This is a genomic window from Halolamina pelagica (assembly GCF_001307315.1).
Classification (GTDB): domain Archaea; phylum Halobacteriota; class Halobacteria; order Halobacteriales; family Haloferacaceae; genus Halolamina; species Halolamina pelagica_B.
Map to the genome: position 1 here is coordinate 108,907 of NZ_LGUC01000001.1, position 447,239 is coordinate 556,145.

A 447,239-nucleotide genomic window follows, 5' to 3' on the forward strand; every position below is an offset into this window, starting at 1 on the left:
AGCTCGCCCCTGATACAGAAATCGACCAGGTGAACCTCATCCAACCCAACGGCGAGCTCTGGGGCACGCGCGGGGTTGCAGCCGGCGCTGAACAGGTGTCCTTCGAGTTCCGGGCCGCGTACACGCCGGGGGAGTACGACGTGCTCGGACTGAATGGCGAGGAGACGGTCGTCGAGGCGTCGCTCGCGATTCGGCCCAACTTGGAGATTCGCGAGGTCGGACTGTATCGGAATCACCGGGACAAGCCGTGGGAGGAAGTGTACGGGGAGTCGGACACGAACCGGTTGATCAACGGAGAGGCGTTCGTAACTGTTGCGAACACGGGGACTGGGCCCGAGACGGTTACTGAGCTCGTGTTCACTGGGGATGTTCCAAACCCCGTTGAAAACCCTCGGAGAAACGGCATCGAGAGAACGGATAGTGCCATCGTCCCGGTCGACACACAAGTTGATCTCTATAGTGCGTCGTTTCCCTTCGGATCAGTATCTCCAGGAGGTATGGGCTGCTCTTCCGATGGGAATCACGGAGAGTTCACAGTTACACTCGAGACTGCAATCAAAGCCTCCGAAGTTACCAAAACGTTCGATGTCGAGTACTCTGGCTCGTCGGATCTGGACGACTGCAGTATCACTATCACAGAGGCATAGCGATGGTAGATCTAATTGATGTAGTTCTTGAAGGAGCCAAGGACACCGTCGAATGGTTCATCGGCCTCTTCATGGACGGTCTGGAGTCCGGGTATCGAACGCTTTCGGAGGCGATGTTCGGAACACCAACTCCGGAGACGAACGGGCCGTTCGTTTTTGGAGAGCCAACTAGCCAACCATGGATTGAACTGCAAGATACACTCGTCGGTGGCGAGGTTGTTCTGATCAGCCTTCTTCTCCTCGTGATGAGCGTTCAAGGGCGACATGCGATCCGGGTATTCAATATCGGCAGCACGTACGAAGCGCGGAAAACGAAGAAGACCGCCTGGACTGGAGCGTTCCTGATTATCGTGTGGTACTGGGTTGGGACACTTGCGCTCTATCTCGTTGATGGATTCACTATTGCCTTGCTACCCAGTATTGAGATATTGTCAGACATGATGGTTGATCTACTGGCAGATGCTGTCTCCAACCCCGCCCTCTCGCTCCTCTTCGCACTCGCCGGCGGCATCTCCATGTGGGGGTTGCAGGCGCTCCTCTACATCCGGGAGATCCTGCTCTACGTCTACCTCTACGGGATGCCGATCGCCATCGCGCTGGCGTACGGGAACGTCCCGATCGTCTCGCAGATCGCCAGCGGGTTCGCGAAACGCTTTGTCCCGCTCGCCGTCCTCCCCCTCCCGGCAGCGATCGTGTTCAAGGGCTACGACATCGTCTACTCGACGGGCGGCCTCTCGCCCGACACCGCGTTCCTGCAGTATCTCGTCGCCGTCTCCCTGCCCGTCGTCGCCCTCTACGCGACGTGGAAGACGTTCATCTACGCGACACCGTTGACGGCGAAGGCCCTGCGTCGTGCCACCCAGGGAGCCGCCCTCGTCGGCGGCGTCGCCGCCGGCGCGTACGCCGGCAACGTCAGCGTCGCCACCACCGCCGCACGGTGGGGGCCGAAAGCCGCTGCCGGGCAAGCTGTCGCCCAGAAAGCGGCTGCCCACGGTGGAGATGACGATGAGGATGGTGGTGAGCAGTCCTACCGACGAACCGAGAACGAGCCAGGCGGAGCCGACTCCAACGACTACGGGATGGACTTTGACCGCGGAATCCACTAATCCATGGCTTCAGACAATGACGCAGCGTCACGGCGCATCATGGACCAGTTCGGGGAGGAGAGTCGCATCCCCTACCTCAACATCGAGGAAGGCGACGTCGGCGTCCTGCTCGCCTTCCCGATCGTGGGGCTGTTCCTCGCCAGTCTCACTGGCGTCGAGTCACTCGCCCTCCCCTTGATCGCCGGCGGGGCCGGGTTCGGGGCGGCGCTGATCTACGTCACGCCAGCGCACCTGAACGCCTGGACGTGGACTACCGACGTCTTTCGGTACGTCAAGCGACCAGCGATCACGTTCAGCGCGGCAGAGGACGCCGACTCCACCAGAAACGAGGGTGGGGTGGCGAACTACACGCCGTTCACGCCGGACGAGCGAACGCAGGACCTCACCAATATCGAGCGGGCGTGGCCCGGTGGGGGCGCCGTCCAGCGCGCCGACGGGACGATGGAGGCGTTCATCGAGGTCGAGCCGGCGAACATGGACTTCGCGATGGCGGACGGCTGGGCGCAGCTGCAAGCGGCCGGCGCGGAGTTCGCGAACAAGGAACTCGACGCGAAGCTGAAGTTCCACGCGACGACCCGGTCGTTTCCGGTGGAACAGCTGACCGAGACGATCGATGAGCGCCTCGACGACGAGGACGTCGAGTCGAACCCGATCTTCCGAGAGCTCCTCGAGGAGTATCGCGAGACGCGGCCCACAGAGATGCGTGAACAAGGGATCCAGCAGCTGCAGTACTACATCGGCGTCGAGGTGTCGCCGCTGGACGTGTACGACCGGTATCGTGAGGAGGCGACGCCCGTGGAGAAGCTCACGCAGCTGCCCGTGGTCGGCATCCTGTTCACGCCGTTCGTGACGCGGCGGGCGGACTTCACCGCGGTGGAGCGGCGGGCCCGAATGTTCGAGGAACTGGATAGCCGGGTGACCGACGTGCGGGCGGGGTTCATCCAGCAGGCGGCAGGCTGGTCCGCGCGCCGACTCAGTACGGTCGAGCTGTTCGTGTTGAACATGGCGTTCTGGAACGGGCAGGAGTACGAGTACGGCGACGCTGAGGCCGTCGTTCGCGAGCAGCCGGTCCTCGGCCACTCGCGCCGGGAGGAGGGGCAGGATGCGTAGTGCACTCCTCCAGCTGGGTGGTGGGGTCGGGCGGCAGCTCGTGGAGTGGCTCAGTGCACCGACCACTCCTGAAGGGGCGGCACTGTACGCGGTGATCGTCGTCGGCGTCGTCGGTGGTGGGAAACGCCTCTGGGACAGGTACGCCGCGGACGAGGAGGAGACAGTGGACTTCGCGGACGTGCTCGACGAGTCCACGCTGGCCGATGGGCAGGCGGAGGGCAAGCTCCTCGCCGAGATTGCCGAGTCCCACAAGACCGTCACGGCGCCGGACGCCATCGAGTGGGAGACTCGCGCCGCCCGCGTCGGCGAGCAGTGGACGTCGACGCTGTACATCGCCGATTACCCAGACTACCCGAGTGACGGCTACCTCAGCGACCTGTTCGAGTTGACCGACGTGCAGTTCGACCTGACGGCCCACATCACGCCGAAGAACCAGGAACGAGCCCGGAACGAACTGCAGGAGATCGCCGACGACCTGCAGGTGGATGCTGACCTCGAACAGAGCGTGCGGAGTACGTACCTGCAGGAGCGAGCTGACGAGGCGGCGGCGACGTACACGGCCGTCGAGAACGGCGCTCGCGTGTTCGACCAGGGCGTGTTCGTCACGGTGCGCGCCGATGATCGAGAGACGCTGCAGGACGACGTGCAGCAGGTGAAGAGCACGCTGCGGGACGAGCCCGCGAACCTGACGCCGAAGACGGCCATCTGCCGACAGGACGTGGCGCTGCAGTCGGCGGCCCCCATCGGCGCGAACGAATTCGGTCGGGAGTCGATCGCGCTCGGCGGGGCTGTCGGGGCGCTACTGGGGTCGCCGCATAACGCGACGATTCTCGAGGAGGGTGGCGTCGAGTTCGGGATGCACAAGGACACGCGGAGTCCGGTGGTGATCGACCCGTTCGCGCGGGACAACGGCTACGCGATGTTCACGGTCGGCGATACGGGCTCCGGCAAGTCGTTCAGTTCGAAGCAGAACTTCATCCGGTCGATGGAGCAGGAGCGCGACCGGATCGGCGTCATCCTCGAACCGCTGAACAACTGGGCCGGCGTCGCCGAAGCCCTCGACGCGAAGCGGATTACGGTCGGTGGGACGCTCGGGCTCAACCCGCTGGAGATCCGGGAGACGCCTGAACGCGTGCAGCGGGCGATGGGGGAAGACGCCAGCCCGTTCAACGAGAAGCTCGACGACGCGATGAGCTTCCTCACCAACTTCTTCGCACTCCGCGGGATTTCGCTGGGGGATCGACGGACGACGCTGGAGCTCGGGCTCAAGCGGGCGTACAAGCGCAACGGGATTACCGACGATATCTCGACGCACGGCAATCCGAGTCCGACGATCCGGGACATGCTGGACGTGTTCGAGGACATGGTCGAGGAGCCGGAGGCGTTCGTCGTGCGGGCCGATGAGGAAGCGAAGAAGCTCAAAGAGGACGCGACGTGGTTGCTCGATCAGCTTCGGCCGTTCGACGAGGGTGGTCGGCATGCGAACCTGGGGACTGAGTCCGCGTTCGATATCCGGGACGAGAAGGTGATCTACCTCGATCTGGCGCAACAGGAAGGCAGCGTCGACAGCAGTACCGCGCTGACGATGCAGCTGCTCATTTCGCTCGTGTACGAACGGGCGAAAGTCTCGGAGAAGGAGGTGGTGTTCTACATCGACGAAGCCCGCTACATCATGCAGGACGCCGCGAGTCTCGCCTTCTTGGAGACGGTGTTCCGACATCACCGTCATCACGATCTCTCGATCCGGCTGGTCACGCAGACCGTCGACGAGTTCTTCGAACATGCCGAGAGTGAGGCGATTCTTGATCAGTGTGCGGTCAAGCAGTTCCATCGGTTGGACGGCATGGACGAGGAGTGGGCCCAGGAGTTCGGGCTCAACTACGCCCAGATGCGGTTCGTGCAGGATGCCGTACCGGGGAACGAGGATGCCGGGTTCGCGGAGGCGTTGGTGGGCGTCGATGGGGAGTGGCGCGGGATTACGGTCGAGGCGATGCCGAAGGAGAAGGCGGTGATCGATTTTGACCCGACTGCTGAGGGGCGGTCGTCCCTTCCGGGTGGTGAGGATGCTGGATCGGGAGACGACTCCTGACGACCGTTCTGAGTGTTCCGCTGGTCAGGAATAGTCCAATGACGTCTGAGGCGAGAGCGTTCGGTGGACACCGGTATATTGGTGGCTCCATGGGACTGGAGCTTCGCCACCTGTACAGTTTGTAGGCTCTCATCAGGGTTTGTCGTCAGAGTCTTAACCAACATTCGTCGTCATCTATGCCTATTTGTTGGTTAAGATTCTTGGAACCCATCGGCCCTTCTCGGACACTGACCAGTCGGCATGAGTCCCATGTTCTGCGCAGTCGGTTCAGGCGAACGCGACGCCGCTCGGACGTACCGAGACGAACACGCGGAACTAGATTTCGTCGGGAGAGGCCCGCTCGACGCGTTCGACGACGTCGAGTGTCTCGTACTCTTGGGGGCTATACTCCGGGTTGCGGAGTCCAACAGCCGCAGCGTCGTTCACGTCGGCATCGATGGTTCGGTTCGTTCGGTGCATGACTATCTTGGCGAGCTAGCACAATTGGGAATCGCAAGTTCAGCTGAACACAATCGAAGGAGAGGCGGTGGGAAATACAACGAACATCGGTTGGAGAAGTCCGTTTCAGCGGTCCGGAGTGGATTACGCTGTCCCGTGGGTACTCGTCGAGGCCTCAAAATCAGTCTCAGTCATCAAATCCTTCACGAACCATTTCTCCCCACTCCGTGTTTCCTCGGACGAACTGAGGGAGACCTGTTATCTTGATGAACGTCCGAAGCTGTCGATAGCCGACGTTCTCGAGCACGCCGAGCACCATCAACTGTACCACCTGACTCACCTTCCGGTAGCGGCGGAATGTCCAGACCTCGCCGTACGTCGCATACCACGAGAGGAAGATGCCGAAACCACTGGTCACGGTGAAAAATAGGAGGAACGATGCCGGCTCAAAAATCCCCAGAAGAACTGCTATGGGGAGGAGCACATAGCCGATCCCTTCGACGAGTGGCCCGATCGCTTCTGCAATAAGGAAAAATGGCAATGCAAAGAGCCCGATTGGTCCATATTTTGGGTTAAACATCATCTCCCGGTGCGTGATGAGATTCTCCAAGAGGCCGTTATACCACCTGCGGCGCTGAGCAACGAAAACGGAGAGGGTCTCTGGCACTTCAGTCCATGCAACCGGAGCAGGGACGAATGATACTTCGTAATCCTCACCCGAATCGATCATCGTTTTATGTAACCGAAGCACCAAGTCAAGGTCCTCCGTGAGGGTGTCAGTCCGGTATCCGCCGATATCCCGGACAAGGTCCGTACGGAAGACACCGAAGGCTCCAGAGAGGATGATCAGCGATTCCAGTGTGTCAAGACCAATACGCCCGGAGTAAAATGACCGAAGGTATTCGAGAACTTGCACGCTGGGGAGGAAACCTCTCGGAAATTCGGGCTCTTCGATCTCCCCCTCATCAACTGGCGTACCGTTTGCGACTCGCACAGTGCCACCAGTCGCAATCACCGTCCCCCAATTCCGCAGGAATGGCTTGACGACCTCTGAGAGACCCGCTTTATCAAGTATGGTGTCGGCGTCAATAGTACAGAAGAGTTCCATATCGGTGAACCACACGCCAGCGTTGACCGCGTCGCTTCGGCCCCCGTTGTCCTTATCAATAACGTAGAGATCGGTGTCTGTGGTAGACCGATACACGTCGTGCACTGGTTCGGTTGGGAAATCGATTGGACAGTCTGTAGGAATCGGTTGCATATCGAACTCCTCAATGAGGACAGCCAACGTTTCATCATCCGAGCCATCGTTTACGACAACAGTCTCCCGGTCGCTGTATTCGAGTAAAATCGACGACTGAACACAATCGAGGATAACCTCCTCTTCGTTGTACGCGGGAATAATGACGGCTACCCCCGGCAGAAATGGAGAGTCCATGGCTTCGTATGGCTCATTCCATTGGGAAAACCGGTGTTCGGTCTGCAATCGTGGCAACGCGGCTGTGTGGATTACAAAATACAGAGCGTTGATGAGGAGGTATAGTGCGATTGCGAACCATCCAAACAACCTAATTGCGTCTCCGAGCGCTGCTGCTAGATTGATTGTGAGTTGGGATAACAATGGAATGACGCCGGGGGTAACTGAGGTGAATACATCCCCACCAATCACGGTCTCAATTGGCAACCCCGAACTGACGCCGATCATGCATGTTCCCTTGCTTGGATATCAGTAAGGGCCGCTCTCCAACTCCACGACTCCATCGCAGCGGTTGGAAGTGGCCGCTGTGGTCGGTGGCCATGACTGAGTAGTGTTGTGACGATGCTCTGGCGAACGCGTTCATCTGGCTCGGTTGCGAGCTGGTCCGCTAGTTCCGCAAGCAACATTTCATTATTCGCCCAGCTATCGACAGTCTGTGCCGCAGCCCTCCGTACCGATGGTGCTGAATCAACTATCGCATTGGATACTGCAACCGTGGAGTATTGTGCTATCCCCGGATTGAAACACCTGAGCGAAGCTACTGCGGCGGCCCGAACTCGGGGATTTTCCGCAGCGAGGGCTGTTGTAATCCATTGCGGGAGGCCATCAACAGGCTCGCCATCCATCTCCAGTTCAGCGAAAACCAAAAGTGTCTGAACAAGCTCTCTCTCGCTAGTATCGGCCATCTTGTCGGTTAGCTCATCCAAGAGTAATCCGGGTTTGTCCCGCCCGATGCTGTCAACCGTCTCCATCCCAAGTACTGATAGCCGATTACTAGATTCGTGATAGAGGACATTGAGAGCCTCTCGATATCCCTGTGCCGTTCCCGCTGACGCAAGTGCGTTGGCGCCGGCTCCTCTGAGGACCGCATTTTCAAGGCATTGAGCACGAACATCTGTTGCTGAGGGCGGGTGGCGAAGAAGCGACAGTGTGGTTAGCCCATGTAGTCGATCAATCCGATCGCTCCCGTTCAGCTTTTTCACTGCCGTTTCGTGCATCCCAAGCTCTTTGCCAAGCGTTCGGAGGTTCGTTGCAGTTGTTCCAGAGGTTTGCCCTATAAGCGCCTGCGTTTCCCTCGTCGCTGCGGTATACTCTCTCTGGGAGAGCCCCGAGATAAACGCGTCGTAAGGGGGTTGCTCGGTCCGAACAATCTCCAGGATTCGTTCCCGGATCGGTTGCTCAATGGATTCCTGGCGCCGCTCTTGAACTCGGCGAAGGAATGCATATCCAATCGTGAAAGCCTCTAGTAACAGAAGCAGAAACGCCAAACCAACAATCGCGAGGACAACGGGACTCAGGCCGATGCTGGGTACCTGCATCAAGCCAAGTTGGGTTCAATTTGTTCAGCAGCTATCCTGGGACTGGACGGCTTCTTCATAGAGATGGAAGCTCCATCATCGGCAGCGAGCAGTGTCATTTGACTCGGTGAGGAATCAGGTAGAGTGATATCATATCTAGATGTCATATGCTGATTAGTCATGATACGTTAGGTAAAAAGACTTTGTGTGGTTACGGAGAATCGTGCTCAGATAAGCAGTTTCCAGCGGTGGATTTGGTGAGAACAATTGAAGCCCGCGGCTGTCTGGACCCCGCGACTCGCTGTCGTTCGAGAGAGCGAAACTCTCTCGTCATGCAGAAAGGCGCTATACGCTCCTCTTAGCACTCTCTCCAGCAGCCAGGCGGCAAAGCCACACAGCGAACGCCTCACTTTCCCGATCCCCCGAAGTGGCGAGCCACTTCGGGCGCCCGGAAATCTTCCATTTCCGCAGACCACCAGGAATACCGGCCGGAACGCCGAGGCGGCCAGCCACTTTCAGTCTGTATCTGAACACCGGCCGTCCGCGCCCTAGGTTAGTGGTGTGGCGTTCCGGAGGTTATCGGGTGCGCTACAGGGTCCACAACGTGAGCACGTACTGTCCATACAGCATAGCGAAACTGTCTGTGTGGCAGAATTCACCAATGTGGACTCGGGGGTTGGTGAGCCCTAGGCTACAGTATCGTTTTCAGGCCTTCCCGAAGCGAGACGGTCGGTTCGAACCCTAACTCTTCTTCGGCCTTCGAGATGTCCGCGACGCTTTCCTCGATATCGCCAGGGCGTGGTTCCGTGTACGTGACCTCGGAGTCGGTATCGGCGATGTCCCGGATGGTCTCTGCGAGCTCGGCGATACTCGTTTTCTCGCCACGGCCGATGTTGTAGGCCGCTCCCGTGTGGTCTGTTGTGGCGGCGAGGAGGTTGGCGTCGACGACGTCGTCGATGTGGACGAAGTCCCGCGTTTGCGAGCCGTCGCCGTCAACGGTGATCGGCTCCCCGGCAAGTGCTTGGTCGCGGAAGATACTGATGACGCCGCCGTAGTCGCCACCGCGCTGGCGCGGGCCGTAGATGTTGAAGTAGCGGAGGGCGACCGTCTCCGTGTCGTAGAGGTCGTTGTAGACCTGTGCGTACCTGTCGACGGTCCACTTGTCGATCCCGTACGGCGAGGTGGGGGTTTTGGCGTCTTCCTCGGAGATGGGCAGTGACTCGGGTTCGCCGTAGATTGCGACGCTCGAGCCGAACGGACCGTTCCGCGTCAGAGATATCTATCCACGATATCGCACCATCGCCGAACAGTCAGACATTGATCCACTAGTTCGACGTCGGATACACGACCACCTCGCAGATCTCGCGATGCTCGGTATCCTCGACCGCCACTCCCGGAACGAAGGTCGCTCCGGTGGCCAGTATTACGAGTACGAGTTCGCTGTCGATCTTGACCTCGTCGCCAACGTAGTTAGTGACTTCGAGGGGCTCGCTCTCCCGCGGCAAGTCGTCGAACTGACTGAGTCGATCGAATAGGCCGACGCGTATCGGAATGCGTTTTGAACGCCTCCCGAGGAACACTCGACACGGTGGGGTGTGAGGTTGATGTTTTTCGTACGGTCTGTATTCAGTACGAGGGAGTGATTTACGTTTAGAAACACTCGACACGGTGGGGTGGGAGGAGGAGATCATCGTTCAACAAGTTCAGTCCTGGAGGATATAACTATAGGTCGATGAACGAGTAGACACCTCACAGTTGTTAGGTAAGTGCTAGAATCCAGAATCGATACTTCTGCTTTCTTCGGAGGGTGTCGAACGCGCGAGGAACGTGATGTCTACCTCGATGACGTGCTTGTCGAATACAACATCGACACGGTAGTGCTGGCGTTCGAGCACACCGACCACGCGGAGTTCTTCGGCGCGCTCGACGCGTATTTCGAACACGGCGTCGACGCGAAAGTGCACCGGGATCACGCGGACCAGGTGCTGACCGCCGGGTCGGATGTGGGCACGCTGGTGGACGTGGACGTTGAGACGTGGGACATCCAGGACTACGTGCTGAAACGCGGGTTCGACGTGGCGTTCTCCGTGGTGGGGTTGGTGCTGTTGAGTCCGGTGATCCTCGGGGTTGCAGTGGCGATCAAGCTGGACGACGGCGGGTCGGTGCTGTACAAGCAGGAGCGGACTGCGGTGTTCGGCGAGACGTTCGACGTGTTCAAGTTCCGGTCGATGGTCGAGAACGCCGAGGAGGGGACAGGGGCAAAAATCAGTGACGAGGATGAAGGCGGCGTCGATCCGCGTGTGACGCGCGTCGGGCGCGTGCTGCGACGGACGCACTTGGACGAGATCCCGTAGCTCTGGTCGGTGCTGAAGGGCGACATGAGCGTGGTCGGACCGCGGCCGGAGCGGCCGGAGCTGGACTCGGACATCGAGACTGGCGTGGTTGACTGGCAGAAACGATGGTTCGTGAAGCCCGGACTGACGGGGTTGGCGCAGGTGAACGACGTGACGGGGGCAGAGCCGGGGAAGAAGCTGCGGTACGACTTACAGTACGTGAAAGAGCAGTCGTTCACGTTGGACGTGAAGTTGGTTATTCGGCAGGTGTGGAAAGTCTGTATCGACGTGGCAGAGACTATCCAAAGCTAACAAGCAGCGTTGTTTGTCTCCAAAACCGGAAACAAGAGATATAACTACAGAGGCTTCTCGTTTCCCATTATCTGATCGTATGCGAGATAGTATTACTAAGCTCGTCTCAATCTCGTTTCTCGGCGGCCTGATCGGTCGCGCTCTTCGCTACGGTTTCAATGTCGTCATCGCGCGCGGCCTCGGGGTAGAGGCTCTCGGGATATTCGCCTTCGGGATGGTGATCATGAAAGGTGGCGGTGTTTTTGCACGTGTAGGACTCGACAATGCGGCGAAGAAGTACATTCCAATCTACCGGGATAACGACGATCCAGCACGGGTATCTGGGACGATTCTTCTTTGTCTCGGTACCCCGTTCGTAGTCGGTACAGTAATTGCTGTAGTTCTATACTTCGGGAAGGGTTTGACCGAGAAGCTCGTTGGGACGACGTTTCATGCCACGACAGCACTATTCATTCTCGGAATCCCTCTTATTGCTATCATGATGGTGGGTGTGAACGCTACGTACGGGCTGAAGGAAACAAAGTATTCTGTGTATATCCGTGACTTCGGCCAGTCTATCGCCGCACTAGTGTTAATGGCTATTGCGGCGTTCGTAGTCTCAGACCTCTCAGTTCTGGTTGTGGGCTATTTACTGTCAATACTCATCGGTGCTGTGCTTGCGATTTTTTTCCTTCATCAAGAAAATGCACTTCGATTAGACATCAAACCTGTCTTTGAATATCGAAAAATTTTCGCATTCTCGATACCCCTCACGCTCGTTGCAAGTATCCAGTATCTCGTCTCATGGACGGATATTCTTGTCCTCGGAGTGTTCGTGTCTTCAGAATCAGTTGGGTGGTACCAAGCCGCATATCAGACATCCGTTTTGCTCATCGTAGTTCTTCAGTCCATGAACTCAATATTTCCGTCTATTGCAGCGGGCCTTCACAAATCAGGGCAGCATGAGCGACTGAATCGTTTGTACACAGCGGTGACGAAGTGGGTGACGTACCTAACCGTACTCGGCTTAGCATATGTGCTAGTGTACAGCCAACAAATTCTCTCTATTTTTGGGACGACAGTTCAATCGGCGGAGATTTCACTCGTCATTCTCGCGATCGGGCAGAGTGTCGCTGCAACTGTGGGCCCAGCTGGATATCTATTGATGATGACTGGATATGAGCGTTTGCAGGTGGTAAATACTACTATCACCGCGGTGCTGAATTTCGCACTTAATATAGTTCTGATTCAATCGTATGGAATTATCGGTGCAGCTATTGCGACCGGTGTGTCATTTTCGATTCTGAATCTCCTTCGATTAGCACAGGTGTGGTTACTACTCGGGATACAACCCTACTCACGAGAATACTGGCGTGGGGCTTTCGCCATTCTGGGAGCGGCCCTTGCTCTTTCATTGGTAAAGTTACTACCTGCGCCCGGTTATATTCAGTTAGTCGTTGGAGGTAGTATCGCCATTCTCATTTTTGTCGCTACCCTTTGGTCGTTCGGACTCACCGATGAGGATGAGATATTAATAGAAGCGATCAATTGAACAAAACCTGATCTGCAAAATGATTCGTCCGCCTTTTAACTGTCCGAGGTAATGATCACTCATGAATACCTCAGAGCGTATCCTTCGAGCACTTCGGAATCCGCGTCTCTTCGCTCGTGGAATCAATAGGGCCTACCACCGCCGTGCCGGGATGCGATCTGAGTATCCAAAAGGTATCGCTGTCTTCGAAGAAGACTGGGACACACTGGTCGTGCTTGACGCGTGCAGATACGATATGTTTGAGGAAGTAGCCAATATCGAAGGCGATTTGTCTTCACAACTCTCGAAAGCCTCAGCGACGGTAGAATGGCTTTCAGCAAACTTTGACGGAGTTGATCTCCGCGATACGGTCTACGTCACGGCGAATCCACAACTAGAGCGGAATCGGGAGAGTTGGAATATTTCTCTCCATGAGACAATCAACGTCTGGCTAAACGAGGGGTGGGACGAGGAGACGGGAACCGTTCTCGCCGAAACGATGACCGAGGCCGCAATTGAAGCCCACAATCGGTTCCCGAACAAGCGAATCGTGGTTCACTATATGCAGCCACACTACCCATTTGTTCCGTCAAGCACCTCCTTTGACAAGGATCATTTGCGCGAAATTGACGAGGAAGGAGGAGGACCAGATGGCGAAAACGTCTGGGGAAAGAAATTCACGGGTCAATTATCTATATCGCAACAAGATATTTGGGAGATCTATTTGGAGAATCTGAAGTATGTTGTTAAACACGTTAAAGATCTGTTTCGTTCAACATCTGGTAAGCGTGTTGTGACCTCTGACCATGGGAATTACGTCGGTGAACGTGCTTCGCCGGTTCCGATTCGAGAATATGGCCATCCACGAGGCCTATATGACGATCCTGTAATCCAAATTCCATGGTTGGAGAATACAAAAGGCGAGCGTCGAGAAATTTCGACAGATCGAAGAGATACAGGGGAAGATATAGACTCTGGTTTGGTAGACGAGAGACTACGCAATCTTGGGTATAAAACTGAATAGACTACTTGAGAATATTAATACAAATACACTTACTACAAATATAAAGATTGAAACTAGATAGATCCCTGTATAAAGACATATTAATGATACTGTAATCGTTACTCTAGTCCATGACTTCGATTGATGCATCTCTACAGGAAGTAGAGGGCTCCTTGGGAGGAGTCAACGATGGGTTACAAGAATGGGAAGATAATTACTTCCATTACCAAAAGCCTCGATATCGTGCACTGTTACAGATGATTACCGAGCGACACACCGAAGGTAGGATTTTAGAGATTGGCGCAATGCCTTATCATCTAACAGCTGCCCTCTCAAATCTCGAATTTCCGGTGACAGGAATTGACCATAATCCGGATCGGTCGGATCTTATTGATGAATTTGATTTAGACATCCGAGAATGTGACATTGAGAGGGAAGAATTTCCATTCAAGATGATGAATTTAGCCTAATCCTATTTAGTGAGGTGTTTGAACACCTTAGAATTGACCCTATTCACGCATTAGAAGAGATAGAGCGCGTACTCAAGCCATCTGGCCAGTTGATTTTCACCACTCCAAATCTCTACTACCTCGGAAATGTATTCAGATTTTTGACTGGACAGGGAATCATGAGTTCCTATTCACAATACAGAAAATTGGAGACATTAGGGCATATGGGACATGTCCGTGAATACTCTCGAAAGGAACTCCTAGAGTTTCTCAACCACACCCAGTTAGAGATATCTGAGGCAAAATACACATCATTCAATATGAATAGCCATTCTAACCGGGTCCTTGATACACTTAAACAAGTGGTCCCCAAATTCATCCCAAAACTTCACCGATTCCAAGTTATTATCGCCGAGAATAAATTGTAATATATAGTAGGTTTTAATCTAGGAAGACATTGAATAATCTCTTTCTTCCTCCTTGGATTGCTGCTACACAAAGTCGGAGGTATTGCCGTGGATTAGATGCTCTAGATCCTCGCAGATATGCTATACCAGTTCGAATATTCCCATCTCTAAGGTGACATCTAGCGAGGTGGAATCGGTGGTACTTCCTTACAGGGTAGCCTTCAGATTCAACCCTTTTTATTTCATTGTTAAATTTATTTAAAAGCACTTTTTTAGACTCTTCAACCAACTCTGCCGTAGGGTCTGGCGATTCATGAACAATGACGAGCTCCTGATCAACGTAGGCCAACTTGCCGTTCTGGAGCAATCGGAGTACGAAGTCTATATCTTCATGGCGTGGCAATGATTCATCAAATCCTCTTTTATCACGCGCAATATCGGTCCGAACAAGTAGGCTAGAACCTGCCGAAATATTCCCCTGCATAGCGAGTATCTCTCGCATGAGTTCTTCACTCCCTTCCCGTCGTATCTCATATGGAAATAGCCGTGTTATAATATCTTTAATCCGGGAAGTCCTTAACGTTGTACTGTCGCAATACACCCCTACCCACTCATCATCTCTTTCCTCAATTACGGACAACTGTTCCGCTAGTTTTCTCGGATGCCATTCGTCGTCGGAATCTATGAATGCGACATATTCTCCGTTAGCCTCCTCAAGACCCGTGTTTCTCGCAGCAGCTTGCCGCATATTCGATTCATGCTTGATGTATTTGATCCGACCATCATCATAACTATTGACTACCGCTTCCGTATCGTCTGTTGAGGCGTCATCAATTATAAGATATTCAAAGTCTTCGAACGTTTGAGAAAGAACACTCTCGATAGTCCGTGGCAAAGTCTCCTCTCTATTGTATGTCGGAGTGATAACGGTTACTCTGGCCACATCACAAATATTTCAACCGCACGTAATAGGTACTTCGACCACTGAAACCAGATCTATTATTTGTCACCGAAACCTTCTCGAGTTCGTCCACGATAAGCGCATACAGATCTCTTTCAAGGTACAAAATGAATAACGTGTATCGATTCAAGCTCAGTTACAGGCTCATATCACTCGCTGCGTCCGCAGTTTGTACACTCGCGCTCCTCGTACTACTTCCAATTGAACTCACGGTCTCGTTTGTCGCCGTCCTCGCTGCTATCGTTAGCGTCGCAGCATACCGGTTGAATAACTACCTCTTGACCGTTCTCTCCGGAGCATTCCTGTTTCGAGTTGCGTTCGTCGTCGTCGACTCGCTCGCCGGGTTTCTTCCAACGGTCCCAATCTCTACGGGCCACAACCGACGTGCAATCGCTCTCGCAACTGCTTGGACCAACGGTCAATTCGCAGGTGTTCTAGGAGAAACCACCATCATGCGCGTCGTGATGGCGCACCTGCTCGCCCCGTTCTACGTCGTACTGGGCCACTCGTCCGTCGCCGGCCGTATCGGTATCGCGTTCGTCAGTCTCTTCGTCGGGTATCTCGTCTTCGAGCTCGCACGCCACGTTGCCGACTACCGGACCTCCGTACTCGCCGCCTCGATCGTCCTCTTCTGGCCGACGATCGTCTATCGGTCGGTCGTGATTCAGCGAGAGATCGTTCTCGTCGTCGTGATGCTGACGTTCCTGTGGGCTGCAGTCCAATGGCTCGACTCCGTTACACTGCGGACTGTCACGATCGCACTTCTCGCGACTGCCGCGACGTTCGCGCTTCGCAAGGAGAACCTCGTCCTGATCGTCGCGATGGTCGGGTTCGTCAGCCTCGGTAAGAGCCGCGATAAGCCCTACTACCTCGCTGGGCTCACACTCTTTTCCGTCCCGTTCCTCGCGTTCTTCGCCCTCAATTTCGAGACGTTCACCGGCCACGGCTCCACGCTCTCCCCTGCGGCGCTCGAATCGTTCGCGTACGGCCGTGCTCACGGTGACGCCGTGTACCTGATGGGGCTCCACTACGACACTTGGCTGGACGTAATTCTTTATGCACCGATGAAGGTTCTGTACTTCCTGTACACGCCGTTCCCGTGGCATATCCAGAGCATCACAGAACTGTTCGTCGGGATGAGTGCCCTCGCGCTACTCGCTGCGACGTTCTTCGTCCGACGGGGTATCGCAATACTCCACGACAAGCCGTACTACCTCGGACTTCTTCTCTCCTACTTCCTGACTGGCGTCGTCACGTACTCGATCATCGAGATGAATTACGGTGCTGCCGTGCGCCGACGGATCCAGTTCATCCCGATCCTTCTCCTCCTCGCCGTCGTCGGACTCTCGAACGTCGAATTCGACGTTCGGTGGCCGACACAATGACACAAGCCATTTTACTGCAGTCTAGCTAGACCACACCACATGACCAACGTCCTCTTTCTCGTCGTCGACTCGTTACGGTACGATGCCGTCGCCGACGACGAGTTCGACACGCCGGCCCTCGACGAGCTCGCCGAGGACGCAGTCTCGTTCACGCGGTGTTTCGCCCAAGGGATCAGCACCGCGCCCTCGATGACGGCGATGCTCACTGGCCGCTACCCGCTGGACTACGGCGGCCACTGGTACCTCGAAGAATCCCAGCCGACGATGGCCGAACAGTTCCAGCGGAACGGCTACACCACGGGTGCGATCCACTCGAACCCGAACGTCTCCCGACTTCGAAACTTCGACCGCGGGTTCGACACGTTCGAGGAGAACATCCTTCCCTACGACCCGGACGGGCTCGTGGACAACGCGCCGGACTCGCTGCTCCGTTACGCGAATAAGGCCGCACGCATCCTTCGGCGCACGCCGTACCTCCCCGCGGAGAAGGTGAATCGGAGCCTCACAGAGTGGATCACCTCGACCGACGACCCGTGGTTCCTCTGGACGCAGTACATGGACGTCCACGGTCCATACCTCCCTGGTGGCGATTTCGGCTACCGGAACAAGTTCCGTGCCGAGCGACTCTGGCGGAAAGCAGCCGTGAACGCCCCGAGGAGGTTACCCCGGAGGAGCACGGGGAGCTCTGGACGAACTACCGCAAGGAAGTTGAGTACCTCGATCGGGAGATCGGAAACTTCCTCGACGGACTCGAAGAACGCGGCGAGCTGGTAGACACCGCCGTCGTCGTTGTCGGCGACCACGGCGACGAATTCGACGAACACGGCCTGTACGGCCACAAGAATCTCCCGTACGACGAGCTCACGAGAGTGCCCCTACTGATTCGGTTCCCCGACTCGGTCGAAATCGACCAACCCAAGACCGTCGACACGATGGTTCGCACCGTCGACGTCCTTCCGACGTTCCTCGATCTCGCGGACACTGACCTCTCGGACGCGATGGCCGAACGCTTAGAAGGCGAATCCCTGCTTCCGGTGATTGGGGGTCAAGACCCGAGCTACGACGCGGTCCTAACCGAAAAGGAAGTTCGCGGGGAAGACTATCTGCGGCTCGGGTTCCGAACTGATGACTGGAAGTACCTCTACGACGGGGAGGGCGACGACGAGTACCTCTACGATCTGTCCACCGATCCCGAGGAAACTGACGACGTCTCTGGGCAGAATCCCGAGACGGTGGAGCGGTTCCGAGAACGACTGAACGACCGCTTCGAACAAATCGAAGCGACATCCGAAGGTGTCGACGTCCCCGATCTCGACGACGATGAAGGCGTCGAGGAGCGTCTCCGTGCACTGGGGTACAAGTGAATTAGCCTTCCTCGTCAGGGGCCCGCAACCTCGATTTCTCGCATCGGCCGACACTCGATCTCGCCTCGCTCAACGAACTCGGTCACAGTCTCGAGCACGTCACGGAATCGCGCCAAATCCAGCTCTGGCTCGTGCCCCAGATTGAACGGATGGAACCAGAGGTGGAACACCCCACCCGTTCGAGCCGTACGCTCCAACCCCTTCCTCGCCCGCGCGATACTGCTCTCGCCCGACGCATACTGCCACCCGTCGTGCGAAGGTCGAAAGACCTGTGACCCGGGAACCTCCACGATACCGCCACGTTCCACAGCTTCGACCACAGGTGGCTGCAGACGTGCCGCCTCGTCGGCGAACCGCAACGGCGGCTTCACTACGCCCGGAACCCACCCACGTTCGTACCAGCGCGCATCCAGCCCTCGGTACGCTTCGATCCCGTACTCCCGGAGCACGTCGACGTGGCCGATATCATTCCGCGGGAACACGAAGCTCTTCGGCTCCACGCCGTGTTTCCGCAACGTCCCCACAGCTGCGCCGATCTCCTCCTCGGCATGCTGCCGCGAACAACCATCGGCGCCTAACTGCATGTGCGTCGAACCATGCAGACCGATCTCTTGCTCCGTCTCACACTCCTGAATCCGGTCGAGCAACCACGGTGCGTACCACAGCTCCTCGTCCATTCCACTCGCACACGGCAGTTCGCCGAACCAGTCGTCGACCCACTCGAAATTCGGGGACGTTCGATCATAATGATCCCTGCCGCAGTCTTCCAGCAGGTGGGAGACGATCGCCCACGTCGCCGGGATCTCGTACTCGTCGAAAAGGTCACACAGCTGGTCGATCACTTCGGGCGTGTTTCGATACGCCTCCTCGTAGCGTTCGACGTTGCCTTTGTCGAAGGTCCCCCACGCGAGTTCCGTGTCCAGCGAGATCGTGAACACGCCCGTGTCGTCGTCCATGGCTACTCCATGTACCCAAGATCTTCGAGTCGATCGGCGACATCACTTTCGACAGTTCGTGACTCCGCGCTGTCGATGTCCTCGGCGTCGATGCGCTGGACTTCCCGGTTCGCAGGCTCCGACTCCGCAGCAAACAGCTCCCGCTTGACGTCGCCGTCCATCCGCTCGGGCACACCTCCGCCGTGCAGGTGCAGCAGTGTCGGCGCGATGTCGAGGATGTGCATGTCGGTAAGCGATTCGTTCCCGTCGATTTCCGGGCCATGAGCGATGAACATCCCCGTGTCCTTGTTCTCGCCGTGCCACTTGCTCGGCGATCCAAAGGCGCCGTCGTGGCCGATCTTCCCCTCGATGTGGACGCCGGCAGCCTGGTCGAGGACGACGTCCGGGCCTCGATCGACGTACGGACCACTGTACACGTCCTCTCCACGTAGCACTTGATCGAACACCGGATTCCCGTCCGGGTCCGTGATTCCCTCCAAGTCATCGACGAGTTCGTCGACGATGCGCTCGCGTTCCTGTGGATGGTCCGCAAGTACGTACACCGGCCCCTGCCCACTGGCGACCACTTGTGAACTCTCCCAGTCGATCACGTCGGCTTTTCCGCTCTTGTCGACAGAGCCCTCTTCGTCGGGGAGGAGCATCTGTACGCGCTCTGGGAGGAGTCGTCGCGCCCACCACTCCACACCCAGTTTCGCCAGAATCGGACGAACACGCTCCTGCGTGATGCCCGCCCTGTGGAGGTAATCGCTGATGCTCGATTCGGTCTGGAGGTAGCCATGCTGTTCGAGCCAGGTGTTGACGCGGAACGTCGTCTCGATCCCGTTCGATCCGTGATCGGACATCACGAAGAAGTTCTCCAACTCTTGCATCTCTAACAACTGGCTGACGCGCTCGTCGATGCGCTCCCACGCCCGCTTCACGACATCCATGTCCCAGTAGAAGTGCTGGAGCACGTTCAGGTAGAACACCGTCACGTGGATGAGTTCGTACTCACCGCTCTCGAGCTGATCCTCCAGTACGTCGAATCGCATGTCGATCAAGTCGTAGATCTCGGGGACGCACTCGTTGTCCGGATTGTCGCCGGACAACAGCGACATCTTCTCAGGATGAACTGCGTAGTCGTATCGCTCTCGTAGTTCCTCCTCTAGCGATTCGGGCTGCGTGTACCCAGCCTGTTCGGCGCCTGGGCCACCGGCAACGTGGATGCCATCGATTTCCGAAGGCGGGTACGAGGTCGGAAGGTTCACGACCGCGGTATCGCCTTCAAGCAGCCGCCAGTAGTGCGTGCCGTCAAAGTCGCCAGCCGAACTCCGGTTTTCGATCGTCCGCGCGTCTCGGTCGACAGCTTCCCACCAGAACACTCCAAGCTTTCCGGGGTTGGTCCCGGTAGCGTAGCACTGCCAGTTCGGACACGTCACCGGCGGCAGACAGCTCTGCATGTCCGACGCGACGCCGTCTTCAGTCAGTTTCGAGAACGTTGGGAGCGTTCCGTCGTCGATCCAGGGCTGGATCAGCTCGAAACAGCCCCCGTCCAGCCCGAGTACGACCGTGGTCATTTCCTCCTCCTCACCTTCCGACAAACAAAGCGTCTGTGTTCCTTGTGTCTGTAGGTCATTACGCTGTATTCTGTTCCAGTAGTTCCCCGTATACCTGATCCAGCTTTCCAACCATCGACGCCACCGAAAACCGCTCAGCCTGTTCCAGCCCTCGCTCCCCCATCCGTTCCCTTAGTTCCGAATCCCTCGCCAACTCCCCCATCCGTGCCGCCAACGCCTCCGCATCTCCAGTCGGAATCAGGAACCCGTTCTCTCCATCTTCAATCTGCTCCGGAATCCCCGCAATATCCGTCGCCACCACGGGCAACCCACTCGCCATCGCCTCCGTGATCACTCGGGGCGTCCCCTCGCGGAAGGACGGCAACACGAGCACGTCACTCGCCGCCAACACCCGCGGCACGTCGTCCCGGAAGCCAGTCAGGAACACCTGATCCGACAACCCACGCTCCTCGATCTCCGACGCCAGTGAGTCATAGAGCGGGCCGTCGCCGACGATACAGACCGACCCCTCGAAATCGTCCATCGACGCCACTGCATCCAACAACACGCCGTGCCCCTTCCCGTCGGCGAGCCGCCCGACCATCACCACGCGCAGCCGCTCGCCGGGCAAGTCCGCCGCGGGCTCTGCGTCCGCGAACGCGTCCAGATCCACGCCGCTGTACACCGTCGTGTACTGCTCGGGCCGACCGATCCCGCGCTCCAGATACTCCTCAGCGATCACGTCGGCGTTCGTAACGATGCGGTCCGTGTGCTCGGCCGCGCGGCGCTCGCACGCGAGCACGAACCGATTCAGCGCGTCGTTCCGGTCGTCCGCGAACGGGACGCCGTGGACCGTGTGGACGACGTTCGGAACCCCTGCCAGCGCCGCCGCGAAGCGACCGATGATCCCCGCCTCCGTGCTGTGCGTGTGGACGATATCGAACTCCTCACGACGGAGATACCGTGCCAGCGACACCACCGCGGGCACCGCAGTCACGGGGTTGTAGTGACGGATCAACGGGAACTGCTTCGTGTCGATGCCATCGGCCTCGAGCTGAGCCACCTGTTCCTCGGCGTACTCCGCGCCGTAGCCAACGGTGAACTCGTAGTCGTCGATCCCGCGGACGGTGGCGAGCGTCTTCGCCTCCGCCCCGCCCTGTAACAGGCGCGTGATGAGGTGGAAGACTCGAGGCCGGCGAGTCATCGATGAGTCACACCTCCGGCGATGCACTCCCCCGACTTAAGCCTCCATCTCTGGCTCCCAGACGGTCCGCGGGAAGTAACGACACTCTCAAACGACTGTAGTGAATCCGACAGACCATGCACACCGACCAGACGCACGTTGGCGTCGTCGGACTGGGCTACGTCGGCCTCCCGCTCGCGCTCGCGATGCACGACGCGGGCTACGACGTGGTCGGCGTCGACGTCGACGCCGAGAAGGTCGAAACGCTCCGGAGCGGCGAATCGACGGTCGAAGACGTTACTGACGACGAAATCGCAAAAGCTGTCGACGCCGGCATCACGTTCACGGCCGAGTACGAGCAACTCGCAGGCGCCGATGGCGTTTCAATCTGTGTCCCAACCCCCCTCCGCAAAACCGATACGCCGGATCTCTCCTACGTTCTCGACGCTGCTGAGCGCCTCGCACCAGTCGTTAGCGATGGCTGTACGGTCGTCCTTGAGAGCACCGTCTATCCCGGTGCCACCGAGGAAGCCGTCGCCGAAGTCCTCGCAGAGAACGGCGCCACTATCGGCGACGACCTCTTTCTCGCGTTCTCGCCGGAGCGTATCGACCCCGGCAACGAGGAGTACGGCCCCACGGACATCCCGAAAGTCCTTGGCGGCGTCACCGACGAATGTGGCAACCGCGCGGAAGCGCTCTACGCGCCCGTTTTCGATGAAGTCATTCGCGTCGACTCCTCGACTGAGGCCGAACTGGTCAAACTACTCGAGAACACGTTCCGGGCGGTCAATATCGGGCTGATCAACGAGCTCGCACAGATCGCTGACGAACTCGATGTCGACATCTGGAACGCCATCGAAGCCGCTGAGACGAAGCCGTTTGGCTTCATGCCGTTCTACCCCGGTCCGGGGCTGGGTGGCCACTGTATTCCTATCGATCCGTTCTACCTTTCGTGGAAAGCCGACCAACACGGCGTCGACACGCGCTTCATCGATCTCGCAGATACGGTCAATCGAGAGATGCCTCAACACGTTGTCGACCGCGTGGTCCACCAACTCAACGACCACGGCACGGCGCTCTCGAATGCCGACGTACTCGTCCTCGGCGCTGCCTACAAGCCGAACGTCTCAGACGTTCGCGAGTCTCCCGCCCTCGACATCATCACGGAACTCGAGGAGTGGCAGGCCACCGTGGACTACCACGACCCGCACGTCCCCGAGCTCACGGTCGGCGAGCAGACCTACAAGTCGGTCCCGTTGACTGACGACCGTCTCCAAAGCGCAGATTGTGTCGTCATAGTTACGGACCACTCGGAAATCGACATCGACCGAATCGTCGAAGAGTCTGCACTCGTCTTCGACGCCCGGAACGCGACCAGCCACCGTGACGACGACCACGTCGTTCGATTGTAGGCGTCTTTAATCCGACACACTAACCCCGCCCGCGGGGAATTCGGAGGTATGCCCACTGCACTTGTCACTGGTGTCGCGGGGTTCATCGGTTCGAACCTCGCAGACGCGCTGCTCGGCCGCGGCTACGACGTTCGCGGCGTCGACAACTTCGAGACAGGCCGCGAACAAAATCTAACCGGCCTTCGCGAGAAGGACGACTTCTCCTTCCACGAGGCGGACATCCGCGACGCCGACGCCATGGCAGAAATCACGGCAGGTGTCGACTACGTCTTTCATCAGGCGGCTGTCCCCTCGGTCCCCCGGAGCGTCGACGATCCCGTCACTTCCACGGACGCCAACTGCACCGGGACGGCGACAGTCCTGAACGCTGCCCGCGAGGCGGACGTCGATACAGCAGTCGTTGCCTCCTCCTCCTCCGTCTACGGCTCAACCGACCAGCTCCCAAAAGTTGAGTCCATGGAGTCACAGCCGGAATCCCCCTACGCGCTCTCGAAGTTCTACACCGAGAAGCTCGCCCTCCAGTTCAGCGACCTCTACGACATCGACACGGCTGCGCTACGGTACTTCAACATCTTTGGCCCGCGTCAGGACCCCAACGGCGACTATGCGGCAGTCATTCCGAAGTTCATCTCCCTGATGCTCGACGGCGAGCGCCCGGTCATCTACGGCGACGGCGAGCAGTCCCGAGACTTCACCTTCATCAATAACGCCGTGCAAGCGAACATCCTTGCCGCGGAGGGCGATGCCACCGGCGAAGCGTTCAACGTCGGTTGTGGTGGCCGCGTCACGGTCAACGAACTCGTCGACACGCTCAACGACCTCCTCGACACCGACATCAACCCCATCTACGACGACCCGCGTCCCGGAGACGTGCGCCACTCCCACGCCGACATCTCGAAAGCCGAGGATATGCTCGACTACGACCCCGAGGTCGGGTTCAAAGAGGGCCTCAAGCAGACCATTCCCTTCTACCGCGACGCCTAGCCCAGACGACCCTTCCGGAACCATTTTGCCACTCTGCCGAGCAGTCGGAACCAACATGACCGGTGATCGAACCTATGGAACTGCTTGACGACGACGGCAACCTCTTCGGCGTCGTCAACGTCGTCGACGCACTCGTCGTCCTCTTCGTCCTCGCCGTCGTCGCCGCAGGTGCAGCGTTCGTCCTCCAGCCTGAGCCCGAACCCGAACAACCGGACATCGGCACGAAAAACGTCACCCTCGATCTCGGTACCCAGCCGGACTACCTCGTCTCCGCGATCAACGAGGGAGACACCTACAGCGCGGGCGAGAAGAGCGAGCTCACGATCACCGACGTCCACCTCACCCCACAGGGGGACCAGGCCCGAGTCATCGTCAGGGCTGAACTCCGTGGCGTCGTCAGCGGCGACAGCATCGAGTACGCGAACGCGCCGCCGCGCCTGGGCCGCGCACTCGATATCGCCACGTCGACGTACCAGGTCAACGGCCGCATCCGTGCAGTCGGTGGGGACGATACCCTCACCACCGAAGAGACGAACGTCGTCATCAGCGACACTATGTCGGCCGCCGACGCCGAGGAGGTGACGGAGGGCGACGAAATCCGGCTCGGCGAGCGCACCGTCGCGACCGTCGAGAACGTCGCCGTCTACGCGACCAACGACCCGAACCAACGGCGCGTCGTCGCCGGAGCCACCCTCGAAACGTACACGCAGTCGGGCGAACGCCGCTTCGGCAACACGCCCGTTAGACCAGGCCAGACGGTGACGCTCCCTGCAGACACCTACACGTTCAACGGACAGATCGAGCGCGTCGGCACACTCGAACCCCGCGGCTCGACTACCGAGCGGACGGTCACGCTCCAGATGTACGACGTCCGCGAGGATTTCGCCGACGCCATTCAGCCGGGCATGACCGAGCGCGCGGGCGACACGACCACTGCCCGCATCACCGACGTGGAGACCGAGCCCTCGGTCATCATCACGACCGGCGACAACGGCAGTGTCAACGTCGTCGATCACCCGTACAACCGAAAGGTGACGATCACAGCCGATCTCACCCTCCGGGAGACGACGACCGGCCTCACGTTCAAGGGCGAGCCGATCCGTCAGGGCTCGACAGTCGTCATCGACCTCGGGACGATCACCGTCGAGGCGACAGTCGTCGGCGTCGGCGGCTAGCCCTCGACGCCCTGTCAGCATCGAAACCAACAAACGACCGCTCCCAAACGTACAACCTAGATGGCCACCGAGAAGTCGGGACTCAGTGAGGCGCTCACCACCCGAGTTGAGGGGATTCGCCGCGGGCTCGAACAGTCTCGATTTATCGGCACCGTGGAGACGGCCAGTCGCTGGGTCACCAACGCCGTCCGGAACTCCTGGCTCTACAACTGGCTAACCGCCGAACCCGAACCGGAGGTCATCGTCATCGACCTCCGCGAGACCTGGACCGTCGGCCCGTTCATCAAGATCCTCGATTGGGCAATCGAGACCACGAAACCGTGGTACGAGCAGTCCGTTCTCAAGCGTGGCGTCAACGGCGTCGTCGCCCTCGGTGAGCAGGCTGCCGAGACACGACCCGGACAACTCCTGATCGCGCTACTCGAACCACCCGAGTCACCGGAAGAGCGAGACGAGACAGAGGACGACCAGCGAAACGAGAAGTAGCGACCCTTACTCGACGGTCACGCTCTTCGCCAGATTCCGCGGCTTGTCGATATTCCGCCCGAGCTGCTTCGCGACGTGGTAACTCACGAGCTGCAACTGCACGTTCGCCAGCACGGGCGCGAGCCGCGGATCGGTCTCGGGCACCTCCAACACCTCATCCGCATACCGCTCAACGTCAGTCCGTCCATCAGTCACTGCAACCACAGGTGCGTCACGCGCTTCGACCTCCTTCACGTTCCCGACAGTCTTCTCTGACCCCGTCTCCCCAGTCACGACCGCGAACACCGGCGTGTTGGCAGTCACGAGCGCCAACGGGCCGTGCTTCAACTCACCAGCCGGGAAGCCCTCAGCGTGCTTGTAGCTAATCTCCTTCATCTTCAGCGCACCCTCCATCGCGACCGGGTAGTCGTACCCGCGGCCAATGAAGAAGTACGCGTCCGAGTCGACGAACCGCTCGGCAACCTCCCGCGCGTTCGTCTCGTCGAGCACCGTCTGCACCTGCCCGGGCAGGTCACGCAGCGCGCTCACGAACTCGTGACTCGCACTACCGTTGCCCATCACGGCCGCGACCATGTTCACGGCGAGTACCTGCGCGGAGAACGTCTTGGTGGCGGCGACGCCGATCTCCGGACCCGACCGGATGTAGAGCACGCCGTCACACTCCCGGGCGGCCGTACTCCCGACGACGTTCGTCACCGCGAGCGTGTCGACACCGCGGCGCTGGGCGTCCCGGAGCGCACTCAGCGTGTCGGCGGTCTCCCCGCTCTGGGTGACGCCAACGACGAGCGTGTCGTCGTCGTGCGGCGGCGGCGACGTGACGTACTCGCTGGCGACGAACGCCTGGGCAGGCACCCCCTGCGAGCGGAACAACTCCGCTGCGTACAGCGCCGCGTGGTAGGAGGTCCCGCAGGCGACCAACTGGATCGACTCGGCGTTCTGAACCGCATCCGCGATGTCGTCGCCCAGATCCACCGTGCCCGAGAGTTCGTCGACGCGCTCCTGAAGACACTGCCGAAGCGCCCGGGGCTGCTCGTGGATCTCCTTGAGCATGTAGTGGTCGTAGCCACTCTTGCCCGTCTCCTCGGACTCCCAGTCGACCGTCCGCACATCCTTCTCGACCGACTCGCCAGCGAGCGTCGTCACGTCCCAGCCGTCGAGGGAGAGTTCGGCCACCTCACCGTCTTCGAGGTAGACAACCCTATCCGTGAACTCCAGGAACGCCGGCACGTCACTCCCGAGATACGTCGCGTCGTCGGCAACGCCGAGCACGAGCGGCGAGTCGTTCCGGGCCGCGTAGACCGTGTCCGAACCCTCGAGCACGGCCGCAATGGCGTAACTCCCCTCAAGTCGCCCGACAGCGTGTCGGAACGCCTCCTCGAACGACGCGCCATCGGCGCGCTGGGCCTCGATCAGGTGCGGGACGATCTCCGTGTCCGTCTCGCTCTCGAACTCGTGGCCCGCGGCCGCGAGCTCCTCCTTGATCGACTGGTAGTTCTCGATGATCCCGTTGTGGACCACCGCAACCGTGTCAGTACAGTCCATATGGGGATGGGCGTTCTCGTCGGTCGGCGGCCCGTGGGTCGACCAACGCGTGTGGCCAATACCGACACTCCCGGGGAGTGACTTGCCCGCGAGTGCGTCTTCGAGCACTTCGAGCTCGCCCGAGCGCTTCGCAACCGACAACTCACCACCTGAAACGGCGACACCCGCGGAGTCGTAGCCGCGGTACTCGAGGTTCGACAGCCCGTCAAGGAGGACGTCGAGCGTCTCGTCCCCGCGACCGACGGCGCCGATGATGCCGCACATTCAGCGCACCACCTCCGTGTCTCGATCCACGCGACCCGTGATGTGCGTCCCGACGCCAAGCGTCGCCCCTGTCCCGACGATGGCGCCAGGGTCGAAGCTCCCGGCCCCCTCTGCAGTCACTCGATCGGCGAGCACGGCACCAACACGCTGCCCCTCGACGACTTGCCCAGCGACGGGGATGTCTGCAACACCACTCGGCGCCACAGTCCCCGCACCGATATCGACAGCGCGGCCGGCGACGACCTCGTGCAGCGACGCGTTAGCCCCGACGCGGGTGTCGACATCCAGCACCGAGCGAGAGACGGTTGCGTTCGCTCCCACAGTCGCGTTCCGACCGAGCGACGTTGCGGGGCCGACGACTGCGTTCGGCCCGACGACTGCATCTGCGCTGATCGCAACGGGCGGGCGGAGGACTGCCGAGTCGTGGACCCGGGCAGAGTCGGCGACCCAGACATCGTCGTCCTGGGCGACGCCCTCGATCCAGCCCTCGTCGAGCAGGCGCTCGGCGACGGTGAGCAAGTCCCACGCGTACGTGGCGTCGACCCAGAGCCCCTCGGTCCGGACGGCCTGAATCGACTCGGTGTCCCCGTCGCCGACGATCCGTTCGAGCGTCGACGGCAGCGACAGCTCGCCGTCGGTTCGCGGCGTCGCGTCGAGCGCGTCGAACAGCCGCTCGTCGAACGCGTAGACGCCGGCGTTCAGCGTGTAGTGTTCGTCAGTAGCCGGATCCTCGAAGAAGGCAGTCACGCTCCCGCCGTCGATCGAGACGGTGCCGTACTGGGCGGCGTCGGCGTGCTCGATCGCCCCGAGGGCGCCGAAGGCACGCCCGGGCTCGTAGGCGTCCCGCACGTCGGCGACCATCTCGGGCGCGACGATCTGGTCGCCGTTCAGCACGAGGTACGGGCCGTCGACGGCACCTTTTGCCTGCCGGAGCGCGTGACCGCTCCCGAGCTGTTTCTCTTGGGTGACGTACTCGATCGGCGTGTCGCGGTACGAATTGCCGAACTGGTCGCGGATGTGGTCGCGCTCGTAGCCGATGACGACGACGATCGAGTCCACGTCGGCGGCGACGAGCGCGTCGAAGACGTACGACAGAATGGGCCGGTTCGCGGCGGGGAGCATCGGCTTGGGCCGTGACTCGGTCAGCGGCGCCAACCGCTCGCCTTCGCCGGCCGCGAGAACGACTGCGTCCATGATGGACCTACCTCTCTCAGCCCGACAGGTTACTGTTTCGATACGCGCAGTTTTGGCGCGAAAAACAGAACCATCATACGCCTCGCCGTCCCGGCGTGCTGTATGGCTCGCGACCTCGTCGTCGCCCTCGTCGTCGGGATCCTCCAGGGGATCTTCGAGTGGCTGCCGATCTCCAGCGAGGGCAACATCACGATCGTCCTCTCCGCGCTCGGCCGATCGCCGGAGGCGGGCGTCGCGTTCGCACTGTTCCTCCACCTCGGGACCGCCCTCGCCGCGACGGTGTACTACCGCGAGGACATCCGCGACGTGCTGACGCTGCTCCCCTCGTGGCGACCGGCCAACGCCACCGAGGGCGAGCAGGCGACGGTCACCTTCCTCGCGATCGGGACGCTCGTCTCGGGCGTCGTCGGCGTCGCCGCCTACCTGACGCTCGTCGACGCCGTCTCCGAACTCGGCGGCGGCGTGTTCATCGCGCTGATCGGCGTCCTGCTGGTGCTCACGGGCGCGTTCCAGTACCTCTCGCGAGACCGACTCGGTGCGGGTCGGACGCCGACGGTCCTCGACGCGGTGCTCGTCGGCGTCGCACAGGGGCTGGCGATCCTCCCCGGGATTTCGCGGTCGGGGATGACCACCGGAACGCTGCTCCTCCGTGGCCACGAGGGCACCGAGGCGTTCCGGTTCTCGTTCCTGCTCGCGATCCCGGCCTCGGTCGGCGGCGGCCTGCTCGGCTATCTCGACACGGGACTGAACACCTCGCTACTCGCTGCGGGGGTCGCGCTCGGCGCCGCGGCCGTCGCGGGGTACGCCTCGATCGATGCGCTGCTGCGGATCGTCGACGAACTCCCGTTCTGGGCGGTCTGTGTTTGCCTCGGCGCGCTCGCGATCGCCGGCGGCGCGCTGGTTATCTGAGGTCGGGCGGCAGGCGCGCGACCGGCAAGTTCCACGAATTGGATTAGTTGATGAGCCGTGGGGTCAGGTGTTCGGCCTGGGCTCCGCGCAGGCGCCGCTCGTACAGGAGCAGTACCGGGAAACGCGGACCCTGGGGTCGCAGTGACGCTCGCCGGCCGCCACCCCCGATCAGTGGGCGGACATCCCGGAGACGACGTTCACGCAGTACACGCCAGCGAGGATGAGCGCCAGCCCGACCACGCCAGCGATGTCGATGGATTCGTCGAAAACGACGATACCGACCGCCGCGACGCCCACGATCCCGAGCGCCGCCCACGTCGCGTAGACGACGCCGACGGGGAGCTCCTCCAGCGTGAGCGAGAGAAGGTAGAACGCGAGTCCGTAGCCGACGACGACGCCGAGACTCGGGAGTGGCTGCGCGAAGCCCTCAGAGAGCTTGAGCGCTGTCGTCCCGAACAGTTCGGAGAGTATCGCCCCCGCGAGCACCAGATACGGGTTCATGTGCGGCCCGACGGCGACGACAGAGATGATCGTTGTGGAACCTGTCGCCACGTGGGACGATCGCCGACGAGATAACGTAGTGGAGGCAGGGTACGGTTCGTGCCCGCCTTCCGCATCGAAGGGCAGAAATACACGGTCGGAAGCCGTCGAGTCAGGCGAAATCGACGCCGCTCGGACGCGCTTTGACGTAGACTCGAATCTCGATTCCTTCGGGACAAGCGCGCTCCACCTCTTCGACGAAGTCGAGCATCGCGTACACCTCAGCTGAATACTCCGGGTCGCGGAGACCGACAGCCGCCGTCCCGTTCGCGTCCGCGTCGGCGACCCGGTTTGTTCGCCGGCGGAGTTTGTCTTTGAGCTCTTTTCGGGGACCCATTACCGTAACGTGTTGTATGCCGAACTAATAGCGTTTTTGCCAAATTCTGGAGGTAAAGTTCCTCAACTGCGAGTCGAGCGTTGCCCGCACCTGCCAATACAGTACCCGATACCGAGATCGAGTGAGGGACAGGAGTACTGCAACCGTGGCGCCCGTCCGAGCGCGAGCAGTCGGGCAGGTGCGAGCCGAGCCAGGAGCGAGCAGTATCGCTGGCGCCGCAGTTGGGACACATCGCCGTGTCGGCTGGTCGGGAAACGGGTCGACCGAGCGATGGCGTGGGACTGTTCAAGCGATATCGAACAGCTCGAACGTAGAACTGGTCAGACAGTATCGAACAGCTCGAAGGACGTTCCGGGGGCACTCGATCTACCCCGGCCGACGTAACTCTAGGGCTACTCCTTCATCCGGTCGCGCGTCACCGTCTCGTTCGGTTTCGTCCGCGCCTCGGCACCGAGTTTGACGCCCGCGTTCAGACTCGTGTCGATCCCGGTCTTCGTCCCGTCGCCGACGACGACGCCGAACTTCCGTCGGCCCGTGTCGACCGACTCACCCTTCACCCGAACCCGGACGCACTCGTCGTCGTGGCGCAGGTTCGCGACCGTGGTCCCCGCACCGAAGTTCACGTCCCGGCCGAGCACCGAGTCGCCGACGTAAGAGAGGTGGCCGCAGGCGGTGTCAGCCATCAGGATCGAGTTCTTCACTTCGACGGCGTTGCCCACCCGCACGTCGGGCCCGATCACGCTCGCCCCGCGGACGTACGCGTTCGGGCCCACGTCGGCGCCCGACTGGACGACAACCGGCCCCTCGATGTACGCGCCGTTGCGGACCCGAGCGCCCTCCTCGACGATGACCGCGCCGTCGAGGGTCGCCCGCGGTTCGACGGTACCGCGGACGTCCCCTTCCAGCCCGTCGAGGAGGTACTCGTTCGCTTCGAGGAGTTCCCACGGCCGGCCCACGTCGAGCCACGTCCCCTCGTACTCCACAGCGGTCACGTCACGGCCGGCGTCGATGTAACGCTGGATCGATTCGGTGATCTCGTACTCGCCGCGGTCGCTGAGTTCGGTCGCCTCGACGTGGGCGAACGCGTCGGGCTCGAACGCGTAGATGCCGAGGTTCGCGAGGTCGGTCGGCGGGTCGGCGGGCTTCTCGACGACGTTGGTCACGCGCCGGCCGTCGAGCGCGACGACGCCGTAGTTCCGCGGGTCGGCGACGGGTTTGACCGCCATCGCACTCCCCTCGGTTTCGGCGAGGGCGGCGACCAGTTCGGGCTCGATCACCACGTCGCCGTTCAGGACGAGGAACCGTTCGTCGACGTACTCGCCCGCCTGCTCGACGGCGTGGGCGGTGCCGAGCTGTTCGTCCTGCGTGACGTACTCGACGGGGGAGCCGGCGTACTCGTCGCCGATGGTCTCGCGGACCTGGTCGCCCTCGTAGCCCACGACGACGACGTAGCGGTCGACGTGGTCGGCACAGGTGTCGAGGACGTGTTCGAGCAGCGACTTCCCCGCGGCCGGGAGCAGTGGCTTCGGTTGACGCTCGGTAAGCGGGCGCATCCGCGTTCCCTGGCCGGCGGCGACGACGACGGCGACAGTCATTGTCGGGCTGACGAGGAGCAGCGCCTTTGGCGTTCTGTTCGAGTGGCGGGAGAAACAGGACTCGACAGCCCTGCTGTCTCCGCGGAGGCAAAGCTCCGGAGGAACCTGTTCGACAGTCGTCCTGCTCGCCGTAATCCTTATTTATATACAATTTCAACACAAAGTATGGCAGAAGCCGAGTCTCCCCCTGACAAGACAACAGTGAACATCCGAATAACGGAAACGTTCCTCGAGGACGTCGATACGACGTGGGAGCAACAGGGATTCAACAGCCGGAGCGAATTCATCCGGTTCGTGCTTCGCGATGCGCTCAAGCATCCCGAATTCACTCGTGCGGACCTGAAGGCGATGCTCACCAGCGAAGCAGAGATTCGTGAGGGGCGGACCCACAGTAGCGACGACGTGAAGGCAGCCTACGGTCTCGAGGAGACGACACGCGACAGCGATGAATGAATGGGACTGGGAACTCACCGAAACCGCACGGCGTGATTTTGACGGGCTGGACGATCACACACGCGACCGAATCGTCAGCAAGCTCGACGAGATCGTAACCGACGAATGGCGAGAGCCGCCCGACCATCTCGAACCACTGCAGGGGACGCCTCACGAAAAGCTCCGAATTGGTCAGTTCCGGCTTGGATGCCGCACCGACCGAACCGAGCAGATCCTCTACGTCTTACGTATCCGAAAACGCGGTGGCGATGCGTATCGCAGTGACGACGATTGACCACTCCGCAAAACCACTCTTCTGACCGGTCGGTCTTGGTTCGTGGCCGACGCGTGCTGTTCAACAGCACCGACTGTGCAGGACACCGAGAGCCAACGTGGTTGAGACACGGCTGGGGCTACCGAACGAGTGAACCGCAGAAATCGTCGACGGCCTTACAGGCGGCCGACGGAGTCGACGTCGATGCTCTCGACGCCATCCACGTCGCGGAACGCCTCCTCGACGGCCTCGGTGCCACCCGCGTCGTCCGGGACGATCACCGTCGGCAGCAGCGCGACGAGGCCAAAGGCCACGTCCTCGCGCTGGTAGCCGCGGATCTCGGCGCCCTCGGGGAGCGCGGCCTCGAGTCGGTCCTCGAGCTCGTCGAGGTCGATCTCGGGGCTCTCCGGCATGACCTTGATCTTGGCGGCGACGTCACCCATCGTTAGGGCCCCCTGAACCCGCAGTCCGGGCACTCGTAGAGGTTGCTCTGCTTGCGACACTTGGCACACCGGAAGATGACGGTCCCGCACTCCGGGCACTTGAACCGGGCCGCGTTGGTCCCCGTGACGGAGATGCCACAGGAGACGCAGGCGCGATCTCCCGTCGTATCTGCTTCGCTCATATGCATGAAGCCGGGCGCGTGACGTTTAACCGTTACCTTGTCCGGCCGAGCCGGCGGAATCGCTCGCCGCGGCACCGTCGACGACCCACCAGCGCCACGAGACACGGCGGGGATGGTGTGAGACGACGCCGACGCGCGCCCCCACAGCGCGACGCCGTCACACGCCATCGGTAGCTCTATTTCTCGACAGGCGAACACGATTCAGGTATGCGACGCCCTCCACGCAGTGCGACCGACTCGCGACGACAGTTCCTGAAACGCGCCGCGGCCACCCTTGGGGTCGCCGGCCTCACCAGCACCGCTGGCTGCCTCGGCGACGTGCGCGACAACGTGTCCCCGCCCGCGACGGCGATTGGTGGCACGAGTGCGATCGCCGAGACCGCGCTCTCGAAGGACGCGTTCGACGCCTACGCCACTCGCCAGCGCGAGCAGTACGGCGATCACGGCATCTGGGGCGCCGCCGATTCCGAGCCCGAGCACGACCTCGAGTTCGTCGGCGCGTGGACGCGCACGATCGGGGTCACAGCTGACGGCAGCCCGGCCCCCCAGCCCGAGGGCCCGGGCGACCTCCGCGCCGTCGCCGACAGCGTCGTGGCCGCCTACGAGATCCCCGACCGCTCGACGGAGGAGAAACAGCACTACCAACTCTGGCTCTGGGCGGCAGGTCGACTCCCCGGGGAAGCCGACGACGGCCCCGTTGCGGCGACGCCCGGACTCCGCCGCGTCGAGATCGGTGTCGAACTCACCGGTGGCGACGCCGAGATGGGGGCGTACACGCCCGGGAGCGACCACTCCCGCGGGCCGGTCACGGTCGGTCCCGCGTCCCCGGATGTCGACGGGCTAGCGGCGTCGGTCCCGCTCGAAACCGGACAGATCCGCGTCGTTCCGGACCGAACTGGGTTCGACAAGAACGCCTACGCAGTCGCGTGGACCGGCGACCACGACGGCCAGCAGGCGGTCGCCGCCACCTGCGAAACGGCGTGGGACGGCGACAGCGCCCCGCAGTTCGAACTCTCGGTTCGACTGGCGGCGGATCGCCGACGGCTCTGACGCGGCCGAACCATTTTCCCCGTACCGCTAAAAGACGAGAGCATGGACAGCGCAGGGCTGGGGCTCGTCGAAGGAGAGCGCGCCAACGCGCTGGTGGCGTGGGCCGTGCTCGGCTTCCTCCTCGTGACCGGCGCCGTCGAACTCCTGACCGGCCAACTCGTCTGGGCGGGGTTCGTACTCGTCGTCGTGGCGCTGGGCGCGCTCCCGGCCGTCCGCAACCGGAACTGGCAGACGATGCTCCCGTGGGAACTGCTCGCGCTGGCAGCGCTCCCCGTCGGCGGGCGGGTGTTCGTCGCCGGCCAGACCGTCGGCCAGATCACGCTGACCGGGCGGGTGACGACGTACGTCGCCGTCGCCGCGGTCGCGCTGATCGTCGCCGTCCTGCTCGATCGGTTCACGACGACGCGGATGAACGACGCGTTCGCGGTGGTGTTCGTCGTCATCACCACTATGGCGGCCGCGGGCATCTGGGCGGTCGCCCAGTGGCTCTCGGACATCTATCTCGGCACGGGGTTTCTCGACCGCCCACACGCCGAGGAGGCGCTGATGTGGGACTTCACGGCTGCCACGATGGCGGGGCTCTTCTCGGCGCTGCTGTTCACCTACTACTTCCGACGGCGAGCCAACGGCGGAGCCGGCGGCCTGGGCGTCGACGGCCCGCTCCCGGACGGGGGTGAGCCGTAGTGAGGATCCGCGACTGGCTCGGCCTGAGCGATCGCCAGCAGCGCATCGCCGCCCAAGCGATGCAGTACGGCCTGTTCGGCATGATCGCCGTCGGCTTCTACGAGGGCAGCGTCGGCGTGATGGTCAACGCCGGCGTCGGGTTCGTGGTGACGTACCTCCCCGCCCTCCTGGAGCGGGACTACGACATCGAACTCGACCCGGCGCTGGTGCTGTGGATCACGCTCGCGGTGTTCCTCCACGGGTTCGGGACGGTCGGCCTCCCGGGCGCCGAGGCCCACCCCTACCGCGCGGTGCCCTGGTGGGACCACATGACCCACACGTTCTCGGCGAGTATCGTCGCCGGCGCGGGCTACGTAACGGTCCGCGCGCTCGACGAGCACACCGACGCCGTGCGCTTCCCGCCGCAGTTCGTCTTCGTGTTCATCCTGCTGTTCACGATGGCCTTTGGCGTACTCTGGGAGGTACTCGAGTTCGCCATCGCGCTGACAGCCGAGGCGACCGGTTCGGCCGCGGTGCTCACCCAGTACGGGCTGGAGGACACGATGAAGGACCTGCTGTTCGACACGCTTGGCGGCATCGTCGTCGGGCTCTGGGGCACCGCGTACCTGACCGGGCTCACCGAGTCGGTCACCGACCGACTCCGCGCGCGTAGCGGGGCGGAGTAGCTCCCGCCCCGGGAACCGGGCGGCGGCGCCGACCGCAACCGTGATTCGGCGGGGGGCCGATCCCCGCGTATGGTCGACACTGCCCTCCTCTGGATCGGGCTCCTCGTGCTGGTCGTCGTTGCGGGCATCGGCGTCGCCGCCTGGCAGTTCGCGACCACTGGCGAGCGCCCCCTGCGACCCTTAGCGATCGCGGCGGCCGCGTTCGCCGGCGTGTTCCAACTCGGGCAAGCGAACGGCTACTTCCGGCCGACTGCGGCGGCAGTGCTGACGGCGGCCTGCCTGCTGCTCGCGGTCGGGCTGATCGTGATGGAGTTCCGGAGCGACGAATAGCGTCGCTACCCGGGTGAGAGAACGGAGAGAGAAGCGCCGCGTTACGCCTCGGCGAACGTGTCGTCGTAGTCGCCGGCGTCGATGCGCTCTTTGAACGTGCGGCCGTCCTCGCCCTCGATGGTCACGCCCAGCGAGACACACGTGCCCGCGACCTCCTTGGCCGCGTTCTTGGTGTCGTACGAGAGCAGGTCCGAGGACTTCTGCTCGGCGATCTTCTTGAGCTGCTCGGCGGTCAGGTCGGCGACGAACTCCTCCTGGGGCTCGCCGGAGCCGGTGTCGAAGCCGGCCTCGTCCTTGATCAGCTCCGCCGTCGGCGGGACGCCGACCTCGATCGAGAACGAGCCGTCGTCCTCGTAGTCGATGGTGACGGGGACCTCCATCCCGTCGAAGGCGTCGGTCTCCTCGTTGATCTCCTGCACGACCGCCTGCACGTCGACGGGTGTCGGACCCAGCTCGGGGCCGAGCGGCGGGCCAGGATCGGCCTCACCGCCCGCGACGAGCACTTCGATGGTTCCAGCCATACCCGAAAGGTGCCCGGCGCGCCGTTTAACGGTTTCTTTCCGGATCCGACCCGGAGCGACAGCGGTTTGGCCCTGCCGGGTACAGCAGGCACCGTATGCGCTCCCGCGCCCGAACGCTCGCACTCGTCGCCGGCGGCGGGTTCGCGGGCGCGAACGCACGCTGGCTGCTCGCCGTGGCGCTCCCCGACCTCGGCGGCACGCTCGCGGCGAACGTCCTCGGCGCGTTCGTCCTGGGCGCCGTCGTCGCCACCGTCGCCGCAGGTCGGCTCGGGCCGGCGGTCCGCCTCGCGCTCGCGACGGGGTTTCTCTCCTCGTTTACGACCTACTCCACGTTCGCCGTCGAGTCGGCGCTGGCCGGGTCGCCCGCGCTCATGATCGGCAACGTCCTCACGAACTACGCGCTCGGCTTCGCCGCCGCCGCAGCGGGCTTGGTCCTCGCACGCCGCATCCTTGGCCACGACGGCGACGCCAGCGCCGGAGGTGAGTCGGCGTGATCGCCCCCGCACCGATCCTCGTCGGCCTCGGCGGCGCCCTCGGCGCCGTGCTTCGCTACGCGGTCGGGGAGGCACTCGCCGACGCCGACACGGCGTTCTCGGCGTCGACGCTCGCGGTCAACACGCTCGGCACGTTCGCGCTGGGGCTGCTCACCTTCGCCGGCGCCGGTGACGGCACGGTGCTCCTGCTCGGCACCGGCACCTGTGGCGCGTTCACGACGTTCTCGTCGTTCTCGGTCGAGACCGTACGGACCTGGGAGAGCGGCGACCGAACGGTTGCGGCTGGTTACGCGCTCGGGACGCTCGTACTGGCAGGAGCCGCGCTCGGGATCGCGTGGCTGCTCGTCGGGTGAGGAAAACGTTCTTTCGCCCGGCGGGGCGAGTCGACCCCCATGGGGCGAGAGAAGCGCATCCGACTTGCGCTCGGGATCCTGCTCGTGCTGGGTGGCGTCGGCATCGTCGTCGCGACGGTAACCGGTCAGGATGCCTACCTCAGCGCGGGGGCGGCGGTCGTCTGTCTGGCCAGTGGCGCGGCGATGGCGTACACGAGACGGATCGAGGACAGTTGATCCGGCGACTCAGATCTCCACTTCGAACGGCTCGTGCCCGTCGGCGCGCTCGGCCATCGCGGCACAGAGGTCCGCGACGGCTTCGAGGTCCTCGGTGTCGACCACTTCGACCGGCGTGTGCATGTACCGGTTCGGGATCCCGACGTTCAGCGACGGCACTCCACCGCGCTGGGTGAACACGCCGTCGGCGTCGGTGCCCGTCCGGCTCCCGGCGGCCTGCAGCTGGTAGTCGACGTCGTCGTCGTCGCCGGATTCGCGCGCCAGGTCGACCAGCTTCGGGTGGTTCGCGCTCCCGCGGCCGACCACGGGCCCCTCGCTGAGTTCGACCGGCCCGCGGTTGCTGCCGGCCACGTCCGGGTTGTCGGTCGCGTGGGTCACGTCGACGGCGACGTAGGCGTCCGGATCGATGCCGAAGCCGACCATCTGGGCGCCCTTCAGGCCGACCTCCTCCTGCACCGTCGAGACGGCGTACACCGTCGCGTCGGCGCCGGCTTCGGCCGCCCGGCGCAGCGCCTCGGCGGCGACCCAGGTGCCCACGCGGTTGTCCATCCCGCGGGCGGCGACGCGGCTGTTCGCCAGCTCCTGAATCCCGGAGGAGAACGTCACCGGGTCGCCGATGGAGACGAGTTCCTCGGCGTCGTCGTCGTCCTCCGCCCCCACGTCGACGAACTGCTCGCTGATGTCCTCGTACTCCTCGTCGCCCTCACGCAGGTGGATCGCAGTCTGCCCGATCACGCCCTGGACTGGCCCGTCGTCGGTGTGGATCGTGACGTGCTGGCCCTTCGAGACCGTGCGGTCCGAGCCGCCGACCCGAGAGAGGCGGAGGAAGCCGTCGTCGACGATGTCGCGAACGATGAACCCGATCTCGTCGGCGTGGCCGCCGACGGCGAACTCCGTCTCGACATCCGGATCGCCCTCGTGGACCGCGATCGCGTTGCCGTACGCGTCGGTCTCGACGCGGTCGGCGAACGCCGAGACGTAGTCGACCCAGACGCGCTGGCCGCGCGTCTCGAAGCCGGAGGGGCTGGGGGTGGTGAGCAGTTCGTCCAGGAACTCGCGTTGGCGCTCGTCCATAGCCGCATCTCGGAAGGGAGGCCTATGAGTCCGGCGGTGGGGGTCGCTCCCGCCGGTTCGGGACGGAGTCGTCCGCGAGCAAGTGGCTCCGTGTCGTTCACGTTCACCAACAACTAAGTCGGACGGACCCAGAGATACCGTCATGCGCCCCGTTCGGCCCTCCCTCCAGTCGGCCGCTGACAGAGCAGTATCGACCCTCGTGTTCGCAGCGGCGTTACTCGTGGACGCGACGACCTCAGCCGCCAGCCTACTTTGGCGGGCGCTCGGCGACGTCGCTCGCCGCCTCCACAGCGCCTGGCGGCGTGGGAAAGGCAGCGCGAGCGAGCTCTCCGGTCCGGCGAAACGGTTCGCCACGGGCCCACTGCGTGCCTTCCTGCTCGGCCGTCGAACCGGCCGCTCGGTGGTCCTCACGCTGTCGAGCCCCGTGCTCGCGCTGGCAACGGCGTGGTGGGTCGGCTCGACGGTCGGCTACGAATCCCTCGTCGCGTCCGTCCGCGGGACGTGGTTTGGAACCGATCCCGCCCTCGCAGTGTTCGCCGCCGTCGGCGCGTTGCTCCTCCTCGCTGCCGCCAGCGCGGCCGCCAACTCCGGTGTCCTCCCGACGACGCTGCTCGTGAGCGCGCCGGTCTTCGGCGCTGCCCTCACACGCTACGGGACGACAGTCACGTACGCGTGGGGTGCGGAGGTAGTCTCCCTGCCGAGCGCGGTCGGGTTCGCGGTCGTCATCGGGGTCGGGGTCGGCGCGCCCATCGCCGTCGTCGGCTTCTGCCTCGGGTTCCTCACCCGGCGGGCCGCCGTAGCAATTCGGCGCCCGTCAGACACCGACGCCGGGAGCGCGTAAGCGGCGACGCCGGGCGTGGCCGTCGGCGGTTCCGCCCCCTCCGTGACCGCGCCCAAAACGGCTATCACGCTACCGACCGAACAGACATGTATGGCCGACAAACAGTTCACGTTCTTCGAGTTGCACTTCCACGACGGGTTCCAAGTCGGGCCGCGCAGCCTCCCGGGCGTCGACGAACTGACCGACGAGGCGACACCGACCGACACCGGCGCGGCCGACACGAGCACGAGCGAGACCGCCGAGGAGTCGCTCGAGAGCTCGAAGGGGCCCGGCCTCAGTCTGCTCGCGCCCCTGGCCGGCCTGGGCGCCCTCGCGGCGATCGCCTACGCCGTCCGGAAGCTGCTGGGCGGCGTCGAACCCGAGGGGCTCGACGCGCTGGACGACATCGAGGAGCAGGTCGACGAAGCGACCCAGGAGCTCGAAGCCGAGGCCGGGGACTCGGTCCCGATCGAGATCACCAGCCCCGAGGAGGAGTCGGGCGGCCGCCTCGGGCTGGTCGTCGCCGCCGTCGTCGGCCTGCTGCTGGCGCTGGCGCTGGCCGCGTACAAACTCCTCGCCGGGAGCGAGGAGATCGTGGTCGAGGAGTAGCCGCGAACGAGGGTTTTTGCCCGCCCGCCGCCGAGTGTGGGTATGGATCTCTTCCGCAGCGTCGACGCCGTCGTCTCCGCCTCCGGGGACGGCGTCGTCGACTGGCGGGCCGTCTCCGAGGCGGCGAAAGCGAGTACCGACCCCGGCTCGCTCGAGCTCTCGGCGGCCGAGCGCCAGGGGTACGCGACGGACGTGCGCGACGCCCGCGACCGCATCCGCGACGTGGGCGGGGTCGCGTTCGACGTGCCCGAAACGATCTCGCTCCAGAACCGCCACCACTGGATCGACGCCAACGTCGACACGTTCCGGCGACTGATCGAGCCGATGACCGACGAGTTCGACCAGCCGCTCTTTCCCGGCGCCTCCCGCGTCGTCAACACGGGGTCGCTGTCGTTCTCGCTCGCCTTCCTCGGGCGGCACGTGCTCGGCCAGTACGACCCGCTGCTGCTGGCGGAAGCGGACGGCGGGCCGACCCACGAACTCTACTTCGTCCACCCGAACATCGAGCGCACCGCCCGCGAACTCGACGTCGACTTCCCCCGGTTCCGTCGCTGGATCGCGTTCCACGAGGTGACCCACGCCGCGGAGTTCGGCGCCGCCGACTGGCTCCCCGAGTATCTGGAGTCACGGATGCGCGACACCGTCACCCAACTCGCGTCGGGCGGCCTGAACCGCGAAGCGTTCTCCGAACTCGACGCCGCGATGACCGCCGTCGAGGGGTACGCGGAGCTGCTGATGGATCGCGCGTTCGACGAGGAGTACGACGACCTGCGACGGAAGATCGACGCTCGTCGAGGCGGTGGGGGACCGGTGGATCAGCTCATCCGCCGCCTGCTCGGCCTCGGCCTCAAGCGCCGGCAGTACGAGCGCGGCGCCGACTTCTTCACCACCGTCGCCGACGCCGAGGGGCTCGACGCGGCGGCGAAAGTCTGGGACCGACCGGAGAACCTGCCGACCGACGCCGAACTCGACGAGCCCGAGCGCTGGCTCGCGCGGGTCGCCTAACCGCATTTCCGCCCGGACCGCGCCGTTACCACTCGCGGTCGGACATGTCCGGCGTGTCCGGCATCACGTCCCGGAGGTTCCTGACGACGAACCACGTGATCACGATGCCGGCGACCAGCCCTGCAACGCCGGCCAGCAGCGCGAACCGGATGCCAGCGCCGGCCTGGATCGAGACGAACACGCCCGAGAGCGCGATGATGAGCACGAACCCGACCTGGAGCGGCAGCGAGCCGTAGCCGTCGCCGCCGCCGCGGTCGCTCCTGTTCATAGGCCAACAGAGGGGTGACGAGGGCTTGAACGCGGCGGTTCAACGGGGCGGCGCCGGAACAACGTTTAACAGCCACCCAGCGTATCGCCGTCGCATGGTCTCCACGTTCGAGTTCGCGATGTCCGCACTCGCCGTGCTCCTCCTGGTGGGCGTGACGCTCGCGATCGTCCCGCCCAGTTCGGTTCGGCTCGGCCTGCGCTCGTTCGAGCGCCGGACGGGGGCCCCACCACTCGCCGTAGTGGCCGCCGGCGTGGTCGGCGTCGTCGTGCTGGCACTCGGGATCGCGGGGTCGAACGCCGGCGGCGGGGAGTTCACCGTCGTCGACGGTGTGCCGGTCGTCCTCGGCGCGATCGGCCCGGCCCTGGTCGTGATCGGCCTCGCGGCCCGAACGACGAACGGCCGCCTGGCCGCGGCGACGGACACCCCACCGGCGCCCCGGAGACCGGGACGGTGGCCGTCGACGGCTCGCTCCGCGCGATCGACGGAACGCTCACCGTTCCGGGCCTCGACGGCGGCGCGCTCGCCTGCACGTACGCCCTGCAGAAGGATCGCGGCTTCGCCCACCGCTCGCCGGTGTGGGTCACCCTCGCCGAGGGCGAACGGGTGCGGCCGCTCGCCGTCGACGACGGCAGCGGCCGCGTCCGTCTCGACGAGGACGCCGTAACCGTCCGGCGGGCCCGGCTCGCCAGGCGGAGCTACAGCATCGACCTGCCGGAAGGGGAGCCGGTGCCCGACGCGGTCGCATCGTTCCTCGCGGCATCAGGCGTCGATAGCCCGGACCGCCCCGGAGTGGACCACCGACTGCGACTCGCACCGCTCGCCCCGGACAACACCGTCACCGCGGTTGGCGAGTACGACCGCGTCACGAAGGCTGGCGACGCGTTCTGGGGGCTCTCCGGGGACGACGTGTTGTTGTTCCCGGGCGAGCGCGACGCCGTCCGTGACCGACTCCTGCGGCGGTACAAGTGGCTGACTGGCGGGGGCGCCGTGATGACGCTCGTGGGCGTCGGCTACGCCGCGATGCTGTTCGTCCCCTGAGCCGCGCGGCCCCACAAGACACGTATACTCGCCGTTCGCCCCACCGCTATGGACGAACACGCCGCCGTCGACGCCGTCGACGACCCCGTCACTGTCGACCGCATCGCTGCCGACCTCCGTGACCTAGGCGTCGACGCGGGCGACACCCTCATCGTTCACAGCGCGCTCTCGGAACTCGGCTGGGTCGCAGGTGGCCCACAGGCCGTCGTCGACGCGCTCCAGCGTGTCGTGACCGAGAGCGGCACCATCGTGATGCCGACCCACTCGACGCAGTACAGCGATCCGTCGGTCTGGACGAGCCCCCCAGTGCCGGACGACTGGATCCCACGGATCCGCGAGTCGATGCCCCCGTTCCGGCCCGCGGTGACGCCGACGCGCTCGATGGGCGCGGTCGCGGAGTGCTTCCGGGACTACCCGGGTACGCGACGAAGCCAGCACCCGCTCTACTCCTTCGCGGCGTGGGGCGCCGACGCCGCGGCGGTCGTCGACGCCCACAGCTTCGCGAACGGGATGGGCGAGGACTCCCCGCTCGCCCGGGTGTACGAACGCGACGGCTCGGTGCTCCTGCTTGGCACCGACCACGCGACGAACACCTCGCTCCACCTCGCGGAGTACCGCGCCGACATCGACGCCGACGAAACGACCGCAGGCGCGCCGATCCAGCGCGACGGCGATCGCGAGTGGGTCGAGTGGACGGATATCGAGCACGACAACGGCGACTTCCCGGATATCGGCGCGGCGTTCGAGGCGGAGTGTTCTGCGGCGATAACTGCGGGCGAGGTGGGCGCGGCGACCACGAAGCTAGTGGACCAGCCAGCACTGGTCGACTTCGCCGTCGAGTGGATGAGCGAGCAGCGCTGAGTCGGATTACCGGTTCCGGTCGATCCACTCGCAGAAGGCGTCGAAGTCTTCGGCGCCGCACTGATCCGCGATGTTCCGGAGGGTATCTCCACCCACCTCGTGGCCGACTGGGACGGTCACGAGCCGCACCTCGGTGTCGTGTTCGTTTGGAGGGTTCCAGCGTAGTCGGACGTGGCTCCCCTCACGGCCAACTAGACTGTAACTGTGGTCTGTGAGGACTTTGACGATGTCACGGCCGGGAAAATGTCTCCGGACCACCGTTACCGCAGGAAATCTGGGAGCTCAGTGTCGCTTTCGCGGGCTTCCTCGACTTCGGCCGGATCGAGCCCGAGATCCTCCAGTACGTCCTTTTCGTCCTCCCAAGAATCGATGGGTTCGCCCGTCTCGCCAGTGTGGAGAGCCACTGCCTCGTCGAGCATTTCGAGCGCCTCTTCGCGAGTTTCGCCCACCGAGGCGACGCCCAAGTCCTCGTCGACTGCCGACCAGTTCTCGGCGTCCTCGTTCCACGACAGGGAGATGTTGCGGGACGCCGGGTCGTCCGCGGTCGAGCCGGTGTTCGACGCGTCGGTACTCATACGCCTATATCGACGTCACTCCGGCAAAAGCGTTCGGGCGACCGCTCGCGAACCACCCCGACCGACACCGTTTACCTCCGGGACCCACTGCCTCCCACAATGCGACTTCGGGGCCCCATCGTCGACGTCGGCGAGCCACGGACCGCGGGCGGCGCCGACCTCGTCGAGCTCACGATCCGGCCCGAGCGCGGCGCCGCCGACCCCACCACGGTGACGCTCTGGAACAAGTGGTCCGAGACCGCCGAGTACGCCGAGGCGGGGATGGAGCTGCTCGTCACCGACGCCGGCGAAGACGAGTTCCGCGGCGAGACCACCTACGAGACCACCCCCGACTCGTGGGTCGTGCTCGAACCGGAGTTCCTCGTCGACGTGACCGCCGTGCGCTCGTGGGTGCAGTGCCCGCGGATGTACTACCTGAACAAGCTCTCCGGCGTGCCGCTGAAGTACCCCGTCGTGAAGGGGACCGTCGTCCACGAGGTGTTCGGCGACCTGCTGCGGGGCCGCGATCTCGACGACGCGATCGACCAGCGCGTCGCGGAGGCCGGCCTCGAACTCGGCGCGCTGGGCTACGACCGCGAGGAGGTCGAGAACGAGGTGCGCCGGAACGCCGCGGCCGTCGAGGGCTGGCTCCAACAGGGCACGCTCACCGAGGAGGACACCTGGCGCTCGGAGTACACCCTGATCTCGCCAACCTTCGGGCTGAAGGGTCGCGCCGACGCGCTGCGCCGGGGGATGCCCGTCGAACTCAAGACGGGGAAGAACACCAAGCGCGAGCCGCGCTTCCAGGACAAGATGCAGGCGGCTTGCTACGCGCTGATGCTGGAGGAGCAGGGCGTCGACGCCGATACGGGCACCCTCCTCTACACGAAGAACACCGCGCTCGAACGCGCCGAGGAGACGGGCGACCTCTCGCCGGCGAAGGAGTTCTCGGTCGGGCCGGGCCTGCTGAAGTTCGTCGTCCGCACCAGAAACGAACTGGCGGCGATGGAGTTCGACGCCTCGATCCCCTCGGGGTTCGAGGCCGACGCCAACTGCCAGTACTGCTTCGAGCAGGACACCTGCATGGTCGTCTCGGGCCGCCTTGATCAAGAGTCCAAAGCCGGCCAGATCGGCCAGCCGCTCCCGCCCGAGGAGCGGGCGTACTTCGAGGGGTTCTACCAGTCGATCGAGGCCGAGCGCCGCCAGGTCCACGCCGAGTACCGGAAGCTCTGGGAGCAGGGCGCCCAAGAACGGGCCGACGACGACCGGGCCCTGATCGACCTCGAACCGATCGACCGGGAGGCGATCTCGGGCGGTCGCTGGCGCCTGCGCGCCCGAAAACCCGACGACGCCGTCTCGAAGCTCCGGGAGGGCGACGTGGCGCTCGCGAGCGACGGCGACCCCGTGCAGGGCCACGCCGAGCTCTGCCGGATCAAGTCGCTCGGCACCGGGAAAGCCGGCGCCGAGATCGTCGTCGAGGCCGACGAACCCGTCGACGTGCGCCGGCTCGACGTGTACCCCTCCGAACTCTCCGTCGACCGGATGCTGACCGCGCTCCACGACGGCGTCCTCACGGGCGATCCCGACCGGAAGGACGTGCTGTTCGGCCGTCGGGAGCCGGAGTTCTCGGGCGAGATGCGCGAGTACATCGACAACAACGAGGCCCAGAACGACGCCGTGAACCTCGCCACCCGCGCCGATGACTTCGCGCTGGTGCACGGCCCGCCCGGCACCGGGAAGACGTACACCATCGCCCGGACGGTGAAAGCGATGATCGAGCAGGGCGAGCGCGTGCTGCTCTCGGCCTTTACCAACCGCGCGGTCGACAACGCCCTCGAAGCGGTCCGCGACGCGGGTGTCGATGACGAGCAGATCGCCCGTGTCGGCACCGAGTCCGGCATCCGCGAGGACATGCAGGACCTGCACCTGAAGGAGGAAGGCGAGCCCGGCGACCGCATCGCCGAACTGAAAGCGGCCTCGCTGGTGGCGGCGACGACGGCGTCCTGCGGTTCGCGGGTGATGCGCGAGGAGGCGTTCGACGTGGCGCTGGTCGACGAGGCCTCCCAGCTCACCGAGCCGGCGACGCTCGCGGCGATCAACCTCGCCGACCGGTTCGTGCTCGTCGGCGACCACGAGCAGCTCCCCCGGTCGTGCAGGCCGAGGGCGGCGAGGCGTGGACCAGCGAGTACGGGCTGGCGGAGGCCGACGGCGGTACCACGACCGGCGACGGCGCCGACGGCAGTGGCGTCGACGGCCGGCCGGCCCGGCTCGACCTCTCGACCTCGCTGTTCGAGCGCCTGCACGAGCTAGCCCCGGAGGCGTCGGTGTTGCTGGACCGCCAGTACCGGATGGCCCAGCGGATCCAGGCGTTCTCTTCCCGGGAGTTCTACGACGGCGCGCTCCGCCCGCGAACGGGGCGGTGGCGGCCCAACGCATCGGCGACCTCGACGGCATGGATCCGGACGCGCTGCCCGAACCGCTCCGCGATCCTGTCGCCTTCGTCGATCCGGACGGGGCGCGCGTGGGCAACACCAACCCCGCGGAGGCCGACCGCGTGGCCGAGATCGTCGACCAGTTCGTCGCCGCGGGCGTGGATCCGGACGACATCGGCGTCATCGCCCCCTTCCGCGCGCAGGTCGCCGAGATCACCCGACGTGTCGACGCCACGGTCGATACCGTCGACCGGTTCCAGGGGTCGAGCGAGGAGGTGATCGTCGTCTCCTTCGTCGCCACGGGCGACCTCGACGGCCCGATCTACGAGGACCCGCGGCGGATGAACGTCGCGCTCACGCGGGCGAAGAAGTCGCTCGTCCTCGTCGGCGACGCCGACGCGCTGGGGTCGGACCCGTTCTACGCGCGCATGCTCGACTGGGCGCGCCGATAGACCAAACGCATCAGTTTCTGGAAAATAACCGCCGAATCCGGGACGCGTTCCCCGGCAAGTCGTGGGGCTGGCCCACAAGCCTTTTGTTCGGCATCCTCGTGACTCTCGACCAACGATGAGGGGAGCGCACGTATGAAGCTGGCAATGATCGGCTTCGGGCAAGCCGGCGGCAAGATCGTCGACAAGTTCGTCGGTTACGACGCCGAGCAGGGCTCGAACATCGTCCGCGCGGCCGTCGCGGTCAACACCGCGAAGGCGGACCTGATGGGCCTCGAGAACATCCCGGAGAGCCAACGGGTGCTCATCGGGCAGTCCCGCGTGAAGGGCCACGGCGTCGGCGCCGACAACGAACTCGGCGCGGAGATCGCCGAGGAGGACATGGACGAGGTGCAGGGCGCCATCGACTCGATCCCGGTCCACGAGGTCGACGCGTTCCTCGTGATCGCCGGGCTGGGTGGCGGGACTGGCTCCGGCGGCGCGCCGGTGATCGCCAAGCACCTCAAGCGCATCTACACCGAGCCGGTGTACGGGATGGGGATCCTGCCGGGCTCGGACGAGGGGGGATCTACACCCTCAACGCGGCGCGCTCGTTCCAGACGTTCGTCCGCGAGGTGGACAACCTCCTCGTGTTCGACAACGACGCCTGGCGGAAAACTGGCGAGTCCGTCCAGGGCGGCTACGACCAGATCAACGACGAGATCGTCAAGCGCTTCGGCATCCTGTTCGGCGCCGGCGAGGTCGAACAGGGCGGCGAAGTCGCCGAGAGCGTCGTCGACTCCTCGGAGATCATCAACACGCTCGCGGGGGTGGCGTCTCCACCGTCGGCTACGCCCGCGAGGAAGTGGAGAACACCGGCGGCAGCAGCGGCGGCCTGCTCTCGCGGCTCACCGGCGGCGAGGAGGAGGACGAACTCGACACCGCTCACACGACGAACCGTATCACCAGCCTCGTCCGAAAGGCGGCGCTGGGGCGGCTCACGCTCCCCTGTGAGATCGAGGGCACCGAACGCGCGCTGCTCGTGATGGCCGGCCCGCCGAAGTACCTCAACCGGAAAGGCATCGAGCGCGGGCGGAAGTGGCTCGAGGAGCAGACCGGCTCGATGGAGGTTCGCGGCGGGGACTACCCCGTCCCCGGCGCGAACTTCGTCGCCGGCGTGATCCTGCTGTCGGGCGTGAACAACGTCCCGCGGATCAAGGAGCTCCAGCAGGTCGCGATCGAGGCACAGGACAACATCGAGGACATCCGCGACGAGAGCGACGAGAACCTCGACGAGCTCGTCAACGACGACGACGACGAGCTCGAGTCGCTGTTCTGATCACGCCCTCCCCTCGTGCGAATCGTCGTTCCGTTCTCCGCCGACCGGCCGAAGACGCGGCTGGGCAAGGTTCTCACCCCCGACGAGCGACGCGAGTTCGCCGCGGCGATGCTCGCGGACGTGCTCGCCGCGCTCGGCGGCGTCGACCGCGACCTCGACGTGACCGTGCTCGCGACCGGGCCGGTCGAGGTTGAGGCGTCGGTCGTTGTCGACGACCGCCCGCTGACGACGGCGGTGAACGACCGCCTCGACACGGCGCCGACCGCGGTGGTGATGGCCGACCTCGCGCTCGCGACGCCCGACGCACTCGAAGCCCTCCTCGACTCGGACGCCGACCTCGCGATCGCCGCGGGTCTCGGCGGCGGCACGAACGCCTTCCTCGCCCGCGATCCCGCGTTCCACGTCGACTACCACGGCGCCTCCTACCGCGACCACCTCGCGATCGCTCGCGAGGAGGGGATCTCGGTCCGGGAGGTCGACTCCCGGCGGCTCGCGGTGGACATCGACGAGCCCGCGGACCTGACCGAGGTGCTGCTCCACGGCGACGGCGCCGCGCGCGACTGGCTCGTCGACGCCGGGTTCGAACTGGACGTGGGCGGCGGGCGGGTCGAAGCCGTTCGGGAGTAGCCGAATCCGATCCCGAGTGAAACCTTCATACTCGTCCCCTGCCACCTCCGGGCGTGATCCCGGGCGCCGACGAGTACGACATCGACCTCTCGATCGCCGACGACGAGATCGACCGCCTGCTCGACGTGACGCCCGACGACGTGGCGGCCGCCGACGCGCTCACGTTCTCCCGGAACGTGTTCATTCCGCTCACCACCGCGTGCCGCTACACCTGCACCTACTGCACCTACTACGACGTGCCGGGCGAGGCGACGCTCATGTCGCCCGAGGAGATCCGCGAGGAGTGCCGGATCGGCGCCGACGCCGGCTGTACGGAGGCGCTGTTCACCTTCGGCGACGATCCCGACGACCGCTACACTGCGATCCACGACCAACTCGCCGCGTGGGGGCACGACTCCATCCACGAGTACCTGCGCGAGGCCTGTGAGATCGCGCTGGAGGAGGGCCTGCTCCCGCACTCCAACCCCGGCGACCAGACCCGCGAGCAGATGGCTCAAGTCGCCGACGTGAACGCCTCGATGGGCGTGATGCTGGAGACGACTGCCGACGTGCGCGCCCACTCGGGCGGCCGGCGCAAGAACCCCGGCCAGCGCCTGAACACGATCCGGACCGCCGGCGAACTGGGCGTCCCGTTCACCACGGGCATCCTCGTCGGCATCGGCGAGGACTGGCGCGACCGCGCGGAGAGCCTGCTGGCGATCCGCGAACTCCACGAGCGCTACGACCACGTCCAGGAGGTGATCGTCCAGAACGTCGTCCCGAACGAGCGGTCCGATTTTGCGAAGCCCGACGTGGCGACGATGCGCCGCGCGGTGGCGATGGCCCGCGCCGCGCTCCCCGACGAGATCTCGGTGCAGGTGCCGCCGAACCTCTCGCCGGCCCGGGAGCTGCTGGACTGCGGGATCGACGATCTCGGCGGCGTCTCGCCGATCACGGACGACTACATCAACCCCGAGTACGAGTGGCCCGCGCTACGGGAACTGCGCGACATCGCCGACGAGGCGGGCGTCCCGCTGTACGAGCGACTCCCGACGTACGACCGCTACCTCCCGGAGAAGCTGCGCCGCGACGGGTTCGACGGCGAGGTCGCCGAGCCCCCGGGCGACAGTGACGACGGCTGGCTCCCGCCCGCCGTTCGCGAGCGCATCGACGCCGACGACGCCCACGGCGCCCGGTTCCGGGCAGTCGCCCGCCGCGACGGCCCGCTCTCGCTGCCGGAGTAGGCGGCTAGCCGTCGCCCTCGGACTGGTAGGGCTCGCCGACGGCGTTGCGCGGGAGGTTGCTCATCACCTCGCTCGTGAGGTCGTCGACGGAGTCGAACTGATCGGCGTTGGAGTCGGCGACGACCGCCGCTAACGACTCGGTTCCGTCGGCGAGCAGCAGCGTGACGCCCTCACAGCTCGCCACGGCCGCCTCGTGGTCGAGCGGGTAGTCGAACCCCGCGAGCGCGTCTTCGAGTTCGTTGAGTTTGAGTTCTTGTTCCATAGCTAACTGTTGGTCGCTGGAACCATAGCTCTTCGGCGCGTCGCTGTCGGCCGCAGAATCAGCCCGGCAGCGGCGTGGTCCGGAGCCAATAGCTCTTTGCGGGGGCGGTGTTGAGTCATCCGCATGGATCCACTCACGGCGCTCCAGTTCGGACTCGGCGGCGAACTGTTCGGCGTCTCGCTGGCGGCGCTCGCCGGGCGGGCGATCGCGTTCGTGCTCGGCTTCCTCGCGACGCTGCTGCTCGGACGGCTCGTCCTGATCCCGCTGTTGCTGCGCCTGCTGAAGGCACGCGGGTTCACCGAAGCGCTGCGGGGCCTGACGAAAAGCGTCGCCAACGCGTTGGTGCTGTTTGCGGCCGTCGCCGTCGCGTTCATGGCAGCGGGGTTCCCGAGCTTCCTCACTGCGGCCGCGACGCTCTCTGGCGCGCTCGCGCTGGCGATCGGCTTCGCCGCCCAGGACCTCGTCGGTAACTTCGTCGCCGGCGTGTTCATCATCAAGGACAAGCCGTTCGCGGTCGGCGACTGGATCGAGTGGAACGGGAACTCCGGCCGCGTCGAGGAGATCGACCTCCGGGTGTCGACGGTCCGGACGTTCGACAACGAGCGCATTACCGTCCCCAACGGCGAACTCGCGAACAACGCGATCACCAACCCCGTCGCCTACGAGAAGCTGCGCCAGAAGTTCGTGTTCGGCATCGGCTACGACGACGACATCGAGCTAGCCCGCGAGGCGATCATCGAGGAGATCAGCGCGGTCGACGACGTGCTCGAGGAGCCGGCGCCGGACACCCGCGTCACCGAACTCGGCGACTCCGCGGTGGGGATCCAGGCACGCTTCTGGATCGACGACCCCGACCGCGGCGACTACGTCAAGGTGCGGAGCGCGGCGGTCCAGCGCGTCAAGGAGCGCTTCGACGCCGAGGGGATCGACATGCCGTACGTCCACCGCCAGCTGGTCGGCGAGGTCGACGTGACCGAGCGAACCGAGGCCTGAGTTCAGTCCAAAAGCGGCGTTCCGTCGGCTTTCGGCCCGAGCGTCGGGCCGTACGGGCCGCCGTCCATCGCCACGCGCCGCGTCTGTTCGTAGTCGGTCGAGCGCTCGGCCAGCGGCCGACCGATCGCGCTCACCATCTCCACGTAGTCGGCGACGCTGCGGAACTCGCCGTACTGGCCGCCGGCGCGCTTGGTGATCTCCTCGGAGAGGATCGTCCCCATGAAGTCGTCGGCGCCGCAGTTGAGCAGCTTCAGCCCGTGTTCGTCGCCCGATTTGACCCACGAGGACTGGATGTGCTCGACGTTGTCCAGGAACAGCCGCGCGACGGCGACGAGCAGTTCGTCCTCGTCCCGGCTGGCGCCGCCGTCGACGACGCCGGCCTCGTACAGCGGCGTGTTCTGGTGGATGAAGGAGAGCGGGACGAACTCCGTGATCGCGCCCGTGCGGTCCTGCAGGTCGCGGATCACTTTCAGGTGCTTCGCGCGGTGCATCTCGTTCTCGACGTGGCCGTACATCATCGTCGAGGTCAGCGGCAGGCCCGCGGCGGCGGCGCCCTCCATCGCGTCGACCCACTCGCCGGTGTCCATCTTCCCCGGGCAGATGACCTCGCGCACCTCGTCGACGAGGATCTCCGCGGCCGTCCCGGGCGCCGAGTCGAGCCCCGCCTCGCGGAGCCGGCGATAGATCGACTCGTAGGGCCTGTCGGTCCCCCGGCGGGCGTGGTACGCCTCCTCGGGCGTCATCGAGTGGAGGTGGACGCCGTCGACGGCCATCGACCGCAGCTGCTCGACGTAGGTGCCGGGGTCGGTCTCGTAGCGCTCGGGCGGCTTGTAGTTCACCGTCCGGGCGGCGTCGTCGTACGTTTCGAGGATCTCCCGATGCTCGTCGTCTAGCGCGAACGCGGGGTGGAGGCCGGAGACCGACGTGACCTCGTACACGCCGCGCTCGACGGCGTCGCGGACGGCTTCGCGGCTCTCTGTGGGCGTTTTCGTGAACCCCGAGTGCGCCACGTCCGCGTCCACCTCGAAGGCGCTGTCGGGGTTCTTGAAGTTACAGAACAGACAGCCCGTGTTGCACGCCGTGGTGACGTTGTTGTTGACGTTGGCGACGAACGTCACCACGTCGCCGACCGTCTCGGCACGCCGGCGGTCCGCGAGTTCCAGCACGCGCTCCTTGCGTTCGGCGTCGATCCCGGACGACTCGGTGCCGGTCGTCAGCAGTTCGACGGCGTCGTCGACGGCGAGCCGTTTCCCGTCGGCGGCCTTCGCGAGCGCGTTCTCGAAGGACTGGTCGGTCTCGGGGACGTGCTCGAACTCGAGCGCCCCCTCGTCGAGGTCGGCCGCCGTGGTCATACAGACAGGCGGCAGTCGAGCGCCAAAAACTGCCCGGTGGGGGCGACGGTGTGCGCGGTCGTCGAATCGCAGCGCCGACGCCGCCGATTAAGCACGACCGTGTATATCTCCACGTGAAACGGAGGGGTAGTGGCCACCGATGTGAAGATTGAAGGTGGGTCGCGCCCCCTCTCTATGCGTGACCAGCGTCAAGGAGTTCCGCGTCGACCGGGAGCCGACCGACGACGCGCTGGGCCGCGGCCGCTTCGTCTTCACCGACGACTACTCCGTGTTCGACTGGGGGCCGATGCCCGACACGATCCCCAGAAGGGCCGGAGCCTCTGTACGATGGGCGCGGACAACTTCGAGCGCCTCGCCGACGCCGGGGTCCCGACCCACTACCGCGGCGTCGTCGCGTCCGCGGACGCCGGAACCGAGGACCCGCCGGTGCACGACCTCGACGGCGTCGCCGCCCCGCCGCGACAGATGGCGATCGACCTCACGGTCGTGCCGGACCTCCCTCACGGCGACGACGGGTACGACTACGACCAGTTCCACGCGAGCGCCGGGCGCCACTACCTCGTCCCCTCGAGATCGTCTTCCGGAACGAGGTGCCCGTCGGCTCCAGCCTCCGGCGTCGGAAAGAGCCCGCCGACGTGGGGCTCGACCGCGACCACTGGCCCGACGAGGCGGTGTCGCTGCCCGAACCCGTCGTCGAGTTCTCGACGAAGTTCGAGGAGCAGGACCGCTACCTCGACGAGGCGGAAGCGGACCGGATCGCCGGGCGTGCCGACCTCGATGCGCTCCGGGAGACCGCGCTGGCGGTGAACGAGGTCATCACCGAGCGCGCCGCCGAGACCGGCTTCGTCCACGAGGACGGCAAGATCGAGTGTCTCTGGGTCGACGGCGAGATCCGGGTGGCGGACGTGGCGGGTACGTTCGACGAGAACCGCTTCGCCTACGACGGCCAGGAGCTCTCGAAGGAGGTGCTGCGACAGTTCTACAAGGCGTACGACGCCGACTGGGTGACGGCGGTGAAAGACGCCAAAGCCGCCGCGCAGGCCGAGGGCGTCGCGGACTGGAAATCGTTCTGCGAGGAGTCGCCCGACGCTCTCCCGGTCGACGTTCGCGACACCGCCGGCGAGATGTACGCCGCCGGCACGAACGCCTACACCGGAACCGAGTGGTTCGACGCGCCCGCCATCGACGACGCCGTCGACGCCGTGCGGGACCTATAAGGCGGCCCCCTTTTTCACGGCTCGGCGGCAACTGCTGGCCATGCTGCCCTCCACCGACGCCGGCGACTCCCCGATCAGCCGCCGGGCTGCGCTCGCTGCGGGCGTCGCCGCTGTCAGTTCGCTCGCCGGCTGCGGCGGCGTCGACGAGATCCGCGACGCGTTGAACCCCCGGACGTACCACAGCGACGCCGAGCTCGGCGACCCGCCCGAGCCGTGGCCAACGCCCGCCCACGACGCGCTCCGGACCGGCTACCGCGACACCGAGACGAGGCTGCCGGACGACCCCATCATCGAGCGAGTCGGCCCGGGCGGCGGCGACTTCTACGAAGGGCCGCCGATGGTCGACAGCGAGGCCGTCTACGCGCCGATCTGGAAACAGGCCCAGCCGGAGTACGTCCGGGCGTTCGTCGCGACGGGGCGGAACGGCGACGCCAGGTGGCGCCACGACTGGTCCGAGAGCAGCGGCGCTGCGGCGCCGACGCTCCACGGCGAAACCGCGTTCCTGACCCGAGCGGGGGAGACGATGGCCGTCGACCGCCGGACCGGCGAGATCCGGTGGCGGTACGCGGCGGGAACCGCACACAGCACACCCACGGCAGTCGGCGACCGGCTCTACCTCGGCGGGAAGTCGCTGCTCGCACTCGACGGCGTGACTGGCGAACGGCTGTGGACTGCCGACGCGGTGCCGGATCACGCCGGCGAACTCGCCGCCACCGAGGACACCGTCGTCGCCGAGAGCGACGGCACGCTGTTCGCCCTTGACGCCGCCGACGGCGCCGTTCGCTGGCAGGCCGAAATCGAACAGGCCTCCTACGCGGGCCCTGTCGTGGGCGCGGAGACGATCGCCCTGATGGGGAGCGACGGGCTCCTCCAGGCCCGCTCGCGCGCCGACGGGAGCGAGCGCTGGTCGGTCCAGTTCGACGACGCCGCCCAGAACCCGCCGGCAGTCGCCGACGGCGTCGTCTACGCCGTCGAGGAGTCACCCTTCGCCTGCCGGGCGTACGACGCCGCGACCGGCGAGGCGCTGTGGGACACGGATCTCGGCGTCGGGAGCGACGATCGACCCGCGGTCGACCCGAAAAGGGTGTACGTGCCGAACGGGGACACGCTCGACGTGCTCGACCGGGAGAGCGGCGAGATCCGGCGGCGCCTCACGCTGGATCTCGACACCTTCTCCCAGCACGGCATCGCACTCGCCGACGACGCGGTGTTCTTCGTCGGGACTCGGGAGGGTGAGAGCGGCGTCTACCGTGTCGGGTGAGCGACGGCCGTGTTCACCGCAGGAACGGGAACGCCAGCATCACGAGAAACAGGTGCCAGACGACCACGGCGTAGGTGGTCCGGGCGTCGCCGTCCGGGAGTGGCGGGTTCCGGAATATCGCGTCGTAGACGAAAACCGTCGCTACCAGCGCACCGACCAGCAAGCCGGCTCGATAGCTGTAGGTCGTCGCCGCGCCCAACAGCGACCCGCCGGCCAGGCTGGCCGCGATGGCGGCCAGAACCTTGTCGTAGTAGCTGAGCGACACACGAAGCGCCATACAGAAACTACGTGCTGGATCGATAAAAGTCACTGGCCGACCCTACCGGTCACTGGCTCCGCCGTCGGGAGCACCGACCGACGATACCCACGAGTGTGCATACACACGAGCGACCACAAGTCCTTTTACGCACGGACGAACATACTCAGCCGATGACCGCCTACACCGCGACGGTGACGGTGCGGCTGAAGCGCGGCGTGCTCGACCCCGAGGCCGACACGACCCAGAAGGCGCTGGAGCGCCTGGGGTTCGAGCTCTCGGACCTGCGCTCGGCCGACCAGTTCGAGGTCGACCTCGACGCCGAGAGCGCCGACGCCGCCGCCGAGCGCGCCGACGAGATGGCCGAACGGCTGCTGGCGAACCCGACGCTTCACGACTACGACGTCGTGGTCGAGGAGCAGGCGAAATGACGGGCTCCGTCTCCGACTGCGACCGACAGGGTTCCGCCACACGGAGGTGGCTCCCGTGACGGTCGCAGTCGTCCAGTTCGGCGGCTCAAACTGCGACCGCGACGCCGTGCGCGCGCTCGACCGCGTCGGCGTCGACGCCGAACGCGTCTGGCACGAGGACGGCCTCCCCGCCGACGCGGACGGGATCATCCTCCCCGGCGGCTTCTCCTACGGTGACTACCTCCGGGCGGGCGCGATGGCCGCCCACTCGCCGATCATGGACGCGGTCCGCGCGGCCGCCGAGGACGGGACGCCCGTGCTCGGCGTCTGCAACGGCGCCCAGATCGGGAGCGAGAGCCGCCTCACCCCCGGCGCGTTCACGACCAACCGCAGCGCGCGGTTCCAGTGTGAGGACGTGTTCCTGCGCGTCGAGAACGCCGACACGCCGTGGACGGCGGCGTACGACGAGGGCGACGTGATCGAGCTCCCGATCGCCCACGGCGAGGGGCGCTTCGAAATCGACGACGCGGCGTACGAGCAGCTCGTCGACGACGACCGCGTGCTGTTTCGCTACTGCGACGCCGACGGCAACGTCACCGACGCGGCGAACCCCAACGGCTCCAAGGGGAACGTCGCGGGCATCCTGGGGAGTCCGAGAACGTCGCCGTGTTGATGCCCCACCCCGAGCGGGCCGCGCTCGCGGAACTGGGCGGCAGTACCGACGGCCAGGGCGTGCTGGAAGGCTTCGCGTAGTCGCCCCGCTGCTTCTCCGGGTTGCTCACCCCCAGCGGCGCCGTCGGAGGGGGTTATTCTTTGGTGATATCACTAAGTTATACCACGGAGGAGCAACAGGGGGTGAGTATGGAGACAGTCACACTCGGACTGGAGTGGTTCCTGAACCCCGATCACGTCCCTTTTTCGTCGCCGACGAGCGGGGGTACTACGCCGAGGAGGACTTGGCGATCGAGTTCTGGGAGCCCGAGGAGCACTACGACACGCTGGAGGCCCTGGCCGACGGCGAACTGGACTTCGCGATCACGGAGCCGATCCATCTCGTCCCCGACCGCGCGGCCGGGGTGCCGGTACAGGGGATCGCCACGTTCCTGCACACCCAGGGCGGGATCCAGTACCCGACGGACCGGGGCTGGGAATCACCCGCCGATATGCCGCCGGGGGTCCGACTGAACTATCCGGGTGCGCCGGGTGAAGGCGGCCGGAAGATGGTCGCCTACATGGCCCAGCAGGCCGGCGGCGACCTGACGGCCGACGACATCGAGCCGGTGGACCAGGGGTTCTACCACACCGACGCGCTGCTCGACGGCGCAGCCGACGCCGCCTTCCTCGCGTTCCACAACTTCGAGATCGTCGAAAGCCGCCACCGCGGGTTCGACGCCGGGCTCTGGGAACTGGCCGAGTACGGCGTGCCGGACTTCAACCGGCTCGTCCTGACCGCCTCCGACGAGAAGATCGAGGCGGTGCCCGAACAGGTCCAGCGGTTCGTTCGCGCGACCCGGCGGGGCGTCGCCGACACCGTGGATGCGGGCCGGGAAGCGGCCGAGGCGCTGTTCGAGCGCCACCCGGAGATCCGGGCGGAGGACCCGGAGCTGATGGAGAAGATCACCGAGGCAACGCTGTCGCGTTTCACGCCGGACCTCACACAGGACCGGGCGATGTACGAGGAGCTCATCGAGTTCTGTGCCGAACTGGAACTCTCCCAGGGCCCCGTCGACGTGGACGACGTACTCGCCGAGGAGTTCGCGTAGTCGGAGCGGGGGCCCCGGCGTGGCGGGAGATCGCCGACCACTCGCCCGGAAGCCGGGGTTCGGACCGCGTCCCAGGGAGTGGGAACGCGAAGCAGCGTTATTACCGGCTACAACCTCGTTCCCGACCGAAAGGATGGCCGAATCGAACCCCCCGCCGACGAAACGGGGCTCGAACGAACGATCGGGCTTGTGGGGGCGCTCACGATCGGCATGGGGACGATGATCGGTGCCGGGATCTTCGTCTTTCCGGGGCTCGCGGTCGGCCGCGCGGGGTTGGGCGCGGCGTTCTCGTTCGCGATCGGGGCGATCGTCGCGGTCGTGATCGCGCTCCCGACGGCCGAACTCGCGACGGCGATGCCCGAGAGCGGCGGGGGGTACTACTTCGTCTCGCGGGGGCTTGGCGGGTTTCTGGGGAGTGTCGTCGGGCTCAGCGTGACGGTGGGGCTGGTCTTCGCGGCGGCGTTCTATCTCGTCGGGTTCGGCGAGTACACGCTCGCAGTGGTCGCCGAAGCGGGCCTCCGGGCGTCGATCCCGAGCGCGGTCGGCGGCGTCGAGATCGGCTACGTGCTCGCGATCGTCGGCGGGACGGCGCTGACAGTCGTCAGCATCCTCGGCACGAAACACGTCGAGTCGCTCCAGAACGCGCTAGTCGGGCTGCTGATCGCGATCCTCGTCGTCTTCCTGCTACGGAGCGGGCTCGACGTGCTCGGACTGCTCGGCCGGTCGCGCGTGCCAGCGCGACTGCTCCCCAACGGCTCGCTACCCGTGTTGACGACGGCCGCACTCGTGTTCACGTCGTTCCTCGGGTTCGCACAGATCGCGGCCGTCGCGGGCGAGGTAGTCGAGCCGAGTCGCACCCTCCCCGTGCGCTCGTGGGGTCGATCCTCATCGTCGGCGTACTGTACGTGGCCACCGTCTTCGTCACCGCGGGCACGTTCTCGCCGTCGCGGCTCCAGCAACTGGGAGAGACGGCGATCGTCGAGGTGGCCCGCGTCTACCTCGGCGTCGGGGGCGCGGTCGCGATCCTCCTCGCGGGGTTCCTCGCGACGCTCTCGAGCGCCAACGCGACGCTGCTCGGTGGATCCCGCGTCCTGCACGCGCTCAGCCGTGACGACGTCGTCCCGCCACACGCCGGGCGGATCAGCCAGCGCTACGGGACCCCCCACTTCGCGCTGTCGTTCGTCGGGGGGCTCGCGATCTGTCTCGTCGTCGTGGGGCGGCTGGACACGCTCGCCGAGGTCGCCTCCTTCCTCCACCTAGTCATGTACGGACTCATGTGCGTGGCACAACTCCGGCTCAGCCGTGCGACCCCGGGGTGGTACGACCCGAGCTTTCAGTGTCCCGGGACCCCGTACGTCCCGATAGTGGGCGTGCTCGCCAGCGTCGGCTTGATCGCGTTCATGCAGTCACTCTCCCAGGCCGTCGGGATCGTGATCATCGTCTTCAGCGGCCTCTGGTACCAAGCGTACACCGACGGCGTGACGGTGACCCCGGAGGTGAACGATGCCTGAGACGCCACACGTGATCGTCCCCGTCGCCGTCCTGGAGGGCGAGGTCGTCCCGGATCCGCTCGTCGAGTTCCTCTCGTCGGCGCCGGTCGTCGTCCTCGGGTACCACCGGATCCCGGAACAGACCACGCCCGAGCAGGCACGCGAGGAGTTCGGGGAGCGCGCGAACCGGGAACTCGAGACCCTCACCGAGGCGTTCGAGGCCGGCGCCGCGACCGTCGAATCCCGGTTGGCCTTCACCCACGACGTGGCCCAGACCATCCAGCGGGTCGTCGAAGAGGTCGACCGCGGTGTCGTCCTTCGTCCGAACCCCGTCCAACACGTCGACACGGTGTTCGTCGGCGTCCGCAACAGCACCCTCGTCCCGGCGATCACCGCGACCGTGGCGACGCTGGTCGGGCCGACCGACGCCGAGTTGTCCCTCCGCCGGCTCCAGGGCGGCGCGGGCGACGGTCAGTTACTGGCCGGCATGGAGACCGCCCTCCAAGAGGCGGGGATCACCGACGACCGGATCACGGTCGACTCCCGGGAGGCCGTCTCGATCGGCGACGCGGTCGAGACGATCTCCGAAGAGCAAGACCTCGTCATCCTCGGCGAGGACGACCCGAGCATCCTGAACGTCGTGTGGGAGCCGACGCCGGAACGCGTCGCCGAACGGACGCTCGCGCCCGTGCTGGTCGTCCAGCGCCCCTTCGAGAACGAGTGAGGGCCCGGCCGGCACCGACTATTTCCGGATTTCTCCCGGCTCGTACAACCGGAGCCTCGGGACCGATCAGCGAGCCAGCGGCATGTTGTAGCTGGCCTCCTCCTCCAGCACCAGCTCCCACGTGAACTCACACTCACACTCGACCTGCTCGAACACGGAGGGGTCCTGCCGCAGGTCGAAGTCCTTGATCGCGCGCTGGACGCGGTCGTCGCACTCGCCGCAGTTGTGCGCGCCACGATCCGACCCGTGGCCTACCGGGTCGGAGACGACGATGGCGTCGACGTCCGTCGTCGTCCGGAGCACCTCCGCGACCGACCAGAGCCACGGCGGCCGGTAGCCGCCCTCGTAGAACAGCTCGTCGACCATCGTGTAGCGCTGGACGTTGGTGGGGTTCATCGAGACGGTGTGACAGCCCTCAACGGCGCCACAGCGCCGGACGCTCGACTGCATGTCCTCCAAGGCCTCCCGCTCCGAGAGGAACGGCGGCTTCATCAGCAGGTACGCTTTCACGCCGCCGCCGGCCTCCCGGGCCTCGGCGCAGGCGTCCTCGAAGTCCGCGAAGTCGAAGTACTTGTTCACGCAGTCGTGGCGCACGCGGTCCGTGGCGGTTTCGAGGCCGACGGCCACGTCGGTCTCCAGCCCCTGTTCGGTGAAGTCGCGGACCTTCTCGCGGTCGACGAAGTCGGGGAGGGACTCGACGACGATCCGGTCCCGGTCCGCGAACGTCTCGGCGATCGCCCGCCGGGTCTCGGCGGGCACCTCGCGCTCGTCGAGGAACGAGCCGGAGGTGTAGATCTTGATCAACCCGGATTTCTCGTCGGCTTCCTCGGCCTCGTGGTCGAGACAGACCTGGATCTGCTCCATCAGCGCGTCGTGGCTCACACTCCCGCCCTCGACGGACTCGGCGACGTAGCCACACATGGTACAGCCGCCGGCGCGGGCCCAGCGACAGCCGCCGGTGTTGAGGATGATCGTCAGGCTCTGGTACACCCCGTCGGGGGTGTTGTCCTCGTCGATCCACACGCGGGTCGGCTCGCGCGGGTCGTAGCTGGCGTCGTTCTCCGAGCGGATGTCGCGCATGGCCTGGTTGTGCGCGTCCATCCCCCGCCCGCGTTCGTACACTTCGGGCGTCGGCTTGCTCATGGCCGAACTGGGCCGGGCACGGGGAAAACGGCTTCGACAGGCCGGGCGACGGCGACCTGTCCCCGCAACGGCGCCTCGGCGCTCACTCCGTTGGCGACTCGCCCGCCCGGTCGGTCGCCGCCAGCAGCCACCAGCCCGCGATCCCCAGCGCGGCGCCGACGCCGTCGGCGACCAGATCGAGCAGCGACATCGCCCGCCCCGGAACTGGCGCCTGCAGCAGTTCGACGACGCCGCCGAAGGCGGTCACGAGTACGAAAACCACAAGCGCCGTCCGGCGAGTGGGGGTCCGCAGCGCGTACAGGCTCGTCCCCGCGAGCACGGCGTACCCCACGACGTGGAGCAGTTTGTCGACCCCGACGGGGCCGATCGTCCCGCCGCCGCCACCGCCCGGGACCAGCGAGGCGGCGAGGACGAGGAGAGCGACGATGACGGGGAGCCAACCACGCGAGCGCATACGCCAGCGTGGGCGGGCCGCCCCAAATCGGTTGCGTGCCGGGTGGGTTTATCCCGCCAGCAGCGGAACGCTCGCCCGTGTCCCGCGCCGACTCCTCCACCGGCTTCCTCTCGGAGAACCGTACACTGCTCCTCGCCGTCGCCGCAGGGGCGGTGATCTTCCTGGTCCTGCTGGGCCTGCTCGGCTTCGGCGGCGCGATCGGCGCCGTCGGGTTCGTCGTCTACACCGCCGTCTGGCTGGCGGTGGCCGTGTTCGTGCTGTGGCTGTTCTACCGGCTCGTCGTCGCGGTCGAGCGGATCGCCCACGCCCAGCAGCGCATCGCCGCGGCGCAGAACCCGCCCGGCGGTTCGGCGACGACGACCGCGGCGAACGACGGCAGCGAGCCAGGTTCGGCGTCCGCCCCCGACGGGGACGACGCGAGATAGCTTTCACCGGCTTCACAGGAACTTTCCCCCGGCCCGCCCACTCGTGGACGATGAGCAGCGACACCGCAGCCAAGAAACGGTTCACCCCCGAAGAGCTGGCGCGCCTCCCCGAGTTCCACCACCCCCGCGTGGGCCCGGACGGCGAACGCATCGCCTTCTACTACGACGGCACGGGCCGGAACGAGCTGTACGTACAGGAGATCGAGACCGGCGACCGCCGTCAAATTAGCGACGGCGAGGTCCCCCGGGCCGCGCGCTGGCCGATCGCGTGGGACGCCGACGGCGACCGCGTGTTCTTCCACCTCGACGACGCCGGCGACGAGCAGAACGACATCTGGGCGCTCGACCTCGACGGCGACGCCGAGCCGGTCATCGAGACGCCCGGCCAGGCGACGCTGCAGGACGTGGCCGACGACGGCCGCCTGCTGTACGGCAGCGACGAGGGCGAACAGCTGAACCTCTACCTGTTCGACCCCGCGACCGGCGACGCCGAGCAGCTCACCCACAACGACGAGCCGGTCCGGGCCGGGAGCTTCGCCCCCGACGGCGACCGGATCGCCTACGCCACTAACGAGACCGAAGCGATGGAGAACCGCGACGCCTACGTCATGGATTTGGGGGGCGGTGAGGCCCGCCGCCTTGACGTCGGCGAGACCGGCTCCCAGACCGTCGCAGTCGACTGGCACCCCGAGGGCGATCGCCTCCTCGTCCGCGACGACGCGGAAGACTTCACCAACGCCGGCGTCTACGACCTCGACGACGACTCGGTACGCTGGCTCAGCGACGGGAGCGTCGAGGAGTCACCCCAAGCGTTCGGCCCGGACGGGGAGACGGCGTACGCCCTCCGCAGCGAGCGTGCCGGCCGCGCGCCGATCGTCTACGACCTCGCGGACGGCGACCCCGCGGCGCTCGACCTCGCGGACGGCGTCGCCTCGCTGGCGGGCGGCGACCACTTCCTCGCGGACGGGCGGCCGGTGTTCACCCAGACGACGCCGGAGAGCCGGTCGTCGCTGCTGGCGTACGACGACGGCGCGACCGAGACGCTGATCGAGGCCGACTACGGCGACATCGACCCCGACGCGTTCGTCGACGCCGAGTACGTCACCTACGAGTCCGCCGACGGCATGGAGATCGGCGCGCTGCTGTACGACGCGCGGGATCGGCCGGCCGGAAGCGAGGACGAACTCACCCCTGGCGTCGTGAAAGTCCACGGCGGCCCACACGGCCAGTCGATGCAGTCGTTCGACCTCTACGCGCAGTTCCTCGTGAGCCAGGGCTACTCGGTGCTGTTGCCCAACTACCGCGGCTCCGTGGGTCGCGGGCGGGAGTTCCAGCAGGCGATCCTCGACGACTGGGGCGGCGCCGAACAGGAGGACGTCGCCGCCGGCGGGCGCTGGCTGGGCGATCGGTCGTTCGTCGACGAGGACCGCCTCGCGGTGTTCGGCGGCTCCTACGGCGGCTACTCGGCGTACTGCCAGCTCACGATGCACCCCGAGATCTGGAAGACCGGCGTCGCGTGGATCGGGATCACCGACCTCGAACTGCTGTACGAGGAGTCGATGCCCCACTTCAAGGCGACGCTGGAACAGCAGTTGGGCGACCCCGAGGAGAACGCCGACCTCTGGGAGGATCGTTCGCCGATCAGCCACGTCGACGAGATGACGGCGCCGGTGTTCGTCGTCCACGGCGTCAACGACCCGCGGTGTCCGATCTCGCAGGCCCGGGTGTTCCGCGACGCGCTGCAGGATCGCGGCTGGGAGGAAGGGCCGGAGGGCGACTTCGAGTACGAGGAACTCGAGGCCGAGGGCCACGGCAGCTCCGACGTGGAACAGAAAGTCCGCGCGTTCGGGCTGATCGGCGAGTACCTCGAGCGACGCTTGTAGCTACTCCCGACTGACGACGACCGCCGTCCGGATGTCCAGCGCGGCGTCGAACTCGCTGCCGCGGCGGGTCTCGGCACCGATGCGCAGCAATTGGCGCTCGTGGGCCTGCTGTACCGCACGCTTCTCACCGTCGGAGAGCGAGAGCACCGAGGCCACGCCGTCCCAGTAGTCCGGCGGGACGAAAAACAGCTCCCGACGATCGTCGCTGTACGGCGACTCGAAACGGCGCTGGAGCGACGCGCGGGACTCGATCAGGTGGCCGTCGACCCGGCCCAACAGCTCCGGCAGGTCACGCGGCGCGATCCCGTCGCCGTGGGCGACCTGCTGGAGCACCGTCGCGTCGAAGGGGACCGCGTCGGCGTCAGGCACCGGCGACGCCTCGGCAGGGTCCGGGGCGTCGTCCCAGCGGCCCGGGGTGTCCGAGGGCATCATCGGCCGATCACCGATGGGCGGGGGCGGTCGTGAACGCGAGAACGAACAGCCGTCGAGAGGCGCATACACCTTCCTTGTGCGCTCTCGGGGATAAGGAACCCGGAGGTGTCGGTTCGGACCGCTACTGGTTCCACGGCGCCGCGTCGAAGTCGACGACGCGGTGGCGCTCGTCGATCCCGTCGATGGCGGCGAGCTCCTCGTCGTCCAGTTCGAGGTCACGGGCGGCCCAGTTGTCCCGGATGTGTGCTTCGCTGGTCGCTTTCGGGATCGCGACGACGTTCGCTTTCGAGAGCAGCCACGCGAGGCTGAGCTGTGCGGGCGAGGCGTCGTGGGCCGTGGCGATCTCCCGGATCGCCTCCACGTCGGCGACCTGATTTCGGGCGATCGGGCTGTACGCCACCAGCGCGTAGTCGTGCTCGACGGCGTGGGCCCGGAGTTCGTCCTGTGGGAGCATCGGGTGACACTCGACCTGATGGGCCGCCAGCGGCGGGTCGAGCCGTTCGATAGCGGCGTCCAGCTGGTCGATCCGGAAGTTCGACAGCCCCACCGCGTCGACAACGCCGTCGGCGTGGAGGTCGTTCAGCGCGTCGATCGTCCCCTCGGGGTCGTAGCTGTCGATCGGCCAGTGGACGTACAGCAGGTCGATCGTGTCGACACCCAGCCGCTCGGCGCTCTCGCGGGCGGTCTCGACGGCGTCATCGTACGCGAGGTTCCCGGTGGCGAGTTTCGTCGCGACGAAGACCTCCTCGCGGTCCACGTCCGCCGCGGCGAGCCCGTCGCCGACGGCCGCCTCGTTGCCGTAGCTCTGGGCGGTGTCGACGTGGCGGTAGCCCGTCTCGAGGGCGGTACGGACGCTGTCGGCGCACTGCTCGGGGTCGTCGTTCTCGTACGTGCCGAGGCCGAGTCTGGGGATTTCCTGCATGCCCCGACCGCAGGGCCGGGGCGTGTCAACCCTGCGGTGGCGGTAGGGGCCCCGCGAACGTCGGGGCCCCGCGTCAGACGTCGAGCGTCGCGGGCTCGATACCGTGGTCGTCGAAGTGGCGCTCGAGGGCGTCGATCCGGCGGCCCACCTCCTCGGGATGGTGGGCGTCGCTGCCGACGGTGAACTCGACGCCGTGGTCCAACAGCGTCGTCAGCAGATCCGGCGCCGGGTGGAACTCGCCGTAGTCGTCGAGCACCCGCCCGGCGTTGATCTCCGGGACGGTGTCGGAGTCGGCGAACGCGGCCGCGGCCTGCTCGTAATGTTCGACCGTCGAGTACCCCCGGAGCTCGGGCGTGCGCTCGATCAGGTCGGCGTGGGCCGCGATGTCGAACAGCTCGCTGTCGGCCAGCGCCGCGAGGTTGTCGTAGTAGCCGTCGACGACCGCGCGACGGCCGTCGTCGTCGAGCCCGACGAAGTTCTCGGACCACTGGACGTCGGCGCCGTCGACCGAGTGGACGCTGCCGACGGCGTAGTCGAAGCCGGCCGCCTCGAGGAACTCGGCGATGTCGGCCTCGCGGCCGGGGACGTAGTCCATCTCGACGGCGTCGAAGATCTCGATCTCCGTCTCGGTCCGGGCCCACTCGATCCCCTGGCGGCGGCGCTCATACGTCTCGTCGAGCGCGAAGCCGAGCCCGTCGAGGCGCCGTCGGGCGTCGCCCTCGGCGGTGACGTTGCAGTGGTCGGCGAAGCCGATCCCCTCCAGCCCCGCGGCCTCGGCGGCTCTGACCATCCCGGGGATGAAGTAGCCGTCCGAGTAGTTCGAGTGGGTGTGGTAGTCGAACCGGACCATCAGGGCAGCGGCGCCAGCGTCGCCGTGAACACGGCCACGTCGTCGGTGTCGTTGCGCGCGCCGTGGGCGACGCCACGCTCGTGGTGCACGACGCCGGGGGCGGCGATCGACTCCTCCTCGCCTGCCTGGATTACCGTGACGGTGCCGGCGAGCACGTGGAACACGTTCAGGCTCTCGGGGTGGTCGTGGCTGTCGAGTTCGGCGCCGGGGCCGAGGAAGAACGCCTTCACGAGGGCGTCGTCGTCGACGACCAGTTCGCGGGTTTCGATCGTCCCGGGGTCGGGCGTCACGTCGGGGAGTTCGTCCATACACCCCCTTCAGCGCGCGGGGGAGAAAAGTCCGGCTACGCCGGCGGGCCGTCCGCGCCCGGGTGCGACCCTACTCGGCGTCGGCGTCGCCGTCCAGAAAGCCCTGGTACGGGCAGACGTACTCGTCGCGGATGATCTGCTCGTCGACGATCTCCAGCCCCAGCGCGTCGAGCTCCTCGCTGATCCGGTTGAGGTCGTCGTGGTCGCGACCGATGGTGTTGACGTACACGTTGCGCTCGCCGGTCATGATTTCCCGCACCGCGGTCACGCCGTCGATCTTCAGGGCCGCGCCGGCGAGCTCGTCGCGCTCGGAGACGGGCGCGGTGCAGATGATCTTCGTGTACAGCGGGTAGCCGGCGAGGTCATAGTCGATGTCGAGGTGGTAGCCGCGAATGACGCCGCTGTCCTCGAGCTTGTTGATCCGTGTCCGGACGGTGCTGGCCGACAGCCCCAGCTTCTCGGCGATCTCGCTGGAGGAGGTCCGGCGGGCGTCCTGCTGGAGGTAGTAGAGGATGTTCCGGTCCACGTCGTCCAGCTCTCCATCGTTCATCGATCCGGACGATGACGCGGTGACGCCTTAGTACCCGCGATCCCGACGGCGACGGTGGGCAGGTGGGGCGAGATTTGTAGGAACGTCTGTGACAGTTCGTGGATTTACCACCCCTTAGTTTGACGAAGCGTCATCTAAAACCGCCTGTTTATGAACTTCCGGGTGCTACTACTTCGTACGAGCCCGTGGAGAGCGGGTCATTCGCCGCATCATGAGTCACAACTACAGCGAATCGACCGATGACGTATCGAGAACGGCCCCGGACAGGGTCGATCACTACGTGTTGGGCGGCGACGCGGTCGGCGTGGCCGTCGCCAGGGGGCTCCGGAAGGCCGGACACACGGTCGCCGTCGTCGGCGACACCGTCGGCGCGGCTGATCTCCCCGTGGTGGAGGCCGCGCCGACCGACACCGCCGCGTTGCGAGCCGCCGGGCTCGCCGACGCCGTGACGGTGATCGTGGCGACGCGGTCCGACGGTCGAAACCTCCTCCTCGCGCAGTTGGTCCGGGCCCGCTTCGACGGCCTGCGGGTGGTCGTACTGGCCAACGCCGACGATCAGGTCGACCTGTTCACCGACGCCGGCCACGAGCCGATCTGTGTCACGAGCGCCATCGCCGACGCCGTCGCCGATCGCGTATGAAGGAGCTCGAACGCGACCTCGGCCTGCCGTCTGTGCTGGCGATCAGCATCGGCGCGATGATCGGCAGCGGCATCTTCATCCTGCCCGCGCTGGCGCTGAAGATCGCCGGTCCCGCCGTCATCGTCGCCTACCTGCTCGCGGGACTGCTGGTGATACCGGCGGCGCTGTCGAAATCAGAGATGGCGACCGCGATGCCCGAAGCCGGCGGGACGTACATCTACATCGAGCGCGGGATGGGGCCGCTACTCGGCACCATCGCGGGCGTCGGTACGTGGTTCTCGCTCTCGTTCAAGGGCGCACTCGCGCTGGTCGGTGGCGTTCCCTACCTGCTGATTCTGTTCGATCTCCCGCTCAAACCCGTCGCACTGGGGCTGGCAGCGGTGCTGATCCTGGTCAACCTCCTGGGTGCGAAACAGACCGGGCGGCTCCAGATCGCGATCGTCGTCGTGATGCTGGCGGCGCTCGGGTGGTTCGCAGCCGGGAGCGCCCCCGCCGTCCAGTCGGGCAACTACGCCGACTTCTTCGGCTACGGTGTCGGCGGTCTCCTGGAAGCGACGGGGCTGGTGTTCGTCTCCTACGCGGGCGTGACGAAGGTCGCCAGCATCGCCGAGGAGGTCGAATCGCCCGGGCGGAACATCCCGTTGGGGATCCTGGGCTCGCTGGCGTTCACGACCGTGCTGTACGTCGCCATCGTGACAGTGTTGGTCGGCGTCACCGATCCGGGGGCGATCGCGGGGTCGCGGACGCCGGTGGCCGACGCCGCACGGGTGACGATGGGGACCCCCGGCGTCGTCGCCGTCATCGCTGCCGCGATCCTCGCGCTGATCTCGACGGCCAACGCGGGCATCCTCTCCTCCTCACGCTACCCCTTCGCGATGAGTCGGGATCAGCTCGCGCCGCCGTCGCTGGCGGAGGTCCACGAGCGGTTCGGCACGCCCGTCAACTCCATCACGCTCACCGGCGCGGTGTTGCTGGCGCTGATCGCGTTCGTGCCGATACTGGAGATCGCGAAACTCGCCAGCGCGTTCCAGATCATGGTGTTCGCGCTGATCAACCTCGCCGTCGTCGCCTTCCGCGAGGGGAGCGTCGAGTACGAGCCCGAGTTCACCTCGCCGCTGTACCCGTGGATACAGCTCTTCGGCGCCGCCAGCGGGATCGCCCTGCTGACGCAGATGGGGGTGATCCCCCTCGTCGGCGCAGTCGTGATCACGATCGCAAGTGTGCTCTGGTACCTCTTCTACGTGCGCCCCCGGGTCGACCGTGAGGGGGCCGCGACGGGCGCGATTCGCGAGCAACTGAGCGAGGAGGTGCTCACCGAAGTGGCGTCGGCAGGCGCGACCCACGAAGTGCTCGTCGCGCTCACCAAGCAGATGGATATCCGCCGCGAGCAGGCGCTGATCTCGCTGGCGGCGAACCTGGTCCGGGACGACGACGGCCAGGTAGTCGTCGTCCGTTTCGAGGAAGTCCCTGATCAGGCACCGCTGACGGAGGCAGTGACCACCCAGTCCGAAGTGGATCGCGCCTTCGAGGCGCGCGTCGAGGCGCTCTCCGATCAGTTCGGCGTCGACGTGGAGGCCGACGAGATCGTGAGCCACGACACCAAACACGCGATCGTCAACTTCGCCGACCACCGCGGCGTCGACGCCATCGTCGCCGAACACGAGCCGCTGCGCCTGCGCTCGCGGCTGTTCGGCGACCCCATCGACTGGGTGGTACGCCACGCTCCGTGTGACGTGCTCCTGGTGGACAGTTCCGATCCCAGAAACCCCGAGGAAGTCGTGGTGCCGGGCGAGACCGAACCGCTCCCGCCGTCGGCGGTGAACGTCGCCGAGGCAGTCGCCGGGGCCCACGGCAGCAGCATCTCGCTGTGGTACCCTGCGTCGGAAACCGGCGACCAACAGGCGTCGCTGGCGGAGTACCGGGCGGAGCTCGCGACGATGCTCGACGTGCCGGTCGACGTGGAAGCCATCCCGACCGACCGGCGCATCCTGGAGACGGATCTGCTGGTGCGCCGCGGCGCCGACCACCGACTCCGCGGCGCGCTGTTCGACGACGAGAACGATCCGTTCGCACAGGCCGCGGGCACGACGATCACCGTCCACCCGAAGAAGAGCCGTCGCCCGCCGTTCGGGCGTCGACTGCTCGAACGGTTCCTGCTGTAGCTACGGAATCGAACGGCCACAAAAGGGCGACGCCGGTGGAGAGCGTCGCACGGAACCGGTGCGCCACGGCGCGCGACTGGGACAGATCACCCCGGTGTCCCGCCTCTGACAAGAGGACACCCCCAGTCGTCCGCGTCGCCGCCGTCACGCCGAAAGCCGCCTCCTCCGACCCACACCGAGAGGATGGGCGGCCGAACCCACTGTGGAGAGCGTCGGCGGGGAAACTACCGATTAGTTGTTGCCGTTGCCGTTACCGTTCCCCACGCCGGGGTTCCCGTCCTCGTCGTCGTCTTCCTCGTCGCCCGCTTCATCCTCCTCGTCCTCGTCGTCGTCATCGTCGTCGCTCTCGGACTCCTCGTCCTCACTCTCGGCGTCGTCGCCCGCAGCGTCCTCGCCGTTGTCAGGCGCGTTGTCGGAGTTGCCCTTGGCGTCGCCGGATTTGCCCGGGGACTCGTCGTCATCGTCGTCGTTACCCTGGGCGTTCTCGGAGTTACCCGGCGCGTCGCCGGAGTTACCCGGCGCGTCGTCGTTACCGTTACCCAGCTGCTCCTGGATCATCTGGCCGAGGCTTCCCTCCTGGTCACCGCTGAGCCACTCCTGGATGACGGCGAAGACGTTCTTCGCGCGGTCGGAGGCGTTCTCGTCGGGGCCGGCCTCCTCGTCGTCCTCGTCGCGGACGAGCTCGCCGTCCTCGATCTCGTACTCGAGTTCGAGCGTCTCCTCGCCGGACGTGATCTCGATCACGAGCTCCTCGGTCGCGTTCGTCTCGAACGTGAGCGTGCCGTTCGCGTCGGTCGTGCCGACTTCCTCACCGTTCGCGACGACCGTCGCGTTCTCGACGGCGCTGTCGTTCTTCGTGACCGTCAGGTCGACCGTGCCGTTGTCGTAGCTCACGTCGGCCGTGAGCGCGGGCTCGTCCTCGTCGTCGTCCTCTTCGCTGACGAGCTCACCGTCCTCGATCTCGTACTCGAGTTCGAGCTCCTGCTCGCCCGACTCGACTTCGATCTCGAGCTCCTCGGTGGCGTTCGTCTCGAACGTCAGCGTGCCGTTCGCGTCGGTCGTGCCGACGGACTCGCCGTTGGCCTCGACGGACGCGTTCTCGACGGCGCTGTCGTTCTGGGTCACCGTCATCTCGACGGTGCCGTTGTCGTAGCTCACGTCGGCCGCGAGCGCGGGCTCGTCGTCCTCGTCGTCGTCGGACTCACGGACGAGTTCGCCGTCCTCGATCTCGTACTCGATCTCCTGGTCGACACCCTCGCCATCGAGTTCGAGCTCGAGTTCGTCACCATCGCTCGCGTTCGTCTCGAACGTGAGCGTGCCGTTCGCGTCGGTCGTGCCAACGTCCTCGTCGTTGGCGGCGACCGAGACGTTCTCGACGCCCGTGCCGTTCTGGGTGACGGTGAGCGTCACTGTCCCCTCGTCGTAGTTCGCCTCGATGCTCGTGCCGGCGCTCGTGTCCTCAGTCTGGGCGGTGACCGCCCCCGCACCCGCGGAGACGACCAGCGCAGCCACCAGCACCGTGAGCAGTTTCGTTGCGTTCATCGCAACCGAAGCCTGGACCTACTTGCACTTGAAGGGGGACAGCGACAAACGGGGATTTGGCCGTTTGAGGCCGTAATAAGCCGAATTAAGCCGAGTTAAGCGACTGCGAGCCGCCGTGGACAACCCGCCGCCAGAGAACAGCGTGCAACGCCCGACGGTCGCGACGAACGCGGCCCGAGCGCGCGCCGACGACTACGCCAGCTCTTCGACGAGCTCCTCGGCGACTGTCGCCGCATCGAGCAGCGACGGGTCGACGACGAGGTCGACGGTGCCGGCGATCGATTCCGGCAGTTCGCCGTCGCCGTAACAGACCGCCCGCACGTCCGGGTTCGCCTCCTTGGCGAGCGTGACCGAGATCCCCTCCGCGAGATCGGTGAGCACGAACAGGTCGGCGTCCTCGATGCCGGCCTCGCCCAGCGCGTCCGCGAAGACGGGGCTGTCCACGCGCTCGACGGCGACGCCGAGCGCTTCGAGCGCCTCGCCGATGGCCTCCGGATCGGGGCCGGCGACGATCGCTCTCATTCGTACTCGATGGTCGCGGGCGGTTTGTGGGTCACGTCGTACACCACTCGCGCGACGTTCTCGTTCATCCCGGTGATCCGGCTCTGGATGCGCTGGAGCGTGTCCCAGTCGAGTTCCTGGGCGCGGGCGGTCATCCCGTCACGGCTCTCGACGGAGCGGACGGCGACGACCCAGCCGTGGACGCGGTTGTCGCCCTTGACGCCCGTGGCCTTCCCGAGCACGGCGCCGAACGCCTGCCAGGGCTCGTGCTCCTCGGTCTCCTCCTCGACGACGTGACAGGCGTCGCGGGCGACCTCGACTTTCTCCTTGGTCACCTCGCCGACGATGCGGACCGCCAGCCCCGGGCCCGGGAACGGCATCCGCTCGGAGATGACCTCCTCGAGATCGAGTTCGCGAGCCACCTCGCGGACCTCGTCCTTGTAGAGGTCGCGCACTGGCTCGACGATCCCCTCGAAGTCGACGGCCTCCGGCAGGCCGCCGACGTTGTGGTGGGACTTGATGTTCCCCTCGCTCTCGATCCGGTCGGGGTAGATGGTCCCTGCACGAGGTAGTCGGCGTCGGCCTCCCGCGCCTCGCGTTCGAACTCGCGGATGAACTGCTCGCCGATGACGTGGCGCTTCTCCTCGGGATCGGTGACGCCGGCGAGTTCGGCGAGGAAGCGGTTCTCGGCGTCGACGACCGTCAGCGAGTGCATGTAGGAGAACGTCTCCCGGATGCTCTCGGTCTCGCCTTTCCGCATCAGCCCCGTGTCGACGTAGACGGGCACGAGGCGGTCGCCGATGGCCTCGTAGGCCAACGCGGCGGCGACCGAGGAGTCGACGCCGCCGGAGAGGGCGATGACCGCCTTCCCGTCGCCCACTTCGTCGCGGATCTCCTCGACTTTCTCCTCGATGAACGACTCGGCGTCGACCATCAGGCGCTCACCTCCGTCTCGTCGGCGGCTTCGTCGCCCTGCTCGTCCAGGATGGCGTCGAGCAGGCCCACGAAGGGCGGGCTCGCGCGGTCGGGGCGGGAGCGGAACTCCGGATGGAACTGCGTGCCGAGGAAGTACGGGTGGTCCTCGCGTTCGACGATCTCCATACGGTTTCCGGCGTGGCCCGAGAACGTCAGCCCGTCGGCTTCGAGCTGCGGGATGTACTCCGGATTCACCTCGTAGCGGTGCCGGTGGCGCTCGGTACAGGACGTGTCGTCGTACACCGCCGCCGCGAGCGTCCCCTCGTCGATCTGGGTCTCGTGGGTGCCGAGGCGCATGGTGCCGCCCATCTCCTCGGTCTCGTACTGCTCGGGCAGGAGATCGATCACGGGGTGGGGCGTGTCGGGCTCGATCTCCGTGCTGTCGGCGCCGTCGAGGCCGACGACGTTGCGGGCGTGCTCGATGACCGCCATCTGGAAGCCCAGACAGAGCCCCAGGAAGGGAACGTCGTTCTCGCGGGCGTGGCGTATCGCGTCGACTTTCCCTTCGGTGCCGCGGGAGCCGAACCCGCCGGGGACGACGACGCCGTCGGCGTTCTCCAGCCGGTCGGCGTGGTGGTCGTTCATGTCGTCGGCGTCGACCCACGAGACGTTGACTTCGACCCCGCGCTGGATGCCGGCGTGTTTCAGCGCCTCGTGAACCGACATGTAGGCGTCCTCGAGGTCGTACTTCCCGACCAGCGCGACGTCGACGCTCTCGGTGCGCTCGCGGGTCACGAGATCGCGCCATTCGGTCGACCGTTCCTCGGGCGGGAGCGCTTCGTCCTGCAGGTTCAGCTCCTGCATCACGTACTCGTCGAGCCCCTCCTCCTCGACCATCAGCGGGACGTGGTACACGTCCTCGACGTCGGAGTTCGAGAACACCGCGTCGGTCGGCACGTCACAGAACAGCGCGATCTTCTCTTTGGTCTTGTCGTCGAGTTCGTTCTCGGAGCGCCCGACGAGGATGTCGGGCTGGAGGCCGATCGAGCGCAGCTCCTTCACGGAGTGCTGGGTCGGCTTCGTCTTCTGCTCGCCGTTTTTCGAGTAGGGGACGAGCGTGACGTGGGTGAACAGGATGTCCTCGTCGTCCTGCTCGTGGGCGAACTGCCGCAGCGCCTCGAGGTAGGGCATCCCCTCGATGTCGCCGACGGTGCCGCCGATCTCGACGAGACACACGTCGCTGCCCTCCGCGGCCTCGCGGATGCGCCGCTTGATGTCGTTGGTGATGTGGGGGATGACCTGAACCGTCTCCCCGAGGTAGTCGCCGGCGCGCTCGCTCTCGATGACGTTCTTGTACACTTTCCCCGTGGTGACGTTGTGGTCGGAGGTCATGTCGACCCCGAGGAACCGCTCGTAGTTCCCGAGGTCCAAGTCGACCTCGCCGCCGTCTTTCAGCACGTACACCTCGCCGTGCTGGTAGGGGTTCATCGTCCCGGCGTCGACGTTGAGGTAGGGGTCGATCTTGACTGCGGTCACGTCGAAACCGGCGTTCGAAAGGAGGCGCCCGGTGCTCGCGGCGGTGATGCCCTTGCCGAGGCCGGACATCACCCCGCCGGTGACGAACACGAACTTCCGTCCGAGGTCGGGGTCGTAGCGCTGCGGGTCCGTCGGCATACCGACCATCCCCGTCGACTCGGGATAACGATTTCGGAGGGTCGCTGTCGGGAGCCACAAGCGACGGGCTGCGAGCCGTGTTGGCGACGGCTAACTATCCGTCTCCGGCACCTGAGCGCCTGCAGATGCGCGAACTCGGCGTCGAGCTCAGGTACGATGCGGGGGCCGATCCGCTGATGGATCTGTTCCGTCGGGAGGCGTCGCTGCGCGGTGGCTCGTCACGTTGTGGCCCTCGCTGCGGCGTCAGCGCTCTGCGAACAGTTCCTCCGCGTACGCCTGCGCTCGCTCCCGGATCGCGCCGGCGTCGACGCCGACGTGCTCGCCGTGCTCGTAGCGGACGCGGCCGTCGACCATCGTGAACCGCACGTCGTCGCCGTGGGCCGCGAACACGAGATGCGAGACGGGGTCGTGGATCGGCGTCGCGCGCTCGCTGTCGGTCGTGAGCCCCACGATGTCGGCCTTCCACCCCGCCCGGAGCGCGCCGACGCGCTCGAACCCGGCGGCGTCCGCGCCGTTTTCGGTCGCCATCTCGAAGGCCGTCGCGGCGCTGATCGCGGTGGAGTCGGTCTCGCTGACTTTCCCCAACAGGCTGGCCTGGCGCATCTCGGTGAACGCGTCGAGGGTGTTGTTGCAGGGCGGGCCGTCGTTGCCGAGGGCGACGTTGACGCCCCGGCGCAGGTAGTCCTCGACGGGTGCGACGCCGGAGGCGAGCTTCATGTTCGACGACGGGCAGTGGGTGACGTGCGTGCCCGTCTCGGCGAGGAGTTCGCGCTCGCTCTCGTCGGTGTGGACACAGTGGGCGAGCACCACGTCCTCGCCCGTCAGGCCGACCTCGTCGAGCCAGTGGACGTTGCGCATCCCGGTTTCGGACTCGACGGTCGCGATCTCGTCCTCGTTCTCGCTGGCGTGGGTGTGGATCACGACGCCGTCGTAGCGGTCCGCGAGGTCGCGGGCGCCGCGCAGGCACGCCTCGGTACAGGAGACGGCAAAGCGGGGCGTGACGGCGTACTGGATCCGGCCGTTCGCGGTGTCGTGGTACTGCCGGATCAGCGCCTCGCTGTCCCGGAGCGCGCGCTCGGTTGACTCCTCCAAGCCGTCCGGGGACGCCTTGTCCATCAGCACCTTCCCCATCCGGGCGCGGATGCCGCGCTCGCGGGCGGCCGCGAACGCCTCGGCGGCGTGGTGAACCGACAGGTGGTCGATGACGGTCGTGGTGCCGGAGGCCAGACACTCGAGGTAGCCGAGGTCGGCCGCGAGCCGCATCCCCTCGGCGTCGAGGCCGGCCTCCATCGGGAGGACGTAGTCGAACAGCCAGTCGAGCAGCTCGGCGTCGTCGGCGACGCCGCGACCCAGCGACTGGACGGAGTGGACGTGGGCGCCGACGAGCCCGGGCGCGACGATGTCGAACGCACGGCGCTCGTGGGCCGGGAACCGCTCGCGGAGGTCGGCGGCGGCCCCGACGGCCTCGATGCGGTCCCCCGCGACGACAACGGCGCCGTCTTCGATGATCGTCCCGGCGTCGACGACGACGGTTCCGGTGAGTAGCATCCCCTCCGTCGCAAGGTGTGCGGGGTTAAGAGGGTGGCTATGCGCGGCGGAGCGGCCGGGCCGGTCGACGCGGCGCTCGGCTCAGAGCCCCAGCGCCTCCAGCAGGTCGAACCCCCAGCCGAGGTTCGCCATCAGGTAGTAGCCCACGTAGATCCCGACGATGGCGACGACGCCGGGCAGCGCCGGCGGCGCCGGAATGGGCAGTCGGAGGAACGTAAACAGCGCACCGGTGACGATTCCGACCGCGAGAGCCGCGAGGACGGCAGCGACGTTCATGGTTCTCGGAGCCACGCGGGCGGCGTAGGTAAAGGCGGCTATCGGTGCCAGCGTGCATGCAGCCGGAGTCAGCAACGTTAACCGTCGCCCCGCCCGATTCCCGGGCATGAGCTACGAGGACGAAATGGAGAACCCCGAGAACCCGGTCGCGACGATCCACACCACCCACGGCGACATCGTCGTCGAGCTGTTCGAGCAGCGTGCGCCGACGACGGTGCAGAACTTCATCAGCCTCTCGACCCACGCCGAGGACTACGAGGACGCCGAGGTCGGCCCCGAGGGCGAGGCCTGGGAGGACGACGGCGAGAAGCGCGTCGACCCGCTGTACGACGACGTCGCGTTCCACCGCATCATCTCCGGCTTCATGATCCAGGGCGGCGACCCGACCGAGACCGGTCGCGGCGGCCCCGGCTACCAGTTCGACGACGAGTTCCACGACGAACTCACCCACGACGGCGCCGGGATCCTCTCGATGGCCAACTCCGGCCCGAACACCAACGGCTCGCAGTTCTTCATCACCCTCGACGCCCAGCCCCACCTCGACGGCAAGCACGCCGTCTTCGGCCGCGTGATCGACGGCATGGACGTAGTGGAAGAGCTCGGCAGCGTGCCGACCGACCGCAACGACCAGCCCCAGGTCGACGCGACGCTCGAGTCCGTCGACGTCGAGCAGTAAACCACTCGCGACCTGCCGGGACCGGCGCGGCGCGCGGCGCCGAAGCGGTGTACCGCGACGCGCTGTGGTCCTTCTGCGGTTTTCCACCCCTCCCAGCGCCGCGAGTGCGCTGATTGCGCTCCACAAAAGCGTTGCCGGCAAAGCTTATCCCCATCCGTGAGAGAGGTTGACACGCACAGCATGTTCGAGCAGTTCTCCAGCGGCTACTACCTGGGGGTGTTGTACGTCCAACCGGGCGCGGCGGAGGCCGCCCTCAACGTCGAGGACCACGAGGCGGTCAACCGACAGCTCTACGGCGACAGCGACGGGATCGAGCGGCTCGACTCCCCGCTCGTGATGAAGCTCGACGGCACACATTTCCCGGTCCGTGGGGAGGAGGGCGTCCCGACGGGGACGCTGACGGTGCCCGAGTCGCTGGCCGGCGACGACCTGCCGGCGCGTCGCGAGGTGCTGCTGGCCCGCCCCGAACGCGCCGGCCAACTGCTCAAGTTCGGCGGCTGGGAGCCCGCGGACGCCGCGTAGGCGTGGCACGGTGGACCGAAGGCACCGCCTAACACACCCGTAGGCACCGCATTACTTTATCCCTATACTCGAAGGCATAGCCATGGCCACGGGTCCACCATCGAACGACGGCGTCGAGGAACAGCTGTTAGAAGCACTCGACGAAGCCGAGAACCAGGAAGTACGGTATCACATCCGCGAAACGTTGCAGCATCTCCACCTCGACGACTGAGCCCCGAAGCTACAAACCCCTCCCCGCCCGCGGGTTCGGTATGCTCGACCGCCTGCTGGGGCGTCGCCACCTGAAAGAGCGAATCGACGAACTCGAAGCGGAGTGTGAGAGCCTACAGGCACAGGCCGAATCAGCAAAGGAGAGCCGTGCCGACGCCGTCAGCGCGCGGCAAGAAGCCGAACGTGAAGTCAACCGGCTCGAAGACCGGATCACCGAACTCGAAGACCGCCTCGAGCGCGCCGAAGGGGGCGCCGAGCCCGACCTCCCCTACCGGTACGAGGAACGCTGCCGCGGCGACCGCGTCGCCGCCGTCGCCGACCGCCTGCGCAGCGTCGACGCCGGTCGGGAGGGTGCGCTGACGGCGTTCGTCGAGGGGGATGAACCCCCGGACCAAGTGCGTGAAACCCTCGGCGATCGGGCGTCGCTTGTCTCCCGGGCGGCGCCCTGTCTCGTCTGTGCCGACGACGCCGGGCTCGTCGCCGCCGCGCTCTCGCTCCCGATCGAGCCCGAGCCGTTCGTCGAGTGGGACGACAGCTTCCGCGTCGACCCCGCGTGGGTCCGGCCGACCGGGCGGCTCTGCTTCGCGCTCGTTCGCTCGGACACGTTCGCCCTCGGGGTGTACGAGGACGGCGAGCGCGTCGAGTTCGTGGGGTTCGAGAGCGACGTGATGAACGAACACTCGAAAGGCGGGTTCTCGCAGGATCGCTTCGAGCGCCGCCGCGACGCCCAGATCGACGAGCATCTGGAGAAAGCCGCCGAGTCGATCGAGCGCCACGCCGACGGCGCCGACCACGTGGTGATCGTCGGCGAGCGGAGCGTGCTCGGGGAGCTACGCGAACTCGCGGACACGACCGCCCGCGTCGACGCCACCGGCGACCCGGCGGACGCGCTCGACCACGCGTTCTCGGACTTCTGGCGGGTGAACGTTCGGGGGCTGTAAACTACCCTACCCTACTTCGCTCACCCCATACGGGGTTCGCTCGTTGAGGGTAGGGCTTTGATGTGGACTCCCGGCAATCAGTCCCCGGCAATGGGCTGGTGACTCTTGCCGTTCAACGTCCCACCATTCACACGCACGTCTACTGGTGCGTCTCCGCTCCCCGACTTGGGCGAGGAACGGAGTCTGTGTTGTCGCTTTCGGGCATAGCGTATCCCGATATTCTTCGCTGCATTGTAGTCTGCGTTGGCCTCGTAGCCACACTTCTGGCAATGGAAGTGTTCGCCGTTACGGTTCGACTCGTGCGTGAACCCACAGTCCGTTCGAGAACAGCGTTGGGACGTGTGGTTCGGCTCAACTTGCTTCACGGAGACGCCCTGTTCGGGCGCTTTGTACTCCACATACTCGGCGAGGCGTCGGAACGCCCAGATGTGGTGCCACTTCGCCTGTGGAAGTTGCTCTCGGATGTTGGTCAAGTCCTCAAACACAATAACACCGCAATCGTGATCGACAGCTTCCGTGACGAGTTCGTTGGCGACGGTGTGGATGTACTGTTTCCGCCACGCTTCTTCCCGCTTTCCGAGGCGAAGCAGAGCGTCGTGCGCGGCTTGCGTCCCGCGCTGTTGCATCTCACCACGTCGCTTCTCGAATTCACGGCACCAGTGATCGTATTCGTCGCCCTGCCAGAACGTGCCGGTCGAAGCTACTGCGAGGCTGTTGACGCCGAGGTCGATACCAAGAACTGTTTGGTGCTCGGTATCTTCCGAAACCTCGGACTCGTCGGTATCGTACTTTCGCGTCGTGATATGGAAGTAGAACTCGTCAGTCGCCTTGTCGTATTGGAGTGTGCTCGCCCGGAACTCGTAGTCCTCCGAGAGAACGTACTGTTCGTAGGGAGTCGGGCTATCCGCCGGAAGTTCAAAGGCGCACTCGACGCGCCCGTTGACAGTCGAGAGAGACACACGGTTGCGGTAGAACGTCGCGCTTCGCTTGTCGTAGACCATGCTCCACGACGTGAACTCCGGCTGGCTCACGCGTTTGCCTTGTTTCCACCGTTCGACGCATCCTTTCGTCGCTTGGACGGCACGACGGATAGCCTCTTGAACGAGGTTCGCAGTAAGATCAGTTTCCTCTCGCAGTTGTTCGTAGAGCGCGTCCCGTGCCGTCGAGTTCGCCGTAACGCAGTTGGCGTAGGAGTCGTCGTCCCAACAGAATTCAGCGGCACGATTCGCACAGTGAAGAAACTGTCGCGCGGATTCGTGGAGGTCGTCGTACCGCTCATCGGGAACAACAAGCTTGATCGGCGCAGTTCGACGCACCTCTATGTTTCAGATTACTATCTAACGGTACTTATCCGTTGGGGGTCAGGTAGCTACCGTCGTGCGGTTGCGTTGTGCGTTGTCGGTTTCCTCTCCGACCTACTCGCTCGCTATGCTCGCTCCTTGAGGTCGGAGGCTCCACCTCGAATTATGCTGAGTTACCGCGGGCCACCGATTTATACCCTCCCTCCTCTATCCCCTCACCATGCCCGACCAGCGACGACTCGCGATCCTCGCCCACGAGAAGTTCCCCGACCGCGCGAAAACCGCACTCGGGGTGATGCGCTACAGCGACGACGACACCGTCGCCGTCATCGACCGCGACACCGCCGGCAGCCGGGTCCACGACCACACCGACACCGTCCCGGACGCTCCCATCGTCGGCGCCTTCGACGAGATCGACGACGAGGTCGACGCACTACTCATCGGCATCGCGCCCATCGGCGGCGGCTTCGACGAGTCCTGGCGCCCGGACGTGACCGCCGCACTGGAAGCCGGCGTCGACGTGGTCGCCGGCCTCCACTACTTCCTGAAGGAGGACGAGGAGTTCGCGACGCTCGCGGCCGAACACGGCGCCGAGCTCCACGACGTGCGCGAGCCCCACCCCGGGATCGGCGTCGCCGAGGGGAAGGCCGACGAGATCGACGCCGAGGTCGTCCTCACGGTCGGCACCGACTGCTCGGTCGGGAAGATGACCGCCACCTGCGAACTCGTCGACGCCGCCCGGGACGCCGGCATCGACGCCGGCTTCATCCCGACGGGCCAGACCGGCATCATGATCGCCGGCTGGGGCAACCCCGTCGACCGCGTCGTCTCCGACTTCACCGCCGGGGCCGTCGAGGAGATGCTGCTCGAGAAGGGCGACGAGCACGACGTGCTGTTCGTCGAGGGCCAGGGGAGCATCGTCCACCCCGCCTACTCCGCGGTGACCTGTGGCATCCTCCACGGCTCGATGGCGGACAAACTGGTGCTCTGTCACGAAGCCGGCCGCGAGGTCGTCCACGGCTACGAGGACACCGAGCTCCCGGCGATCCCGGAGTACGTCGACCTGTACGAGTCGCTCGCGGCGCCGGTCCACGAGACCGAAATCGTCGCTGGCGCACTGAACACGAAGGACGTCGACGGCGACGAGGCGGCCCGGGAGGCCGTCGAGTCGTTCGCCGCCGAGATCGACGGCGTCGCGACTGATCCGGTCCGGTTCGACGCCGCGGAGATCGTCGACGAGATCGTGGGGGAGCGATGAGCCTCGACACCGAGTTCGAGCGCGTCTCGCTCCCGCTGGCCAACGCGTTCACCATCGCCCGCGGCACCCAGGAGACCGCCGAGAACGTGATCGTGAAGATCACCGACGAGGGCGGGATGACCGGGATCGGCGGCGCCGCCCCCTCCGCGCACTACGGCGAGACGGCGGACACGGTCGAGGCGGTGCTGCCGGAGCTACTCGACGTGGTCGAGGCGGTGGGTGACCCCCACGCGCTGACGACGATCGAGGAGCGCATGCGCCACACCGTCGAACGAAACCCCGCGGCGCGGTGTGCGGTCTCGATCGCGCTGCACGACCTCGCGGCCAAGCGGACGGGGCTGCCGCTGTACCGGATGTGGGGGCTCGACCCCGCGGAGACGCCGACGAGTTCGTTCACCATCGGCCTCGACACGACCGAGAAGATCCGCGAGAAAACGGCCGACGCCGTCGACGCGGGCTACTCCACGCTGAAAGTCAAGCTCGGAACCGACCGCGACCGGGAGATCATCGAGGCGATCCGCGAGGAGGCGCCCAACGCGACGCTGCGCGTCGACGCCAACGAGGCGTGGACGCCCCGCGAGACCGTCCGGAACTCCCGCTGGCTCGCCGATCACGACGTGGAGTTCATCGAACAGCCCGTTTCCGCGGCGGACCCGGCGGGGCTCAAGTTCGCCTACGAGCGCAGCGAACTCCCCATCGCCGCCGACGAGTCCTGCATCACGCTGTCGGACATCCCCGAAATCGCCGACAAGTGCGACATCGCGAACCTGAAGCTGATGAAGTGTGGCGGCCTGCTGGAGGCCAAACGGATGGTTCACGCCGCCCGCGCCGAGGGGCTCGAGGTGATGCTCGGCTGCATGATCGAGAGCAACGCCAGCATCGCCGCGGGCGTCCACCTCGGCCCGCTGCTGGACTACGCGGACCTCGACGGCTCGCTGCTGCTCGAGTCCGACCCCTACGAGGGTGTTCCCCTCTCCGAGGGGGAGATGCAGCTGACGACGCGAGAACTACCGGGTACCGGCGTGCGGCCGGAGTAGCTCACTCCTCGGTCGTCTCCCGGTCGGTCTCCCGGAGGATGAACGGGCCGATCGAGAGCGTCCGCTTGGTGACGGTGACGATCCGGAGGATGTACGAGAGCAGCACTGCGAAAGGCAGCAGCGAAACCGCCACCACGCCCGCGATCAGCAGTAGCGAGACGGGGAGACCGAACACGTACGAGACGGCCGCGTCGATATCGAAGAACAGCAGCGCCCACGTCGACGCCAGCAACGAGGGGATCGACACCCAGAAGATCGACCGCGAGAGGTCGATCAGCTCCCACTGGAAGTAGAGCGTCTTGAAGTGCTCGCGGGCGGGACCGAACAGTTCGAGGACGGCCGCCAGCGCCTCGAGCTGATCGATCGCCTCCTCGCTCAGCGCCTCGGCGTGCGCGGCGCGCAGCCGCCGGGCGGTGTAGAGCTTCCAGGAGTAGTTGAAGTCGAGCGCCGAACGGATCACGTCGAACTCGCCGAACCGGGCGCCGTCGAGCCCGTCCCGGACCCGCTGGCTGTTCTCCCGGATCCCGTCGACGTACTCCCGGATCCGCGCCGTCAGCTCGTCGTCGAGGCCGGTCGCCGAGCGCTCCAGGCCGTCGGCGCGGCGTTCGGTCGATCGGACGAGCGCCCGGAGGAACGCCGACGGCTCGGTCGGGCTGACCGGTTCGTCGATCACGTCGCTCACGTCGTCGCGGAACGTCGTCGCCGCCTCCATGCGCTCCCGTTGGTCGCCGACGGCGCCCTGCTCCTGGGAGAGCACGAGCTGGGAGAGCGTCAACACGAGCGTCACCCCGGTCACCGTCGAGCCCACGAGCGCCTGCGCGAGCGTGTCGACCGAGTCGCTCGCGGTAACCAGTTGGTGGGCGGGCGTCGGATGGGCGACGCCGGCGACGACGATACCTAAAAAGAGGGTGGCGACGATCCCCAGCGCGACCAGCCGGCGGTCCGCGCCCAGCAGCAGCCAGAGCTTCGTCGTGCTTACGTCGGCCCGCTCGCGCATCGTGTCGCTGGGCTGTCCCGGGGAGTCGTCGCCGTCACTCACGGTCAGTCACCACCGAAAACGGTCGCGGCCGGCGTGGCGACGGGGAGCGTCACTCCTCGTCCCGCAGCTCCTCGAGTTCGCTCTCGATCTCGGGGTCGGCCTCGGCGTCGGTGTCCGCGTCGGCGTCCGCGGATTCGGTCGTCGACTCGGCCGACTCCTCGGCGCCGTTGGCTTCGGCACCCTCGCCGAGTTCGCTCTTCAGCGTCGCGAGTTCGGACTCGACCTCGCCGTCGGTCCGCCCCTGTTCGAGTTCGCGGTCGATGCGGTCCTCGTCGGAGAGGGCGTTCTCGAAGGCGCCGGTGTCCTGCAGTTCGTCCATCGCCTCCGCGCGGGCCTCCATCTCCTCGGTCCGCTCCTCGGAGCGCTCGATCGCCCGGGTCACGTCGGCCATCTCGTCGCCGGCGCCGGTCATCGCCTCGGAGACGCGGGTCTCGGCTTCGGCGGCGTCGTGGCGCGCTTTCAGCGTCTCCTTCCGGGTGCGGAACTCCTCGATCTGGCTCTGGAGCTCGTCTTTCTTCTCGACGAGGCGGTCCTGTGACTGCTGGAGATCAGCGATCTGGGCCTCCAGATCCTCGATCTCGTTCATCTTCGACTTCTTCTTCTCTAAGGCCTCGCGGGCGAGGTCGTCGCGGTCCTGGCGCACCGCTTCGCGGGCCTGTTCGTTGTGCTTCTCGACGTTCTCCTCCAGCCGGCGCTTCTGAATCTCCAGCCGTTTCTTCTGGGTCGTGAGGTCGGCGATACCCTGTTTGACCTCCTGGAGCTGATCGCGCATCTGCTCGTAGGAGTAGTCGAGGGTCTCGTTCGGGTCCTCGGCGCGGTTGAGCACCGAGTTCAGCTTCGACCGCACGATGTAGGAGGCACGCGAGAGGATTCCCATAGCCGGGTATGGGGCCGTCAGCGCCTTAAAACCTCCCGCGAGTGACCAGTCACGACGAGCCGAAGGCGCTTTGGAGTGGCTCTCCCACCCGGAGGTATGAGCGACAGCGAACCGGTCGTCGTCCCGAGCGCGCGGGACGTGCGCGCGACCCTCGACACGGCAGCCACACCAGCCGACGCCTGCGTCGTCGCCTGTCCGCCCCACCCCCAGCACCGCGGCCACCGCGGCGACGGGCGACTCGTCGCGATCAGCGACCGCCTGACAGCGGGCGGCGTCGACTGCCTGCGCTTCGACTACGGCGACTGGGACGAGGGGTACGGCGAACTCGGCGACACCTACGCCGCGATCGAGTGGGCGAGCGAGCGCTACGAGACGGTCGGCCTCACGGGGTTCAGCTTCGGCGGCTGTCTCTCGCTGCTCGCGGCGGGCGGGACCGCCGTCGACGGCAGCGCGGCCGCGACGCCGGACCTCGCCGCCGTCGCCGCGCTCGCGCCGCCGAGTCGCCTGAACGACGACCTGCACGCGCTGCCGGCGATGGGACGCATCGACGCCCCCGCGACGGTCGTCTACGCCGAGCACGACGACATCGCCGACTGGGCGCCAGTCGTCGAACGGGCGACCGAACTCGGCTGGGAAACGACGGCGCTCTCGGCGGGGCACCTCTTCGTCGGCCGGATCGAGGAGGCCGGCGACGCTGTCGGCGGGTTCCTCCTCGATTCGCTCTGAGCTACGCCGACCCCTCGCGGTAGCCGGCGACGACGTAGCTCCCGGTGAGAATCAGGGCCATCACGAGCACGAACGCCCAGAACCCGACCATGAGGCCGTCGGCGATCAGCGCGCCGGTCGACGCCCGCTCGACCGGCTCCCACACGACGATCGCGACTGCCGTGAGCGTGCCGGCGACGAACGGCGCGAGGAATCGAGGGTTCCACAGCGAGCCGTCAGTCTCCCCGTAGCTGTTCACGTAGTTCCGGAACGTGGCGACGAACACGTAGACGGCGAACGCCCAGAGCAGCCCGGTGAGGGCGGCCGTGAGCACGTCGACGACGGCGATTCCCGCGACGTTACCGCCCACCAGCGAGCCGGCAGTGCCGACGAGAAACGCCGCGACGAGGAGGGCGTGCCACGGTTCGACGCGATCGAGGCGGGGCATAGCCTGATCCCCGGCCGGACGGGAGAAAAGCGTGCTGGGGCTCAGTTGTACTCCCGCCAGGTGTTGTCGCACTCTTTGCATCGCAGGAACCGGGTCGGCGGCTCGTCGGCGGAGGCCGTCTGTTTGATGTCGTACCACGCTTCGCCGTGCCCGCAGGCCTCACACGTCACGTCTGAGGCCGTGGGTTTGCCCTCGTACTCGGCGTCCTCGTCGGCCTCGATCAGGTCGCCGTGGGTCTGCTCCTTCGTGGAGACGAACGCCTCCTCGGCCGCCGCGTCGCGGGGCTGGCTGGCGTCGCACTCGGTGCAGACCATCCGGTCGCCCTCCGCGACCATCATCGAGCCGCAGTCGTCGCAGAACTGCATACCGAAACTCGGGGAGCCGCGCGGGAAAGTCTGTTCACTGCTCGCCGACGTGCCCCGACATCGCCTCGTCGCCGTCGCCGACCTTCGGACAGCCACGCACCCGGAACTGCTCGTCATCGACGAGTTCGACGATCTCGGTCCCCTCGTTGGTGCAGGTCGCGGCCGGCGGGTCGGCGAAGAACTCACACCGCTGGCAGTACTCCCGCTTGTCGACGACGTGCTCGTCGGGCGTGTCGGTGGGTTCGACCGTCGGCCCGATATCCTGGTCGACCTCGGCCTCGCCCAGCAGGTCCGCGACTTCGGCGTCGCCCTCGACGACGGCGTCCCAGACCGCCTCGCCGTCGATATCGCCGACCTCGACCTCCTCGAACAGCTCCGCGGCCTCGGCCTCGGAGGCGGGCTCGCCCTCCGCGACCGCTGCGAACGGATCCGCCTCGTCGTCGGCCCCCTCGCGCTCGGCCTCGACCCGATCGCGAAGCCCCGAGAGCGGGATCTCCGCCTCCTCGTCGCGCTCCTCGCCGTTCGCCTCGGGCTCCTCAGCCATCGTCGTCGAACACCTCCTCGGCGGGTGCGGGGTCGAACGACTCGCCGGTCAGCGCCGGCTGGTCGCCGGTCACCAGCGTCGCCGAGCCGAGGAACCGGCTGCCGGGCTCGACGTCGACGAACGACTCCCCGCAGTGGGGGCAGCGCGGGTCGGACAACAGGCCCACGTGGACTCGCTTGCCGCAGTGCTCGCAGTCGGCCGTCCCCACGTTTCGGCGGTTCGCGTCGGCCTGTAACTCCTCGACGGCGTCGCGTCGAGCGTCGGCGGCCTCGAGTTCGGTGACGCGCTTTCGCAGGTCGACGATCGCGCTGGCGAGCATGTCGAGTTTCCGCTCGGTGTCGTCGGCGCGGTCGGTCAGCGAGGAAAGCACCGCTTCGTAGTTGTCGAAGCCGCCGTCGACCCGTCGCTCGAGCGAGGCGAGTACGCGACGGAGCGTCGCGATCTCGGCTGTCCCGTCGCGCTCGACCTCGTCGATCCGGGCTTCGAGCTCGGGGTGGTCGTGGTCGGACTCCGCCCGGGACCGCGCGACCTGTATCACGCGGTCACGGACGTCCTCGATCTGGTCGTCGGTCTCCGCCTCCAGTTCATCGATGCGGTCCGCCAGCTCCGCGAGCTGCTGCTCCAGCGGCGGGACGTCCGTCGCGTCAGCGGCGTCGGTGAGAAGGCGGTGGGTCGCGACCGCGCGAGCGAGCACCTCCCCACGCTCCCGGCCGGTCTCAGCGGCCCGATCGTCGAGCCAGCGGTCCAGTTCGGTCGGGAGTGATTGGGGCTGCTCCTCTTCCATCGTCGGGGGCTAAACGGCGGTCGTATAAGTAACTCCGTGCTCGCGTCACCCGCTCGACCGGGCATCGACGCTGGCTGTGGCCGGAGTGGTAGCGTGCGGCTACCAAAATCATTTTTAACGACCTCTCACGAGTGCCTGACATGTCCCTGAACATTGGAGACGCCCTCTCAACCGGCGTGGACAAGCTGACCACGGCGGCCGGTGTCCAGCTGGCAGTGGTGTACATCGCACTGCAGTTACTGACCGCACTCGGAACGAACTCGGCTGTCGCCGCGATCAATCCCCCGACGGGAACGTCGGGGATGCAGGCGGCGGCACTGTCGCTCCCGATCGGCGTCGCCGGCGGCGCCGCGCTGGCGACGCTGGGCGGGATCCTCAACGTTGCACTGACGATCGTGGTGCTGCGAACAGTCGCCCACGACGCTGCCGAACTCGGCTCGATCCCGAGCGGCGTGGCCGACGACATGCTGATAACGTGGGTGTTCCTCTTCATCGCGCTGATCGTGCAGGGGATCGCCATCGGCCTGGGGTTCATCGCGCTGATCATCCCCGGGCTGTTCCTCCTCGTGAGCCTGATCTTCACGCAGGTGTTCGTCGCCGTCGAGGGCGAGGGGCCCTTCGAGGCGCTCTCCTCCAGTTGGTCGATGGCGAAGGGGAACCGGTTCCCCCTGTTCGGGCTGGGCGTGGTGCTGTTCGTGATCAGCCTGCTCGTGAGCCTGCCGGCGACGATCGTGACGATTCTGAGCCCGATCGTCGGGACGGTGCTGAACTACGTCGTCACCGGGTTCGTGAGCATCTTCTCGCTGTCGGTGCTGGTCGCAGCCTACCAGCAGCTCTCCGAGCCGTCGCCGGCGGCGATGGCCGAAACGGACGACGACGGCGTCGAGCGACTGGACGACGACTCCGGCTTCGACTACGCCTGATCGGGCGGCGTCGACGCCCTGGCCGGGCACTGAATGGTAACCCTTAACCTCGCCGGGTCCGTCATTTCGACTGCGGGCCGGTGGGGTAGCTTGGTATCCTTCGGCCTTCGGGTGGCCGTAACCGCGATTCGAATTCGCGCCGGCCCACTACCTTTCCCGCACTCAACGAACGCCGAGCGACAGCGAGGCGTTCCGTGTGCAGGAAGTCGTGTCGCCAAGCGAATTCGAGCAGGGAAGACGAGCACAGCGAGTCTTCCCGTGTTCGACATTCGCGCCGGCCCACTTCCCGCATTCTCACACCGCCAGTCAGTCGTTCGTCTCGTCCGTCGCCCCATCGAGCAGCCGCTGTGACGACTGTCGCTCGGTGACCCGCCCCACCAGTACCCAGAAGCCGATCGCACACACGGTAAGCCCTGGCAGGAGTGCCGCGGGCCCGAACGCCCGGATCGCGTCGAGGCCGTCAGCACTGAGTTCGGGATGCTGCGCCCAGACCATCGGCGGGCCGAGTGCCCCCACCGCGTACAGCGACTCGTACAGCGTTATCGCGGCACCGGCGACGAGGGCGCCCCAGCGGACACCGTCCCGCCGAATCAACGCCGAGTAGTGAATCAGGACGACGCCGGCAGCCGCCATCACCACCGGCGTGGCAAGGTCGTTCCACGGGCCGACACCCGTCTCGGCGTAACACGTCCACAGCCGCCCGTCCTGGATCATCCACGGCCCGAAGCCACAGGACGCCACGACGCCGGTCACGGCGACGTTGATCACTCCATGTAAGAGCTCGTGAACCAGTATCTCCACGCCGATCAACAGCGGTGCGACCGCTAACGCAACCAGGAACGACCGATCCCGCGTCATGCGACTCGGCGACCAACTAGCTGGGCGGGCCGCCGTGCAACAGGGACGTGCTCGTTCAGCGCGGTGCGTTGTATGTCGTCGACGCCATCGCTCCGGTCACGGCCCCCTGGCTGCCCACGCGTCAGTTCGCCGGCGTCGGTTGGGTCGTCGGTGGCGGTAGCCATGGGTCTCCGTCGGGAGGCCTCGCAGTCGCGCGTCGGCGGTCGGTGACCGAGCGGCGCCCGTCGGTGTCCGCGAATGGCGGGCCGCGGTGCTTTGTTACAGCCGACCTGTTCCGTGGTTAGGAGAACTCCAAGCGACGTAGGAACCGCCTGCCAACGGTCGACACGAGCCGGGCGTGAGCCGGTCGCACAGCCGACAGACTCGTCTCGACCCCACCCGCGAAACGCTGACTATTAGTGCGCTCCCCACAGTTCTCGGACCGAATGCTCGTCCTGGTCTGCGGGCTCCCCGGCACCGGCAAATCGACGGTGGCCGAGCGCATCGCCGAGCTGCTTTCGGCGGGCCTGCTGCGGACCGACGTGGTGCGGAAGGAACTGTTCCCCGAGCCGACGTACGCGGCCGCGGAGTCCGAGGCGGTGTACGACGAACTGTTCGAGCGGGCGCGCGACCGACTCGAGGCCGGCGAGCACGTCGTCCTCGACGCCACGTTCCGTCGCCGGGAGCGCCGCGAGCGCGCGGCTGCGGTCGCCGCCGAAACCGGCACGGAGCTCCGACTCGTTCGCGTGACCTGCGAGGAGTCGGTCGTGCGCGAGCGCATCCGCCAGCGCCAGCGCCACGAGGACGACGAGAGCGACGCCGACTTCTCGGTGTACAACCAGCTCAAAGAGGAGTTCGAGCCGATCGAGCGCGACGACCACGTCGTCATCGACAACTCCGGCACGCTCTCGGCGACGCTCGACGCCGTCGACGAGGCGTTCCGCGCCGTCGCCACCGCCTGAGCCGCGCGCTGTCGACGCACAGCACTCCTCGCAAACGTTATCCCCCGGCGCCTATCGAGAGTACGGTAATGGACACGAAGACACGCGGCGCCGTTCTCGTGGTCGCCGCCGTGGCCCTCCTCCTCGTGACGATGGGTGCGAGCGCGGCGCTCGCGCCCGACACCGCGGTCGACGGCACCGACGACGAACGCCGGACGCTGGTCGGGATCCAGGGCGGCGGCGTGGGGTGGCACCAGTACGGCAGCGTCGCCGCCTACGAGGGCAACGACGTGGCGTGGCGCATCGCCGACACGGACAGCTACTTCGACGTGACCGAACTCGACAACGGCAGCGTGATGGCCGGGTTCATGGACGGCGACTACGAGGACTGTGGCCCCTACGAGTCGCCCTGCACCCACACCGGCTTCCGCATCCTCGATCCCGAGACGCAGTCGATCGAGTACGAGTACTCCTTCCCGGTCCGGAGTAGCGGCAACAGCGAGGTGCACGACGTGGAGCAGCTCGACGACGGCGAGTACCTCCTCAGCGACATGGAGTACGAGGGGCTGCGCATCGTGAAAAACGGCGAGGTCGTCTGGCGCTGGAACGCCAGCAGCTACTACGACGCGCCCGCGGACCAGACGCAGGTCGACTGGCTGCACATCAACGACGTTGACGTGATCGGCGACGACCAGTTCCTCGTCTCGGTCCGCAACGCGAACCAGATCCTCGTGATCGACCGCCAGGACGGCGTCGTCGAGACGATCAACGCCGACACCGGCGGCGACGACGGCTCCTGTACCCACGACGGCCAGCTCGCGGACACCGACGGCGACGGTGACGTGCGCTGTGGCGATCCAGACGTGCTCGACCACCAGCACAATCCGCAGTGGCTGGGCGGCGACCCCACCGGCGACGGCGAGGCCGCCGTCCTCGTGGCCGACAGCGACAACGACCGCGTCGTCGAACTCCACCGCGAGAACGGCGAGTGGGAGGTCGCGTGGACGCTCGAGCGAGCGGGCGGCATCGAACTCGACTGGCCCCGCGACGCCGACCGCCTCGCGAACGGCAACACGCTGGTGACGGACACGCTCAACACGCGCATCTTCGAGATCACCGAAAACGGCACGGTCGTCTGGTCGGTCTCGACCGATCGCATCCCCTACGAGGCCGACCGCGAACCGCCCGGCGAACCGCCCGAAGGCGAGTGGTACGTCGGCGAGTCGCCGAACCAGGGCGCCGGCGCCGGCCTCCCGCTGCTCTCGGAGGCCGCGGCGCTGCTGCCGGGGGTGTTCCCGTGGCTGCCGTTCTGGTTCAACGGCGCCCAACTCGGCCTGACGCTCGTCTCGGTCGGCGTCGCTGGCGCCGGCGCCCGGGATCTCTGGCGGTCGCGGTAGCGTCGACGCGCGAACGGATCGCCCGGCTTTTTGCCCGACCGGGCCGCCCTCCCGCCTATGAGCGACGACCTCGCGTGGGAGACCCTCGACAGCGGGATCGACTACCGCTGCCCGGGCTTCGACGTGCGCCGAGCCGACGTGCGGCTCCCCGACGGCACCGAGACCGACTACCACCACGTCGAGGAGGTGGAGACCGTCGTCGTCCTCCCGTTCCGCCCCGGCGGCGACGAGGTGGTGCTGATCGAGGAGTGGCGACAGGCGGTCGACCGGGTGAACCGCGGGCTCCCCGCCGGCGGCGTCGAACCCGACGAGGACGATCTCGAAGCCGCCGCCCGTCGCGAACTCCGGGAGGAGACGGGGTACACGGCCGACACGATGAGCCACCTCTGTACGACCGAGCCGGTCAACGGCATCGCGAACTCGACCCACCACACGTTCGTCGCCCGTGGCTGTGAGCCGGCGAGCGGGCAGGACCTCGACGACGACGAGAGCATCCGGACGCTGACTGTCGACTACGACGACCTCGTCGACGCGGTCCGGGACGGCGAGATCCGCGACGGCCGGGCGACGCTGGCGGTGAGCCGGTACGAACTCGACTGACGAGGGGCAACGTCTTTTGCCCGCGGGCACCGGTCTCTGGTATGGACTCACGACTCCGTGCGGTCGGAACCGGCCTCGGCGTCGGCGTCGCCGGACTGGTCGGTGGAAACGCGATCGCCCTCCTCGCCGTGATCGGGTTGGTCTCCGTCGGCGTCAGCATCACGCCGGTGTTGAACATCATCCTCTCGCTGCTGCTGCTGACCGGGCTCGGGTTCATGGGCACCGCCGTGCTCTACCTCCGGTACCGGGACATCCCGCTCCGCTCCCTCGGATTCAGCCTGCCGAGCGTCAAGGAGTTCGGGCTGGTCATCGGCGCGCTCGTGGCGTCGATGGTCTACCTGATGGTGCTCGGCGCGATCCTCCAGTCGACCGGCACCGAGTCCGCGAACAACCAGGTCGCCGACCTCGCGATGCAGAACCCCGAAGTCGTGCTCTACCTCCTGCCGGGCGCGTACCTCCTGATCGGCCCGGGCGAGGAGCTGCTGTTCCGCGGCGTCGTCCAGAACCGCATCCGCGAGGCGTTCTCGGCGGTGCCGGCCGTGCTGATCGCGAGCGTCATCTTCGCCGCGGTCCACGTCACCTCGCTGGTCGGGAGCGACGCCTCCGCGATCCTGGTGTCGCTGGTGGGGCTGATGGGCCCGAGCCTGCTCCTCGGCGCGCTGTACGAGTACACTCGGAACCTCGTCGTGCCGATCCTGGTCCACGGCACCTACGACGCCATCATCTTCCTCGCGCTGTACGCCGTCGCCACCGGCACCGTCGAACAGAGCGGCAACGTCGCCGCCCTGATCGTCGCCGTGCTGCCCTGAGTCGGCGAACGCAACCCCTTACCGTTCGCCCGCGGAACTCGACCCATGCGCGACGCTTTCGAGATCCGGGCCAGCGACGGGATGGCCCGCGTCGGCCGACTCACGGTGCCCCGTGCGGGCGTCACCGTGGAGACGCCGGCGCTGATGCCGGTGGTCAACCCCAACCTCCAGACCATCTCCCCCGGCGACTCCACGACGAGTTCGGCGCCGAGATCCTGATCACCAACTCCTACATCATCCGCAACACCGACGAGCTCCGGGAGCGCGCCCTCGAGGAGGGTCTCCACGAGATGCTCGACTTCCCAGGCGCGATCGTCACCGACTCCGGCTCGTTCCAGCTGGCGGAGTACGGCGAGATCGACACGACGACCACCGAGATCCTCCAGTTCCAGCACGAGATCGGCTCCGACATCGGCACCCCCGTCGACATCCCGACGCCGCCGGACGTGAGCCGTGAGCAGGCCGAGGAGGAGCTGGCGGCGACCGAGGCGGCGCTGGCCGACGCCGAGGCCGTCGACACCGGCGAGATGCTGGTCAACGCGCCCGTCCAGGGCTCGACGTACCCGGACCTGCGCGAACAGGCGGGCGCCCACGCCGCGAGCACGGGGCTCGACGTGTTCCCCGTCGGCGCCGTCGTGCCGCTGCTGAACAGCTACCGCTACGACGACATGATCGACGTGACCGCCGCCGCCAAGCGCGGGCTGGGGACTGACTGTCCCGTCCACCTGTTCGGCGCCGGCCACCCCATGATGTTCGCCCACGCCGCGGCCGTGGGCTGTGACCTGTTCGACTCCGCCGCCTACGCGCTGTACGCCCGCGACGGCCGGTATCTAACGGTTCGGGGCACCGAACAGCTCGAAGACCTCGCCTACCTCCCCTGTCCGTGCCCGGTCTGTACCGAGCACGACCCCGACTCGCTTCGCGAACTCGACGAGCGCGAGCGGGAGAACGCGCTCGCCGAACACAACCTCCACGTCACGTTCGCCGAGATCCGTCGGGTCCGGCAGGCGATCCGGGAGGGGAGCCTGCTGGAGCTGGTCGAGGAGCGCGCCCGCGCCCACCCCGCCAGCGCCGACGGCTACAAGGCGCTGCTCGATCACGCCGACCAGATGGAGGCGAGCGACCGCGTCTCGAAGGGGACGTTCTTCTACACCTCGCCCGAGAGCGCCCGCCGGCCGGAGGTGCACAGGCATCACGATCGCCTGCAGCGCCTCGACACGCCCGGGAAGGTGCTGCTGACGGAGTTCGGCGAGCCCGCCGAGCACGACCACGACGCCGTCTGGCGGGTCGAGCCGCCCTTTGGCCCGTTCCCGCCGTCGCTCTCGGAGACGTACCCGCTGCACGCCGAGACGCCCGACCGGATGGCGGACGTGGCGTACGTCGCCGCCGCCGACGGCGTCGCCGCGCTGGCGGCAGCGAACCCGGAAACGACGTTCACGCTGGGCCACGACGACTGGCCCGCCGCGGCGCTGGCGGCGCTGCCCGAAGACGTCGAAACGGAGGATCTCGCGGCGCTCGGGGAGCCTTAGAGCGACTCGATCGCCGTCATCGCCCCGTAGCTCACCAGCAGCGACAGCGCCAGCGAGCCGACCCAGGCGAGCACCGTGAACAGCATCTTCTTCCGGCTCACGCCGGCGCCGCCGGCGGCGTATCCCGAGCCGACGATGGCGGAGACGATGATCTCGTTGAAGGAGACGGGGATGCCGAAGGCGACGGCGGTCTGGGCGATGGCGAAACTCGGGATCAGCGCCGCGATTGAGCGCCGCGGGCCCAGACTGGAGTAGTCCTGGGCCAACGCCTTGATCATCCGGGGCGCGCCGGTCCACGAGCCCGCGAGCAGCCCCACCCCGCCGCCGAGCAGGAGCGCGACGATGGGGATCGACTGGAACGTGTCCAAAAGCGGTACCAACGGCCCGATCGCCAGCCCGACCTGCGAGCCGCCGGCGGAGAACGCCACCAGCCCGCCAAGCGCGAGCAGGAAGCGACGTTGGGCGCCGTCGGCGTCGCGGCGCGTGTCGGCCGCGAGCGCGAGCCCGACCAGAACGGCGAGCGCGAGCGTGACCACCCCGCGACCGAGCGTGCCGTCGGCGCCCAGCGAGCGCGCGAGCTCGCCGGCGATCGAGCCGGTGCCGTCGACCGGTCCCAGCAGCGCGAAGCCGATGTTGACGACGAGCGCGCCGACCAGCCCCGCCAGCGTGGGCACCAGCACGCGCTCGGGGACGTGCTCCGAGCGCAGCAGCCGAGCGGTGCCGTAGGCGATCCCGCCGCCGACAAACGGCGTGAGCACCCACAGCGTGACGATCTCGCGATACTTGGGCCACGCGGGGTCGCCGCCCATCGCGAGGCCGACGCCGACGACGGCGCCGGTGACGGTGAAGGCGGTCGCGATCGGGTAGCCCTTGAACACGCCCAGCGCGACCAGGACGGCCGCGATCAACAGCGCGACCGTCGCCGCGAGCGCGGTCAGCGCGACGCCGCCGACGAGTTCGGAGCCGACCGCCTCGGTGACGCTCTGGCCCTGCAGCACCGCGCCGGCGAAGCCGAGGATCCCGACGATCAGGCCGGCGCGCATCACGGAGATCGCGTTGGCGCCGACGGCGGGGGCAAACGGCGTCGAGCCCGAGGAGCCGGCGCCGATGGCCCACGCCATGAACAGGCTGGCGATCGCGGCGATCAGCGCCGTCCCGATCGTCAGCGGATCTACCACGGGTCCTCCGTCATCGGCCTTTGCCGCTGTCGTAGCCTTCGCGCAGTCCGAGCAGCGTCCGACGGACGAGCAGATACATGAAGAAGACGAACCCCAGCATCCCGACCAGCACGACGGTGAACAGCGGGTTCGAGACGAGGAAATCGAGCGCCTCGCCGACGATGTTCGCTGGAGCGACCATACGCGGGGTTCTCCCGGTGGTCGGTTAGGCGTTTCGGCAGGGGGCTACTCCTCCGCAGTCGCCGAATCGCCGCCAGCGGCCGGCGGGGTCCCGTCGGCGTCGGCATCGTCGTCGACGGCCGAATCGCCAGCCGCCGACTCGGCGTCAACGGCCGTCTCGGCATCGTCCTCGACGACACCCGCACCGCCCGGCCCCTCGGCCTCGACGGCGTCGGGATCCTGCACCCAGAGGTCGCCGAACAGGTCGTCCTGGTTCAGCCGCACGTCGCCGCGGTTCGAGAGGAACAGCAGGGCGAGATACGTCATCACCGGCCGCCCGCCGGCGTCGCGGACCTCCGCGAACAGCACCTCGTCGCGACCGCGCTCGTAGCGCTCGGCGAGCGCGGCGTCCACGTCGGCGATCACCTCGTCGATGTCCTCGGTGTGGGTGGTGCCGGTTACGTCCGCCTCGGTCGGCTCCTGATCGCGGCGGAAGTCGTCGCCGGCGTGGTAGTCGAGCGTCTGTGGCCCCCGCGAGTACCCCCGCGGCGACTCGGTCGTGTCGTAGCTCCGGGACTCCTTCCACCAGCTCCCGCGCTCGGCGTCCCGGAGCTCCCGGACGAGTTCGTCCAGCGTTTCCGGGGTCCCGCGGGTCGATTTCCGTTCGAGCCGGCGGTCCATCTCGGCCTCCAACTGGTCGACGGGGTCGAACCCGTCGTCGGCGCCCGGCGGCGGCGCCTCGTCCGACATCGCCACCTCCCAGGGCTCGGGCGCCGGCTCCTCGGGCTCGTCGTCGCGCAGCATCGCGTCGGACTTCATCCGCAGCAGGACGGAGGCGTAGAACAGCGCCCGCCCCGACGCTCGGAGGTTGGCCTCGTCGAGTTCGTCGAGGAACGCGTCGGTGACGGCGACGATGTCGATATCCCACGGGTCGATCTCGCCCTCCTCGGCGAGGGAGACGAGCACCTCGACCGGCTCGACTTCGCCGTCGTCCGCCGACGCCGCTTCGTCGGGCCGGACGCGCTCGCTCACCAGGTCGTCGTCGACGCCCGGCTCGCCGCGCTCGGGCGCCGAGCGATCCGACGAGAGATCGAGCGAGAACTCCTCGTCGCTCATCGGCCGGCCTCCGAGCGGCGGCGTGTCGAGGCGGTTTCCCGCTCGGTCGCGGCGCTCCATCGCGTCTCACGGCTCACGCCGCTCGCCGTTCGACGTGTCGAGGCGGTTTCCCGCTCGGTCGCGGCGCTCCCTCGCGTTTTCCCGCCTCGCGTGTTCCCGCCTCTCGTGTTCCCGCCCTGCGCGTTCCAACCTCGCTCGCTAATCATCGTCGGTCGGCACCTCCGCCTCCGGCGTCTCGCCCGTCGCGAGGTCGATCCCCGTGACGGCGGAGACGTTGTTCTCCTGCATCGTGACGCCGATGGCGCGCTCGGAGCGATCGAGCAGCGCCGAGCGGTGGCTGACGACGACGAACTGCGCCTCGCCGGCGAGATCGTCGACCATCTCGCCGACGCGTTCGGCGTTGACCGCGTCGAGGAACGCGTCGATCTCGTCCAGCGCGTAAAACGGCGCGGGGTTGTGCCGCTGGATCGCGAAGATAAAGGCCAGCGCGGTCAGCGACTTCTCCCCGCCGCTCATCGCGTCGAGCCGCTGGACGGGCTTGTCCGCGGGCTGGGCCTTCATCGTCAGCCCCTCCTCGAACGGGTTCTCGGGGTCTTCGAGCACCAGTTCCCCGGTGCCGTCCGAGAGCCGCGAGAAGATGCGCTGGAACTGCTCGTCGATCGCCTCGAAGGCATCCATGAACGTCTGGACCTTCTGCTGTTCGAACCCCTCGATGCGCTCCTCGATCCCGTCGCGTTCCTCGACCAGCACCTCGCGCTGGTCGGTGAGCTCGTCGAGGTCCGATTCGACCTCGTCGTACTCGTCGATGGCGAGCATGTTCACCGGCTCGAGCGCCTCCATCGCCGCGGTGAGGCGCTCGATCTCGGCCTCCACCTCGTCGTGGTCCGGGATCTCGTCGGCGTCGTACTCGCCGACCTGACTCTCGAGTTCGGAGATCTCCTCGCTGAGCGCGACCGCGCTGCGCTTCAACGAGTCGAGGCGGTTCTCGACGCGGTCGGCCTCGTCCTTCCGGTCGTTGCGCTCGTTGCGGGCCTCCCGGACCTCGGTTTTGAGCTCCTCACGTTCCGCCTTGAGCTCGGCGAGCTGCTCCTCGAGTTCGGCGACTTTCTCGTGTTTTTCATCGAGCGCCGCCTCCTTCTCCTCGATCTCCGCCTCGAACTGCTCGATATCGTCTTCGAGTTCGGCCTTGCGGTTCTGGGTCGACTCGACGGTGTCGTGGAGATCCTCGAGGGACGCCTCGGCGTACTCCTTCTCGCGCCGGCGGTCGGCGATCTCGGCGTCGAGGTCGTCGCTGCGGTCCTGCAGGTCGTCGATCTCCTCGCGGATCTCCTCGGCCCGGGCGGAGAGTTCGGGGATCTTCGAGTCGGCCATCTCGGCCTCGATCTCCGCGATCGACTCCTCCGCGGCCGCGATTCGCTCGTCGAGGTCGGCGATCGCCTCGTCGAGTTCGGTCATCTGGGCGTCGACTTCCTCGCGCTCCTCGCGGAGGTCGGCCAGCTCCGCCTGGAGCTCCTCGACGCGGCTCTCGGCGTCCTCGACGTCCGCCTCGGCGGACTCGATGTCGGCCTCGATCTCGCGAACTTTCTCCGCGGCCGCGCTCTTGCGCCCCCGCGCGTCGGTCAGGTCGCTCTCGACCCCCTCGAGGTCGTCCCGGATCGACTGGCGCTCCTCCTCGAGGTCGTGGATCTGCTCGGCCAACCGCTCCAGCCGGCCGCCGCCGGATTTCGAGAACGAGTACCGCGAGCCGCCGCCGGAGCCGCCGGTCATGGCGCCGGATTTCTCGACGAGGTCGCCGTCGAGAGTCACCATCCGGTAGTCGCCCATGAAGTGGCGGGCGGTCTCCATATCCTCGACGACCAGCGTGGAGCCGAGGACGTACGAGAAGATCCCCGCGTAACGGCTGTCGTAGTCGACGAGGTCGCGGGCGAAGCCGACGACGCCGGGGTCGTTCGGTTCGGTGGGCAGGCGACGGTCGTCCATCTCCGTCATCGGGAGGAACGTCGCCCGGCCCGCGTTGCGGGACTTCAGGTAGTCGATACAGGAGGAGCCGACGCCGTCGTCGTCGACGACGACGTTGGCGAGCCGGCCACCCGCGGCGGTCTCACACGCCTCCGCGTACTCCCGCGGGACGGAGGCGAGTTCGCCCACGGGCCCGTGGACGCCGCTCATCCCCGCGTTCTTGATCGTCGTCACCGCGCGGGGCCAGGAGCTGTCGCCGGTGTCGCTGGCCTTGGCTTCGAGTTCGGCGTACTCGTTGCGGAGTTCGCGCAGCTCCTCGTCGATCTCCGAGAGGTCGCCGTTGAGCTCCCCCTTGCGCCCCTTGAGCTCCTCGACCATCGACTCGGCTTTGGACTCGTTCTTCTCGGCTTTGTCCAGCTCCGAGTGGAGGTTCGACACCCGCGCGCGGAGATCCGGCAGCGACGCGCGGACCTCCTCGAGTTCGTCCTCGCGGTCGCTGACGCGGTTCGAGCGCCGCCGCGCCTCGTCGAGCAGGCGGTCTTTCTCGCGCTGTTTCTCGTTTTTCGCCTCGCGCAGCGACTCCAGGGCCTCCTTCTCGTGTTCGAGTTCTGCCTTGAGCTCGTCGAACGCGGTGTCGACGTTCTCGATCTCGGTTTCGACTTCCTCGAGTTCGGTCTCCTTCGAGACGATGTCGCTTTTGACGTTCGCCTTCTCGACTTTCAGGTCCCGGATCTCGTCGTCGAGCTCCTCGATCTCCTCCTCCTTCCGGTCGATGTCGACGAACGCGCTCCGGCGTTCGGCCTCGGCCTCCTCGATGCGCTCCTCGTTGGCCTCGATGCGGTCCTCGAGCCGGGCGATCTCGCCTTTGACCTCCTCGATCTCGCTTTTGACCCGGAGCTGTTCGTCCTCGCCGGTGCGCTCGATCTCGGCGTCGAGCTCGTCGAGTTCGTCCTCCAGCCGCGAGAGCTTCCCCTCGGCCTCGTCGAGCGCGGCGTGTTTCTCCGCGAGGTCGTCCTCGGCGGACTCGATCTTCGCCTCGGTGCGGTCGAGGTCGGCGCGCTTGTCCTCGAGTTCGGCCGCCCGGAGGTAGCCCTCGTACTCCTCGCGCTCGTCGCGGAGCTCCTGGTACTCGAGGGCGGTCTCCCGTTCGTCGGCCAGCTGTTCGAGGCGGTTCTCCTTCTCCTCGATCCGGAGGTCGGCCTCGTGGATGCGGTCCTCGACGACCGCCAACTCCTCGCGGGCGGAGGCTTTCTTCTCGTCGAACTCGGCGACGCCGGCGATCTCGTCGATGATCCCCCGCCGCTGGTAGGGGGTCATGTTGATGATCTCGGTCACGTCGCCCTGCATGACGACGTTGTACCCCTCCGGCGTGATGCCGGCCTGGGCCAGCAGGTCCTGGATGTCCGAGAGGTTCGTCGACCGGCCGTTGAGGTAGTAGTAGGAGTAGTAGTTGTCCTCGGTCTCCTTTACCCGGCGCTTGACGGTGATCTCGTCGACGTCGCCGACGTTCTCGCTCCCGGCGGCGGTGGTCACCTGCGAGCGTGAGAGCGTGCCGTCGGAGTTGTCCAACACGACCGTCACCGACGCCTCCCGCGGCCCGGACTGCTCACTGCCCTCGCCGCCGGGGTTGTAGATCAGGTCGGTCAGCTTCTCGGCGCGGATGCCTCTGGTGCGGGCCAGCCCCAGCGCGAACAGGACGCCGTCGATGATGTTGGATTTCCCGGAGCCGTTCGGGCCCGTGATGACGGTGAAGTCCTCGTAGAACGGGATGTGGGTCTCGCGCCCGAAGCTCTTGAAGTCGTTCAGAACGAGTTCCTGAATGTGCATGCGGCCTTACGCGACGATGATGTCGTCGCCGTCGTCGTCGGAGTCGTCCTCCGCCTCGACCTCCTCGGCGGGGGGTTGCTCGTCGACCCCGTCGCTGGCCACGAACTCGGCATCACGGCGCTCGTCGGTACCCCGTGCCTGCGCCTGCTCCTCGGCGGTGGTGCGGCCGTCGGCGCCGGCGCGAGTCGGCTCGTTCGCCTCAGTCTCCAGATCCTCGGTCGTCTCTTCGAGTTGGCGGACCCGCTCTTTGGTCTCGACCAGTTCCTCGGTCAGCCCGTCGATCGCGGCCTGTAGCTCGGCGACTTGTGACTCGAGATCGTCCGCTCGGTTGCTCATGGGCGGATTACCGAGGCCACCTGTATAAAGGCACGGGCGAGCGGTAGGCAGTTTATAAATCGCATGACGGGATAGCGAGCTGGATACCGGCGGTGAGAGATCGACGATCCACGTTTCTACCGGTACCCTCACCCGGTTCGACGCCTGTCGGGGCGGACGTTCCCGGCCCACGGTGGAGACCGTTTCCGGCCCCGGTTTCCGCCCTCGACGAGCGCTCCGAGAAACGCGGTCCGGTAGGGAATCCGGCGTCGAGTGGAGCCCCCCGAGTAGGATCGGCACGACCCTCCCGGACTATACGGTGTCGCCTGTCAGTGCGTCCGCGATATCGAGCAACTGCAGGACGGCCGTGTCGCCGATGCGGTAGTAGGTCCACTTCCCCTGCCGACGTGTCTTGACGAGGCCGGCATCCTTGAGCTCCCGGAGGTGACTGGCGACCGTCGACTGTGGCGCATCGAGAACGACCTGTAACTCACACGCACAGAGTTCGCCGTCCCTGAGGGCTTCGAGGATCCTGATTCGGTGTTGGTTCGCCAGCGCCTTGAACATCGTGAGCTGGCCGTCCACCTGTTCGTCGTCCGGGGCGAGTTCGAACAGCGACGTCAGTCGGGTCTCCGGGTTCTCGTACAATCGGTCCAACGTCTGTCGCGTCGATTCGGGTACTGAGTCGGTCATATCTCCTTCGGTTGTCTCTCCGTTCGTGTCTGTCGGGACGTTCCTGTTCCGGCTACGCGGAAACTACCCGTCGACGTGTTTGACACTGTGATGTGGAACGTCCTCGATGAATAAATCGGTGATGTTCGGTTTGACGCGGATCGGCCGGGCAGACGAAGCCGAGTTCGGTCCAACGGAACGCCATGGCCGATCTGCGGTCTTACAGCAGCAGGTTGAACAGGAGCCCGATGACCACGATGCCCGTCGCGACCGTCGCCGCGAACGCCGCGATGAGCTCCTTCTTCATCACCTTCTTCAGGATCATGAACTGCGGGAGCGAGAGCGCTGCGACCGACATCATGAACGCGAGTCCGGTCCCGACGGGGAGCCCCTTCCCGATCAGCGACTCGACGACCGGGATGACGCCGAGGATGTTCGTGTAGATCGGTACACCGACGGCGACCGCGCCGAAGACGCCGAGCGGGCCGGACAGGTAGTCGGTCACGATCGACTGCGGAACGAAGCCGTGGATGACCGCGCCGAGTCCGACGCCGACGACAACGTACGGGAGTATCTCAGTGATGATGTCTTTCGCTTCAGCGTACGCCTGTCGTGCACGTTCCCGCTGCGTCGGCTCGTCGACGTCGACGTCCGAGTCGCCGAAATCGAACTCTCGAATGTACTTCTCGAAGCCGGCCTTCTTCAGAACGTACCCGCTCGTCATGCCGATACTGATACCGCTTACGGCGTACAGTAGCGTCAGTTCGAGCCCGACGACGCCCGGGAGAACGACGAGCGCGGCCTCGTTGATCATCGGGGAGACAGCGAGGAACGTCATGGTGACCCCGAAGGGAATCCCCGCACCGACCATCCCGAGGAATATCGGGATCGTCGAGCACGAACAGAACGGCGAGACGATGCCGAGCACCGCGGCGAGGAGATAGCCGGTGATCGCCCGCTTCCCCTGGAGGTACTCTCGAATCTTCTCCGGTGGGAAGTACGTCCGGAGGTAGCCCACGCCGTAGATCACCGCCACCAGCAGCGTGACGATTTTCAGCGTGTCGTACACCCAGAAGTGGACTGCTGCTCTGGGTGCTCCGGTAAGGCCGAGCGCATCGACGACCCAGGTCGCGACCTGCTCGAACACCATCCTGTTACAGGCGCTCCTCGATGTACGCTTTCAGCTCGGCTTCAGGTGGGTTCGACCCAGTGAACACCATCTCGTCGTCGATTTCGAACCCGGGCGTCGACATGATACCCTTCTCGGCGAGCGTCACGGTGTCGCCCTCTTTCTCGACGTCGGCGTCGAACCCGTGCTCGTCGACGACGTTCTGCGTCTTCTCTTTCAGGTTCGCACAGTTGCTACAACCGTCTGGTCCGTAGATCGTGATCTTCATTGTGGTCCTCCGGCCGCCCTGCCGCCGGCGACGCGCCGGCCCGACCACGGGCGAACGAGCTCGTTCAACCCGAGACGGTCACGGTCTCGCCAGGCTTTCGAGCCGCCATTCGTATCGACAATTCTCGGTTCGACACTAGTACGTTTCGATAATCTCCGATCCGTATATGTCGGAGCCTCTCGAAGGGAGCCACATGAACAACCCAGAACAGTCGTTTCGGCGGTCTTAGACGCCTATACCGGTATCGATAGTACCGTGAACTGACTGGAGCGCGGATCGCCGCCCAATCGAACCGACTATAGTCGATGTAGGAGGAACTCACAACCCGCCCGTCGAGCCCTCGACTTCTGCCCCGACCGACGGCCGCGCTGGCGACAGACTGCCGAGCCGTCCGCGACGGGGTGAAAAGAGGAGCCGCTAGGTCAGCAGTAGCGCCAGCGCCGCCACCAGCACCGCCAGCACGAGCAGCAGGCTGCGGTCGATGCCGGCTTTCGTCGTCACCTGTTCGCGACCGGTCACCCGAGCGATGGCCGCGTCCGGGTTCTTGACCGTCCGGACCGAGCGCTTCGCCAGCGCGACCGCGGCGTCGTCGACGCGGGCGTACAGTTCGGTCACGGCGACCACGAGCGTGCGGGTGCCGTACAGCGTGCCGGGGTTGTAGAGGCTGTCCACGTCGGGCACTTTCCCCAGCCCCGAAAGCGGCTTCTTCACGAGCGCGAAGCCGACCAGCCCCAGTACCGCGAGCGCGACGCCCTCGATGACGTGGGGGACGGTGTAGGTGTGGTACACGTGAGAGACGACCGCCTCGTCGGTCACGTCGAACGGCAGGAGGCCGAACAGCGCGCCGTCGAAGACGCCGTAGTACACACACAGCGCCGCGACGAGCACCATCGCCACCGACTGGCCGCGGTTGGCGTCCTTCACGTCGCCGTCGTACTCGCCGTGGAAGAAGGCGTAGTAGCCGAACTTGATGAACGACATGAACGTGCCGACGCCACCGATCAGCAGGAGCAGTTCGAGCGTGTAGAACTCGCCGACGTGGATCGGCCCCTTCACGAAGTCGTAGTGGCTCGCCGAGATCACGATCCCCTTGCTCACGAAGCCGTTGAAGCCGGGGAAGCCGGCGATCGAGAGCGCGGCGACGGTGAACGCTCCCGCGGTGATCGGCATCTCGCGGGCGAGCCCGCCCAGCTTCTTCAGGCTCTCCTCGCCGGTGCGGTAGACGACGACGCCGGCGGTCATGAACAGCAGCCCCTTGTAGAGGATGTGGTTGAACACGTGGGCGAACGCGCCGGCCTGGGCCAGCGCGGAGCCGATACCGACGCCGGCGATCATGTACCCCACCTGCGACTGGATGTGGTAGGAGAGGAGCCGGCGCATGTCGTTCTGGAACAGCGCCATCGTCGCGCCGAAGACGGCCATGATCCCGCCCATGTAGGCGACGGCGACGTTGCCGTCCTGCGGGAACACGCGGTACATGCCGTACACCCCGGTTTTGGTGGTGTACACACAGAGGAACACGCTGGCCGCGATGTGCGGGCGCGGGTACGTGTCGGGCAGCCACGCGTGCAGGCCGACGAAGCCGACGTTGACGCCGACGCCCAGCGCCGCCAGCACGGGGGCGACGGAGCCGGCCAGTCCCGCGGTCTCGGGGCCGCCGGGCACGCTCGCGAAGAGGAACGTGCCGGTTTCCGCGAAGTGCCAGATCACGGCGCCCAAAAACAGCGTGCCGCCGATGCCGTGGAGCACGGCGTAGCGGAAGCCCGCCCGCACCGCTTTGCCGCCGTAGTGCCAGACCAGCAGCGTGCTGGTGACGGCCATCAGCTCCCAGAAGAAGATGAGCGTGAGCCAGTCGCCGCCGAAGACGGCGCCCAGACTGCTCGCGACGTAGGAGAGCGCAAACGCCGTCTGGATCGGCGCGGCCTCACTGTAGTAGGAGTACAGCACGCCCACGGCGCCGATGAACGCGAAGATCAGCCCCATCAGCGTCGAGAACGGATCGACGTTGAAGATCACCGTCTCGAACCCGAAGAGGTTGAACTCGGTGAAGTGCGCGCCCGCGTCGACGAGCCAGACGTACGGCACGACGGCGCCCGTGAGGACGGCCGCCAGCGCGTGGCCGGCTTTCCGCCCGAGGAACGGCAGCAACAGCGCGGCGACGATCACCGGAACGAACGGCGGGACGATCGGCTCCATCAGACGCTCACCCCCGTGACCGCGGCGACGATGTGTCGGACGATCCTGAGGAACACCGCCGTGTCGGGGAGGATCCCGAGCACGATCGAGCCCGTGGCCGCGAACAGGATCGGGCCGAGCATGAACCACGTCGACTCGCCGCCGAGCCAGCCGCGAGCCTCCCAGGCGCCGTGGTGGCCGTGGCCGTGGTCGCCCTCGTGATCGTCGGCGTAGCCGTGTTCGTCGTGTTCACCGTCGGCGTCAGCATCGCCGCCGTCGGTCGCCAGTTCGTCGTCGCCGAAGCGACCGCCGAGGGGTCCCTCGACGAGCGGTTTCGAGTCCGCCTCGCCCGGCGACTCGAAGAAGGCGGCGTAGACGATGGGCCAGAAGTAGGCGATGTTGAGGACGCCCGAGACCAGCAGGGCGGCCGTGAACACGAGCTGGCCAGCCGAAACGGTGCCGATCAGCAGGAAGTACTTGCTCACGAAGCCGGCGATCAAGGGGATGCCGGCCATCCCCAAGGCGGCGATCCCGAAGGCGGTCATGGTGAGCGGCATCCGCGTGCCGATGCCCGCCATGTCGCTGATGTCGTCGGTGTGGGTCTCGACGTGGATCGCGCCCGCACAGAAGAACAGGGTGAGCTTCATGAACGCGTGGGCGGGGATGTGGAGCAGCCCGCCGACGAGCGCGTACGCCGACGCCTGGCCCGGCGCGACGGCGGCGCCGACGGCCAGCCCGAGCACGATGTAGGAGAGCTGGCTCACCGTCGAGAACGCCAGCCGGCGCTTGAGGTTGTCCTGCCGGAGCGCGATCACGCTCGCGGTGACGAGCGTGAACGCGGCGACCGCCGCCAGCGGCAGCCCCATCCCGATGTCGGCGACGTTCACCGGGCCGAACACCTCGAGGATCACCCGCGCGATGCCGAACACGCCGGACTTCACGACCGCCACCGCGTGCAGCAGCCCCGACACCGGCGTCGGCGCCACCATCGCGTCGGGGAGCCAGGAGTGCAGCGGCATCAGCGCCGCCTTCACGCCGAAGCCGGTGATCAGCAGGGCGAACGCCGCCCGCGCGAGCATCGGGTCGGCGCTCGCGAGTTCGGCGATGCCGCCCGGCGCGAACGCGGTCGTGCCCGCGAGCAGGTAGACGAGCACCGAGCCCGCGAGCACCGCGACGCCGCCGCCGAACGTGTAGGTGAGGTACTTCCGGCCGGCGGCGCGGGCCTCGTCGGTCTCGTCGTGACTGACGAGGGGGTAGGTGGCGACCGTGAGCAGTTCGTAGAACACGAACAGCACGAGCAGGTTCGACGCGAACGCGACGCCGAGCGCCGCCGCGACGCTGCCCGCGAAGGCCGCGAAGTAGCGCGTCTGGTCGTGTTCGTCGAGGCCGCGCATGTAGCCGATGCTGTAGAAGCTCGTCACCACCCACAGCAGACTGGCGAGCAGGCCGAACAGCACGCCCAGCGCGTCGGCCTGCACCGCGAACTCGACGCCGGGGACGAGCGTACCGACGCGACTGACGTACGTGTCGCCCCCGAGCACGCCCGGCACCATGCTGGCGACGACGCCGAGCGCCGACAGCGCGGCGGCCACCGTCCAGCCCTCGCGGACGTTCGGGCGCCCGCGGGAGGCGAGGATCGGGACGATCGCGACTGCCGGGACGAGCACCGCTGCGAGAGGTCTGAGTGAGGTTATCTCCGTCATGAGAGTAGTGCCTGAACCGTCGGTTCGAGGAGCTGTCCGTACTCGAAAGCGAGGGTGCCGAGGACGACCGCCGCGAGCGCCGCGGCGACGACGACGCCGATCATGCCGACCGAGACGCCGTCGACGGCGACGCCGCCGTCGGACGCCGCCGGACGCTCCGAGGAGCGAGGCTCCTCGCTCGCGTCACGGAAGAACATCCGTTCGAGGATCCGCGCGAAGTACGCGAGCGTCAGCAGCGTACTCAACAGGATCACCACCGCGAGCGGCCACGCCGACGCCTCGACGGCGCCGAGGGCGATGTACCACTTGCCGACGAAGCCGACCGCCGGCGGGACGCCGACCATCGCCAGCGCGAGCAGGCCGAACACGCCGGCGCCGAGGGGGTGTCGCTGGATCAGCCCCTCGTACTCGTCGACGGTCCGGGCGCCCGTGGCGGTGGCGATGAGGCCGGCGGTGAGGAACAGCCCGCCCTTCATCACCGCGTGGCCGACCAGGTGGATCGTGGCGCCGATCAGCGCCGTCTCGTTGGCGACGGCGATGGCGCCGACGACGAGGCCGAACTGCGAGACCGAGGAGTACGCGAGCATCCGCTTGATCTCGGTCTGCGAGACCGCCAGCACGCTCCCGAACACGATGCTGACGACCGCTCCCGCGACGAGCAGGGAGCGCGCGGCAGGGTTCGCCTGCAGGAACTCGACGGTGAACACCGTGAACACGATGCGGATCAGCGCGTAGGCGGCGACCGTCGACACCAGCGCCGAGATCAGCGCGCTCACCGAGTCCGGGGAGCCGGCGTAGGCGTCGGGCTGCCAGGCGTGCAGCGGGAACACCGCGACCTTCACGAACAGGCCGACGACCAGCAGCGCGAACGCCGCCTGCACCAGCGGTTCGGTGTAGCCGACCGCGGCCAACTGCGTCGAGAGGTCGGCCATGTTCAGCGTCCCGGTCGCGATGAACGCGTAGCCGATCCCGAGCAGGAACAGGCTGGCGCCGATGGTGCCCACGATCAGGTACTTCAGCGCCGCGCGGGCCGAGCGCCCACCCTCGCCGCTCGCGACCAGCGCGTACGCGGCGAGCCCCGTGATCTCGAGGAACACGTACATGTTGAACACGTCGCCGGTGATGCTCATCCCGGTCAGCCCGGCGACGAGCAGCAGGTAGACGGCGTAGAACGCGTTCGTTCGCGGGCCCGCCGCCCGCGAGTACGCGAGCACCGCCAGCGAGACCACGGCGACCAGCAGCGCGATCGTCGCCGACAGCCCGTCGACGACCAGTTCGATGCCGAACGGGGCAGTGAAGCCACCGACGACGTAGCTGACCGTCGAGTCGAACGCCCGCGACGCGAGCACGCCGGCGCCGACGACCTGCACGGCCGCAGTCACGAGCGCGACCGGCCAGCCCGTCTTCGAGCGGACCAGGCCAGCCAGCAACGCCAGCACCGAACCCAGCAGCGGCGCCGCCACCAGGAGCGCGGGGAGGCTACTCATCGGCGGCCACCTCCCGGATCTCGCTCTCGCGGAGCGAGCCGTACTCGTCGTAGATGCGGACGATCAGCCCCAGCGCCACCGCGGTGAGGCTGACCCCGACGACGATGGCGGTCAGGATCAACACGTGCGGCAGCGGGCTGACGTACGGTTCCGGCGCCGACAGCAGGGGCGGGCTCGCCCCCTCGACGAACGCCGAGGTGATGAAAAAGAGGAAGATCCCCGTCTGGAACACGTTCATCCCGATCACCTTCTTGATCAGGTTCGGGCTGCCGATCAGCATGTACGTCCCCACGCCCATCAGCAGGAAGGCAACGAGGAAGTAGCCCCGGGTGGCCAGCAGGTCGATCACGCCGACTCACCCCCAGTTGTCCCCGCCGCGATGGCGAAGAAGAGCCCGGTGACGATGCCGGCGACGATCACGCCGATCGCGAGCTCGACGAACTCGATCCCGTACTTGCTGGCGTGGGGGATCCCGAGATCGCCGTACACCGCGTACTCGAGGAAGCCGGCGCCGAGGAGCACGCTCCCGATCCCGGTGAACAGGAACGCGAGCACGCCGACGCCGACGAGTGCGACCGGCAGGCGTGGGCCGATCCAGTCCCGCGTCGACTCGATGCCGAAGGCGATCCCCAGCATCAGGACGACGGTGCCGACGATGACGCCGCCCTGGAAGCCGCCGCCGGAGGAGTCCGCGCCGTGGAACATCACGAACAGGCCGAACGTGAACACGAACGGCATCACCACCCGCACCGTGGCCATGATGATCGGGCTGCCGACGTACGGGCCGCCGCGGGCGACCCGTCGGTCACTGTCGCTCATCCGAACACCTCCCTGTTGAGGACGACAAGCAGTCCGACGCCGGCGGAGTAGACCACCGCGGCCTCCCCCATGGTGTCGAAGCCGCGGTAGGCCGCGAGCACGGCCGTCACCGCGTTCTTCACGTGGGTCTCCTCGTAGGCGTTCTCGAGGTAGTACTCGGTCACCTCGTCGTCGGCGACCGCCGCGTTCGCGTCGCCCACCGCGGGCAGGGCGAACAGCGTCGACGACAGCACGACGACCAGCGCCAGCGCCACCCCGGCCGCCTGCAGGTCGATCCGCTCGAACGTCCGTTCCACCTCGGGATGTTCGGTTTTCACGATCGTCAGCAGGAAGAGGACGGTCATGATGCCGGCCCCGACGGCGGCCTCCGTCAGCCCCACGTCGGGCGCCCGGAGGAACACCCAGATGATCGCGATCGAGAGGCTGTAGGCGCCGAAGGCGACGACCGAGTTCAGCACGCTCTTCAGCGCGGCCGTCGCGAACGCGGCGCCGACGATCAGCGCGAGCACGGAGAGTTCGAGCGGCGTCATGGCTCGTCCCCCTCGTCGCCGGTCCACGGTTCGATGCCCAGTTCGTGCGCCGCCCGGGTGATCGCGTGGGCGGCAGTCGGGTTCGTCAGGAACATAAAGAGCAGCAGGAGCAGCACTTTCAGCGTGTTGAAGCCGATCCCGTAGCTGGCGGCGACGGCCCCCAGCGTGAGCACGGCCCCCAGCGTCTCGCTCTTGGAGGTGCTGTGGGCCCGCGCGTATACGTCGGGCAGGCGGACCAGCCCGACGGCGGCGACGATGGCGAAGAAGGCGCCGCCGGCGACCAGCACCACCACGGCGATCTCGCGGGGCGTCATAGCACCCCCCGCGTTCGACCTGGAACTTCGAGATGGAGATGCTGAGCAGGAAGTTCAGCAGCGCGTACACCAGCGCGATGTCGAGCGCGCCGGGTTCGCCGATCGCGGCCGCGATCAGCGCGATCACGATCACCACGTTCGAACCGATGAAGTTGATCGCGATCACGCGGTCGGGCGTCGTCGGCCCGACGATCGCGCGGTACACCCCCACCAGCGAGACGAGGATGAACACCGTCGCCGCGCCCAGCAGGACCTGCTGGATCATGCGTCGTCCTCCTCGCGGCGCTCGAACGGGCTGGGAATCCGGGCGGCGGCGCGGCCGTAGAACACGAACCGGACCGCGCGTTCGAGCGTGCCCGCGAACAGGTCCTCGCGTGCGCTCCCCGTAAGCGTGTGAATGATCAGGTGCTGGCGCTCCACGTCGACGGTGAGCGTCCCGGGCGTGAGCGTGATGCTGTTGGCCAGCGTCGTCACCGGCAGCGCCGACCAGACCGCGGCGTCGAACTCCACCATCTCGGGGTCGATCGGCAGGTCGGGGTGGAGCACGATGTACGCGATCTCGACGTTGGCCTTCACGATCTCCCAGAGCAGGAACGGGACGTACAGACAGAACCGTGCGAGCCGTTTGACGGTCTGCAGCGGCGCGACCGGCGAGGTGAGCGACACCCGCCACAGCGCGACGGCGACGATGCCCGCGCTGATCGCGCCGGTCGCGAGTTCGAACGGCGCGACCGACCCAGCGAGCAGCAGGTAGAAGCCGAACGAGGCCGCAAACAGCGCGAAGAACTGCGTGAGCGTTCCGCGTCGGACCAGCGGCTGGGAGGGCTGCTCGGCGTCGCGCGGCGCCTCCTCGACGGTGAGCCCGGCCCGGCGCACCTCCGCCTCCAGCGAGGGGAGCAGCGGCGTCGAGCCGATCGGGTCGTAGCGGGGGTCGAACACCGCCAGCCCGAGGTCGTGCTCGTTGGCGTAGCGCACGAGCACGTCGGCGTAGTCGTTCGGCGTCGAGAGGTACTCGTGGGTCGCCACGAGCGCGGTCTCGATAGTGATGTCCGCGCCCTTGGCGTCCTCCTCGGCCCACGACGCGACACGGTCGAGGAGGGTCCGAGCGGCGTCGGCCCGGGACGAACTGTTCCGGAAAGAGATCCGTTCGGCCAGCGGGAAGACGAAGTGGATCGTCGCCGGCTCCCTCTCCTCGCCGGCGCGGGAGATCGCCTCATCGACGGCGTAGGCGACCGTGTTCCGGAGGCTGGCCGACTCGTCGACGGGAACGAGCAGCCGCGGCTCAGTCACGGTGACCACCCCACCGGCGGGCGACCAACCGGACGAACGAGATCGAGTGACATCGGTCGGGAATTGGTTTGCAGAGGCGCTTTATAGGAGTTCTTACTCCGGATGGGGCCGTCGCCGCAAGCAGCCAAGGTCAGATCGCGATGGCCGTTCGATGCAACCGCTCACTGCATCGCATACCGCCGAAACCGCAATATACGGAGGTTGCGTAACGGTTTAGGGTTACTCCGGGAAGCGAACACTTTTGCCTAGCGGGCGTTATGCCGGATACGATGCAACGCCGAAAGTTTCTGCAGGGAGTCGGCCTCGCCGCGATCGCGAGTACGGCTGGCTGCACACAGCTCAGTGGATCGGACTCCGAGGGCAGCGCCGGCGTCGCCGGTGAGACGCTGACGCTCACGACGACGACGAGTACCTACGACACCGGGCTGTTGGACGAGATCCACGGGGACTTCGAGGAGATGTACGGCGTCACCGTCGACGCCGTCGCCCAGGGAACTGGCGCCGCACTGGAGTCGGCGCGGAACGGCGACTCGGACGTGGTGATGGTCCACGCCCGGGGGCTCGAAGACGAGTTCATGCGCAACGGCTACGGGATCAACCGTCGCGACCTGATGTTCAACGACTTCGTCATCGTCGGCCCCGCGGACGATCCGGCGGGGATCGAAGGGATGGAGTCGGCGACGGAGGCGCTGACGACGATCGCCGAGGCCGAGGCGACGTTCGTCTCCCGGGGCGACAACTCCGGCACCCACACCAAGGAGCTGAACCTCTGGGACGCCGCGGGCACCGACCCCGGCGGCGACTGGTACCAGGAGACCGGCACCGGAATGGGTGAGGCACTCAACGTCGCGAACCAGCAGAGCGCCTACACCCTCTCTGACCGCGGGACGTTCATCTCCCAGCGCTCGGAGATCGACCTCACGATCCTCGTCCAGGGGCCGATCGAGGACGGGCCGGAGATCCTCGCGAACCCCTACGGGATCATGGCGGTCAACCCTGGCGTCCACGAGAACGCGAACTACGACCTCGCGATGGCGTACATCGGCTGGATCACCAGCCCCGGTGCGCAGGACGCGATTTCGGACTACCAGATGAACGGCGAACAGCTGTTCTACCCCGAGGCGGTCTCGGAGGACCCGAACTTCCAGCAGTACGTTCCGGAAGGTTGGAGTAGCGACTCCGCCGACGAGTAAGCGTGCCGTTCGATCCGGTCGCACCGCTGTTCCCGCTGTTCGTCGACCTGCCGTTCGAGCAGGGGTACGTCCGGAGCATTATCTACGTCTCGCTGTACGTGAGCGTGATCGCGGTGGCGCTGAGCACGCTGTTCAGCATCCCCGTCGCGCTCCTGATGGGGTTCGCCGAGTTCCCCGGCAAACAGTTCGTGAAGTCGGTCATCAACACCGGGATGGGGTTTCCCAGCGTCGTCGTCGGGCTGCTCGTCCTCTTTGCGGTCTCCAATCAGGGCCCCCTCGGCGCGATGAACCTCATCTTCACCAAGGAGGCGATGATCATCTCGCAGTTCGTGCTCGCGACGCCGCCGATCACCGCGATCAGCCTCGCCGCGATCACCGGCGTCGACGAGAGCGTCCGCGACGCCGCGCGTGCCCTCGGCGGGACGCGCCTCGACGTGGCGCTGGTCGTGATCAAGGAGGCGCGCTACGGCATCGCGACCGCGGTTCTCGCGGGCTTCGGCCGCGCGATCAGCGAGGTCGGATCGGTGCTGATCGTCGGGGGAACATCACGAGCGCCGACGGGATCTCGAAAACGCGGACCCTGACGACCGCGATCCAACTCGAGGCCCGACAGGGGCAGTACGACACGGCGATGGTCCTCGGCGCGGTCCTGGTCGTGCTCGTGTTGACAGTCAACGCCATCGTGGTTCGATTCGGTGACGAGGGGTCGATGAACCGATGATCCGCCTGTCGAACGTCTCCCAGAGCTACGGCGAGGAACAGGTCGTCGACGACGTGTCGCTCTCGGTCCAGCCCGGCGAGGTCGTCGGCATCATCGGCCCCTCCGGGGTCGGGAAGACGACGCTCCTGCGGATCCTCGCGCTGTTTCTCGACCCCGACGAGGGACGCGTCGAACTCGACGGCAAGGCGGTGTGGGGCGTCGACGAGGACGAACGGCTCGCGCTCCGTCGCCAGGTCGGGATGGTGTTCCAGGAGGCCAGCCTGTTCGACGCTTCCGTCGCGCGGAACGTCGAGTACGGACTGCGCGTCCGCCAGGGCTGGGACGAGCGACTGCGCGACCAGCTCCGCGGGCTCGTCGGCGGGACGGAGCCGGCCGCGGCCGTCGAGGACGCCCTCGAAATCGTCGGCCTCCGGGACAAGGTCGACCAGCCGGCCGACTCGCTCTCCGGCGGCGAGGCCCAGCGTGTCTCTTTCGCGCGGGCGCTCGCCTACGAGCCCGACTACCTCCTGCTCGACGAGCCGACCTCCGATCTCGACCCGCGGAACACGGGGTTGATCGAGGACGCAGTCGCCGAGGCCCGTGACCGCGGCATCGGCGTCGTCGTCGCGACGCACGACATGCACCAGGCCGAGCGCGTCGCCGACCGCGTCGGCGTGCTGCTCGGCGACGGGTTCACCGAGATCGGCCCCACGGAGAGGATCTTCGAGCACCCGACCGACGAGCGCACCCGGAAGTTCATCTCCGGCGAACTGGTGTACTGAGCGTCGCGCCCGGGGCGCGCTCAGCAGTCGTCGCCGGCGAACGCCATCCCCGACCCGGTCGCCGATGCCGGGTTCCGCATCCGGAAGTAGAGTTCGTTGCTCGCGTCCTGGCTGCGGTTGCACGTGACCTCGTAGGACGTGCTGAACGGCTCGCCGTCGACCGTGATCTGGGCGTCGACGGTGTCGCCGTTCGTGACGCGGGCGAGGTCGACGAACCGCAGGACCGAGTACTCCCCTTCGGGTGGGCGAGCAGCCACGTCGACGGCGCCGTCGACGAGCGTCTCGCCGCCGTGCTGGAGGGAGAACGTGACGTGGTGGGGCTGATCGCGGAAGTTGACGATCGCGAAGTCGAACGGCCCGGGCTCCGCGCCCGGGGCGACACAGCCGGCCGAGAGGAACACACCACCGCTTGCGAGCGACGCGAGGAACTGCCGACGGTGCATACGCCGGTGGGTCGCGCCGCGGGCGAAAATAGCTACCGGCGCCGGCGTACGCGGTCCGCGCGTTCCCGACACGCTTAACCTCGAACCGACGGAATCGGGAAGTAATGAGTCAGGCGCTCGCGGACCGGGAGCTCGCGGCCGTCATCGGGCTGGAGGTCCACGTCCAACTGGAGACTGACACGAAGATCTTCTGTAACTGCTCGACGGACGCCGCCGACGACGAGGAGCCCAACAGCCGCACCTGCCCCGTCTGTTTGGGGCTGCCGGGTGCGCTACCGGTGCTGAACGAGGCCGCCGTCGAGTCGGCGGTCAAGATCGGGAAGGCCCTCGACGCCGATATCCCCGAGGAGACCACGTTCCACCGGAAGAACTACTTCTACCCCGACCTGCCGAAGGGGTTCCAGCTCACCCAGTACGACGCGCCGATCTGTGCCGACGGCGAACTCGACGTTCGCGTCGAGGGCGAGCGCCGCACGATCGGCGTCCGGCGCGCCCACTTGGAGGAGGACCCCGGCAGCATCCAGCACCAGGGCGGCAACATCGACACCGCCGACTACACGCTGGTCAACTACAACCGCGCCGGCACGCCGCTGATGGAGATCGTCACCCGGCCGGACTTCCGCTCGCCCGCCGAGACCCGGGCGTTCCTCGCGAAGCTGGAGGAGGTGCTCGAGTACCTCGGCGTGTTCGACGCCACCCGGGACGGCAGCCTGCGCGTCGACGCCAACATCTCGCTCGTGCCCGCCGACGAGATCGACGACGACGGCGCGATCGACGAGGCGACGCTCGAGGACGCCAACCGCACCGAGGTCAAGAACATCTCCAGCCACAAGGGCGCCGAGCAGGCGCTGGCCTACGAGGTGACGCGGCAGAAGAACGCGGTCAAGCGCGGCCGCGAGGTCGAGCAGGAGACCCGCCACTGGGACGAGAACCGCGGCGTCACCGTCTCGATGCGCTCGAAGGAGGAAGAGAAGGACTACCGCTACTTCCGCGAGGCCGACCTCCCGCCGCTGCAGGTCTCCGACTGGAAGGAGCGCATCCCGATCCCGGAGCTGCCCGACGCCCGCCGCGAGCGCTTCCGGGAAGTGTACGGGCTGAACGAGGAGGCTGCCTCGAAGCTCACCTCCCGGAAATCCGTCGCCGACCTGTACGAGGAGCTGGCCGAGGAGTTCGACCCCGGCCTCGCGGCGACGTGGGTCGCCGACAACCTCCTCGGCGAGCTCAACTACCGCGACATGAAGATCGCCGACATCACGGACCGGCTCGACGAGATCGAGCACGTGATCCGGCTGGTCGCGGAGGACGAACTCACCGCGAAGAACGCCGAGGAGGTCGTGCTGCGCCGGATGCTCGACGAGGGCGAAAGCCCCGAGGCGATCATCGAGGCCGAAGACCTCGGAAAAGCCAGCGGCGGCGAGGTCGAGCAGGCCGTCGCGGCGGCGATCGAGGAGAACCCCGACGCCGTCGCGGACTACGAGTCCGGCGACGACGGCGCGCTGAACTACCTCGTCGGGCAGGTGATGGGGAAAACCGGCGGCTCCGCGGACCCGGGGCAGGTGAATCAGCTGCTACGTGAGGAGCTCGCGCCCTGACGGATACACCACAGTAATTCCTTCCGTACGGCCGTATTACCGCCTTACGACAAGGTTTATCGGGTTTTCCGCCGACCCGTGTGTATGGTAGACCGTGACGACCATCGGTTCCCGACCCGGGCCGTCTCGTGGGGAGAGCATCCCGAGGAGACCGGCGCCGGCGACGTCGTTTCGCCCATCCACCTGGCCTCGACGTACGCCGTTCCGGGCATCGACTCGGAGTTCAAGCTCGACGAGGCCGACCCCGACGCCGGCGAGTTCCTCTACGGCCGGCTCTCGAACCCGACGCGCCACGCGGTCGAGCAGCGCCTGGCGGCGCTGGAGGGTGGCGACCACGGGCTCGCGTTCGCCTCGGGCACCGCCGCGATCTCGACGCTGTTTTTCGCGACGCTGACGCCCGGCGACCACGTCGTCGCCTTCGACGACCTCTACGCCGGCACCCGGCGGATGCTCGAAACGCTGTTCCGCGACCGGCTGGCCGTCGACGTGTCGTTTGTCGACGCCACCGACACGGACAACGTCGCCGACGCGATGCGACCCGAGACCGAACTGGTGTACATGGAGACGCCGACGAACCCCCTCCTGCGGCTCTGTGACCTGGCGGCCATCGCCGACGTGGCCGCGGCCGGCGACGCCGCCTTCGCGGTGGACAACACGTTCTGCTCGCCGGCGCTGCAGAACCCGCTCGAGCTGGGCGCGGATATCGTCGCCCACAGCACGACGAAGTATCTCAACGGCCACTCCGACTCCATCGGCGGCGCGCTCGTGATGGACGACGACGACCTGGCCGAGGAGTGTTACCACCTCCAGCGCGTGCTCCTGGGGAACGCGATGGCCCCGTTCGACGCCTACATGACCCTCCGCGGGACGAAGACGCTCCCGATGCGGATGCGCCAGCACGAGGCCAGCGCCCGGGAGATCGCGGCGTTCCTCGACGATCACCCGCTGGTCGAGGCGGTCCACTACCCCGGGCTGGAGAGCCACCCACAGCACGAGCTCGCGAGCGAACAGATGGCGGGCTACGGCGGGATGCTCTCGTTCGAACTCGTCGGCGACATGGACGACGCCGCGGCGTTCCTGGAGGCGCTCTCGACGATCACGCTCGCCGTCTCGCTCGGTGGCGTGGAGTCACTCGTGGAGCTCCCGGCCGGGATGACCCACGAGCCCATCCCGAAAGCCGAACGCGAGGAGCTCGGGATCACGGACACGCTCGTCCGGATGTCCGTCGGCGTCGAGGCCGTCGAGGACCTGCTGGCGGATCTGGAGCGCGGCTTCGCGGCGATGCGGGAGCTCTCCGAACGGCCGCTGCCGGCCGCCGACGACTGACCCTCGCAGTCAGTCGCCCGCCGCGTCGAGTCGATCGAACACGAACGACCGCAGCCGCTTGCGGTGGTTCTCCCGCTCGTTCTCGACCGCCCGGTCCGGGTCGTGCCACAGCCCGAGTTCCCGGGTCGCGAAGCCGGCGCGGTAGAGTTCGCGTCGGCAGTCGAACGCGTCGCCGAGTGCTCGTACCTCCCGATAGCCATCCAGCAGCACCTCCCGTATCTCGGCGTGCCCGTCGTCGAGCGGCCGACCGAGCAGGTCTCGTTCCGCCCAGACGAGGTCGAAGCCGCCGGGCGCGGCCTGCCCGAGTTCCCAGTCGATCAGGGCGACCGTATCGTCGTCGAGCAGAACGTGATCGGGGCTCGCCTCGCCGTGGATCAGAACCGGCGGTACGTCGGCGAACGCGCCGCTGTGCCGGATCACCGCGTCGAGGACGGCAGCCCCCACGTCGGCGTCGGAGGTCCCGTCGAGGTCGTCGGCCCACCGCTGAACGAACGTCGCGAATCGGGTCGGCCAGTCGGTTCCTTCCTCGACGGCGAGCCCGTCGCCGTCGACCGCCAGCGTGCCGTGGCCGTCGAACCGGTTCGCAGTCGCCGCGTGGAGCCGGGCGAGCGCCGCCCCGACCGCACGGAACCGTTCCGGACCCCGCTGTCGGTGGTCGCCGAACGGCTCGGCGTCTAGCCACTCGAGCACCAGACAGCCGTCCGTCGAGGCGAGCACGTCGGGCACGGCGACCGGCGCCGACTCGCCGACCGCGCGCTGGAGCCGCGCCTCGCGTGCCAGAACGCCCGGCTGGCAGTCTGTCAGTTTACACGCGACCCGTTGTCCGTCGGCGCGTGCGGCGTACACCGTGTTCCGCTCGCCGACACGGACTCGTCGGTCGATCGCGTAGTCGTCAAACGCTTCCTCGAGAACCGTCGTGAGTGTCGCTTCCGTCGTCATGGCGTCGTCGCGTGACGTGCGACGGCCGGCTACAGCCGCTGGTCCGAGCCGCGGCTACAGCCCGTAGAAGACGGTCAGAATCGTGGTGTCGAGCCACTTCAGCGATACGGTCCGTCGGCGATCGAGGTCGCCTGATCGTGTCAGTTCGCGGCGCCCCGGCCCGGTCGAGACCTGTCAGCGCCGGCGTCGGAGCAACAGTCCCGCGCCAGCAGCGACCGACAGGGCCTCCAGCGTGCGCTCGACGGCGGGCTTCTCGGAGAGCGAACTCGGCCGTGAGTCCTCGTAGACGACGTAGTAGTCACCGTCAACCACGAGCACCTCGTTGGCGTCCGCGATCGGTTCGTTCGTCGTGAGCGAGCCGCTTTCGACCGCTCGTTTCGCGGCGGCCGAGACGTACTGCTGGTCCCGTGCCACGTCGTCGAGCGCCGTCGCGGCGTCGACGCGCTCGGCGCCGAGTTCGACGACCATGCCGACGGACTCGTTGGCGGAGACGTATGTTGCCGACCGGCGGTAGACGGTGTCGCCGAGGACCACGTACTCGTCGGCCGCCGCCCGGCGAGTGAGTTCGTCGCCCGCCGACGGCCCGGAGACGGCGACGATCGCGGGGTTCACCCCGGTGACGTTGCCGTCGATCGCGCCGCCGTCGTACAGGCAGCGCCGCGGGAAGTCGAACGAGCGGTCGACGCAGTCGATCCCCTGGACATCGGCGACGTAGCCGCCCTCGGGGAGGTCGATGGCAAGTTTTCCGTCTTCGTCGGCGAGTTCAGCCACCTCGTAGCGGTAGTCGGGGCCCGTCACGTCGAGTGCTGGCGCCCAGATCGGCACCGTGATCAGCAGGAGGGCGATCGCGATAGTTAGTTCGCGTCGTGTTGGAGGGCGCATGTGGGGCGGATCGTCCCGCTCGGGACATAAATCCGCGCGATGACGCCGACCGAACCCTGCTCAGTCTTCGCCAGCGACGGCCTCGGCGTCGGCCGACTCGTCGACATCCACGCTCGGCTCCGTGTCGACGACGCCCTCCCGCCAGTTGCCGAGGTTGAACCACGCGGCGCCGATGACGAACGTGATCACGCCCGAGAACGCCATCGCCCACCAGAGCCCGTTCTCGTCCCACGCGAGGTAGTACGCCAGCAACGCGGCGACGGGCACCCGGAACAGCCAGCGCGAGGCGAGCGAGAGCGCCATCGCCTGTGCCGTCTGGCCAGCGCCGCGGAAGCCGCCCTGAATCACCATCAGCCCGCCGAGGAACGCCCAGAACGGCGCGATGATCCGCAGGAGGACGACGCCGGCGTCGATCACCGGCTGCTCGTCGACGAAGATGCCCACGGCGGTCGCGGGGTAGGCGTACACCAGCGCCCCCGCCGCGAACAGGAACGCCATCGTCGCCGCGGTCGCCTTCCACGCGACTTCCGCGGCCCGGTCGGGCGTGTCGGCGCCGAGGTTCTGCCCGACCCCGGTCGCGGTGGCCTGCCCGACGGCCCCGGAGACGGTCCAGGAGACCGACATCAGGCGGATCCCGATCCCGTACGCGGCCGTCGCGATGGGGCCGAACCGGGCGACCAGCGCCGCGAAGAACACCGCGGCGAAGGAGCGGGCGAGCCCGTCACCCGTCCCGGGCGCGCCGATGCGCACCAGCTCCGTGAGCACCTCGCGGTCCGGCCGGAGGTCCGGGATCCGGAGGCGGACGCCCCAGCGCCCGTCAAGCAGGACGAGCAGGCCGATCAGCGCCGCGAGCACGCGGGAGATCATGGTCGCGATCCCGGCGCCCCGCACGCCCATCGCGGGGAACGTGATCGTGCCGACGATCGGCGCGCCCTCGACGAGCGTCCAGCCGAGGATCAGGAACGGGTCGAGGATCACGTTCACGCCCGCGGAGATCACCACCAGCCACATCGCCGTCCGCACGTCGCCCGCGGCGCGGAGCACGGCCCGAAACGCGAAGAAGAGGAAGGTGAAGGGGATCGCCGCGAGGATGGGTTCGAGGTAGTCCATCGAGTAGGTGAACACCTGCCCCTGCGCGCCGATCAGCGACACCAGCGGGTAGCGAATCAGGAAGCCGATCGTCGCCAGGAGGAGGCCGACAGCGACCGTCAGCAGCACCGTCTGTCCGACCGCGTGGTCGGCCTGTCGCTGCTCGCCGGCGCCGACGTACTGTGACACCAACGCGACCGCGGCGGCGGTGATCCCCATCGCGACCGAGACGAACATCCACGAGGTGGGGAACATCAGCGAGACGGCGGCGACCGCTTCCGCGTTGACGCGCCCGACCCAGAACATGTCCGCGAGGTTGTACAGCGTCTGGACGAGGTTGCCCAGCACCAGCGGCCACGACAGCGCGAACAGTTTCGGCGTGATCGCGCCGGTGGTCATGTCGACGCGCGAATCGTTCCCGCTCACGGCGGGTGGTGGTGTCGGGAGCCGATAAATCCCGCCGTTGCGGCCGGGGTGGTGGGGTTCCCAGTATCCGGCGACGACGGCCCATGCCCGAACGCCTTTCCGGGAACCGCCACCACAGTCGGCCATGCAGTACGGCGTCGCCCGCTACATCGGCATCGACAGCACCGACACGCCCACCTTCACGCCCGGCGGCGATCTCGCCTACCTCGCCGACACCACCGGCACGCCGCAGGTCTACCGCCTCGACGAACCCGACAGCTACCCCGAACGCCTGACCGCCCACGACGAGCGCGTCTCGTTCGTCGACGCCTCGCCCACCCGGGACGAACTGCTGTTCGGGATGGACGAGGGGAGCAACGAGCGCGACCAGCTCTACCGCTACGACCTCGAGACCGGCGAGGAGCAGCAGCTCACGGACGAACCCGAGGCGAAGCATCTCTGGGGCGGCTGGGGGCCGGAGGGTGACCGCTTCGCCTTCGCCGCGAACCGCCGGCAGGGCGACACGTTCGACGTGTACGTGCAGGGTCGCGACAGCGAGGGGGCCGACCTCGTCTGGGAGGGGCCGGGCGGCTTCGTCGGCGTCGCCGCGTGGCACCCCGACGGCGACGCGCTGATCCTGCAGGAGTCGAACTCCAGTTCGGACGTGGTGCTGTACTGGCTCGACATCGACACCGGCGCGGCCGAGCGCCTGACCGACACCGGGGAGGAAGCGCGCTACCACCACGTCGCGTTCGGCCCCGACGGCGACCTCTACACGGTCACCGACTACGGCGCCGAGACCGCCTACGTCGGCCGGATCGACACCGACGCCCGCGGTGGGGGTGGGGTCGATTCGGTCGAGACGATCGAACAGGGGCCCGAGGAGTGGAACGTCGATAGCCTGCAGATCGACGCCGACAGCGGCCGCGCGGCGTACACGCTGAACGTCGACGGCTACTCCGAAACGTACCTCGGCGAGCTGTCGGCCGACGGCAGCGCGATCGTCGACACCGTCGAGCCGGAGCTCCCCGATGGCGTCGTCGCCGGCGTCGAACTCGGTCCCGACGGCGAGCGCGCGGCGATCGAGTTCAGCGCCGACGACCACCCACACTCCATCTACGTCGCGGGAACGGGGTCGGCGGCAAAGGGAGCCGCCGACGCCGACGCCGGATCCGGCGACACCGAGCGCTTCACCACCCCGGGACGCTCGGCATCCCGGAGGACCGGTTCCTGCGCTCGGAGACGATCCGCTACGAGACGTTCGACGGGCGGGAGATCCCGGCGTACTGGACGCTGCCCGACGGCGTGAGCGAGGACGGCAGCGACGGCGAGGTGCCCGTGATGGTCGACATCCACGGCGGCCCGGAACACCAGCGCCGGCCGTGGTTCTACCCGACCAAGCAGTACTTCCTGAACCAGGGGTACGCCGTACTCGAGCCGAACGTGCGGGGCTCCTCGGGCTACGGGAAGGAGTACACCCACCTCGACGACCAGGAGAAGCGACTCGACTCGGTGAAGGACATCAAGCACGCCACCGAGTGGCTCGAGGACCAGCCCGCCGCCGACACCGACAGCCTCGTCGTCTACGGCCGCTCCTACGGCGGCTTCATGGTGCTCTCGGCGATCACGCAGTACCCCGAGCGCTGGGCCGCGGCGGTGGACTTCGTCGGGATCGCCGACTTCCAGACGTTCCTCGAGAACACCGGGGAGTGGCGCCGCGAGCACCGCGCCGCGGAGTACGGCAGCCTCGACGACCCCGAACTGCTCGAACGCATCTCCCCCATCCACGACGTGGACGAGATCCAGTGTCCGCTGTTCATCCAGCACGGCGCGAACGACCCGCGCGTGCCCGTCGGCGAGGCCGAGCAGATCGCCGACGCCGTCGAGGAGCGGGGCATCCCGGTCGAGACCTGCATCTTCGAGGACGAGGGGCACCACACGACCGACCGCGAGAACCTGATCGAGGAGTTCGAACGCATCGCCGCCTTCCTCGACGAGCACGTCTGAACCGCCGGCGGGGCTGGCCTACCAGCCGGCGTCGATATCGTCTTTGAGCGCGGTCAGGATCTCCTCAGTGCCGTGGTCGATCACTTCGGCGACTGCCTCGGGGTCGGCGTTGGTCGGGTCGCCCAGCCCGCCGAGATCAGTCACGCGGTCGAAGTAGCCGTACGACGCTGTCTCCGGCATCTCCGTTGCGTTTTGGGGCTCCTTCTTCCCCGCCTTCACCAGGTCCGGCCGGTAGTGCTCGATCACGCTGGTCTCGTGGTCGCCGGCGTGGCCCCAGCCCTCGCCGAACACCTCTTTTAGCCGCTCGCGGGCGAAGTCCGTCCAGTGGACGAAGTGAGTCGCGAGCCCGTACTCCCGGACGAGTCGGTCCGCGGCGTTCGAGAGCGGCTCGCGGTTGCCGCCGTGGCAGTTGACGATCACGAACCGCTCGACGCCGTGGCGGGCGAGGCTCTCGCCGATCTGGACGATCGCGTCCTCGTAGGTCAGGGGGTCGAGCGTGATCGTCCCGGGGAAGTTCATGTGGTGCTCGCTCATCCCGTAGGGGAGCGTCGGCAGGCGGACGAACTCCAGGTCGTGCTCGGCGGCGGCGTCGACGAGCTCCTCGGTCAGGTGCTCGGCGCGCAGTGTGTCCACCGAGACGGGGAGGTGGACCGAGTGCTGTTCGACGCTGCCCGTTCCCAGCAGCGCCGCGTCGGCGTCCGCGAACGCCGCCTCGGCGTCTTCCCACGTCATGGTCACGAGATCGTCGTCGGTCTCTGGCATGGCCGGAGATGGGCAGGGGTGGGGCAAAGAACTACGGGAACGGGCGATCCGGCCGCTCTCCCGCACCTTCTTCGCCCCGGCGCTCGCAGCGCCGGTATGTCCATCGCCGACGACGCCGAGGGCGAAATCGCCCGGCTCTGTCGCCGGGTCGTTCGTGCGGAGGGGCTCCCGGGGCTGAGCGTCGCCGTCACCGACGCCGACGGCACCGTCTACGCCGACGGGTTCGGCTCCCGGGATCTGGCCGGGAACCGCCCGGCGACGCCCGAGACGCTGTACGGGATCGCCTCCTGTACGAAGTCGTTCGCCGGCGTCGCGATCCTGCAGTTGGTCGAGGGCGGTATCTGCGACCTCGACGATCCGATCTCGGCGTACGTCCCCGTCGCCTTCGACGAGCCCGAACCCACCATCCACCACCTGCTGACACACTCCTCGGGCCTCCCCTCGCTGGGGGTGAGCGAGACGCTGCTCGCCCGGCGGCTCCGGCTCCCCGACCCCGGGATCCCGCTGGGCGACATCGACGACTTCTACGCCCACGTGAACGCCGCCGACGACGAGCGCGTCGACCCGCCGGGGAGCGCTTCGCCTACTGCAACACCGGCTACGCGCTGCTGGGCGAGGCCGTCGAGTCGCTGACGGGGAAGCCGTTCGACGAGTACGTGACCGAACACGTGTTCGAGCCGCTGGGGATGGCGCGCTCGACGTTCGACGACCACGAGTTCTCGATGGCCGACGACCACATGACCCAGTACCGCCAGACCGAGGAGGGGCTGATGGCGTCGTCGCTCCCGACGCGCGACATCGGCCAGGCGACGGGCGGGATCCTCGCGTCGGTGGCTGAGCTGACCAGCTACCTCCGGCTCCACCTGAACGGCGGCGCGGCCGCGGGGACGGAGCTGCTCGACGCGGACACGCTCGCCCGAGCGCACGAGGGCCACGTCGACGTGCCGGGGCGCGCCCCGGGCCGAGAGGCGCCGGACCGCGAGTACGGCTACGGCTGGTTCCGCGACGAGGCGTTCCTCGGCGACCGCACGCTGTTGGGCCACTCGGGGTCGATCACCGTCTCCTCGGCGTATCTGGGGTTCCTCCCCGAGGCGGGGGTCGGCGTCGCGCTGGCGTCGAACACCTCGCCGGCGTTCCCGCTGGGCGCCGTCGGCGAGGGCGTGCTGGCGGCGGCGCTGGGCGCGGATCCCGAGTCGGTGCCGTTCTTCCGGTTGCGGCGGCGCCATCGACGCCTCGCCGGCGAGTACGCGGCGTACGAGGGCGTGATGAGTGCGACCGTCGAGCGCGACGGCGCGACGCTCCGCGTCGACTTCGACCACCCGCTGAACGACGCCGAGACGGTGCTGTTCCCGGCCGAGCCCGACAGGAGCGAGCGGCGGCGCGGCGATGCGGAGTACCGGTACGAGACGGTCGACGCCGCCGGCCGACGCGAGCCAGTGACGTTCCGCGTCGCGGACGGCGGGGTGTCGCTGCTGATCGACCGATGGCGGCTCCGCAAGCAGTAAGCAATCGTGGTCGAGTGCGACGCGAGAAGGCGCCATCAGCCTGGACCGGGCGGCGTCACGGGAGCAGCACCGCCAGCAGACTCCGGCGGAAGAGAAGGACCGAGAGATTGTTCCAGAACACGAGGAACCCGACGGCGACCAGCAACACCAGGTACACCCGCGCCGCGTGGAGCATCACGTCGCCGAAGCGCTCCGAGCGGCGGGAGACCGACTCGTAGACGGCAAAGCCCGCGACTGCGGTCGCGCCGACGGCGACGTGGACGGCGACCAGCACCGTGGGCGACTGCGTCAGCAGCCACACCATCCAGGGGTTCGACTCGGCGTCTGCGCCGACGACCGCCGCACAGAGCAGCGTCGTGAGCAGGTCGACCGGGAGTAGGAGAAACAGCGCCGCCGCCACCCAGCCCCAGTAGGACTCCCGGTCGACCGTGCCGAGCGAGGGAGGGCGGCGGCGGCGCGTCACTCCACGACGATGTCGGCGACCATCCCCATCCCCTCGTGGGGTTCACAGACGTAGTGGTACTCGCCGGGCACCTCGAACGTGTACTCGTAGCTATGGCCGGTGTGGTAGATGTCCGGTTCCCCGCCCCAGTTCGCGTCCGCGGGCTGGTCGCGGACCACGACGTTGTGGTTGGCGGAGCGCCAGATCCAGCGGACGCTGGTGCCGGCGTCGATGCGGAGCGGGTCGTCCGTCCCCGGCGTGAAGGCGTTCCGTCCGTCGGGGCCGACTTCGACCAGTTCGCCGTCGAAGTTCTCGGTCGGGGTCGACTCGCCGCCGGCACAGCCGGCGAGCGCCGTCGTCGCCGCGAGCGCCGCGGCGCCGCGGCGGAGGAGCGTGCGACGGGGGAGGTCGTGTTCGCGCATACGCGAGCGTGGGGTGTCGTCGGGCAACTGCCTTCCGGTCCCGGAGCGCGAAACGTTTAGGCCCGGGAGCAGTCTACGCATCGGTAGCGAATGGAACTCATCGTCACCGAGAAGGACAACGCGGCCCGTCGCATCGCCGATATCCTCAGCGACGGCACCGCCGACGCCGAACGGGTCAACGGCGTCAACGTCTACGGCTGGGGAGGCAAACGGGTCATCGGCCTCTCGGGCCACGTCGTCGGCGTCGACTTCCCGCCGGAGTACGACGACTGGCGGGACGTCGAACCCCACGAACTCATCGAGGCGCCGATCGACACCGAACCGACCCAGGAGGCGATCGTCGCCGCACTTCGCCGACTGGCCGGGGACGCCGACCGCGTCGTCATCGCGACCGACTACGACCGCGAGGGCGAACTGATCGGGAAGGAGGCGTTCGACATCGTCCGCGACGTGGACGACTCGGTGCCCATCGAGCGCGCCCGGTTCTCCTCCATCACCGAACGTGAGGTGCAGGAGGCGTTCGCGAACACCGGCGAGCTCGACTTCGATCTCGCTGCGGCCGGGGAGGCTCGCCAGACGGTCGATCTCGTCTGGGGGCCGCACTCACGCGGTTCCTCTCGCTGGCTGCGGGCCAGCTCGGCGAGGACTTCATCTCCGTCGGCCGGGTGCAGGGCCCGACGCTGAAGCTGCTGGTCGACCGCGAGCGCGAGATCGAGGCGTTCGACCCCGACGACTACTGGGAGCTGTTCGCCGACCTCACGAAGGCCGGCGGCACCGGCTTCGAGGCCCAGTACTTCTACCTCGACGCGGACGGCAACGAGGCGCGGCGCATCTGGGACGAGTCGGCGGCCGACGACGCCCACGACGCGCTGGCCGCCGCCGAGGGCGCCGCCGTCGAGGAGGTGAACCGCCGGACCCGGACCGACGAGCCGCCGGCGCCGTTCAACACCACGCAGTTCATCCGCGCGGCGAGTTCGCTCGGCTACTCGGCCCAGCGCGCCATGAGCATCGCCGAGGACCTCTACACCGCCGGCTACATCACCTACCCGCGGACCGACAACACCGTCTACCCGGACGATCTCGACCCCGAGGAGCTGCTGAAAGCGTTCTCGGAGACGTTCTTCGGCGAGAGCGTCGACGAACTGCTCGAACAGGACGAGATCGAACCGACCGAGGGCGACGAGGAGACGACCGACCACCCGCCGATCCACCCGACCGGCGAGATGCCCACCGATCTGGACGACGACGAGTGGGAGGTGTACGAACTGGTCGTGCGGCGCTTCTTCGCGACCTGTGCGCCGTCGGCGACGTGGGAGCACCTGCGCGTCGTTGCGGGCGTAGGGGGCGAGGTCTCGCTGCCCTCGGGCGGCGAGCGCGGCCTCTCGCTGAAGGCCAACGGGAAGCGCCTGCTGGAGGAGGGGTACCACTCGGTGTACCCCTACTCCTCGGCCGACGAAACCGTGGTGCCGGACGTGGAGACGGGCGAGGAGCTGGCCGTCAGCGACGTGCACCTCGATGCCAAGCAGACCCAGCCGCCGCGGCGCTACGGCCAGTCGCGCCTGATCGAGACGATGGAGGAGATGGGGATCGGCACGAAGTCGACCCGGCACAACACCATCGAGAAGCTGTACGACCGGAACTACGTCGAGGGCGACCCGCCCCGGCCGACGCAGTTGGCCAAGGCGGTCGTCGAGGCCGCCGAGGAGTTCGCCGACCACATCGTCAGCGAGGAGATGACCGCCCAGCTGGAGGCGGACATGCGCGCCATCGCCGCCGGCGAGAAGGGGTTCGAGGAGGTGACCGCGGAGTCCCGCGAGATGCTGGAGGCGGTGTTCGAGGCGCTCCAAGAGTCCCGCGAGGAGGTCGGCGACCACCTGCGGAAGTCGATGAAGGCGGACAAGATCCTCGGCCCCTGTCCGGAGTGTGGCGAGGACCTGCTCGTCCGGAAATCCCGCTACGGCAGCTACTTCGTCGGCTGTGACGGCTACCCCGACTGTGAGTACACGCTGCCGCTGCCTTCCACGGGCAAGCCGCTGATCCTCGACGAGGAGTGCGAGGAGCACGGCCTCAAGAAGGTGAAGATGCTCGCCGGGCGGAAGACGTTCGTCCACGGCTGTCCGCTCTGTAAGGCCGAGGAAGCCGACGAGGAGGCCGACCGCGTCATCGGCGACTGTCCGGAGTGTGGCGAGGAGGAAGGGGGCGAACTGGCGATCAAGCAACTGCGCTCGGGCTCGCGACTCGTCGGCTGTACGCGCTACCCGGACTGTGACTACTCGCTGCCGCTGCCGCGCCGCGGCGAGATCGAGGTCACCGACGAGGAGTGCGAGGAGCACAACCTTCCCCATCTGGTCGTCCACGGCGACGACGACGAGCCGTGGGAGCTGGGCTGCCCGATCTGTAACTACCGGGAGTTCCAGGCCCGCGAGGCGAACTCCGAACTGGAGACCGTCGAGGGAATCGGCGAGAAGACCGCCGAGAAGCTGGCGGAAGCGGGCGTCGAGGACGTGGAGGGGCTGAAGGAAGCCGATCCCGACGACTTGGCCGAGAGTGTGGACGGCGTGAGTGCCGGGTCGGTGCGGGACTGGCAGGCGAAGGCCGACTAACTCCGACCTTTTACTCGTCGGGTGGGCTTCGCCCACCACTCCTCGCAAAAGCTCGGCCATCACCAGAAGCCGAAGGCTTCTGGTTAGCAGCCAGAATCTCCGATTTCTGGCGACAAAAGGGGGCGCTCGCTTCGCTCGCGCTACGCCACGCTCTCCTCGACGATCTCGATCTCCTCGTCGGTCAGCCCGTACAGCTCGTAGACGATCTCGTCGATCAGGTCGTCGGTGCGCTGGATCTTCGCGTCCAGTTCGTCGGCGCGCTGCTTCGTCTCGCGGTACTGCGCCAGCCCGTCGGCCACGTCGTCGACGCGCGGGAGGGTCAGCGCGCGCAGGCGGTCGACCAGCGAGTTGGTCTTCGTCGCCGTCTCGCGGAACCCCGCGAAGCCGCCAGCTTCGTCGACGGCGACGGGGACGAACGCCGCGATCAGGTCGGCCTCGGTCTCGGAGAGGTCGGTGATCCGCAGCGCCGGCAGGAACTCCGTCTCGGTGTACCCCCACTGGTCGGTCTCGTGGGCGTCCTCGTCCTCGGGCTTGTATCGCGCGGTGAGGCGGATCTCGACCGTCGACGACGACTCGCGAACGACCTCGCAGTCGCCGACGCGGAGGTTCGGGTGCTGCTCCGTCGTCGCCTGGAGGATGGAGTCGGCGGCGTTCTCCGGGGGCTGGGTGAAGCCGATATCGGCGAGGGTCTCGCCGTCGTCGTAGCTACCGAGGTGGTCGGTAAGGTCGAGATTAAGGGAGTTTAGTGTTTTTCGGAGATCACTAGCCCGTTTTGCGAGGCTTCCCAGGTTTTGATCGGAGTCATCGGCGTCAATCTCCGAAATTGCGGGTGGGATGGGAAGGTTCCGAATCGCATGTGTGAAGGATCGTTGGAAGCCACCACGGTACTCGGAGGTAGTAAACTGGTAGAACCAGTTGACGGGGGACGAATTAAGTAGACCAAGGAGGGCGTAGGAGTCCGAAGGGATGAAGTAACAGGTATTTGCCAAATATTGCCCAGACTGATCCATCGCAAAACTACACTCCTTGGAGATATCCGGATAGCATATTTTCTCAGATTCAAAGAACTCTACATACTCCTCTTGACCCTGCTGGAGTTCATACCACTCCTCATCTGTCGCAGTTGAACCAATCTGATCCCGGTAATTCTCCAGATGTGCCTTCACAGCCGGGTACTGGTCGATATTGATCCCCTTCTTTGTGTAGATCAGATAGCGCTGCTCATTTTTGATAAAGTAGCGCTCTATATCAGTTCCCTTCACCAACGGCTTGATGATACTCTCTGCCTCGGAATTACTGGCTATGAGTTCATCTCTGGTCTGCTCGTCAATAACGAAGGCATCGTTGCCACCAGTTTTTATACCCCATCCGATTCCATCGGTGATTGTATTCTGCTTCGTTTCTGTTTTCAGATATTTTGACAGAGTTACCGATTGCTCCTCAAGTGACGATTTTAGTGCTTCTTGTTCTACAGACCCAATAGACCATTTTTCAGCCCCGAAGGAGGAAGGTGGAAGCCCCCCACCAATTTCACCCGCTCGATCTCGGAGGTCTGCAAAGCCGAGGTTGTCAAATTGTGCAACAAATATGTCATCAGTAAGCTTCCTTCCGGCGTCAACAGCCAAGATACACGGATAAGTACTGATACCTTCAAATACCTCTAGATCGCCAAAGTCGAGAATTGACCGTATTTGCCGTTCTGAGAGTATTTCCCGGAGGTTTTCACCATACTGAGACCGCATCCACTTATTCGATACAATAATCGCATACTGCCCATTGGTAAGATCCAAGCTCTGTTCAACAAAATAACCGTAGAGGTCCATCCGTGAGGCATGTACCCGATACTCTGAAGAGAGATAGGGCTTCAGATGTTTGATTTTCTCCATTCGAACATAGGGTGGGTTCCCAATCACCGCATCGAACCCCGCCCCCTCGGCACGCTCCCCATCCGCGCTGAAGAACACCTCGGGGTACTCCAGTTCCCAGTGGAAGAACTGCTCCTCCTCGGCCATCGCCTGCGCCGTCGTGTACCAGTCCTCGTCGTCCTCGATCGCCGTCCACGCCGCCTCGTCGTCGATGGCGTTGGCCATCTGCTTGTACGCGCCCTCGGGCACGTCGAGGTCGAAGCGCTCGGCGGTGTGGACGTTCGCCATGCCGAACAGGCGCTCGTAGAGGTCGTCCTCCCGGATCTCCTCGTAGAGGTCCTCCATGCGCTTGGCGTCGTCGACGGTGCGGTTCTCGATCGCCAGCAGGTCCTCCACGAGCTCCATCACGTGCTCCAGCGCCTGCCGGCGCGTGCGGCTGAAGTCGTCGAACAGGGTGGCCTGCTCCGTGCCGCTGGGCTCGTCCGTGCCGAGGACTTCCGAGATGTCGCTGCCGACGAGGGAGTTGCCGGCCTTCAGGTGGTGATCGAGGAAGGCGAGCGGCTGGTCGGTCGCGAGCGTTTCGAGCCACATGGAGAGCTTCGCCAGTTCGACGGCCATGCCGTTGAGGTCGACGCCGTAGATGCACTCCCGCGAGATCTCCCGGCGGATCTGCTGCTCGTCGAACAGCGTCGCCGTCTCGAGTTCGCGAACGCGCTCCATGGTTGCGCTGGCGAGGTACTCCGTCGCGCTGGTGAGGAAGTGCCCCGACCCCATCGCCGGGTCCAGCACGCGGAGGTCCGTGACGCCGTTCCAAAAGGCGACGACGTACTCCTGCGTGCCGCGTTCGAGCCCCCGCTCGTCGAGGTCGGCCTCCAACTCCTCGATCAGCGGGTCGACCGTCTCCTCGACGATGTAGCTGACCACGTAGTCCGGCGTGTAGTACGCCCCCGTCGCCTTGCGCTCGCCCTCGTCGTTGACAACGTACAGTTCCCCTTGCTCGACGGTCTCGACGGCGTCGGCGACGCTGACCGCCGTGGCGGGCTTCCAGACCTGCCCGCCGTCGGCGGCGACGGCGGCGTACTCCTCGGGCGCGATGCGGAACTCGTGTTCCAGTAGCCCCTCGTAGATCGTCCCGAGGTGGCGGGTGTCGAGGTCGGCGTAGTCCGCCAGCGCGAACGAGCCGTCGACGGTTTCGGTCGTCCCGAGGCGGTAGATCACCTCCGCGATGTAGCGGTCCGAGACCTCGTTCTCCGCGAGGAACTCGTGCTGGTCGCGGTCGAACAGCCCGCCGTTGTACGCCGACACGTCCAGCGAGTCCTCCCCGGAGTCGACGAGGCGGAACAGGTCCTGGAGCTGGCTCCAGATGGAGTGGGAGTACTCGCTGTACGCGGAGTCGAACGTCTCCCCGCTCTCGATTCGGTCGTGGATATCCAGCCGGATCTCGTCGAGACTGAAGTTCTCGCGGTACTCCGCGCGGTCCTCGGGCTCCTCCGGGTCGATCAGGTGGCGCGACTCGGCGTACAGCACGAACATCAGCCGGTACAGCAACACCAGCGACTGCTCTTTCAACTCCGCCAACGCAGCCTCGTCTTCGGGGTCGATGTCCAGATCGTTCGTCTCGACGAACCCCTCCCCGAGCACCCGCAGCGCGGTGAACACGTTGTCCTGTAGGTCCTCGCCGAGTTCCTGTGCGGCCGTCTCGCTCTCGGACCAGACCGTCTCGAGGAACGTACTGCCGCCGACTTCGCGGAACGCTTCGGGCCGGAAGAAGAGGTAGAAGTACTTGAACTCCTGCAGGTCGCCCGACTCCAGGATCTCCGGCAGATCGACCTCGTAGTACGTCTCCGTGGCGTAGTCCTTCGTCCCGTAGAGTCGCCACTTCTTCCCGTCCGTCAGAATCCCCCACTGCAGCGACTCGGGGTGTGTTCGAGGTAGTACTTCACCTGGTGGGAGGCGTCGCGGTAGGACCGCTGCTCGCTAAATCGCTGGGTGAAGTCCGTGTCCCACTGCTTCGCCTCCAGCAACGCGGCCGCCCGCCCGAACGCGCCCGAAAGCTGGCCGTCCTGCTTCATCGCCATCGCGTCCCGTCGATCCGTGGCGTCGTCGTACAGCACGCGGTCGATGTACCCACCGGTATCCGGCAACGAGGTCTCCTGGATCGTGTCGTACCCCAGCGCGTCGAGCACCTCGTCGATCCACGAACCCAACAGCGTGTCCTCGTTGTACCCCGAAACGAGTCCCCCTTCGCTCTCCCAGAGCGACCGCAGTTCCTTGAACACCGCCTCCGCCTCGGCGTCACAGTCCCACTCGTCCAGGTCGTCGACGCGCTCCTGCAAGTAGTAGCCCGAGAAAAGGTCCGAATTCCGGTAGGGCGTGCTACCGAGCGTCGATTGGCTCATAGCGACCACTTCCACCGACGTGACAAGAAACTACGGGACCTTAGGCTACCACGCCCTGCCGCAGCCGCCCCCAGACCGCGTTCGACAGCAGCGCGAACACCACGCCCTCCATCGCCAGCAGCGGCAGCAGGAGGAAGAACGTGAACATCGACGGCCCCGTGAACATGAACGAGAGCACCGAGTCGGCGCCGTAGCCGAGCGTGATCGACAGCGCGATGCCGTAGACGCCGACGGCGACGACGACCGCCGCCGCGCCGCCGACGCTGGCCATGAAGCCTTCCTTCATCAGCGGCGCGTACTCGTCGGCCAGCACGCCCGTCACGAGGCCGCCGGGGATCCCCGCGGTCAGCAACAGCCTCGATACCTGTCCGAGGGTGTTGAGCGCCTCGATGATCGACGACGTGCCCGACGCGTGGGTCAGGAGCACGGCACCGATCCAGAGGGCAGTCGTCGCGCCGCCGGCGAGGACGGCTCGGGAGGGTCGTCGCATACCTGTCTCTCTGCCGGCACGTAGATAAGCGAACTGGTCGCACACCACACCGCGTCACCCGCGAGCGGCGCGGTCCGCGCACTTTTTACCCGCGGACCGAAGACTCGCACCCCATGACCGGCCCGTGGGCACAGTGGGACCACGTCCTGAAGGTGGACCCCGACAAGGAACTGCTGGACGACGAGACGTTCGACGACGTCGCCGCGACGGGCACCGACGCCCTCGAGATCGGCGGCACGATGGACGTGACGAGCGAGAAGATGGCGCGAGTCGTCGACGCCTGCGCGGCCCACGACGTGCCGATCTATCAGGAGCCCTCGAACCCCGGGGTCGTGATCGACCACGAGGCGCTCGACGGCTACCTCGTCCCGACAGTGCTCAACGCGGGCGATCCGTTCTGGATCACCGGCGCCCACAAGGAGTGGGCCCGGATCGACGACGATCTGGACTGGGCGAACACCCACACCGAGGCGTACGTCGTCCTGAACCCCGACGCCGCCGTCGCCGAGTACACCGAGGCCGACTGCGAACTGACCGCCGAGGAGGTGGCCGCCTACGCGGGCGTCGCCGAGCGCATGTTCGGCCAGGATATCGTCTATCTGGAGTACTCCGGCACGTACGGCGATCCGGAGACCGTCGCCGCCGCGGCCGACGAGCTCGACGACGCGACGCTGTTCTACGGCGGCGGCATCCACGACTACGAGAGCGCCCGCGAGATGGGCGAACACGCCGACACCGTCGTCGTCGGCGACCTGCTCCACGACGAAGGCGTCGACGCCGTCGCCGAGACCGTCGACGGCGCGAAAGACGCCTAAACGACCCACTCCGACACCGAGAGCCGCGAGCGCTCGCCGTCGAAGGCGACGTACCAGTCGGTCGGGTACGGCTCGGGCAGTTTCTCCTCGCCGTCCAGCCGATCCCGCAGCGCCGTGAGCGCGTCCGAGCCCGGCAGACACTCCTCGTAGCTCCCCTCGCCTCGAGCGCTCCGGAGGATCTCCCGTTGCGCTTCGGGCGCGTCGGCGAGGTCCACGAGATACGTGTCGGCCAGAAACGCCCGGAACGAGGCCGCGCTGTCGGCCACCTGCTCGGCCGCGAACGCGTACGTGACGCGCTCGGTCGTGCCCGTCTGCTCGCTCGCGACCTCGACGCGGATCGTCCGATCCTCCCACTCGACCCACGTGGTGGCGCCGATCAGTCGAGACCCATCGCCGCCGTCGGGGTACGGCGCGGGTACCTGCCGACCGAGAACCCCTCCGGGAACTGGCCGTCCCGCTCCGCGGGCGTCGCCAACGTGAACGCGCGGCGGTCGTTCTCGGGCAGGTCGGCGAACTGGACGACCTCGGTCCCGGCGGGCGGGGACTGGCCCTGCTCCCACTCGGCGCCGAACTCGAACGCCGGCACGGTGACCGACTCGACGGGCTCGCGGGTGATCCGGTAGACGCCGCCGTCGTGGGAGAACAGCGTCGGCTCCCGGAACGGCAGCTCCGCGTAGGTCGTCCGGCGCGTGCCGTCGTTCTCGACGGTTTCGGCGCCGACAGTTCGTTCCTGGTCGCGGATCCGCTCCTCGAGTGCGGGAACCGGGTCGAACGGTTCGGCGTCGACGTAGACGCCGCTGGTACAGCCGTCGTTGCCGATCCCGCCGAGACAGCCCCCGGCGAGGAGCGAGGCCGCTATCGAGAGGGCACCGCGTCGGTGGAGGGACACGACCGGACGGTCTCGAGGCACCGGCATATGTCTTCTGTCGCTCGTGGGGAACGGGCCCATCGTTCTCGCCTGGGGTGCAACGCGTATCGCCGCCGAGACAGCCGTTTCCCGGGGAAACACCGCGTTTAAAGACGCGCCGGGCGAACTGTCACCCATGCAAGATCGAACGTACGCGGCGGACGTCGACGCCGGCGAGTCGGCCACCGTGGCCGGCTGGGTCCACGAGATCCGCGACTTGGGTGGCATCGCCTTCCTCATCCTCCGGGACAAGAGCGGCAAGCTCCAGATCAAACTCGAGAAAGACGAGATGGAGGACGAGCTGGTCGACACCGGCCTCGGCGTCCACCGCGAGTCGGTGCTCGAAGTCACCGGCGACGTGAAGGAGGAGCCCCGGGCGCCGACGGGGTTCGAACTCGTCCCCGAGTCGATCGAGGTCGTCGCCGAGGCCGACGCCGAACTCCCGCTCGACCCCTCCGGGAAGGTCGACGCCGAACTGCCGACCCGGCTCGACAACCGCACGCTCGACCTCCGCAAGCCCGAGGTCAAGGCGATCTTCGAGATCCGCGCGGAGGTCATGCGCGCGGCCCGGGAGACGTTCCGCGAGCTGAACGCCACGGAGATCAACACGCCGAAGATCGTCGCCACCGGCACCGAGGGCGGCACGGAGCTGTTCCCGATCACCTACTTCGGCGAGGAAGCGTTCATGAACCAGAGCCCCCAGCTGTTCAAGCAGCTGATGGCCGGCTCCGGCCTCGAGACCGTCTTCGAGATCGGCCCGATCTTCCGCGCCGAGGAGCACAACACGCCGCGACACCTCAACGAGGCGACCTCGATCGACTTCGAGTCGGCCTTCGCCGACCACCACGAGGCGATGGACGCCGCCGAGGCGATCGTCGTCGCCGTCTACGAGGCCGTCGCCGAGAACTGCGAGGAACAGCTCGACCTGCTGGGCTACGACGACTTCGACGTGCCCGAGGGCGACTTCCCACGCCTGAGCTACGAGGAGGCGATCGAGCGCATCAACGCCACGGGCGAGCTCGACGAGCAGCTCGTGTTCGGCGACGACCTCTCGACGGAGGCCGAGCGCGCGCTGGGCGAGGACGTGGGGACGTTCTACTTCATCACCGGCTGGCCCAGCGAGATCAAGCCGTTCTACATCAAGGACCAGGACGACGACGAGACGCTCTCGACGGGGTTCGACATGATGCACCCCCGGATGGAGCTGGTCTCGGGCGGCCAGCGTGAACACCGCCACGAGAGGCTGGTCGAAGGGTTCGAACAGCAGGGGCTCGACCCCGAGCAGTTCGAGTACTACACCAAGATGTTCAAGTACGGCATGCCGCCCCACGCCGGCTGGGGATGGGTGGCGAGCGACTCGTGATGACGATGCTCGGCCTGGACAACATCCGCGAAGCCGTGCTCTTCCCGCGAGATCGCCAGCGTCTGAGCCCGTAAGGGCGACGCTCCCGTTCGGTAACGACTACGCGTCCTCGTTTTTTCCCAACGCAGCCGCCACCAGCGCCGCCTCCGCGTGCCGCAGGTGTTCGGCGACGGTGCTGCCCGAGATCCCGAGCGTCGACGCCACCTCGTCCTGCGTCGCCCGCCGCGGGTAGTCGTAGTAGCCGGCCTCGTACGCCGCCGCCAACACCTCGCGCTGGCGCTCGGTCAACGAGTCCGGAGCGGCGGACCACCCCTCCCGCACCGACAGCACCGTCACGTCGGCGACCTCCCGGACGACTGACAGCGCCTCCCGCAGGTCCGTCCCGGAACCGAGGACGGTGAGGTCGACGGGGCCGTCGGCGCGGAAGCGGATCGGCAGCGTCACGACCAGCGTTCCGGCCGTGAGCACGTCGGCGATCGCCCGCTCGTCGCCCCGCTCCCGGATGTAGACGTACGTCTCCCCTTCGGCGGTCGAGAGCACATCGACCGATCGAACCCCCGCTTCGGCTTCGAGCGCCCCACGGACCGCGTCGGCGGCGCCCGCTATCGAGAACAGTTCCGTCGGGTCCGCGAGGTCCGCGCCACCTGAGAGCAACACGGCGTCGCCGGCCCCCTCCGCGGACTGGATCGCCCGGTGGACCGGGATCGTCTCCCCTGCCGGCGGCGTGACCCGGAGTCGCGCCTGCTTCATACCGGCTCGGTTCGCGCGCTTATTAATAAATGACCGTCCATAGGTGGGAGAAGGGCCTGGGCGAACGAGCCCGGAACGACGGGTATGAGCGAGTCACCGGACGCGACGACACGCGTCGACGCCACGACTGCCCCAGCGCCCGACGCACCGCCGCTCGTGGGCCACGCGCTGCCGTACGCCCGCGACCCGCTGGGGTTCGTCGAGCGGGCCGTCGCCGACCACGGGCCGATCGTCTCACTCAACCTCCCGCGGCGGGAGGGACTGTTACTCGCCGATCCCGACGCGATCGGTCGCGTGCTAGTGGGCAGCGCCGACAACTACCGGAAGGGCGAGTTCCAGCGGCGGGAACTCGCGGGGCTGCTTGGTGACGGCTTGCTGATCAGCGAGGGGAGGCGTGGGAGTCCGCGCGGCGGGCGGTTCAGCCCGCGTTCGATCCCGGGCGCGTCGCCGACCACGCGTCGACGATCGTCGACCGCGCCGACGACCGGATCGGGGAGTGGGACGCCGGCGAGACGGTCGACCTGTTCGAGGCGACCGCCGAGGTCACCCTCAGCGTGCTCGGCGAGGCACTGTTCGACACCGACCTCCGGGACGCGACCGAAGTTCGTGACGCGGCTCGGGCGGTGACGGATCGGTTCAGCCCGCGGGGAGCCTGCCGTTCCACGTGCCGGACTGGGTGCCGCTGCCGCGCAATCTGCGGTACCGACGCGCGGTCGACCGCCTCGACGGGTTCGTGGACCGACTCCTCGCCGAGCGGCGGGAGAACGCGGTAGCGGGTGGCTCGGACCTCCTCTCGGTCCTGCTCGCCGCCGGGATGGACGACACCGAGGTCCGCGATCACCTCGTCACCTTCCTGCTCGCCGGCCACGAGACGACCGCGCTCGCGCTGACCTACACGCTGTACTGCCTCGCGACCCACCCCGACGAGCAGGCCGCGGTCGCCGCGGAGGTGGCCAAACTCGACGACCGGCCCGGGATGGACGACTCGCTCCCGCGGACCGGTCGCGCGATCCGGGAGGCGATGCGGTGCTACCCGCCGGTCCACCTCGTGATGCGCGAGGCCGTCGCCGACGACACCGTCGGCGGCTACCACGTCCCCGCGGGGAGTCTGGTGCTCTGCTCGCAGTGGGCGACCCACCGCCGACCCGGTCTGTGGGACGATCCCGGGTCGTTCCGGCCGGATCGGTGGGAGGCGAACGATCGCCCGCAGTACGCGTACTTCCCGTTCGGCGCCGGTCCGCGCATCTGTATCGGCCGCCGGTTCGCGCTGCTCGAAGCCCGGCTGGTGCTCGCACGGCTGCTGCAGACGTTCCGAGTGGAACCGGTCACCGAGGAGCTCGATCTTGCGGCGTCGATGACGCTCGCGCCGGCGGGGTCAGTCGAGGTGCGACTGCGCGAACGATAACGGGAGAAAAACGAGGGGGCTACTCCACGTCGGCGGCGGCGTCGTCGGCGGGCTCCTCCTCGGCGTCGTCCTCGGCGTAGTACTCCTCGGTCACCGTCACCCGGGCGCGCTTGATCCGGGTGGTGTCGACCTGTTCGACGCGGATCCGGATCCCGTCGTACTCGATCGTCTCGCCCTCCTCGACGAGGCGGCCGGCGCGGTTGAAGATGAAGCCCGCGAGCGTCTCGAACTCCTCGCCCTCGGGGAGATCGAGGTCGAGTGCCTCGTTCACCTCGTCGATGTTGACCTCGCCGCGGACCAGCGCGGTGTTGTCGTCGACGAACTCGATGGCCTGCTCCTCGTCGCCTTCGAGGATGTCGCCGACGATCTCCTCGACCATGTCCTCCATCGTGATCAGCCCCTCCGTGGTGCCGAACTCGTCGATGACGATCACCATCCGGAGGCGGTTCTCCTGGATCTCCTCCAGCAGTTCGTCGACGTTCTTGGACTCGGGGACGTGCAGCGTCGGCTGCACCAGGTCGTCGAGCGTCGGCTCGCCCTCGCCGTAGTGGGCCGCCCGCACCAGGTCGCGGATGTTCACGACGCCGATGATGTTGTCGAGGTTCCCCTCGTAGACGGGGACGCGCTCGTGGTCCGACTGGACACACTCCTCGATGGCCTCCTCGACGGTGGCGTCTTTCGGCACGGCGGTCATGTCCAGTCGGGGCGTCATGACCTCCTTGGCGATGGTCTGGTTGAACCGGAAGATGCGCTGGAGCATCTCCCGTTCCTCCTCGTCGATGACGCCCTCGCGCTCCCCGGTCCGGATCATGTTCTGGATCTCGTCGCGGGTGACGTAGGAGTCCTCGATGGCGGAGCCGCCGCCGGTGACCCGGTTGATCACCTGCGTGAGGTAGTCGAAGATGACGATCAGCGGGAGCAGCAGACGCTCGGCCCACTTCAGCGGGCGGGCGATGCGCAGCGACCACGACTCGGTGTGTTCGACGGCGTAGGACTTCGGCGCGCTCTCGCCGAACAGCAGCACGACCGTCGTGATGCCGAACGTCGCCGCCAGCACCGCCCGTCCCTCGGTCATGTAGAAGCCGAACAGCCACGTGGCGATCGAGGACATCGCGACGTTCGCGATGTTGTTGCCGACGAGGATGGTCACCAGTAGCCGGTGGGGGTCGTCCAGGAGGTTCTGCACCAACGAGGCCCCGGGAACGTCGTCCTCGACCAACGACTCGACGCGGTGGCTCTCGAGGCCGAACATGGCGATCTCCGACGAGGAGAAGAAGGCGGAGAGCCCGATGAGGACGATCAGGATGCCGACACCGAACGCGAGTGTCGTCGGGGATGCGCCCCCGGTAGACGTCTGCAGAACGCTCCTGCTAAGAGCGGGAATGACCGTGGGAAGCAAGCCCATTTCCCGTCGGCATTCACGGTCGTTCGAATTAAGCGTTCCCCTCCCGGCCGATATCGAGCGATATCGGTCCGTCGGCCACAGCCGACGCGCCGTGTCGTCGCCGACGAGTTTAGGCGCGCCGCGCCGCAATCCGCGAGCATGTCCGAAGAACCGGCGATCACACTCTACCGGCTGCAGGCCTGCCCGTTCTGTGAGCGGGTGGTGCGAATACTCGACGAGTACGACATCGACTACCGCTCCCGGTTCGTCGAGCCGATGCACTCCGACCGGAACGTCGTCAAGCGGCTCAGTGGCAAGCGCTCGGTGCCGGCGCTCGTCGACGGGAACACCGGGGTCACGATGTCGGAGTCGGGCAACATCGTCGAGTACCTCGAGAAGACGTACGGAGGTGAGGCCTGATGGAGTTCGACGTCGTCGACCTCCCCGACGCCGACCACCCCGAGGTCGGCGACACCGCGCCCGACTTCACCCGCCCGCTGGTGAACGAGGAGTACTGGGAGGACCGCTCGCTCTCGTCGCTGACCGCGGACGGCCCCGTCCTGCTCGTCGCCCCCCATGGACGGCGGGTTCCCGGCCACGTACGTCTGGAGAGAGATCGACGACCGCGAGTGGACCGACGTGATCGACGTGGTCGGGCTCTCCATCTCGACGCCGTACGAGCACGGCAGCCTGCTCGAGGAGCACGGGCGCGACGCGCAGCTGTTCTCCGACCCCGGCGCCGGCGTCGCCGAACTGTACGGGATCGAGCACGACCTCGACGGCATGACCGGCATCGTCGAGCACCGGCCGGCGATGTTCCTGCTCGCCGAGGACCGCACCGTCGAGTACGCGTGGGTCGCCAGCGAGTGGCCCGACTTCCCCGACTACGACGCCGTCGAGGCGGCGATCGAGGCGCTGTAGCCGGCCACGCCACGGTCGACCGGTCGTCTTTTTCGCGCCGGTCTCCGAGAGTGGGTATGCGCGATCACCTGATCCAAGCCACCAGCATGCTCGCGATGGGCGAACTGGTGGTGTACCCGACCGACACCGTCTACGGGCTCGGCGCCGACGCGATCGCCGCCGACGCCGTCGAACGGGTGTACGAGCTGAAGGGCCGGTCCCGGGACGACCCGCTCTCGATGGCGGTACCCGACGTGGACGCCGCGCTCGAACACGTCACCGCGACCGAGCGCGAGGAGGCGTTCATGCGGGCGTTCCTCCCCGGCCCGGTGACGGTCGTCCTCGAGCGGCAGTCCCACGTGCCGGACGCGCTCACCGCCGGGGACGATCGGGTCGGCATCCGGATCCCGGACCACGATCTCGCACTCGACATGCTCGACGAGTTCGCCCCCGTCACCGCCACCAGCGCGAACCGCAGCGGCGAGGCGAACGCCACCACGCCCGGCGAACTCGACGACGCGATCCGCGAGGGGGTCGGCGCCGTCGTCGACAGCGGCGAGCTCCCGGGCGGCGAGAGCACGGTTGTCGACCCCGGGGCCGACGAGATCCACCGACGCGGCCGACAGGCCGACGACGTCCACGCGTGGCTCGACGACCACTAACGACCGAGTAGCGAGCGCAGCGACCGTGTTTTCACCCCACAGTCCGCGCGGTACTCACAGGACTCGCACTTGGCGTCGTCGTCGAGCCGCGGCGGCGGGTCGGCCAGGCGCCGAACCGTCCGGAGCAGCTCCCGGTAGCGGGCCGTCTTCCGGGTGGTCAGCCGGACCGGTCGCACGACGCCGACGGCGGGGTACTCCACCAGGGCACGCGGGACCTCCCGCTCGCGCTCCCACGCGAGCGCCTTCGCCAGCGCGACCGCGCGGACCGCCTGGGGCTCCCAAACGCCCTCCGGCGGCGGGACGCCACCGGAGACGAGCACCGGGGTCGGCGGCTCGCTCCCGTCGCCGGCGAGGAGTTTGTGCGCGACGCCGCGGCAGTCCTGGCCAGTCAGCGTGGCGTCGCGCGTGGCCGGGTCGACGAGGCGCTCCCAGCGCTCGCCGGCCGCCAGCGCGTTGAGGTTCCCGCGGTACTCCTCGGGTGGAGCGGCGATCGGGCTGTCGGCGAGTCGGTCGTCGCTCGCCTCGCGGAGTTCGGGGTACTGGAAGGCGAGTTCCCGACGCGCTTGGACCTCGGCGGGCGGGCCACGGTCGTCGGCCTGTCGGGCGTAGTAGAGCTGGCGCGGACAGTACGCGGCGCGGCCGAGATCGCTTGCGGCGACGAGAGACACGGGACGGGTGGTCCCGCCATCCTACTTCAAAAACGGGCTACAGCTGTGTGTTCGTCTCGATGTCCTCCGCGGCCTCCTCCAGTCCGGACTCGCGGGCGTCGGCGGCGTGGCTGTCGCGGAGGTCGGCGTCGGTCAGCAGTTCGGCGAACTCGTCGGTGAACCGGTGGTTCGCGCGGGTGGCGCGGCGCTCGGCGTCGATCACTCGGGAGTAGCGTTCGACCGTCTCCACATCGGCGTCGAGCCGATCGGCCCGCTCCTCGAGCGCCACGTCGTCGACGATGAGCTCCCGGAGCTCGTCCATCGGCAGCGGGGCCTCGCGGTCGCGCTCCCGAACGAGATGGAGATCCAGCCGGGCGCGAAGCACCGACTCCGCGTCGGTACCGAGCGCGTCGGCGATCTCGGCGTCGTCCTCGTCGGCGTAGAACCCCGTCACGACCTGGACCAGCTCGCCGTCGTCGAACCCCGACTGGAACGCGTAGCGCTCGCGCATCCGGCCAACCAGTTCCCTGATCCGCGTCTCGGCCTCCTCGGCCGAGACCGCGTCGCCGAGGTCGCCGCGGTCCTCGGACTGGTCCGCCGTGACCGTCTCCTCGCCGGTGGTCTCGACGAACAGGTCCCGGAGCTCCTCGGTTTGTTCGTCCATAGTGGCGGAACGACGGGGTGCGCGTGAATAAGGGTTGGGTAGCCAACGGTAACCGGCTGTAAACCGCAGCGTTAAGGTAGGTTTACGAAAAGCGTCGGGTGTGTCTACCGCAACTGACTCCGTCGATCTCGTCGGCGACGAGGTGGCTGTCAACCTCGTCCGCGCCGCGCTGTTGGCGGCGCTGATGGGCGCGTTCGCGTTCGTCTCGTTCCCCAATCCGCTGAACCCGGCCGTCCCCGTCACCGCGCAGGTGCTGGGCGTGTTCCTCGCCGGCATCTACCTCGGGCCCGCCTGGGGCGGGTTCGCCATGGTGCTGTACGTGCTGGCCGGCGCGCTGGGTGCGCCCGTGTTCTCGGGCGCCGGCGCCGGCCTGGGCGAGATCTTCGGCCCGACCGGCGGCTACCTCGTCTCCTACCCGTTCGCGGCCGCGCTGATCGGCGCCGTCGTCCACGGCGTCGACGGCCTCGTCGACCCCGAGGGCGTCTCGGTGGCGCGACTCGTCGGGGCGATGGCCGCGGGGACCGTCGTGATCTACGCGCTCGGGATCGTCGTCTACTGGTACTACCTCGACACGAGCCTCGTCGCCGCGATCGTCGGCGCCGGCCTGGCGTTCGTGCCCGCGGAAGCGGTGAAGATGGCCGCCGCCATGGGGATCGTCCGCTCTGAGGAGGTTCAGGCGACCTGACGTGCTCGAACTGGACGGACTGATCCACGAGTACGACGGTGCCCGCGCCGTCGACGGCGTCTCGCTGACGATCCCGGACGGCGAGTTCCTGGTGCTCTGTGGCCCGAACGGCTCCGGGAAGTCGACGCTCGTCAGGCACCTGAACGGCCTGCTCGAACCGGACGCTGGCCGGGTGCTCGTGGACGGCGTCGACGTGAGCGACGCCCCCGTCGCCGCCCGGACCACCGTCGGGATGGCGTTCCAGGAGCCGCGCGACCAGTTCGTCGCGGCCACCGTCGGCGGCGACGTGCGCTTCGGCCCGGAGAACCTGGGGCTCGACCACGAGGAGATCGATCGCCGGGCGGCGAACGCGCTCTCGGCGGTCGGCCTCGACGGCCGGGAGGACGACCGCATCGAGACGCTCTCGGGCGGCGAGCGCGAGCGCCTCGCGGTCGCGGGCGCGCTGGCGATGGAGCCGAGCCATCTCGTGCTCGACGAGCCGTTCACGGGGCTCGATTCGCCCGCCCGCGAACGCCTGCTCGCTCGCCTGCGCGACCTCCACGCCGACGGGACGGGGTTGATCGTCGTCACCCACGACCTCCGATACCTGCTCGACGACGCCGACCGCGTGGTCTGTCTCGCCGACGGCGAAGTGGTCGTCGACGCCAGCCCCGGCGACGCGACCGAGAAACTGACCGAGTACGGCGTCCGCGTGCCGGGTCGCTGAGCGATGCTCGGCTACGAACCCGGCGACTCGCTCGCCCACCGGCTCGATCCGCGGACGAAACTCGCCGTCCAGCTCGCGTTCGCCGCCGCCGCGTTCGCCCACACTGATCCGCGCGGGCTGGCGATGCTGACCGGCGTCACCGCGCTGGCGCTCGCGAGCGCCCGCCTCTCCCCCGTCTCGGTTATCTGGGGATACCGGTTTCTCCTTCCGCTGCTCGCGGCCGCGGTGCTGTTCGAGTTGGTGACGCTCGGGCCGCCGTGGATCGAGTTGGAGGCGGCCGCCGACCCCCTGCTCGCGAGCTACCGGACGCTGCTCATCGTCGCCGTCGCCGCCGGCTACGTCCGGACGACCCCGGCCCGGGAGTCGCGCGCGGCGGTGCAGTGGGCGGTTCCCGGGAAACCGGGGCGGCTGCTGGGCGCGGGTGTGGGGCTGGTGTTCCGGTTCCTCCCCCTGCTGCGCCGCGATCTGGCGGCGATCCGCGACGCCGAGCGGGCCCGCCTGGGCGACGAGCGATCCACCCGCGAACGGCTGGAAACGGTCGGCGCAGCCGGGCTCAGGCGGGCGTTCGCGCGGGCGGACCGGCTCGCGATGGCGCTCTCGGCGCGGTGTTTCTCGTGGAACGCGACGCTGCCGCGGATCCGGTTCCGCGCGGTCGACGTGCCGGCGGTGCTGCTGGCTGCGGGGCTGGGAGCGTCCATGGTCGTCTAACCCGTCGTTGGCATCGCTCGCAGTCGGCAGCATTTAGGTGACGGCACCGCAGCACACACGGTATGCTTGCACAGACGCGCGAGACGTTCTGGACGATTTCGCCGACGGGGAAGGCGGCCTTCTACTTCCTCGCGGCGGCCGCGATCCTGGTGTTCGCCGTCGGCGTCTACGAGCGCTTCCAGCGCTACGCACGGGCGAAAGAGGACCCGTTCCCGCGGCTGGACGATCTGCCGGGCCGCGTCGTCGACGCCGCCACCACGGTGCTCTCGAACCGCCAGCAGTTCGACCGCGACCTGTACGCGGGCGTGATGCACTCGTTCATCCTCTGGGGTTCCTGACGCTGCTGATCGGAACCACCATCCTCGGGTTCGAGATGGACGTGTACCGGGTCGTCACGGGGACGTCGTTCTTCCAGGGCGACTTCTACCTCGCGTACTCGCTGGTGATGGACGCGATGGGGCTGCTGTTCGTCGTCGGCGTCGGGATGGCGATCTACAAGCGCTACGCCCGGCGTGACGGGCGCCTCTGGGGGAAACACACGAGCCTGGAGGACGACGCGTTCGTCTGGACGCTCTTTGCCTTGGGCGTCGGGGGTACGTGCTCGAGGGACTCCGCATCCGCGCGACGGGCTTCCCCGACTTCGAGACGGTCAGCTTCGTCGGCTACTTCGTCGCCATCGTCGTCGAGGCGGTGGGCATCGACGCTACGGGCGCCGAAGCGCTCTACTGGGTTGGCTGGTGGTCCCACTCGCTGATCGCGTTCGGCTTCGTCGCGTTCGTCCCCTACGCCAAGCCGTTCCACATGATCTCCAGCTTCGCGAACGTCGTCGTCAGCGACGAGAAGGCCGGCGCTCGTCTCCCCTCCGTCCCGGCTGATCTCGACGCCGACACCGGCGCCGAGTCCATCGACTCCTTCACCTGGAGCGAGACGCTGGATCAGGACGCCTGTACGAAATGCGGCCGCTGTTCCTCGGTCTGTCCGGCCAACGCCTCCGGCCGGAACCTGGACCCGCGGGACGTGATCCTCGACCTGAAGAGCTACCGCGAGGACGTGGATGCAGGGGGCGAGGAGGTCGACATCATCGCCGACGGCGGCGAGTCCGTCATCGCCGCCGAGACGATGGAGTCCTGTCTCTCCTGTATGGCCTGCATGGACGCCTGCCCGGTCGACATCGAGCACCTGACGAGCTTCACGAAGATGAACCGCCAGCTCGTCGACACCGGCCAGGTCAACAGCGAGATGCAGGACGTGTTCCAGGACGTGATGCAGAAGGGCAACACGTTCGGCGACCCCAACCGCAAGCGCGGCGACTGGTCCGACGAACTGGAGTTCGACGTGACCGACGCCCGCGAGGAGGAGGTCGAGTACCTCTGGTACGTCGGCGACTACCCGAGCTTCGACGACCGGAACAAGAAGGTCGCCCGGGCGCTGGCCCGGGTGTTCGAGGCCGCCGACGTGAGCTACGGCATCCTGTTCGACGACGAGAAGTACGACGGCAACGACATCCGCCGGACGGGCGAGGAGTTCCTCTACATGGAGCTGGCGGGCCACCACGTCGAGACGTTCGACGAGGTGGAGTTCGATCACATCGTCTGCACTGACCCCCACTCGTTCAACACGATCAAGAACGAGTACCCCGAGATCGACTACGCCGAGTTCGCCGACGACCCCGTGATGCCGTTCGAGTACGACGAGGAGTGGAACGCCGACGGCGAGATCGGCGTGTTCCACTGGACGCAGGTCGTCTCGGATCTGGTCGACGCCGGCCGACTCGATCTCTCGGGGGCGAACCTCGACTACACGGTCACCTACCACGACCCCTGTCACCTCGGGCGGTACAACGGCGAGTACGAGGCGCCCCGCCAGCTCATCGAGGCGACGGGCTGTGAGCTCCACGAGATGCCCCGCAGCCGCGACGACTCGTTCTGCTGTGGCGGCGGCGGCGGCGGGCTGTGGATGGAGTTCGACGACGAGCCCAAACCCAGCGAGGAGCGCCTCCGCGAGGGCGTCGAGGACACCGCCGCCGGCAGCGAGATCGAGAAGTTCGTCGTCGCCTGCCCGATGTGTACGACGATGTTCGAGGACGGCCGCAAAACGGGCGGCTTCGAGGACGACCTCGAGATCGTCGACGTGGCCGAACTGCTGGAGGAGGCACTCGACTCCAAGGGCGCGCTGGCCTCGGTCGGCGCCGACGACGGCACCACGGCCGCGAGCGCGGACTGATGGGCTACACGCCGCCGGACACTGTCTTCGGCGTCGACTTCAGCGGCGCGAAGGAGGCCGGAAACAGCATCTGGATCGCGGAGATCGACGGCGGCGACGAGCCCGAACTGGTCGACTGTGCGCCGGTTGCCGAGCGGTTCGACGTAGCCGCCGAGCGGGAATCCGCCCACCGCGCGCTGACCCGTCATCTCGCCGCGCTCGACGGCGACGCCGCGGCGGCGCTCGACTTCCCGTTCGCGCTGCCGTCGTCGGTGGTCGATCCGGCGGATTGGGAGTCGTTCGTTCGCGAGTTCCCGAGCCTGTTTAGCAGTCCCGCCGATCTCCAGCGGCGCTGTCAGTCCCGTGCCGAACTGACTGACGACGACCGCGTCCAGCACGTGCGGGCGACCGAGGAGGCCGTCGGCGCGCTCTCGCCGTACAACCGCCGGCTCCGGAGCCAGACGTTCTACGGGGTTCGCGACGTGCTCCGGCCGCTGGTGCTCGCCGACGCGGTCCGGGTGGCGCCGATGCAGAGCCTCGCCCCGGAGAAACCGACGCTGTTGGAGACGTACCCTGCGGCGGCGCTGGACAGCCTCGACGGCGAGACCCACCGCGCCGGCTACAAGGAGACGAGCGAGGCGGGGCGAAAGCGCCGGACAGCGAACCTCGACGCGCTCGGTCGCGAGAGCGAACTGACGGTCCCCGAGCCCATGCGCGGTCGCCTCCTGGCCGACGCCGGCGGCGACGGTCTGGACGCCGTGCTCGCGGCGTTCGCCGGCTGGCGTAACACCGTCGATCCGGCGAACCTCGATATCGACGACGGCGAGTACCGCGAAGAAGGGTATATCTACGTGTGACCGGGGACGGTTTCGACGGCAGCCGGTCGTCGACGCCGCAACGATCCGGCCGTGCGACTGGGTGTGGCCTCAGTTACGGGGGATCGATTGATCGACCGCGGAACGGTCACGGCATCATCGGGTGATCATCGAGCAGCGACATGACTCGGGCTTCTGCCTTTCGCAGGTGGTCGGCGGCAGTGCTTTTCGAACAGTCTACTTCGTCGGCGATCTCTCGAACCGTGGTCTGTCGAGGCGTTTCGTAGTAGCCCCGCTCCCGTGCGACGTCGAGCACCTCTCTCTGCCGGGCGGTGAGCGCAGACGCTCGTGACTCCCGGTACGCGTCGTACTCTCCGAGGCGACTGACGGAGACAGAAAGCTCGTCGGGAAGGTCGGCGACGAGGCTCTGGAGCGCGTCCTGGTCGCCGGCGACCTCGATGGTCACCTCACCGTCACTACCGTACTCGATCGGCGGGACGAGAAGCAGGTCGGTCCCGTCGAGGAGTGCCCGAAGCTGACTGGCGAAACCCCGTGCCGCCTCCCGAATGTAGACGTAAAAACTTCGGTCATCAACCGGCGTTACGCTGTATTCCGAAACCGTGTCCACGGCGTCGAGTCTCGTAACGTACTCTTCGCGTCGTCCATCAGCGGTCCCGACGACGTGCAGCAAGGCAGCAACGTAGTCGGGGTTCGAGAAGTTCCAGTGTCGGAGGTACGCGCGGCGAATCGAGTTGTCCTCCACGAGAAACTGATGCATCGGATGTCTCAGCCCGGCAGGAGGCTGAATCCGCAGTTGGAGATACCGCATTGTCGCTGGCTATGGTGTGATTTGTACTAAAAAACCGGACGTATCCGACAGTGTACTTGTCCGGAGTAGGCGGACGGGAGCGTTCCGAGTCGCGTGGCCTCAAAGCGCCCGCCACGGGGGCTGGTGCGGGCGAGGGCACCGCACAGCCCGCACCACACGCGTTTTACCCCTCCACCGACAAGCCGAGGTATGACCGACCCCGGTTCGCTCTCCGTCACGATCGTCGACGGCTACGTCGACGAGCCGGCCCACTTCGGGGTCCCGCCGTACATCTCCACCTACCCCCGATTCACCGCCGGCGCGCTCGTCGACGCCGGCGTCCCCCGCGAGCAGATCACCTACCACACGATCGACGAACTCCGGGACGACCGGATGAAGTGGGGCGACGTGTCGACGGCCGACCTGTTCGTCTACGTCGGCGGGATGACCGTCCCCGGGAAGTACGTCGGCGGCACACCCGCCGAACCGGACGAGGTGAAGGAGCTGGCGTGGACCGCGAAGGGGACCACGCTGCTCGGCGGCCCCGTCCGCTTCGGCGTCGGCGAGGAGAACGCCGGCGCCCAGGAGATGGAGCGCAAGGATCTCGACTACGAGTTCGTCGCGAAGGGCGACATCGAGGCCGCCGCCTACGACCTCGTCGACTCCGGGCTCGAGGGGTTCAACAACCGAATGCGCGACAACGAGGAGCTCGACCGCTGGGCCTCGAAGGGCGCGTTCGTCGTCGAGCAACACCCCAACCACCCCGACTACCTGATCGCGGAGATGGAGACCTCCCGCGGGTGTGCGTACCGCTGCTCGTTCTGTACCGAGCCGCTGTACGGCAACCCCGCGTTCCGTACGCCTGAATCAGTCGTCGACGAAGTCGACCGGCTCTCGAACCACGGCGTCGAACACTTCCGGCTCGGCCGGCAGGCCGACATTCTCGCCTTCGGCGGCGACGGCGAGGCGCCGAACCCCGACGCGATCCGGGCGCTGTACGGCGGCATTCGCGAGGTGGCGCCCGACCTGAAGACACTGCATCTCGACAACATGAACCCCGTGACGATCACGGACTACCCCGAAGCGTCGCGGGAGGCCATCGAGATCATCGCCGAGCACAACACCCCCGGCGACACCGCCGCGTTCGGCCTGGAGTCGGCGGACCCGGTCGTCCAGGAGCAGAACAACCTGCTCGTCACGGCCGACGAGTGCTTAGAGGCCGTCCGCATCGTGAACGAGGCCGGCGGCTGGCGGCCCGCAGAGAACCGGCTGCCCAAACTGCTGCCGGGGATCAACCTCGTCCACGGGCTGGCGGGCGAGCGCCCCGAAACGTACGACCACAACCGCCGCTTCCTCCGGCAGGTGTACGACGAGGGGCTGATGCTCCGCCGGATCAACATCCGGCAGGTGATGGCGTTCGCCGGCACGGAGATGGGCGACACGGGCGCCGACATCGCCAAGGAGCACAGAGAGCAGTTCCAGGCGTACAAACGCGAGGTCCGCGAGCAGGTGGACAACCCGATGCTCCAGCGCGTCGTCCCGCCAGGGACGGTGCTGCCGGACGTACATCTCGAGTACCACGAGGACGGCAAGACGTTCGGCCGCCAGCTCGGTACCTACCCGCTGCTGGTGGGGATTCCGGGCGAGCGCGAACTCGGCCGGACCATCGACGTGGCCATCGTCGACCACGGCTACCGCTCGGTGACGGGGGTCCCCTACCCCTCGACGTAAACGCCGCGTCGATGGACGAGCTCGCGACGATCCCGGGCGTCAGCGACGGCCGCGCGGGCGACATCGTCGTCTCGCGCCCCTACGACTCCGTCGAGGAGGCCGGCGACGCCGCGGACGTGGACCTCTCGCTGTTCGCGACCGCGGGCGACGCCGACGTGGACGTGACCCGAACGTTCGAGCCCGGGAGCCGCGCGGACTGATGGCCGAGCAGTTCCCCGTCGACCGTGTCGCAGTGCCAGTCGAGAGCCGCGCACCGAGCGGGGCGACCAACGCCTACGTCGTCGGCGACGCGCCGGCGCTGCTCGTCGACCCTGCGGGGCGCACGGATCGCCTCGACGCCCTCGTCGCCGACCGCGAGATCGGCGCCATCGCGGTCACGCACACCCACCCGGATCACGTCGGCGCCGTCGCCGACTACGCCACCGAAACCGGGGCGAGCCTGCTGGCACGGCGACCGGCGCGGTTCGCGGCAGAAACCGGCGTCGAGCCCGACCGACAGATCACCGAGGGCAGCGCGATCGACACCGACGCGGGCACGGTGAGGGTGCTCGACACGCCGGGTCACGCCGTCGACCACGTCGCCTTCGAACTCGACGGCGCCGTGCTCTGTGGCGACCTCGCGGTCGCCGAGGGGAGCGTCGTCGTCGGCGCCCCGGAGGGCGACCTGCGGGCGTACCTCAGCTCGCTCCGCCGGCTCCGCGCACGAGCGCCCGACCGGCTACTGCCGGGCCACGGGCCGGCGATGGACGACGAGCCGACGCCGCGGGCGAGCCTCGACCGGCTGATCGGCCACCGACTCGATCGGGAGGCCGCCGTCCTCGACGCCGTCGACGCCGGCGCGGCCGATCTCGACGCCGTCCTCGACACCGCCTACGAGAAGGATCTCTCCGGGGTTCGCGACCTCGCCCGGGCGACCGTTCGGGCCCACCTCGAGAAGCTGGCCGTGGAGGGCCGCGTCGACTGGGACCCCGACACGGGGCGGGTCGAGCCGGCCTAACGCCGCCTCGGGCGCCCGACGCCGACGACGTTTTCCCCCGCGGTCACCGAACGCGGGTGTGTCCCTGGAAGACGAGCTCGACCGCGCCCGCGGGCTCGACACGGCCGCTCTCGCCGACGCCATCGAGTCCCTCGGCTTCGAGTGCACGCGGTGTGGCGCCTGCTGTACCCGGGAGGAGACGCCCGACGGCGACACCGAGCCGCATACGGCGACGGTGTTCCCCGACGAGGTTCGGACCCTCCAGCAAGCCGGCGACGCCGACCGTGAGTGGCGCGACGTGGCGCGACCGATGCCGTACGGGCTCTCCGAGGGCGACGACGGCCCCGAGGGGGAGACGTTCGAGTGGGCCCTCCAGACCGACGCCTGCGGCGACTGCGCCTTCTACGAGGAAACGGACGGGCTGGGCGCCTGCACGGTGCACGCGGACCGACCGCTGATCTGTGAGACCTACCCCTTCAGCGTCGCGCTCGGCGGCACCGCCGAACCGGCCGGCGAGCCCGTCGACGCCGAGGGGATCGTCCGCGCCCACGAGTGCGAGGGACTGGGTCGGGAGATCAGCCGCAAGGACGCCGAGGAGCTGGCTGCGGCGCTGAAAACGCGCACCGTCCGGGAGCTGGAGGAGGCCATCGCGCTGCGGGACCAGTACGAGCCGGTCGACGCCGACGACGGCGAGGTGGTGGTTCACGACTCCGAGGGCGCGAAACGCGCGGACGGAACCACCATCGAGCGAGCCGAGTGAACGCGAGTTCACTGCCCCGTGAGAGCGGTACACATATTACGGAGGCCCGACTGGTCGTAGTCGAGTCTCAGCTATGGAGATCTCCGACGAACTACTTTGTCTGTTCAGTGCTACTGTCCGCGAAGAAGGCGACCGGTACGTCGTCGAAGTGCCCAAACGCGAGATCGAGCGCGGCTCGCTCGATTCGGGCGACACCTACCGCGTCGCCCTGATCGACGGGGACGGCGACGGCGGCGACGCCGAGACGGCGTCCACCACCCAGCGTACGGGCGGCGAGGGCGAGCCCCAGCCACCCGTCGAGAAAGGCGAAGTGCGCTACGTCGAGGTGGAGGACATCGGCAAGCAGGGCGACGGGATCGCGCGCGTCGAGCGGGGGTACGTGATCATCGTCCCCGGCGCGGACGTGGGTGAGCGAGTGAAGATCGAAGTGTCCGAGGTGAAGTCGAACTTCGCCGTCGGGGAGATAATCGAGGAGTAGCTACCCGACCTGGGCGTTCCACCAGGAGACCGAACAGAGCTTCTCGCCCAGCGACGAGCTTCCGATCGCCGTGTCCAGCTTCCTGAACTGCCCCGCCATCGCGTCGGGGATCTTCCGGTAGAAGCCGTAGGGGAGCACGAAGTCGTGTTCGGCGTCGGCGAGCTCCAGATCCGCCGAGTGGAGCAGGTCTTCGACCTCGTCGCGGCCGTAGAGATGTGACCCCATCGGCAGCAGTCGGTTGTACAGCACGCGCGTGCTGAAGTCGTTGAACGTGTCGAAAAACACCTGCTCCTTCGAGACGCGAGCCATCTCCGCCATGAACTTCCGCGGCGTGGGTGCGAGGTGGAAAAACCGCATCGCGACCACCGTGTCGAAGTGATCGTCGGGGAAGGGGAGTCGGGCGGCGTCGCCGCGCATGAACTCCACGCGGTCGTCGACGCCGGCCTGTCGGGCCTTCTCGCGACCCTGGGTCAGCATCGCGTCGGAGATATCCAGTCCGACGATGTTCGCCCCGCGTTCGGCCAGCATCACCGTGAACCGGCCGGTCCCGCAGGCGATCTCCAGTACGCTCCGGTCCTCGACGGGTCCCACGGCGTCGAGCACCGCCTGCTTCTCTCGGCGATCGATCAGGCGGCCGCCACGGGAGAACCGCTTGGCGTCGTACTCCTCGGCGACGTCGTCGGCCTGGTACCACTCCTTTCCCTTCACGCTATCGGGAGTCACGTGCCGAACACTAAAACCGTACTGCTTGCCGAACCGCGGGCGGCGGCGGCCGAACTGCGGGTCACTAGACGCGTTCTCGGCGCCGGTAGCAGTAGGCGACGAAAAGCGGCGTGGAGAGCAGCCCCAGCGGGAGAAACTGCGTCGCGACGAGGTGGAGGAGCCCGAGTACGCCGACGGCGTACCGGTTCGGCGACCACCAGCCGCGGTCAGCGAGTGCGCGGGCGTCCATGACCACTGCGACGGCGACGACGGCGCCGAAGAGGATCGAGAGCCACGAGCCGGCGACGGTCAGCAGGAAGGCTGCGATCCCCGCCAGCGCGTCTGCGTCGGAGAACGAGCCGGACGACGTGAGGGAGACGAACGCCCACATCCCCCCAGCCGCGGCGACAGAGAGCAGCAGGGGGAGCGGGAACAGGTAGACGCCGTACCGCCAGTCCGTGTCGGAGGAGGAGGGCACGCGGCGAGTGACGACCCATTACTGTAACAACGTTTCGGAGAGCGGTTCGCTCCCGACACCACAGCGCTACCGCTCGTCGCCGGCCCGACCGTCGAGGAACTCGTTCACGAGCGTCGGCACGAGCACGCCGACACCGAGAATCAGCGCTGCGGACTGCCACTGCTGGAGCGTCGTGAGGCTGTTCGCGACGTACAGCGAGGCGATCGCGAGGGCGATGCAGACGGCGATGACCGTGTTCTCGCGGGAGACCATAGCTGTCGAATGTCGCGGCGGCGACAAGAAACCACCGTCGACGACCCCGGCGTTAGCCGGCGGTCAGGATCCGCTCGGTCGGGATCTTGATCAACACGCGCGGGCCGGACTCCTCGCCGTGGTGCGGGTACTCGTCGACGTCGAAGTAGCGCTGGGCGAGTTCGTCGATGTGGGCTTTCGCGCCGGCTTCGGTGAGTTCGGCCTCCCCTGGACCGAGACGTAGCGGTAGGGGTCGTCCGGGTCGTAGACGGAGAGCCCGACCATCGGTTCGCGCCGGACGTTCTTCTCCTTCCGGCGGCCGCGGGCGGTGTTGACGAGCACGTACTCCCGGTCCTCGTGGTCGACCCAGACCGGCGTGACGTGGGGCATCCCGTTGGGCATGATGGTCGCGAGGTGGGCGAACGACTCCGACTCGAAGATGTCGACGTGGGACTCAGGTATCACGTTTCGGGGATGGAACGGGGCCGAAGTAAGCGTTCGCCCCGTCCTGGGCGACCACGTTTTTAAACCTCGGACCGATGAAGGAGGAGTATGGATCTCTCGGTAGTAGTCCCGACGCTCAACGGTCGGGACCGACTCGCGGCCAGCCTCGACTCGCTGGCCTCGCGTGCGCCCAACGCGGAGGTGGTCGTCGTCAACGGCCCCTCCGCCGACGGCACTACCGGGATGGTGCGGGAACGCGCCGACGTGGACGTGCTGGTCGAGGTCGCCGACCGCTGTATCAACGTCGCCCGGAACGCGGGGATCGCCGCCGCCACCGGCGACGCCATCGCCCTGCTGGGGTTCGACCTCCGGATCGCCGAGGGCTGGGTCGACGCCATCCGGGACGGGCTCGCGGCGGCCAACGCGGTTACCGGCCCCGTGAGCCGCGGTGACGACGACAACAGCGACGAACTCGAACGCCGGGAGATCGCGGGCCGGGACGTGCGCTACTTCAACGGCGACAACGTCGCTTTCCGCGCCACGACGCTGCGGGAGACGCTCGATGGGTTCGACGAGTACCTCCGGACCGGCGGCGCCCGTGACGCCGCCCACCGCCTCGCCGGCGCCGGCTACGAGGTCGCGTGGCACGACGGGATGCGGACGAACCGGGAGGCCGACGAACACGCCGGCCCCGGCCCCCACGGGCCGGACGAACAGCACCGGAACTGGAAGTACCGGTCGCTCAGCTACCGGCTGACCAAGAACTACGGCCCGCGGCCGACCGTGGCGCGGCGGACGCTCACCCACGCGTTCGGCGACGCCGCCGACGCCGCGCGGGCAGTGCTCCGCGGCGAGGGGAGCCCGTCGGCGTGGTTCGGCAGCGGGCGGGAGGTGATCAGCGGGATCCTCCGGGGCAGCGCCGACGGGCTGGTCGCCCGCGCCCGCGACCGCAGCGACACGCGCAACCCCTCCGGGCTCAGCGTCGAGAAACAGCGCGCGGTGGCGACGTACGACCGCCGGGAGTAGCGTCCGACAGCGCGACAAGCGACGCCTCCTGCCCGGCGACCTCAGAGATCCGGCAGGAGCCCCGGCACCACCCGCGCGGGGTTTTTGGTGAACGCCCGGCGCATCGCGTCCTCCGACACGTCGAGGGTGAGGATCTCCATGACGCCGACGTTGGGGTGGACCGACGGCGCCCCGCTCCCGAACAGGATCCGGTCGGGGTGTTCGAGCAGGCCCCGCTCCAGAACGTCCCGATCCGGCACGTACGCGGTGTCGAGATAGAGGTCGTCGTGTGTCTCCAGCAGCGAGAGCGCCGTGTCCATCAGACTCTCCTGCAGCGGATAGCCGCCGAAGGAGGTCAGGACCACCGGGAACCCCGGCCGAGCAGCGCGTCGGCGACCGCACTGGGCGGGCAGTGCTCGCCGGCGTGGACGAGCACGGGGTCGCCGACGGCGGCGAGTTCGTCGACGACCGCCTCCGTCGGCAGGCCGTCGTGGGCCGGGTCGAGCGTGAACCCGTGGTAGCGGTCGTCGTAGGCGTACTGCTCCACGTCGCCGGCAGTGGTGTGGTGTGACTTCTGCCGTTTGACGGGGTTGACGAGCGGCCCGACGACCCGGCTCACGTGTCGGGGGCCGCTGAGGCGGGCGAACGCCAGCAGCGGCCGATCGACGCTCAGGCGGGCGACCGCGTTGTTCGCCCGGAGGTACCCCTCCCCTTCGGCGTCCGGCCCGGTGAGGCCGCCGCGCGCTCGACACCGGCCTGGTGCATCTCCCGCTCCAGTCGCTCGGGAGACACCTGCCGGCCCCGGACCGCGACGGCCTCCTCGTCCGGATCGAGTCGCGTGTGCACGTCGGCGACCCGGAAGCCGTGCTCCAACTCCAGCATCTGGTTGGCTGTCTTCTCGATGACGCAAAAAGGGATGGGTCGCGCTTCCCCACCCCGTTCGGGGTTCTGAACCCTTAACTGCCGGCCGCTCCGACGTTGCGACCGATGAGCGACCTCCCCGAGGATTTCGACTGCACGATCACCGACTGGGAGTACATCTACGGGCTCTGCCGGGACGTGGCCGAGGAGGTGCGTGACGACGAGTTCGACCCGGACGTCGTCGTCGCCCTGGCCCGCGGGGGCTGGTTCGCGGGGCGGAGCCTCTGTGACTTCCTGGGCCTCGACGATCTCGCGAGCCTGAAGATGGAACACTACGTCGGCACCGCCGAGAAGGCCGACAGCACCGAGGTGCGCTACCCGATGCCGGAGGGCAGCGTCGATGGCAAGGACGTGCTGATCATCGACGACATCGCCGACACCGGCGGGTCGATCAAGCGTGCCGACGAGTACGTCCGAGACCGCAACCCCGGGACGGTGCGGACCGCGACGCTGCAGCTGTTGGGCACTTCCGAGTTCGAGCCGGACTACGTCGGCGAGTACCTCTCGGAGTGGACGTGGATGGTGTACCCGTGGAACTTCATCGAGGACATGGTCGACCTGATCTCCGGCGCGATGGCTCAGGAGGCCGACGGCGAGCTGTTCGACGAGGACGACATCCGCGGCCTGCTCTCGGAGCACCACGGGATCAACCGCATCGAGATGGAGATCGCCCAGCCCGACCGGCTGGAGGAGGTGCTCGAGGAGATGGTCCACCGCGGCTACCTCGACCGCGAGGGCGACGCCTGGCGGCTGGTCTCCGAAGACGGCGACGCCTGAACCCCGAAAGCGTCTTTTCGCGCCGCTTCCCACCAGTAGCCATGAGCAGGCTTCGCTTCGCGCTGCTGCACGCGGCCCACGGCGACGAGAACACCAGCCGGAACTTCCGGCGCGAGCTCGACGCCGACCTCGCCGAGTTCGAGGTGACCGAGGGCGAACTCCCCGCGGATCACGAGTTCGACGGCGTCGTCGTCACCGGCTCTCGCGCCTCGGTCTACTGGGACGAGGCGTGGATTCCGCCGCTGGTCGACTGGGTCGCCGAGGCTCACGAACGGGAGATCCCGATCCTGGGCGTCTGTTACGGCCACCAGGTGCTCGCGGAGGCGCTGGGCGGCCGCGTGGCGGGGATGGACGGGTTCGAGATCGGCTACAACGAGATCGAGCGCCGGCCCGAGGCCGCCGACGACGCACTGCTCGATGGCCTGGGGGATTCGTTCCTCGCGTTCACCACCCACGGCGACACCGTCGTCGATCTGCCGCCCGAGGCCGAGCTGCTCGCGGAGAACGAACACGGCGTCCACGCGTTCCGCGCCGGCAACGCATGGGGCGTGCAGTTCCACCCAGAGTACGACATCGAGACCGCCCGCGAGGTGACAGAGGGGAAGCGTGACAGCCTCGACGACGGCCGCGTCGACGCCGTCCTCGACGACATCACGCCCGCGAACTACGAGACGGCCTGCGAAGCCAAGCGGCTGTTCGAGAACTTCACGCAGTACGCCGAGCGCGTCGCCGCCTCGTTCGACGCCAACGAAGCCAGCGCGTAGCGACCCCGGGATAACGAACCGCTTTTGCCCCCTTGTACACGAGTACCACCATGCTCGACTACGTCGGACTGGAGGCCGATCTCGACGAGGAGGAGCGGCTGATCCGTGACACCGCACGCCGCTTCGTCGAGGAGGAAGTGCGGGACGACATCGGCCAGCACTGGATCGACGGCACGTTCCCGACGGAGCTCATCTCCGAGATGGGCGATCTCGGGTTCTACGCGCCCAATCTCGAGGGGTACGGCTCGCCGAACGTCTCCGAGACGGCGTACGGCCTGCTGATGCAGGAGCTGGAGGCGTGTGACTCGGGGCTGCGGTCGATGGCCTCCGTCCAGGGCGCGCTGGTGATGTACCCCATCCACGCGTTCGGGAGCGAGGAACAGAAGGAGCGCTGGCTGCCCGACCTCGGTGCGGGCGAGGCGGTCGGCTGCTTCGGGCTCACGGAGCCGGAACACGGCTCGAACCCCAGCGCGATGGAGACTCACGCCGTCAAAGACGACGGCGAGTACGTGCTCAACGGCTCGAAGACGTGGATCACCAACTCCCCTATCGCCGACGTGGCGGTCGTCTGGGCGAAGGATCGCTCGGCCGACGGCAGCCCCGTCCGTGGGTTCCTCGTCGAGACGGATCGGGACGGCGTGACGACCAACAAGATCGACGAGAAGCTCTCGCTGCGGGCGTCGATCACCGGCGAGATCAGCCTGCAGGACGTGCGCGTCCCCGAGGACGCCGTCCTGCCGGGCGTGGAGGGGATGAAGGGCCCGCTCTCCTGTCTCACGCAGGCCCGCTACGGCATCGCCTGGGGCGCTATCGGCGCCGCACGGGACTGCTTCGAGACCGCCCGTGAGTACGCCACCGACCGCGAGCAGTTCGGCGGCCCCATCGCGCAGTTCCAGCTTCAGCAGCAGAAGCTGGCGGAGATGGCGACCCAGATCACCACCGCCCAGCTGCTCGCCTACCGACTCGCGGAGCTGAAAGAGCGCGGCGACCTCCGCCCCCAGCACGTCTCGATGGCCAAGCGCAACAACGTCCGCATGGCTCGCGAGCAGGCACCGGTCGCCCGCGAGATGCTCGGCGGCAACGGGATCGTCGCCGACCACTCGCCGATGCGCCACATGGCGAACCTGGAGACGGTGTACACCTACGAGGGCACCCACGACATCCACACGCTCATCCTGGGCGAGGATCTGACGGGGATCCCGGCGTTCCAGTAGGTCGCGACGAATCGGTACGTTTTTCCTACAGTTTCCCGACGTTCCGTTCGTCTTCTCCCGGCCGTAGCTGCAGCACCGCGCTGGGCACGGCCGGCTGTCGCCCGTCACGCGACGTTCACCATGTCCGAAACTGCCGTTCACGACGCGCTGTCGGCCCACACCGACGAGTACGGTGTCGTTCGCGAACTGCACCGCGTCCGCCCGCACGCCACCTACGAGGTCCGGTTCCGGGGCGAGCGGGCGATCTGTAAAGTCGAGACCCACCCCGAAGCCGAACTCGGTCGCGAAGCGGCGGCGATGCGATACGTCGCCGCGGCGACGAGCGTCCACGTCCCCGAACTGCTCGCGATCGGCGACGGCCACTACGTCGCGCGCTGGTGTGACGCCGTCCCGGACGACACACCGACCCGCGACGGGGCGCGAATCCGCGCGCTCGGCCGCGGGCTGGCGACGCTCCACGCCGAGACGGCCGAGATCGGGTGGCCCGGCCGGCTTCGCCCGGCGACCGCCGTCGAAGATCCGACGACGCCCCCAGTCGACGCCGACCCGCGGTGGGGTGACACGCTGCTCGCGCTGCTGGAGCAGCGCCAGCAGTTCCTCGAGGGCGTCGGCTACGGCGATCTCGCGGGGGACGTGCTGGGGTGGGTGCGCGAGAACCGCGACCTGTTCGACGCCGCCGGCGACACGGTGTTGTGTCACGGGAACTACTTCGGGGAGCACGTCGGCCTCGACCCGGAGGCCGGATCGGTCACCACCGTCATCGACTTCGAACACGCGCTCGCAGCGCCGGCGGAGTGGGACTACTTGCGGACCGTGCTCCCCCTGTTCGGCCCGGGCGCCGACCACGACGTGCCGGAGGCGGCCTTCCGCGAGGCGTACGAATCGGTCCGGCCGCTCCCCGCCGGGTTCGATCAGCGCCGTGACGCGCTGACGCTGTGTAACGGGCTCTCGTACCTCCGGTCGCTGCATCTCCAGCGCGGCGATCAGGACCCCCTCACGCTGTCGCCCGACATGGACGCCGCCTGGCCGAATCAGTACGGGGCCGTCTCGCGTCGCTGGAAGACCAAAAGCACGGTCTAACCGATGCGTAACTATACCCGTCTGGACGAAAGAGAGTCGACAAGGCCGATGGCCGACCCGAAACACGACGACGGTGCCCGCCTCGATCTCGGCGACGAGGAACAGTGGGTCCTCCATGCAGCCCTCCTACAGTATCTCGACGAACGGACGGACGAGGCGACCGAATCGACGCCCGACGACCACGGCTTCCCTGACCCGCCGGCGGGTGAGGACGAACCGCCCGCCGGCGAGAAGTCTGCGGCCGCGATCGACCTGCTCGACGCGCTCGAGGGCGAGGAGCCGCTCCGGCTCGACCGCGAGGCGCTGCTGCTCGTCAGGGAACTGCTCTCGGAGTATCTCGCCGGCGCGCCGCTGCGGGACCGCGCGACCTGCCGGAGCGTGCTGGCGGCGGTTCGCGACGAGCTATAGCGACCCCCGGCTGACGAATTTTCCCCACCAGGCCCGGCGGTTCGCCCCCCACCGGTAGCACCACTCGCGCAGCCGGTCGTAGCCCGGAACCCGCTCCAGCAGCCAGAACACCGGTACGAACAGGACAGTCATCCGGATCAGCACGCCCTGGACGGCGGCGCCGGCGGAGTAGACGGCATCGTCGGTCAACAGGTGCGTCGACTCCCGCCAGTCCTCGGGCAGGCGAGCCTTCTGGTCGGGCGAGAGCGCCGAGAACGCGACCGGCTCAACGTCGCCGTAGCGCGCGCCGACGGCCGCACACCACGTACAGAACCCGCAGTCGTCGTCGTACACCAGCCGCGGCTTGGCCATACAGACGGTAGGGCGGCCTCGGGTTTTGGCTTTGCGGCGCCCACAGAGTCGGCGGGCGCCCGCACTCGCCCCGAACCGGCCCGGTGCCCGGCCCGTTTAAGCCGCCGGCGCCCCAACCGTTGGGTACGATGCCCGCCACGAAGGAGGTCAAGTGTACGAGCGACGACTGCGAGCTCGACATGTTCGAGAACCACTACACGTACGACATCGCCGACGACCACTCCGTCGCGGATCTCTCGTGTCCGCTGTGTGGGGGACTGACTGCCTGGAGGAGATCGAACTATGACGAAACTCAGTGATATCGGCGGGTCGGCCGTCGACGCGGTGATGGAGCGGGTCGGCCGCGGCGTGAGCCGCGTCCAGGAGCGCAAACCGCTGCCGTACGACCTGCTGGAGAGCGAGGACGCCTACCTCGTCGTGTTCGACGCCCCCGGCGTCGAGCCCTCCGACGTGCAGGTGCGGTTCGTCGACGGCGAGGTACAGGTGCGGGCCGATCGCTTCCGGTCGTTCCACGAATCGTTCGAGACGCGGTTCCCCGGCCGCGGGCTGGCGCTCTCAGGGCGGGCACGCATTCCGCCGGACGCCGTCGTCGACGCCGGCGGCGCCGAGGCGACACTGACCGAGAACGGGACGCTCGAGGTCCGCATCCCCAAGGAGGCAGACGCCACCGACGTGCCGCTCGACGCCGAAGGGGCGGACGAAACCGAAAGCGAGCAGTCTCCCGAAGAGGACGAGGCGTAGGCTACAGCGACATCCCTTCTTCGACGGCGAACTCGGGCACGCCCTCGAACCGCCCGGGGGCGTACGCCTCGATCGGCTCACGCTCCCCGAGCACCTGCTCCGCGAGCGCCTCACCCGTCGCCGGCGCGCGGAGGAACCCGTGGCCGTGCCAGCCGGTCGCGACGTAGAGATCGGACTCCACCTCGCCCAGCAGCGGCTCGCCGTCGGGCGTCGCCGTCGCGATCCCGGCCCAGGCGGCGTCGGCGCCGGCGTCGTGGGCGGTCCGGTTCGCGACGGCATCGAGCGCGCCGTCGACGAACCAGTCGTCGCCGCCGGGCTCCCAGCCGTCCGGGTCACACTCCTCGGGGACGGTGCCGTCGCCCGCGAGCAGGCCCGCCGGATGCGGGCGGAAGTAGACGCCGGCGTCGGCGTCGTGCACCATCGGCCCCTCGTAGTCGGCGCCGGCGACGAGCGCCTGCACGCGGTACGGTTTGAGCGGGAGCCGGATCCCCGTCGGCGCCAGCAGACGCTTGGTCCAGCCGCCGCCGGCGACGACGACGGCGTCGAAGCGCTCGCCGTCCACGCGGGGCCCGTCGCCGCGGTGGGAGATGCCGGCTTCGACGCCCGTCCAGCAGTCGACGCCGGCGTCGCGTGCGCGGTCGGCCATGGCCGCGACGTACGCGCCCGGCCCGGGCGTCGCGTAGGCGGCGCGCTCGGTCACGGCCGCGAGGCCGACGCCAGCAAAGTCGAGCGCGGGGAAGCGATCGGCGATCGACGCCGGGTCGTGGCAGGCCACGTCGACGCCGTGCTCCCCGGCGGCGGCCACCGTCTCGCGCAGTGTGGCTTGTTTGTCGGCGGCGTCGGCGCCGACGAGGGTGACCTGCGGCGTCGGTTCGACGGTGAACCGGTGGTCGCGCTCGCTCAGCCACTCGAAGCGGTCGAGCGCCCGGCTCGCGATCTCGGCGCCGACGGCGTCGGTCGGGCGGGGCGCGAGCACGCCCGCCGCGCGGTGGGAACTCCCCTCGACCCGATCCCGGGGGCGGGTTCTGGTGTCGCCCAGTTGCTCGTCGCGCTCGTAGAGGCGCACGTCGGCGCCGCCCTGTGCGAGGTCGTGAGCCGCGGTGACGCCGACGGCACCGCCGCCGACGACGGCTACGCGCATCGACGCACCCGCCGCTCGGGGCGTGGCTGGTGGCTGTCAACGGATCGGTCCATACCCCGTCTTCGGTCCCAGCCACTTAGCCGTCACCGCTGATGGCGTTGTGGCTGATCGCCGGACGCTGATGGCGTTGTGGCTGGCCGCCGGACGCTGATGGCGTTGTGACTGCCCAGCGGGTGAAAAACGACCCGGGCCCGGCCACGGGGCGGCGGGAAGCGCCGACTACGCGGTCGGTTCGGCCTGCTCGTCGGCCTCGCCGTCCTCGTCCATCCCGCGGAGCGCCTCGACGGCGGCCTCGCGGTAGCGCTCGGGGTCGGCGTCGTAGCGATCCGCGGCCATCCGGGCGTACTCGTTCCCTTCGTCCTCGAAGGCGGCGACGCGTTCGACCGTGCGTTCGGCAGTCTCGACGACCCAGCGGTCACGGGTCGCGGCGTCGACGACGGTGATCGACTCGGGGCGAACCGAGACGTTCACGTTCCCGTCGTCGGTCTCGTACGTTCGCGGTTTGCCGACGACGGCGACGTAGGCAGGCGGTTCGAGATCACGCAGCGTGGAAGCGGCCTCGGGCTGGTACTGGCCGGCATAGACGAAGAACGTCCCCGTCGGGTCGACGATGCGACCCCGCCAGTACTCGTTGTCCTCGCCGATGTCCTCCTTCTCGGTCAGGGTGCCGACGAAGAACACGCGGTTGGCCTTCTCCCCGTCGGGAGCAGCTGGTAGGCCGGGGCGCGCTCGTCGTCGGACTCCTTGAAGGTGTGGCTCGCGTCGTTGAACTCGGTGGCGAAGGCGCGGCGCGCGACTTCGCGCATGGGGGCGTTTGCGGACATTTAGATCGACCTCGCTTTGATCAGCGCACTCTCCGGATCGACCGCACTGTCCAGGCGCTCGAACGCGTCGACGAGCACGTAGCGCCCGAAGACGGGGCCGGACACCTCGAAGTAGTGACCCAGCAGGTCGCCCTGCATCTCCTCGACGACGACGGTCGTGTCGAGGGCGTCGGTGGCCATCTGCTTGGCCTCCTCCAGGTCGATCCCAGTCAGTTCCTCGGTCGTCTCCTTGTCGAAGATGACCTCGTGGACCTCGTGGCCGTCGTCCAGTACGGCCTTGATCCGGAGGTCGAACTCGCCGTCGACCTGTCCGTGCTCGGAACAGCGACCGTTCTGGAGCACGCGGGTGCAGTCGTCCTCGGGGCAGCGCTTGATCAGCCCGGAGCCGGACTGCACGTCGACCAGCGCGCCCTCGACGGAGACGGCGTCGTCGCCGACCTCGACCTCCTCGTCGAGTTCGGTGATCGTGGTCGTCTTGTTGAGTTTGACCGAGAAGCTCCCCTCGTACTCGTCGGTGACGACGTTCGAGAGGGCGTAGCTGGCGCCCTCCTCGAGTTCGGGGAGGTCCGAGGTGTCGAACGCGACGAACTTCATCGTCCCGCTCTCGTCGCCCAGCAGGCCCACCTGTGCGATGGACTCGTGGCCGGGCTCCCAGAGGTCGGCGACCTTCACGCGAAGGTCGATCCACTGTTCGTCCTCGTCGATCTCGCCCAGCTGGACGAGCTCGCTGTCGGCGCTTCCGAGCTCGTCCCGTTCGAGGTCGGCCTCGTCGAGATACTGGCTCTCGACGCTGCGACGGGCCTCGTCGAGGGGGACGCGGTACTCCTCCACCAGGGTTTCGAGGCGCTCCTCGACGTCCGCCTGGCTGATGTCTAGATGGTCCGAGAACTGTTCGGCTATCGCCGCTGCGTGTGACTCGAGTTCGCTCATGGGTGCCTGCCTCCGCCTGTGTTTCGTTGGGAGGCGTACGCTAGTTGGTTCCTTACGGTATTTAACATTCCGCCACCGAGGTGGAACTGAAACCCCACGCGAGCGGGGCGTCGGCGCGGCGGAACGTCAACGCGGCGGATCGTCGACGCGCCGGGGCGACGCCTCTTTGGGTCCGGGCCGCTACGTCCGGGCATGGACGACCGCCTCGAACGGTTTATCCGGACCAAACTCCGGAACGCCGGCAAGCAGTTCGAGGAGGCCCGCGAGGCGTACGAGACAGGCCGCGCACCCGCCGCGTTCGATCTCCCGACCGACGAGGCGGGCCGGGCGAAGCTCGTCTGTCGCCGCCACGCCGACCGCCGGGCGGTGGCAGTCGACGCCGAGGGACGGCCGGCCTGCTTCGACGCCGACCATCCCGACTGCCGGGGCTGTGCCGAGGACGTGCGCGAGGGCGTCGTCGAGACGTGGTGAGACCCCGGGGTTGAACACCGTCGGGCGTCACGTCCGGGTGTGAAAACCGTCGCGCTCGTGCTCGCGGGCGGCATCGGCTCGCGACTCTACCCGGCTAGCCGGTCCGACCGGCCGAAGCAATTCCTCCCGATCGGCGGTGACCGCTCGCTGCTCGCCCGGACCGTCGATCGCGCTGGCTTCGCCGACGAGACCGTCGTCGCCACGCGGCCGCGCTTCGCCGACGAGATCGACGAGCACGCGCCCGACGCCGACGTGCTGGTCGAACCCGACGGCAAAGACACCGGCCCGGCGCTGACGTACGCGACCCACCGTATTCGGGAGACGTATCGGGACACCGACGAGCCGCTCGTGATCGTCGCTCTCCCGAGCGATCACCACGTCGGCGACGACGCCACGTTCCGGGAAACCATGATCGCCGGCGCCCGCGTCGCCGCCGAGACCGATCGCCTCGTCACGTTCGGCGTCACGCCCGACCGGCCAGAAACCGGCTACGGCTACGTCGAGCCCGGTGGAGCAGGGGACGCCGCCGGCGTCGAGTTCCACGAGGTCGCGACGTTCCACGAGAAGCCCGACGCCGAGACCGCCCGGGCGTACGTCGACGCGGGCTACCGATGGAACAGCGGGATGTTCGCGTGGACGCCCGAGCGCTTCCTCGACGCCGCCGCGGACTCCTCGCTCGCGCCGCTGGTCGACGCGCTGGCGGCGGGCGATCCCGAATCGGGGTTCGACGCGGTCGAACCGGTCTCCGTCGACTACGCGGTGTTCGAGGGCGCCGAGCGCGTCGCCGTCGTCGCCGCCGACTTCGCCTGGGACGATCTCGGATCGTGGGACGCGCTCGATCGCGTGCTGGCGGCCGACGACGACGGCACCGTCGCGATCGGAGAGTACGCTGCCGTCGACGCCGCGGACAACGTGATCGCGAGCGACGGGAAACACGTCTCGCTGGTCGGCGTCTCTGGACTGGCGGTCGTCGCCTACGACGATCACGTGCTGGTAGTGCCGAAAGACGAGGCCCAGCGCGTGCGGGAACTCGTCTCCCTGCTTGCGGATCGCGACGCGTTCTGACTTACTCCTCGTGGGTGCGGCGGACGCGGACCTGGCCGTCGCTGGTGACGCCGACGAGCAGTTCGGCGCGTACTTCCCGGCCGTGGATCGCGTCGCCGGCCGCGTCGCTGACGATCTTCATCAGTTCTGGCGCCGCGTAGCCCACCTTCACGCCCGCCTCGTCACAGGCCTCGTACACCTGTTCGGGCACGTCGTAGAGATCAGTGCCGTTCTCGACGCGGATGCGGACCGGTGCCGAGAGTGCCTCCGCGAAGGAGACGGTCTCGCGGGCCTTCTGGACGTTCTCGCGCGCGCTAGCCTCGACGCTCGAGACGTTCGCCCGCGAGGTGCCGAGGCGGTCGGCGATCACCGACTGGCGCAGCCCGTGCTCCCGGAGCGCGAGCACCTCCGCCTGCCGGCGGGTGAGCACGTTGCTGTCGGCGTCGAACCCGAGCGTGCGAGGAGTTCGTCGGCGTCGACGGAGTCGTCCGACGAGGGCTGGTCTCCGGACCCGTCCCGACCGGCGGCGGAGTCGTTCGACTCCGCCCCGCCGGCTGGCGGATCCCCCTGTGGGGTATCGGCGTCGCCGTCACTCATGGAGGGGACTGAGCGCTGGCGGCAGAAAAACCTACAGTTCGTGGCGGTTTACTCGCTCCACCGGACCTCGTACTCGAGCTCGTAGCGCTGCTCGCCGGTCTCGGAATCGGTGAGCCGCTCGAGTTCGACCTCGAACTGCGAGGACTCGGGGACGGTGACCTCCCGGCTGTCGGTCCCGCTCTCGAGTGTGACGGCCCCCGTCTCGATCTGTTCGGCCGCGGCGACGAGGGCGTCGGCGATCTCCGCCCGCGAACGCTGCTGCTCGGTTTTGAACAACTGTTCTTCAGGCATCATGTAGACGGTTCCCCGTCCAGCAGGAAATAGCTGTGCCCGGCGTGGGCCGACTCAGGCGCCGTCGCCGCCCCAGAAGTTGTCCCGGGAGCCGAGTCGCTCGCGGTCGCTACGGTCGGGTCGGCCGTCATCGTCGTCGTCGTCGGCCTCCTCGTCGGCGTCGAACGTCTCGCCAGCGTCGTCGTCGGCCTCCTCGTCGAGCGGCATCTTCTCGACGACCTTCACGGCCTTCGCGTGGTTCGACATCACCTGGTCGATACGGACCCGGGCCCGGCACTCCGGCAGGAGACCGTCGATGAGGACGATGAACCCGTCGTCGGTCCGACCGACACCGGCGCCGCTCTCGTGGATGTCCGTCACGTCGACGACGACTTCCTCGCCCGGCTTCACTGGCTGCTCTTTGAGCTCGTCGATGGGCATGTCGTAATGGTTGCACCACTCGGCACCCCCGCGATCGCCGTAGTGCTGACAGCCCATGCCCTCGATTCGCTCGGAGAAGCTGGGGCAGTCGTCGGCTAACGGACAGTCCGGCATACAGGAATGTACTGAGCCGACGCTCTAAACAGTCCCGGTTCGGACGGGTCAGATGAACTCCCGGACCTCGGAGTACCACATGTCGTGGTGGTCGACGGCGCCCACGCGCTCGGCGATATCGACCGCGAGGACGTGCCAGCAGCGCTCACCCGCCTCGCTGTCGATGTTGTACGCCGAGTCCGCGCAGGTGCAGCCGTCGTCCTCGATCACGTACTCGTCCTCGTGGCCGACGACGACGGTGAAGTCGCGGTACTCCTTCACCCGCCCCTCAGAAACCGCCTCGATGGCGCGGGAGCCACGGTCGCCGTGAGCGTCGAGGATGGCGCCGGCTACCTCCGGGGTGAGCTCACCCGCCTCGGCGAGCCGGTCGCGCCAATCCTCGTCGGACACGGACGGTGTTCAGAGGGCACGGGGCAAAACGCCACCGACTGTCGGCGTCGTCAGCGACGGACGACGCCATCGTCGACCCCTAGAACGCCGCCGCTTCCGCCAGCGTCAAGCCCCGCCCGCGAGAGGCCCGGCCCATGGACTGGCCCCGCGTCCGCGCGGTCTGGAAGCGGGTCATCTCGTTGGCGTGGCCGGTGATGGCCGAGCAGACGTTCCGGACGCTGATGCGGACCGTCGACATCGTCGTCACCGCGACGTTCAACCCCGCGAGCGTCGTCGCCATCGGGCTGGCGGACCTCTACGCCCGGCTGCCGCTGCGGATCGGGCTCGGCCTCGGCGGCGGCACGATCGCGCTCTCCTCGCAGGACAGCGGCGCAGCCGCCGACGCCAACCGCGACGAGGCGATCACCCAGGGGATCCTGCTCGGCGCGCTGCTCGGAGTGCCGTTCATGCTCCTCGGCTTCTTCCTGAGCGAGCCCGCGATCAGGGTGTTCGGCGCCGGACAGAACGTCGAGAACCTCGATCGGGTAGTGACGCTGGGCTCGACGTATCTCGCCATCATCTTCGCCACCGCGCCCGCCCGCCACGTGGCGCTCATCGGCGCCCGCGCGCTTCAGGGCACCGGCGACACCCGGACGCCGATGTACGTCAACGTCGTCGCGAACGGGCTGAACATCACCGGCAGCCTCGCGCTCGGGCTGGGGTTCGCGCCGCTGGGTATCCCCCGCCTGAAGATCGTCGGCGTCGGCCTGGCCACCGCGGCCGCGAACGTGTTCACCGCGTCGATGCTCTGTCTGGCGATCTGGACCGACTGGTCCGAGGCCGACTTCGCGTGGCCGGAGGACTGGGTCATCGCCAAGCAGCTGATCGTCGTCAGCACCCCGAAGATCGCCGAGGGGTTCGCCTCGACGGCCGCGGAGTTCCCGTTCAACGCCATCCTGCTGGGCTTCGGCCAGCCCGTCAACGCCGGCTTCCAGATCGGCCGCCGGATGTACCAGCAGGTGACCGGCCCGCTCTCTCGGGGGTACAACGTCGCCGCCAGCGTCGTCGTCGGCCAGCGACTCGGCGAGGGTGACGCCGCCGGCGCCCGCTTCGAGGGGTGGGCCGTCGCCGCGCTGGGCCTGCTCACGGTCGGCGGCGTCGGCGTCGGCCTGGTGTTCGCCGCCGACACGTTCGTCTCGCTGTTCACCAGCAACCCCGGCACCGTGGGCTACGCTGTCGCGTTCGCCCAGGTGTACGGCGTCTGCGGCGCCGCGTTGGTGGTGTTCTCGGTGCTCTCCGGCGGGCTCCAGGGCGCTAGCGAGACCCGGATCCCCTTCGTCGCCCGCACGAGCGGCGTGTTCGGCCTCCAGTTGGGGCTGACCTTCCTGCTCGGCGTCGTCCTGGGCTGGGGGGCGCTCGGTGCGTACGTCGGCATCGGCGCCACGTACGTCTGGATGTCGCTGGTCGTCGCTGCCGGCTTCCACTTCACGGACTGGGCCGACCGCGCCGCCGAAATGATGGCCGAGCGCGGCTCTGACGTGTCGGTGTACGGGTGAGAAACGGCAGGCTACGTCGCCGCTCGCGGGGCCGAACGAGCGAGCGCCTCAGTACAGGTACTCGTCCTCGAGCGCCTTGTACGCCGTCGCGGCTTCGACCTCCTCCTCCTCGGTCTCGAACCACGCAACGACGCGCTCGAAGCCGGTTTTCCGACGCAGATCTTCGGCACTGATGGCCATGACAGTCATACCCACGCAGGCAGGAGAGATAAAGCTTTCTCCGCAACCCAAACGTTGAAGCATGGTGACGAATCCACCCACCGGTTGGGGAGCCGATAACCCTTAACCGATGAGGAAGGTAAGGGAGGTAAGATGGCTCAGACGGGGAACCAGGAGCTCACCGAGCGGTTCATCCAGTTCTACCGGAACTACTACCGGGAGGAGGTGGGGCGGCTCGCACAGGAGTACCCCAACGAGCGCCGCTCGCTCTACGTCGACTACAACGACCTGTTCACGTTCGACCGGGATCTCGCGGAGGACTACCTCGCGAAGCCCGAACAGATGCGGGAGTACGCCGAGGAGGCGCTCCGACTGTACGACCTGCCGGCCGACGTGAGTCTGGGGCAGGCCCACGTCCGCATCCGCGGGCTCCCCAGCGAGCAGACCGTCGACATCCGGGACCTCCGGGTGCAGGACGACCACATCGGCTCGCTGATCGCGGTCCAGGGGATCATCCGGAAGGCGACCGACGTGCGCCCGAAGGTGACCGAGGCCGCCTTCGAGTGCCAGCGCTGCGGGACGATGAGCTACATCCCCCAGACCGACGGCGGGTTCCAGGAGCCCCACGAGTGTCAGGGCTGTGAGCGCCAGGGCCCGTTCTCGGTCAACCACGACCAGTCGGAGTTCGTCGACTCCCAGAAGCTCCGCGTCCAGGAGAGCCCCGAGGGGCTGCGCGGCGGCGAGACGCCCCAGAGCATCGACGTCGACATCGAGGACGACGTGACCGGTGACGTGACCGCCGGCGACCACGTGACGGTCACGGGCGTGCTCCACATCGAGCAGGTCACCCAGGGCCAGGAGAAGACCGCCCTGTTCGACCTGTACATGGACGGGGTGACAATCGAGATCGAGGACGAGGAGTTCGAGGACATGGACATCACCGACGACGACATCGCCGAGATCGTCGAACTCTCCAACGACCCCGAGATCTACGAGAAGATGGTCGGCTCCATCGCGCCGGCGATCTACGGCTACGAGGAGGAGAAGCTCGCGATGGTGCTCCAGCTGTTCTCCGGCGTGACGAAACACCTGCCGGACGGCTCACGGATCCGGGGGACCTGCACCTGCTGCTGATAGGGGACCCTGGTACGGGTAAGTCGCAGATGATATCATATGTCGAACAGGTTGCCCCAGATCCGTCTACACCTCCGGCAAAGGGTCGTCCGCAGCCGGGCTCACCGCCGCGGCGGTACGCGACGACTTCGGCGACGGCCAGCAGTGGACGCTCGAAGCGGGCGCGCTCGTGCTCGCGGACAAGGGGATCGCCGCCATCGACGAGCTGGACAAGATGGACTCGGGGGACCGCTCGGCGATGCACGAGGGGCTCGAACAGCAGAAGATCTCGGTCTCGAAGGCCGGGATCAACGCCACCCTGAAGAGCCGCTGTTCGCTGCTCGGCGCCGCGAACCCGAAGTACGGTCGCTTCGACCAGTACGAACCGATCGGCGAGCAGATCGATTTGGAGCCGGCGCTGATCTCCCGGTTCGACCTGATCTTCACCGTCACCGACCAGCCCGACCCCGAGCACGACAGCCGGCTGGCCGAGCACATCCTGAAGACGAACTACGCCGGCGAGCTCCACACCCAGCGCGAGGAGGTCCCCAACTCCGAGTACACCGCCGAGGAGGTCGAGAACGTCACCGAGGAGGTGGCGCCGGACATCGACGCCGAACTCCTGCGGAAGTACATCGCCTACGCGAAGCGCAACGTCTACCCGACGATGTCAGACGAAGCGAAGGACGCCATCGAGGAGTTCTACGTCGACCTGCGCTCGAAGGGCGCCGACGAGGACGCTCCCGTCCCCGTCACCGCCCGGAAGCTGGAGGCGCTGGTTCGGCTCGCGGAGGCCTCCGCGCGGGTCCGGCTCTCGGACACCGTCGAGGAGCAGGACGCCGAGAAGGTGATCGACGTCGTCCGGAACAGCCTGGAGGACATCGGCGTCGACCCCGAGACCGGCGAGTTCGACGCCGACGTGGTCGAGACGGGGACGAGCAAAACCCAACGCGATCGCATCAAGAGCGTGAAGGCGCTCATCGGCGACATCGAGGAGGAGTACGACGAGGGCGCCCCCATCGAGGAGGTGCTCGACCGCGCCGGCGAGATCGGCATGGACGAGGACAAAGCCGAGAAGGAGATCGAGAGCCTCCGGAAGAAGGGCGAACTGTACGAGCCCGTCCAGGGCCACCTGCGGACGACGTAACACCAGTCACGGCTCGTGACCGGCGCCGACCGCCGGGTCGGCGCTCGAAACGTGTTGCCGTGACTGTGTCGGCCCGCCTCGCTCGGGAAACTTTTGGTGGAGGGCCCACCACCGACGACCGACGTGGACCACATCTCCGCGCTGCGCAACGTCGAGGAGGCGCTGCGAGCGTTCGAGGACGGCGACGCCGATCTCGCGACCACCCAGCGGCGCGTGCAGTCGGTGCTCCAGAGCTACGCCACCGAGTTCGAAGCCGAGGAGCGCCGCCCGTACCGCGCCCACGGCGATGACCCGGCGGATGGCGTCGTCGTCGTCGCCCCCGACCCCGAAACGGCGAAATCACGGGTTCGATCGCTCATCGACGCGGATAACGCGACGTTCGAGGTCGAGCCGCTCTGAGCGTTCTCAGAGTTGAAAAGTCGAAAAGACTTTGATAGTACCAGTTGATACTCCTATAGAGAGGCACGGCCGTGACAGTAACGCAGACAGCAGAGACGCTCCCGGATCGCCTGGCAGGTGCGAACAGCACGCTGCTTCTCAACTCCTCGTTCGCCGGCGAGGAGAACTGTACAGAACTACTCCACCCCGAGGCAGCCGCCGACACGAACGTGCTCTGGGTGTCCTTCACCAAATCCCCGGATCAGCAGCTCCGCCGCTGGCGTGAACACGCCGACGGCCAGCCCGCCGAGATGGGGATCGTGAGCGTGGAGGACTCGACCCGCTCGGTTGCCGCCGACACCGGCGCCGGCGCCACCGGCGGGCCGTCGCTCCCGGAGACCAACGCTCCCATCGAGACGGTGACCAGCCCGAACGACCTCACCGGGCTGGGGATCCGCATCACCGAGTTCCTCACCGAGTGGGCCGAGAACGAGAACCAAACCGTCGTCTGCTTCGACTCCCTGACCGCGCTGCTGCAGTACGTCGAACTCGAGACGGCCTACGAGTTCCTTCACATTCTCACCGGCCGGCTGGCGACGGTCGACGCCTTCGCCCACTTCCACATGGACCCGGAGGCCCACGACGACCAGACGATCGAGATCCTGACGGGGCTGATGGACGCCGTCGTCGAAGTCGACGAGGCGGGCATCCAGAACGTCCGGACACGCAACCTTTAATTTATTCTGTCGTAAGCAGCAAGTAAATGCTGCTGGTCGTGACGTACTCCCGTGGCGCACGGACGAGTCTCCGGAACGTCTGTCGGAGCCACGACGCAGCCACAGTCCGGCAGTTCGGGCGGGCGGCGCTGCTGGCCGACACCGAGTTCGGCGCCTTCCTCGCGCTTCGACTGCGGGAGAAACACGGCGGCGACGTACAGATCCAACGGACGCAGCCGCTGAACGAGTACGAGTCGGTCCCGGAGCCGGTCCGCGAGGCAGCGGCGGCCTACGAGGCGCGTGAACAGCCGAGCACGCCGTACACGAAGTTCGCGGCTGGCACCGACCACCCGGACCCGGCGGCGATGCAGGACCGGGAGCTCTGATGCGGGTGGTCGTCAGCGACGGCGGCGACCGCCGGCTCCTCGGCGCGGGCCAGGCGGTCGACCTCCGGCCGGCGGATATCGACGGCGAGGCGGTCAAAGCGGCGATACGCGGAGCGCACGCCACAGTAACGGTCGACTGTCCGTCGCCGTCGCGGTGGTGGGATCGCCTCGGTTCACCGAGGGACGGCACGGACCCGCTGGATCGGGTCGTCGCCGCCGCACGGTCCCGCGGCCACCGGCCGGCAGTCGAGCGCGAACTGGCCGCTGCCGAGCGAGCGCTCCGTGCGCTCTCGGTCGACGCAGTCGACACCGACGCGACCCGGCGCCGCCTCGCCGACGCCGGAACCGAGGTCGAACGCCTCCGCGAGGAAGTGGCGACGGCACGCGGCCGACTCCAGAGCCGCCGGGAGATGGACGCGGACACGGCCGACGCCGAGGCCGCGCTCGCAGACGCCACTCGCCGGCTGTCGGAGGCCGAAACCGAGCAGATCGCCGCCGAACAGGCACACGACGCCGCACAGCGCCGTGCTCGCGAGGCCCGAGAAGCCCGCGAGCGGCGCCTCCGCCTGCAGGATCGTGTCGCCAACCGGCGTCGGGAAACTCGCCGTGCGCTGGCCACCCGCGTGCAGGAAACGTTCGACACCGCCGTCGACGCCGTCCCGGGCGAAGCGAGGCTCTCGACGGAGCCGCTGGAGATCGTCGGCTGCGAGCTGACGGCCGCGCTGGCGGCCGTCCGGGTCGCGGATCTCGACGCGCCGGTCGTCGATGCCACGGACCGGTTCGACGACGCGGCGGCCGCCGTGAACAGCCTCGGGGTACCGGTCGTCCGGGTCTGAGCGCACCGGACGTTTTCAGGGATCGCGAGCCAGTCCCGCCGATGGAGCTCGACTGGAGTCAGGAGGCGGCCGGCCCGGTGACGCTGGTCCACGCCCGCCTCCGGAACGAGCGTGCGACCGATCGCCGTGTCAGCCTTCGTAACTGTCTCGACGGCCCCGTCCTGCCACCGCGTCGTCACGGGGTTCCGGAGGCCGGCTGGGACCGCGAGGGACCGACGACTGTCGTCCCCGCGGGCGAGCGTGTCGCGGTAGGCTACGCCTGTCCCGCACCCCCTGCCGACCCGCCGGTCGCCGTCGACGAGGTCAGTGCCGCGGAAGCATCCACGACCGACGACACGGCCGCGACGGCGATCCGTGAACTCGGCGACCATCGACCGCCTCGGGCGGTGCTGGATCGGAGGAGCACCGAATCAGCGGTCGACGCCGCCAGCACCGAACCCGTGAGCGAACGGGCAGACCGCGAGCCACAAGACAGTGAACCGCCAGCCGACGAACGGTCGACTCCCCGACGGGTGGATGAACCGCCAGCGAGCGACTCCCGCTACGACGGGCTCGCGGACCGACTCGATCGATCGCGAACCCGGATCCGGACCGCGGAGGCGCTGACTGCCGCCGGCGTCGTGGAGGCGACGGCGCTGCTCGAGGTCAACGGCGGGCTCCAGGGCGCCGAGTCACTCGCGGCCGATCTCGACGCCGACGCGCGAGAGCTACGTACGCTGGCCCGGACCGCGAGCGCACTCGCCGACCGAGCAGCGGCCGCGGCGCCGCCGATCGAGTCGCTCCGGAGGCTGTCGTGATCGTCGCGGTCGCCAGCGGGAAAGGCGGCGTCGGCAAGTCGACGGTGGCGTACAACCTCGCGGCCGCGCTGTCGGCGGTCGTCGTCGACGGCGACCTCGGGATGGCGAACCTCCCGGTCGATCGCGGGCCGACGCTGCACGACGTGTTGGCGGGGCGGGCGGCGGCCTGCGAGGCAGTACAGCCCGGCCCCGTGACTGTGCTTCCCTGTGGCCGCTCGCTCGCGGGGGCCCGAGCCGCCGACGTGTCGCAGCTCTCGGACGCGCTCGCGGCGGTCGAGCGCGAGCACGGGACGGTCGTGATCGACTGTCCCGCGGGGCTGCGTGCGGACGTGGGCGTCCCGCTTTCGGTTGCCGACGCCGCCGTGCTCGTCGCCGCGCCGGAGCCGTTCGCGCTCGCGGACGCGCTGCGGACCCGGGAGCTCGCCCGTGAGCTCGACGCCCCGCTCGCCGCCGTCGCGCTCAACCGCGTCGTCGACGACCCACCGACGCCGACAGTGCGCTCGACGCTCGGCGCGCCCGTCGAGGCGGTCCCCGCCGACCCACGCCTCGGCCGATCGATCGAAGCCGAGGCGCCGATCGTCGACGTCGCGCCGCGGAGCGAGCCGGCGGCCGCGGTCGCGTCGCTGGGCGGGCAGGTCGAGCAGGAGTGAGAAGCGAGCCGTCGCGCAGTCAGTCCCGCAGCGCCTGATACGTCGTCCGGACCGTCACTGCGGTCACATCAGCCACGTCGGCCGCTTCGGCCTGCGTGACTGCGTCGCCCTCTCGGCGGGCCGCGAGATAGAGTGCGCCCGCGGCGACGCCACTGGGGTTGCGCCCGTTCGCGTGCCCCGAGTCGACCGCTTGCTCCGCGAGCGCGCGGGCCCGGCGACGTACCGCCTGCCCGAGGTCGAGTTCGCTCGCGTAGCGCGCGACGAACTCCGTGGGGCCAGCGGCGGAGACCGGGAGCCCGAGTTCACGGTTCAGCGCGTCGTAGGCAACGCGGTGCTCGTCGGCGGTCGCTTTCGCGGCATCGAGGATCTCGTCGGTCGTCCGCGAGATGCCAGCGACCCGGCAGGCAGCGTACACCGCCGCGCTCGCGAACCCCTCGATCGAGCGCCCGCGCAGCAGGTCCGCTTCCTGTGCGGACTCGAACAGTGAACAGGACTGGTCGCGGATCCGGTCCGGCAGCGAGAGCGCCCCCATCAGTCGCCGGATCTCGGTGAAGCCGTACACCTGGTTGCGCTCGCGCTTGGAGCGGATCTGCGTCCGGCGGTGCTGACGGCGCAGGCGCGACCACTTCCGGTTCTTCCCCCGCCCGGATCGCCCGATCTCGGTCGACAGCCCGCGATCGTGCCGTGAGCGCGTCAGCGGCGCCCCACACCGAGCCGGGTTGGTGTCGTCGTCCTCGAAGCTGCGCCACTCGGGGCCGCGATCCAGCCGATCCGTCGAGACGACCAGCCCGCAGCTCGCACAGACCGTCTCGTCGCCGTCTGCGGTCAGTCGCCCGTCGCACTCGGGACAGCCGGTAGCACGCGTCGTGCTCATACTCGAAACTCGCTCCCGATCGAATACATAAACCCGGGCGCTGATCGGGGGTTCGACCCCGATCCCGTCGATCGAACGTACCGGTTATCGGTAGGTTCTTCGACAGCGATTTAGTTCTGATAGTTCAACCGAGAAAACTCTTAAACTATCGCGCGAAGAACGATCGCGTATGACGCTCGACGAGATCGCCGCCGGGATCGAGGTAACCGCCGAGCAGGAGGCCCGCGGCGTCGCGGCCGTCGACGAGACGGGGGCCGACCTCGTCGACCGACTCCGGGAGCACGCCGAGGCGCTTCCCTGTACTCCGGAGGCGGCGGCGACGGTCGTCGAGACGCATGCCGCGGGCACTAGCGTGGCCGAGAGCGCACGCGAGGCGGGGGTCGCTCCAGTGACGGCGGCGAAGGCACTGCACCGTTGTGGCGTCTCGGGGGTGACGCCGCTGTCGCCGATGGCTCGGGAGATCGTGCGGGACTGGCAGGCGGGGGTGCTCTCGCGGGCCGAGGCGATCGAACTCACCGGCGTCAGTGCGGCGGAGTTCGCGCTGGGGAGCTACATCGAGAGCCACGAGCCCGACCCCGGCCTCTCGGCGGCCGTCGCCGGCGTGGGGAGTCCGGCGGCCGAAGAGGACCCACTCGCCGACGCCGTGGGCGACGTCGACGAGTTGTTCTGAGTCAGCGCTCGCGCAGCGACGCGACCCGGTCCACCAGCCCGCCATCGGCCAGCTGCAGCCCCAGTTCCCGGTCGTACACGGCGTCGACGGCGGTCATGATCGCCTCGACGCCTCGTGCCGATTCGAGAGCGCCAGGGGCGGCCGCCGAGAACTGCGGAACCACCGCGTCGGCGTCGGCATCGGGGAACTCCCCGGCGCCGTCGCGGTCGACAGCGAGAACGGCGTCGGCGCTCGTTCCCACGTCCTGCAGTCGGCCCCGCAGCGTCTGGGCGGCGTCGACGCCGCGCTGGCTCGCAGGCGTGACGACGGCGGCTCGGTCCGCAGCCGTTACGGCCGCGACGGCGGGGTTCGAGCCCAACGGCGGCGTGTCGATCAGCACGGCATCGAACCTGTTCGCTGCCTCCTCGATTCGGCGGGCCAGTTCCTGTGCGGCCTCGGCGGTCTTCGCCCGGGCGAGGCGCTCGAACGGCGCACGGGCCGGGAGACAGGCGATCCGGCCGCTGTCGGGGAGCGTCTCGGTGTCGAGTGCGGCCCGTTCAGGCGCCGGGGTGTACTCGACCAACCCCTCGGCGAGCGGGCTGTCGGCTTCGTCGGTCACCAGCGCAGTCGCATCGAGGCTGAGCCGCCCGGAGAGTCGTCTCGCAAGCCCCTGAGTGTCGTAGGCGGCGTCGAACACCGCCACGTCGTCGCCGGCCGCGGCGAGCGCGCTCGCGAGTTCGAGACAGGTCCGGGTCGTCCCGGCGCCGCCGGTCGCGCCGACCAGCGCCGCAGTCGTTGCTGCCATACCGTTCGTTTCCTGCGTTCCGACTGAAAAACTCTGGGTCGTAACGGCGAATCGAACTATGCGTCGCGGATGGCGTCCGCGATCTCGTCGAGTTCCGCATCGGAGGGCTGCTCGCTGTCGGGGTTGATCGCGTGGAACGGCCCGCCGCCGTCCCCCTCGAACCGCGGGACGAGATGGACGTGGGTGTGGGGACCTCCTGGCCGGCGGCCTCGCCGTCGTTGATGCCGATCGAGACGGCGTCGGCGTCGACGGCGGCCTCGACGCTGTCGGTGAGGTCGTGAACCGCGGCGAAGAGGTCGGCGGCCTCGTCGTTCGGGATCTCGTCGAGTCGCCCGTAGTGCTCCCGGGGGACGACGAGGGTGTGTCCCGGGGCCAGCGGGTTCGCGTCGAGGAAGGCGACCGCGTGATCGGTTTCGGCCACGATCCGACCGGGGATGTCGCCGGCGACGATGCGACAGAAGATGCAGTCTTCGGCCATATCCGGCCGTTCGGGTCGTCGCCGTATGAAGATGGTGGGCCGTCACCCCTCGACGATCGCGTCGAGCACGTCCCGGAGCTCCTCGAAGTACGCCCCCGATCGTACCCCAGTCGCGAGAGCCAGATGTCCCGATAGGCTGGATGGAGTATCGGCACCAGCGTCAGCCCCAGCGAGTCGAGCCGGACCGGTTCGAGCACGCTGTCGACGAACCCCTCGACCGTCCGGTCCTCGAACGCCAGCATCGACGCCGTGGCGTGCTTCCCGGTCGCGACGACGGCGTCCGGCTCGACCCGTTCGAGCTCCGTGCGCAGGTGGTCCCGGCAGTGCTCTCGTTCCACGGCCGTCGGTTCCCGGTTCGTCGACGGCTCCTCGGGGTCGGCGGGGAAACACTTCACCGCGTTCGTGAAGAACGAATCCGGGTAGCCCACGGTGGCCATCGTCTCACGGATCCGCCGACCGGAGTGCTGCGCGGTGTAAGCGAGCCCCGTCCAGTTGCCACCGCGCCACCGGTCAGCGTCCGGGACGCCGGCACCGGGCGCTTCGCCGACGACCACGACGGCCGCGTCCGTGGGGCCGTTCCCCACGCGATCCGGTTACGGCAGGCGGCCAGATCGGGGCAGCGCTCGCAGTCCGGTTCGAGCACGAGCGCCGAGGCAGAATCCGGAAACGCCGGGTCCCCATTCGCGGTCTCGTCAGCGACCATCCTCAGACCAGATCCGCGAGCAGCGGCGCCACCGAGACGGCCGACACGTCGCGCTCGACCGTGTCGGTACCCCAGATGCCCGCCAGCCCGGCGCGTTCGAGTTTGGTCCGGGCGTCGGCGACCAGAAGCGGGTGGACACAGACAACGAACACCCGACCAACGTCCCGGTCGTGGAGCGCGTCGATCGCCTCGCTCATCGTCGACCCCGTGGCGACCATGTCGTCGACGAGCACCACGTCCCGGTCGGCCACGTCGGCGTTCCCGGGGAGATCTCGACCGCGCCGGTGTCGTAATCCCGGTCCTTCTCGAAGTAGTCGACGGCACCGTCACCGTAGGCGTCGCGGGCCTGTTCGGCGATGTCGATCGCGCCTTCGTCGGGCGAGACGAACACGGGGTCGTCGAGCGCCTCGGGCAGCGGCTCGGCCAGCTGCGCGGCGCCCTCGACGAGTTCGCAGGGCACGTCGAAGAACTCGGCCACGTCGGGCTCGTGCGGGGAGACGAGGAGCACGCGGTCGGTGCCGGTCGAGATCGCCCGAGCGACCGCACGGGCCGAGATCGGGTGGCCCGGCTTGAACGCCTTGTCCTGCCGTCCGTAGCCCATGTACGGGACCACGGTCGTCACCTTGTTGGCGCCTGCTTCGCGGGCAGCGTCCTGGAGCTGGAGCAGTTCGAGGTGGGCGTCGCTGGTCGTCGTCGAGGCGACGACGACCGCGTGCGCATCCGTCAGCGCGTCGGCGTCGGGCTCGGCGAGCGCCGCACAGAGTTCGCCGTCCGGAAAGCGCTCGTAGCGTACGCTCGCGAGGTCGTGATCGGTCGCCGCTGCCAGCCGGGCCGAGAGCGACTGGGAGTGCGAACCCGGGAGTATCATGCCGGTGGCTCGCGCCCGCGCCGGTAAACACGTTTCCGTTGGCCGCGGCGCTTGGCCGCCGACGCTACGCCACGTCGGGGGTCGGCCCCGTCGCGATCGACTGCACCCCTGTCACGCCGATCGCTCGTGAGCGCCAGCGGTCGCCGCCGGTCGCCAGCAGCGACCCCGACTCGGTAGCGGCGACGGCGCCGCTGTCGGTGTAATCGACGTCGACGATCACGGCCTCGGTCGGGAGGTCGAGGGGCGCCCACTCCCCGCCTCCGGAATCCCGCGCGAAAACGGCCCCCGCGGCAGCGACGGCGTGGGCGCGCTCGCCGTCGGTCGCGACGGTCTCGTGGGCGCCTTCGCGGGCGAGCATCCAGCCGTTGCCGAGTTCGTACAGGCCGTCGGTCGTCGCCGCGAGCGGCGCGCCGCGGGCCGCAACGTCCCGGGCGTCGTCGAGGCCGGCGTCGTCCAGCCCTGACGCCGTGATGCGGTGGATGCCGTCGGCAGCGGCGACGAGCCCGCCGTCGACGGCGCGGGCGTCCGCGACCGAGCCGAGCCCCGCCCAGTCGGCCGCGGTGGCCGGCGACGCCGGATCGAACCCGCCGTCGGGAATCGGGAGCCGGGCGACCTCCCCGGAGGGCTCGATGGCGACGACGGCGCGCTCGGCGCCGTCGACGATCGAGACGGCCGTCGCCGGGCCGAACTCGGTCTGTTGGAGCCGGTCCGGATCGGCGTCGGGGGCGACGAGCACCGACTCGTCGGTCGCGAGCGCGAGCGTCCCGTCGGGGCCGACCGCCACGTCCGTCGCCAGGCAGCGTCGGGCCAGCGAGAACTCCCCGACCGTGTCGTCGGAGAGCCGGGCGACCACGAGCCCCTGCTCGGCGGCGACGAACACCGGCGTCGGCGGCGTCACCTCGTCGTACACGCGCTTCTCGTCGATGGTGGGCATAGCCGAGAGTCGGGCCGCGGTCGGCAAAAGCGGTCCCCTCTCGGTCTGCACCACCGTGGGGCGGGCGCCGTTGGCGGATCACGCCGGAATCAGTGTGTTCCCGGGTGAGTCAGCCCCCGGGACCGGCCATGAAAAAAGGGAGTCGCTACACGGCTGTCGCCGAGAGGCGCAAACTGCCCGAGATCGCGTCTTCGGTCACCCCGTCAAGCGCGTTGACGATGAACGACACGCCGATCGACTCGCCGGTGGCTAACTGCGCTGTCAGTTGCCCGGTTATCGGGCTCGTCGCGAGGCCCTCCCGTGTCCCGTTTCCGTCCTGGGAGGACTGCAGTTCGAACGCGTACTCGGTGCCGCCCTCGATGTCGTCGTTCAGTTCAAACTCGACCGTGATGGTGAGCTCGTTCGCAGTCTGGTTCACGATGGCGAACGCGGATTCGAGGGAGTTCTGTCCGTCACTCAAGTCGGAGGGATCGTCGGCCGTGACCACGGAGAACGTTCCGTCCGTGATCCCGCCCACGTCGTCGTCGGTGACGAACGCGCCGAACTGATACACCGAGCCGACGTTCACACCGGGGTCGTCGTCACCGATCGATATCGATAGTTCGCCGCCGGTGTCCGACCGTACACCCGAGACCGCTTCGTTCGCGACCAGTCCGACCAGCCCGTCACTGTCGTCGACGACATCGATCTCCGTCTGCCGGGAGACCTCCGCAGCGCTGAAGGCGCCGGTTCCGGAAGCCAGCGCTCCCGCACCGACGAGCCCTCCCAGCCCGACCACGACGTCACGTCGATTCATGGTAACGTTCTCGTGTAAGCGGCGCTGTTAGTCGTCGGCGTTCGTGAAGTCGTCGTGACTCCCCGCACGAACGGTGAGATCGCCGCCCAGATCGGTATCCGTGGCGGCATCGCCGACCTCGACGAGGATCGTCACGTAGAACTCCTCGCCCGAACCGATGGACGCGGAGTACTGCTGATCGTCGTCGAAGATAATACTGGCAGCCTTCTCGTTGTTGTTCGTGTAGTCACCGACGGCGAGCCCCTCCTCCTGTTCGGAACTACCACTGCCGCCGGGGTAGTACGCGACGAGGAACAGTCGCGTGCCGTCGGGGAACGGCTCGTCGTTGGCGTCGTAAGCGACTTCGATGTCTTTCGCGCTGTTCGTCTGGTTCATCACCTTGAACGCGTACTCGTCCATGATCGACGTCGTCGTGTCGATCGCGACGTCGCCGACCGAGGGGGCCGTCGTCGGATCACCCGGGACCTGGAAGATGTTGCTGCTGTCGAGGCCGCCGAGCCCGCCGACCTGATACGTGGAGTTCGGGTTGATGCCGTCACCGCCACCGTCCGAACTGAAATCGATCATCAGCTCGTTCTCGCCACCGCCGCCGTTGTTGGTGACGAACTCGGTCTCGCCGGCGGCGAGCCCGATGAGGCTGTTCATGTCGTTCTCGACGTCGATGTTCGCTTCGCGTCCACGGAGCTCTGCGGCGGTAAACGCTCCCGTGCCCGTCGCAGCCGCAGCGCCCGAAGCCAATGCACCCAGTCCGATTACGAATTTGCGTCGTTCCATAGGGTATCTCACCTGTGTTCGCGCACCCCCGGAACCCGGACATCCGGGCCGAGAGCGCTCGGATAACCCATAGAGAGAGTGACACTTGGTTATGAGATTCTCGATGCGTCGGCGGGCTGTGCTCGATGGATCGTCCAGTCTCGCTCGATCTCCATCAGGCACGCCTCGTGGATGTCCACGAGCCGACGCTGCCGCGAGGTCCGAAACCCAAGTCGCCTTCGACGAAGGTTCCGGACCGGTGACGTGCGAATCCGGAGACGAAACCGGCGTGTAAAACCATTCAGAGGCCGGTTAATCACTTCCTAGGGGGAAACGAGCAGCGCCATCTCCTCTCACCATACGGAGAGTAACAGATTAACTATCTAATGTATTTATGGTACTACTTCACACAGTTGCGGTCGAAATCCGCCGGCACCGACTGTGGCGTGTCAGTGGCCGGCTGGAGGGGGTTCGAACGAATGGGATCAATCAACACGACCGCAAACGGGTTCCGCTCGAGGGGACAAAGCTGTCCGAAGACGACGTCTTCGAAACGCTCGCGAACCGTCGCCGGCGCTTCGTCATCCACGCGCTCAAGCACGCCGAAGAGCCAATCGGGATCACTGAGCTGTCTACCGACGTTACGGCGTGGGAGTTCGGTATCGACCGCGAGGAGGTCACGTACGACGACCGACGCAACGTGTACAGCACGCTCAAGCGAACGCATCTCCCGAAACTGGAGGAGAAGGGGATCGTCACGGTCGACGAAGAGGCCCATCTGGTCGAGCCAACGCCAGCCCTGAGAGATCTCGATATCTACGTCGAAGTGCTCAGTAGTCGAGAGATCCCGTGGAGTCTCTACTACGTCGGGCTCGCGGGCGTCGCCGTCGCGCTCTTGCTCGCCATCAGCACGGGGACGCCCGGGTTCGCCGCGCTCGATCCGGTCGGTGGCGGGGTGTTCGTCTCGACCGCCTTCGGGGTCTCCGCCGTCGCGCACTACTTCGTCGGTCGACGGACACGCCTCGGCAGCACGGAGAAACCGCCAGAACTGCGCAAACGGCAGTGAAGACGGCGGCCCGAACACCGCAGTTCGGCCGCCGACGGGCTAGCGCGAACGCAGCCGGTCGACGAGCGACGCCAGCGTCTCGAGGTCGTACTGCCCGGGTGCGGTAGCGTCTTCGGCGTGAACGGGCGCGTAGCCGATCTTCGAGCCGTACACAGGCGCGACCGCGCGGGTGTGCCGGCCGGCCGCGCCCATCGCCATCGTCGCCACGCGCTCGCCCGCGGCGTCGACGGTGTGGGTCGCCGACAGCAGCGCCAGCGCGTCCGCCCGGTCCGCGGCGGTGACCGCGAGCTTCCCCACGTCGCCCGCCGATGCGGCCGCCGACAGCAGCGAGACCATCGCGCGCTCGGAGGGCGTGCCGGCGAAGTCGTGGACCGAAACCACCACGTCGACGCCGTGGCGCTCGGCCGTCTCGGCGACGCCGACCGCGCGGTCGGAGCGCCGGAGCGCAGCGAGTTCGATGTCGACCGCTTCGACGGCTTCGTAGTCCAGCGCGGCCGCGAGCGTGTTGAGTCGCGCCGTCTCGGCCGCGGCGTCGCCCCCGTCGGCCTCCCCACCTTCCCACGCGGGGCGGTTGGTCACCAGCAGCGGGAGCTCCCCGTCGTAGCCCGCCAGCTGCTCGGCGGGGGCGGTCGCGAGATCCATCCGGAACTCCACGAGGTCGGCGACGCCGCGGGCGGCGCGCTCGTCGGCGAGGTCGGCGGTCGCGGCGACGAGGGTGAACGAGTCGAACACGGGTGGAGGTCGGCCCGCGGGAACAAACCGGTTCGGGCTGGGCCGCGGGGTATTTCCCGGCTCGCCGCCCACCACCGGTAGATGCGACTCGTCTCGCTGGCCCCCAGTGCGACCGCGACGCTGTCGGCGATGGGCGCCGTCGGCGACCTGGTCGGTGCCACGGTCCACTGCGACCTCGCCGGCGTCGACACCGAGCCGGAGCGCGTCGGCGGCTGGCTCAACGCCGATGTCGACGCCGTCGCCGCGCTCGATCCAGCGCTCGTCCTCACCAGCGACGCGCTCCAGCGCGAGACCCGCGACGAACTCCGCGAGCGCGGGCTGGCGGTCCACCACAGCGAACCCGGCACGCTCGAGGAGGCAATCGACGGGTTCGCCGAACTCGGTCGCGCGGTCGGGCACGCCGAGGCGGGCGCGGAACTGGCCGCGGACGCCCGCGAGCGCCTGCGGGCCGTGCGCGCCGCCGTCGCCGACGAGCCGCGACCGACCGTCTACTGCGAGGAGTGGGCCGATCCGCCGATGGCTGCCGGGAACTGGGTACCCGAGGCCGTCGCCGCCGCCGGCGGGGCGTACCCGTTCGCGGCGCCGGGGGAGCGCTCCGGCGAAGTGCGCCGCGAAGAAGTCGTCGCCGCAGACCCCGAGTACGTGATCCTCCACCCCTGCGGGAAAGGCGACCGCGCGGACCCCGAGGCGTTCCGAAATCGGGGGTGGGCACTCGACGCCGAGATCCACGTCGTCGACGACTCGCTGCTGAATCAGCCCAGCCCGAACCTGATCGCCGGCGTCGAGCGACTGGCAGCCGTTCTCCACGGCGTCGACCCCGCCGCCTGATCCGCAACCGACACGGTCCCCGGCCCCGAGCGCGACCATGCGAATCGCCGTCGGCAGCGGGAACCCGGTGAAGCGACGCGCGGTCGAACAGGCCGTCGAGGCGACGGTCGACGCCGAGATCGAGGCGGTCCCGGTCGGCTCCGGCGTCTCCGAGCAGCCGATCGGCCGCGAGGAGACGGTCACGGGAGCGAAAAACCGGGCGGCGAACGCGCTCGCGGCCGGCGAGTACGACCTCGGGGTGGGACCCGAGGGCGGCGTCGCCGAGGTGCCGGGCGTCGACGGCCTGTTCCTGATCATGTGGGTCGCCGTCACCGACGGCGAGCAGGTCGGGCTGGGCTCGGGGCCGTCGTTCCGGCTCCCCGACAGCATCGGCGACCGCGTCGCCGCCGGCGACGAACTGGGGCCGGTGATGGACGACGTGCTCGACGAGGACGGTGTCGCGAGAAAGCAGGGCGCCGCGGGCGCGCTGTCAGCCGGGGTGGTCGACCGGGACGACGCGCTCGCTGCCGGCGTGGCGGCGGCGATGGGGCCGTTCGTGACCGAGCACTACTGAACGTCGACCGTTTGCTGCGCTTTCTTCGGTCGCTGGCAAAAGCTCGGCCACGCCTTCGGCGAGTGAGCGAAGTCGTCCTGATCCCGGCGGTTACGCCGGCTCCTCGGCCTCCTCCATCTCCTCGGCCTCCTCCACCGCGGTCGTGAGCGAGACGTTCAGCGCGAGCATCGAGACCACGCCGCCGACGATCGTCACGGCGTTCTTCAGGAAGTGGTCGACGATGGCGGCCCCGAGCGCGACCGCGCCCGTCACCGGCGTCAACCCGGCGACGAGCAGGGTGAACGCCGCCTCGTACAGGCCGACGCCGCCGGGGGTCAGCGGGATCACCTTCGCGAGGTTCCCCACCGAGACGGCGAAGAAACAGATGGTCACCAGCGTCGCGAGTTCGAGCGGCGGGGCGAACGCCGCCAGCACCAGCGCCGCGGTCACCACGTCGAGCGTCCAGATCACGAGACTCGAGGCGCCGACGAGCATGAACGCCCGCGGGTTCCCGCCGACCTGCTGGACGTCGCCGACGAACCGCTCCAGCACGCCGGCGACGAAGTCGGCGTAGGAGTCGGAGGAGAACCGCGTCACCAGCGCCCGGACGCGGTTGGTGTCCGAGCGCGCCGAGAGCACGATCCCCGCGACGGCGGCGATGGCGACGACGGCGACGCCGACCGCGACGATGACGGCGATCCGGCCGCTCTCGGAGGCGCCCGTGAGCGACTGTGCGACCCGCGCGAGGTCGCCCGTCGCCGCGTAGCTCAGCAACACGACGCCGGCGAGCACCGTGATCGTGAGCAGGTCGAACACCCGTTCGGCGGCCAGCGACGCGAACCCCGAGGGGTACGGGATCCCGCGCCGGGCTTTCACCACGTACGCCCGGACCGCGTCACCCGCACGCGCCGGGAACACGAGGTTGCCCGTCTGGGAGATGAACACTGCACCCGTGAGGAAGCCGATCCGTTCGTCGAACCCCAACTCCGCGAGGATGTCGCGGTAGCGCATCCCGCGAAGCGGCCACGAGAGCGCGTAGACGACGGTCGCGGCGCCGACCAGCATCGGATCGGCGTCCTGGATGTGGTCGATGACCGCCGCGAAGTCCAGGTACTGCGTCGAGAGTAGCAGCGCGATCAGCACCAGCAGCGCGCTCGCCGCCAGCGTCATCCGACGGGTGACCCGCGGCTGGACCGAGAGCTGCCACCAGGTCCGGATGATCTGACTCCCCATTCCGAACACGTCTCGGACGAGGTCGACTTTCGAGTCGCCTTTCGGCTCCCAGTCGACCGGGAACTCCCTGACTTGGAAGCCCGCGCGCTGGGCGCGGACGAGCAGTTCCGTGTCCCAGAACCAGTGGCGGTCCTCCACGTCGTCGTGGATGGCCTCGAACGCCTCCCTGGAGATCGACTTGAAGCCACACTGGTGGTCACGCAGTCCAGTCCGAAGGAACAGCCGGACGGCGCCGTTGTACCCCTTCGAGGGGATCCCCCGCTTGGCGGGGCGGTCGGCGACGTTCTCCGGCATCCAGCGCGAGCCAGTCGCCACGTCGGCGTCGCCGTTTCGCACCGTGTCCACCAGCGTCTCCAGATGCTTCATGTCCGTCGCGAGGTCGGTGTCGAAGTACACCAGCGTCTCGCCGTGGGCGGCGTCGAACGCTCGCTCCAGCGCGCCGCCACGGCCCAGCCGCTCGTCGCTGTGGAAGTGCCGGACGGCGGCGACCTCGGCCGCGAGTCGGTCGGCGATCGCCGGCGTCTCGTCGTCGCAGCCGTCCTCGGCGACGATCACCTCGAACGTGCCGGGTTTCAGGAACGCACCCAGCGTGTCGAGCGTGGTTCGCACCGTGTTTTCGATAGTGTCGGCCTCGTTGTACGCCGGCAGAACGACACTGACCTCGACGGCGTTGGGGTCGAGCGTCACGTCCGCCCCCGCCGCTCGCTCGGCGTCGCTCCCGTCGGCGGGGTTGTTCATGGTCGATGTTGACTCCGGGGCGTGTAAGTAGCTTCTGAAGGGGGGCGACAGCCCGGTCGGCGCTGGCGAGAGCCGCGTTAGCCGACCGTACCTGTCAGTGGTGATAAACCCATCCTACCGGCCTCTATCGGAGAGAAAATCGCACGACTGCGGCCGGATTAATCCGTCGTACCAAACGCCTGAAAGGGGTACGGAACCACCGTCGATGTATGAGTCATGCAGGCGTAGCGGCGACGGTCGACCTCTCGGACAAACAGGCGCGCATCCTGAACCACCTGCGGGAGGCCGCCGGCGACAAGATGTACTTCAAGTCGCGGCTGATGGCCGAAGAGCTCGACATGACGGCCAAGGAGGTCGGCGCGAACATGCGGGCGCTACTGTCCGCCGACCACGGCCTCGACATCGAGAAGTGGGGCTACTCGTCGGGCACGACGTGGAAAGTCACCCCGGCCGAGTAGCTCAGAGCCGCCGCGCACAGCCGCTGCAGTACTGGTAGGCCGGATCGTTCTCCGTTCCGCAGTTGTCACAGCGAATCGTGCCCTCCGTCGCGGCCGCCTCGCGTGCGGCGGCGGGGCCGCTCTCGGCGAGCCGGCGACGGTACGCCGCGCCGTCGTCGTCCTCGCCGCCCCAGATATCCGAGCCCATGTGATCCGGCGCTTCGTCGATCTCCATCCGGGACATCACGAACAGCAGCAGCGGGACCTGTATCGCGATCGGGATTACCAACAACAGCCAGAGCAGGGCTGTGTCGGGCATACGTACGCGTAACGACTGTACGACCTTAGCGATTGGGAACTGTCCACATGAAGAGAGGACCGCTCAGGGGTCGTGGCTGATCAGATCCGCGGCGTCGGCCGCCAGCGCGTCGGCGGCGGCGTCGAAGGAGTCGGCGTAGCGGACGAGCAGCGTCAGCAGCGTCTCGGGCTCCTCCAGCGCGTAGCCGTCCTCGCGGGAGAGCAGGCCCGCCGACTCCAGTGCGGCGGCGTGGCTGCTGACCGTCGCCCGGGAGACCCCGAGGTGCTCCGCGAGATCGGCGCCCGTGGCGTCGGGGTTCCGGAGCAGCGCGATCACCATGCCGCGGGGCGTCGATCGCCGGAGGTAGCCGAGCGCGGTGCGCTCGAAGGCGGAGAACCGATCGGCCGGGAAGAAGCGGCGGTAGTCGCCGTCGCGCCAGGAGACGATCGTCCCCTCCGAGAGCAGGCGGTCGACGTGGTGCTGGGTCTCGCCGGTCCCGAGTTGGAGGTCGTCCCGGAGCTTCGAGAAGTGTGCCCCGGGCGTCGCCGCGACGTAGCCGACGATGGCGTCGCGGGTGTCGCTCCCGCCGGTCGCGTCGCTGTCGCCACCCAGCGCGGCGAACGGCGCCGCGGCGCCGGCCGCCGCGAACCGTTTGAGCGTCGCCCGTTTCTCCTCGTCGACGCCGCGTGTCACGCATTGGCTTGCGCGGCACGCGGACAAAGGGGTTTCGACAGCCAGCCCGGCGTGAAACTACTCGAACCCTACCTGGTCGCACGCGGCCGATAGCCGGTACCCACAACGGCTTTCCGCGACGACGGCCTCCGTGCAGACGATGAGCGAGGACCGAACCACGGAGTCGGCCGACGACGAGTGGGCCATCAGCCTCGATGATCTCGAGGAGGGGGAGTCCGAACGCCCCCAACTCGCGCCGATCGAACCTGGCGACCCGACCGTCGAGGGGATCGCCTTCGTCGTCCTCGGCGTCGCGCTGGCGCTCGTAGTGCTGCTCGGCGGCCTCTAACGACCGGGAGCCGCAGCCCCCGTCACGTCTAAACCGGCCCGGCCCGACCTCCGGCCATGGAAAGCTACCGGACGCTTCTCGTCGACGCGTTCACCAGTGAGCCGCTGGCCGGCAACGCCGCCGGCGTGGTGCCCGACGCCGCCGGACTGGCCGAGGAGCAGATGCAGGCGATCGCCCGCGAGCTGTCGGTCTCGGAGACTGCCTTCCTCCTCCCGTCCGACGAGGCCGACCGGAAAGTGCGCTACTTCTCCCCGACACAGGCGGTCGATCTCTGTGGCCACGCCACGATCGCGGCCCACGGCGCGCTGTTCGAGGACGGCGTCATCGACGCCGGGAGCCACACGCTGGAGACCCCAGTCGGCGTGCTCGACATCCAGGTGACCGACACGGGCGCGGTGTGGATGACCCAAAACGCCCCGCAGATCTTCGAAGTCGAGCTGGACTACGCCGACGCCGCCGACGCGCTGGGGATCGACGAGGCCGCGTTCGCGGACGTGGGGGCGGATCTGCCGCCCGCGTACGCCTCGACCGGGCTGCCGTTCCTGATCCTCCCGGTGAACTTCCTCGAACACCTCTCGGGGATGGACCCCGACATGGAGGCCGTCGAGGCGCTCGCCGACGCCCACGACTGCGCCGGCGTGTACGTGTTCACGTTCGACGCCGTCGGCCGGAGCCAGGACTCGACGCTGCACGGCCGCGCGTTCGTCCCCGGACTCGGCGTCGACGAGGATCCCGTGACCGGCACCGCCTCGGGCGCCTGCGGCGCGTATCTCGATCACTTCGCGGCGTTCGACGACGAGTTCCCCGAGCGGATGACGTTCGAACAGGGCCACTTCCTCGATCGGCCGGGCTACGTCGGCGTGCGCGTCGACGGCCAGACGGTGCAAGTGGGTGGCGACGCGGTCGTGTCGCTGGACGGGTCGCTCACGGTTCCGGAGTACGAGGACGACGAGATCATCGAGGCTTGATCAGTCGCGGCTTGCGACCACTCGCGACCGCCGTGTCGCGAGCGCGGAGCCCATGCCGCGGCTGGGCCTGATCGACGACGGCGACCTCCATGCCTCGGCCCTGGAGCGCCATGCCGTTCGTGTCTGATCGACGGCGGTCTCAGGGCAGTTCCTTCCACTCGCGCCCGCATTCGGGGCATTTCCGGACGTTGTACACCTCGTCCGGCGAGTTCTCGGTGGCCAGCGTCTGCTCGCACTCCGCACAGTTGAGTCGCTCGTACGTGTCCTTGTAGAGTTCGTCGTTGCGCAGGCCTTTCCGGGTGCTCTTCATGGCCCCGGCTTCGAGGCCGAACGTAAAAAGACCCCGCACAGATTCGGAACCCTTGACTCCGCCCACTGGCAACCGGCGGGCGTGTCTCGCTCTCGTCTCTTCAGTGCGCTCTGTGGCTATGCGTTCCTCGTGAACTTCTCGCGGGTGGTGATGGCGCCGCTGGTGAGCGTGTTCATCGCCACCTTCGGCGTCGGTGAGGCGACCGCCGGGCTCGCCGCGTCGGCGGCCTGGATCGGCAGCGCGCTCCCGCGGATCCCGACTGGCTACCTGCTGACGAAAGTCTCCCGGCTGACGGTCGTGCTCGTCGCGGGGGTCGTGCTCGCCGTCGGCGCCGCCTCGGCCGCCGTCGCGGGCACCGTCACGCTGGTGGTGCTGGGCGCCGGGCTGGCCGGGGTGGCCTCCGGCCTCTACTTCGTCACCGGCAACACGCTGGTCAGCGAGCTGTTCCCCGCCCGCGTCGGGCGGATGATCGGCATCCACGGCACCGCCAACCAGGTCGCCGCCGCCGTCGCCGCGCCGGTGGTCACCCTCGCCGTCGGCGCGACCGTCGACTGGACGCCGGTGCTGGTCGCGCTGAACCTCCCCGCCGACCAGCCCTGGCGGCTGGTGTTCGTCGCGCTCTCGATCGCCGGGCTCGCGACGACCGTCGTGACGTTCGTCGTCTCCCGCGGCGTCGACCTGCCCGACGCCGGCGCCGAGGACCGCGACTTCGTCGGAGCAGCCACTGCGGAGTGGCGAACGATCCTCTTCGGGATCGCCGTGATGGGGATGCTCGGCTTCGCGTGGCAAGGAGTGTTCAACTTCTACCAGCTGTTCATGGAGTCCCGCGGCGTCGCCCCCGGGATCGCCCGGAACGCGCTCACGCTCGTGTTCGTCGCCGGGATCCCGGCGTTCGCGGTGAGCGGCTGGCTGGCGGACCGGCTCCCGCGAGCGCCGTACCTGCTCGGGCTCGCGGCGACGTTCGTCGTGCTGGTGTTCGCGCTCACGTTCGCATCGGGGACGGCGGCGCTGCTCGCAGTGTCAGTCGCCCTGGGCTATACGGTCCACAGCATCTACCCCGCGATCGACACGTTCCTGCTGGGCTCGTTCCCCGACGATAACCGCGCCAGCGCCTACGCGGTGTACAGCGGCGTCATGATGCTCGCCCAGGCGCCGGGATCGTGGTTCGTCGGGGCGCTGGCGGAGGCGGGCGTCCCCTACGTGACGACGTTCCGCGGGCTGGCGGCCGCCGTGGGCGTCGTCATCGCCGCGCTGTTCGTGTTTCAGCGAGCCGGCCGGCTGCCGAGCTGATCGCCCGCGCCGGCCCACAGGCTGCAGCATCCGCCACGTTCAAGCGGCCTGCCGGAGAGTGTGCGGACATGACTCGTTCCGTGTGGCTGAAAGCCGACGATTCGGTCGGCGACTGGGAGGCGCGAAAGCGACGGATCACCGCCGGGCTCGAGGCTGGGGTCGACTGGGTGCTGGTCGACGAGGCCGACGTGGGCCGCGTTCGCGAACTGGGTAGCGTCAACGTCGCCGCGTTCAAGGACACTGGCGAGTACGAGGAGGAGATCGTCGACGCCAGCCGCGACACCGACCCGGACGTCTACGTCGTCGGAAAGGAGGGTGAGGGCGACGGGACGGTCGACCTCCCCTCGGACTTCTCGGGCTCGGCGGACCTGACGACGCTGCGGCGCTCGGACGACCGTGCTCAGGGGTCGTACGTCCGCGTGTTCGACGAGGACTACGAGGCGTTCGCCGAGGAGGCCGCCCGCGACGCCGAGTACACCATCGTCGTCGCCGAGAACTGGCAGGTGATCCCGCTGGAGAACCTGATCGCCCGCGTCGGCGAGGAGACGAACCTCGTCGCCGGCGTGAGCGACGCCGACGAGGCCGCGACCGCGTTCGAGACGCTCGAGATCGGCGTCGACGACGTGCTGCTCGACACCGACGACCCCGACGTGATCCGCGAGACCGTCGAGGTTCGGGACCGCAGCGAGCGCGAGCGCCTGGACCTGCGCTACGCCGAGGTTCAGCAGGTCGAGGAGACCGGCGGCGCCGACCGCGTCTGCATCGACACGGGATCGCTGCTGGACGACGACGAGGGGATGCTCGTCGGCTCGCTCTCGCGGGGCCTCTTTTTCGTCCACGGGGAGACCGCCGACTCGCCGTACGTCGCGTCCCGACCGTTCCGGGTGAACGCCGGTGCGGTCCACGCCTACGTCCGGACGCCCGAAGGCGAGACGAAGTACCTCGCGGAACTGCAGTCCGGCGACCACGTACAGATCGCCGACACGGCGGGTCACACCCGTGAGGCCATCGTCGGCCGCGTGAAGATCGAGAAGCGCCCGATGTTTCGGGTGCAGGCCGAAGTGGAGACCGAGGACGGTCCCGACGTGGTCGAGACGCTGCTGCAGAACGCCGAGACGGTGAAAGTGGCCACCAAGGAAGGCCGGAAGGCGGTGACGGAGCTGGAAGCCGGCGACGAGGTGCTGCTGTACTACGAGGAAGGCGGCCGGCACTTCGGCGAGAAGATCGAGGAGAGCATCATCGAGAAGTAGGTTCGGACGTTTCGGGTGTCGGTTCGCTCGTCGCTCCGCTCCTCACTCACGGTTTGGCGTCGACAGAAACGCCAGGACTGGGATTTGAACCCAGAATCCCGGAAGGGAACACGCTTTCCAGGCGTGCGCCTTACCGTTCGGCCATCCTGGCTCGCCCGAATCTACCGCCCTGTGCGGGTTAAGTCCTTCCTTTCGTTCGCAGTCGGTGCTCCGTGGCGTACGCCACGCCGGCCGTCAGCAGCCCGACGGCGACCGCGGCGGCGCCGACGACCGGGATCGACGCCGGGAACGGCCCGACCGCGAGCTGGTAGCCCTGCACCGCCACGAGGAACGCCAGCAGGCTCACCACGCCCCACAGCAGCGCCGACTTCGCGCGGGGAGTCACCCTACTCGACGCTGACGACGGCCTCGATCTCGACGCCGGCGCCTTTCGGCAGGCCGCCGGCCTCCACGGCGCTGCGGGCCGGCGGCTCGTCGTCGAAGTAGCTCGCGTACGTCTCGTTCATCTCCTCGAAGTCGTCGATGTCGGCGAGGAACACCGTCGTCTTGAGCACGTCGTCCATCGACGCGCCGGCCTCCTCGACGATGGCGGAGAGGTTGTCCAGGGACTGCTCGGCCTGCGTCGCGATATCCTCGTCGTCCAGCAGTTCGCCCTCCGGCGTCAGCGGGATCTGCCCCGCCGTGAACATGAGGTCGCCGTTGGTCGTCGCCTGACTGTACGCGCCGACCGCCTCGGGGGCGTCGTCGGTGTGGATAGTTTCCTTCATGGCCGGGAGTGGCGCCGGACATCCCTTAACTCTCACTACACCGAGCCGACGCTTCAAGTACGATGGCGCGCCAACGACGGCTGTGACCCGAACGCTCGGCCGTGCCCTCCGCGCCGCCGCGAGCGCCGTCGCCGTCGTCGTGTTCGTCCGTCTCGTCGCCGGGCTCCGGCGTGCCCGAACGCGAGCCCGGGAGGTGCCGCTGTCGCCGGTTTCCGCCGGCTGGTACGTCGGCCCGGAGTTCGTGGCGCGCGAGGGACTGCCCACGGGCGAGGAGCCGGCCGGCGAAGTCGCCGACATCGCCCACTTCGTCGGCGAGACGTTCGATCCCGACCGGCTCGACCCCACCGTCCGACGGTTCTACGAACGGACCGTCGAGTACGAGATGCGCTACCGGGTGCGCTGGCACCGACCGTTCCGGCCCGGCGCAGCGCTGGCGAGCCTGGGGACGAGCCGGCTCGAACAGCTGAACCTCCCCGGGCCGGGCGACGAGTCGTGGCACCGCCTGACGAGCCGGTTTCTGTGTATCGACGAGCCGGGAGCGGTCACCACCGACGCTGCCGACGCCGCCAACGCCGCCGACGCCGCCCGCGAGGACGTGCGGGCGTGGATCCGCACCGATCCCGAAACCGACGAAGCGGTGTTCGTCGCGCTCTACGCCACCCACCACCGCGACGGCGACGGGTTCGTGAACATCTCCGTCCCGATCCCGGGCGGCGGCGTCGACACCGTGTTGCGGCCGGAGAACCTCGAACTCGGCGGCGAGCGAGGAGACGGAACGGGGATCCGGCTCACCACGGCGGCTGCCGGCGACCCGGGGCTCTACCTCCGGACGCCGGTGGGTGCGTTCGCGGTCCCAGGCGGTCAGCGGTTCGAAGTGTGGCCCGCCGAGGGAGAGAACGGCGACGGCCGACTCTGCGCCACCCACGAGATGTGGCTGCTGGGCCGGACGTTTCTCACCGTCGAGTACCAGATCGAGCGCGCCTAGACCAGCGTCTCGACCTCGTACCCGTGGGCCTCCAGCGCCGCGAGCAGTTCGTCGACGTGGTCGTGGCCGTGGGTCTCCAGATCCAGCACCACCTCGGCGGCGTTCATCGCCACGTCACGAGAGGTGCGGTCGTGCTGGATCCCGTAGATGTTGGCGTTGTGGTCGGCGATGATCTCGACTAGGCGTTCGAGCGAGCCGGGGTTGTCCTTGAGTTCGGTCCGGATCTTGATGTACCGGCCCATCTGGACCAGCCCCCGGACGACGACGGTCGTGAGGTCGTTGAGGTCGATGTTGCCCCCACAGAGCGCGGGGACGATCGTCTCGTCGTCAGCGTACTCGAACTTCTCGGCCAGCACCGCCGCCAGCGCGACTGCGCCGGCGCCCTCGACCAGCGTCTTCGATCGCTCGAGCAGGTACGTCAGCGCCAGCGCGATCTCGTTGTCCGAGACCGTGACCACCTCGTCGACGCGCTGTTGGATGACCTCCCACGGCCCCTCACCGACCGAGCGGGTGGCGATCCCGTCGGCGATCGTGTCGACGGCGTCGATCTCCTGCCGGACGCCCTTCTTCAGCGATTCGGCGACGCTCGAGGCACCTTCCGCCTGCACGCCGATCACGCGCACGTCGTCGAGAGACTCTTTCACCGCCGTGGCGATCCCCGAGATCAGTCCGCCGCCGCCGATGGGGACGACCACCGTGTCGACTTCGGGACACTGTTCGACGATCTCGAGGCCGATCGTCCCCTGGCCGGCCATCACGTGCTCGTCGTCGAACGCGTGGACGTACGTCCGCCCCTCCGCCCCCTCGATCTCGTGGGCACGGTCCTGTGCGTCGTTGTAGTCGGCGCCGGCGAGGATCACCTCGCCCCCGTACCCCTCGGTCGCCTCGACTTTGGCGATCGGCGCGTGCTCGGGCATGACGATCTTGGCGTCGACGCCCGCCCGGGTGGCCGCGAGCGCGACGCCCTGGGCGTGATTGCCGGCGCTGGCGGTGATCACGCCGGCCGCCTTCTGATCCTCGGAGAGCGTCGCGATACGGTTGGTCGCGCCACGGATCTTGAAGGAGCCGGTGCGCTGGAAGTTCTCCAGCTTCGGCCGAACGTCGGCACCAGTCATCCGGGAGAAACTGTGAGAGTACTCGAGGGGCGTGACCCGAGCGACCTCTGTCACCCGGTCGCGGGCCGCCTCCACGTCGGCGAGAGAGAGCATACCCACGATGGTCTCACGGCTATCGCTAAGGAGTTTCGGTGGCCAAAGGGGAAAGGGGGAAACGCACGCGTCACACTGCGTGCACTCACCCGTTGGGCGTCCCCGGGGATAAGGCTACCCCGACCGAAGTGAAAGTGAAAACGGGGGACAGGACTGTCGGGGGCGAAGAATTCGGAACGTGAAAATCGAGTGTCACCACGCCGCGGCGGTGTCGGCCGGCATCGTCGCGGCCGTCACTGCGGCCGGACTCGCACGTCGTGGTCGCGGAGGTACGCCCGAACACGGTCGGCGAACCCGGCAGCCCCGTCGGCGGCGGGCCACGTCACCGCGTCGTCGACGCCGAGTCGTCCGGGATCGCCGACGTACACCGCCGCCGTCGCCGCCAGTCCGGACGCCTCCGAGCGCTCGCCCGCGCGAGATCCGCCGGCGTCGATCGGCACGGGTACCCGGACGTAGAGCCCGTCGGTCACCCCCTCGTAGGCGTCGAGCGCGTCGATGTCGTCCGTCCGGAGGAGCCGCCCGCCGGTCTCGCCGCCGGGCGCGAGCGTGGGGTACTCACCCTGGACGGGGTGGAGCCCCGACAGCACCGCCGAGCCGAGGAACGCGAAGGAGTCGACGACGGCACCGACTCGTTCTGGTTCGGTCAGGGTGCCGTAGACGAACACGTCCATGTGACCGACTGGCACTCGACGGGGAAAGCGGCGTCGGCCGTTCGCGCCCGCGTGGCGAGCGGACACCGCGACGGAACGCCCGAACGCAACCGCTTTCCGCGCCGCCCGATCAGAGGCGGCCATGCGCGTCAGCGAGGGCGACGTGGAAGTCGAGGCGCCCGATCCACGGGACGGCAGCAGCGAGGGCGCCGGCGACGCCGTGTTCTTCAACCCCGAGATGGAGCTGAACCGCGACCTCACCGTGGCGGTGCTCCGGGCGTACGCCGAGCGGACATCCGCCGGCGCGGCAAACGTCAGCCGTGACGGGACAACTGCCGGCGCGGCAAACGTCAGCCGCGGCGACGAGGAGCGTACCCTCTCCTACCTGGACGCCATGACCGCGACCGGCGTCCGCGCGGCCCGCGCCGCCGAGGCGGGCTACGACGTGACCGCCGCCGACGTGGACGCCGACGCGATCGATCTGGCCCGCGAGAACCTCGCGCTGAACGATCTTCCGGGCGAGGCCGTCGAGTCCGACGCCAACGTCCTCATGCACTCCGAGCGCTTCGACGTGGTCGACCTCGACCCGTTCGGGACGCCGATGCCCTTTGCCGACGCCGCCGTCGCCGGCACGCGGAAGCTGCTCTGTGTCACCGCGACCGACACCGCGCCGCTCTGTGGCGCCCACTTCGACTCCGGCGTCCGGAAGTACGACACGGTGCCACGGAACACCGATTTCCACCGCGAGATGGGCCTGCGCGTGCTCATCGGCGCGCTCTCCCGCGTCGCCGCCCGCCGGGACGTGGCGGTCGAACCGATCTGTTCGCACGCAACCCGCCACTACGCCCGGACGTACCTCGACCTGACGCACAAAGCGACGGCCGCCGACAAGGCCCTGGAGTGGCTGGGGTTCGTCCACCACTGCGAGGACTGCCTCTACCGCGAACACGAGTTCGGCCGGATCGCCCACCCGCCCGAGGACTGCCCGAACTGCGGCTCCGCGCGCTGTTCGACTGCGGGGCCGATCTGGCTCGGCCCGATCGCCGACCGCGAGTTCGTCGGCAGCGTCGCCGACGAGGTGACGCCGAACATGGGCGAGTGGAAGCGCGTGAGCCGCCTGCTCGACACGCTCGCGGTCGAACTCGACACGCCGACGCACTACGATCAGCACCGCCTCTGCAAGCAGTGGGGCGCGCCGGCGAACAAGCTGGAGACGTTCCTCGACGACCTCCGCGACGCCGGCTACGACGCCAGCCCGGCCCACTACGGCGGCACCTGCTTCAAGACGGACGCCGACGTGGCGGAGATCCGCGCCGCCGCGGAGCCGTCGGGCGACTAGCGCGCAGGCTGCGTCTCCTCGTTCCGGGGGTTCACCGTCTCGTGGACCCCCAGCACCACCGCGGGCACCACGATCATGAAGACGTGCTCCTCTAGTGGGATCCCCAGCAGTTCGACGCCGGTCCGCATCGGAATCGCGAACACGCCGACTTCGAGCGTGTACCAGTCCCAGACGTACGCGATGGGGTAGAGCGCCGGGACCGTTCGGGCGGCTCGCCGAAGCGCCCCGTCACCCGCCCGGAGCAGCAGCGCGAGCGCCGCGGCGCCGAACACGACCTCGGTCGCGAGATACGTGTACGGGCCCAACACGGTGATGTCCGGCAGCGGGACGCCCGCCAGTGGTTCGAAGAACACCGCGACCAGGAGGACCGCGAGGAAGAGGTACGCCCCCGGACCAGCAGCATCGTCGCCGTCGTCGGCTCCCGGCGGACGGCGACGGCGGCGACGGCGCCGAACGCCAGACTCGCCACGGGCGCGCTCGACGGCATGACGCCGGTGATCGTGAGCGGCACCACCGCGAACAGGCCGGCCGCGAGCAGGCCGATCGCGAGCGAGCGTGAGTCGGTCGGCCCCAGCACCACTGCGACCGTGCGCTTCCCGATCGAACGGTCGTAGTCGTAGTCCTGTGCGTCGTCGATGATCTTCACCCCCGCGAGGACGGTGACGAGCACCGCCGCCAGCGCGAGCGGTCGCGTCGCGAGGCTGCCGGTCTGTGCCGCGTAGCCCGTCAGCAGACAGAGACCGATCCCCACCGGGTAGCCGAGCGTCGTCGTCACGGGGTTGGTGTCGAACTGCGGCGCGTGGAGGTAGCCGATCGCCCACATCGGCGCCGCGAGCGCGACGACCGGGGGACCGGTGAGCCACCCGAGCACAGCGAGACAGGCAAGGAATCCGGCGGTCGCCACTGCGAGCCCGAGCCGACAGCCCAACACCGTCAGCGGGTGATCGTCGTCCTCGCCGCGGCGGTGGAAGTCGACGTAGCCGTCCTTCAGGTGGGCGGTGTAGACGGCGAAGAAGGCGGCCCCGGCGGCGACCAGCGCGACTCGCGAGTCGAACGCCCCGGCGAGGGCGGCGCCGAACAGCGCCGTCGCGACCGGCGGGAGCATGAACACCGGATGCACCTGCGAGCCGTACGCGCTGGCGAGGGCCGTGGGGCCGCTCCCGTGGCGGGCGATGGCCATGTAGTGTGTTAGTCAGGAACACCAATAAGTGATCCGACGGGTCGGTCGGCGGCCCCGTCGCGCCACGGGGTTCTTGTAACGCGCTCGCCTATATTCCGTCGTGCAAACACGTCTTCGTAGCGCCCTCGAGACGGCCAAACGCGTCGGCGTCGTCGCGAAGGAGCAGGAGCTGACGTTCCTCGCGGCGGCGGTGGCGTACTACGCGTTCGTCTCGTTGATCCCCGCGGCAGTGCTGGCGCTGATCGTCGCCACCGTCGTCGGCGGCGAACAGCTGGCGACCGTCCTGCTCGAGTCGACCGGCCAGTTCCTCACCCCGAGCGGGCAGGAGGTGCTCACCACCGCGCTCACCGCTAGCGACGGCCGGGGGAGTGCGACCGTCCTGGGGGTGGGGTTCCTGCTCTGGGGGACGCTCAAGGTGTTCCGTGCGCTCGACACCGCCTTCGCCGCGGTGTACGGCACCGAACACGAGAGCACGGCGCTCGACGAGGTGGTCGACTCGATCGTCGTCGTCCTGGGGATCGGGGCCTCGATGACGCTGATGTTCGCGCTGGCCGGCGCGTTCGCGGCGTTCAACCTCGGCGTCGGCGTCGAAGCGCTGGGCGTGCTCTCGCTGCCGATCCTGCTGACCGCCGCCTTCCTGCCGCTCTTCTATCGCTTTCCCGACACCACCGTCACCGTCAGGGAGGTGCTCCCGGGTGCCGTCGTCGCCGCGGTGGTCTGGACCGCGATGCAAGCGGGGTTCCAGCTGTACGCCAGCGTCGCCAGTACCTCCGCCTACGGCATCGTCGGCGGGGTGATCCTGCTGGTGACGTGGCTCTATCTCGCCGGTGCCGCCGTGATTCTGGGCGCCGTTGTCAACGTCGTCCTCACCGAGAACAGGGTTCCGGGCACTGCCACCCAGGGTACGAGCGTCGGCGCCGCAACGACTACCACTGCGGCTGGGGCCTCGGACACCGCGGTGCCTTCGAAAACGCCAGCGACCGATGACCGGCAGTTCCAAGGGCACCGGGAGCCAGCCTCAGAGTACATGGCAGAGCGCGAACCCCGCGGCGCGCCCGACGTCGCCGACCTCGCGGAGGAAGTCGAAGAGCTCCGGTCCGAGCTCGACGGCTTCGAGGAGGACGTGGAGCAGCGGACCGTCGACCGGCCTCAGCTGGAAGCCGACCTCAAGTCGTACGTCCGCACCCGGATGCGCCAGGGGAAAGCCACCGGCTGGGGGCCGTACCTCGTACTGCTGTATGGGACCGTGATGAGTCTCGGCGCGTTCTACTGGCTCTCGGGCTGGCCGGCCGTCGCCGCGATGCTCATCACGTTCACCTCGACGCTGGGGCTCTACGTGCTGTTCGTCCTGTTCGGCGGCGTCATCGGCGCCGTGAGAACCGCCGGCGGCATCGCGGAGCGACTCCGGTAGATGCACGGGTGGGGCGTCACGGAGGCGCTCGCTGGCCTCCCCGACTGGCTCGTACTGCTGTTCGCGGTCCTGACCCAGCTCGCCGACGCGTGGTTCATCTTCGGCGGCCTCGCGCTGTTCTACCTGCTCGCCGACGGCCGGTTCGCGTCCGAACCGCGACGTGCCGGCGCGACCATGATCGCGCTGGCGATCTGTGCGCTCGCGGCGACGGTCGCGCTCAAGACGGCGTTCGGCGTCCACCGCCCCGCCGGCGCGGGAACCGCGACGCCGCCCGCGTGGCTCCCGGCGCTGTTCGAGGGCGTCTACGGGAGCATCGCGACCGGCGACGGGTTCGGTTTCCCCAGCGGCCACGCCACCTCGGGCACGATCGTCTACGGCGGCCTCGCGCTGTCTCTCGACCGGCTCTGGACCCGGCGGAAGCGGCTTCTCGCCGCCGCGGGCGTCATCGGCGTCGTCGCGCTGTCACGGCTCGTCATCGGCGTCCACCACCTCCCGGACGTGCTCGCGGGCATCGTCGCCGGCAGCGCGGTGCTGCTCGCTGTCCAGCGGGCCGCCGAGAACCGACCGGAGCGGGCGTTTCTCGCCGCCACCCTGTTCGGGGTCGCAGCGCTCGCCACGGCGCTGGTGTTCGCGCCGAACCACCCCGACGAAGCGGCCAAAGCCGCCATCGGCCTCGGTGCGGGCGGCGGCGCCGCAGTCGCGTGGTACCGCGGCGGGGCGGAGCATCCGCCGCTCCCCGTCCGAGTCGCCGTCCCCGGCGCGGCCGTGCTGGGCGGCGCGTGGGGCGGGATCTACGCCGGCGAACTGCCGCTATTGGTGACGGCGCTGGGGTCGGCGCTGGCCGTCGGCGCGGTGATCGCGCTCCCGTGGCTGCTCGGCCAGCGACCGCTAGTCGAGTGATTTCTCCATGACGACCTCGTCGTAGTCGCGGTACGCGAGCGGGTAGTCGCCCGTGATCTCGTAGCCGTGGGCGTGGTAGAACTCGGGGAGGAAGGGGTGTTCGTCGGGCGTCGTGAGCCGCACGGTAGTGTAGCCCGCCTCCCGCGCGGCGCGTTCGGCGTGTTCGAGCAGTTGACTGCCGACGCCGTCGCCTTTCCAGCGCTCGCGAACGCCGAGGCGGCTGAGCGTCACGATCGCGTCGTCGGTCGCCGATTGCTGGCTGCCCGCAGCGCTTCGCTCCGAGCCGTCGACGCGTTCGAGTCGGACGCCGCCGATCACCGTCCCCTCGCTCTCGGCGACGAAGACGCGGTGGTCCCGGATCCACCTGGCGACCTGCTCGGGGGTCGCCGAGCCGGACTTTGCGGGGAAGCCGAGTCGACGGTTCTCCGCGTAGGCGTCGCGGTAGGTCGCCGCCAGCGCGGCCGCGTCGTCGTCGGTCGCCTCCCGGAGCGTTACGTCGGCCATACGGCCGTGTTAGCGCCCCAGCGCCGTCAAACCACCGCCGGCCCCGCACGCGTCGGCACGGGGGTTCGGGCTAGTCGGTGTGGCGAACGATCAACACGTCGTACGTCTGGTCCGCGGCGACGTTGCCGCCGACGCTGCTCAGCGCGGTCACCAGCCGGCCCGCGTTGTCGCTCCCGATGAACACGATCGACGCCTCGCTGCGCCGCGCCGTCCGGCGGATCTCCCGGGCGATCGATCCGGCCCGAGCCGCCCGCGGCACGCGCTCGTAGCGAAACGCGGCGTCGGGCGCGAGCGCCGTGACCTGTTCGCGCAGCCGCGAGACGATCGTCTCCGTGTCGAACGACTCGTCCGCCTCGATCCAGCCGCGCTCGCGAGCGTACGTCGTGTTACCCTGTGGAACGACCGCGATCACGACCACTGACTGCTCGAACACCTCGCCGAACTCCACCGCGCGGGTGAGCGCGGCCTCGGCGAGCGCCGATCCGTCGAACGGGACGAGTAGCGTCACGAGTGGCTCACGGTCGGCAGCGGGCAAAAAGGGTCGTGGTCGGGCCGCTCAGAACTTCTCGAGGTAGCGGTCCAGCTCCCACTCGGACACGTCCACGAGGTAGTCCGCGAACTCCGCGCGCTTGGCCTCGACGAACTTCGGCCCGACGTGGGGGCCGAGCGCGTCGTACACCGTCTCGTCGGTCTCCAGCGCGTCGACGGCCTCGCCGAGGTTCGTCGGCAGCGTCTCGATGCCGTACTCCTCGCGTTTCTGCTCGTCGAACTCGTAGATGTTCTCGCGGATGGGGTCCGGGCAGTCGAGGTCGTTCTCCATCCCGTCGAGGCCGGCGTGGATCAGCACCGCGAAGGCGAGATACGGGTTACACGAGGGGTCGGGGAAGCGCGCCTCGATGCGCGAGGCGGCCGGCACGCGCGCGGCCGGCTTGCGGATCAGCGCCGAGCGGTTGCGGTCGGACCAGGCGACGTACACCGGCGCCTCGTAGCCGGGGACCAGTCGCTTGTAGCTGTTCACGGTCGGGTTGGTGACCGCCGCCAGCGCGGGCGCGTGGTTCAGGATCCCGGCGGTGAACTGCTTGGCCGCCTCGCTCAGGTTGAACTCGTCGTCCTCGTCGTGGAACGCGTTCTCGCCGTCCTCGAACAGCGAGAAGTGGACGTGCATCCCCGAGCCGTTGACTTCCGCGATCGGCTTGGGCATGAACGTCGCGTGGAGGTCGTGCTGGGCGGCGATCGCGCGGACGACCGTCCGGAACGTCGCGACGTTGTCGGCCGTCGAGAGCGCGTCGTCGTACTCGAAGTTGATCTCGTGCTGGCCCTCGGCGACCTCGTGGTGGGAGGCCTCGATGTCGAACCCCATCTCCTCGAGGCCGTAGATGATGTCCCGGCGCACGTCCGAGGCGAGATCTTTCGGCGCCACGTCGAAGTAGCCGCCGGCGTCGTTGGTGTTCGTCGTCGCCTTCCCCTCCTCGTCCTCCTCGAACAGGAAGAACTCCGGTTCGGGCGCGGCGTTGACCTCGTACCCCATCGACTCGGCGCGGTCGAGTGCGTCCTGCAGCACCGCACGCGGGTCGCCCTGGAACGGCTCGCCCGTCGACGTGTCGATCACGTCGCAGATGAGTCGCGCGGAGGTGCCACGCCACGGCAGCACCGCGAACGTGCTCGCGTCGGGCTTGAGGCGCATGTCCGACTCCTGGATGCGGACGAACCCCTCGATCGAGGAGCCGTCGAAGTAGATCCCCTCCGTGAACGCCTTCTCCGCCTGATCGGCCGGCACGGCGACGTTTTTCACCGTGCCAAGAATGTCGGTGAACTGGAGTCGCAGGAAGTCGATGCCTTCGCGGTCGATGCGTTCGAGAACGTCGCGTTCTTCGTCGGTGAGCCCACCATCGGGAGCTGGGTCGTCCGTCATGCTCTACCGGATCCGAGAGGCCGATACTACAAGAATATTCCCCTCCTAACGTGTATCTGCCGAGACCCGATTCGGAAAATTGGATGTTCGTAAAGTTCTTGACGCCCCCGGCCCGACTGGAGTACCATGACGTACGAAAACCTCGATGCGCGCCTGATCAACTCCCTGCTGGGCAACGGTCGGGCGAGCCTCCGGAGCCTGGGCGAGGAGCTCGACGTGTCGGTGACGACGGTGTCGAACCACCTGCAGGATCTGGAGGACGACGGCGTGATCGAGGGGTACAGCCCCGACGTGAACTACCAGGAGCTGGGGTACGACGTGACGGCGATCCTGCACCTGAAAGTCGAGGGGGCGGCGCTGCCGGAGATCACCGACCGCCTCGCGGATCTCCGCGGGATGGTGTCGGTGTACGAGGTCACCGGCGACCACGACGTCGTCGCCGTCGGGAAGTTCGAAGACACCGACGAGATGAACGAGCGGATCAAGCGAATCCTGACCGACGAGGACATCCGGGAGTCGAACACGTCGGTCGTGCTGAACGCCGTCGTCGAGAATCAGCAGTTCGAGCTGGCCGTCGACGAGGAGGAGTAGGCGTCGACGGCTTGCGGGGCGGTTTTCCTCCCCGCCACGGCCAAACGTCCCCAGTCTCGCTTTGCTCGCGGGTCGCTCCGCTCCCCGCTCGCCTCCGAGGCGGTTTGCCGTCGCGCCACAGGCGCGACGTTTTCCCGCCTCGCTACTCGAAGATGAACTCCCCGTCCTCCTGTACGACCTCGCCGTCGACCTCGATCACGGAGTCCTCGCTCATGTCGAGGATCATGTCGACGTGTTCGGCGCTGTCGTTGACTTCGTTGCCCTCGCCGACGCACATCGGGTAGGCGCTGCCGACGGCCATGTGGACCGTCTCGCCCATCTTCTCGTCGAACAGCATGTTGTAGGTGAACTGGTCGATGGCGTCGTTCATCCCGATCCCCAGTTCGCCCAGGTAGCGCGCTTCCTCGTCGGTGTCGAACACGCCCTGCAGCACGTCCTCGTTGCGTTCGGCGGAGAACTCGGTGACTTTCCCGTCCTCGAACGTCAGGCGGACGCCCTCGACCTCGCGGCCCTGGCGGTACAGCGGCATGTCGAAGTGGACCTCGCCCTCGACGCTGTGTTTGACGGGGGCGGTGAACACCTCGCCGCCGGGGAGGTTCGCTTCGCCGTAGTCGTTCTCGGCGGTGTTCCCCTCGATGGACATGGTGATGTCCGTCTCCTCGCCCGCGCGGATGCGGACCTCGCTGGCGTCGTCGAGGATCTCGACGAGGTTCGCCTGGAACTCGCGCTGGGCCTCCCAGTCGAGCGTGACGGCGTCGTAGACGAACTCCTCGTACGCCTCGGTACTCATCCCCGCCAGTTGGGCGAAGCCCGGGCTGGGGTACTGCGTGAGACACCACGTCGTGTCGAGTCGCGCCTTCTTTACGGGGTCGTGAGCGCGGTTGTACGCGGCCGTGGTCTCGGGGCCACGTCGGCCATCTCGCTGGGGTTCGGGCCGCTGCGGGCGATGATGGTCGCGTCGGCGTTCTCGTACAGCGCGAGTTCGTGCTCGGGGGTGTCGAACTCGTCGCTGTTGCGGAGGAACGCGCGGTCGGCGCGCTCGGAGTAGGTGAGCAGCAGGGGGTTGGCGCCTTTCTCGCCCAGCAGTTCGTGCAGCGCGACGGCGAGGTCCTCGGCGTCGCCCGGGAGGTAGACGATCACGTCGTCGCCGGCCTCGATACCGGTCGAGTGCTCGACGATCGTTTCCGCGTGCTGGCGGACTCGTGGGTCCATACTCGAGGGTCGGCACACCGGCGGATACCGCTTGCGGAGTCGTCCCGCGGAGCGCCCCGAAGCGGCCGCGTTGACGGTCGTCGACCGCCGGTCCGGGACCCGGAATCGGGAGGCTTTTTGAGTGTGGGGCGGAACTCTCGCCCATGTTCAAGGCCATCGTGAGCGCGTCGACGCTCCGGGACTCCCTCGACGCCGTGAGCGTGCTGGTCGACGAGTGCAAGATCCGGCTGAACGAGGAGGAGCTGTCGATCCGCGCGGTCGACCCGGCGAACGTGGGCATGGTCGATCTCACGCTGGAGGCGGCGGCCTTCGAGTCCTACGAGGCCGACGGCGGCGTCATCGGCGTCAACCTCACGCGGCTCGAGGAGGTCGCCGGGATGGCCAACGCCGACGACCTCATCCACCTGGAACTCGACGAGGAGACCCGCAAGCTCCACATCGAGGTCGAGGGGCTCTCCTACACGCTGGCGCTGATCGACCCCGACTCGATCCGCAAGGAGCCGGACATCCCGGATCTGGACCTGCCGGCGGAGATCACCCTGGAAGGCGCCCAGCTCAACCGCGGGATCACCGCCGCCGACATGGTGAGCGACCACATCCGCCTGCGCGTCGACGAGACCGAGGAGACGTTCCACATCGAGGCCGAGGGCGACACCGACGACGTGGACCTCCACCTCGAAGCCGCGGACCTGATCGCGCTGACCGCCGGCCCCGCCGACTCGCTGTTCAGCCTCGACTACCTGAAGGACATGAACAAGGCCATCGCCTCCGACGCCGAGGTCCGCGTCGAACTCGGCGAGGAGTTCCCGGTGAAGCTCCACTACGAGTTCGCGGAGGGGCTGGGCAACGTGACGTTCATGCTGGCGCCGCGCATTCAGAGCGACTAGCCGATCACGGCTCGTGACCGTTCGTGCGCTCCGTCGCAGGAACGTGGCGCCTGTTGCCGTGATCGTGCGACTAACGACGCCGCGGCGAGCGAACTGTGACGGCCCTGTGCCGTCACCGCGGAGACGACGCCGCGGCGGCCGACTCGCTCCCACACCGCCCCCGCCTTTTTCAGCGACCTGTCCGACCCGAGAAGCATGCGCGCCGTCTACGTCGACTGCGACGGAACCCTCCTCACCCTCGACTGCAGCTACGATGCGCTGTTCGAGCGCGCCTGCGACGCCGCGGGCGCCGACGCGACCGCCGAGGCACAAGCCGCCTACGGCGAGGCGTTCTTCGAGGCGTTCGACGCCTTCGAGCCGGACCCCTACCGCGCGGGGATGGCCGCCGCGGTCGGCACCGGCGAGATCGACGCCGACCCCGAGACGCTTCGGGACGCGTACGTCGACGCCGAAGTCGCAGCCGCAACGCCGGCCGCAGGCGCCCGCGACGCGCTCGACGCGCTCGACGGCGCCGACACCGCGCTCGGCGTGCTCACGAACGGCGTCAGCGCGGTCCAGCGCCGAAAGCTCGAGAGCGCCGGGCTGTTCGACCGATTCGACGCCTACCTCCCGAGCTACGAGGTCGAGGCACACAAACCCGACCCGGCGATCTTCGACGCCGCCCGGGAGCGACTGGCCGCCGACGAGTACCTCTACGTCGGCGACTCGATGGAGCACGACGCCCGGCCGGCCCGGGCGGCCGGGTTCCTGGCGGTGCACGTCGATTCGGGCGCCGAACCGGGCGTCGTCGCCGTCGACGGGCTCGACACGCTCGGGCGGGCGGCGGACCGGCTCTAAGCGCGGTCGCCGGTCTCGACAGCGTTCGCTCCCGCCAGCGGGAACGCTACCTCGATGCGCGTTCCGCCGTCGTCGGGCGTCTCGATGTCGATCGTCGCTCCCTGTATCGTCGCGCCCCAGTACACCGCCCAGAGCCCGATCCCGCTGCCGTGTTCCAGTGCGGTTTCCTCGCCCGACCTGAGGACCGCGACCTCGTGGGCCGGGAGCCCCGGCCCGTCGTCCTCGACCACGAGTCGGGCGACGCCGCCCGCACGGTCGGCCGCGAGCGAGACCGTTACCGGCTCGCCGCCGTGTTCCAGCGCGTTGTCCACCAGGTTCTCGACGACCGCATCGAACGCTCGGTCGACGCCGAACAGCGTGAGCGAATCCGGCAGGTCGACGGTCACGTCCGCGTCGGTGTACTCCGACGCGAGCTCCACGAGCACCGAGCGCGCGCGGTCGGCGGCGTCGAACGTCGACTCCTCGGCCGCGAGGAACCGCTCCACCTGCCGAGCGTTCTCGCCCAGACCCACCAGCCCCCGCGAGGTGGTCTCGATCTGTTCGGCCATGGACTGCTCCTGCCCGTCGAGTCGGCGCCCGAGCGTCTCGGCGTAGCCCATCACGACCGTGAGGTCGTTCCGGAGGTTGTGTCTGAGTACGCGGTTCAGTACCTCCACGCGCTGGCGCTGGCGCTCCCGGACGGTCACGTCCGAGAGCACGACCGTGTAGCCCACGCGGGTCCCGCTGGGGTCGGTCAGCGGCGATGTCGACACCGAGTACGTACGGCGTCCGGTCCCGTCGTGGCTGTCGACCTCGACCGTCTCACGGGTGGGGGCATCTTCGCTCTCGCCGCCGTCGGCCCCCTCGCCGGCGACGACTGGGAGGTCGATGAACGCGTCGAGCGGGCGATCTCGCGCCGTCTCGGCGTCGACGCCCAGCAGCGCCTCGGCCGCCGGGTTGAGCCGGACGACGCGCCGATCGAGCGAGAGCACGACGATCGGGTCGGCGAGGTCGTCGATCGCGGTCCGCTCGGCGGCGCGGCTGGTCGTCGGGTTCCGGTCGAACATCTCCGCCCGGTCGAACGCGTACGCGTCCAGCACGATATGCGGGACGAACATCAGAGGCGCGAGCTGGAGCTGCGGGACGGGGCCGATCGCCAGCGTCCACGCGACGAGCGCGAACCCCGGCGGCAGCGAGCTCAGCGCGACGGCGGCGCTCTCCCGGCGGTACAGCGGGCCGTAGCTGAGCAGGGTGTCCACGAGCAGAAAGACCGCGCTGGCGACGAGGACGGTCTCCACGGCGACGACGAGGTACGCCCACGGGCTGAACGCGTACGAGACCGTCGCGACGCCGAACGCGGGGTCGATCTCGAACCCGGTCCAGAACCACCCGTGTATCGGGTTGGTGACGGCCAGCGCGGTCGAGACGGCCCCGAAGCCGACGAACGTCGCGAACAGGCGGCCCCGGATCACGTCGCTCCGACCGGTGTACTCCAGCGCGAAGCCGAGGAAGGCGATCCCGGTCCAGATGATCCCGAGCCACATCGTCGCCTCCAGCGCGCCCCGGACCGACGGATTCCGGACGAGCAGGCCGACCCCGTAGGAGAGACACCACGTCGCCTGCGCGGCGAACACGCCGAGGAACCAGTCGACGCCGGGCCGGCCCCGGTGTTCCCGGATCCCCCACGCGAGCGCGAGCGCCCCCACTCCGCCGGCGATCGAGCCGAGGGCGGGCCACGGGGGAGCGGGTCGATCGCCATCTGTCAGTCACGACGGAGACCTGTGGCGTAAAGCTGTCGTGGTGGGTGCTGGGCCGCCGTCCACCCCACAGAACAGCCGGGGCGGAAGGGTGCGTCGCCGAGGGAGACGCCCGTGATCCCGAGCGGGGATCAGTGTTGTGCGGCGACGTGCCCCCTAGCGCGCTCGTGACACCAACAGCCCCAGCACCGGGAGCACCACCAGGGCGCCGACGACGAACGGCGACCAGTACGTGGCGACGTAGAGCACGCCCATCAGCGGCGGGCCGACCGTCCGGCCGAGGCTGCCGGCCCCCTGTGTGACGCCGAAGGCGCTGCCCTGCCGGTCGTCGCTGGCGCCGGTCGAGACCAGCGTCGAGAGCGAGACGCCGAGCAGCCCGTTGCCCAGCGAGAGCACCGCCCCGGCGACCAGCAGCCACGCCAGCTCGGGGCTGACAACGCCAACCCACGGCAGCAGCAGGCGGCCAAGCTCGGGCGAGAACGGCAGCATCGCCAGCGCCGACGCGAGCAGGGCGGCGCCGGCGATCGCGAGGCGTGCGGGCGGGACGACCCGGCTCAGGCGGCCGACGAGTACCCCCTGGTTCAGCGCGCCCAGCACGCCGAGGTAGCTCAGAAAGAGCGCGACCTGCGTCGCGTCGTAGCCGTACACGTCGGCCGCGAACGGGATGAACATCACCTGCACGCCGGAGAACGCCACGGAGACGAGGAAAAAGGCGATCACGAGCCCCCGGAGCGACCGATCCGTCAGCGCGTCCCGGAACGTCGCGAACAGGGTCGTCCGCTCGCCCAGGCCGCGCCGTCGGTCCGGCTCCTCGAGGTACCGGACTGCCAGCAGCAGCGCGAGCAGCGAGAGCCCTGCCGCCAGGAAGCTCGGCAGTGAGTACTGCGTGGTCGGGACGAACCCCGGCAGGGCGGCGTCGGCGGCGCCGACGACTGGGTCGCTGGCCGCGATGCCGCCCAGGGCGGGCCCGAAGATGAAGCCCAGACTGAACGACGCGCCCAGCAGGCCGAGCGCGCCCGCGCGGCGCTCTCTCGGCGTCACGTCGGCGATGTAGGCGTTCGCGGCGGCGATGTTCCCGCCCATCGCGCCGGCGAGCATCCGCGAGGCGAACAGCGTCCCCAGCCCCGCGGCGGTGCCCGCGACCGCCGCGACTTCGCCCGCCATGCCGAACACCGTCCACGCCGCCACGCTCCCCGCCAGCGAGAGCAGGATCACGGGTCGACGCCCGCGTTCGTCGGAGAGCCGCCCGAGCGTCGGCGCCGCGAGGAACTGCAGCAGCGAGTAGGAGGCCGCGAGCAGCCCGATCACGGCGTCGCTGACCGCGAAGCTCCGGACGTAGAACGGCAGGACGGGGATGACGACGCCGAACCCGAGGAGGTCGACGAACACGATGCCGACGACGACGGCGAGCGCGCGCTTCGGGCGGCGGACCTCGGCAGTCGATCCCTCCGGGACGGCCATACCGGAACGGGCACCCGCGTGGTCCTAAGCCTGTGGGGGCCGGGGAGAGAATGGCCGATCAGCCGTGGCGTTGGATGACCCGCTTCGCCGCCTGCGCCTTCTCTTTCCAGCCGTAGCCGGCCTCGTACACGTGGCGCTTGCTGTCGACCAGCTCCGTCGGGCTGGTCTCCTCGAACCCGCCGCGAGCCCACGTGCCCGACTCCTCGAGCCACTCCAGCACCTTCTCGCGGGTCTCGGGCCACGTCAGCCCGACCATCTCGTACCACGCGATCATCGCGAACACCGCGTTGTCGTGGCAGCCGGGGTAGGAGCCCTGTCGATAGATGGTCCGCATCGGGTCGGTCGTCGGCTCCGAAACCTGCTCGCGGTACGCCTCGGCGGTCAGCAGTTCGAGGCGGCCGTTGGTGTCGGGCTGGACGCGGCCGCTGCGCCGGAGGTGAGAGAGCGCCGCCTGGTGGAGCGCGTCCCACTCGGGGACGAGATCGCGGATGTCGTCCTCGTTCCGCGCGCCAGCCGAAAGCGGTGCGAGCACGTCGACGTAAGCGCGCTCGACGGTCTGCCACTCCGTCCCTCGAACCGACAGCCGGCGTCGTGGAGACTGCTCGTGGCGTGGCAGTCGGGACAGGGGTAGTCGAACCGCGGCACAGCCCCCTTGCCAGTCGGCTCCCTTAGAACTCGCGGTCGACGCTCAGGTCGCCGGCTCGATGTAGATCATCGCCACGCGGCTGTCGGTGGCTTCGAGCTCCGCCTCGATCTCGCCGATGCGGTCGGTGATCTCCTCGGTCACGAGGTCGGGGTCGAACGTCACCTCGGCGGCGACCATCGCCCGCTGGGGCCCGAAGAACACGGAGCGGAACGAGTCGACGTGCACGACGTCCGGATGATCGCCGATGGCGGTCTGGAGTTCGCGTTCGACGGGCCGCGAGAGGCTCTCCCCAGCAGCAACCGCTTGTTCTCCCACGCCAGTGCCAGCGCGAAGCCCATCAGCAACAGCCCGATGATCGCCGCCGTGACGGCGTCGTAGATGCCGTTGCCGGTAACGCGGGTGAGCACGACGCCGACGAGCGCGATCGCCGCGCCCGCCAGCGCGATGGCGTCCTCGGTGAACGCCGTCAGCGTCGTCGCGTCGCTGGTCTCCTCGAACGCCTCCCGGATGCTGTCCCAGCCAAACTCCGCCATCTGGCGTCGGAGCTCCTTGTTCGCCTTCCGGAACGCGTACGACTCGAAGCCGATCGCGGCGAGCAGGATGACGACGTTGAGCCAGAACGTCTCGTACTCGGCGCCGACGAACGGCACCGTGAACGTTCCGGCCTCGGTGTGGCCCGCGGTCTGGATCGCGTGAATCCCGTGGTTCAGGCTCTCCCAGCCCGCGATCCCGAAGAGGAGGACGGCGACGAGGAAGGCGTAGAAGAACTGGGCCTTCCCGTAGCCGAACGGGTGGTCGCGGCTGGTGGCCTTCCCGGAGTAGCGGATGCCGATGAGGAGGAACACCTGGTTGCCCGTGTCGGAGATCGAGTGGTACGTCTCCGAGAGCATCGAGGGGCTCCCGGTGAGCAGAAAGCCGACGAACTTGAAAACCGCGATGGCGCCGTTGGCGAACAGCGCCGCCAGCACGACTCCAGTACTGCCACTTGCCATGCCCCATCCCTCACGAGACAGTGCCTTATCGGTGTCGCAGCGGCGACCACCGCCGGCACCGGGGCAGGGACCGACCAGTGTGCGGCCTCGCCGACCCGGCCGCTTTTGCCCGCCCGGCGCCGAGGATTCACCATGCTGGTCGTGCTTTCGGACACGCACGCGACCGAGACCACACGCCTCGTCGGCGCCGCGGCCGACGCCGTCGCCGACGCCGAGCTGGTGCTCCACGCCGGCGACTTCACCACCGACGCGGTGCTCGACGAGTTCCACGACGTGGCCGCCGACCTCCGGGCCGTCCACGGAAACCGCGACAGCGACGCGGTGACCGACCGGCTGCCGACGGCGACGACGCTCAGCTACGCCGGCGTCCGGATCGCCGCCACCCATCGCCGGCGGGGCGGGACGACCGGGCTGGCGATGTTCGGGCGCGAGCGCGGCGCCGACCTGGTCGTCTCGGGCCACACCCACCGACCGCTCGTCGACCAGGAGGGGGCGGTGACGCTACTCAACCCCGGGAGCCACGCCGACCCGCGGGGTGCGAGACAGTCCTTCGCCGTGCTCGAACCCACAGACGACGGTCTCTCGGGGCGATTGGAGACGGTCGATGGCACCGTGTTCGAGCGTTTCGACGTCGAGAACGAGTAGTGCCCTGCACAGGGCGAGTGGAGGGCCGAAGCAGGGACACCCGATCGTTGGGGTGGACTCGACAAAGTAGTTAGGTAAACACAAAGAGCCGTTTTAGCGACCGGTCCCGACCGGCTCAGAACTTCTCGAGCAGGTCACGGTAGAAGCCGGACTCGGTCTCGTCGGCCAGCTTCTCGACGATGAGTTCGGGCGTCGAGCGCGCGAGGTGGTCTTTCTTCGGCGAGCGGTCGACCCGGAGCTCGCCGTCGACCAGCCCGACCGCCTCGATGCCGTCGACGGCCACCTCGAAGCCGGCGGCCTCCCGGATGCCGTCGGCGAGGTGAGAGACGAACACGGCGCTCGCCCCCTGTTCGTCGAGCGCTTCGAGGATGCCGGCGATGATTTTCGCCGAGGCGCCGGGTTCGGTGATCGACTCGAGCTCGTCGACGAGCACGAGCCGACCCGTGGCGCCCTCGACGAGGTCGCCGAACTCACGGAGCGTGCTCTCGAACGCGCCGGCGTCGAGCGTGCCCTGTGACTTGGCGTAGTAGTGCAGTTCCGAGACGCGGCCGACCCGCGCGCCCTCGGCGGGCACGGGCAGGCCCATGTGTGCGAGCACGACGATCAACCCCACCAGATCCAGCGTCGACGTCTTCCCGCCGGAGTTCACCCCGGAGAGCAGCGTCACGCCCGAAACGCCGTAGTCGACGGGATCGACTTCGCCGAACGGCACGTCGAGCAGCGGCGAGCGGCCGCCCTCGATCTCGAACCCCTCGCCCGCGAGCGTCGGCATCACGCAGTCGAAATCGCGGGCGAACCGCGACACCGCCAGCTCCACGTCGAGTTCGAGCGCGGCATCGACCATCGCTTCGACGGGCGCTCGGAGCTCCCGGAGTTCGGCCGCCAGCTCCGTCTCCAACTGGTTCGCGCGCCGGTCCCGATCGGCCGTGAGCTCGGTTCGTAGTCGGGAGACCGCCTCCTCGTTGTGCTCCAGCGGGAAGGCGGGTTCGCCGCCGAAGACGCGTTCGACGAACTCCGCCTCCCCCGCATCGAGGTCGAGACTGTCGACGACGTGCTCGCGAGCTAATGCGACGGCCTGGTCGTAGTCGTCGGCCAACTCCCGGGAGAGCAGCGAGTCGACGCGGGCGCCCTGCTCCACCAGCGAGAGGAAGTCGGTGCCCTCGATGGTCACGTCCCGCTCGCCGATGGCGTCCCGGAGGTGGTCGTTCCCGACCGACTCCGCGGTGCTCACGGCGGCGTCGAGATCGTCGACGGCGATCGAGAGCCGTTCGAGCTCCTCGTCGCCGACGATGCCGCCGTCCTCGTCCACGCGGTCGAGCGCCGCACGCAGCGAGTCGATGTCGCAGTCGGGCTCGGTCCCGGCGGCGTCGTGGACCGCGGCGGCCGCCAGCAGGCGGTCGCGGTTCTCAGCGAAGAAGCTGAGCGTGCGCTCCGGGACGAACTCCTCGGGGTGCTCCAGCGCGTCGGGCACTACGCGCACGTCGCCCTCCACGTCGATACCCGCGAACTCGGCGTCGAGCACGTACACCGTGGAGTACGAGCGACCGAGTTCGCCGAGTTCGCGGCGCTCGTCGATCACTTCGACGGGGAGTTCGGGGAGCGCGTTCTTCGCCTCGGCGTAGCGCTCAGCGTCGGTAGTCGCGATACAGCGCTCCCGGACCCGGATCCCCTCCGCCGGTTCGAGCGGTTCGACGCCGTCGAGCGCGTCGAGGATTGCCGGCTCGGGATCGCGCTTCATTGCCGTCGTCGCGAAGCTGCGGACCTCCTCGATGCGGGACTGTTCGGTGCTGGGGAAGAACGTCTCCAGTCGCTTCTCGCCGTACGTCGTGACGGCACGGTCCTGCAGCAGGCCGAGCGCGTCGTCGTAGATCTCCCGCGCCCGGTCGGTGGCGAGGAAGCCGCCGTCGTCGCCGTGCTCCCGGCGGATCGCGCCGCGGGCGATCGCCGCGGCGCGGCCCTCGGTGATCGCCGGCGAGCGGGCGATCGCCGCCACGTCGCCCCGTCGGAGCGCCTCGTCGGCGTCGTCGAGTTCGGCCAGCGAGGCGGCCGTCTTCTCCCCTACCCCCGGGATGGCCGTGAACTCCATTCAGGCCGGGGTTCCGCGCCATCGCTCAAAAGCGTGTGGTTCGGCAGGGGCCGCGACGACGGCCTTTTGCCCGGCGGGTCGGAACTCCCGCCATGTCCCTCGACGCGAAACTGGCCGCCGCTCGCGACGACCTCGCCGACCGGGACGGCGTGCTCGTCGCCTTCTCGGGTGGGGTCGACTCGAGCGTCGTCGCGGCGCTGGCCCACGACGCGCTGGGCGACGACGCCGTCGCCTGCACCGCCAGAAGCGAGACGCTGCCGGAGGCGGAGCTGTCCGAAGCCAAGCGGGTGGCCGAAGAGATCGGTATCCGCCACGAGATCGTGACGTTCTCCGAACTCGATGACCCACAGTTCGTCGCCAACGACGGCGATCGGTGTTACCACTGCCGGACGATGCGACTCGACCGGATGTACGAGGCCGCCGACGAGCTCGGGATCGGAACCGTCTGTGACGGGACTAACGCCGACGACACCGACGGCGGGCACCGACCCGGCCTGCAAGCCGTCGACGAACTCGACGTGACCTCGCCGCTGCTGGCTCACGGGCTCACGAAGGCGGACGTGCGGGAGGCCGCCGAGCGGTACGACCTCTCGGTCGCCGACAAGCCCTCGATGGCCTGTCTCTCCTCGCGGATCCCGACCGGGCTGAAGGTGACCGAGGAGAAGCTCACCCGCATCGAGCGGGCGGAGGCGCTGCTCCGGGAGTGGGGGTTCTCCCAGTTCCGCGTGCGAGACCACGACGGGCTCGCCCGCATCGAGGTGGGCGCAGACGAGCTCGACGTCGCACTCGATCCGGACTTCGCGGCGGCTGCCCGGGACCGGCTCACCGAGATCGGGTTCGATCACGTCACGCTCGATCTGGAAGGGTACCAGACCGGGAGCGTGAGCCCCGAGAACGAAGCGGGAGCGGAGTCGTCGGTCGAGGACGTACTCGCCGCCGACTACCCCACTGGCGAGTAGTCCACGCTCGTCGCGAATCCCGTCGCCGTTAAGTGATTACCCCGCATCTCTTCGGCCAAGATGGGGGATCGACTCGTGCGGGCCGGCACCGTACTCACGGGGTTCGTCGGCGTCGCACTCGTCGTGTTCGGGGGTATCGCGTCCAGTACGGGACCGGGACGGTCGATGAGCTGCTGTCGCTGGGCTTTCTCGCCGTGGCCGTCGTCGCGAGCTACCGCTCGCTGGCGGTTCACGCCGGATCGCGAGTGAACGCCCTGGGGAACACCGCACTCTTTCTCGGCGCGGCGGCGGCCTACGGCGGCGGCGTGAACTTCGGGATCGGGCCGGTCGCGACGGCCGGGCAGGCGCTGTTCCTGATCGCCGTCACCTACTTCGTGCTCCGGCTGTACTGATCGACGCCGTCGCTCGAGAGGGGCTGACAGGCGGCGCGACTGCTCGCCGACGGACTGCCGCTCTCCCGCCTCCCCGTCGGCGCCGGGGATCAGATCACGGGGACGCTGGTCGCGCTCTGGTACTTGAAAAGTGGGCTACCCCTCGACGTTGCGGAGCGTCGCCGCCACGTCGTGCGGCGTCGAACCGGGCGCGTCATCGACGCGGTGGTCCGGCACGAAGATCGGTACGGGATTCGCGCGGAGCGCGGTCCTGACGGTGCCGGCGTCGCCCTCGTCGTCCGGGTTCAGGTTCGCCATGTGGGCGACTTGCCGGGTGGTTCCGGTCTCGCCGTAGGGGATCTGGCAGACCGCATTCAGCACCGCGCGCTGGTCGGTCGGGACGGTGATCGCCACGTCCACGTCCGCGAAGTCGTCTTTCTCGCCGTCGAGGTAGTCGAACACGCGGTCCAAGATCGGGTGGTCCGGGTCGGCGTCACCCGGGATCTCGTCGGGGAACGACACGTCGATCACCTGGCTGCTGGCGACCGCGATCTGGACGGGCCGCCCGAGTGCGGGCGACTCCCGCGCGAAGATGCCGGCGTCTTCCATCGTCACGAACGACGCCGTACGGCGCCTTGAACCCGGCGGCGGCGCCCGGGGCGGGGGCCGGGTTCGCAAGCCTTTTGAACAGTTCCGTACATTAGTGTACAAGTATGGACAGCAGAGAGGAGATGGCCCCCGCCGTGCGCTCCATCCTCGACGCCGCACGGGAGCGCTCCGGTGGCGCATCACGGGTCACCGTCGACGACGCTCGGTCGCTCCCGGCGGCCGTTGGGGCCGCCGAGGCCGACGGCCGGACGCCCGTCGTGGCCGAAGTGAAGCCGACGAGTCCGACCACGGCCGGCGAGACCGAGCGCGATCCGGTCGAGCTGGCCGAGGAGATGGTCGCCGGCGGCGCCGCCGCGCTCTCGGTACTGACCGAACCCGAGCATTTCGGCGGGTCGATCGAGAACTACCGGCGCGTCCGCGAGGCCGTCGACGTGCCGGTCCTGCGCAAAGATTTCCTGCTGGAGGAGGCCCAGTTGGACGCGGTCGCGGCGGACGTGGTGCTGCTGATCGCCCGCTTCCTGGGGGACGACCTCGCGGCGATGCTCGAGGCCGCCCGGGACCGCGGGATGCAGGTGCTCGTCGAGGTCCACAGCGCGGACGAACTCGAGCGAGCAGTCGACGCCGGCGCGGAGATCATCGGCGTCAACAACCGCGATCTGACCGAGTTGGAAGTCGACCTGGACACGTTCGAGGCGGTCGCGCCCGCCGTGCCGGATTCGGCGACGCTGCTCGCCGAGTCCGGCATCTCGACGACTGCGGACGCGCGACGGATGCGCGAGGCGGGCGCGGACGGCCTGCTCATCGGCACCGCTATCATGGACGGCGACCCACGTGAGAACACGACACAGTTCGTCAACGCATGAGTTCTGATTCAGCTACCGACGGGAAGTTCGGGGAGTACGGGGGCCAGTACGTGCCCGAGGCGCTGATGCCCGCCATCGAGGAGCTGCGGGACGCCTACGAGCGCTACGTGCTGGAAAACGAGGACGGCTTCATGGACGAGTTCCGGGAGCGACTGCGCCAGTTCGGCGGGCGGTCGACGCCGCTACAGCACGCCGACCACCTCTCGGCGCGCTACGGTCGCGAGATCTACCTCAAGCGCGAGGACCTGCTCCACGGCGGCGCACACAAGCTCAACAACGCGCTGGGGCAGGTGCTGCTGGCGAAGTACATGGGGAAAGAGCGCATCGTCGCCGAAACCGGCGCGGGCCAGCACGGCACCGCGACGGCGATGGCCGCGGCCCACCTCGACATGCCCTGCGAGATCTACATGGGCGAGACCGACATTCAGCGCCAGCGCCCCAACGTGTTCCGGATGCGCATCAACGGCGCCGAGCTCAACCCCGTCACCGCGGGCCGAGGCACCCTGAAGGAGGCCATCAGCGAGACGATGCGGGACTGGGCGACCAACGTCGACGACACCCACTACGTCGTCGGCAGCGTCGTCGGCCCCGCGCCGTTCCCGGAGATGGTCCGGGAGTTCCAGTCGGTCATCAGCGAGGAAGCCCGGCAGCAGTCGAAAGACCAGTTCGGCACGCTGCCGGACTCGGTCGTCGCCTGCGCCGGCGGCGGCTCGAACACGATGGGCGCGTTCGCTCGGTTCGTCGACGACACGGACGTGAGCCTGCTAGCCGTCGAGGCCGGCGGCTCCTCGCTCGCCGTCGACGAGGAGGAGGGTGTCGCCCCCAACTCCGCCTCGCTCTCGACGGGCGGGCAGGGCGTCCTCCACGGCGCCCGGACGAAGGTGCTGCAGGACGAGTGGGGCCAGATCGTCGAGTCCCACTCCGTCTCCGCAGGCCTTGACTACGCCGGCGTCGGCCCCGAACTCGCCTACCTCGTCGACGAGGGTCGCGTCTCGGCGGTCAACGTCGACGACGACGCCGCGCTGGAGGCGTTCCACCGGCTCTCTCAAGAGGAAGGGATCATCCCCGCCCTCGAGAGCTCCCACGCGCTGGCGTACCTGGAGGAGCAGCTCGGCCCTGACGCCGACCCCGACGAGGCGGCCGCCGACGCCCTCGGCGACCGCATCGTCGTCAACCTCTCCGGCCGGGGCGACAAGGACCTCGAAACCGTCATCGAGGAGACCGACAAGCGCGAGATTCCGAACGCGCCGGACATGAGCGAGTTCGCGGGGGACTATGAGCCGGCTGCCGGCGGCGTTCGACGCCGACGACCCGGCGTTCATCCCCTACCTCGCGGTCGGCGACCCGGACCTCGCGGCCTCGAAGGCCTACGTCGAAGCCCTCGTCGAGGGCGGCGCCGACTGCGTCGAACTCGGCCTGCCGTTCTCGGAGCCGATCGCGGAGGGGCCGACGATCCAGAAGGCGGTCGTGCGGTCGCTCTCGGGCGGTATCACCCCGAGGCGTACTTCGAGTTCGTCGACGACCTCGAGGTGGACGTGCCGCTGGTCTGTATGACGTACTACAACCTCATCTTCCGCTACGGCGCCGACTCCGGCACCGCCGCGGGCGAGGGCGACTACACCGCGCCCGGCCCGCGCCCGTTCGTCGAACGCGCCGCGGAGGTCGGCATCGACGGCTTCGTCGTCCCGGACCTCCCCGCGGAGGAGGCCGACGCCCTCCGCGAGGCCTGCGACGAGTTCGGCCTCGACCTCGTGTTCATCGTCGCGCCGACGACGACCGAGAGCCGCCTCGACACGATCCGCGAGCAGGTCTCGGGCTACGTGTACGTGCAGGCCCGCATGGGCGTCACCGGCGCCCAGACCGACGTGTCCGACCAGACCGCCGAGAGCCTCGCCCGGATCGCCGACTGGGACGTGCCCAAGGCGGTCGGCTTCGGCATCTCCACGGGCGACCACGCCGCCCGCGTCGTCTCGGCGGGCGCCGACGGCATCATCGTCGGCTCCGCGCTCGTGGACATCGTCGCCGACGGCGTCGAGAACGACCGCGCCACCGCCGCCGTCGCCGACGACCTGCGTGAGAAAGCCCGCGAACTGAAGGAGGGTGCCCGCCGCGGCGCCCGTGAATCGCCGGAAGCGGAAGGGCAATAGGGAGCGACGGAGCGCAACTCTCAAGCCCCGGTTGCCACAGAGTAGCACACCACCGAGGACGTAGCTCGCTCACCATGACACGACTCACACCCACCGACGCCGGCAGAGCCGCACGACTCGATCGCCTCTCGACGGACGGCAACGTCCTGATGGTGCCGATGGACCACGGCATCACCATGGGCGCCGTCCAGGGGCTGGCCGACATCGAATCGACCATCGACGCCGTCACCCGCGGCGGCGCCGACGCCGTGTTGACCCAGAAGGGGATCGCCCCCCGCGTCCACCCGAACAAGAACGGTGCGGGCTACGTGGTCCACCTCAACGCCTCGACCACCATCGGCCCGGACGAGGACGACAAACGCGTGACCGGCACCGTGAAGGAGGCCGTCCAGGCCGGCGCCGACGCCGTCTCGCTCCACCTCAACGTCGGCAGCAAGTATGAGCCCAAACAGATCGAGCAGTTGGCCGCGGTCACCGAACAGGCCCGCGAGTTCGGCATGCCCGTGCTGGCGATGACGTACGCCCGCGGCGAGGGCGTCGACAGCACGGATCCCGAGTCGCTCGGTCACGCAGTCCGACTGGGCGAGGAACTCGGCGCAGATCTAGTGAAGACGGGCTACTCCGGCGACGCCGACTCCTTCGAACGCGTCGTCGAGTCGACGGAGCTGCCGGTGCTCATCGCCGGCGGGAGCAAGGGGACGAACCGCCAGACCGTCGAGATGGTCCGCGGGGCGATGGACGCCGGCGCCAGCGGGGTGTCGATGGGGCGGAGCATCTTCCAGCACGAGCGACCGGAAGCGATCGCGAGTGCCGTCTCGGCGGTCATCCACGACGACGCCGACGTGGACGCGGCGCTGGACGCGGGCGGGTTCGAGGACTGAGCGGCGCGGTCACCAGGCCAGCGCGGTTGTAGCGAACGCCGACGTTCCGTTGCTGCGGCACATCGAGGCGGTGCGCTCGACACGATCAGTGCACTCGATACAGTCGAGCAGGCGGCCACCACGTCAGCAGGCGCTACTGGGGTGGGGCAGATAAACACCCGCACCTGTGGGCGTCAAGACCCAACCCGCCGGAGCACGGATCATCATCCATGACGAGCGCGGACACAACCGCAACCGATCTCGCGGAACGGGCGGGTGACGCCGACGGCGTGGCGACGCCGCCGGGGCCGGACGGCTACCCGGTGCTCGGCAACGTGCTCTCGCTGGCCGACGACGCCTTCGAGTTCTACGAGACGCTCTCCGACCACGGCGACGTGGCCCGCTATCGGGTTTTGGGACGGAGGGCTACGCCGTGACCCATCCGGAGGCGATCCGGCAGGTGCTGGTGGACGACCACGAGCAGTACGTCAAAGGCGAGATGCCCAACGACCGGCTCGGAAGCCTGCTCGGTGACGGGCTCTTCCTCGCGGAGGGCGACGCCTGGCAGCGCCAGCGCCGGGCGATGCAGCCAGCGTTCTTCCGCGAGCAGATCGAGGGGTACGGCGAGTCGGTCGTCGACCACACCCGCGCCGTGACCGACGGCTGGGACGACGGCGAGACCGTCGCGATCGACGAGGTGGCCTCGACGCTCACCCTCCGCGTGCTGGCGTCGACGCTGCTGGGGATCGACGCCGAGGCCGAGCGGGAGACCGTCAGGCGGGCCGCCACCGCGATCACCCAGCGATACGACACCGCCCGCCTCGGCTCCTACTTGCCCGAGTGGCTCCCGACGCCGACGAACCGCCGCTACCGGCGGTCGCTGTCGGATCTCCACGATCTCGTCGACCGCGAAGTCGCGGCGCGGCGGTCCGCCGGCGGCCAACCGGGCGACCTCCTCTCGATGCTCGTGGCGGCGTCCGACGAGGGCGCCATCGACGACGACACGCTGCGGGGCAACGTCGTGACGTTCCTGTTCGCTGGCCACGAAACCACCGCGCTCGGACTGACGTACACGCTCTATCTCCTCGCGACGCAGCCGGCGACACAGCGCCGCCTCCGCGACCGACTGGACGCGACCCTCGACGGGGAGCCGACGCCCGCGGACCTCCGAAACCTCCCGCTGCTGGCCGCCGTCATCGACGAGTCGCTCCGGCTCTACCCGCCGGTCTACACCTTCTTCCGCGAGCCGACGGCGGACGTGACCCTGCGTGGGTATCGGGTCCCCGAGGGGTCGGTCATCTCGTTGCCGCAGTGTGTCGTCCACCGCGACGAGCGCTGGTGGGACGACCCCGATTCGTTCAACCCCGACCGCTGGCTCGGCGAGACCGACCGCCCGGAGTACGCGTACTTCCCCTTCGGCGGCGGGCCCCGACACTGCATCGGGATGCGGTTCGCCCGGCTCGAACTCCGCCTGGCAGTCGCGGTGCTGCTGGCTTCCTTCCGGTTCGAGGCGGTCACGGAGTCGCTCTCGCGAACCGCGAGTGCGAACGCGAAGCCGACCGAGCCAGTCGTCCTGCGCGTTCGAAAGCGGTGAGAGCCGTGCGATACTGACAGAATTAAGGCCGAGCCTCCAGAACTGCGGGCCATGGAGACGCTGCTTCTCAACAGCGAAGACGTTCACCACAACACCTCGATGGCGGAACTGATCCCCGCCATCGAACAGGCTTTCGCCGCCTACGAGAACGGGAACGCCAAGATGCCCGCCAAGTCCTACATCGACCTGCCGAAGTACAGCGGCGACTTCCGGTCGATGCCCGCCTACCTCGACACGGGCGAGTGGGACGCGGCCGGGATCAAGTGGGTCAACGTCCACACCGACAACGAGGAGCAGTTCGACCTGCCGACGGTGATGGGGACGATGATCTACTCAGAGCCCGAGAACGCGTTCCCGCTGTCGATCATGGACGGCACGGAGCTCACGATGCAGCGCACCGGCGCCGCCGCCGCCGTCGCCACCGACCACCTCGCCGTCGAGGACGCGAGTTCGATGGGGATCGTCGGCGCCGGCGTCCAGGCGTACACCCAACTGGAAGCCATCTCGGAGATCCGCGACATCGAGGAGGTCGTCGTCTCGGACCTCGACGAGGCCCGCGTGAACGAGTTCATCGACACGTTCTCGGACCGCTTCACCGTGCGCTCGGGCACGCCGCGCGACGCCGGCCACTGTGACGTGCTCTCGACGGTCACGCCGGTTCGGAGCCCGATCCTCGGCCCCGAGGACGTGGGCGAGCACACTCACATCAACGCGATGGGCGCCGACGCCGAGGGCAAACACGAGATCGAGGACGACGTGCTGCTGAACGCGAAGCTGGTGATCGACGACCACGCCCAGTGTACCCACTCCGGCGAGATCAACGTCCCGTGGGCCAACGGCGTGCTCGACGACGACGACCTCTACGGCGAGATCGGCCAGATCGTCGTCGGCGACAGAGCCGGCCGGACCGACGACGACGGCGTCACCGTGTTCGACTCGACCGGGCTGGCGATCCAGGACGTGGCCGCCGCCCACGTGGTGTACGAGCACGCAAACGAACGCGACAACGGCACGAACTTCGACCTGCTCGGGCTGGCCTGATTTTCGGAAGTCGGTTGGGGGCTGTGTTTACGAACCCCCTTCGAACCAGCGGACGACGGCCTCTGGCCGACCTTTTGTCTGGGAGCGAGCGAAAACGAGCGACCGCAGCAAACGGTCGAGGTGCTACTCCAGGTGGATCGCCGGGCGGAACGGGATCGCGCTGTCGGCCCGATCCGCCGGGTCGACCACGTCCGCGTCGTCCTCGGCGTACACCTCGACCGTGGCGTCGAACTCGCGTTCGAGGAACGCCGCCGCGTTCTCGTACGCCGCCTCCTCGTCCATGTCGAGCAGGTCAGCGAGTTCGTCCTCGTCGTAGTCGCGGGCGAACTCAACGGCGTCCTGTGCCACGTCGTTGACCTCGTTCCCCCGTTCGCGCAGGTCGGGGTCGCTCATGACCTCGCTCATCACCGCGCCCACGTCGGCGCCGACCTCGCGGACGGCGTCGAACACCTGCCGCTTCCAGTCGGCGGCGGCGTAGATGCGGATCGTGTCGGGGTCGGTGTCGGTCACGTCGGCGACCTCGTTGATGTCGTCGACCAGCGCCTGCACGCGGGTCTCCTGCAGTTCCAGATCGGGGGCGCGCAGGTCGTCGTCGACCGCGGGCCACGGCGCGTCCTCGGCGGGCGTGCCCGTCAGTTCCTCGTGGAGTTCGTTGGCCATGAACGGCGTGAACGGCGCCAGCAGGCGCAGGCGCGTCTCCAGCACGTGGCGCAGCGTCCAGCGTGCGCCCGGCCGGTCGAGATCCGCACGGCGACGGTACCACTTCAGGTGCTCGTCGAAGCCGTAGAACGCGGCCTGGGTGGCGGTTCGGGTCTCTGAGCGTTCCATCGCCTCGGTGGTTGTCTCGATCGTGGCCTGGAGCTTCGACAGCAGCCAGCGGTCCACGTCCGTGACGGCGTCGCGGTCACCCTCCGGCCCCTCGATCAGCTCCTGCCCGCGGTTGTAGAACCGCCGGAGCTGGTCGTGGGTGCTCTCGACGGCGTCCTCGCGCCAGTCGTAGTCCTGCCACGGCTCGGAGGCGTTCAGCAGGAAGAACCGCACCGTGTCGGCGCCGAACTCCGAGATGGCTTCGCCGGGGAGGACGACGTGGCCCTTCGAGGAGGACATCTTCTGGCCCTCCAGCAGCCCCATTCCCATCACGACGATCCCCTCGGGCCACTTCGGCTCGGGGAAGAACTCGGCGTGGTGGTAGAGGTAGAACGTCAGGTGGTTCGTGATCAGGTCGTTGCCCGAGAAGCGGTAGTCGACCGGGTACCAGTAGTCCCACTCCTCGCCCAGTTCCAGCGCCTGCTCGTCGGGATCGTCAACGGCGTCCTCGCCGTAGAACATCGCGTCGAAGAACTCGGGGTCCAGATCCTCGACGGGCACGTCCTGAATGTGCGGGGCGACCGTGTAGTAGGACATGTACAGCGTCGAGTCCGACAGCGGCTCGATGACGAAGTCCTGGTCCCACGGCAGCCGCGTGCCCAGCCCGTAGTTCCGGATGCAGGGCCACTCCTCCAGCCAGCCGACGGTGTGCTCGTACTCGCCGCGGGTGTTCTCCGGGATCGCGTCCAACTGCGCGATCGCCCTCCGGGTCTTCTCCCGCCACTCCTCGTCGTTGTAGCGCAGGAACCAGGTGTCCTGGTAGGCGACCTCCACGTCGCCGCCACAGCGACAGACGACCTCCTCCGAGAACTCCTGCATCGTGTCGAAGGCGTCGCCGGCGTGGTGCTCGCGGAAGCGGTCACGCACGTCCTCGACGACCTCACCCGCGAACTCGCCGTACTCGTCGTTCAGAACGCCGGAGTGGAACTCGGCGTTGTAGAGGTCGTTCGTCGCCTCCTCCAGTTCGGGGTCGTCGCTGGCGGTGATGCCGCGCTCCTCGACTGCGGATTCGGCGGGAATCTCGCCGTAGCCCTCGATCGAGAGGATCGGGATCGGCTCGATATCGCGGACTGTCTCGGGGTCGATCCCGTACTCGCGCAGGTCGGCGGCGCGCGCTTGCAGCTCCTGCAGCGCGACGTAGTCGTCCGGCGAGTGCGCCGGGACGGACATCACGACCCCCGTGGCGTTGTCGGCGTCGACGAAGCCGGCGGGCAGAATCTGGACGGCCTCGCCCGTGATGGGGTTCTCGACGCTCGTGCCGACGATCTCGCTGCCGGCGAACTCGCTCTCGATCTCGACCTCGCGGTCCTGCAGTTCGAACTTCTCGGCGGCCTCGGCCGAGACGACCCAGGTCTCGCCGTCGACGGTCGCGCGGACGTACGTCGCCTCGGGGTCGACGTAGGCGTTCGTGACGCCGCGGACCGTCTCCGGGCGGAGGGTGGCCATCGGGAAGACGGCGTCGCCGTCGTCCGACGCGCCTCCTCGGTCCGCGTCGCCGTTCTCGGGCGAGTCGCCGCGGAAGCGGACCAGCGTGTACTCCTGGAACTCCGCGTCCTCACCCTCGAGCAGGTCGTGGGTCGTGACGGGCTGCTCCTCGTCGGTGCAGTAGTTCACCGGGTGGAGCCCCTTCTCGACCAGCCCCTTCTCCTTCAGCGTCTGATACTGCCACTCGATGAACTTCGAGTAGCGCTCGTCGTTGGTGGTGAACTCCCGGCGCCAGTCGACCGAGAGGCCCAGGGACTTCATCCCCTTCTTGTAGTGTTCCTCGATGAAGTACTCCGCAAACCCCATCGGCGTCTCCAGATCGCTCAGGTCCTCCTCGGGGACGTTGTACGTGTCCTGCAGCACCGAGAGCTGCTCCTCTTCGCCTTTCTTCAGGCGTTCGACGGCGCCGATGATCGGCGTGCCGGTGACGTGCCACGCCATCGGGAACAGCACGTTGTCGCCCTGTTGGCGCCGGTAGCGCGCGTAGGCGTCCGGAACCGTGTACGTGCGGGCGTGGCCGATGTGCATCCCGCCGCTGGGGTAGGGGTACGGCACCGTGACGAAGGTGGCGTCGTCGTTGTCGCCCTCCCCGTCGGCGGGGTCGGCCTCGTACCGCCCCTCCTCCCGCCAGCGCTGCCGCCAGCGCTCCTCGATCGCCTGCGGGTCGTAGTCCATACCCGAGAGTGCCGGTCCGGCGGTAAAAATACCCATCAGTTCTGACTACCGCGGCCGGCAGCGAGGCGGTCGTCACGGATCGCCCGTCGAGTGGCGTGCTGATCAGTCACACGGCTGTTTCGTGACCGAAGCGCTTTTGCACGGAACCCACCCTCTCACGGACACGAATGGCCAACGCCGGCGGTACCCACTCGACGGTCCGCGACGATGCCCCCTGCTGGCGTTCGGGCTCGGTCTCCTCTGTCTCCTCGCGATGGTTCCGGTCACGCTGGGCGCGCTCGCGGGGTATCTCACGCTCGGTGCCGCCGTCCCCGTACTCGCCGTCGGCGCCGCCGCCACCGTCGTCTCACTGGTCGCGGCCTGAGCCGAACACCGCCAGGAGTACGAGCGTCGTCACCGACAGTGTCACCGCTCCATACAGCGGCAGCGACGCCGGGCCGTTACCGAGCAGCCAGCCCAGCGCCTCCGTCACCACCAACGGCAGCACCAGCAACGCCCCGACGGCGACGGCTCGGCGACGGTGCGCGGCGTGACTGCGCGACCAGAACCCCCGGCGGAGCGCCGCGTCGCCGGCGCCGGCGCCGACCACGGGGCCGACGACGACCGAGACCAACAGGAGCGCCATCGACCCGTTGCCCACGATCTCCCCGAGCCAGAGCCAGCGCACCACGGCCGCGACGCCGGAGAGCGCCCGCCAGACGGCCGTCGCTCCGAACAGCGCCGCGACGACGCGCTGGGTAGCTCGGGGCGGCACGGCCGCGGCTTGGGCGAAAAGTGGCAAAACGGTACCGGTGGGCGAGCCGCCAGTCGGCGCCCCCGTGGCGAGACCGGGACCTTTTCTGGGGCAACGCCGACGCACGGGTATGGAGATCGCCGGCAAGTCGCTTCGTCGACGAGTGCTGACCGCGCTAGCAGTGTTCGTCGTGCTCGTCGTCTGGGACTACGCCACCGGGTCGTCGGTCGAGTGGACCGTCAACCTGCTCGTGCCGCCGCTGTTTTTCGCGTTCTCGGTGCTGGTCGACCTGGGCGTCCAGCGCTGGCTACGGGAGTAGAACGAAAGAGTCCCCGGCCGAGCGGAGTCGCTCAGTTGACTTCGATGTCGATCCCGTCGTCGCCCCCGACTTGGGGAGTTCGACGGTGAGCACGCCGTTCTCGTAGCTCGCCGCGGCCTCGTGTTCGTCCACGTCCGTCGGCAGCGATACCGTCCGGCTGACCGCGCGCTGGCTGCGCTCGCGGCGGTAGTACTGCGTCTCCTCGTCTTCCGACTCGGTCTCGGTGCTGCGCTCGGCCGAGATCCGTAGCTGTCGGTCGCTGACCGACACGTCGATCTCCTCGGGGTCGAAGCCGGGGACGTCGGCGACGACGACGATCTCGTCGTCGGCGTCGGCCACGTCGACGTGGATGCCGCCACCGGCGCCGCCGGCGTCGAACTCCTGGCTCATCTCGGCGAAGCCGGAGTTGAGCTGTTCGAACAGTTCTTCGATCTCCTTGAACGGATCGCGTCGGTTGGGCATATCTGAAGAAACGAGCCGAGCGCTGTTAAGGATTACCGCCACGGGAAACGGCTCCGGCCGGGCAGGCCGCTACTCGACGACGTGGTGGGTGTCGTAGGAGCCGAGTCGGCGGACCCAACCGTCGGCACAGATCGCTTCGACCTCCGCCAGCGCCTCCTGAGTGCGGGCCTCGTACAGGCCCGCCTCGATGTCGAAGTGGAAGCAGTAGTCGCCGAGGCGGCGGCCGCTCGGCCGCGACTCGATCCGGGAGAGGTTGATGTCCCGGTCCGCGAACGCCTCCAGCAGTTCGAGCAGGAGGCCGGGGTAGTTCGCGCCGGGGTAGACGACGAGGCTGGTTTTCCCGCCGGCCTCCGAGCGCTCGCTCTCGGGGCGACGACCAGGAAGCGAGTGGCGTTCGAGTCCCGGTCCTGGATGTTCTCGGCGATGCGCTGGAGCGGGTGCGCGTCGTCGTCCGCTTGCCCCGGCGAGCCGGCGTTCGCCGGGTGGCCGATGGCTGCAACTGAGGGGTCCTTCCGAGCGCGCTCGACGCCGCGTGCCGTCGAGGCCACCGCCTCCTGGGCCACGTCGGGGTAGTTCTCCGTCAGGTACTCCCGGCACTGCGCCAGCGCCTGCGGGTGGGACGCGACGGTGTCGAACTCGGGCTCCCGTGCGAGCAGGGCGTGCCGGATCGGGGAGACGATCTCCTGGACGACGCTCACCTCGCGGTCGGCCAGGGCGTCGAGGCTCTCGTCGACCGAGCCCTCGATACTGTTCTCGACGGGGACGACGCCGCGCTCGAACTCGCCGTCGGCGACGGCCGCGACGATCTCGGTCACCGACTCCCGGAAGCTGACCGCTCCCTCGTCGGCGATCGACTGCGCTGCGCGGTGGGAGTACGTCCCCGCCGGCCCCAGCGTGACCACGTGCATGCCACGGCGTTCGCGAGGGCTCGGGAAAAGCGCGTCGGCAAGTCGGAACCGCTACAGGTCGGCGATGTCGGCCAGTTCGATGGCCTCGGTTTCGGTATTACCACGCTTGCCCGTCAGCGTGGTGTCGTTCTCGTCGCCGTCGCTTTGAACGACGCCACCACTTCGCGGCCGGGTTCGAGCGCCAGTCGCTCCCGACTCTCCTCGGTCACAAGCGCCGAGAGCGGCGCCTCGGCGCCCACGTCGACCGACACCCGACAGACCGACTCGCCCCGCTCGACGTCGACGACCGTGCCCGAAAATCGGTTGCGCGCACTCGTCGCGCCGCCCGCAGGGGCGTCCGCGGGCTCGTGCAGCGTCACCGCGTCGGCGCGCAGGACGACCTCGACGGCGTCGGCGTCGGGCGGCACCAGCGCCCGGACCTCGCCCGCAGGCGTCTCGACGATCCCCAGCTCCCCCTCGCGTTCGAGCACGTCGCCGTCGAGCACCGTCTCCGTCGTCTCGGCGATAGCCGTGTAGCCCACTCGCAGGCGATCGAACGCCGCCAACAAGTCGTGGGCGCGATCGGTGAGCACGCTCCCCCCGCCGCCGCTGCCGCCGCGCTGGCGCTCGACAAGCGGACCGAAGGCGTCCTCCAGATCGGTGAGCCGGTCGTGCGCCCGGGAGTACGACCGCCCCAGGGTCGACGCCGCGGCGTTCAGCGATCCGGCGTCGTCGACGGTCCGAAGCAGTTCGGCGTCGCGCTGCCCGAACGCTACACCGTCGGCCCGGAGGGTGGCGTCGAACCCTGCGTCCATACGCCTCCTGCGGGCAGCACCGGCAAAACGGTTCTGGGGCTGCTCGGGGACAACTCAGATCGTGGTACCACGACCCTCGGAAGGGTTATCCCCGGGAGCGGTGTACGTTTGTTTGCAATGGCAAACGGTACGGTTGATTTCTTCAACGACACGGGCGGCTACGGTTTCATCGAGACTGAGGACGCGGACGACGACGTGTTCTTCCACATGGAAGACGTCGGCGGCCCCGACCTGGAGGAGGGTGAAGAAGTAGAGTTCGAGATCGAACAGGCAGACAAGGGTCCGCGCGCGACGAACGTCGTCCGGAACTAACGGTTCTCAGTCGCCCCGAGGCGACAAACCCGTTCTCACGATCGACGAGCGACAGCGCTTCCCAACAGGGATGCCGCTGACAGTAGAACGATCGTTTTCTGTATCGCGGTAATTGGTTTACGTTGCGGCAAGTCAGCAGCTGAGCACAACGCTAGAGATGCCACAAGCGGACGGAACCCCGCCAGAGAGCAACCAACGAGGGAGAATCGGCCATCCCGAACCGATCGCGCGCTTCAGCAGAGGTCGACGAAGTTCTTCAGGATGGTCAGCCCGGTCTCGCCGCTTTTCTCGGGGTGGAACTGCGTCCCGAACACGGTGCCGTCGTCGTTGGCGACGACCGCGGGGAACGTGACGCCGTACTCGGTGTCGGCGACGATCGCGTGGTCGTCCGCCGGTTCGGCGTAGTAGGAGTGGACGAAGTAAGCGTGTTCGCCGTCGACGGAGCCGCCGCGGCCGCCGTCGACGCCGGTCACGAGGGGGTGCTCACGGACCACGTTGAGTTCGTTCCAGCCCATGTGGGGCACCTTCTGGTCGCCCCGGAAGCGCACGTTCGTGCCCGGGACGAACCCCAGCCCCTCGACGGCGCCCTGTCCGGCGTGTTCGGCCTCCTCGCTCTCGGCGAGTAGCATCTGCATGCCGAGGCAGATCCCGAACAGCGGGGTGTCCGAGGCCGCCACGTCTTCGAGCGCGTCACGGTAGGGGTCCGCGTTCTCCATCCCCTCGCGGAACGCCCCGACGCCCGGAAGCACGACGCCGTCAGCGTCGTCGAACCGGTCGGGGTCGTCCGTGATGGTCACCGATGCGCCCGCGCGTTCGAGCCCCCTCGTGACGCTCCGGAGGTTGCCGAGGCCGTAGTCGACGACGACGACGTCGGCGTGCGTGTCCATACGCGAGCCTGCGGTTCCGTGGGTCAAGTGACTTTCTGTCGCGGCGTCGAAAGCGCAAACCCACCGTGGCTGAACGTCGGGGCCGGCGAGTGAGGAGATCGACTCAGTAGTCGCCCAACCGGGACTGGCCACCGTCGGCGTCAGCGAGCCCGGAGAGTTCGGCCGCGTGCGCGATCGCGTCGGTGAACGTGTCCCGCTGGGAGGCGTCGTACAGCGTCGCCGCGGGGTGGACCGAGATCAGCACGCGTTGGGACCGCTCGCCGACGCGGGCGTCCTGCACCTCGCCCGCTTCCTTCGTTACCGCGACCGAGCGATCCAGCAGGTGCTCCGTCGGCACTTTCCCCAGCGTGACCACCAGATCCGGGTCGACCGCCGCGATCTCCGCCTCGAGATACCCCCGACAGTTCGCGAGCTCCTCTTTGTGCGGGTCCCGGTTGTCCGGCGGCCGACAGCGCACGCAGTTGGTGATCCGCACGTCCGCACGCGAGAGCCCGGCGTCCCGCAGCGCCTCGTCGAGCACGTCGCCGGATCGGCCGACGAACGGCTCCCCGCCCTCGTCCTCGTACTGGCCGGGCGCTTCCCCCAGAAACAGCAGATCGGCGTCGTCGGGGCCGACGCCGTTGACGATGCGGCTCCTGGACGCCACCAGCGCCGGACAGCGCTCGCAGGACTCCACGCAGAGACCGTCGGTCTCGCTCATACCGGACCCCGGGCGGCGACGGGCTTGAAGGGTGGCGCTTCGCGCCGGAACTTTCGAGTCGACAGCGGCGAAGGGAGCACTCGTGCTTCCGATCATCGACGGCCACAACGACACACTGCTGGCTGCCACCAGCGACCGCGCGGGCGGCGAGTTCCTCGCCGAGAGCGGCGACGGCCACCTCGATCTCGCCCGTGCCGAGGACGCCGGACTCGCCGCAGGGATCTTCGCCATGTTCGTGCCCAACGAGGGCGACCTCGACTACGACGAGCTCCCGCCAGCGGTCGACCACGAGCGTGCCCGCCGCGTCGTCGACGAACAGTTCGCGACCCTCCACGACTGGGCCGACGCGACCGATCGATTCCGCGTCGTCGGCGGTATCGACGATCTCGACGCCTGTCTCGACGGCGAGGCGGTCGGCGCGGTCCCCCACATCGAGGGCGCAGCAGCTGTCAGCCCGGACCTTATAAACCTTAAATCGCTATACGAAAACGGCCTGCGGTCGCTCGGGCTCGTCTGGTCGCGGCCGAACGCGTTCGCCCACGGCGCCCCGTTCAAACACGGCGCCACGCCGGACATCGGGCCGGGGCTGACCGAGGCGGGGTTCGACCTCGTCGAGGCCTGCGAGGAGTTGGGAATCGTCGTCGATCTGGCGCACCTGAACGCCGCCGGCTTCTGGGACGTCGACGCGACGATCGACGCCCCGCTGGTGGTCTCACACGCCGGCGCCCACGCCATCTCGCCGTCGTCGCGGAACCTCACCGACGACGAACTCGACGCGATCGCCGACAGCGGTGGCATCGTCGGCTGCACGTTCGGCACCCCCACCTCCGTCCGGACGGCGAGCGCGGGGCCGACGCGTCGTTGTCGACGCTGCTGGATCACATCGAGTACTTCGCCGACCGGATGGGCGTCGAGCACGTCGGCCTCGGGTCGGACTTCGACGGCGCGACGATCCCCGAGGCAGTCGGCGACGTACGGGGGCTCCGGGACGTGCTCGCGGGGCTCGAAGCGCGGGGGTTCGACCGGCCCACGCGGGAAGCCATCGCGTACGGAAACTGGCGCCGCGTACTGGCTGCATGGTGGAACTAATCCGGCATCGGGGCGAAATTTTTAACCTCTGAACGGGGTGAACGAGCGTATGGTCGAAGCGCTGGCGGTGGCGAGCGGCAAGGGCGGGGTGGGGAAGACCACCAGCACGCTCGCCCTGGGGATGGCCCTCGCCGACGAGTACGACGTGACCGTCGTCGACGCCGACACGGGGATGGCGAACCTCTGTTTTCACACCGGCCTCGCGGACGCAGACACCACGCTTCAGGACCTCCTGCTCGCCGACTCGAACGCGGCCGTCGAGGACGCCGTCTACGATCGGTTCGGGCTCTCGCTGGTCCCCTGTGGCACGTCACTGGCAGCGTTTCGGGACGCGGACCCGACACGCCTGCGGACGGTCATCGCCGAACTGGCCGCGGACACCGACGTGCTCCTGCTCGACTCCGCGGCCGCACTGGGGTCGCAGTCGGCAGTGCTCCCCCTCGTGCTCGCGGACCGCACGGTGGTCGTGCTTCAGCCCACCATCCCCTCGCTCTCGGACGGGCTGAAAGTGCAGGAGTACGCCCGGTCCTACGGCACCGAAACCGCCGGCGTGCTGTTCAACCGCGTGCAGGACGACGCGGCGATCGACCGCGTCGCGGAACAGGCCGAGCGGTACTTCGGCGGCCCGACGCTGGCGACGGTCCCGGAGAGCGACGCCGCGCGGGCGGCCCGACGGGCGGGCGAGCCCCTGCTCGCGTACGCGCCCGACGCCGCGGCCGCAACCGCGTACCGCCGGGCGGCCGACGGACTCGATCTGCAGGACGGCGACGAGGACGCGGTCGCCGATCGGTTCCGTTCGGCGGTGATCCCCGAGCCCCCATGACCGGGCCTGGCGCCGCCGACCTGGAGATCCCGCGGGGCCGACTGGTTCGCTCCCGAGTCGGCGTCGCGAGCGCGCTCCGGGCCGCGTTCTCCCGGGAGCTGACGGGGTACGCCCGGATCGAACCGGACTCGCTGCTGGCCGACGGCGAGCCGGGCGTCATCACCTTCGCTGAGGGTGTCCCCCGCGCTGCCTACTGCGAACGGTCGGCCGGACGTGGGGAGCGAGGCGGCGACAGCCACGAGCTCGGACGTGGCGACCGGCCGGTCGGGAGCGACAGCCGCGGCGTCGACGCCCTGGCCGCTCTCGCGGGGCCGGGCCCCTGCTCGGTCGAACTGTACGAACTCCCCGCGGACACGCTCGTGACAGTCCACGACGCCCCCGAGTTCTCGGTGCCGCCGGGCGCGCCCGCCGAGCAGTTGGCGGACGATCCCGCGCTGGCCGACCGAACCCGGGAGCGGGCGCCCGACGACGCCCACGACGGCGACGCCAGCGCGCTGGAGTCGTTCCTCGAAGACGAGGAGCGCATCGCCGCGATCCAGAAGGAGGCCCGAGCGGAGGCCGAACAGCGGGCCGAAGAGTGGGGACTCGACGGCGAGTTGGAGTAGCCCCGGCCGGACACTGCACGGGGAGCGCGGACGCGGGGGATCCGCGCGGGTGGTTGCGTGTCGAGTCGTCAGGCCGTCCCGGGGTCGTGGCCATGGCCGGCGAGGAACGCGACGGCGTTCAGCGCCAGCAGCGCACAGAACACGACCGGCCGGTCCCACACCGCGCCAGTGGCGACCATCGGGAGGTACGTCAGTGGGAGGGCAACCGCGGACCAAAACGCCGCGGCGCGGACGGGACCGAGCATCGACGCCGCGAACGAGATCGCCGAGCGGGGAAGCTCGCTGCCGCGGACGCGCGACAGAGTGGAGGGTTCGGAGGTGGACATACTGTCTCTACTCAACCCATAGACGGGGGACCACGTATAACGCCAGCTTCGTACAGGTCACTTCGCTTCGTTTTACGGGGTGTCGAGGCGGTGACTGACGTTTTACGACCGCTTCAGAATCGCCGAAACAGTTTATCGGACGTTTTCAACCGGTTTCGTCGGATCGCCCAAACGAAGGCGCTATGAGGGGTTCGTCACCCGCGACTCGGGACCGGCGACGGCGTCGCCGACAACCCGGCAGAGAGTGTGGCACACCCGGAGGCTTTTGCTCGCTGGGGCAGATTCGACGGGCATGCCGACTGAACTCCCAGATGCCGAGTACCAGTCCCGACTCCGCGAAGTCCGGGGAAGCTCGCGAACACCGACGCCGACGCCGCCGTCTGGTTCTCCGCGACGAGCATCCACTACGTCTCCGGCTTCGAGCACGTCCAGACCGAGCGCCCGGTCTGTCTGGCGGTCACCGACGACCGCATCGAGATCGTCGTGCCGCGACTGGAGGTCGAGCGCGTCGAAACCGTCGACCGCATCGACGACGTGCACCACTACTTCGACTACCCGCAGGGCCGCCCCATCGAGGTCGTCGCCGAGATGCTCGACGGGCTCGGCGCCGAGACCGTCGCCGCCGACGCCGACGGCGCGCCGGGCGTGATGGGGTACGAGGGGCCCGCACTCTCGGACTTCGTCGACGTGGAGACCCAGTCGTGGGTCTCTCGGATGCGCTGGGAGAAAACCGACGCCGAGATCGACCTGATCCGGGAGTCCGCCAAGTGGGGGAACCTCGCCCACCGCTACCTCGCCGAGTACACCGAGCCCGGCGCCCACCCGGCGACCGTCTCCCAGAAGGCCTCGACGGAGGCCTCCCGGGCGATGCTCGACACGCTGGGCGACCAGTTCGTCGAGAACGTCCGGGCGTCCGGCCCGGCCCGCGCGGGCTACATCTCCGCCCACGAGACCGCACTCCCACACGGGCACACGCCGAACCAGCGACTTGAGCGGGGGGACGTGCTCGTTACCGGCGCCTCCGCGAACGTCGACGGCTACGGCTCCGAGCTCGAGCGGACGATGTTCGTCGGCGAGGTCAGCGACGAGCAGGAGCACTACTTCGAGCTGATGGTCGAAGCGCAGGACATCGCCATCGACGCGCTCGGTCCGGGCGTGCCGCTGTCCCACGTCGACGAGCAGGTCTGGGAGTTCTTCGAGGAGCAGGGGATCACCGACCTCGCCCAGCACCACGTCGGCCACAACATCGGCCTCGGCGGCCACGAACCGCCGTACATCGACCAGGGCTGGGGCGACTACGACCACGTCGACGACGCCGACGCCGAGATGCAGCCCGGCCAGGTGTACACCATCGAACCCGGCATCTACACCGAGGACGCGGGGTACCGCCACTCCGACACGATCGCCATCACCGAGGACGGCGTCGAGTGGCTGACGTACTACCCGCGTGACCTCGAGTCGAACGTCATCACGGAGCGCTGACACTGGGCTGTCACAGCCCGTAATCGCGAGCTTTTTCCTCGGGAGCGACCGACGCGAGCGGCCGCAGTGAAAGGCGGTATCGGCGTTGCCGCCCGGTATCGAACCCACTAAGGCGGGTACGAACCACGAACGCACAATGAGTCTCACGCTCGGCGACGCCAGCGCGGCCCCCGGCGAGACCGCCACCGGGCGGCTCCGGGTTGGCGAGCGCCGCGACGGGAGCCCCGTCTCCCTACCGGTCTGTGTGGTCAACGGCGCCGACGACGGCGAAACCCTGTATCTGCAGGCGGTCTCGGACGGCGACGAACTCAACGGCCTCGGCGTGCTCACCCGGGTGGTCCCGCGACTCGACCCCGCCGAACTCTCGGGGGCGGTCCTGATCGTCGGCATCGTCAACGTCCACGCGTTCCAGATCGCCGAGCACCGCAACCCCATCGACGACACGAAGATGAACCGGGCCTACCCCGGCGACGAGGCGGGAACCAGCTCCGAGCGCATCGCCGCCGCGACGTTCGACGCCGCCAGCCGCGCGGACTACGTGCTCGACCTCCACCAGGGCTCGACCTCGCGGATGCTCAACGAGGCCCGGGTGCGCTGTGGCCGCCACCACCGAATGCACGGCGACTGCCTCGAACTCGCGAAGGCCTTTGGCACGGGCCACGTGCTCGACCAGAAGGGCCCCGACGGCCAGTTGGCCCGCGCGGCGCCCGACGAGGGGATCCCCACGATCGACCCCGAACTCGGCGGCTGTGTGGGCTGGGACGAGGAGAGCATCCAGTACGGCGTCGAGGGCGTGTTCAACGTCCTCCGGCACTACGGCTTTCTCGACGGCGAGGCGTCGATGGCCGAGCAGACTCGCGCCGCGGGGTTCGACCAGTACCGCACGCCGGCGGGCGGGCTCGTCCGGTTCCGGGCGGAGCTGGGCGAGGCGATCCACCCGGGCGACACGTTGTTCGAGATCACCGACCCGTTCGGCCAGCTGACGAGCCGAGTCACCGCCGATAGCGAGGGGATCTTCTGGCGCTCGCGGCGGCTCCCGCAGGTCGCAACCGGCGAGTACGTCTGCTCGGTGGCGACGGGGGTCGACGCCTACTGACGATGCCCGACACCGAGCCCGCACGCCTCGTCTGCCCGGACTGCGGCGCCGAGTACGCCGACCGCTGGCGCTGCACCTGCGGCCACCCCTCGAGTTCGCCCGCCAGCCGCTCCCGGACGGACCAGCGCCCGATCCGGCCGCCTTCGACACCCGCGAGGGCCTCTGGGCGTTCGCCGACTTCCTCCCCGTCGAGAAACGGGTCAGCCTCGGCGAGGGGATGACGCCGCTGCAGTACGCCCCCGACTGGGACGCCGAGTTCAAACTGGAGTACGTGTTCCCCACCGGCTCGTTCAAGGACCGCGGCGCGACGGCGACGCTCTCCCGAGCCGCCGAACTCGGCGTCGAAAAGGTGGTCGAGGACTCCTCGGGCAACGCCGGCGCGGCGATCGCGACCTACGCCGCCCGAGCCGGGATCGACGCCGAGATCTACGTCCCCGCGAGCGTGAAGGCGAGCAAGCTCCGGGCGATCGAAGCCGCCGGCGCGACGCCGGTCCGAATCGAGGGCACCCGACAGGACGTGACCGACGCCTGCGTGGCGGAGGCGGTCGGGGGGACGAAGGTGCGACCGGCGACGGTCGGCCGGGCGCCGACGCCTGGTACGCCTCCCACGCCTGGAACCCCGCCTTCTTCGCCGGCACGGCGACGGTCGCCTACGAGACCGCGCTCCAGCGCGACTGGACGGCGCCGGACGCGGTCGTAACCCCCTGGGCCACGGGACGCTGTTCCTCGGCGCCTACCGCGGGTTCCGGGCACTGAAACACGCTGGCTGGATCGACGAAATCCCCCGGATGTACGGCGCCCAGGCCGCGGGCTACGCCCCATCGCCGCCGAACTGCACGGCGACGCTGCGGGCGCGAACGAGGTGGCCGACGGCATCCAGATCCGCGACCCCGTCCAGAGAGACGCCATCCTCGACGCGATCGACGCCACCGGCGGCGACGCCATCGCGATCGCGGAAGGCCCGGCTCAAGACGAGCTCGGGCGGCTCCACCGCGCGGGGTTCTACACCGAGCCGACCTGCGCGGTCGCGCCCGCAGCCCTCGCGGAACTACGCGACCGCGGCGAGATCGGCGCGGACGAGGACGTGGTCGTGCCGCTGACTGGGAGCGGACTGAAAGGATGACCGACTTTCCGCCCACGTTCTGCCCGTACTGCGGCGCCGAACTCCGGAACGACGGGCCGCAGCACCGCTGCCAGGACTGCGGAAGCGGGGTGTACCACTCGCCGGCGGTCGCCGCCGGTGTCGCCGTCGTCGACGGGGGTGCGGCGGGCGAGGACCCGCGCGTGCTGCTCGGCGAGCGGGGCGTACCCCGGCCGAGGGACGGTTCTCGACACCCGCGGGCCACGTCGACTTCGGCGAGTCGCCGCGGGAGGCGGCCGCCCGGGAACTCGAAGAGGAGGCCGGCCTGCGCGTCGATCCCGACGCCCTCCGACTGCTCGAAGCCCGGGACCTCGAAACCGTCGTCCCCGAACCGGGGCTGACCGACGCGAAGCAGGTGATCTGTGTGGACTACGCCGTCTCGCTGGGTGCGACAGACGGAGAGCCGACGGCCACCGACGATCTCGCGGGCGTCCGCTGGGTCGACGAATCGGCGTTCGACGGGATCGAGTGGGCGTACACCGACGACGTGGCGGTTTTTCGGGCGGCGATCGCGGCCGTGGAGGACTGAGGCCCGAACCGTTTTCCCCCGCCCGCGAACCACCCACCGTGATCGCCGTCGACGCCGACTACTGCCCGCTCTGTGGCGCCCCCGTCGAGCGCCGCGAGATCGACGGCCGCGAGCGGGCCTACTGCCCGGACTGCGAGCGCACCCTCTGGCGCAACGCCGTGCCGGGCGCCTCCGTCGCGGTCGTCGACGGCGACGAAGTCTGCTGCATCCGCCGGGGGCAGCCGCCGAAGGCGGGCGCGTGGGCGCTCCCCGGCGGCCACGCCGAGCACGACGAGCCGCTGCCCGAGGCTGCCGCACGGGAGTTGGCGGAGGAGACCGGGCTGGTCGTCGACGCCGACACGCTGGCGGTCGCCGGCACGCGGCTCGCGGTCGGCCCGGAGCGCAACCACGCGGTCGTCTTCTTCGTCGTCGACCGGACGGCGACCGCGGGGAGCCTCGATCCCGGGACGGACGCCGCCGAAGCGGCGTTTCTCACGGTGGCGGAGTACGCGAGCCGGGAGACCGTCCACGACGCGAGCGTGCTCGAAACCGCGCTCGAAACGCGCTAACGCTCGGGGTGCGTCGGCGCGTCGAACCCGCCGCGGACGAGCGGCTTCGCGATGTGGCGGCGGGCACAGGGCGGCACCTCGTACCAGCCGCGTTCGAGGTCGCGGTCGATCTGGGCCTCGGTTTTCCCCGGCGCGTTCGTCCCACAGTCCCGACAGCGGTACCCCTGGTTCCGGCCGGCCGAACCCATCGTGTTGCCGCAGTCGGGGCAGACGGGGGTGCGCTTCGCGGTCCGGTTCAGCCCCCGAACCGCGAACTTCTCGAGTTTGAGCGTCCCCTCGCTGACCTCGCCGCAGGCGGTGAGTTCGTCACCCGCTCGCAGCGCGCGGACGCGGTCGCGGAACCGCTTGGTCGGCTCGAACGCCGCGGCGTCGATCGTCTCGCCCTCGTCCCCCGGATCGGGGCGAACACGTGGCCGCCCGCCCGGGTTTCGGGGTCGCCGGCGACGACGCAGTCGACGCGGTAGGCGCGACCGTCCCGGAGAGTGGAGAGGTCCGCGACCGCCACGTCCCGGAGGTGGGCGTCGGTGCCCTGGTTCGTCCGAAACAGTGCGGTGCGCTCGACTGGCTCCGAGTTGATCTGTCCAGCCATCGCCGCGAGCACCGCCGGATCGTCGCCCCGGAGCCCGTAGAGGATCGGCCCGGGGGCGCTGGGCACGCAGACGGCCTCGTCCTCGACGCGGTCGACAGTGTCCCACGCGTCCGGGTACGCCTCGTCGGCCGCGGCGAACAGGCTCGCCTCGTCGACCGCTCGGGGGTACCACACCGGTCGAACTCGCGGTAGGCGATCAGCTCGTACGTCCACTCCGAGAACGCGCGGGCGGCACCGATGGCCGCGAGCGCGCCGATACGGCCGTGGCCGCCGGCCCAGCCGTCGGTGTCGAAGCCGGCCGCTGCGGCCAGGTCGAGCGCGTCGTCGAGGCTGTGGAACTGTCGGACGGCGTCGCGAGCGAACTGGGCGACCGAGTCGGGAACGTCGGCCGGGTCGCAGTCGGCGACGACCAGCCCCGGCGACGTTCTGGGGTCGTCGGTCTCGGCCAGCGGTTCGAGTTCGTCGCGGGCGATGGCCGCGGCGCGGTCGGCATCGAGGTCGGTGTGGATCGCGAGCGCGGCGTTCCCGCGGGTCTTGCGCTCGACTGCGGGGTTGAGCCGGATCAGCAGGTGCTCGTCGATCGACCCGCCGGCGGCCGCGATCCGCTCGGCGACGCGGGCCGCGAGGTAGGTCGTGCACATCCCCCGCTCCCGGGAGTCAGTGTCGTCGACGCCGATGACGGTCACGGCCGGAGGCAGGCGGTCTGGGGCAAGGGGGTTTCGCGTCGGGCGCCGGTCGGCGGGGCGAGCGGTCGCCGAACCGGCGAATCGGCGGATAGCGCGGCGGTGGGTGGACACAACGCATATATGGCGTGAGTCGCCTACGTCACCGTATGAGCCGTACAGCGCTGATCGAGAACGTTACGGCGATGCTGCAGGATGCCGGGTTCCTCGTCAGCGAGCGCTGTGCGATCCGGCCGAAGAGCTTCGACGTCGCCGCCCGCCGCGGCGAGGAGCTCGTGCTGCTGAAAGTGCTGGGCAACGTCGACGCCTTCGACGCCGCGACCGGACAGGAGATGCGCCGACTGGGTGAGTACCTCTCGGCGACGCCGATGGTCGTGGGGATGCGCACCCGGGACGAGGAGCTCAAGCCCGAGGTGGTGTACTTCCGCCACGGCGTGCCCGCGATCCACCCCGACACGGCCTTCGACCTGTTCGTCGAGGACGTGCCGCCGCTGATCTACGCCGCCCCGGCGGCCTCTACGTCAACATCGACGGCGAGCTGCTCTCCGAGACCCGTGAGGCCCAGGACTGGAGCCTCGGGAAGCTCGCCTCGGAGCTGGGCGTCTCCCGCCGCACCGTCTCGAAGTACGAGGACGGGATGAACGCCTCCATCGACGTGGCGGTCAGGCTCGAGGAGCTGTTCGACCGGCCGTTCACGGCGCCGATGGACGTGATGGAGGGTGCCGAGGAGGTCCGCGACGCCGAGCCGACCCCGACCCGCCGGAGGCGGACCCGGACGACGAGCACGTCGTCGGCGTCTTGACGCGAGCGGGCTTTACCGTCCACCCGACGACGCGGGCGCCGTTCAACAGCGTCTCCGAGGACGAGGAGCGCCGCGGCCGCGACGGCGCGAAGCTACTCACCGGCCACTCCGAGTTCACTCCCAGCGCCGAGAAGCGCGCCCGGATCATGTCCTCACTGGGGCAGGTCACCAAGACGCGCTCGGTGTACTTCGTCGAGGAGGGCGCAAAGCGCACGTCGGTGAAAGGCACCGCGCTGGTGTCCTGTGAGGAGCTCGCCGACACCGACGACCCCGAGGCGGTGCGCGACCTGATCCGCGAGCGCGCGGCCGAGCCGGGCGAAGCCTGATACCCGGGCCGGTTTTCGACCGACTACGCCGGGCCGTCCCCGTACGTTTTCTCGAGATACGCCACGATGTCGCGGCTCTCGGGCATCCCCTCGACGCCGTGGGCCTCGTCGACGAGCACCGGGACGCCGGTCTGGCCCGACACCTCCTCGACCTCGGTTCGCTGGCTGTGAGCCGCCGGGACTTCGATCGTGTCGTACTCCAGCCCCAGTTCGTCGAGCTTGTCGGCGACCCTGATACAGAACGGACAGCCCGGCAGTTCGTAGAGCGTGATGTTCGCCATACACGGGGTTGGACGGAGACACGCAAAAGCACCGCGACGCCGGCGAGCACCCCAGCTATCTCGGACGCCGGCCGCGTGGCGGTCAGCGCACGCGGTCACGCAGCGACCGGAACCCGTCGGCGAGGCGGTCGCGTTCGCGGATCGCCTCGGCGAGCCCCCAGCCCGACAGCAGCAACACGGCGCCGACGACGCCCGCGAACTCCCAGGAACTCAGCCAGACCGGACGGAACCACGGCGCCAACCGCCCCAGAGCCCCGCGAACTCGATCACGGGCGATTCGACGACGGTTCCCTGTGCGTTCGCCGCGAGCCAGGAGGAGAACGTCGCCGAGAGCCCGCCGGCGGAGCCGTACACCGCTTTGTGGCCGCTCACGCCCTGGTCGCGCATCGTCGGGCCGTTCGACTCGTCGCCGGTGCCGAGGCGTTCGGCGTCGTACGGCGACCACGTGGCGAAGTACTCCCAGACGATCTCACCCTGTGGCGTGATCTCGATCACGCGGTGGTTCATCGAGTCGACGACCAGCGTGTTGCCGTTGGGGAGGCGGTCGGCGTCCCGCGGCCAGGAGAGCGACGCCGAGGAGCCCGCGCTCCAGACGTGCTCCCACTCGCCGTCGTCGTTCTTCGTGTACTCGATCACGCGGTCGTTCTCGCTGTCGGCGACGAGGATCGTCGGCTCGCCGGCCGCCGTCGTGAGCCAGTCGGGGTTGTGCTGTTCGTACAGCGTCGAGTGGTCGCCGTCCTCGCCGAGGCGCTCGGTGATCTCCTTCGACTCGATGTTGACGGCGATCACCTGATCGAAGTTCCGGGGCGAGAGCAGCAGTTCGGTGCCGTTCCGGATCACCTCCACGTCGTTGACGTGGGTCCAGTCCTCCGCGAAGCCGCCGTCGGTGCTGTTGGGGTAGTGGTTCCGGAACCGCCACTCCCAGTCGATCTCGCCTTCGGTGCGATCGTACAGCACCACGCGATCGTTCGAACACTGGCAGGACTCGTTCCACTGCCGCATGTTGGCGATCGCGAGATGGGTCTCGTTGTACACGTCGATGTCGTGGGTGTCGTGGAACGGCAGCGTCTCCTGCCAGACGCGCTCGCGGTTGTCGCGGTTGAGCTCGTAGACGGTCGTGCCGTCGGGGTTGGTCGAGACGACGAGCAGATTGCCGTTCGGCAGCGGGTCCACGTCGTAGAACCACCGGGCGCCGAGTGCGTCCTCGTACAGCCAGTTGGTGGTGGCGTTCCCGTCGGCGGAGGCGATGCGGGCGGGCTTCTTGCGGTTGCCCTGGCCCTGGAAGTGGTAGCCCTGGATCCCGACGACCGTGGCGTTGGCCGCCGGCTGGTCGATCGTTCCGGGGCCGAGCTCGCTCGGCGAGTCGGACGGGTCGTCGCCGATCCCGAGGGCGGCGCCCGCGGCGGGTGCCAGCAGCGAGAGGGCGAGCAGCAGGGCCACCCCACGGACCAGCCAGCGCCGGGGTGGGAGACTGCGTTGCATAGTCGCGAAAACAGCGGGGAGCGGGAAGGTGTTGCGGTCGCGGGCGGCTACATCACGCCGCTGGTCCGCACCGCGAAGTAGACCACGAACGCGCCCGCGAGGATCCACTGGCCGACGTGGATGTCGTCGAGCTCGCCGGCGCCGAGTTTCACGAGGGGTAGGAGACGATGCCGGCCGCGATCCCGTAGGCGATCGAGAAGGTGAACGGCATCACCATGATCGTCATCCCCGCCGGGATCGCGTAGGTGAGATCGTCCCACGCGATCTCGACGGCGTTGCCGAGCATCACGACGCCGATGACCACCAGCGCGATGTGGGAGGCGTACTCCGGGATCCCGGCTGCGAGCGGGACGAACGCCAGCGAGAGCAGGAACAGGCCGGCGACGGTCAGCGCCGTCAGGCCGGTGCGGCCGCCCTCCTCGACGCCGGTGGCGGACTCGATGTACGTCGTCACCGTCGACGTGCCGAGCATCCCGCCGACGGTGGTGCCGACCGCGTCGGCCATCAGCGGCTTGTCGATGTCGGGGAGGTTCCCCTCGTCGTCGAGGAAGCCCGCGGACTGACCGACGCCGACCAGAGTGCCCGCGGTGTCGAAGAAGTCGACGAAGAAGAACGTGAACACGATGAGTGCGAACGTGAACGCGTCGACGTTCGCGAACCCGTCGAGGAACGCCCCGGCCAGTGGCCGGATGTCGTACGCCGCGAGGCTGTACGTCGTCGTCGAGCCAGTGAGGAAGATGTCCGTCGCGATCGAGGCGCCACCGGGCACGTTCTCGGGGTTGTAGGCGGTGTAGCCAAGCGCCGCGGCGGCGTAGCCGACGACGGTCGTCCCGAGGATGCCGACGACGATGGAGCCGCGGACGCCGCGGGCGTACAGCGCGAACGTGAACAGGAGGCCGGCGACCGAGATCAGCGCGACCGGATCGTTCGCGATCACCGGCGAGAGCGTCAGGAACGTCGCGGGGTCGCTCGCGACGACCCGCATCGACTCGAAGCCGATCAGCGCCAGGAACAGGCCGATCCCGGAGCCGACGGCGAGTTTGACCGGTTCGGGGAAGAGCCGGATCACGTACTCACGCGCGCCGACGGCGGTGAGCGCGATGAAGATGACCCCCTCGACGACGACGGCGGCAAGCGCGGTCTGCCACGGCACGCCCATCCCGAGGACGACCGTGAACGCGAAGAAGGCGTTCAGCCCGAGCCCGGGCGCCTGCGCGAACGGGCGGTTGGCGTAGAACGCCATCACCAGCGTCGCCGTCGCCGCGGAGATGATCGTGACCACGGCGAGCATCGCGATCAGGCGGCCGTCGCCGACGCCCTCGATGTCGATCGCGGCCGCGAGGATCGCGGGGTTGACGACCACGATGTAGCTCATGGTCAAGAACGTGGTCAACCCCGCCAGGAGTTCGGTCCTGACGGTGGTGTCGTGGCTATCCAGCTCGAAGTAGTCGGCCAGCGTCTCTGTGAGACCCATCCGTATAGGTGCATATCGTGACGGTGGTGTACTTGAGGCTTTCCGTACGATATACACATACACGTCCAACCAGCCCCGGAAACCGGCCGATCAGCGGCGCTGACCGGCGTGGGTATACACGGGTATGGATAACGAGATGTCCGCGGATCGACGCTATCGGTCGTCGAACGTCGTGAGCGCGCCGACGGGGCGTCGGTGATCTCGCGGGCGCGGTCCAGCCCCTCGTCGCCGACGGCGATGAGGGTAAACACGCCGCCGACGGTGGCGTCGGACTGGGCGACGATGTCGAGCAGCAGTTCCTGGGTCTCGCCCGAGCGGATCAGGTCGTCGACGACGAGGACCGTATCGCCGGCGGAGACGGCGTCGGCGGGGAGGTAGTAGGTGAGTTCGATCCCCGAAGCGAGCCGCTGGCGGGACTCGACGAACTCCTCGACGGCGGTCTCCTTGCGCTTCTTGGCGTAGGCGATGTCGGCGTCGAAGTAGGAGGCCATCGCGGCGCCGAGCGTGATGCCGTCGGTCGCGGCGGTGAGCACCACGTCCGGGCGCTCGAACGCGAAGGACTCGGCGGCGACGGGCGCGACGAGGTCCAGGAACGACTGGTCGAACACCACGGCGCTGTTGTCGACGTACCCCTCGTCGTCGGCGGTGACCCGCGAGCGGAGTTCGTCGGCGAGCGCCTCGCGGCCGATGCTCTCGACGGTCTCGCGGGCGCGCTCGACGCCCGGGAGCACGTGCCCGTTGACGTAGCGGTTCAGGTCGCCGGCCGGCAGGCCGGTGAGTTCGGCGAGTTCGTCGTACGTTCGGCTGCGCTTCAGCGTCCGCAGAACGGCGACGGCCCGCAGTTGGAGGGCCGCCTTCTCGGCACGGTTCATGAACACCCTCACGGTTGCACAAGTATGAACACTTCGAAGGGCGGTCGTGCGGAAAGCGAACAGCGTGGTGGGTCGACCACCGTGATCGTCGCTACCGGTCTGCGAGCAGGTCGGAGGCGGTCACGAGCGCCTCCATCTCGACGCCGTGATCGGCGAGGTTCTCCCGGCCGCCCTCCTCGCGGTCGACGACCAGCAGCGCGCGGTTCACCTCGGCGCCGGCGTCGCGGAGCGCTTGGACGGCGTCGACGGCGGACTGGCCGGTGGTGGCGATGTCCTCGACGACGACGACCTCCTCGCCCTCGCTGAGTCGGCCCTCGATGCGGTTGCCGGTGCCGTACTCCTTGGCCTGCTTGCGCGCGATGACGTAGGGCACGTCGGCGGTGATGCTCGTCGCCGCGGCGAGGGGGACGCCGCCCAGCGCGACGCCGCCGAGCTTCTCGCCGTCGAGTCGCTCGGCGAACGCCTCGGCGATCAGGCGGAGACAACGCGGGTCGGTCTCGAACAGGTACTTGTCGACGTAGTAGTCGCTGGTGCCGCCGTGGGAGAGTTCGAACTCGCCGTACTGGACCGCGTCGGCGTCGCGGAGCGCCTCGATCAGGTCGTCGGACATGAACGAGGGTGGGCGTTGGGTCGGCAAAAACCGGTCGGTGCGGCGCTCACCAGGGCTCGTCTTTCACGCCGAGCCAGTACGCGATCCCGTTCGTCCCGAGGTGGAGCAACGGCGTGACGACGACGACGACGGCGACGCGGGCGAGCGTGAACACCGACAGCGTCCAGTCGGGCGCGAACAGCAGCGCGAGCAGCAGCGCGCCGACGACGAAGTCGAGTTGGTCGAGCCCGGGGAAGGCGGCGCCGCGCTCGCGGCCGGAGCGCCGCTTGACGAACGAGGCGCCGATGTCGCCAAGCATCGCGCCGAGCGCGAGGCCGACGGCCGCGTTGATCGGGAAGCCGGGGAGCGTGATCCCCAGCGCGTCGCCGACCGCGGGTGCGGCGGCGTCGAGGACGAGCGCGAGCGCGACGCCGATCGCGGTGCCGACCGCGGTGCCGCGCCAGGTTTTGCCGTCGCCGAGCAGGCGCGCCCCGCCGAGGGTGCGGCCGCCGTCGATCGGGCGGCCGCCGCCCGCGAGGACGGCCGCGTTGTTCGGGACGTACGCCGGGAGCATCGCCCAGAGCGCGCCGGCGATGAGTTCGAGCATGGGCGGGGGAGGAGTGGCCGAGTGGTAAAGTCCGGGGGTCTACCCGGCGACGTGAGCCGGGGAGGACCGGGGTCTACCCGGCAACGTGAACCGAGGAAGACCGGGGGTCTATTCGGCACAGAGCCGTAGAGGGAACGGTCATCGCCGCCGCGACTCGGCACTAGGGCTAAATACGGGCCTTTTTCAGGCCGAAGAACCTCCTTCGAGTTATGCAGGGTAGTCTGCCGCCCGAGGCACAAGAGAAGATCGAGGAGCTACAGGACCTTCAGGAGACAACCGAGCAGCTTGCGGCCCAGAAGACGCAGGCCGAGACCTCGCTCAACGAGGCCCAGACCGCCCTCGAGGCGCTGGACGACATCGACGAGGACACGACGATGTACCGAGAGATCGGCGAGCTCCTCGTCAACACCGACTACGACAGCGCCAAGTCGGACCTCGAGGAGAAAGTCGACAGCCTCGAAGTGCGCGTCGACCAGCTCGAGAAGCGCGAGCAGAAGACCCAGGAGCAGTTCGAGGAGCTCCAGGAAGAGCTGCAGCAGCTCCTCCAGGGCGGCGAGGGCGGCGGTCCGATGGGCCCCGGCGGCCCCGGCGCCGGCGCGTAAATGAGCGACGCGGAACCGACCGACGAGGAGGTCGTCGAAACCGCCAGCGCGGCCGCCGAAGGGCTCGTGCTGGACCGCTACAAGCAGTCTGAGCTGACGGATCTGGACGTGACGGTCACGTTCGAGGACGGCGTCCTCGAAGTCGACGTGTACGTCAACCCCCCCGACGACGCCGACGCCGACGCGGAGGCAGTCGCCGACGAGGCGGCCCGCGCGGCCCACGACGCCGTCGAGGAGCTTTTCGACTGAGCGCGGCGCCACGCCGCCGCTCGCTACTCCTCTCAGCGCCCAGCTTTCTCTCGCGGCGCTCTCGCGGATCGACGGACGGCGGTGACGCGAGCACGGCGCCGACGCTACGTCACGAAGAACAGCAGCACGCTGATCGCGATCACCGCGAGGCTGACCGCCAGCGCGTAGGCGCCGCCGAGCGACACCACCGCGTTGGCGTGGGAGGCGAGCGTCTCGGTGCGGTCGTTGCCGAACACCGTCACCGCCGCACGCTCGGTCGCCATCCCGGCTTCGACCGGTTCGAGGTCCGCGCGGGCCTGCTCGACGAGGTCGGCGACGGTGTCGATGAACTCGCTGTGATCGATCTCCGCGCCGATCTGGTTGTCCGCCTCGACGGTGTTGACGATGTGGGTGTCGGTGGTCATCACCTCCGCCGCGTCGACGGTTTCGAGGAGTTCGTCGACGGCTCGGTCCCGGAGCCACGGCTCCATGTTGTTGCCGTCGGCCAGCACGTACGCGGTCTCCTGGCCGTCGACCGCCACGACGGCGACCCGGATCCCCAGCGGGCCGATCCCCTCCTGGGGTTCCCACTCGGTCTCGGCCCACGCCGTGCCGAGCGACACTGGGGCTTCCGCGGCGTCACCGAGGCGGTCGCCCGCCGCCTCGGCGGCGTTGATCATGTCGAACGAGCGCGGGCTCCCGGGGTGACGTGGCCCAGATCCGGGCCGTCGAGCCCGTTGTTGCAGTTGTGCGCGTCGACGAGCAGTACGTCGTCGAGCCCGTTGGTCCGGGCGCCCTGCCGCGCCGCGAGGCCGACGCCGTACTCAACGTCGTCGGCGAACTCCGGCGAGAACGTGTTCACCAGCAGCCCGTCGCCGCCGAACGCCTGACCCAGCAGTTTGGCGTCGCCGGCCTCGATACGGACGCTCTCGGTGGCGCCGTCGCCGTACTCGATGCGCTGGTGGGCCCGATCCGCCGCATCGATCAGCCGCTCGACCTCGCGCTTGGTGACGAGGTTGAAGTCGTGGCCGGCGGTGGCGTGGGGTGGGAACGCCAGCCCCTCGGCGCTCTCGGCGACGCGCTCGGGGAGGTTGCCGCCGCCGATCTCGCCCATTGGGCCGGGGTGGATCATCGGGAGGACGAACCGCGCCTTCTCGGCGCCGTCGTCCGTGCGGAAGGCGAGCACCGTGACCGGGACGATCGCCTCCTCGCCCAGCTGTTCGAAGAAGTCCTCGAGCTCACGGGTCCCCTCGGCGACGTGGCCGATGAACCCCCGGAGGAAATCGAGCATGGAGACGCCCATCGAGCGGCGCCACGGCCGGTCGACCGCGACGAGGAACACCCAGACAGCGGCGGCGTAGATCACACAGAGCACGCCCAGCAGCCCGAACTGCTGTGGGGAGATCGTGCTCAGAACACCCGGCGCCTCGGCCGATTCGTTCAGGAAGGGGGTGAGATACGCCTGGATCGCCGAGCCGCCGTCAGCGAGATAGCGGATCGTCCCGCTGTAGACGAACAGCAGGGCGGCCGCGACGGCGCTCTGGATGCTCGCCGGCAGGACCGCCACGGGGAGGGAAGTCCGCGAGACCGCCATCACCACCAGCAGGCGGAGGGCGAACACCGACGCCAGCGCGACGACCAGCGCGTCGAAGACGAACGTCTGGTCGAGCCAGGCGATCAGGTACGCGAGTAGCGCGGCGACGCTCACGACGGCGACGATCACCACCTCACAGATCAGCGCGAGCAGCGACGCGCGGTTGTAGGTGAGTCGCCCGCCCGTGTAGCGGTCGACCCACGGCGTCGCGAACCCGGCGACGACGGTGGGGATACCGATGAAGAAGATGCCTTCCCACGCGTCCTGTCCAACGAAGAAGATGCCCCGGAACACCGCGTCCGCCTCGCCGCTGTCGAACGCGCCGATGCCCGCGACGGCGGCCACCAGCAGCGCGAAGGCGAGGCTCGTGTACCAGTTCGGGGCTCGGAAGATGAACCGCGAGAGCCCCGCGAGGTTGCTCTGGGACGCCGTCATCAGTACTGCGTGACACCCGGATAGGCAAAAACCCGCGACTTCCGTTCTCGGGGACGCCGCCGGCCTACCAGGCGTCGCAGATCTCGCGGAACGCCTCGAACACCGCCTCGCCCTCCGCGGTGTGGGCGACCTCGGGGTGCCACTGCACGCCGTAGAGCCCGCGCTCGGGGTCGCTCATCGCCTCGACCTCGCACACGTCGCTCCGGGCGGTCCGAGTGAACCCGTCGGGCACCTCGTCGACTTCGTCGGCGTGACTGGCCCACACCCGGGTCTCGGGTGCGAGGGAGCCGATCAGCGGGTCCTCCTCGTCGAGGATCTCGACGGTCACGTCGGCGTAGCCGCCGTAGTCGCCGCTGTGGGTGCTGCCGCCCAGCTCCTCGGCGATGAACTGCATCCCGAGACAGATGCCCAGCACGGGCACGTCCAGCTCGAGGTACTCGGCACAGCGCCCGACGCGGTCCATCGAGGGGCCGCCCGAGAGCACGATGCCGTCGGCGTCGATCTCGGCGGGGTCGGTGTCGTTCTCCAGGATCTCGGTGTCGACGCCGATATCCCGGAGCGCGCGGCCCTCCAGGTGGGTGAACTGCCCGTGGTTGTCGATGACGACGATTCGGGTCATGGGTTGGGTTGGCCGACGAGGCTCAAAAACACCTCGGAACGGGGGAGAGATGCGCACGTCCGTGCATCGGCGCCGGCGGTGCTCACTCCTCGCGGCGCTCGCTGGCGGACTGAAACCCCATCTCGGATCGCTCCTCGCCGCGACGGGTCTCCCGGACGGCGAGTGCTTCGGGGTCGGGGGCGGCGTCGTCGTCGACGCGGGCAAAGGAGCGGTGGACCTTCGTGTGACACCAGCGACAGAGGCCGACCGTGATCTCGTGGGAGGGCTCCTCGCCGTCCGTGTCCGAGTCGTCGCCGGCCGGTCGACCGTCGCCGGCGGTCCCGTAGGAGAGGTGATGCTCCTCGACCAGCGGGCGGGCGTCCGAGTCGTGGGCGATCCGGACTTCCTCGAGACCACAGCGTGCACACGCCTTCGCGTCGGTGGTCGAGCGGTAGTGGGGGCAGCGCGACCAGTCAGGCTCCGCGCCCTCGACGGCCGCGGCGTCGGTGTCGGCGACGACGCAGGCGTAGTCGTCGGCCCGGCGGCCGGCCGCGAACTCGGGGTCCTGACCCGCCTGTTCGAGCGCGTAGCGACACCGGCCGTCGTCGGTGAGGTGGTCACAGCGCCCGGCGACCGCGTAGGGGTCGTCGACGCCGACCGGCGTCCCCTCGGGCGTCTCCTCCATACCGGTCGTCGGACGCCCGCGCTCTTGAACGCTCGGGGAACGCTTAGTAGGGCAGCGGCGGGAGCGGACAGCGTGCGACTGGTCCACCAGCGCGACGGGGAGGCACGGACGCTCGCGGACAGCGTCGCGACCGAGACGCTCGCCGACGACGTCGAGCGGGCCGACGGGCTGCTGTCGCAGGGTCGTGGACTGATGTTTCGGCGGTCGATCCCGGAGGGGTACGGGCTGGTGTTCTCCTTCGACGAGCCGGCGACGCGAACGATCCATACGCTGTTCGTGTTCGAACCGATCGACGTGCTCTGGCTCGTCGACGACGAAGTGATCAACGTCGAACGCCTGCGGCCGTTCCGCGGGCTGGCCCACGGGCTCGCGGACACGGTCGTCGAGCTCCCCGCCGGCGTCGCCGAGAACGTCAAACCGGGTGATACGGTCCGGATCGAGGACTGAAACCCGGGATTCTCGTGGTGTCGGCCGCGGCGGATTCGTGCTCGATCGGATCGCTCTTCACCGAACAGCCCCACGTTCCGGTATGACGCTCGTCGTCCCGTTCGACGGTTCCGACCTCGCAGAGAGCGCGCTCGTGCGAGCGACGGCGTTCGACGCCGTGTTCGACGAGGGTGTCGTCGCGGTGACGGTCGTTCCGCGAGAGAACACCGAGTACGCCCGCGGCGCCGACTGGATCGAGGACGACGAGTACTTCGACCTGTCGACAGTCGTCGGCCGACTCGAGGATCACGTCGAGTCGATCGCTCCCGACGCCCGGTACCGGTACGAGACAGTCGGCCAGTACGCCTCGGCCGGCACGATCACCAAGCGCGTTCGGCGCATCGCCCGGGACGAGGACGCCTCGATCGTGGTGGTCGGCAGCGAGAACGCCGGACATCTGACGGTGTCGATCAGCAGCATCGGCGGCGGGATCGCGGCCGACGACGCCTACGACGTGTTGATCGTCCGGAGCCAACACCCCTCGAAAGTAGAGAAGGTACAGGAGGCGTCGCCCACCACTGGCCGATCGGGCCCCGACAGCACGGAGTAGTCTCGAAGGGCGCCGCGACTGACGAGGGGGAGTCGGCAGCGTTGCTCATTTTCGAGGTAGATTTTCGGCGAGTCTATCTCGAAAACTGAAAACACTATGTGCACGCCTCACATAGATGCCGGCGTGTCGTTCCGATCCAGGTGGGTCGACCCCCAAAATGCGGTCTATCTCGTGGGAACGCTCTGCTTTGGGCTCGGGGTCGTCCACCTCCTCACTGAGGGCGAGGGGCTCGGAACGGTGCTGGAGGCGGCCATCATCTGCAGCATCTCTGGCGTCGTTCTCGTCACGGGGTATCAGCTCCCGCATCGGCGGATCTCGACCGTGGGACAGTGGCGGACCGTCTGGCTGGGCGTTGGGGTGATGGTTTCCTTTGCCATGTTGGCGCTATCGATCTGGATGATCTGGCGCCTCGAAGACAGGGCGAACGAGCTGTTCTTCCTCGTTGCGTTCGCCGCAACGTTGGGGGCAGCCGTCGGCACCCGTAGCGGAATGTACTCTATCGAGTCCGAAGAACGGCTGAACGAAGCCGAGGATCTCACCAAACTGCTCACGATCAACCAACGGGTTCTCCGCCACAACCTGCGGAACGAACTCGCCGTCTCGTTCGGGTTTCTGAACAAGATCGAGGCCGCCGACGCCGACGAAGACGTAACGGCGGACGTTCAGATAATCAAGAAGCATCTCAGAAAACTACTCAGAACGAGCGACCGGACGCGGGAGATCGTGTCGATCCGGGAGAACGACAACGGGAAACGGTTCGATCTGCCCGCGGTCGTCGAAGAGCAGGTCGCACGGATCAGGGAGCAACACCCACAGGCGGCGATCACGACCCGGTTCGACGACGACTGCACGGTGAGCGCACACGCTGCCTTCCCGAAGGCGATCAGAGAGGCGCTGACGAACGCAGTCGAACACAACGCTGCGGATATCGAGATAACCGTGAGCGTTCACGAGAATCAGCAGGGCGCAGCGGTCGTCGAGATCGTCGATACGGGGGAGGGGATACCCAAATTCGACATCGAGGCGATCGAAGGTCCCCAAGAGACACAGCTCAAACACACCCAAGGGCTGGGGCTCTGGATAATCTACTGGACGGTCAAGATGTCCGACGGAACGCTGGAACTGTCAGAGAGTACATCGAACGGCACGGTCGTCCGGATAACGCTCCCGCAAACGGGATAACGTCCGCTCCAGCTCGTGGCGAGGCGCCCAAAAAGCCATGGGCCCACCGGAGACTCGCTACGCTCGTCTCCGCGGACTCACGTCTCACTACGCACGCTGTTCGTCGTGAAAAGTGGGACCGCCGAGCGATCGAACGGCGATACCTCGTACTTCCATGTTTGCTTCGCAAAAAGTGGGACCGCCGAGATTCGAACTCAGGTCCTACCGACCCCATCGGCAGAGGATACCACTACCCTACGGTCCCGTGTTTCGAACAAACGCTGTCTGGCAGTTAAGCACTTCGTTTCGTCCCCCTGCCGGTCTAGCACCACGAACCGTCCGGGCGCGGCGGGCTACTCGTCGGCGTCCCGCGGCGCGACAAGCGGCCCGTCGTCCCGGGCAGCCATGCTGAGCACGGCATCACCCTCGTACGCCGCCAGCCCCTCCTTGCGGCCGATGACGTAGCCGTCGTGCTCGCTCTCGACCGTGTCGAGCGGTTCGCCGGTCGCACTCACGATGTCGGCGACGACCTCGCCCGCTTCCACCACGTCGCCCGCTTCGACGCGGTGGCGGACGAGCCCCGCCGTCTCGGTTCGCGGCCCGCGGAACCGCCGCACTGGGAACTCGACGGGCGCGTCGAAGCTACCGGGGTCGGCGACCCCGTCGGGCCAGTCCTCGAGCATTCCCAGTTCGTCCATCACGCCGTAGGCCGCGGCGACGCCGGCCTCCCGAGTGGCTTCGGTGACGACGCTGTGACCCCCGAGTTCGGTCGTGAACGCCGGGATCCCCGCGGCGTTGCAGACCGCGCCCGCTGTCGAGCGCTGGAGCGACTGTTCGACGTACTCCTCGGCCGGATACTCAGTCAGCAGCGGGAGCCCGGTCGCCTCAACCAGCGCTTCCAGGTCCGCGGCGAGCGCCTCGGCCTCCGCCTCGGTCCGCCGTTCGCCGTACAGCACTCGGTCCCGGATGACGAACGGGAAGGAGTTCACGCCCGCAGTGTGGTTGTCGATCAGCGCGTCGGCGGAGTCGACGATCTCCTCGTAGAGGCGCTCGTCGATGCGCTCCTGGACCTCCGGCGGGCGCGAGGAGTCGCTCTCGGGGTCGGGGAACTTCCGGTTCGGGTCGTCGTCGCCGTAGTAGGAGTGTCGCGCGTTCCGCCGCAGGCCGGCGGGGTTGACGACCGGGACGGCGACGACGGCGCCAGCGATGCGCTGGGGCAAGTCCTCGCGAATCACGTCCTGGGTGACCGCCACACCGGTCGCTTCGTCGCCGTGGACGCCGCCGGTGATCCACAGCGTCGGTCCCTCATCTTCCCCGTTGGCGACGATGACCGGGAGCTTCTCGGGGACCCCCGTCGGGAGGTCGGTGAGTTCGAGGTGGCCGCGTGCCAGTTCGCCGGGTGCCGCGCTCGCGGTGCCGATGTCCATGCCCGAGGCTGTGCAGGGCGGCGGGAAGAAGCTACGGCTCGGGCGGTGGTTGCCGGGAGTCGGCGTCAGAAGAGATCGAGGACGAACTCCACCACGTTGAGAACGCCGTGGAACAGGCGTTCCGAGCGGCTGCGCTCGTCATCGCTGTCGGGGTCCGCGTTGTCGTCGTCGGTCATCGTTCCAGCACGTTCGAGAGTGTCGGGAAAAAGGCTCCGCCTACACCAGCACGCGCTCGAGCGACACCACCTCGCCCGATTCGGCGTCGGGGGGCCCGACCAGTTTCCCGAGACAGACCGCGCTCCCGTCGGGCGTGTAGCAGGCGAGCAGGTCGTCGTCGCCGGGGTCGAGGGCGGCGGCCGCGTCGTCGAGGTCGATCACGCCCGGCGCGTAGACGGACGCGCCCTCGGCGACTTCCCGGGCGGCGCTACGGGCGATCGTGATCGCTGGCAGGTGTTCCATCGCGCGCTCGGCGGGCGAGACCACCTCGCGGAGGAACGCCTCGAACCCGTCTTCGCGCGCCCACGCGAGCCCGTCCGCGAGGTCCTGCAGCGTCACGAGGTCGGTATCGTCGAACGGGTCAGTCGCGACACGACGGAGGGCACCCATGTGCCCGCCAGTGCCGAGCGCCAGCCCGAGGTCGTGACAGAGCTTCCGGATGTACGTGCCGCTCTCACACCGGATTCGCAGGAGCGCCTGCCGGTCGTCCAGCTCCAGCAGGTCGAGGTCGTGGATCTCCCGGGAGCGAAGCCGCCGAGTGACGGCGCTCTTCCGTGGGGGTTTCTGGTAGATCTCGGTCTCGAACTCCGCCAGCGTCGCGGCGGCGTCGGTCGGGGGAGGCCGTGGAGTTCGAGCACGGCGATGTACTCCTTCGTACCCTCGAGAAACACGGGTGCGAGCCGAGTGGCGTCGCCGAGCATCGTCGGCAGACAGCCCGTCACTTTCGGGTCGAGCGTGCCCGCGTGGGCCGCGCGCTCGACGCCCGCGAGATCGCGCACCCACGCCGCCACCTGGTGGGCCGAGGGGCCGGCGGGCTTGTCGAGGTTGACGACGCCGAAAGAGCGGAGCGCCTCGACGCTGCGCTCGCCCGGCGGGTCGCGGAGTGGGTCGGTCACGGTTAGAACTCGTAGCGGACGCCCTCGACGGGGTACTTGCCCTCGTCCTGGTCGGGGTCGTAGCGCTCGACGGCCGCGGTGAGCATGTCCGGTACGACCGCCTCACCCCACCGTGCAGTGTTGATCGCGGCGTCGTAGATGCTCAGATCGTGGATATCGATGTCGTAGAGGTCGGCGTAGCGCTTGGCCTCGCTCTGCTCGCGGCGCTTGGTGACCGCGCGGGCCTCCGCGACGGATTTCTCCTCGCGGTCGGCGATGCGCTCGGCACGCACGTCGAGCGGGGCGTCGAGCCAGAAGCGCAGATCCGCGTGTTCGGCCGCGAGCCAGCCGGCGAGCCGGGACTCGAGCAGCACGTGATCCTGGCTGGCGGCGATCGTGCGCAGGCGCCGGTCGAGATCGCGGTCGATCTGGTCTTCCTCCTCGGCGAGTTCGTTGAACTCCACGGGCGTGTAGCCCCGTTCGTCGGCCAGTTCGCGGAAGATGTCGCCGCCGCTGATGTGTTCGAGGTCGAATCGCTCCGCGAGCAGTTCGGCGTTCGTGCTCTTCCCGCTGCCCGGCGGGCCGGAGACGGTGAGTAACATAGCGACTCTCGCGGGCAGAGCGGCAAAATCGTTGCCGTTCACGGTCGTCGCCGTGCCAGCGAGTCGCGTGCTCCCGCCAGCGCTTTCCCCGCCGCGTCCGACCACCGCGCATGAACGTCCCCGACTCGGTCGCGACCGCCCTCGCCGACCGCGACGTGGCGGGCGCGACCTGTCTCGAAGCCGGCGCCGGCGTCGGGAACGCCACCGCCGGCCTCCTCGACGCTGGCGCCGAGCACGTCTACGCGGTCACCGACCGCGCGGACCACGCCGAGGGCGTCCGCGAGCGCTTCCCGGACGACGACCGTGTGGAACTGATCGAGGCCGATCTCCGCGAGCTTCCGCTCCCGGCCGACGCCGTCGACGCGATCACCGCCCACGCGCTGTTCAACGTGCTCCCGAACGATGCCGCGGCGCCGATCGCCGCCGAACTCACCCGCGTCGCTGCGCCGGGGGCGACGCTGGTCGTCGACGACTACGACCCGATGCCGGCCGAGTCGCCGGTTCGCCGGCTGTTCGCCGTCGAGAACGCCGCCGCCGAGTTGGCGGGCGCGCGGCCGGCACTCACGTTCTACCCGGCCGACGGCCTGCGGCGACTGTTCGGCGGTCACGGCTGGAAGCACGACCGCACGCGGACGATCCTCGAGCCCGTGCCGTGGAGCGAGAGCCACCTCACCGCCCACACGGCGGAGGTCCGCGGGCACGCCGCGTCGCTGCCTGACGCGCTGGGGCAACAGCTGATCACCGAGGCGGAGCGGTTAGCGAAGACAACGGGCCACAGCGACGAGGGGCGGATGTACAGCGTCGCGATGGCGCTGCCCGAGTAAGGCGGCTCGACCGATCGCGGCGTGGCTCCGTGCGCGGGGCCGGAGCCCCGCGCTGGTCGCTGGCCGTGATTCGTGGTTACCGACCGCGGCGTGGCTCCGAGCGCGGGGCCGGAGCCCCGCGCTGGTCACGCGCCGCGGTCCGTGGTTACCCCCCTTTTTCACCTCGGGACCGCTACCCCTGCTAATGAGCACCGACCGGAAGCAGTCCGGCTTCAAGCAACGAACCCGGGTCGACGACGCGCTCGCGGCGCTGCGGGACGCCGTCGACCCCCACGGCCGCGTCGAGCACCTCCCGCTGTCCGAGGCGGACGGCCGCACGCTAGCGACGACGCTCGAAGCGTCGGCGAACGTGCCGTCGGCCCCGGAGGCCGCGATGGACGGCTTCGCGGTCCGGGCGAGCGACACCTTCGGCGCCTCGGACCGGTCGCCGGAGGTCCTGCGCGTCGTCGACGACGAACCGACGGCGGGCACCGTCGGCCCGAACCAGGCGCTCCGGGTCCACACCGGGAGCGCGCTACCCGACGGCGCCAACGCCGTGTTGAAGATCGAGCAGGCCGAGCCGATCGCCGACGAGGTCGAGGTGTTCGACGCCGTCGCCGAGGGGAGAACGTCGCTCCCGCCGGCGAGGACGTCGAAGCAGGTCAGCATCTCTACGACCCGGGGGCGGTGCTGCGACCCTCCGACCTCGGCCTCCTGAAGTCCGTCGGCTTCACCGAGCTCCCCGTCTTCGAAAAGCCCGACGTGACCGTCATCCCGACCGGCGACGAGCTCGTGCAACAGAACCCCGGCCCGGGCGAGACGATCGAGACGAACGGCCTCACGGTCGCGCGGTTCGTCGAGCGCTGGGGCGGCGAGCCGACCGAACTCGATGTGGTTCCGGACGACGAGAACGCGCTGAAGGAAGCGATCCGCTCGGGGCTCGACGGCGATCTCGTCGTCACCTCCGGGGGCTCCTCCGTCGGCCAGCGCGACCTGCTGCCCGAGGTGCTCGAGGAGCTCGGCGAGATCGTCGTCCACGGCGTCGCGCTCAAGCCCGGCCACCCCTTCGGCTTCGCGATCGTCGAGGGGACGCCCGTGCTGATGCTGCCGGGCTACCCGGTCGCGACGATCGTCAACGCCGTGCAGTTCCTCCGCCCCGCGGTGAAGCGGGCGATGGACGCGCCGCTGCCGCCCCACCCGACCACCGAGGCGACGTTGGAGCGCAAGATCGCCAGCGAGCCCGGCGTCCGGACGTTCGCCCGCGTGAAACTCGAAGCGCGGGAGAACGACCCCCTGCCGGCGGCGGTTCCGACCCGGGTTTCCGGATCGGGCGTGCTGTCGAGCGTCGCGCTCGCGGACGGCTGGGTCGTCGTCGACGAGGCCGCCGAGGGGATCGACGCGGGAACGACCGTCACGGTCCAGAACTGGGAGGCGAGCCGATGAGCGAGCGCAAGGAGTTCCGCGACCTCACCGAACCGGCGAAAGCCCACGAGGCGATCGCGTCGCTCGAGCTCGACCCCGAGCCGGAGACGGTGGAACTCGCCGACGCCCGCGGGCGGATCCTCGCCGAGCGCGTCGACGCCGACCTCGACGTGCCCGGCTTCGACCGGGCGTCGATGGACGGTTACGCGGTCCAAGCCAGCGACACGTTCGGCGCCGACGAGGCCGACCCCGCAGTGCTCGATCTCGCCGGCGCGGTCCACGCCGGCAGCGAGCCCGACGTGGTCGTCGACGCCGGCGAGTGCGCCGAAATTTCCACGGGCGCGGTGATGCCCGACGGCGCCGACGCGGTGGTGATGGTCGAGAAGACCGACGAAGCCGCCGGCGAACAGGACGCCATCGAGATCCGCACCTCGGTCGCACCCGGTGACCACGTGATGCCGGCCGGGGCCGACATCGCCGCCGGCCAGCGCGCGCTGGGGCCCGGCACCGAACTCACGCCCCGCGAGATCGGACTGCTCTCGGCGCTCGGGACGGGCGAGGTCGAGGTGCGCGGGAAGCCGACGGTCGGCATCGTCTCGACCGGCGACGAGCTGGTCCGGCCCGGCGGGGAGCTGAACAGCGACGCCGGCCAGATCTACGACGTGAACAGCTACACCATCGCGTCCGGCGTCGAGGAGGCGGGCGGGGAGGCGACGCTCTACCCCCACGCCGGCGACGACATGGCGGCGATGGAGGAGGCGCTGACGACCGCCGCCGAGGAGTGCGATCTGGTGCTCTCCTCGGGGTCGACCTCCGCCTCCGCAGTCGACGTGGTGTATCAGGTGATCGAGGACCGCGGCGAGCTCCTGCTCCACGGCGTCTCCGTCAAGCCGGGGAAGCCGATGCTCGTCGGCCGACTCGAGGACAGCGCCTACGTCGGCCTGCCGGGCTACCCCGTCTCCGCGCTCACGATCTTCCGCACGTTCGTCGCGCCGGCGATCCGCCGGGCGGCTGGGGTGCCCGAGCCCCGAACCGCGACCGTCGAGGGGACGCTCGCGGCCGAGGAACGCTACAGCGAGGGCCGTACCCGGCTGATGCCGGTCGGCCTCGTCGAGAACGAGGCGGGCGAGACGCTCGTCTACCCGGTCGACAAGGGCTCGGGCGCGACCACCAGCCTCGTCGAGGCCGACGGCGTCGTCGAGGTCGACGCCGACACGGAGTACCTCGCCGAGGGTGAGCAGGTGCGGGTGACGCTGTTCTCGCCGAGCGTCCGGACGCCGTCGCTCCTTGCCTTCGGCGAGGACGACCCCGCGTTCTCCCGGCTGCTGGATCGCCTCGGGTCGAGTCGCTTCCTCCCCGTCGGCTCCCGGGAGGGGCTGCGGCGCCTGCGCGACGGGCTGCCCGACGCCGCCGTCGTCGCCGGCCCCGTCCGCCGCGAGGTGGAGGCGGTCGAACTCGGCGCGTGGGAGCGCGAGTGGGGGCTAGTCGTCCCTGCAGGCAACCCCGACGGCGTCGAGGGGTTCGGGACGCTGATCGACGGCGACCTCCGCTTCGTCAACCTCGACACCGCGACCGGCCTCAGGGCTAGCGCCGACGCGGAACTGGAGCGGCTGGCCGCCGCGCGTGACACCGACGCCGCCGACCTGCAGGCCGCCATCGACGGCTACGAGTTCACGCTCAAGGCCCACGAGAGCCCCGCGCGGCGGGTGCTCGCCGGGAACGCCGACGCCGGCCTCGGCCTGCGGGCGACCGCCGAGAAGCTGGGGCTCGGGTTCGTCCCCGTCGACACGCAGACCGTCCGCGTCCGGGCCAACCCCGCACGAGTCGAGAAGGCGGGCGTCGAGGAGCTCAAGGCCGCACTCGCCGGCATCGACGACGTGCTGGCGGAGCTGCCCGGGTTCACCGACGCATGAGCCTGCCGTCGCGGCGCAACACGCTCCGGCTCGGCGGGAGCGGGCTGCTCTCCGGCGTGTTCGGCCTCCTCGCCGGCTGTTCGGCGCCCGACGACGGCCGCACCGCGACGCCGGCCGGCGAGCGGCTCCTCGCGCTCGGCGACTCATACACCGTCGGGACGAGCGTCTCGAACGACGAGCGCTGGGTGAACGAACTGGCCGAGCAGCGCCGTCGAGCGGGCCACACCGTCGCCGACCCCCGAGTGATAGCCGAGAACGGCTGGACGACGGGCGACCTGAACGAGGCGATAGATGGAGCCGAGGCCGAGAACACCGTCGCCGACGAGTACGATCTCGTCACCCTCCTCATCGGCGCCAACAACTGCTTTCAGGAGCAGCCGCCGGGGACGTTCCGCCCGAAGTTCGAGGCCACGCTGGACCGGGCGCTCGGCTTCGCGCCCGGCCCCGACAGCGTCGTCGTTGTCACGGTCCCGGACTACACGCTCACCCCGGTCGGACGGCGGAACGACCCCGGCGAGCACGCCAGCCGGCTCACGGCGTACAACGACATCATCGAGGACGCCGCGACGGCGGCGGGGACGCGGCTCGTCGACGTGGTGCCGCCGTCGCGAGAGGTGGTTGATCGGCCCGAACTGATCGCCGAAGACGACCTGCATCCCGCGCCCGAGCAGTACGAGCGCTGGCTGGACCGGATCTACCCGGCCGCCGCCAAAGCGCTGGCCGCTTAGCCGCCGAGAACCGTCTCGTCGAGTTCGGAGAACCGCGGGACGCGGTGGTCCGCGAGCACGCACTGCCCGCGGCGTTCCGGGCCGTGGCGTTCGACGTGCACCGCGTCGAGGCCGGCGTTCCAGGCCGCGCCCACGTCGCTTGAGCCGTCGCCGGCCAGCACGCCGTCGCCGCCGTCGTCGACGCCGAGTCGGTCCATCGTGTGACGAACTGGCCCGGGGTCGGGCTTCCAGCCCAACTCGTCCGAGCAGGTGACGAAGGCGTCGAAGCGCGAGCGCAGGTCGAGGTGGTCGACGACGTGGTTCGCGAGAAACGGCGCGCAGTGGGTGACGACGCCGACAGGGCGCCCGGCGCGGTCGAGTTCGTCGAGCAGGGCGGCCGCGTCGTCGTGGACGAACGTCGCCTCGGCGCGGGCCTCGGGGTCCTCGGCCTCGTGGAGCGCGGGCCAGAACGTCCCCGGGTCCAGCCCCATCGCCTGCAGCTTCTCGCTGCGGGGGCCGCCGAGCCCGTGCCAGAGCGTCTCGACCTCCTCGTGGGTGAACTCCCGACCCAGCCGGTCGCCGACCGCCTCGAACACCTGGTGGCGGTAGCGGGGCTCCACGTCGACGACCGTGCCGTCGAGGTCGAGGAGCCAGAAGTCGTACATGGGGGACAGGTAGCGGGTACGGGGGCAAGTGCCTTTCTCCAGCGACTCAGACCGCCCCGGTCGCCACCACGTGCACCGACGAGCCGAGATACTGGTGGACCACCTCATCGACGCTGTCGGCGTTGAACCGCGAGAGGTCAGTGCCGATCTCGGCCCGGAGCGCGTCGAGGTACGCCTCGTCGGCCCGGAGCTCCGAGAACGACAGCGACACCACCTCGACGCCGAGCCATTCGCTCGCGGCCGCCCGCAGCGGCGCCTCGTCGCCGACCTCGCCGTGCCAGAGCCGGTCGCGGAAGAACAGCCAGTCGATCCGCTCCGGGCCGGGTTCGACGCCCGGCGCGGGCGCGAACAGGCGCAGCGTCGTCTCGAACCGGTTCGGGTCGAGCGCGGCGCCGTCAGTCGGCACGCGGAACGCCGCCGCGAACGTGTAGGCGGCCTTCATCGGCGACCGCGCGGGTGGGGAGCCATCAGTACTCGCCGTCGGTGTAGTCCGCCAGCCGGAGATCCTTCTCGGTGACGTCGCCGACCTCGTGGGTGGTGAAGCGCACCTCCACCTCGTCGTAGCGCAGCGTGATCTCGGGTGGTGGAACTCCTCGTCGGCGAGGTCGGCCACGTCGTTCACGAACCGGACGGCGCTGCCGTAGTTGTCGAACTCGTACGTCCGGATGATCTCGTCGCCGTCGTACTCCCAGTGCTCGGGGAGCTTGCGCTCGATCTCGTCGGCCTCGAGTGGCTCTGCCATACTCGATAGTCGCACGGAAGGGAGGAAAAGGTTCGCCCGACGACTACTCGCCGGCGGACTCCTCGGCGGCGTCTGGCGCGCCCTCGGCGTCGACGACGTCGGTCGTGGGGTCGAACAGCTCCATCGCGGTTTGGATCGTGTTCCAGTCGTCCTCGCCGGCGGCCTCGCGCAGGCTCTTCGTCGGCGGCGCGAGCAGCTGGGAGACCAGCGAGTCCGCCAGCGCCTCGACGGTGTCGCGCTGGTCCTCGGTCAGGTCGCCCTGAGCCTCGAGCTTGGTGAGCGCGCGGTCGAGCTCGCGGGCCTTCATCCGCTCGGCGCCCTCGTACATGCCGCGGATCGCCTCGTCGGCGCGGGCCCGCTTGAGCGAGGAGAGCAGCCGGTCGTGTTCGTCGTCGATCATCGCCTCGACCTGCCGGGCCGCCGTCCGACGCTGTTCATGAGCGCGCTCGGTGACACGCTCCAGATCGTCGATGTCGTGGACGACGACGCCCTCGAGCGCGTCGGCCGCGGGGTCGATATCTCGCGGGCGGGCGATGTCGACACAGACCGCGTCGGCACCGTCGAGGTCGTCGGCGTCGAGCACCGCGTCGGGTGCGCCGGTCGCGGCGACGACGACGGCCGCGTCCTGGGCGGCCGTGGGTGCGGCAGCGAGGTCGACCGCCTCCGCGTCGACGCTCACGTCCTCGGCGACGTGTTCGGCGTTCGCCACCGTGCGGTTGGCGACGACGAGGCGGTCGACGCCCGCGCCGTCGAACGCGCGGGCCGCGAGCGTCCCCATCTCGCCGGCGCCCAACACGAGCGCCGTCGCGTCGTCGAGTTCGGCCTCGCGGGCCGCGAGTTCGACCGCGGCCGACCCCATCGAGACGGTGCCCTCGTTGATCGCCGTCTCGGTGCGGGCCCGTTCGCCGACGTGGACCGCCTTCAGCAGCGCCTCCTCGAGGACGGGGCCGAGCGTGCCGTCCTCGCGGGCGCGCTCCATCGCGTCCTTCACCTGGCCGATGATCTGGTCCTCGCCGAGGACTAGCGACTCCAGGCCGCTGGCGACCCGCATCAGATGGCGGATCGACCCCTCGTGGTCGAACTGCGTGACCGCTCCCTCGCGGACCTCCGGGGCGAAGTCGGCCAGCGCCTCCCGGCCGTCCGCGGCGGCGGCGGTGACGACGTACGCCTCCGCGCGGTTACAGGTCGCGATCACGACGCTCTCGTCGACGCCCGACCGGGCCGCGAGTCGCTGGGCGGCCGCGCTGGGGTCCTCCGGCGCTGCCGACTCCACCTCCTCGACGGTCGCGAGCGTGTGAGAGACGCTCACGCCAGTAATCACTCCGGTCACGTCTATCTCTCAGCGGAGATAACCGTGGTACTGGGTAAAAGGTTCCGGATACGGCGTGGGGGTGAGCCGAACGCGTTCGGCTCAGGGGACGGTCGTGACGCCGACGACGCCATCGAGCGCTTCGAGTTCGTCGGCGAGAGAGGACTGCTCGACGCCGGCCTCGTAGTAGAACACCAGATCGAACGTGCCCTCCCGGAGGAGCTGCTGGCACTCCCAGACGAACTCGTCGTCGGCGACGGTCTTGCCCTGGAACTGGTTGGACGCGAACTCCTCGCTGTCGTTGCCGGCGTAGATGTAGCTCTCACCTTTCTCGGCGTACTCGGCGATCACGTCGTTGATCGCCACGGTGAGTTCGTGCATCTCCAGATCCTCCTCACCCGCGAGGTCGGTGTGGACGATGCTGCCTTCCAGTTCGATCTCGCCCGGTTCGAGCAGGCGCTTGGCCCGTCTGTAGAGGTCGTCGTCGACGGCGTCGGCCATGCGAGTACTGGGGACGGCGAGGGTTTACGGGTGGCGGTTCGCGACAGGCCCACCCGATGGCGGGTCGCGTCGCCAGGAGATCAGGCCCCCGCGACGACGCCGACGAACACGCGAAAGGGCTATCCGGCCGCCGCGGGAACTGTGAGTGATGCGACTCCGGTACGTGATCCCGGCGCTGCTGCTGATACCGCTGGCCGACGCCATCCTGCTGGTGTTCGTCGCCCAGGAGATCGGCGCCGCCGCGACAGTGCTGCTGGTGGTGCTGACCGGCCTGATCGGGATGCTGCTGGTCCGCGCCGAGGGGCGCCACACGCTGGCCCGGATACAGCAGAAGGCCGCGCGCGGGGAGCCGCCGACGGACGAACTGTTAGACGGCGCGCTGCTGATCGCCGCTGGCGCGTTCCTGCTCACCCCCGGCGTGGTGACCGACGCGTTGGGGTTCCTGCTCACGATCCCGCCGACGCGCTACCCGATCCGGGTCGCGCTGAAGCGGTTCGTGGTCGTGCCCAAACTCGACGAGCAGACGGACGGGTTCGTCACCGGCGGCGTCTGGACGAGCGGCTTCCCGAACGACGGCGACGCCGGCGGGAACCCGTTCCAGGGGAACGGCGACAGCGGCCCGTTCGGCGGCGGGAACGCCGGCCCGTTCGACGGGACGGCGAACGACCAGTCCACCGACGCCGACGAAGCCGGCGACGTGTACGACGTGGGCGCCGACGAGTACCGGACGAAAGACGACGAGTGAGGCCAGAACCGGCCGCGGGCGCCACGGTCGGCGAAGAGAAAGCCTTAACAGATGCGCCGGCCAACGGTTGAATGCGCTCACCTGGGCCAATAGCTCAGTTAGGTTGAGCGCTCGGCTGATAACCGGGAGGTCCGCGGTTCAAATCCGCGTTGGCCCATCCACTTTCGGGCTGACTCCCCAGCCACCTAATCTGCCGCTCTACCGCTTTTGAGAGGCGTCGCCGCGTATCGACGGCGACCAGTATCGACGATACAGACGGGGTCCACTTGAACCGATAACTCCCCCTCGGGGAACACCTATGCAACTCGGTACAGATATATACACACTTGATCATGTCATTCGTGCACAAACACCACGTTCTTCTCGCCGGCCCACTGCCGTCGGCACTCACCCCGGCGGAAGAGCTCCACGAGCGCCTCCGTGACGCTGGCCTCGCGGTCAGTCACGCCGACTCGCTCGAGGACGCGGGTCGACACGTGAGCAGCGACGTGGTCGACGTGCTCGTCGTCGGCGCCAGGGGCGACGGCGCCCAGCAGCTCATCTCGGTGGCCGGCGACAACGCCGTGCCCTGTTGTGCGGTCAGCGACGAGACGGTACCGGGGGTGGATACCACCCTCTCCCTGTCGGGACCGAGCCCGGTGGCGCGGCTGATCGGCGTCGTCCACGAACTGACCCCGCGTCCCGACCGCGGCGAGGAATCCGGCGCCCCCGGACGGTCGCCGATCGGAGAACGGACAAGCGTTCCGCCGTCGACGGCTCGCGTGCTCGACGAGGCGCCGGTTGGGATCACCGTCGCCGACGTGACACACCCGGACCAGCCGCTCGTCTACGTCAACGACAAGTTCGTCGAGCAGACCGGCTACGACCGCGAGATCGCGATCGGCCGGAACTGTCGGTTCCTGCAGGGCCCAGCCACCGAGGAGGAGCCGGTCACGCGGATGCGTGAGGCCATCGACGCCGAGGAGCCGGTGCGGGTCGAGCTCCGGAACTACGACTGGGACGGGAACATGTTCTGGCAGGAGGTGTCGCTGGCGCCGATTCGGAATGACGCCGGGGCGGTGACTCACTACGCCGGGTTCCAGAACGATATCACGCAGCGAAAGCGCGCCGAACAGGCCGCCGAACGCCACCGGACGGCGCTCGCCGAGGAGCGCGAGACGCTCCGAACCCTGCTGGATCGCCTCGACGGCCTGGTCGAACCCGTCACCGGCGCAGTCGTCGAAGCGGGGAGTCGAACAGCGCTCGGGGAGTCGGCCTGTGCCCGACTCGGGGCCACCTACGCGGCCGCGTGGCTGGCCACGTACGATCCGGCCAGCGAGCGGATCGACCCCGAGTGGAGCACCGTCTCGACGCTCGACGCCGATCCCGCCGACAGTCTCGGCTCGGTGTCGATCCCCGACAACGACGCGCAGGCCACCCCCGACGGCGGGACGGCGCTGGACAGTGGCGTCGACGGCGCCGAACCCCCGAACCGGCGCTCCTCGCGACGGCGATCGCGGAACGAACCGTGGCGGTAGCCGAGGACGGGCGCTGGCGTTCGGGCGTTGGCGAGGTGGCAGCAGTCCCCGTCACGTATCGGGGGACGGTGTTCGGCGTGTTCTGTGTCTACACCGACGCGGCGATGTCGCTTGGCCGGGAGGAGCGGGCCGTGCTGTCGGCCATCGGCCGGACGATCGGCGTCGGCCTGAACGCTATCGACAGCCAGAGCTCGCTCACCACCGACAGCGGCTTCGAGGTGGCGTTCACCGTCGGAGCGCCGACGCTGCCACTCGTGCAGCTGGCCGACCGGGCCGACTGTTCGCTCCGACAGGCCGGGGTCGTGCCCGGCGACGACGGGCCGACAGTGCTCTGTACGGCCGTGGACGTGACGGCGGCCGAACTCCGCGAGGCCGCCGACGCCGTCGCCGGCGTCCGCTCGTGTCGGTGTGTCGCCGAACGCGCGGAGAACCCACTGTTCGCGTTCGCGCTGGGTGACTTGCCGCTGCTCGACGCCGTCAGGACCCACGGTCTGCGGCTCGCAGATCTCCAGGTCGACGCCTCCGGGGTGACGGTCGTCGCACGCGGGCAGCAGGAGGCAGGGGCGCGGTCTCTCGTCGACGAGCTCGAGTCCGAGTACGGACCCGTCGACGTGCGGGGGTTCAGGGACAGCCCGGCCCGGGAGACCACGCTGACGGAGTTCGTCGTCGACGTGGAGGAGCGCCTCACGGACCGACAGCAGCAGGCGCTCACCACGGCGGTCGCCGCGGGCTACTTCGAGTGGCCCCGCGAAACCGACGGCGACGAGCTCGCGGCCAGCTTCGGTGTCGCTCGCTCGACGTTCCACCAGCACCTGCGGGCGGCCCTCCGGAAGCTACTGGCGGCGTTCGACGACGCGATCGCGCGGTGAGCCTAACTGGTTGTGTACGACGTTTAGTCACATACACTCACAACCTCCACGTTGTAGCATGCCAAACCCAGGTTCAGAGCAGATATGGTTGTGGCTCGGTACCGTCGGAATGTTCGTCGGGATGCTGTACTTCATCGCCCGCGGCTGGGGCGAGACCGACGAGCGGAGACAGGAGTTCTATATCGTGACGATATTCATCACCGCCATCGCGTTCGTGAACTATCTCGCGATGGCGTTGGGGTTCGGGTTGACCACGGTCACCATCGCGGGTGAGGAACTGCCCATCTACTGGGCGCGGTACACGGACTGGTTCTTCACGACCCCGCTGTTGCTGCTGGACCTCGGCCTGCTGGCCGGGGCGACCCGTAACGAGCTCTCCAGCCTCGTCGGCCTCGACATGCTGATGATCGCGACCGGCGCCGTCGCCACCCTGTCGGCGGGGGCCGGCGCACTGAGCGTCGGTGCGCGCCGCCTCCTCTGGTGGGGCGTGAGTACGGGCTTCCTGCTCGTACTGCTGTACATGCTGTACGGCACGCTGGACGACCGCGTCGACCAACTCGGCGGCGACGTGCGGTCGACGTTCGAGACGCTCCGGACGCTCATCGTGGTCATCTGGTTGGTGTACCCGGTCTGGTGGCTCGTGGGCACCGAGGGGCTGAACGTCGTCGGTATCTACACCGAGACGGCAGGGTTCATGGTGCTCGACCTGGTCGCGAAGGTCGGCTTCGGGTACATCCTGCTGTCCAGCCGCAAGGCACTCGACGCCGTCAGTTCCAGCCAGTCGGCGGGCGGTGAGCCGGCCGACTGACCGGTCGGTGCCACGGTGACGGCGCCAGTCGACCCGGACGGGCGGCCGACCGGCGGCCCCCCGAACCGCCGAGACTTCCCCACCCAATGACCGGCCTCACGTACCCCCAGTTCCACGCGGCGTTCGTACTCCCGGCAGTGCTCACACTGCTCGCAGCGACGACGATTTCCCGTCGCCACGCCCCAGACCGGACCGTCTGGGTCCGGGGGCGACGCGGAGCTACTGGTTCGACGTGGCGCTACTGGTGACCGTGGCGGTGGTGTACACGACGCCGTGGGACAACTTCCTCATCGCACGGGGAGTCTGGGGGTACGGACCCGGACGGATCCTCGCCCGTGTCGGCTACGCACCGGTCTCGGAGTACGCCTTCTTCGGGGCGCAGACGGTCCTGACCGCGCTGTGGCTCTCCCATCTCCGGGCTGATCCGCCCGGAGCGAGCCACCGGGGCCGGCAGACCCGAACCCGCGAGCGCCTCCTCGGGGTCGGCCTCGCCGGCGCGATCGGCGTTGTCGGGCTCTGGTGCCTGCGGAGCGACCCCACGTTCTACCTCGGCGCCATCCTCACGTGGGCGGCGCCAGTGCTGGCGCTGCAGTGGGCCGTCGGCGCACCCGCACTGCTCGACCGCCGGCGGACGGTCCTACTCGGCGTCGCCGTCCCCACCCTGTACCTCTCGGTCGTCGATCGGATCGCCATCCACCAGGGGTCTGGGAGCTGTCGCCGACGTACACGACCGGCGTGACGATCGGGGGCCTGCCCGTCGAGGAGGCGCTGTTCTTCGTGGTTACGAACGTGTTCGTCGTGCAAGGACTCGTGCTCGCTCGCTGGGTCCGGGACAGATGGCGGTGAACGACGCCGAGGTCGCCGATGGGGCGCGCCGCGGGCTCGTTCGGGGGTGCTCGGGCGACCGATTCGCCTGCTGTTCGCCTGCCTGATCGTCGTCGCCGCCCTCGGCGGGGCAGTCGGGCTCTCGCTGCCGACGTGGGCGCGATACCTCCCGCTGGCGCTGAGCGTCGTCCTGTTCGGCCTGCCCCACGGCGCGGTAGACCACCTCGTTCCCTCCCGGCTCGGCGCCGACGGGGGCCGTTCTCGGTCGATCGGCCCTGGGTCGGCGCGGTGGGCGTCGGCGTGCTGTACCTCGTGGTCGGCGGGGCCTACGCCGTCTGCTGGCTGCTGGTGCCGCGGCTGGCCGCCCTGGCGTTTATCGTACTGACGTGGTTCCACTGGGGCCAGGGTGACGTGTGGGTGCTCCGGAGCCTCCTCGACGCCGAGCATCTCCACGCCCGGGCGGTGCGGTGGGGGACGCTGCTCGTCCGTGGCGGACTGCCGATGCTGGTGCCGCTACTGTTCGCCCCCGACCGCTACCGAACGGTGCTCTCGGCGTGGGTCGCGCTGTTCGGGGTTCGTCTCGAGATGCCGTGGCTGTTCACGCCCCGGACACGCGCTACGCTCGGGGTCGGGTTCGCCGTGCTCAGCCTCGGGACGCTCGCCCTCGGGCGACTGGCCGCCGGCGCCAGTGGGCGGCGACGGTGGCGAATCGACGCCGCGGAGGTCGGCCTCCTCTGGGCGTACTTCGCGATCGTCCCCCGCTGGTGGCCGTCGGGCTCTACTTCACCTGCTGGCACGCGCTCCGGCACATCGCCCGACTGCTGCTGCTAGCCCCCGACCGAGGGCCCCGGAAGGGTCGGTCGCGTTCGTCGTCTGGCTCTGGGGGCGGGGCGGCGGTTCGCCCGGGAGGCGGCGCCGCTGACGCTGCTCTCGCTCGTGCTGCTCGCGGCGTTCGGCGCCGTCGTGCCGGCGAGCGTGCGGACGGTGCCCGAGTACGCGGCGCTGTACCTGGTGTTCGTCGCCGTGGTGACGCTGCCCCACGTCGTCGTCGTGACGGCGATGGACTACGCAGAAGGGGTGTGGCGTGGCGTCGGTGGGGCCGACACCGCCCTGTGAGTCGGGTCGGCCGGGACGGCCCCGATCAGCCCGCCTAGAGCACCTGAACCGTCCGGTCCTCCCGCACTGGCGCGAGCGGCAGCTCCGGGAACGTCACCTCGACCACGAACCGGAGTTCGTCCGCGTCGGCGCCGAACACCGGCGCCGGCACCGTCTCCGAGTCGCCGAGATACGTCGCCGAGCCGGTCATCTCGGTGCCGTTGACCGTCACCCGGACGCCCACGTGGGCGCCGCCGCCCGCGTTGCGCACGGTCAGCTCGCACATCTCGTTCTCGCCGGCGGGAATCGAGTCGGGGAACTGGCCCCAGTCGACCGAGATCCGGGGGAGATCGGCCGCGGCGTCGACGACACGCTCGGCGACGCTCCGCGAGAGGTCCGCGTTGGTGAGTTGTTCGGCGCCAGCGTCGACCAGCGTCGCCGGCGAGGAGAACCCGGCGCTAGCGAGTGACTCCGCGCGGCCGGCGCCGACGCCCTCGACGGCGGTCAGCCCCACGGCTTCCCGTGGAACCCCGTGTTCCACGCGGGCCTCCATCCGGCGGACGAGGTTCGCCGCCCGCGGGCCGGCGAAGGCGGCGGCGAACTCCCGGAGCGCGGCGATCAGGCGGAGCGCGTTCTGCCGGATGATCCAGGCGTCCGAGCGGAGTTCGCTCGGCGTGCGGCCGTCGGTCGCGGCGTGGAGGATCGCGAGCACCTTGCGGTTGCCGTTCTCAAGGTCGGTCTCGACGCCGGCGCCGTCGAGCGCGCGGTCGATAGCCTCGGTCTCGGACTGGCGGGCCGAGACGGAGTCGAACTCGCCGGCGGCGGCGACGGCCTCGAGCACGTCGTCGCCGGAGAGGCGGTCGCGCTCACAGACCGCGCGGAACCGTTCGGCGGTGTCGAGCCGGAGGTAGTAGTTCGACGCCAGTCGGCCGAGCGTGGTGGCCTCGACGCCGAGGTCGTCGTCGGTCTCGACGAACCCCGAGTCGACGAGGCTCTCGACGGTCCCGCGCACGCGCTCGCGAAGGTTCTCGAAGTCGTACGCGTCGGGTTTCGACTGGGCGCGCACGTAGTAGAACGTCGTCTCGACCCACGACATCACGTCGTCGAGCCCTTGGATGGTGCCCATCGCCACCTCGGCGTTGAGGTGGGTCTCGATGTCGCCGGCGAGGGTGGACTCGATCTCCTTCCCCTCCCGGAGGAGGCTGCGGTACTTGTCCGCCTCGTCGGCGTCGCAGACCACCCAGCCGTAGCCCACGTCGTCGTACCCCGGGCGGCCCGCCCGGCCGAGCATCTGGAGCACGTCCAGCGGCGAGATGTCGACCTCGCCCTCCAGCGGGTCGTGGTACTTCGTGTCGCGGATCACCACACAGCGGGCGGGGAGGTTCACCCCCACGCGAGCGTCGAGGTGGAGAAGAGGAGCTGGATCTTCCCCTCCTTGAACCACTGCTCGACGAGGTCCTTGTCGTTGCGCGAGAGCCCGGCGTGGTGGAAGGCGACGCCGTCGACGACGGAGTGGCGGAGTTTCTCGTTTTCGAGCTCCTTGGCGGCGGTGTGGAAGTCGTACTCGCCGCGGGAGCCCATCTCGATCTCCCACTCGGTCGTCTCGTCGCGGGCCTTCTCGGCGGCGCGGACGGTGTCCTGCCGCGAGGAGACGAACACGAGCGACTGGCCCTCCTCGCGGATGTGCGGCTTCGCGAGGTCGAGCGCGCGGTAGAGCCGGCGGTACTTGTCCGCGAAGGAGTTCTCGCCGTGGCTGTACGTCTTGACGCCGGTCTCCAAGTCGACCGGGCGGTACTCGTCGCCGAAGGCGAACGTGCTCTCCGGCGGCGCGTCGAGCCACTCCGCCACGTCCTCGACGTTGGGCATCGTCGCCGAGAGCGCGACGATCCGGGGGTCACAGAGCCGGCGGAGCCGGGAGACGGTGACCTCGAGCACCGAGCCGCGCTTCTCGGAGTCGAGCAGGTGCACCTCGTCGATCACACAGCAGTCCACGTCGGTGATGAAGCCGTAGCGCGCCGACTCGTGTTTCCGGGTGGCCGAGTCGGTCTTCTCCGGCGTCATCACGAGGATGTCCGCGCGTTCCGCGCGGCGCGGGTCGAGGTCGCGCTCGCCGGTGACGACGTAGACGGAGTAGCCGAGCTCCTCGAAGCGGTCCCACTCGGCCTCCTTCTCGTTGGTCAGCGCCCGCATCGGCGCGATGAACAGCGCGGTGCCGTCCTCGCGGAGGGTCTTACAGATCGCGAGTTCGGCGAGGGCGGTCTTGCCGGAGGCGGTGGGCGCGCTCGCGACGACGTTCTCGTCGGTGTCGAGGAGTGCGGGCAGCGCCTCCCGCTGCATGGCGTTGAACTCCTCGAACGCGAACGCCCCGGCGAACTCCGGGACGACGTCGGCGACGCGGGCCGTGGCGTCGGAGCGCTGAGACACGAGCAGAAGCGGGCGGGCCACGGAGAAAGAGGTTTGGAAAGTCCCGGGCTGAGCGAAACCACCCGCCAGCGAGGAGAATATCTACGCGGACTGCGGCGCCAGTCGAAGCCACAGGGGTGAGTGCCTGACATCCCAGTCGAAGTACGCCACTGGGACGATCGTGGCGTCGGCGACGCCGAGGGGCGCCGTCGCGAGCGGTAACAGCCACCCGCGGACGCCCGACTACGGCACGACGATCGACATTCCAGTCGACGAGCTCGTGAGCGACGATCTCCGCGAGGCCGAGGATGGGTTAGAGGACGACGACGAGCAGGACCGTGCGTACGACAACGAACAGCGGCTGTTCGGCGCGAAATGGCTGCACTTCGTCCGCGAGCAACTCGCCGACGCGCCCAACCGATTCTCCCACGACTGGGACGGGTGGCTCTACGGCCTACTCGAAGAAGAGTAACGGTTTTTAATAAATCAACTAGATGTGTATAGAAACGCCAAACAGACCAACAATCAGCCCGATTATTCCAAATAATCTATAGATTTTGCACTTATCTGTAGACATAGAAATATTTCTAGTGTCGCCTTTCTTGAGTGCCTTGCGTAACCAGACAATTTTCTGCGGATAGATGATAAATACTGATCCCAAAATTATCAATAGCAAACTGTAAGGCAACGAGAATTGGACCATGCTATCAGGATACTATTCTTTATTTAAATATTTACCTCTTCCACCTTAGGTTACTAGAATTCCTATCTGAAAGAAAGTTTTATATCTATTGGTGTTAAGTGACTAATGAGGAAAATCATGAGAAAGATTAATCGGTGGCCATAATGAAATCAGCGGCTGCAAGCGGTATCGGTACTGCAGTACTGTCAGCACTCAGTTCTGGAGACGCTGCAGCAATCACTGGTGATGAGCCTAAGATGTTTAGTGATGCAGTCACCCACGTACTCAATACTGGCAATATTCTGGAACCAGCTGTCACCCAGAGTTCATCGATTGGCTGGTACGTGCCTACATCGGGCGAGCAGGATGATTACTGGAGGCACGAATTTGCGATATCAACTACTTCTAAGGCCTGGGATAGGCGATCTAGCGACGGTAGCTACGAGAGGGACGCAAGCCACATCTCTTCTCAACACTGGGATTTAGACATGAGTGGTACAACAAATAATTATGGGGCAGATTTCACACACTATACAATGAATGACGAGAAATACTGTGGATTCTACCCCCATCCAGATGAGGAGGTCCAGGGACTAGATATAGCAGATTTGCTATTTGACTCCTTAATTGGCGCAATAAATGCACCGGTAGGCGGTGTGATGGTAGCTGAAGACCTGATTCAATTAATGATACAAGATGTTCAGCAAGGCCTGAATAACGTGACAAACGGGTTCACGTTCGATAATGAACTCAATGAATATCATGAAAAGATGATTCAGTCACATCGCCTTGTAGTAGAAGTTCCATATGACGTGGACACGGATGATGAGGTAAAGGTCACAGCTTGGACTGGTGGGGAGGTTGGTACGGAAGTACAATTCACTCTGAACTTCACGTACTATGCAGATACAGCACCGTACAGTTCCGGTTCACAATATAATGTGGATTCAGGATATGAAGCCGACCCTCAGTATGGAGAAGATGGTGCAGATCCGGGTACACCAACGAAAGGGGAGGGTGCGGATCCCGAGACGCCAGCTACACTAAACCCGCGTAAGATGAGTAAGGAGCAGAAGCGAAAATACGGGGTCAAGAAGGTTGCTAGCGATAATTCGTCAGAAATGAAGTACAAAGCGACAAACCTCCCCCTGAGCGTCGAAATTGAGACTAAGAAAACGGACGGTGACTACTGAACAGACGTTCTGTAGCTATTAACGAACACTTGGAACTGCAGGACATAACGGTCCTGCCCCCTACTTTTGTATCCCACCCCGTCAAACGTTGACAGCATGCTGACCGACCTACAGGTGTTCGAGGAGACCCACCTCCCCGCCGCCTCGAGCATCGCGATGCCGAGGTCCAGCACCTTTCGCGGACTCTCAAATCGAAGTTTTCTCGGCCGCGCGGGCGGGCGCGGCTACGAGCCTGCGGTCGCGGTCGCGTCCGCGTTCGCCTCGGCGCTCGTGGCGTCCGCGCTCGATCCGCCCGCCGACTCGCCCGCCGACACGGCTGCGGTCGGCGACCCGTCGGAGTTCGTCTCGGCAGGTTTGGGCGGGCGCTTGACGAGGCTGCCGTCGGGCAGTTTCGCCTCGAGTTTCCGCTCGCCCTTCTTCGGGCTGTAGTCCACCCCGCGGTAGTGTTTCAGCGCGGTGGCGGGGTTTATCGCGGAGTACTCCCAGTGGGCGTAGCAGTCGGTCGAGCCGTCGTCACGGCGGAACGTCATCACGTGGAGCTGTTTCGTCGCGAGCAGACTCTCGCGCCAGACCCACGAGCCCTGCTCCGTGCGGCCGTCGGGGAGGGTCTTGTACGCCGAGAGGGGGTTGCACCGGAAGCCGTGTTCGTAGAGGAACGACTCCGCTTCCTCGGGCGTCACGTCCAGCGTGCCGGCGTACTCGTAGTAACCCACGGTGTAGGCCGCGTAGCCGATATCCAGCGCCCGGCCGGCCTTGTCGAGCAGCGGGATCGCGGTGCCGCGGACGAACTCCCAGAACTCCGCTTCGGGCCCGCGACGGCCCTTCTTCGCTTGATAGACGGTGATCAACAGGAACGCGCCGGCGACGACGGGTGCAGCGTACCGGATCGGGTTGTTCGTGACCGAGGAGACGATTTGCTCGAACATGACGGCGCCTTTGCAAGCACGGCACAGGAGAGAGCATTAAAACTGACACCGCGGCAGTGCGCCGCTAGCGCTAGTCGGCGGCCGCCACGTTCGCCGCGCGGCGCATCATCCCCTCGCCCGTCGCGTACTTGAAGTACACGCCGAGCCCCAGCGCGGCGGCGACGTTCGACCCCGTGACCGCCCAGAAGATCGCCTCCATCCCCCAGCCCAGCCCGGGCGCGAGCGAGAGCCCGAGGGCGCCGACGCCGAGGCCGGCCGGCAGCGCGAGCACCGCGATCGGGAGCCGGATCCCCCAGTACTTCACCAGGTCGACGATCAGGCTGGTCTTGGTGCGGCGGGCGCCGTTGAGTCCGGCGAGGAGCATGTACGTGGCGCCGATGGCCCAGTACCCGTACGCGAGTATCTCGAGGTACCGGATCGAGAGCGCTCGGCCCTGTTCGGAGAGGTCCGGCACGAACACGCCAGTGAGCAGCTCCGGGATCAGGAGCTGCACCGCGCCGATCACCGCCAGCGCGCCGGCGGCGATGCCGACGCCGAGCCATGTCGCTCGCCGGGCGCGGTCGGGGCGATCGGCGCCGAGGTTCTGGCCGACGACGCTCTGGCCGGCCTGCTGGAGCCCCTGTGCGGGGACGAACGCGATGGTCGCGACCCGGGCGCCGACGGTGTAGGCGGCCAACCCTGCGGCGCCGCCGACGACCGTGACGATCGCGACGACGACCAGCCGGACCGACTGGGCGGCCAGCCGCTGGCCCCCGCCGGCAGGCCGATATCCACCATCTCGCGGAGCTCGTCGAGGTCGATGCCGGCGTCGGCGAGCGACAGCGAGATCGAGCCGTGGTCGCCGGCCAGCCAGTAGAGGCCGAGCAGCATCGACATCGTGTAGCCGAGCACGGTCGCCAGCGCGGCGCCGGCGACGCCGTACTCGGGGAAGATCCAGACGCCGAAGATCAGCAGCGGGTCGAGCACGAGGTTGCCGCCGATCGCGAGGAAGTTGAGGTACATCGCCGTCTTGGAGTCGCCCGCGCCGACGAACCCCATCTCCACGGTGTCGCTGACGGAGGTGAGCGGGAAGAGCAGCATGTACGTCGAGAGGTACGCCGCGGCCTGGGGCGCCACATCCGGCCCCGCCCCGAGGAGGCGGACGATCGGGCCGGCAGTGGGCGCGACCAGCAGCGCGAGGGCGAGCCCGGCGACGAACGCGAGCGCGACCCCGTGGAACACCGCCTTCCGGGCGCCGGACTGGTTCTCGCCGCCGATACGCTGGGAGACGAGCACCTGCGTCCCGACCATCGCCGCCGTCAGCGGGACGAACAAAAGCGCCATGATCGGCTGGTTCAGGCCGACCGCGCCGACCGCGCCGTCACCCAGCCGCCCCAGCCAGAACACGTCGGCCGCGGAGTTGGCCACCTGTACGAGGTTCTGTGCGACCAGCGGCGCCGCCAACACGAGCAACGCCCGCGAGAGCCGCCCCTCGGTTATCTCCCCGGAATCGAGGTCGAACATCCGATATCGTACGCTCATTACCCACCGGGAACAAATACCTATTGGTTGTGAAACAAGTGGCCGGAACGGTCGAACGAACCGCACGCTTTTCACGAGCGCCGCCCCACTACTGGGTATGAGCAGCCGCAGGCGGAAACCCGACTGGCTGAAAAGCCAGCCGCCGACGGGGCAACGGTTCACCGACATCAAGCAGACGCTCCGGGATCGGGATCTCCACACCGTCTGTGAGGAGGCCAACTGCCCGAACATGGGCGAGTGTTGGAGCGGCCGTGACGGGCCCGGCACGGGCCCCGGGACGGCGACGTTCATGCTGATGGGCGAGCGCTGTTCGCGGGGCTGTAACTTCTGTGACGTGGCGACCGGCGGGATGGATCCGCTGGACCCCGACGAGCCCGAAAACGTCGCCGAGGCCGTCGGCGAGATCGGCCTCGACTACGTCGTGTTGACCTCCGTCGACCGCGACGACCTCGACGACGGCGGCGCCGCCCACTTCGCCGAGACGATCCGGGAGTGCAAGCGGCGCAACCCCGGGACGCTCGTCGAGGTACTCATCCCCGACTTCGGGGGCGACGAGGACGCGGTCCGGCAGATCATCGACGCCGAGCCCGACGTGATCGCCCACAACGTCGAGACCGTCGAGCGCCTGCAGTGGCCGGTTCGGGACCGCCGCGCGAACTACGAGCAGACGATGGACGTGCTCGAGCAGGTCGACCGCGAGTCCGACATCTACACCAAGACCAGCCTGATGCTCGGCCTCGGGGAGTACGATCACGAGATCTACCGGACGCTCTCGGATCTGCGGCAGGTGGGCGTCGACGTGGTGACGTTCGGGCAGTACCTCCAGCCCTCGCGCTCACACCTCGACGTGTTCGAGTACGTCCACCCCGACGCGTTCGAAACGTGGCGGCAGGTCGCCGAGGAGGAGCTCGGCTTCCTCTACTGCGCCTCGGGGCCGATGGTGCGCTCCTCCTACAAGGCTGGCGAACTGTTCGTCGACGCGCTCGTCCGTGACGGCAAGAGCCCCGAGCGCGCCCGTGAGGAGGCCCGCGCGGCCGCGGAGAGCTGAGTTCCCGTTCTCGCCGACGACGCTACCCACCAGCAACTATCGGTTAGCCAATAGGAATCCTTCCCGAACGTTCGTCCAGTTTCGTCGGCGGCGGCGTCCCTCCAGTGGAGAATCGGAGAGCGATAGCGATATAAACCAGAGATCTTCAACTCAGAAGCGTCCTTCTCAAAAGTACACAACTGAACCCGGGTGATTTCTGCCCATGATAAATATTTACGAAAGCACTATAACCGCGGCGAAGGAAATTCCGCCCTATGGAGAGGAGGGTGAAGCCGTGAGTACGATACAGCGCGATCCCGAGAACCGGGTGCAGGTGCTCGACGAGGACGGTAACCTCGTTGGCGAACCGCCGGATCTCGACGAGGACACGCTGATAGACATCTACCGGGACATGAAGCTCGCCCGGCACTTCGACGAACGGGCGGTCAGCCTCCAGCGCCAGGGGCGGATGGGGACGTACCCCCCGCTCTCCGGGCAGGAGGGCGCCCAGATCGGTTCGGCCCACGCGCTGGCCGACGACGACTGGATGGTGCCGTCCTACCGCGAACACGGCGCCGCGGTCGTGCGAGGGCTCCCGCTGAAGCAGACGCTACTCTACTGGATGGGGTACGAGGCGGGCAACGACGTGCCCGAAGACGCGAACATCCTCCCCGTCGCGGTGCCCATCGCGAGCCAGATCCCCCACGCGTCGGGGCTGGCGTGGTCCTGGAAGCTGCAAGGACACGACGACACGGCGGGCATCTGTTACTTCGGCGACGGCGCCACCAGCGAGGGTGACTTCCACGAGGGGCTGAACTTCGCCGGCGTCTACGACGTGCCGATGGTGTTCTTCTGTAACAACAACCAGTGGGCGATCTCGGTGCCGCGCGAGCGCCAGACGGCCTCGGAGACGCTGGCCCAGAAAGCCAACGCGTACGGCTTCGAGGGCGTGCAGGTCGACGGGATGGACCCGCTGGCCGTGTACAAGGTCACCCAGGACGCCCTGGAGAAGGCTCGGAACCCCGACGAGGATCAGCCCCGGCCGACGATGATCGAGGCGGTGCAGTACCGCTTCGGTGCCCACACGACCGCGGACGATCCCACCGTCTACCGCGACGAGGAGGAGGTCGAGCGCTGGAAGGCCAAAGACCCGATCCCGCGGCTGGAGGCGTACCTCCGGTCCGAAGACGTCCTCGACGACGACGCCGTCGCCGAGATCGAGGCGACGGTCGAGAGGCAGGTCGACGAGGCCATCGACGCCGCCGAGTCCGAGCCCCGGCCCGATCCGGAGGAGATGTTCGAACACGTCTACGCCGACCTCCCGCCGGAGCTGCAGGCACAGCGTGACGAGTTCGTCGCGACCGTCGACCGACACGGCAAGGACGCGTTCCTGGAGGAAGAATGAGCGAGACGCAGAACCTCACCCTGGTACAGGCAGTACGGGACGGTCTCGCGACCGAGATGGAACTCGACGACGACGTGGTCGCGCTGGGCCAGGACATCGGCGCCAACGGCGGCGTGTTCCGGGCCACGCAGGGGCTACAGGACGAGTTCGGCGAGCAGCGCGTGATCGACACGCCGCTCGCGGAGTCTGGGATCATCGGGAGCGCCATCGGTCTCGCGACCGGCGGCATGAAGCCGGTGCCGGAGATCCAGTTCTCCGGGTTCATGTACCCCGGCTTCGACCAGATCGTCTCTCACATGGCCCGGTACCGCACCCGGACCCGGAGTCGGTTCTCGCTGCCGATGGTGCTGCGAGCACCGTACGGCGGCGGCATCCGCGCGCCAGAGAGCCACTCGGACTCGAAGGAGACGTTCTACACCCACGAGGCCGGGCTGAAGGTGGTGATGCCGTCGACGCCGTACGACACGAAGGGGCTGCTGATCTCCGCGATCCGCGACCCCGATCCCGTCGTCTTCCTCGAACCCAAACTCATCTACCGTGCGTTCCGCGAGGACGTGCCCACGGAGGCGTACGAGGTGCCGATCGGCGAGGCCGCCGTCCGCCGCGAGGGGTCGGACGTGTCGGTGTTCACCTACGGCGCGATGACCCGGCCGACGCTCGAGGCCGCGGAGAACCTCGCCGAGGAGGGCGTCGACGCCGAAGTCGTCGACCTCCGGACCGTCTCGCCGATGGACCGCGAGGCCATCGTCGAGTCGTTCAAGAAGACGGGCCGCGGGGTCGTCGTCCACGAGGCGCCCAAGTCGGGCGGTCTCGCCGGCGAGATCACCGCCCTCCTGCAGGAGGAGGCGCTCGTCTATCAGGAGGCGCCGATCCAGCGCGTCACCGGGTTCGACGTGCCCGTGCCGCTGTACGCGATGGAGGACTACTACCTGCCCAACGCCGCGCGAGTGGAAGACGGTATCCGTGAGGCGGTGGAGTTCTGAACCATGACGGTCAAAGAGTTCAAACTACCCGACGTGGGCGAGGGCGTCGCCGAGGGCGAGTTGGTCTCCTGGCAGGTGTCGCCCGGCGACACCGTCAGCGAGGGCGACATCGTCGCCGAAGTCGAGACGGACAAGGCGCTGGTCGAGGTGCCCTCCCGCTACGACGGCACCGTACAGGAGCTGTTCGCCGAGGAGGGCGACATCGTCCCCGTCGGCGACGTCATCATCTCCTTCGAGGTGGCCGACGCCGACGAGGGTGACGCCGCCGCGGAAGCGCCCGACACCGAGGGCGAGCCCGGCGACAGCGTCGACGACGCGAAGACCGACACCGAGGAGGCCGCGGCCGCGGAGACGCCCGAGGGACGCGTGTTCGCGCCGCCGTCGGCCCGGAAGCTGGCCCGCGAACTCGGCGTCGACATCACCGAAGTCGAGGGCACCGGCCCCGGCGGCCGCATCAGCGACGCCGACGTGCGCGCCCACGCCGAGTCCGCCGAAGCACACGACGAGACCGCCGCCGAGACGGCCGTCACGCCCGGCGAGAGCGAGGCGCCGGCGGAGCCGACCGGCGCCGGCGTGAGCGAGACCGTCAGCGCGGACGCCGGCCCCCGTGCCGAGCGCGACACCACGCTCGCAGTCCCGGCGACCCGGGCGCTCGCCGAGGAGCTCGGCGTGGACATCCACGCGGTCCCGACCGAGAAGACCCGCGACGGCGAGGCGTTCGTCGAGGAAGCGGACGTGCGCGCGTTCGCCGAGCGCGCGGCGGAGCCGGCAGCGGAAGCCGGCGCCGAGGCCGAGGCGGGCGCGGAGGCCGCCACCGCCGAGCCAGCTCGCGAGGAGACCGTTCCCTACCGCGGGGTTCGCCGGACCATCGGCGAGCAGATGGCGACCTCGAAGTACACCGCGCCCCACGTCACCCACCACGACACCGCGGAGATCGACCAGCTGGTCGAGACTCGCGAGGAGCTGAAGGGGACCGCCGAGGAGAAGGGCATCCGCCTGACGTACATGGCGTTCGTCCTGAAGGCGGTCGTGGCGGGGCTGAAGGAGTACCCGATCCTCAACTCCGAACTCGACGAGGAGGAAGGGGTCATCCGCCTGAAGAACTACTACAACATCGGTATCGCCGTCGCGACCGACGCGGGGCTGATGGTGCCCGTCGTCGAGAACGTCGACGAGAAGGGGCTGCTGGAACTCGCCGACGAGGTGCAGGAGCTGGCGACGAAGGCCCGCGAGCGCAGCATCTCGCCCCAGGAGATGCAGGGCGGCACGTTCACGATCACGAACTTCGGCGCCTTCGGCGGCGAGTACGCGACGCCGATCATCAACTACCCCGAGACGTCGATCCTCGGCCTCGGCGCCATCGAACAGCGCCCGGTCGTCGACGACGGCGAGGTCGAAGCAGCCCACACGCTGCCGCTCTCGCTGGCGATCGACCACCGGGTCATCGACGGCGCCGAAGCCGCGAAGTTCACGAACACGGTGAAGGAATACCTGGCCGAGCCGACGAAACTACTGCTCTAACAATGGTCGTAGGAGACGTTACGACGGGAACGGAGGTACTGGTGATCGGCGCGGGGCCGGGCGGCTACGTCGCCGCCATCCGCGCCGCACAGAACGGGCTGGACACGACGCTGGTCGACCGCGACGGCTACGGCGGGACCTGCCTGAACTACGGCTGCATCCCTTCGAAAGCGCTGATCAGCGCGACGGACGTGGCCCACGACGCGCGCAACGCGACGGAGATGGGCGTCCACGCCGACCCCGTCATCCACACCGACGAGATGCAGGAGTGGAAGGATGGCGTCGTCGACCAGCTCACCGGGGGCGTCGAGAAGCTCTGTAAGGCCAACGGCGTCAACCTGATGCAGGGCGAGGCGACGTTCGTCGACGACTCGACCGCCCGGATCGCTCACGGCGGCGAGGGCCAGGGCTCGGAGAGCATCGACTTCGAACACGCCATCGTCGCCACGGGCTCCCGGCCGATCCAGGTGCCCGGCTTCGAGTTCGAGCACGACCCGATCTGGTCCTCCCGGGACGCACTCGAGGTCGAGGAGCCGCCCGAGAAGCTGCTGGTCGTCGGCGCGGGCTACATCGGGATGGAGCTCTCGACGGTGTTCGCCAAGCTGGGCGTCGACGTGACCGTCGTCGAGATGCTTGACGGCATCATGCCGGGGTACGAGGACGACGTGACCCGCCCGGTGAAAAAGCGCGCCGACGAGCTCGGCATCGAGTTCAACTTCGGCGAGGCCGCGAGCGACTGGGAGGAGACCGAGGGCGGGGTCGTCGTCACCACCGAGGACGAGGACGGCGCGGAGTACACGTACGACGCCGACAAGATGCTCGTCGCGGTCGGCCGGCAGCCGATTTCCGAGAGCCTCGACCCCGAAGCCGCCGGCGTCGAGGTCGACGAGAACGGGTTCATCCAGACCGACGATCAGGCCCGGACGAACGTCGACAACATCTACGCCGTCGGCGACGTGGCCGGCGAGCCGATGCTGGCACACAAAGCCAGCAAGGAGGGGATCGTCGCCGCCGAGGTCATCGCCGGCGAGCCCGCGGCGCTGGACCAGCAGGCGATCCCGGCGGCCGTCTTCACCGACCCCGAGATCGCGACCGTGGGCATGACCGAAGCCGAGGCCGAGGAGGCCGGCTTCGAGCCCAAGATCGGGCAGTTCCCGTTCCGCGCCTCCGGGCGCGCGCTCTCGACCGGCGAGAGCGAGGGGTTCGTCCGCCTCGTCGCCGAGCAGGAGGCCGGGTTCATCCTCGGCGCCCAGATCGTCGGCCCCGAGGCCAGCGAACTGATCGCCGAGTGTGCGCTCGCGATCGAGATGGGCGCGACGCTCGAGGACGTGGCGTCGACGGTGCACACCCACCCGACGCTGGCGGAGGCGGTGATGGAGGCCGCCGAGAACGCCAACGACGAGGCGATCCACACGCTGAACCGGTAGGCAGCGGTACGTTTTCCACGCCGCGGGTCACACCCCGGTATGGCCCTCTTCGACGACGAGAACGAGTCCGACGACACGACCGAGAGCGACGACTGGGGCGTCGACGAGGAGCGGGGTCCCTCGTCGACCCAGGACGACCGCGACGACACGGACCGGCTGGCTGACCTCGACAGCGCGACCATCGCCGACGACGACCCCCACGGGACGCTCAAGCGCGCGGTCGATCCCGAGGCCGGCGTGGTGGTCTACGCCTACAAGAACGGGAACGCCGGCGGCCTGTCGACGGTGCCGCTCTCCGAGACCGACCTCACTACCGCGGACAGCGCCTAGCGGCGTTCAGCGGCCACCCACAACCGGGTTTCGCCTCCGGCAGCCCCACATCTTTCCGACTGGGACGTGTTTCGAACCGTAATGAGTGACGAACACGGGAGCTTCGCCGAGATCCGTCAGTCGGTCGACGGCCACTCGATGAAGGGGCTCCTGCGCTACTGCGTTCCCTACTGGCGGCGCCTGACCGTGGGCACCGTCGCCGCCTTCGTGGTCCGGTTGTCCCGGCTAATCCCGCCGTTGCTGGTCGGTGTCGCCATCGATCGCGTCATCCGGAACGGGACCGGCGAGGGGGGGCTGCTCGTCAGCGCCGGGCTGCTCCCGACCGGACGGATCACCGGCGAGGCCGCCCGCCTCCAGTTCCTGGAGCAGTTGGTGATAATCGCCGGCGCCGCCTACGTCGTGCGGTCGCTGGCCCGCTTCGCCTCGCGGTACCTGTTCATGTCCACCGCACAGAAGGTACAGCGCGACCTGCGCAACGACACGTACGACCACATCCAGCGCCTCTCACTCGGCTTCTTCGCCTCCCACCAGACCGGCGCGATGATGTCGGTGCTGAACCAGGACGTGAACCGGCTGGAGCAGTTCCTCAACACGGAGATCCGGCAGGCGATCCGCGTCGTCGCCACCGTCGGCGGTATCGCGGCGATCATGTTCTGGTACTCCCCAAGGTGGCGGTGATCGCGCTGGCGCCGGTGCCGATCATCGGCCTCGCCTCCGGGCGGTTCCTGACGTGGATCGAGCCCAAGTACCGGGGGATTCGGGAGACCGTCTCCCGTCTGAACTCGCGGCTGGAGAACAACCTCGGCGGCGCGCGGGTGATCAAGACGTTCAACCGCTACGAGTTCGAGCTCGACCGCGTCTCCGACCAGAGCGATCACTACCACGACGAGAAGGTCGGCGCGATCAAGATCCGGCGGGCCTTTTTCTCCGGGCTCCGGATCATCACGGGGCTGGTGTTCGTCGCGATGCTGTGGGTCGTCGGCAGCGACATCATCACCGGCTCCTCGAGCGCGCTGGAAGCCGGCGTCGTCGCGACCTTCTTCATGCTCCTGCGCCGCCTCTACGCGCCGATGCGGCGGGTGGGCAAGACCGCGAACAAGTACCAGCTCGCGAAGTCCTCCTCCGAGCGCGTGTTCGGAATCCTGGGCCACGAACCGGAGGTCACCAGCCCGGAGGACGCCTACGTGCCCGAGTCAGTCGAGGGCCATGTCGAGTTCGACGACGTGACGTTCAGCTACGAGGAGAACGAGACGATCCTGAACGGTGTCGATCTCGACGTGGCGGCGGGCGAGACCGTGGGACTCGCCGGGACGACCGGCGCCGGGAAGTCGACGCTGTTGAAGCTCCTGCCGCGGTTCTACGACGTTGACGATGGGGCTGTGCGCGTCGACGGCGTCGACGTACGCGAGTGGGATCTCCCGCACCTGCGTGAGCACGTGGGGATCGTCGAGCAGAACCCCTACATGTTCTCGGGGACCGCCGAGGAGAACATCGCCTACGGCGACCTATCAGTGCTCTCAGGCGACGACGAGTCCGTGAGCGACGCGGTCGTCGACGCCGCGAAAGCCGCGGAGGCCCACGAGTTCATCACCGATCTGCCCGAGGGGTACGACACCGAGATCGGCGAGCGGGGCGTGAAGCTCTCGGGCGGCCAGCGCCAGCGGCTCGCGATCGCCCGCGCCCTGCTGAACGACCCGGAGATCGTCATCCTCGACGAGGCGACCTCCGACGTGGACACCGAGACCGAGGAGCAGATCCAGCAGAGTCTCGACCGGCTGACCGCGGACCGCACGGCGTTCGTCATCGCCCACCGGCTCTCGACGATCAAGGACGCCGACCGCATCGTGGTGATGGAGGAAGGGCAGGTCGCCGAGACCGGCAGCCACGACGAACTCCTCCGGGCGGACGGCGACTACGCGAGCCTCTGGGCGATGCAAGCCGGCGGCTCGGTGTCGGGGGCGGCGACGGCGGACGATTAGCCCGCGGTCCCGGTCTCGCCGACGTGGCGGGAACACGACACGAACGGCGAGTCAGGTTCTGCAGCCTTCGGAACCGCTTTGAACCCGGACACTCCACCACCACCTGAATGAAGGTTTTCGGCTCCAGCGGCACCCGCGGGGTGGCCGGCGAACAGCTCACCGCCGAGTTCGTCCTCCGGGTCGCCAAGGCTGCCGGCACCGTCTGGGACACCGACCGCGCGGCCATCGCCCGGGACACCCGAACCACCGGCGAGCTGTTCGCCAACGCCGCCGACGCCGGCCTCACTGCCGTGGGACTCGACGCCGACCGGCTCGGCGTCATGCCCACCCCGCGGCCGTGCGCTACGCGGAGGTGGAGGGAGTCCCCGCCGTCGTCGTCACCGCCTCCCACAACCCGCCGGAGTACAACGGGATCAAGCTCGTCGGCGCCGACGGCGTCGAGCTCCCGGTCGCCGAGCTCGAACGCGTCGAGGACTGCCTGCTCGGCGAGACGTTCGAGGAGGCCGGCTGGGACGCCACCGGCAACTCCCGACGCATCGACGGCGTCGCCGACGACTACGTCGACGACCTGCTCGCGAACGTCGACCGCGCGGCCATCGCCGACGCCGGCCTGACCGTCGCGCTCGACCCCGGCCACGGCGCGGGCGCGCTCACCAGCCCCGAGTTCTTCCGCCGACTGGGCTGTGAGGTCGTGACCGTCAACGGCCAGCCCGACGGCCACTTCCCCGGCCGGAACCCCGAACCGGTGCCGGAGAACCTCGACGACCTGGGTCGGCTCGTCCGCGCGGCCGACGCCGACGTGGGGATCGCCCACGACGGCGACGCCGACCGCGCCATCTTCTTCGACGAGGCCGGCGAGTACGTCGAGGGCGACGCCTCCCTGGCCGCGCTGGCGGCCGAGGCGCTCGAACCCGGCGACGCGACCGTCGCCGCGGTGAACGTCTCCCAGCGGCTGGTCGACGTGTGCGACGAGGTGGGCGCCGACCTCGAACTCACCCCCATCGGCGCGACCAACATCATCACGCGGATTCAGGAGCTGCAGGCCGGCGGTCGCCGGGTCCCCATCGCCGGCGAGGGCAACGGCGGGATCTTCTTCCCGAACTACCGGCTCGTGCGCGACGGCGCGTTCATCGCCGCGAAGTTCCTCGAACTGCTGGCCACGAGCGGCGAGACGCCGAGCGAGGTGGTCGAGCCCTACACCGCCTACGAGAACGTCCGGCGGAACCTCGCCTACGACGAGGAGGCGGAGCTCAGCACGATGCTGAGCGCAGCCGAGCAGTACGCCGCCGACGCCGACGTGGAGGCCGAAACCGTCGACGGCTACCGCCTCGACTACGGCGACGCGTGGGTGTTGGTCCGCCCCAGCGGCACCGAACCCAAGGTGCGGATCTACGCCGAGGCTCGCGAACGCGACCGCGCGGTCGAACTCGCCGACGCAGTCGAAGACGAACTCGCCGCGGCGCTCGACGACGACTGAACCCCGCGGCGTTCTCTCAGTTCAGCGCCTCAGCCAGCCGTTGCCGGGCTTCCCGGAGTCGTTCCGCTTCTGCCTCGATCTCGCCGTTCCGGAGCGCCTCGCGCTGGTCGGCGGTGAGTTCCGACTCGGCGACGACGGCGTCGCGCAGGCGGTCGTACTCCTCCCGCCGCGCCAGATCCCGCAGATCACGGGCGAGCGCGACCGTCGCCTCGTCGGCGAACCTGGCGACGACCGACACCAGCTCGCTCGCGAGATAGCGCAGTTCCGCGGCCGGCGGCGGCGAGCCGACGGTCAGCGGCGCGGCGTCGATGCGATCGAGGTACGTCCGGTGGACCGGCACCGTGGTTTCGAACGCGGTCGGGTCCTCGACGTAGTGTGAGAGCTTCGAGCCCGAATAGTCGGCGTAGGACAGCAGCGTCGGAAGCGGCTCCTCGCCGGCGGGGTGGTTCCGGACGTACGCCAGCAGATCGTTCGGCGGGCGCTGGTAGTCGATCAGCGGGTAGTGCCGCGTCGTCTCGATGAACCCCAGGAGCTCCCGGACCGGCGCGTCGTCGACGAACGCCGCGAAGTCGTCGCGGACCGCCGCGTCGTAGCGCTCGATCGGTTCGGTCAACTCTTCGGTCGGCGCCGAGAGGTCCGCGTCGCCGAGCCGGCGGAGCTCGGCGAGCTCGTCCAGCCGGCGCTCGATCGCCGAGAGCCGCTCGGAGACCGCTCGCTCGGCGTCGTCGACGCGTTCGCGGGCGGCCTCGCGGCGATCGAGCAGGGCGGCGATCTCGCGGGCGTCGGCGATCGCCTCGCGAGCGCGCTGGAAGTCGCTCTCGGAGATGGTGCGCTGATCGACCGCGTCGTTTGCCGCCTCGAACCCCTCGCGATCGGGGATCCCCTCGGGGAGGTCCTCGACCAGTTCGGCGAACTGGCTCTGGAACTCCAGGTACGCCTCGAAGTCGCCCGTCCCGGTCGCGGAGTCGGCGTAGCGGTCGAACAGCCGGGTCGCCTCCCCCACCGCGTCGGCGACGGCCTGGACGGATCCTTCGCCGTAGCGCTCGATCTCGGCGGCGATCTCCTCGCGTTCGGCGCGGGCGGCGCGGAGCTCCGCGAGCAGGTCGTCGGTCGTGGGTTCGGCGGGGACCGGCTCGTCGGCGACGCTCATTCGTACACAGCGTCGGGGTCGAACACCTGCTCGCCGACCGTCTCGACGTCGACGGTCTCGCCGTCGTCGTCGATCGACGCGACGGAACGGTGGAAGCAGGAGCGATAGCCCGTGTGGCAGGCGCCGCCGGCCTGCTCGACGACGTACAGCAGGGTGTCGCCGTCGCAGTCGACGCGCACGTCGACGACCGACTGGGTGTTGCCGCTGGTGGCACCTTTCTCCCAAAGCTCGTCGCGGGAGCGGGAGTAGTAGTGGGCCCGGCCCGTGTCGACGGTGCGCCGGAGCGCCTCGGGCGAGACGTACGCGAGCATCAACACCTCGCCGTCGTCGGCGTCCTGCGTCACTGCGGGGACCAGCCCGTCGTCGCCGAAGTCGATGTCGACCGTCGAGAGCTCAGCCATACTCTGGCAGTAGGCGCTCGGACCCATAAACACCCGAGGCCGCGGGACGCCGAACCGCGGGGCGGGCAGACGGCAGCGACGACGAGCCCAGCGGGGCCCCTCCCAACTCGACCGCGATGGTGGGCGTCACAGTCAAAAGGGCAGGGGCGAACGAATAGCCATGACTGACGAGGAGCCGGAGCCGCTCGGCGGGCGGCCCGAGCCGGGGGATGGCGTCGACGACCGCCTGTTGGCACTCAGCGAGACGCTGATTCGGTACACCGAGGTTATCGCGGCGGTGGTGCTGGGAGTCCTGTTCGCCATCGGCGTGTTCGACCTCGGGCTCCAGATCGTCGGGAGCGCTCTCGATGGCACCATCACCGACCCGCTGGTGGTGGTCGGGTTCATCGACACGGCGCTGTTGCTGCTCATCATCGTCGAGGTGTACCAGACCGTCGTCTCCTACACCCAGGAGTCCGACACCCGCCGGATCGTCCGCCTCGTCATCTACACCGGCGTGATCGCGATGGTCCGGAAGGCGATCATCTTCCGGACCGGCGAGTACCCGAGCGAGCAAGCGGCGCTGTTCGCGGCGGCGGCGTACACGCTCATCATCCTCGGGCTGGCGGTGTTGCTCGTCGTCGAGCGGCAGTGAGGTCAGGCCAGCCCCAACGCGGTCAACAGTCCGTACAGCAGGTCGCCGTACGTCAGCGCGACGAGCAGGCCGACGAACATCGGGACGATGAACGGGAGCCCCGGCGAGAGCCACACCTCGTCGGCGGCGGCGACGGTTTCCAGCCCCGCACGCAGCGTCTCGGCGTCGGTGCCGTACGCCGACCCCTCGATGTCGTCGAGGAACTGCTCGGCGGCCCAGGGGTCGTCGTAGTCGCCGTCGGTGGGTTCGGGCGCGTCGCCAGCAGCCGAGGCCGCGTCGTGTTCGACGGCCGCCTCGGCGACGGCGCCGTCGGTGGCGTCGAACGTCTCGCCGACGCCGTCGGGGTCGCGGTAGCGGTCGGGGTGTGCGCGCAGTTCCGCGAGCGGGAGCCCGCGCCAGCGCAGGTACATGCGCAGGGCGTCGAGATCGAATCCAGATGGTTTGACAAGAGAGACAAGGTTATCTAAAGAGATCTTCTCTCGGCTAAAAGCGTTCAATATCGAACTAAGCTGAAGATTAGATAGGGAATATCGGTGCTGATTGGCAAATAATCGTCCGTGCCGTTCAGGTAATTCTGAAACATCAACGTTCATTCCAAGAAACATCGGGACCCGAATCTCCCGGAAAGAGCATTCCTAACCGCGAGGGCAAGCGGAGATGCGATACCAACAATAACAGTATTCGTGAGTATTGTGAGAGAGAATACACCGATTCGAGTATTTACATACGGTAGTATTGCAGGAACACCCATTTCGACGAGAGTGATCGGCGGGTAGTAGGCCGGATACGTGGGGAACAGAATACTGAGGGCTAATAGTGCCTTCAAATCGGCACCACCGAAGCCCTCCATGAGATAAAACAGGAAACAGAGTGGTGCTACAAATCCAATACTAATAGCTACGCGGATGAGCATTAGATTGGTCGAGTACGTGTTGAAGGGATACCAATACAATAGATCAGTGACCAAAAGAACAATCCCAAGAATCCCTAAAACGTACCAGACCCAGTTGGGCACCCGTCGTGTGCGGATATCCCGCAGCGCGGCCCACCCCAGCAGCGGCACTGCGAGCAGGCGCGCGAGGTCGCCGAGTGAGGCGACGGCCCCCAGCGAATCGACCATGTCCCGCACGCCAGCGGCGACGGGCAAAGCGTTTGGGGAAACCGAGCGGCCGAGCCACCCAGTTACCGCAGAAGGTAGCCTTATTACCGATCGTTCAAACGTCCCTGCATGTCGACACGTTCGCTTCGTGGTACGATCAGTGGGTTAGGAAACAGAGCCAACCCCGCGTTCGCGGGCGCGGTCGTCGCCGTCTCGCTGCTCGCGGTGGGGTACATCGTCTCCGGGCGCGCATCCGTGGAGGCGCACACGTACGTCCACGTGATGGCGGGGCTGCTCTGGACCGGGACGGATCTGTTCATCGGCGCGGTGCTCGGCCCCGCGATCGGGGGACTGGACGAGGAGCAGAGCGCCGCAATGTTCACGCGGCTGACGCCGAAGACGACGTTTTTCCTCCCCTCGATGGCGTTCGTCACCATCGTCGGCGGGATCACGCTGGCCCAGCGGCTCGGCCTCTTCCCCAACAGCGAGCCGTGGCTGGCGCTGTTCACCGCCGCGAACCTGCTGCCGGCGCTGCTGCTCGCCGGGTGGCGGCTCGACGCCTTCGGCGACCGCCGCTGGCAGGCGCTGTTTGCGGTCTCAGCGGTCGGTTCGCTGGCGTGGGTCGCGACGACGATCGGCGACCTGCAGTCGATCCCGCTGCTGATCTCGCTCTCGCTGGGAATCGTGACGCTGCTGTCGGTGCAGGGGTTCGGCTTCCTGCTGCCCGGCGAGATCCGGATGTATCAGGAGATCACCTCGGCCGACCCGGACGCGGCCATCATCTCCCGGATCGGCGCGCGGAACGCGAAGCTCGGCGGCGTGCAGGGCGTGATGCAGCTGGTGCTGATCGGGGTGATGGTGTCGCTGCGGTGGGGCAGCTTCTGAGGGGCGTGTTTTAGGCGCCGTCGAACGCGTTCGAGCCCTTTCTCCTGTGGGGTAGTTGTGGCAGCGAGGAGATCCGTCCCGGACTGCCCGGGCGACGTACCGCAGGTCAGTCGATATCGTCGATGAGTCCCTGCAGCTGGCGGACGTGCTCCTCGAACAGCTCCTCCCCCGTCGTGGTGAGGACGGCGGTGGTCCGGGGGCGTCTGTCGACGAACTCCTTGCGGATCTCGACGGCGTCCTCGTCCTCCATGCGCTGGAGGTGGCTCGAGAGGTTCCCCTCCGTCAGGTCGAGATCCTCGGTCAGGTCGGTGAACGTCGACTCGCCGTGGCGATAGAGGTAGGCGAATATCTCGAGCCGAGTCGGCTGGTGAACGAGTTTGTCGAGATCCATCTACGGTCGCGTGAGTATCCGGTAGGAAGCGACGGCGTAAAGCAGATACGTTCCGCCGTACGCCGCGAACCCCCACTCGTGGAGCGGTTCGACGTTGGCGATCGCGACACCGAGGGCGATCATCAGGACGCCCCCGACCTGAAACGCCCGCCGGTCGCGGTCGCGGATGCGGTGGGCCTTGAGCGCCTCGGCGGCGACGAGATACGCCAGTCCGAGCATCACGAGCACCAGGCCGAGCACGAACGCGGTTTCCGCGAGATAGCCCAGCGCTGGGAGGAACGGCTCGGCGACGAACTGGACGGCGAACGTGCCGGCGTAGACGAGCAGGATCAGATAGCCGATGTTCGGCGTTCCCCCACCGGGCGCCCAGGAGTAGCCCTCGAAACGGCGGTACAGCACCGCGCCGAACGCGCCGAACAGGCCGAACCAGATCGCGAAGAACCAGAACCCGGCGAGCCGTTCGAGCACGACGAACTGTGAGAGCGCACTACCGAGAGCGACGACGACGCCGAACAGCAGCCACTGTTCGGGCGCGCGCTCGTAGCGCTCGGCGATGCCCATCGCGTCCTTGATGCGGTCGAGGTCGCGCTGGAGTTCGGCAGGGTCGACGTCCTCAGTCATCGTTCCCCGCAGCGTGGACGTAGTAGTTGAACGCGTCGGTGTAGCTCGGCTCGACCGTCTCGACGGCCGTATCCTGGGGCGCGGCGGCCGCCACGTCCGCGAGGGTGGCGTCCGCCGCGAGGAACCCTCGGCGCTCGTCGCCGTGGTGGAACAGCCGGCCGTCGACGACGTGGGGCTCGACCGCGTCGGTTCCGGCGGGCCCCCCGACGAGACGGACCGTCTCGGGGACGCCGTCGAGCAGGGAGTCCGGCGCGTCAACCGCGGTGACGCCGTCGCCGGTCACGAACGCGATGCGGTCGGCGAAGGCGGCGTCGACGGGCCGGTGGCTGGTGGCCACGACGGTCCCCCCGCCTCGACCCGCTCGCGGATGGCGCGGTGGAACGTCTGAACCATCGAGAGATCGACGCCCGCCGTGGGTTCGTCGAGGAAGTACAGCGGCGTGTCGACCGCCAGCGCTAGCGCGAGTTCGAGCTTTCGCTTCATCCCCTCGGAGTAGTGCTTCGTGCGCTTCCCGAGGTCCGCGGCGAGGCCGAACGTCTCGACCAGGTCGCGCCAGCGGTCGGTGAACTCGGGGTGGAGGCTGCTGTAGAACTCCGCGGTTTCCCGGCCCGAGAGGCTGTCGACGCTCGCCCCGCCCTGGAGCAGCAGGGAGAGCCCCCGGCCGCCGTCGGCGCCGACGGGGTCGCCGAACAGCCGGATCTCGCCGTCGGTCGGCTCGACGCTGCCGGCGAGGCAGGACAGCAGCACCGTCTTCCCGGTGCCGTTGGGGCCCATCAGCAGCAGCGCCTCGTTCTCTCGGACCGTGAGGTCGACGCCGTCGAGCACGCCATCGTCGCCGAAACGCTTGCGGACGTTTCGGGCCTCGACGGCGGGAGCGCCGGCCTCCGCGGCCGGATCGGGGACGGTCGTCTCGGGGCTCACTGGATCTCACCCCGGTAGAGCGAGCGACGGGTCGCAACGACGGCGAGACCACCCCCGGCGGCGGCGTAGGCCGCGAGCAAGCCGAGGAACCGGCCGCCGGTCGGTGCCGCTGGGTCGGCCAGCCCGGCTCTCGCCCAGTCGCTGACGGGGACGAGGTGATACACCGCGAGGCGGGTCGCGAGCCCGTTGGGGACGTAGTTCACGAACTCGGCGGCCGAGGCGACCATCCCGGGCTGGACGCCGTTGTAGCCCGTGAGGAAGAACGCGAGCAGCACCAGCGTGATGGTGATGATGCTCGCGAACTTGGGTTCGGGGACCGCCGCGACGAGCACCACCGCGATGCTCGCCGCGAACAGGCCGAGCGCGAGCAGCCCCAGCGCCACCACCGGCAGCGAGAGCGCCGACCGCAGTTCGAAATTCGCGCCGGTGGCGACGCCGACGCCGAGGACGACGCCGACGGCGACGGCCGCGAACGCGTAGGCGGCCGCGAACCGGCCCAGGAAATCCGCGCCCGGCGAGACGGGGAGCGCGCGGAACTGCGCGTACCGCCCGCCCTCGACGTCGGCGACCAGCGACTGGGAGAACGTGTTCAGGAACACCACCAGTGCCGCGAACGTGCCGTAGGAGACGGCGTTGATGGCCTTGACGAGCCCGACCGTTTCGGCGCGCATCGCGCTCGTGTCTATCAGCAGGTACACCGTCAACAGGTAGAACAGCGCCGGGAACGCGACCGCCCAGAAGACGACGGCGCCGTTCCGCCGGAGCGTCCGCAGCGCGCGTGCAGCGAACGCGCCGGTCTGTTCGAGGAACCGGCCCGCGTCCGGGACGCGGCGAGTGTCGGTGCTCATGACGTTCGATGCTCCCGACCGAACCGGCAAATAGGTTTGTGTTCTAAATTTAGTTTGGAGCGCAAACCATATAGTCAACACTCCGAACAATTCGGTGTGGGCGCGAACTGTGACGACACGATGGCACCGACGGAGGCATCCGACGTCCTGATCGTCGGCGGCGGGCTCGCGGGGCTGACCCTCGCGAACTACCTGTCGCGACAGGGGCGGGAGCCCCTGATCGTCGAGCGGGCGCCCGAGTGGCGCGGCGGGGGCTACGGCATCGGCCTCTGGGCGGACGGGATCGACGTACTCGACGAAATCGATCGGCTGGAGACCGTCCGCGAACGGGCGGCCGATCCCTCGGCGTTCGAGGTCCGCTCCAGCGACCGCAGCGTGCTGACCCGGACGAGGGTTCCGACCGAGGAGACGTTGCTGCTCGCGGTCCACCGCGGCGACCTCCACGCCGCGCTCCGGGAGTCGGTCCCGGACGACTGGGTCCGGATGGGCACCGAACCCGCGCGCATCGAAGAGCACGCCGACGGGGTCGACGTGACGTTCGACGACGGCACGGGCGGCACGTTCGACCTCGTCGTCGGCGCCGACGGCGTCCACTCGACGGTTCGCGAGCAGTGCTTCGCCGACTGGACGCTCGCGGAGCGGGACACCTACGTCTGGTCGCTCTGGGCGCCACAGGACGTCGACCTCGAGAGCGACATGGTGAGCGTATGGGGCCGGGTAGCGAGGGGTTCGTCGCCCGCGTCGGCGACCGCGTGGGGTTCAACCTCGCCGCGCGACTGGACTCACGTCCCGACGACCCCCGCGACGAACTCCGCCGACAGGCCGCCGCGATCGGCTGGAAACTGCCCGACCTGCTCGCCGGCACCGACGACGAGCCGTTCTTCGATCGCGTGCGCGAGGTGAGTTGCGGGTCCTGGCACAGCGACCGCGTCGCCCTGATCGGCGACGCCGTCCACGCCGTCCACCCCATCTCCGGGATGGGGGGCTCGCTCGCGCTAGGGGACGCCCGCGTGCTCGCACAGGAGCTCGCCACCGGCGATCCGCCCGGCGCGCTGGCCGAGTTCGAGCGACGGCGCCGGCCGGCCGCCAAGCGCGTGCAGCGCGAAGCGCGCTTCGAGGCGGCGACGATGTTCGTCGAGTCGTCGACACTGCGACGACTTAGGGACGGCGTGGTCGAACACACGCCGCTGTTCGACTGGTTCCTGCGGCGAGGGACGAGAGAGAGCTGATCGGGGGAGAGCGCTGCCCGACGTGCGGAGTGCTGCGCGTCGGCGCCCCACAAGAAGGCCTGTTCGAAGCAGCGTCGACCGCGTTATATGACGCGGTTCTGGAGGTAGTCGAGGTGCTTCGCGTTGTAGACGATCTTGACCTCGTCGGTGGCCGGCGAGCCGATACAGGTCAGGCGGACGTCCTTCTCCTCGACCTCCTCGTCGCTGAGGATCTGCTGCATGTCCATGTCGATCTCGCCCTCCTTCGCGATGGCGGCGCAGTTCGCACACGCGCCGGCGCGGCAGGAGAACGGCCAGTCGTACCCCTGGGCCTCGGCGGCCTCAAGGATGTACTCGCCCTGGTTCACTTCGAGCGTGCCGTAGTCCTCGCCGTCGAGGCCCGCGTCGGCGGCCTGCTCGAACAGATCGTCGTCGTCCATCGACCAGCCGTGGTCGTCAAGCACTTCGTAGTTGAGGTATTCGACGGTTGGCATCACCCCGATGTTCACCTGCCACCGTATAGGGTTTTGTGGTTCTCCCCGAAAATCGGCCGTCTCAGTGGATTAGGCGAGCCAAAACCCGCCAAACGGCTTTTGGCGGTGGCGGCCGAAGTCGGAAGATCAGCCGCGTAGCCGGAATCGGTCGACCGCTTCGCGGTGTTCGCGGTCCCACGTCAACGCGCGCTCGGCGGTCCACTCGACGGGGTCGATCGCGGTCTCGGCGACGCGCTCGGCGTCGGCGACGCTGCCCCCGCGCGCGAGCGTCACGTGCGGGACGTAGTTCTCGCCCTCCAGGTCGTCGACGACCGGGAACTCCCGACAGAGCCGACGGTGCAGCTGCCGGATCCCCTCGCTCTCGACGCTGAGGTACACCACGGGGCCGCGGCCGTCGGGTGGATCGGCGAAGTAGTCGACGCCGTCGATGCGGACGGGGAACGGCTTCGTCCCGTCGAGGATCCGGCGGAGGCGCTCGCGGACGCCACCGCCGCCCCGTTGCCACGTGTCGGCCTCGATCCGCTTGACGACGAGCGTGTGGCGCCCACGCACCTGCTCGAAGGGGGTGAGTTTCGGGTGGAGGCGGTCGGCGAGGCGTTCGACCGCCGGCGGAACCCGGAGGTTCACTGCGGCTGCGAAACGGCGGTGCTGTCGGCGCGACGGTTCACGGCGAAAGCTGGGCGGTCGGCAGTAAAAAGCGCGTCGTCGGCGTCTCGCGGGAGCGTTAGATCCGGTCGAGCAGCCAGAGGATCACCAGCACGATGATCGCGATCCCGAGCAGGTCCGGGATCAGGCCGAGCAGGCCGGTGAACAGCTCGAGCACCTCACCGAGCAGCTCGATCACCAGCCACGCCACCACGAGCACCAGTATCAGCTTCAGCAGGTCCTCGGCTTCGAGGTTCCCTCGCGTGTTCATGGGAGATAGCTCGCGCCGGGTACGCAAAAAGGGCTATGGCCGTTTCGAGCACGCTCCGGACTGGAAATGGTGGTTTCGAAACACGATGGGGGCGCTCGAAAGTTGGGACGGCAACGCATTTACTCCGGGGCGACGCACGTTCGAACGAATGGATCCACGGACCCACCTCCCCGGCCGATCTTGTCGTGGGGGCGCCGCCCCGTCCGACGCCTCGTGCTGGAGGGCCCGTGTCCTCGCGATCGTACTGACGCTCCTGCTCGTCAGCTCGGGCGTCGGCGCCGCCGCGGAGTTCCCCGCGTTCCAGACCGGCGACGTCGAGACGGACAGGGTCGTACTCGAGGCCGCCGTCGACGAGAACGGCGACGCCCGGTGGAGCATCGAGTACCGCGTCGCGCTCGACGATCAGAACACCACCGAAGCGTTCGAGAGCCTCCAGCAGGACATCGAGCAGAACACCAGCGACTACCGGGGCCAGTTCGCCTCGCGCATGGAGTCGACGGTCGCGGCCGCCGAGAACGCGACTGGCCGGGAGATGGCCGTCGAGAACGTCACCGTCGAGGCGCGCACGAGCCCGCTCAGCGGCGAGTACGGCATCATCCGCTACAGCTTCGACTGGGTCGGGTTCGCGGCGGTGTCCGAGGGCCAGATCGCCGCCGGCGACGCGCTGGCGGGACTGTTCCTCGACGCCGACACCGAACTCACGATCAGTTGGCCCGACGGGTACGTCGTGAACGTGGTCGATCCCGAGCCCGACCGCGAAGGCGAGAACTCGGTGACGTGGACTGGCCCCGCGAGTTCGACGTTGGCCAGCCACAGGTCGTGCTCCGTCCGGAAGGCGGGACCCCGCCGTTGGGCGCGATCGTCGGCATCGTGCTGTTCGCCGGCGCCGGCGTCGTCTGGTACTACCGCCGCCAGCAGGCGGCGCGGGCTCGCGAGGCGTCGCAGGGCGGTACCCCGGTCGGTGCCGAGCCAACCCCGGTGACGCGCCCACCAGTGACGCGTCGGGTGATACGCCCGCCGACGCGGCCACGGACAGCGGCGACGGCTTGGCCGCCGCAGCCGCTGGCGGTGACGGGCCGGACGATCCCGTGCCGGCAGACGACACCCCGAGGAGCTGCTCAGCCCGGAGGAGCGCGTGATGCGCCTCCTGGAACGAAACGGCGGCCGGATGAAGCAGAAAGCGGTGACCGAGGAGCTCGACTGGAGCGCCGCCCGCACGAGTCAGGTCGTCGGCGACCTCCGCGATGCCGGGAAAGTCGAGTCGTTCCGGCTCGGCCGGGAGAACGTGCTGAAGTTCCCCAACGACGAGGACGATTCCCCGCCCTCGCCGCGTTAAGCTGGGTTAATCGGGGTGAAGCCGGCTGGAGTGAGTAGACGGTTTTTACGGGTGGGTCGTTACGTATCGGGTGTGAACCGAATCGCAATCGTCGTCATCACGCTCGCCGTGGTCGCCGGCAGCGTCCCTGCCGCCGCGACGCTGTCCGGCGCGCAGGCCACGCCGGAGGACGGCCCGGCACCCGGTGCCGCGTTCGCGGGCGTCGTCGACGTCCAACAGGCCGAAGTCGACAGCGAGGTCGCCAAGCGCTCGCTCGACCGACAGTTCGCGGCCGCCGAGTCCAACGGCTCGAAGGCCCGGATCGTCGCCGAGCAGCAGGGCCGCCTCCAGGAGCGGTTGAACGAACTCGAGGCCGAGAAGGCCCGCCTCGAGCGCGCCCACGAGAACGGCAGCATCGGGCAGGCGCAGTACCAGGCCCGACTCGCCGCGCTGGCCGCCCAGCTCCGGGCGGTCGAGCGACGGGCCAATCAGACCGCGACTGTCGCCGACTCGCTGCCCGAGGAAGCGCTTCGGGCCCAGGGCGCGAACGTGAGCCAGGTCCGGTCGGTGGCCCAGCAGGCCAACCGCGCCGGCGGCGGTGAGATGGCCGAGGCGGCCCGTGCGATCGCCGGCGAGGACGTCGGGAACGGGCTCGGTCCGCCCAACGACACCGCGCGCGGTCCGCCCAACGACTCCGCAGTTGGCCCGCCCGACGGCGAGAACCCGTCCGATAGATCAAGACCGAACCAGAACGACTCCACGACTGGGCCACCGGACGGATCCGGTCAGGACGCCCAGAACCGGACAGTGAACCGCTCATCGCCCGGTAACGGCGACAAACCCGTGACAGGGGATAGCCCGGCGAACTCGACTGACGGGAACAACGAGACGGTCGGCGCCGGCAGCCAGGCACCGAATGACGGCAATGAAGCCCCCAACGACAGTAGCCAGGGGCGGAACGACGGTACTGAGGTGCCGAACGACGGCAGCCAAGCGCCGAACGGAACCACCGGCTCGCCGAACAGCACCACGGCGGGCACCCCGGCTCCAGGGACGGATGCCCCCGAGGCCGGCAACGGCTCCGCAGCCGGCGCCGGCGAGGCGCCCCAGAACGGGACCACGACGGTGACGGCGACGACGACGCCTTAGAACTCCGCGTCCGGTTCGGGCGCGACGCCCTCGTCACCGCCGTCGAGGTCGAACTCCTGTCTGAGTTCCCTGATCCGGTCGCGGATGTCCGCCGCGAGTTCGAACTCGAGGTTGTCGGCGGCGGCCTCCATACGTTCCTCCAACTGCTCGATCTGTCGAGCGGCGGCGTCGGCGTCGCCCACCTCGGCGTTCGCGGCGCCGGAGGCGTCGGTTTTGCTCCCCGGGAGGTTCGTCTCGCCGATCGCCTTCTCGATCGTCGTCGGTTCGAAGCCGTTGTCCTCGTTGTAGCGCTGCTGGATCGCCCGGCGGCGGCGGGTCTCCTCGATCGCGCTCCGCATCGCGTCCGTGCGCTCGTCGGCGTACAGCACCACCTCGCCGTTGACGTTCCGCGCCGCACGCCCCATCGTCTGGACCAGCATCGTCTCCGAGCGCAGGAACCCCTCCTGATCGGCGTCGAGGATGGCGACGAGGCTGACCTCGGGGATGTCCAGCCCCTCACGCAGGAGGTTGATGCCGACGAGCACGTCGATCTCGCCGAGTCGGAGCGACCGAATGATCTCGTGGCGCTCCAGCGTGTCCGTCTCGTCGTGCATGTACGCGACGTTCACGCCCGCCTCTTCGAGGTACTCGGTGAGATCCTCGGCCATCCGCTTGGTGAGCGTGGTTACCAGCGTGCGCTCGTCGCGCTCGATGCGGTCGTCGATGCGCTCCATCAGGTCCTCGATCTGGCTCTCGGCGCTCGTGACCTCGACCGCGGGGTCGACGAGGTGGGTCGGGCGCACGATCTGTTCGACGATCTGGTCGGAGTGCTCGCGCTCGTACTCCCCCGGCGTCGCCGAGACGTACAGCGTCTCGTCGGTCTTCTCCTCGAACTCCTCGAACGTGAGCGGGCGGTTGTCGTACGCCGTCGGGAGGCGGAACCCGTTCTCGACCAGCGAGTCCTTGCGTGATTTGTCGCCCTCGAACTGCCCGCGGATCTGGGGTAGCGTCTGGTGGGACTCGTCGACGACGGTGAGGAAGTCGTCGGGGAAGTAGTCGAGCAGCGTGTAGGGGGCTTCGCCCTGCTCGCGATCGGAGAGGTGGACGGAGTAGTTCTCGATCCCCGAGCAGTAGCCCGTCTCCTGCAGCATCTCGAGGTCGAACGTCGTGCGCTCCTCGATGCGCTGGGCGGCGACGAGGTCGCCCTGTCGCTCGAAGTGGCGCACGCGGTCCTCCATCAGGTCCTCGATCTCGGCCATCGCCTCCTGCAGGCGCTCCTCCGGGATCGAGTAGTGCTCCGCGGGGTGCAGCAGCACCGCCGGTTCCTCGCTGACGACCTCGCCCTCCAGGGTGTTCACCTTCCGGATGCGGTCGATCTCGTCGCCCCAGAACTCAACACGCACTGCATACCGGCCGTACATCGGGAAGATCTCGACCGTGTCGCCCCGGACCCGAAACGTGCCCTGGGTGAAGTCCACGTCGTTGCGCTCGTAGTTCAGGTCGACCAGTTGGCCCAGCAGTTCGTCGCGACCGATCTCCTCGCCCTGCTCGAGTCGCAACGACATGTCGACGTAGTTTCGCGGGTCACCCAGCCCGTAGATCGCCGAGACGGAGGCGACGACGATCACGTCCTCGCGGGTCAGGAGCGAACGCGTCGCGGAGTGGCGCAGTCGGTCGATCTCGTCGTTGATCGAGGCGTCCTTCTCGATGAACGTGTCCGACTGCTCGACGTACGCCTCGGGCTGGTAGTAGTCGTAGTAGGAGACGAAGTACTCGACGGCGTTGTCCGGGAACAGTTCGCGGAACTCCTCGTACAGTTGGGCCGCGAGCGTCTTGTTGTGGGCGATGACGAGCGTGGGTTTCTGGATCTCCTCGATCGTCCACGAGACGGTGTTGGTCTTCCCCGAGCCGGTCACGCCCAGCAGCGTCTGTCGGTCCATCCCCTCACGATAGCCCGTGGCCAACTGCTCGATCGCCTCGGGCTGATCGCCCGCGGGCTCGAAGGGGGCGTCGACGCGGAACGGACGCTCGGCGTCCGGCCGGTCAGGGGAGAGCGGACCGCTCTCGGAGTCGCTCATTACCGGACACAGGGGCTCGTAGAACTTGAGGAACCCGGTCGCGGGGGTCGGCCACGAGCAGCGGCGGGCGTCGTGACAGACTCACTGCAAATATTCGTTTCAGCGAGAAGTTATGCTCCGCGCGGCCCGAATGTCGGGTATGCTCATCGCCGGCACCGACGACGGTGTCTACCGACTGGACGGGATCGACGAGGAAGGCGGCGCGACGGTTCGGGAAGTCCTCGACGCGACGGGAGTGATGCGGCTCCGGACGTTCGAGGCGTTCGACGGCGTCTTCGCGGCGACCGCCGAGGGGCTGTTCCACTCCCCGGACGGCGAGTCGTGGACCGATCTGTCCGTCCCCGAAGAGTCCGTCTACTCGGTCGCCGCCGGGCCGGACGGCCGACTGTACGCTGGGACCCGCCCGGCACACGTCTACGTCGCCGAGAGCGTCGACGACGCCACGCTCCGGGACGGTCCGGCGTGGCGCGAACTCGACGGCTTTCAGGACCTCCCGTCGCGTTCCGAGTGGCAGCTCCCCCGGCACGACGACCTCGCGCAGGTCCGGGACCTGTACGTCCCCGCCGACGAGCCGGGACGGGTGATCGCCGGCGTCGAAGTCGGCGGCGTCCACCTGAGCGACGACGGCGGGGAGACGTGGAGCGAACGGCGCGAGGGGGTGGACGACGACATCCACGAGCTCCACCTCGTCGACCGGCGGGAGCTCCTCGCCGCCACCGGGTTCGGGCTGTTCCACACGACCGACGCCGGCCGCTCGTGGACGCGGCTGGACGACGGGTACGACCAGCGCTACTTCCGTGCGGCGGCGGCCGTCGACGGCGACCTCTACGCCGGCGCCAACATCGCCCACACGGCAACGTGGAGCGAGGACGACGCCGACCCCGCGCTGTTCGTCTGCCGCGACGGCGAGTCGCTGGAGCCGGTCGACCACGCCCGGCCCGACGAGACGGTCACCGGGCTGACCGCGGTGCACGGGCGGCTGGCGGCCGCGACGTACCACGGAACAGTGCTGCTGGGCGGGGCCGACGGCTGGCGCGTCGTCGGCGAGCTCCCGCCGGTCGAGGGACCCTCGGGGAGCTACACCCCGCTCTGCTGGGTCGATAGCTGAACGGCGCCCCCGGGTGGATGACGAACGGCTGCGGTTGCGAGCCGTCGGGTCCACCTCCCCCGTGGGCCGACTCCTGACTACGAGCGAAAACTGGCGGACTGAGAGTTCAGTGAAACAGCGGTGTCGTCGGGGTGCCATCGGAAACGGCCGGCCGAACGGCTTTCACCCTCCGAGTCGAACGGCCGCACATGACTCGAGAGGAACTCCAGACTGCGAGCGAGGAGCTGCGCCAGGCGAGCACCGCCGCGTCGGACGAGGCGGCTCAACGCCGGCTGTACGACCTCTCCGATCAGTTCGCGACGCTGGCCGCCGCGGAGAACGGGCCCGATCACGGCCGGCTCGCCCGCCACCTGAACGCGCTGAGCGAACTCCGCGACGGCGCCGGCGAGGACGTGACCGCCCACATCGACGCCGCCGAGACGGCGATTACGGCCTACCGTGAGACGGTCGACGGGGTGTAGCCCGATCCCGCCGCCGCAACCCCCGTGTTTCGAGTGGAGAAACTGAAACGTTCGCGCGTCAGCAGACGTTCTTCGGCTCGACGCCCATCGACTCCAGCGTCTCGACGTACCAGTCGTACGCACCGTCGACGACGGCGGCACCGGCGTCGCGGGCGGCCTCCTCGTCGGCCTCACTTTCACAGTGAGCAGCCAGGAGGCCTGTGGCATCGTCACCGTACTCGGCCAGCTCCGTCCGGAACGTCCGGAACTCGTCGGCGCTCTTGCGGTCGGCGTCGCCGACGAAGAAGCCGACCAGTTGTCCCGCGAGATCGTCGAGCACGAGGAACGCGGCGGCGGCCGCGCCGAGTCGCGCCACCTCGTGCTCCGCGTCGAGCGCGTCGGCGACGACGTGGCGGGCGCCGTCGCCGGCGTCACTGTCGAAGCTACCGGCAGAAGTTGCCGCGAACTCGGCGGCGTCGGCGAACAGTTCGGCCGATTCACCGTCGGCCGCGTCGGCCCAGCGCTCGAAGATCAGTTCGAGGGCGGAGAGTTCGCGGGCGGTGCCGGTCCGGACCGCGGCGCCCGTCATCTCGCCGCCGGTGAGCGCGTACACCGCTTTCGAGGAGCTGAGCCGCGAGAGTTCGGTGTCGCGCGCGTCCCGAAGCTCGTCGCGGAACTCGTCGGCGTTCATACACCGACAGTGGGCGAGCAGCCGCTTGTAGCCCACGGAAGCGGTGCTCGTCGTCCCGCGCCGGGAGGGAGCCACAGCCACGGCGTGGCGCTCCGAACCGACGGCACGGCGGCCGTCGGCGGTCGTTCGCCGGAGCCGGATTACTCCGCGTCGCCGGTCTCGACGGGCGCGCCGACGAGATTCCCCCACTCGGTCCAGGAGCCGTCGTAGTTCACGGTCGACTCGTAGCCCAGCAGTTCGTGGAGCGCGAACCACGCGATCGAGGAGCGCTCGCCGATCCGGCAGTAGGCGACGACGGACTCGCCGCCGTCGATCCCTTTCTCGGCGTACAGTTCGCGGAGCTCGTCGGCGGACTTGAACGTCCCGTCGTCGTTGACCGTCGCGGCCCAGGAGATGTTCTGGGCGCCCGGGATGTGGCCGCCGCGCTGGGCGGTCTCGTTGAGTCCCGGCGGCGCCAGCACCTCGCCGGAGAACTCCTCGGGCGAGCGCACGTCGACGAGCGGGACGCCGCGGTCGATGGCGTTCTCCACGTCCTCGCGGTACGCGCGGATGTCCTCGAAGGGGCCGCGGGCGGTGTACTCCTGGGCGGGGAACGCCGGCTCCTCGGTGGTGGTCGGGTAGTCGTGTTCGATCCAGTAGTCCCGGCCGCCGTCGAGCAGGCGCACGTCCTCGTGGCCGTAGTACTTGAACTGCCAGTAGGCGTAGGCGGCGAACCAGTTCGAGTTGTCGCCGTAGAGCACGACCGTCGAGTCGTTAGCGATGCCGTGGGAGCCGAGCAGGCTCTCGAAATCATCCTTGCTCAGGATGTCCCGCGTGGTCTGGTCCTGGAGTTGGGTCTCCCAGTTGAAGCCGATAGCACCGGGCGCGTGCTCGTCGTCGTAGGACTCGGTGTCGACGCTCACTTCGACCAGCCGCAGGTCTGGGTCGTCGCGCTGGAACTCGTCGAGGCGCTCCGCCACCCAATCGGCGGAAACGAGCGCATCTGTCGCGTAGTCGGGGTCTGAAACCATGATTCGTCCGTTTGTTAGTCCGGTATCAACTTAAACCAGCAGTCCCCGGTTGCTCTCGCCGCGCTCTCTGACGCCGCCGTCGGCGCCGCGGATGGCGATCGCGTGTGACGCGAACCCGAGGGCTAAGTCCTGGCGGCCACTCGCTTCGTCCATGCAACCATTCGTCCCCGCGTCGTGGGTCCAGGACCGTGATGTCGCGGTCGTCGACGTTCGGGAGCCCTGGGAGTACGACAGCATCGGCCACCTGCCGGGTGCGGTGAACGTCCCGTTCGACGCCTTCCGCTCCGACGAGGGCGAGGCCGGGAAGCTTCCGCCCCGGGCGGAGTGGGAGTCGCTGCTCGCCGATGCCGGCGTCGGCAGCGACGCCGAGATCGTCGCCTACGACGACACACAGGGGGTGTTCGCCGCACGGTTCGTCGTGACGGCGCTACTGCTGGGGCACGATCCCGGCCGGCTCCACGTCCTCGACGGCGACTTCAGTTCCTGGCAGCGCGAGCACGAGACGACGACCGACACGGTCGACCCCGAAGCCGCGAGCTACGAGAGCGATCCAGACGCCGAGACGCCGCTGGTCGACTTCGAGACGGTTCGGGCGCTGCTGCCGGCGATCGAGGCCGGCGACGTGACCCTCGTCGACACCCGCGAGGACTGGGAGTTCGAAGAGGGACACATCCCCGGCGCGGTTCAACTCGACTGGCGCGAGCTCGTCGACGAGGAGAGGCGGGGCCTGCGACCCGCGGACGAACTCCGGGCGCTGCTCGCGGATCGCGGAATCGACCCCAAGCGGCGGGCGGTGCTGTACTGTAACACGGCCCGGCGCGTGAGCCACACGTACCTCGTGCTTCGACAGCTGGGGTACGAGAGCGTCGATCTGTACGAGGGGAGCCTGACGGAGTGGCAGGAGCGCGGCGGGGAACTGGTGACGGGGTAGGCCGCGACCGCTACTCGATCCCGGCCTCGCGGTCGGACTGGATCACGTCGTCCGGATCGGGCCCGTCCTCGACGCCCGGCGCCGTCGACAGCAGTTGGACCGTCTCGACGAGCAGTCCGACCACCAGCGGCCCGAGGACGAACCCCAGCGGGCCGATCGTGAGCACGCCGCCGACGAACCCGACGAAGTAGAGCGTGATCGGGAGTTCGCCCGCGACCGCCGCGAGGTTCGGCCGGATCACCGCGTCGGGGAGGAAGCCGACGACGACGAGGCCGACGATCAGCAGTGTCGTCGCCCGGGGCGCGTTGCCGGCGACGAGATCGACGGCGGCGAGCGTGGCGATGACGATGCTCGGCCCGATGACCGGGATGAACTGGAGCACTCCCGCGACGATCGCGAGCGTGATGGCGGCGTCGTACCCCAGTAGCGCGAACACGGCGTAGGCGGCGATCGACGTTCCGACCGCCGTCGCCGCCTGGACGACGTAGATGCCGACCAGCGTGGCCCGAATGCGCTCGTGGTAGCTCTCGAGCGCGCCGTGGACGCTGGAGGGAGCGAGTCCGATCGCGACCGCCCGGACCGAGCCGGGACGAGCGAGCAGTCCGTACACGACGATGGCGAACAACAGCGCCTTCAGCGAGAGCACCGTCGCCGCGCTGGCGACCGAGATCGCGGCCTCCCGCAGCAGGTCGCCCGCGGCGGCGATCAGGGGGTGGTCCGGATCACGTAGGAGAACTCGCCGACGGCGATCGGGATGGTGTCCGGCAGCGTGCGTGCCAGATCCAGCAGCGTCGACCGCCGGCGGTAGAGCACGTACGCCACCGGTACCACGGCGCCAACCATCACCAGCCCCGCGACGCCCGTGACCGCGGCCGTCGCGACCCGGCGGGAGTGGCCCCGGTCGACCAGCAGCTGCCGGAACGGGAACAGCGTGTACGCCACCGTGATGGCGAACACGACCGTGTACAGCACCTCCGCCAGCACGACCGCCGACAGCGCGGTCAGGCCGAGGAGCGCGAGCACCAGCAGTCGGGTCTCCCCCCAGTCGCTGTTCATACCCTCTTCGGGAACCCGGGCGGGCAAAACCGTTGTCCCGGACGACACCGCCCCGGATCGCACCCCTTAACTATTACTGGGGGAAACAACCAGGTAATGAGCCGAGACCGAATCGACAGGCGGCGCTTCATCCAGACGGCCGGCGCGGCCGGCGCGGCGCTACTCGCGGGCTGTTCGGCCGACGAGGTCGACTCGCCGACAGACACGACCGACCCCACCGACACCACGTCGACGACCGTCGGCACGACCGACCGCTCCAGCGACACGCTCGTCGTCGCGACGTACAGTTCCTTCATCGACGCGGTGAGCACCAGCCCCGGCGGCTGGATCAAACAGCGCTTCGAGTCGGAGTTCGACGCAGACCTCGTCTGGCAGACGCCGCCGAACGAACTCGATCAGTACATCCAGCGAGCGAACGCGGACGTGGAGATCGACGCCGACGTGTACGTCGGGCTCAACGTCGACGGCCTGATCCGCCTCGACGAGAACCTCGAGCAGGACTCGCTGTTCGCGACGGCGCCGGATCTCGACGGCACCGCCGACATCAAGGACGGGCTGAACTTCGACCCGCAGGGGCGGGCGGTCACTTACGACACGGGGTACATCAGCCTCGTCTGGAACGCCACCGCCGACGGCGACGAGTTCGTCGCGCCGGAGACGTTCGACGGGCTGCTGGAGTCGGAGTACGCGGGCGATCTGATCGCACAGAACCCCTCCTCCTCGGCGACCGGCCGGGCGTTCCTGCTCCACACGATCCAGGCGAAAGGCGAGGAGAACTACCTCGGCTACTGGGCTGACCTCCAGGAGAACGACGTGCGAATCCTCGGCAGCTGGGGCGACGCCTACAGCGCCTACGGCAACGACGAGGCGCCGATGGTCGTCTCCTACTCCACGGATCAGGTGTACGCAAACCGCGCGGAGCAGGACATGGATCGCCACCAGATCCGGTTCCTGAACGACCAGGGGTACGCCAACCCCGAGGGGATGGCCCAGTTCGCGAACAGCGACAGCCCGGAGCTGGCACGGTCGTTCATGGAGTTCATGCTCCGCCCCGAAGTGCAAGCCGAGGTCGCCGTCCGCAACGTCGCGTTCCCCGCGATCACCGACGCCGAGTTCGGCGAGGAACACGCCGAGTACGAGCAGTACGCGCAGGTCCCGCCGGAGGCAGTCAGCTTCAGCTACGACGAACTCCGGGGGAACCTCCAGGGCTGGATCGAGGACTGGAGCCGCCAGATCGCGGGCAACTGATCCGGTCGCCGGCCGATCCCCACGCGGTCGCTGATCGGTCCTCGCCCGGTCACCGATCGGTTCTCACCCCACGCCGGTAGCCGAACCGTTTTCCCCCGCAGCCACCGCCGTTCGGTATGAAGCTCTCCGCCGTCGACCTCTCGCCAGTCCCCGAAGGCGGTACCGCAGCCGACGCGTACGAGCACACCGTCGACGCCGCCAAGCAGGCCGAACGGCTCGGGTTCGAGCGCTTCTGGGTCGCCGAACACCACGGGATGGCCAGCCGCCTCGCCGGCACGACGCCGGAGGTGCTGTTGGGCCACCTCGCCGGCGAGACCGAGTCGATCCGCCTGGGCTCCGGTGCGGTGCTGCTGAACCACTACAGCCCGTTCAAGGTCGCCGAGCAGTTCGGCGTCCTCGACGGGCTCGCACCCGGGCGCATCGACGCCGGACTCGGTCGCGCGAACGGCTCGCCCGCGGTGGATCGGGCGCTCGGTACCAGTCGGCGCGTCCAAAACCCCGACGAGGACCACCGCGAGAAGGTCGAGGCGGTCGTGAACCACCTCTACGACGACTTCCCGGCGGGCCACCAGTACGCCGACATCGAGATCCCGCGGTCTGGCGCCGACGAGCCCGAGTCGTGGGTGCTGGGGTCGAGCGCCTCGAGCGCGAAGATCGCCGGCAAGCTGGGGATGCGGTTCTGCTTTGCGGCGTTCATCCGCCCGCAGTTCGCGGTGCCGGCGTTCGAGGCCTACCGCGAGACGTTCGAGCCCGCCTCACTGGCCGGCGGTGTCGAGGAGCCCCAGGGGATGGTGGCGATCAACGCCGTCGCCGCCGAGACCGACGAGGAAGCGGCGCGCCTGCGGGCGGTCGCGGAGGCGTCGTTCAAGCGCATGCAGCGCGGCGAGCTCGGGTCGACGCCCGCAGTCGAGGAAGCGATCGACGAACTCGGCGGGGTGCCGGAACCGACGCCGGCCACGCTCGACGAGGGCGAGTGGCCGCGTGCGATTTCGGGGAGTCCGGAGACGGTTTCGGGGCTGCTGGAGCAGCTGGCCGACCGCGTCGGCGTCGACGAGGTGATGCTCCAGCACGTGGTGCCGGACCACGAGCAAGCACTCCGCTCGCACGAACTGATCGCGACGGGGCTCGGCGTCGACCCCCGGTGATCGCCCCACGTCTGATCTGGCCTGAATAACGCTACTCCGAACCGGGGAGAATTCACTTCGAGCCGGAGTGAATCCACTCTGAGCCGGAGTGAATCCACTCTGAGCCGGAGTGAATCCACTCTGAGCCGGAGTGAACCCCCTCTGAGTCGTGTTGACCCTACTCGGAGTCGGGGTGAAGCTTTTCCTGTGGACACACCGACGCAGACCGGGAGCCATGACCACCGCGGACGACCCCCACGACCTGCAGCGGTTCATCGAGGCACAGGACCCCGTGATCGACGACGCCAAGCGCGAGCTCCGGGCGGGGCGGAAGCGCAGCCACTGGATGTGGTTCGTGTTCCCCCAGATCGAGGGGCTCGGCCGGAGCGAGATGTCCCGTCGCTACGCGATCGCCTCACGGGCTGAAGCCGAGGCCTACCTCGCACACCCGGTATTGGGGGCGCGGCTGCGCGAGTGCACGGGGATCGTCAACGCCGTCGATGGGCGGTCGGCCAGCGAAATATTCGGCTCGCCCGACGACAAGAAGTTCCGCTCCTCGATGACGCTGTTCGACGCGGTCGCGGACGATCAAGCCCCGTTCCGGACGGCGCTGCGAACGTACTACGACGGCCAGCGCGACCGGAAGACGCTGGAACTGCTCGGCGACGGTTGAACACGCTGGAGGGCGTTCTCAGGGCGCGACGCCGACGGTCAGCAGCGTCCCCCACGTCCGGTAGCGCTCGACCATCGCCTCGCGCGTCTCGAACCCTTCGTGAGGGAACTCCGAGTCGTCGGGGATCTCGACCTCACGGTCCGGGACGTTGTCCTGCTCGGCGACGTGCAGGCCGGCGTCGCGGAACGCCTCGCGGTACTCGCTGCGGTCCCAGCGAGTCATCTCGATCTCCATGTTCGCCTGCCACTCGTGGGAAGCGACGTTCTCCTCGTAGTAGTTCACCGCGCAGTAGAACGTCCCGCCGGGGCTCAGCACGCGCCGAATCTCCTCGAGCGCGTGGTGGGGGTCGTTCGCGTAGTAGAACGCCTCCATCGAGAAGACGTGGTCGATCGAGTCGTCGGCGAACGGCAGGTGGTCGAAGTCGCCGACGAGAAAGCCCACGGCGCCGTCGTCGGTGTAGCCGTCGGCCTTTCGGGCCATTTCGGGCGAGCCGTCGAGGCCGTAGGCGGCGTTGATACCCCGCTCGTGCAGCGCGCGCAGGGCGTACCCGCTGCCGGTCCCCAGGTCGAGGACGGTGTCGCCGTCCTCGACGGGCATCCGGGCCAGTATCGGCCGCGCGGTGTGCCAGTGGCGCTCTTCCATCCCCTGCTCGCGGCCCTCGGCGGCCCAGGCGTCGAACTCCTCGCGAACGCTCATGGGCGGCGTTGGATCGTCCCCGGCAAAACGGGTTCGGCTCCCGGTCGGGCGGGCCGCCGACCGCCGACGCCGATCCGTGCCCTCGCCGCGAGTTTCAAGTCTCCGCCGGTGTACTACCGCCTATGGAGTACGACCTCGCCATCGACGGCGCACCCGAGACCGTCCCGGCCGGTACCGCCCTGCTGCTGCTCCACCCCAGTATCGGGGAGACCGACCGCGTCGATACGGACTTCCTCAGCGCCGACACCGACCGATTCCTGGTGATCTCCACCCGGACCACCGCCCGGGAGGTCGAACAGAAGCTCGAGTACTACGAGGTCGACGAGTCCCGCGCGGTGATCCTCGACACGCTCTCGATCGAGCGCGGGTACTCCCGCCGGTCGGCGCCGAACATCCACTACGCCGCCGGCCCGGACGACGTGGAGGGGATCGTCGAGGACGTGGCGTCGTTCCTCGAGAGCACCGAAGGCCGCCGCCGGATCACGTTCGACTCGCTCTCAGAACTCGCCTACTACGGCGACGAGGCCGCCGCGCTCGAGGCCGCCGAGCGACTGATCGAACTCGTGCGCGAACACGACGCCGTCTGCCTGTTCCACCTCTCCAGCGAGGTCCACGACGACGAGACGGTCGCCACCTTCGCCGACCTGTTCGACGGCACCGTCACCCTCGACGACGACGGCAACGTGAGCTACGAAGCCACCGAGTAGGCTCGTGCCGCGTCGGTCGTCGTCGATTCAGTTGACTCAGCCAGTTCTCGCGGGCAGTTCCTGTTCCACTCGAAGCAGCAGGGGTCGGCGGCGGAGTTGAAGCGCTCGTTCCAGTCGAAACGGTTCGTGCAGTCGAAGCCGTGGCTGCAGTCGAAACAATCGAAAGAAGCGAAACGCCCGAACGCGTCGAAAGTGCCGTAGTCGTCGACGGCGTCCCGTAGCCGTCGACCGCGCTACTCCGTCAGCGCGTCGACGGTTTTCTCCGCCCACTGGACCGCGTACTCCGCGCCGTGGTCGCGGTAGGCCAGCGTGTCCAGCGCCGCGAACGGCGCCGGCAGGTCGAGCCCGTGTTTCACGGCCGAACACGCCAGCTCAGTCGCCGCGGGGAACGTCGTCTCGCCGCGGGCGACCTCGCCCGGCAACTCCTCGATCCGGCCGACGAGGCGATCGCCGGCGTCGTCCCACGCCGCGTGGAGGTCGTCGTGCTCGCCCGCCCAGGCGCGGAACCGCTCGCGGGTGTGGAGCCCGACCCAGGCCTCGAACAGCGCCATCGCGACCTGGTACGTCGCCGCGCCGCCGAGCCCGAGCGCGTCGTCGAGTTCCGTGTAGCGCTTCCCGAAGAAGGGGAGGAAGCTCTCGGGAACGCCCTCGTCGATCTCGACCAGCGCCTCCGCGATGAGGAACGACCGGAACCCCTCGGGGGTTCCTGCGGCGCGGGCCTTGACCAGAACCGTCGGCGGCTCGGTCTGTCGGGTCCAGACGACCGTGCCGTCGCCGGGCAGCCCGATCGTGAACTGCGCGCCGGCGTACGCCGTCAACTGGGCGGGGGCGTTCGCTGGCAGCCAGGATTCGGGGAAGGCGGCCGGATCCAACGCATCGACGAGCAGACCCAGTTCCTCGGCGACCGCGGGCGGGAGCGTCTCGAAGTCCTGCTCCACGTCGAGAACGGGACCTCGGGGGTGAGTTCGCGGTGCAGTCGCTGGACCGGCGGGGCGAGCGTCCGCTCGGCGAACATCAGGCGCCGCTCGAGAGAACGATCTGGAAGACCAGAGCGAGCGCCAGAAGCGCCGACAGGCCGACTGTGCTGGTGACGATCTTCGTCGCCGTGCTCATACTCGCTGTTCCGGCCGCACCGCTGTTAACAGTTGCTGAAAGCGGGCGACTGCGGACTCAGTCCTCGTCGATCCCGTAGTCGTCGGCCATCTCGATCACGTACCGGCCGTCCTCCTGGAGCGAGATGATGTACTCCTTCCGGTCGTACAGCTCCATGAGGTTGAGTTCGTACTGGCCGGGGCGGTGATCTTGATGCTCTCGAACTGTTGGTTGAGCTCCTCGCGGAGCGCCCGCAGATCGGTGTCCTCGTCGGTCACCGGCTCCTCGCGTTCGGGCGCCGAGCCCGCGACGGGCTGTTTCTCGACCGGCTCGGGGTCGTCGGGTCCGAGCGCCCCCGAGAGGTCGAACTCGTCGGGATCCGACCCCGACGGCGTCTCCGCCGGTGGCCCCTGTGGCGTCCCGCGGCCGCGGCTGGCTTCCTCCCGTGACGCCTGACTTTCGGCATCGGACACCTGCCGGCGGGCGTCGTCGATCTCGTCGGGGCTCGCCGCGGCCGAGCGCGCGTCCCGCTGGGCGCTGTTCTCCGCGCCCGTCTCGTCTGCGATCTCGGCGTCCCGGAACTCCTCCGCGTCCCGAAGCGCCTCGTCGGCACCCGCGGTGGCGGTCGTGTCGGCGTCGACGGCGTCTGCCGCCTCCTCGCCCGCGGCGTCGGCAGCATGTGCGGTGTCGTCGGGAAGATCTATCTCCCCGCCGGACCCGGGGTCAGACAGCGATTCGGCTGGCTCGGTCGGCGACGCTGCTGCTGCCGGCTCGGTCGTCGAGACGGCGTCCGACTGCTCGGCCGTCGAGGTCGGTTCCCCCTCGGGAGCGTCGCTGTCGGCCGTCGACGCCGGTTCGCCGGACTCCCCCATCGACGCCGGCTCGTCGGGCTCGGAGTCCCGATTCGGCGGCTTGAACTGGAACTTGTTCCCGCCGCAGTTCGGACAGCCCGAGAGCATCTCCTTGGAGCCGTCGTCGAACTGCTGGCCGCAGGTGGTACACTCGTGAGGCACGGGCCTACTTGCGCGAGACGAGCGTGCTGATGAGGTTCTCGTCTTTGTGCAGCGTCTCGATCTGATTGGCCGGGCCGATCACCGTCAGCTTCTGGGTGTCCTCTTTCCCCATCAGTCGGTCGAACAGTCCGGGGTTGCCCGAACTCGATTTGGGGTAGGTCTCGATCTCGATCCCGTTGAACTCGTCCGGGCTGATCTCGGTCATCGTGACCTCGATCAGCTTCGACTCCTCGTCGGGGGTGAGTCCCTCCTCGAGGATCACGATGTTGCCCTCACGAACGCCGTCGAGGATCAGCCGGATCTTCTCCATGCTGGTGAGCCCCTCCATCCGGGCGCCGCTGATCATGTCGACCCGGACACCGTCGTCGGGGCCGTCCTCACCCTCGGTGGGTCCTCCGTCGCCGTCGCCGCTGGTTACTTCGGGCATTGTTAGGAGAAGTACTCCGCGATTTTCTCGTACACTTCGTCCATGTTCTGTCCTTCGAGCGCCGACAGGGGATGGTCTCGTGCTGCGGGAACGCGTTCGCGATCCGCTGGATGTCCGACTCCTCTTTGTCGATCTTGTTCGCGAGGATCAACACCGGCAGCTCCTGACTCTCGATGATGCCGATCAGCATCGTGTTCACCTGCGTGAACGGATCCTCGGTGCTGTCGAGCACGTAGATCACGCCGTCGACGTCCTCCCGAAGCCAGTGCATCGCCTCCGCGACGCCCTCGGTGGCCTCCCGGGAGCGCCGGACGGCGTCCTCCTTCTCCATATCGTGGTCGAGGAACTCCTCGTAGTCGACTTTCGTCGCCACCCCGGGCGTGTCGACGATGTCGATAGTGACCTCCTTCCCGTCGCGCTCGATAGTCACCCCCTCCTTGCGGCGCGCTCGCCGTGTCTCGTGGGGGATGTGGCTCTCCGGGCCCACCGCGTCGCCGGTCCAGTCGCGGGCGATCCGGTTCGCCAGCGTGGTCTTTCCGGCGTTCGGCGGGCCGTAGATCCCGATGCGCTTCGGCTCCGCTGAGGCAAACAGGCCGTCGGTGACCCGCGTAATGCTGTCTTTCAGACTCGTGAGCAGACCCATCCTTATCTCCTGCCCCACTACAGTAGGGGGCTGTTACCCAGAGTAGTGCTGGCAATCCACTTAAGAATGGCGTCAGACGGGGTTCGACGCCCCCGATCGGCGTCGATTCCGGAAACGACGGTTGGCCAATCTACATGTCGAATATACTGAATCAGGAGTTCGAAACGAGTTCTCGCCCGACGCTTGGCGGAGAGTTTTCCACTCGAAATGGGGGTGTGGGGTCGTTCGGAACGAGGGCGCGACTCCGAATTCTCTCGATACCGGTCGGGAGATCGTCGATCAGGCGAATATCCGTTTCGTGGAACGGCATCGAACACCCCCTCCCCCTTGTTTCGTGTGGAGAACCGGATCAGGGAGGGGTGGGGTGTCGAGCTGTCGGCGAGACACGTAACTAATCAAACCAGACGCCCAATAAAGAAAAGATAGAGATTGCAGTACGGACTAATCTATCGTCGTGTGTAGTAAAACTACCGCTCGTGTCAGGGCAGTTCCTGCCGCTTCTCGACCCCCACCCCCGTCGTTTCCGTGTTCCAGGCGAAACGAAGGGGTGGGGGGTCCGGCCTCCCCCTCGTTTCAGGTCCACCCACCGATCCACTCGATTGTCCTCCGTGCTGTTGGTGCTCCCAAACGAGGTCCGGTGCAGTTCCGCTGCAGTTCACATCGACGTCCGTCCGTTCCTGGACAGGTTATCCCGGCCCTCCGTTTCAACTCTACGTGCTCCGTTTCAACTCCACGTGAAGCGACGGCGACTGCAGGCCGCGACCGGATCAGCTCGGACAGCGTCGACCCGGAGCTCACCCCGACTCGAGTAGTGAACCTCCCGAAATATCGGGGAAGGCGACGGGGTATGGTGAGATTACCGCACAGCGGCTCAGTGTTCGGTGAGCCGTGATCTCCCGGCGCAGTACCGTTTCAACAGGGACAGGTTTTTGGTACCCCTATTCATTTGGTTCGAGTGCATCAACTGGACGGCAGTTCGGAACACGTCGCGCTGAATCGGGTCTTGCAGGCGGTTGCACGGCGGATATACCGATTCCGGATGCCGTTCTCCACTCGAAACGCAGGGGTATCCAAATGAACGACACCGACGACACAGGTCCGGCGGAGGAAGCGGACGATCCGAACGATAGCTGGCCGATCGCGGACGACAGGGAGCGAACCGAGGAGCGTGACGACGAACGCGACGACGAGGACGTGCCCGCGGACACCGTGGCTGGCGAAGCGAGGGACAGCGACCCTGACCCCGACGCCACGGACGATCACGCGTCGACCGACAGCGCCGCAGAGAGCGACAGCGAGCACGATGACGATCCAGCGGCCGGCGGCGTGACAGCCGACGATACGGCTGACGACAGTGAGACCGACGACGGTGGGGCGGACCCGGCGTCGGTCCTCGACACCGGCGGCGAGCCCGTGACCGACGACTCGGTCGACAGCGTCGGCACCTCCGTCGACCTCGACACCGGCGGCGTCGACATCGATCGGATGCTGGAGGACGACGGCGACAGTCAGGGGCTGTTCGACGACCTGATGGCGGGGGAGCCGATCTTCAGCAACAAGGAGGTCCTCCGACCCTCCTACACGCCCCACGAACTCCCCCACCGGACCGACCAGATCAACCAGATGGCCACCATTCTGGTCTCCGCGCTGCGCGGGGATACCCCCTCGAACATCCTCATCTACGGCAAGACCGGAACCGGGAAGACCGCGAGTGCGAAGTTCGTGAGCCAGGAGCTCGAGTCCACCTCCCAGAAGTACGACGTGCCCTGTGAGGTGGAGTACATCAACTGCGAGATCACCGACACGCAGTATCGCGTGCTCGCCCAGCTCGCGAACAAGTTCATCGAGAAGAACCGCGAGATCGTCACCGACCGACTCGAGGAGCTTCGCGAGCTCCGCTCGGCTGCGACAGACGGTGACGACGCCCTCGCGGACACCGAGTTCGAGTCGATCGAGGCCGTCGACGAGACGATCGCCGAGTTGGAGGCCGACCGCGACGAGATGGAGGAGGTCCCGATGACCGGGTGGCCCACCGACCGGGTGTACACGAAGTTCTTCGACGCCATCGACTACCACGAGCGCGTGGTCGTCATCATGCTCGACGAGATCGACAAGCTCGTCGAGAAATCCGGCGACGACACGCTGTACAACCTCTCCCGGATGAACTCCGAACTCGAAACGTCACGGATCTCGATCATGGGGATCTCCAACGACCTGAAGTTCACCGACTTCCTCGATCCGCGAGTCAAGTCGAGTCTGGGCGAAGAGGAGATCGTCTTCCCCCCTACGACGCCAATCAGCTCCGGGACATCCTCCAGCACCGATCTGACGTGGCGTTCAAAGACGACGCGCTGACTGACGACGTGATCCCGCTGTGTGCGGCGTTCGCCGCCCAGGAACACGGCGACGCCCGGCGCGCACTCGACCTCCTGCGGACCGCGGGCGAACTCGCCGAACGGAGCCAGGCCGAGACGGTCGAGGAACAGCACGTCCGACAGGCCCAGGACAAGATCGAACTCGACCGCGTCGTCGAAGTCGTCCGGACGCTCCCGACCCAGAGCAAGATCGTCCTGTTCGCGACGATCCTCCTGGAGAAAAACGGCGTCCACAACATCAACACCGGCGAGGTGTTCAACATCTACAAGCGGCTCTGTGAGGAGATCGACGCCGACGTGTTGACCCAGCGCCGCGTCACCGACCTCATCAGCGAACTCGACATGCTGGGGATCGTCAACGCCGTCGTCGTCTCGAAGGGGCGCTACGGCCGCACGAAGGAGATCTCGCTGTCGGTCCCGATCGAGGAGACCGAACACGTCCTGCTCTCGGACTCCCGGCTCGGCGACATCGAGAACGCCCAGCCGTTCGTCCAGGCCCGCTTCGACAACTGACCACGCGTTCGCTCGTTCACGCGCCGTTTCCACTCGAAACGGTGGGGGTTACCTCGAACCAGTCATCCAACGACGGCCGGCGCTGTCGCCGGACCAGTCCCACCACTACCGGCAGCGACCACTGTTTCGGCTGGACTCGAAACGGTGGCGTTCTCGGGCGAGTTCACCGCCGTCGCGTTCGCGCTCGCGGTTTCGATGGCGCCGACCGGGCCCGGCGTCGCGGCGCCCGAGAAGCCCAGTCGGACCCAGCCGAGGTAGGGGACCCGGACTCTGGCAGTGCCGACGACCCAGTCGGCCTTCACCGGCGGGCTGATGTTCTTCGTCTGGTCGTAGTACGCGTTGTTGTCACCTTTCGTGATGAAGCCCGCGTGGGGGCCGGACAGTTGTCCATCTCCTCGCAGTTGCTGGCGCCTTGGACCCACGCTTTGTTGGCCTCGTCGTACCAGTTCTCCCCCTCCTCGACCCAGAACCGGGCGCGATGGATGATCGGCGGCCCGACGTTTCCCGTGCTGTCGTAGACGATCACCGTCCCGTAGTCGTTGAACGTCTTGTAGCCCACCTCCTCGCCAACCCGGTGGGTGACGACGCCGGTGTCCTCGCGGGCAGCGTCGGGGGCGAACCGACCGGGCTCGGTGACGAAGATCAGGTCGCCTTTCTGCATATTGGGGTCCATGCTGCCGCTCTCGACGGCGACCATCGGCGGCCAGACGCCGCTGACCCCGAACAGCAACAGTCCGACCAGCGCGACGGTCGCCATGCTGGTCAGCATCTCACGGGCGAACATCAGCGGGCCGCTCTCGGCGGTCAGAAACTGTTGGAGTAGCCCGTCCGGCTCGTCGTCCTCGGCGGGGGGCTCCGGCGGGGGACCTTCGCCAGCGCTCATCTGCTACCGGCTTGTCGGGGGCGTCCATAGGCCTTCTGACTGGCCCTCCCGCCCGGGTCCGCGCCCCCGGCCGGACCGGCCGCAACCGACACCCTTTCGGTCCGTAGGGCCGCCCGTCACTGCATGGCACGCATCGAGGCTGCCGACTTCCACGACATCGCCAAACCCGGCGACGTGCGCCTCTCGCCCGACGGCGAGGAGGTGGCGTTCGTCCGGAAGGTTCCCGACGACGACGAGAGCTACGAGTCCACCGTCCACCTCGTCCCCAGCGACGGGAGCGAGGAGCCCCGCCAGTTCACCGTCAGCGAGGGTGGCGACAGCCAGCCCCGCTGGTCGCCCTCCGGCGACCGCATCGCCTTCGTCTCCAACCGCGGCAAGGACGACGACCGGCCGCAGCTCTGGATCATCCCCGTCGGCGGCGGCGAGGGCCGACAGGTCACCGAGGTTCCCGCCGGCGTCCAGGGGATCAGCTGGTCGCCCGACGGCACCCGGATCGCGTTCACGCAGTCGACCACCGCCGACGAGCGCGAGGAGGGCCTCGACGTGGACATCTCCGAGGAGGACGAGTACGAGCGCGAGACGCCGGACCCACGGGTCATCGACCGCACCGTCTACCGCACGGCCCAGCAGTACTTCGACGGCGCGCGCTCGCACGTGTACGTCGCCCACGTGGGCACGGAACTGGCGGGCGTCGACGACGTCGAAGTCGAGCGGGTCACCGACGGCGACGTGGACTTCGGCGGCCCCGAGTGGGGTGACGCGTCGACGCTGTACTACACCGCACAGGACGTCGGCGACGACCCGGACGACTCCCACCGGTACTCCATCTACGCCTACGACACCAACGCCGAAGAAGCGGAGAAAGTCCACGAGACCAGCGGCTGGGGCGCCGGCATCGCCGCCAACGGCGACGGCCGCGTCGCCTTCCTCTACAGCGAGGAGGACCAGATGAGCATCCAGCCGACCGAGCTCAAGACGGTCGACGTCGCCAGCGGCGACGTGGCGTGGATCTCCGAGGAGCTCGACCGCGGGCTGGGCTACGAGGCCGCCCCACAGTGGGGCCCCGATGGCGAACACGTCTACTTCTCGACACCAGACGAGGGCAAGACCAGCGTCTGGTGTGCGCCCGGCGACGCCAACGAGGCGCCGAGCCGCGTCGTCCGCCCCGGCGCGGTCAGCGCGGCCCACGTCGGCGAGGACCAGCTCGCGTTCGCGATGAGCGAGTGGGACCACCCCGGCGACGTGTTCGTCTGCAGCCGCCAGCACGCCGACCAGCCCGGTCTCGACGGTGGCACCGGCGTCTCCCGCGAGGGCTGTCGCCGGCTGACCGAACTCAACGACGACTACCTCGACGATGTCGAGGTTCAGGAGCCCGAGGAGCTCCACTTCAACTCCGAACAGGGCGAGGTCCACGGCTGGACGATCACCCCCGACGACTTCGACGAGGACGACAGCTACCCCCTCGCCGTCGAAGTCCACGGCGGCCCCCACGCGATGTGGACCACTGCCGGGACGATGTGGCACGAGTTCCAGACGCTCGCCGCGCGTGGCTACGTCGTGTTCTGGTCGAACCCCCGCGGCTCGACTGGCTACGGCGAGGACTACATGCAGGCGATCGAGCGCGACTGGGGCGACGTGACCCTGACCGACGTGATGGCCGGCGTCGACCTGCTGACCGAGCGCGATTACGTCGACGAGGACGACGTGCACCTCACCGGCGGCTCCTTCGGCGGCTTCATGACGTCGTGGGCGGTCGGCCAGACCGACTTCTTCACCTCCGCGGTCTCACAGCGCGGCGTCTACGACCTCACGGGGTTCTACGGCTCCACGGACGGCGCCTACAGCCTCGTCGAGGGTGACTTCGACACCACGCCGTGGGAGGAACCGGAGTTCCTCTGGGAGAAGTCGCCGATGGGCCACGCCCACCAGGTCGACACGCCGACGCTGCTCATCCACTCCGACGACGACTACCGGACGCCGGTCTGCACGGCCGAACTCTGGCACCGGATCCTCCGCAAGCAGGGCACCGATACCCGGTTCGTGCGCTACCCGCGCGAGGGGCACGAACTCTCCCGTTCGGGCGAGCCGGGCCACATCGTCGACCGCATCGAGCGCATCGCCCGCTGGTTCGACGGCTACAGCGAGCATCAGGACGCCGAGCGCGCACTTGACCGTGAAGCCAACGACGGGCTCTCTGCGGGCGAAGAGGAGGACGGCGACGACGAGAGCGAGGAGTAGAACTGGGTAGCTCTCGGTAGTTCTTCAGGGGGCCGCTTCACGTGGTCGTCAGACGGACTCCCTGCCCCCGGTTTCGAACTGAAGCGAGGGGGTTCGCTGGCACGCTATTCGGTAGCAACCAACTCGGCCCACGGGCCGTGAGACCGCTCGAAACGGCTCCGGAGCGCTCCCGAGCACTCCGGGGGACGCCTTCCGCTGGCCGGCGACCGACCACCCCTCGGCGGGTCTCGATCCGAAGCGATGGGGTTCGGTGTGGCCTCCTCACCCGCGATAGCCGCCTCGATATGCACTGTACGGTCGGTAACGGCTCGCTCGTGTAGCCCAGAAGGCATTTACTTCGACCGGCGGAACCACCGGGCGATGGACCGCCGCCGAGTCGCCCTCCTGCTCGCCGTCGTCGGCCTGCTCTGTCTGCCGGCGCCGTACTACCTCGGCTGGGCAGCGGAGGCCACGTCCCCGCCCGAACGAACTTCCCAGATATACGCCGCGGAACCGATCAACCTCGACGACGCCTCGGACCGGAAGCGGCTCGTCGACGCCCACGGCCACGAGGTCACGATCGCGGACTATCGCATCACGGCACGCTACGGCGACGACTACCGGGCGCCGAACGCCACCCTCGCGGCGCTGGTGACCGCGATGCGCGAGGGCTCGGCCAGCGTCGACGACCCCGATGCCCGCGCCGACCTCCGCGAGATCGGCGCCGCCAACGAGTTCGTCCGTGACACGAACGACAACACCGAACCCGACGGCTACTACCGGCTCTCGGTCGAGCAGAACGGGTCGGTGGTCCGCGCCGAGCAGGTCTCGCTCCGTCCCGTCGCCGACGCCATCGCGGACCGTGCGCCACGCTACGCGACCCTCTCGGCGGGGGAGCAGCGCACCGTCGACCGTATCGTCGATAACTCGACCGGCGAGGGCGGGGGTACCGGCCACACGTCGACGAGCCCTACGTCGACCAGCTGCCGACGCCGGTCCACAAGGGCGACACGCTGTACAGTATCAGGGTCTACGGCCACGTCGACGACTTCGGACCAGCATTCGGCGGCTTCGTCGTCGGGCTCGGTGTCGCGGCGGTCGGCCTCGTGTTGCTGCTGGCCAGTGGCGGGCTCTACGGCTACGACCGCTTGCGCGACTCGTCAGCGTAGGCGCGGGTGCCCGTCGTCGCCGGATCCGTCGGCGTCACGCGGCCGGTTCGGGGGCGCAGGCGAGTTCGCTCTCCTCCTCACGTCGTCCGGAACGATCGATCGCCGGCGTCGCCGAGGCCGGGGACGATGAACCCCTCGTCGTTGAGTTCGTCGTCGATCGACACAGTCAGCAGGTCCGCCTCCGGGAACTCCTCGTTGACGCGGATGAGTCCCTCCGGCGCCGACACCGCCGAGAGGACGAACAGGTCCTCCGGCTCGTCGTCGGCGGCGTCGAGCACGTTCTCGAGCACGGTACACATCGTCGAGCCGGTCGCGAGCATCGGGTCGGCGACGATCACGGTGTCGTCGTCGGTGATCTGGGGAGCTTCTCGTAGTCGACGGTGATGGGGAACGTGCCGTCGTCGTCCATTCCGGCCTCCTCGTCGCGGCCGGCGGAGATGACGCCCTGCTTCGCGCGGGGAACGCCTTCAGCAGCCCCTCGACGAACGGCGTCGCCGCCCGCAGGACGTTGATGATCACCACGTCGTCGAGCCCTTTGACGCGCTCGCCGGTGGTCTCGGTCAGGGGGGTCTGGACGGGGACGTACTCCGTCTCCATCGCGCCGTCGATGATCTCGTAGCCACAGATCCGGCCGAGCTTCACGAGGCCCTTGCGGAAGCCGACCTGTTCGGTCTCCACGTCGCGGATCTTCGAGAGCGTGTCCTTCGCCAGCGCGTGCGTGACCAGGGAGGCCTGGTCGCGGTCCTCGATGGGCATTATCGGTTGTGGAACTGCGAACGGCATAAACTCGGGCGGTTCAGTCCCTCCGTGTGGACACGACACGAACCCCGCCGCTCAGACGAACTTCCGCACCGTCATGTCCAGCGTGTCGAGGTCGAGGATCGGCGCGTAGCCGTAGTCGGGGTCGATGTTGACGGACTTCTGGAAGTCGGTCTGCTCCTGCCAGCAGCCCGAGTTCACCGCGAGCACGTTGTGGTACTTCCCCCAGCCGAGCTTGTGGACGTGGCCGGTGTGGAACACGTCCGGCACCTCGTCGATGACGAGGTAGTCCTTCTCCTCGGGCGCGACCCGGGTGTGACCGCCGTACTGCGGGGCGACGTGGCGCTTTTTCAGCAGCTGGTACATCGCCTTGTGTGGCTCGTCGTAGCTGGCCTTCTCCGCGGGGAGTTCGGCGATCACCTCGTCCAGCGAGACGCCGTGGTACATCAGCACCGAGACGCCCTCGACGGTCACCGTCGACGGGTTCCCCGTGAAGCGTGCGTCGTGGGCGCTCATGATGTCCCGGAGCTCCTCGGTGAACGCGGGCTGGGGCTCCGCCAACCGGACGGCGTCGTGGTTCCCCGGGATCATCACGATCTCCATGTCGCCGGGCACCTTCTTGAGCTCCTCCGCGAACGCCTCGTACTGTTCGTAGATGTCGACGACGTCGAGTTCCTCGTCCTGGTCCGGGTAGACGCCGACGCCCTCGACCATGTCGCCGCCGATGAGGAGGTACTCGACGGCCTCGGCCTCGGAGGTGTGGAGCCACTCCGCGAAGCGGTCCCACGCCCCCTGTGCGAACTCCTGGCTGCCGACGTGCACGTCGGAGATCAGCGCCGCCTGGACGTGGCGGTCCGCGGTGTTCGGTTTGTGGGTTCGAGGCACGTCGGGAAAGTGCAGCGAGTCGACGAACATGATCCCGCCGTCGTCGGCCAGCGTCCCCTGTACCGCGAGACACTCGTCGAGCAGCAGGTCGTCGACCAGCGGCGCGAACGCCCGGTCCTTCATGATCAGGCAGGGGAACGTGCCGGTCGTGTCCTCCAGTTCGACGATCCAGTGGCCCGAGGCCGTCGACCGGATGTCGTCGACGAGCCCGATCATCTCGGCGTCGCTCCCGCCGGGCATCGACTGGATCGCCTCGGCGGGCCGGTGGTTCACGCGACCGCGCAGGAGCCCCGAAAGGCGCTCGTAGCGATCCTGGAAGGTGCCGACGAACTCCGCGTACTCGCCGGTGCCGGTCGAGCGACCGGTCACGTCGTTCGAAATCTCGGGGGCGGGCGGGGAGCGGTCACCCACGGCGTCGGCGGCCGCGGTCGCCGATGACGGACTATCGGCGTCGGCAGCCGCGGTCGCCGATACCGAACGATCGGCGTCGGTAGTCGCGGTCGCCGATGAAGAAGCTCCAGACCCCGTTGTTTCGGCTCCACTACCCGACTCTTTCGCCCGGTTTTTCGTATTTTCCGTTCCAGTCGAAACGCTGGTGTCGCTCCCGTCTCCGTCGGCGGACTCCGCCGCGGAGTCGTCGTCGCGCAGCAGTTCGTCCGCGGGGGTGGGGTCGTTCTCGCCGCCCATATCCGTCGGCGCCTGCTCCGCGAGGTCGGGGGCGCCCTCGGGCGTTTCGGGGTGGGTCGGATCGTCCGGAGTCGCCTCCCGCTGGGGGTCGCCGCCGAGCAGATCGTCCTCGAGCGCCGTGCGGGCGTGCTCGACGGTCACGACGAACGCGTCGCCGGCGGCGTCGGCGGCCGCTTCCGCCGCGAGTTCGGGCTGGCCGGCGTTCGCGAGCAGCGTGACCGCCTCGCGCTCGGCGTTGTACCCCCGGCTCGTGAGCTCCTCCACGAGCCGTCGATGGGACTCCTGTGGCACGACAGCCTCTCGGCGAGGGCCGGGCAAAAGCGTGACGACGCGGGCCGCCCCGTCCCGTCGAGCCCCGCTTCCGGCACGGCTAAGCGAGCGGCGCCCCAGCATCCCGTGTGAGCCAGTTCCCGACGTTCGAGGTGATCCCCGCGGTCGACGTACAGGAGGGCGAGGCGGTCCAGTTGGTGGCGGGCGAGCGCGACTCCGGGACACGCTACGGCGACCCGGTCGCCGCTGCGGAGCGCTGGCTGGACGAAGGCGCGGCGACGCTCCACCTCGTCGATCTCGACGGCGCGTTCGAGGGCGAGCGTGCGAACGCCGACGCCATCGCGGCCATCGTCGACGCCACCGGCGACGACGTGGCCGTCCAGGTCGGCGGCGGCATCCGAACCGTCGCGGACGCGACGAGCCTACTCGACGCCGGCGTCGACCGCGTGATCCTCGGCACCGCGGCGGTCGAGAACCCCGGGATCGTCGAGGAGATCTCCGAGACGCACCCGGGCAGCGTGATGGTGAGTCTCGACGCGAAGGCGGGTGAGGTCGTCGTCTCCGGTTGGACCGAGGGGACCGGCCTCGACCCGGCCGCGGCCGCGGCGCGCTACGAGGAACTGGGTGCGGGCTCGATCCTGTTCACCAACGTCGACGTGGAGGGCCAGCTCTCGGGGATCGACCGCGAGGCTGTCGAGCGCGTCGTCGGCGCCGTCGACATCCCGGTCGTCGCCAGCGGCGGCGTGACGGATCTGGACGACGTGGCCGCGTTGCGAGACGCCGGCGCGGCGGCCGTTGTGGTCGGCACGGCGCTGTACGAAGGTCGCTTCTCGCTGCGCGAGGCGATGGATCGCTGAGTTCGGCCAAGCACAACCGCTTTCCTCCCCGCGCCCGCGTGTCCGCCCATGAGCGACCGGCACGCGACCGTCACCCGCGAGACCGCCGAGACAGCGATCGAGTGCAGCCTCGCCGTCGACGGCGACGGCGAGAGCGAGGTCGACACCGGGGTCGGCTTCCTCGACCACATGCTCGACTCCTTCGCCCGCCACGGGCTGTTCGACCTCGAACTGCGCTGCGACGGCGACCTCGAGATCGACGACCACCACACCGTCGAGGACGTGGGGATCGTCCTCGGGCAGGCGTTCGACGAGGCGCTGGGCGACCGCGCGGGCATCCGTCGCTTCGCCGATCGCCGCGTCCCGATGGACGAGTCGCAGGCGAGCGTCGTCGTCGACGTGTCCGGCCGGCCGTACTTCCGGTTCGACGGCGAGTTCTCCCAGGAGCGGATCGGCGGGTTCACCAGCGTGCTCGCCCGGCACTTCGCGCGCTCGCTGGGCCAGCACGCCGGGCTCACGCTCCACTGTGATGTCGAGGGGCAGAACGCCCACCACGAGGTCGAGGCGCTGTTCAAGGGGCTCGCCCGCGCGCTCGACGACGCCACCCGGCTCGACGAGCGCCGGAGCGACACGCCGAGCACGAAGGAGACGCTCTAAGGCTCCCGGAGCTGGCCGTCCTCCGCGACCAGCCGCCCCTCGTCGACGGCGTGGTCGAGCACCGCGTCGATCTCCTCGCGTTCGAGGTCGTAGGCGTTCGCGAGTATCGACTCCACCTCGCTACGGTCGACCGGGAACGGGCGGTTCGAGAGCATCCGCATCGCGCGGTCGTACTGTGGCGGCGTGTCGTCGTCCGCCGCGGGCGTCGACGGCGTGGCACCGGTTGCCGCCGAGTCCGCGGGATCGGCACTGGCCCCGCCGGTATCACTCCCGGCCGACGCGTCCATCGTGATCCCGGCCGCGTCGTCGACCCGCTCGTCGTCGCCGGCGTCGGCGCCCGCTTCCGCACGCTCGATCAGCGGCTCCATCACCCGAAGCAGCTTCGTCTTGCAGTCCGGACAGAGTGCAACCGAGCGGTCGCCGCCGCCGAGGCGCGGGGGAACCACGGCGTACTCGCCCACGTCGTCCGGACTCGCACAGAAGTAACACGACTGGAGGTCGGCCATAGTCGGGCGTCGACCCCGGCGGTGAAAAAAGCCGTGTCGTCCGCGGCCACGGCCGGAAGAGTGGGTTTAACTCTCCACCGAGTGTTCCTCCGGCAAACGTGTTCGACGAGATCATGGAGAAGTTCGAGGGGTCGCCCTCCCAGCAGGCGGTGGTGCGGCTCCTGCTCGAACGCGGCTTCTCGATCAACGACGAGGGGCGGGTCGTCTCCGGCGAGATCGAGATCCCCAACACCCAGATCGCCCGCGAGATCGACGTCGATCGGCGCGTCGTCGACTCCACCACCCAGGCGCTGCTCGACGACGACGAGCTCCGGGACATCTTCCGGAACATCTCGGCGGTGCCGAGCCTGATGGATCTCGCCCCCGTGCTCGACTTCACCGTCGTCCGGGTGAAACCAACCGACGCCGACGCCGCGGGCATCGTCGCCCGGGTCACCGAGGTCGTCGCCGACGAGGGGCTGTCGATCCGGCAGGTGCTCTCCGACGACCCCGAGTTCGCTGACGAGCCGATGCTGTACCTGATCCTCGACACCGACCCCTCCGGTAAACTGCTGAAACGTGTCCGCGACCTCCCCCACGTCCGGGAAGTGAGCTTCTGAATGACCGACCCCGAGCCGTTCCGCACCGTCGCCGGCCGCGGCGAGGCCCGCTTCGAGATCCGCGGCTCGGAGTTCATCGGCCACGTCGACCGCGCCGACAGCGTCGACGCGGCCGAATCGTTCGTCGACGCCGTCCGCGAGCGGTACGACGACGCGACGCACAACGTCCCGGCCTACCGCGTGCCGGCGGGTGACACGGCTCCCGACCGCGTGAACGAGGTGCTGATCCGCGAGTACCAGAGCGACGACGGCGAGCCGACGGGCTCCTCGGGCAAGCCCGCGCTGAACGTGCTCCAGCAGCGCGACCTCCGGAACGTCGTCGCGGTCGTGACGCGCTACTACGGCGGCACCAACCTCGGCGTCGGCGGCCTCGCCCGCGCCTACTCCCGGGCGGTGAAGGAGGCCGTGGACGACGCGGGCGTCGAGGCGGTCCGCCCCCGTCACCGCTTCACCGTCACCGTCGAGTACGACGACTCCGGCACCGTCCGGGGGATTCTCGACGGCGCGGACTGTGAGTTCGACGCCGCTTACGAGGCCGAGGTCGCCTTCGACGTGTCGGCGCCGGTCACCGAGAGCGACGAGCTACGCGACCGGATCCAGTCGGCGACCAGCGGCCGCGCGCGGATCGAGTAACAGTCGGCGACCGACTCGCCCCCGGACCCCCGACGGGCGCAACCGTTTTGCCCCCACCGTCGAACCGACCCGCATGCTCGAACGGACGGACGTGGTCGTCGTGGGCGGCGGCATCGTCGGCACGGCGGCCGCCTACCAGCTCGTGGACCGGGGAATCGAGACGGTTTTGGTCGACGAGGACCGGGCGGGGAGCGCGACCGCCGCGGGCGCGGGGATCATCTCCCCACCAACCAGTAGCCGGCGCGAGAACGACGACTGGTTCGCGTTCGCCGAACTCGCCGCGGCTCACTACCCGGCGCTGATCAGCAGCCTCGAAGCGGCGGGGATCGACGACCACGGCTACAAGCGGGGCGACATGCTCTCGATCGCGCGCACGCCGGCCGAGGCAGAGACGATCGAGACCGACCTGGCGCGCGCTCAGCGACGGGGCGCGTCCGTCGAGGAGATCTCGCCCGCCGAAGCCGAGGCGGCGTTCCCCGCGCTCTCGGGCGTCGAACGCGCGCTGCGGTTCCCCGACGCCGGTCGCGTCGACGGCGCGATGCTCACGGCCGCGCTCGATCGGGCGGCTCGGGCGGCTGGCCTCACTGCCGTCGACGGGCGCGTCGAGGCGATACACACCGACGAGGGGGCGGTTTCTGGCGTCGTCGTCGACGGCGACCGGCTTGAGGCGGACCGGGTCGTCGTCGCCGGCGGCGCGTGGTCGGGCGGGTTCGGCGACGATCTGGGCTGCTCGTTGCCCGTGAGCCCGATCCGGGGGCAGATCGTCCACCTCGACGGGAGCGACATCTTCGAAACTCCGGGCGACCTCCCGATCGTCGGGAGCGTCGCGGACAACTACATCGTGCCGTGGGCGGACGGCCGGATCGTCGTCGGTGCCACCCGCGAGCACGACGCCGGTTTCGACCCGCGGATCACCGCCGGCGGCGTGCAGACCGTGCTCGATTCGGGGCTCCGACTCGCGCCCGGCCTCGCCGAGGCCACCTTCGAGGAGGTTCGGGTCGGCCTCCGGCCCGGGAGTCCGGACGGGCTGCCGATACTCGGCGAGATCCCGGGCGTCGACGGCGCCTACGTCGCCACCGGCCACGGGCCGACGGGGCTGACGCTGGGCCCCTACTCCGGCGCGGTGGTCGCGCAGTCGATCGCCGGCGAGGAGCCGACGGCGGATCTCTCGGCGTTCGATCCGGCGCGGTTCTAGCCCGCGGCCGGCACGGAACAGGAAACTTATCCGCCCTACGGCCACTACTCGGGGTATGACCAGCGGCTCGCCGTCGAACGTCCTCTTCGTGGTGATGGACACGGTCCGGAAGGACCACCTCGGCCCGTACGGCTACCACCGTGACACGACGCCGGGGCTCGACGAGTTCGCCGAGGAGGCGACCGTCTTCGACAACGCCGTCGCCCCCGCCCCGTGGACGCTCCCGGTCCACGCCTCCATCTTCACCGGGATGTACCCCTCACGCCACGGCGCCGACCAGGAGAACCCCTATCTGGAGGGGCGACGACGCTCGCGCAGTCGCTCTCGGCGGCGGGCCACGAGACCGCCTGCTACTCCTCGAACGCCTGGATCACCCCCTACACCCACCTCACCGACGGGTTCGACGACCAGGACAACTTCTTCGAGGTGATGCCGGGCGACCTGCTCTCGGGCCCGCTGGCGCGGATGTGGCAGGTGCTCAACGACAACCCCCGACTCCGGAAGCTGGCGGACATGATCGTCAGCGCGGGCAACACCGCCCACGAGTACCTGAGTTCCGGCGAGGGCGCCGACTCGAAGACTCCCCGCGTCATCGACCGCACGAAGCAGTTCGTCGAAGCGGCGGAGGCGGGCGACGACGACGGCTGGTTCTCCTTCATCAACCTCATGGACGCCCACCTGCCGTACCACCCGCCCGAGGAGTTCGGCGAGGAGTTCGCGCCGGGTGTCGACTCCACCGAGGTCTGCCAGAACTCGAAGCTGTACAACTCCGGCGCTCGGGAGATCGACGACGACGAGTGGGAGGAGATCCGCGGGCTGTACGACGCCGAGATCGCCCACATCGACAGCCAGCTCACCAGGCTGTTCGACTGGCTGAAGGCGACCGACCGCTGGGACGACACCGCGGTGGTCGTCTGTGCGGACCACGGCGAACTCCACGGCGAACACGGCCTCTACGGCCACGAGTTCGGCCTCTACGACCCGCTCGTCAACGTCCCGCTGATGGTCAAACACCCCGAAATCGAGCAGGGGCGCCGCCAGGAGACGGTCGAACTGATCGATCTCTACCACACCGTGCTCGACACGTTCGACGCCGACGCGGCCGCGACGGCCGCCGACGAGGAGGCGGTGCCGCTCGACCGCACTCGCTCGCTGCTCGCCGACGAGTACCGCGCGTTCGACGGCGTCGACGACGCCGACCCCGCACAGCAGGCCGCGCCCGACGGCGAAACTGGGTTCATCGAGTACTCCCGTCCGGTGGTCGAACTCAAGCAGTTGGAGGAGAAAGCCGCCGACGCCGGGATCGACCTCGACGAGGACTCGCGGTTTTACGCACGCATGCGCGCCGCCCGCCGGGCCGACGCGAAGTACGTCCGGATCGACCGGATCGAGGACGAAGCGTACCGACTGGACGAGGACCCCGACGAGACGGAGAACCTGGCGGGCGTCGACGACGAGACGATCGACGACGTGGAGGGCGAACTCGCGATCTTCGAGAACGAGATCGGCGGCGCCTGGACCAGCGCCGCCGCGGGCGAGATCACCGACGACGCCGTCGAGGGATGGACGAGGAGATCCAGGATCGGTTGCAGGATCTCGGGTATATGGAGTGACACCAGCCACGGCACGCGACCAGCGATCGGCGACGGCCGATCGCCCGGAGCTGTTTCCGTGACTGTGTAAAACCGACCACGGCGCGCGACTGCTCAGCCCTCGGTCCAGTAGTACAGCGCGGTCCGATCGGCGCCGCAGTCCGGACACTCCCCGGGAAGCTCCTCGATGTTGCGGAGTTCGCCGCAGTCCGCACAGCGCGACAGCAGTTCGGCCTCGCCGAACTCGTGGCCCGCGCCGTCGTGGTCGATCGAGAGCGCCCGGATCCCCTCCCGGGTGGTGATGGCGAAGCCGTCGTCGGTCAGGCCGCGAATGCTGCCGAGTTTCGTCCCGTCACGGTCGTACACCTCTGCGCCAATGGTGACCGTGCGTTTCTCGCTCACAGGATTCACCTTGGGTCGCTGAGGCGAGAAAGACGGCGGCGGGGTGGATCTACCGTCGAACCGACGCAAACGCGAGGGTGACGACCGAGAGCAACGTCGTTGCCAGTGTCACCGTGTAGAGTTCGACAGCGGCCAGTCGTGCGGGCGTGCGAAGCAGCAGATAGGCGTGAGCGAGGCCAGTACCCGCCAATCCAGAATAGAGAACGAGCGGTCCGATACTCCCAGCGGTGACTTCGCCCCCGAGTACATGAGTGTCGCACTGAATCTGCACGAGGGCGAGTGTTGGGAGCGCGACCGAGACGGAACCCACGAGTAGCGCGAGGCCACTACCGGTAGGTTCGTGCAGAACGCCAACAAGCGGACCCAGTTCACCGATAGCGACGCCGCGACGGATGACGAACTGGGCCTGGAGGAGGATGACTGTCGTCAGCCAGAGCGTGGCGCCGACGACGGCGGGGCGGAATCGACAGGACACAGTCAGATTCGAAACTGAGGTCGGATATTTTTTTTGGAACTACTACATGAAGTCCGCGATGCCGCTCTGTTTGTTCTTGTCGTTCTCGAAAATCGACTCCAGCGAGCGTTCGAGCACCTCTAACCGCTGTTTCGTGTAGTCCCGGCAGCCGTACTCCTCGGCGACCTCGATAGCCACGTCCATGTACTTGTTCACGGAGCCGCGGTGGACGGTCAGCGTCATCCGGCCGCCACACTCCCGACAGTCGCCGGTGAGCGGCATCCGGCGGTACTTCTCGCCACAGTCCAGACAGCGCGTCTCCTGCCGAGAGAACGCCCGGAGGTTGCCGATCAGGTCCGGCAGGAAGTGGTTCTCGATCACTCGCTCGGCCACGTCGGTCTGGTCGACGGCGCGGAGCTTTCGGGAGAGTTCGAGCTGGGCGTCCATCTTCGTCTCCATGTCGCCCAGCGTCTTGTACGCCGAGAGATCCGGCCCGAGCGCGATGTCGCTGGTGTCGTGGGTGTGGTCGAAGCCGCGGTACTCGTCGTCGGTGCCGAGCGTGTCCTCACCGAGCTGGATCAGCTCTTCGACCTCGCCGGGGTCGGCCATCTCGAGGGTCGCCTCGTAGAACTCCTGGGGGTACTGCCGGACGATGTCCATGTTGTGGGCCTCGTCGTCGATCTCCGAGGGGTCGATCCGTGAGGACATCACCAGCGGCGCGTCCATCCGGCCCCCGCGCTGGTCGGGGAGGAACTCCTTCGAGAAGTTGAGCAGGCCGTCCAGCAGGAGCATGACGCAGTCCTCGTCGCCGTCGCACTGGGCGGAGTACATGTCGTTCGCGACGAGCGTGTGTGTCTCCTCGACGGTGAGGCAGTAGGTATGGTCACTTTCGGCTTCGACGTACTCGACAGTGGCCACCTCGTCGGTCACGGGTGCGCCGCCGTCGGCGATTACCGCCGTCTCGGCGTCGCCCCGGATGCTGGCAGGCTGTTCGCCCGTCCCAGTCGAAGGCACGGGGATCTCGTCGCCGACTTCGATTTCGGTGGCGACGATCGACTCGACGCCACTGGTCCACCGACAGAGTTCGTGATCCGGCGTCACCGTGATCTCCCGACCGCTCCGGGTCTCGACGCGGACCATGTGCTCCGGTGCGGGATGCTTGCTCACCGCCTCGACGGGCTTGACGACCTCGTCGCCGTCGGCGTCGATTGACGGAACAAACACGTCGCCGTCGAGTTCCTGCACCAGCGTCCCGAAGTCGTCCTCGTCGGCGGTTTCGGGGTTGAGCCGATCCTCGACGAGCGTCCGAATCTCGTCGTGGTGCCACGACTCGCTCTCGTCGCGGAACCACACCTTCGTCTCGGGGTGGAAGCAGTTCCGCCGCTTCGCCGCGTGGAAGTACGGGTGCGCGTAGCCGACGGCCGCACTCGTGAACCCAACGACGCGCCCGACCACCGCGGCGGAGGTGTGCGGCGCCATCCCGAACACGAGTTCGCCCACGAGGTCGTCGCGCTCCTCAACCCCGTAGAACGGCTCCAGCCCGTAGAACTCCTCCAGCAGGTCGTCGACGAAGTCCGCCGTCCGCATCATGTGCTCGGCCGCGCCGTCGGGGAGGACGATGTCCTGTACCTTCAGCTCGACCAGCTGGTCGTCGTGCCGCAGCGGCTCGCCGTCGACGTCGGTCTCGTAGCCGAGTCGGCGGAACTCCGCGGCGGTGGTGTCGAGCTCCTCGGGCCGGACCGAGGTGACCGGCAGGTCGGTCATGTCGTAGCGCACGGTGCCGTCCTTGAACGACGACACGTCGTGTTTCGCCCGGAGGACCCCCTTCTCCATCGGCTCGGGAGTCTCGTTGGCGGACATCAGCCCCTGGACCCCCTTCAGGATCGAGAAGCTCCCCTCGCGCTCGCCGACGCTGTCGAGGGCGTCGTGGTAGATCGCATTGAGGTCGATCACCCGTTCCTCGGGGCTCTCGACCTCCCACTCACAGCGCGGGCAAACGACGCGGCCGGACTCGTCGGGTTCGACCTCGATCCCGCAGTCGTCGCACTCGTAGTACGGTTCGGTGTGGCTCTCACACTCCGGACAGCGGTTCTCGTAGGTGTGTTCGCCACACTCTGGGCACTCGCGCTCGCCGAGGCTGACCTCGATCACGCCGCGGCCGGCGTCGGTACGGTCCTTCGCGGCCTTGGCCACGTCGCGTTGGCTGCCGCCGGCCTCGCCGATGGGGAACATCGTGTGGACCGCCGGCGAGAGGTCGCGGCTCTCGGACTTCTCGGGCCGGCCCATCCGGTTGCCGATCCGGGTGGGCGCACGCTCCCGGACCGCGAAGGAGGCGACTTCGTTCACGGCCTCGATCGCGTTCGTGCCGGGGAGTGGGACCGAGTCGGCCCCCTCGGTGTGTTCCGCCTCGGCCGCCGTGTCGGACTCGTCTCGCACAGCCACCCCGGTGTCGGCCTCAGCGGTCGGTGGCGCCTGTCGACTGTCGTCGGAGCCCGTGGACGGCGGCGCCTGTTGGCCGCCGTCGGCGACCGCCTCGTCCGGCCCGTCGTCCGCTGCGCCCCACGTTCGTGCGCGCTCGCTCAGGTCCGCGGGCTGCCACTCGCGTTCCAGTTCCGCGGTCACGCCAAGTGAGCGGAGGAGCGGGCGGTACTCGGGCACGCGGAGGGTGTCCTCTGTCGCGGTGTGCTCGACGAGCAGGCGTTCGAGCGCGCGCTGGGCGTCGTCGCGCCGCTCGATCAGCAGCCCGTCGTCGTCGATCTCCCCGTCGGCGGCGGCGGCCGCCAGCGCGTCGTACTCGGCGACGGTCACGTCGTGCCAGAGGTAGGTGTACTCGGGGTGGATCGGGCAGTCATAGCGCTCGGCCCAGTCCAGCGCCGTCCGGGGGTCGGGCTCGTCGAGGTCGACGTGGGGGTCGTCCCGGAGCGCCTGCACGTCGGCGCCGGCGTCGTCGAACTCCTGTTCCCACCACTCGACGCTGTACGACGCCGGCACGAGCGGGTGGTTGTTCTCGACGAACTCGCCGTAGTTGACGAGGTACTCGCCGAGGTCGAGGATCTCGTCGACGCCGTTTCTCACGTCGAGCGCCTCCTGCGGGTCGTCGATCCGGCGCACGTCGCCGTTGGCGAGCTTGACCGTCGGCCCCTCGATCGAGTCGACCGGGACGACGCCGGCGGCCTTCCCGGGGCGTTCGGTTTTGATCTGGGTCCCCGTCGCGAGGAAGTCGTCGACGAGATGCATCGTCGCCGGGTGGACGCCCGCGGTCGCGAACCCGTGGTTGCGCGAGCGGCCGTAGCGCAGGCGGAAGCCGCCTGATTCGGAGGGGTGGCCGAACACCGGCCGGCCGGCGATCAGGTCCCGGAGGTACTTGGTCGCGGACTCGGCTCGGACCGGCCCCTCGGGCTCGGCCGGTTCGTCGGCGTCCGCCTCCGCGTCGCCGTCGTCGGCGGCCGCCGCCTCGTCGCCCTCGTCGCTCCCGTCGTCGGCGGCGCCGTCGTAGTAGGTGCCGTCGATGAGGTCCTGCAGCCACGGCCAGTCGACCTCGTCGAGCTGGCGCGTGTAGCGCTGGATCTTCGGCGCCTTCAGCGCGATCCCCTCGGCCATGACGAGACACATCCCGCCGCGGGCGGAGTTGGTGTCGACGCGCTCGAGATCCCGGAACCCCGAGACCTCCTCGTCGCCGGTGGCCTCGCCGTCGAGCATGATCGGCATGTGCTCGGCGATGAACTTCGTCTCCTTGTCCTTCGGCGTGTACTGGAGCCCGGTCTCCTTCTCGTACAGCGCGATCTCCTCGGCGTAGCGCTCGATCTCGTCGTCGCGGGCGTGGAACTCCTCGATCCCGAGCAGCGAGCGGGCGTAGTCGGCGACGAGCACCGACAGCGCCTGTGCGGTCCCGCCCGCCGAGCGGATCGGCCCGGCGTAGTAGACGTTGACGAACTCGGTCCCGTCGTCGTTCTGGAGCAGTTCCGCGCGGTCGATCCCCTCGATCGGCGCGGCGACGACCCCCTCCGTGAGGAGGGCGACCGCGGTCCGGACCGCGCCCTCGATCTTCCCCTCGCGGCTGTCGTAGTCGCCGACGTTGCCGTCGACGAAGTCCTCCACGAGTTCGAGGGCGGCCTCCTCGCGGCTCATCTGGCCCTCGAGCTCCCGGACGCGCTCGGCGACGCCGGGGATGCCGAGGATGTTCTCGACGCGGTCGGCCATGTCCTTCGCGACCGGGATTTCGATCTCCGGCTGGGGATCTCTCCCCTGTTCGCGGGCGGCTTCGGCGCGGTCGAACGCGTCGTCGAGCTGGTCCTCGATGCGCTCGAAGTAGCGCTCGTCGTCCTCCCTCATCGCTCACCCCGCCCGTTCCGGCTCACAGCCAGAGATCCAGATCAGTCTCTTCGTGGTGTGTTCGCTCCAGCGGTTCCTCGAACGTCCGCATGTACACCTCGCCCGCGAACACCGTCCCGGCGTCGAGATGCCCCGCGAGCGCCTGCCCGCTCGGCCGCGAGAGCACCGCGTGGGTGTGTGCGAACCGCTCGCCGTCGAGGATGGAGACGTTGCCCACACAGGCCGCCACCTCCAGGGGCTCCTCGAACTCCACGGACTCGTACTCGCCCTCCTGCTGGTCGTAGAACCAGACGACGGCGTCCTGCACCGCGCCCATGGCGTTGAACCAGGCGGCGTCGACGTCCTCCTCGACCGCCAGCGACTCGATCTCCTCGCGCCAGTCGGCGCCGGTCTCGAGGCGGGCGAGGAACTCACGGTCGGGCGAGAGTTCGCGGTAATCCATACGCGTGTACAAGCGGCGACGAGGACAAAAACCTTCACTCCCGCCGCGGTCGCGCTGCGTCGAGAGCCACCTCGGCGGACAGTATCGAGAAAAAGCGGGATGAGGGGGCGCTACGCCCACTCGGCGACGACTGGTGCGTCGCCCTCCGCTACCGAGATCCAGGCCTCTTCGCGGCCGAGATCCGCGATAACGAACTCGGCGTCGTCCAGCGAGCCCATCACGTCGTCACCGCCGTGAACCGTGCCCGGTGCCATGCTATAGCCTCACACGCACAGAGGCATAAACCCGTCGAAACATTGACTATGATTCTCATGGTTTATCGACCGCCGGCTCCAGGGTGAGACAGTCGCGCTTACTGTACTCGGCCAGCGCACGGTTCCACCCCCACGATTGTCAGTGTTCGAACACGATCTTCCTGCGCGGTTGCGAGTACCGCGCACACCTTCGCAGAGTACAAGAGGGGCCCAAGAGAACACGCCCCCATGAAGGTAGCCGACGCTATGACGCCCGGGTCCGACCTCGTGACTGTCTCGCTGCCGGGCTCGCGCGACGATGCCCTCGAGTACCTGCAGGAACGCGAGTTCTCCTCGGTCCCCGTGGTCCGCACGACAGACGAGGGCGAGCGGTACCGCGGGCTGGTCTCCCGTGACGACCTGATCGAACGCCCCGACGAGGACGACCTCGCGCTCCTGATGCGGGAGGTGCCGACGACGACCGCCGACGCGACGCTCCAGGAACTCGCGGCGCTGATGCTCGAAGCGGGCACGCGGCGCGCTCCGGTCGTCGAACCCGACGACGGCGGCACCCTCGTCGGCATCGTCACGATTACCGACGTGATCCACGCGCTGGCCCGCGAGAAAGTCGCGACCGACGCCGAGGTGGGCGACCTCTGTAGCGACACGGTCAACACCACCTACACGGGAACGCCCCTCCCCGTCGCGGAGCGAGAGATCGGGCTCGCCGACGTGCCATACACGGTCGCACTCGACGACACCGCCGAGATGGCCGGCGTGCTCACCGAACCCGACATCGTCGCCGTCGCGGAGGTCGTCGAGGGCGAGGAGGACGCCGGCGCCTCGATGGCCGGCGACGACGAGCACTGGAAGTGGGAGAGCATCAAGTCCGTCGGGAACCGCTACGTGCCGACCCGGAACGTCGAGCTCCCGGCCGAGCCCGTCTCGGAGTACATGACCGAGGACGTGGTGACCGTCTCGAAGCGGAAGTCCGCCGTCGAGGCCGCACAGCTGATGATCACCAACGACATCGAACAGATCCCGGTCGTTAGCGGCGGCGAACTCGCCGGCATGCTCCGGGACGTGCACCTGCTGGAGGCGTTGTGATGGGCGAGCACGACGTTACCGAACTCGCCAAGCGCCGCGGCTTCTTCTTCGCGGCCGCGGCGGCGTACGGCGGCGCCGCCGGCTTCTACACGTTCGGCCCGGAGGGTGCGGCGCTGAAGCGCAACGTCGAGGCCGCCTGGCGCGACCGCTTCGCGCTCAAGGAGGACAACGAAGAGATCGCGGCGCCGACGATCATGCCCGAGCCCGTGTTCGAGGCCTCCGGCCACCTCGACACGTTCGACGACATGCTCGTCGAGTGTCCGGAGTGTGGCGAGTCCCACCGCGCGGACCACCTCGTCGAGGACGCGACCGATCTCGAGGACGCCGAGGCGCTCGACCCCGAAGCGGTCGCCGACCTCATCGCCGAACACGACCTGACCTGTCCGGCCTGTGGCGCCGAACTCGGCGGCCAGGCGGTCGAGGAGTTCAACCTCATGTTCGAGACGAGCATCGGCCCCGGCTCGGGCCAGCCTGGCTACCTCCGGCCCGAGACCGCACAGGGCATCTTCGTGGAGTTCCCGCGGCTGAAGGAGTACGCTCGCGGCAAGCTCCCCTTCGGCGTCACCCAGATCGGTCCGGCGTACCGCAACGAGATCTCGCCGCGTCGCGGCCTGATCCGGGTGCGCGAACTCACCCAGGCCGAACTGGAGACGTTCATCGACCCGGAGACCGACGACCCCGACCTGGAGAAGGTCGCGGACGTGGAGCTCCGGCTCTACGCCGCGCCCGAGCAGCAGACGGACGCGCCCGCCGCCGAGGGGTACCAGGAGCTGACCGTCCGCGAGGCCGTCGACGAGGGCGTCGTCGCCTCGGACTGGATCGCCTACTACCTCGGCGTCGCCCAGGAGTGGTACGAGCGCATCGGCGTCGACACCGAGCAGCTCCGCTTCCGCCAGCATCTCCCGGGCGAGCGGGCCCACTACGCCGCGGACTGTTGGGACGCCGAGGCCAAAGTCGAGAGCGCCGGCGGCGACTGGATCGAGATCGCCGGCTTCTCGACCCGGAGCGACTACGACCTCTCGAAACACGCCGCGGGCAGCGGCGAGAACTTCACCGTGTTCAAGCAGTACGACGAGCCGCGCACGGTCGAACGCCCCAGCGTCGAGCCCGACATGGCGACGCTCGGCCCCGAGTTCGGCGGCGACGCCGGCGCGGTCGCCGCGGCGCTCGAAACGCTCGCGGAGCGGGACCCCGACGCGTTCGAGGCCGAGGCGGTCACCGTCGAGGTCGACGGCGAATCGTACACCGTCGACACCGACGTGGCGAACTTCGAGGTCGTCGAGGAGACCGAGGCGGGCGAGCACATCGTCCCGCACGTGATCGAGCCCTCCTTCGGCGTGGACCGCACCGTCTACACGCTGATCGACCACGGGCTTCAGCGCGACGAGCTCGGCGGCGAACCGCGGGACTACCTCTCGTTCGCGCCCGAGATGGCGCCGACGGACGTGGCGGTGTTCCCGCTCGTGAGCAACCACGAGCCGCTGCTCGAGACGGCGGGCGAGATCGTCTCGACGCTCCGGGCGGCGGGCTTCGACGCCACCCGGGACGACTCGGGCTCGATCGGCCGGCGCTACCGCCGACAGGACGAGGTCGGCACGCCGTTCTGTGTCACCGTCGACCGCGACGGGCTCGAGGACGATCCCGAGACCGTGACGCTGCGGGACCGCGACACGGGCGCACAGGCCCGCATCCCGATCGGTGAACTGGTCGGCCAGCTCGAGGCGCTCCACGAGGGGGAGGCCGACTTCGAGACCGTACTGGCCCGGTACGAAACCGTCGAACCCGTCGACGGATGAGCGAACTCGGGCGCCGCGGCGTGCACGCCTCGGGGATCGGCATCCCGGCGCTGTACCTGCTCGGGCTGGTCGACTGGCCGCAGGTCCGGCTGCTGCTGGTCGGCCTCTCCGTGGCCGTCTCGGTGCTCGAGTTCGTCCGACTGGTGCTCGACTACCAGTGGCCGCTGTTCGACACGCTGGCCCGCGAGTACGAGCGCGAGAACGTCGCGGGCTACGCGCTGTACGCCTACTCCCAGACGGTGGTGGCGTTCGTCTTCGCCCCCGCGGTCGCGCTCCCGGCGATGCTGATGCTGATCATCGGCGACCCCGTCTCGGGCTATCTCGGCTCGAACGACGCCGGCACCGCCAAACAGGCGGGCGTCCTCGGCGTGATGTTTCTCGTCTGCTTCGCGCTCGCGGCGCCGTTTACGACGGCGGCCACTCCGCTGCTGGCGGGGCTCGCGGCCGCCGCCGTCGGCGCCGCGGGCGCGACGCTGGCCGACGGCGTGACGCCGGTGATCGCGGGCTACGTCGTCGACGACAACGCCTCCATCCCGCCGGCGGCGGCGCTGGGGATCGCGCTCGTGTTCGTCCTCACCGGCAACGGCGCCGCCCTCGGGGTCTGAATCGGCCACCACGCTCTTCGGTCTCGCCGGCGGACCCGTTCGATGCCAATGGAGATCGGACTGGTCGAGATCCTGATCGCCGCGATCGTACTGCTCGTGGTGCTGGGAACCCTCTACGTCCTGCTCCAGCGCGAGGGGGACGGGGAGATGCTCGAACTCCTGATCGAACTGGTGGACTGATCTCCAGTCGAAACGGAGGGGTGTGAACGGTTCGCTTGCGGGTGGTTACCTTCCCGTTCTTTTTGAGCCGGGGGACCACTCGCATCCCGCCCACCCACGGCTCGCTCCGCTCGCCGTTCGCATACGAGGCCGTTTGCCTCCTCACTCCGTTCGGAGTGTCCCGGCCTCGCCCCGAGCCTTTTAGGCCGATAGCCACCCAATCCCGCCCGTGGCAGAGACGACACGCCGGTTCTTCCCGTACGAGAGCCCCTACCCAAACCAGGGGGAGGCGATGACCCGCATCGCCGCCGCGCTGGACGACGGCGACGACGTGCTGTTCGAGGGCGCGCCCGGGACTGGCAAGACGCTCTCAGCGCTGGTACCCGCGCTGGAGCACGCCCGCGAGGAGGACCGGACCGTCGTCATCACGACCAACGTCCACCAGCAGATGCGCCAGTTCGTCGAGGAGGCCCGCGCGATAAACGACGAGGAGGACATCCGTGCGGTCGTGTTCAAGGGGAAGTCGTCAATGTGTCACATCGGCGTCGACTACCAGGAGTGTCAGACGCTGCGTGACACCACGCGCGAACTGGTCGAGGACCAGGCCGAGAAGCGCGAACTCGAACAGCAACAGCGCGAGCTGTTGGACGCCAGCCGCGAGGGCGACGCCGCCGCCGCTCAGCGCCGCGAGGCGGTGATGGAGGAGCTGGAGGCCGTCGAGGAACGCATCGACGCCGTCGAGGGGACGAACGTCTGTGAGCACTACCGGAACAACCTGCTGGGCGACAACGACGAGTTCTACGAGTGGCTGTACGACGGCGTTCGGACGCCCGAGGAGATCTACGAGTACGCTGACCAGCACGACCTCTGCGGGTACGAACTGCTGAAAGAGGGGATGGAGGCGGTCGATCTGGTGGTCTGTAACTACCACCACCTGCTCGACCCCACCATCCGCGAGCAGTTCTTCCGGTGGCTGGACCGGGAGCCCGAACGCGTCGTCACCGTGTTCGACGAGGCCCACAACATCGAGTCCGCCGCCCGGGACCACGCGAGTCGGAGCCTCACGGAGAACACGCTCGACAGCGCGCTGGACGAACTCAACGACCGGGAGGATTCCCGGGCCGACGCCGCCGAGAACGTCGTCGGCGCGTTCCGTGACGCGCTCGTCGACGCCTACGAGGACGGCTTCGAGTACGGGGAGCGGGAGGGGATCGACGAGCACTGGCACGACGTCCCCATCGCCAACGACGACGCCCGCGACGACCTGACGCTCGCGTTCCTCCGGAACTACGAGGGAAGGGGGATCGACACCGAGATCGAACTCGCGGTCCAGTTGGGCGAGGCGATCGACGAGGAGTACGAGGAGGCGTACAAGAACGGCGACGCGACCTCCCGCGCCGAGAGCGCGACGCTCGCGGCCGCCCGGTTCCTCTCGATCTGGATGGACGAGAACGCCGAACTCGGCCAGTACCCCGTTGTCTCAGTGCGCCGGAACGAGGCCACCGACGAGATATACGGCCGTGCGGAGCTGTACACGTGCATCCCGCGCCGCGTGACCGAGGCGCTGTTCGACGAGGTGTACGCGAGCGTCCTGATGTCGGCGACGCTGCGCCCCTTCGACGTGGCCGCCGACGTGCTGGGGCTAGACGATCCCGTGACGATGGCGTACGGGCTGGAGTACCCCGAGGGGCACCGCCGGACGTACGCCGCCGGCACGCCGCCGCTGTTCGCCAGCGACCGCGGCGACCCGGCGGTTCAGGAGTCAGTCTCCGGGGTCGTCTCCGATCTCGTCGAGTTCACGCCCGGGAACACGCTCCTGTTTTTCCCCTCCTACGCCGAGGCCGAGCGCTACTACCAGCGCCTGGGCGGCGGCGACGGCCGCCCCGTGGGCGACGCCGACGGCGGCGACGCGGCGCTCATGCTCGACGGTTCGGACGTTGACACCGACGACCTCCGGGAGCGGTTCGTGGCGAGCGAGAACGCCGGGCTGTTCACGTCGCTGTGGGGGACGCTCGCGGAGGGGGTGAGCTTCGACGGCGACGCCGCCCGGAGCGTCGCCGTCGTCGGCGTCCCGTACCCCACATCGACGACCGACTGGAAGCGGTGCAGGACGCCTACGACCGCGCCTACGGCGACCGGAACCAGGCCGGCTGGCGCTACGCCGTCGAAATCCCGACGGTCCGCAAGACCCGGCAGGCGCTGGGGCGGGTGATTCGTTCGCCCGACGACTTCGGGGTGCGCGTCCTCGCGGACAAGCGCTACACGCGCGCGGACATGGGTCGGTTCTCCGTCCGGGACACGTTCCCCGAGGAGGAACGCGACGAACTCATCGACATGAACCCCGAGAAGGTGAAGTTCGGGATGCTGAACTTCTACGCCGACCTCGACGCCTACGACGGCGAGCCGCCGCGGCCGTGAACTGGTTCGCCGTAACGTGTATCAGTCCCCTGGCGTATGTCTGACGCGTATCCGACGCCCGCCAGACGGACACGGACGGCTGCTCGATCGACGAACGGCCGGCATTCGGCGTGAGACGGTCGATTTGCCCAGTTTCGGCGCCGTCCTGTCAGACCAATTAGCGCCGCCTTTATCAGACTCCTCCGAGAAAGGGCGGGCGCATGGCCACTCAACCCTCCGATCCTGACAACGTTCGAGAGAGCTGTCCGGAGTGTGACGGGGAGACGATCCACGACGTCCGGGTCGAGATCCGGACCGAGAGCGATCAACAGGAGAACTCGGAGTTCTCCAGGGAGCCGTACCGCGTGGCCGTCTGTCAGACGTGCGATTCCCAGACGGCGACGCGGATGAACAACGCGTAACCCCCGGCAGTGGCCGTCGCGGGTGTGGGGCCCGACGACGAGCGATGCCGGCTATGCGTCGGAACGGCGCTTCGGCGCCGTCGTTTTTCGGTCGGCGAGACCGACTAGCTACTCGAACAGCCCGGCGGTCGTCAGTTCGTACCCGTCCTCGGTGACGATCAGGGTGTGCTCGGCCTGTGAGACGAGGGTGCCCTCGTTCTCCTGGAGCACGGGGTAGCCCTTGACGGCGCCGTCGGCTTTCAGGCGGCGCAGCGCCATCGACGGCCGCGGGGTGTCGAGCCAGCGCTCGGCGAACGGGAGGCCGTCGAACTCGCTGACGATCTGGTCCATCGCCTGCCGGGCGGCGCGGTCTCGCACCGAGCGCTCCTCCTGCAGTTCGAAGATCTGCTCGTGGCTCCCCTCGCCAACTTTGCCGCTGCCGTCGGTGGCGAACGGTTCGATCGCGACCACCTGGCCGGCTTCCAGTTCGGCGGAGCGATCGACGCCGCGGTTCGGGATCGACGGCCCCGTGTGGGCGTCGTAGTGGCCGAGCCCGTGACCGGAGAGGTTGAGCACGGGCGAGTAGCCGTAGCCGTCGATCACGTCCTCGATAGCCCCGCCCACGACGCCGACCTCGGCGCCGGCTTCGACCTCGTCGAGCGCGGCGTCGAGCGCCTGTTCGGCGGCTTCGACCAGTTCGTCGCTGCCCGAGAAGTCGACGGTGACCGCCGAGTCGGCGATGTAGCCGTCGACGTGGACGCCGATGTCGAGACAGACCATGTCGTCCTCGCCGAACTCGGTGTCGTCGTCGGCCTCCGGGGTCGCGTGGGAGGCCTCGTGGTCGATGCTGATGTTGACGGGGAACGCCGGCTCGCCGCCGAGTTCGACGATGCGCTCCTCGGCGGTTTCCGCGACCTCCAGATGGGTCACGCCGGGTTCGACCAGCTCTCGGGCCTCCTGCATCACCTCGACCAGGATCTCGCCGGCCTCGTGGTGCTTTTCGACTGCCTCCTCGCTCAGATCGCCGTAGCTCATGGCTGTTCGATTGGCCTGTGCCGGGGAAAGAGGTTCCGGGACAAAGGGCCGTGCGCGGCGATCGACAGCCGTACCGGGACGAGGGGCCGCGTGCGGCGATTGACAGCCGTACCGGGACGAGGGGCCGCGTGCGGCCGCGAAGCGACCCTACCGCGTCGCCGTACTCGTCTGCATCGCGTCGGAGTTGAACGCCGCACCGGTCCCCTCGTCGTCACAGACGATCACGCCCGCCGAGGAGCCCGTGAGCTCGTCGAACTCCGCGATCGCGTCGTCGGCGGCGGTCTGGGCGTCGGCGCCCGCTTCCAGCTTGTCGACCGCGCGCTGGGTCAGCGTCACCTTCGCGATGTCCTCACCCGCGCCGGTGGCGGAGGCGCCGCCGGCGGGCGTACAGTAGAACCCGGAGCCGACCTGGGGCACGTCGCCGACCCGCCCCGCGAGCGCCCACGAACGCCCGCCCGTGGAGGTGGCGGCGGCGAACTCGCCGTCCTCGAAGGCGACGGCGCCGACGGTGTCGTGGCCGCCGAAGCGTTCTTCGAGCCACTCGAGGTGGGCTTTCGGCCCCGCTGTCGGCGGGTCCTCGTCCGCGTACTCCTCGCGTTTTTCGGGTGTCAGGAGATCCACGTCGGTTTCGACGCCGAACTCGTCGGCGAGATCGACGGCGTGCTCGCCGGCGACGAAGATGTGGGGCGTCTCCTCCATCACGACCCGTGCGGCGGAGATCGCGTCCCGTACGCCGTCCATGCTGGCGACGGCGCCGGTCTCACGGTCGGAAGTCATCAGGCCGGCGTCGGTCCGGACCGCGCCGTCGGACTGGACCGCGCCGCCGTAGCCGGCGTTGAAACGGTCGGACGCTTCGAGGACGTTCACCGCCGCCTCGACGGCGTCGACCGGATCGGACTCGGCTGCGCCGGTTTCCGCGGCCTCGTCGAGCACTTCTTGCCGCGGTTCGGGTTCGTCGGGGGTGCCGCCGGCGCCGCCGTGGACGATGATTCGCATGGGCAGGTGAGCGGCGCCGGCGCCCATCAATCCACGGGAAGCGGTCGCGCGCGCCGACTCCGTCGACTCATCGCTCGGCCGGCGGCGGCGTACAGATCGACTCGCGCTGTCGCCACGCGTGGTCGATCTCCCGCATCAACAGCGCGCAGTCGAACCGCACCGCGTCGTCGTCGAGGCGCTGATCCTCGAAGAAGCCCGAGTGGACGCTCTCGACCGTAAGCGGTTCGACCGACCACGTCTCGGTGTCGAGTTCGACGCCCTCGTAGGTGCGTTCGGCCCCACTATCGGGATCGCCGACGCCCGCGTCCGACTCCGCAGGCGCGTAGCCGAGGGAGCCCTCTCTGAAGAACGCCGAAGCGGCATCGATATCGTCGAAGACGGAGTCGGGTGGCAGGTCGTCGGCGACACGCCCATCGACGGCCACGTTCGCTTCCCCGTCGTCGCTCCTCATCTCGACTGCGTAGTGATCCCCGTCCTCCTCGGTCTCGAACGTCGCGTGGCTGTAGCTGCCGGAGAACAGGCGACTACCGAACAGGACTTGCAGCCACGAGTCGGTGTCGCGGATAACGGCAAGCATTTGGGGCCGCTCCGAGACGTTTAACGCGCTATGAGCTACGAGCACATCGAACCGCCGGAGTCGGGGTCGAAGATCACCCTGGCCGACGAGGAGACCGGCGAACTCGACGTACCGAACGACCCGATCATCCCGATCATCCACGGCGACGGCATCGGGAAGGAAGTCGGTCCCGCGGCCCAGAAGGTGCTGACCGCCGCCGCCGAGGCGACTGGTCGTGACGTGAACTGGATGCGCGTCTACGCCGGCGAGACCGCCCGCGAGATGTACGACGAGAACCTCCCCGACGAGACGGTGGAGGCCATCCGCGAACACCGCGTCGCGATCAAGGGGCCGCTGACGACGCCCGTCGGCGCCGGCTTCCGCTCGCTGAACGTCGCGCTGCGGCAGACGCTCGACCTGTACGCGAACGTCCGACCGACGTACTACCTCGACGGCGCGCCGTCGCCGATGAAGGACCCGGAGGCCATGAACATGGTCACGTTCCGGGAGAACACCGAAGACGTCTACGCCGGCATCGAGTGGGAGGCCGGCACCGACGACGTCGAGGAGGTCCGTGACTTCGTCGAGCAGGAGATGGGCTTCGACGAGACGATGCACGACGGCCCCATCGGTATCGGCATCAAGCCGATCTCCGAGAAGGGCTCGAAGCGTCTCGTGCGCGAGGCGATCGACTACGCCATCGAAAACGATCGCGACAAGGTCACGCTGGTCCACAAGGGGAACATCATGAAGTTCACCGAGGGCCAGTTCGGCGAGTGGGGCATGGAAGTCGCCGAGGAGGAGTACCCCGACGAGGAGGTCTTCGCCGCGCCCGACTCGCTGTGGGAGCAGGAGGGTGAGGTCGACATCCCCGAGGACGCCGTCATGGTCGACGAGCGCCTCGCGGACGCGATGCTCCAGTGGATGCAGCTCCGCCCCGACGAGTACGACGTGCTGGCGATGCCGAACCTCAACGGCGACTACCTCTCCGACGCCGCGGGCGCCCAGATCGGCGGCCTCGGCATCGCGCCGGGCGCCAACTTCGGCCACGGGCGCGTGCTCGCGGAGCCGGTCCATGGCTCCTCGCCGAAGAACGCCGGCGAGAACAAGGCCAACCCGACCGCGCTGATCCTCTCCGGTCGCCTGATGTTCGAGCACATCGGCTGGGAGGACACCGGGACGCTGGTGCGTGACGCCGTCGAGAAGACGATCTCCGAGGGCGACGTGACCTACGACATCGAGCGCCACCGCGAGGACGCCCGGAAGCTCTCGACCGACGAGTACGCCGAGGCCGTCGTCGAGAACATTCGCGAACTCGCCTAAGCGAGTTCCTCGGGCTCTCGCGGCTGCGCCGCGAGAACATCGAGAAGCTGTCGTAGAGCCCGCTCTCTACTTTCGACCCGTTTTCTTTCGCTGCCCGCCCGTCAGTGCCTACTCCGCCCAATCGGGGTCGGTCCGCGGCGGCGCGAACACGTCGATGCCGACGACGGGCTCGTCACCCCGGTTCTCGGCGCCGTGGACCTCGTCGCCGAGCAGCGTGTAGGACTCGCCAGCGCCGACGGTGACCTCCTCGCCGTCCTCGAGGACGAACGTGAGTTCGCCCTGGGTGATCAGGCCGGCCTGCTCGTGGTGGTGGCTGTGCGAGGGGACCTCGGCGCCGGGCTCGATGCGGAAGTGCTGGACGCTGGTCTCTTCGCCGCTGGCGCCGACAGTCAGGTGCACGTCGTCGACCGCCTCGACGAAATCGTCGTCGTCCGGTGTGTAGCGATCCATGTGGGTGTATGGCGAACGAGGGCGTATAGTTCCTCAGCTTCCGGCGAAGCTACTCCAACAGTTCCCGGGGCGGCGACTGCCAGTCGCTCGCGGAGTCCTGCGGCTCGTACCCCAGCAGCTCCTTCGTGTGCTTCAGGTCGAACCAACTCCGCGGATTATCACTCGTGGCGAAGAAGATCCCGAACTCGGTGTCCTCGTCGGTCAGACACAGCTCCACCAACTGCGCCCAGTCCCGCAGCGAGAGCCACGTCCCCTTCAGCCGCTTCACTTGCTCGGTGTACTCGTCGCTGCCGCGCTCCCAGTCGCCGTTCTCGACGCCCTGCTCGGCGTCGCCGTAAGGGTTGTCGTACAGCCCGCCGCGGACGCTGGCGATCCGGGCGGCGTAGAACCGCTTGGGGTACTCCCGCTGCTCGATGTAGAACCGACCCATGTCCTCGCCGTACGCCTTCGAGACGCCGTAGTAGGAGTCGGGCCGCTCGTCGTCGTCGACGGTGACGTTGGTGTCGTCGTCGAGCTCGTACACGTCGGGCTTGCCCTCCTCCTCCCACATCCCCGCGGCGTGGATCGAGGAGGCGAACAGGAAGCGTTCGACCTCGGCGTCTGCGGCCGCTTCGAGCACGTTCCGTGTGCCGACGAGGTTGCTCTGTTCGACGGACTCCCACGTCGCGGAGACGTGCGGGTCCGCGGCGAGGTGGACCACCGCGTCGACGCCGTCGAACGCCGGGCGGATCTCCTCGTACGCGGAAACGTCGGCGACGTGGTCCACGTCCGGCGCCGCCTCGCGGTCGAGGTAGACGAACTCGTGATCCGAGTCGTCACTGTCCAGGTGCTGCTTGATCCCCGAGGCGACGCGACCCTCCGAACCGGTGACTAGCACGCGCATACTCCGAAGTCGGTGGAGCCGGGGATAAGCCTCGGGATGCGTGCGGGCCGGCGGGGCGTCGACGCCCGCCGCGGCGAGCGGAGGATTCATAGCCGAAAGCGCACCACCTCGACCCATGTACGCGGTCGTCGGCTGCACCGAGTGTGGCACCTACTGGCTGCTCACGGATCCCCGCGAGAGCGACTCGGCGACCTGTCCGAAGTGCGGGCGACGCCACCAGACGAAGAAGCTCCGGACGTTCTACGAGACCGACGACCGCGAGGCCGCCCGCGAGGCGCGCGCGGCGCTCCTGGCGAAGAAACACGGCGACAGCGCTGCCTTCAACGACGTCGCCCACGTCTCCGAACTCGAGGACCGCGTCGAGGACAGCGGCATGTCCGAGACCGAGTACCTCGAACAGTCCGGCATCGATCCCGACGAGGTGCAGGCGGCGGGGGACACCTCGACGGAGTCGTCGCGGAGCCGCGACGAGAAGGTCCGCGACGCCGTCCGGGAGGGCGGCACCGAGGCGGAAATTCTGGAGCGGGCCGTCGACGACGGCGTCCCACGCGGCGCCGCGGAGAAACTGCTGGAGAAACTCCGCCGGCAGGGAGAAGTGATCCAGTCCGGCGGGGAGTTGCGGCTGGTCTGAGGCGGACGCGCCCGGGGCTTACCGGCCCAGCTCCGCGTGCGCGCTCGACAGATTCCGCGAGGCGAGCGCCGAGAGCAGCGAGAGCTCGCCCGCGAGCGCCCCGGTCGCCACACACTCCGCCAGCGCGTCGGCGTTCGAGCCAGCGGGGTCGCCGCCACCGCGGATGCCCAGCACGTCCAGCCCCTCGGACTGCGTCGGGAGCTTCGTGCCGCCACCGACGGTACCGACCTCGATCGAGGCCAGCGAGACCGCGGCGTAGAGGCCGTCCTCCCGGGCTTCGACGGAGACGATCCCGTTGCTCCCCTCGACGACCTGCGCGGCGTCCTGCCCGGTCGCGAGATACATCGCGGCGACGACGTTCGCGACCTGGGCGTTGAAGCCGAGACTGCCGGCTTTCGCGCTGCCGATGAGGTTCTTCCGAGTGTTCACCTCGGCGATCGCCTCGGGCGTGGTTTTCAGCGTCTCTTCGACGAACTCCCGGGGAGTAGCGCCTCCGCGGTGACGCTGCGCCCGCGCCCCTCGACGGCGTTGATCGCGGCGGGCTTTTTGTCCGTACAGAGGTTGCCCGAGAGCGCGACCAGCGAGGCGTCGGTCTCCGCCTCGATCACGTCGCAGGCCTCGCCGGTGGCGATGGTGGCCATGTTCATCCCCATCGCGTCGGCGGTGTCGTAGCGGAAGCGCAGGAACACGTTGTCGCCGACGACGTACGGCGTCACGTCCAGCAGTTTCCCGTGGCTCGTCGTCGACTCGGCGGCCTCCCGCAGCAGGTCGGTGTCGTCCCGGACCCACTCCGCGAGCGCCTGGGACTCGGCGATCCCGCTCGTCTGGAAGACGGGTGCGCGAGTCATCCCCTGTTTCGTGACCCGGGCGGTCGCGCCGCCGGCGTCGTCGATGACGGAGAGCCCACGGTTGACCGAGGCCAGCAGCGCGCCCTCTGTCGTCGCCAGCGGGAGGTACGTCTCGCCGGAGTACGCGCCGCCGTCGATCGTGACGGGGCCGGCGACGCCCATCGGGATCTGGGCGGCGCCGATCATGTTCTCGATGTTGGAGCCCGCCGCCTTCTCGGCCGGGAAGCTGTAGTCGCCGGTGGTGTCCAGTTCGGCGCCGGAGTGGCGCTCCACCACCAGCCGCCGGGCCGCGGCGGCGGTGTCGGCGTCGGCGTGCTCTCCGAGTTCGTACAGCCGGAGGTCGCCGCTCTCGACCCGGTCGGCGAGTTCCTCCGCGGTGTCGGCGTCGACGCGGTCGGTCATGCCCCGGGTTCCGCCGGGGCGGGCAAACCGTTACCGATCCGCGGCGGCCGGGCGCGCGCCGTCGCGGCCCCGCGTCGGCTCGCCCGGTTCCCGAACGGTTTTGGCCGGTCCGACCCGCGCTCCACCAATGACCGAGGCCGCCGACACCGTCTTCATCGACGGCGAGATCCACACGCTGACCGATCCAGACGAGACCCACGAGGCCGTCGCCGTCCGGGACGGCGAGATCGTCCGGCTGGGAACCACCTACGACGTGGAGTTCCTCGCGGGCACCGACACCGAGGTGATCGACCTCGACGGGCGCGTGCTCCTCCCGGGGTTCATCGACGCCCACACCCACCTCACCACCGTCGGGAAGTACCTCGTCCACGCCGATCTCTCGGCGGCCGGGGACCTCGACTCGGCGGTCTCGATCCTGCGGGAGCACGCCGCCGAAACCGACGGCCCCGAGGATGGTGAATGGGTACGGGGCTACGGCTACGACGAGAGCACCTGGCCCGAGGACCGCTACCTCGACCGCGAGGACTTAGACGCCGTGAGCGAGGCGCGCCCGGTCGTCGCGTTCCGCGAGGACATGCACGTCGCCTCCGTCAACAGCGTCGTGCTCGACCGCTACGAGCGCGAGATGGCGCAGGCCAACGTCCACTACGAGGACGGGGAGCCGACGGGCGTCCTGGTGGAGGAGGCCGTCGACGTGCTCTACGAGGCCGTCGCCCCCGACACCGACGAGACCGAACGCCTCGTCGCGGCCGCGCAGACACACGCCAACGAGCGCGGCGTCACCGGGATCCACGACATGGTTCGGGGCTCCTACGCCCCGGAGGTGTACCGCGAGCTGGACCTCGCCGACGAACTCTCGCTGCGGGTTCGGGTGAACTACTGGGCCGACCACCTCGACGCGCTGATCGAGACCGGGCTCAGAACCAACCACGGCTCCGGGATGGTCCAAACGGGGGCGATCAAGACCTACACTGACGGCTCCTTCGGCGGCCGCACGGCCCGCGTCTCCGAGGCGTACGACGACGACCCCGCGGAGCACGGCTCCTGGGTTGTCGACCCCGAGGAGCTCCAGGAGATCGTCCAGCGCGCCGACGACGCCGGCTTTCAGGTCACCGCCCACGCCATCGGCGACGAGGCCATCGACGCGGTGCTCGACGCCTACGCGGCGACCGACGACCCCGGCGGGATGCGCCACCGCGTCGAGCACGTGGAACTCGCCTCCGACGAGGCGATCCAGCGCTTCGCCGACATGGGCGTCGTCGCCTCCGTCCAGCCGAACTTCCTCAAGTGGGCGAAGCCGGGCGGGCTCTACGACTCCCGGCTCGGCGACCGCCGGACGGAGACGAACCGCTACGCGCTGCTCGAGGACGCGGGCGCGCCCCTCGCGTTCGGCTCTGACTGCATGCCGCTCGACCCGTTACTGGGCGTCCACCACGCCGTCACCACCGATGTCGACGCCCAGCGGCTCTCGGTCACCGACGCGCTGCGAGCGTACACGCTCGGCGCAGCGTACGCCGGCTTCGACGAGGAGCGACTCGGCACCGTCGAGCCCGGGAAGCTCGCGGACTTCACCGTGCTCGAGCGCTCGCCGTGGGAGCACACGACCGAGATCGAGGGGATCGACGTGGCGATGACGGTCGTCGACGGCGAAGTCGTCTACGACGGCCGGTAACGACCAATTCGCCCGGGAACGGCGTGCTACCGCTCGACCGCGGGCGCTCGCTCACGCGCGCCCTCCCCCTCGGGCCGGGCGCCGCTCTCCAGCAGCCGATCCATTCGTGCCTCGAACTCCGCGTCGGTGAGCTCGCCCGCGGCGTAGCGCTGCTGGAGCGTTTCGATCGGTTCGGGCTCCCGCTCGGGCGTCGACGGCGCACTGGCGGCGGGGTTGGCGGCGCCGGGCGCGGCCGCGGCCTGTTCGGCGAGCCCGGAACCCAATGAGACCGCCAGCCCGGCCGCCGCGACGGTGAAAAGCACCGCGAGCACGATCGCGGGGGTGGAGCCCGCCATCGCCGTCGAGAGGACGCCGACCATCGACGCGACGAGCATGGCGCCGGTGAGGATCATCCGAACCCGGGGGCTGGAGGGGGCGACGCGGTGGACCAGATCGCTCATGTCGGGCTGCTATTGCTCTCGGCCAAAATAGCTTCTCCCCTCGTCGCGCCTCGTACCGGCGGGCGGCGCCTACCGCAGTCGGGGGAAAAGCCCATGCACCGAGCGACCCAACGTCGAGCTATGCTCCTCCAGATTCCCGGCGGCCCGGAACTGCTGATCATCTTCCTCGTGATGGCGCTGCTCGTCGGCGTCCCGGTGGTCCTCGTGGGACTGTTTCTGGTCGTTCGGGCCATCGGTAGCGACGGCGACGACGAGGTCGCCGAACTCAAAGCCCGGATCGAGGAGCTGGAAGCGCAGGTCGCGGCCGGCAGCGAGGCGGCCCACAACGAAGTGACGGTCGAGGACGACCGGCGGGAGGAGCAGTGACCCCGCTGCAGGTTCCCGGCGGCATCGAGATCCTCGTGATCCTGCTCGTGCTGCTGTTCAACTTCGTCGTGATCGCCCTGGTGGTGCTGGGGATCGTGTTCCTCTCCAGACGCTGGGGCGGCGCCGACGAGTCGGAGCTCGACGCGCTTCGGGACCGGGTCGCGGATCTGGAGGCGCAGGTCGAAGCGTTGGCCGCGCGCGGCGACGAGGCGGCTGGCGACGAGGGGACCGGGGACGACCGCTGACGGAAACGGCAGGGTTCTTACTCCGGCAGCGCGCGCTTCGGGTATGTCCTTCTTCGACGACCTCGCCGCCCGTATCGACGCCGTCGACAGCGTCGTCTCCGTGGGGCTGGACGCTGACCTCGACCGCATCCCGTCGTTCCTCGACGATCGGGACCTCCCGCGTTGGGCGTTCAACCGCCGCATCATCGACGCCACCCACGAGCACGCCGCCTGCTACAAGCCCAACGCCGCGTTCTACGAGGACGCCGACGGCTGGCGCGCGCTCCGGGAGACCGTCGCCTACGCCCACGGCAAGGGCGTTCCCGTCCTGCTCGACGCGAAACGCGGGGACATCGGCAACACCGCACGCCAGTACGCGCAGGTGCTCGACGAAGTCGACGCGATCACCGTCAATCCCTACATGGGCGGCGACTCCCTGCAGCCGTTTCTCGCCGACGCCGATGCGGGGGTGTTCGTGCTCTGTCGCACCTCCAACCCCGGCGGCGCGGACCTGCAGGATCTCGAACTCGCCTCGGGGAACCGCTGTACGAGCGCGTCGCCGCGCTGGCGGACACGTGGAACGAACACGGCAACGTCGGCCTCGTCGTCGGCGCGACCGCCCCCGAGGAGCTGGAGACGGTGCGGGAGATCGTCCCCGAGATCCCGTTTCTCGTGCCGGGCGTCGGCGCGCAGGGCGGCGATGCGGAGGCCGCGGTGGCGCACGGTCTCGCCGAGCGCGAGGGCGCCGGCGTCGACGTGGGGCTCGTCAACTCCTCGCGCGGGATCATCTTCGCCGGCGAGGAGGTCGGCCGCAACACGGTTTCGGGGCCGTCCGGCGGCCACGACCCGGACGAAGCCGCCTACTTCGGCGCCGCGGGCGACGCCGCCGAGCGGCTGAAAACCCGACTGAACCGGTACCGCTGAGGATCAGACGAACTCCGCGCCGCCGCCGGTCCAGGTCCGGTAGGCCCGGGCGCGCTCGCCGTTCTCCGCGAACGCCTCGACCATCGCCGCCGCGACGTCGCGGCGGCGGTCGGGCGGGCAAACCGCGAGCACGCCCGGACCGGAGCCGCTGACCGTCACGCCGTGGGCGCCGGCCTCGCGGGCGGCGTCGGCGGCGTCGTCGTAGCCGGTGATGAGGGCGGCCCGGTGGGGCGTGACCACCTCGTCGGCCATTCCCGCACCGACGAGCGCCGGGTCGGAGCGGCACATCCCCACCGCGAGCGTCGCCGCGTTGCCGACCGTCGCCACCAGCTCCTCGATAGTGACGTGAGTCGGCACCACCTCGCGAGCGTCGCGGGTGGAGATGGGCTCCTCGGGCAGGCAGGCCACGAGCGGGACGTTCGTCTCGATCGAGCGGACGCCGTCGGCGGTGGCGATCGTGAACCCGCCGAGCAGCGCGGGGGCGACGTTGTCGGCGTGGGCGGCGCCGGAGACGACGGCCTCGCCCTCGGCGGCGATGGGGACCAGCTCCTCGCGGGTGAGGCCGCGGTCGTAGAGGTCGTTGAGCGCGAGCGCCGCGCCCGCGGCGGAGGCGGCCGAGGAGCCCAATCCGGAGGCGGGCCTGACGCCCTTGTCGATCTTGATGTGGGCCGGGGCGTCGAGCGCCCGCGCGACGGCGCCGACGGTGTTCTTCGCCGGGTCCTCGGGGATGAACTGCGCCCCCGCGCCGGTCACCTCGATGGTGGTGCGATCGGCGCGTTCGACGCTGACGATGTCGGCCGGGCGCGAGAGCGCGACGCCGAAACTGTCGTAGCCGCTACCGAGGTTCGCGCTGGTCGCCGGAGCCCGGACTGTTCGCATGCGGAGTCGTACCGCGGATCGCGCGAAAAAACTGGCGCTCGCTCGCTACTCGTCGGCGATGGAGAAGATCATCGGCGCGATGATGACCAGTGCCAGGCCGAGGAACAGGTAGATTCGGGAGTTGACTGCCTGTGGCGTCAGCAGGAAGATCAGGCCGAACGCACCGAAATGCAGGCCGAGCACCTTCTTCGACCCGAGCCCGAGCAGGCCGATCGTTCCCAGGGCGAACACGAGCAACAGCACCTGCCCGATCTCGTAGTTGAGCAGGAAACTGTCGATGACCTGGAGCGGGAGCATCTCTTATGACTTCTCTGTCCGAACGGCGCTTTAAAGTTCTGTTCTCCGCCCGGGCTCGCCGCCCCATGTGTTGCCGCCCCGACAGCCCCGGATCGGGCACAGTACAGGCTTCACTCGCCGTCGGCGACGCCTGCCACTCGCGCCACATACATACGCTCCCGTGCCGTACCGGCGGGTATGACCCAAACAGCGACACTCGGCGGCGGCTGCTTCTGGTGTGTCGAGGCGGCGTTCGAGGAGCTCGCGGGCGTCGAAGACGTGACCTCCGGCTACGCCGGCGGCCACGCCGAGGACCCGACCTACCGCGAAGTCTGCTCCGGCAACACGGGCCACGCCGAAGTGGTCCAGATCGAGTACGACGAGGACGTGCTGGAGTACGAGGACGTGCTGGAGGTGTTCTTCACGATCCACGATCCCACCCAACTGAACCGCCAGGGGCCAGACGTGGGGAGTCAGTACCGCTCGATCGTCCTCACCCACGACGACACCCAGCAGGAACTCGCAACGGCCTACGTCGAGGCGCTCGACGAGGAGGGCGGCTACGACGACGCCGTCGTCACCGAGGTCGAGCCCCTCGAGACGTTCTACCGCGCCGAGGAGAAACACCAGAACTACTTCGAGAAGAACCCCGACGACGCGTACTGCACGATGCACGCCAAGCCGAAAGTCGAGAAGGTCCGCGAGAAGTTCGAGCAGAAGGCGCAGGCCTGATCAGTCCGCCAGCCGCCCCAGCAGCTCTTCGCGCAGTTCGTCGCTCCCCGCACAGACCACGTCACACGCCGAGAGATCCGTCTCGGCGTTGTGCTCGACGCGGTAGCCGACGACGACCATCCCGGCCCGATCGGCCGCGAGCGAGCCGTTCCGGGAGTCCTCGACGGCCACACACCCTGCCGGATCGACGCCGAGCCGGTCGGCTGCGGCCTCGTAGATGTCGGGCTCGGGCTTCCCCGGGCCAGGGACCTCGTCGTTCGAGAGAACGAGGTCGAACGTCAGGCCGAACCGGTCGAGGACGTACCCCATCCACGTCGGCGGCGACGAGGAAACGAGGCCGACCGGGACTCCCGATCCGCGAGCGGCCTCCCGAACGTCCCCGAACCCAGCGAGGAGTTCGACCCGTTCCCGATAGATCTTCGCGGCGGTCTCGTCGTACAGGTCGACGAACTCGGCTTCCGAGACGGTCGTCTCGTAGTGGGCATCGAGGTACTCGTAGATCTCCCGGTACGGCATGCCCGTGATCTCGTCCAGGTCCGGCACGTCGCCGGCGAGCACCGTAGGCAGCAGTTCCCCGCGTTCGGCGGGGTGCCAGTAGTCCTCGGAGTCGACGACGACGCCGTCCATGTCGAACAGCAGCGCGTCCATGATCGCCGTACCGTTGCCCCCGCCATCGCGTTTGGGGTTTCGGGCCGACGCTCAAGGCGGATGCCGGGACCACTCCCGCGCGTGACCGAGACGATCCGGCTGTTCGCGGGCGACTGCACTGTCGAGTTCGAGGGCGAGCGCGAGCGCACCCAGCGCGGCTACGTGGTGGTCGTGGTGAAGCCCGACCGCACCGTGCTGGTCCACGACGCCGAGGGGTACCAGCCCGTGGCGTGGCTCACCCGCGCGGACGAGCTCACGACCGAGACCGAGGGCGACTCCTTCTCGATCGTCGCCCGGAGCGGCGAGCAGGAACTGCGCGTGGCCTCCGAGGCGCCGACGGGGCGCCGCGAGTTCCCGGCGAGCGAGGCGGGCGTGCCGGTGGGGACCTGCCCCGACTGCGGCGACGCGCTCGTGCGTGCGGGCGGGGAGGTGACATGTCTGGGCTGTGACGCTGCCCACGGGCTCCCCGCCGGGGCGACCGTCCTCGATGAGTCCTGCGACGACTGCGGGTTGCCGAAAATGCGGGTCGAGCGCGGCGAGCGCTTCGAACTCTGTGTGGACTGGCAGTGCGACTCGCTGGCCGACGCCGTCGCCGACGCGCTCGACGGCCGGTGGGACTGCCCGGACTGTGGCGCACCGCTGGGCGTGGTCTCCCGCGGCAACCGACCGTTCCTCGGCTGCGAGGGGTATCCGGACTGCGAGACGACGTTCTCGATCCCGGCGGGCGTGGTGGTGTGTGAGTGCGCCTGCGGGCTCCCGGTGTTCGAGACCGCGGCCGGCCGGCGCTGCCTGGACGGGACCTGTGACCAGTACTACGAGTCGGGGGTCGACACCACGACCGGGCCCTGAGCGGCGCCCGTGCCGTCGGGCGCCCGCCGCGCTCGCGGCCTGCCACAGCCGCCGCGGGCTACCACAGTCCCTATACCTGCCGACCCGGGAGGTAGGGCCATGAACGGGACCCTTCGCGACGGCGTCGTCCACCTCTCGGGCAACGCCAGACAGCAGTTCTACGACTCCGGGGGTACGGCCGCCCGGCCGGCGGGAGCGACCTCGAACTCGCGCCGGTGGAGGCCGCCCACCTGCTCTACCGCGGCGACATCGACGCTGTCGTGGACGAAGAGGGAGCGTCGATGGGGTTCCGGGAGTTCCTCACCCGGACCGACGCGGTGCTCTCCTTCGTTGTGTACAAAGACCTCCGCGATCGCGGCTTCTACCTCTCGCCAGCCCGCGAGGGCTGGGTCGACCCGAGCGTCGACGACGCGACGGATTTCGTGGTCTACCCGCGCGGGAAGGGGCCGAGCGACGACGAGATCGCCCACCGGCTCCGGGTCGTCGGCGAGCGCGCGCCGCTGCCGGCCGCGAGCATCGACGAGCACGTGCTCGCTGTCGTCGACGAGGACGGCGAGCTTACCTACCTCGGCACGGAGTGGCTCTCGCCGTCGGGGAACGCCGACCCGCCGCTGCCCGACTCGCTGGACGCGACGCTGACCGACGACCGCCTGCTGGTCTGGGACCCGCCCGCGGCGCTGTACGCGGACGGCTTCTTCGGCCAGCGGCTCGCGGGCCGGAACGCCGACGCCGGGCCGCTCCAGCTCTCGCTGCTCGAGGCCGCGTATCTCGCCCACAACGACTGCCTCGACGTCGATGCTGCGACCGTCCAAGGGCACGCCGAGGCGGTCGAGGGCGAGCGGTTCCGCCGACGCTACGCCGCGTACGAGGCGCTTCGGGACGCCGGCGCCGTCCCCAAGTCCGGCTTCAAGTTCGGCGCCGACTTCCGGGTGTACGAGTCCTTCGACGGCGTCGCCGACCTGGGCCACTCGGACAAACTGGTCCGGGTGGTGGAGCCGGGCCACGAGTTCCTCCCCCGGGAGCTGTCGCTCGACGTGCGGCTGGCCGGCGGGGTTCGCAAGCGAATGGTTTTTGCGCTGACCGAGCCGAAGGACGGAATAGATTGGCTCTGCGTCGAGCGAATCACGCCGTGACGCGAGGTCTACGATGACTGAGGATACACCCACACCGAAGACCGACGGGGGCACCGACAGCGTAGCAAGCGACGACGTCGCCCTCGACCCGTGGGGATCCTCGACCATCGAGGACTACCGCAAACTGTTCGAGCAGTTCGGTATCGAGGAGTTCGACGCCGACGAAGTCCCCGACCCACACTACCTGATGCGCCGTGGCGCCATCTTCGGCCACCGCGAGTACGAGCGCGTCGCCGAGGCGATGGCGAACGACGAGCCGTTCGCGGCGCTTTCGGGGTTCATGCCGACGGGCGACCCCCACATCGGCCACAAGATGGTGTTCGACGAGCTCATCTGGCACCAGCAGCAGGGCGGCGAGGTGTACGGCCTGATCGCCGACCTCGAAGCCCACTCCGCCCGGGGATGTCCTGGGACGAGATCGACGAGCACGCCCGGAGCTACCTGCTCTCCTTCATCGCGCTGGGGTTCGACGTGGAGGACGGCGAGCTCTACCGCCAGTCGGACAACCGCGTCCTGCAGGATCTCGCCTTCGAGATCGGCTCGACGACGAACTTCTCGGAGTTCGAGGCGATCTACGGCTTCGGCGGCGAGACCAACGTCAGCCACATGCAGTCGGTGGTCACCCAGCTGGCGGACATCCTCTACCCCCAGCTCGACGAGCCGATGCCGACGGTGATCCCGGTCGGGCCGGATCAGGACCCGCACGTCCGGTTCGCCCGCGACGCCGCCGCCCGGATGCGCTACTTCAAGGTGACCGAGGCGTTCGCCTCCTTCGAACTCGACGACGCGGAGCGCGACCTGTTCCGGGCGCTGTACGACGAGCTGACCGAGCCCGACGACGTGGACACCGACGATCTGCGGTGTGAGGACGCCGCCGAGCAGCTCCTGGCGTTCGTCAACGATTCCTCGACGGCCGTCGACGCCGATCCGTCGACCCGCGACTCGCTGGTCGAGAAGCTCGAGAACGGCGGCAAGGAGCCGATCCGCCCCCGCGTGCGCTTCCTCGACCGCAACGCCAACGAGGCGGCGTTCGACGCGTTGATAGAAGCGATCCCGGGCGAGAAGCGCCGCTACGACGCCCACATCGACAGCTTCGACCTCGACCCTGCGGAAGCCGAGGAGATCGCCCGCGAGATCGAGATCGACCACGACGGCTACGGCTTCCAGGCGCCGTCGTCGATCTACCACCGCTTCATGACCGGGCTCACCGGGGGAAGATGTCCTCCTCCATCCCGGCGTCGCACATCTCCCTGCTCGACGACCCCGAGGACGGCTACGACAAGGTGAAGTCCGCGGCCACTGGCGGACGTGCGACCGCCGAGAAGCAGCGAGAACTCGGCGGGGAGCCCGACGAGTGCCCGGTGTACGAGCTGTACGCCTACCTGCTCGCCGAGGGCGACGACGAGTTCGCGGCCCGGGTGTACGAGGAGTGCGCCGAGGGTGAGCGACTCTGTGGCGGCTGCAAGGAGCAGGCCGCGGAGCTGATGCGGGAGTTCCTCGCAGAGCACCAGGAGAAACGCGAGGAGGCGAAGGAGGTCCTCGCGGACGTGGACATCGACCTCTCGAGTGAGCGGCGCGGCCTCGGCGGGAAGGAAGAGGAAGACGCGGTGTAGGCAGACGGCGCATCGCGGCAGTGCCGCGACGGCGCTCGGGCGCCTCGACCGACTGCCGCCCTGCGTTCGCTCGCCCCGTTCGCGGAAGCTTTTTGCGAGAGCGGGGGAATCACGACGTATGGCGCCCGACACCGCCACCCGCACGAATCGCCTCGCAGCCGCCGGTCGCGGGGTCGGGTTCTTTTTCGCCTGAGTCGGTCGGCGGAGCCCGGGAGCGGTGCGGACCGGGCGAAACCGACCGAGCGGGCAGCACCGCCCCGGAGCGACGACGCCGGGGCGACCGATCAGCGACACACACCACTCACCACATGCGACTTCCGGAACGACAGGTCGCGGCCCTGGAGGCCGCGAGCGCGACCGACGCACAGCCGATCCCCGACCTCGCCGCCGAGGCGGGGATCGACGAGGCGGCAGCCACGACTGCCGTCTTCGAACTGGAGGAGGAGGGGCTCGTCACCGTCGAGAGCGAGACCGAGGAGACGGTCTCGCTCACCGACGAAGCCCGCGACTATCTCGACGAGGGGCTGCCCGAGGTCCGGCTCTACCGGGGCGCCGTCGAGGCCGGCGCCGACGAGACGCCGGTCCAGATGGGGCAAGTCATCGGCGCCTCGGGTCTGGCGGGCCCACAGGTCGACATCGCGCTGTCGAACTTCGCTCGCAAGGGGTACGGCGAGATCGACAGCGGCGAACTCGCCGCCGACCCCACCGCCGACCCCAACTCGGACCCGGAGGCTGCGGCGCTCGAAGCGCTCGACGCCGGCGAGGCCGTCGACGACGAGTCGCTGCTCGACCGCCTCGCAGAGCGCGGCCTGATCGAGCGCGAGGAGCACACCGTCCGATCGGTGCTGCTGGCCGACGCCGGCGTCGACGCGCTGATGGCCGGCGTCGAGGCCGCCGAGACCGCCGACCGACTCACTCCCGAGATGCTGACCTCGGGGAGTGGGAGGACGTGGAGTTCACCGACTACAACGTCGAGGCCGACGCGACCGAGGCCGGCTCGGGGAAGGTCCACGTGCTCCGGCAGGCCGCCGAGCGCGTGAAGGACGTGCTCGTCGGGATGGGGTTCCAGGAGATGGACGGCCCCCACGCCGACGCGGACTTCTGGATCAACGACGCGCTGTTCATGCCCCAGGACCACCCTGCGCGCACCCACTGGGACCGCTTCGCGCTGGACGTGGACCCGATCGAGGAGCTGCCGGAGGAGCTCCTCCAGGCCGTCGAGAACGCCCACCGCGAGGGTGTGGGCCCGGACGGCGACGGCTACCACTCGCCGTGGAGCGAGGAGTTCGCCCGGGAGGTCGCGCTGCGCGGGCATACGACCTCGCTGTCGATGCGGTATCTCTCCGGGGCCGCCGAGGGCGATCTCGAGCCGCCACAGCGGTACTTCTCCGTGGAGAAGGCGTACCGGAACGACACCATCGACTCGACGCACCTGCTCGAGTTCTTCCAGATCGAGGGTTGGGTGATGGCCGAGGAGCTCTCGGTGCGTGATCTGATGGGCACCTTCGAGGAGTTCTACGCCCAGTTCGGCATCACCGACGTGCAGTTCAAACCCCACTACAACCCCTACACCGAGCCCAGCTTCGAGCTGTTCGGCCGCCATCCCGAGACGGACGAACTGATCGAGATCGGCAACAGCGGGATCTTCCGCGAGGAGGTGCTCTCGCCGCTGGGCGTCGAGTGTGACGTGATGGCCTGGGGGCTCGCGCTGGAGCGGCTGGCGATGCTGTACACCGGCGCCGAAGACATCCGCGACCTGCACGGCACGCTCGCGGATCTGGAGTTCCTGCGGAACGCGGAGGTGATCTACTGATGCCCGTCGTCGATATCGACACTGACGAACTGCGCCGGCTGACCGGCCACGAGGAGAAGGACGACGACCAACTGAAGCAGGACCTGTTCGGCCTCGGGCTGGAGTTCGAGGGCGAGACCGAGGACGGCGATCTGCAGTTCGAGTTCGCCCCCGACCGCCTCGACCGGCTCTCCGTCGAGGGCGTCGCCCGCTCGCTGCGCTACCAGTACGGCGACGACCGGGGGTGGACGTCCCGAGCATCAACGACGCCGAGTGGACGATCACGGTCGACGAGTCCGTCCCGGCCGAGCGCCCGTACGTCGCGGGCGCGGTCGTTCGCGGGGTGGATCTGGACGAGGACGCGCTGGACTCGCTGATCCAACTACAGGAGAAGCTCCACGCGACGATGGGTCGCAAGCGCGCGAAGGGCGCCATCGGCATCCACGACCTCGCGATGCTGAAAGGCGAGCGCATCGAGCAGCGCGAGGTCGGCGTGGAGAACGAACTCGAACCGCCGGAGGATCTCACCCCCGTCGGCGGCGACGCGGGGCCGACCGACGTGGGCGGCCCGACGATCACCTACCGCGGCATCGATCCGGAGGGCGACGAGTTCGTGCCGCTCGACGCCGATCGGGGGATGACGCCCGCCGAGGTGCTGACCGACCACCCGACCGGCGAGGAGTACGCCGACATCGTCAGCGAGTACGAGCGTTACCCCGCCATCTACGACGAACTGGGGTTGTTCTCGTTCCCGCCGGTGATCAACGGCCAGCGGACCGAGGTAACGACGGAGTCCCGCGAGCTACTCGTCGAACTCACCGGCACCGACCAGTGGACGATCGACCGGATGCTGGCGATCATCTGCTACGCGCTCGACGCCCGCGGGGCGACGATCGAGGCGGTTGACGTGGTGTACGACGAGGACGCCGCCGGCGAGCGTGCGGGCGATCACCTCGTCCGCCCCGAACTCGACGTTCGGAAGAAGACGGTCTCCCACGAGCAGATCGAGACCACGCTCGGCGTCGAGTTGGAGATGGAGACGGTCGTCGACCTGTTCGAGCGCTCCGGGCTGGACGTGACGACGAACCTGGGCGAGCGGACCGAGTACGAGGTGGCGATCCCGCCGTACCGCGTCGACGTGCTCCACCCGGCCGACCTCGTCGACGACGTGGGGCGGGCGTACGGCTTCGACGATCTCAAGCCCAAATACCCCGACATCGGCACTATCGGCGGCCGCCACGAGCGGAGCCGGCTGGAGCGTGCCACCCGGACCGCGCTCGTCGGCCTCGGCTTCGAGGACCTACTGAACTTCCACCTCTCCTCGCCGGAAGAGAACTACGCGCGCATGGGCGTCGAGGAGGGCAGCGACCACCTCGGCGGCGGCGAGTCGGTGGACGTCACCAGCGCCTACAGCGAGGACTACACCCAACTCCGGACGTGGGCGCTGCCGTCGATCATGCACGTCCTGGAGAACAACACCCACCGGCGCTACCCCCAGGAGCTCGCCGAGGTGGGCTTCGTCGCAGCGCAGGACGATGAGGAGAACACCCACGTCGCGGAGCACCGCACGGTCGCGGCCGCCATCGCGCGCACCGACGCGACGTACGAGGACATCAAGGGCAAACTGCAGGCGCTCGTGAGCGAGTTCGACGCGAGCCTGGAGACGCCCGCCACCGAGCACCCGAGCTTCATCGACGGCCGCGCCGCCGAGGTCGTGATCGACGGCGACAGCGTGGGCGTCATCGGCGAACTCCACCCGAAACTGCTGGTCGAACGCGATCTGGAGGTGCCGGTCGCGGCGTTCGAGTTCCGGCTCGACGCGCTGGCGAACTGACCAGTCCGCTCGGTCTCCTTCTCAACCACGACTGATGGTCGTCCTGGGGAGCGTCTCGGATTCACGTCACGGTTGGCAGGGGGACGCCTACCCACAGGACCGAGCTATTTAACAGGCGTTCACGGGAACGTTCACGCAACATGCCCAGCGGCCCGTACGACGCCGACGCCGTCGAAGAGAAGTGGCAGCAGCGGTGGCTCGACGAGGACACCTACGCCTACCGCGAGGGCGAGGTAGACGACCCGAACACCGCCTTCGCTATCGACACGCCGCCGCCCACGGTGTCGGGGAGCCTCCACTGGGGCCACGTGTACGGGACGGTGCTACAGGACATCGTCGCCCGCTTCACCCGGATGCAGGGCGAGGAGGTGTACTACCCCTTCGGCTACGACGACAACGGGATCGCCTCCGAGCGACTGACCGAGCGCGAACTCGACATCCGCCACCAGGACTACGAGCGCAAGGAGTTCCAGCAGAAGTGTCGCGAGGTCTGTGCGGAGTTCGAAGACGAGTTCACCGAGAACATGCAGTCCTTTGGCTTCTCGATCGACTGGGACAACACCTACCGCACGATCGAGCCCCGCGTTCAGCGCATCTCGCAGCTCTCGTTCATCGATCTCTACGAGCAGGGCAAGGAGTACCGCAAGCGCGCGCCGGCGATCTGGTGTCCGGAGTGTGAGACGGCGATCTCGCAGGTCGAAACCGAGGACGACGAGCAGGACAGCCACTTCCACGACATCGCATTCGATGTCGTCAACGCCGACTCGGCTGGGCAAGAGGAGTTCACCATCTCGACGACGCGCCCCGAACTGCTCCCTGCCTGTGTCGCGGTGTTCGTCCACCCCGACGACGAGGCGAACCAGAACCTCGTCGGCCAGGCGGCACGCGTCCCGCTGTTCGGTCACGAGGTCCCGATCATCGCCGACGAGCGCGTCGACATGGAGACGGGCTCGGGGATCGTGATGTCCTGTACGTTCGGCGATCAGACCGACATCGAGTGGTACCAGGCGCACGACCTGGACCTCCGGGTCGCCATCGACGAGTCCGGCCACATGACCGAGGTCGCCGACGAGTACGAGGGGATGTCTTCCGCGGACGCGCGGGAGGCGATCGTCGCCGACCTCGACGAGACGGGCGCGCTGCTGGACCGCTGGCCGATCACCCACACCGTCAACGTCCACGAGCGCTGTGGCACCGGAGTGGAGTTCCTCGTTGCCGACCAGTGGTACGTCGAGATGCTCGACAGCACCGACGAGTACCTCGAGGCCGGCCGGGAGATGGACTGGTACCCCGAGAAGATGTTCTCCCGGTACAAACACTGGATCGAGGGGCTCCAGTGGGACTGGTGTATCTCTCGCCAGCGATCCTCGGGCATCCCGTTCCCTGTCTGGTACTGCGATGAGTGTGACGGGGCGGTCATGGCCGAGAAGGCCGACCTGCCCGTCGATCCGCTCTCGGACGACCCGCCCGTCGACGCCTGCCCCGAGTGTGGCCACGACGAGTTCGTCCCCGAGGACGACGTGTTCGACACGTGGGCCACCTCCAGCCTGACGCCGCTGATCAACGCCGGCTGGGACTGGGACGAGGACGCCGGGGAGTTCACGATGGACAACCCCGAGCTGTTCCCGATGGATCTCCGGCCCCAGGGCCACGACATCATCAGCTTCTGGCTGTTCCACACGGTCGTGAAGTGCTACGAGCACACCGGCGAGGTGCCCTTTGACTCGGTGATGATCAACGGGATGGTGCTCGACGAGAACCGCAAGAAGATGTCCAAATCGAAGGGCAACGTCGTCAGCCCCCAGGAGGTCAAAGCGCAGTTCCCCGTCGACGCCGCGCGGTTCTGGGCGGCCGGAAGCTCCATCGGCGACGACCTGCCGTACCAGGAGAAGGGGCTGCGCGCCGGCGAGAAGCTGCTCCAGAAGCTCTGGAACGCGTCGAAGCTGGTCGACTCGCTAACCCCGGAGACGACCCCGGAGATCGACGACGAGGAGCTGTCGGCGCTCGACCGCTGGCTGCTGGCCGAACTCGACGCCGAGGCCGAGTTCGTCCGGGAGAAGCTCGAGAACCGAGAGTTCTCGAAGGCGCGGGACAGCCTGCGGAGCTTCTTCTGGGGGACGTTCTGTGACGACTACCTCGAGATCGCCAAACAGCGCGTCCGCGAGGAGGACGACGAGTCCGCGAAGTACACGCTGACGGTCGCACACCGACGGTTCCTGCAGCTGTTCGCGCCGGTGCTCTCACACATCACCGAGGAGATCTGGCAGGAGATGTACAGCGAGGGTACCGGCTTCGAGAGCGTCCACCGGACCGCGTGGCCTGAGCCAACGGGCATCGACGCCGACCACGCGGCCGGCGAGACGGCGATGGCCGTCGTCGGCGCGCTCCGGCGGTACAAGAGCGAGCGCCAACTCCCGCTCAACGCCGAACTCTCGGCGGTCTCCGTCTACGGGGAGATCGCCGGGTTCGAGAACGACATCCGGAACGTGATGCACGTCGACCGGCTCGAGACGCTCGAGTCCGAGCCCGAGATCGAGTCGGTCGTCACCGGGATCGACCTCGACTACTCGATCGTCGGGCCGGAGTATGGCGCCGACGTGTCCGACATCGACGCCGGGATCGAGCGCGGCGAGTACGAGATCAGGGACGACGGCGAGACCCTCGCCGTGGCGGGTCACGAGCTCTCGGCCGACGAGTTCAGCGTCGAGCGCGAGCGACAGTACACCGGCGAGGGCGAGATGCTCGAAGCCGACGACGCGCTCGTGATCGTCCGAGAGTAAGAGACAGCCCGCGGACGCGTTTCTACAGGTCCGCGCCGACGGCTTCGGAGACGTGGTCGAAGCCGTCGCGGTCGAGCAAGTCCAGCAGCCCTTCGTTGATGTCGCGAGCCAGCGACGGCCCCTCGTAGACGAGCCCGGTGTAGAGCTGGACCACGTCCGCGCCCGCACGGATCTTTCGGTAGGCGCCTTCGGCGTCGCTGACGCCGCCGACGCCGACGACCGGTACGTCGGTACGCTCGGCGACGAAGCCGACGAGGCCAGTCGAGCGCTCCTCGATCGGGTCGCCCGAGAGCCCGCCCGGCTCGGCCTGGTTGGGCGACTGCAGGCTCTCCGGGCGCTCGGTGGTCGTGTTGGTGACGATGACGCCGTCGAGTCCCTTCTCGGCGACGAGGTCGAGGGAGTCCTCGATCGCCGGGCCGGGGAGGTCCGGGGAGAGTTTGACGAGTAGCGGGGCCGCGCCGGCGTCCTGCAGCTCGTCGACGATGGCCGCGAGCGAGTCACGGTTCTGGAGCGAGCGCAGGCCGGGGGTGTTTGGGCTGGAGACATTGATGACGAAGTAGTCGCCCGCGTCCGCGACGGCGTCGTACGTGTAGCGGTAGTCGGCCGGGGCCTCCGAAAGCGGCGTCGACTTCGACTTCCCGATGTTGACGCCGACGGGGACGTGCGGGAGCGCAGTGTCGTCGAGGCGCGCGCCGACGGCGTCGGCGCCCTCGTTGTTGAACCCCATCCGGTTGATCAGGGCGCGATCCGGCTTGAGGCGGAACAGCCGCGGGCGAGCGTTGCCCGGTTGGGCCTCCGCGGTGACGCCCCCGACCTCGACGTGGCCGAACCCGAGCGCGGCGAGCGCGCGCGGGACCCGGGCGTTCTTGTCGAACCCCGCGGCGACGCCGACAGGGGTGGGGAAGCGCAGGCCGAACGCCTCCGTCTTCAGGCGGTCGTCGTCGACCACGTACCGGTCCCGGAGGACGTCTTCGACGGGTGTCCCCTGGACGGCCTCGAGGCCACGGCTCACCACGGTGTGGGCTGTTTCCGCCGGCAGCGCGAACAAGAGCGGTTTCCCGACGGCGTAGAGGTCCATGGTCCTCAGAAATCGTGTTCCACGTCCTCGGCGTCGGCGGACTGGATGATGATTTTGCCGTCGCGGACGCGCACGAACACCTCCTCGCCGATCTCCATGCCGGCGACTTCGAGCTCGTCCTCGTGGAGGTTCACGTGGACGTTGTGGTACTCGCCGTTCTCGTCTTTGGCCCCGCTCGGGCTGAGCTTCTTCTTGCGGACCATCTGGTCTGTCTATCTCCGTTTGGCTTCAGACAGTACTAAAGTGTTTGTCTCCGCCTGCGGCGCGCCCGAGCCTCTATCGGGTGGGCTGATGCTAGTTTTCGAGGATATCTGGAAGAAGCAAAGACGCGAGTATATAAACCTAGCGCTCAGGAGGGTCGTTTGCCCCGATATTTTTATATCGGACCCTGTGCACCACTCCCATGGAGAGAAACCATGGTACGAGAAGACGGTAAGCGAAACTTCGCGCTTCGGGGCGACGATGGCGAGGACAGCGTGTTCTCGGGCAACACTCCGCGACAGGCGGCGCTGAAGGCCGCTCGACGGCTCGAGCCGGCTGGCTCCGAGAGTGCTGCCGAGCGCGTCCCGATCGAGCTTCGGGAGAAGGGGACCGACAAGGTGCACATCTACGAGGGATGGGCTTGGGAAGAGGAAGCGCCAGAGAACAAACCCGACTGGATGCCCCAGGTCATCACCGAGGCGAACGTCTCCAAGCAGGGGATCGAGCACCTCGACGAGTAGACAGCGGCCGTCGCCGTCTGTCGCTCCGACAGGTGTATCACTTCCCGCGTCGGATCGAACCGATGCGTGGTACCACGCGGCCCGACCCTGAGTACGAGCGTGGGATGACTGGCCGCCCTCCTGCCGCGCCGTATCTTCCAGTTGCGAGCCGCTGCGCCGTCGACGCCCCGTCCGTGTGAACGCGACGCGTGAAACCGCATGACGTAGCGTCGATACTCCGACGGGGTTAAGTACTTACCTCCCATCGAATGAAATGCGAAGGTCGCCGGGGCGGTCGCCCCCGGTGACACCCGGACTCGCTCGGTGCGAGCCCGGTACGATCCGACGCCCTTAAGTGAATACGGGCGTTCGGTTGGAATACGCAGAGGGCAGCGGGGTTCACACGGGGTCGTCCCGGTTCTCCGCTGTCTGCGACGAATGAGGATACCGCCCCCGTGGTCCGCCGCAGGACGGTATCTGATGTGAGCCTTGGTAGTTCGGTGTCCCCCGGTTCGGCCGGCGGGCAGCGAACGGTAACCGATACGCAAGACCAGATGGTAACGATCACGTACTGTGATCCGACCCGCCACCCACGTGCAGACGCACGTACACATTCCGGTTGATCCTGCCGGAGGTCATTGCTATCGGGGTCCGATTTAGCCATGCTAGTTGTGCGGGTTTAGACCCGCGGCGTATAGCTCAGTAACACGTGGCCAAACTACCCTACAGACAGGAACAACCTCGGGAAACTGAGGCTAACACCTGATACGCGTTGACTGTTTGAACACGTCGACGCTCAAACGCTCCGGCGCTGTAGGATGTGGCTGCGGCCGATTAGGTAGACGGTGGGGTAACGGCCCACCGTGCCGATAATCGGTACGGGTTGTGAGAGCAAGAGCCCGGAGACGGAATCTGAGACAAGATTCCGGGCCCTACGGGGCGCAGCAGGCGCGAAACCTTTACACTGCACGCCAGTGCGATAAGGGGACCCCGAGTGAAAGGGCATATCGCCCTTTCTTTTCTGAACCGTAGGGAGGTTCAGGAACAAGAGCTGGGCAAGACCGGTGCCAGCCGCCGCGGTAATACCGGCAGCTCAAGTGATGACCGATTTTATTGGGCCTAAAGCGTCCGTAGCTGGCCGAGCAAGTTCGTCGGGAAATCCACCCGCTTAACGGGTGGGCGTCCGGCGAAAACTGTTCGGCTTGGGACAGGAAGGCTCGAGGGGTACGTTCGGGGTAGGAGTGAAATCCCGTAATCCTGAACGGACCACCGATGGCGAAAGCACCTCGAGAGGACTGATCCGACAGTGAGGGACGAAAGCTGGGGTCTCGAACCGGATTAGATACCCGGGTAGTCCCAGCCGTAAACGATGTTCGCTAGGTGTGACACTCACTACGAGTGAGTGTTGTGCCGCAGGGAAGCCGCTAAGCGAACCGCCTGGGAAGTACGTCCGCAAGGATGAAACTTAAAGGAATTGGCGGGGGAGCACTACAACCGGAGGAGCCTGCGGTTTAATTGGACTCAACGCCGGTAACCTTACCAGCCCCGACTACGGTGATGACGGTCAGGTTGATGACCTCACCACGATGCCGTAGAGAGGTGGTGCATGGCCGCCGTCAGCTCGTACCGTGAGGCGTCCTGTTAAGTCAGGCAACGAGCGAGACCCGCACTCTTAATTGCCAGCATGTCCCTTGAGGATGATGGGTACATTAGGAGGACTGCCGCCGCCAAGGCGGAGGAAGGAACGGGCAACGGTAGGTCAGTATGCCCCGAATGGGCTGGGCAACACGCGGGCTACAATGGCCGAGACAATGGGTTCCAACCCCGAGAGGGAGCGGTAATCTCAGAAACTCGGTCGTAGTTCGGATTGCGGACTGCAACTCGTCCGCATGAAGCTGGATTCGGTAGTAATCGCATTCCAGGAGAGTGCGGTGAATACGTCCCTGCTCCTTGCACACACCGCCCGTCAAAGCACCCGAGTGGGGTCCGGATGAGGCCTGTTCAACAGGTCGAATCTGGGCTCCGCAAGGGGGCTTAAGTCGTAACAAGGTAGCCGTAGGGGAATCTGCGGCTGGATCACCTCCACAGACCGGGATCTGCCTTCGGGCAGACCCACCTTTCACGTTCGGTGCCACCGGTTCGACCGGGCACCTTAGAACTACCAAGGCTCCATAGGGCTCGTAGCTCAGTGGGAGAGTGCCTCCTTTGCAAGGAGGATGCCCGGGGTTCGAATCCCCGCGAGTCCATGTCGGATAGAAGGAAACCGGACGGCTTATACGCCCGACGGAAGTACGATGGAATCCAGACCGACCGATGCACCAGACCGCGAGAGCGCGTCTGGGAAGGGTCCGATGTACGCTCCCGTGACACCCACGGGACGTGCAATGACGACCGTGTGTAAGCGTAGTCCAGGCACCCACTGGACCCGTTCAACGGGTTGCAGTGGAACGACGATTACCGACAGACGGCTACTATGCCGGCTGATGGATTGCTCGGCTCGAGTGCCGAAGACGGACGTGCCAAGCTGCGATAAGCCTCAGGGAGCTGCATGGAAGCTAAGAACTGAGGATCTCCGAATGGGAATCCCTCTACAATTGCTTTGCGCAATAGGGAACGTCCTGAATTGAAACATCTTAGTAAGGACAGGAAGAGAAAGCAACTGCGATGTCGTAAGTAACCGCGAGTGAACGCGATACAGCCCAAACCGAATCCGCAAGGAAATGTGGTGTACGGGCTGGCTACCAGCACTCGACAAACTACGAGAAGTCTCTTGGAACAGAGCACGAAACAGGGCGACAGTCCCGTACCGTAGTTCAGTAGAGTGTGCGCCAGACCCAGAGTAGCGGGGTTGGATATCCCTCGTGAATGTCGCGGGCATCGACCGCGAAGGCTAAACACTCCTCGAGACCGATAGCGAACAAGTAGCGTGAGCGAACGCTGAAAAGCACCCCGAGAAGGGCGGTGCAATAGGGCATGAAACCAGTCGGCGATAGAGCGACGGGGCTTGAAAGGCCTCTTTCAAAACGATCGAAGCGCGAGCTTCCAGTAGGACGAAAGAGGAGCCGAAGTTCCGTCGTACGTTTTGAAAAACGAACTAGGGAGTGTATCTCTTTGGCGAGTCTAACCTGATTATCAGGGAAGGCGCAGGGAAACCGATAGGGGCGCAGCATTGCCAGGCCCACCGTGTTCAAGCGCGGGGAGTCGAAGGGATACGACCCGGAACCGAGTGATCTACTCTGGAGCAGGGTGAAGCGTGGCGAAAGCCACGTGGAGGCCCGTTAGGGTTGGTGTCCTACAATACCCTCCCGTGACTCGAGAGTAGGGGTGAAAGGCCCATCGAACTCGGCAACAGCTGGTTCCAACCGAAACATGTCGAAGCATGACCTCATCCGAGGTAGTTTGCGCGGTAGAGCGACCGATTGAGAGACCCGCCTCCGAGAGGAGTCGGCCTCTCTGTCGAACTCCGAACGTGCAAACGCCGTGGACGATGGGAGTCCGGTGCCCGGGGTAAGCTTGGGTACCATGAGGGGAACAACCCAGAGCTGGGTTAAGGTCCCAAAGTGTGGATTAAGTGCGATTTGAAGGTTGTCTCGAGCCCTAAACAGCCGGGAGGTGAGCTTAGAAGCAGCTACCCTCCAAGAAAAGCGTAACAGCTTACCGGCCGAGGTTCGAGGCGCCGAAAATGATCGGGGCTCAAATCCACCACCGAGACCTAGCGGCGCTAGTAAGATAGCGACCCAGTAGGTTGGCATTCTGGACGGATGGAAGCACGGGTGAGAACTCGCGTGGACCGTCTAGTAACGAAAATCCTAGTCATAGTAGCAGCGAAAGTCGGGTGTGAACCCCGACGGCCAGAAGAGTAAGGGTTCCTTGGCACTGTCAATCAGCCAAGGGTTAGTCGATCCTAAGGTCCCTCGTAACTCGCAGGGATCGAAAGGGCAGCTGGTTAATATTCCAGCACCATCGTGCAGTGAAACCGACGCTTCCGGAACCATCGAGCCGGGCTTTCGCCCGGTCGAATCGAGGAAGCTCGTGGACGCCGTAACGGCAAGAAGCGAGCGAATCTCGAGATAGTGTAAGTCGATGTTACCAGGAGCCCGTGAAAAGGGAGCACGATGTCCGTACCGAGATCCGACACAGGTACTCTGCCAGCGCAAGGCACGGCCTGTCGGGAGAACCGACGTTAGGGAATTCGGCAAGTTAGTTCCGTACGTTCGCAATAAGGAATGCCTGCCCCAGGCGGGGCAGGTCGCAGTGTCTTGGGCGCTCCGACTGTCTAGTAACAACACAGGTGACCGCAAATCCGCAAGGACTCGTACGGTCACTGAATCCTGCCCAGTGCGGGTATCTGAACACCTCGTACAAGAGGACGAAGGACCCGTCAACGGCGGGGTAACTATGACCCTCTTAAGGTAGCGTAGTACCTTGCCGCTTCAGTAGCGGCTTGCATGAATGGATCAACGAGAGCGCCACTGTCCCAACGTTGGACCCGGTGAACTGTACGTTCCAGTGCGGAGTCTGGAGACCCCCAAGGGGAAGCGAAGACCCTATAGAGCTTTACTGCAGGCTGTCGCTGAGACGTGGTCGCTAATGTGCAGCATAGGTAGGAGGCGTTACACAGGTACCCGCGCTAGCGGGCCACCGAGCCATCAGTGAAATACTACCCGTTAGTGACTGCGACTCTCACTCCTGGCGGAGGACACCGGTAGCCGGGCAGTTTGACTGGGGCGGTACGCGCTCGAAAAGATATCGAGCGCGCCCCAAGATTTCCTCACTCGGGTCGGGAACCCGAGGAAGAGCGCAAGAGCAAACGGAAGTCTGACAGTGTCATTCCCAACGAGTGACGCTGACGCGAAAGCGTGGTTTAGCGAACCAACCATGGTCCTTGATGGGCCAGGTTGCTGACAGAAAAGCTACCTTAGGGATAACAGAGTCGTCACGCGCAAGAGCACATATCGACCGCGTGGCTTGCTACCTCGATGTCGGTTCCCTCCATCCTGCCCGTGCAGAAGCGGGCAAGGGTGAGGTTGTTCGCCTATTAAAGGAGGTCGTGAGCTGGGTTTAGACCGTCGTGAGACAGGTCGGCTGCTATCTATTGGGGGTGTTATGGTACTTGACGAGAACGATCGTATAGTACGAGAGGAACTACGATTGGATGCCACTGGTGTACCGGTTGTTCGAGAGAGCATTGCCGGGCAGCCACGCATCACGGGGTAAGAGCTGAACGCATCTAAGCTCGAAACCCACTCGGAAACGAAGTACCGTTGAGGACACTCGTAGAAGAGGAGTTAGATAGACTCGGGATGTACGCGCCAAGGCAACGAGGCGTTGAGTCCGCGAGCACTAACAGTCCGAAGCCATCATTCATCCGGTAATCTCTCTGCACTGCACCCGTTTTACGGGTCCAGGTGCGAACTGGACTACGCTTACATTACGGTCGTGGACCCGACCGAGCTTGGTATGATCGCGGTTCGATTCCGCGACTCGGCGTGAGACGGCCAGAGTGGTGAGGTAACACCCGTACCCATCCCGAACACGGAAGTTAAGCTCACCTACGTGTGAGCGAGTACTGGCGTGGGCGACCCGCTGGGAAAGTTGACTCGCCGTCTCTTCCATTCATTGCGGTCATTTCGTGTCGGCGAGCGGGACGCTTCGCGTTCGTCCACACTCCATTCATCGACGTTTGAGCGACCGCGCTCGCAGTCGTTCGTCACTCCCGACGAGCGAAAGCGCCCGATACGGTACGCTTAAACGACTGAGTCTACAACTGGAGAGTGCGCCAAGGTGGCAGAGTCCGGCCTAACGCAGCGGCCTGCAGAGCCGCCCATCGCCGGTTCAAATCCGGCCCTTGGCTCTTTCCTGCGACGCGAGATCGAACAGCGACGGCGCCGTAAACAGCCGTAGCGCAGCCCCGATACGGACCGACCTACCCGTTTCGGGTCCAGAACCGGCCCACGAGACGTTGACGAGCGCCCGAAGTCGAGCGATCCTGTCCACGACGAAGCGATCCCCTGAGCGACAGCTCCGCGAACCCACCGGTGGTCGGGCAGAACCACCCAATCGAAGGTACCAGCGGTTCGCCGGCGGGTAGTACCCGCCCCCAGACAACTCCAAGTGTGCGGAGTGTGAACAGTCGGTGATGACCGACAGTCCGCACAGCCGTTCGGCCGAGGCGGTGCTGGCGGACTACGACGTTTCTCCCGAGGGACTCACGTCCGCGGAGGCCCAGCGACGGCTTGCGGAGTACGGCGAGAACGAGGTCGTTCAGACCAGCGACCGGACGCCGCTTGCGATCTTTCTCGCGCAGTTCGACAGCGTGCTCATCTGGGTGCTGCTGGCGGCGGCCGCGCTCTCGGCCTGGGCCGGCCACACCGTGGATACGGTTCTCATCGTCGTCATCGTCGTCGTGAACGGCATCTTCGGGTTCGTGCAGGACTACCGCGCCGAGCAGAGCCTCGAGGCGCTCCGTGAGCTGGCTGCGCCGACGGCGACCGTCCGGCGGGACGGAACGACCGTCGAAGCCGACGCGACCGAACTGGTCCCGGGTGACGTGATCGAACTGGAAAGCGGGAACGTCGTCCCGGCGGACGGCCGACTGCTCGAGGACACCGACCTCGAAGTCGACGAAGCGGCGCTCACCGGCGAGAGCGCCCCGGTGTCCAAGTCGCCGGATCCCGTCGCCCCAGAGACGCCGCTCGCCGACCGCGACTGTATGGTGTTCAACAGTACGAACGTCACGCGTGGCAGGGGCGTCGTCGTCCTCACCGCGACCGGGATGGACACTGCGGTCGGATCGATCGCGCGAGAGCTCGCGGCGACCGAGGAGACGCGGACGCCGCTGCAGGCCGAACTCGACGAACTCGGCCGTCGGCTCGGGGTCGGCGTGGCCGTCCTCGCCGCGCTCGTGATCCCGCTGTTGCTCGTGCAGGGCACACCCGCGGTCGAAGCGGGGCTCACAGCGGTGTCGCTGGCCGTCGCGGCGATCCCCGAGGGGTTGCCGGCAGTGGTGACGCTGACGCTCGCACTCGGGGTCCGGACGATGGCGGCGGAGAACGCGCTCGTTCGCCGGCTCCCTGCCGTCGAGGCGCTCGGGTCGGTCGACGTGATCTGCACCGACAAGACCGGGACGCTCACCGAAGGGCAGATGTCGGTCAGCAGGATCTGGGTGCACGATACGGTCGTCGACCCCGGCGACGAGCCGCCGTCCGACCGGGTCGACCTCCTGCTACGGGCGGGGGCGCTCTGTAACGACGCGACCGCCGAGACGGGCGACCCGACCGAGCAAGCGCTGGTCGACGCGGCCGAAACCCACGGGATCGACGTTGGGGCGCTCCGCGAGTCGCAGCCTCGGACCGACGAGGTCCCGTTCTCTTCCGACCGCAAGTGGATGGGCACCGTCCACGGCGACGTGGGGTACGTCAAAGGGGCCCCGGCGGTCGTCCTCTCGAAGGCCTCTCGCGTGCTCACCGAGGATGGACCGGCCGATCTCGATCCCGGCCTGTGCGAGCGCGTCAACGACCGGGTCGAGGCGTTCGCCGACGACGCGCTCCGCGTGCTCGCGATCGCGTACGCGCCAGACTCGACACGGGTCGCGGACGATCTGGTGTTCGTCGGCCTCGTCGGGATGATCGACCCGGCGCGCCCGGAGGTCGCGGACGCGCTCGCGGCGACCGACCGAGCCGGGATCGACGTGAAGATGATCACCGGCGACAACGTCCGCACGGCCGCCGCGATCGCGGAGACACTCGGTATGGGGCGGGCGGTGATGGAAGGACGCGAACTCGACACGCTGGACGACGATGAACTGCGTGAACGGGTCGAAGCCGTCGACGTGTTCGCCCGTACCGCCCCCGAACACAAGGTGCGCATCCTGCAGGCGCTCAAGGACACCGGCCACGTCGTCGCGATGACTGGCGACGGCGTCAACGACGCGCCGGCGTTGAAGAACGCGGACGTGGGCGTCGCCATGGGGCGCCGCGGGACGGACGTGGCCAAACACGCCAGCGACGTCGTGCTGCTCGACGACAACTACGCGACCATCGAGCGGGCGGTCGAGCGCGGGCGGGCCATCTTCGACAACCTCTGGAAGTTCGTCGCCTTCCTGCTCAGCGCGAACCTGGCAGAGGTCGCGCTCGTGTTCCTGGCCTCGCTGTACGGCTACCTCGTGCTCCCGGCGGTCCAACTGCTGTGGATCAACCTCCTCACCGACGGGCTGCCCGCGCTGGCGCTGGGTGCGGACCCAAAATCCGGCGACGTGATGGAGCGGCCGCCGCGTGACCCCGACGGGGGATCGTCGATCGGTCCATGCTCGGCTTCGTCGGCGGGGCCGGGGCGATCACTACCGTCCTCATGCTCGGGCTGCTGTTCTACGCGCTCGACGGCGCGGCCGCGATGACGCCGTACGCGATGACGATGGTGTTCACGGGCTTCGTCGTCCTCGAGTTCGAGAAGCTGTACGTCGTCCGGTGGCTCCGCGAGACACCGACGCGCTCGAACCGCTGGCTCGCGCTCGCAGTCGGCGGGTCCGTGGCGCTCCAGCTCGCCGTGTTGTACACGCCGCTGAAACAGTACTTCGGGACGGTCTCGCTCGGCCTCGCTGACTGGGGGTCATCGCCACCGTGCTCGCGATCGGACTCCCCGGCTATCTCGCGGTCGTGTACGCGATCCGCCGGTACCTCCCCCGGAGCGACCACGCCGAGCGGGACGGCTGAGCCCGGGGGAGATCGCGCTTCTGGTCGGCGGATTACGCGACGGCGCTACGACTCCACGTCGGTTTTCACGACCAGCGCGGGCCGACTCGTCAGGCGGAGCACGCGATCGGTGACGCTTCCGAGCAGCGCGCGGTACTCGTCGGGACGGCGTTTCGTCCCGAGCACGAGCAGGTCGGCGTCCTCGTCGTCGGCGTAGTCGACGATCGCGTCCGAGGGGCGGCCGTGCCGCATCGCGTCGACGACGTCGACCCCCGCGTCGTTCGCGCGGGCTCGCAGATCCGCGATCGTCTCTTCCCCGTGTTCCTCGAGTCCGTGTTCCGGGCCTTCGGCCTCGTCGACGTACTCGTCGCCGCTGTAGGCGTTGTAGACGTTCTCGTCGACCACGTACAGGACGTGGAGCTCGGCGTCGTGGGCCGCAGCGAGATCGAGCGCGTGGGATTCGGCGTCGGTGGAGGCGGCGGTACCGTCGGTCGACAGCAGGATCCGATCGTACATTCGTCAGGATATCGGGGTGGCAGCTACAAAAATCACCACGACGACCACCGCGGTGAGTGTTTTCGAAAGAGGAACCGTTTTTACGTCGGGTGTACCACCAACAGAACATGCAACGACGCGCTGTGGCAGTCGCCGCCGCTCTCTTCCTGGTCGTGGGGGCACTGTCGCTCGGACTGGTCCTCACTGGCGAGGCGCCGGCGTTCGACGCGGGGGCCGACAACGTGTATCAGGCGGGTGACGAGTTCACCGTCGATGGCCAGACGTACACCGTTGCCGCAGTCGAGGCCACCGAGGAAAGCGGCGGCGGCCACGGTGGCGGCGGCGGCACGACGTACGAGGCGACCATCGAGTGGGATACCGAGAACGGCACCCAGAGCGCGACGGTCAGCCAGCACGGCAACGTCACGCTCTCGGGGCAGACGTTCTTCGCCCACTTCAACTCGGGCGAGGAGGTCGTCATCTCCTCGAACTTCGAGACGCTGCGGGAGTACAACACCGAGACAGCGCAGTTCGAGGAGCACACTAACGGGCTCTGGGGGTCTCGATCCTCACCGGCCTCGTGGGCATGCTCATGATCGGGATGGCCTACCTGCCGTCGCGGTACTGAACGCGACCCTTCTCACTCCGCCGTTTCGACCAGTTCGCTCGTGAAGTAGCGATCGTAGTGGCGACGACAGCCGGGGTTGAACGCGGCCCGACAGTTCGGACACCGGTCGTCGCAGTCGAGGTACTCGGCGACGGTCAACACGCTGCCACAGCTCCCACAGAGCACTGCGTTCGCGTCCTCGCCGACTGCTCGGTCCGCCGAGCCTACGTCTTCACCGACCGTTCGGTCCGGCGAGCCCTCACCGACTGCTCCTTCCGGCGACCCCGACACCTCTCCCCACCGTTCGGGCTCGTGATCCGCCGCCGCAAGGTGACACTCGTAGCAGGGGTAGAACGTCCCACAGCACGGGAACCGGATCGCGATCACGTCGCGTTCGCTGTCGTAGTGGCGACACCGCGTCTCCGGGCCGACATCGACGCCCCGGACCGCGTGGCCGTGAACCTCCATACGTCGGCTACGGACGCCCGGGGCAAGGGCGTGACGGCGACCGACGCGTCGCTGGCGGGCGTCGAAACTGGCTGAAAAAGCGGTGCCGTCCGTTAGGGTGCTTCGCCCGTCTCGAGGGTGAAGTCGTCACGCGGGTAGGCGACGCAGGTCAGCGTGTACCCCTCGTCGATCTCGTCGCCGGAGAGCATCTCCTGGTTGTCGTGTTCGACGAAGTCCTCGCTCGGACCGTCGGTGATGTGGCCCGCACAGGAGACACACTGGCCCTGCCGGCAGGCGTAGGGCAGGTCGAATCCTTCGTCCTCGCCGGAGTCGAGGATGGGCTGGTTGTTCGGGAGTTCGACGGTCTCGCCCTGCTTGGCGAACTCCACCTCGAAGTACTCCACCTCGTCCTCGGGGATGTCGCCCGGGCCGGAGCCGCCCTGGGTGGTTTCGCCTTCGAGTTCACCCTCCTCGGCGGCCTCCCCGCCGACCGCGGCCGCGGGCGCGGCGCCGCCGCCACCGATCGATCGGTTGTACGGCTCCGGGAAGTCCGTCTCGGGCACGCTCGCGGCCCGGCGTTCGAGCACCTCCTCGGAGATATCCGGGGCGGACTCCCACTCCGTTCCACGAACGTAGTGGAAAACCGCGATTGCCCCGCTGAGGACGACGGCGAGACCCAGCGCGGTCGTGTTCACAGCCATATTCCGAACATTGAGTGCCCGGGTTAAGGTGGTTGTGATTCCGCGCGTCGGCTGCCGCCGTTCACTCGGGTGGATACTCGATCCCGTGCTCGTCGAGCAGCGCCGCGAACTCGTCCTCGTCGACGACGGGGACCCCCTCCGCGTCGGCGTCCTCGCGTTTGGTCTGCCCCGGATCGTCGCCGACGACGAGGTAGTCCGTGTTGCCCGACACCGACCCTGTCGCGTTCGCGCCGTGGCGCTCCACCAGCGACTGGGCGGCGTCGCGCGTGACCGAGAGCGAGCCCGTGAACACGAACGTCAGTCCGTCGAGTTCGTCGCCCGCAGCCGTCGACGCCGGCGGCTCGGGCTCGACGCCGGCGGCGCGAAGGCGCTCGATCACCCGGCGGTTGCGATCGTTGTCGAAGAACTCCGCGACGTGGCCGGCGACCGTGGGTCCGAACCCTTCGACCTCGCGGATCGCCGCTTCGTCGGCCGCGAGCAGCGCGTCGACGCTGCCGAAGGCCGCCGCGAGGTCGGCGGCCATCGTCGGGCCGACGCCCGGAATCCCCAGCGCGGCCAGGAACTCCCCGAGCGACGGCGACTTCGAGGCCTCGATCTCCGCCCGGAGCTTCTCGGCGCTTCGCTCGCCCCACCCCTCGAGTTCGGCGAGTTCGGTGGCGTCGATCTCGTAGAGGTCGGCGATCGAGTCCTCGATCAACCCTTCGTCGACCAACTGCCCGGCCGCCTCCTCGCCTAGCCCCTCGATGTCCAGCCCGCTGTCGCCGGCGTAGTGCTCGACCGCCCGCTTGAGCTGGGCCGGACAGGAGAGCCCGCCCGTACAGAACCGCAGCGGGCCGTCGGCCTCCACGTCGCTGCCACAGACGGGGCAGGTGTCGGGCAGTTCGAAGTACCCCTCGGCGTTGTTCTCCACGACCTCCGAGACGTACGGGATCACGTCGCCGGCACGTTCGATTTTCACCACGTCGCCCACGTCGACCCCAAGCTCGGCGATCTCGGACTGATTGTGCAGGCTCGCTCGCGACACCGTCACCCCGCCCACGTCGACGGGATCCAGCAGCGCAACCGGGGTGAGCCGGCCGGTCCGGCCCACCTGCACCACGATGTCGGCGATGCGGGTCTGCTCCGTCCGGGCGGGGAACTTGTACGCGTACGCCCAGCGGTAGTGCCGCGCGGTGGTTCCGAGCCGCCGACACTGCTCGCGATCGTTCACTTTCAGCACCGTGCCGTCGATCTCGTAGTCGAGCTCCTCCCGGACCGTTTGCAGCTCGTCACGGAACGCGATCGCGCCGTCGACCTCGTCGACGAGGTCGTGGCGATCGTTGACCGGCAGCCCCCACTCGGGGAGCTGCTGGTGTTCGTCCCAGTGGGTCTCGAGCCCCGCGACCCCGTCGGCGCCGATGGAGGCGGCGTCGGTGTCGGCGTCGGGCCCCATCTCCGCGATCGGCACCACCTCCTCGCTGGCCCAGAGCACGTCGTAGAAGAAACAGTCCAGCGGCCGCTCGGCGGTCACGGAGGGGTCGAGCTGCCGCAAACTCCCCGCGGCGGCGTTTCGCGGGTTGGCGAAGGGGTCGTCCCCGCGCTCGACGCGCTCGCGGTTGTGTTCCTGGAACGCGGAAAGGGGCATGTGGATCTCGCCGCGCACGACGACCACGGCCGGCGGATCGCCCCGGAGTCGCTGGGGGACCGAGGCGATCGTCCGGACGTTCTCGGTCACGTCGTCGCCGGTCTCCCCGTCGCCCCTGGTCGCTGCCCGCTCGTAGCGCCCCTCGACGTAGACGATCTCGATCGAGAGCCCGTCGAACTTGGGCTCACAGACGTAGTCGACCGTGGCGTCGTCGTCGAGTTCCCGCCGCACGCGCCCGTCGAACGCGCGCACGTCCGCGACCTCGCCCGAGGAGTCGATCGAGAGCAGCGGCACCACGAGGTCGACGCTCTCGAGTTCGTCGACCGGCTCGCCGCCGACGCGCCGGGTCGGCGACCCGTCGGTGTCGAGATCGAACGCCGCCTCCAACGCCTCGAGTCGCCGGAACAGCTGATCGTACGCGCGGTCCGAGATGACGGGATCGTTCTCGACGTAGTAGCGGTAGTCGTGATAGCGGATCGCGTCCCGGAGCTGTGCGGCCTGCTCGCGGGCCGCCTCGGCGGCGAGCTCCGCCGTCGGCGCGAACTCGGTGTCCGGATCGCGGACGAACGGATTGTCCGCCGGTGCCTCCTCGGTCATGGCTCCGGCTGGGGCGGGCGGCGGTAAAAAACGGTGGCCGTCGCGTCGGCGCTACTCGCTGTTGGCGATCTCGCGGATTCGCTCGCTGCCCGCGTCGACGTGGCCGCCGTGGAAGCAGACGGTGTGTGACACGTCGAGTTCGCCCAGCAGCGCGACCGACTCCATCGCCTGGTCCATTTCCAGGGTGTGCTGGGCTGCGGGGCCCTGCAGTTCGCCGTCGGCGGCGGTCAGCGCGTCGCCGGCGATGAGCAGCTGCTCCTCGGGCAGGTGGAACGAGGAGTGCCCGCGCGTGTGGCCGAACGTCTCGACCAGCTCGATCGGGCCGGCGAGCGTGCTGAACCCGACGCCGTCGATTAGCTCGACGTCGACGCGAGCCGGCGGGTAGCGCTCGGCGTCGGATTTCTCCGGGAACTCTCGGCCGTCGACGTACGGCGCCTCGGCCCAGTGGGCGAACGTCGGCGCGCCCGTCCGCTCCTGGATCGTCGCGAGCGCGCCCGCGTGGTCGCCGTCGTGGTGGGTGAGGACGACGAACCGCACGTCGTCGAAGCCGAACCCGTGCTCGGCCAGCGCCTCCTCCAGCGCGTCGGCGTGGCCGGGTAGCGTCGTGTCGAACAGGATCAGGCCCGTCTCGGTCTCGACGGCCGTCGGCGTGAACGTCCGTTCGGCGCCGTCGAGTTCGAGCGTCACTGGGAGGCTGTAGACGTGGTCAGTGAGTTCCATGGGCTGGCGTAGGGGCTCCGGGGTCGTAGAACTGACGGCGGCGAGCCGACTGCGGTGCCGGCGGCGGCAGCTACTCCGCCGCGAACGCCGCGACGCTGCCGAACTCCCCGTCGGCGATCGCCGCAGCGAGCGCTCGATACCCCACGTCGTCGGGCATCTCCTGGGGGTACTTCTGCTGGAAGAAGCTCACGACGTTCGTCACGTCGCGTTCGAGGAACTCGTCGGCGTTCTCGTGGTCGGTCGCGACCGCCTGGGGCCAGTCGAAGACGGTGACGCCGCTCTCGGCGACGGCGACGTTGTGCTGACTCATGTCGGCGTGAACGAAGCCGGCGTCGTAGGCGTCGCGCACCTCCCGTAGGACGAGGTCACAGACGCCGACTACCTGCTCGCTCGGGAGCGACGCGCGCTCGAGCTCGACGCCCGCGAACTTCTCCATCAGGATCGCGTGGCGGTTCTGGTCGACGGGCCGGGGACCGACACGTCGGGGTAGAGCTCGGAGAGCACCTCGTGTTCCCGCTCGGCCGCTTTCCGGGCGGTGTAGAACCACGAGACGTGGTTGCGGTCGGCGGTGTACTCCCGCTCCTTGTCGACTTTCCGGAACTCCGTGTAGCCTTCGCGGTGGAACTTCAGCGCCATCGGCTCGTAGGACTGCACCTCGTACACGTCGCTCTCCTTGCCGACGCCCAGCGAGGCGCCCATCCCCTCGATCGTGCCGCGCTCGGAGAACGTCCGCAGCGCGAGGCAGTCGTACCCCTCGAAGGTGAGGCGGTATCCCTCGTACTGGATCGTCTTGCGCTCGATCAGCTCCCGGTCGGCACACCGGTCGATCCGGTAGTCGACCTCCTCGGCAGTCATGTCGGCGTACTCGGGGAGCTTCTCGCGCTGGACCCACTCCGAGAAGCGCATCCCCTGTTCGAGCCCGGAGAGGAGGTAGAAGTCCTCGGGTTCGAGCTCGGCCATCACGCTCGCGACGTTGCCGACCATACCGGTGATGGGTGTTCCGTGCGAAAAAGGGTGCCGCGTTGGCCGTCGCCGCCCGCGCCCGCCTGCGGCCACACGGGAGCGCCCCACCGCAACCGCTTTTCGGCCTGCCCACGCACCACCACCAATGACCGACCACGCCGACCGGGAGTGGCGCCTGATCCGCGAGGAGGCCCGTCCCGGCCCGCTCCAGATGGCGCTGGACGAGGTGGCCGCCGAGACCGCCGCTGCCGGGGGCCCGCGCACGGTCCGCGTCTACCGCTGGGACCCCTCCTGCCTCTCGATGGGGTACGGGCAGGCCGTCGACACCGTCGACTGGGAGCACTGCGAGGCTGCTGGGGTCGACGTGACCCGCCGACAGACCGGCGGCGGCGGCATCTACCACGACAACGAGGGCGACATCGCCTACTCCATCGCCGCGCCCGCGGCCGAACTCCCGGGCGAACTCATCGAGAGCTACCACGAGCTCTGCCCGCCGATCTTGGACGCCTTCGCCCGGCTGGGCGTCGACGCCGACTTCGTCGACGCGGAGCGCCCGCCGATCTATCAGCCGGCCTGCTACCTCCGCGGGCTCCACCCGGCTCACGACGTCGTGAGTGACGGCGGCGCCGGCCGGAAGCTGGCAGGCAACGCCCAGTACCGCCGGAAGGACGCCGTGATCCAGCACGGCTCGATCACGTACGACGCTCGGCCCGAGGCGCACCTCGCGGTGTTCGCGGACCCGGAGGTGAGCCCAGAGGAGTTCTCGGAACGCGTCGCGGGGATCACCGACATCGTCGACGCCAGCCGCGCGGAAGCTGTCGACGCCTTCGAGACGGCGCTCCAGGAGTGGGCCGACGCCGAGGAGGGGTCGTGGACCGACGCGGAACTCGGTCGCGCCGAGGAGATCGCCGACGCGAAGTACCGTCGCGACGCCTGGGTCAGGGAGCGCGACGCTGAGCGGTAGTTTCGGCGACCCGACCTTTTTGCCGCCGGCGTTCACCGTGTCGACTGATGCCAACGCCGAGTCCTCCGGTCGACGACCTTCGTGACGCCGCCGTCCCGCTGGACGGCACCGACCCCGAAACTCCGATCGACACCGCTGCAGCCGACAGCCTTCGGGACCTGTTCGCCGACGCCTCCCTCGTCGGACTCGGTGAAACGTCACACGGCGCGCGGGCACAGTTCCGCCTGAAGCATCGGTTGATCCGCTTCCTGGTCGCGGACGTGGGGAGCCGGGCGTTCGCGCTGGAGGTCGACCCCAACTGGGCCCGGGCGGTTGACGACTACGTCGCCGGCGGGGAGACGGACATCGAGGCGCTGCTCCAGCACGCTCGGATCAGTTGGCCCTGGAAGACGGGGGAACTGATCGACCTGTTCGACTGGATGCGGGCGTTCAACGACGGCCGGCGGGCCGAGGACCGACTCCGGGTGTACGGCTTCGACACCAGTACGTTCGACCGCGTGGCCGACGCGCTCTCGACGTTCCTCGACAGCGTCGACGCCGACGTGCCCGCGGTTCGCGATCGGCTCGACACCCTCGGCGGCGAGGACGAGGATGCCGCCCTCACGGCGGCGGAGTGGCTGGTCGACACGCTTCCACCGCTGTTCGAGGAGCACGGGGACGAGTGGGCCACGCGGTGCTCCGACCGGGCGCTCGCGTTCGCGCGACGGCAGCCGACGTTGCTCGCACAGACTGTTGATCTCACCACGGCCGACGGGGCAGACCAGTTCACGATCCGTGACGAAGCGATGGCCGCGAACGCGTCGTGGCTCGTCGACGACGCCGGTACGGAGCGGGCGGTGCTCTGGGCCCACAACGTCCACATTGCCCGAGATGAGCTGTCCGGTGGGGTGCTGGGCTTCTCCGGGCGAACGATGGGTGACCAGCTCGCGGCGAAGTGGGGCGACGACTACGTCCCGATCGGTATCGGACTCGGCAGCGGCGAGTATCTCGCGATGGACGCCGAGACGATGGGGCCGACGATGCCGACGGTTCCGGAGCCGCCCGCAGGCTCGATCCCGGACGCGTTCTCGCGAATCGACGTGGCGACGCCGTTCGTCTCGACGGCAGCGCTTCACGAGCGGTCACCGGTCGCCGACTGGCTCGCCGCCGAGCCGCGGCGCCACCGCATCAGCGGGATGGTCGAGGACGGCGAGTCGCTGACGTACGCCGCGTCGGATCTCTCCGAGTTCGACGGCTTCGCGTTCGTGGAGACGACGGAGCCAACCCACCACCTCGGACTCGACGGCTGAGCGCGGGCCGCCGCGGACTTTCCGTCGACCCCCGATTGCCGCTCGGAGGCCGTATCACCCGCCTTCGAACACTTTTTGCCGGTCGCTTGCGGACTCAGCGTATGCTCAAAATCGGGGCGCACGTCTCTATCGCGGGCGGGGTCGACAACGCGGTGGAGCGACAGCTCGAGATCGACGGCAACTGCGGGCAGGTGTTCACCCACTCGCCGCAGGTCTGGGACCACGGCGAGATTACCGACGAGGAAGCCACCCAGTTCCGTGAGGGGACCGACGAGGCGCTCGCGGGGCCGTGGGTGATCCACTCCTCCTACCTCGTGAACCTCTGTACGCCCAAGGAGGACCTCCGGGCGAAGAGCCGCGACTCGATGCAGCAGGAGGTCGACGCGGCCGCCACGCTCGATATCGACTACGTGAACGTCCACCTCGGCGCCCACACCGGCGCCGGCGTTGAGGGCGGCATCGAGAACGCGGCCGGCGTGATCGACTCGCTGGACGTGCCCGACGACGTGACGGTGCTCGTCGAGAGCGACGCCGGCAGCGGCACCAAGCTCGGCGGCCAGTTCGAACACCTCGCCAGCGTCATCGACCAGACCGACGAGGAGATCGGCGTCTGTCTCGACACCGCCCACATGTTCGCGGCGGGCTACGACCTCTCGACCCCCGAGGCCGTCGACGAGACCGTCGCGGAGTTCGACGACGTGGTCGGCACCGAGTACCTCCACTGCATCCACCTCAACGACTCGAAGCACGCCTGCGGGACGAACAAGGACGAACACGCCCACATCGGCGACGGCCACATCGGCGACGACGGGATGGCCCGGATCATCAACCATCCCGAGTGGCGCGACCAGCCGTTCGTGCTGGAGACGCCGACCGAGGACGGCCGGAGCTTCGCGTGGAACGTCGAACACGTTCGGGAGCTTCGGGAGTAGGCTGTTACTCACTCAGTAACACATATAGGTGTCAACCGACACCTTTCGGTAACGATGAAGAGGCTCGCATGACCGGTGAGGCCGTGTCGTTCTCGCTCTCGGGAGGCGAGTTGACTGTCCGGGACGAGGCCGGGGGGGAAGCTCACCGTCGCAGTGGAGGGAGCCGATTCGCTTACCCCCGCCACCGACGCGTGGTTCGACGTGCCCGTCGACGACGCGGTGAGTCTCGAGACCTCGTCGCTTCGCTTCCACAATCTCCTCTCGGTGTTTCTCCGGGACGACGACGGCACCGAACACGGGAAGGTCACTGCGGAGCCGTTCGAGATCGACAGCCACGGCACGTTCATCGACGTGAACGCCGCCCTGAAGCTCCTGATCTACGTGGAACGGGGGACGATGCGGGGCAGCGTGGTCGAGAACGACGACGGACCGGCGGACACGGTCGTCTCGTTCGAGACGGCAACTCGGGTCGTGGTCGGCGCCCGTTCGACCCACGAGGTGCCTGTCTCGTCGATGACGGTGACCGAGGATTCGGCCGACCTGATGGATGCGGTTTCGCTTCTGGGTGCCTCGGTCAAGGAGTGGTCCGCAGAGCGGTCGTGGCCGACGCTGCGGGGCCACCCGCCGGCGATCGAACTCGGCACGGAACGGGACATCCCTGACAGGCTCTCGGTGCCCGATACCGGCGTAACAATCGGGATCCCGCCTGAAACGGCGTCGATCTACCGCGTCGCGCCGCTTTCGTACTACCTCGGCGCCGACCTCGTTGCGCACGATCGTGCGGAGCTCCGGCTCGGCTCGAAACACGTCGAGCCGCTGGGCGCCGGTCGCGACCTCGAGGCGTCGGTGGACGAACTGCTCGCCCGCTGTCTGTTGCTCGACAGCCTCGTCCGGATCGGCGGCTACTACTCGATACCGCGTCTGGAGTACGACGAACTTGCGCCGGAGCTCCCGTTCTACCCCCCGAACTGTACGGCGAGCCGATCGACAAGCAGCTGCTGGAGTACCTCGAGGTCTCCTTCGACAAGCTTCGGCCGTACTTACCGGAGTGGCCAGTCGAAGCGACGCTCCGCCCCGATGCGTCAGATGTCGAGGTGCTGCCGTACGTGCAGCACGCAATCGGTCGCGTTCGTGTGACCGACGACGGGAAGCCACCGACTCGATCCGGTGGGGCTGCGACCCTTTCGACGGCCCCAGAACCACGGCCGGGTGTCGCGTCAGTCACGCCGAGGGCGTGGGAGAAAGCGGTCGGGTGGGACCGACCGTCGACCGAGGAGGCCTCGCTCCTGTTCGTCGACGACGGCCCGGACACGACTGATAGATTCACGCAGGGGGCCTGGGAACAGTTCCGTGACAGCCCGCCGGGAGTGGCGACCTACGACGGCTCGGTCTCGATGGCTGCCCTCCGGCAGCATCTCGCCGAGGGGCAGCTTTACGTCCATTACGGTGGTCGCGTCACCTCTGACGGGTTCGTTTGTGCTGACGGCGTGCTCCCGTTCCGGGATCTCCCTGACGGTGCCATCGGCGTCCTCTCGGTCGACTGGCGAGACAGGAGCATCCCCGACTCGATCCGTGGGGCGGCCGCAGTGGTCGCACTCGCCACAGATCCGCTCGAACCGGCAGAGTCACGCCGGTTCGGGAAGTTGATCTCCCTCGGCTTTTCGCCAACAGTCGCCGCCGATATCGCGGACATCGCCGACCGTGTTCGGTTCGTCGGCGACGCCTCTCGCCCGTTCGTCAACCGCCAGTCCGGATCGCCGCCGACGCTGCTCCGGATCGAACAGGTCGGCGACGACCAGTATCGGGTGACTGCGACGTTCGGGTTCAACGACCCCGACGGGCTGGGACAGATCAACCAGTTAGTCTTCGATGATACGGCCGATACGTTTCAGCTGGCCGGAACGAGCTACCGGCTTGACGGGCCGCTGTCCAGTACGGAGATCGACGAGGAGTTGATCTTCGACTCGATCCCGTTGTTCGTCGAGAACAGCTTGGAGGCAGCAACCACCGACCCGATCGACGATCTCCTCACGAAGTAGCCCGCTTCCGAGGGAGACTTACCACTCCGAGCCCAACGCCCGCTATGCGACCCCTCCTCCTCGTGGCCCTGCTCTCGCTGGTCGTCGCGCCCGCGGCCGTCGCCGCGCCCGCCGGTGCGAGCGCGGCGCCGGCGGTCCAGACCGACACGAACCTCTCGGGCACCGTCAGCTACCTCAACGGGAGCGCCATCGCCGACGCGACGGTGATCGTCGGCAGCGAGGCCCGGCTCGGCAACGCGTCCGAGAGCGAACTCCGGGCGCTCGCGGCCGACCCGCCCGACGACGTGGCGACGGCGACGACCAACGCCTCCGGCGGCTACGAGATGACCGTCGCGGACGACGTCGACGCCGAACTCGTCGTCGCCGTCGCCGAGGACGGCGTGAGCCGCCTGCGGAGCTACGTGGCCGGTGAGATGGATCTCACCGTCCGCACGACTGCGACGCTGACACTCGAGTCGCCCTCACTCACGGCCGAGCCGGGCGAGCGGGTGCACGTGCCGTTCTCGCTGACCAACACCGGCGACCAGCCGGTCGAGGGGCTGTCGCTGTCGGTGACGCTGCCCGACGGCTGGAACCACGTCTCGGCCACCTCCGAAACCGGGACGTACCACCAGAGCAACCGGACGTTCACCTGGGGGCCGATCGAGCCGGGCGAGACCGTCGAGGCGTCGTTCCGCATCTTCGTCGGCCTCGACGCCGTCAACGACTCGGCGGAGACGTACGAGCTCGCGACGTTCGCCGACAGCCGGACCCACCCCTCGACGTATCGGACGCGTCGGTCACCGTCCGGTACCCGACCGAGAGCACGAACGCCGATGTGCCCGGGTTCGGCGTGCCGGCGGCGCTCGGTGCCGTCGCCGTCCTCGCGGGTGCGGCCGCGCTCGCCCGACGGGACTGATCGCTCGGGCGACTGAGGACCGCCGCTCTGTCGGCTGTCCGTCGCCGGGCAGTCCGACCGACTCACTTTTGCGCGTTCCGGTATCACCGACGCCCGTGCGGGAGTTCACGCCGGAGTACCTCGAACACACGCGCCGCGGGATGTGGGAGTCGACTGCGGCGCTCGACCCGCTCGAACTCGACAGCAGAGCGCGCGTCCTGGACGTTGGCTGTGGGACGGGCGAACTCTCCCGCGTGCTCGCCGCCGAGAGCCCCGGCGACGTGATCGGCGTCGATGCGGATACGGCCCTGCTCGGGGTCGCCCGGGAGGCGACCGGACTACCCACCGTCGCCGGCGACGCGACCCGGCTGCCGTTTCGGGCCGACGCCGCCGACCTCGTCGTCTGTCAGGCGCTGCTGATCAACCTCCCCGACCCGACCGCGGCGGTGCGGGAGTTCGCGCGGGTGTCGTCGGATCTCGTGGCGGCGATCGAACCCGACAACGCCGCCGTCGAGGTGTCCTCGACCGTCGACGCCGAGGAACGACTCGAACGGGAGGTGCGCGAGGCGTACCTCGCGGGGGTCGAGACCGACGTGGCGATGGGCGAGCGCGTCGGCGACCTGTTCGAGGCGGCCGGCCTCGACGTGATCGCCCGGCGGACCTACCACCACGAGAAGCTGGTCGAACCGCCGTACTCGGAGCCGGCGATGGAGAGCGCCGCGAAGAAGGCCAGCGGCGCGGGCATCGCTGAGCACGAGCGGGAACTCCGGGCGGCGGGCGCGGACTACGACGACCTCCGGGCCGCCTGGCGCGAGATGGGGCGGGACGTGGTTCGGGCGATGGGCGAGGAGCGCTATCGCCGGCGCGAGGTGGTGCCGTTCGAGGTTACCGTGGGGCGGGTCTGAGCCGCGTCCCCCGGATATTTACCGCTCCCGCGGGAGTCCCACCCCATGCCCTCCCTCATCGACGAGATCGCCTTCAGCGAACCGTCCGGACGCGGCCACTCGATCGTCATGTTCGCGAGTGCGCTCGTCTTCCTCGGGCTCTACGGCTACGTCCACGCCGATACGTCGGCGGAGTGGCTCCTCGTTATGGCCGGCGGGAACGTGCTGTCGGGGGTCGCGGAGTCGCTCCCGGCGGACCGACGGCGCGCGGCCGGCGCCTTCCGGATCGCGGTGGTCTCGCTGCTCCTCTGTCTGGTGATCGCGATGGTGGTCGCCCCCGATCTCGTCGTCGGGTAGCCGGCGGTCGACGCTCGATCCCTACACGGCTTCCATCGACGCCAACAGCCGACACTTCCGACAGACGTCCCCCGACGTGGTCGACCCGCACCGCTCACACTCGCCGAGGTTCCCCTCCTCGTCGCCGCCGTACGCGTCAGCCGCCAACTCGGCCAGCTCCTCGTAGCCGGACATGATCGAGTGGCGCGCCCCAGGGTGGTTCTCCTCCAGCTTCAGCAGCAGTTCCTGAATCTCGCCGCGGTACGCCTCGCTGGCGTGGGGGCACTCGGTGATGTGGGCCGGCAGGTCCTCCAGGTGGGCGTACAGCGCGACCTCCTTCTCCGGAATATCGCGCAGCGGCTTCGCCCGCGGGACGAACGAGTCGCTCTCCGTCCGGTCGTCGAAGCCGCCGATCGAGGCGTCGAAGTGTTTGGCGACCTGCTTCACGTCGCCCTCGAGGAAGTTCATCAGCGCCGTCTGGGCCTCGTCGTCGAGGTTGTGGCCGGTCAGCAGCTTGTCGGCGCCCAGTTTCTCGGCGTACTCCTCCAGCAGGTCCCGCCGGAACACGCCGCAGTACGCACAGGGCGCCATGTTCTCGGGGTCGTCCTCGACCACGTCGTCCATGCGGACGCCGAACTCCTCCTCGTAGCCGACGACCTCGTGTTCGATCCCCAGGTCCTCGGTGAGCTCCTCGCTCGCGGCCAGCGACTCGTCGCGGTACCCCTCGATCCCCTCGTGGATCGACAGCGCGACGAGCTCGATACGGGGGTCCTCGCCGAACGTCTCCGCCAGGATCTCGGTGAGTACGACCGAGTCCTTCCCGCCGGAGAGCCCGATCACCCACGTCTCCGGCTCCTCGGGCGTCGCCTCGCGGGAGACGAGGCTGTCCTCGCGCACCCGGCGGCGCACCCGCTTCTCGACCGACCGCGTGAAGTGCTCCGCACAGAGGTGGGCGCCGGAGTAGGCGGCGTGCATCACCGCCTCGGACCCACACCGGTCACAGTCCATTTAGCGGCGCTAACCGACCTGTGGGGATACCGGTTTCGCTCGCGCAGTCGTTGTCAGGCCGCGTCTGCCCGCCGGGCTCCGTCGGGCCACGTCGACGACGCGCCGGCGCCGCCGTGCCGGCCGGCCGACGTGGGACGGTTCGACCGTTCAGGGGCCAGATTCGGTTTGGATCCCAAAGTAAGTATCCTCTCAAACATTCGATGCGAAGGCGCAAACGCACTAAGGGAGGAGCCCCTACAGGTAGATACTCATGGAAACGCGGACAGCACAACTGAACATCACGGGGATGTCCTGCGCCAACTGTTCGGCGACAGTGGGGGACGCCCTGGAACTGATCGACGGCGTCGAGGAGGCGAGTGTCAACTACGCCACCGACGAGGGCTCCGTCGAGTACGACCCCGAGGAGGTGTCGCTCGGCGAGCTCTACGACGCCATCGAGGGCGCCGGCTACGGCGTCGTCTCGGAGACGGTGTCGATCGCCATCTCCGACATGTCGTGTGCGAACTGCGCGGAGGCCAACGAGGAGGCGCTCGAGGACCTCCCGGGCGTCGTCGACGCCGAGGTGAACTACGCGACCGACGAGGGACAGGTCACCTACAACCCGAGGACACGTCGCTCTCGGCGATGTACGATGCGATCGAGGCCGCAGGGTACACGCCCGTTCGCGAGGACGGCGACGACGACGAAGGCGAGTCCGCCCGCGACGCCGCCCGCAACGAGGAGATCAGTAAACAGCTCCGGCTGACGCTGTTCGGCGCCGCGCTGTCGGTGCCGCTTTTGTTCTTCCTGCTCGAGCACTTCTTCTTCGACAGCCTGCTCGGCGACTCGTTGCTGGGCGTGCCGCTGGGCTGGGTGATGTTTGGGCTCGCGACGCCCGTCCAGGTCGTGCTCGGCCGGCCGTTCTACAGGAACTCCTACAACGCGCTCGTCACGAACGGGCGCGCCAACATGGACGTGCTGATCGCGCTCGGGTCGACGACCGCGTACGCCTACTCCGTCGCGGTGCTCGTGGAACTGATCGCGGGCAGCCTCTACTTCGACACGGCGGCGCTGATCCTCGTGTTCATCACGCTCGGGAACTACCTCGAGGCCCGCTCGAAGGGCCAGGCCGGCGAGGCGCTCCGGACGCTGCTGGAGATGGAGGCCGACACCGCGACCGTCGTCGACGAGGACGGGACCGAGCAGGAGATCCCGCTCGAGGACGTCGCGGTCGGCGACCGGATGAAGGTCCGGCCGGGCGAGCAGATCCCCACCGACGGCGTGGTCGTCGACGGCCAGTCCGCCGTCGACGAGTCGATGGTCACCGGGGAATCCGTCCCCGTCGAGAAGACCGAGGGCGACGAGGTCGTCGGCTCGACGATCAACGAGAACGGCGTGCTGGTCGTCGAGGCGACGAAAGTCGGCGCGGACACGGCGCTCCAGCAGATCGTCCAGACGGTGAAGGAGGCCCAGTCCCGCCAGCCCGACATCCAGAACCTCGCCGACCGCATCTCCGCGTACTTCGTGCCGGCGGTGATCGTCAACGCGGTGTTCTGGGGGATCGTCTGGTACCTGTTCCCCCAGGCGCTGGCCGGGGTCGTCGGCGCGCTCCCGCTGTGGGGGCTGGTCGCCGGCGGCCCGGCGGTCGCGGGCGGGGCCGTCTCGGTGTTCGAGTTCGCGATCGTCGTGTTCGCGTCCGCGGTGCTGATCGCCTGTCCCTGTGCGCTCGGGCTCGCGACGCCCGCCGCGACGATGGTCGGGACGACGATCGGCGCCCAGAACGGCGTGCTGTTCAAGGGCGGCGACATCCTCGAGCGCGCGAAGGACGTGGACACGGTCGTGTTCGACAAGACCGGGACGCTCACCGAGGGCGAGATGGAGCTCACCGACGTGGTCGTGTTCGACGGAAAAGCGGGGGCCCGCAGCGGTGGCGGTGACGCCGACGCCGCACCCGACGGCGGCCAGCTGGCCGAACGCGAGCGGCTCGACGAGGACGACGTGCTGCGGTTCGCGGCGACGGCCGAGAGCGGGAGCGAACACCCGCTGGCCCAGGCGATCGTCGAGGGCGCCGAAGAACGCGGGATCGAGGTCGGCTCGCCCGAGAGCTTCGAGAACGTCCCCGGTCACGGGATCCGGGCGACCGTCGACGTCTCCGGCGACGCCGGAGGCACGTCGGATTCGTCCGACGGCGGCGGCGAGGTGCTGGTCGGCAACCGGAAGCTGCTCCGCGAGAACGGCGTCGACCCCGACCCCGCCGCGGAGACGATGGAGCGACTCGAGAGCGAGGGGAAGACGGCGATGCTGGTCGCCTACGAGGGCGAACTGGTCGGCGTCGTCGCCGACGCCGACACGGTGAAAGAGAGCGCGAAGTCGGCCGTGAGCCAGCTTCGCGGCCGTGGCATCGACGTGATGATGCTCACCGGCGACAACGAGCGGACGGCCCGCGCGGTCGCCGAGCAGGTCGGCATCGACCCCGACAACGTCCGCGCGGAGGTGCTGCCCGCGGACAAGTCCGACGCCGTCGAAGCGATCCAGGACGAGGGCCGCCAGGCGATGATGGTCGGCGACGGCGTCAACGACGCGCCGGCGCTGGCGGTCGCCTACGTCGGGACCGCGATCGGGTCGGGCACCGACGTGGCCATCGAGGCCGCCGACGTGACGCTGATGCGGGACGATCCTGTCGACGTGGTGAAGGCGATCCGGATCTCCGACGCGACGCTGCAGAAGATCAAGCAGAACCTCGTCTGGGCGCTGGGGTACAACACGGCGATGATCCCGCTGGCGTCGCTGGGGCTGCTCCAGCCGGTGCTCGCCGCTGGCGCGATGGCGTTCTCGTCGGTGTCGGTGCTGACGAACAGCCTGCTGTTCCGCCGGTACGAGCCGGACGAGGATTACGAGATCCTCGGCGGCCTTCGCTAGCCGGCGAGTTCGCTTTTTCCCCGTCGCTCCTGCCAGAACGGCACGTAGCAATCCGGTTCGAGCTTCCACCGATCCGTCCCGCGGACGGGCACAGCAGCGCGTTATTGCGGTCAGCGCGGTTGGGAACGACCTGAATAGCCACTCGAAGCGTACCGTGTCCGTTCAGGCCGGCAGTGTGCTTTTAGGGCCCCACGATCGATTCCGCTGTATGCCCGCAAGACGTAGCTTCCTTCTCGCTGCCGGCCTCACGGCGATCGGTGGGCTCGGTTGGCTCGGAGTCGAACACGTCTCCGTCACCGGCGAAGTCAAACGGAAGTATATCGACGTTTCGTGGGAGTCGCAGGGTCGACAGCGGTACGGACGGGTTTTGTGGTCAGCACTCGCACCGGACGAAGCGATCAACGTCTCGTACGCGTCCTCCTACGCTGCGGACGCCGTCCAGTCGCCGAGAGCGATCACCGTCGATGAAGAGCTCGACAGCCGTCTACACGCAGAGTTCAGCAGCGTCACCTACCGGCTCGGCGTCGCCGGAACGGCATTGGGTGGCTCCGGATACAGCCTGAAAGGGGTGGACCGGGAGGGGTTCAACGGCGCGCAGTTGGGGGATACGGCGACCGTCGCAAACCTCGGCGATCGGCTCGCCGTGTACGACGTGGAGACACGCCCCGACTGGTCGAACTCGTCGTCGGTCAGCACGTTCGACTTCGCGGAAAAGTACCCGAGTTTTCAGTGACCGTCACCGCCGCCGCCCGTCGAGTTCGACGGTCGTTCAGGCGGCGCTCGCGGCCGCCCCGGACTCCGCGGACTCCGCGGCCTGGAGCAGTTCCTGGTAGCGGTTGCGGATGGTGACCTCGCTCATGTCGGTCGCCTGGCTGACCTCGCTCTGGGTGAGCGCGTTGTTGGTCAGCACGCCCGCCGCGTAGATCGCGGCCGCGGCGAGGCCGACGGGCGACTTGCCCGAGTGGACGTTCTGGCGCTTGGCGGTCTCGAGCAGCTCGCGGGCGCGACGCTCCGTCTCGTCGTCGAGATCGAGGTCGCTGGCGAAGCGCGGGAGGTACTCGAGGGGGTCGGCGGGCTGGACCTCGAGCTTGAGCTCCCGCACGATGTAGCGGTAGGCGCGCTTGAACGTCGCCTGGTCGACGCGGGAGACGGCGCTCATCTCGTCGAGGCTGCGGGGACGTTCCCCATCCGGGCCGCGGCGTGGAGGCTCGCGGTGGCGATCCCCTCGATCGAGCGGCCGGGGAGCAGGTCCTTGTCGAGCGCCTGTCGGTAGATCACGGAGGCGGTCTCGCGGACGTTCTCCGGGAGGCCGAGCGCGGAGGCCATGCGGTCGATCTCGCCCAGCGCCTGCTTGAGGTTGCGCTCCTTGTGGTCGCGGGTCCGGAACCGCTCGTTCCAGGTCCGCAGGCGCTGCATCTTCTCGCGCTGGCTGGCCGACAGCTGGTTGCCGTAGGCGTCCTTGTTCTGCCAGCCGATGTTGGTCGAGAGGCCGTCGTCGTGCATCATCTTCGTCGTCGGCGCGCCGACGCGGGACTTCTCGTCCTTCTCGCCGGCGTCGAACGCGCGCCACTCGGGGCCGCGGTCGATGCCGCCTTCGTCGACGACGAGGCCACAGTCCGCACAGACCGTCTCGGCCTGCGACTCGTTCGTCTCGAGGTTGCCACCGCACTCGGGGCAGTGGTGCTCCTGTTCGGTCTCTGCCCGCTCGGTCTCGGTTTCGCGGTGGGTGGTGTTCGTGCTCATTGATTGGAACCGAAGGATCCCGACGCGGGGGCGCCGGGCTGTCTTCACCCAAGGGTAGGACAGTAAAGCATATAAACCTTTTGGCTAGCTATATCACGGTTTATCGCTTTGATTCGCCAGTATTCGGCAGGTAGGGGCGAAACAGCTGGACCGGTAGGTTCTTGAGTGGAATAACCTTGTGTAAGCGTCACACGATTCCGCGACAGATCCCTGCGGGCGTGGCGATCCTCGCGGCGAAACCGGTCGGCGTCGGGCCGCGGACTCAGTCGCAGGCGACCTCACAGCCGCCCGCGTAGTCGATACCGGCGAGGTCGTCGATGCCGCCGTCGCCACAGACCGGGCAGTCGGGGTTCTGTTGGTACGGCACCGTCTCGAAGGAGAGCTCCCGGGCGTCGTAGAACAGCAGCCGGCCCGTGAGCGGGTCGCCCAGCCCCAGCAGCACTTTCACCGCCTCGGTCGCCTGCAGACAGCCGACGGTGCCGGGGAGCACGCCCAGGACGCCCGTCGTCGCACAGTCGGGCACGGTGCCGGGCTCGGGCGCCTCGGGGAACAGACAGCGGTAGCAGGGCCCATCGGGGAGAGCGTGGTGATCTGTCCCTCGAACTTGTAGATCGCGCCGTGACACAGCGGGACGCCCTCGATCTGGCAGGCGTCGTTGAGCATGTACCGCGTCGGGAAGTTGTCGGTGCAGTCGACGACCACGTCGTAGTCGGCCACCAGCTCGCGGGCCTCCTCGGGGGCGATGCGGGCCTCCAGCGCCTCGACCTCGATGTCGGGGTTGAGGTTGGTGACGAACTCCTCGGCGCTCTCGGCTTTCGGCCGCCCCACGTCGGCGTCGCGGTGGATCACCTGGCGCTGGAGGTTCGAGCGTTCGACCACGTCGTCGTCGACGATCCCCAGTCGGCCCACGCCCGCGGCCGCGAGGTACTGGATCACCGGCGCGCCGAGGCCGCCGGCGCCGACGACCAGCGCGCTCCCCTCCAGCAGGCGCTTCTGCCCTTCCGGCCCAACGTCGTCGAGGATGATGTGTCGGGAGTACCGGTCGAGCTGGGTGGCGTCGAGAGAGAGGTCGCTCATGGCGTGTGATGTGGTCCGCGCGGCCATAAGGTCACGGACGGTGGCCCGTCGTCGCCGTGTCACCGCCGCAGGGGCCTTCCCTCCCCGCCCCCAGGACCGGGTATGGTTACAACCAAGCGCTACCACCTCGCCCAGCGACCCGCGGGCGTCCCGGACGACGAGACGTTCGACCTGCGGGAGATCGACCTCGACGACCCCACGGGCGGCGAAGTGCTCGTGAAGCTCCGCTACCTCTCGGTCGACCCCTACATGCGCGGCCGGATGGACGCCGGCGAGTCCTACGCGGAGCCGTGGGCAGTGGGCGACCCGCTCCGCGGCGCCGCCGTCGGCGAGGTCGTCGACGAGACCGGGACCGAGTTCGAGTCCGGCGACACCGTCGTCGGCAACATGACCTGGGCCGAGTACCACCTCGCCGACGCCGCCGACCTCCAGCGCATCGAGACGGGCGCGCTCCCGGTCTCGACCGCGCTTGGCGTCGTCGGGATGCCGGGCCGGACGGCGTACTTCGGCACGCGTGAGGTGCTCGAACCCCGCGCGGGCGACACGGTGGTCGTCAGCGCCGCCGCCGGCGCCGTCGGCTCCGTCGTCGGCCAGCTCGCCAAGCTCCAGGGGGCGACCGTGGTGGGCTTCGCCGGCAGCGACGAGAAGTGCGAGATCGTCGAGGCGGAGTTCGGCTTCGACGCCTGTATCAACTACGAATCGACCGACGACTACGTCGACGCACTCGCCGAGGCGGCGCCGGAAGGCGTCGATGGCTACTTCGACAACGTCGGCGGGCCCATCACCGACGCAGTGTTCTCCCGCCTCAACGTCGACGCCCGCGTGGCGGTCTGCGGGCAGATCGCGCTGTACAACGCCGAGGAGCAGCCGACCGGCCCGCGGAAGCTGGCGAAGCTGATCGAGACCCGCGCTCGCGTGGAGGGGCTGCTCGTCGGCGACTACGCGCCGCGGTTCGAGCAGGCCAGCGCGGATCTGGCGGAGTGGGTCGCCGCCGGGGAGATCCAGTACCGCGAGACGGTGACGGAGGGGCTCGCGAACGCGCCCGACGCCTTCCTCGGGCTGTTCGAGGGCGAAAACGTCGGGAAGCAGGTGGTGCAGGTCGAGGAGTGAGGCTCAGGACCGGAGCCGGTCGTAGAGTACGAACGCGGCACCCCCGGCCATCGTTCCTGCCCCGAGCGCGAGTACGATTCCCAGTAGCGGATCCGTGACTGTCGTACCGGCGGCCCCGGCGCCGATGGCCCCACCGGCCCCGCCGCCGACCGCCGCCGCGGACGCGGTGTCGGTTTCGCTCATCCGGCCGGCGTTCGACACGCGGGGACAAAACGGCAACGCCGTGGCTCTCGGACGTGAACAACGGAGAAACGATTTGGGTCTACACGATCACGGCGTGGGCTCCCTCGCCGTGACACGGAGGCCACGGCAGGTCGCTCGCCGTGATCGGTGTTACACAGTCACGGCATCGGTTCGTTGGCGACGACACGGCGGTCGTCGCAGCTCACGAGCCGTGACTGGCGTTACTTCCCGCCGCGGTTGCCCGACGCGATACTCGGTCGGACCTTCTCGGCACCCTTGCCGCGGGTGCGGAGTCCACGGTTGGACTTGCCGGCGTTCGTGAGGCCGCGGAACGCGCGGCCGGTCTGAGAGTCGTCGCAGATCCAGTTGAGATCGTCGTCGTTCTGGATCGCGGCGTGTTCGGGGTCCACGAGGATCGCCTCGAACCACTTCTGGGAGCCGTCCTCACCGACCCAGTAGGAGTTCATGACCCGGAGGTTCGGGTACTTGCGCGTCGCGCGCTCCTCGGCGATCCGCTGGATCGAGGTCCGGCGGCCGAGGCGGTTGACGCCCTGGCGCTTCGAGCGGCGGCCGGCCTTGTGTCGGCGCTTGCGCGCGCCGCCCTTGCGGACGGCGATACGGACGACGACGATGCCCTGCTTCGCCTTGTAGCCCAGTTCGCGGGCCTTGTCCAGTCGGGTCGGGCGCTCGACGCGCTCGATGGCGCCCTGATTGCGCCACTCCTGTTTTCGCTGCCACTGCAGCTCGGCGAGCTTGCCGTCGCCGGGCTGCTTCCACGCGTCCTTGATGTGGGAGTAGAAGCTTCGTGCCATGGTTCTGTGCGGGCGCTTGCGATTCAGTCGGGGATGTCGGCGGCTCCGCCGCCTTTCGGGGCGCGTGCCCCGTCCGACCACATTTCGTCCCGAGCTATCGGGTGCCCACTGGCGTCCCGTCGACCAGCGAGTTAGTCCGGAATATTCGTGATTCGGTGGTAAGGGTTTCGAAGCGCCCCGACTCACCGCGCGTTGACGTTCGCGTCCGCGAACGCCCGCACGTCCGCGAGCGTCGGGACGCCGTTCCGGGCCCCTCGCTCCCGCGTGGCGAGCGACGCGGCGACCGTCGCCACGCTGACCGCCTCGGGCAGCGAGTCGCCGGCGGCGAGTCGGGCAGCGAGAAAGCCGTTCAGCACGTCGCCCGCGCCGGTACTGTCGGCCACCGGCACCGTCGGCGGGGTGACGGTGAACGCCCGCTCGGCGTCGACGATCACGTCGTCGCCGCCGCGTTTGCGAACGACGACGCCGTCGAACGCTTCGAGTTCGGACTCGAGGGCGGCGTACTCGCTCTCGTTCGGCGTCACGTAGTCGACCACGTCGTCGTCGAGCAGCGCCGCCGCCCCCTCGGCGGGCGCTGGGTCGAGCACGACCGTCGGTCGGTCGGGCTCGGTCGAGAGTTCGGAGAGCAGCCTCGCGACCGGCTCCGCCGGGATCTCGTTCTGGATGAGCAGACAGTCCGCGTCGACGATCGCCTCGTAGTGGGCCTCGACGTAGGCCCAGTCGATCGCGTCGTTCGCCCCGGGGCGTACGACTATCCGGTTATCGCCGTCGTCGTCGACGAACACGTACGCTGTGCCGGTCGGGACCGACTGGTCGGTTTCGATTCCGGTCGTGTCGACGCCGGCCCCCGCGAGCCGCTCCCGGACGCCGAACTCCCGGTGGTCGGTCCCCACTTTCCCGAGCATCCGCGTGTCGCCGCCGGCGCGCGCCGCGGCCGCGGCCTGGTTCGCTCCCTTGCCGCCGTGGAAGACGGTGTCCGCTTCCTCGGGGAACGCCGCCGGCACCGCCGAGACCTCGACGGTTTCGCCCCGCTCCGGGAACCAGTCGTACTGGGCTTCGAGTGCGTCCAGTTCCGCGGCGGTGGCGTTCTCCACTCTGTCGACGTTGATGCTCCCGAGGCTGACGATCCGGCTCATGAAGTGGGTTGGTGCTCCCTCACTACTCGAACGGCATAAAGTGGCGGTTCGTCACGCACCGGTGCGTGACCGCCGAACCCGGCTTAGACGTACGTGAACCACTCCTCGTGGTCGTCGGTGCGACGATTCACGAGGTCGAAAAAGGCGGTCTGGAGCTCCTCGGTGACCGGACCGCGGCCGCCGTTGCCGATCTCGATGTTGTCGACCTGCCGGATCGGCGTCACCTCGGCAGCCGAGCCGCTGAAGAACAGCTCGTCGGCCGTGTGCAGCTCGCCGCGGGAGATGCTCACGTTGTCGTGGACCTCGTAGCCGCGCTCCTCGGCCAGCGTGATCACCGTGTCCCGGGTGATGCCGTCGAGGATCGACTCGCTCAGGCCGGGCGTGTACAGCTCGTCGTCGCGCACGAGGAAGATGTTCTCCCCCGGCCCCTCGGCGACGTTGCCCTCCTTGTTCAGGACGATCGCCTCCTCGGCGCCGTGGCGGCGGGCCTCCTCCCCGGCCAGCATGCTGTTGACGTACAGCCCGGTCGTCTTCGCGTTGGTCGGGATCTGGCTGGAGGCGTGCTTGCGCCAGGAGGAGACCTCCACCTTGATGCCGTTCTCGAGCGCCTCCTGTCCGAGGTAGGCGCCCCAAGGCCATGCGGCGACGCTCACGTCGGTCGGGCAGTCGCCGGGCGAGACGCCCAGCGAGTCGTAGCCGTAGTACGCGAGCGGTCGAACGTACGCGGAGTCGAGGTCGTTACGCCGGATCACTTCGAGCGTCGCCTCGGTGAGCTCCTCCCGGGAGAAGTCGATCTCCATGTCGTAGGGCTTCGCGGAGTTGTAGAACCGGTCGAGATGCTCCTCCCAGCGGAAGATCGCGGTCCCCTCCTCGGTGTCGTACGCGCGGACGCCCTCGAAGATCCCCGTGCCGTAGTGCATCGCGTGGCTCAGCACGTGAACCGTGGCGTCCTCCCAGTCGACGTACTCGCCGTTCATCCAGATCGTTCCGTCCTCCTCCATCTCCTCGAAGGCACTCATACCCGCGTGTGCGTTCGGCGGGGTCTTAAATTCGGCAGAAACGGCGAGTTAGTCGAGCCTGGTCAGCAGGTCGCGCCCCTCGACGTACACCAGCCCCTCGCGCTCGGCGTAAGCGCGCGCGTCGGCGGGCGTGCGTGCCTCGCCGGTGTCGCCGTCCACCATCTCACACACCACGACCGCCGGCTCGCGGTCGGCCGCGTCGGCCAACGCGAGGCCGAGTTCGGTGTGGCCCTGTCGGTCCGCGAGCAGTCCCGGCGCGCCTCGCAGCAGGGTCACGTGGCCGGGCGAGCGGAACGACGACGCGAACTCGTCGGCGCCGAACGCCCCTTCGGCGGCGGCGTCGGCGGCGCGCCCGAGTTCGCGGATCGTCAGCGCGCGGTCGTCGTCGGTGATCCCGGTGAACGTCTCGCGGTGGTTCACCGGCAGCGAGAACGACGACCGGTCGTCGTAGTCCAGATGCGCCGCCTCGGTGGCGGGGTGTTCGAGCGCGTCCGCCAGAAACGGCAGCTCCCACGTCTCGGCCACGGCGTCGCTGAGCGCCACGCAGATCAGCCCGCCGGCGTCGTTGCGGAGGCGACTGACGGCGTCGGGATCGACCGCCGCGGCGGGGTAGACGATGTCGACCTCGCCCTCCCGATCGGCGGCGTCGTGGATCAGCACCGGCTCGCCGCGGGCGAACGCCGCCCGCGCGGCCTCGACGGCGTCGACGTCCGGGTGGGTCGAACTCATGCTTCCTCGATCTCGACGACGACCTCGTCGCCGTCGGCCAGTCCCAGCTCGTCGCGCAGCATCTCGGGGGCGATGAGCTCGATCTTGTCCTCGTCGTGGTGGGTCCGGTCCGGAACGATCACGTGGACCGGCTCGAACCCTCCGGCGTCGGCCTCCAAGCGCGCGGGGTAGCAGGTCGCGGAGCCGTAGGTCCGCTCCTCGTCCTCCCACTCGTCGATGGGAACGCCCTCGACGGCCGCGAGCTCGCTTCGGTTGCGGGTGCTCTCCTCGTCGAGTTCGACGTTGAGCGTCCCTGGGTAGGGGTCGTAGCCCAGTCGCGCCTCGAACTGGCGGTTGTACCCCGGCAGCGAGATGTAGTGGCGTCCCTCGCCGGCGCCGGCGGTGACCCCGCCCGAGAGCGTCAGCGCGGCGTCGTCTTCGAACAGTCGGCGGTAGTCGGCGTACTCCTCGCGGAGTCGGGACTTCCCCGCCGTGGTCAGCGCGATCCACTGGCCGTCGGCGACGACCTCGCGCTCGATCAGGTCGGCCGACTCCAGCCGCTGGAGGCGGCGGGAGGCGGTCTGACTCGACGCCCCGAGGCGATCTCCCAGCGCCGCACACGACACTTTCCGCTCGCCGTCGACGCCCCCTCGAGTGCGATCTGTTTCAGCGCCGCGACCTCGGCGGCGTCGACGCCCGCCGTCGTCTCTTGCATACTCCCCAGTTCCGTATCGAGACGCTTAACGATACTGGATGTGAGATGCGTCCCGCATCCGTTACGGGTGCGGCAAAACCCTCCAACGTCTGTCGGTTGTGGGTCGGCGACTGGCGTCACGGGATCGAGATGCCGACGCTCGCCGGCAGCGCTGGGCCCTCTCGGTTCGGAAGCCCCTTTATCCATCGGGCGGAACAGTCGCCCATGTTCATCGAGTTCCGGTCGGCGGTCGAGGACGCCGTCGCGGCCGCGCTGGCGGCGCGTGACCTCCCGACCGACGATCTCGGCATCGAGGAGCCACCGGAGGGTGTCGACGCGGTTCTCGCTTCGAGCGTCGCGTTCCGGCTCGCCGGCGAGGTCGGTGCCCCGCCGCCACAGGTCGCCGCCGAGGTGGCCGCGGAGATCGACGCCGCGGAGTACGACTACCTCGGCGAGATCACCACCCAGGGCCCGTACGTCAACTTCGCCCCGAGCGACGACTACTACGCGGACACGCTCGACGCCGCGGGCGCCGACGACTACGGCCAGCGCCCGCCCACGGGCGAGTCAGTCGTCGTCGAACACACCTCCGCGAACCCGACCGGCCCCGTCCACGTCGGTCGCGCGCGAAACCCCATCATCGGCGACGCGATCGCGAACGCGCTGGACTACGCGGGCTACGACGTGGAACGGCACTACTACGTCAACGACGCCGGCCGGCAGATGGCGCTGTTCACCTGGGCCTACGAGACGTTCGACGAGGCCGATCTGCCCGAGCCGGAACGTGAGAAGCCCGACTACGACCTCGTCCGCTACTACCGTAAGGGCAACAGCTACCTCGAGGACGCCGACGAGGCCGCCGTCGAGGAAGCCGAAGCCGAGATCGAGGCGATCATGCAGGGGCTCGAGGCGGGCGACGAGGAGACCTACGAGCGCGTGACCGAGGTCGTCGACACCGTGCTCGACGGCATGACCCAGACGCTCTCCCGGCTCCCGGCGGAGTTCGACGAGTTCGTCAAGGAGACGCGGTTCATGCGCTCGGGCGCCACCGACGACGTGGTCGACCGCCTGCAGGCGCTCGACGAGGCGGTGTACGAGGACGACGCCTGGCAGCTCGACCTCTCCGAGCACGGCATCGAGAAGAACTTCGTCTTCCTCCGCTCGGACGGCACTACCCTCTACACCACCCGCGACATCGCCCACCACGAGTGGAAGTTCGAGAACTTCGACCGCGCGGTGACGGTGATCGGCGAGGACCACAAGCTCACCTTCCAGCAGCTCAACGAGACGCTCGGGCTGCTCGGCCACGACACCGATAGGCTCGACCAGCAGTTCTACTCGTGGGTGAACCTCCCCGGCGGCGAGGGGATGAGTACCCGCGAGGGCACCGGCGTCGACCTCGACGACCTGCTCGACGAGGCGGTCGACCGCGCCCGCGAGGAGGTCGAGTCCCGCATGGACGACCGCATCCGCGAGGACGAACTCAGCGAGGAGGACGTGGACCGCATCGCCCGACAGGTCGGGATCGGCGCGGTCCGCTACGACATCGTCGCCAAACAGCCCAGCAAGACGATCACGTTCGAGTGGGAGCGCGCGCTCGACTTCGAGGCGCAGTCGGCGCCGTACGTCCAGTACGTCCACGCGCGCTGCCGGGGCATCCTCGACGGCGAGTCCGTCCCGGACGGGATCGACGCCGACCTGCTCGACACGCCCGAAGAACGCGATCTCCTCCGCACGATCGCGCGCTTCCCCGCGGTCGTCGAGGAGGCGGCCGAGGACCTCGAACCCCACCGCGTCGCGACCTACACGCGGACGTTCGCGGAACGCTTCAACGCGTTCTACCGCGAGTGCCCGGTGATCGACGCCGAGACCGACGACCTACGTGACGCGCGGCTGGCGCTGGTCGCCGCTGCCGCACACACGGTCGGGAACGCGCTCGACGTCCTCGGCGTCGCCGCGCCGGAGTCGATGTAACGGTCGGCGACGATCTCCGGGCGGTCACTCCCGGCTCCGGACGCCGTTCGGACTGCCGACGGGACCGTCCGCAGGCACCGCTCCGGGGGTGTGAAACCGGGACACGAACAGTCAACAGGTACTTACACGCGATAGCACCTATCCTGACGTAATGAGTACTGACGCCGAAGAGGCCAGCGAGGACCGCCGGAAGTACGAGTTCCGCAAGGTCCTCGAGGAGCTCGAGGAGTTCGAGGGATCAGGAACACAGCTCGTCACCATCTACATCCCCGAGGACCGCCAGATCTCCGACGTCGTGGCCCACGTCACCCAGGAACACTCCGAAGCGGCCAACATCAAGTCCAAGCAGACCCGGACGAACGTCCAGGACGCGCTCACGTCGATCAAGGACCGGCTGCGCTACTACGACACCTACCCGCCGGAGAACGGGATGGTGATCTTCTCGGGCGCCATCGACTCCGGCGGCGGTCAGACCGAGATGATCACCCGCACCCTGGAGTCGCCGCCGGACCCCGTCGAGTCGTTCCGCTACCACTGCGACTCGGACTTCCTGATCGAGCCGCTGGAGCACATGATGGCCGACTCCGGCCTGTTCGGCCTCATCGTGCTCGACCGGCGGGAGGCAAACGTCGGCTGGCTCAAGGGGAAACGCGTCGAGCCGGTCAAGTCGGCGTCCTCGCTCGTGCCGGGCAAGCAGCGCAAAGGTGGTCAGTCCGCCCAGCGTTTCGCCCGGCTGCGGCTCGAAGCCATCGACAACTTCTACCAGGAGGTCGCGGAGATGGCCGACGACCTGATGGTGCCCAAACGCCACGAGCTCGACGGCATCCTCGTCGGCGGCCCGTCGCCGACGAAAGACGAGTTCCTCGACGGCGACTACCTCCACCACGAGCTGCAGGACAAAGTGCTCGGGAAGTTCGACGTGGCGTACACCGACGAGTCCGGGCTGTACGACCTCGTCGACGCCGGCCAGGAGGCGCTGGCCGACCAGGAACTGGTCGAGGACAAAGAGCAGATGGAGGAGTTCTTCGAGAACCTCCACACCGGCAACGAGGCCACGTACGGGCTCGTCCCGACCCGAGAGAACCTCATCATGGGTTCGGTGGACCGGCTGCTGCTCTCGGAGGACCTGACGGAGGACGTGGTGGTGTACGAGTGCCCCAACGGCCACACCGAGTACGAGACCGTCGAGCGCCGGCACAACACGCCCGACCACGAATGCTCCGAGTGCGGCGAGCCCGCCGAGGTGCAGGAGCGGGAGGACGTGGTCGACCACCTGATGGAGATCGCCGACCAGCGCGGGACGGAGACGAAGTTCATCAGCACCGACTTCGAGAAGGGCGAACAGCTCCTCAACGCGTTCGGCGGGATCGCGGGCATCCTTCGCTACGAGACGGGCGTCTAAGGCCACTCCTTTCGCGTCGCAGGCCCAACAGGCCGGCCATGAGCACGCTCACCACCCTCCTGTTCTGGGCGCCGGTCGCGTTCGTGTTCGTCGCGACCGCCAACGACGCCGGTACGATGGTGGCGCTCGAGCGCTACCACGAGGACGCGTCGTTCTCGGCGTCGGACGTGATCCGGGTCGAGGGGGACGATCGCTGACGCGGCGGCCGTCGACGAGCCTTACCGGAACGACGCCAGCTGCTGGCGTCGGCGATCAATGTCGTACGGCGGATCGAGCGCCGATGCGCCGGCGAGGCGCTCCAGCGCCAGCGCCACGTCGGTACCGGCCCGCTCGGCGGCGTCACAGAGCGCCTGGATCGCCGGCCGGTTCAGCGCCAGCGAGTCGAGCTTCCCCAACACGAGCGCGAACGCGACGGCGCCCTTCCCGGTCGGGAACGACTCGTGGATCCGCGAGAAGTCGGCGTCTTCCGGGGCGACCGCGGCGGCGCCCGCGTCGCTCGCGGCGACCGTTCGAAGACAGGACGTACAGATCGCGCTCTCCGCGGCGGGGGCGTGCTCACGGAGTGCCGGCGGGACGACGAACGCGACGACCGGTTCGCCACACGCCGGACAGGACATTCAGTCGGCTTTCGGGGAGGCGGTCGTCGCGCCTTCCTCGCCGTCGGCCTCGATCGCCCGCTCCTCGGCCTCCTCTTCTTCCTTCTTGGCCTTGATCTTCTTGAGCCGGAAGATCTCCTCGCGCTCCTGCTCCTCGAGCTTCTGCTCGATGTACTCCTGGTTCTGCTTGAGGTCGGGGAGCAGTTTGAACTCCAGGGCGTTCACGCGGCGCTTGGTGGTCTCGATCTCCTCGAGCATCTTCTTCATCGCCGTCTCGACCTCGGCCGCGAGGATGATCGAGTCGATCAGCTCCTCGTAGGCGTCGGCGGTCTCGTCGATGCGGGCCGAGGAACCGATCAGCCCGTACCCGCGCTCGTCGAGCGGTTTCTTCACCTTCGACGCCTCGATCTGGGGCACGACGACGCCCATGATGTTCTTCGACTGCGTGGTGAGTTCGGGGTGCTCTTTCAGCGCGGCGGCGGCGCCCCGCACCGCGACGTCGCCCTCCATCGCCCGGGCCATGTCGAGCTTCTGCTGGGCGGTCTCGTAGTCGGTTTCGACCTGACTCCGGATGTCCTGGGCCTGGTCCAGGATGTCCATGAACTCCATGATGAGGCCGTCCCGTTTCTGCTCGAGGGTGTCGTGACCCCGCTCGGAGAGTTCGATGCGGTCCTCGATCGCCATGAGGTTCTTCCGGGTCGGTTTGACGTCCTCGGCCATTCTTGGGGGAGTATTCCGACCGGAGGGGTTAATAGTTGTTAGTTCCTGCCGTTCGCGCTGCCGACGCCAGTGAAACCCGAATCGAGGGCTGGAGAACCGAACGCGGGTGGGAAAACCGAACGCGACCGGAAAACCGAACCGCCGGGTGGCGGGCCGAGGCGGCGTTCGTGGGCGGCGTTCGTGTCGTTACGTGCGCTCGCGGACGTTCCAGCCCTGCTGCATCTCGTTGTGCTTGCGCTCGAGGAACGAGTAGACGGCGCCGTGGGGAGCGCCGTCGAGGATCATCCCGGCGGCGCGACGGACGGCGTCGACCTCCTCGGGCTCGCCGAGGATCCCCAGCGTCGAGCCGTAGATCACCACGTTCGCGCCGGTGAGCTGCTCCATCAGCTCCCGGGTCCGGCCGTCCTCGCCGATGAGGCGACCCTTCTGGCGCTCCAGGTCGTTGTCGTTGCGCGTCTGTTCGGTGAGGTCGATCAGGTCGAGCCGTCGCATGTCGCTCTCCAGCAGCTCCAGCGCCGTCTCGGGCTTGAAGCCGCGCCCGATCGCCTTCACGATGTCCGGGGCCGCCATGGCGTCGATGGGGTCGCCGACGGTCTCGATACCGACCGAGCCGTCCTCGGAGTCGATGTCGAGGCGCACGCCGGCGCGCTCCTCGATCTCCCGCATCGTCTCACCGCCGGAGCCGATGAGGACGCCGATGCGGTCCTGTGGGACCGTTACGTGTTGCATGAAGCGGTATAGATACCGCAGAGTTGTAAGGGTTCCTCGTCGGCGCTTCCCGGCTCACTCCAGCCCTGCGGCGACCAGCGCCCTGACCTCGCCGTGGAAGCGATCGACGCCGAACCGATCGGGCGAGAGCCGCGGCCGCGCCCCCGACTCGACGGCGTCGACGATGCGGTCGACGGCCGCCGGGACCGAGTCGAACAGGCGATCGTCGGCGCCGTCGACGACCTCCGGCGCGCCGCCGGAGTCGTGGGCGAACGCCACCATCCCCGCGGCGGCGTACTCCGCCAGCGCCATCCCGAAGTGTTCGCCGTGTTTCGTGTTGAGCCCGTAGCGGTGGTTGCCCAGCAGCGCCTCCAACCGAGCCCGGGACGCGTCGGTGTGCAGCGTGACGTACTCCCGGCTCGCGGCGGCCGCCGCCACCCGTCGACGGTACGAGCGGTACGCGTCGGCGGTCGAGCCGACGAGGTGGAGGTGGAGTTCGACGCCCCGATCCCGGACGCCGTCCACGATACGGACGGCGTCGAGAGCGCGGTTGTCGGGGGCGATCCGGCCGACGGTGACGATCCCGGGTTCTCGGTCGGGCCAGGGCGCGCCCGGGATCGGATCCACCGGCGGGTGGACCACCGCCGGCTCGCGCCCGTACCGCGCGGCGACGTGACTCGCCGTGTAGCCGGAGTTGGCGATCAGCGTCGCGTCCTGCGGCAGTCGGCGGTCGGCCAGCCCGGCGATTCGGGTCCACAGGCGGTTCGGGCCGCCGTCGCCGTGGACGCCGTCCGGCCCCGGAACGTCGGTGTTGAACTGCGGGAAGTGGACGTACTGCACCGACGGCAGTGGGAGGGCGAACTCGTTGGCCGTGCTCACGGCCACGTCGAACGCCGCGGCGTGGCGGCGGAACCACCGCGTCAGCAGCGCGCTCCGGAGCGCCAACTGCGGCCCGAACCGGTCGTCGGCCCGCGAGAGCAGCCGCGCGAGCCGTCGCCCCAGCGGCGGCCGTCGAACGGTCACGTCCGTCGCGGTGCCGAACATCTCGTCGAGCGTCGCCAACTCCGTCGCCGAGATGGTGAACAGCGTCACCGCGTGATCGCGCTGCAGCGCCTCGCAGACGTGGGCACAGACGGCGTCGGCCCCACCCCGGAAGTCGAGCGTGTTGTGGAGCACGGCGACGCGAGCCATGCGAGTCCGTTCGCCGGCGGGGACAAAAGCCCTCCTCCGGTGACTTCGGGATTTAGTACGATGGCTCACGACAGAGACACGTATGCACTCCCCGGTGGCCGATCCGGGCTGTCCCGCGTGTCGTCTCCGCCGTCGGCGGGCCGGCGGTGACCGCGGGGGACGCCGATGAGTCGCGACGCCGCCGGCCGGGTCGTCGGCCGTCGCCTCGCCGTCGAGGGCGCACTCCTCGCGGCTGGGGCGTTGAGTCTGCTGGTTCTCGGCTACTGGCTGTTCGCGACGGTCTCGACTTTCTCCGCCGCCGTTCGGTGGCTCGTCACGGCGGGCGTGCTGACGGTCGCCGTCGCCGGCTACGTCTGGCGACACCGGCGGACGCTGCGGGCCGCCGACGGCGCGCGGACCGAGTCGATCGGGCTCGCCAACGCGATCACGCTCGCCCGCGCCGTGCTGATCGCGGCCGTCGCGGGGTTCGTCGTCGTCGATGCCCGGGGTGCGCTGGCGTGGCTGCCGGCGATCGGCTACGGGACGGCGGTGCTGCTCGACGGCCTCGACGGCGCCGTCGCGCGCTCGGTCGGAACGGAGACGCGACTCGGCGAGCGACTCGACATGGCCGTCGACACCACCGGGTTCGTCGTGGCGCCGGCCGTCGCCGTCGCGTGGGAGCTCCTGCCGGTCTGGTACCTCTCGCTGTCGGCGGCGCGGTACTGCTACCGCGGCGGGCTGTTCCTCTGGCGCCGCGCCGGCGGCAGCGTGGGGACGCTCCCGCCCAGCCGACTCCGGCGCCCGCTGGCGGCGTTCCAGATGGGCTTTCTCACCGTCGCCCTCCTCCCCCGGCGCCGACGCCGCTGCTCCGGGCGGTCGCGCCGGCGGCGCTGCTGCCCTCACTCGCCCTGTTTGCCCGGGACTGGCTCACGGTGACGATGTCGCCGTCGGAAGACTGATTTCGCCCCGAACCGATGTGACTCTGTGACACGCCCCGACGATGCCGTCGTACAGTTCTCGCTCGTCCAACTGGACGATTACGGGCCGTGGACGGTCACGCCCGAGCCCCGTTCGGAGCCCTCACTCCAGGCGCTGCAGTCGCGTCTCTACGCCGACCTCGCGGACTTCGTCGGGAGCCGCGACGGCTACGTGTTCCCGAGCCGGTACGACAACATGATCGCGGTGTCGAACCGGATCTCTCCCGAAGAACACCGCCGGTTTCAGGAGCTCGTTCGGAACCACTACCCGGTCACGGCCAGCGTCGGCGTCGGCACCGGCCCTACCCCCGTCGACGCGCTCGGCGCGGCGACCGAGGCGCTGCAGTCGACCGGTAGCGCACAGGACGCCACCCGAACCGAGCGGCTGGCGACCGCGTGCGACGACGCCCCCGGCGGATCGCTCACGGTTGCGCACTTCGACGTGGTCGACGCGACCGAGCAGTACACCGATCGGGAGCACGCCTTCGACGCCGAGCGCCGCATCAAGCGTGCCGTCGTGGAACTGAGCGACCGGATGCGCGACCACGGCGCCGTCACCGCCTTCGTCGGCGGCGACAACGCGATCGCGGTGTGTCCCGACCTCCCCGACGGCGTGTACGACGACGTGCTCGCCGGCGTTCGCGACGCCGCCGGCGTGGAGATGCGGGTCGGCGTCGGCCGCGGCGAGACCGCCCGCGCGGCGGGCCAGGGGGCCAAACACGCACTGGAGCGAGGCCGCGACACCGGCGAGTGGGTGACCGCCGCCCCGGCGAGTACGGATGACTGAGGGCGCGCGGGTGCTCTACTTCGAGCGCCCCGGCGAGGTGGCGGTGCGCGAAGCGCCCCGGCCAACGCCCGACGCCGACGAGGTGCTCGTCGAGACGGTCGTCTCCGGGGTCAGCCCCGGGACGGAGCTGCTGGTGTACGAGGGCGACGTGCCCCAGGAGATGGCTGTCGACGACACGATCGACACGCTCGAGGGGACGTTCGGCTACCCCGTGAAGTACGGCTACGCCGCCGTCGGGCGCGTGACGGCGACGGGTGCGAACGTCGACGACGGCTGGGACGGCGAGCTCGTGTTCGCCTTCAACCCCCACCAGAGCCACTTCACCGTGCCGCCGGCGCAGCTGCAGCCGGTGCCCGAGCCGGTCGATCCCGCGACGGCGACGCTGTTCCCGACGGCCGAGACGGCCGTGAACTTCGTTCTCGACGCCGCGCCCCGGGTCGGCGAGCGCGTGGTCGTCTTCGGCGCCGGCCCGATCGGGCTCGCGACGACGGCGCTGCTCTCGACGTTCCCGCTCGAGACGCTGACCGTCGTCGACCCCGTGGCCGAGCGGCGCGCGCTCGCAGCGGCGTTCGGCGCGACGGCCACGAAGACGCCGGAGGAGATCCGACACACCACGTGGGAGAACCCGCCCGGCGTCGACTGCTGTATCGAGGTGTCCGGCAACCCCGAGGCGCTGGACGACGCGATCGGCGCCGTCGGCTACGACAGTCGGATCGTCGTCGGCTCGTGGTACGGCACCAAGCCGGTCGAGCTGGGCCTCGGGGGGCGCTTCCACCGCGAGCGCGTCGATCTCCGGTCGAGCCAGGTCAGCACCATCGCCCCCAGCGACCGCGGGCGCTGGACGAAAGACCGGCGCATGGCCCGCGCGATCGACCTCGTCCAGGAGCACGACCTCGGCCGGCTCGTGACCCACACGATCCCCTTCGCGGACGCCGCGGACGCGTACGAACTGCTGACCACCGACGACGAGGTGCTCACCACCGCCTTCACCTACGACTGATCATGTACGAACTCTCCGTCTCGCAGACCTTCGTCGCACAGCACTACCTCACCGTCCCCGAGCCGGGTCCCGTCGAGGGTGCGCCCCACAGCCACCGGTACGAGGTCGAGGTTCGCTTCGCCGGCCCCGAACTGAACGAGTACGGCTATCTGGTCGACATCGACGCCGTCGAGGCGACGCTCGCCGACCTGACCGCACGCTACCGCGACGAACTCCTCAACGATCTGCCGGCGTTCGAGGGGAACCCCAGCGTCGAACGGTTCGCCCGGGTGTTCGCCGACGAGCTGGCCGCGGGCCTCGACGCGCCGGCGCCCGAGCGGCTCACTGTCCGGATGTGGGAGGACGACATCGCGTGGGCCAGCTACGAGCGGTCGCTCTGACCGATGGAGCACGCCCACGTCCGGTATCTGGAAGCGAAACGCAGCGTCGACGACCGCGCGCTGAACCGGCGGGTCCGGGATCGACTGCTCGACGAGCTCCCGGCCGCCCCCGAGATCGTCGAGTTCGCCGCCGGGACCGGCGTGACCGTCCCGCGACTGATCGAGTGGGGCGTCACCGGCTTCGACTACCGCGGTACCGACCGGGACCCCGACCTCGTCCAGGACGCCCGGGAACGGCGCGCCGACGACCTCGCGGCCGCGGTCGGCGCGGTCACGCCGCGGGAACACGGGTTCCGGGCCGGCGACGCGACCGTCGCGTTCCGCGTCGGCGACGCGCTCGCGGTCGACGACGGCGACGCCGACCTCGTCGTCGCACAGGCGTTTGCGGATCTCGTCCCGCTCGACGAACTGCTCGACGCGCTGGACCGGGCGCTCGGGCCGGACGGCGTCGCCTACCTCCCGATCACGTTCGACGGGGCGACGCTGTTCCAGCCCGACCACCCCGCCGACGACCGGGTGGCGGCGGCGTACCACGACCGGATCGCCGCCGAACCGGGGCGGGACCCACGCGCCGGGCGACATCTCCTCGACCGCTGCCGGGCCGCCGACGGCGATCTGCTCGCCGCCGGCGCCTCGGACTGGCTGGTCAGGCCGATCGGCGGGGCGTACCCAGCCGACGAGGCGTTTTTCCTCGGCAGAATCCTCGAGTTCGTGGCCGACGCGCTCGACGGGGCGGGCGTCGACGGCGCCTCGGACTGGCTCGCGACGCGTCGCGAGCAGCTCGCGGCGGGCAAGCTCACCTACGTCGCCCACCAGTACGACCTGCTGTACGCGCCCTGAGTCACTCTCGCTGGAGGAGCGCCACCAGCACGACGATCAGCGCAACCTGCGCCAGCTTGTCGACGGCGCCGAGCCCGCCCACGTCGGCGGGGAACGCCTTGTCGCCGGCGGCGAAGTTGAGGTAGTACCACAGTACGATCTGGCCGCCGGTGAACGGGATCCCTAGCTGGTAGAGCAGCCGTCGCCGGTAGTTCCGCAGGACGCCCGCGACCGCCAGCAGGAACACCACGCCGGCGAAGAGGAACGCCATCCCCATCGGCTCGGGGGCGAAGTTCACGCCGAGGAGGAGGTGGATCACCCCGCTGACGACGGCGAAGGCGATCCCGAGGTAGTGGAGCGACTCGAGTCCGTCGAGATCGACCGCGTCCGCGTTCGTGGCAGTGCTCATACTGATAGGTCCCAGTCCGTGGTAATAAATCACATCCCTCGCTCACCCCCGACTGGGGGCGACGGAACGTAGAAACGCCCACAGCGCCTACGCGCGGCCGTGCTGTTTCCGACCCACCTCGCGATCGCCGCCCTGCTCGGGTGGCGGTCCCGGCTGTCGACGGCGTGGCTGCTCGTCGGCGCGGCGCTGCCCGACGCCGTCGACAAGTCGCTGGCGACCCTCGGCGTCGTCGACCTGTTCCACACGGTCGGCCACTCCGGGCTGCTGGTCGTCCTCGCGGTTCCTGTCGCCTACTACAGCCGGTCGGGGCTCGCGCTGGCTGCCGGCTGGGGCTCGCACCTGCTGCTCGACGCGCTCCACATCGTCGTGAACGGGCGCCCGACGGACACGCTGTTTCTCGTCTGGCCGCTGGCCGTGCCGCCGATGCCGATGGCGCTCCCGCCGCTTTCGTTCGCCCGGCAGTACCTCTGGTCGCCGTCGTTCTTCCTCGAACTCGTGATCTGGGCCGCGCTCGCGGCGGTCGTCGTCGTCGACCGCCGGCGTGGGACTGCATAGGGCGCTGGACTCTGGCCCAGCCCCCTGCCGAGAACTGCCGCTCCCACCCGGGTTTATGCGGCGACGGCCCCTCGGGGCCGCCGTGAACTGTCTCTTCGTCGGCGCCGGGGCGGTCGCCGACCAGTACGCCGCGGCGCTTTCGGACAGCGACCTCACGCTCGCCGGCGTCTGCGATCTCGACGCCGACCGCGCCGCCGAGTTCGCGACGGCGTGGGACTGCGACGCGTTCACGGACCTGGGGACCGCACTCGCCGAGTCCGGCGCCGACCTCGCGGTGAACCTCACGAGCCACGCCGCGCACGCGCCGGTCACGCGACAGTGCCTCGACGCCGGCGTCCACGTGTACAGCGAGAAACCGCTCGCGCTCGATACCGACACCGCTCGGGCGTTGCTCGCCCGCGCCGAAGCCGCCGGGCTCGGCCTCGCCTGTGCGCCGATCACGCCGGACTGCGACCCCCAGCGAATCGCTGCCCGGGCGCTCGCCGACGGCCGCCTGGGCCGCGTCGGCCTGGCGACGGCTCACGCCCACGTCGGCCGGGTGACGGAGTGGCACGACCGTCCGGACTCCTTCCTCGACGTGGGGCCGCTGTACGACGGCGCGGTCTACCCGCTCTCGCTGCTGGTCGCGTGGTTCGGCCCGGCGACTGCGGTGCGCGTCGCCGACGCGCTCGACACGTGGCCCGGCCGCGAGGCGCAGGCGCCGACGGCGGCGAGCCACGTCGAGGCGACCATCGAGTTCGCCGACGGCCCGACCGCGCGGCTGACTGCCAGCTTCTACGTCCCCCACCGGGCACGGGAGTTCTACGGGATCGAACTCCACGGCGACGACGGCTCACTCTACCTCGACGACGCGGGCGCGATGGCTGCCGAGCGGGACTCGGTCTCCTTCGGCCGAGCCGGTCGGGAGTACACCCCGATGCCGCCGGGGACGCCCGGCCGGGACTCGACGCATCTGGACGGCGTCGAGCGGTTCGCGGCGTCGCTCGCGGACGGCCAGCGGCCCCGGGAGACCGCCCGCCGGGGCGCTCACGTCGTCGCGATCTGTGGGGCGATCGAGGAAGCCGCGGCCGGCACCGGGCCGGTCTCGGTCGGCGACGACGGCGTGACTGCTGCCCCCTCACCCGCGCCGGTCGTCCGGCCGGATCCCGACCGGCGGCGATCGCCCCCTGACGCCGCCGACAGCGCGATCAGGCTCCCCGCGGTGGGGTTCGGCTGCTCGCGCTACCGCGACGGCGAGTACGTCGACCGCGCCGAGAGCATCGCGACGGCGTTGGACGCCGGCTACCGGCTGCTCGACTCCGCGGAACTGTACGGCAACGAACACCGCATCGGCGACCTGCTCGCCGCGCCCGGGGCGCCCGACCGGGAGGCGTTGTTCCTCGTCGGGAAGGTCTGGAACACCAACCACGGCCACGCTGTCGAGGCCTGTACGGGCAGCCTCGACGAACTGGGCGTCGACGCGTTCGACTGCTACATGCTCCACTGGCCCGACTCCTGGGCGTACCAGGGGCCGCTCGACCGGCTGGCCGAGAAACCGACCGCCGAGGCCGAGGCGCTGACGTTCCCCGAGGACGAGGACGGGGGTCGGGCGACCGCCGACCTGTCGCTCGCCGAGTCGTGGCGCAACCTCGAAGCGGTCCAGGAACAGGGGTTGGCCCGCACGCTCGGGCTCTCTAACGTCGACCGCGAGCAGCTAGAAACGGTGCTCGCCGCCGCGCGCGTCCGGCCGGCGATCGTTCAGGTCGAGCGACACCCCTACCAGCCGCGGACCGAACTGGTCGAGTTCTGCCACGAGCGCGGGATCCGGGTGCTGGCCCACTCGCCGCTGTCGGCGCCGGGGCTGCTGTCGGAACCGGCCCTCCAGGAGATCGCGGCCGAGCGCGGCTGTTCACCCGCCGAGGTCGTCGTCGCCTGGAACGTCACCGAGGGCGTCGTCCCGATCCCGTCCTCGAACGACCCCGAACACCTCGTCGCGAACCGCCACGCCGGGCGGCTGCGTCTCGACGCCGCGGAGCGCGAGCGGATCGCGACGCTCGCGGATCCGACCTTCGAGCGCTAGGACTCCGCGTCGGTGGCCGGCTCGGCCTCGGTGACGTACGCTTCGAGTTCGTCGCCGGTCACGTCGATGCCCTGCCGCGAGAAGAAGGCGGCCACGTTCTCACAGTCCCGCGTGAGGAACTCCCCGGAGTTGGGGTGGTGGACGGTGACCGCCTGGCCCATGTCGATGATGACCAGTTCGCCCTCGTGGACGATCATGTTGTACTCCGAGAGGTCGCCGTGGACGAGGCCGGCGGCGTAGAGCCGGCGCATGTACTCCCGTACGACCTCGTAGGCCTGCTGGGGGTTCTCGACGTTCACCTCCGCCAGCCGCGGCGCGCGGCGCTCGTCGGCCTGCCCGACCAGCTCCATCACCAGCACGTTCCGCTGGACGGCGATGGGTTCGGGCACGCGAACGCCGGCTTTCTGGGCGCGCTTGAGGTTCGCGAACTCCTTGCGGGTCCAGGCGAGCACGGTCGCCTTCTTGTTGTCTTCGAGCCCCTCGAACCGCGGGTCGCCGGCGAGGTACTCCCGCATGTGCCGGAAGTCGGAGGCGTTGATGCGATAGATCTTGACCGCGACGTTGCCCGACTCGCCGCGGGCCTCGTACACGTTGGCCTCCTTCCCCGTCGACAGCGGGCCGCCGAAGGCGCCGACGTGGCCGTCCTGGACGAGCTTGTACAGCGCACCCAGCGTGGCGTCGTCGAACGCCCCCTGTTCGACTTTGAGTCGTTCGACGTTCTTCAGCCGCTTGCGGAACTCGTCGAACTCCCGGTCCTGCTGGCGGGCGGTGCTGTCGGTCTCGGTGTCGGCGAGCTCGATCTCCTCGAACTCGTCGCCGGGCTCCGCCATCTCCTCGTCGACGAAGCCGTAGTCCTCGCTCATTCACTCGGGGTTGGGCGTCGCCGCGTAAAAGGGTGGTCCGCGCCGATCACGGCGCGTGAGCTGCGACGACCGCCGTGTCGTCGCCGACGAACTCATGCCGTGAGCGTGCAAGTCGAAACCGCCCACGCCGATCACGGCGCGTGAGCTACGACGACCGCCGTGTCGTCGCCGACGAACCCATGCCGTGATCGTGCAAGCCGAAACCGCCCACGCCGACCATCGAGAGTGACCGACGACGGCGAGTAACCGGGAACGCCCCCGTCTCGGCGCCGGCGTCGCCGGCCGGTCAGACCTGACCGGAGACGTATCCGCCCTCCCGTAACTGCTCGGCCTCGCGGTTCTCGTAGCGGTGTTCGATGTCGGCCTTTTCGTCCTGCCAGTCCCACGGGCTCACGAGCACGAGATCGCCCTCACGGATCCAGTCGCGCTTGCGCATCCGACCCGGGATGCGGGCGGTTCGCTCTTCCCCGTCGGCACACCGGACGGTGACCCGATTCGCGCCGAGCATCTCGACTACCTCGGCGAACAGCTCGTCGTCCTCGGGGCCCGGATCCCCTCGGGGAGGTCGTCGTTGCTCATCAGCGTCGACTTGGACGTTGGGGTGGTTAAGCGCTGTGGGATTCCGGACCGGGCGCGTGATCGAACCGCGATCGCTCGTGCTCCCCTCTTCTCACGAAAAATGGGACCGCCGTCGTTTTTACTACACCCCCGGAGTCGGGGGCATGTACGATCGACTCGGCATCGGCGGCGTCGTCGGCCTGCTGCTCGCGCTCGGCGGGATCGCACTGATCGCGTGGCAGGCGCCGATCGTCGCCGCGGGCCTCGCGTTCGTGCTCGCGGGGCTGGCGCTGGTAGTCCGCGCGCTGGTCGGCAACGTGATGCGGCAGTTCGGGATGGTCTGACGCGTCTATATAGCGCTATTAGCGTGCTTTACTTCGCGCCGGCCACACCTTCCGGGCCATGCAGCGCCGTGCCCTCCTCGTGACGCTCGGTCTCGCAACCGCCGGCTGTAGCGCCCTCGACAGCACCGAACCGGCCCACACGGTCACCGTCTACAACGTCGACTCCGAGGTCACCCGCGAGGTGACCGTGCGGATCGAGAACGACGCCGGCGAGACCGTGTTCGAGCGGACTGCGACCTTCGACGCCGAGAACGAGGCCGCCGAGAACGTCCCGTTCCCGGAATCGAGCCAGCCCGAAACCGTGTTCGTGACCGTCAACGGGACCGAGTTCGAGCGCGACTGGCCGATGACCGACTGCGACGGCGAGAACTGGGCCGGCATCGAGGTCCGGCTCCGCGGTGGGCGGGACGAGAAAACCACGGTGGCGTTAGGGACCCGGTGTCAGCACGTCACGACGACGCCGTCGTAGCGGGGTCGCTCACGCACAGCCACGGCATCGGCTCCGGGCGGCCGACTCGAAGTCGGCCGCCGGTCACGCGCCGTGGCTGGCTATACCCGCTGCTCACGCCTCGCTCCGCTCAGCGTTCGCGTAGCGAGGCGGTTTGCCGCTCACTTCGTTCGCGTTTCCCCGCCTCGCTGCTCGCGAAGTTTCTCCCGCCCGGGCTCCACGAGCTTGTCCAAGTACCGCGCCAGCGTCGGCTTCGCGTCGGCGGGGTGGAGTTCACCCGACGCGAAGTCCGCCTCCAGTTCGTCGTAGCTGTCGTACTCCAGGTCGCCGCCGTACTCCTCGGGGCGCTCGACGACCACTTCGTCGAAGCGCGGGAACACGTGGTACTCGAAGATTTCGAGGACTGGATTGTTGCGCTCCTCGCCGTCGTCGGTCGGTTCGGGGTCGACCTCGCCGGCCGGGCAGAACGCGCCGTTGACCTTCTCCTCGATCTCCGCGGTGGAGTCCTCCATCGAGATGGTGACGCCGGAGCTGCTGGACATCTTCCCGATCCCCGTCGAGAGTTCGGAGATCAGCGGCGTGTGCAGGCAGGTCGGCGACTCGTAGTCGATGCTCGGGAGCGTGTCGCGGGCGAGCATGTGGACCTTGCGCTGCTCCATCCCGCCGATCGCGAGGTCGATGTCGAGGTACTCGATGTCCAGCGCCTGCATCAGCGGGTAGACGGCCTGTGAGACCGTCACCGAGTCGCCGGAGCCGATCTCGCTCATCGCGCGCTCCGCCCGGGAGAGCGTGGTCTCCAGTTCGAGCGCGTGGAGGTCCAGCACGTACTCCTCGTCGAACTGGAACTCCGAGCCGAGCCGGAACTCGGTGTTCTCCTCGTCGAGCCCGTAGGCGACGAACTGCTCCTGCATCCGGGTCGCCGTCTCGCGGATCTCCTCGAACGTCCCTTTCCCGTTGAGGTAGGCGTGCACGTCCGCGAGCAGGACCACGACCTCCATCCCCGCCTCCTGCAGGTCGATGAGCTTGTTCGCGCCCAGCATGTGGCCGATGTGGAGGACGCCCGAAGGCTCGTAGCCGACGTAGGCGCGCTTGCCCTCGGGGTCGGCTGCCAGCTCCTTGACTTCCTCCTCGGTGACGACCTCCGCGGCGTTGCGGGTGATCAGGTCGTGTGCGTCCATACTGGTGGATTTCGGAGCGGGAGGTTAGGCCTTCTGGATGCGTGTGAGCGGTCCCCGCGCGTCGACGCTCGCTCGGCGGTCGGGATTTTTCGGATCGCCGGCCCAACACCGACTATGATCGCCCAACTCCTGCCGCCGAACTGGCTGCGTGAGGTGGTCTCGGCGTACGACCAGATCCTGTCGGAGCTGTTCTGGTTCAGCGTCGGGTTCGCGGTTGTGTACCTCGTCGGCCGCGCCGTCGTCGTTCCCGGGGTGAGCCGGGTCGTCAGGTCGCGCAACCGCAACAACCCCACCATCGAGACCGCGACGCGGACGTACCTCCGGGTGCTCGTGATCTCCTTTGCGACGCTGACCGGGGTCATCGCCGCCGGCTACGGCAGGGTGTTCTCGGAGTCGGCGGTCATCATCGCGGCGCTGACGTTCGTCCTCGGGGTCGCCGGCCAGCAGGTGTTCGGCTCGCTCATCAGCGGGATGTTCCTCGTCGCCGATCCCGACTTCAACGTCGGCGACTGGATCGAGTGGCCCGGCGGGCAGGGAACCGTCGAGGCGGTCGACTTCCGCGTCACGCGCGTCCGGACACGCGACAACGAGACTGTCTCGGTTCCCAACACCGAGCTCACCACGAACGCGCTCACTCGCCCCTACGGCCGGGAGCGCTACCGCATCACCGAACAGGTGTACGTCGCCTACGGCGAGGACACCGAGCGGGCGCTGCTGGAGCTTCGACAGACCATCGAGGAAGACGATGCCGTCCTCGACGACCCGTTGCCGACCACGCGCGTCCTCGACCTCGGGGAGAACGCCATCACGGTCCAGGCGGAGTTCTGGATCGGCGACCCGGTGGATGCCGACATCGTGACCGTTCGCTCGGACTTCCGCCGGCGGGTGAAACGGCGCTTCGACGAGGCGGGGATCACCATCGCGCCGCCGTCGGCACAGTCGCTCACGGGAGAGATCGCTGTCAGGGAGCGAGCCGGGGAGTGAGGCGGGTGCCTGAGAGCTACGTCCCGCGGTCCTCCAGTCGCTCGTCGGCCCGGTGTTCCGAGATCACGCGATCCATCATGCTCTCGGTCTGCTCGCGCCGGCGCTGCTCGGCGCGCTCCTCCCAGTCGTCGATGGCGTCCTCGACCTCGCTCTCGCGGGCCACGGCGAGTTCGTCGATCTCCTGGATCGTCACGGGCTCGGCGGGCGCGACGGGGATCTCGTGGTCGAACAGCACCGCGTCGGCCTCAGTCGAGAGGTTCCCGTTTTTCAGCACGAGCCGCGGCTCCGTCTCGACCAGCCGCTCGGCCGTGGACGTGCCGGCGCCGCTGGCGTCCCGGAGGTAGATCACGTCGCCGGCGGCGAGCCCGAACTCCTCGTCGGCGTGCTCGATCGCGTCCCGGGTGAACTGCGGGATCGTCTTCACCGCCACGAGATCGCGATCGCCCGCCACGTCGCTGAAGTCGGAGTGATCGATCTTCCAGAGCGTCTTCAGTCGGGCGAGCTTCTCGTGGAGCGCCTCGTTCTCCGCGATCGCCTCGTCGCGCTCCCGTTCGAGGCGTTCCGCGCGGCGTTCGAGTCGGTTGACTTCCCGGCGCTCGCGGGCCTCACGGCGCTCCTGCTTGCGGGCGTCGCTGAGCTCGCGCTCGTACTCCCGGATCTTGTTCTCCTTCTCTTCGAGCTGCGCCTCCAGCTCCTCGGTGTGGTCTTTGAGGCGCTCGACCTGCGTCTCGAGGTCGCGGACGCGCTGTTCGGTCTCGGTGAGTTCGCGCTCCTCGTGTTCGTCCTCCTCGGCCTCGCTCCCGTCGTCGTCGCCCAGATCACGCAGCACCGCCTCGACGGACTCCTCGCCGGAGACCACGCGGGCGATGACCTCCTCGCGATCGAACTGCGGGGGGACTTTCTGGGCGATGCGCTCGAACTGGTCCATGTGGTCGTCGACGGCGTACAGCGCCGCCGCGAGCGCGTCGCGCTCGTGGTCGTTGTCGTAGGCGTGGTCCCGCGTGCGGTGGAGCTTCTCGTCGACCGGCAGATCGCTTTCGGGGAGCCAGCCCGCGGCGTCGAAGCTGCGCCGGAACTTCTCGACAGTCTCGGGCATCGGCGTCACGTCGGCGGCGACCAGCATCGGTCGCCCCCGCTCGATCAGCCACTCCGTGAGCTCCGCGGTGTCGCCGGTCCGCGAGGAGTAGAGGTCGTGGACGGTGCCGTCGATGCCGACGACGGCGGCGGCGGTGGTCGTCCCGGGGTCGATGCCGACGATCACGTGATCGCGCCGCTTCACGAGCGGTTCGAACTCGATGCCGTCGCGGCGCTCGCGCTCGATCTCGATGCGTACGTCGCCGTTGCGGGTCGCCGAGACGGGGATCTCCTCGGGCCGGGCTTCGACGGTGAAGACGGCGTTCGAGAGCCCGCCGTACTTCTCCGTCGTGTCCTTCTCGTACGCCAGCCCCGCGTCGTCGAGGTCGGACTCGACCTCCCGCGCGGCCTTCCGGACGTTCCCGTGGATGCGGCGGGTGAACCGGTCCTCGCTCCAGCCGCCACCCCCGCCCGTCGAGCGGCCGCGGGCGACTTTCACGGTGGTCGTGTCGCTGAAGGCGGTGACGCGCTGGCCGACGTTCCGGTGGGCCAGCCGTGCCGCCGCCTCGGCCTCCTGCATCGGTTTCTTCCCGTACGGCACCCCGTGGCGCGAGGCGACCCGGGAGAGGGGTTCGGGCCGGTTCGCGCCGGTCACCTGCACGAGCTCGGTACCGGCCGGGAGCGCCCGGAGGAAGCCGACGAGCGCGTTCTTGTCGGCCGCGAGTTCGTACATGTTGTCGACGGCCAGCCGGGTCGGCTCCGCCTGCTCGATCAGCCGGCGGAGCTTCCGGCGCGAGACGGCGTCGCGGTCCAGCCGCTCCTCGTCGGGGCGGAGGATCACGAGGGCGTAGGTGGGCGAATCCCCGCGGATGTCGCCGCTCTGGATGTCGACGCCGAACACCGGCCCGTCGGTGGGGCTCGGGGCGTTCACAGCCTGGATTGGCGCTTGCCGGCTAAATATCCGACGCCAGTGGCGACCGGCTATTCGTCGTCGGGGAACGGGATCTCGACGGTCTGGCCGTCCTCGGCGACGAAGCACTCGCCGTCGAACACCCCCGCTGCCTCGCGCTGGTGCCCACGAGCGTCGCCGGGATAGCGCGAGGAGATGTGGGTCAGCGCGAGCCGTTTCGCCCCCGCCCGTTCGGCGATCTTTCCGGCCTCCCGGGCCGTGGCGTGGCCGGTCGAGCGCGCCCGGCCGGCCATCTCGTCGTCGAACGTCGCGTCGTGGATCAGCAGGTCCGGCTCCTCGGCGATCTCGACGGTCGCGTCGACGGGTCGGGTGTCGCCGGTGTACACCAGCGAGCGGCCGGGCCGCGGGTCGCCGACGACCTGGTTGGGCTCGATAACCCGGCCGTCGTCGAGTTCGACCGACTCGCCGGCGTGGAGCTTCCCGTACGCCGGCCCGGGGGGATCTCCAGCTCCTTCTCGGCTTTCTCCCGCATGAAGCGCCCTTTGCGGTCGTCCTCGATCAGCGCGTACCCCTGTGAGGTGGTGCGGTGTTCGGTCTCGAACGCGCGGATCTCGAACGCCTCGCCCTCGAGTGCGACGGTGCCCGGCGTGACCTCGTGGATCCGAACCGGGAACGCCGTGTCGTGGCCGCCGGCGGTGATCAGGTCCTGGAGCTGCCGCCGGGAGCCGGGCGGGCAGTGGATCGCGAGTGAGTCGGTCCGATCCTGGAAGTCCCAGGTCTGGAGCAGGCCGGGGAGGCCGAGCACGTGATCGCCGTGGAGATGGGTGAGGAAGACGTGGCTCACGTCGAACCCCGTGTTGAACCGCATCATCTGGCGCTGGGTCCCCTCGCCGCAGTCGAAGAGGAACCGCTCGCCCTCGCGGTGCACCATCACCGCGCTGGGCGCGCGCCGCGTCGTGGGGACGGCGCCGCTGGTGCCGAGGAACGTGGCCCGGAGCGTCATGGGCGAGAGTGGTTCCGGCGCGGGTTTACCGCTGTCGACTCCGTATGCGCCGCCGCGGAACCCCGGGACCGCGACCTTCTTACCGCCCGCGTCGCTACGTTTTCCTAATGGACGAACCGCTCTGGACCGAGCGCTACGCGCCCGCGATCGCGGACCTCCCGCAGGAAGAGACCCGGGAGCGACTGCGCCGGGCCGTCGACGAGCCGATGAACCTCGTCGTCCAGGGACCGCCGGGGGCGGGCAAGACCGCCGCCGCGCGGGCGCTGGCCCGCGAGGCCCACGAGGACTACGACAACGACCTCGTGGAGATCAACGTCGCGGACTTCTTCGACCGCACCAAGAAGGAGATCCGGGAGGACCCCCGGTTCGCGCAGTTCCTCGAGGGTCGGAGCCGGATGGCCAAGCGGGACATGATCAACCGCGTGCTCAAGGAGTCCGCGAGCTACGCGCCGGTCTCGGGCGAGTTCAAGACGATCCTGCTCGACAACGCCGAAGCGATCCGGGAGGACTTCCAGCAGGCGCTGCGCCGCGTGATGGAGCAACACCACCGCACTACGCAGTTCGTGATCGCCACCCGCCAGCCCTCGAAGCTGATCGCGCCGATCCGGTCGCGCTGTTTCCCGGTGCCCGTCCGGGCGCCGACCCACGACGAGATCGAGGTCGTGCTCGCGGGAATCCTCGATGCCGAGGCGGTGGAGTACGACGCCGACGGCCTGGAGTTCATCGCGGGCTACGCCGACGGCGACCTGCGGACGGCCGTCCTCGGCGCCCAGACGACCGCCGCCCAGCACGACGAGGTAACGATGGGGGCGGCCTACGAGGTGCTCGACGACGTGGGCCACGACGACGAGCTCTCGGCGGCGCTCCGGGCCGCCTCGGAGGGCGACTTCTCGACGGCGCGCTCGACGGTCGACGACCTGCTCGACGAGGGGTACGACGGCGAGGAGCTCCTCCAAGAGCTCCTGCGCGTGGCCCGCAGCGACTACTCGGGGGAGACGCTCGCGCGCCTCCACCGGCTCGCGGGCGAGGCCGACCTCGACCTCACCGAAGGGTCGGACGACAAGATCCATCTCACCCACCTGCTGAGTGCGTGGGCCGCCGGCCACGAGCAGCTCCGGGGGCGGCCTGAATGGTCCGGGGGCTCGCCCCCGGGGCGCTGCGCTACGGGCTCCCGCCGCTGCTCGCAGGGGGCGCTCTGACGCCGGTGTCGGGCCCGATCGGGCTCTCGTTGGTCGCGCTGGGGGTGGCGGCGATATTGTTCCACCGCGATCCCGAGCGCCAGCCGCCCGCATCCGGCTTCGTCGCCCCCGCCGACGGCAGCGTCTCGGTCGTCCGCGAGGAGGAGGGCCGTATCCGCGTCGGCGTGTTCATGAACGTCACCGACGTGCACGTCAACCGCGCGCCGGCAGGGGGAACCGTCGACTCGGTCACCCACCGCCCCGGCGCGAACAAGCCCGCGTTCTCGAAGGACTCCGACCGGAACGAGCGCGTCGACGTCGACTGCGGCGAGTTCGAACTGTCGCTGATCGCCGGCTGGTTCGCGCGGCGGATCCACCCCTACGTCGAGGCCGGCGACGACCTGGCTCGCGGCGACAAGCTCGGCCACATCAGCTTCGGCAGCCGCGCGGACGTGCTCCTCCCCGAGCGCGTCGAGCACGCGGATCTGCGCGTGAAGAAGGGGGGACGTGACCGCCGGGGAGACCGTCGTGGCCGTCGACCCCGCCGAGTAGCCGGCGCGCGGCGGCCCTCAGCGCGACTTCTCGAGCACGTGGACGTGCCGCGTGAGCGACCGGTGAACCCGGCGCTCGAAGCGGTCCGTGACGCGCCAGTCGGTCGCCGCGACCGCGTCGTGCCAGTCGCGGTCGGCCATCAACACACAGGTCGCGTCGGCGCCGCTGACGCGGGCGACCTCGGCGAGCGCCCCCTCGACCAGATCCGCCAGCCGGTGGGTCGCGATCTTCGACTGCCGGCCGTACGGCGCGTCGAAGACGACGCCGTCGACGCTACCGTCCCGGAGCGGCAGGCGGGTCGCGTCCGCCCGGGCGACGGCAGCCGCGCGGTCCTCGGGCAGCAGCGCGTCGAGGTTCTCCTTCGTCCCGCGGACCATCTTCCACTGGGCGTCGGTGCCGACCACGTCGGCGCCGACGAGGCCGGCCTCGAGCAGCGTGCCGCCGGTCCCGCACATCGGGTCCAGAATCCGCCGCCCGGGCGCCGCGCCGGCGATGTTCGCCAGCGCACGGGCGTCCATCGGCGCCATGCTCCCCGGCTGGAAGAACGGCCGATCGGTCGGCTGGCGCTCGCCGAAGTCGCGCTCGGACTCGCAGTCGAGCCAGCCCAGCACGCAGACCCCCTCGCTCGGGGGATCTGCCCCTGCTGGGCGGCCGCAGCGTCGCTGTCCGGGTCCGCCAGGCCGTCGTCGGCGGAGAACAGCACCCGGAGCTCGTGGTCCGGATCGTCGAGGTCGACCTCGAACCCGCGATCGACCAACACGCCGCCGAGTCGGCGCTCGGCGTCGCGCGTGCTCACGCCCGTCAGCCCGCGCACGTCGCGAGCCCGGACGGCGACGGTCCCCTCGCGGTCGATGGCGGCCGCCTCGAGGGCGATCGCGGCGGCGTCGACGCTTGCCGCCGCCGTCGCGAGCAGCTCGTCGGCGGCGTGGGTGTAGGCGAGCCCGCGGAGCCGATCCCGGTCGACGTGGCCCGCGCGGGCCAGCCCGGGCGCGAGCCGTTCGACGCCGGCGGCCGCGGCGTCGGCCTCCCTGGCCGCGAAGGCGTCGTCCTCGCCGGCGAGTTCGAGGCAGTACACGCCAGGGTGTGGGTGCGGGGTCGGAAAGAGGCTACCGCTCCGCTCCCGTCTCCCACTCACTGCCGGCGGATCCGGCCTGTCGGTCCCACCAACCTATTTAAACCTCACCGCCGACCCTTAAAGCGATGACCGATCCCAAGGAGACGATCACCATCGAGAATGTCGTTGCCTCGACGGGTATCGGCCAGGAGCTCGACCTCCAGAGCGTCGCCATGGATCTGGAAGGGGCCGACTACGACCCCGAGCAGTTCCCCGGCCTCGTCTACCGCACGCAGGAGCCCAAATCCGCCGCGCTGATCTTCCGCTCGGGCAAGATCGTCTGCACCGGCGCGAAGTCGACCGACGACGTCCACGAGAGTCTCCACATCGTGTTCGAGAAGCTGCGAGACCTCAGTATCCCGATCGAGGACGACCCCGAGATCACGGTCCAGAACATCGTCACCAGCGCCGATCTCGGCGAGAGTCTCAACCTCAACGCGATCGCGATCGGGCTGGGGTTAGAGAGCATCGAGTACGAACCGGAGCAGTTCCCGGGGCTCGTTTATCGGCTGGAAGAGCCGGACGTGGTCGCGCTGCTGTTCGGCTCGGGCAAGCTCGTCATCACCGGCGGGAAGGAGCCGGCTGACGCCGCCGCGGCCGTCGACGTGATCACCGACCGACTGGACGAACTCGGCCTGCTCGGCTGAGGAGCCGTGTCCGTGTCACTCTCCTTGGGCGCCGTCCACACCTTCGCCGTCCTGCCAGTGCCGTTGCAGTCGACGACGGTGTCGATCCTCACGACGTACGTGCTGTTCGCTGCGTTCCTCTCCCTCACCGCGTTTATCGCCGCCCGGAACCTGCTGGGTGACGTGTCGCTCCGCCGGCACGCGGTCGTCGGCCCGCCGATCGCCGCCATCGCGTTCCTCGCGGCGACGTTCGAGTTCTCGCCGTTTCTCGCCCTCGGGGCCGCGCTGGCCGTCGACGGCCTGGCGTTCCGCCAGCTCCACGACCTCGACCGCCGGCTGCTGGTCGGCGTCGTCGTCATCCACTTCGTGGTGAGCGTCATCCTCGGCGCGGTCCTGTTCAGCCTGCTCGCGCTGCTCGGGTCGGCGCCGGTGTAGGCGTCGGAGTCGCGGGCGTTTCGCGGGCGCAGAACGACGGCTTAACACCCCTCGCGGTCGACCGATCCGGCATGCCCACGCTCCACGTCACGAACGGTCGCGTGCTCCACCCCGACCACTCTATCACCGCGTCGGACGTGCTGATCGACCAGTCGACCGGCACCATCGAGCGCGTCGCCGACCCCGCCGAGATCGAGGCGACGGCCGAGGAGACCCTCGACGCCGCGGGCGGCCTCGTCGTCCCGGGCCTGATCAACGCCCACGGCCACGCCGCGATGACGCTGCTCCGGGGCTACGCCGACGACAAGCCGCTGGACGCGTGGCTCCAGGAGGACATCTGGCCCGTCGAGGCCGAACTCACCGCCGAGGACATCCGGATCGGCACGGAGCTCGCCGCGGTGGAGATGATCCGCACCGGCACGGTCGGCTTCGCGGACATGTACTTCGAGGAGCCCCACGTCGCCGGTGTCGTCGAAGCCTCGGGGCTGCGCGCGCTGCTGGGCCACGGCTTCGTCTCCGTCGGGAAGGACGAGGAGGACGCCCGGGAGGACCTGGAGACGAGCGTCAACTTCGCCGCCCAGTACGACGGGCTCGCCGGCGGCCGCATCGCCACGGCGGTGATGCCCCACTCGCTGACGACCGTGAACGAGGAACTGCTCCGCGAGGCGGTCGAGCGCGCCCGCGACGCCGACGTCCCGGTCCACATCCACGCAAACGAGACCGAAGACGAGGTCGCCCCGATCGTCGACGAGCGTGGGATCCGCCCGCTCGAGTACGCCGAGGACCTCGGACTCCTCGAGGACGGCGACTTCCTCGCCCACTGCGTCCACGTCGACGACGAGGAGATCGAGCGGCTCGCTGCCAGCGACGCCACGGCGGTTCACTGCCCCGCCTCGAACGCCAAGCTCGCCTCCGGGATCGCCCCCGTCGCCGACCTCCTCGACGCCGGTGTCACGGTCGGCCTCGGCACCGACGGCGCGGCCTCGAACAACGATCTCGACATGTTCGACGAGATCCGCGACGCCGCGATGCTGGGGAAACTCGGCGCCGACGACGCCGCGGCGGTCCCCGCGAGCGCGGTAGTCCGCATGGCCACCGAGGGCTCGGCCGCCGCGCTCGGCTTCGACTCCGGCCGGATCGAGGAAGGCGCCAACGCCGACCTCGCGGTCGTGGACCTCGACGCGGCCCACTTGACTCCCGAACACGACTTGGTGAGCCACCTCGCGTACGCGACCACCGGGCAGGACGTGCGGCACACGGTCTGCGACGGGCAGGTGCTGATGGCCGAGCGCGAGATCCAGACGCTCGACGCGGCGGCCATTCGGGAGCGCGCCCAGGAGCAGGCCGAGGAGCTGGTGGCGCGGGTGGCCTGACTGCGCGCGATGGACCGCAGCGAGCTCCGGTTCTCGGGCTGGGAGTTGGTCGCGACCGCGGCCGTGGCGCTCGGCGCGGCGGGGGTGTACCAGTTCGGCTGGTCGTCGATCCGGCTCCCCCTCGGCGGCCGGCTCGGGGCGCCGGAGTCGGCGCTCGGCACCGTGTTCACCCTGTTCGTCGTCTTCCAGACGCTCGGGCAGTTCCCCGCGGGCTGGGTGCGCGACCGGTACGGCCCCCGGATCCCGCTCCTCGCTGCGGCGCTCTGCCTGGCTGGGGGTTCATCGGCGTCGGGCTCGCTGACTCCCTGCCCGTCGCTGCGGTGAGTTATGCACTCGGCGGCGTCGGCGTCAGCGCCGTCTACACCGTCGCCGTCAACACGCCCGTAAAGTGGTTCCACGACCGCCGCGGGCTCGCGACCGGCGTGGTCGGGATGTCGTTTAGCGGGTTCAGCTTCCTGGCGATCCCGACGATCCGGGGCAACGTCGGCGAGGCGTTCGAGGGGACGATGTTCGTGCTCGCGGCAGTCGCCGGCGGCGGCGCCGTGCTGGCGGCGGTGGTGCTGCGGGACCCGCCACGGACGTCGGACACTGCCGACTCGACCGCGGCGGCGCTCGACGAGCGGGCGTGGACCTGGCGAGAGTCGGTTCGAACGTGGCAGTTCTGGCTGCTGTACGTCGTGTTCGCCGCCACCAACGGCGTGGGGCTGATGATCATCGGGAAGATCGTCTCCTTCGCCTCGGCGCTGTCGCTCCCGGCGGCGGCCGCCACGGCGAGTGCGTCCGCCGTCGCGCTGTCGGAGGCCGGCGGCGTCGTGATCGGCGGCAGCCTCTCGGACCGGCTGGGTCGCCGCCGCACCGTGGCCGCCTCGCTCGTTCTCTGTGGGCTCTCGCTGGCCGGCGCGGTCGCGCTCGGCGCGCAGGGGATCGCGACCGGCTTCGTCGCCCTCGTCGGCGCCGCGGCGTTCTTCCGCACGCCGATGTTCGCCGTGTTCCCGAACCTCGTCGCGGACTACTACGGCCGGCGCTACTCCTCGGAGAACTATGCGGCGCTGTACACGGCCAAACTGTTCGGCGGGGTGTTCGGCGGCACCGTCGCCAGCGCGCTGGTGCTCGTCATCGGCTGGTCGGCCTCCTTCCTGCTCGGGGCGGCGTTGGCCGTCCTCTCCGGGATCGCGGTGACGTTCCTCCGGCCGGTAGAGCGCTGAGCGCGCCCCCAGTGCAGTCGCCACGCGGCACGTTCCGGGCCGTCGCCGGGCCCCCTTCGGCTGCCGTGGTTGCCAGTCACCACGGCAGCCGTCCGACACCGTTTTGCGCCCGCTCGGAGAACCCACAGCCATGAGTTCCTACGAGCGCGTCACCGCGCACGTCGACGACCCCGAGACGCTCCGCGAGGAGGGTCGCCGGAAGATGGACTGGGCGCTCCAGCACATGCCGATCCTCCAGTCGCTCCGCGAGGAGTTCGCCGACGAGCAGCCGTTCGCCGGCGAGACGATCGGGATGGCGATGCACGTCGAGGCCAAGACGGCCATCCTCGTCGAGACGCTGGCGCTCGGCGGCGCCGAGGTCGCGGTCACCGGCTGCAACCCGCTCTCGACCCACGACGACGTGTCCGTCGCGCTGGACGACGTGGAGAACGTCACCTCCTACGCCGTCCGCGGCGTTGACGACGACGGCTACTACGCCGCGATCGAGTCCGTCATCGACCACGAGCCGACGATCACCGTCGACGACGGCGCCGACATGGTGTTCCGCATCCACCAGGAGCACCCCGAACTGATCGACTCGATCATCGGCGGCGCCGAGGAGACGACCACGGGTGTCCACCGGCTGCGCGCGATGGACGAGGACGGCGAACTCGACTACCCGATGTTCGCGGTCAACGACACGCCGATGAAGCGCCTGTTCGACAACGTCCACGGCACGGGCGAGTCGGCGCTGTCGGCGATCGCGATGACGACGAACCTCTCGTGGGCCGGCAAAACCGTCGTCGTCGCCGGCTACGGCTACTGCGGCAAGGGCGTCGCGAAGAAGGCCGCCGGCCAGGACGCCAACGTCGTCGTTTGTGAGGTCGAGCCCCGGAAGGCGCTCGAAGCGCACATGGAGGGGTACGACGTGCTCCCGATGGCCGAAGCCGCGGCGGAGGGCGACGTGTTCATCACTACCACCGGGAACAAGGACGTGATCACCCGTGAGCACTTCGAGCAGATGCAGGACGGCGTCCTCCTCGCGAACGCGGGCCACTTCGACGTGGAGATCAACCTCGACGACCTCGACGACCTCGCGGTCGACCGCTACGAGGCCCGCGACGGCGTCGAGTCCTTCGAGATGGCCGACGGTCGCCGGCTGAACGTGCTCGCCGAGGGCCGCCTCGTCAACCTCGCCGCGCCGGTCGGGCTCGGCCACCCCGTCGAAGTCATGGACCAGTCCTTCGGGATTCAGGCGGTCTGTGTCCGGGAGCTGGTCGAGAACGGCGACGCCTACGACGCCGGCGTCCACGAGGTGCCGGACGAACTGGACAAGGAGGTCGCCGAGGTGAAACTCGCCGCCGAGGACGTGGCGTTCGACAGTCTCAGCGACGAGCAGCGCGACTACATGGACTCCTGGCAGCACGGGACCTGATCGGGTTCCGCGGGGCGTCGACGCCGCCCGACTCACCCGGCTGGCTCGTCACCGACCGCCTTTTGGCGCCCCGTACCGGACCAGTTCGTAATGCCGACGAACAGGAAAGGCGACCGGCGCGAGCGCGAACTCGTCAATCGCCTCGACGACGCCGGCTTCGCCGTCATGCGCGCGCCCGCCAGCGGCGGCGCGACCCAGCGCGAACTCCCGGACGTGCTCGCGGGCAACGGGGAGTCGTTCTACGCCATCGAGGCCAAGTCCTCCGCCGGCGACCCCATCTACCTCACCGGCGAGGAGGTGCAGGCGCTGGTGTACTTCGCCCAGAACTTCGGCGCCAAACCCCGCATCGGCGTCCGCTTCGACCGCGAGGACTGGTACTTCTTCCACCCCGGCGACTGCTACACCACCGACGGCGGCAACTACCGCGTCAAGAAGGAGACCGCCCTCGCCGACGGCACCGACATGGCCGAACTCGTGGGCGACACCGAGAAGGTCACGCTCGCGGAGGCCACCGAGCGCGGCACCGCGACCACGGGCGACGACGCCGACGACGGGGTCCGGAAGCTGCTCCAGGCCGTCGCCGACGGCACCCTCAGTGTCGAGGAGGCCGCCGACGCGCTCGCTTGAGCCGCATCGAAGTGCTTTAGGGTACTGCCGGGCCACTCCGGAGTATGGATATCGAGGAGGGCATGGCGCGGAAGATCGTGCTCTCGATCGTCGCCGTCGTGCTGTTCATCGTCTCGTTCATCGCCGTCGGCAGCAGCTTCAGCGCCGACGGGGCACTCAACTCGACCGGCGGCCTCGGCCTGCTCGCCGCGCTGGCCGGCTTCATCGTCCTCATGGGGGCGCTCGGCCTCTACTTCGCCAGTCAGGACTGAGCCAGTTCTCGCTCGCGCCAGTCGACGCGTTCCGCCGGATCCGTCTCCTGCAGTCGCTCTCGATACAGCACCAGCGGGTGATCCGCCCGCTCGCGGTGGCCGTTCTGGTTCGTACAGATGCCGTACGCCGACAGCGTCTCACACGACGGCGGCGGATACTGCGCACCGCGGTTCTCGCCCAACCGCTCGACCGCGTAGCGGACGTGCCGGGCGTCGATGGTGGTGTCGGCACAGAACGCCGCCGCCTCGTCCGCGTCGAGGCCGATGGCCGCGAGGAAGGAGAGCAGTGCGAACGACTCGGTGTCGTCTAACTCCTCGCTCTCGGCGCGGGTCAGCAGTTCGTCGATGCACTCCGGGAACAGCGACGGGAGCACGGCGTCGATCTCCCGGACCGCCACGCGCTCGCCCAGCAGGTCCCGGAGCGCCGAGAGCGGCTCGTCGAGCGCCGCCTCCAGCGCCGTCCGTCGGTCGTCACCCAGATCGAACGGGAGCCCCTCCGAGACGCGCCGGCGGACTGCCTCGACGAGCAGCCCCTCGCCGTCGGCGCCGTACAGCTCGCCGCGCCGGATCCGGACCTCGCCGTCGGCGAGTTCGCGGTTGACGAGGCGCCACTCCTCGCCCCAGTCGTCCGTGAGCAGGAGGTACTGTTCGACGCCGACGCGGTACCAGTCACGGTCAGTCGCGCCGGCGCTGCGGTTACGCTCGGCGCCGGCGAGCCGCTCCTCCCGGACCGCCGCTTCCAGCCCGAACTCCCGCAGGATCCGCGGGAGCGACACCGAGGCGTCGGTCGTGCTTCGGAGGCCGTCGTCGTCGCCGGTCACGTCCTCGGCAAAGCGGGCGGCGGCCGTCGCCGCCTCCGCGGTCGCGTACTTCTCGACGGCCTTCTCCTTCGACAGTAGTGAGACGAGCACGCGCGCGACGGGGTAGGAGAGCAGTTCGGCCTCGTCGCTCCAGCGCCCCGGTTCGTCGGGTGCGGTGGTGCCCTCCGTCAGCGCGCGCTCGACGCGCTCGCGGCCGCGCTCGACGGCTGGGTTGCCCGACTCGGCCAGTTCGGGCACCGAGGCGCCCAGCTCCCCGACGGCCTCGCGGGCCGCGTCGAAAAAGGGGTAGCGGGCGTGAATCGGCTGCATACCCCGCCGTTCCGGAGCACGGTGAATAAGCACTTCGAACCCGACCTTTTTCTTCGTCGGGTGCGCCGGCGGCGCACCGCTCCTCGAAAAAGCTCGACCAAAAAGGCCGCTCGCTCGGGCTCCGGGAGAGCTTCGCTCTCCCGTGCTCCCGCTCACTTCGTTCGCGGGAACTCCGCCCTCGCTCGCGGTGGGTGTTCGGTGTCCAGCTACTCCTCGTCGTCCAGCGACAGCGCCGCCAGCAACGCCTCCAACTGCACCTGCTCGTTCGCGCCCTCGGCGATCCGGTAGTCGGCCTCGCCCAGGCGTTCGAGCAGGCGGACGACCGCGCGGTCGTCGAGGTCGAACTCCCACGCCGAGCGGTGGAGCTGGTCGACGATGTCGCCGCCGGCCATTCCCACGTCCGTCAGCAGCATGTCCAGCGTCGCGCGGGCTTTGGGGAAGTCGCCGGCGACGGCGGCGGCGACCATCTCCTCCACTTCTTCGGGCCGGGCGGTGGCCGTGACCGTGTACACCGCCTCTTCGTCGACCACGTCGCCGGTCGTCGCTGCCGCCTGGAGGTTGTTGATCGCGCGGCGCATGTCGCCGTTGGCGGCGTAGACGAGCGCGTCCAGCCCCTCGTCGGTGATCTCGATCCCCTCGGCGGTGGCGATCTCCCGGATCTGTGCGGCGACGGCGTCGTCCGAGAGCGGCGAGTAGCGGAACACCGCACAGCGGGACTGGATCGGGTCGATGATCTTCGAGGAGTAGTTACAGGAGAGAATGAAGCGGGTGTTGTCCGAGAACTGCTCCATCGTGCGGCGGAGCGCGGACTGGGCGTCGCTCGTGAGGGAGTCGGCCTCGTCGAGGAAAATGATGCGATAGTCCTCTCCGCCAAAGGCCGAGCGCGCGAAGTTCTTGATGCGGTCCCGGACCACGTCGATCCCGCGCTCGTCGGAGGCGTTGAGTTCGAGGAAGTTCCCGCGCCAGTCGTCGCCGTAGATCTCGCGGGCGATCGCGGTCGCCGTCGTCGTCTTCCCGACGCCGGCCGGGCCGGTGAAGAGCATGTGCGGGAGCTCGCCGCCCTCGACGTAGCTCTTCACGCGCTCGATGGTCTCCTCCTGTCCGTGGATGTCGTCGAGGGTCTGGGGCCGGTACTTCTCGATCCAGATCTCCCGCCCCGTGGACTCGGCGTCGGCCTCGCTCATACGTAGGAACGGGCGCGGCCGGGGCATAAACGGACCGGACACGGCCGCGATCGCGGACGGTCACCCGGCGCCGAAGGGAACCCTGAAACCCGCGGCCGGCCCACGGCCGTCCATGGAGCTCACCGTCGAACTGGTCGGCGAGGGCGAGCGGACCGTCTCGGTCGCCGACGACGCCGACTACGCCGCGGTCGTGCGGGAACTCGGCTACAGCACCCACGAGGTGACCGTGCTGGTCGGCGGCTCGCCCGTACCGGAGGACGCCCCCGTCGACGCCGACCACGTGCGCGTCCTCCGGCTGATCGCTGGCGGCTGAGGCACACTCCGCCACTCGTGTGCGGGCGTCGCCGTTTTGTACTCCGGGCTCTACGTCCGTCCATGGACCGCGGGTTCGTGCTACCGAACGTCGGGCCGGGGCCCGACCCGCTCTCGTTCTGGGAGCTCGACGCGAGCTTCGCCGTGTTGCTGCTCCACCGCGATTTCTACTGCAGCGAGTGCCGCCAGCAGATCCGCCGCGTGAAGAAACGCTACGACGAGTTCGAGGCCCGCGACGCCGAGGTCGTGTCGGTGCTGCCGGAGGACCGCGAGACGGCGACGGAGTGGCAGAAGCAGTACCACCTCCCGTTCCCGACGCTCGCCGACCCCGACACCGAGCTCGGCGACCGGTTCGACCAGCCGACGCGGTTCGGCCTGCTGGGGAAACTCCACGACGTGATCGGCCGGATGCCCGCGGCGATCGTGCTCGACCTCCGGGGCGACGAACCCGTCGAGAGCTACGCCCACCGGGGCGACTCCCGGACGGACCGCCCGCGGATCGACGAACTGCTGGAGGCGGTCGACCACGCGGCGACGAGCAGCGCCGCCGAGGGGGCCGACTCCCCCGACTCGGTCGAGATCGACCGCGTGGAGCCGACTGCCAGCGCGGACCCGCTCGACGACGGGACTCCGACTGACGATGCACGGACCGACGGGGTGGTCGACGAGGGAGGCTCCGACGCGTCGGATGCCGACGCACAGGCCGACGACGCGCTGAGCCCGCGCGAGGCCGAGCCCAAACCCCAGCGCCCGCTGCGGACGCCCGAGGGCGTCGACCTGCCGGAGGGGGTCGAGCTGCGGCGGGGCGACAGCGACGACGTGGTCGCGGCGATGCGCGTGCTGCAGGGGGCGCTGCTGGACATCGACGGCTCCACCGTGCGGGACGCGGCGCCGGCGGGCGAACTGCTCCTGGCCGAGGAGGGCGACTGGGTCGTCGGCGCGCTGGTGCTGCGGGACGGGCACGTCGAGGGCGTCGCCGTCCGACGCGAGCGCCGCGGGCAGGGGATCGGGTCGGCGCTGGTCGAGGCGGCGGTCCTCGACGAGGGCAGCACCGTCACCGCGGACTTCCGGGCCGGCGTCCGCGGGTTCTGGAAGGATCTGGGGTTCGAGGTCGAACAGGAAGGGAGCCGGTTCTGGGGCGTCCGGACGCCGTAGGCGCTCAGACCAGCGGCGCGACCAGCTCCCGGCCGGCGTCGAGCACCGCTTGGACCCGCGACTCCGTCGACGCCTCGGCGTAGACGCGGAGCTTGGGCTCGGTCCCGGAGGGGCGGACCAGCAGCCACGAGCCGTCCTCACAGAGCAGTTTGAACCCGTCGACGGTGACGGTGCGATCGACCGGCACCCCCGCCACCTCGTCGGGGATCACGTCCTCCAGGTCCTCGAGCACGCGCTGCTTCTCGCTGTCGGGGCAGTCGACGCTGAGCTTGTCGGCGACGATCCCCCGTGGTCCGCCTCCAGTCGGGAGATCCGGTCGTCGTAGGACGCCTCGGCCTCGATCGCGCAGGCGAGCAGCGCCATCAGCACGCCGTCCTTCTCCCGGACGTGGCCGCGGATCGAGAACCCGCCGGACTCCTCGCCGGCCATGAGCGCGTCGTGTTCGCCCATCGCGTCGGCGACCCACTTGAACCCGACCGCGGTCTCGATCACGTCCTCGCCGTGGGCCTCGGCGACCCGGTCGATGAGGAACGTCGTCGAGACCGTGCGGACCGCGGGGCCGGACGCCGTCTCGAGCAGCGCGTCGTACGTCGCCGCGAAGAAGCGGTTCTCGCCGAGGTAGCCGTCGGGCGTCGCGACCGCGATCCGGTCGGCGTCGCCGTCGTTGGCGATCCCGATGTCCGCCTCGCCGTCGACGACGCGGTCGACCAGCGCGTGGAGGTTCGACTCGGCGGGCTCGGGCGCGCCGCCGCCGAACTCGGGGTCCTCGTCACAGCGTAGGCGCTCGACGTCGGCGCCGGCAGCTTCGAGCACCTCGTCGGTCACCCCCCGGCCGGAGCCGTGCATCGCGTCGTAGGCGACGGTGAGCTTCGAGAGGTCGACGCCGCCGTCGTCGGTCGAAAAGCCGTAGGAGGCGACCAGCTCCTCGACCGCCGCCGAGTGCGGGCTGATCAGGTCGCCGCGGGCGACGCGCCCGCGTTCGGCCTCGGGCAGCGCCTCCGGTTCGCGGAGGTTCGCCTCGATGCGGTCGGTGACCTCGGGCATCGCCGGCGCGCCGTCGCCGGGGAAGTACTTGATCCCGTTGTACTCCGGGGGTTGTGGGAGGCGGAGAGGATGACCGCGCCGGCACAGTCGCGGTCGACGACGGTCCAGACCGCGGTAGGGGTCGGCACGTCCCGCTCGGGGAGCAGCACGTCGAACCCGTTGTCGGTCAGCACGTCGGCGACGCTCTCGGCGAAGCCGGGCGAGGAGGGCCGGGCGTCGTACCCCACGACGACGGGGGCGTCGGCGCCCTCCTCGCGGAGGTAGTCGGCGACGCCCTGGGCGACGATGCGGACGCGGTCGTCGGTGAACGTGTCGAGCGTCGCCCGCCAGCCGTCCGTGCCGAACTGGATGGCCTCGGTTGGATCGGTCATGTCCCGGGGTTCGTGGGTGGGAATGAAAAAGGGGACTGTCGCGGCGCTGGCCTGTTCCGACTCGCTTTTCACTCCCTCGGCTATAGCCGGGTTAATGACCCGAGTCGTCGCCGTCAGCGGCAGTCTCCGCGACGGGAGTTACACGAAAGCTGCCCTCCAGTACGCGCTCGACGCCGCCGAACTCGCGGGCGTCGAGACGGAGCTGATCGATCTCGCGGCGGTCGACCTACCGCTGTACGACCCCGACCGCCCGACTGCCGAGGCCGGCGACGCCGAGCAACTCCTCGCCCGGGTTCGCGCCGCCGACGGCGTGCTGCTCGGGGCACCCGTCTACCACAGCTCCTACTCCGCGGCGTTCCGGAACTTCCACGACTACTGTAGCTTCGACGAGTACGAGGAGACCGTCGTCGGCCTGTTGGTCGCCGCCGGCGGCGGCACGATCGCGGACACGCTCACCGACATGCGCACCACCGTCCGCGGGGTCCACGGCTGGACGCTGCCGACGCAGGTGGGGCTGCGCAACGCCAGCAGCCGGTTCGAGGAACGCGACGGGGAGCCCGCCCCGACGAGATCGGGGCCGACGCCGAGTACGCGTTCGTCGACGACGACCTGCGGGCCCGCACCTGCAAGCTCGGCTACCGCGTCGGCACGTACGCGAGGCGGGCCCCGGAGTTCATCGGTATCGACGACGAGCCCGACTGGTAAGGCGGGCTAGCGCGGAGCTCACCCGTCCAGTGTTGGCTGGTCGGACTCCGCGATCAGTCGCTCCTTCTGTGGTCGTGAGAGCTGTTTGATCTCGTGTTCGCGGGACATCGCCGCCGATCTGGTGTCGAAGGACTCGACGTGGACCAGCTCCACGGGGGTTCGCCCGCGAGTGTACTTCGCGCCCTCGCCGGCGTCGTGTTCCGCGACGCGTCGTGCCACGTCGGTCGTGTAGCCCGTGTACAGCGTCTCGTCGGCACAGGCGAGGACGTACACGTAGTGCACGCGGGCACAAACACGGCCGATCGCCTAAGCGGTCCGGTTCGGATCGGCCGAAAGTGAGGATCGGGGGTACCGGCGCGGCCGCGGACCACGCCGGGGAACGCGGTAGTTGGCTATCGATGCCCTCAGTGGGTTTCGGTACGGGTCCGGTCCCGTGCGACTTCCGCGATACCGGCGTTCGCAGCGCACGAGGGGCAGGCGTCGAGCCGACCTTCCTCGTCGGCGAACACGCGGGCGAAGCGCTCGGAGACGTGTGACCCGCAATGGTCACAACGTGACATCAGGTTCACCGGTATCCACCGGTACCGGCACGCGGGGTACGCCACCGACGGGTCAATAGGTTTGTGGGCATTCCTGCCACACAGCATGAAACGAACGACTGCGGCCCCACGCTGTCGGTTTTCTTCAATCGCTATCGGTTGTATCTGTGGTCGATCGCCGACGGCGGCGGTTGCGCGACGGGTGGCCGGGTGGCTACTGTGGCCTTCGGCCTGGAGTCGCCACACGTAAATGTCCCGAAATCGCCGCCTGACGCGCCCCCTTCGGTCGATTTGGGAAATCTTATTAAGAGGCGTCCAGTAGCAGAGGACGCATATGTCCAACCTTATCGTCAAGGCCGCCGTCAAGGAGTACCTCGATGAGAAGAACGTCGCGTCGGACTTCTACGGTGCGCTCGACGAGGAAGTCGAGGAGCTGCTCGAGGACGCCGCCCGCCGTGCCGAGGAGAACGACCGGAAGACGGTCCAGCCGCGCGACCTTTAAATCCGGCTGTAGCAGTTCTCGCTTTTTCCGACCTCGAATCGACCAGCGACGCGGCTCTCGACCGTTCGATCGACCGACTCAGTACCGAGTCACGTCGACGCCGTCGTCGGTGCCGACGTGGAGCTCGTCGACGAGATCGACGAACAGGCCGTGTTCGACGACGCCCGGCGTCGCCGACAGCGTCCGCGCGAGCCCGTGGGGGTCGTCGATCGTGCCGAACTTGCAGTCGAGCACGAGGTTCCCGTTGTCGGTGACGACGGGGCCGTCCTTCCGCTCGGCGGCCCGCAGCGTCGGGTCGCCGCCGGCCGATCGGACGGCGTCGGCGACCGGGGCCCGGGCGTCGGGCAGCACTTCGACTGGAACCGGCTGTGAGAGCCGGTCGGACTCCTTCGTGGGGTCGGCGACGACGACGAACCGCTCGGCGGCGCTGTCGACCAGTTTCTCCCGGGCGTGGGCGGCACCGCCGCCCTTGATCAGTGCGCCGTCGGCCGCGACTTCGTCGGCGCCGTCGATGGCCACGTCCGGGACGGCCTCGTCGAGGCTCGTGAGCGGGATGCCGGCCTCGCGGGCGAGTTCGCGGGACTGGAAGGAGGTGGGGATCCCGCGAACGTCGAGGCCGGCGTCGACGCGCTCGCCAAGTTCGCGGATGGCGTGGGCGGCCGTGCTGCCAGTGCCGAGCCCGACGACGTCGCCGTCGCCGGGGATGTCGGCCGCCGACTCGCCCGCCCGCCGCTTCGCGTCGTCGCCGCCGCCGGTCTGCTTCATGCGCCGTCGTTGGACCGGGGGAGCAAAGGCGCGTCGGCGGCGTCGGGTGGCTCGCGGGTCAGTCGCCGATCCCGACCACGGAGACCGGCCCCTCGGCGAAGGAGAGCGCGCCCGTCCCGCCCTCGGCGACCACCGAGAGCGGCGCGATCTCCGCGCCGCGATCGGTCGGGAACCACTCGCGGCCGGGGGTCGCGAGGACGAACGCGCCCGCCGGCCCGCCGACGTACGCGAACTCCTCCCGCGGATCGCTCTCCAAGCCGAACGCCCGGTCGAGGCGATCGGCGGCCCACGGCACGTCGCTGGTGGTGATCCCGATCTCGCCGACGTCGAGCAGCGAGTCCGGGCCGAAGGGATCGGTCGGCCCCTCCCGCCCGTCGCGGGCGAGGAGTTCGAGCACGTTCCCCGCCGGATCGGTGGCGTAGACGGCCGTGGCGTCGAGGAACTCGTAGCGGAACTGGGTTCGGCCGGCCTCGGCCAACAGCCCGGCTCGGTCGTCCAGCCAGTCGGCGGCCTCGTCGGCGCTGTCCCCCGGCACCGAGAACGCGACGTGGTAGCACGGATCGCCCTGGTCGGCCGCACGGAACTCCAGCGCCGAGCGACCGACGGCGACGACGAACCCATCGGCGGTGTCGCTCACGGGCAGGCCGAGCGCCTCCACGTAGAACTGGCGGAGGGCGTCGGGGTCGGCGGTCGCGAGGGTGACGTGTCGCAGGCGCATCACTCCAGGCGATCCAGTACGGCCTCGGGCTCGTAGGCGAGCGAGAGCGAGCGCGAGCGCCCGCGGCCCTCCACGTCGGCGTACTCGGTCTCGAGCACGCCGAGCTGTTCGAGCTTCTTCACGATCTCGGAGTAGCGGGTGTAGCCGAGGTCGGTCTCCTCGTGGAACACGTCGTACACGTCGCCGGCCTGCTCGCCCCCGTGTTCGGCGACGACACGGACCAGCGCGCGCTCGGAGTCGGTGAGTTCGCGCAGGCTGCGCGCGAGGTGGACGTACTTCGAGCGCTCGTACGCCTCCTCGATGTCGTCCTCGGAGATGGTGCGGGAGCCCCGCATCTCGGCGTTCAGTCCCGCGCGGCGCAGCAGGTCGATCCCGACCCGGAGGTCGCCGCTGTCGGCGGTGAGTTCGGCGACGCGGTCCAGTTCCGGCGCCGAGAGCACCCCCTCGTGGAACCCGCGTTCGACGCGCTCCCGGAGGATGTCGACGATCTCGGGGGCGTCGTACGGCGGGAAGTAGATATCCTCCGGCCGGAACACGCTCTGGACTCGCGAGTCGAGTTCGTCCATCACCGACAGCGAGAGGTCCGAGGAGACGACGACGACGCCGATGCGCGCGCCGGCGTGGGTCTCGTGGGCCCGGAGCAGCGAGTACATCGTGTCCGAGGCCTCGTTCTCGTAGAACAGGTAGTTCACGTCGTCGAGCGCGACGATCAGCACTTCGTCCTCCTCGACGAGCCGGTCGGACACCTGCTCGAACAGCTTCTTGAACGAGACGCCGGAGGAGGGCGGCTCGTAGTCGAACACGCTCTGGAACAGCCGCGAGAACACCGCGTAGCGGGTGGAGTCGACCTGGCAGTTGACGCGGACCGTGCGGACGTTCGGCGCCTCGACGCCGAGCTCGCCGAACAGTTTCTGGACCGCGGTCGTCTTCCCCGTCCCGGGCGGGCCGCGGATCACGGTGTTGAGCGGGCGGGAGCCCCGGACGGCCGGCCGGAGCGCGTACTTCAGGCTCTCCAGTTGGCTCTCGCGGTGTTTGAACGTCTCGGGGACGTAGTCGACCTCGAAGACGGACTCGTCGCGGAACACCGACTCGTCCCAGGAAAGCATGCCGTCGGGGTCCCCGGTCATGGCTGAGTGTGTCGGCGGTGACCACTTAACGGTTTACGAGGAGTGGGTGCGCTGTTGGGACTTTCTGGGGTTTGCAGCCCGACCTTTTGCTGCGGGCCCCCAGAGGGGCCCTGGCAAAAGCTCGACCAAAAGCGCTCCTCGCTCCCGTTGGTCGCTCGCCGGCCCGCGCTCACTCCGTTCGCGCGGTCAGAATTAGTAGCCCAGAAATCAGGCCAGCGGCGTCCGCTCGACCACGGTGCCGTCGTAGTTCGGGTACTGCTCGACGATCTCGCCGTCGTCGACGTCGCCGTCCTCGATCATCTCCTCCAGCAGCCACCACGCCACCTCGACGTGGTCGGACTTCACCGTGTAGTACTCCTCGGGCACGCCGAGCTCCTCGAAGCGCTCCGGATCGGCGTAGCTCTTGCCGTACACCAGCGTCCCGTCGTCGGTCACGTCGTCGAACTCCCGGCGGACGTTGCGGGCCATCCGCTTCAGCCGGCGGCGGTGCTGGGCGGCGTCTTTGAACACCGAGGTGCAGAAGTACACCTTCTCGTGGTCGCCCATCACGTCCAGGATGTCGCCGCGACTGTTCTCGACGGCGGACATGTGGCCCTCCTTGCGCTCGAACCCTTCCTCCTGCATCCGGCGGTAGTTGCCGTCGGACATCTCGAACTCGTTGACGTTGCAAAAGTCGGCGGCGCCCTCGTCGAGGAACTCCAGGAACTCCGGCTCCGGCCGGATTCCCGGGATCTCGAACGCCGGCGTCAGCCCCTCCTCGCGGGCGATGTGGAGGATCTCCTCCCACTCGGTGCCGTGCATGTCGCCCCAGAGCTCCAGCGGCGGGTGGAAGCGGATCTCGTCGAGTCCGGCTTCGGCGAGTCGGCGCATGTTCTCCCGGCCGCCGGTGATGCCGGTGTAGAGGTGGATGTGGTGGTCCTCGCCGAACTCGTCTTTCAGCAGTTCGATGTAGTGGCAGGTGCGCTCGAGCACCTCCTGGGGCTCGCCCCCAGTGATGGAGGAGCCCAGTGCGTCCATCCGTTTGGCCTCGGTGATCACGTCCTCGTCGCTCTCGACGGGCCGTTCGTTGGCGTACACCTGCTCGACGTTCTTCCGGTTCTCGCCGAGGGACAGTAGAAACAGTCCCGCTGGTCACAGTAGCCGTAGACGAACATCACCATCTTGCCGCCCTTGGCGCACTGTTCACAGCCCTTCGAGATCATCAGTTACCAGTGCTACCCAGCCGAGCCCCAAAAACCGCACGATCGGCCGTGTGAGCCGATATCACGCCGTTGAGCCGCCCGGTCGCTCAGCCGTTCCACGCGTACCAGAGCATCGGCCCGGCGAACGCCGCCGAGAGCGTGACAGCGTAGGCTAGCACCACCGCCCCCGCCCCGGCGTCGCCGATCAGCAGCCAGAGCGCGGGCCCCGTCGCGAGCACCCCGAGGCCGAACAGCGCGACGACGGCCCGCTCAGCACGACCGATCGGATCGGCGTTCGGGTCGGCGTCGACGCCGGCATCGAGAGCCTCGCGCACCCGCGTGACCTGCCCGCGTGGAACTGCCAGCACGCGAGGGTTCCGGAAGCCGTCGGCGCCCCGGGCGTAGACGAGCCAGAACACAGTCAAATCGCCGAGATCGATCGACAGGACGCCAGAGAGGGTCGACAGAGCCGCGGTCGAGTACTGGGTCTCCAGCCTGCGGTCGTCGTCGATGACGGCGTCGGTGCTGAGCGTCATCGCGAGCAGGCCCGCCCCGAAACTTAGGACGGCGACTGCCACGACCGCGATCCGTGAGTGCAACGATGCCGCGAGCATCGCCCCGCCACAGAGCACCGACGCCGTGAGCAGGCCACGACGGCTCGGGTGCCAGTCCTCGTGGCCGAACGACGCCTCGGTCTCGTCGCTCAGCATCGCCGCGAGTACCGGCGGCCGGGCAAGCGCGATCACGACGGCCACCCCCAACAGGAGGAGCGGTGTCCACGACCCGTCCCGGACCGCGAAAGCCGCGAACGCGACACCGCCGACGAGGAGTGTGAGCGCGACCGCACCCAGCGGCGCCAGCAGCCCGTAGGCGAGCACGTGGAGCAAGCGGCGGCTGTCGGGCGTGACCTGCCACGCGAGTGATGCCGGCGGATCGTCGTTCGCGGGACCGTCGGCCGAATCGGCGGACATCTGCGCTCCCTTCGAGCGACACCGACAAGAACACGTCGCCGAGGGGAACGGTTTACCGGCGCCGGTCGCACTTGTCGTCCATGGTCCGTCAGCCCTCCACCGACGCGGCCGAGCCGCGGACGCTGAACCGCCGACGCTACCTCGCCATCGCGGGCGCCGCAGGACTCGCAGGAGCGACCGGTCTCGGCGCCGCACGCCCTGCCGACGCCCAACAGGAGACAGCCTCGCCGCCGGGCGTCGCCGCACGCCGCGAGTACGAACAGCTCCGAATTACCGGGACAGCCCCCTCACACGGCGGGGCACGAGTGTTCGTCGGCCGCCGTGGAACCCGTCCTGCACCCGACGACCCGGTTCGGATCGCCGCCGTCGGCCCCGACGGCGAGGCCCGACTCCGAACCGACATCACGCCCGACCTGCCCGATGACGCCCACGCTATCCCGGACGTCGTCCGCACCGAGAATGGCTATGCGGTCGCCGCTGGCCCGTGGCTCGCGCGCCTCGCGCCCGATCTCTCGGTGCTCTCAATCGGGAAAGAGGGGTCGATCCCCGCCACCCAACGGACGACGCTGCTCCCCGTCGACGGCGGGTTCGTCGTCGGCTTCACCGAGTCGCTGCCGGACGCGTTCTGGACGTGGCTGGTCGGGTTCGACGCCGACGGCAGCTACGCGTGGCACCACCGACACAACGTCAACGGCTCGCAGGCACTCGAGTTCCTCCTTCCGGACGGCGACGGCGGCGCGATCACCGGCGGGACGTTCCCGTGGTTGGCGCGGGTCAGTGCGGACGGTGACTTCGAGCCGATCGACCTCCCCGAAGGGCTCCCGTCGGGGGTCCTGCAGACCGGGATCCGCGACGGCGACGGGCTCCTGCTCTGCAGTGGGGACACGACTGCACGGCTCGACGCCGAGTTCGCGCTCGACTGGACCCGGGAGTACGAGTCCGTCGCCGAGCAACAGGCCAGAGAGTTGCAGCCCGACGGGGACGGCTTCGTCGTCAGAACCACCGGGGAGGACGCGCACGACTTCGGACTCGTGAGTATCGACGCCGATGGATCGCTCCGCTGGCGGCAGTCCTACGACGTCGACGACAACCGAAACGTCGACCCGCGAACACTCGCCGCCGCCGGTGACGGGACCTACCTCGTCGCCGGCGGCTACAACGAGGGCGAGGCGGGGTGGACGTTCGCGCTCTCGCAGTCGGTCTCGCCCTCGACACCCACACCGACGGCGACAGGGACGACCACCCCGGCGTCGACGGACACGCCGACTGCGTCACCCACGCCGGCCGGGACGACAACGACTAGCGTGCCCGGGTTCGGTGTCGCTACCGCGTTCCTCGGCCTCGGCGCCTCGCTGGCTGGCCTGTTGGGCCGCGACGAGTGAGGCTCCCGAAAACAGATATGCCCCCACGCCCTACTCGTCCGTGATGCTGTTGGTCCTCGCCGTCGACCTCGACGACGACCTCGGTCGCAAGACCGGGATCTCCACTCCCGTGTTGGGCCGGGAGAACGTCGAGGACGCCGCCACGCAGCTCGCGACTGCCGACCCCGAGGACTCCGACGTGAACGTGCTGTTCCAGGCCATCCACACCCGCGACCAGCTCGAGCGCGGGGGCGAGGAGGTCGCGGTCGCCGCCGTCACCGGGCTCGACGGCAGCGACGTGAAAGCCAACCGCGCGGTCGGCGAGGAGGTCGACACCGTGCTCGCGGCGCTCTCGACCGGCGAGAACGTGCGTGCGATCGTCATCACCGACGGCGCACAGGACGAGTCCGTCCTCCCGGTGATCCGCTCCCGTGTGCCCATCGACGGCCTGCGGCGCGTCGTCGTCCGGCAGGCCCAGGACCTGGAGTCGATCTACTACACGATCAAGCAAGTCCTGGGCGACAAGGAGACCCGCGGCACGCTGCTCGTCCCCTCGGCGTCCTCCTGCTCGTCTACCCGATGGTGCTGATCGCCAACGCGTTCGACGTTGCGGGGGTCTCCGTGCTCGGGGTGCTCTCCGGCGCTCTCGGCCTCTATACGCTGTTCCGTGGGCTGGGGCTGGAGGAGGCCGTCGACGACGCCGCCGAGGAGGCCCGCCAGCTGCTGTACGCCGGTCGGGTGACGCTGATCACCTACGTCGTCGCGATCGCGCTGGTCGCTATCGGTGGCTGGCAGGGGTACCAGGCGGTGACCGCCGACGCGTCGACCCCCCTATCCCTCCCGACCCAGGCCGCCGTGTTCGTCCACGCCGCGGTGAGCTGGGTCGCCGCCGCCGGGGTCACCTCAAGCCTCGGGCAGGTCACCGACGAGTACCTCGACGGCGCGTTCCGCTGGCGCTACCTCAACGCTCCCTTCTACGTGCTCGCGATCAGCGTCGTGCTCCACGCCGTCTCCGGCTTTTTCCTCCCCGGCGAGGGCGCGATGGCGATGACCGATCTCGCAGTGGCGCTGACGGCGGGGACCCTCCTGGGGTGCTGAGCACGCTTACGTTCGCGATCGCGGAGAACCGGTTCCCGGCGACGGCGGAGGCGGCCTGACCGCTCGCGACTCTACCGCTCCCGACTGACGACGTACTCCGCCAACTGTTCGAGGTACTCCCGAGCTTCACCGTTCTCGACGGTCGCCGTCGCCAGCGCGTCGAGCGCGCGGTCGGACTCCGCGGTCGCCCGCCGGTCGGCCTCTTCGGCCGTGAGTTCGGTTACCTGGATCAGCGACGGGCGATCCATCTCCGCGTCCTGTCCGGCGGGCTTGCCCAGATCCGCCGCGTCGCCGGTCGCGTCCAACACGTCGTCGCGCATCTGGAACGCGACGCCGACGCGCTCGGCGTACTCGCCCATCGACTCGACGGTAAAGCCGTCGGCGCCGGCGGCGATCGCGCCGACTTCCGCGGCGGCACGGAACAGCGCGCCCGTCTTCCGGCGGGCGAGCTCCATGTACTCGGCCTCGTTTTCGGGTTCGGCGACCAGCTCTGTCGCCTCGCCCTCGCCGAGTTCGACCATCGCCTCGGCGACGACGGTCATCGCGTGTTCGTTCGCGGAGAACAGCGCGAACGCCTCGCCCAGCAGGCCGTCGCTGGCGACGATGGCCGGCCCGTAGCCGTACTCCGCCCAGGCGCTGGGGGTGCCTCGCCGGAGTTCGGAGCGGTCGATGATGTCGTCGACGACCAGCGAGGCGTTGTGAACCAGTTCGATCCCGACGGCGAAGTCGACGGCGTCCTCGGGATCGCCGCCGGCGGCTTCGCAGGCCAGCAGCGTGACGGCGGGCCGGACGCGCTTCCCGCCCGACAGCGTGACGTGTGACAGGCGCTCGGCCAGCTCAGGGGGCTCCACGGACTCCACCAGCGTCGACAGTCGCTCGTCGACGATGGCGACCCGGCTGTCGAGCGTCTCCATTACCGAAGTATGGGGGCGGAACGCCCAAGTACGTGACGATAGCCACCGATCCCGCCGCTCCGGAAAACCGCAGCATTATGGCCCGCCCGCTCCAAGTCGTGGCCAATGGGATTCTTGGAGGACAAAGCGCGGGCACGCACCTTCTACAAGTACCTCTCGCAGGTGTACGACACGGTGAACCCGCTGGTCTGGAACGAGGAGATGCGCGACGAGGCGCTCTCCCGGACCGGGATCGAACAGGGGGATCGCGTGCTCGACGTGGGCTGTGGCACCGGATTCGGCACTGAGGGGCTGCTCCAGCACACCGACGACGTCCACGGGCTCGACCAGAGCGTCCACCAACTGGAGAAAGCCTGGGCGAAGTTCGGCAAAACCGACCAGGTGAAGTTCTACCGCGGCGACGCCGAACGCCTCCCGTTCGCCGACGACAGCTTCGACCACTACTGGTCCTCCGGGTCGATCGAGTACTGGCCCAACCCCGTCGACGCCATCGAGGAGGCCCGCCGCGTCACGAAGCCCGGCGGTACCGTCCTCATCGTCGGCCCGGACAAGCCCAGCAACAGCCTGTTCCACAAGATCGCCGACGCGATCATGCTGTTCTACGACGCCGACGAGGCCGACCGCATGTTCAGCGAGGCCGGCTTCCCCGAGCGCGAGCACGTCGTGATGCAGGCCAACCCCGGGAGCCCGCGGGCGATCGTCACCATCGCGACCGTCCCCGAGGAGTAGCCTCGCGAGCCCCCTCCTTACCCGTCGACGCGCGTCGAGAGCGACGCGAACCGGTGGTCGCCGTAGAACAGCTCGACCGTCAGCCGCGCGCCCGCCTCGAGCGCGGGGTCGTTCGTCGCTGCAACGCGGAGCGTCGTCGTCTCCCCGACTGCCCACTCGTCGTCGGTCTCGGGGTTGAACGCGCCCCTCGGCCCGCCGTGGAACCCTTCGGCGGCGAAGAACGGCACCGGCGGCTGGTGCGTGAGCGGGTCGCCGTCGATGCTGATCTCGACCCGGAGCGCGTGTACGTCGACGGCGTCGCCGCCCTCGTGAGAGAGCGTGATGCGGTCGCTCTCGGCGCTCACGTCGAACGACGCCGTCGGCGGCGAGCCGCCGAGTGCGGCGGCCTGTCCGAAGAGGACGGTTCCGAGAATGGCGGCGACGGCGACGGTGATCCCGACGAGTAGTACGGCACCGAGCGCCGGCGAGACGGCGCGATCCGAGTCAGTCAGCGCGGTTGGGACGGCTGCGGGCGACGCGGTCGAATCGCGGGGGAGCACGACGGGGC

At 68.3% G+C, this 447,239-nt stretch carries 416 protein-coding genes, 6 tRNA genes, 3 rRNA genes and 77 pseudogenes (1 of these 502 running past the window's edge); 265 read left to right on the forward strand and 237 right to left on the reverse strand.

The genetic code is table 11. The annotated features are described in order from the left end of the window. The 4 genes in view from SY89_RS00620 to SY89_RS00635 are tightly spaced (at most 3 nt apart) and all read left to right on the forward strand, a layout consistent with a single transcriptional unit that may run on beyond the window. Positions 1-647, forward strand: partial view of a hypothetical protein gene (locus SY89_RS00620; RefSeq protein WP_054582724.1) — the 3' portion only. 193 nt of this gene lie to the left of the window's left edge; 647 of the gene's 840 nt are visible here — the last part of the coding sequence; its start codon lies beyond the left edge, outside the window; the stop codon is at positions 645-647. A gap of 2 nt (positions 648-649) precedes the next feature. Then, positions 650-1,753 carry a hypothetical protein gene (locus SY89_RS00625; protein ID WP_054582725.1) on the forward strand — a complete coding sequence of 368 codons (1,104 nt, stop codon included), beginning with the start codon at positions 650-652 and terminating at the stop codon, positions 1,751-1,753. A gap of 3 nt (positions 1,754-1,756) precedes the next feature. Then, positions 1,757-2,863, forward strand: coding sequence for a hypothetical protein (locus tag SY89_RS00630; RefSeq protein WP_054582726.1), 1,107 nt, complete (start codon positions 1,757-1,759; stop codon positions 2,861-2,863). Continuing rightward, positions 2,856-4,952: a VirB4 family type IV secretion system protein gene (locus SY89_RS00635; protein ID WP_054582727.1), complete on the forward strand. Its 2,097-nt coding sequence runs from the start codon at positions 2,856-2,858 to the stop codon at positions 4,950-4,952. Before SY89_RS00630 ends, SY89_RS00635 begins: the two co-directional genes overlap by 8 nt. Before the next feature lie 315 nt (positions 4,953-5,267). Here SY89_RS00635 and SY89_RS16945 read toward each other — a convergent pair whose 3' ends face one another. The 4 genes and pseudogenes from SY89_RS16945 to SY89_RS15535 form a co-directional block, all read right to left on the reverse strand. Then, positions 5,268-5,411, reverse strand: coding sequence for a hypothetical protein (locus SY89_RS16945; protein WP_189319081.1), 144 nt, complete (start codon positions 5,409-5,411; stop codon positions 5,268-5,270). A gap of 166 nt (positions 5,412-5,577) precedes the next feature. Continuing rightward, complete coding sequence (locus SY89_RS00640; RefSeq protein ID WP_080506551.1) at positions 5,578-7,095, reverse strand: glycosyltransferase family 2 protein; 1,518 nt, start codon at positions 7,093-7,095, stop codon at positions 5,578-5,580. Further along, positions 7,092-8,186 carry a HEAT repeat domain-containing protein gene (locus SY89_RS16345; protein ID WP_144427099.1) on the reverse strand — a complete coding sequence of 365 codons (1,095 nt, stop codon included), beginning with the start codon at positions 8,184-8,186 and terminating at the stop codon, positions 7,092-7,094. Before SY89_RS16345 ends, SY89_RS00640 begins: the two co-directional genes overlap by 4 nt. A 670-nt stretch (positions 8,187-8,856) precedes the next feature. Further along, positions 8,857-9,414 (reverse strand): annotated as a pseudogene (locus SY89_RS15535) (NAD-dependent epimerase/dehydratase family protein); the annotation flags it as partial. 67 nt (positions 9,415-9,481) lie between these two features. Here SY89_RS15535 and SY89_RS15540 point away from each other — a divergent pair. The 6 genes and pseudogenes from SY89_RS15540 to SY89_RS19430 all read left to right on the forward strand — a co-directional run bounded on the left by SY89_RS15540 (position 9,482) and on the right by SY89_RS19430 (position 14,200). After that, positions 9,482-9,700 carry a hypothetical protein gene (locus SY89_RS15540; protein ID WP_394325744.1) on the forward strand — a complete coding sequence of 73 codons (219 nt, stop codon included), beginning with the start codon at positions 9,482-9,484 and terminating at the stop codon, positions 9,698-9,700. A 303-nt stretch (positions 9,701-10,003) separates the two neighbouring features. Next, positions 10,004-10,810: pseudogene (locus SY89_RS00655) on the forward strand (sugar transferase); the annotation flags it as partial. Positions 10,811-10,889: 79 nt separating this feature from the next. Next, positions 10,890-12,341 (forward strand): flippase, encoded by a 1,452-nt coding sequence (locus SY89_RS15545; protein WP_080506553.1) that lies wholly within the window; start codon positions 10,890-10,892, stop codon positions 12,339-12,341. A gap of 61 nt (positions 12,342-12,402) precedes the next feature. Then, positions 12,403-13,344: an alkaline phosphatase family protein gene (locus SY89_RS15550; protein ID WP_204374403.1), complete on the forward strand. Its 942-nt coding sequence runs from the start codon at positions 12,403-12,405 to the stop codon at positions 13,342-13,344. Between the two features lie 110 nt (positions 13,345-13,454). Then, positions 13,455-13,793 (forward strand): methyltransferase domain-containing protein, encoded by a 339-nt coding sequence (locus tag SY89_RS16350; RefSeq protein WP_144427100.1) that lies wholly within the window; start codon positions 13,455-13,457, stop codon positions 13,791-13,793. A gap of 14 nt (positions 13,794-13,807) precedes the next feature. Further along, the gene (locus tag SY89_RS19430) at positions 13,808-14,200 is read left to right on the forward strand and encodes a class I SAM-dependent methyltransferase (RefSeq protein WP_189319082.1); all 393 of its coding nucleotides are present in this window, start codon (positions 13,808-13,810) and stop codon (positions 14,198-14,200) included. Positions 14,201-14,213: 13 nt separating this feature from the next. Here the strand turns inward: SY89_RS19430 and SY89_RS15560 are convergent, their stop codons facing one another. Further along, entirely contained in the window at positions 14,214-15,122 is a 909-nt protein-coding gene (locus SY89_RS15560) for a glycosyltransferase family 2 protein (protein ID WP_189319083.1), read from the reverse strand. Positions 15,123-15,256: 134 nt separating this feature from the next. Between SY89_RS15560 and SY89_RS00660 the strand changes: the two genes are divergently transcribed. The 3 genes and pseudogenes from SY89_RS00660 (at position 15,257) to SY89_RS19395 (ending at position 17,889) form a co-directional block, all read left to right on the forward strand. Continuing rightward, the gene (locus SY89_RS00660; protein WP_144427101.1) at positions 15,257-16,525 is read left to right on the forward strand and encodes a hypothetical protein; all 1,269 of its coding nucleotides are present in this window, start codon (positions 15,257-15,259) and stop codon (positions 16,523-16,525) included. 39 nt (positions 16,526-16,564) lie between these two features. Further along, positions 16,565-17,092: pseudogene (locus SY89_RS00665) on the forward strand (sulfatase-like hydrolase/transferase); the annotation flags it as partial. Then, on the forward strand, positions 17,059-17,889 hold the full coding sequence (locus tag SY89_RS19395) for a sulfatase family protein (protein ID WP_342764356.1): 831 nt from the start codon (positions 17,059-17,061) through the stop codon (positions 17,887-17,889). The pseudogene SY89_RS00665 and the gene SY89_RS19395, both read left to right, overlap by 34 nt. Before the next feature lie 14 nt (positions 17,890-17,903). Here SY89_RS19395 and SY89_RS00675 read toward each other — a convergent pair whose 3' ends face one another. From SY89_RS00675 to SY89_RS00685, 3 genes are read right to left on the reverse strand one after another with little or no spacing between them, the layout of a single operon-like run. After that, positions 17,904-18,845 carry a polysaccharide deacetylase family protein gene (locus SY89_RS00675; RefSeq protein WP_054582733.1) on the reverse strand — a complete coding sequence of 314 codons (942 nt, stop codon included), beginning with the start codon at positions 18,843-18,845 and terminating at the stop codon, positions 17,904-17,906. A gap of 2 nt (positions 18,846-18,847) precedes the next feature. Beyond that, positions 18,848-20,512 (reverse strand): alkaline phosphatase family protein, encoded by a 1,665-nt coding sequence (locus SY89_RS00680; protein WP_144427102.1) that lies wholly within the window; start codon positions 20,510-20,512, stop codon positions 18,848-18,850. After that, entirely contained in the window at positions 20,460-21,584 is a 1,125-nt protein-coding gene (locus SY89_RS00685) for a glycosyltransferase family 4 protein (RefSeq protein ID WP_054582735.1), read from the reverse strand. The genes SY89_RS00680 and SY89_RS00685 overlap by 53 nt, the downstream gene beginning before the upstream one ends. A 116-nt stretch (positions 21,585-21,700) precedes the next feature. On the opposite strand from SY89_RS00685, the gene SY89_RS00690 reads away from it, so the two are divergent. From SY89_RS00690 to SY89_RS00705, 4 genes are all read left to right on the forward strand, one after another. Continuing rightward, positions 21,701-22,975, forward strand: a complete 1,275-nt coding sequence (locus tag SY89_RS00690; RefSeq protein WP_054582736.1) for a nucleotide sugar dehydrogenase — start codon at positions 21,701-21,703, stop codon at positions 22,973-22,975. Positions 22,976-23,023: 48 nt separating this feature from the next. After that, the gene (locus tag SY89_RS00695; protein WP_054582737.1) at positions 23,024-23,959 is read left to right on the forward strand and encodes an SDR family oxidoreductase; all 936 of its coding nucleotides are present in this window, start codon (positions 23,024-23,026) and stop codon (positions 23,957-23,959) included. A 74-nt stretch (positions 23,960-24,033) separates the two neighbouring features. Then, positions 24,034-25,134 carry a DUF4330 domain-containing protein gene (locus tag SY89_RS00700; protein ID WP_054582738.1) on the forward strand — a complete coding sequence of 367 codons (1,101 nt, stop codon included), beginning with the start codon at positions 24,034-24,036 and terminating at the stop codon, positions 25,132-25,134. 60 nt (positions 25,135-25,194) lie between these two features. Continuing rightward, positions 25,195-25,620: a hypothetical protein gene (locus tag SY89_RS00705; RefSeq protein WP_054582739.1), complete on the forward strand. Its 426-nt coding sequence runs from the start codon at positions 25,195-25,197 to the stop codon at positions 25,618-25,620. A 6-nt stretch (positions 25,621-25,626) separates the two neighbouring features. On the opposite strand, the gene glmS is transcribed toward SY89_RS00705, so the two are convergent. Both glmS and SY89_RS00715 read right to left on the reverse strand, forming a co-directional pair. Continuing rightward, positions 25,627-27,426 carry a glutamine--fructose-6-phosphate transaminase (isomerizing) gene (gene glmS / locus SY89_RS00710; protein ID WP_054582740.1) on the reverse strand — a complete coding sequence of 600 codons (1,800 nt, stop codon included), beginning with the start codon at positions 27,424-27,426 and terminating at the stop codon, positions 25,627-25,629. Further along, a complete protein-coding gene (locus SY89_RS00715) occupies positions 27,427-28,620 on the reverse strand; it encodes a sugar phosphate nucleotidyltransferase (RefSeq protein ID WP_054582741.1) in 1,194 nt (397 codons plus the stop codon). A 102-nt stretch (positions 28,621-28,722) separates the two neighbouring features. On the opposite strand from SY89_RS00715, the gene SY89_RS00720 reads away from it, so the two are divergent. Then, complete coding sequence (locus SY89_RS00720; protein ID WP_054582742.1) at positions 28,723-29,529, forward strand: undecaprenyl-diphosphate phosphatase; 807 nt, start codon at positions 28,723-28,725, stop codon at positions 29,527-29,529. Between the two features lie 168 nt (positions 29,530-29,697). Here SY89_RS00720 and SY89_RS00725 read toward each other — a convergent pair whose 3' ends face one another. From SY89_RS00725 to glmU, 3 genes are all read right to left on the reverse strand, one after another. Then, positions 29,698-30,030 carry a DMT family transporter gene (locus SY89_RS00725; RefSeq protein ID WP_054582743.1) on the reverse strand — a complete coding sequence of 111 codons (333 nt, stop codon included), beginning with the start codon at positions 30,028-30,030 and terminating at the stop codon, positions 29,698-29,700. 151 nt (positions 30,031-30,181) lie between these two features. Further along, positions 30,182-30,406 carry a hypothetical protein gene (locus tag SY89_RS00730; RefSeq protein WP_054582744.1) on the reverse strand — a complete coding sequence of 75 codons (225 nt, stop codon included), beginning with the start codon at positions 30,404-30,406 and terminating at the stop codon, positions 30,182-30,184. A 392-nt stretch (positions 30,407-30,798) separates the two neighbouring features. Next, on the reverse strand, positions 30,799-32,001 hold the full coding sequence (glmU, locus tag SY89_RS00735) for a bifunctional sugar-1-phosphate nucleotidylyltransferase/acetyltransferase (protein WP_054582745.1): 1,203 nt from the start codon (positions 31,999-32,001) through the stop codon (positions 30,799-30,801). A gap of 165 nt (positions 32,002-32,166) precedes the next feature. Between glmU and SY89_RS00740 the strand changes: the two genes are divergently transcribed. Then, on the forward strand, positions 32,167-32,454 hold the full coding sequence (locus SY89_RS00740; RefSeq protein WP_054582746.1) for a ribbon-helix-helix domain-containing protein: 288 nt from the start codon (positions 32,167-32,169) through the stop codon (positions 32,452-32,454). After that, positions 32,447-32,728 carry a type II toxin-antitoxin system RelE family toxin gene (locus tag SY89_RS15570; protein ID WP_080506557.1) on the forward strand — a complete coding sequence of 94 codons (282 nt, stop codon included), beginning with the start codon at positions 32,447-32,449 and terminating at the stop codon, positions 32,726-32,728. Before SY89_RS00740 ends, SY89_RS15570 begins: the two co-directional genes overlap by 8 nt. Before the next feature lie 155 nt (positions 32,729-32,883). Here SY89_RS15570 and SY89_RS00745 read toward each other — a convergent pair whose 3' ends face one another. Both SY89_RS00745 and SY89_RS00750 read right to left on the reverse strand, forming a co-directional pair. Then, on the reverse strand, positions 32,884-33,150 hold the full coding sequence (locus SY89_RS00745; protein ID WP_054582747.1) for an elongation factor 1-beta: 267 nt from the start codon (positions 33,148-33,150) through the stop codon (positions 32,884-32,886). A 2-nt stretch (positions 33,151-33,152) separates the two neighbouring features. Beyond that, complete coding sequence (locus tag SY89_RS00750) at positions 33,153-33,332, reverse strand: HVO_2753 family zinc finger protein (protein WP_054582748.1); 180 nt, start codon at positions 33,330-33,332, stop codon at positions 33,153-33,155. 207 nt (positions 33,333-33,539) lie between these two features. On the opposite strand from SY89_RS00750, the gene SY89_RS00755 reads away from it, so the two are divergent. From SY89_RS00755 to SY89_RS00770, 4 genes are all read left to right on the forward strand, one after another. After that, positions 33,540-34,382, forward strand: coding sequence for a twin-arginine translocation signal domain-containing protein (locus SY89_RS00755; RefSeq protein ID WP_054582749.1), 843 nt, complete (start codon positions 33,540-33,542; stop codon positions 34,380-34,382). Positions 34,383-34,424: 42 nt separating this feature from the next. Further along, complete coding sequence (locus SY89_RS00760; RefSeq protein WP_054582750.1) at positions 34,425-35,066, forward strand: hypothetical protein; 642 nt, start codon at positions 34,425-34,427, stop codon at positions 35,064-35,066. Beyond that, the gene (locus SY89_RS00765) at positions 35,066-35,731 is read left to right on the forward strand and encodes a hypothetical protein (RefSeq protein WP_054582751.1); all 666 of its coding nucleotides are present in this window, start codon (positions 35,066-35,068) and stop codon (positions 35,729-35,731) included. Before SY89_RS00760 ends, SY89_RS00765 begins: the two co-directional genes overlap by 1 nt. A 69-nt stretch (positions 35,732-35,800) precedes the next feature. Next, the gene (locus SY89_RS00770; RefSeq protein WP_054582752.1) at positions 35,801-36,061 is read left to right on the forward strand and encodes a hypothetical protein; all 261 of its coding nucleotides are present in this window, start codon (positions 35,801-35,803) and stop codon (positions 36,059-36,061) included. Between the two features lie 41 nt (positions 36,062-36,102). On the opposite strand, the gene SY89_RS00775 is transcribed toward SY89_RS00770, so the two are convergent. After that, complete coding sequence (locus SY89_RS00775; RefSeq protein WP_054582753.1) at positions 36,103-36,582, reverse strand: 50S ribosomal protein L11; 480 nt, start codon at positions 36,580-36,582, stop codon at positions 36,103-36,105. A 95-nt stretch (positions 36,583-36,677) separates the two neighbouring features. On the opposite strand from SY89_RS00775, the gene SY89_RS00780 reads away from it, so the two are divergent. Genes SY89_RS00780 through SY89_RS16955 form a run of 3 tightly spaced genes read left to right on the forward strand, consistent with a single transcriptional unit; the run spans position 36,678 to position 37,645 of the window. Further along, a complete protein-coding gene (locus SY89_RS00780) occupies positions 36,678-37,076 on the forward strand; it encodes a CrcB family protein (protein ID WP_054582754.1) in 399 nt (132 codons plus the stop codon). Beyond that, on the forward strand, positions 37,073-37,429 hold the full coding sequence (locus SY89_RS00785; protein ID WP_394325723.1) for a fluoride efflux transporter FluC: 357 nt from the start codon (positions 37,073-37,075) through the stop codon (positions 37,427-37,429). The genes SY89_RS00780 and SY89_RS00785 overlap by 4 nt, the downstream gene beginning before the upstream one ends. Positions 37,430-37,468: 39 nt before the next feature. After that, positions 37,469-37,645 carry a hypothetical protein gene (locus SY89_RS16955; protein WP_189319084.1) on the forward strand — a complete coding sequence of 59 codons (177 nt, stop codon included), beginning with the start codon at positions 37,469-37,471 and terminating at the stop codon, positions 37,643-37,645. 9 nt (positions 37,646-37,654) lie between these two features. Here SY89_RS16955 and SY89_RS00790 read toward each other — a convergent pair whose 3' ends face one another. After that, positions 37,655-38,719: a M20/M25/M40 family metallo-hydrolase gene (locus SY89_RS00790; RefSeq protein WP_054582755.1), complete on the reverse strand. Its 1,065-nt coding sequence runs from the start codon at positions 38,717-38,719 to the stop codon at positions 37,655-37,657. Between the two features lie 142 nt (positions 38,720-38,861). Here SY89_RS00790 and SY89_RS00795 point away from each other — a divergent pair, with 142 nt between their 5' ends. The 3 genes from SY89_RS00795 to SY89_RS00805 all read left to right on the forward strand — a co-directional run bounded on the left by SY89_RS00795 (position 38,862) and on the right by SY89_RS00805 (position 41,153). After that, positions 38,862-39,560: a hypothetical protein gene (locus SY89_RS00795; RefSeq protein WP_054582756.1), complete on the forward strand. Its 699-nt coding sequence runs from the start codon at positions 38,862-38,864 to the stop codon at positions 39,558-39,560. A gap of 90 nt (positions 39,561-39,650) precedes the next feature. Beyond that, positions 39,651-40,148: a hypothetical protein gene (locus SY89_RS00800; RefSeq protein WP_054582757.1), complete on the forward strand. Its 498-nt coding sequence runs from the start codon at positions 39,651-39,653 to the stop codon at positions 40,146-40,148. A 42-nt stretch (positions 40,149-40,190) separates the two neighbouring features. Continuing rightward, positions 40,191-41,153: a zinc-dependent metalloprotease gene (locus SY89_RS00805; protein WP_054582758.1), complete on the forward strand. Its 963-nt coding sequence runs from the start codon at positions 40,191-40,193 to the stop codon at positions 41,151-41,153. Positions 41,154-41,178: 25 nt separating this feature from the next. On the opposite strand, the gene SY89_RS00810 is transcribed toward SY89_RS00805, so the two are convergent. Next, entirely contained in the window at positions 41,179-41,421 is a 243-nt protein-coding gene (locus tag SY89_RS00810; protein ID WP_054582759.1) for a hypothetical protein, read from the reverse strand. A 450-nt stretch (positions 41,422-41,871) separates the two neighbouring features. Here SY89_RS00810 and SY89_RS00820 point away from each other — a divergent pair, with 450 nt between their 5' ends. Further along, a complete protein-coding gene (locus SY89_RS00820; RefSeq protein ID WP_144427104.1) occupies positions 41,872-42,459 on the forward strand; it encodes a hypothetical protein in 588 nt (195 codons plus the stop codon). 48 nt (positions 42,460-42,507) lie between these two features. Beyond that, complete coding sequence (locus SY89_RS00825) at positions 42,508-43,320, forward strand: AAC(3) family N-acetyltransferase (protein WP_054582762.1); 813 nt, start codon at positions 42,508-42,510, stop codon at positions 43,318-43,320. A gap of 6 nt (positions 43,321-43,326) precedes the next feature. Here SY89_RS00825 and SY89_RS00830 read toward each other — a convergent pair whose 3' ends face one another. Beyond that, the gene (locus SY89_RS00830) at positions 43,327-43,578 is read right to left on the reverse strand and encodes a type II toxin-antitoxin system HicA family toxin (RefSeq protein WP_054582763.1); all 252 of its coding nucleotides are present in this window, start codon (positions 43,576-43,578) and stop codon (positions 43,327-43,329) included. Between the two features lie 2 nt (positions 43,579-43,580). Then, positions 43,581-43,895, reverse strand: a complete 315-nt coding sequence (locus SY89_RS00835) for a type II toxin-antitoxin system HicB family antitoxin (RefSeq protein WP_054582764.1) — start codon at positions 43,893-43,895, stop codon at positions 43,581-43,583. Between the two features lie 99 nt (positions 43,896-43,994). Here SY89_RS00835 and SY89_RS00840 point away from each other — a divergent pair. The 4 genes and pseudogenes from SY89_RS00840 to cofG all read left to right on the forward strand — a co-directional run bounded on the left by SY89_RS00840 (position 43,995) and on the right by cofG (position 49,923). After that, a pseudogene (locus SY89_RS00840) lies at positions 43,995-46,758 on the forward strand (AAA domain-containing protein). Between the two features lie 132 nt (positions 46,759-46,890). Beyond that, a pseudogene (locus SY89_RS00850) lies at positions 46,891-48,073 on the forward strand (tubulin/FtsZ family protein). A gap of 15 nt (positions 48,074-48,088) precedes the next feature. Further along, the gene (gene cofC, locus SY89_RS00855; RefSeq protein WP_054582766.1) at positions 48,089-48,700 is read left to right on the forward strand and encodes a 2-phospho-L-lactate guanylyltransferase; all 612 of its coding nucleotides are present in this window, start codon (positions 48,089-48,091) and stop codon (positions 48,698-48,700) included. A 53-nt stretch (positions 48,701-48,753) separates the two neighbouring features. After that, positions 48,754-49,923: a 7,8-didemethyl-8-hydroxy-5-deazariboflavin synthase subunit CofG gene (gene cofG / locus SY89_RS00860; RefSeq protein ID WP_054582767.1), complete on the forward strand. Its 1,170-nt coding sequence runs from the start codon at positions 48,754-48,756 to the stop codon at positions 49,921-49,923. 4 nt (positions 49,924-49,927) lie between these two features. On the opposite strand, the gene SY89_RS00865 is transcribed toward cofG, so the two are convergent. Further along, positions 49,928-50,185, reverse strand: a complete 258-nt coding sequence (locus tag SY89_RS00865; RefSeq protein WP_054582768.1) for a DUF5789 family protein — start codon at positions 50,183-50,185, stop codon at positions 49,928-49,930. 123 nt (positions 50,186-50,308) lie between these two features. On the opposite strand from SY89_RS00865, the gene SY89_RS00870 reads away from it, so the two are divergent. Further along, on the forward strand, positions 50,309-51,178 hold the full coding sequence (locus SY89_RS00870) for a mechanosensitive ion channel family protein (RefSeq protein WP_054582769.1): 870 nt from the start codon (positions 50,309-50,311) through the stop codon (positions 51,176-51,178). Positions 51,179-51,180: 2 nt separating this feature from the next. On the opposite strand, the gene cofH is transcribed toward SY89_RS00870, so the two are convergent. Beyond that, entirely contained in the window at positions 51,181-52,530 is a 1,350-nt protein-coding gene (gene cofH, locus SY89_RS00875; protein ID WP_054582770.1) for a 7,8-didemethyl-8-hydroxy-5-deazariboflavin synthase subunit CofH, read from the reverse strand. Positions 52,531-52,708: 178 nt separating this feature from the next. On the opposite strand from cofH, the pseudogene SY89_RS00880 reads away from it, so the two are divergent. Both SY89_RS00880 and SY89_RS00885 read left to right on the forward strand, forming a co-directional pair. After that, positions 52,709-53,747 (forward strand): annotated as a pseudogene (locus SY89_RS00880) (phosphoribosylaminoimidazolesuccinocarboxamide synthase). Between the two features lie 40 nt (positions 53,748-53,787). Then, positions 53,788-55,008, forward strand: coding sequence for a PQQ-binding-like beta-propeller repeat protein (locus SY89_RS00885; protein WP_054582771.1), 1,221 nt, complete (start codon positions 53,788-53,790; stop codon positions 55,006-55,008). A 13-nt stretch (positions 55,009-55,021) separates the two neighbouring features. Here the strand turns inward: SY89_RS00885 and SY89_RS00890 are convergent, their stop codons facing one another. Further along, positions 55,022-55,285 (reverse strand): hypothetical protein, encoded by a 264-nt coding sequence (locus tag SY89_RS00890; RefSeq protein WP_054582772.1) that lies wholly within the window; start codon positions 55,283-55,285, stop codon positions 55,022-55,024. A 152-nt stretch (positions 55,286-55,437) separates the two neighbouring features. Here SY89_RS00890 and purS point away from each other — a divergent pair, with 152 nt between their 5' ends. From purS to SY89_RS00920, 6 genes and pseudogenes are all read left to right on the forward strand, one after another. Then, positions 55,438-55,695 (forward strand): phosphoribosylformylglycinamidine synthase subunit PurS, encoded by a 258-nt coding sequence (gene purS, locus SY89_RS00895; RefSeq protein ID WP_054582773.1) that lies wholly within the window; start codon positions 55,438-55,440, stop codon positions 55,693-55,695. 55 nt (positions 55,696-55,750) lie between these two features. Then, positions 55,751-56,427, forward strand: a pseudogene (gene purQ / locus SY89_RS00900) (phosphoribosylformylglycinamidine synthase I). Positions 56,428-56,561: 134 nt separating this feature from the next. Continuing rightward, positions 56,562-57,437, forward strand: a complete 876-nt coding sequence (locus SY89_RS00905; RefSeq protein ID WP_054582774.1) for an ABC transporter substrate-binding protein — start codon at positions 56,562-56,564, stop codon at positions 57,435-57,437. Positions 57,438-57,656: 219 nt separating this feature from the next. Beyond that, positions 57,657-58,798, forward strand: a pseudogene (locus SY89_RS15580) (APC family permease); the annotation flags it as partial. A gap of 3 nt (positions 58,799-58,801) precedes the next feature. Then, positions 58,802-58,948 (forward strand): hypothetical protein, encoded by a 147-nt coding sequence (locus SY89_RS17990; RefSeq protein ID WP_239685669.1) that lies wholly within the window; start codon positions 58,802-58,804, stop codon positions 58,946-58,948. Further along, the gene (locus SY89_RS00920) at positions 58,941-59,651 is read left to right on the forward strand and encodes a hypothetical protein (RefSeq protein ID WP_054582777.1); all 711 of its coding nucleotides are present in this window, start codon (positions 58,941-58,943) and stop codon (positions 59,649-59,651) included. Before SY89_RS17990 ends, SY89_RS00920 begins: the two co-directional genes overlap by 8 nt. 66 nt (positions 59,652-59,717) lie before the next feature. On the opposite strand, the gene SY89_RS00925 is transcribed toward SY89_RS00920, so the two are convergent. Together SY89_RS00925 and SY89_RS00930 are read right to left on the reverse strand one after the other, a co-directional pair. Beyond that, a complete protein-coding gene (locus SY89_RS00925) occupies positions 59,718-60,794 on the reverse strand; it encodes an archaeosine biosynthesis radical SAM protein RaSEA (protein ID WP_054582778.1) in 1,077 nt (358 codons plus the stop codon). Positions 60,795-60,876: 82 nt separating this feature from the next. Further along, a complete protein-coding gene (locus SY89_RS00930) occupies positions 60,877-61,248 on the reverse strand; it encodes a VanZ family protein (protein ID WP_054582779.1) in 372 nt (123 codons plus the stop codon). 77 nt (positions 61,249-61,325) lie between these two features. Here SY89_RS00930 and SY89_RS00935 point away from each other — a divergent pair, with 77 nt between their 5' ends. Then, positions 61,326-61,673, forward strand: coding sequence for a hypothetical protein (locus tag SY89_RS00935; protein ID WP_054582780.1), 348 nt, complete (start codon positions 61,326-61,328; stop codon positions 61,671-61,673). Between the two features lie 50 nt (positions 61,674-61,723). Continuing rightward, positions 61,724-63,556 carry a S9 family peptidase gene (locus SY89_RS00940; protein WP_054582781.1) on the forward strand — a complete coding sequence of 611 codons (1,833 nt, stop codon included), beginning with the start codon at positions 61,724-61,726 and terminating at the stop codon, positions 63,554-63,556. On the opposite strand, the gene SY89_RS00945 is transcribed toward SY89_RS00940, so the two are convergent. The 5 genes from SY89_RS00945 to SY89_RS00965 form a co-directional block, all read right to left on the reverse strand. After that, positions 63,557-63,988, reverse strand: a complete 432-nt coding sequence (locus tag SY89_RS00945; RefSeq protein ID WP_054582782.1) for a hypothetical protein — start codon at positions 63,986-63,988, stop codon at positions 63,557-63,559. A 121-nt stretch (positions 63,989-64,109) separates the two neighbouring features. Further along, positions 64,110-64,910, reverse strand: coding sequence for an aldo/keto reductase (locus SY89_RS00950; protein WP_054582783.1), 801 nt, complete (start codon positions 64,908-64,910; stop codon positions 64,110-64,112). 73 nt (positions 64,911-64,983) lie between these two features. Then, positions 64,984-65,760, reverse strand: a complete 777-nt coding sequence (locus SY89_RS00955) for a PHP domain-containing protein (protein ID WP_054582784.1) — start codon at positions 65,758-65,760, stop codon at positions 64,984-64,986. Next, positions 65,760-66,068 (reverse strand): cupin domain-containing protein, encoded by a 309-nt coding sequence (locus SY89_RS00960; RefSeq protein ID WP_054582785.1) that lies wholly within the window; start codon positions 66,066-66,068, stop codon positions 65,760-65,762. The genes SY89_RS00955 and SY89_RS00960 overlap by 1 nt, the downstream gene beginning before the upstream one ends. Before the next feature lie 70 nt (positions 66,069-66,138). Beyond that, positions 66,139-66,618 carry an Lrp/AsnC family transcriptional regulator gene (locus SY89_RS00965; protein WP_054582786.1) on the reverse strand — a complete coding sequence of 160 codons (480 nt, stop codon included), beginning with the start codon at positions 66,616-66,618 and terminating at the stop codon, positions 66,139-66,141. Positions 66,619-66,829: 211 nt separating this feature from the next. On the opposite strand from SY89_RS00965, the gene SY89_RS00970 reads away from it, so the two are divergent. Together SY89_RS00970 and SY89_RS00975 are read left to right on the forward strand one after the other, a co-directional pair. After that, the gene (locus SY89_RS00970; RefSeq protein WP_054582787.1) at positions 66,830-67,258 is read left to right on the forward strand and encodes an NAD-binding protein; all 429 of its coding nucleotides are present in this window, start codon (positions 66,830-66,832) and stop codon (positions 67,256-67,258) included. Then, positions 67,255-69,420, forward strand: coding sequence for a universal stress protein (locus SY89_RS00975; RefSeq protein ID WP_054582788.1), 2,166 nt, complete (start codon positions 67,255-67,257; stop codon positions 69,418-69,420). Before SY89_RS00970 ends, SY89_RS00975 begins: the two co-directional genes overlap by 4 nt. Positions 69,421-69,651: 231 nt before the next feature. On the opposite strand, the gene SY89_RS16960 is transcribed toward SY89_RS00975, so the two are convergent. The 6 genes and pseudogenes from SY89_RS16960 to SY89_RS01005 form a co-directional block, all read right to left on the reverse strand. Next, entirely contained in the window at positions 69,652-70,962 is a 1,311-nt protein-coding gene (locus SY89_RS16960; protein WP_054582789.1) for a hypothetical protein, read from the reverse strand. Between the two features lie 192 nt (positions 70,963-71,154). After that, positions 71,155-71,484: a DUF7126 family protein gene (locus SY89_RS00985; RefSeq protein ID WP_054582790.1), complete on the reverse strand. Its 330-nt coding sequence runs from the start codon at positions 71,482-71,484 to the stop codon at positions 71,155-71,157. Next, positions 71,481-72,397 (reverse strand): annotated as a pseudogene (gene guaA / locus SY89_RS00990) (glutamine-hydrolyzing GMP synthase). The gene SY89_RS00985 and the pseudogene guaA overlap by 4 nt, the downstream one beginning before the upstream one ends. Next, positions 72,397-74,052 (reverse strand): CTP synthase, encoded by a 1,656-nt coding sequence (locus SY89_RS00995; protein ID WP_054582791.1) that lies wholly within the window; start codon positions 74,050-74,052, stop codon positions 72,397-72,399. Before SY89_RS00995 ends, guaA begins: the two are co-directional and overlap by 1 nt. A 243-nt stretch (positions 74,053-74,295) precedes the next feature. Next, positions 74,296-75,600 (reverse strand): 5'-deoxyadenosine deaminase, encoded by a 1,305-nt coding sequence (locus SY89_RS01000; protein WP_054582792.1) that lies wholly within the window; start codon positions 75,598-75,600, stop codon positions 74,296-74,298. Between the two features lie 81 nt (positions 75,601-75,681). Continuing rightward, positions 75,682-75,876, reverse strand: a complete 195-nt coding sequence (locus tag SY89_RS01005; protein ID WP_054582793.1) for a XapX domain-containing protein — start codon at positions 75,874-75,876, stop codon at positions 75,682-75,684. 106 nt (positions 75,877-75,982) lie between these two features. Here SY89_RS01005 and SY89_RS01010 point away from each other — a divergent pair, with 106 nt between their 5' ends. From SY89_RS01010 to SY89_RS01020, 4 genes are all read left to right on the forward strand, one after another. Then, entirely contained in the window at positions 75,983-76,552 is a 570-nt protein-coding gene (locus SY89_RS01010) for a peptidylprolyl isomerase (protein WP_054582794.1), read from the forward strand. 180 nt (positions 76,553-76,732) lie between these two features. Continuing rightward, positions 76,733-77,074, forward strand: coding sequence for a DUF5802 family protein (locus SY89_RS01015; RefSeq protein ID WP_054582795.1), 342 nt, complete (start codon positions 76,733-76,735; stop codon positions 77,072-77,074). Positions 77,075-77,156: 82 nt separating this feature from the next. Beyond that, entirely contained in the window at positions 77,157-77,285 is a 129-nt protein-coding gene (locus tag SY89_RS18910) for a hypothetical protein (protein WP_275575384.1), read from the forward strand. Between the two features lie 40 nt (positions 77,286-77,325). Continuing rightward, the gene (locus tag SY89_RS01020; protein ID WP_054582796.1) at positions 77,326-78,225 is read left to right on the forward strand and encodes a Vms1/Ankzf1 family peptidyl-tRNA hydrolase; all 900 of its coding nucleotides are present in this window, start codon (positions 77,326-77,328) and stop codon (positions 78,223-78,225) included. Positions 78,226-78,302: 77 nt separating this feature from the next. Here the strand turns inward: SY89_RS01020 and SY89_RS01025 are convergent, their stop codons facing one another. After that, positions 78,303-79,547, reverse strand: coding sequence for an RNA-guided endonuclease InsQ/TnpB family protein (locus tag SY89_RS01025; RefSeq protein WP_054582797.1), 1,245 nt, complete (start codon positions 79,545-79,547; stop codon positions 78,303-78,305). 199 nt (positions 79,548-79,746) lie between these two features. On the opposite strand from SY89_RS01025, the gene SY89_RS01030 reads away from it, so the two are divergent. After that, the gene (locus tag SY89_RS01030; protein WP_054582798.1) at positions 79,747-80,784 is read left to right on the forward strand and encodes a DUF1611 domain-containing protein; all 1,038 of its coding nucleotides are present in this window, start codon (positions 79,747-79,749) and stop codon (positions 80,782-80,784) included. Continuing rightward, positions 80,781-81,821: a dipeptide epimerase gene (locus tag SY89_RS01035; RefSeq protein ID WP_054582799.1), complete on the forward strand. Its 1,041-nt coding sequence runs from the start codon at positions 80,781-80,783 to the stop codon at positions 81,819-81,821. Before SY89_RS01030 ends, SY89_RS01035 begins: the two co-directional genes overlap by 4 nt. Before the next feature lies 1 nt (position 81,822). Here the strand turns inward: SY89_RS01035 and SY89_RS01040 are convergent, their stop codons facing one another. Next, positions 81,823-82,818 (reverse strand): hypothetical protein, encoded by a 996-nt coding sequence (locus SY89_RS01040; protein WP_189319177.1) that lies wholly within the window; start codon positions 82,816-82,818, stop codon positions 81,823-81,825. 91 nt (positions 82,819-82,909) lie between these two features. Then, entirely contained in the window at positions 82,910-83,737 is an 828-nt protein-coding gene (locus tag SY89_RS01045) for a PspA/IM30 family protein (RefSeq protein ID WP_054582801.1), read from the reverse strand. 96 nt (positions 83,738-83,833) lie between these two features. Between SY89_RS01045 and SY89_RS01050 the strand changes: the two genes are divergently transcribed. Next, positions 83,834-84,463, forward strand: coding sequence for a CocE/NonD family hydrolase (locus SY89_RS01050; protein WP_054582802.1), 630 nt, complete (start codon positions 83,834-83,836; stop codon positions 84,461-84,463). A 1-nt stretch (position 84,464) separates the two neighbouring features. On the opposite strand, the gene SY89_RS01055 is transcribed toward SY89_RS01050, so the two are convergent. From SY89_RS01055 to SY89_RS01070, 4 genes are read right to left on the reverse strand one after another with little or no spacing between them, the layout of a single operon-like run. Next, positions 84,465-84,890, reverse strand: a complete 426-nt coding sequence (locus SY89_RS01055) for a hypothetical protein (RefSeq protein WP_054582803.1) — start codon at positions 84,888-84,890, stop codon at positions 84,465-84,467. A 41-nt stretch (positions 84,891-84,931) separates the two neighbouring features. Continuing rightward, complete coding sequence (locus tag SY89_RS01060) at positions 84,932-85,255, reverse strand: transcription factor S (RefSeq protein ID WP_054582804.1); 324 nt, start codon at positions 85,253-85,255, stop codon at positions 84,932-84,934. 34 nt (positions 85,256-85,289) lie between these two features. Continuing rightward, positions 85,290-85,799, reverse strand: a complete 510-nt coding sequence (locus tag SY89_RS01065; RefSeq protein ID WP_054582805.1) for a hypothetical protein — start codon at positions 85,797-85,799, stop codon at positions 85,290-85,292. Next, positions 85,792-86,583, reverse strand: coding sequence for a hypothetical protein (locus tag SY89_RS01070; RefSeq protein WP_054582806.1), 792 nt, complete (start codon positions 86,581-86,583; stop codon positions 85,792-85,794). The genes SY89_RS01065 and SY89_RS01070 overlap by 8 nt, the downstream gene beginning before the upstream one ends. A 140-nt stretch (positions 86,584-86,723) precedes the next feature. On the opposite strand from SY89_RS01070, the gene SY89_RS01075 reads away from it, so the two are divergent. Continuing rightward, complete coding sequence (locus tag SY89_RS01075) at positions 86,724-87,506, forward strand: hypothetical protein (protein WP_054582807.1); 783 nt, start codon at positions 86,724-86,726, stop codon at positions 87,504-87,506. 74 nt (positions 87,507-87,580) lie between these two features. Then, a tRNA-Pro gene (locus SY89_RS01080) sits at positions 87,581-87,653 on the forward strand. A 159-nt stretch (positions 87,654-87,812) separates the two neighbouring features. Here SY89_RS01080 and SY89_RS01085 read toward each other — a convergent pair. Then, complete coding sequence (locus SY89_RS01085; protein WP_144427105.1) at positions 87,813-88,364, reverse strand: hypothetical protein; 552 nt, start codon at positions 88,362-88,364, stop codon at positions 87,813-87,815. A gap of 398 nt (positions 88,365-88,762) precedes the next feature. Here SY89_RS01085 and SY89_RS01090 point away from each other — a divergent pair, with 398 nt between their 5' ends. The 5 genes and pseudogenes from SY89_RS01090 (at position 88,763) to tgtA (ending at position 93,619) form a co-directional block, all read left to right on the forward strand. Beyond that, a complete protein-coding gene (locus SY89_RS01090) occupies positions 88,763-89,305 on the forward strand; it encodes a P-loop nucleotide/nucleoside kinase family protein (RefSeq protein ID WP_342764357.1) in 543 nt (180 codons plus the stop codon). Positions 89,306-89,373: 68 nt separating this feature from the next. Beyond that, positions 89,374-90,681 carry an arylsulfotransferase family protein gene (locus SY89_RS01095; RefSeq protein WP_054582810.1) on the forward strand — a complete coding sequence of 436 codons (1,308 nt, stop codon included), beginning with the start codon at positions 89,374-89,376 and terminating at the stop codon, positions 90,679-90,681. Between the two features lie 57 nt (positions 90,682-90,738). Beyond that, a complete protein-coding gene (locus SY89_RS01100; RefSeq protein ID WP_054582811.1) occupies positions 90,739-91,281 on the forward strand; it encodes an NUDIX hydrolase in 543 nt (180 codons plus the stop codon). Positions 91,282-91,322: 41 nt separating this feature from the next. Next, positions 91,323-92,090: a CPBP family intramembrane glutamic endopeptidase gene (locus SY89_RS01105; RefSeq protein ID WP_054582812.1), complete on the forward strand. Its 768-nt coding sequence runs from the start codon at positions 91,323-91,325 to the stop codon at positions 92,088-92,090. 45 nt (positions 92,091-92,135) lie between these two features. Next, positions 92,136-93,619 (forward strand): annotated as a pseudogene (tgtA, locus tag SY89_RS01110) (tRNA guanosine(15) transglycosylase TgtA). Here the strand turns inward: tgtA and SY89_RS01115 are convergent. The 17 genes and pseudogenes from SY89_RS01115 to SY89_RS01185 all read right to left on the reverse strand — a co-directional run bounded on the left by SY89_RS01115 (position 93,616) and on the right by SY89_RS01185 (position 110,560). Further along, positions 93,616-94,797, reverse strand: coding sequence for an inorganic phosphate transporter (locus SY89_RS01115; RefSeq protein WP_054582813.1), 1,182 nt, complete (start codon positions 94,795-94,797; stop codon positions 93,616-93,618). The pseudogene tgtA and the gene SY89_RS01115 overlap by 4 nt on opposite strands. A 10-nt stretch (positions 94,798-94,807) precedes the next feature. After that, the gene (locus SY89_RS16965; RefSeq protein ID WP_189319085.1) at positions 94,808-94,978 is read right to left on the reverse strand and encodes a DUF7859 family protein; all 171 of its coding nucleotides are present in this window, start codon (positions 94,976-94,978) and stop codon (positions 94,808-94,810) included. A 44-nt stretch (positions 94,979-95,022) separates the two neighbouring features. Further along, positions 95,023-96,132: a segregation/condensation protein A gene (locus tag SY89_RS01120; protein WP_394325724.1), complete on the reverse strand. Its 1,110-nt coding sequence runs from the start codon at positions 96,130-96,132 to the stop codon at positions 95,023-95,025. A 138-nt stretch (positions 96,133-96,270) separates the two neighbouring features. After that, on the reverse strand, positions 96,271-99,858 hold the full coding sequence (gene smc, locus SY89_RS01125) for a chromosome segregation protein SMC (RefSeq protein WP_054582814.1): 3,588 nt from the start codon (positions 99,856-99,858) through the stop codon (positions 96,271-96,273). 6 nt (positions 99,859-99,864) lie between these two features. Continuing rightward, entirely contained in the window at positions 99,865-100,194 is a 330-nt protein-coding gene (locus tag SY89_RS01130) for a DUF7518 family protein (RefSeq protein ID WP_054582815.1), read from the reverse strand. Positions 100,195-100,485: 291 nt separating this feature from the next. Continuing rightward, on the reverse strand, positions 100,486-100,866 hold the full coding sequence (locus SY89_RS01135; protein ID WP_054582816.1) for an ArsR/SmtB family transcription factor: 381 nt from the start codon (positions 100,864-100,866) through the stop codon (positions 100,486-100,488). Positions 100,867-101,065: 199 nt separating this feature from the next. Then, on the reverse strand, positions 101,066-101,995 hold the full coding sequence (locus SY89_RS01140) for a permease (protein WP_054582817.1): 930 nt from the start codon (positions 101,993-101,995) through the stop codon (positions 101,066-101,068). A gap of 4 nt (positions 101,996-101,999) precedes the next feature. Next, complete coding sequence (locus tag SY89_RS01145; protein ID WP_054582818.1) at positions 102,000-102,242, reverse strand: thioredoxin family protein; 243 nt, start codon at positions 102,240-102,242, stop codon at positions 102,000-102,002. 417 nt (positions 102,243-102,659) lie between these two features. Further along, the gene (locus SY89_RS01150; protein ID WP_054582819.1) at positions 102,660-104,438 is read right to left on the reverse strand and encodes a Na(+)/H(+) antiporter subunit D; all 1,779 of its coding nucleotides are present in this window, start codon (positions 104,436-104,438) and stop codon (positions 102,660-102,662) included. Beyond that, positions 104,438-106,120, reverse strand: coding sequence for a cation:proton antiporter (locus SY89_RS01155; RefSeq protein ID WP_054582820.1), 1,683 nt, complete (start codon positions 106,118-106,120; stop codon positions 104,438-104,440). The genes SY89_RS01150 and SY89_RS01155 overlap by 1 nt, the downstream gene beginning before the upstream one ends. After that, complete coding sequence (locus SY89_RS01160) at positions 106,117-107,607, reverse strand: monovalent cation/H+ antiporter subunit D family protein (RefSeq protein WP_054582821.1); 1,491 nt, start codon at positions 107,605-107,607, stop codon at positions 106,117-106,119. The genes SY89_RS01155 and SY89_RS01160 overlap by 4 nt, the downstream gene beginning before the upstream one ends. Continuing rightward, positions 107,600-107,956 carry a cation:proton antiporter subunit C gene (locus tag SY89_RS01165; RefSeq protein ID WP_054582822.1) on the reverse strand — a complete coding sequence of 119 codons (357 nt, stop codon included), beginning with the start codon at positions 107,954-107,956 and terminating at the stop codon, positions 107,600-107,602. Before SY89_RS01165 ends, SY89_RS01160 begins: the two co-directional genes overlap by 8 nt. Continuing rightward, positions 107,953-108,426 (reverse strand): MnhB domain-containing protein, encoded by a 474-nt coding sequence (locus SY89_RS01170; protein ID WP_054582823.1) that lies wholly within the window; start codon positions 108,424-108,426, stop codon positions 107,953-107,955. The genes SY89_RS01165 and SY89_RS01170 overlap by 4 nt, the downstream gene beginning before the upstream one ends. Further along, positions 108,423-108,956 carry a DUF4040 domain-containing protein gene (locus SY89_RS01175; RefSeq protein WP_054582824.1) on the reverse strand — a complete coding sequence of 178 codons (534 nt, stop codon included), beginning with the start codon at positions 108,954-108,956 and terminating at the stop codon, positions 108,423-108,425. Before SY89_RS01175 ends, SY89_RS01170 begins: the two co-directional genes overlap by 4 nt. Beyond that, entirely contained in the window at positions 108,953-109,270 is a 318-nt protein-coding gene (mnhG, locus tag SY89_RS01180) for a monovalent cation/H(+) antiporter subunit G (protein ID WP_054582825.1), read from the reverse strand. The genes SY89_RS01175 and mnhG overlap by 4 nt, the downstream gene beginning before the upstream one ends. A gap of 4 nt (positions 109,271-109,274) precedes the next feature. After that, positions 109,275-109,535, reverse strand: a pseudogene (locus SY89_RS15585) (monovalent cation/H+ antiporter complex subunit F); the annotation flags it as partial. Next, a complete protein-coding gene (locus SY89_RS01185; protein ID WP_080506721.1) occupies positions 109,532-110,560 on the reverse strand; it encodes a monovalent cation/H+ antiporter subunit E in 1,029 nt (342 codons plus the stop codon). The pseudogene SY89_RS15585 and the gene SY89_RS01185, both read right to left, overlap by 4 nt. Before the next feature lie 269 nt (positions 110,561-110,829). On the opposite strand from SY89_RS01185, the gene SY89_RS01190 reads away from it, so the two are divergent. From SY89_RS01190 to SY89_RS01200, 3 genes and pseudogenes are all read left to right on the forward strand, one after another. Then, on the forward strand, positions 110,830-111,753 hold the full coding sequence (locus SY89_RS01190; protein ID WP_394325725.1) for an ABC transporter substrate-binding protein: 924 nt from the start codon (positions 110,830-110,832) through the stop codon (positions 111,751-111,753). Between the two features lie 2 nt (positions 111,754-111,755). Continuing rightward, positions 111,756-112,474: pseudogene (locus SY89_RS01195) on the forward strand (ABC transporter permease). Further along, the gene (locus tag SY89_RS01200; protein ID WP_054582828.1) at positions 112,471-113,235 is read left to right on the forward strand and encodes an amino acid ABC transporter ATP-binding protein; all 765 of its coding nucleotides are present in this window, start codon (positions 112,471-112,473) and stop codon (positions 113,233-113,235) included. The pseudogene SY89_RS01195 and the gene SY89_RS01200 overlap by 4 nt, the downstream one beginning before the upstream one ends. Before the next feature lie 20 nt (positions 113,236-113,255). On the opposite strand, the gene SY89_RS01205 is transcribed toward SY89_RS01200, so the two are convergent. Next, positions 113,256-113,678 carry a hypothetical protein gene (locus SY89_RS01205; protein WP_054582829.1) on the reverse strand — a complete coding sequence of 141 codons (423 nt, stop codon included), beginning with the start codon at positions 113,676-113,678 and terminating at the stop codon, positions 113,256-113,258. A 104-nt stretch (positions 113,679-113,782) separates the two neighbouring features. On the opposite strand from SY89_RS01205, the gene gatB reads away from it, so the two are divergent. Both gatB and SY89_RS01215 read left to right on the forward strand, forming a co-directional pair. Further along, positions 113,783-115,270, forward strand: coding sequence for an Asp-tRNA(Asn)/Glu-tRNA(Gln) amidotransferase subunit GatB (gene gatB / locus SY89_RS01210; protein WP_054582830.1), 1,488 nt, complete (start codon positions 113,783-113,785; stop codon positions 115,268-115,270). Between the two features lie 84 nt (positions 115,271-115,354). Then, a complete protein-coding gene (locus SY89_RS01215) occupies positions 115,355-116,596 on the forward strand; it encodes a trans-sulfuration enzyme family protein (protein ID WP_054582831.1) in 1,242 nt (413 codons plus the stop codon). 9 nt (positions 116,597-116,605) lie between these two features. Here SY89_RS01215 and SY89_RS01220 read toward each other — a convergent pair whose 3' ends face one another. The 3 genes from SY89_RS01220 to SY89_RS01230 form a co-directional block, all read right to left on the reverse strand. Next, positions 116,606-117,535: a phosphotransferase family protein gene (locus tag SY89_RS01220; protein WP_054582832.1), complete on the reverse strand. Its 930-nt coding sequence runs from the start codon at positions 117,533-117,535 to the stop codon at positions 116,606-116,608. Positions 117,536-117,709: 174 nt separating this feature from the next. Then, entirely contained in the window at positions 117,710-118,417 is a 708-nt protein-coding gene (locus SY89_RS01225; protein ID WP_054582833.1) for a hypothetical protein, read from the reverse strand. A 60-nt stretch (positions 118,418-118,477) separates the two neighbouring features. Further along, positions 118,478-119,905: an MATE family efflux transporter gene (locus SY89_RS01230; protein WP_054584640.1), complete on the reverse strand. Its 1,428-nt coding sequence runs from the start codon at positions 119,903-119,905 to the stop codon at positions 118,478-118,480. 151 nt (positions 119,906-120,056) lie between these two features. On the opposite strand from SY89_RS01230, the pseudogene SY89_RS19435 reads away from it, so the two are divergent. Beyond that, positions 120,057-121,918 (forward strand): annotated as a pseudogene (locus SY89_RS19435) (S9 family peptidase). An 18-nt stretch (positions 121,919-121,936) separates the two neighbouring features. Here SY89_RS19435 and SY89_RS01240 read toward each other — a convergent pair. Then, complete coding sequence (locus tag SY89_RS01240; RefSeq protein WP_054582834.1) at positions 121,937-122,680, reverse strand: creatininase family protein; 744 nt, start codon at positions 122,678-122,680, stop codon at positions 121,937-121,939. Between the two features lie 96 nt (positions 122,681-122,776). On the opposite strand from SY89_RS01240, the gene SY89_RS18915 reads away from it, so the two are divergent. Together SY89_RS18915 and SY89_RS18920 are read left to right on the forward strand one after the other, a co-directional pair. Beyond that, on the forward strand, positions 122,777-123,313 hold the full coding sequence (locus SY89_RS18915) for a serine hydrolase domain-containing protein (RefSeq protein ID WP_054582835.1): 537 nt from the start codon (positions 122,777-122,779) through the stop codon (positions 123,311-123,313). Continuing rightward, a complete protein-coding gene (locus SY89_RS18920; RefSeq protein WP_275575413.1) occupies positions 123,289-124,185 on the forward strand; it encodes a serine hydrolase in 897 nt (298 codons plus the stop codon). The genes SY89_RS18915 and SY89_RS18920 overlap by 25 nt, the downstream gene beginning before the upstream one ends. A gap of 55 nt (positions 124,186-124,240) precedes the next feature. Here the strand turns inward: SY89_RS18920 and SY89_RS01255 are convergent, their stop codons facing one another. Beyond that, positions 124,241-124,648, reverse strand: coding sequence for a hypothetical protein (locus SY89_RS01255; protein WP_054582837.1), 408 nt, complete (start codon positions 124,646-124,648; stop codon positions 124,241-124,243). Further along, positions 124,645-125,049, reverse strand: a complete 405-nt coding sequence (locus SY89_RS01260) for a plastocyanin/azurin family copper-binding protein (protein WP_054582838.1) — start codon at positions 125,047-125,049, stop codon at positions 124,645-124,647. Before SY89_RS01260 ends, SY89_RS01255 begins: the two co-directional genes overlap by 4 nt. 90 nt (positions 125,050-125,139) lie before the next feature. Between SY89_RS01260 and SY89_RS01265 the strand changes: the two are divergent. Next, a pseudogene (locus SY89_RS01265) lies at positions 125,140-127,652 on the forward strand (DNA topoisomerase I). A 140-nt stretch (positions 127,653-127,792) separates the two neighbouring features. Here SY89_RS01265 and SY89_RS19775 read toward each other — a convergent pair. The 3 genes and pseudogenes from SY89_RS19775 to SY89_RS01275 form a co-directional block, all read right to left on the reverse strand. Next, the gene (locus tag SY89_RS19775) at positions 127,793-128,914 is read right to left on the reverse strand and encodes a TaqI-like C-terminal specificity domain-containing protein (RefSeq protein WP_463467452.1); all 1,122 of its coding nucleotides are present in this window, start codon (positions 128,912-128,914) and stop codon (positions 127,793-127,795) included. Between the two features lie 408 nt (positions 128,915-129,322). Further along, a pseudogene (locus tag SY89_RS19780) lies at positions 129,323-131,916 on the reverse strand (Eco57I restriction-modification methylase domain-containing protein); the annotation flags it as partial. 40 nt (positions 131,917-131,956) lie between these two features. Then, on the reverse strand, positions 131,957-132,406 hold the full coding sequence (locus tag SY89_RS01275) for a hypothetical protein (protein WP_054582839.1): 450 nt from the start codon (positions 132,404-132,406) through the stop codon (positions 131,957-131,959). Between the two features lie 113 nt (positions 132,407-132,519). Between SY89_RS01275 and SY89_RS01280 the strand changes: the two genes are divergently transcribed. Continuing rightward, positions 132,520-133,221, forward strand: a complete 702-nt coding sequence (locus tag SY89_RS01280; protein ID WP_054582840.1) for a phosphoglycerol geranylgeranyltransferase — start codon at positions 132,520-132,522, stop codon at positions 133,219-133,221. On the opposite strand, the gene SY89_RS01285 is transcribed toward SY89_RS01280, so the two are convergent. Both SY89_RS01285 and SY89_RS01290 read right to left on the reverse strand, forming a co-directional pair. Next, positions 133,218-133,487, reverse strand: coding sequence for a hypothetical protein (locus tag SY89_RS01285; protein ID WP_054582841.1), 270 nt, complete (start codon positions 133,485-133,487; stop codon positions 133,218-133,220). The genes SY89_RS01280 and SY89_RS01285 overlap by 4 nt on opposite strands. 110 nt (positions 133,488-133,597) lie before the next feature. Next, on the reverse strand, positions 133,598-134,110 hold the full coding sequence (locus tag SY89_RS01290) for a hypothetical protein (protein WP_054582842.1): 513 nt from the start codon (positions 134,108-134,110) through the stop codon (positions 133,598-133,600). Between the two features lie 154 nt (positions 134,111-134,264). Here SY89_RS01290 and aspS point away from each other — a divergent pair. Continuing rightward, positions 134,265-135,565: pseudogene (gene aspS, locus SY89_RS01295) on the forward strand (aspartate--tRNA(Asn) ligase). 25 nt (positions 135,566-135,590) lie between these two features. Here aspS and SY89_RS01300 read toward each other — a convergent pair. Then, complete coding sequence (locus tag SY89_RS01300) at positions 135,591-136,241, reverse strand: helix-turn-helix domain-containing protein (protein WP_054582843.1); 651 nt, start codon at positions 136,239-136,241, stop codon at positions 135,591-135,593. Positions 136,242-136,325: 84 nt separating this feature from the next. Here SY89_RS01300 and SY89_RS01305 point away from each other — a divergent pair, with 84 nt between their 5' ends. Together SY89_RS01305 and SY89_RS01310 are read left to right on the forward strand one after the other, a co-directional pair. After that, the gene (locus SY89_RS01305; RefSeq protein ID WP_054582844.1) at positions 136,326-136,868 is read left to right on the forward strand and encodes a hypothetical protein; all 543 of its coding nucleotides are present in this window, start codon (positions 136,326-136,328) and stop codon (positions 136,866-136,868) included. A 37-nt stretch (positions 136,869-136,905) separates the two neighbouring features. Then, positions 136,906-137,646, forward strand: coding sequence for a cytochrome P450 (locus SY89_RS01310; protein ID WP_054582845.1), 741 nt, complete (start codon positions 136,906-136,908; stop codon positions 137,644-137,646). A 19-nt stretch (positions 137,647-137,665) separates the two neighbouring features. Here the strand turns inward: SY89_RS01310 and SY89_RS01315 are convergent, their stop codons facing one another. Beyond that, positions 137,666-139,051 carry a hemolysin family protein gene (locus tag SY89_RS01315; RefSeq protein WP_054582846.1) on the reverse strand — a complete coding sequence of 462 codons (1,386 nt, stop codon included), beginning with the start codon at positions 139,049-139,051 and terminating at the stop codon, positions 137,666-137,668. A 138-nt stretch (positions 139,052-139,189) separates the two neighbouring features. Here SY89_RS01315 and SY89_RS01320 point away from each other — a divergent pair, with 138 nt between their 5' ends. The 3 genes and pseudogenes from SY89_RS01320 to SY89_RS01330 all read left to right on the forward strand — a co-directional run bounded on the left by SY89_RS01320 (position 139,190) and on the right by SY89_RS01330 (position 140,592). After that, positions 139,190-139,450, forward strand: coding sequence for a glutaredoxin family protein (locus tag SY89_RS01320; RefSeq protein WP_054582847.1), 261 nt, complete (start codon positions 139,190-139,192; stop codon positions 139,448-139,450). Beyond that, positions 139,447-139,951: pseudogene (locus tag SY89_RS01325) on the forward strand (redoxin domain-containing protein). The gene SY89_RS01320 and the pseudogene SY89_RS01325 overlap by 4 nt, the downstream one beginning before the upstream one ends. A gap of 56 nt (positions 139,952-140,007) precedes the next feature. After that, on the forward strand, positions 140,008-140,592 hold the full coding sequence (locus SY89_RS01330; protein ID WP_054582848.1) for an L-threonylcarbamoyladenylate synthase: 585 nt from the start codon (positions 140,008-140,010) through the stop codon (positions 140,590-140,592). On the opposite strand, the gene SY89_RS01335 is transcribed toward SY89_RS01330, so the two are convergent. Together SY89_RS01335 and SY89_RS01340 are read right to left on the reverse strand one after the other, a co-directional pair. Continuing rightward, complete coding sequence (locus tag SY89_RS01335; RefSeq protein WP_054582849.1) at positions 140,589-141,260, reverse strand: CRISPR-associated protein Cas4; 672 nt, start codon at positions 141,258-141,260, stop codon at positions 140,589-140,591. The genes SY89_RS01330 and SY89_RS01335 overlap by 4 nt on opposite strands. A gap of 37 nt (positions 141,261-141,297) precedes the next feature. After that, positions 141,298-141,903, reverse strand: a complete 606-nt coding sequence (locus tag SY89_RS01340; protein WP_054582850.1) for a DUF445 domain-containing protein — start codon at positions 141,901-141,903, stop codon at positions 141,298-141,300. A 100-nt stretch (positions 141,904-142,003) separates the two neighbouring features. Here SY89_RS01340 and SY89_RS01345 point away from each other — a divergent pair, with 100 nt between their 5' ends. The 5 genes and pseudogenes from SY89_RS01345 to SY89_RS01365 all read left to right on the forward strand — a co-directional run bounded on the left by SY89_RS01345 (position 142,004) and on the right by SY89_RS01365 (position 147,061). After that, on the forward strand, positions 142,004-142,588 hold the full coding sequence (locus SY89_RS01345) for a biotin transporter BioY (RefSeq protein WP_054582851.1): 585 nt from the start codon (positions 142,004-142,006) through the stop codon (positions 142,586-142,588). A gap of 1 nt (position 142,589) precedes the next feature. Beyond that, positions 142,590-143,294, forward strand: coding sequence for an energy-coupling factor ABC transporter ATP-binding protein (locus SY89_RS01350; protein ID WP_054582852.1), 705 nt, complete (start codon positions 142,590-142,592; stop codon positions 143,292-143,294). A 3-nt stretch (positions 143,295-143,297) separates the two neighbouring features. Then, positions 143,298-144,002 carry an energy-coupling factor transporter transmembrane component T family protein gene (locus SY89_RS01355; RefSeq protein WP_054582853.1) on the forward strand — a complete coding sequence of 235 codons (705 nt, stop codon included), beginning with the start codon at positions 143,298-143,300 and terminating at the stop codon, positions 144,000-144,002. Between the two features lie 62 nt (positions 144,003-144,064). Continuing rightward, positions 144,065-146,225, forward strand: a pseudogene (locus SY89_RS01360) ((Fe-S)-binding protein). Continuing rightward, positions 146,225-147,061 carry a DUF429 domain-containing protein gene (locus SY89_RS01365; protein WP_054582854.1) on the forward strand — a complete coding sequence of 279 codons (837 nt, stop codon included), beginning with the start codon at positions 146,225-146,227 and terminating at the stop codon, positions 147,059-147,061. The pseudogene SY89_RS01360 and the gene SY89_RS01365 overlap by 1 nt, the downstream one beginning before the upstream one ends. A 106-nt stretch (positions 147,062-147,167) precedes the next feature. Here SY89_RS01365 and SY89_RS01370 read toward each other — a convergent pair whose 3' ends face one another. Continuing rightward, a complete protein-coding gene (locus SY89_RS01370) occupies positions 147,168-147,797 on the reverse strand; it encodes a helix-turn-helix domain-containing protein (protein ID WP_239685484.1) in 630 nt (209 codons plus the stop codon). A 240-nt stretch (positions 147,798-148,037) separates the two neighbouring features. On the opposite strand from SY89_RS01370, the pseudogene SY89_RS01375 reads away from it, so the two are divergent. From SY89_RS01375 to SY89_RS01390, 4 genes and pseudogenes are all read left to right on the forward strand, one after another. Further along, positions 148,038-149,758: pseudogene (locus SY89_RS01375) on the forward strand (radical SAM protein). Next, positions 149,758-150,555 (forward strand): MBL fold metallo-hydrolase, encoded by a 798-nt coding sequence (locus SY89_RS01380; RefSeq protein ID WP_054582856.1) that lies wholly within the window; start codon positions 149,758-149,760, stop codon positions 150,553-150,555. Before SY89_RS01375 ends, SY89_RS01380 begins: the two are co-directional and overlap by 1 nt. Before the next feature lie 58 nt (positions 150,556-150,613). After that, a complete protein-coding gene (locus tag SY89_RS01385) occupies positions 150,614-151,294 on the forward strand; it encodes a YkgJ family cysteine cluster protein (protein WP_054582857.1) in 681 nt (226 codons plus the stop codon). A gap of 73 nt (positions 151,295-151,367) precedes the next feature. Then, positions 151,368-151,772 carry a TRAM domain-containing protein gene (locus SY89_RS01390; protein ID WP_054582858.1) on the forward strand — a complete coding sequence of 135 codons (405 nt, stop codon included), beginning with the start codon at positions 151,368-151,370 and terminating at the stop codon, positions 151,770-151,772. Here SY89_RS01390 and SY89_RS01395 read toward each other — a convergent pair whose 3' ends face one another. The 4 genes and pseudogenes from SY89_RS01395 to SY89_RS01410 form a co-directional block, all read right to left on the reverse strand. Further along, the gene (locus SY89_RS01395) at positions 151,773-152,480 is read right to left on the reverse strand and encodes a class I SAM-dependent methyltransferase (RefSeq protein WP_054582859.1); all 708 of its coding nucleotides are present in this window, start codon (positions 152,478-152,480) and stop codon (positions 151,773-151,775) included. It lies immediately after the preceding gene. 79 nt (positions 152,481-152,559) lie between these two features. Continuing rightward, positions 152,560-152,952 carry a hypothetical protein gene (locus tag SY89_RS01400; RefSeq protein WP_054582860.1) on the reverse strand — a complete coding sequence of 131 codons (393 nt, stop codon included), beginning with the start codon at positions 152,950-152,952 and terminating at the stop codon, positions 152,560-152,562. A 66-nt stretch (positions 152,953-153,018) separates the two neighbouring features. Next, positions 153,019-153,204, reverse strand: a complete 186-nt coding sequence (locus tag SY89_RS01405; RefSeq protein ID WP_054582861.1) for a hypothetical protein — start codon at positions 153,202-153,204, stop codon at positions 153,019-153,021. Between the two features lie 52 nt (positions 153,205-153,256). Then, positions 153,257-153,648, reverse strand: a pseudogene (locus tag SY89_RS01410) (PPOX class F420-dependent oxidoreductase). Positions 153,649-153,735: 87 nt separating this feature from the next. Here SY89_RS01410 and SY89_RS01415 point away from each other — a divergent pair. Beyond that, entirely contained in the window at positions 153,736-154,653 is a 918-nt protein-coding gene (locus SY89_RS01415) for a glycosyltransferase family 2 protein (protein WP_054582862.1), read from the forward strand. Between the two features lie 41 nt (positions 154,654-154,694). Here SY89_RS01415 and SY89_RS01420 read toward each other — a convergent pair. Next, positions 154,695-155,514: pseudogene (locus SY89_RS01420) on the reverse strand (amidohydrolase family protein). Positions 155,515-155,619: 105 nt separating this feature from the next. Here SY89_RS01420 and SY89_RS01425 point away from each other — a divergent pair. The 5 genes from SY89_RS01425 (at position 155,620) to SY89_RS01445 (ending at position 159,796) form a co-directional block, all read left to right on the forward strand. Next, on the forward strand, positions 155,620-156,330 hold the full coding sequence (locus tag SY89_RS01425) for a phosphoribosyltransferase (RefSeq protein ID WP_054582863.1): 711 nt from the start codon (positions 155,620-155,622) through the stop codon (positions 156,328-156,330). Positions 156,331-156,371: 41 nt separating this feature from the next. Further along, positions 156,372-157,094: a type 1 glutamine amidotransferase gene (locus SY89_RS01430; protein ID WP_054582864.1), complete on the forward strand. Its 723-nt coding sequence runs from the start codon at positions 156,372-156,374 to the stop codon at positions 157,092-157,094. Positions 157,095-157,144: 50 nt separating this feature from the next. Further along, positions 157,145-158,308 (forward strand): acyl-CoA dehydrogenase family protein, encoded by a 1,164-nt coding sequence (locus tag SY89_RS01435; protein ID WP_054582865.1) that lies wholly within the window; start codon positions 157,145-157,147, stop codon positions 158,306-158,308. Positions 158,309-158,428: 120 nt separating this feature from the next. Further along, positions 158,429-159,388 carry a phosphotransferase family protein gene (locus SY89_RS01440; RefSeq protein WP_054582866.1) on the forward strand — a complete coding sequence of 320 codons (960 nt, stop codon included), beginning with the start codon at positions 158,429-158,431 and terminating at the stop codon, positions 159,386-159,388. A gap of 48 nt (positions 159,389-159,436) precedes the next feature. Beyond that, entirely contained in the window at positions 159,437-159,796 is a 360-nt protein-coding gene (locus SY89_RS01445) for a DUF7853 family protein (protein WP_054582867.1), read from the forward strand. Here SY89_RS01445 and SY89_RS01450 read toward each other — a convergent pair. Further along, positions 159,791-160,147, reverse strand: coding sequence for a DCC1-like thiol-disulfide oxidoreductase family protein (locus SY89_RS01450; RefSeq protein ID WP_054582868.1), 357 nt, complete (start codon positions 160,145-160,147; stop codon positions 159,791-159,793). The two genes, SY89_RS01445 and SY89_RS01450, sit on opposite strands and share 6 nt — an antisense overlap. Positions 160,148-160,275: 128 nt before the next feature. Between SY89_RS01450 and SY89_RS16975 the strand changes: the two are divergent. Then, a pseudogene (locus SY89_RS16975) lies at positions 160,276-160,433 on the forward strand (DUF7559 family protein). After that, complete coding sequence (locus SY89_RS01455) at positions 160,430-160,888, forward strand: Hsp20/alpha crystallin family protein (RefSeq protein ID WP_054582869.1); 459 nt, start codon at positions 160,430-160,432, stop codon at positions 160,886-160,888. Before SY89_RS16975 ends, SY89_RS01455 begins: the two are co-directional and overlap by 4 nt. 1 nt (position 160,889) lies before the next feature. Here the strand turns inward: SY89_RS01455 and SY89_RS01460 are convergent, their stop codons facing one another. The 3 genes and pseudogenes from SY89_RS01460 to SY89_RS01470 form a co-directional block, all read right to left on the reverse strand. Further along, a complete protein-coding gene (locus SY89_RS01460) occupies positions 160,890-162,029 on the reverse strand; it encodes an NAD(P)/FAD-dependent oxidoreductase (RefSeq protein ID WP_054582870.1) in 1,140 nt (379 codons plus the stop codon). A 219-nt stretch (positions 162,030-162,248) separates the two neighbouring features. Further along, positions 162,249-162,853: pseudogene (locus tag SY89_RS01465) on the reverse strand (RPA family protein). Continuing rightward, on the reverse strand, positions 162,854-163,783 hold the full coding sequence (locus SY89_RS01470) for a replication factor A (RefSeq protein WP_054582871.1): 930 nt from the start codon (positions 163,781-163,783) through the stop codon (positions 162,854-162,856). It lies immediately after the preceding pseudogene. 192 nt (positions 163,784-163,975) lie between these two features. Between SY89_RS01470 and SY89_RS01475 the strand changes: the two genes are divergently transcribed. Both SY89_RS01475 and SY89_RS01480 read left to right on the forward strand, forming a co-directional pair. Then, positions 163,976-164,254: a DUF7091 family protein gene (locus tag SY89_RS01475; protein WP_054582872.1), complete on the forward strand. Its 279-nt coding sequence runs from the start codon at positions 163,976-163,978 to the stop codon at positions 164,252-164,254. A gap of 39 nt (positions 164,255-164,293) precedes the next feature. Further along, positions 164,294-165,319, forward strand: a complete 1,026-nt coding sequence (locus tag SY89_RS01480; protein ID WP_054582873.1) for a mannose-1-phosphate guanylyltransferase — start codon at positions 164,294-164,296, stop codon at positions 165,317-165,319. A 1-nt stretch (position 165,320) separates the two neighbouring features. Here SY89_RS01480 and SY89_RS01485 read toward each other — a convergent pair. The 4 genes and pseudogenes from SY89_RS01485 to SY89_RS01500 all read right to left on the reverse strand — a co-directional run bounded on the left by SY89_RS01485 (position 165,321) and on the right by SY89_RS01500 (position 167,110). After that, positions 165,321-165,895, reverse strand: a pseudogene (locus tag SY89_RS01485) (Tfx family DNA-binding protein). Between the two features lie 48 nt (positions 165,896-165,943). After that, entirely contained in the window at positions 165,944-166,189 is a 246-nt protein-coding gene (locus SY89_RS01490; protein ID WP_239685485.1) for an amphi-Trp domain-containing protein, read from the reverse strand. Positions 166,190-166,240: 51 nt separating this feature from the next. Continuing rightward, positions 166,241-166,720 carry a TRAM domain-containing protein gene (locus SY89_RS01495; protein WP_054582874.1) on the reverse strand — a complete coding sequence of 160 codons (480 nt, stop codon included), beginning with the start codon at positions 166,718-166,720 and terminating at the stop codon, positions 166,241-166,243. A 48-nt stretch (positions 166,721-166,768) separates the two neighbouring features. Continuing rightward, a complete protein-coding gene (locus SY89_RS01500) occupies positions 166,769-167,110 on the reverse strand; it encodes a hypothetical protein (RefSeq protein ID WP_054582875.1) in 342 nt (113 codons plus the stop codon). Positions 167,111-167,244: 134 nt separating this feature from the next. Between SY89_RS01500 and SY89_RS01505 the strand changes: the two genes are divergently transcribed. Further along, positions 167,245-168,645, forward strand: coding sequence for an MATE family efflux transporter (locus SY89_RS01505; protein WP_054582876.1), 1,401 nt, complete (start codon positions 167,245-167,247; stop codon positions 168,643-168,645). Positions 168,646-168,693: 48 nt separating this feature from the next. On the opposite strand, the gene SY89_RS18925 is transcribed toward SY89_RS01505, so the two are convergent. Next, entirely contained in the window at positions 168,694-168,825 is a 132-nt protein-coding gene (locus SY89_RS18925; RefSeq protein WP_275575386.1) for a hypothetical protein, read from the reverse strand. A gap of 132 nt (positions 168,826-168,957) precedes the next feature. Here SY89_RS18925 and SY89_RS01510 point away from each other — a divergent pair. From SY89_RS01510 to SY89_RS01540, 7 genes and pseudogenes are all read left to right on the forward strand, one after another. Then, a pseudogene (locus tag SY89_RS01510) lies at positions 168,958-171,064 on the forward strand (minichromosome maintenance protein MCM). Between the two features lie 123 nt (positions 171,065-171,187). Further along, complete coding sequence (locus SY89_RS01515; protein WP_054582877.1) at positions 171,188-171,463, forward strand: DUF7854 family protein; 276 nt, start codon at positions 171,188-171,190, stop codon at positions 171,461-171,463. Between the two features lie 71 nt (positions 171,464-171,534). Further along, on the forward strand, positions 171,535-172,179 hold the full coding sequence (locus tag SY89_RS01520; protein WP_204374405.1) for a DUF7504 family protein: 645 nt from the start codon (positions 171,535-171,537) through the stop codon (positions 172,177-172,179). 26 nt (positions 172,180-172,205) lie between these two features. Then, a complete protein-coding gene (locus SY89_RS01525; protein WP_054582878.1) occupies positions 172,206-172,544 on the forward strand; it encodes a DUF7855 family protein in 339 nt (112 codons plus the stop codon). Beyond that, positions 172,544-173,380 (forward strand): DUF7856 family protein, encoded by an 837-nt coding sequence (locus SY89_RS01530; protein WP_054582879.1) that lies wholly within the window; start codon positions 172,544-172,546, stop codon positions 173,378-173,380. The genes SY89_RS01525 and SY89_RS01530 overlap by 1 nt, the downstream gene beginning before the upstream one ends. Positions 173,381-173,421: 41 nt before the next feature. Then, positions 173,422-174,177, forward strand: coding sequence for a DUF7857 domain-containing protein (locus SY89_RS01535; RefSeq protein ID WP_054582880.1), 756 nt, complete (start codon positions 173,422-173,424; stop codon positions 174,175-174,177). Then, positions 174,174-174,827, forward strand: coding sequence for a P-loop NTPase (locus tag SY89_RS01540; protein ID WP_054582881.1), 654 nt, complete (start codon positions 174,174-174,176; stop codon positions 174,825-174,827). The genes SY89_RS01535 and SY89_RS01540 overlap by 4 nt, the downstream gene beginning before the upstream one ends. Before the next feature lie 19 nt (positions 174,828-174,846). Here SY89_RS01540 and SY89_RS01545 read toward each other — a convergent pair whose 3' ends face one another. Beyond that, positions 174,847-175,701 carry a transcription initiation factor IIB gene (locus tag SY89_RS01545; RefSeq protein WP_054582882.1) on the reverse strand — a complete coding sequence of 285 codons (855 nt, stop codon included), beginning with the start codon at positions 175,699-175,701 and terminating at the stop codon, positions 174,847-174,849. Between the two features lie 169 nt (positions 175,702-175,870). On the opposite strand from SY89_RS01545, the gene SY89_RS01550 reads away from it, so the two are divergent. Continuing rightward, a complete protein-coding gene (locus tag SY89_RS01550; protein WP_054582883.1) occupies positions 175,871-176,371 on the forward strand; it encodes a DUF7858 family protein in 501 nt (166 codons plus the stop codon). 1 nt (position 176,372) lies between these two features. Here SY89_RS01550 and SY89_RS01555 read toward each other — a convergent pair whose 3' ends face one another. The 7 genes and pseudogenes from SY89_RS01555 to SY89_RS18005 form a co-directional block, all read right to left on the reverse strand. After that, positions 176,373-177,155 (reverse strand): AAA family ATPase, encoded by a 783-nt coding sequence (locus tag SY89_RS01555; RefSeq protein ID WP_054582884.1) that lies wholly within the window; start codon positions 177,153-177,155, stop codon positions 176,373-176,375. A gap of 56 nt (positions 177,156-177,211) precedes the next feature. Further along, positions 177,212-177,633 (reverse strand): annotated as a pseudogene (locus tag SY89_RS15600) (HIT family protein). A gap of 98 nt (positions 177,634-177,731) precedes the next feature. Continuing rightward, positions 177,732-178,336: pseudogene (locus SY89_RS15605) on the reverse strand (uracil-DNA glycosylase); the annotation flags it as partial. 2 nt (positions 178,337-178,338) lie between these two features. Further along, positions 178,339-179,204 (reverse strand): annotated as a pseudogene (gene prs, locus SY89_RS01565) (ribose-phosphate diphosphokinase). Positions 179,205-179,268: 64 nt separating this feature from the next. Next, positions 179,269-180,138, reverse strand: a complete 870-nt coding sequence (locus tag SY89_RS01570) for an HVO_0234 family beta-propeller protein (RefSeq protein WP_054582886.1) — start codon at positions 180,136-180,138, stop codon at positions 179,269-179,271. Between the two features lie 145 nt (positions 180,139-180,283). Next, positions 180,284-180,934: a hypothetical protein gene (locus SY89_RS01575; protein ID WP_054582887.1), complete on the reverse strand. Its 651-nt coding sequence runs from the start codon at positions 180,932-180,934 to the stop codon at positions 180,284-180,286. Between the two features lie 27 nt (positions 180,935-180,961). Continuing rightward, positions 180,962-181,579: a hypothetical protein gene (locus tag SY89_RS18005; RefSeq protein ID WP_239685486.1), complete on the reverse strand. Its 618-nt coding sequence runs from the start codon at positions 181,577-181,579 to the stop codon at positions 180,962-180,964. Positions 181,580-182,081: 502 nt separating this feature from the next. On the opposite strand from SY89_RS18005, the gene SY89_RS01585 reads away from it, so the two are divergent. Beyond that, positions 182,082-182,753 (forward strand): DUF7344 domain-containing protein, encoded by a 672-nt coding sequence (locus SY89_RS01585; protein WP_239685487.1) that lies wholly within the window; start codon positions 182,082-182,084, stop codon positions 182,751-182,753. A gap of 39 nt (positions 182,754-182,792) precedes the next feature. Here SY89_RS01585 and SY89_RS01590 read toward each other — a convergent pair whose 3' ends face one another. Then, complete coding sequence (locus SY89_RS01590) at positions 182,793-183,485, reverse strand: type I 3-dehydroquinate dehydratase (protein ID WP_054582888.1); 693 nt, start codon at positions 183,483-183,485, stop codon at positions 182,793-182,795. 81 nt (positions 183,486-183,566) lie between these two features. Here SY89_RS01590 and SY89_RS01595 point away from each other — a divergent pair, with 81 nt between their 5' ends. After that, the gene (locus tag SY89_RS01595) at positions 183,567-184,313 is read left to right on the forward strand and encodes a cobalamin-binding protein (protein ID WP_054582889.1); all 747 of its coding nucleotides are present in this window, start codon (positions 183,567-183,569) and stop codon (positions 184,311-184,313) included. A gap of 37 nt (positions 184,314-184,350) precedes the next feature. Then, the gene (gene yjjX, locus SY89_RS01600) at positions 184,351-184,866 is read left to right on the forward strand and encodes an inosine/xanthosine triphosphatase (protein WP_054582890.1); all 516 of its coding nucleotides are present in this window, start codon (positions 184,351-184,353) and stop codon (positions 184,864-184,866) included. A gap of 90 nt (positions 184,867-184,956) precedes the next feature. Here the strand turns inward: yjjX and SY89_RS01605 are convergent, their stop codons facing one another. Next, positions 184,957-186,816: a flippase-like domain-containing protein gene (locus SY89_RS01605; RefSeq protein ID WP_080506562.1), complete on the reverse strand. Its 1,860-nt coding sequence runs from the start codon at positions 186,814-186,816 to the stop codon at positions 184,957-184,959. A gap of 209 nt (positions 186,817-187,025) precedes the next feature. On the opposite strand from SY89_RS01605, the gene SY89_RS01610 reads away from it, so the two are divergent. After that, positions 187,026-187,274, forward strand: a complete 249-nt coding sequence (locus SY89_RS01610) for a DUF7123 family protein (protein WP_054582891.1) — start codon at positions 187,026-187,028, stop codon at positions 187,272-187,274. 1 nt (position 187,275) lies between these two features. Here the strand turns inward: SY89_RS01610 and SY89_RS01615 are convergent, their stop codons facing one another. Together SY89_RS01615 and SY89_RS01620 are read right to left on the reverse strand one after the other, a co-directional pair. Next, positions 187,276-187,572, reverse strand: a complete 297-nt coding sequence (locus SY89_RS01615) for a DUF7577 domain-containing protein (RefSeq protein ID WP_054582892.1) — start codon at positions 187,570-187,572, stop codon at positions 187,276-187,278. 63 nt (positions 187,573-187,635) lie between these two features. Next, positions 187,636-188,244 carry a winged helix-turn-helix transcriptional regulator gene (locus SY89_RS01620; protein ID WP_054582893.1) on the reverse strand — a complete coding sequence of 203 codons (609 nt, stop codon included), beginning with the start codon at positions 188,242-188,244 and terminating at the stop codon, positions 187,636-187,638. Between the two features lie 139 nt (positions 188,245-188,383). Between SY89_RS01620 and SY89_RS01625 the strand changes: the two genes are divergently transcribed. Next, a complete protein-coding gene (locus tag SY89_RS01625) occupies positions 188,384-188,572 on the forward strand; it encodes a DUF7312 domain-containing protein (RefSeq protein ID WP_054582894.1) in 189 nt (62 codons plus the stop codon). 56 nt (positions 188,573-188,628) lie between these two features. Further along, the gene (locus tag SY89_RS01630; RefSeq protein ID WP_054582895.1) at positions 188,629-189,540 is read left to right on the forward strand and encodes a PhzF family phenazine biosynthesis protein; all 912 of its coding nucleotides are present in this window, start codon (positions 188,629-188,631) and stop codon (positions 189,538-189,540) included. 139 nt (positions 189,541-189,679) lie between these two features. Here SY89_RS01630 and SY89_RS16980 read toward each other — a convergent pair whose 3' ends face one another. Then, the gene (locus tag SY89_RS16980; protein ID WP_189319087.1) at positions 189,680-189,850 is read right to left on the reverse strand and encodes an HVO_0758 family zinc finger protein; all 171 of its coding nucleotides are present in this window, start codon (positions 189,848-189,850) and stop codon (positions 189,680-189,682) included. 81 nt (positions 189,851-189,931) lie between these two features. Here SY89_RS16980 and SY89_RS01635 point away from each other — a divergent pair, with 81 nt between their 5' ends. Then, on the forward strand, positions 189,932-191,140 hold the full coding sequence (locus SY89_RS01635) for an MFS transporter (RefSeq protein ID WP_080506563.1): 1,209 nt from the start codon (positions 189,932-189,934) through the stop codon (positions 191,138-191,140). A 68-nt stretch (positions 191,141-191,208) separates the two neighbouring features. Further along, positions 191,209-192,390 carry a 3-dehydroquinate synthase II gene (locus SY89_RS01640; protein ID WP_054582896.1) on the forward strand — a complete coding sequence of 394 codons (1,182 nt, stop codon included), beginning with the start codon at positions 191,209-191,211 and terminating at the stop codon, positions 192,388-192,390. Between the two features lie 69 nt (positions 192,391-192,459). Here SY89_RS01640 and SY89_RS01645 read toward each other — a convergent pair. The 3 genes from SY89_RS01645 to SY89_RS01655 form a co-directional block, all read right to left on the reverse strand. After that, positions 192,460-192,541 (reverse strand) — tRNA-Ser (locus SY89_RS01645). A 27-nt stretch (positions 192,542-192,568) separates the two neighbouring features. Next, on the reverse strand, positions 192,569-192,775 hold the full coding sequence (locus SY89_RS01650) for a hypothetical protein (RefSeq protein WP_054582897.1): 207 nt from the start codon (positions 192,773-192,775) through the stop codon (positions 192,569-192,571). 1 nt (position 192,776) lies between these two features. Next, entirely contained in the window at positions 192,777-193,157 is a 381-nt protein-coding gene (locus SY89_RS01655) for a RidA family protein (protein WP_054582898.1), read from the reverse strand. Between the two features lie 82 nt (positions 193,158-193,239). Here SY89_RS01655 and SY89_RS01660 point away from each other — a divergent pair, with 82 nt between their 5' ends. Further along, positions 193,240-194,142 (forward strand): hypothetical protein, encoded by a 903-nt coding sequence (locus SY89_RS01660; RefSeq protein ID WP_054582899.1) that lies wholly within the window; start codon positions 193,240-193,242, stop codon positions 194,140-194,142. Here SY89_RS01660 and ilvA read toward each other — a convergent pair. Together ilvA and SY89_RS01670 are read right to left on the reverse strand one after the other, a co-directional pair. Further along, positions 194,139-195,350 carry a threonine ammonia-lyase gene (gene ilvA, locus SY89_RS01665; protein ID WP_054582900.1) on the reverse strand — a complete coding sequence of 404 codons (1,212 nt, stop codon included), beginning with the start codon at positions 195,348-195,350 and terminating at the stop codon, positions 194,139-194,141. The genes SY89_RS01660 and ilvA overlap by 4 nt on opposite strands. Positions 195,351-195,583: 233 nt before the next feature. Continuing rightward, complete coding sequence (locus tag SY89_RS01670) at positions 195,584-196,021, reverse strand: gamma-glutamylcyclotransferase family protein (protein ID WP_054582901.1); 438 nt, start codon at positions 196,019-196,021, stop codon at positions 195,584-195,586. Positions 196,022-196,142: 121 nt separating this feature from the next. Between SY89_RS01670 and SY89_RS01675 the strand changes: the two genes are divergently transcribed. Then, the gene (locus tag SY89_RS01675; RefSeq protein ID WP_054582902.1) at positions 196,143-197,339 is read left to right on the forward strand and encodes a tRNA (guanine(10)-N(2))-dimethyltransferase; all 1,197 of its coding nucleotides are present in this window, start codon (positions 196,143-196,145) and stop codon (positions 197,337-197,339) included. On the opposite strand, the gene SY89_RS19230 is transcribed toward SY89_RS01675, so the two are convergent. Then, positions 197,336-197,692, reverse strand: coding sequence for a lycopene cyclase domain-containing protein (locus SY89_RS19230; protein WP_321163879.1), 357 nt, complete (start codon positions 197,690-197,692; stop codon positions 197,336-197,338). The two genes, SY89_RS01675 and SY89_RS19230, sit on opposite strands and share 4 nt — an antisense overlap. Then, positions 197,672-198,519: pseudogene (locus SY89_RS19235) on the reverse strand (UbiA family prenyltransferase); the annotation flags it as partial. The gene SY89_RS19230 and the pseudogene SY89_RS19235, both read right to left, overlap by 21 nt. 100 nt (positions 198,520-198,619) lie before the next feature. On the opposite strand from SY89_RS19235, the gene SY89_RS01690 reads away from it, so the two are divergent. Both SY89_RS01690 and SY89_RS01695 read left to right on the forward strand, forming a co-directional pair. Then, positions 198,620-199,930, forward strand: a complete 1,311-nt coding sequence (locus SY89_RS01690) for a YihY/virulence factor BrkB family protein (RefSeq protein ID WP_054582903.1) — start codon at positions 198,620-198,622, stop codon at positions 199,928-199,930. Continuing rightward, positions 199,931-200,830, forward strand: a complete 900-nt coding sequence (locus SY89_RS01695; protein WP_054582904.1) for a phosphatase PAP2 family protein — start codon at positions 199,931-199,933, stop codon at positions 200,828-200,830. It abuts the gene before it with no gap. On the opposite strand, the gene SY89_RS01700 is transcribed toward SY89_RS01695, so the two are convergent. The 3 genes from SY89_RS01700 to glnA all read right to left on the reverse strand — a co-directional run bounded on the left by SY89_RS01700 (position 200,819) and on the right by glnA (position 203,246). Further along, positions 200,819-201,334 (reverse strand): GNAT family N-acetyltransferase, encoded by a 516-nt coding sequence (locus tag SY89_RS01700; RefSeq protein ID WP_054582905.1) that lies wholly within the window; start codon positions 201,332-201,334, stop codon positions 200,819-200,821. The two genes, SY89_RS01695 and SY89_RS01700, sit on opposite strands and share 12 nt — an antisense overlap. 70 nt (positions 201,335-201,404) lie before the next feature. Next, positions 201,405-201,842 carry a universal stress protein gene (locus SY89_RS01705; RefSeq protein WP_054582906.1) on the reverse strand — a complete coding sequence of 146 codons (438 nt, stop codon included), beginning with the start codon at positions 201,840-201,842 and terminating at the stop codon, positions 201,405-201,407. Between the two features lie 48 nt (positions 201,843-201,890). Continuing rightward, a complete protein-coding gene (gene glnA, locus SY89_RS01710; protein ID WP_054582907.1) occupies positions 201,891-203,246 on the reverse strand; it encodes a type I glutamate--ammonia ligase in 1,356 nt (451 codons plus the stop codon). Positions 203,247-203,372: 126 nt separating this feature from the next. Here glnA and lrp point away from each other — a divergent pair, with 126 nt between their 5' ends. Further along, entirely contained in the window at positions 203,373-203,837 is a 465-nt protein-coding gene (gene lrp, locus SY89_RS01715; RefSeq protein ID WP_054582908.1) for an HTH-type transcriptional regulator Lrp, read from the forward strand. A gap of 142 nt (positions 203,838-203,979) precedes the next feature. On the opposite strand, the pseudogene SY89_RS01720 reads toward lrp, so the two are convergent. Beyond that, positions 203,980-205,049 (reverse strand): annotated as a pseudogene (locus SY89_RS01720) (aminopeptidase). A gap of 143 nt (positions 205,050-205,192) precedes the next feature. Here SY89_RS01720 and SY89_RS01725 point away from each other — a divergent pair. Both SY89_RS01725 and SY89_RS01730 read left to right on the forward strand, forming a co-directional pair. Continuing rightward, positions 205,193-205,936 carry a DNA polymerase sliding clamp gene (locus SY89_RS01725; protein ID WP_054582909.1) on the forward strand — a complete coding sequence of 248 codons (744 nt, stop codon included), beginning with the start codon at positions 205,193-205,195 and terminating at the stop codon, positions 205,934-205,936. Between the two features lie 195 nt (positions 205,937-206,131). Then, positions 206,132-206,773 carry an HAD family hydrolase gene (locus SY89_RS01730; protein ID WP_054582910.1) on the forward strand — a complete coding sequence of 214 codons (642 nt, stop codon included), beginning with the start codon at positions 206,132-206,134 and terminating at the stop codon, positions 206,771-206,773. Here SY89_RS01730 and SY89_RS01735 read toward each other — a convergent pair. From SY89_RS01735 to SY89_RS01750, 4 genes and pseudogenes are all read right to left on the reverse strand, one after another. Continuing rightward, positions 206,770-208,458: a histidine kinase N-terminal 7TM domain-containing protein gene (locus SY89_RS01735; RefSeq protein ID WP_239685488.1), complete on the reverse strand. Its 1,689-nt coding sequence runs from the start codon at positions 208,456-208,458 to the stop codon at positions 206,770-206,772. The two genes, SY89_RS01730 and SY89_RS01735, sit on opposite strands and share 4 nt — an antisense overlap. A 207-nt stretch (positions 208,459-208,665) precedes the next feature. Then, positions 208,666-209,970, reverse strand: coding sequence for an MFS transporter (locus SY89_RS01740; protein ID WP_054582912.1), 1,305 nt, complete (start codon positions 209,968-209,970; stop codon positions 208,666-208,668). 58 nt (positions 209,971-210,028) lie between these two features. Next, a pseudogene (locus tag SY89_RS01745) lies at positions 210,029-210,615 on the reverse strand (DUF7474 family protein). Between the two features lie 43 nt (positions 210,616-210,658). Then, positions 210,659-211,608 (reverse strand): annotated as a pseudogene (locus SY89_RS01750) (cation diffusion facilitator family transporter). Positions 211,609-211,740: 132 nt separating this feature from the next. On the opposite strand from SY89_RS01750, the gene SY89_RS01755 reads away from it, so the two are divergent. Next, complete coding sequence (locus SY89_RS01755) at positions 211,741-212,253, forward strand: metallophosphoesterase (protein WP_054582913.1); 513 nt, start codon at positions 211,741-211,743, stop codon at positions 212,251-212,253. 115 nt (positions 212,254-212,368) lie between these two features. Here SY89_RS01755 and SY89_RS01760 read toward each other — a convergent pair whose 3' ends face one another. Next, complete coding sequence (locus tag SY89_RS01760) at positions 212,369-214,339, reverse strand: MutS-related protein (protein ID WP_054582914.1); 1,971 nt, start codon at positions 214,337-214,339, stop codon at positions 212,369-212,371. Between the two features lie 92 nt (positions 214,340-214,431). Here SY89_RS01760 and larE point away from each other — a divergent pair, with 92 nt between their 5' ends. After that, positions 214,432-215,298, forward strand: coding sequence for an ATP-dependent sacrificial sulfur transferase LarE (gene larE, locus SY89_RS01765; protein ID WP_054582915.1), 867 nt, complete (start codon positions 214,432-214,434; stop codon positions 215,296-215,298). Positions 215,299-215,492: 194 nt separating this feature from the next. Next, positions 215,493-215,690: a hypothetical protein gene (locus SY89_RS01770; RefSeq protein WP_054582916.1), complete on the forward strand. Its 198-nt coding sequence runs from the start codon at positions 215,493-215,495 to the stop codon at positions 215,688-215,690. Positions 215,691-215,825: 135 nt separating this feature from the next. On the opposite strand, the gene SY89_RS01775 is transcribed toward SY89_RS01770, so the two are convergent. Beyond that, positions 215,826-216,278, reverse strand: a complete 453-nt coding sequence (locus SY89_RS01775; RefSeq protein ID WP_054582917.1) for a methylated-DNA--[protein]-cysteine S-methyltransferase — start codon at positions 216,276-216,278, stop codon at positions 215,826-215,828. Positions 216,279-216,382: 104 nt separating this feature from the next. Here SY89_RS01775 and trpC point away from each other — a divergent pair, with 104 nt between their 5' ends. The 7 genes and pseudogenes from trpC to SY89_RS01805 all read left to right on the forward strand — a co-directional run bounded on the left by trpC (position 216,383) and on the right by SY89_RS01805 (position 222,783). Further along, positions 216,383-217,141, forward strand: coding sequence for an indole-3-glycerol phosphate synthase (gene trpC / locus SY89_RS01780; protein ID WP_054582918.1), 759 nt, complete (start codon positions 216,383-216,385; stop codon positions 217,139-217,141). After that, a pseudogene (trpB, locus tag SY89_RS01785) lies at positions 217,138-218,412 on the forward strand (tryptophan synthase subunit beta); the annotation flags it as partial. The gene trpC and the pseudogene trpB, both read left to right, overlap by 4 nt. A 4-nt stretch (positions 218,413-218,416) precedes the next feature. Beyond that, positions 218,417-219,288 (forward strand): annotated as a pseudogene (gene trpA, locus SY89_RS15610) (tryptophan synthase subunit alpha). Positions 219,289-219,362: 74 nt separating this feature from the next. Next, positions 219,363-220,169 carry a 2-amino-3,7-dideoxy-D-threo-hept-6-ulosonate synthase gene (locus tag SY89_RS01790; RefSeq protein WP_054582919.1) on the forward strand — a complete coding sequence of 269 codons (807 nt, stop codon included), beginning with the start codon at positions 219,363-219,365 and terminating at the stop codon, positions 220,167-220,169. 209 nt (positions 220,170-220,378) lie between these two features. Next, positions 220,379-220,585 carry a hypothetical protein gene (locus SY89_RS01795; protein ID WP_054582920.1) on the forward strand — a complete coding sequence of 69 codons (207 nt, stop codon included), beginning with the start codon at positions 220,379-220,381 and terminating at the stop codon, positions 220,583-220,585. Next, positions 220,582-221,742, forward strand: coding sequence for a cytochrome P450 (locus tag SY89_RS01800; protein WP_054582921.1), 1,161 nt, complete (start codon positions 220,582-220,584; stop codon positions 221,740-221,742). The genes SY89_RS01795 and SY89_RS01800 overlap by 4 nt, the downstream gene beginning before the upstream one ends. 51 nt (positions 221,743-221,793) lie before the next feature. Further along, entirely contained in the window at positions 221,794-222,783 is a 990-nt protein-coding gene (locus tag SY89_RS01805; protein ID WP_054582922.1) for an ornithine cyclodeaminase family protein, read from the forward strand. Positions 222,784-222,906: 123 nt separating this feature from the next. On the opposite strand, the gene leuS is transcribed toward SY89_RS01805, so the two are convergent. After that, positions 222,907-225,810, reverse strand: a complete 2,904-nt coding sequence (gene leuS / locus SY89_RS01810; protein ID WP_054582923.1) for a leucine--tRNA ligase — start codon at positions 225,808-225,810, stop codon at positions 222,907-222,909. A 346-nt stretch (positions 225,811-226,156) separates the two neighbouring features. After that, positions 226,157-226,564, reverse strand: a complete 408-nt coding sequence (locus SY89_RS01815) for a hypothetical protein (RefSeq protein ID WP_054582924.1) — start codon at positions 226,562-226,564, stop codon at positions 226,157-226,159. A gap of 109 nt (positions 226,565-226,673) precedes the next feature. Between SY89_RS01815 and SY89_RS01820 the strand changes: the two genes are divergently transcribed. After that, positions 226,674-226,862: a hypothetical protein gene (locus SY89_RS01820; RefSeq protein ID WP_054582925.1), complete on the forward strand. Its 189-nt coding sequence runs from the start codon at positions 226,674-226,676 to the stop codon at positions 226,860-226,862. Here the strand turns inward: SY89_RS01820 and SY89_RS01825 are convergent. The 3 genes and pseudogenes from SY89_RS01825 to SY89_RS01835 form a co-directional block, all read right to left on the reverse strand. After that, positions 226,851-227,324: an Hsp20/alpha crystallin family protein gene (locus tag SY89_RS01825; protein ID WP_080506564.1), complete on the reverse strand. Its 474-nt coding sequence runs from the start codon at positions 227,322-227,324 to the stop codon at positions 226,851-226,853. The two genes, SY89_RS01820 and SY89_RS01825, sit on opposite strands and share 12 nt — an antisense overlap. A 69-nt stretch (positions 227,325-227,393) precedes the next feature. Next, a pseudogene (gene pheA / locus SY89_RS01830) lies at positions 227,394-228,232 on the reverse strand (prephenate dehydratase). 113 nt (positions 228,233-228,345) lie between these two features. After that, complete coding sequence (locus tag SY89_RS01835) at positions 228,346-229,026, reverse strand: TOBE domain-containing protein (protein WP_054582926.1); 681 nt, start codon at positions 229,024-229,026, stop codon at positions 228,346-228,348. A gap of 117 nt (positions 229,027-229,143) precedes the next feature. Here SY89_RS01835 and SY89_RS01840 point away from each other — a divergent pair, with 117 nt between their 5' ends. Further along, positions 229,144-229,338 (forward strand): cold-shock protein, encoded by a 195-nt coding sequence (locus SY89_RS01840; protein ID WP_049981878.1) that lies wholly within the window; start codon positions 229,144-229,146, stop codon positions 229,336-229,338. Between the two features lie 233 nt (positions 229,339-229,571). Here SY89_RS01840 and hisH read toward each other — a convergent pair whose 3' ends face one another. Next, positions 229,572-230,225 carry an imidazole glycerol phosphate synthase subunit HisH gene (gene hisH, locus SY89_RS01845; RefSeq protein ID WP_054582927.1) on the reverse strand — a complete coding sequence of 218 codons (654 nt, stop codon included), beginning with the start codon at positions 230,223-230,225 and terminating at the stop codon, positions 229,572-229,574. A 103-nt stretch (positions 230,226-230,328) separates the two neighbouring features. Continuing rightward, positions 230,329-230,925 carry a uracil-DNA glycosylase gene (locus tag SY89_RS01850; RefSeq protein ID WP_054582928.1) on the reverse strand — a complete coding sequence of 199 codons (597 nt, stop codon included), beginning with the start codon at positions 230,923-230,925 and terminating at the stop codon, positions 230,329-230,331. An 82-nt stretch (positions 230,926-231,007) separates the two neighbouring features. Here SY89_RS01850 and SY89_RS01855 point away from each other — a divergent pair. The 4 genes and pseudogenes from SY89_RS01855 to SY89_RS01865 all read left to right on the forward strand — a co-directional run. Beyond that, positions 231,008-231,697, forward strand: a pseudogene (locus tag SY89_RS01855) (dipeptidase); the annotation flags it as partial. Between the two features lie 131 nt (positions 231,698-231,828). After that, the gene (locus tag SY89_RS19440; RefSeq protein ID WP_394325745.1) at positions 231,829-232,014 is read left to right on the forward strand and encodes a membrane dipeptidase; all 186 of its coding nucleotides are present in this window, start codon (positions 231,829-231,831) and stop codon (positions 232,012-232,014) included. A 49-nt stretch (positions 232,015-232,063) separates the two neighbouring features. Then, positions 232,064-232,837 (forward strand): nucleotide-binding protein, encoded by a 774-nt coding sequence (locus SY89_RS01860; RefSeq protein ID WP_054582929.1) that lies wholly within the window; start codon positions 232,064-232,066, stop codon positions 232,835-232,837. Continuing rightward, the gene (locus tag SY89_RS01865) at positions 232,834-233,442 is read left to right on the forward strand and encodes a hypothetical protein (RefSeq protein WP_054582930.1); all 609 of its coding nucleotides are present in this window, start codon (positions 232,834-232,836) and stop codon (positions 233,440-233,442) included. Before SY89_RS01860 ends, SY89_RS01865 begins: the two co-directional genes overlap by 4 nt. Positions 233,443-233,510: 68 nt before the next feature. Here SY89_RS01865 and SY89_RS16985 read toward each other — a convergent pair whose 3' ends face one another. Continuing rightward, positions 233,511-233,687 carry a hypothetical protein gene (locus tag SY89_RS16985; protein WP_189319088.1) on the reverse strand — a complete coding sequence of 59 codons (177 nt, stop codon included), beginning with the start codon at positions 233,685-233,687 and terminating at the stop codon, positions 233,511-233,513. Between the two features lie 373 nt (positions 233,688-234,060). On the opposite strand from SY89_RS16985, the pseudogene SY89_RS01875 reads away from it, so the two are divergent. From SY89_RS01875 to SY89_RS16995, 5 genes and pseudogenes are all read left to right on the forward strand, one after another. Then, positions 234,061-235,250, forward strand: a pseudogene (locus tag SY89_RS01875) (M24 family metallopeptidase). A gap of 136 nt (positions 235,251-235,386) precedes the next feature. Continuing rightward, the gene (locus SY89_RS01880; RefSeq protein ID WP_054582932.1) at positions 235,387-236,346 is read left to right on the forward strand and encodes a succinylglutamate desuccinylase/aspartoacylase family protein; all 960 of its coding nucleotides are present in this window, start codon (positions 235,387-235,389) and stop codon (positions 236,344-236,346) included. A gap of 2 nt (positions 236,347-236,348) precedes the next feature. Beyond that, positions 236,349-237,469: pseudogene (locus SY89_RS01885) on the forward strand (pyridoxal-phosphate dependent enzyme). Positions 237,470-237,545: 76 nt separating this feature from the next. Further along, positions 237,546-238,016, forward strand: a complete 471-nt coding sequence (locus SY89_RS16990) for an NUDIX domain-containing protein (RefSeq protein ID WP_239685636.1) — start codon at positions 237,546-237,548, stop codon at positions 238,014-238,016. Between the two features lie 38 nt (positions 238,017-238,054). Further along, a complete protein-coding gene (locus SY89_RS16995; RefSeq protein WP_054582933.1) occupies positions 238,055-238,564 on the forward strand; it encodes an NUDIX hydrolase in 510 nt (169 codons plus the stop codon). Here SY89_RS16995 and SY89_RS01895 read toward each other — a convergent pair. Further along, positions 238,561-239,839: pseudogene (locus tag SY89_RS01895) on the reverse strand (TiaS agmantine-binding domain-containing protein). The gene SY89_RS16995 and the pseudogene SY89_RS01895 sit on opposite strands and share 4 nt — an antisense overlap. Before the next feature lie 146 nt (positions 239,840-239,985). Between SY89_RS01895 and SY89_RS01900 the strand changes: the two are divergent. Further along, positions 239,986-240,964, forward strand: a pseudogene (locus tag SY89_RS01900) (transcriptional regulator). Positions 240,965-240,987: 23 nt separating this feature from the next. Here SY89_RS01900 and SY89_RS01905 read toward each other — a convergent pair. The 7 genes and pseudogenes from SY89_RS01905 to SY89_RS01930 form a co-directional block, all read right to left on the reverse strand. Beyond that, a complete protein-coding gene (locus SY89_RS01905) occupies positions 240,988-241,245 on the reverse strand; it encodes a glutaredoxin family protein (protein WP_054582934.1) in 258 nt (85 codons plus the stop codon). Between the two features lie 82 nt (positions 241,246-241,327). Beyond that, entirely contained in the window at positions 241,328-241,486 is a 159-nt protein-coding gene (locus tag SY89_RS18010) for a hypothetical protein (RefSeq protein ID WP_239685489.1), read from the reverse strand. After that, positions 241,456-242,727: an aryl-sulfate sulfotransferase gene (locus SY89_RS01910; protein ID WP_239685490.1), complete on the reverse strand. Its 1,272-nt coding sequence runs from the start codon at positions 242,725-242,727 to the stop codon at positions 241,456-241,458. The genes SY89_RS18010 and SY89_RS01910 overlap by 31 nt, the downstream gene beginning before the upstream one ends. A 47-nt stretch (positions 242,728-242,774) precedes the next feature. Further along, positions 242,775-244,201: pseudogene (locus SY89_RS01915) on the reverse strand (NCS2 family permease). Between the two features lie 153 nt (positions 244,202-244,354). Then, a pseudogene (locus tag SY89_RS01920) lies at positions 244,355-245,073 on the reverse strand (phosphoribosyltransferase family protein). Positions 245,074-245,164: 91 nt separating this feature from the next. Next, on the reverse strand, positions 245,165-245,683 hold the full coding sequence (pyrE, locus tag SY89_RS01925) for an orotate phosphoribosyltransferase (RefSeq protein ID WP_054582935.1): 519 nt from the start codon (positions 245,681-245,683) through the stop codon (positions 245,165-245,167). Between the two features lie 46 nt (positions 245,684-245,729). Then, positions 245,730-246,269, reverse strand: coding sequence for a CDP-2,3-bis-(O-geranylgeranyl)-sn-glycerol synthase (locus SY89_RS01930; RefSeq protein WP_054582936.1), 540 nt, complete (start codon positions 246,267-246,269; stop codon positions 245,730-245,732). 209 nt (positions 246,270-246,478) lie between these two features. On the opposite strand from SY89_RS01930, the gene SY89_RS01935 reads away from it, so the two are divergent. Together SY89_RS01935 and SY89_RS01940 are read left to right on the forward strand one after the other, a co-directional pair. Continuing rightward, a complete protein-coding gene (locus SY89_RS01935) occupies positions 246,479-246,871 on the forward strand; it encodes a prefoldin subunit beta (protein ID WP_054582937.1) in 393 nt (130 codons plus the stop codon). Continuing rightward, positions 246,872-247,120, forward strand: a complete 249-nt coding sequence (locus SY89_RS01940; RefSeq protein ID WP_054582938.1) for a DUF3194 domain-containing protein — start codon at positions 246,872-246,874, stop codon at positions 247,118-247,120. A 104-nt stretch (positions 247,121-247,224) separates the two neighbouring features. On the opposite strand, the pseudogene SY89_RS01945 reads toward SY89_RS01940, so the two are convergent. From SY89_RS01945 to SY89_RS01955, 3 genes and pseudogenes are all read right to left on the reverse strand, one after another. Further along, positions 247,225-249,128, reverse strand: a pseudogene (locus SY89_RS01945) (DUF2070 family protein). Positions 249,129-249,192: 64 nt separating this feature from the next. Then, positions 249,193-249,747 (reverse strand): GMP synthase subunit A, encoded by a 555-nt coding sequence (locus tag SY89_RS01950; protein WP_054582939.1) that lies wholly within the window; start codon positions 249,745-249,747, stop codon positions 249,193-249,195. A gap of 82 nt (positions 249,748-249,829) precedes the next feature. Beyond that, positions 249,830-250,411 (reverse strand): DUF7097 family protein, encoded by a 582-nt coding sequence (locus SY89_RS01955; protein ID WP_054582940.1) that lies wholly within the window; start codon positions 250,409-250,411, stop codon positions 249,830-249,832. A gap of 72 nt (positions 250,412-250,483) precedes the next feature. On the opposite strand from SY89_RS01955, the gene SY89_RS18015 reads away from it, so the two are divergent. The 3 genes from SY89_RS18015 to SY89_RS01970 all read left to right on the forward strand — a co-directional run bounded on the left by SY89_RS18015 (position 250,484) and on the right by SY89_RS01970 (position 252,629). Further along, positions 250,484-250,858, forward strand: a complete 375-nt coding sequence (locus tag SY89_RS18015) for a DUF192 domain-containing protein (RefSeq protein WP_054582941.1) — start codon at positions 250,484-250,486, stop codon at positions 250,856-250,858. 82 nt (positions 250,859-250,940) lie between these two features. Continuing rightward, positions 250,941-251,447 carry a universal stress protein gene (locus tag SY89_RS01965; protein ID WP_054582942.1) on the forward strand — a complete coding sequence of 169 codons (507 nt, stop codon included), beginning with the start codon at positions 250,941-250,943 and terminating at the stop codon, positions 251,445-251,447. A gap of 123 nt (positions 251,448-251,570) precedes the next feature. Next, entirely contained in the window at positions 251,571-252,629 is a 1,059-nt protein-coding gene (locus SY89_RS01970) for a sensor histidine kinase (RefSeq protein ID WP_189319089.1), read from the forward strand. Between the two features lie 173 nt (positions 252,630-252,802). Here SY89_RS01970 and SY89_RS01975 read toward each other — a convergent pair. The 4 genes and pseudogenes from SY89_RS01975 to cmk form a co-directional block, all read right to left on the reverse strand. Then, positions 252,803-252,873 (reverse strand) — tRNA-Pro (locus SY89_RS01975). An 88-nt stretch (positions 252,874-252,961) separates the two neighbouring features. After that, positions 252,962-254,035, reverse strand: a complete 1,074-nt coding sequence (locus tag SY89_RS01980) for a succinylglutamate desuccinylase/aspartoacylase family protein (RefSeq protein WP_054582944.1) — start codon at positions 254,033-254,035, stop codon at positions 252,962-252,964. Between the two features lie 216 nt (positions 254,036-254,251). Further along, positions 254,252-255,147 (reverse strand): annotated as a pseudogene (locus SY89_RS01985) (RNA-guided pseudouridylation complex pseudouridine synthase subunit Cbf5). A 2-nt stretch (positions 255,148-255,149) separates the two neighbouring features. Continuing rightward, positions 255,150-255,728, reverse strand: coding sequence for a (d)CMP kinase (cmk, locus tag SY89_RS01990; RefSeq protein ID WP_054582945.1), 579 nt, complete (start codon positions 255,726-255,728; stop codon positions 255,150-255,152). Between the two features lie 110 nt (positions 255,729-255,838). Here cmk and SY89_RS01995 point away from each other — a divergent pair, with 110 nt between their 5' ends. The 5 genes and pseudogenes from SY89_RS01995 (at position 255,839) to SY89_RS02010 (ending at position 260,594) form a co-directional block, all read left to right on the forward strand. Continuing rightward, the gene (locus tag SY89_RS01995; protein WP_054582946.1) at positions 255,839-256,552 is read left to right on the forward strand and encodes a class I SAM-dependent methyltransferase; all 714 of its coding nucleotides are present in this window, start codon (positions 255,839-255,841) and stop codon (positions 256,550-256,552) included. Positions 256,553-256,736: 184 nt separating this feature from the next. Further along, positions 256,737-257,200: pseudogene (locus SY89_RS19445) on the forward strand (molybdopterin molybdotransferase MoeA); the annotation flags it as partial. A gap of 18 nt (positions 257,201-257,218) precedes the next feature. Then, positions 257,219-257,974, forward strand: a complete 756-nt coding sequence (locus tag SY89_RS19450; RefSeq protein WP_394325746.1) for a molybdopterin molybdotransferase MoeA — start codon at positions 257,219-257,221, stop codon at positions 257,972-257,974. Then, complete coding sequence (locus SY89_RS02005; RefSeq protein WP_054582947.1) at positions 257,971-259,866, forward strand: molybdopterin biosynthesis protein; 1,896 nt, start codon at positions 257,971-257,973, stop codon at positions 259,864-259,866. The genes SY89_RS19450 and SY89_RS02005 overlap by 4 nt, the downstream gene beginning before the upstream one ends. Beyond that, positions 259,863-260,594 (forward strand): SGNH/GDSL hydrolase family protein, encoded by a 732-nt coding sequence (locus SY89_RS02010; protein WP_054582948.1) that lies wholly within the window; start codon positions 259,863-259,865, stop codon positions 260,592-260,594. Before SY89_RS02005 ends, SY89_RS02010 begins: the two co-directional genes overlap by 4 nt. Here SY89_RS02010 and SY89_RS02015 read toward each other — a convergent pair. The 5 genes and pseudogenes from SY89_RS02015 to SY89_RS02035 all read right to left on the reverse strand — a co-directional run bounded on the left by SY89_RS02015 (position 260,591) and on the right by SY89_RS02035 (position 263,790). Next, positions 260,591-261,238, reverse strand: a complete 648-nt coding sequence (locus tag SY89_RS02015) for an HAD family hydrolase (RefSeq protein ID WP_054582949.1) — start codon at positions 261,236-261,238, stop codon at positions 260,591-260,593. The two genes, SY89_RS02010 and SY89_RS02015, sit on opposite strands and share 4 nt — an antisense overlap. Before the next feature lie 46 nt (positions 261,239-261,284). Next, complete coding sequence (gene lwrS / locus SY89_RS02020) at positions 261,285-261,680, reverse strand: LWR-salt protein (protein WP_054582950.1); 396 nt, start codon at positions 261,678-261,680, stop codon at positions 261,285-261,287. Between the two features lie 25 nt (positions 261,681-261,705). Next, a pseudogene (locus tag SY89_RS02025) lies at positions 261,706-261,980 on the reverse strand (4a-hydroxytetrahydrobiopterin dehydratase). Between the two features lie 43 nt (positions 261,981-262,023). Next, entirely contained in the window at positions 262,024-263,316 is a 1,293-nt protein-coding gene (gene hemA / locus SY89_RS02030; protein ID WP_054582951.1) for a glutamyl-tRNA reductase, read from the reverse strand. Between the two features lie 75 nt (positions 263,317-263,391). After that, on the reverse strand, positions 263,392-263,790 hold the full coding sequence (locus SY89_RS02035) for a DUF5778 family protein (protein ID WP_054582952.1): 399 nt from the start codon (positions 263,788-263,790) through the stop codon (positions 263,392-263,394). Positions 263,791-263,938: 148 nt separating this feature from the next. Here SY89_RS02035 and SY89_RS02040 point away from each other — a divergent pair, with 148 nt between their 5' ends. The 9 genes and pseudogenes from SY89_RS02040 (at position 263,939) to SY89_RS18935 (ending at position 269,670) form a co-directional block, all read left to right on the forward strand. Next, the gene (locus SY89_RS02040) at positions 263,939-264,535 is read left to right on the forward strand and encodes an FxsA family protein (RefSeq protein ID WP_054582953.1); all 597 of its coding nucleotides are present in this window, start codon (positions 263,939-263,941) and stop codon (positions 264,533-264,535) included. 83 nt (positions 264,536-264,618) lie between these two features. Next, a tRNA-Ile gene (locus SY89_RS02045) sits at positions 264,619-264,692 on the forward strand. Between the two features lie 175 nt (positions 264,693-264,867). Then, positions 264,868-266,052 carry a PAS domain S-box protein gene (locus tag SY89_RS02050; protein ID WP_054582954.1) on the forward strand — a complete coding sequence of 395 codons (1,185 nt, stop codon included), beginning with the start codon at positions 264,868-264,870 and terminating at the stop codon, positions 266,050-266,052. Further along, positions 266,043-266,921 (forward strand): bacterio-opsin activator domain-containing protein, encoded by an 879-nt coding sequence (locus SY89_RS02055; RefSeq protein ID WP_054582955.1) that lies wholly within the window; start codon positions 266,043-266,045, stop codon positions 266,919-266,921. Before SY89_RS02050 ends, SY89_RS02055 begins: the two co-directional genes overlap by 10 nt. A gap of 58 nt (positions 266,922-266,979) precedes the next feature. Beyond that, on the forward strand, positions 266,980-267,729 hold the full coding sequence (locus SY89_RS02060; protein WP_080506568.1) for a bacteriorhodopsin: 750 nt from the start codon (positions 266,980-266,982) through the stop codon (positions 267,727-267,729). A 244-nt stretch (positions 267,730-267,973) separates the two neighbouring features. After that, entirely contained in the window at positions 267,974-268,468 is a 495-nt protein-coding gene (locus SY89_RS02065) for a lycopene cyclase domain-containing protein (RefSeq protein ID WP_204374408.1), read from the forward strand. Positions 268,469-268,621: 153 nt separating this feature from the next. Continuing rightward, the gene (locus SY89_RS17000) at positions 268,622-268,939 is read left to right on the forward strand and encodes a hypothetical protein (RefSeq protein ID WP_189319090.1); all 318 of its coding nucleotides are present in this window, start codon (positions 268,622-268,624) and stop codon (positions 268,937-268,939) included. After that, positions 268,867-269,351: pseudogene (locus SY89_RS18930) on the forward strand (Brp/Blh family beta-carotene 15,15'-dioxygenase); the annotation flags it as partial. The gene SY89_RS17000 and the pseudogene SY89_RS18930, both read left to right, overlap by 73 nt. 82 nt (positions 269,352-269,433) lie before the next feature. Beyond that, entirely contained in the window at positions 269,434-269,670 is a 237-nt protein-coding gene (locus SY89_RS18935; protein ID WP_275575415.1) for a Brp/Blh family beta-carotene 15,15'-dioxygenase, read from the forward strand. Positions 269,671-269,704: 34 nt separating this feature from the next. Here the strand turns inward: SY89_RS18935 and SY89_RS02080 are convergent. Continuing rightward, positions 269,705-272,073, reverse strand: a pseudogene (locus SY89_RS02080) (DEAD/DEAH box helicase). Between the two features lie 160 nt (positions 272,074-272,233). Between SY89_RS02080 and SY89_RS02085 the strand changes: the two are divergent. Both SY89_RS02085 and SY89_RS16365 read left to right on the forward strand, forming a co-directional pair. After that, the gene (locus tag SY89_RS02085) at positions 272,234-272,524 is read left to right on the forward strand and encodes a hypothetical protein (RefSeq protein ID WP_054582959.1); all 291 of its coding nucleotides are present in this window, start codon (positions 272,234-272,236) and stop codon (positions 272,522-272,524) included. A gap of 374 nt (positions 272,525-272,898) precedes the next feature. Next, a complete protein-coding gene (locus SY89_RS16365; RefSeq protein WP_189319092.1) occupies positions 272,899-273,927 on the forward strand; it encodes a hypothetical protein in 1,029 nt (342 codons plus the stop codon). A 224-nt stretch (positions 273,928-274,151) separates the two neighbouring features. On the opposite strand, the gene SY89_RS02095 is transcribed toward SY89_RS16365, so the two are convergent. Together SY89_RS02095 and SY89_RS19455 are read right to left on the reverse strand one after the other, a co-directional pair. Then, complete coding sequence (locus SY89_RS02095; RefSeq protein ID WP_054582961.1) at positions 274,152-274,853, reverse strand: hypothetical protein; 702 nt, start codon at positions 274,851-274,853, stop codon at positions 274,152-274,154. Between the two features lie 70 nt (positions 274,854-274,923). After that, a pseudogene (locus SY89_RS19455) lies at positions 274,924-276,356 on the reverse strand (MATE family efflux transporter). A gap of 115 nt (positions 276,357-276,471) precedes the next feature. Between SY89_RS19455 and lipA the strand changes: the two are divergent. The 8 genes and pseudogenes from lipA (at position 276,472) to glmM (ending at position 286,523) form a co-directional block, all read left to right on the forward strand. Continuing rightward, positions 276,472-277,422, forward strand: coding sequence for a lipoyl synthase (lipA, locus tag SY89_RS02105; RefSeq protein ID WP_054582962.1), 951 nt, complete (start codon positions 276,472-276,474; stop codon positions 277,420-277,422). A gap of 274 nt (positions 277,423-277,696) precedes the next feature. Beyond that, positions 277,697-278,806 (forward strand): pyruvate dehydrogenase (acetyl-transferring) E1 component subunit alpha, encoded by a 1,110-nt coding sequence (gene pdhA / locus SY89_RS02110; protein WP_054582963.1) that lies wholly within the window; start codon positions 277,697-277,699, stop codon positions 278,804-278,806. Beyond that, entirely contained in the window at positions 278,803-279,789 is a 987-nt protein-coding gene (locus tag SY89_RS02115; protein WP_054582964.1) for an alpha-ketoacid dehydrogenase subunit beta, read from the forward strand. Before pdhA ends, SY89_RS02115 begins: the two co-directional genes overlap by 4 nt. Positions 279,790-279,792: 3 nt before the next feature. Continuing rightward, positions 279,793-281,310 (forward strand): dihydrolipoamide acetyltransferase family protein, encoded by a 1,518-nt coding sequence (locus tag SY89_RS02120; RefSeq protein ID WP_054582965.1) that lies wholly within the window; start codon positions 279,793-279,795, stop codon positions 281,308-281,310. Between the two features lie 2 nt (positions 281,311-281,312). Then, positions 281,313-282,737, forward strand: a complete 1,425-nt coding sequence (gene lpdA / locus SY89_RS02125) for a dihydrolipoyl dehydrogenase (protein WP_054582966.1) — start codon at positions 281,313-281,315, stop codon at positions 282,735-282,737. Positions 282,738-282,776: 39 nt separating this feature from the next. Beyond that, positions 282,777-283,067, forward strand: coding sequence for a hypothetical protein (locus SY89_RS02130; protein WP_054582967.1), 291 nt, complete (start codon positions 282,777-282,779; stop codon positions 283,065-283,067). A gap of 81 nt (positions 283,068-283,148) precedes the next feature. Then, positions 283,149-285,046 (forward strand): annotated as a pseudogene (locus SY89_RS19460) (ABC transporter ATP-binding protein). A gap of 107 nt (positions 285,047-285,153) precedes the next feature. Continuing rightward, a pseudogene (gene glmM / locus SY89_RS02140) lies at positions 285,154-286,523 on the forward strand (phosphoglucosamine mutase). Positions 286,524-286,539: 16 nt separating this feature from the next. Here glmM and SY89_RS02145 read toward each other — a convergent pair. Both SY89_RS02145 and hisI read right to left on the reverse strand, forming a co-directional pair. Then, entirely contained in the window at positions 286,540-287,673 is a 1,134-nt protein-coding gene (locus SY89_RS02145; protein ID WP_054582968.1) for a DUF7118 family protein, read from the reverse strand. Further along, the gene (gene hisI / locus SY89_RS02150; RefSeq protein WP_054582969.1) at positions 287,670-288,074 is read right to left on the reverse strand and encodes a phosphoribosyl-AMP cyclohydrolase; all 405 of its coding nucleotides are present in this window, start codon (positions 288,072-288,074) and stop codon (positions 287,670-287,672) included. The genes SY89_RS02145 and hisI overlap by 4 nt, the downstream gene beginning before the upstream one ends. A 160-nt stretch (positions 288,075-288,234) precedes the next feature. On the opposite strand from hisI, the gene SY89_RS02155 reads away from it, so the two are divergent. Then, positions 288,235-288,708 (forward strand): phosphate-starvation-inducible PsiE family protein, encoded by a 474-nt coding sequence (locus SY89_RS02155; protein ID WP_054582970.1) that lies wholly within the window; start codon positions 288,235-288,237, stop codon positions 288,706-288,708. A gap of 2 nt (positions 288,709-288,710) precedes the next feature. Here SY89_RS02155 and SY89_RS19465 read toward each other — a convergent pair. Further along, positions 288,711-289,828: pseudogene (locus SY89_RS19465) on the reverse strand (A24 family peptidase). Positions 289,829-289,936: 108 nt separating this feature from the next. Between SY89_RS19465 and SY89_RS02165 the strand changes: the two are divergent. Then, positions 289,937-290,692 (forward strand): hypothetical protein, encoded by a 756-nt coding sequence (locus SY89_RS02165; protein WP_054582971.1) that lies wholly within the window; start codon positions 289,937-289,939, stop codon positions 290,690-290,692. Positions 290,693-290,798: 106 nt separating this feature from the next. Here SY89_RS02165 and SY89_RS02170 read toward each other — a convergent pair whose 3' ends face one another. From SY89_RS02170 to SY89_RS02185, 5 genes are read right to left on the reverse strand one after another with little or no spacing between them, the layout of a single operon-like run. Continuing rightward, on the reverse strand, positions 290,799-291,083 hold the full coding sequence (locus tag SY89_RS02170; RefSeq protein ID WP_054582972.1) for a transcriptional regulator: 285 nt from the start codon (positions 291,081-291,083) through the stop codon (positions 290,799-290,801). Beyond that, on the reverse strand, positions 291,084-291,704 hold the full coding sequence (locus SY89_RS02175; RefSeq protein ID WP_054582973.1) for a hypothetical protein: 621 nt from the start codon (positions 291,702-291,704) through the stop codon (positions 291,084-291,086). Then, positions 291,697-292,041, reverse strand: coding sequence for a hypothetical protein (locus tag SY89_RS17555; RefSeq protein WP_204374409.1), 345 nt, complete (start codon positions 292,039-292,041; stop codon positions 291,697-291,699). The genes SY89_RS02175 and SY89_RS17555 overlap by 8 nt, the downstream gene beginning before the upstream one ends. Beyond that, on the reverse strand, positions 291,984-292,625 hold the full coding sequence (locus SY89_RS02180; protein ID WP_204374410.1) for an ATP-binding cassette domain-containing protein: 642 nt from the start codon (positions 292,623-292,625) through the stop codon (positions 291,984-291,986). Before SY89_RS02180 ends, SY89_RS17555 begins: the two co-directional genes overlap by 58 nt. Then, entirely contained in the window at positions 292,622-293,473 is an 852-nt protein-coding gene (locus tag SY89_RS02185) for an ABC transporter permease (RefSeq protein WP_054582974.1), read from the reverse strand. The genes SY89_RS02180 and SY89_RS02185 overlap by 4 nt, the downstream gene beginning before the upstream one ends. Before the next feature lie 96 nt (positions 293,474-293,569). Here SY89_RS02185 and SY89_RS02190 point away from each other — a divergent pair, with 96 nt between their 5' ends. Both SY89_RS02190 and SY89_RS18045 read left to right on the forward strand, forming a co-directional pair. Beyond that, positions 293,570-294,376, forward strand: a complete 807-nt coding sequence (locus tag SY89_RS02190) for an FAD-dependent oxidoreductase (protein WP_054582975.1) — start codon at positions 293,570-293,572, stop codon at positions 294,374-294,376. After that, positions 294,364-294,702: an FAD-dependent oxidoreductase gene (locus tag SY89_RS18045; RefSeq protein WP_054582976.1), complete on the forward strand. Its 339-nt coding sequence runs from the start codon at positions 294,364-294,366 to the stop codon at positions 294,700-294,702. The genes SY89_RS02190 and SY89_RS18045 overlap by 13 nt, the downstream gene beginning before the upstream one ends. Positions 294,703-294,785: 83 nt before the next feature. Here the strand turns inward: SY89_RS18045 and fer are convergent, their stop codons facing one another. From fer to SY89_RS02210, 3 genes are all read right to left on the reverse strand, one after another. Continuing rightward, complete coding sequence (gene fer, locus SY89_RS02200) at positions 294,786-295,175, reverse strand: ferredoxin Fer (protein ID WP_054584647.1); 390 nt, start codon at positions 295,173-295,175, stop codon at positions 294,786-294,788. A gap of 126 nt (positions 295,176-295,301) precedes the next feature. After that, the gene (locus SY89_RS02205) at positions 295,302-295,802 is read right to left on the reverse strand and encodes a 2'-5' RNA ligase family protein (RefSeq protein ID WP_054582977.1); all 501 of its coding nucleotides are present in this window, start codon (positions 295,800-295,802) and stop codon (positions 295,302-295,304) included. A 97-nt stretch (positions 295,803-295,899) separates the two neighbouring features. Continuing rightward, positions 295,900-296,091, reverse strand: coding sequence for a DUF7554 family protein (locus tag SY89_RS02210; protein ID WP_054582978.1), 192 nt, complete (start codon positions 296,089-296,091; stop codon positions 295,900-295,902). Between the two features lie 148 nt (positions 296,092-296,239). Here SY89_RS02210 and SY89_RS02215 point away from each other — a divergent pair, with 148 nt between their 5' ends. From SY89_RS02215 to SY89_RS02220, 3 genes are all read left to right on the forward strand, one after another. Further along, positions 296,240-297,073 carry a DUF7345 domain-containing protein gene (locus tag SY89_RS02215; protein WP_054582979.1) on the forward strand — a complete coding sequence of 278 codons (834 nt, stop codon included), beginning with the start codon at positions 296,240-296,242 and terminating at the stop codon, positions 297,071-297,073. 132 nt (positions 297,074-297,205) lie between these two features. Then, positions 297,206-297,427 carry a helix-turn-helix transcriptional regulator gene (locus SY89_RS16370; protein WP_463467453.1) on the forward strand — a complete coding sequence of 74 codons (222 nt, stop codon included), beginning with the start codon at positions 297,206-297,208 and terminating at the stop codon, positions 297,425-297,427. Between the two features lie 72 nt (positions 297,428-297,499). After that, positions 297,500-298,555 (forward strand): hypothetical protein, encoded by a 1,056-nt coding sequence (locus SY89_RS02220; RefSeq protein WP_054582980.1) that lies wholly within the window; start codon positions 297,500-297,502, stop codon positions 298,553-298,555. Here the strand turns inward: SY89_RS02220 and uvrB are convergent. Next, positions 298,552-300,612, reverse strand: coding sequence for an excinuclease ABC subunit UvrB (uvrB, locus tag SY89_RS02225; RefSeq protein ID WP_054582981.1), 2,061 nt, complete (start codon positions 300,610-300,612; stop codon positions 298,552-298,554). The genes SY89_RS02220 and uvrB overlap by 4 nt on opposite strands. 139 nt (positions 300,613-300,751) lie before the next feature. Here uvrB and SY89_RS02230 point away from each other — a divergent pair, with 139 nt between their 5' ends. Beyond that, positions 300,752-301,720 (forward strand): WD40/YVTN/BNR-like repeat-containing protein, encoded by a 969-nt coding sequence (locus tag SY89_RS02230; protein WP_054582982.1) that lies wholly within the window; start codon positions 300,752-300,754, stop codon positions 301,718-301,720. A gap of 188 nt (positions 301,721-301,908) precedes the next feature. Then, positions 301,909-302,181 carry a DUF7553 family protein gene (locus tag SY89_RS02235; protein WP_054582983.1) on the forward strand — a complete coding sequence of 91 codons (273 nt, stop codon included), beginning with the start codon at positions 301,909-301,911 and terminating at the stop codon, positions 302,179-302,181. 58 nt (positions 302,182-302,239) lie between these two features. Here the strand turns inward: SY89_RS02235 and SY89_RS02240 are convergent, their stop codons facing one another. The 3 genes from SY89_RS02240 to SY89_RS18940 form a co-directional block, all read right to left on the reverse strand. Next, positions 302,240-302,926, reverse strand: coding sequence for a transcription antitermination protein (locus SY89_RS02240; RefSeq protein ID WP_239685492.1), 687 nt, complete (start codon positions 302,924-302,926; stop codon positions 302,240-302,242). A 65-nt stretch (positions 302,927-302,991) separates the two neighbouring features. Next, positions 302,992-303,861 carry a sulfurtransferase gene (locus tag SY89_RS02245; RefSeq protein WP_054582985.1) on the reverse strand — a complete coding sequence of 290 codons (870 nt, stop codon included), beginning with the start codon at positions 303,859-303,861 and terminating at the stop codon, positions 302,992-302,994. Between the two features lie 30 nt (positions 303,862-303,891). Beyond that, positions 303,892-304,014, reverse strand: coding sequence for a hypothetical protein (locus SY89_RS18940; protein ID WP_275575388.1), 123 nt, complete (start codon positions 304,012-304,014; stop codon positions 303,892-303,894). Between SY89_RS18940 and SY89_RS02250 the strand changes: the two genes are divergently transcribed. Next, positions 304,013-304,792: a sulfurtransferase gene (locus SY89_RS02250; protein WP_054582986.1), complete on the forward strand. Its 780-nt coding sequence runs from the start codon at positions 304,013-304,015 to the stop codon at positions 304,790-304,792. The genes SY89_RS18940 and SY89_RS02250 overlap by 2 nt on opposite strands. Before the next feature lie 10 nt (positions 304,793-304,802). Here SY89_RS02250 and SY89_RS19240 read toward each other — a convergent pair whose 3' ends face one another. Both SY89_RS19240 and SY89_RS19245 read right to left on the reverse strand, forming a co-directional pair. After that, positions 304,803-305,438 carry an AI-2E family transporter gene (locus SY89_RS19240; RefSeq protein WP_321163880.1) on the reverse strand — a complete coding sequence of 212 codons (636 nt, stop codon included), beginning with the start codon at positions 305,436-305,438 and terminating at the stop codon, positions 304,803-304,805. A 59-nt stretch (positions 305,439-305,497) separates the two neighbouring features. Beyond that, positions 305,498-305,848: an AI-2E family transporter gene (locus tag SY89_RS19245; protein WP_321163881.1), complete on the reverse strand. Its 351-nt coding sequence runs from the start codon at positions 305,846-305,848 to the stop codon at positions 305,498-305,500. Between the two features lie 111 nt (positions 305,849-305,959). Here SY89_RS19245 and SY89_RS02260 point away from each other — a divergent pair, with 111 nt between their 5' ends. The 3 genes from SY89_RS02260 (at position 305,960) to SY89_RS02270 (ending at position 308,893) form a co-directional block, all read left to right on the forward strand. Next, positions 305,960-307,096 carry a thiamine ABC transporter substrate-binding protein gene (locus SY89_RS02260; protein WP_054584648.1) on the forward strand — a complete coding sequence of 379 codons (1,137 nt, stop codon included), beginning with the start codon at positions 305,960-305,962 and terminating at the stop codon, positions 307,094-307,096. Between the two features lie 116 nt (positions 307,097-307,212). Continuing rightward, positions 307,213-308,241 carry an LLM class flavin-dependent oxidoreductase gene (locus SY89_RS02265; RefSeq protein ID WP_054582987.1) on the forward strand — a complete coding sequence of 343 codons (1,029 nt, stop codon included), beginning with the start codon at positions 307,213-307,215 and terminating at the stop codon, positions 308,239-308,241. A gap of 214 nt (positions 308,242-308,455) precedes the next feature. After that, positions 308,456-308,893 carry a DUF1810 domain-containing protein gene (locus SY89_RS02270; protein ID WP_054582988.1) on the forward strand — a complete coding sequence of 146 codons (438 nt, stop codon included), beginning with the start codon at positions 308,456-308,458 and terminating at the stop codon, positions 308,891-308,893. 18 nt (positions 308,894-308,911) lie between these two features. Here SY89_RS02270 and SY89_RS02275 read toward each other — a convergent pair whose 3' ends face one another. After that, the gene (locus SY89_RS02275; protein ID WP_054582989.1) at positions 308,912-309,589 is read right to left on the reverse strand and encodes a class I SAM-dependent methyltransferase; all 678 of its coding nucleotides are present in this window, start codon (positions 309,587-309,589) and stop codon (positions 308,912-308,914) included. 122 nt (positions 309,590-309,711) lie between these two features. Between SY89_RS02275 and SY89_RS02280 the strand changes: the two genes are divergently transcribed. Next, positions 309,712-310,296 (forward strand): DUF7090 family protein, encoded by a 585-nt coding sequence (locus SY89_RS02280; RefSeq protein ID WP_054582990.1) that lies wholly within the window; start codon positions 309,712-309,714, stop codon positions 310,294-310,296. A 233-nt stretch (positions 310,297-310,529) separates the two neighbouring features. Here SY89_RS02280 and SY89_RS02285 read toward each other — a convergent pair. From SY89_RS02285 to SY89_RS02300, 5 genes and pseudogenes are all read right to left on the reverse strand, one after another. After that, positions 310,530-311,311 (reverse strand): annotated as a pseudogene (locus tag SY89_RS02285) (DUF7089 family protein). Next, positions 311,311-311,409, reverse strand: coding sequence for a hypothetical protein (locus tag SY89_RS19785; RefSeq protein WP_449271569.1), 99 nt, complete (start codon positions 311,407-311,409; stop codon positions 311,311-311,313). Before SY89_RS19785 ends, SY89_RS02285 begins: the two are co-directional and overlap by 1 nt. Before the next feature lie 57 nt (positions 311,410-311,466). Next, the gene (locus SY89_RS19470; protein WP_394325727.1) at positions 311,467-311,565 is read right to left on the reverse strand and encodes a hypothetical protein; all 99 of its coding nucleotides are present in this window, start codon (positions 311,563-311,565) and stop codon (positions 311,467-311,469) included. A gap of 840 nt (positions 311,566-312,405) precedes the next feature. Beyond that, complete coding sequence (locus tag SY89_RS02295) at positions 312,406-312,828, reverse strand: DUF2073 domain-containing protein (protein WP_054582992.1); 423 nt, start codon at positions 312,826-312,828, stop codon at positions 312,406-312,408. Positions 312,829-312,830: 2 nt separating this feature from the next. Continuing rightward, positions 312,831-313,471 (reverse strand): annotated as a pseudogene (locus SY89_RS02300) (Era-like GTP-binding protein). A 1,074-nt stretch (positions 313,472-314,545) separates the two neighbouring features. On the opposite strand from SY89_RS02300, the pseudogene SY89_RS02305 reads away from it, so the two are divergent. Further along, positions 314,546-316,359 (forward strand): annotated as a pseudogene (locus SY89_RS02305) (Cdc6/Cdc18 family protein). A 62-nt stretch (positions 316,360-316,421) separates the two neighbouring features. On the opposite strand, the gene SY89_RS19250 reads toward SY89_RS02305, so the two are convergent. Both SY89_RS19250 and SY89_RS02310 read right to left on the reverse strand, forming a co-directional pair. Further along, positions 316,422-316,661: a hypothetical protein gene (locus tag SY89_RS19250; RefSeq protein WP_189319094.1), complete on the reverse strand. Its 240-nt coding sequence runs from the start codon at positions 316,659-316,661 to the stop codon at positions 316,422-316,424. Continuing rightward, complete coding sequence (locus SY89_RS02310) at positions 316,658-317,242, reverse strand: S26 family signal peptidase (protein ID WP_189319095.1); 585 nt, start codon at positions 317,240-317,242, stop codon at positions 316,658-316,660. Before SY89_RS02310 ends, SY89_RS19250 begins: the two co-directional genes overlap by 4 nt. A 123-nt stretch (positions 317,243-317,365) precedes the next feature. Here SY89_RS02310 and SY89_RS02315 point away from each other — a divergent pair, with 123 nt between their 5' ends. Together SY89_RS02315 and SY89_RS02320 are read left to right on the forward strand one after the other, a co-directional pair. Beyond that, on the forward strand, positions 317,366-319,480 hold the full coding sequence (locus tag SY89_RS02315) for a S9 family peptidase (RefSeq protein ID WP_054582993.1): 2,115 nt from the start codon (positions 317,366-317,368) through the stop codon (positions 319,478-319,480). A 360-nt stretch (positions 319,481-319,840) separates the two neighbouring features. Continuing rightward, positions 319,841-320,758 (forward strand): hypothetical protein, encoded by a 918-nt coding sequence (locus SY89_RS02320; protein ID WP_239685493.1) that lies wholly within the window; start codon positions 319,841-319,843, stop codon positions 320,756-320,758. Here the strand turns inward: SY89_RS02320 and upp are convergent. Together upp and SY89_RS02330 are read right to left on the reverse strand one after the other, a co-directional pair. Further along, positions 320,706-321,384, reverse strand: a pseudogene (upp, locus tag SY89_RS02325) (uracil phosphoribosyltransferase). The gene SY89_RS02320 and the pseudogene upp sit on opposite strands and share 53 nt — an antisense overlap. Positions 321,385-321,462: 78 nt before the next feature. Then, positions 321,463-323,250, reverse strand: a complete 1,788-nt coding sequence (locus SY89_RS02330; protein ID WP_054582994.1) for a DNA-directed DNA polymerase II small subunit — start codon at positions 323,248-323,250, stop codon at positions 321,463-321,465. A gap of 107 nt (positions 323,251-323,357) precedes the next feature. On the opposite strand from SY89_RS02330, the gene hisA reads away from it, so the two are divergent. Continuing rightward, positions 323,358-324,086, forward strand: a complete 729-nt coding sequence (gene hisA, locus SY89_RS02335) for a 1-(5-phosphoribosyl)-5-[(5-phosphoribosylamino)methylideneamino]imidazole-4-carboxamide isomerase (RefSeq protein ID WP_054582995.1) — start codon at positions 323,358-323,360, stop codon at positions 324,084-324,086. A gap of 48 nt (positions 324,087-324,134) precedes the next feature. Next, positions 324,135-324,722 (forward strand): imidazoleglycerol-phosphate dehydratase HisB, encoded by a 588-nt coding sequence (gene hisB, locus SY89_RS02340; protein WP_054582996.1) that lies wholly within the window; start codon positions 324,135-324,137, stop codon positions 324,720-324,722. Here the strand turns inward: hisB and SY89_RS02345 are convergent. Beyond that, positions 324,719-325,228 carry a hypothetical protein gene (locus SY89_RS02345; RefSeq protein ID WP_054582997.1) on the reverse strand — a complete coding sequence of 170 codons (510 nt, stop codon included), beginning with the start codon at positions 325,226-325,228 and terminating at the stop codon, positions 324,719-324,721. The genes hisB and SY89_RS02345 overlap by 4 nt on opposite strands. A gap of 98 nt (positions 325,229-325,326) precedes the next feature. Here SY89_RS02345 and SY89_RS02350 point away from each other — a divergent pair, with 98 nt between their 5' ends. The 4 genes and pseudogenes from SY89_RS02350 to SY89_RS02365 all read left to right on the forward strand — a co-directional run bounded on the left by SY89_RS02350 (position 325,327) and on the right by SY89_RS02365 (position 329,268). Then, positions 325,327-325,827, forward strand: a complete 501-nt coding sequence (locus SY89_RS02350) for a hypothetical protein (protein WP_054582998.1) — start codon at positions 325,327-325,329, stop codon at positions 325,825-325,827. Continuing rightward, the gene (locus SY89_RS02355) at positions 325,828-326,460 is read left to right on the forward strand and encodes an IMPACT family protein (protein ID WP_054582999.1); all 633 of its coding nucleotides are present in this window, start codon (positions 325,828-325,830) and stop codon (positions 326,458-326,460) included. It begins immediately after the preceding gene. 73 nt (positions 326,461-326,533) lie between these two features. Continuing rightward, positions 326,534-327,655 carry an NAD(P)/FAD-dependent oxidoreductase gene (locus SY89_RS02360; protein WP_054583000.1) on the forward strand — a complete coding sequence of 374 codons (1,122 nt, stop codon included), beginning with the start codon at positions 326,534-326,536 and terminating at the stop codon, positions 327,653-327,655. A 55-nt stretch (positions 327,656-327,710) separates the two neighbouring features. Next, positions 327,711-329,268 (forward strand): annotated as a pseudogene (locus SY89_RS02365) (sulfatase). A 93-nt stretch (positions 329,269-329,361) separates the two neighbouring features. Here the strand turns inward: SY89_RS02365 and SY89_RS02370 are convergent. From SY89_RS02370 to SY89_RS17015, 5 genes are all read right to left on the reverse strand, one after another. Then, positions 329,362-329,649 carry a DUF7130 family rubredoxin-like protein gene (locus SY89_RS02370; protein ID WP_054583001.1) on the reverse strand — a complete coding sequence of 96 codons (288 nt, stop codon included), beginning with the start codon at positions 329,647-329,649 and terminating at the stop codon, positions 329,362-329,364. A gap of 49 nt (positions 329,650-329,698) precedes the next feature. Next, positions 329,699-330,124 carry a hypothetical protein gene (locus tag SY89_RS17010; protein ID WP_054583002.1) on the reverse strand — a complete coding sequence of 142 codons (426 nt, stop codon included), beginning with the start codon at positions 330,122-330,124 and terminating at the stop codon, positions 329,699-329,701. A 42-nt stretch (positions 330,125-330,166) separates the two neighbouring features. Further along, complete coding sequence (locus SY89_RS02380; RefSeq protein ID WP_054583003.1) at positions 330,167-334,435, reverse strand: DNA-directed DNA polymerase II large subunit; 4,269 nt, start codon at positions 334,433-334,435, stop codon at positions 330,167-330,169. Positions 334,436-334,457: 22 nt separating this feature from the next. Continuing rightward, entirely contained in the window at positions 334,458-334,877 is a 420-nt protein-coding gene (locus SY89_RS02385) for a PPC domain-containing DNA-binding protein (protein WP_054583004.1), read from the reverse strand. 110 nt (positions 334,878-334,987) lie between these two features. Next, positions 334,988-335,131 carry a DUF7556 family protein gene (locus tag SY89_RS17015; RefSeq protein ID WP_189319096.1) on the reverse strand — a complete coding sequence of 48 codons (144 nt, stop codon included), beginning with the start codon at positions 335,129-335,131 and terminating at the stop codon, positions 334,988-334,990. A 228-nt stretch (positions 335,132-335,359) separates the two neighbouring features. Between SY89_RS17015 and SY89_RS02390 the strand changes: the two genes are divergently transcribed. The 6 genes and pseudogenes from SY89_RS02390 (at position 335,360) to SY89_RS02410 (ending at position 341,596) form a co-directional block, all read left to right on the forward strand. After that, entirely contained in the window at positions 335,360-336,217 is an 858-nt protein-coding gene (locus tag SY89_RS02390) for a CBS domain-containing protein (protein WP_054583005.1), read from the forward strand. After that, entirely contained in the window at positions 336,217-338,013 is a 1,797-nt protein-coding gene (glyS, locus tag SY89_RS02395) for a glycine--tRNA ligase (RefSeq protein WP_054583006.1), read from the forward strand. The genes SY89_RS02390 and glyS overlap by 1 nt, the downstream gene beginning before the upstream one ends. Then, positions 338,010-338,618, forward strand: a complete 609-nt coding sequence (locus tag SY89_RS02400) for a hypothetical protein (RefSeq protein WP_054583007.1) — start codon at positions 338,010-338,012, stop codon at positions 338,616-338,618. The genes glyS and SY89_RS02400 overlap by 4 nt, the downstream gene beginning before the upstream one ends. Before the next feature lie 42 nt (positions 338,619-338,660). After that, the gene (locus tag SY89_RS17020) at positions 338,661-338,798 is read left to right on the forward strand and encodes a hypothetical protein (RefSeq protein WP_189319097.1); all 138 of its coding nucleotides are present in this window, start codon (positions 338,661-338,663) and stop codon (positions 338,796-338,798) included. 271 nt (positions 338,799-339,069) lie between these two features. After that, a pseudogene (locus SY89_RS02405) lies at positions 339,070-341,195 on the forward strand (ATP-dependent DNA helicase). A gap of 200 nt (positions 341,196-341,395) precedes the next feature. Continuing rightward, entirely contained in the window at positions 341,396-341,596 is a 201-nt protein-coding gene (locus SY89_RS02410) for a DUF7835 family putative zinc beta-ribbon protein (RefSeq protein ID WP_049981625.1), read from the forward strand. Positions 341,597-341,704: 108 nt separating this feature from the next. On the opposite strand, the gene map is transcribed toward SY89_RS02410, so the two are convergent. The 3 genes from map to SY89_RS02425 all read right to left on the reverse strand — a co-directional run bounded on the left by map (position 341,705) and on the right by SY89_RS02425 (position 344,183). Next, a complete protein-coding gene (gene map, locus SY89_RS02415; RefSeq protein ID WP_054583008.1) occupies positions 341,705-342,610 on the reverse strand; it encodes a type II methionyl aminopeptidase in 906 nt (301 codons plus the stop codon). Between the two features lie 147 nt (positions 342,611-342,757). Beyond that, a complete protein-coding gene (locus tag SY89_RS02420; RefSeq protein WP_054583009.1) occupies positions 342,758-343,606 on the reverse strand; it encodes an isoaspartyl peptidase/L-asparaginase in 849 nt (282 codons plus the stop codon). Between the two features lie 67 nt (positions 343,607-343,673). Next, positions 343,674-344,183 carry a hypothetical protein gene (locus SY89_RS02425; RefSeq protein WP_054583010.1) on the reverse strand — a complete coding sequence of 170 codons (510 nt, stop codon included), beginning with the start codon at positions 344,181-344,183 and terminating at the stop codon, positions 343,674-343,676. A 30-nt stretch (positions 344,184-344,213) separates the two neighbouring features. Between SY89_RS02425 and icd the strand changes: the two genes are divergently transcribed. Further along, positions 344,214-345,485, forward strand: coding sequence for an NADP-dependent isocitrate dehydrogenase (gene icd, locus SY89_RS02430; RefSeq protein ID WP_054583011.1), 1,272 nt, complete (start codon positions 344,214-344,216; stop codon positions 345,483-345,485). 108 nt (positions 345,486-345,593) lie between these two features. Here icd and SY89_RS02435 read toward each other — a convergent pair whose 3' ends face one another. Together SY89_RS02435 and SY89_RS02440 are read right to left on the reverse strand one after the other, a co-directional pair. Continuing rightward, entirely contained in the window at positions 345,594-345,935 is a 342-nt protein-coding gene (locus SY89_RS02435) for a cupin domain-containing protein (RefSeq protein WP_054583012.1), read from the reverse strand. Positions 345,936-345,984: 49 nt separating this feature from the next. Beyond that, positions 345,985-346,818, reverse strand: coding sequence for an NAD-dependent epimerase/dehydratase family protein (locus SY89_RS02440; protein WP_054583013.1), 834 nt, complete (start codon positions 346,816-346,818; stop codon positions 345,985-345,987). A 115-nt stretch (positions 346,819-346,933) separates the two neighbouring features. Between SY89_RS02440 and SY89_RS02445 the strand changes: the two genes are divergently transcribed. Continuing rightward, a complete protein-coding gene (locus SY89_RS02445; RefSeq protein WP_054583014.1) occupies positions 346,934-347,449 on the forward strand; it encodes a DUF5817 domain-containing protein in 516 nt (171 codons plus the stop codon). Between the two features lie 18 nt (positions 347,450-347,467). On the opposite strand, the pseudogene hmgA reads toward SY89_RS02445, so the two are convergent. Continuing rightward, a pseudogene (gene hmgA / locus SY89_RS02450) lies at positions 347,468-348,699 on the reverse strand (hydroxymethylglutaryl-CoA reductase (NADPH)). Positions 348,700-348,826: 127 nt separating this feature from the next. Here hmgA and SY89_RS02455 point away from each other — a divergent pair. Next, positions 348,827-350,371 (forward strand): amidohydrolase, encoded by a 1,545-nt coding sequence (locus SY89_RS02455; RefSeq protein ID WP_054583015.1) that lies wholly within the window; start codon positions 348,827-348,829, stop codon positions 350,369-350,371. Positions 350,372-350,397: 26 nt separating this feature from the next. Here SY89_RS02455 and SY89_RS02460 read toward each other — a convergent pair whose 3' ends face one another. After that, positions 350,398-350,811 (reverse strand): SHOCT domain-containing protein, encoded by a 414-nt coding sequence (locus tag SY89_RS02460; RefSeq protein ID WP_054583016.1) that lies wholly within the window; start codon positions 350,809-350,811, stop codon positions 350,398-350,400. Positions 350,812-350,931: 120 nt separating this feature from the next. Between SY89_RS02460 and SY89_RS02465 the strand changes: the two genes are divergently transcribed. The 3 genes and pseudogenes from SY89_RS02465 to pyrF all read left to right on the forward strand — a co-directional run bounded on the left by SY89_RS02465 (position 350,932) and on the right by pyrF (position 352,325). Next, positions 350,932-351,177 carry a hypothetical protein gene (locus SY89_RS02465; RefSeq protein WP_054583017.1) on the forward strand — a complete coding sequence of 82 codons (246 nt, stop codon included), beginning with the start codon at positions 350,932-350,934 and terminating at the stop codon, positions 351,175-351,177. Continuing rightward, positions 351,174-351,422 (forward strand): hypothetical protein, encoded by a 249-nt coding sequence (locus SY89_RS02470; protein WP_054583018.1) that lies wholly within the window; start codon positions 351,174-351,176, stop codon positions 351,420-351,422. Before SY89_RS02465 ends, SY89_RS02470 begins: the two co-directional genes overlap by 4 nt. A gap of 43 nt (positions 351,423-351,465) precedes the next feature. Then, positions 351,466-352,325, forward strand: a pseudogene (gene pyrF, locus SY89_RS02475) (orotidine-5'-phosphate decarboxylase). Positions 352,326-352,328: 3 nt separating this feature from the next. On the opposite strand, the gene SY89_RS02480 reads toward pyrF, so the two are convergent. Continuing rightward, a complete protein-coding gene (locus tag SY89_RS02480; protein WP_054583019.1) occupies positions 352,329-353,204 on the reverse strand; it encodes a homoserine kinase in 876 nt (291 codons plus the stop codon). A 45-nt stretch (positions 353,205-353,249) separates the two neighbouring features. Then, positions 353,250-353,501 (reverse strand): hypothetical protein, encoded by a 252-nt coding sequence (locus SY89_RS02485; RefSeq protein ID WP_054583020.1) that lies wholly within the window; start codon positions 353,499-353,501, stop codon positions 353,250-353,252. 177 nt (positions 353,502-353,678) lie between these two features. Here SY89_RS02485 and msrA point away from each other — a divergent pair, with 177 nt between their 5' ends. Then, positions 353,679-354,212: a peptide-methionine (S)-S-oxide reductase MsrA gene (msrA, locus tag SY89_RS02490; RefSeq protein WP_054583021.1), complete on the forward strand. Its 534-nt coding sequence runs from the start codon at positions 353,679-353,681 to the stop codon at positions 354,210-354,212. On the opposite strand, the gene SY89_RS02495 is transcribed toward msrA, so the two are convergent. Further along, on the reverse strand, positions 354,213-354,860 hold the full coding sequence (locus SY89_RS02495) for an HAD family hydrolase (protein WP_054583022.1): 648 nt from the start codon (positions 354,858-354,860) through the stop codon (positions 354,213-354,215). 60 nt (positions 354,861-354,920) lie between these two features. Here SY89_RS02495 and SY89_RS02500 point away from each other — a divergent pair, with 60 nt between their 5' ends. The 7 genes and pseudogenes from SY89_RS02500 (at position 354,921) to SY89_RS02525 (ending at position 364,861) form a co-directional block, all read left to right on the forward strand. After that, a complete protein-coding gene (locus tag SY89_RS02500) occupies positions 354,921-355,709 on the forward strand; it encodes a topoisomerase DNA-binding C4 zinc finger domain-containing protein (protein WP_054583023.1) in 789 nt (262 codons plus the stop codon). 99 nt (positions 355,710-355,808) lie between these two features. After that, positions 355,809-356,842 (forward strand): annotated as a pseudogene (gene endA / locus SY89_RS02505) (tRNA-intron lyase). 13 nt (positions 356,843-356,855) lie between these two features. Beyond that, positions 356,856-358,455 (forward strand): annotated as a pseudogene (locus SY89_RS02510) (tryptophan--tRNA ligase). A 308-nt stretch (positions 358,456-358,763) separates the two neighbouring features. Continuing rightward, positions 358,764-360,268: pseudogene (gene pheS / locus SY89_RS02515) on the forward strand (phenylalanine--tRNA ligase subunit alpha). Beyond that, positions 360,268-360,714, forward strand: a pseudogene (locus SY89_RS19475) (phenylalanine--tRNA ligase subunit beta); the annotation flags it as partial. The pseudogenes pheS and SY89_RS19475, both read left to right, overlap by 1 nt. Before the next feature lie 98 nt (positions 360,715-360,812). Further along, positions 360,813-362,081, forward strand: a pseudogene (gene pheT, locus SY89_RS02520) (phenylalanine--tRNA ligase subunit beta); the annotation flags it as partial. Between the two features lie 140 nt (positions 362,082-362,221). Beyond that, positions 362,222-364,861, forward strand: coding sequence for a valine--tRNA ligase (locus tag SY89_RS02525; protein ID WP_054583024.1), 2,640 nt, complete (start codon positions 362,222-362,224; stop codon positions 364,859-364,861). Positions 364,862-364,883: 22 nt separating this feature from the next. On the opposite strand, the gene SY89_RS02530 is transcribed toward SY89_RS02525, so the two are convergent. Continuing rightward, on the reverse strand, positions 364,884-365,939 hold the full coding sequence (locus SY89_RS02530; protein WP_054583025.1) for a quinone-dependent dihydroorotate dehydrogenase: 1,056 nt from the start codon (positions 365,937-365,939) through the stop codon (positions 364,884-364,886). Positions 365,940-365,944: 5 nt separating this feature from the next. Further along, complete coding sequence (locus tag SY89_RS02535) at positions 365,945-366,142, reverse strand: SymE family type I addiction module toxin (RefSeq protein WP_053946810.1); 198 nt, start codon at positions 366,140-366,142, stop codon at positions 365,945-365,947. Positions 366,143-366,355: 213 nt separating this feature from the next. Between SY89_RS02535 and SY89_RS02540 the strand changes: the two genes are divergently transcribed. The 7 genes and pseudogenes from SY89_RS02540 (at position 366,356) to SY89_RS02570 (ending at position 375,351) form a co-directional block, all read left to right on the forward strand. Then, positions 366,356-366,661: a non-histone chromosomal MC1 family protein gene (locus tag SY89_RS02540; RefSeq protein WP_054583026.1), complete on the forward strand. Its 306-nt coding sequence runs from the start codon at positions 366,356-366,358 to the stop codon at positions 366,659-366,661. A 591-nt stretch (positions 366,662-367,252) separates the two neighbouring features. Further along, positions 367,253-368,725 (forward strand): 16S ribosomal RNA (locus SY89_RS02545). A gap of 89 nt (positions 368,726-368,814) precedes the next feature. Continuing rightward, positions 368,815-368,886, forward strand: a tRNA-Ala gene (locus SY89_RS02550). Positions 368,887-369,098: 212 nt separating this feature from the next. Continuing rightward, positions 369,099-372,007 (forward strand): 23S ribosomal RNA (locus tag SY89_RS02555). Between the two features lie 123 nt (positions 372,008-372,130). Further along, a 5S ribosomal RNA gene (gene rrf / locus SY89_RS02560) occupies positions 372,131-372,252 on the forward strand. The 16S, 23S and 5S rRNA genes sit together here with 2 tRNA genes alongside, the layout of an rRNA operon. A gap of 166 nt (positions 372,253-372,418) precedes the next feature. Further along, a tRNA-Cys gene (locus SY89_RS02565) sits at positions 372,419-372,494 on the forward strand. Between the two features lie 285 nt (positions 372,495-372,779). Next, positions 372,780-375,351 (forward strand): annotated as a pseudogene (locus tag SY89_RS02570) (cation-translocating P-type ATPase). Between the two features lie 45 nt (positions 375,352-375,396). Here SY89_RS02570 and SY89_RS02575 read toward each other — a convergent pair. Then, on the reverse strand, positions 375,397-375,846 hold the full coding sequence (locus SY89_RS02575) for a universal stress protein (protein WP_054583027.1): 450 nt from the start codon (positions 375,844-375,846) through the stop codon (positions 375,397-375,399). Between the two features lie 107 nt (positions 375,847-375,953). Between SY89_RS02575 and SY89_RS02580 the strand changes: the two genes are divergently transcribed. Beyond that, positions 375,954-376,421 (forward strand): hypothetical protein, encoded by a 468-nt coding sequence (locus SY89_RS02580; protein WP_054583028.1) that lies wholly within the window; start codon positions 375,954-375,956, stop codon positions 376,419-376,421. Between the two features lie 44 nt (positions 376,422-376,465). On the opposite strand, the gene SY89_RS02585 is transcribed toward SY89_RS02580, so the two are convergent. The 5 genes and pseudogenes from SY89_RS02585 to SY89_RS02605 form a co-directional block, all read right to left on the reverse strand. Next, positions 376,466-376,900 (reverse strand): CHY zinc finger protein, encoded by a 435-nt coding sequence (locus tag SY89_RS02585; RefSeq protein WP_054583029.1) that lies wholly within the window; start codon positions 376,898-376,900, stop codon positions 376,466-376,468. Between the two features lie 92 nt (positions 376,901-376,992). Beyond that, the gene (locus SY89_RS18050) at positions 376,993-377,580 is read right to left on the reverse strand and encodes a 2Fe-2S iron-sulfur cluster-binding protein (RefSeq protein ID WP_054583030.1); all 588 of its coding nucleotides are present in this window, start codon (positions 377,578-377,580) and stop codon (positions 376,993-376,995) included. Positions 377,581-377,641: 61 nt separating this feature from the next. Beyond that, positions 377,642-379,801, reverse strand: a complete 2,160-nt coding sequence (gene ligA, locus SY89_RS02595) for an NAD-dependent DNA ligase LigA (protein ID WP_054583031.1) — start codon at positions 379,799-379,801, stop codon at positions 377,642-377,644. A 51-nt stretch (positions 379,802-379,852) separates the two neighbouring features. After that, entirely contained in the window at positions 379,853-380,521 is a 669-nt protein-coding gene (locus SY89_RS02600; RefSeq protein ID WP_054583032.1) for an MBL fold metallo-hydrolase, read from the reverse strand. A 70-nt stretch (positions 380,522-380,591) separates the two neighbouring features. Beyond that, positions 380,592-381,505, reverse strand: a pseudogene (locus SY89_RS02605) (serine/threonine-protein kinase RIO2). 124 nt (positions 381,506-381,629) lie between these two features. Between SY89_RS02605 and SY89_RS02610 the strand changes: the two are divergent. The 8 genes from SY89_RS02610 to SY89_RS02645 all read left to right on the forward strand — a co-directional run bounded on the left by SY89_RS02610 (position 381,630) and on the right by SY89_RS02645 (position 388,826). Next, a complete protein-coding gene (locus tag SY89_RS02610) occupies positions 381,630-382,448 on the forward strand; it encodes a lipoate--protein ligase family protein (protein ID WP_054583033.1) in 819 nt (272 codons plus the stop codon). Positions 382,449-382,495: 47 nt separating this feature from the next. Further along, positions 382,496-383,737 (forward strand): erythromycin esterase family protein, encoded by a 1,242-nt coding sequence (locus SY89_RS02615; protein WP_054583034.1) that lies wholly within the window; start codon positions 382,496-382,498, stop codon positions 383,735-383,737. A gap of 101 nt (positions 383,738-383,838) precedes the next feature. Beyond that, complete coding sequence (locus SY89_RS02620) at positions 383,839-384,669, forward strand: deoxyribonuclease IV (protein ID WP_054583035.1); 831 nt, start codon at positions 383,839-383,841, stop codon at positions 384,667-384,669. Between the two features lie 153 nt (positions 384,670-384,822). Continuing rightward, entirely contained in the window at positions 384,823-385,806 is a 984-nt protein-coding gene (locus SY89_RS02625; protein WP_054583036.1) for a hypothetical protein, read from the forward strand. Beyond that, on the forward strand, positions 385,776-386,708 hold the full coding sequence (locus tag SY89_RS02630; RefSeq protein WP_144427112.1) for a hypothetical protein: 933 nt from the start codon (positions 385,776-385,778) through the stop codon (positions 386,706-386,708). The genes SY89_RS02625 and SY89_RS02630 overlap by 31 nt, the downstream gene beginning before the upstream one ends. A 44-nt stretch (positions 386,709-386,752) precedes the next feature. Continuing rightward, positions 386,753-387,622, forward strand: coding sequence for an NEW3 domain-containing protein (locus tag SY89_RS02635; protein WP_054583038.1), 870 nt, complete (start codon positions 386,753-386,755; stop codon positions 387,620-387,622). Positions 387,623-387,701: 79 nt separating this feature from the next. Then, positions 387,702-388,490 carry a class I SAM-dependent methyltransferase gene (locus SY89_RS02640; RefSeq protein ID WP_054583039.1) on the forward strand — a complete coding sequence of 263 codons (789 nt, stop codon included), beginning with the start codon at positions 387,702-387,704 and terminating at the stop codon, positions 388,488-388,490. Positions 388,491-388,535: 45 nt separating this feature from the next. Beyond that, positions 388,536-388,826 (forward strand): hypothetical protein, encoded by a 291-nt coding sequence (locus SY89_RS02645; protein WP_054583040.1) that lies wholly within the window; start codon positions 388,536-388,538, stop codon positions 388,824-388,826. Positions 388,827-388,847: 21 nt separating this feature from the next. Here the strand turns inward: SY89_RS02645 and ncsA are convergent, their stop codons facing one another. Further along, positions 388,848-389,813 carry a tRNA 2-thiolation protein NcsA gene (gene ncsA / locus SY89_RS02650; RefSeq protein ID WP_054583041.1) on the reverse strand — a complete coding sequence of 322 codons (966 nt, stop codon included), beginning with the start codon at positions 389,811-389,813 and terminating at the stop codon, positions 388,848-388,850. A gap of 250 nt (positions 389,814-390,063) precedes the next feature. Between ncsA and SY89_RS02655 the strand changes: the two are divergent. Together SY89_RS02655 and SY89_RS02660 are read left to right on the forward strand one after the other, a co-directional pair. Then, positions 390,064-392,711 (forward strand): annotated as a pseudogene (locus SY89_RS02655) (heavy metal translocating P-type ATPase). A gap of 208 nt (positions 392,712-392,919) precedes the next feature. Further along, positions 392,920-393,444 carry a hypothetical protein gene (locus SY89_RS02660; RefSeq protein ID WP_054583042.1) on the forward strand — a complete coding sequence of 175 codons (525 nt, stop codon included), beginning with the start codon at positions 392,920-392,922 and terminating at the stop codon, positions 393,442-393,444. 36 nt (positions 393,445-393,480) lie between these two features. Here the strand turns inward: SY89_RS02660 and SY89_RS02665 are convergent. Beyond that, positions 393,481-394,454, reverse strand: a pseudogene (locus tag SY89_RS02665) (transcription initiation factor IIB). A gap of 262 nt (positions 394,455-394,716) precedes the next feature. Continuing rightward, positions 394,717-395,558: pseudogene (locus SY89_RS02670) on the reverse strand (HesA/MoeB/ThiF family protein). A gap of 75 nt (positions 395,559-395,633) precedes the next feature. On the opposite strand from SY89_RS02670, the gene SY89_RS02675 reads away from it, so the two are divergent. Further along, a complete protein-coding gene (locus tag SY89_RS02675) occupies positions 395,634-396,641 on the forward strand; it encodes an NADP-dependent oxidoreductase (RefSeq protein ID WP_054583043.1) in 1,008 nt (335 codons plus the stop codon). Positions 396,642-396,644: 3 nt separating this feature from the next. Here the strand turns inward: SY89_RS02675 and SY89_RS02680 are convergent, their stop codons facing one another. From SY89_RS02680 to SY89_RS19480, 7 genes are all read right to left on the reverse strand, one after another. Then, on the reverse strand, positions 396,645-396,824 hold the full coding sequence (locus SY89_RS02680) for a hypothetical protein (RefSeq protein WP_054583044.1): 180 nt from the start codon (positions 396,822-396,824) through the stop codon (positions 396,645-396,647). 221 nt (positions 396,825-397,045) lie between these two features. Continuing rightward, entirely contained in the window at positions 397,046-397,636 is a 591-nt protein-coding gene (locus tag SY89_RS02685; RefSeq protein ID WP_054583045.1) for a 50S ribosomal protein L15e, read from the reverse strand. Between the two features lie 182 nt (positions 397,637-397,818). After that, positions 397,819-398,772: a PfkB family carbohydrate kinase gene (locus SY89_RS02690; protein WP_054583046.1), complete on the reverse strand. Its 954-nt coding sequence runs from the start codon at positions 398,770-398,772 to the stop codon at positions 397,819-397,821. Positions 398,773-398,855: 83 nt separating this feature from the next. Beyond that, the gene (locus tag SY89_RS02695; RefSeq protein ID WP_054583047.1) at positions 398,856-399,791 is read right to left on the reverse strand and encodes a branched-chain amino acid transaminase; all 936 of its coding nucleotides are present in this window, start codon (positions 399,789-399,791) and stop codon (positions 398,856-398,858) included. A 48-nt stretch (positions 399,792-399,839) separates the two neighbouring features. Then, the gene (gene ribB / locus SY89_RS02700; protein WP_054583048.1) at positions 399,840-400,520 is read right to left on the reverse strand and encodes a 3,4-dihydroxy-2-butanone-4-phosphate synthase; all 681 of its coding nucleotides are present in this window, start codon (positions 400,518-400,520) and stop codon (positions 399,840-399,842) included. Then, complete coding sequence (locus tag SY89_RS02705; protein WP_394325747.1) at positions 400,517-401,110, reverse strand: DUF120 domain-containing protein; 594 nt, start codon at positions 401,108-401,110, stop codon at positions 400,517-400,519. Before SY89_RS02705 ends, ribB begins: the two co-directional genes overlap by 4 nt. Further along, positions 401,038-401,214, reverse strand: a complete 177-nt coding sequence (locus tag SY89_RS19480; protein ID WP_394325728.1) for a hypothetical protein — start codon at positions 401,212-401,214, stop codon at positions 401,038-401,040. Before SY89_RS19480 ends, SY89_RS02705 begins: the two co-directional genes overlap by 73 nt. Positions 401,215-401,418: 204 nt before the next feature. On the opposite strand from SY89_RS19480, the gene argS reads away from it, so the two are divergent. From argS to SY89_RS17030, 3 genes are all read left to right on the forward strand, one after another. Beyond that, entirely contained in the window at positions 401,419-403,167 is a 1,749-nt protein-coding gene (argS, locus tag SY89_RS02710) for an arginine--tRNA ligase (protein ID WP_054583049.1), read from the forward strand. A gap of 151 nt (positions 403,168-403,318) precedes the next feature. After that, positions 403,319-404,569: a peptide chain release factor aRF-1 gene (gene prf1, locus SY89_RS02715; RefSeq protein ID WP_054583050.1), complete on the forward strand. Its 1,251-nt coding sequence runs from the start codon at positions 403,319-403,321 to the stop codon at positions 404,567-404,569. 38 nt (positions 404,570-404,607) lie between these two features. Further along, on the forward strand, positions 404,608-404,766 hold the full coding sequence (locus SY89_RS17030) for a hypothetical protein (protein WP_189319098.1): 159 nt from the start codon (positions 404,608-404,610) through the stop codon (positions 404,764-404,766). A 21-nt stretch (positions 404,767-404,787) separates the two neighbouring features. On the opposite strand, the gene SY89_RS02720 is transcribed toward SY89_RS17030, so the two are convergent. The 4 genes from SY89_RS02720 to SY89_RS02735 form a co-directional block, all read right to left on the reverse strand. Beyond that, the gene (locus SY89_RS02720) at positions 404,788-405,186 is read right to left on the reverse strand and encodes a DUF6276 family protein (RefSeq protein ID WP_054583051.1); all 399 of its coding nucleotides are present in this window, start codon (positions 405,184-405,186) and stop codon (positions 404,788-404,790) included. Then, on the reverse strand, positions 405,187-405,885 hold the full coding sequence (locus SY89_RS02725; RefSeq protein WP_054583052.1) for a V-type ATP synthase subunit D: 699 nt from the start codon (positions 405,883-405,885) through the stop codon (positions 405,187-405,189). 186 nt (positions 405,886-406,071) lie between these two features. After that, entirely contained in the window at positions 406,072-406,614 is a 543-nt protein-coding gene (locus tag SY89_RS02730) for a KH domain-containing protein (protein WP_054583053.1), read from the reverse strand. A gap of 54 nt (positions 406,615-406,668) precedes the next feature. Then, positions 406,669-407,784: a glycosyltransferase gene (locus SY89_RS02735; RefSeq protein WP_054583054.1), complete on the reverse strand. Its 1,116-nt coding sequence runs from the start codon at positions 407,782-407,784 to the stop codon at positions 406,669-406,671. Positions 407,785-407,949: 165 nt separating this feature from the next. Between SY89_RS02735 and SY89_RS02740 the strand changes: the two genes are divergently transcribed. Genes SY89_RS02740 through SY89_RS02760 form a run of 5 tightly spaced genes read left to right on the forward strand, consistent with a single transcriptional unit; the run spans position 407,950 to position 411,747 of the window. Next, positions 407,950-408,699 carry a CDP-alcohol phosphatidyltransferase family protein gene (locus SY89_RS02740; RefSeq protein ID WP_239685494.1) on the forward strand — a complete coding sequence of 250 codons (750 nt, stop codon included), beginning with the start codon at positions 407,950-407,952 and terminating at the stop codon, positions 408,697-408,699. A gap of 48 nt (positions 408,700-408,747) precedes the next feature. Next, entirely contained in the window at positions 408,748-409,527 is a 780-nt protein-coding gene (locus tag SY89_RS02745; protein ID WP_054583055.1) for a GTP cyclohydrolase IIa, read from the forward strand. Next, positions 409,520-410,527: a zinc-binding dehydrogenase gene (locus tag SY89_RS02750; RefSeq protein ID WP_054583056.1), complete on the forward strand. Its 1,008-nt coding sequence runs from the start codon at positions 409,520-409,522 to the stop codon at positions 410,525-410,527. The genes SY89_RS02745 and SY89_RS02750 overlap by 8 nt, the downstream gene beginning before the upstream one ends. Before the next feature lie 2 nt (positions 410,528-410,529). Then, positions 410,530-410,907, forward strand: a complete 378-nt coding sequence (locus SY89_RS02755; protein WP_054583057.1) for a 6-pyruvoyl trahydropterin synthase family protein — start codon at positions 410,530-410,532, stop codon at positions 410,905-410,907. Between the two features lie 3 nt (positions 410,908-410,910). After that, positions 410,911-411,747: a methyltransferase domain-containing protein gene (locus SY89_RS02760; RefSeq protein ID WP_054583058.1), complete on the forward strand. Its 837-nt coding sequence runs from the start codon at positions 410,911-410,913 to the stop codon at positions 411,745-411,747. Between the two features lies 1 nt (position 411,748). Here the strand turns inward: SY89_RS02760 and SY89_RS02765 are convergent, their stop codons facing one another. Beyond that, positions 411,749-412,135, reverse strand: a complete 387-nt coding sequence (locus tag SY89_RS02765) for a hypothetical protein (RefSeq protein WP_054583059.1) — start codon at positions 412,133-412,135, stop codon at positions 411,749-411,751. 99 nt (positions 412,136-412,234) lie between these two features. On the opposite strand from SY89_RS02765, the gene SY89_RS02770 reads away from it, so the two are divergent. Both SY89_RS02770 and SY89_RS02775 read left to right on the forward strand, forming a co-directional pair. Then, positions 412,235-412,690 carry a hypothetical protein gene (locus SY89_RS02770; protein WP_054583060.1) on the forward strand — a complete coding sequence of 152 codons (456 nt, stop codon included), beginning with the start codon at positions 412,235-412,237 and terminating at the stop codon, positions 412,688-412,690. 82 nt (positions 412,691-412,772) lie between these two features. Next, on the forward strand, positions 412,773-414,749 hold the full coding sequence (locus SY89_RS02775) for an aldo/keto reductase (RefSeq protein ID WP_054583061.1): 1,977 nt from the start codon (positions 412,773-412,775) through the stop codon (positions 414,747-414,749). On the opposite strand, the gene rio1 is transcribed toward SY89_RS02775, so the two are convergent. Then, positions 414,746-415,612, reverse strand: a complete 867-nt coding sequence (gene rio1, locus SY89_RS02780) for a serine/threonine-protein kinase Rio1 (RefSeq protein ID WP_054583062.1) — start codon at positions 415,610-415,612, stop codon at positions 414,746-414,748. The genes SY89_RS02775 and rio1 overlap by 4 nt on opposite strands. A gap of 286 nt (positions 415,613-415,898) precedes the next feature. After that, positions 415,899-416,156 (reverse strand): annotated as a pseudogene (gene eif1A / locus SY89_RS16380) (translation initiation factor eIF-1A); the annotation flags it as partial. A 178-nt stretch (positions 416,157-416,334) separates the two neighbouring features. On the opposite strand from eif1A, the gene SY89_RS02790 reads away from it, so the two are divergent. Together SY89_RS02790 and SY89_RS02795 are read left to right on the forward strand one after the other, a co-directional pair. Beyond that, positions 416,335-416,514 (forward strand): DUF7470 family protein, encoded by a 180-nt coding sequence (locus tag SY89_RS02790; protein ID WP_054583064.1) that lies wholly within the window; start codon positions 416,335-416,337, stop codon positions 416,512-416,514. A gap of 58 nt (positions 416,515-416,572) precedes the next feature. After that, positions 416,573-416,983, forward strand: coding sequence for a hypothetical protein (locus tag SY89_RS02795; RefSeq protein ID WP_054583065.1), 411 nt, complete (start codon positions 416,573-416,575; stop codon positions 416,981-416,983). Between the two features lie 140 nt (positions 416,984-417,123). Here the strand turns inward: SY89_RS02795 and SY89_RS02800 are convergent, their stop codons facing one another. Beyond that, positions 417,124-418,140, reverse strand: coding sequence for a tyrosine--tRNA ligase (locus tag SY89_RS02800; protein ID WP_054583066.1), 1,017 nt, complete (start codon positions 418,138-418,140; stop codon positions 417,124-417,126). A gap of 114 nt (positions 418,141-418,254) precedes the next feature. On the opposite strand from SY89_RS02800, the gene SY89_RS02805 reads away from it, so the two are divergent. After that, on the forward strand, positions 418,255-419,124 hold the full coding sequence (locus SY89_RS02805) for a mechanosensitive ion channel family protein (RefSeq protein WP_054583067.1): 870 nt from the start codon (positions 418,255-418,257) through the stop codon (positions 419,122-419,124). Between the two features lie 16 nt (positions 419,125-419,140). Here the strand turns inward: SY89_RS02805 and SY89_RS02810 are convergent, their stop codons facing one another. Further along, positions 419,141-421,129 carry a DUF460 domain-containing protein gene (locus SY89_RS02810; protein WP_054583068.1) on the reverse strand — a complete coding sequence of 663 codons (1,989 nt, stop codon included), beginning with the start codon at positions 421,127-421,129 and terminating at the stop codon, positions 419,141-419,143. Between the two features lie 50 nt (positions 421,130-421,179). Next, positions 421,180-422,111 (reverse strand): annotated as a pseudogene (rnz, locus tag SY89_RS02815) (ribonuclease Z). Positions 422,112-422,218: 107 nt separating this feature from the next. Between rnz and SY89_RS02820 the strand changes: the two are divergent. Continuing rightward, positions 422,219-423,310 (forward strand): AAA family ATPase, encoded by a 1,092-nt coding sequence (locus tag SY89_RS02820; protein ID WP_080506574.1) that lies wholly within the window; start codon positions 422,219-422,221, stop codon positions 423,308-423,310. Beyond that, positions 423,241-423,841 (forward strand): annotated as a pseudogene (locus tag SY89_RS15635) (protein sorting system archaetidylserine decarboxylase). Before SY89_RS02820 ends, SY89_RS15635 begins: the two are co-directional and overlap by 70 nt. Before the next feature lie 17 nt (positions 423,842-423,858). On the opposite strand, the pseudogene SY89_RS02825 reads toward SY89_RS15635, so the two are convergent. Continuing rightward, positions 423,859-424,916: pseudogene (locus SY89_RS02825) on the reverse strand (methyltransferase domain-containing protein). 125 nt (positions 424,917-425,041) lie between these two features. Here SY89_RS02825 and SY89_RS02830 point away from each other — a divergent pair. The 8 genes from SY89_RS02830 (at position 425,042) to SY89_RS02860 (ending at position 430,886) form a co-directional block, all read left to right on the forward strand. Beyond that, positions 425,042-425,602, forward strand: a complete 561-nt coding sequence (locus SY89_RS02830) for a TATA-box-binding protein (protein WP_054583069.1) — start codon at positions 425,042-425,044, stop codon at positions 425,600-425,602. A 12-nt stretch (positions 425,603-425,614) separates the two neighbouring features. Then, positions 425,615-426,016, forward strand: a complete 402-nt coding sequence (locus tag SY89_RS02835; protein ID WP_321163882.1) for a DUF7473 family protein — start codon at positions 425,615-425,617, stop codon at positions 426,014-426,016. Between the two features lie 71 nt (positions 426,017-426,087). Further along, positions 426,088-427,389 (forward strand): amidohydrolase, encoded by a 1,302-nt coding sequence (locus SY89_RS02840; protein WP_054583070.1) that lies wholly within the window; start codon positions 426,088-426,090, stop codon positions 427,387-427,389. A gap of 9 nt (positions 427,390-427,398) precedes the next feature. Then, on the forward strand, positions 427,399-427,713 hold the full coding sequence (locus tag SY89_RS18055; protein WP_239685495.1) for a hypothetical protein: 315 nt from the start codon (positions 427,399-427,401) through the stop codon (positions 427,711-427,713). Next, the gene (locus tag SY89_RS02845) at positions 427,710-428,594 is read left to right on the forward strand and encodes an MFS transporter (RefSeq protein ID WP_239685496.1); all 885 of its coding nucleotides are present in this window, start codon (positions 427,710-427,712) and stop codon (positions 428,592-428,594) included. Before SY89_RS18055 ends, SY89_RS02845 begins: the two co-directional genes overlap by 4 nt. Before the next feature lie 130 nt (positions 428,595-428,724). Beyond that, the gene (locus SY89_RS02850) at positions 428,725-430,008 is read left to right on the forward strand and encodes an adenosylhomocysteinase (RefSeq protein WP_054583071.1); all 1,284 of its coding nucleotides are present in this window, start codon (positions 428,725-428,727) and stop codon (positions 430,006-430,008) included. A 90-nt stretch (positions 430,009-430,098) separates the two neighbouring features. Next, a complete protein-coding gene (hjc, locus tag SY89_RS02855; RefSeq protein ID WP_054583072.1) occupies positions 430,099-430,635 on the forward strand; it encodes a Holliday junction resolvase Hjc in 537 nt (178 codons plus the stop codon). A gap of 44 nt (positions 430,636-430,679) precedes the next feature. Next, positions 430,680-430,886, forward strand: a complete 207-nt coding sequence (locus SY89_RS02860) for a DUF7472 family protein (RefSeq protein ID WP_054583073.1) — start codon at positions 430,680-430,682, stop codon at positions 430,884-430,886. On the opposite strand, the gene SY89_RS02865 is transcribed toward SY89_RS02860, so the two are convergent. Then, positions 430,877-432,016: a hypothetical protein gene (locus tag SY89_RS02865; RefSeq protein ID WP_054583074.1), complete on the reverse strand. Its 1,140-nt coding sequence runs from the start codon at positions 432,014-432,016 to the stop codon at positions 430,877-430,879. The genes SY89_RS02860 and SY89_RS02865 overlap by 10 nt on opposite strands. A gap of 206 nt (positions 432,017-432,222) precedes the next feature. After that, positions 432,223-433,200 carry a replication factor C small subunit gene (locus tag SY89_RS02870; protein ID WP_054583075.1) on the reverse strand — a complete coding sequence of 326 codons (978 nt, stop codon included), beginning with the start codon at positions 433,198-433,200 and terminating at the stop codon, positions 432,223-432,225. A 112-nt stretch (positions 433,201-433,312) separates the two neighbouring features. On the opposite strand from SY89_RS02870, the gene samp2 reads away from it, so the two are divergent. Continuing rightward, on the forward strand, positions 433,313-433,513 hold the full coding sequence (gene samp2 / locus SY89_RS02875; RefSeq protein WP_054583076.1) for a ubiquitin-like small modifier protein SAMP2: 201 nt from the start codon (positions 433,313-433,315) through the stop codon (positions 433,511-433,513). A 62-nt stretch (positions 433,514-433,575) separates the two neighbouring features. Then, a complete protein-coding gene (locus SY89_RS17560; RefSeq protein WP_204374411.1) occupies positions 433,576-434,667 on the forward strand; it encodes a GNAT family N-acetyltransferase in 1,092 nt (363 codons plus the stop codon). Between the two features lie 4 nt (positions 434,668-434,671). Here the strand turns inward: SY89_RS17560 and SY89_RS02885 are convergent. Then, a pseudogene (locus tag SY89_RS02885) lies at positions 434,672-436,082 on the reverse strand (phosphoglucomutase/phosphomannomutase family protein). Positions 436,083-436,176: 94 nt separating this feature from the next. On the opposite strand from SY89_RS02885, the gene SY89_RS02890 reads away from it, so the two are divergent. After that, positions 436,177-436,797 (forward strand): NADPH-dependent FMN reductase, encoded by a 621-nt coding sequence (locus SY89_RS02890; protein ID WP_080506575.1) that lies wholly within the window; start codon positions 436,177-436,179, stop codon positions 436,795-436,797. An 8-nt stretch (positions 436,798-436,805) separates the two neighbouring features. Here SY89_RS02890 and SY89_RS02895 read toward each other — a convergent pair whose 3' ends face one another. Then, positions 436,806-437,069, reverse strand: coding sequence for a GIY-YIG nuclease family protein (locus SY89_RS02895; protein ID WP_054583077.1), 264 nt, complete (start codon positions 437,067-437,069; stop codon positions 436,806-436,808). 122 nt (positions 437,070-437,191) lie between these two features. Continuing rightward, positions 437,192-437,347, reverse strand: coding sequence for a DUF7563 family protein (locus SY89_RS19790; RefSeq protein WP_176330522.1), 156 nt, complete (start codon positions 437,345-437,347; stop codon positions 437,192-437,194). 313 nt (positions 437,348-437,660) lie between these two features. On the opposite strand from SY89_RS19790, the gene SY89_RS02900 reads away from it, so the two are divergent. Beyond that, positions 437,661-437,828 (forward strand): DNA-binding protein, encoded by a 168-nt coding sequence (locus SY89_RS02900; protein ID WP_049981520.1) that lies wholly within the window; start codon positions 437,661-437,663, stop codon positions 437,826-437,828. Positions 437,829-437,906: 78 nt separating this feature from the next. Here SY89_RS02900 and rpiA read toward each other — a convergent pair whose 3' ends face one another. From rpiA to SY89_RS02925, 5 genes and pseudogenes are all read right to left on the reverse strand, one after another. Then, on the reverse strand, positions 437,907-438,593 hold the full coding sequence (rpiA, locus tag SY89_RS02905; protein ID WP_054583078.1) for a ribose-5-phosphate isomerase RpiA: 687 nt from the start codon (positions 438,591-438,593) through the stop codon (positions 437,907-437,909). Between the two features lie 58 nt (positions 438,594-438,651). Continuing rightward, positions 438,652-439,311 carry a VOC family protein gene (locus SY89_RS02910; RefSeq protein ID WP_054583079.1) on the reverse strand — a complete coding sequence of 220 codons (660 nt, stop codon included), beginning with the start codon at positions 439,309-439,311 and terminating at the stop codon, positions 438,652-438,654. After that, positions 439,311-440,438 carry an ORC1-type DNA replication protein gene (locus tag SY89_RS02915; RefSeq protein ID WP_054583080.1) on the reverse strand — a complete coding sequence of 376 codons (1,128 nt, stop codon included), beginning with the start codon at positions 440,436-440,438 and terminating at the stop codon, positions 439,311-439,313. Before SY89_RS02915 ends, SY89_RS02910 begins: the two co-directional genes overlap by 1 nt. Positions 440,439-440,645: 207 nt before the next feature. Next, a pseudogene (locus SY89_RS02920) lies at positions 440,646-441,640 on the reverse strand (radical SAM protein). Between the two features lie 86 nt (positions 441,641-441,726). Beyond that, positions 441,727-442,590 (reverse strand): hypothetical protein, encoded by an 864-nt coding sequence (locus tag SY89_RS02925; RefSeq protein ID WP_054583081.1) that lies wholly within the window; start codon positions 442,588-442,590, stop codon positions 441,727-441,729. A gap of 80 nt (positions 442,591-442,670) precedes the next feature. Here SY89_RS02925 and SY89_RS02930 point away from each other — a divergent pair, with 80 nt between their 5' ends. Beyond that, complete coding sequence (locus tag SY89_RS02930) at positions 442,671-443,972, forward strand: hypothetical protein (protein ID WP_054583082.1); 1,302 nt, start codon at positions 442,671-442,673, stop codon at positions 443,970-443,972. A 43-nt stretch (positions 443,973-444,015) separates the two neighbouring features. Next, positions 444,016-445,108: pseudogene (locus tag SY89_RS02935) on the forward strand (DUF373 family protein). A gap of 12 nt (positions 445,109-445,120) precedes the next feature. On the opposite strand, the gene SY89_RS02940 reads toward SY89_RS02935, so the two are convergent. Next, positions 445,121-445,963: a polyprenyl synthetase family protein gene (locus tag SY89_RS02940; protein WP_054583083.1), complete on the reverse strand. Its 843-nt coding sequence runs from the start codon at positions 445,961-445,963 to the stop codon at positions 445,121-445,123. Between the two features lie 105 nt (positions 445,964-446,068). Here SY89_RS02940 and SY89_RS02945 point away from each other — a divergent pair, with 105 nt between their 5' ends. Beyond that, on the forward strand, positions 446,069-446,692 hold the full coding sequence (locus SY89_RS02945) for a methyltransferase domain-containing protein (protein ID WP_054583084.1): 624 nt from the start codon (positions 446,069-446,071) through the stop codon (positions 446,690-446,692). A 17-nt stretch (positions 446,693-446,709) separates the two neighbouring features. Here the strand turns inward: SY89_RS02945 and SY89_RS02950 are convergent, their stop codons facing one another. Then, positions 446,710-447,231 (reverse strand): type IV pilin domain-containing protein, encoded by a 522-nt coding sequence (locus SY89_RS02950; protein WP_239685497.1) that lies wholly within the window; start codon positions 447,229-447,231, stop codon positions 446,710-446,712. Positions 447,232-447,239 lie beyond the last annotated feature (8 nt).

What these genes read in the sequence shown, in the direction of transcription:
- SY89_RS00625 (WP_054582725.1), top strand. Translation starts at nt 650, where the DNA reads ATGGTAGATCTAATTGATGTAGTTCTTGAAGGAGCCAAGGACACCGTC.
- SY89_RS00630 (WP_054582726.1), top strand. Translation starts at nt 1,757, where the DNA reads ATGGCTTCAGACAATGACGCAGCGTCACGGCGCATCATGGACCAGTTC.
- SY89_RS00635 (WP_054582727.1), top strand. Translation starts at nt 2,856, where the DNA reads ATGCGTAGTGCACTCCTCCAGCTGGGTGGTGGGGTCGGGCGGCAGCTC.
- SY89_RS16945 (WP_189319081.1), bottom strand. Translation starts at nt 5,411, where the DNA reads ATGCACCGAACGAACCGAACCATCGATGCCGACGTGAACGACGCTGCG.
- SY89_RS00640 (WP_080506551.1), bottom strand. Translation starts at nt 7,095, where the DNA reads ATGATCGGCGTCAGTTCGGGGTTGCCAATTGAGACCGTGATTGGTGGG.
- SY89_RS16345 (WP_144427099.1), bottom strand. Translation starts at nt 8,186, where the DNA reads ATGCAGGTACCCAGCATCGGCCTGAGTCCCGTTGTCCTCGCGATTGTT.
- SY89_RS15545 (WP_080506553.1), top strand. Translation starts at nt 10,890, where the DNA reads ATGCGAGATAGTATTACTAAGCTCGTCTCAATCTCGTTTCTCGGCGGC.
- SY89_RS15550 (WP_204374403.1), top strand. Translation starts at nt 12,403, where the DNA reads ATGAATACCTCAGAGCGTATCCTTCGAGCACTTCGGAATCCGCGTCTC.
- SY89_RS16350 (WP_144427100.1), top strand. Translation starts at nt 13,455, where the DNA reads ATGACTTCGATTGATGCATCTCTACAGGAAGTAGAGGGCTCCTTGGGA.
- SY89_RS00675 (WP_054582733.1), bottom strand. Translation starts at nt 18,845, where the DNA reads ATGGACGACGACACGGGCGTGTTCACGATCTCGCTGGACACGGAACTC.
- SY89_RS00685 (WP_054582735.1), bottom strand. Translation starts at nt 21,584, where the DNA reads ATGACTCGCCGGCCTCGAGTCTTCCACCTCATCACGCGCCTGTTACAG.
- SY89_RS00690 (WP_054582736.1), top strand. Translation starts at nt 21,701, where the DNA reads ATGCACACCGACCAGACGCACGTTGGCGTCGTCGGACTGGGCTACGTC.
- SY89_RS00695 (WP_054582737.1), top strand. Translation starts at nt 23,024, where the DNA reads ATGCCCACTGCACTTGTCACTGGTGTCGCGGGGTTCATCGGTTCGAAC.
- SY89_RS00700 (WP_054582738.1), top strand. Translation starts at nt 24,034, where the DNA reads ATGGAACTGCTTGACGACGACGGCAACCTCTTCGGCGTCGTCAACGTC.
- SY89_RS00705 (WP_054582739.1), top strand. Translation starts at nt 25,195, where the DNA reads ATGGCCACCGAGAAGTCGGGACTCAGTGAGGCGCTCACCACCCGAGTT.
- glmS (WP_054582740.1), bottom strand. Translation starts at nt 27,426, where the DNA reads ATGTGCGGCATCATCGGCGCCGTCGGTCGCGGGGACGAGACGCTCGAC.
- SY89_RS00715 (WP_054582741.1), bottom strand. Translation starts at nt 28,620, where the DNA reads ATGGACGCAGTCGTTCTCGCGGCCGGCGAAGGCGAGCGGTTGGCGCCG.
- SY89_RS00720 (WP_054582742.1), top strand. Translation starts at nt 28,723, where the DNA reads ATGGCTCGCGACCTCGTCGTCGCCCTCGTCGTCGGGATCCTCCAGGGG.
- SY89_RS00725 (WP_054582743.1), bottom strand. Translation starts at nt 30,030, where the DNA reads ATGAACCCGTATCTGGTGCTCGCGGGGGCGATACTCTCCGAACTGTTC.
- SY89_RS00730 (WP_054582744.1), bottom strand. Translation starts at nt 30,406, where the DNA reads ATGGGTCCCCGAAAAGAGCTCAAAGACAAACTCCGCCGGCGAACAAAC.
- glmU (WP_054582745.1), bottom strand. Translation starts at nt 32,001, where the DNA reads ATGACTGTCGCCGTCGTCGTCGCCGCCGGCCAGGGAACGCGGATGCGC.
- SY89_RS00740 (WP_054582746.1), top strand. Translation starts at nt 32,167, where the DNA reads ATGGCAGAAGCCGAGTCTCCCCCTGACAAGACAACAGTGAACATCCGA.
- SY89_RS15570 (WP_080506557.1), top strand. Translation starts at nt 32,447, where the DNA reads ATGAATGAATGGGACTGGGAACTCACCGAAACCGCACGGCGTGATTTT.
- SY89_RS00745 (WP_054582747.1), bottom strand. Translation starts at nt 33,150, where the DNA reads ATGGGTGACGTCGCCGCCAAGATCAAGGTCATGCCGGAGAGCCCCGAG.
- SY89_RS00750 (WP_054582748.1), bottom strand. Translation starts at nt 33,332, where the DNA reads ATGAGCGAAGCAGATACGACGGGAGATCGCGCCTGCGTCTCCTGTGGC.
- SY89_RS00755 (WP_054582749.1), top strand. Translation starts at nt 33,540, where the DNA reads ATGCGACGCCCTCCACGCAGTGCGACCGACTCGCGACGACAGTTCCTG.
- SY89_RS00760 (WP_054582750.1), top strand. Translation starts at nt 34,425, where the DNA reads ATGGACAGCGCAGGGCTGGGGCTCGTCGAAGGAGAGCGCGCCAACGCG.
- SY89_RS00770 (WP_054582752.1), top strand. Translation starts at nt 35,801, where the DNA reads ATGGTCGACACTGCCCTCCTCTGGATCGGGCTCCTCGTGCTGGTCGTC.
- SY89_RS00775 (WP_054582753.1), bottom strand. Translation starts at nt 36,582, where the DNA reads ATGGCTGGAACCATCGAAGTGCTCGTCGCGGGCGGTGAGGCCGATCCT.
- SY89_RS00780 (WP_054582754.1), top strand. Translation starts at nt 36,678, where the DNA reads ATGCGCTCCCGCGCCCGAACGCTCGCACTCGTCGCCGGCGGCGGGTTC.
- SY89_RS16955 (WP_189319084.1), top strand. Translation starts at nt 37,469, where the DNA reads ATGGGGCGAGAGAAGCGCATCCGACTTGCGCTCGGGATCCTGCTCGTG.
- SY89_RS00790 (WP_054582755.1), bottom strand. Translation starts at nt 38,719, where the DNA reads ATGGACGAGCGCCAACGCGAGTTCCTGGACGAACTGCTCACCACCCCC.
- SY89_RS00795 (WP_054582756.1), top strand. Translation starts at nt 38,862, where the DNA reads ATGCGCCCCGTTCGGCCCTCCCTCCAGTCGGCCGCTGACAGAGCAGTA.
- SY89_RS00800 (WP_054582757.1), top strand. Translation starts at nt 39,651, where the DNA reads ATGGCCGACAAACAGTTCACGTTCTTCGAGTTGCACTTCCACGACGGG.
- SY89_RS00805 (WP_054582758.1), top strand. Translation starts at nt 40,191, where the DNA reads ATGGATCTCTTCCGCAGCGTCGACGCCGTCGTCTCCGCCTCCGGGGAC.
- SY89_RS00810 (WP_054582759.1), bottom strand. Translation starts at nt 41,421, where the DNA reads ATGAACAGGAGCGACCGCGGCGGCGGCGACGGCTACGGCTCGCTGCCG.
- SY89_RS00825 (WP_054582762.1), top strand. Translation starts at nt 42,508, where the DNA reads ATGGACGAACACGCCGCCGTCGACGCCGTCGACGACCCCGTCACTGTC.
- SY89_RS00835 (WP_054582764.1), bottom strand. Translation starts at nt 43,895, where the DNA reads ATGAGTACCGACGCGTCGAACACCGGCTCGACCGCGGACGACCCGGCG.
- SY89_RS00865 (WP_054582768.1), bottom strand. Translation starts at nt 50,185, where the DNA reads ATGGAACAAGAACTCAAACTCAACGAACTCGAAGACGCGCTCGCGGGG.
- SY89_RS00870 (WP_054582769.1), top strand. Translation starts at nt 50,309, where the DNA reads ATGGATCCACTCACGGCGCTCCAGTTCGGACTCGGCGGCGAACTGTTC.
- cofH (WP_054582770.1), bottom strand. Translation starts at nt 52,530, where the DNA reads ATGACCACGGCGGCCGACCTCGACGAGGGGGCGCTCGAGTTCGAGCAC.
- SY89_RS00885 (WP_054582771.1), top strand. Translation starts at nt 53,788, where the DNA reads ATGCTGCCCTCCACCGACGCCGGCGACTCCCCGATCAGCCGCCGGGCT.
- SY89_RS00890 (WP_054582772.1), bottom strand. Translation starts at nt 55,285, where the DNA reads ATGGCGCTTCGTGTGTCGCTCAGCTACTACGACAAGGTTCTGGCCGCC.
- purS (WP_054582773.1), top strand. Translation starts at nt 55,438, where the DNA reads ATGACCGCCTACACCGCGACGGTGACGGTGCGGCTGAAGCGCGGCGTG.
- SY89_RS00920 (WP_054582777.1), top strand. Translation starts at nt 58,941, where the DNA reads ATGCCTGAGACGCCACACGTGATCGTCCCCGTCGCCGTCCTGGAGGGC.
- SY89_RS00925 (WP_054582778.1), bottom strand. Translation starts at nt 60,794, where the DNA reads ATGAGCAAGCCGACGCCCGAAGTGTACGAACGCGGGCGGGGGATGGAC.
- SY89_RS00930 (WP_054582779.1), bottom strand. Translation starts at nt 61,248, where the DNA reads ATGCGCTCGCGTGGTTGGCTCCCCGTCATCGTCGCTCTCCTCGTCCTC.
- SY89_RS00940 (WP_054582781.1), top strand. Translation starts at nt 61,724, where the DNA reads ATGAGCAGCGACACCGCAGCCAAGAAACGGTTCACCCCCGAAGAGCTG.
- SY89_RS00945 (WP_054582782.1), bottom strand. Translation starts at nt 63,988, where the DNA reads ATGATGCCCTCGGACACCCCGGGCCGCTGGGACGACGCCCCGGACCCT.
- SY89_RS00950 (WP_054582783.1), bottom strand. Translation starts at nt 64,910, where the DNA reads ATGCAGGAAATCCCCAGACTCGGCCTCGGCACGTACGAGAACGACGAC.
- SY89_RS00955 (WP_054582784.1), bottom strand. Translation starts at nt 65,760, where the DNA reads ATGGTCCGGTTCGACTACCACACCCACTCGAACTACTCGGACGGCTAC.
- SY89_RS00960 (WP_054582785.1), bottom strand. Translation starts at nt 66,068, where the DNA reads ATGGACGAACTCCCCGACGTGACGCCCGACCCCGGGACGATCGAAACC.
- SY89_RS00965 (WP_054582786.1), bottom strand. Translation starts at nt 66,618, where the DNA reads ATGAACGATGGAGAGCTGGACGACGTGGACCGGAACATCCTCTACTAC.
- SY89_RS00970 (WP_054582787.1), top strand. Translation starts at nt 66,830, where the DNA reads ATGAGTCACAACTACAGCGAATCGACCGATGACGTATCGAGAACGGCC.
- SY89_RS00975 (WP_054582788.1), top strand. Translation starts at nt 67,255, where the DNA reads ATGAAGGAGCTCGAACGCGACCTCGGCCTGCCGTCTGTGCTGGCGATC.
- SY89_RS16960 (WP_054582789.1), bottom strand. Translation starts at nt 70,962, where the DNA reads ATGAACGCAACGAAACTGCTCACGGTGCTGGTGGCTGCGCTGGTCGTC.
- SY89_RS00985 (WP_054582790.1), bottom strand. Translation starts at nt 71,484, where the DNA reads ATGAGAGCGATCGTCGCCGGCCCCGATCCGGAGGCCATCGGCGAGGCG.
- SY89_RS00995 (WP_054582791.1), bottom strand. Translation starts at nt 74,052, where the DNA reads ATGCCGACGGACCCGCAGCGCTACGACCCCGACCTCGGACGGAAGTTC.
- SY89_RS01000 (WP_054582792.1), bottom strand. Translation starts at nt 75,600, where the DNA reads ATGCTACTCACCGGAACCGTCGTCGTCGACGCCGGGACGATCATCGAA.
- SY89_RS01005 (WP_054582793.1), bottom strand. Translation starts at nt 75,876, where the DNA reads ATGAACGTCGCTGCCGTCCTCGCGGCTCTCGCGGTCGGAATCGTCACC.
- SY89_RS01010 (WP_054582794.1), top strand. Translation starts at nt 75,983, where the DNA reads ATGAGCTACGAGGACGAAATGGAGAACCCCGAGAACCCGGTCGCGACG.
- SY89_RS01015 (WP_054582795.1), top strand. Translation starts at nt 76,733, where the DNA reads ATGTTCGAGCAGTTCTCCAGCGGCTACTACCTGGGGGTGTTGTACGTC.
- SY89_RS18910 (WP_275575384.1), top strand. Translation starts at nt 77,157, where the DNA reads ATGGCCACGGGTCCACCATCGAACGACGGCGTCGAGGAACAGCTGTTA.
- SY89_RS01020 (WP_054582796.1), top strand. Translation starts at nt 77,326, where the DNA reads ATGCTCGACCGCCTGCTGGGGCGTCGCCACCTGAAAGAGCGAATCGAC.
- SY89_RS01030 (WP_054582798.1), top strand. Translation starts at nt 79,747, where the DNA reads ATGCCCGACCAGCGACGACTCGCGATCCTCGCCCACGAGAAGTTCCCC.
- SY89_RS01035 (WP_054582799.1), top strand. Translation starts at nt 80,781, where the DNA reads ATGAGCCTCGACACCGAGTTCGAGCGCGTCTCGCTCCCGCTGGCCAAC.
- SY89_RS01040 (WP_189319177.1), bottom strand. Translation starts at nt 82,818, where the DNA reads ATGCGCGAGCGGGCCGACGTAAGCACGACGAAGCTCTGGCTGCTGCTG.
- SY89_RS01045 (WP_054582801.1), bottom strand. Translation starts at nt 83,737, where the DNA reads ATGGGAATCCTCTCGCGTGCCTCCTACATCGTGCGGTCGAAGCTGAAC.
- SY89_RS01050 (WP_054582802.1), top strand. Translation starts at nt 83,834, where the DNA reads ATGAGCGACAGCGAACCGGTCGTCGTCCCGAGCGCGCGGGACGTGCGC.
- SY89_RS01055 (WP_054582803.1), bottom strand. Translation starts at nt 84,890, where the DNA reads ATGCCCCGCCTCGATCGCGTCGAACCGTGGCACGCCCTCCTCGTCGCG.
- SY89_RS01060 (WP_054582804.1), bottom strand. Translation starts at nt 85,255, where the DNA reads ATGCAGTTCTGCGACGACTGCGGCTCGATGATGGTCGCGGAGGGCGAC.
- SY89_RS01065 (WP_054582805.1), bottom strand. Translation starts at nt 85,799, where the DNA reads ATGGCTGAGGAGCCCGAGGCGAACGGCGAGGAGCGCGACGAGGAGGCG.
- SY89_RS01070 (WP_054582806.1), bottom strand. Translation starts at nt 86,583, where the DNA reads ATGGAAGAGGAGCAGCCCCAATCACTCCCGACCGAACTGGACCGCTGG.
- SY89_RS01075 (WP_054582807.1), top strand. Translation starts at nt 86,724, where the DNA reads ATGTCCCTGAACATTGGAGACGCCCTCTCAACCGGCGTGGACAAGCTG.
- SY89_RS01085 (WP_144427105.1), bottom strand. Translation starts at nt 88,364, where the DNA reads ATGACGCGGGATCGGTCGTTCCTGGTTGCGTTAGCGGTCGCACCGCTG.
- SY89_RS01095 (WP_054582810.1), top strand. Translation starts at nt 89,374, where the DNA reads ATGGACACGAAGACACGCGGCGCCGTTCTCGTGGTCGCCGCCGTGGCC.
- SY89_RS01100 (WP_054582811.1), top strand. Translation starts at nt 90,739, where the DNA reads ATGAGCGACGACCTCGCGTGGGAGACCCTCGACAGCGGGATCGACTAC.
- SY89_RS01105 (WP_054582812.1), top strand. Translation starts at nt 91,323, where the DNA reads ATGGACTCACGACTCCGTGCGGTCGGAACCGGCCTCGGCGTCGGCGTC.
- SY89_RS16965 (WP_189319085.1), bottom strand. Translation starts at nt 94,978, where the DNA reads ATGGTCGCTCCAGCGAACATCGTCGGCGAGGCGCTCGATTTCCTCGTC.
- SY89_RS01120 (WP_394325724.1), bottom strand. Translation starts at nt 96,132, where the DNA reads ATGGAGCGCCGCGACCGAGCGGGAAACCGCCTCGACACGCCGCCGCTC.
- smc (WP_054582814.1), bottom strand. Translation starts at nt 99,858, where the DNA reads ATGCACATTCAGGAACTCGTTCTGAACGACTTCAAGAGCTTCGGGCGC.
- SY89_RS01130 (WP_054582815.1), bottom strand. Translation starts at nt 100,194, where the DNA reads ATGAGCAACCGAGCGGACGATCTCGAGTCACAAGTCGCCGAGCTACAG.
- SY89_RS01135 (WP_054582816.1), bottom strand. Translation starts at nt 100,866, where the DNA reads ATGACCGACTCAGTACCCGAATCGACGCGACAGACGTTGGACCGATTG.
- SY89_RS01140 (WP_054582817.1), bottom strand. Translation starts at nt 101,995, where the DNA reads ATGGTGTTCGAGCAGGTCGCGACCTGGGTCGTCGATGCGCTCGGCCTT.
- SY89_RS01145 (WP_054582818.1), bottom strand. Translation starts at nt 102,242, where the DNA reads ATGAAGATCACGATCTACGGACCAGACGGTTGTAGCAACTGTGCGAAC.
- SY89_RS01150 (WP_054582819.1), bottom strand. Translation starts at nt 104,438, where the DNA reads ATGGAGCCGATCGTCCCGCCGTTCGTTCCGGTGATCGTCGCCGCGCTG.
- SY89_RS01155 (WP_054582820.1), bottom strand. Translation starts at nt 106,120, where the DNA reads ATGACGGAGATAACCTCACTCAGACCTCTCGCAGCGGTGCTCGTCCCG.
- SY89_RS01160 (WP_054582821.1), bottom strand. Translation starts at nt 107,607, where the DNA reads ATGAGTAGCCTCCCCGCGCTCCTGGTGGCGGCGCCGCTGCTGGGTTCG.
- SY89_RS01170 (WP_054582823.1), bottom strand. Translation starts at nt 108,426, where the DNA reads ATGAGCGACAGTGACCGACGGGTCGCCCGCGGCGGCCCGTACGTCGGC.
- SY89_RS01175 (WP_054582824.1), bottom strand. Translation starts at nt 108,956, where the DNA reads ATGACGCCGCTCGAACTCTCCGTGCTCGCGCTGATCGTCGGCGCCGCG.
- mnhG (WP_054582825.1), bottom strand. Translation starts at nt 109,270, where the DNA reads ATGACGCCCCGCGAGATCGCCGTGGTGGTGCTGGTCGCCGGCGGCGCC.
- SY89_RS01190 (WP_394325725.1), top strand. Translation starts at nt 110,830, where the DNA reads ATGCAACGCCGAAAGTTTCTGCAGGGAGTCGGCCTCGCCGCGATCGCG.
- SY89_RS01200 (WP_054582828.1), top strand. Translation starts at nt 112,471, where the DNA reads ATGATCCGCCTGTCGAACGTCTCCCAGAGCTACGGCGAGGAACAGGTC.
- SY89_RS01205 (WP_054582829.1), bottom strand. Translation starts at nt 113,678, where the DNA reads ATGCACCGTCGGCAGTTCCTCGCGTCGCTCGCAAGCGGTGGTGTGTTC.
- gatB (WP_054582830.1), top strand. Translation starts at nt 113,783, where the DNA reads ATGAGTCAGGCGCTCGCGGACCGGGAGCTCGCGGCCGTCATCGGGCTG.
- SY89_RS01215 (WP_054582831.1), top strand. Translation starts at nt 115,355, where the DNA reads ATGGTAGACCGTGACGACCATCGGTTCCCGACCCGGGCCGTCTCGTGG.
- SY89_RS01220 (WP_054582832.1), bottom strand. Translation starts at nt 117,535, where the DNA reads ATGACGACGGAAGCGACACTCACGACGGTTCTCGAGGAAGCGTTTGAC.
- SY89_RS01225 (WP_054582833.1), bottom strand. Translation starts at nt 118,417, where the DNA reads ATGCGCCCTCCAACACGACGCGAACTAACTATCGCGATCGCCCTCCTG.
- SY89_RS01230 (WP_054584640.1), bottom strand. Translation starts at nt 119,905, where the DNA reads ATGACCACCGGCGCGATCACGCCGAAACTGTTCGCGCTGTCGTGGCCG.
- SY89_RS01240 (WP_054582834.1), bottom strand. Translation starts at nt 122,680, where the DNA reads ATGCCAGAGACCGACGACGATCTCGTGACCATGACGTGGGAAGACGCC.
- SY89_RS18915 (WP_054582835.1), top strand. Translation starts at nt 122,777, where the DNA reads ATGTCCATCGCCGACGACGCCGAGGGCGAAATCGCCCGGCTCTGTCGC.
- SY89_RS01260 (WP_054582838.1), bottom strand. Translation starts at nt 125,049, where the DNA reads ATGCGCGAACACGACCTCCCCCGTCGCACGCTCCTCCGCCGCGGCGCC.
- SY89_RS01275 (WP_054582839.1), bottom strand. Translation starts at nt 132,406, where the DNA reads ATGCGACGACCCTCCCGAGCCGTCCTCGCCGGCGGCGCGACGACTGCC.
- SY89_RS01280 (WP_054582840.1), top strand. Translation starts at nt 132,520, where the DNA reads ATGACCGGCCCGTGGGCACAGTGGGACCACGTCCTGAAGGTGGACCCC.
- SY89_RS01300 (WP_054582843.1), bottom strand. Translation starts at nt 136,241, where the DNA reads ATGAAGCAGGCGCGACTCCGGGTCACGCCGCCGGCAGGGGAGACGATC.
- SY89_RS01305 (WP_054582844.1), top strand. Translation starts at nt 136,326, where the DNA reads ATGAGCGAGTCACCGGACGCGACGACACGCGTCGACGCCACGACTGCC.
- SY89_RS01315 (WP_054582846.1), bottom strand. Translation starts at nt 139,051, where the DNA reads ATGGGCTTGCTTCCCACGGTCATTCCCGCTCTTAGCAGGAGCGTTCTG.
- SY89_RS01320 (WP_054582847.1), top strand. Translation starts at nt 139,190, where the DNA reads ATGTCCGAAGAACCGGCGATCACACTCTACCGGCTGCAGGCCTGCCCG.
- SY89_RS01330 (WP_054582848.1), top strand. Translation starts at nt 140,008, where the DNA reads ATGCGCGATCACCTGATCCAAGCCACCAGCATGCTCGCGATGGGCGAA.
- SY89_RS01340 (WP_054582850.1), bottom strand. Translation starts at nt 141,903, where the DNA reads ATGGACGAACAAACCGAGGAGCTCCGGGACCTGTTCGTCGAGACCACC.
- SY89_RS01355 (WP_054582853.1), top strand. Translation starts at nt 143,298, where the DNA reads ATGCTCGGCTACGAACCCGGCGACTCGCTCGCCCACCGGCTCGATCCG.
- SY89_RS01365 (WP_054582854.1), top strand. Translation starts at nt 146,225, where the DNA reads ATGGGCTACACGCCGCCGGACACTGTCTTCGGCGTCGACTTCAGCGGC.
- SY89_RS01370 (WP_239685484.1), bottom strand. Translation starts at nt 147,797, where the DNA reads ATGCATCAGTTTCTCGTGGAGGACAACTCGATTCGCCGCGCGTACCTC.
- SY89_RS01380 (WP_054582856.1), top strand. Translation starts at nt 149,758, where the DNA reads ATGGCCGAGCAGTTCCCCGTCGACCGTGTCGCAGTGCCAGTCGAGAGC.
- SY89_RS01390 (WP_054582858.1), top strand. Translation starts at nt 151,368, where the DNA reads ATGGAGATCTCCGACGAACTACTTTGTCTGTTCAGTGCTACTGTCCGC.
- SY89_RS01405 (WP_054582861.1), bottom strand. Translation starts at nt 153,204, where the DNA reads ATGGTCTCCCGCGAGAACACGGTCATCGCCGTCTGCATCGCCCTCGCG.
- SY89_RS01415 (WP_054582862.1), top strand. Translation starts at nt 153,736, where the DNA reads ATGGATCTCTCGGTAGTAGTCCCGACGCTCAACGGTCGGGACCGACTC.
- SY89_RS01425 (WP_054582863.1), top strand. Translation starts at nt 155,620, where the DNA reads ATGAGCGACCTCCCCGAGGATTTCGACTGCACGATCACCGACTGGGAG.
- SY89_RS01430 (WP_054582864.1), top strand. Translation starts at nt 156,372, where the DNA reads ATGAGCAGGCTTCGCTTCGCGCTGCTGCACGCGGCCCACGGCGACGAG.
- SY89_RS01435 (WP_054582865.1), top strand. Translation starts at nt 157,145, where the DNA reads ATGCTCGACTACGTCGGACTGGAGGCCGATCTCGACGAGGAGGAGCGG.
- SY89_RS01440 (WP_054582866.1), top strand. Translation starts at nt 158,429, where the DNA reads ATGTCCGAAACTGCCGTTCACGACGCGCTGTCGGCCCACACCGACGAG.
- SY89_RS01445 (WP_054582867.1), top strand. Translation starts at nt 159,437, where the DNA reads ATGGCCGACCCGAAACACGACGACGGTGCCCGCCTCGATCTCGGCGAC.
- SY89_RS01450 (WP_054582868.1), bottom strand. Translation starts at nt 160,147, where the DNA reads ATGGCCAAGCCGCGGCTGGTGTACGACGACGACTGCGGGTTCTGTACG.
- SY89_RS01455 (WP_054582869.1), top strand. Translation starts at nt 160,430, where the DNA reads ATGACGAAACTCAGTGATATCGGCGGGTCGGCCGTCGACGCGGTGATG.
- SY89_RS01460 (WP_054582870.1), bottom strand. Translation starts at nt 162,029, where the DNA reads ATGCGCGTAGCCGTCGTCGGCGGCGGTGCCGTCGGCGTCACCGCGGCT.
- SY89_RS01470 (WP_054582871.1), bottom strand. Translation starts at nt 163,783, where the DNA reads ATGAGCGAACTCGAGTCACACGCAGCGGCGATAGCCGAACAGTTCTCG.
- SY89_RS01475 (WP_054582872.1), top strand. Translation starts at nt 163,976, where the DNA reads ATGGACGACCGCCTCGAACGGTTTATCCGGACCAAACTCCGGAACGCC.
- SY89_RS01490 (WP_239685485.1), bottom strand. Translation starts at nt 166,189, where the DNA reads ATGATGCCTGAAGAACAGTTGTTCAAAACCGAGCAGCAGCGTTCGCGG.
- SY89_RS01495 (WP_054582874.1), bottom strand. Translation starts at nt 166,720, where the DNA reads ATGCCGGACTGTCCGTTAGCCGACGACTGCCCCAGCTTCTCCGAGCGA.
- SY89_RS01505 (WP_054582876.1), top strand. Translation starts at nt 167,245, where the DNA reads ATGGACTGGCCCCGCGTCCGCGCGGTCTGGAAGCGGGTCATCTCGTTG.
- SY89_RS18925 (WP_275575386.1), bottom strand. Translation starts at nt 168,825, where the DNA reads ATGGCCATCAGTGCCGAAGATCTGCGTCGGAAAACCGGCTTCGAGCGC.
- SY89_RS01525 (WP_054582878.1), top strand. Translation starts at nt 172,206, where the DNA reads ATGCTGCTGGTCGTGACGTACTCCCGTGGCGCACGGACGAGTCTCCGG.
- SY89_RS01530 (WP_054582879.1), top strand. Translation starts at nt 172,544, where the DNA reads ATGCGGGTGGTCGTCAGCGACGGCGGCGACCGCCGGCTCCTCGGCGCG.
- SY89_RS01535 (WP_054582880.1), top strand. Translation starts at nt 173,422, where the DNA reads ATGGAGCTCGACTGGAGTCAGGAGGCGGCCGGCCCGGTGACGCTGGTC.
- SY89_RS01545 (WP_054582882.1), bottom strand. Translation starts at nt 175,701, where the DNA reads ATGAGCACGACGCGTGCTACCGGCTGTCCCGAGTGCGACGGGCGACTG.
- SY89_RS01550 (WP_054582883.1), top strand. Translation starts at nt 175,871, where the DNA reads ATGACGCTCGACGAGATCGCCGCCGGGATCGAGGTAACCGCCGAGCAG.
- SY89_RS01555 (WP_054582884.1), bottom strand. Translation starts at nt 177,155, where the DNA reads ATGGCAGCAACGACTGCGGCGCTGGTCGGCGCGACCGGCGGCGCCGGG.
- SY89_RS01570 (WP_054582886.1), bottom strand. Translation starts at nt 180,138, where the DNA reads ATGCCCACCATCGACGAGAAGCGCGTGTACGACGAGGTGACGCCGCCG.
- SY89_RS01575 (WP_054582887.1), bottom strand. Translation starts at nt 180,934, where the DNA reads ATGAATCGACGTGACGTCGTGGTCGGGCTGGGAGGGCTCGTCGGTGCG.
- SY89_RS18005 (WP_239685486.1), bottom strand. Translation starts at nt 181,579, where the DNA reads ATGAACAGCCTCATCGGGCTCGCCGCCGGCGAGACCGAGTTCGTCACC.
- SY89_RS01585 (WP_239685487.1), top strand. Translation starts at nt 182,082, where the DNA reads ATGGTACTACTTCACACAGTTGCGGTCGAAATCCGCCGGCACCGACTG.
- SY89_RS01595 (WP_054582889.1), top strand. Translation starts at nt 183,567, where the DNA reads ATGCGACTCGTCTCGCTGGCCCCCAGTGCGACCGCGACGCTGTCGGCG.
- yjjX (WP_054582890.1), top strand. Translation starts at nt 184,351, where the DNA reads ATGCGAATCGCCGTCGGCAGCGGGAACCCGGTGAAGCGACGCGCGGTC.
- SY89_RS01605 (WP_080506562.1), bottom strand. Translation starts at nt 186,816, where the DNA reads ATGAACAACCCCGCCGACGGGAGCGACGCCGAGCGAGCGGCGGGGGCG.
- SY89_RS01610 (WP_054582891.1), top strand. Translation starts at nt 187,026, where the DNA reads ATGAGTCATGCAGGCGTAGCGGCGACGGTCGACCTCTCGGACAAACAG.
- SY89_RS01615 (WP_054582892.1), bottom strand. Translation starts at nt 187,572, where the DNA reads ATGCCCGACACAGCCCTGCTCTGGCTGTTGTTGGTAATCCCGATCGCG.
- SY89_RS01625 (WP_054582894.1), top strand. Translation starts at nt 188,384, where the DNA reads ATGAGCGAGGACCGAACCACGGAGTCGGCCGACGACGAGTGGGCCATC.
- SY89_RS01630 (WP_054582895.1), top strand. Translation starts at nt 188,629, where the DNA reads ATGGAAAGCTACCGGACGCTTCTCGTCGACGCGTTCACCAGTGAGCCG.
- SY89_RS16980 (WP_189319087.1), bottom strand. Translation starts at nt 189,850, where the DNA reads ATGAAGAGCACCCGGAAAGGCCTGCGCAACGACGAACTCTACAAGGAC.
- SY89_RS01640 (WP_054582896.1), top strand. Translation starts at nt 191,209, where the DNA reads ATGACTCGTTCCGTGTGGCTGAAAGCCGACGATTCGGTCGGCGACTGG.
- SY89_RS01655 (WP_054582898.1), bottom strand. Translation starts at nt 193,157, where the DNA reads ATGAAGGAAACTATCCACACCGACGACGCCCCCGAGGCGGTCGGCGCG.
- ilvA (WP_054582900.1), bottom strand. Translation starts at nt 195,350, where the DNA reads ATGCTCTCTCTCGCCGACGTGGAGGCGGCCCGCGACCGGGTGACAGAG.
- SY89_RS01670 (WP_054582901.1), bottom strand. Translation starts at nt 196,021, where the DNA reads ATGGACGTGTTCGTCTACGGCACCCTGACCGAACCAGAACGAGTCGGT.
- SY89_RS01675 (WP_054582902.1), top strand. Translation starts at nt 196,143, where the DNA reads ATGCGCGTCAGCGAGGGCGACGTGGAAGTCGAGGCGCCCGATCCACGG.
- SY89_RS01695 (WP_054582904.1), top strand. Translation starts at nt 199,931, where the DNA reads ATGCACGGGTGGGGCGTCACGGAGGCGCTCGCTGGCCTCCCCGACTGG.
- SY89_RS01700 (WP_054582905.1), bottom strand. Translation starts at nt 201,334, where the DNA reads ATGGCCGACGTAACGCTCCGGGAGGCGACCGACGACGACGCGGCCGCG.
- glnA (WP_054582907.1), bottom strand. Translation starts at nt 203,246, where the DNA reads ATGACGGACGACCCAGCTCCCGATGGTGGGCTCACCGACGAAGAACGC.
- lrp (WP_054582908.1), top strand. Translation starts at nt 203,373, where the DNA reads ATGACGTACGAAAACCTCGATGCGCGCCTGATCAACTCCCTGCTGGGC.
- SY89_RS01725 (WP_054582909.1), top strand. Translation starts at nt 205,193, where the DNA reads ATGTTCAAGGCCATCGTGAGCGCGTCGACGCTCCGGGACTCCCTCGAC.
- SY89_RS01730 (WP_054582910.1), top strand. Translation starts at nt 206,132, where the DNA reads ATGCGCGCCGTCTACGTCGACTGCGACGGAACCCTCCTCACCCTCGAC.
- SY89_RS01740 (WP_054582912.1), bottom strand. Translation starts at nt 209,970, where the DNA reads ATGGCCGTCCCGGAGGGATCGACTGCCGAGGTCCGCCGCCCGAAGCGC.
- SY89_RS01755 (WP_054582913.1), top strand. Translation starts at nt 211,741, where the DNA reads ATGCTGGTCGTGCTTTCGGACACGCACGCGACCGAGACCACACGCCTC.
- SY89_RS01760 (WP_054582914.1), bottom strand. Translation starts at nt 214,339, where the DNA reads ATGGAGTTCACGGCCATCCCGGGGGTAGGGGAGAAGACGGCCGCCTCG.
- larE (WP_054582915.1), top strand. Translation starts at nt 214,432, where the DNA reads ATGTCCCTCGACGCGAAACTGGCCGCCGCTCGCGACGACCTCGCCGAC.
- SY89_RS01775 (WP_054582917.1), bottom strand. Translation starts at nt 216,278, where the DNA reads ATGGAAGACGCCGGCATCTTCGCGCGGGAGTCGCCCGCACTCGGGCGG.
- trpC (WP_054582918.1), top strand. Translation starts at nt 216,383, where the DNA reads ATGGACAGCAGAGAGGAGATGGCCCCCGCCGTGCGCTCCATCCTCGAC.
- SY89_RS01790 (WP_054582919.1), top strand. Translation starts at nt 219,363, where the DNA reads ATGACACGACTCACACCCACCGACGCCGGCAGAGCCGCACGACTCGAT.
- SY89_RS01795 (WP_054582920.1), top strand. Translation starts at nt 220,379, where the DNA reads ATGACGAGCGCGGACACAACCGCAACCGATCTCGCGGAACGGGCGGGT.
- SY89_RS01805 (WP_054582922.1), top strand. Translation starts at nt 221,794, where the DNA reads ATGGAGACGCTGCTTCTCAACAGCGAAGACGTTCACCACAACACCTCG.
- leuS (WP_054582923.1), bottom strand. Translation starts at nt 225,810, where the DNA reads ATGGACTACGACCCGCAGGCGATCGAGGAGCGCTGGCGGCAGCGCTGG.
- SY89_RS01820 (WP_054582925.1), top strand. Translation starts at nt 226,674, where the DNA reads ATGGAGATCGCCGGCAAGTCGCTTCGTCGACGAGTGCTGACCGCGCTA.
- SY89_RS01825 (WP_080506564.1), bottom strand. Translation starts at nt 227,324, where the DNA reads ATGCCCAACCGACGCGATCCGTTCAAGGAGATCGAAGAACTGTTCGAA.
- SY89_RS01835 (WP_054582926.1), bottom strand. Translation starts at nt 229,026, where the DNA reads ATGGACGCAGGGTTCGACGCCACCCTCCGGGCCGACGGTGTAGCGTTC.
- SY89_RS01840 (WP_049981878.1), top strand. Translation starts at nt 229,144, where the DNA reads ATGGCAAACGGTACGGTTGATTTCTTCAACGACACGGGCGGCTACGGT.
- hisH (WP_054582927.1), bottom strand. Translation starts at nt 230,225, where the DNA reads ATGGACACGCACGCCGACGTCGTCGTCGTCGACTACGGCCTCGGCAAC.
- SY89_RS01850 (WP_054582928.1), bottom strand. Translation starts at nt 230,925, where the DNA reads ATGAGCGAGACCGACGGTCTCTGCGTGGAGTCCTGCGAGCGCTGTCCG.
- SY89_RS19440 (WP_394325745.1), top strand. Translation starts at nt 231,829, where the DNA reads ATGGGCGTCGAGCACGTCGGCCTCGGGTCGGACTTCGACGGCGCGACG.
- SY89_RS01860 (WP_054582929.1), top strand. Translation starts at nt 232,064, where the DNA reads ATGGTCGAAGCGCTGGCGGTGGCGAGCGGCAAGGGCGGGGTGGGGAAG.
- SY89_RS01865 (WP_054582930.1), top strand. Translation starts at nt 232,834, where the DNA reads ATGACCGGGCCTGGCGCCGCCGACCTGGAGATCCCGCGGGGCCGACTG.
- SY89_RS16985 (WP_189319088.1), bottom strand. Translation starts at nt 233,687, where the DNA reads ATGCTCGGTCCCGTCCGCGCCGCGGCGTTTTGGTCCGCGGTTGCCCTC.
- SY89_RS01880 (WP_054582932.1), top strand. Translation starts at nt 235,387, where the DNA reads ATGAGTCTCACGCTCGGCGACGCCAGCGCGGCCCCCGGCGAGACCGCC.
- SY89_RS01905 (WP_054582934.1), bottom strand. Translation starts at nt 241,245, where the DNA reads ATGGCGAACATCACGCTCTACGAACTGCCGGGCTGTCCGTTCTGTATC.
- SY89_RS01910 (WP_239685490.1), bottom strand. Translation starts at nt 242,727, where the DNA reads ATGCAACGCAGTCTCCCACCCCGGCGCTGGCTGGTCCGTGGGGTGGCC.
- pyrE (WP_054582935.1), bottom strand. Translation starts at nt 245,683, where the DNA reads ATGTCCGACGACCTGATCGAGGCGCTCCGCGACGCCGACGCGGTCCAG.
- SY89_RS01930 (WP_054582936.1), bottom strand. Translation starts at nt 246,269, where the DNA reads ATGCTCGAACTCATCGCCGGCGCGCTCTGGGCGATGCTCCCGGCGTAC.
- SY89_RS01935 (WP_054582937.1), top strand. Translation starts at nt 246,479, where the DNA reads ATGCAGGGTAGTCTGCCGCCCGAGGCACAAGAGAAGATCGAGGAGCTA.
- SY89_RS01940 (WP_054582938.1), top strand. Translation starts at nt 246,872, where the DNA reads ATGAGCGACGCGGAACCGACCGACGAGGAGGTCGTCGAAACCGCCAGC.
- SY89_RS01950 (WP_054582939.1), bottom strand. Translation starts at nt 249,747, where the DNA reads ATGACCCGAATCGTCGTCATCGACAACCACGGGCAGTTCACCCACCTG.
- SY89_RS01955 (WP_054582940.1), bottom strand. Translation starts at nt 250,411, where the DNA reads ATGGAGGAGACGCCCGAGGGGACGCCGGTCGGCGTCGACGACCCCTAC.
- SY89_RS01965 (WP_054582942.1), top strand. Translation starts at nt 250,941, where the DNA reads ATGACGCTCGTCGTCCCGTTCGACGGTTCCGACCTCGCAGAGAGCGCG.
- SY89_RS01980 (WP_054582944.1), bottom strand. Translation starts at nt 254,035, where the DNA reads ATGGACATCGGCACCGCGAGCGCGGCACCCGGCGAACTGGCACGCGGC.
- cmk (WP_054582945.1), bottom strand. Translation starts at nt 255,728, where the DNA reads ATGTTACTCACCGTCTCCGGCCCGCCGGGCAGCGGGAAGAGCACGAAC.
- SY89_RS01995 (WP_054582946.1), top strand. Translation starts at nt 255,839, where the DNA reads ATGAACGTCCCCGACTCGGTCGCGACCGCCCTCGCCGACCGCGACGTG.
- SY89_RS02005 (WP_054582947.1), top strand. Translation starts at nt 257,971, where the DNA reads ATGAGCGAGCGCAAGGAGTTCCGCGACCTCACCGAACCGGCGAAAGCC.
- SY89_RS02010 (WP_054582948.1), top strand. Translation starts at nt 259,863, where the DNA reads ATGAGCCTGCCGTCGCGGCGCAACACGCTCCGGCTCGGCGGGAGCGGG.
- SY89_RS02015 (WP_054582949.1), bottom strand. Translation starts at nt 261,238, where the DNA reads ATGTACGACTTCTGGCTCCTCGACCTCGACGGCACGGTCGTCGACGTG.
- lwrS (WP_054582950.1), bottom strand. Translation starts at nt 261,680, where the DNA reads ATGAAGGCCGCCTACACGTTCGCGGCGGCGTTCCGCGTGCCGACTGAC.
- SY89_RS02035 (WP_054582952.1), bottom strand. Translation starts at nt 263,790, where the DNA reads ATGGCCGACGCCGTCGACGACGACCTCTACAGACGGGCCAAGCGCCTG.
- SY89_RS02040 (WP_054582953.1), top strand. Translation starts at nt 263,939, where the DNA reads ATGCGACTCCGGTACGTGATCCCGGCGCTGCTGCTGATACCGCTGGCC.
- SY89_RS02050 (WP_054582954.1), top strand. Translation starts at nt 264,868, where the DNA reads ATGTCATTCGTGCACAAACACCACGTTCTTCTCGCCGGCCCACTGCCG.
- SY89_RS02060 (WP_080506568.1), top strand. Translation starts at nt 266,980, where the DNA reads ATGCCAAACCCAGGTTCAGAGCAGATATGGTTGTGGCTCGGTACCGTC.
- SY89_RS16365 (WP_189319092.1), top strand. Translation starts at nt 272,899, where the DNA reads ATGAAATCAGCGGCTGCAAGCGGTATCGGTACTGCAGTACTGTCAGCA.
- SY89_RS02095 (WP_054582961.1), bottom strand. Translation starts at nt 274,853, where the DNA reads ATGTTCGAGCAAATCGTCTCCTCGGTCACGAACAACCCGATCCGGTAC.
- lipA (WP_054582962.1), top strand. Translation starts at nt 276,472, where the DNA reads ATGAGCAGCCGCAGGCGGAAACCCGACTGGCTGAAAAGCCAGCCGCCG.
- SY89_RS02115 (WP_054582964.1), top strand. Translation starts at nt 278,803, where the DNA reads ATGAGCGAGACGCAGAACCTCACCCTGGTACAGGCAGTACGGGACGGT.
- SY89_RS02120 (WP_054582965.1), top strand. Translation starts at nt 279,793, where the DNA reads ATGACGGTCAAAGAGTTCAAACTACCCGACGTGGGCGAGGGCGTCGCC.
- lpdA (WP_054582966.1), top strand. Translation starts at nt 281,313, where the DNA reads ATGGTCGTAGGAGACGTTACGACGGGAACGGAGGTACTGGTGATCGGC.
- SY89_RS02130 (WP_054582967.1), top strand. Translation starts at nt 282,777, where the DNA reads ATGGCCCTCTTCGACGACGAGAACGAGTCCGACGACACGACCGAGAGC.
- SY89_RS02145 (WP_054582968.1), bottom strand. Translation starts at nt 287,673, where the DNA reads ATGAGCGTCGCCGACGAGCCGGTCCCCGCCGAACCCACGACCGACGAC.
- hisI (WP_054582969.1), bottom strand. Translation starts at nt 288,074, where the DNA reads ATGGCTGAGCTCTCGACGGTCGACATCGACTTCGGCGACGACGGGCTG.
- SY89_RS02155 (WP_054582970.1), top strand. Translation starts at nt 288,235, where the DNA reads ATGACTGACGAGGAGCCGGAGCCGCTCGGCGGGCGGCCCGAGCCGGGG.
- SY89_RS02165 (WP_054582971.1), top strand. Translation starts at nt 289,937, where the DNA reads ATGTCGACACGTTCGCTTCGTGGTACGATCAGTGGGTTAGGAAACAGA.
- SY89_RS02170 (WP_054582972.1), bottom strand. Translation starts at nt 291,083, where the DNA reads ATGGATCTCGACAAACTCGTTCACCAGCCGACTCGGCTCGAGATATTC.
- SY89_RS02175 (WP_054582973.1), bottom strand. Translation starts at nt 291,704, where the DNA reads ATGACTGAGGACGTCGACCCTGCCGAACTCCAGCGCGACCTCGACCGC.
- SY89_RS02185 (WP_054582974.1), bottom strand. Translation starts at nt 293,473, where the DNA reads ATGAGCACCGACACTCGCCGCGTCCCGGACGCGGGCCGGTTCCTCGAA.
- fer (WP_054584647.1), bottom strand. Translation starts at nt 295,175, where the DNA reads ATGCCAACCGTCGAATACCTCAACTACGAAGTGCTTGACGACCACGGC.
- SY89_RS02210 (WP_054582978.1), bottom strand. Translation starts at nt 296,091, where the DNA reads ATGAACACGCGAGGGAACCTCGAAGCCGAGGACCTGCTGAAGCTGATA.
- SY89_RS02215 (WP_054582979.1), top strand. Translation starts at nt 296,240, where the DNA reads ATGGATCCACGGACCCACCTCCCCGGCCGATCTTGTCGTGGGGGCGCC.
- uvrB (WP_054582981.1), bottom strand. Translation starts at nt 300,612, where the DNA reads ATGAGCGACTCCGAGAGCGGTCCGCTCTCCCCTGACCGGCCGGACGCC.
- SY89_RS02230 (WP_054582982.1), top strand. Translation starts at nt 300,752, where the DNA reads ATGCTCATCGCCGGCACCGACGACGGTGTCTACCGACTGGACGGGATC.
- SY89_RS02235 (WP_054582983.1), top strand. Translation starts at nt 301,909, where the DNA reads ATGACTCGAGAGGAACTCCAGACTGCGAGCGAGGAGCTGCGCCAGGCG.
- SY89_RS02245 (WP_054582985.1), bottom strand. Translation starts at nt 303,861, where the DNA reads ATGGTTTCAGACCCCGACTACGCGACAGATGCGCTCGTTTCCGCCGAT.
- SY89_RS02250 (WP_054582986.1), top strand. Translation starts at nt 304,013, where the DNA reads ATGCAACCATTCGTCCCCGCGTCGTGGGTCCAGGACCGTGATGTCGCG.
- SY89_RS18940 (WP_275575388.1), bottom strand. Translation starts at nt 304,014, where the DNA reads ATGGACGAAGCGAGTGGCCGCCAGGACTTAGCCCTCGGGTTCGCGTCA.
- SY89_RS19245 (WP_321163881.1), bottom strand. Translation starts at nt 305,848, where the DNA reads ATGAACAGCGACTGGGGGGAGACCCGACTGCTGGTGCTCGCGCTCCTC.
- SY89_RS02265 (WP_054582987.1), top strand. Translation starts at nt 307,213, where the DNA reads ATGAAGCTCTCCGCCGTCGACCTCTCGCCAGTCCCCGAAGGCGGTACC.
- SY89_RS02270 (WP_054582988.1), top strand. Translation starts at nt 308,456, where the DNA reads ATGACCACCGCGGACGACCCCCACGACCTGCAGCGGTTCATCGAGGCA.
- SY89_RS02275 (WP_054582989.1), bottom strand. Translation starts at nt 309,589, where the DNA reads ATGAGCGTTCGCGAGGAGTTCGACGCCTGGGCCGCCGAGGGCCGCGAG.
- SY89_RS02280 (WP_054582990.1), top strand. Translation starts at nt 309,712, where the DNA reads ATGGAGTACGACCTCGCCATCGACGGCGCACCCGAGACCGTCCCGGCC.
- SY89_RS19785 (WP_449271569.1), bottom strand. Translation starts at nt 311,409, where the DNA reads ATGAGCACGGCGACGAAGATCGTCACCAGCACAGTCGGCCTGTCGGCG.
- SY89_RS19470 (WP_394325727.1), bottom strand. Translation starts at nt 311,565, where the DNA reads ATGGAGCTGTACGACCGGAAGGAGTACATCATCTCGCTCCAGGAGGAC.
- SY89_RS02295 (WP_054582992.1), bottom strand. Translation starts at nt 312,828, where the DNA reads ATGCCCGAAGTAACCAGCGGCGACGGCGACGGAGGACCCACCGAGGGT.
- SY89_RS02310 (WP_189319095.1), bottom strand. Translation starts at nt 317,242, where the DNA reads ATGAGCGCTGGCGAAGGTCCCCCGCCGGAGCCCCCCGCCGAGGACGAC.
- SY89_RS02315 (WP_054582993.1), top strand. Translation starts at nt 317,366, where the DNA reads ATGGCACGCATCGAGGCTGCCGACTTCCACGACATCGCCAAACCCGGC.
- SY89_RS02320 (WP_239685493.1), top strand. Translation starts at nt 319,841, where the DNA reads ATGGACCGCCGCCGAGTCGCCCTCCTGCTCGCCGTCGTCGGCCTGCTC.
- hisB (WP_054582996.1), top strand. Translation starts at nt 324,135, where the DNA reads ATGAGCGACCGGCACGCGACCGTCACCCGCGAGACCGCCGAGACAGCG.
- SY89_RS02345 (WP_054582997.1), bottom strand. Translation starts at nt 325,228, where the DNA reads ATGGCCGACCTCCAGTCGTGTTACTTCTGTGCGAGTCCGGACGACGTG.
- SY89_RS02355 (WP_054582999.1), top strand. Translation starts at nt 325,828, where the DNA reads ATGACCGACCCCGAGCCGTTCCGCACCGTCGCCGGCCGCGGCGAGGCC.
- SY89_RS02360 (WP_054583000.1), top strand. Translation starts at nt 326,534, where the DNA reads ATGCTCGAACGGACGGACGTGGTCGTCGTGGGCGGCGGCATCGTCGGC.
- SY89_RS02380 (WP_054583003.1), bottom strand. Translation starts at nt 334,435, where the DNA reads ATGAGGGAGGACGACGAGCGCTACTTCGAGCGCATCGAGGACCAGCTC.
- SY89_RS02385 (WP_054583004.1), bottom strand. Translation starts at nt 334,877, where the DNA reads ATGGATTACCGCGAACTCTCGCCCGACCGTGAGTTCCTCGCCCGCCTC.
- SY89_RS17015 (WP_189319096.1), bottom strand. Translation starts at nt 335,131, where the DNA reads ATGGCACCGGGCACGGTTCACGGCGGTGACGACGTGATGGGCTCGCTG.
- SY89_RS02390 (WP_054583005.1), top strand. Translation starts at nt 335,360, where the DNA reads ATGAAGGTAGCCGACGCTATGACGCCCGGGTCCGACCTCGTGACTGTC.
- glyS (WP_054583006.1), top strand. Translation starts at nt 336,217, where the DNA reads ATGGGCGAGCACGACGTTACCGAACTCGCCAAGCGCCGCGGCTTCTTC.
- SY89_RS02400 (WP_054583007.1), top strand. Translation starts at nt 338,010, where the DNA reads ATGAGCGAACTCGGGCGCCGCGGCGTGCACGCCTCGGGGATCGGCATC.
- SY89_RS17020 (WP_189319097.1), top strand. Translation starts at nt 338,661, where the DNA reads ATGCCAATGGAGATCGGACTGGTCGAGATCCTGATCGCCGCGATCGTA.
- SY89_RS02410 (WP_049981625.1), top strand. Translation starts at nt 341,396, where the DNA reads ATGGCCACTCAACCCTCCGATCCTGACAACGTTCGAGAGAGCTGTCCG.
- map (WP_054583008.1), bottom strand. Translation starts at nt 342,610, where the DNA reads ATGAGCTACGGCGATCTGAGCGAGGAGGCAGTCGAAAAGCACCACGAG.
- SY89_RS02420 (WP_054583009.1), bottom strand. Translation starts at nt 343,606, where the DNA reads ATGCGAATCATCGTCCACGGCGGCGCCGGCGGCACCCCCGACGAACCC.
- SY89_RS02425 (WP_054583010.1), bottom strand. Translation starts at nt 344,183, where the DNA reads ATGCTTGCCGTTATCCGCGACACCGACTCGTGGCTGCAAGTCCTGTTC.
- icd (WP_054583011.1), top strand. Translation starts at nt 344,214, where the DNA reads ATGAGCTACGAGCACATCGAACCGCCGGAGTCGGGGTCGAAGATCACC.
- SY89_RS02435 (WP_054583012.1), bottom strand. Translation starts at nt 345,935, where the DNA reads ATGGATCGCTACACACCGGACGACGACGATTTCGTCGAGGCGGTCGAC.
- SY89_RS02440 (WP_054583013.1), bottom strand. Translation starts at nt 346,818, where the DNA reads ATGCGCGTGCTAGTCACCGGTTCGGAGGGTCGCGTCGCCTCGGGGATC.
- SY89_RS02445 (WP_054583014.1), top strand. Translation starts at nt 346,934, where the DNA reads ATGTACGCGGTCGTCGGCTGCACCGAGTGTGGCACCTACTGGCTGCTC.
- SY89_RS02455 (WP_054583015.1), top strand. Translation starts at nt 348,827, where the DNA reads ATGACCGAGGCCGCCGACACCGTCTTCATCGACGGCGAGATCCACACG.
- SY89_RS02460 (WP_054583016.1), bottom strand. Translation starts at nt 350,811, where the DNA reads ATGAGCGATCTGGTCCACCGCGTCGCCCCCTCCAGCCCCCGGGTTCGG.
- SY89_RS02465 (WP_054583017.1), top strand. Translation starts at nt 350,932, where the DNA reads ATGCTCCTCCAGATTCCCGGCGGCCCGGAACTGCTGATCATCTTCCTC.
- SY89_RS02480 (WP_054583019.1), bottom strand. Translation starts at nt 353,204, where the DNA reads ATGCGAACAGTCCGGGCTCCGGCGACCAGCGCGAACCTCGGTAGCGGC.
- SY89_RS02485 (WP_054583020.1), bottom strand. Translation starts at nt 353,501, where the DNA reads ATGCTCCCGCTCCAGGTCATCGACAGTTTCCTGCTCAACTACGAGATC.
- msrA (WP_054583021.1), top strand. Translation starts at nt 353,679, where the DNA reads ATGACCCAAACAGCGACACTCGGCGGCGGCTGCTTCTGGTGTGTCGAG.
- SY89_RS02495 (WP_054583022.1), bottom strand. Translation starts at nt 354,860, where the DNA reads ATGGACGCGCTGCTGTTCGACATGGACGGCGTCGTCGTCGACTCCGAG.
- SY89_RS02500 (WP_054583023.1), top strand. Translation starts at nt 354,921, where the DNA reads ATGCCGGGACCACTCCCGCGCGTGACCGAGACGATCCGGCTGTTCGCG.
- SY89_RS02525 (WP_054583024.1), top strand. Translation starts at nt 362,222, where the DNA reads ATGCCCAGCGGCCCGTACGACGCCGACGCCGTCGAAGAGAAGTGGCAG.
- SY89_RS02530 (WP_054583025.1), bottom strand. Translation starts at nt 365,939, where the DNA reads ATGGACCTCTACGCCGTCGGGAAACCGCTCTTGTTCGCGCTGCCGGCG.
- SY89_RS02535 (WP_053946810.1), bottom strand. Translation starts at nt 366,142, where the DNA reads ATGGTCCGCAAGAAGAAGCTCAGCCCGAGCGGGGCCAAAGACGAGAAC.
- SY89_RS02540 (WP_054583026.1), top strand. Translation starts at nt 366,356, where the DNA reads ATGGTACGAGAAGACGGTAAGCGAAACTTCGCGCTTCGGGGCGACGAT.
- SY89_RS02575 (WP_054583027.1), bottom strand. Translation starts at nt 375,846, where the DNA reads ATGTACGATCGGATCCTGCTGTCGACCGACGGTACCGCCGCCTCCACC.
- SY89_RS02580 (WP_054583028.1), top strand. Translation starts at nt 375,954, where the DNA reads ATGCAACGACGCGCTGTGGCAGTCGCCGCCGCTCTCTTCCTGGTCGTG.
- SY89_RS02585 (WP_054583029.1), bottom strand. Translation starts at nt 376,900, where the DNA reads ATGGAGGTTCACGGCCACGCGGTCCGGGGCGTCGATGTCGGCCCGGAG.
- SY89_RS18050 (WP_054583030.1), bottom strand. Translation starts at nt 377,580, where the DNA reads ATGGCTGTGAACACGACCGCGCTGGGTCTCGCCGTCGTCCTCAGCGGG.
- ligA (WP_054583031.1), bottom strand. Translation starts at nt 379,801, where the DNA reads ATGACCGAGGAGGCACCGGCGGACAATCCGTTCGTCCGCGATCCGGAC.
- SY89_RS02600 (WP_054583032.1), bottom strand. Translation starts at nt 380,521, where the DNA reads ATGGAACTCACTGACCACGTCTACAGCCTCCCAGTGACGCTCGAACTC.
- SY89_RS02610 (WP_054583033.1), top strand. Translation starts at nt 381,630, where the DNA reads ATGACCGACCACGCCGACCGGGAGTGGCGCCTGATCCGCGAGGAGGCC.
- SY89_RS02615 (WP_054583034.1), top strand. Translation starts at nt 382,496, where the DNA reads ATGCCAACGCCGAGTCCTCCGGTCGACGACCTTCGTGACGCCGCCGTC.
- SY89_RS02620 (WP_054583035.1), top strand. Translation starts at nt 383,839, where the DNA reads ATGCTCAAAATCGGGGCGCACGTCTCTATCGCGGGCGGGGTCGACAAC.
- SY89_RS02635 (WP_054583038.1), top strand. Translation starts at nt 386,753, where the DNA reads ATGCGACCCCTCCTCCTCGTGGCCCTGCTCTCGCTGGTCGTCGCGCCC.
- SY89_RS02645 (WP_054583040.1), top strand. Translation starts at nt 388,536, where the DNA reads ATGCCCTCCCTCATCGACGAGATCGCCTTCAGCGAACCGTCCGGACGC.
- ncsA (WP_054583041.1), bottom strand. Translation starts at nt 389,813, where the DNA reads ATGGACTGTGACCGGTGTGGGTCCGAGGCGGTGATGCACGCCGCCTAC.
- SY89_RS02660 (WP_054583042.1), top strand. Translation starts at nt 392,920, where the DNA reads ATGCCCGCAAGACGTAGCTTCCTTCTCGCTGCCGGCCTCACGGCGATC.
- SY89_RS02675 (WP_054583043.1), top strand. Translation starts at nt 395,634, where the DNA reads ATGGTTACAACCAAGCGCTACCACCTCGCCCAGCGACCCGCGGGCGTC.
- SY89_RS02680 (WP_054583044.1), bottom strand. Translation starts at nt 396,824, where the DNA reads ATGAGCGAAACCGACACCGCGTCCGCGGCGGCGGTCGGCGGCGGGGCC.
- SY89_RS02685 (WP_054583045.1), bottom strand. Translation starts at nt 397,636, where the DNA reads ATGGCACGAAGCTTCTACTCCCACATCAAGGACGCGTGGAAGCAGCCC.
- SY89_RS02690 (WP_054583046.1), bottom strand. Translation starts at nt 398,772, where the DNA reads ATGAGCCGGATCGTCAGCCTCGGGAGCATCAACGTCGACAGAGTGGAG.
- SY89_RS02695 (WP_054583047.1), bottom strand. Translation starts at nt 399,791, where the DNA reads ATGAGTGCCTTCGAGGAGATGGAGGAGGACGGAACGATCTGGATGAAC.
- ribB (WP_054583048.1), bottom strand. Translation starts at nt 400,520, where the DNA reads ATGAGTTCGACCCACCCGGACGTCGACGCCGTCGAGGCCGCGCGGGCG.
- SY89_RS19480 (WP_394325728.1), bottom strand. Translation starts at nt 401,214, where the DNA reads ATGCAAGAGACGACGGCGGGCGTCGACGCCGCCGAGGTCGCGGCGCTG.
- argS (WP_054583049.1), top strand. Translation starts at nt 401,419, where the DNA reads ATGTTCATCGAGTTCCGGTCGGCGGTCGAGGACGCCGTCGCGGCCGCG.
- prf1 (WP_054583050.1), top strand. Translation starts at nt 403,319, where the DNA reads ATGAGTACTGACGCCGAAGAGGCCAGCGAGGACCGCCGGAAGTACGAG.
- SY89_RS17030 (WP_189319098.1), top strand. Translation starts at nt 404,608, where the DNA reads ATGAGCACGCTCACCACCCTCCTGTTCTGGGCGCCGGTCGCGTTCGTG.
- SY89_RS02720 (WP_054583051.1), bottom strand. Translation starts at nt 405,186, where the DNA reads ATGTCCTGTCCGGCGTGTGGCGAACCGGTCGTCGCGTTCGTCGTCCCG.
- SY89_RS02725 (WP_054583052.1), bottom strand. Translation starts at nt 405,885, where the DNA reads ATGGCCGAGGACGTCAAACCGACCCGGAAGAACCTCATGGCGATCGAG.
- SY89_RS02730 (WP_054583053.1), bottom strand. Translation starts at nt 406,614, where the DNA reads ATGCAACACGTAACGGTCCCACAGGACCGCATCGGCGTCCTCATCGGC.
- SY89_RS02735 (WP_054583054.1), bottom strand. Translation starts at nt 407,784, where the DNA reads ATGGCTCGCGTCGCCGTGCTCCACAACACGCTCGACTTCCGGGGTGGG.
- SY89_RS02740 (WP_239685494.1), top strand. Translation starts at nt 407,950, where the DNA reads ATGAGTCGCGACGCCGCCGGCCGGGTCGTCGGCCGTCGCCTCGCCGTC.
- SY89_RS02750 (WP_054583056.1), top strand. Translation starts at nt 409,520, where the DNA reads ATGACTGAGGGCGCGCGGGTGCTCTACTTCGAGCGCCCCGGCGAGGTG.
- SY89_RS02755 (WP_054583057.1), top strand. Translation starts at nt 410,530, where the DNA reads ATGTACGAACTCTCCGTCTCGCAGACCTTCGTCGCACAGCACTACCTC.
- SY89_RS02760 (WP_054583058.1), top strand. Translation starts at nt 410,911, where the DNA reads ATGGAGCACGCCCACGTCCGGTATCTGGAAGCGAAACGCAGCGTCGAC.
- SY89_RS02765 (WP_054583059.1), bottom strand. Translation starts at nt 412,135, where the DNA reads ATGAGCACTGCCACGAACGCGGACGCGGTCGATCTCGACGGACTCGAG.
- rio1 (WP_054583062.1), bottom strand. Translation starts at nt 415,612, where the DNA reads ATGAGCGAGGACTACGGCTTCGTCGACGAGGAGATGGCGGAGCCCGGC.
- SY89_RS02790 (WP_054583064.1), top strand. Translation starts at nt 416,335, where the DNA reads ATGTACGATCGACTCGGCATCGGCGGCGTCGTCGGCCTGCTGCTCGCG.
- SY89_RS02795 (WP_054583065.1), top strand. Translation starts at nt 416,573, where the DNA reads ATGCAGCGCCGTGCCCTCCTCGTGACGCTCGGTCTCGCAACCGCCGGC.
- SY89_RS02800 (WP_054583066.1), bottom strand. Translation starts at nt 418,140, where the DNA reads ATGGACGCACACGACCTGATCACCCGCAACGCCGCGGAGGTCGTCACC.
- SY89_RS02805 (WP_054583067.1), top strand. Translation starts at nt 418,255, where the DNA reads ATGATCGCCCAACTCCTGCCGCCGAACTGGCTGCGTGAGGTGGTCTCG.
- SY89_RS02820 (WP_080506574.1), top strand. Translation starts at nt 422,219, where the DNA reads ATGGACGAACCGCTCTGGACCGAGCGCTACGCGCCCGCGATCGCGGAC.
- SY89_RS02830 (WP_054583069.1), top strand. Translation starts at nt 425,042, where the DNA reads ATGACCGATCCCAAGGAGACGATCACCATCGAGAATGTCGTTGCCTCG.
- SY89_RS02840 (WP_054583070.1), top strand. Translation starts at nt 426,088, where the DNA reads ATGCCCACGCTCCACGTCACGAACGGTCGCGTGCTCCACCCCGACCAC.
- SY89_RS18055 (WP_239685495.1), top strand. Translation starts at nt 427,399, where the DNA reads ATGGACCGCAGCGAGCTCCGGTTCTCGGGCTGGGAGTTGGTCGCGACC.
- SY89_RS02850 (WP_054583071.1), top strand. Translation starts at nt 428,725, where the DNA reads ATGAGTTCCTACGAGCGCGTCACCGCGCACGTCGACGACCCCGAGACG.
- hjc (WP_054583072.1), top strand. Translation starts at nt 430,099, where the DNA reads ATGCCGACGAACAGGAAAGGCGACCGGCGCGAGCGCGAACTCGTCAAT.
- SY89_RS02860 (WP_054583073.1), top strand. Translation starts at nt 430,680, where the DNA reads ATGGATATCGAGGAGGGCATGGCGCGGAAGATCGTGCTCTCGATCGTC.
- SY89_RS02865 (WP_054583074.1), bottom strand. Translation starts at nt 432,016, where the DNA reads ATGCAGCCGATTCACGCCCGCTACCCCTTTTTCGACGCGGCCCGCGAG.
- SY89_RS02870 (WP_054583075.1), bottom strand. Translation starts at nt 433,200, where the DNA reads ATGAGCGAGGCCGACGCCGAGTCCACGGGGCGGGAGATCTGGATCGAG.
- samp2 (WP_054583076.1), top strand. Translation starts at nt 433,313, where the DNA reads ATGGAGCTCACCGTCGAACTGGTCGGCGAGGGCGAGCGGACCGTCTCG.
- SY89_RS17560 (WP_204374411.1), top strand. Translation starts at nt 433,576, where the DNA reads ATGGACCGCGGGTTCGTGCTACCGAACGTCGGGCCGGGGCCCGACCCG.
- SY89_RS02890 (WP_080506575.1), top strand. Translation starts at nt 436,177, where the DNA reads ATGACCCGAGTCGTCGCCGTCAGCGGCAGTCTCCGCGACGGGAGTTAC.
- SY89_RS19790 (WP_176330522.1), bottom strand. Translation starts at nt 437,347, where the DNA reads ATGTCACGTTGTGACCATTGCGGGTCACACGTCTCCGAGCGCTTCGCC.
- SY89_RS02900 (WP_049981520.1), top strand. Translation starts at nt 437,661, where the DNA reads ATGTCCAACCTTATCGTCAAGGCCGCCGTCAAGGAGTACCTCGATGAG.
- rpiA (WP_054583078.1), bottom strand. Translation starts at nt 438,593, where the DNA reads ATGAAGCAGACCGGCGGCGGCGACGACGCGAAGCGGCGGGCGGGCGAG.
- SY89_RS02910 (WP_054583079.1), bottom strand. Translation starts at nt 439,311, where the DNA reads ATGCGCCTGCGACACGTCACCCTCGCGACCGCCGACCCCGACGCCCTC.
- SY89_RS02915 (WP_054583080.1), bottom strand. Translation starts at nt 440,438, where the DNA reads ATGACCGGGGACCCCGACGGCATGCTTTCCTGGGACGAGTCGGTGTTC.
- SY89_RS02925 (WP_054583081.1), bottom strand. Translation starts at nt 442,590, where the DNA reads ATGTCCGCCGATTCGGCCGACGGTCCCGCGAACGACGATCCGCCGGCA.
- SY89_RS02930 (WP_054583082.1), top strand. Translation starts at nt 442,671, where the DNA reads ATGGTCCGTCAGCCCTCCACCGACGCGGCCGAGCCGCGGACGCTGAAC.
- SY89_RS02940 (WP_054583083.1), bottom strand. Translation starts at nt 445,963, where the DNA reads ATGGAGACGCTCGACAGCCGGGTCGCCATCGTCGACGAGCGACTGTCG.
- SY89_RS02945 (WP_054583084.1), top strand. Translation starts at nt 446,069, where the DNA reads ATGGGATTCTTGGAGGACAAAGCGCGGGCACGCACCTTCTACAAGTAC.